Annotated in this window: 418 protein-coding genes, 12 tRNA genes, 3 rRNA genes, 1 other RNA gene and 5 pseudogenes (1 of these 439 running past the window's edge); 238 read left to right on the top strand and 201 right to left on the bottom strand. The window is 57.4% G+C overall.

The window, feature by feature from the left end; genetic code table 11:
- Positions 1–242: 242 nt before the first annotated feature.
- Entirely contained in the window at positions 243–965 is a 723-nt protein-coding gene (locus PMYSY11_RS13840) for a UTRA domain-containing protein (RefSeq protein WP_069898951.1), read from the top strand.
- Between the two features lie 46 nt (positions 966–1,011).
- Here PMYSY11_RS13840 and sstT read toward each other — a convergent pair whose 3' ends face one another.
- Positions 1,012–2,250: a serine/threonine transporter SstT gene (sstT, locus tag PMYSY11_RS13835; RefSeq protein ID WP_069898949.1), complete on the bottom strand. Its 1,239-nt coding sequence runs from the start codon at positions 2,248–2,250 to the stop codon at positions 1,012–1,014.
- 251 nt (positions 2,251–2,501) lie between these two features.
- Here sstT and PMYSY11_RS13830 point away from each other — a divergent pair, with 251 nt between their 5' ends.
- Positions 2,502–3,173, top strand: coding sequence for a YceH family protein (locus PMYSY11_RS13830; RefSeq protein ID WP_150549531.1), 672 nt, complete (start codon positions 2,502–2,504; stop codon positions 3,171–3,173).
- 81 nt (positions 3,174–3,254) lie between these two features.
- Here the strand turns inward: PMYSY11_RS13830 and lpcA are convergent, their stop codons facing one another.
- The 9 genes from lpcA to napE all read right to left on the bottom strand — a co-directional run bounded on the left by lpcA (position 3,255) and on the right by napE (position 11,072).
- Entirely contained in the window at positions 3,255–3,842 is a 588-nt protein-coding gene (gene lpcA / locus PMYSY11_RS13825) for a D-sedoheptulose 7-phosphate isomerase (RefSeq protein WP_150549530.1), read from the bottom strand.
- 7 nt (positions 3,843–3,849) lie between these two features.
- The gene (locus PMYSY11_RS13820) at positions 3,850–5,139 is read right to left on the bottom strand and encodes a M18 family aminopeptidase (protein WP_150549529.1); all 1,290 of its coding nucleotides are present in this window, start codon (positions 5,137–5,139) and stop codon (positions 3,850–3,852) included.
- 76 nt (positions 5,140–5,215) lie between these two features.
- Positions 5,216–5,935, bottom strand: a complete 720-nt coding sequence (locus PMYSY11_RS13815; RefSeq protein WP_150549528.1) for a 4'-phosphopantetheinyl transferase family protein — start codon at positions 5,933–5,935, stop codon at positions 5,216–5,218.
- A gap of 116 nt (positions 5,936–6,051) precedes the next feature.
- Positions 6,052–6,897 carry an EamA family transporter gene (locus PMYSY11_RS13810; protein WP_150549527.1) on the bottom strand — a complete coding sequence of 282 codons (846 nt, stop codon included), beginning with the start codon at positions 6,895–6,897 and terminating at the stop codon, positions 6,052–6,054.
- 98 nt (positions 6,898–6,995) lie between these two features.
- Positions 6,996–7,592 carry a cytochrome c3 family protein gene (locus tag PMYSY11_RS13805; protein ID WP_069898942.1) on the bottom strand — a complete coding sequence of 199 codons (597 nt, stop codon included), beginning with the start codon at positions 7,590–7,592 and terminating at the stop codon, positions 6,996–6,998.
- Between the two features lie 11 nt (positions 7,593–7,603).
- Positions 7,604–8,092: a nitrate reductase cytochrome c-type subunit gene (locus PMYSY11_RS13800; RefSeq protein ID WP_069898940.1), complete on the bottom strand. Its 489-nt coding sequence runs from the start codon at positions 8,090–8,092 to the stop codon at positions 7,604–7,606.
- Between the two features lie 11 nt (positions 8,093–8,103).
- Positions 8,104–10,608: a nitrate reductase catalytic subunit NapA gene (gene napA / locus PMYSY11_RS13795; RefSeq protein ID WP_150549526.1), complete on the bottom strand. Its 2,505-nt coding sequence runs from the start codon at positions 10,606–10,608 to the stop codon at positions 8,104–8,106.
- Entirely contained in the window at positions 10,605–10,865 is a 261-nt protein-coding gene (locus tag PMYSY11_RS13790; protein WP_069898936.1) for a chaperone NapD, read from the bottom strand. The genes napA and PMYSY11_RS13790 overlap by 4 nt, the downstream gene beginning before the upstream one ends.
- Before the next feature lie 39 nt (positions 10,866–10,904).
- Positions 10,905–11,072, bottom strand: coding sequence for a periplasmic nitrate reductase, NapE protein (napE, locus tag PMYSY11_RS13785; RefSeq protein WP_069898934.1), 168 nt, complete (start codon positions 11,070–11,072; stop codon positions 10,905–10,907).
- A gap of 228 nt (positions 11,073–11,300) precedes the next feature.
- On the opposite strand from napE, the gene PMYSY11_RS13780 reads away from it, so the two are divergent.
- Entirely contained in the window at positions 11,301–12,476 is a 1,176-nt protein-coding gene (locus tag PMYSY11_RS13780; protein WP_069898932.1) for an MFS transporter, read from the top strand.
- A 5-nt stretch (positions 12,477–12,481) separates the two neighbouring features.
- Here the strand turns inward: PMYSY11_RS13780 and PMYSY11_RS13775 are convergent, their stop codons facing one another.
- Positions 12,482–13,480, bottom strand: coding sequence for an AraC family transcriptional regulator (locus PMYSY11_RS13775; RefSeq protein WP_150549525.1), 999 nt, complete (start codon positions 13,478–13,480; stop codon positions 12,482–12,484).
- Between the two features lie 191 nt (positions 13,481–13,671).
- Entirely contained in the window at positions 13,672–14,121 is a 450-nt protein-coding gene (locus PMYSY11_RS13770) for a hypothetical protein (protein ID WP_069898926.1), read from the bottom strand.
- Between the two features lie 418 nt (positions 14,122–14,539).
- On the opposite strand from PMYSY11_RS13770, the gene PMYSY11_RS13765 reads away from it, so the two are divergent.
- Positions 14,540–15,721: a CaiB/BaiF CoA transferase family protein gene (locus PMYSY11_RS13765; protein WP_150549524.1), complete on the top strand. Its 1,182-nt coding sequence runs from the start codon at positions 14,540–14,542 to the stop codon at positions 15,719–15,721.
- Positions 15,722–15,726: 5 nt separating this feature from the next.
- Here the strand turns inward: PMYSY11_RS13765 and PMYSY11_RS13760 are convergent, their stop codons facing one another.
- The 4 genes from PMYSY11_RS13760 to PMYSY11_RS13745 all read right to left on the bottom strand — a co-directional run bounded on the left by PMYSY11_RS13760 (position 15,727) and on the right by PMYSY11_RS13745 (position 18,508).
- Entirely contained in the window at positions 15,727–16,449 is a 723-nt protein-coding gene (locus tag PMYSY11_RS13760) for a S1 family peptidase (RefSeq protein ID WP_150549523.1), read from the bottom strand.
- Between the two features lie 87 nt (positions 16,450–16,536).
- Complete coding sequence (locus tag PMYSY11_RS13755; RefSeq protein WP_150549522.1) at positions 16,537–17,037, bottom strand: SprT family zinc-dependent metalloprotease; 501 nt, start codon at positions 17,035–17,037, stop codon at positions 16,537–16,539.
- A gap of 109 nt (positions 17,038–17,146) precedes the next feature.
- The gene (locus PMYSY11_RS13750) at positions 17,147–17,746 is read right to left on the bottom strand and encodes a Yip1 family protein (protein WP_150549521.1); all 600 of its coding nucleotides are present in this window, start codon (positions 17,744–17,746) and stop codon (positions 17,147–17,149) included.
- A 165-nt stretch (positions 17,747–17,911) separates the two neighbouring features.
- The gene (locus PMYSY11_RS13745) at positions 17,912–18,508 is read right to left on the bottom strand and encodes a DNA-J related domain-containing protein (RefSeq protein ID WP_069898916.1); all 597 of its coding nucleotides are present in this window, start codon (positions 18,506–18,508) and stop codon (positions 17,912–17,914) included.
- Between the two features lie 227 nt (positions 18,509–18,735).
- Here PMYSY11_RS13745 and ttcA point away from each other — a divergent pair, with 227 nt between their 5' ends.
- On the top strand, positions 18,736–19,560 hold the full coding sequence (gene ttcA, locus PMYSY11_RS13740) for a tRNA 2-thiocytidine(32) synthetase TtcA (protein WP_069898914.1): 825 nt from the start codon (positions 18,736–18,738) through the stop codon (positions 19,558–19,560).
- Positions 19,561–19,691: 131 nt separating this feature from the next.
- Here ttcA and PMYSY11_RS13735 read toward each other — a convergent pair whose 3' ends face one another.
- A complete protein-coding gene (locus tag PMYSY11_RS13735) occupies positions 19,692–20,957 on the bottom strand; it encodes an OprD family porin (RefSeq protein ID WP_090508582.1) in 1,266 nt (421 codons plus the stop codon).
- A gap of 536 nt (positions 20,958–21,493) precedes the next feature.
- Between PMYSY11_RS13735 and PMYSY11_RS13730 the strand changes: the two genes are divergently transcribed.
- Together PMYSY11_RS13730 and PMYSY11_RS13725 are read left to right on the top strand one after the other, a co-directional pair.
- Complete coding sequence (locus tag PMYSY11_RS13730; protein WP_069898910.1) at positions 21,494–21,730, top strand: glutaredoxin family protein; 237 nt, start codon at positions 21,494–21,496, stop codon at positions 21,728–21,730.
- A gap of 70 nt (positions 21,731–21,800) precedes the next feature.
- Positions 21,801–22,703: a chemotaxis protein gene (locus PMYSY11_RS13725; RefSeq protein WP_090508581.1), complete on the top strand. Its 903-nt coding sequence runs from the start codon at positions 21,801–21,803 to the stop codon at positions 22,701–22,703.
- A 29-nt stretch (positions 22,704–22,732) separates the two neighbouring features.
- Here PMYSY11_RS13725 and PMYSY11_RS13720 read toward each other — a convergent pair whose 3' ends face one another.
- The 3 genes from PMYSY11_RS13720 to PMYSY11_RS13710 are packed head-to-tail and all read right to left on the bottom strand — an operon-like array spanning position 22,733 to position 24,539.
- Complete coding sequence (locus tag PMYSY11_RS13720) at positions 22,733–23,425, bottom strand: GNAT family N-acetyltransferase (RefSeq protein ID WP_150549520.1); 693 nt, start codon at positions 23,423–23,425, stop codon at positions 22,733–22,735.
- Positions 23,426–23,439: 14 nt separating this feature from the next.
- The gene (locus PMYSY11_RS13715; RefSeq protein WP_150549519.1) at positions 23,440–23,883 is read right to left on the bottom strand and encodes a GNAT family N-acetyltransferase; all 444 of its coding nucleotides are present in this window, start codon (positions 23,881–23,883) and stop codon (positions 23,440–23,442) included.
- A gap of 11 nt (positions 23,884–23,894) precedes the next feature.
- Positions 23,895–24,539 (bottom strand): FMN-binding negative transcriptional regulator, encoded by a 645-nt coding sequence (locus PMYSY11_RS13710; RefSeq protein WP_150549518.1) that lies wholly within the window; start codon positions 24,537–24,539, stop codon positions 23,895–23,897.
- A gap of 89 nt (positions 24,540–24,628) precedes the next feature.
- Here PMYSY11_RS13710 and pdxR point away from each other — a divergent pair, with 89 nt between their 5' ends.
- Entirely contained in the window at positions 24,629–26,095 is a 1,467-nt protein-coding gene (gene pdxR, locus PMYSY11_RS13705) for a MocR-like pyridoxine biosynthesis transcription factor PdxR (protein ID WP_150549517.1), read from the top strand.
- Here pdxR and PMYSY11_RS13700 read toward each other — a convergent pair.
- The gene (locus PMYSY11_RS13700) at positions 26,092–27,021 is read right to left on the bottom strand and encodes a LysR family transcriptional regulator (RefSeq protein ID WP_150549516.1); all 930 of its coding nucleotides are present in this window, start codon (positions 27,019–27,021) and stop codon (positions 26,092–26,094) included. The genes pdxR and PMYSY11_RS13700 overlap by 4 nt on opposite strands.
- A 108-nt stretch (positions 27,022–27,129) precedes the next feature.
- On the opposite strand from PMYSY11_RS13700, the gene PMYSY11_RS13695 reads away from it, so the two are divergent.
- The 4 genes from PMYSY11_RS13695 (at position 27,130) to PMYSY11_RS13680 (ending at position 29,007) form a co-directional block, all read left to right on the top strand.
- Complete coding sequence (locus PMYSY11_RS13695) at positions 27,130–27,804, top strand: type 1 glutamine amidotransferase domain-containing protein (protein WP_150549515.1); 675 nt, start codon at positions 27,130–27,132, stop codon at positions 27,802–27,804.
- A 70-nt stretch (positions 27,805–27,874) separates the two neighbouring features.
- Positions 27,875–28,198, top strand: coding sequence for a putative quinol monooxygenase (locus PMYSY11_RS13690; RefSeq protein ID WP_150549514.1), 324 nt, complete (start codon positions 27,875–27,877; stop codon positions 28,196–28,198).
- Between the two features lie 43 nt (positions 28,199–28,241).
- Positions 28,242–28,661 (top strand): VOC family protein, encoded by a 420-nt coding sequence (locus PMYSY11_RS13685; RefSeq protein WP_150549513.1) that lies wholly within the window; start codon positions 28,242–28,244, stop codon positions 28,659–28,661.
- Between the two features lie 61 nt (positions 28,662–28,722).
- A complete protein-coding gene (locus PMYSY11_RS13680) occupies positions 28,723–29,007 on the top strand; it encodes a Rho-binding antiterminator (RefSeq protein ID WP_069898892.1) in 285 nt (94 codons plus the stop codon).
- Positions 29,008–29,122: 115 nt separating this feature from the next.
- Here the strand turns inward: PMYSY11_RS13680 and PMYSY11_RS13675 are convergent, their stop codons facing one another.
- From PMYSY11_RS13675 to PMYSY11_RS13660, 4 genes are all read right to left on the bottom strand, one after another.
- Positions 29,123–29,488: a BON domain-containing protein gene (locus tag PMYSY11_RS13675; RefSeq protein WP_069899689.1), complete on the bottom strand. Its 366-nt coding sequence runs from the start codon at positions 29,486–29,488 to the stop codon at positions 29,123–29,125.
- Positions 29,489–29,964: 476 nt separating this feature from the next.
- The gene (locus PMYSY11_RS13670; RefSeq protein ID WP_150549512.1) at positions 29,965–31,359 is read right to left on the bottom strand and encodes an adenylate/guanylate cyclase domain-containing protein; all 1,395 of its coding nucleotides are present in this window, start codon (positions 31,357–31,359) and stop codon (positions 29,965–29,967) included.
- Positions 31,360–31,370: 11 nt separating this feature from the next.
- Complete coding sequence (locus tag PMYSY11_RS13665; RefSeq protein WP_150549511.1) at positions 31,371–31,907, bottom strand: Pycsar system effector family protein; 537 nt, start codon at positions 31,905–31,907, stop codon at positions 31,371–31,373.
- A gap of 344 nt (positions 31,908–32,251) precedes the next feature.
- Positions 32,252–34,612: a DNA polymerase II gene (locus PMYSY11_RS13660; RefSeq protein WP_172970693.1), complete on the bottom strand. Its 2,361-nt coding sequence runs from the start codon at positions 34,610–34,612 to the stop codon at positions 32,252–32,254.
- Between the two features lie 573 nt (positions 34,613–35,185).
- Here PMYSY11_RS13660 and PMYSY11_RS13655 point away from each other — a divergent pair.
- A complete protein-coding gene (locus tag PMYSY11_RS13655) occupies positions 35,186–36,787 on the top strand; it encodes an arylsulfatase (protein ID WP_090508571.1) in 1,602 nt (533 codons plus the stop codon).
- 208 nt (positions 36,788–36,995) lie between these two features.
- On the opposite strand, the gene tam is transcribed toward PMYSY11_RS13655, so the two are convergent.
- Complete coding sequence (tam, locus tag PMYSY11_RS13650) at positions 36,996–37,757, bottom strand: trans-aconitate 2-methyltransferase (protein WP_150549509.1); 762 nt, start codon at positions 37,755–37,757, stop codon at positions 36,996–36,998.
- A 146-nt stretch (positions 37,758–37,903) separates the two neighbouring features.
- Here tam and PMYSY11_RS13645 point away from each other — a divergent pair, with 146 nt between their 5' ends.
- The gene (locus tag PMYSY11_RS13645; RefSeq protein ID WP_197737977.1) at positions 37,904–38,992 is read left to right on the top strand and encodes an alcohol dehydrogenase family protein; all 1,089 of its coding nucleotides are present in this window, start codon (positions 37,904–37,906) and stop codon (positions 38,990–38,992) included.
- A gap of 56 nt (positions 38,993–39,048) precedes the next feature.
- On the opposite strand, the gene ppnN is transcribed toward PMYSY11_RS13645, so the two are convergent.
- From ppnN to mobA, 4 genes are all read right to left on the bottom strand, one after another.
- Positions 39,049–40,422: a nucleotide 5'-monophosphate nucleosidase PpnN gene (ppnN, locus tag PMYSY11_RS13640; protein ID WP_150549508.1), complete on the bottom strand. Its 1,374-nt coding sequence runs from the start codon at positions 40,420–40,422 to the stop codon at positions 39,049–39,051.
- A 402-nt stretch (positions 40,423–40,824) separates the two neighbouring features.
- Positions 40,825–40,901, bottom strand: a tRNA-Pro gene (locus PMYSY11_RS13635).
- A gap of 155 nt (positions 40,902–41,056) precedes the next feature.
- The gene (locus PMYSY11_RS13630; RefSeq protein WP_069898878.1) at positions 41,057–41,278 is read right to left on the bottom strand and encodes a YgdI/YgdR family lipoprotein; all 222 of its coding nucleotides are present in this window, start codon (positions 41,276–41,278) and stop codon (positions 41,057–41,059) included.
- 97 nt (positions 41,279–41,375) lie between these two features.
- Positions 41,376–41,948: a molybdenum cofactor guanylyltransferase MobA gene (mobA, locus tag PMYSY11_RS13625; RefSeq protein ID WP_150549507.1), complete on the bottom strand. Its 573-nt coding sequence runs from the start codon at positions 41,946–41,948 to the stop codon at positions 41,376–41,378.
- A gap of 68 nt (positions 41,949–42,016) precedes the next feature.
- Here mobA and moaB point away from each other — a divergent pair, with 68 nt between their 5' ends.
- Positions 42,017–42,556 carry a molybdenum cofactor biosynthesis protein B gene (gene moaB / locus PMYSY11_RS13620; protein ID WP_150549506.1) on the top strand — a complete coding sequence of 180 codons (540 nt, stop codon included), beginning with the start codon at positions 42,017–42,019 and terminating at the stop codon, positions 42,554–42,556.
- Entirely contained in the window at positions 42,553–43,767 is a 1,215-nt protein-coding gene (locus PMYSY11_RS13615) for a molybdopterin molybdotransferase MoeA (RefSeq protein ID WP_150549505.1), read from the top strand. Before moaB ends, PMYSY11_RS13615 begins: the two co-directional genes overlap by 4 nt.
- A 50-nt stretch (positions 43,768–43,817) precedes the next feature.
- Here the strand turns inward: PMYSY11_RS13615 and PMYSY11_RS13610 are convergent.
- Positions 43,818–44,514, bottom strand: a pseudogene (locus PMYSY11_RS13610) (pirin family protein).
- A 191-nt stretch (positions 44,515–44,705) separates the two neighbouring features.
- Here PMYSY11_RS13610 and yegS point away from each other — a divergent pair.
- The gene (yegS, locus tag PMYSY11_RS13605; protein WP_150549504.1) at positions 44,706–45,602 is read left to right on the top strand and encodes a lipid kinase YegS; all 897 of its coding nucleotides are present in this window, start codon (positions 44,706–44,708) and stop codon (positions 45,600–45,602) included.
- Here yegS and PMYSY11_RS13600 read toward each other — a convergent pair.
- Positions 45,599–46,090, bottom strand: a complete 492-nt coding sequence (locus PMYSY11_RS13600) for a DUF1499 domain-containing protein (protein WP_150549503.1) — start codon at positions 46,088–46,090, stop codon at positions 45,599–45,601. The two genes, yegS and PMYSY11_RS13600, sit on opposite strands and share 4 nt — an antisense overlap.
- Between PMYSY11_RS13600 and PMYSY11_RS13595 the strand changes: the two genes are divergently transcribed.
- Entirely contained in the window at positions 46,089–46,895 is an 807-nt protein-coding gene (locus PMYSY11_RS13595) for an MOSC domain-containing protein (RefSeq protein WP_150549502.1), read from the top strand. The two genes, PMYSY11_RS13600 and PMYSY11_RS13595, sit on opposite strands and share 2 nt — an antisense overlap.
- A gap of 48 nt (positions 46,896–46,943) precedes the next feature.
- Here PMYSY11_RS13595 and PMYSY11_RS13590 read toward each other — a convergent pair whose 3' ends face one another.
- Positions 46,944–48,875, bottom strand: coding sequence for a transglycosylase SLT domain-containing protein (locus tag PMYSY11_RS13590; RefSeq protein ID WP_150549501.1), 1,932 nt, complete (start codon positions 48,873–48,875; stop codon positions 46,944–46,946).
- 303 nt (positions 48,876–49,178) lie between these two features.
- On the opposite strand from PMYSY11_RS13590, the gene PMYSY11_RS13585 reads away from it, so the two are divergent.
- Positions 49,179–51,101 (top strand): ATP-binding cassette domain-containing protein, encoded by a 1,923-nt coding sequence (locus PMYSY11_RS13585; RefSeq protein ID WP_150549500.1) that lies wholly within the window; start codon positions 49,179–49,181, stop codon positions 51,099–51,101.
- Positions 51,102–51,149: 48 nt separating this feature from the next.
- Here the strand turns inward: PMYSY11_RS13585 and PMYSY11_RS13580 are convergent, their stop codons facing one another.
- On the bottom strand, positions 51,150–51,590 hold the full coding sequence (locus PMYSY11_RS13580; RefSeq protein ID WP_150549499.1) for a universal stress protein: 441 nt from the start codon (positions 51,588–51,590) through the stop codon (positions 51,150–51,152).
- 87 nt (positions 51,591–51,677) lie between these two features.
- Between PMYSY11_RS13580 and PMYSY11_RS13575 the strand changes: the two genes are divergently transcribed.
- Positions 51,678–52,115 (top strand): hypothetical protein, encoded by a 438-nt coding sequence (locus tag PMYSY11_RS13575; RefSeq protein ID WP_069898859.1) that lies wholly within the window; start codon positions 51,678–51,680, stop codon positions 52,113–52,115.
- A gap of 63 nt (positions 52,116–52,178) precedes the next feature.
- Here PMYSY11_RS13575 and PMYSY11_RS13570 read toward each other — a convergent pair whose 3' ends face one another.
- Positions 52,179–52,616, bottom strand: a complete 438-nt coding sequence (locus PMYSY11_RS13570) for a hypothetical protein (RefSeq protein ID WP_150549498.1) — start codon at positions 52,614–52,616, stop codon at positions 52,179–52,181.
- A 205-nt stretch (positions 52,617–52,821) separates the two neighbouring features.
- On the opposite strand from PMYSY11_RS13570, the gene fadB reads away from it, so the two are divergent.
- The 6 genes from fadB (at position 52,822) to PMYSY11_RS13540 (ending at position 60,116) form a co-directional block, all read left to right on the top strand.
- Positions 52,822–54,969 (top strand): fatty acid oxidation complex subunit alpha FadB, encoded by a 2,148-nt coding sequence (gene fadB / locus PMYSY11_RS13565; protein WP_150549497.1) that lies wholly within the window; start codon positions 52,822–52,824, stop codon positions 54,967–54,969.
- 30 nt (positions 54,970–54,999) lie between these two features.
- The gene (fadA, locus tag PMYSY11_RS13560; protein ID WP_069898855.1) at positions 55,000–56,175 is read left to right on the top strand and encodes an acetyl-CoA C-acyltransferase FadA; all 1,176 of its coding nucleotides are present in this window, start codon (positions 55,000–55,002) and stop codon (positions 56,173–56,175) included.
- A gap of 80 nt (positions 56,176–56,255) precedes the next feature.
- Positions 56,256–56,492, top strand: a complete 237-nt coding sequence (locus tag PMYSY11_RS13555) for a DUF1653 domain-containing protein (RefSeq protein ID WP_069898853.1) — start codon at positions 56,256–56,258, stop codon at positions 56,490–56,492.
- Positions 56,493–56,608: 116 nt separating this feature from the next.
- Positions 56,609–59,218: a type I DNA topoisomerase gene (topA, locus tag PMYSY11_RS13550; protein WP_150549496.1), complete on the top strand. Its 2,610-nt coding sequence runs from the start codon at positions 56,609–56,611 to the stop codon at positions 59,216–59,218.
- 68 nt (positions 59,219–59,286) lie between these two features.
- On the top strand, positions 59,287–59,805 hold the full coding sequence (locus tag PMYSY11_RS13545) for a DUF6586 family protein (protein ID WP_150549495.1): 519 nt from the start codon (positions 59,287–59,289) through the stop codon (positions 59,803–59,805).
- Positions 59,806–59,882: 77 nt separating this feature from the next.
- Positions 59,883–60,116, top strand: a complete 234-nt coding sequence (locus PMYSY11_RS13540) for a hypothetical protein (RefSeq protein ID WP_069898849.1) — start codon at positions 59,883–59,885, stop codon at positions 60,114–60,116.
- A 76-nt stretch (positions 60,117–60,192) separates the two neighbouring features.
- Here the strand turns inward: PMYSY11_RS13540 and sulA are convergent, their stop codons facing one another.
- Entirely contained in the window at positions 60,193–60,663 is a 471-nt protein-coding gene (gene sulA / locus PMYSY11_RS13535) for an SOS-induced cell division inhibitor SulA (RefSeq protein ID WP_090508555.1), read from the bottom strand.
- A 10-nt stretch (positions 60,664–60,673) separates the two neighbouring features.
- Positions 60,674–61,279, bottom strand: a complete 606-nt coding sequence (gene lexA, locus PMYSY11_RS13530) for a transcriptional repressor LexA (protein ID WP_069898845.1) — start codon at positions 61,277–61,279, stop codon at positions 60,674–60,676.
- A 256-nt stretch (positions 61,280–61,535) separates the two neighbouring features.
- Between lexA and PMYSY11_RS13525 the strand changes: the two genes are divergently transcribed.
- The 4 genes from PMYSY11_RS13525 to PMYSY11_RS13510 are packed head-to-tail and all read left to right on the top strand — an operon-like array spanning position 61,536 to position 64,580.
- Positions 61,536–62,243 carry a TetR/AcrR family transcriptional regulator gene (locus PMYSY11_RS13525; RefSeq protein WP_069898843.1) on the top strand — a complete coding sequence of 236 codons (708 nt, stop codon included), beginning with the start codon at positions 61,536–61,538 and terminating at the stop codon, positions 62,241–62,243.
- A gap of 47 nt (positions 62,244–62,290) precedes the next feature.
- Positions 62,291–62,815, top strand: a complete 525-nt coding sequence (locus PMYSY11_RS13520) for a L,D-transpeptidase (RefSeq protein WP_150549494.1) — start codon at positions 62,291–62,293, stop codon at positions 62,813–62,815.
- A 21-nt stretch (positions 62,816–62,836) separates the two neighbouring features.
- Positions 62,837–63,835 carry a beta-N-acetylhexosaminidase gene (gene nagZ, locus PMYSY11_RS13515; RefSeq protein WP_172970692.1) on the top strand — a complete coding sequence of 333 codons (999 nt, stop codon included), beginning with the start codon at positions 62,837–62,839 and terminating at the stop codon, positions 63,833–63,835.
- Between the two features lie 10 nt (positions 63,836–63,845).
- Positions 63,846–64,580, top strand: coding sequence for an S-methyl-5'-thioinosine phosphorylase (locus PMYSY11_RS13510; protein ID WP_150549492.1), 735 nt, complete (start codon positions 63,846–63,848; stop codon positions 64,578–64,580).
- Positions 64,581–65,262: 682 nt separating this feature from the next.
- Here the strand turns inward: PMYSY11_RS13510 and PMYSY11_RS13505 are convergent.
- Together PMYSY11_RS13505 and mfd are read right to left on the bottom strand one after the other, a co-directional pair.
- Positions 65,263–65,796: a CsiV family protein gene (locus tag PMYSY11_RS13505; protein ID WP_150549491.1), complete on the bottom strand. Its 534-nt coding sequence runs from the start codon at positions 65,794–65,796 to the stop codon at positions 65,263–65,265.
- A gap of 9 nt (positions 65,797–65,805) precedes the next feature.
- On the bottom strand, positions 65,806–69,243 hold the full coding sequence (mfd, locus tag PMYSY11_RS13500) for a transcription-repair coupling factor (protein WP_150549490.1): 3,438 nt from the start codon (positions 69,241–69,243) through the stop codon (positions 65,806–65,808).
- A 134-nt stretch (positions 69,244–69,377) separates the two neighbouring features.
- Here mfd and PMYSY11_RS13495 point away from each other — a divergent pair, with 134 nt between their 5' ends.
- On the top strand, positions 69,378–70,844 hold the full coding sequence (locus PMYSY11_RS13495; protein ID WP_150549489.1) for a glyceraldehyde-3-phosphate dehydrogenase: 1,467 nt from the start codon (positions 69,378–69,380) through the stop codon (positions 70,842–70,844).
- 61 nt (positions 70,845–70,905) lie between these two features.
- Here PMYSY11_RS13495 and PMYSY11_RS13490 read toward each other — a convergent pair whose 3' ends face one another.
- On the bottom strand, positions 70,906–71,469 hold the full coding sequence (locus tag PMYSY11_RS13490; RefSeq protein WP_150549488.1) for a chalcone isomerase family protein: 564 nt from the start codon (positions 71,467–71,469) through the stop codon (positions 70,906–70,908).
- A gap of 272 nt (positions 71,470–71,741) precedes the next feature.
- Between PMYSY11_RS13490 and PMYSY11_RS13485 the strand changes: the two genes are divergently transcribed.
- The 9 genes from PMYSY11_RS13485 (at position 71,742) to sthA (ending at position 80,352) form a co-directional block, all read left to right on the top strand.
- Complete coding sequence (locus PMYSY11_RS13485) at positions 71,742–73,079, top strand: Na(+)-translocating NADH-quinone reductase subunit A (protein ID WP_150549487.1); 1,338 nt, start codon at positions 71,742–71,744, stop codon at positions 73,077–73,079.
- A gap of 2 nt (positions 73,080–73,081) precedes the next feature.
- Positions 73,082–74,293: an NADH:ubiquinone reductase (Na(+)-transporting) subunit B gene (locus tag PMYSY11_RS13480; RefSeq protein ID WP_069898825.1), complete on the top strand. Its 1,212-nt coding sequence runs from the start codon at positions 73,082–73,084 to the stop codon at positions 74,291–74,293.
- Positions 74,286–75,074, top strand: a complete 789-nt coding sequence (locus PMYSY11_RS13475) for a Na(+)-translocating NADH-quinone reductase subunit C (protein WP_069898823.1) — start codon at positions 74,286–74,288, stop codon at positions 75,072–75,074. Before PMYSY11_RS13480 ends, PMYSY11_RS13475 begins: the two co-directional genes overlap by 8 nt.
- Complete coding sequence (locus tag PMYSY11_RS13470; protein WP_170827724.1) at positions 75,071–75,745, top strand: NADH:ubiquinone reductase (Na(+)-transporting) subunit D; 675 nt, start codon at positions 75,071–75,073, stop codon at positions 75,743–75,745. Before PMYSY11_RS13475 ends, PMYSY11_RS13470 begins: the two co-directional genes overlap by 4 nt.
- Complete coding sequence (gene nqrE / locus PMYSY11_RS13465) at positions 75,745–76,353, top strand: NADH:ubiquinone reductase (Na(+)-transporting) subunit E (protein WP_010485177.1); 609 nt, start codon at positions 75,745–75,747, stop codon at positions 76,351–76,353. Before PMYSY11_RS13470 ends, nqrE begins: the two co-directional genes overlap by 1 nt.
- Before the next feature lie 15 nt (positions 76,354–76,368).
- Positions 76,369–77,592, top strand: coding sequence for an NADH:ubiquinone reductase (Na(+)-transporting) subunit F (gene nqrF, locus PMYSY11_RS13460; protein WP_069898819.1), 1,224 nt, complete (start codon positions 76,369–76,371; stop codon positions 77,590–77,592).
- Between the two features lie 2 nt (positions 77,593–77,594).
- A complete protein-coding gene (locus tag PMYSY11_RS13455) occupies positions 77,595–78,620 on the top strand; it encodes an FAD:protein FMN transferase (protein WP_150549486.1) in 1,026 nt (341 codons plus the stop codon).
- Entirely contained in the window at positions 78,617–78,844 is a 228-nt protein-coding gene (gene nqrM / locus PMYSY11_RS13450; protein ID WP_069898815.1) for a (Na+)-NQR maturation NqrM, read from the top strand. Before PMYSY11_RS13455 ends, nqrM begins: the two co-directional genes overlap by 4 nt.
- Positions 78,845–78,957: 113 nt before the next feature.
- Positions 78,958–80,352, top strand: coding sequence for a Si-specific NAD(P)(+) transhydrogenase (gene sthA / locus PMYSY11_RS13445; protein WP_069898813.1), 1,395 nt, complete (start codon positions 78,958–78,960; stop codon positions 80,350–80,352).
- A gap of 188 nt (positions 80,353–80,540) precedes the next feature.
- Here the strand turns inward: sthA and PMYSY11_RS13440 are convergent, their stop codons facing one another.
- From PMYSY11_RS13440 to PMYSY11_RS13430, 3 genes are all read right to left on the bottom strand, one after another.
- Entirely contained in the window at positions 80,541–81,260 is a 720-nt protein-coding gene (locus tag PMYSY11_RS13440) for a glycerophosphodiester phosphodiesterase (protein ID WP_150549485.1), read from the bottom strand.
- 104 nt (positions 81,261–81,364) lie between these two features.
- Positions 81,365–81,652 carry a phosphodiesterase gene (locus PMYSY11_RS13435; protein WP_069898808.1) on the bottom strand — a complete coding sequence of 96 codons (288 nt, stop codon included), beginning with the start codon at positions 81,650–81,652 and terminating at the stop codon, positions 81,365–81,367.
- Positions 81,653–81,724: 72 nt separating this feature from the next.
- Positions 81,725–82,306, bottom strand: a complete 582-nt coding sequence (locus PMYSY11_RS13430) for a PilZ domain-containing protein (protein ID WP_090508545.1) — start codon at positions 82,304–82,306, stop codon at positions 81,725–81,727.
- 95 nt (positions 82,307–82,401) lie between these two features.
- On the opposite strand from PMYSY11_RS13430, the gene PMYSY11_RS13425 reads away from it, so the two are divergent.
- Genes PMYSY11_RS13425 through PMYSY11_RS13415 form a run of 3 tightly spaced genes read left to right on the top strand, consistent with a single transcriptional unit; the run spans position 82,402 to position 85,602 of the window.
- Complete coding sequence (locus tag PMYSY11_RS13425) at positions 82,402–83,652, top strand: lipoprotein-releasing ABC transporter permease subunit (RefSeq protein ID WP_150549484.1); 1,251 nt, start codon at positions 82,402–82,404, stop codon at positions 83,650–83,652.
- Positions 83,653–83,674: 22 nt separating this feature from the next.
- A complete protein-coding gene (gene lolD, locus PMYSY11_RS13420) occupies positions 83,675–84,358 on the top strand; it encodes a lipoprotein-releasing ABC transporter ATP-binding protein LolD (RefSeq protein ID WP_090509164.1) in 684 nt (227 codons plus the stop codon).
- Positions 84,358–85,602, top strand: coding sequence for a lipoprotein-releasing ABC transporter permease subunit (locus tag PMYSY11_RS13415; RefSeq protein WP_090508544.1), 1,245 nt, complete (start codon positions 84,358–84,360; stop codon positions 85,600–85,602). Before lolD ends, PMYSY11_RS13415 begins: the two co-directional genes overlap by 1 nt.
- A 152-nt stretch (positions 85,603–85,754) precedes the next feature.
- Here the strand turns inward: PMYSY11_RS13415 and PMYSY11_RS13410 are convergent, their stop codons facing one another.
- Positions 85,755–86,282 carry a DUF2062 domain-containing protein gene (locus tag PMYSY11_RS13410; RefSeq protein ID WP_069898800.1) on the bottom strand — a complete coding sequence of 176 codons (528 nt, stop codon included), beginning with the start codon at positions 86,280–86,282 and terminating at the stop codon, positions 85,755–85,757.
- Between the two features lie 242 nt (positions 86,283–86,524).
- Between PMYSY11_RS13410 and PMYSY11_RS13405 the strand changes: the two genes are divergently transcribed.
- The 12 genes and pseudogenes from PMYSY11_RS13405 (at position 86,525) to ligA (ending at position 100,956) form a co-directional block, all read left to right on the top strand.
- Complete coding sequence (locus PMYSY11_RS13405; protein ID WP_150549721.1) at positions 86,525–88,735, top strand: DNA internalization-related competence protein ComEC/Rec2; 2,211 nt, start codon at positions 86,525–86,527, stop codon at positions 88,733–88,735.
- 72 nt (positions 88,736–88,807) lie between these two features.
- Positions 88,808–89,440: a MotA/TolQ/ExbB proton channel family protein gene (locus PMYSY11_RS13400; RefSeq protein WP_069898798.1), complete on the top strand. Its 633-nt coding sequence runs from the start codon at positions 88,808–88,810 to the stop codon at positions 89,438–89,440.
- On the top strand, positions 89,437–89,865 hold the full coding sequence (locus tag PMYSY11_RS13395; protein ID WP_150549483.1) for an ExbD/TolR family protein: 429 nt from the start codon (positions 89,437–89,439) through the stop codon (positions 89,863–89,865). The genes PMYSY11_RS13400 and PMYSY11_RS13395 overlap by 4 nt, the downstream gene beginning before the upstream one ends.
- Before the next feature lie 35 nt (positions 89,866–89,900).
- The gene (lpxK, locus tag PMYSY11_RS13390) at positions 89,901–90,914 is read left to right on the top strand and encodes a tetraacyldisaccharide 4'-kinase (RefSeq protein ID WP_150549482.1); all 1,014 of its coding nucleotides are present in this window, start codon (positions 89,901–89,903) and stop codon (positions 90,912–90,914) included.
- 51 nt (positions 90,915–90,965) lie between these two features.
- Positions 90,966–91,151: a Trm112 family protein gene (locus PMYSY11_RS13385; RefSeq protein ID WP_069898793.1), complete on the top strand. Its 186-nt coding sequence runs from the start codon at positions 90,966–90,968 to the stop codon at positions 91,149–91,151.
- Positions 91,152–91,916 (top strand): 3-deoxy-manno-octulosonate cytidylyltransferase, encoded by a 765-nt coding sequence (gene kdsB, locus PMYSY11_RS13380; RefSeq protein WP_150549481.1) that lies wholly within the window; start codon positions 91,152–91,154, stop codon positions 91,914–91,916.
- Complete coding sequence (locus PMYSY11_RS13375) at positions 91,916–92,380, top strand: low molecular weight protein-tyrosine-phosphatase (RefSeq protein WP_150549480.1); 465 nt, start codon at positions 91,916–91,918, stop codon at positions 92,378–92,380. Before kdsB ends, PMYSY11_RS13375 begins: the two co-directional genes overlap by 1 nt.
- Positions 92,377–93,396 carry a UDP-N-acetylmuramate dehydrogenase gene (gene murB / locus PMYSY11_RS13370; protein WP_150549479.1) on the top strand — a complete coding sequence of 340 codons (1,020 nt, stop codon included), beginning with the start codon at positions 92,377–92,379 and terminating at the stop codon, positions 93,394–93,396. Before PMYSY11_RS13375 ends, murB begins: the two co-directional genes overlap by 4 nt.
- Positions 93,397–93,671: 275 nt before the next feature.
- A pseudogene (locus tag PMYSY11_RS13365) lies at positions 93,672–93,776 on the top strand (GntR family transcriptional regulator); the annotation flags it as partial.
- Positions 93,777–93,829: 53 nt separating this feature from the next.
- On the top strand, positions 93,830–97,333 hold the full coding sequence (smc, locus tag PMYSY11_RS13360) for a chromosome segregation protein SMC (RefSeq protein WP_150549478.1): 3,504 nt from the start codon (positions 93,830–93,832) through the stop codon (positions 97,331–97,333).
- A 327-nt stretch (positions 97,334–97,660) separates the two neighbouring features.
- Positions 97,661–98,485, top strand: a complete 825-nt coding sequence (gene zipA, locus PMYSY11_RS13355; RefSeq protein ID WP_150549477.1) for a cell division protein ZipA — start codon at positions 97,661–97,663, stop codon at positions 98,483–98,485.
- Positions 98,486–98,592: 107 nt separating this feature from the next.
- Entirely contained in the window at positions 98,593–100,956 is a 2,364-nt protein-coding gene (gene ligA / locus PMYSY11_RS13350; protein ID WP_150549476.1) for an NAD-dependent DNA ligase LigA, read from the top strand.
- A 108-nt stretch (positions 100,957–101,064) separates the two neighbouring features.
- Here the strand turns inward: ligA and PMYSY11_RS13345 are convergent, their stop codons facing one another.
- Complete coding sequence (locus PMYSY11_RS13345; protein WP_069898783.1) at positions 101,065–101,343, bottom strand: HU family DNA-binding protein; 279 nt, start codon at positions 101,341–101,343, stop codon at positions 101,065–101,067.
- Positions 101,344–101,675: 332 nt separating this feature from the next.
- On the opposite strand from PMYSY11_RS13345, the gene ffs reads away from it, so the two are divergent.
- Positions 101,676–101,772: signal recognition particle sRNA small type (ffs, locus tag PMYSY11_RS13340), an RNA gene on the top strand.
- A 135-nt stretch (positions 101,773–101,907) separates the two neighbouring features.
- Here the strand turns inward: ffs and PMYSY11_RS13335 are convergent.
- A complete protein-coding gene (locus tag PMYSY11_RS13335) occupies positions 101,908–102,675 on the bottom strand; it encodes a DODA-type extradiol aromatic ring-opening family dioxygenase (RefSeq protein WP_150549475.1) in 768 nt (255 codons plus the stop codon).
- A gap of 169 nt (positions 102,676–102,844) precedes the next feature.
- Here PMYSY11_RS13335 and PMYSY11_RS13330 point away from each other — a divergent pair, with 169 nt between their 5' ends.
- The gene (locus PMYSY11_RS13330; RefSeq protein ID WP_150549474.1) at positions 102,845–103,513 is read left to right on the top strand and encodes a thiopurine S-methyltransferase; all 669 of its coding nucleotides are present in this window, start codon (positions 102,845–102,847) and stop codon (positions 103,511–103,513) included.
- 187 nt (positions 103,514–103,700) lie between these two features.
- Here PMYSY11_RS13330 and PMYSY11_RS13325 read toward each other — a convergent pair whose 3' ends face one another.
- The 4 genes from PMYSY11_RS13325 to PMYSY11_RS13310 form a co-directional block, all read right to left on the bottom strand.
- Entirely contained in the window at positions 103,701–104,087 is a 387-nt protein-coding gene (locus PMYSY11_RS13325) for a transcriptional regulator (RefSeq protein WP_150549473.1), read from the bottom strand.
- Between the two features lie 191 nt (positions 104,088–104,278).
- Positions 104,279–105,151, bottom strand: coding sequence for a protease HtpX (gene htpX, locus PMYSY11_RS13320; RefSeq protein ID WP_069898778.1), 873 nt, complete (start codon positions 105,149–105,151; stop codon positions 104,279–104,281).
- 88 nt (positions 105,152–105,239) lie between these two features.
- Positions 105,240–105,692 carry a hypothetical protein gene (locus PMYSY11_RS13315; protein ID WP_069898776.1) on the bottom strand — a complete coding sequence of 151 codons (453 nt, stop codon included), beginning with the start codon at positions 105,690–105,692 and terminating at the stop codon, positions 105,240–105,242.
- A 68-nt stretch (positions 105,693–105,760) separates the two neighbouring features.
- The gene (locus PMYSY11_RS13310) at positions 105,761–106,972 is read right to left on the bottom strand and encodes a pyridoxal phosphate-dependent aminotransferase (RefSeq protein WP_150549472.1); all 1,212 of its coding nucleotides are present in this window, start codon (positions 106,970–106,972) and stop codon (positions 105,761–105,763) included.
- Between the two features lie 247 nt (positions 106,973–107,219).
- On the opposite strand from PMYSY11_RS13310, the gene PMYSY11_RS13305 reads away from it, so the two are divergent.
- Positions 107,220–107,705 carry a glutathione peroxidase gene (locus PMYSY11_RS13305; protein WP_150549471.1) on the top strand — a complete coding sequence of 162 codons (486 nt, stop codon included), beginning with the start codon at positions 107,220–107,222 and terminating at the stop codon, positions 107,703–107,705.
- Complete coding sequence (locus PMYSY11_RS13300) at positions 107,702–108,169, top strand: MarR family winged helix-turn-helix transcriptional regulator (protein WP_150549470.1); 468 nt, start codon at positions 107,702–107,704, stop codon at positions 108,167–108,169. Before PMYSY11_RS13305 ends, PMYSY11_RS13300 begins: the two co-directional genes overlap by 4 nt.
- On the opposite strand, the gene PMYSY11_RS13295 is transcribed toward PMYSY11_RS13300, so the two are convergent.
- Positions 108,143–110,470: a hybrid sensor histidine kinase/response regulator gene (locus PMYSY11_RS13295; protein WP_150549469.1), complete on the bottom strand. Its 2,328-nt coding sequence runs from the start codon at positions 110,468–110,470 to the stop codon at positions 108,143–108,145. The genes PMYSY11_RS13300 and PMYSY11_RS13295 overlap by 27 nt on opposite strands.
- 117 nt (positions 110,471–110,587) lie before the next feature.
- Between PMYSY11_RS13295 and PMYSY11_RS13290 the strand changes: the two genes are divergently transcribed.
- Positions 110,588–111,478 (top strand): ATP-binding protein, encoded by an 891-nt coding sequence (locus tag PMYSY11_RS13290; protein ID WP_090508529.1) that lies wholly within the window; start codon positions 110,588–110,590, stop codon positions 111,476–111,478.
- The gene (locus PMYSY11_RS13285; protein WP_150549468.1) at positions 111,475–111,957 is read left to right on the top strand and encodes a GAF domain-containing protein; all 483 of its coding nucleotides are present in this window, start codon (positions 111,475–111,477) and stop codon (positions 111,955–111,957) included. The genes PMYSY11_RS13290 and PMYSY11_RS13285 overlap by 4 nt, the downstream gene beginning before the upstream one ends.
- A 107-nt stretch (positions 111,958–112,064) precedes the next feature.
- On the opposite strand, the gene PMYSY11_RS13280 is transcribed toward PMYSY11_RS13285, so the two are convergent.
- Positions 112,065–112,835 (bottom strand): hypothetical protein, encoded by a 771-nt coding sequence (locus tag PMYSY11_RS13280; protein ID WP_150549467.1) that lies wholly within the window; start codon positions 112,833–112,835, stop codon positions 112,065–112,067.
- A gap of 226 nt (positions 112,836–113,061) precedes the next feature.
- On the opposite strand from PMYSY11_RS13280, the gene PMYSY11_RS13275 reads away from it, so the two are divergent.
- From PMYSY11_RS13275 to PMYSY11_RS13255, 5 genes are all read left to right on the top strand, one after another.
- Positions 113,062–113,137: transfer RNA gene (locus PMYSY11_RS13275), tRNA-Glu, on the top strand.
- 29 nt (positions 113,138–113,166) lie between these two features.
- Positions 113,167–113,242, top strand: a tRNA-Gly gene (locus PMYSY11_RS13270).
- 74 nt (positions 113,243–113,316) lie between these two features.
- Positions 113,317–113,392 (top strand) — tRNA-Glu (locus PMYSY11_RS13265).
- Positions 113,393–113,430: 38 nt separating this feature from the next.
- Positions 113,431–113,506 (top strand) — tRNA-Gly (locus tag PMYSY11_RS13260).
- A gap of 162 nt (positions 113,507–113,668) precedes the next feature.
- Positions 113,669–114,454, top strand: a complete 786-nt coding sequence (locus PMYSY11_RS13255; RefSeq protein WP_069898762.1) for a dienelactone hydrolase family protein — start codon at positions 113,669–113,671, stop codon at positions 114,452–114,454.
- A 2-nt stretch (positions 114,455–114,456) separates the two neighbouring features.
- Here PMYSY11_RS13255 and PMYSY11_RS13250 read toward each other — a convergent pair whose 3' ends face one another.
- The gene (locus tag PMYSY11_RS13250) at positions 114,457–115,317 is read right to left on the bottom strand and encodes a pirin family protein (RefSeq protein ID WP_150549466.1); all 861 of its coding nucleotides are present in this window, start codon (positions 115,315–115,317) and stop codon (positions 114,457–114,459) included.
- Between the two features lie 165 nt (positions 115,318–115,482).
- Here PMYSY11_RS13250 and PMYSY11_RS13245 point away from each other — a divergent pair, with 165 nt between their 5' ends.
- Positions 115,483–116,499, top strand: coding sequence for an amidohydrolase family protein (locus PMYSY11_RS13245; RefSeq protein ID WP_069898758.1), 1,017 nt, complete (start codon positions 115,483–115,485; stop codon positions 116,497–116,499).
- 67 nt (positions 116,500–116,566) lie between these two features.
- The gene (locus PMYSY11_RS13240; RefSeq protein ID WP_150549465.1) at positions 116,567–117,037 is read left to right on the top strand and encodes a DUF3859 domain-containing protein; all 471 of its coding nucleotides are present in this window, start codon (positions 116,567–116,569) and stop codon (positions 117,035–117,037) included.
- A gap of 84 nt (positions 117,038–117,121) precedes the next feature.
- On the opposite strand, the gene fabB is transcribed toward PMYSY11_RS13240, so the two are convergent.
- The 3 genes from fabB to PMYSY11_RS13225 all read right to left on the bottom strand — a co-directional run bounded on the left by fabB (position 117,122) and on the right by PMYSY11_RS13225 (position 120,984).
- On the bottom strand, positions 117,122–118,342 hold the full coding sequence (fabB, locus tag PMYSY11_RS13235; RefSeq protein WP_150549464.1) for a beta-ketoacyl-ACP synthase I: 1,221 nt from the start codon (positions 118,340–118,342) through the stop codon (positions 117,122–117,124).
- A gap of 11 nt (positions 118,343–118,353) precedes the next feature.
- Positions 118,354–118,869 (bottom strand): 3-hydroxyacyl-[acyl-carrier-protein] dehydratase FabA, encoded by a 516-nt coding sequence (fabA, locus tag PMYSY11_RS13230; RefSeq protein ID WP_069898754.1) that lies wholly within the window; start codon positions 118,867–118,869, stop codon positions 118,354–118,356.
- Positions 118,870–119,070: 201 nt separating this feature from the next.
- Positions 119,071–120,984, bottom strand: coding sequence for a response regulator (locus PMYSY11_RS13225; RefSeq protein WP_150549463.1), 1,914 nt, complete (start codon positions 120,982–120,984; stop codon positions 119,071–119,073).
- A 319-nt stretch (positions 120,985–121,303) separates the two neighbouring features.
- Between PMYSY11_RS13225 and PMYSY11_RS13220 the strand changes: the two genes are divergently transcribed.
- From PMYSY11_RS13220 to PMYSY11_RS13175, 10 genes are all read left to right on the top strand, one after another.
- Complete coding sequence (locus PMYSY11_RS13220) at positions 121,304–122,326, top strand: NAD(P)H-dependent glycerol-3-phosphate dehydrogenase (RefSeq protein ID WP_150549462.1); 1,023 nt, start codon at positions 121,304–121,306, stop codon at positions 122,324–122,326.
- Positions 122,327–122,338: 12 nt separating this feature from the next.
- Complete coding sequence (locus PMYSY11_RS13215) at positions 122,339–122,686, top strand: DUF4389 domain-containing protein (RefSeq protein ID WP_069898751.1); 348 nt, start codon at positions 122,339–122,341, stop codon at positions 122,684–122,686.
- A gap of 10 nt (positions 122,687–122,696) precedes the next feature.
- Positions 122,697–123,158: a phosphohistidine phosphatase SixA gene (gene sixA, locus PMYSY11_RS13210; RefSeq protein ID WP_150549461.1), complete on the top strand. Its 462-nt coding sequence runs from the start codon at positions 122,697–122,699 to the stop codon at positions 123,156–123,158.
- A 117-nt stretch (positions 123,159–123,275) separates the two neighbouring features.
- On the top strand, positions 123,276–124,940 hold the full coding sequence (locus tag PMYSY11_RS13205) for an AMP-binding protein (RefSeq protein ID WP_150549460.1): 1,665 nt from the start codon (positions 123,276–123,278) through the stop codon (positions 124,938–124,940).
- A 39-nt stretch (positions 124,941–124,979) separates the two neighbouring features.
- On the top strand, positions 124,980–125,423 hold the full coding sequence (locus tag PMYSY11_RS13200; RefSeq protein ID WP_069898748.1) for a hotdog fold thioesterase: 444 nt from the start codon (positions 124,980–124,982) through the stop codon (positions 125,421–125,423).
- 130 nt (positions 125,424–125,553) lie between these two features.
- Positions 125,554–126,375, top strand: a complete 822-nt coding sequence (locus tag PMYSY11_RS13195) for an alpha/beta fold hydrolase (protein WP_150549459.1) — start codon at positions 125,554–125,556, stop codon at positions 126,373–126,375.
- On the top strand, positions 126,372–127,235 hold the full coding sequence (locus PMYSY11_RS13190) for an alpha/beta hydrolase (protein ID WP_150549458.1): 864 nt from the start codon (positions 126,372–126,374) through the stop codon (positions 127,233–127,235). Before PMYSY11_RS13195 ends, PMYSY11_RS13190 begins: the two co-directional genes overlap by 4 nt.
- A gap of 51 nt (positions 127,236–127,286) precedes the next feature.
- On the top strand, positions 127,287–127,937 hold the full coding sequence (locus tag PMYSY11_RS13185; protein ID WP_090508518.1) for a glutathione S-transferase family protein: 651 nt from the start codon (positions 127,287–127,289) through the stop codon (positions 127,935–127,937).
- Positions 127,937–128,764 carry a DUF4892 domain-containing protein gene (locus PMYSY11_RS13180; RefSeq protein ID WP_150549457.1) on the top strand — a complete coding sequence of 276 codons (828 nt, stop codon included), beginning with the start codon at positions 127,937–127,939 and terminating at the stop codon, positions 128,762–128,764. Before PMYSY11_RS13185 ends, PMYSY11_RS13180 begins: the two co-directional genes overlap by 1 nt.
- Before the next feature lie 152 nt (positions 128,765–128,916).
- Positions 128,917–130,029 carry an AI-2E family transporter gene (locus PMYSY11_RS13175; RefSeq protein ID WP_150549456.1) on the top strand — a complete coding sequence of 371 codons (1,113 nt, stop codon included), beginning with the start codon at positions 128,917–128,919 and terminating at the stop codon, positions 130,027–130,029.
- Positions 130,030–130,082: 53 nt separating this feature from the next.
- Here the strand turns inward: PMYSY11_RS13175 and PMYSY11_RS13170 are convergent, their stop codons facing one another.
- The gene (locus PMYSY11_RS13170; RefSeq protein WP_150549455.1) at positions 130,083–131,108 is read right to left on the bottom strand and encodes a patatin-like phospholipase family protein; all 1,026 of its coding nucleotides are present in this window, start codon (positions 131,106–131,108) and stop codon (positions 130,083–130,085) included.
- Positions 131,109–131,420: 312 nt separating this feature from the next.
- On the opposite strand from PMYSY11_RS13170, the gene selD reads away from it, so the two are divergent.
- The 9 genes from selD (at position 131,421) to PMYSY11_RS13125 (ending at position 140,308) form a co-directional block, all read left to right on the top strand.
- Positions 131,421–132,455: a selenide, water dikinase SelD gene (gene selD / locus PMYSY11_RS13165; RefSeq protein ID WP_069898741.1), complete on the top strand. Its 1,035-nt coding sequence runs from the start codon at positions 131,421–131,423 to the stop codon at positions 132,453–132,455.
- The gene (mnmH, locus tag PMYSY11_RS13160; protein WP_090508515.1) at positions 132,455–133,555 is read left to right on the top strand and encodes a tRNA 2-selenouridine(34) synthase MnmH; all 1,101 of its coding nucleotides are present in this window, start codon (positions 132,455–132,457) and stop codon (positions 133,553–133,555) included. The genes selD and mnmH overlap by 1 nt, the downstream gene beginning before the upstream one ends.
- A 59-nt stretch (positions 133,556–133,614) precedes the next feature.
- Positions 133,615–133,893, top strand: a complete 279-nt coding sequence (locus PMYSY11_RS13155; RefSeq protein WP_069898739.1) for a hypothetical protein — start codon at positions 133,615–133,617, stop codon at positions 133,891–133,893.
- A 37-nt stretch (positions 133,894–133,930) separates the two neighbouring features.
- On the top strand, positions 133,931–134,539 hold the full coding sequence (locus tag PMYSY11_RS13150; protein WP_150549454.1) for a flavin reductase family protein: 609 nt from the start codon (positions 133,931–133,933) through the stop codon (positions 134,537–134,539).
- Positions 134,540–134,629: 90 nt separating this feature from the next.
- The gene (locus PMYSY11_RS13145; RefSeq protein WP_069898736.1) at positions 134,630–135,547 is read left to right on the top strand and encodes an AAA family ATPase; all 918 of its coding nucleotides are present in this window, start codon (positions 134,630–134,632) and stop codon (positions 135,545–135,547) included.
- Positions 135,544–136,500: a DUF58 domain-containing protein gene (locus tag PMYSY11_RS13140; protein WP_150549453.1), complete on the top strand. Its 957-nt coding sequence runs from the start codon at positions 135,544–135,546 to the stop codon at positions 136,498–136,500. Before PMYSY11_RS13145 ends, PMYSY11_RS13140 begins: the two co-directional genes overlap by 4 nt.
- The gene (locus tag PMYSY11_RS13135) at positions 136,497–138,497 is read left to right on the top strand and encodes a transglutaminase TgpA family protein (protein ID WP_150549452.1); all 2,001 of its coding nucleotides are present in this window, start codon (positions 136,497–136,499) and stop codon (positions 138,495–138,497) included. The genes PMYSY11_RS13140 and PMYSY11_RS13135 overlap by 4 nt, the downstream gene beginning before the upstream one ends.
- A 57-nt stretch (positions 138,498–138,554) precedes the next feature.
- On the top strand, positions 138,555–139,316 hold the full coding sequence (locus tag PMYSY11_RS13130) for a CHAD domain-containing protein (RefSeq protein WP_150549451.1): 762 nt from the start codon (positions 138,555–138,557) through the stop codon (positions 139,314–139,316).
- A 194-nt stretch (positions 139,317–139,510) separates the two neighbouring features.
- Positions 139,511–140,308, top strand: coding sequence for an acyl-CoA thioesterase (locus tag PMYSY11_RS13125; RefSeq protein WP_150549450.1), 798 nt, complete (start codon positions 139,511–139,513; stop codon positions 140,306–140,308).
- Here PMYSY11_RS13125 and PMYSY11_RS13120 read toward each other — a convergent pair.
- The 4 genes from PMYSY11_RS13120 to PMYSY11_RS13105 form a co-directional block, all read right to left on the bottom strand.
- On the bottom strand, positions 140,277–141,866 hold the full coding sequence (locus PMYSY11_RS13120) for a GGDEF domain-containing protein (protein WP_239655484.1): 1,590 nt from the start codon (positions 141,864–141,866) through the stop codon (positions 140,277–140,279). The two genes, PMYSY11_RS13125 and PMYSY11_RS13120, sit on opposite strands and share 32 nt — an antisense overlap.
- 18 nt (positions 141,867–141,884) lie before the next feature.
- Positions 141,885–142,385: a putative pterin-binding protein gene (locus PMYSY11_RS13115; RefSeq protein WP_150549448.1), complete on the bottom strand. Its 501-nt coding sequence runs from the start codon at positions 142,383–142,385 to the stop codon at positions 141,885–141,887.
- A 165-nt stretch (positions 142,386–142,550) separates the two neighbouring features.
- Positions 142,551–142,784, bottom strand: a complete 234-nt coding sequence (locus tag PMYSY11_RS13110) for a hypothetical protein (RefSeq protein ID WP_150549447.1) — start codon at positions 142,782–142,784, stop codon at positions 142,551–142,553.
- A gap of 99 nt (positions 142,785–142,883) precedes the next feature.
- Positions 142,884–143,711: a TatD family hydrolase gene (locus PMYSY11_RS13105; protein WP_150549446.1), complete on the bottom strand. Its 828-nt coding sequence runs from the start codon at positions 143,709–143,711 to the stop codon at positions 142,884–142,886.
- 215 nt (positions 143,712–143,926) lie between these two features.
- Between PMYSY11_RS13105 and PMYSY11_RS13100 the strand changes: the two genes are divergently transcribed.
- From PMYSY11_RS13100 to PMYSY11_RS13090, 3 genes are all read left to right on the top strand, one after another.
- A complete protein-coding gene (locus PMYSY11_RS13100) occupies positions 143,927–145,339 on the top strand; it encodes an MltF family protein (RefSeq protein WP_069898721.1) in 1,413 nt (470 codons plus the stop codon).
- A gap of 97 nt (positions 145,340–145,436) precedes the next feature.
- Positions 145,437–145,871 carry a DoxX family protein gene (locus PMYSY11_RS13095; RefSeq protein WP_069898719.1) on the top strand — a complete coding sequence of 145 codons (435 nt, stop codon included), beginning with the start codon at positions 145,437–145,439 and terminating at the stop codon, positions 145,869–145,871.
- A gap of 299 nt (positions 145,872–146,170) precedes the next feature.
- Entirely contained in the window at positions 146,171–146,479 is a 309-nt protein-coding gene (locus PMYSY11_RS13090; protein WP_150549445.1) for a class I SAM-dependent methyltransferase, read from the top strand.
- A 9-nt stretch (positions 146,480–146,488) separates the two neighbouring features.
- Here the strand turns inward: PMYSY11_RS13090 and greB are convergent, their stop codons facing one another.
- Genes greB through PMYSY11_RS13075 form a run of 3 tightly spaced genes read right to left on the bottom strand, consistent with a single transcriptional unit; the run spans position 146,489 to position 150,210 of the window.
- On the bottom strand, positions 146,489–146,986 hold the full coding sequence (greB, locus tag PMYSY11_RS13085) for a transcription elongation factor GreB (RefSeq protein ID WP_150549444.1): 498 nt from the start codon (positions 146,984–146,986) through the stop codon (positions 146,489–146,491).
- Between the two features lie 39 nt (positions 146,987–147,025).
- Positions 147,026–149,527 carry an ABC transporter permease gene (locus PMYSY11_RS13080; protein ID WP_150549443.1) on the bottom strand — a complete coding sequence of 834 codons (2,502 nt, stop codon included), beginning with the start codon at positions 149,525–149,527 and terminating at the stop codon, positions 147,026–147,028.
- Positions 149,527–150,210, bottom strand: a complete 684-nt coding sequence (locus PMYSY11_RS13075; RefSeq protein WP_150549442.1) for an ABC transporter ATP-binding protein — start codon at positions 150,208–150,210, stop codon at positions 149,527–149,529. The genes PMYSY11_RS13080 and PMYSY11_RS13075 overlap by 1 nt, the downstream gene beginning before the upstream one ends.
- 10 nt (positions 150,211–150,220) lie before the next feature.
- Between PMYSY11_RS13075 and PMYSY11_RS13070 the strand changes: the two genes are divergently transcribed.
- From PMYSY11_RS13070 to PMYSY11_RS13060, 3 genes are all read left to right on the top strand, one after another.
- On the top strand, positions 150,221–150,826 hold the full coding sequence (locus PMYSY11_RS13070; protein ID WP_170860523.1) for an arylesterase: 606 nt from the start codon (positions 150,221–150,223) through the stop codon (positions 150,824–150,826).
- A 166-nt stretch (positions 150,827–150,992) separates the two neighbouring features.
- A complete protein-coding gene (locus PMYSY11_RS13065) occupies positions 150,993–151,274 on the top strand; it encodes a hypothetical protein (RefSeq protein ID WP_069898707.1) in 282 nt (93 codons plus the stop codon).
- 75 nt (positions 151,275–151,349) lie between these two features.
- The gene (locus PMYSY11_RS13060; protein ID WP_069898705.1) at positions 151,350–152,309 is read left to right on the top strand and encodes a L,D-transpeptidase family protein; all 960 of its coding nucleotides are present in this window, start codon (positions 151,350–151,352) and stop codon (positions 152,307–152,309) included.
- 155 nt (positions 152,310–152,464) lie between these two features.
- Here PMYSY11_RS13060 and oprI read toward each other — a convergent pair whose 3' ends face one another.
- Positions 152,465–152,716: an outer membrane lipoprotei OprI gene (gene oprI, locus PMYSY11_RS13055; protein ID WP_069898703.1), complete on the bottom strand. Its 252-nt coding sequence runs from the start codon at positions 152,714–152,716 to the stop codon at positions 152,465–152,467.
- Positions 152,717–153,011: 295 nt separating this feature from the next.
- On the opposite strand from oprI, the gene PMYSY11_RS13050 reads away from it, so the two are divergent.
- Positions 153,012–154,388, top strand: a complete 1,377-nt coding sequence (locus tag PMYSY11_RS13050) for a GntP family permease (RefSeq protein ID WP_150549441.1) — start codon at positions 153,012–153,014, stop codon at positions 154,386–154,388.
- A 320-nt stretch (positions 154,389–154,708) separates the two neighbouring features.
- On the top strand, positions 154,709–154,990 hold the full coding sequence (locus PMYSY11_RS13045; protein ID WP_069898699.1) for a GNAT family N-acetyltransferase: 282 nt from the start codon (positions 154,709–154,711) through the stop codon (positions 154,988–154,990).
- A gap of 57 nt (positions 154,991–155,047) precedes the next feature.
- Here the strand turns inward: PMYSY11_RS13045 and PMYSY11_RS13040 are convergent, their stop codons facing one another.
- Together PMYSY11_RS13040 and PMYSY11_RS13035 are read right to left on the bottom strand one after the other, a co-directional pair.
- Complete coding sequence (locus tag PMYSY11_RS13040) at positions 155,048–156,124, bottom strand: 3-deoxy-7-phosphoheptulonate synthase (RefSeq protein WP_069898697.1); 1,077 nt, start codon at positions 156,122–156,124, stop codon at positions 155,048–155,050.
- A gap of 289 nt (positions 156,125–156,413) precedes the next feature.
- On the bottom strand, positions 156,414–156,839 hold the full coding sequence (locus tag PMYSY11_RS13035; protein ID WP_069898695.1) for a PilZ domain-containing protein: 426 nt from the start codon (positions 156,837–156,839) through the stop codon (positions 156,414–156,416).
- Between PMYSY11_RS13035 and PMYSY11_RS13030 the strand changes: the two genes are divergently transcribed.
- The 5 genes from PMYSY11_RS13030 to cysB all read left to right on the top strand — a co-directional run bounded on the left by PMYSY11_RS13030 (position 156,838) and on the right by cysB (position 160,820).
- Entirely contained in the window at positions 156,838–157,224 is a 387-nt protein-coding gene (locus tag PMYSY11_RS13030; RefSeq protein WP_150549720.1) for a YbbN family protein, read from the top strand. The genes PMYSY11_RS13035 and PMYSY11_RS13030 overlap by 2 nt on opposite strands.
- Positions 157,224–158,174, top strand: a complete 951-nt coding sequence (locus PMYSY11_RS13025; RefSeq protein ID WP_150549440.1) for a putative 2-dehydropantoate 2-reductase — start codon at positions 157,224–157,226, stop codon at positions 158,172–158,174. Before PMYSY11_RS13030 ends, PMYSY11_RS13025 begins: the two co-directional genes overlap by 1 nt.
- A gap of 13 nt (positions 158,175–158,187) precedes the next feature.
- A complete protein-coding gene (locus PMYSY11_RS13020; protein WP_069898689.1) occupies positions 158,188–159,093 on the top strand; it encodes a 5'-nucleotidase in 906 nt (301 codons plus the stop codon).
- Between the two features lie 137 nt (positions 159,094–159,230).
- Complete coding sequence (locus PMYSY11_RS13015) at positions 159,231–159,731, top strand: universal stress protein (protein WP_069898687.1); 501 nt, start codon at positions 159,231–159,233, stop codon at positions 159,729–159,731.
- Between the two features lie 114 nt (positions 159,732–159,845).
- A complete protein-coding gene (gene cysB, locus PMYSY11_RS13010) occupies positions 159,846–160,820 on the top strand; it encodes an HTH-type transcriptional regulator CysB (protein ID WP_069898685.1) in 975 nt (324 codons plus the stop codon).
- 145 nt (positions 160,821–160,965) lie between these two features.
- Here the strand turns inward: cysB and prpF are convergent, their stop codons facing one another.
- The 5 genes from prpF to PMYSY11_RS12985 all read right to left on the bottom strand — a co-directional run bounded on the left by prpF (position 160,966) and on the right by PMYSY11_RS12985 (position 167,740).
- Positions 160,966–162,159, bottom strand: coding sequence for a 2-methylaconitate cis-trans isomerase PrpF (gene prpF / locus PMYSY11_RS13005; protein WP_150549439.1), 1,194 nt, complete (start codon positions 162,157–162,159; stop codon positions 160,966–160,968).
- A 121-nt stretch (positions 162,160–162,280) separates the two neighbouring features.
- A complete protein-coding gene (gene acnD, locus PMYSY11_RS13000) occupies positions 162,281–164,875 on the bottom strand; it encodes a Fe/S-dependent 2-methylisocitrate dehydratase AcnD (RefSeq protein ID WP_150549438.1) in 2,595 nt (864 codons plus the stop codon).
- A gap of 74 nt (positions 164,876–164,949) precedes the next feature.
- Positions 164,950–166,077, bottom strand: coding sequence for a bifunctional 2-methylcitrate synthase/citrate synthase (gene prpC, locus PMYSY11_RS12995; RefSeq protein WP_150549437.1), 1,128 nt, complete (start codon positions 166,075–166,077; stop codon positions 164,950–164,952).
- A gap of 56 nt (positions 166,078–166,133) precedes the next feature.
- Complete coding sequence (prpB, locus tag PMYSY11_RS12990; RefSeq protein WP_069898679.1) at positions 166,134–167,021, bottom strand: methylisocitrate lyase; 888 nt, start codon at positions 167,019–167,021, stop codon at positions 166,134–166,136.
- Positions 167,018–167,740, bottom strand: a complete 723-nt coding sequence (locus PMYSY11_RS12985; protein WP_069898678.1) for a GntR family transcriptional regulator — start codon at positions 167,738–167,740, stop codon at positions 167,018–167,020. Before PMYSY11_RS12985 ends, prpB begins: the two co-directional genes overlap by 4 nt.
- A gap of 295 nt (positions 167,741–168,035) precedes the next feature.
- Here PMYSY11_RS12985 and rloA point away from each other — a divergent pair, with 295 nt between their 5' ends.
- From rloA to PMYSY11_RS12970, 3 genes are read left to right on the top strand one after another with little or no spacing between them, the layout of a single operon-like run.
- A complete protein-coding gene (gene rloA / locus PMYSY11_RS12980; RefSeq protein WP_069898677.1) occupies positions 168,036–168,572 on the top strand; it encodes a retropepsin-like aspartic peptidase RloA in 537 nt (178 codons plus the stop codon).
- 5 nt (positions 168,573–168,577) lie between these two features.
- Positions 168,578–170,104, top strand: coding sequence for an osmotic stress tolerance membrane protein RloB (rloB, locus tag PMYSY11_RS12975; protein WP_150549436.1), 1,527 nt, complete (start codon positions 168,578–168,580; stop codon positions 170,102–170,104).
- A gap of 3 nt (positions 170,105–170,107) precedes the next feature.
- Positions 170,108–171,094, top strand: coding sequence for an alpha-L-glutamate ligase-like protein (locus tag PMYSY11_RS12970; protein ID WP_069898676.1), 987 nt, complete (start codon positions 170,108–170,110; stop codon positions 171,092–171,094).
- A 34-nt stretch (positions 171,095–171,128) separates the two neighbouring features.
- On the opposite strand, the gene pabB is transcribed toward PMYSY11_RS12970, so the two are convergent.
- A complete protein-coding gene (gene pabB / locus PMYSY11_RS12965) occupies positions 171,129–172,478 on the bottom strand; it encodes an aminodeoxychorismate synthase component I (protein ID WP_150549435.1) in 1,350 nt (449 codons plus the stop codon).
- A gap of 157 nt (positions 172,479–172,635) precedes the next feature.
- Between pabB and PMYSY11_RS12960 the strand changes: the two genes are divergently transcribed.
- The 3 genes from PMYSY11_RS12960 to PMYSY11_RS12950 all read left to right on the top strand — a co-directional run bounded on the left by PMYSY11_RS12960 (position 172,636) and on the right by PMYSY11_RS12950 (position 179,017).
- Positions 172,636–175,344 carry a winged helix-turn-helix domain-containing protein gene (locus PMYSY11_RS12960; protein WP_239655483.1) on the top strand — a complete coding sequence of 903 codons (2,709 nt, stop codon included), beginning with the start codon at positions 172,636–172,638 and terminating at the stop codon, positions 175,342–175,344.
- Positions 175,344–178,067: a winged helix-turn-helix domain-containing protein gene (locus PMYSY11_RS12955; protein WP_150549434.1), complete on the top strand. Its 2,724-nt coding sequence runs from the start codon at positions 175,344–175,346 to the stop codon at positions 178,065–178,067. Before PMYSY11_RS12960 ends, PMYSY11_RS12955 begins: the two co-directional genes overlap by 1 nt.
- Before the next feature lie 248 nt (positions 178,068–178,315).
- Positions 178,316–179,017 carry an MlaA family lipoprotein gene (locus tag PMYSY11_RS12950; RefSeq protein ID WP_150549433.1) on the top strand — a complete coding sequence of 234 codons (702 nt, stop codon included), beginning with the start codon at positions 178,316–178,318 and terminating at the stop codon, positions 179,015–179,017.
- A gap of 104 nt (positions 179,018–179,121) precedes the next feature.
- Here the strand turns inward: PMYSY11_RS12950 and folE are convergent, their stop codons facing one another.
- The 5 genes from folE to nhaD form a co-directional block, all read right to left on the bottom strand.
- Positions 179,122–179,670: a GTP cyclohydrolase I FolE gene (gene folE / locus PMYSY11_RS12945; RefSeq protein WP_150549432.1), complete on the bottom strand. Its 549-nt coding sequence runs from the start codon at positions 179,668–179,670 to the stop codon at positions 179,122–179,124.
- 127 nt (positions 179,671–179,797) lie between these two features.
- Entirely contained in the window at positions 179,798–180,355 is a 558-nt protein-coding gene (locus PMYSY11_RS12940) for a Smr/MutS family protein (RefSeq protein ID WP_069898669.1), read from the bottom strand.
- Between the two features lie 62 nt (positions 180,356–180,417).
- Positions 180,418–180,738: a hypothetical protein gene (locus tag PMYSY11_RS12935; protein ID WP_069898667.1), complete on the bottom strand. Its 321-nt coding sequence runs from the start codon at positions 180,736–180,738 to the stop codon at positions 180,418–180,420.
- 87 nt (positions 180,739–180,825) lie between these two features.
- Positions 180,826–181,422, bottom strand: coding sequence for a cysteine hydrolase family protein (locus tag PMYSY11_RS12930; RefSeq protein ID WP_090509146.1), 597 nt, complete (start codon positions 181,420–181,422; stop codon positions 180,826–180,828).
- A gap of 267 nt (positions 181,423–181,689) precedes the next feature.
- The gene (nhaD, locus tag PMYSY11_RS12925) at positions 181,690–182,979 is read right to left on the bottom strand and encodes a sodium:proton antiporter NhaD (protein WP_069898665.1); all 1,290 of its coding nucleotides are present in this window, start codon (positions 182,977–182,979) and stop codon (positions 181,690–181,692) included.
- Positions 182,980–183,211: 232 nt separating this feature from the next.
- Between nhaD and prmB the strand changes: the two genes are divergently transcribed.
- Positions 183,212–184,132 (top strand): 50S ribosomal protein L3 N(5)-glutamine methyltransferase, encoded by a 921-nt coding sequence (gene prmB / locus PMYSY11_RS12920; protein WP_150549431.1) that lies wholly within the window; start codon positions 183,212–183,214, stop codon positions 184,130–184,132.
- 10 nt (positions 184,133–184,142) lie between these two features.
- Here the strand turns inward: prmB and PMYSY11_RS12915 are convergent, their stop codons facing one another.
- Positions 184,143–184,928, bottom strand: a complete 786-nt coding sequence (locus PMYSY11_RS12915) for a hypothetical protein (RefSeq protein WP_150549430.1) — start codon at positions 184,926–184,928, stop codon at positions 184,143–184,145.
- 72 nt (positions 184,929–185,000) lie between these two features.
- A complete protein-coding gene (locus PMYSY11_RS12910) occupies positions 185,001–185,954 on the bottom strand; it encodes an alpha/beta hydrolase family protein (RefSeq protein WP_150549429.1) in 954 nt (317 codons plus the stop codon).
- A 264-nt stretch (positions 185,955–186,218) separates the two neighbouring features.
- On the opposite strand from PMYSY11_RS12910, the gene aroC reads away from it, so the two are divergent.
- The 6 genes from aroC to PMYSY11_RS12880 all read left to right on the top strand — a co-directional run bounded on the left by aroC (position 186,219) and on the right by PMYSY11_RS12880 (position 191,468).
- Positions 186,219–187,310, top strand: coding sequence for a chorismate synthase (gene aroC, locus PMYSY11_RS12905; protein WP_069898658.1), 1,092 nt, complete (start codon positions 186,219–186,221; stop codon positions 187,308–187,310).
- Positions 187,311–187,391: 81 nt separating this feature from the next.
- Positions 187,392–188,543, top strand: coding sequence for an MFS transporter (locus PMYSY11_RS12900; protein ID WP_150549428.1), 1,152 nt, complete (start codon positions 187,392–187,394; stop codon positions 188,541–188,543).
- Complete coding sequence (locus PMYSY11_RS12895) at positions 188,540–189,160, top strand: methylthioribulose 1-phosphate dehydratase (RefSeq protein ID WP_150549427.1); 621 nt, start codon at positions 188,540–188,542, stop codon at positions 189,158–189,160. The genes PMYSY11_RS12900 and PMYSY11_RS12895 overlap by 4 nt, the downstream gene beginning before the upstream one ends.
- A gap of 40 nt (positions 189,161–189,200) precedes the next feature.
- Positions 189,201–189,746 carry a 1,2-dihydroxy-3-keto-5-methylthiopentene dioxygenase gene (locus PMYSY11_RS12890; RefSeq protein WP_069898652.1) on the top strand — a complete coding sequence of 182 codons (546 nt, stop codon included), beginning with the start codon at positions 189,201–189,203 and terminating at the stop codon, positions 189,744–189,746.
- Between the two features lie 35 nt (positions 189,747–189,781).
- Positions 189,782–190,456: an acireductone synthase gene (gene mtnC, locus PMYSY11_RS12885; protein ID WP_150549426.1), complete on the top strand. Its 675-nt coding sequence runs from the start codon at positions 189,782–189,784 to the stop codon at positions 190,454–190,456.
- Positions 190,457–190,538: 82 nt separating this feature from the next.
- The gene (locus PMYSY11_RS12880; protein WP_150549425.1) at positions 190,539–191,468 is read left to right on the top strand and encodes an MBL fold metallo-hydrolase; all 930 of its coding nucleotides are present in this window, start codon (positions 190,539–190,541) and stop codon (positions 191,466–191,468) included.
- On the opposite strand, the gene PMYSY11_RS12875 is transcribed toward PMYSY11_RS12880, so the two are convergent.
- Complete coding sequence (locus tag PMYSY11_RS12875; RefSeq protein ID WP_150549424.1) at positions 191,465–191,962, bottom strand: methylated-DNA--[protein]-cysteine S-methyltransferase; 498 nt, start codon at positions 191,960–191,962, stop codon at positions 191,465–191,467. The genes PMYSY11_RS12880 and PMYSY11_RS12875 overlap by 4 nt on opposite strands.
- A 3-nt stretch (positions 191,963–191,965) precedes the next feature.
- Complete coding sequence (locus PMYSY11_RS12870; protein WP_150549423.1) at positions 191,966–192,853, bottom strand: DNA-3-methyladenine glycosylase family protein; 888 nt, start codon at positions 192,851–192,853, stop codon at positions 191,966–191,968.
- A gap of 280 nt (positions 192,854–193,133) precedes the next feature.
- Between PMYSY11_RS12870 and speE the strand changes: the two genes are divergently transcribed.
- Together speE and PMYSY11_RS12860 are read left to right on the top strand one after the other, a co-directional pair.
- Positions 193,134–193,994, top strand: a complete 861-nt coding sequence (gene speE / locus PMYSY11_RS12865; protein ID WP_069898640.1) for a polyamine aminopropyltransferase — start codon at positions 193,134–193,136, stop codon at positions 193,992–193,994.
- A 228-nt stretch (positions 193,995–194,222) separates the two neighbouring features.
- Complete coding sequence (locus tag PMYSY11_RS12860) at positions 194,223–196,304, top strand: LTA synthase family protein (protein ID WP_150549422.1); 2,082 nt, start codon at positions 194,223–194,225, stop codon at positions 196,302–196,304.
- 174 nt (positions 196,305–196,478) lie between these two features.
- Here PMYSY11_RS12860 and PMYSY11_RS12855 read toward each other — a convergent pair whose 3' ends face one another.
- Positions 196,479–196,757, bottom strand: coding sequence for a hypothetical protein (locus PMYSY11_RS12855; protein ID WP_150549421.1), 279 nt, complete (start codon positions 196,755–196,757; stop codon positions 196,479–196,481).
- Between the two features lie 285 nt (positions 196,758–197,042).
- Between PMYSY11_RS12855 and PMYSY11_RS12850 the strand changes: the two genes are divergently transcribed.
- The 9 genes from PMYSY11_RS12850 (at position 197,043) to PMYSY11_RS12810 (ending at position 206,136) form a co-directional block, all read left to right on the top strand.
- Positions 197,043–198,503 (top strand): flavin-containing monooxygenase, encoded by a 1,461-nt coding sequence (locus tag PMYSY11_RS12850; RefSeq protein WP_150549420.1) that lies wholly within the window; start codon positions 197,043–197,045, stop codon positions 198,501–198,503.
- A complete protein-coding gene (locus PMYSY11_RS12845) occupies positions 198,487–199,416 on the top strand; it encodes an alpha/beta hydrolase (RefSeq protein WP_150549419.1) in 930 nt (309 codons plus the stop codon). Before PMYSY11_RS12850 ends, PMYSY11_RS12845 begins: the two co-directional genes overlap by 17 nt.
- The gene (locus tag PMYSY11_RS12840; RefSeq protein ID WP_150549418.1) at positions 199,416–200,177 is read left to right on the top strand and encodes an SDR family oxidoreductase; all 762 of its coding nucleotides are present in this window, start codon (positions 199,416–199,418) and stop codon (positions 200,175–200,177) included. Before PMYSY11_RS12845 ends, PMYSY11_RS12840 begins: the two co-directional genes overlap by 1 nt.
- A 281-nt stretch (positions 200,178–200,458) precedes the next feature.
- The gene (locus PMYSY11_RS12835) at positions 200,459–200,800 is read left to right on the top strand and encodes a ribonuclease E inhibitor RraB (RefSeq protein ID WP_069898628.1); all 342 of its coding nucleotides are present in this window, start codon (positions 200,459–200,461) and stop codon (positions 200,798–200,800) included.
- Between the two features lie 108 nt (positions 200,801–200,908).
- On the top strand, positions 200,909–201,616 hold the full coding sequence (locus PMYSY11_RS12830; protein ID WP_069898626.1) for a type 1 glutamine amidotransferase: 708 nt from the start codon (positions 200,909–200,911) through the stop codon (positions 201,614–201,616).
- Positions 201,617–202,029: 413 nt separating this feature from the next.
- On the top strand, positions 202,030–203,439 hold the full coding sequence (locus PMYSY11_RS12825) for a circularly permuted type 2 ATP-grasp protein (RefSeq protein WP_069898624.1): 1,410 nt from the start codon (positions 202,030–202,032) through the stop codon (positions 203,437–203,439).
- Between the two features lie 143 nt (positions 203,440–203,582).
- Positions 203,583–204,533: an alpha-E domain-containing protein gene (locus PMYSY11_RS12820; protein WP_069899675.1), complete on the top strand. Its 951-nt coding sequence runs from the start codon at positions 203,583–203,585 to the stop codon at positions 204,531–204,533.
- Positions 204,530–205,327 carry a transglutaminase family protein gene (locus PMYSY11_RS12815; protein ID WP_069898622.1) on the top strand — a complete coding sequence of 266 codons (798 nt, stop codon included), beginning with the start codon at positions 204,530–204,532 and terminating at the stop codon, positions 205,325–205,327. The genes PMYSY11_RS12820 and PMYSY11_RS12815 overlap by 4 nt, the downstream gene beginning before the upstream one ends.
- 74 nt (positions 205,328–205,401) lie before the next feature.
- Positions 205,402–206,136 carry a proteasome-type protease gene (locus PMYSY11_RS12810; protein WP_150549417.1) on the top strand — a complete coding sequence of 245 codons (735 nt, stop codon included), beginning with the start codon at positions 205,402–205,404 and terminating at the stop codon, positions 206,134–206,136.
- Between the two features lie 3 nt (positions 206,137–206,139).
- On the opposite strand, the gene PMYSY11_RS12805 is transcribed toward PMYSY11_RS12810, so the two are convergent.
- Both PMYSY11_RS12805 and PMYSY11_RS12800 read right to left on the bottom strand, forming a co-directional pair.
- Positions 206,140–206,949, bottom strand: a complete 810-nt coding sequence (locus PMYSY11_RS12805) for a cytochrome c (RefSeq protein WP_150549416.1) — start codon at positions 206,947–206,949, stop codon at positions 206,140–206,142.
- The gene (locus tag PMYSY11_RS12800) at positions 206,946–207,305 is read right to left on the bottom strand and encodes a rhodanese-like domain-containing protein (protein ID WP_150549415.1); all 360 of its coding nucleotides are present in this window, start codon (positions 207,303–207,305) and stop codon (positions 206,946–206,948) included. The genes PMYSY11_RS12805 and PMYSY11_RS12800 overlap by 4 nt, the downstream gene beginning before the upstream one ends.
- A gap of 633 nt (positions 207,306–207,938) precedes the next feature.
- Between PMYSY11_RS12800 and PMYSY11_RS12795 the strand changes: the two genes are divergently transcribed.
- The 3 genes from PMYSY11_RS12795 to PMYSY11_RS12785 all read left to right on the top strand — a co-directional run bounded on the left by PMYSY11_RS12795 (position 207,939) and on the right by PMYSY11_RS12785 (position 212,288).
- On the top strand, positions 207,939–209,144 hold the full coding sequence (locus PMYSY11_RS12795; protein ID WP_150549414.1) for an acetyl-CoA C-acetyltransferase: 1,206 nt from the start codon (positions 207,939–207,941) through the stop codon (positions 209,142–209,144).
- 66 nt (positions 209,145–209,210) lie between these two features.
- On the top strand, positions 209,211–211,358 hold the full coding sequence (locus PMYSY11_RS12790; RefSeq protein WP_150549413.1) for a 3-hydroxyacyl-CoA dehydrogenase NAD-binding domain-containing protein: 2,148 nt from the start codon (positions 209,211–209,213) through the stop codon (positions 211,356–211,358).
- A 201-nt stretch (positions 211,359–211,559) separates the two neighbouring features.
- On the top strand, positions 211,560–212,288 hold the full coding sequence (locus tag PMYSY11_RS12785) for an amidotransferase (RefSeq protein WP_069898610.1): 729 nt from the start codon (positions 211,560–211,562) through the stop codon (positions 212,286–212,288).
- 69 nt (positions 212,289–212,357) lie between these two features.
- On the opposite strand, the gene PMYSY11_RS12780 is transcribed toward PMYSY11_RS12785, so the two are convergent.
- On the bottom strand, positions 212,358–213,089 hold the full coding sequence (locus tag PMYSY11_RS12780; protein ID WP_150549412.1) for a 1-acylglycerol-3-phosphate O-acyltransferase: 732 nt from the start codon (positions 213,087–213,089) through the stop codon (positions 212,358–212,360).
- A gap of 200 nt (positions 213,090–213,289) precedes the next feature.
- The gene (locus tag PMYSY11_RS12775) at positions 213,290–213,979 is read right to left on the bottom strand and encodes a crotonase/enoyl-CoA hydratase family protein (protein ID WP_150549411.1); all 690 of its coding nucleotides are present in this window, start codon (positions 213,977–213,979) and stop codon (positions 213,290–213,292) included.
- 292 nt (positions 213,980–214,271) lie between these two features.
- Here PMYSY11_RS12775 and PMYSY11_RS12770 point away from each other — a divergent pair.
- The 4 genes from PMYSY11_RS12770 to efp all read left to right on the top strand — a co-directional run bounded on the left by PMYSY11_RS12770 (position 214,272) and on the right by efp (position 216,695).
- Positions 214,272–214,361: transfer RNA gene (locus PMYSY11_RS12770), tRNA-Ser, on the top strand.
- A 224-nt stretch (positions 214,362–214,585) separates the two neighbouring features.
- On the top strand, positions 214,586–214,795 hold the full coding sequence (locus PMYSY11_RS12765; RefSeq protein ID WP_150549410.1) for a hypothetical protein: 210 nt from the start codon (positions 214,586–214,588) through the stop codon (positions 214,793–214,795).
- Positions 214,796–214,948: 153 nt separating this feature from the next.
- Positions 214,949–216,076 (top strand): elongation factor P maturation arginine rhamnosyltransferase EarP, encoded by a 1,128-nt coding sequence (gene earP / locus PMYSY11_RS12760; RefSeq protein ID WP_150549409.1) that lies wholly within the window; start codon positions 214,949–214,951, stop codon positions 216,074–216,076.
- 46 nt (positions 216,077–216,122) lie between these two features.
- Positions 216,123–216,695: an elongation factor P gene (gene efp / locus PMYSY11_RS12755; RefSeq protein ID WP_069898600.1), complete on the top strand. Its 573-nt coding sequence runs from the start codon at positions 216,123–216,125 to the stop codon at positions 216,693–216,695.
- 1,078 nt (positions 216,696–217,773) lie between these two features.
- Here the strand turns inward: efp and PMYSY11_RS12750 are convergent.
- Entirely contained in the window at positions 217,774–218,730 is a 957-nt protein-coding gene (locus PMYSY11_RS12750; protein WP_150549408.1) for a LysR family transcriptional regulator, read from the bottom strand.
- 148 nt (positions 218,731–218,878) lie between these two features.
- Here PMYSY11_RS12750 and PMYSY11_RS12745 point away from each other — a divergent pair, with 148 nt between their 5' ends.
- Positions 218,879–219,628: a sulfite exporter TauE/SafE family protein gene (locus PMYSY11_RS12745; protein WP_150549407.1), complete on the top strand. Its 750-nt coding sequence runs from the start codon at positions 218,879–218,881 to the stop codon at positions 219,626–219,628.
- On the opposite strand, the gene PMYSY11_RS12740 is transcribed toward PMYSY11_RS12745, so the two are convergent.
- Complete coding sequence (locus PMYSY11_RS12740) at positions 219,618–220,472, bottom strand: LysR substrate-binding domain-containing protein (protein WP_069898596.1); 855 nt, start codon at positions 220,470–220,472, stop codon at positions 219,618–219,620. The two genes, PMYSY11_RS12745 and PMYSY11_RS12740, sit on opposite strands and share 11 nt — an antisense overlap.
- 96 nt (positions 220,473–220,568) lie before the next feature.
- Between PMYSY11_RS12740 and PMYSY11_RS12735 the strand changes: the two genes are divergently transcribed.
- The 4 genes from PMYSY11_RS12735 to queF all read left to right on the top strand — a co-directional run bounded on the left by PMYSY11_RS12735 (position 220,569) and on the right by queF (position 223,734).
- The gene (locus PMYSY11_RS12735; RefSeq protein WP_150549406.1) at positions 220,569–220,802 is read left to right on the top strand and encodes a DUF1127 domain-containing protein; all 234 of its coding nucleotides are present in this window, start codon (positions 220,569–220,571) and stop codon (positions 220,800–220,802) included.
- A 74-nt stretch (positions 220,803–220,876) separates the two neighbouring features.
- On the top strand, positions 220,877–222,097 hold the full coding sequence (locus PMYSY11_RS12730) for a winged helix-turn-helix domain-containing protein (RefSeq protein WP_150549405.1): 1,221 nt from the start codon (positions 220,877–220,879) through the stop codon (positions 222,095–222,097).
- A 72-nt stretch (positions 222,098–222,169) separates the two neighbouring features.
- Positions 222,170–222,868, top strand: coding sequence for an orotidine-5'-phosphate decarboxylase (gene pyrF / locus PMYSY11_RS12725; RefSeq protein ID WP_069898593.1), 699 nt, complete (start codon positions 222,170–222,172; stop codon positions 222,866–222,868).
- A gap of 35 nt (positions 222,869–222,903) precedes the next feature.
- A complete protein-coding gene (gene queF, locus PMYSY11_RS12720) occupies positions 222,904–223,734 on the top strand; it encodes an NADPH-dependent 7-cyano-7-deazaguanine reductase QueF (protein ID WP_150549404.1) in 831 nt (276 codons plus the stop codon).
- A 79-nt stretch (positions 223,735–223,813) separates the two neighbouring features.
- Here the strand turns inward: queF and folD are convergent, their stop codons facing one another.
- Complete coding sequence (gene folD / locus PMYSY11_RS12715) at positions 223,814–224,668, bottom strand: bifunctional methylenetetrahydrofolate dehydrogenase/methenyltetrahydrofolate cyclohydrolase FolD (protein ID WP_069898591.1); 855 nt, start codon at positions 224,666–224,668, stop codon at positions 223,814–223,816.
- A 277-nt stretch (positions 224,669–224,945) separates the two neighbouring features.
- On the opposite strand from folD, the gene PMYSY11_RS12710 reads away from it, so the two are divergent.
- From PMYSY11_RS12710 to PMYSY11_RS12700, 3 genes are all read left to right on the top strand, one after another.
- Positions 224,946–225,022, top strand: a tRNA-Arg gene (locus tag PMYSY11_RS12710).
- A gap of 43 nt (positions 225,023–225,065) precedes the next feature.
- Positions 225,066–225,141 (top strand) — tRNA-His (locus tag PMYSY11_RS12705).
- A 61-nt stretch (positions 225,142–225,202) separates the two neighbouring features.
- Positions 225,203–225,287 (top strand) — tRNA-Leu (locus tag PMYSY11_RS12700).
- Between the two features lie 133 nt (positions 225,288–225,420).
- Here PMYSY11_RS12700 and PMYSY11_RS12695 read toward each other — a convergent pair.
- The 14 genes from PMYSY11_RS12695 to PMYSY11_RS12635 form a co-directional block, all read right to left on the bottom strand.
- A complete protein-coding gene (locus tag PMYSY11_RS12695) occupies positions 225,421–226,587 on the bottom strand; it encodes an Arm DNA-binding domain-containing protein (protein WP_150549403.1) in 1,167 nt (388 codons plus the stop codon).
- Between the two features lie 94 nt (positions 226,588–226,681).
- Positions 226,682–226,897 (bottom strand): hypothetical protein, encoded by a 216-nt coding sequence (locus tag PMYSY11_RS12690; protein ID WP_150549402.1) that lies wholly within the window; start codon positions 226,895–226,897, stop codon positions 226,682–226,684.
- Positions 226,887–227,105 (bottom strand): hypothetical protein, encoded by a 219-nt coding sequence (locus tag PMYSY11_RS12685; protein ID WP_150549401.1) that lies wholly within the window; start codon positions 227,103–227,105, stop codon positions 226,887–226,889. The genes PMYSY11_RS12690 and PMYSY11_RS12685 overlap by 11 nt, the downstream gene beginning before the upstream one ends.
- Positions 227,098–227,700, bottom strand: coding sequence for a hypothetical protein (locus PMYSY11_RS12680; protein WP_150549400.1), 603 nt, complete (start codon positions 227,698–227,700; stop codon positions 227,098–227,100). The genes PMYSY11_RS12685 and PMYSY11_RS12680 overlap by 8 nt, the downstream gene beginning before the upstream one ends.
- A gap of 2 nt (positions 227,701–227,702) precedes the next feature.
- Positions 227,703–227,963, bottom strand: a complete 261-nt coding sequence (locus PMYSY11_RS12675) for a hypothetical protein (protein WP_150549399.1) — start codon at positions 227,961–227,963, stop codon at positions 227,703–227,705.
- Between the two features lie 95 nt (positions 227,964–228,058).
- On the bottom strand, positions 228,059–228,406 hold the full coding sequence (locus tag PMYSY11_RS12670) for a DUF7673 family protein (protein WP_172970691.1): 348 nt from the start codon (positions 228,404–228,406) through the stop codon (positions 228,059–228,061).
- 75 nt (positions 228,407–228,481) lie between these two features.
- Positions 228,482–228,694: a hypothetical protein gene (locus PMYSY11_RS12665; RefSeq protein ID WP_150549398.1), complete on the bottom strand. Its 213-nt coding sequence runs from the start codon at positions 228,692–228,694 to the stop codon at positions 228,482–228,484.
- Positions 228,695–228,750: 56 nt separating this feature from the next.
- Positions 228,751–228,879, bottom strand: coding sequence for a hypothetical protein (locus tag PMYSY11_RS21990; RefSeq protein WP_275581993.1), 129 nt, complete (start codon positions 228,877–228,879; stop codon positions 228,751–228,753).
- 48 nt (positions 228,880–228,927) lie between these two features.
- Positions 228,928–231,642: a toprim domain-containing protein gene (locus tag PMYSY11_RS12660; protein WP_150549397.1), complete on the bottom strand. Its 2,715-nt coding sequence runs from the start codon at positions 231,640–231,642 to the stop codon at positions 228,928–228,930.
- 5 nt (positions 231,643–231,647) lie between these two features.
- On the bottom strand, positions 231,648–231,887 hold the full coding sequence (locus PMYSY11_RS12655) for a hypothetical protein (RefSeq protein WP_150549396.1): 240 nt from the start codon (positions 231,885–231,887) through the stop codon (positions 231,648–231,650).
- A 68-nt stretch (positions 231,888–231,955) separates the two neighbouring features.
- Complete coding sequence (locus PMYSY11_RS12650; RefSeq protein WP_150549395.1) at positions 231,956–232,333, bottom strand: hypothetical protein; 378 nt, start codon at positions 232,331–232,333, stop codon at positions 231,956–231,958.
- A complete protein-coding gene (locus PMYSY11_RS12645; RefSeq protein WP_150549394.1) occupies positions 232,330–232,632 on the bottom strand; it encodes an ogr/Delta-like zinc finger family protein in 303 nt (100 codons plus the stop codon). Before PMYSY11_RS12645 ends, PMYSY11_RS12650 begins: the two co-directional genes overlap by 4 nt.
- Positions 232,629–233,099 carry a YmfL family putative regulatory protein gene (locus tag PMYSY11_RS12640; protein WP_150549393.1) on the bottom strand — a complete coding sequence of 157 codons (471 nt, stop codon included), beginning with the start codon at positions 233,097–233,099 and terminating at the stop codon, positions 232,629–232,631. The genes PMYSY11_RS12645 and PMYSY11_RS12640 overlap by 4 nt, the downstream gene beginning before the upstream one ends.
- A 3-nt stretch (positions 233,100–233,102) precedes the next feature.
- Positions 233,103–233,342, bottom strand: coding sequence for a helix-turn-helix domain-containing protein (locus PMYSY11_RS12635; protein ID WP_150549392.1), 240 nt, complete (start codon positions 233,340–233,342; stop codon positions 233,103–233,105).
- Between the two features lie 84 nt (positions 233,343–233,426).
- Here PMYSY11_RS12635 and PMYSY11_RS12630 point away from each other — a divergent pair, with 84 nt between their 5' ends.
- The 5 genes from PMYSY11_RS12630 (at position 233,427) to PMYSY11_RS12610 (ending at position 235,902) form a co-directional block, all read left to right on the top strand.
- A complete protein-coding gene (locus PMYSY11_RS12630; RefSeq protein WP_239655482.1) occupies positions 233,427–233,783 on the top strand; it encodes a helix-turn-helix domain-containing protein in 357 nt (118 codons plus the stop codon).
- 17 nt (positions 233,784–233,800) lie between these two features.
- Positions 233,801–234,133 carry a DUF2511 domain-containing protein gene (locus PMYSY11_RS12625; protein ID WP_150549390.1) on the top strand — a complete coding sequence of 111 codons (333 nt, stop codon included), beginning with the start codon at positions 233,801–233,803 and terminating at the stop codon, positions 234,131–234,133.
- Positions 234,124–234,363, top strand: coding sequence for a helix-turn-helix domain-containing protein (locus PMYSY11_RS12620; protein WP_150549389.1), 240 nt, complete (start codon positions 234,124–234,126; stop codon positions 234,361–234,363). The genes PMYSY11_RS12625 and PMYSY11_RS12620 overlap by 10 nt, the downstream gene beginning before the upstream one ends.
- A gap of 106 nt (positions 234,364–234,469) precedes the next feature.
- Entirely contained in the window at positions 234,470–234,655 is a 186-nt protein-coding gene (locus PMYSY11_RS12615) for a hypothetical protein (RefSeq protein ID WP_150549388.1), read from the top strand.
- A gap of 158 nt (positions 234,656–234,813) precedes the next feature.
- Positions 234,814–235,902: an acyltransferase family protein gene (locus PMYSY11_RS12610; RefSeq protein WP_150549387.1), complete on the top strand. Its 1,089-nt coding sequence runs from the start codon at positions 234,814–234,816 to the stop codon at positions 235,900–235,902.
- A gap of 120 nt (positions 235,903–236,022) precedes the next feature.
- Here the strand turns inward: PMYSY11_RS12610 and PMYSY11_RS12605 are convergent, their stop codons facing one another.
- The 17 genes from PMYSY11_RS12605 to lysC all read right to left on the bottom strand — a co-directional run bounded on the left by PMYSY11_RS12605 (position 236,023) and on the right by lysC (position 248,254).
- Positions 236,023–237,270: a phage late control D family protein gene (locus tag PMYSY11_RS12605; RefSeq protein ID WP_150549386.1), complete on the bottom strand. Its 1,248-nt coding sequence runs from the start codon at positions 237,268–237,270 to the stop codon at positions 236,023–236,025.
- Positions 237,267–237,707, bottom strand: a complete 441-nt coding sequence (locus PMYSY11_RS12600) for a phage tail protein (protein WP_150549385.1) — start codon at positions 237,705–237,707, stop codon at positions 237,267–237,269. The genes PMYSY11_RS12605 and PMYSY11_RS12600 overlap by 4 nt, the downstream gene beginning before the upstream one ends.
- An 8-nt stretch (positions 237,708–237,715) precedes the next feature.
- Complete coding sequence (locus PMYSY11_RS12595) at positions 237,716–240,277, bottom strand: phage tail tape measure protein (protein WP_150549384.1); 2,562 nt, start codon at positions 240,275–240,277, stop codon at positions 237,716–237,718.
- Positions 240,267–240,389, bottom strand: a complete 123-nt coding sequence (locus tag PMYSY11_RS12590) for a GpE family phage tail protein (protein ID WP_150549383.1) — start codon at positions 240,387–240,389, stop codon at positions 240,267–240,269. Before PMYSY11_RS12590 ends, PMYSY11_RS12595 begins: the two co-directional genes overlap by 11 nt.
- Before the next feature lie 8 nt (positions 240,390–240,397).
- Complete coding sequence (locus PMYSY11_RS12585; protein WP_150549382.1) at positions 240,398–240,700, bottom strand: phage tail assembly protein; 303 nt, start codon at positions 240,698–240,700, stop codon at positions 240,398–240,400.
- A gap of 79 nt (positions 240,701–240,779) precedes the next feature.
- Positions 240,780–241,295, bottom strand: a complete 516-nt coding sequence (locus PMYSY11_RS12580; RefSeq protein WP_150549381.1) for a phage major tail tube protein — start codon at positions 241,293–241,295, stop codon at positions 240,780–240,782.
- A gap of 58 nt (positions 241,296–241,353) precedes the next feature.
- Entirely contained in the window at positions 241,354–242,544 is a 1,191-nt protein-coding gene (locus tag PMYSY11_RS12575; RefSeq protein ID WP_150549380.1) for a phage tail sheath protein, read from the bottom strand.
- Between the two features lie 176 nt (positions 242,545–242,720).
- The gene (locus PMYSY11_RS12570) at positions 242,721–243,308 is read right to left on the bottom strand and encodes a hypothetical protein (protein WP_150549379.1); all 588 of its coding nucleotides are present in this window, start codon (positions 243,306–243,308) and stop codon (positions 242,721–242,723) included.
- A 1-nt stretch (position 243,309) separates the two neighbouring features.
- Positions 243,310–244,332, bottom strand: coding sequence for a phage tail protein (locus PMYSY11_RS12565; protein WP_150549378.1), 1,023 nt, complete (start codon positions 244,330–244,332; stop codon positions 243,310–243,312).
- Positions 244,329–244,943, bottom strand: coding sequence for a phage tail protein I (locus tag PMYSY11_RS12560; protein ID WP_150549377.1), 615 nt, complete (start codon positions 244,941–244,943; stop codon positions 244,329–244,331). Before PMYSY11_RS12560 ends, PMYSY11_RS12565 begins: the two co-directional genes overlap by 4 nt.
- Positions 244,940–245,854 carry a baseplate J/gp47 family protein gene (locus PMYSY11_RS12555; protein WP_150549376.1) on the bottom strand — a complete coding sequence of 305 codons (915 nt, stop codon included), beginning with the start codon at positions 245,852–245,854 and terminating at the stop codon, positions 244,940–244,942. The genes PMYSY11_RS12560 and PMYSY11_RS12555 overlap by 4 nt, the downstream gene beginning before the upstream one ends.
- The gene (locus tag PMYSY11_RS12550; RefSeq protein WP_150549375.1) at positions 245,851–246,204 is read right to left on the bottom strand and encodes a GPW/gp25 family protein; all 354 of its coding nucleotides are present in this window, start codon (positions 246,202–246,204) and stop codon (positions 245,851–245,853) included. The genes PMYSY11_RS12555 and PMYSY11_RS12550 overlap by 4 nt, the downstream gene beginning before the upstream one ends.
- Positions 246,205–246,206: 2 nt before the next feature.
- Positions 246,207–246,500 carry a PAAR domain-containing protein gene (locus tag PMYSY11_RS12545; RefSeq protein ID WP_150549374.1) on the bottom strand — a complete coding sequence of 98 codons (294 nt, stop codon included), beginning with the start codon at positions 246,498–246,500 and terminating at the stop codon, positions 246,207–246,209.
- Positions 246,500–246,976 carry a phage baseplate assembly protein V gene (locus PMYSY11_RS12540; protein ID WP_150549373.1) on the bottom strand — a complete coding sequence of 159 codons (477 nt, stop codon included), beginning with the start codon at positions 246,974–246,976 and terminating at the stop codon, positions 246,500–246,502. The genes PMYSY11_RS12545 and PMYSY11_RS12540 overlap by 1 nt, the downstream gene beginning before the upstream one ends.
- A gap of 74 nt (positions 246,977–247,050) precedes the next feature.
- On the bottom strand, positions 247,051–247,521 hold the full coding sequence (locus tag PMYSY11_RS12535; protein WP_150549717.1) for a phage virion morphogenesis protein: 471 nt from the start codon (positions 247,519–247,521) through the stop codon (positions 247,051–247,053).
- Complete coding sequence (locus tag PMYSY11_RS12530; protein WP_150549372.1) at positions 247,518–247,997, bottom strand: phage tail protein; 480 nt, start codon at positions 247,995–247,997, stop codon at positions 247,518–247,520. Before PMYSY11_RS12530 ends, PMYSY11_RS12535 begins: the two co-directional genes overlap by 4 nt.
- The gene (gene lysC / locus PMYSY11_RS21900; protein ID WP_239655481.1) at positions 247,994–248,254 is read right to left on the bottom strand and encodes an Rz1-like lysis system protein LysC; all 261 of its coding nucleotides are present in this window, start codon (positions 248,252–248,254) and stop codon (positions 247,994–247,996) included. Before lysC ends, PMYSY11_RS12530 begins: the two co-directional genes overlap by 4 nt.
- A gap of 37 nt (positions 248,255–248,291) precedes the next feature.
- On the opposite strand from lysC, the gene PMYSY11_RS21895 reads away from it, so the two are divergent.
- Entirely contained in the window at positions 248,292–248,588 is a 297-nt protein-coding gene (locus tag PMYSY11_RS21895; protein ID WP_239655480.1) for a hypothetical protein, read from the top strand.
- On the opposite strand, the gene PMYSY11_RS12520 is transcribed toward PMYSY11_RS21895, so the two are convergent.
- From PMYSY11_RS12520 to PMYSY11_RS12485, 8 genes are all read right to left on the bottom strand, one after another.
- Positions 248,540–249,382, bottom strand: a complete 843-nt coding sequence (locus PMYSY11_RS12520; protein ID WP_150549370.1) for an N-acetylmuramidase domain-containing protein — start codon at positions 249,380–249,382, stop codon at positions 248,540–248,542. The two genes, PMYSY11_RS21895 and PMYSY11_RS12520, sit on opposite strands and share 49 nt — an antisense overlap.
- Positions 249,379–249,702 (bottom strand): phage holin, lambda family, encoded by a 324-nt coding sequence (locus PMYSY11_RS12515; protein WP_172970690.1) that lies wholly within the window; start codon positions 249,700–249,702, stop codon positions 249,379–249,381. Before PMYSY11_RS12515 ends, PMYSY11_RS12520 begins: the two co-directional genes overlap by 4 nt.
- Before the next feature lie 3 nt (positions 249,703–249,705).
- A complete protein-coding gene (locus PMYSY11_RS12510; RefSeq protein ID WP_197737976.1) occupies positions 249,706–250,167 on the bottom strand; it encodes a hypothetical protein in 462 nt (153 codons plus the stop codon).
- A complete protein-coding gene (locus tag PMYSY11_RS12505; protein ID WP_150549368.1) occupies positions 250,158–250,367 on the bottom strand; it encodes a tail protein X in 210 nt (69 codons plus the stop codon). Before PMYSY11_RS12505 ends, PMYSY11_RS12510 begins: the two co-directional genes overlap by 10 nt.
- Entirely contained in the window at positions 250,367–250,831 is a 465-nt protein-coding gene (locus PMYSY11_RS12500; protein WP_150549367.1) for a head completion/stabilization protein, read from the bottom strand. Before PMYSY11_RS12500 ends, PMYSY11_RS12505 begins: the two co-directional genes overlap by 1 nt.
- A 104-nt stretch (positions 250,832–250,935) precedes the next feature.
- On the bottom strand, positions 250,936–251,655 hold the full coding sequence (gene gpM / locus PMYSY11_RS12495; RefSeq protein WP_150549366.1) for a phage terminase small subunit: 720 nt from the start codon (positions 251,653–251,655) through the stop codon (positions 250,936–250,938).
- A gap of 3 nt (positions 251,656–251,658) precedes the next feature.
- The gene (locus PMYSY11_RS12490) at positions 251,659–252,666 is read right to left on the bottom strand and encodes a phage major capsid protein, P2 family (protein ID WP_150549365.1); all 1,008 of its coding nucleotides are present in this window, start codon (positions 252,664–252,666) and stop codon (positions 251,659–251,661) included.
- 27 nt (positions 252,667–252,693) lie between these two features.
- Complete coding sequence (locus PMYSY11_RS12485) at positions 252,694–253,545, bottom strand: GPO family capsid scaffolding protein (RefSeq protein ID WP_150549364.1); 852 nt, start codon at positions 253,543–253,545, stop codon at positions 252,694–252,696.
- A gap of 150 nt (positions 253,546–253,695) precedes the next feature.
- On the opposite strand from PMYSY11_RS12485, the gene PMYSY11_RS12480 reads away from it, so the two are divergent.
- From PMYSY11_RS12480 to PMYSY11_RS12445, 8 genes are all read left to right on the top strand, one after another.
- The gene (locus PMYSY11_RS12480; protein ID WP_150549363.1) at positions 253,696–255,453 is read left to right on the top strand and encodes a terminase ATPase subunit family protein; all 1,758 of its coding nucleotides are present in this window, start codon (positions 253,696–253,698) and stop codon (positions 255,451–255,453) included.
- Complete coding sequence (locus PMYSY11_RS12475; RefSeq protein ID WP_150549362.1) at positions 255,454–256,506, top strand: phage portal protein; 1,053 nt, start codon at positions 255,454–255,456, stop codon at positions 256,504–256,506. It abuts the gene before it with no gap.
- Between the two features lie 1,379 nt (positions 256,507–257,885).
- A complete protein-coding gene (gene tig, locus PMYSY11_RS12470; RefSeq protein WP_069898590.1) occupies positions 257,886–259,196 on the top strand; it encodes a trigger factor in 1,311 nt (436 codons plus the stop codon).
- Positions 259,197–259,286: 90 nt separating this feature from the next.
- Positions 259,287–259,928 (top strand): ATP-dependent Clp endopeptidase proteolytic subunit ClpP, encoded by a 642-nt coding sequence (gene clpP / locus PMYSY11_RS12465; protein WP_069898589.1) that lies wholly within the window; start codon positions 259,287–259,289, stop codon positions 259,926–259,928.
- Between the two features lie 106 nt (positions 259,929–260,034).
- Positions 260,035–261,315, top strand: coding sequence for an ATP-dependent Clp protease ATP-binding subunit ClpX (gene clpX, locus PMYSY11_RS12460; RefSeq protein WP_150549361.1), 1,281 nt, complete (start codon positions 260,035–260,037; stop codon positions 261,313–261,315).
- Between the two features lie 150 nt (positions 261,316–261,465).
- Complete coding sequence (gene lon / locus PMYSY11_RS12455) at positions 261,466–263,862, top strand: endopeptidase La (protein WP_069898587.1); 2,397 nt, start codon at positions 261,466–261,468, stop codon at positions 263,860–263,862.
- A gap of 134 nt (positions 263,863–263,996) precedes the next feature.
- Positions 263,997–264,269, top strand: coding sequence for a nucleoid-associated protein HU-beta (hupB, locus tag PMYSY11_RS12450; RefSeq protein ID WP_010490206.1), 273 nt, complete (start codon positions 263,997–263,999; stop codon positions 264,267–264,269).
- A 215-nt stretch (positions 264,270–264,484) separates the two neighbouring features.
- The gene (locus tag PMYSY11_RS12445) at positions 264,485–266,359 is read left to right on the top strand and encodes a SurA N-terminal domain-containing protein (protein WP_069898586.1); all 1,875 of its coding nucleotides are present in this window, start codon (positions 264,485–264,487) and stop codon (positions 266,357–266,359) included.
- Between the two features lie 524 nt (positions 266,360–266,883).
- Here PMYSY11_RS12445 and PMYSY11_RS12440 read toward each other — a convergent pair.
- The 5 genes from PMYSY11_RS12440 to PMYSY11_RS12420 form a co-directional block, all read right to left on the bottom strand.
- Positions 266,884–269,256, bottom strand: coding sequence for an efflux RND transporter permease subunit (locus tag PMYSY11_RS12440; protein ID WP_150549360.1), 2,373 nt, complete (start codon positions 269,254–269,256; stop codon positions 266,884–266,886).
- Complete coding sequence (locus PMYSY11_RS12435) at positions 269,256–270,392, bottom strand: WD40/YVTN/BNR-like repeat-containing protein (RefSeq protein ID WP_150549359.1); 1,137 nt, start codon at positions 270,390–270,392, stop codon at positions 269,256–269,258. Before PMYSY11_RS12435 ends, PMYSY11_RS12440 begins: the two co-directional genes overlap by 1 nt.
- A 75-nt stretch (positions 270,393–270,467) precedes the next feature.
- Entirely contained in the window at positions 270,468–271,805 is a 1,338-nt protein-coding gene (locus tag PMYSY11_RS12430; RefSeq protein ID WP_150549358.1) for a DUF1329 domain-containing protein, read from the bottom strand.
- 17 nt (positions 271,806–271,822) lie between these two features.
- Entirely contained in the window at positions 271,823–273,688 is a 1,866-nt protein-coding gene (locus PMYSY11_RS12425; RefSeq protein ID WP_150549357.1) for a DUF1302 domain-containing protein, read from the bottom strand.
- Between the two features lie 411 nt (positions 273,689–274,099).
- Positions 274,100–275,200: an AraC family transcriptional regulator gene (locus PMYSY11_RS12420; RefSeq protein WP_150549356.1), complete on the bottom strand. Its 1,101-nt coding sequence runs from the start codon at positions 275,198–275,200 to the stop codon at positions 274,100–274,102.
- Positions 275,201–275,417: 217 nt separating this feature from the next.
- Between PMYSY11_RS12420 and PMYSY11_RS12415 the strand changes: the two genes are divergently transcribed.
- Together PMYSY11_RS12415 and PMYSY11_RS12410 are read left to right on the top strand one after the other, a co-directional pair.
- Positions 275,418–277,745 (top strand): tetratricopeptide repeat protein, encoded by a 2,328-nt coding sequence (locus tag PMYSY11_RS12415; RefSeq protein ID WP_150549355.1) that lies wholly within the window; start codon positions 275,418–275,420, stop codon positions 277,743–277,745.
- Between the two features lie 329 nt (positions 277,746–278,074).
- Positions 278,075–278,224 (top strand): hypothetical protein, encoded by a 150-nt coding sequence (locus PMYSY11_RS12410; protein ID WP_170860642.1) that lies wholly within the window; start codon positions 278,075–278,077, stop codon positions 278,222–278,224.
- A 150-nt stretch (positions 278,225–278,374) separates the two neighbouring features.
- On the opposite strand, the gene PMYSY11_RS12405 is transcribed toward PMYSY11_RS12410, so the two are convergent.
- From PMYSY11_RS12405 to PMYSY11_RS12390, 4 genes are read right to left on the bottom strand one after another with little or no spacing between them, the layout of a single operon-like run.
- Positions 278,375–280,471 carry a site-2 protease family protein gene (locus PMYSY11_RS12405; protein ID WP_150549354.1) on the bottom strand — a complete coding sequence of 699 codons (2,097 nt, stop codon included), beginning with the start codon at positions 280,469–280,471 and terminating at the stop codon, positions 278,375–278,377.
- A complete protein-coding gene (locus PMYSY11_RS12400) occupies positions 280,471–281,811 on the bottom strand; it encodes an efflux RND transporter periplasmic adaptor subunit (protein WP_150549353.1) in 1,341 nt (446 codons plus the stop codon). The genes PMYSY11_RS12405 and PMYSY11_RS12400 overlap by 1 nt, the downstream gene beginning before the upstream one ends.
- Positions 281,804–282,571 carry an efflux RND transporter periplasmic adaptor subunit gene (locus PMYSY11_RS12395; RefSeq protein ID WP_090515859.1) on the bottom strand — a complete coding sequence of 256 codons (768 nt, stop codon included), beginning with the start codon at positions 282,569–282,571 and terminating at the stop codon, positions 281,804–281,806. Before PMYSY11_RS12395 ends, PMYSY11_RS12400 begins: the two co-directional genes overlap by 8 nt.
- Positions 282,552–284,084 (bottom strand): TolC family protein, encoded by a 1,533-nt coding sequence (locus tag PMYSY11_RS12390; RefSeq protein ID WP_150549352.1) that lies wholly within the window; start codon positions 284,082–284,084, stop codon positions 282,552–282,554. Before PMYSY11_RS12390 ends, PMYSY11_RS12395 begins: the two co-directional genes overlap by 20 nt.
- 916 nt (positions 284,085–285,000) lie before the next feature.
- Between PMYSY11_RS12390 and PMYSY11_RS12385 the strand changes: the two genes are divergently transcribed.
- The 5 genes from PMYSY11_RS12385 (at position 285,001) to rrf (ending at position 290,342) form a co-directional block, all read left to right on the top strand.
- Positions 285,001–286,543, top strand: a 16S ribosomal RNA gene (locus tag PMYSY11_RS12385).
- 168 nt (positions 286,544–286,711) lie between these two features.
- Positions 286,712–286,788, top strand: a tRNA-Ile gene (locus PMYSY11_RS12380).
- Between the two features lie 90 nt (positions 286,789–286,878).
- Positions 286,879–286,954: transfer RNA gene (locus PMYSY11_RS12375), tRNA-Ala, on the top strand.
- 257 nt (positions 286,955–287,211) lie between these two features.
- Positions 287,212–290,103, top strand: a 23S ribosomal RNA gene (locus PMYSY11_RS12370).
- Between the two features lie 123 nt (positions 290,104–290,226).
- A 5S ribosomal RNA gene (rrf, locus tag PMYSY11_RS12365) occupies positions 290,227–290,342 on the top strand.
- Together the 16S, 23S and 5S rRNA genes with 2 tRNA genes alongside form the textbook arrangement of a ribosomal RNA operon.
- A 262-nt stretch (positions 290,343–290,604) precedes the next feature.
- On the opposite strand, the gene PMYSY11_RS12360 is transcribed toward rrf, so the two are convergent.
- The gene (locus PMYSY11_RS12360) at positions 290,605–291,339 is read right to left on the bottom strand and encodes a phosphoadenylyl-sulfate reductase (protein WP_069900124.1); all 735 of its coding nucleotides are present in this window, start codon (positions 291,337–291,339) and stop codon (positions 290,605–290,607) included.
- A gap of 185 nt (positions 291,340–291,524) precedes the next feature.
- Between PMYSY11_RS12360 and thrH the strand changes: the two genes are divergently transcribed.
- Positions 291,525–292,142, top strand: a complete 618-nt coding sequence (gene thrH / locus PMYSY11_RS12355; protein ID WP_090512255.1) for a bifunctional phosphoserine phosphatase/homoserine phosphotransferase ThrH — start codon at positions 291,525–291,527, stop codon at positions 292,140–292,142.
- Positions 292,143–292,232: 90 nt separating this feature from the next.
- On the opposite strand, the gene ppsR is transcribed toward thrH, so the two are convergent.
- A complete protein-coding gene (gene ppsR, locus PMYSY11_RS12350; protein ID WP_150549351.1) occupies positions 292,233–293,051 on the bottom strand; it encodes a posphoenolpyruvate synthetase regulatory kinase/phosphorylase PpsR in 819 nt (272 codons plus the stop codon).
- Between the two features lie 177 nt (positions 293,052–293,228).
- Between ppsR and ppsA the strand changes: the two genes are divergently transcribed.
- The 8 genes from ppsA (at position 293,229) to PMYSY11_RS12310 (ending at position 301,160) form a co-directional block, all read left to right on the top strand.
- Positions 293,229–295,601, top strand: a complete 2,373-nt coding sequence (gene ppsA, locus PMYSY11_RS12345) for a phosphoenolpyruvate synthase (protein ID WP_150549350.1) — start codon at positions 293,229–293,231, stop codon at positions 295,599–295,601.
- A gap of 62 nt (positions 295,602–295,663) precedes the next feature.
- Entirely contained in the window at positions 295,664–296,614 is a 951-nt protein-coding gene (locus tag PMYSY11_RS12340) for an alpha/beta fold hydrolase (RefSeq protein ID WP_150549349.1), read from the top strand.
- Between the two features lie 132 nt (positions 296,615–296,746).
- Positions 296,747–297,235, top strand: a complete 489-nt coding sequence (gene rraA, locus PMYSY11_RS12335; protein WP_069900129.1) for a ribonuclease E activity regulator RraA — start codon at positions 296,747–296,749, stop codon at positions 297,233–297,235.
- 45 nt (positions 297,236–297,280) lie between these two features.
- Positions 297,281–298,276 (top strand): CorA family divalent cation transporter, encoded by a 996-nt coding sequence (locus PMYSY11_RS12330; protein WP_090512246.1) that lies wholly within the window; start codon positions 297,281–297,283, stop codon positions 298,274–298,276.
- A gap of 55 nt (positions 298,277–298,331) precedes the next feature.
- Positions 298,332–298,577 (top strand): CrfX protein, encoded by a 246-nt coding sequence (locus tag PMYSY11_RS12325; protein WP_069900131.1) that lies wholly within the window; start codon positions 298,332–298,334, stop codon positions 298,575–298,577.
- 1 nt (position 298,578) lies between these two features.
- Entirely contained in the window at positions 298,579–299,403 is an 825-nt protein-coding gene (locus PMYSY11_RS12320) for a mechanosensitive ion channel family protein (RefSeq protein ID WP_150549348.1), read from the top strand.
- Between the two features lie 90 nt (positions 299,404–299,493).
- Positions 299,494–300,084, top strand: coding sequence for an RNA polymerase sigma factor SigX (gene sigX / locus PMYSY11_RS12315; RefSeq protein WP_069900372.1), 591 nt, complete (start codon positions 299,494–299,496; stop codon positions 300,082–300,084).
- Between the two features lie 110 nt (positions 300,085–300,194).
- Positions 300,195–301,160: an OmpA family protein gene (locus tag PMYSY11_RS12310; RefSeq protein ID WP_150549347.1), complete on the top strand. Its 966-nt coding sequence runs from the start codon at positions 300,195–300,197 to the stop codon at positions 301,158–301,160.
- A gap of 72 nt (positions 301,161–301,232) precedes the next feature.
- Here PMYSY11_RS12310 and cobA read toward each other — a convergent pair whose 3' ends face one another.
- The 8 genes from cobA to PMYSY11_RS12270 all read right to left on the bottom strand — a co-directional run bounded on the left by cobA (position 301,233) and on the right by PMYSY11_RS12270 (position 312,541).
- Entirely contained in the window at positions 301,233–301,967 is a 735-nt protein-coding gene (cobA, locus tag PMYSY11_RS12305; protein ID WP_150549346.1) for a uroporphyrinogen-III C-methyltransferase, read from the bottom strand.
- A 30-nt stretch (positions 301,968–301,997) separates the two neighbouring features.
- Complete coding sequence (locus PMYSY11_RS12300; protein WP_150549345.1) at positions 301,998–304,706, bottom strand: nitrate reductase; 2,709 nt, start codon at positions 304,704–304,706, stop codon at positions 301,998–302,000.
- A 32-nt stretch (positions 304,707–304,738) separates the two neighbouring features.
- Entirely contained in the window at positions 304,739–305,050 is a 312-nt protein-coding gene (gene nirD / locus PMYSY11_RS12295; RefSeq protein ID WP_150549344.1) for a nitrite reductase small subunit NirD, read from the bottom strand.
- Complete coding sequence (gene nirB, locus PMYSY11_RS12290; protein ID WP_150549343.1) at positions 305,047–307,503, bottom strand: nitrite reductase large subunit NirB; 2,457 nt, start codon at positions 307,501–307,503, stop codon at positions 305,047–305,049. Before nirB ends, nirD begins: the two co-directional genes overlap by 4 nt.
- Positions 307,504–307,774: 271 nt before the next feature.
- A complete protein-coding gene (locus tag PMYSY11_RS12285; protein WP_150549342.1) occupies positions 307,775–309,442 on the bottom strand; it encodes a bifunctional protein-serine/threonine kinase/phosphatase in 1,668 nt (555 codons plus the stop codon).
- An 87-nt stretch (positions 309,443–309,529) separates the two neighbouring features.
- Entirely contained in the window at positions 309,530–310,741 is a 1,212-nt protein-coding gene (locus tag PMYSY11_RS12280) for a nitrate/nitrite transporter (protein WP_090512231.1), read from the bottom strand.
- Positions 310,742–311,487: 746 nt separating this feature from the next.
- Complete coding sequence (locus PMYSY11_RS12275) at positions 311,488–311,931, bottom strand: thioesterase family protein (RefSeq protein ID WP_069900141.1); 444 nt, start codon at positions 311,929–311,931, stop codon at positions 311,488–311,490.
- Positions 311,932–312,226: 295 nt separating this feature from the next.
- Positions 312,227–312,541, bottom strand: coding sequence for a transcriptional regulator (locus PMYSY11_RS12270; protein ID WP_069900142.1), 315 nt, complete (start codon positions 312,539–312,541; stop codon positions 312,227–312,229).
- Between the two features lie 203 nt (positions 312,542–312,744).
- On the opposite strand from PMYSY11_RS12270, the gene PMYSY11_RS12265 reads away from it, so the two are divergent.
- Positions 312,745–313,137: a hypothetical protein gene (locus PMYSY11_RS12265; protein WP_069900143.1), complete on the top strand. Its 393-nt coding sequence runs from the start codon at positions 312,745–312,747 to the stop codon at positions 313,135–313,137.
- A 45-nt stretch (positions 313,138–313,182) separates the two neighbouring features.
- Here the strand turns inward: PMYSY11_RS12265 and alaC are convergent, their stop codons facing one another.
- The 4 genes from alaC to acnB form a co-directional block, all read right to left on the bottom strand.
- The gene (gene alaC / locus PMYSY11_RS12260; protein WP_150549341.1) at positions 313,183–314,421 is read right to left on the bottom strand and encodes an alanine transaminase; all 1,239 of its coding nucleotides are present in this window, start codon (positions 314,419–314,421) and stop codon (positions 313,183–313,185) included.
- 313 nt (positions 314,422–314,734) lie between these two features.
- Positions 314,735–315,313, bottom strand: coding sequence for an ANTAR domain-containing response regulator (locus PMYSY11_RS12255; protein WP_090512226.1), 579 nt, complete (start codon positions 315,311–315,313; stop codon positions 314,735–314,737).
- An 18-nt stretch (positions 315,314–315,331) separates the two neighbouring features.
- Entirely contained in the window at positions 315,332–316,537 is a 1,206-nt protein-coding gene (locus tag PMYSY11_RS12250; protein WP_150549340.1) for a CmpA/NrtA family ABC transporter substrate-binding protein, read from the bottom strand.
- 222 nt (positions 316,538–316,759) lie between these two features.
- A complete protein-coding gene (gene acnB / locus PMYSY11_RS12245; RefSeq protein ID WP_150549716.1) occupies positions 316,760–319,369 on the bottom strand; it encodes a bifunctional aconitate hydratase 2/2-methylisocitrate dehydratase in 2,610 nt (869 codons plus the stop codon).
- Positions 319,370–319,964: 595 nt separating this feature from the next.
- Here acnB and PMYSY11_RS12240 point away from each other — a divergent pair.
- Complete coding sequence (locus tag PMYSY11_RS12240; RefSeq protein WP_069900373.1) at positions 319,965–320,441, top strand: DUF1289 domain-containing protein; 477 nt, start codon at positions 319,965–319,967, stop codon at positions 320,439–320,441.
- 27 nt (positions 320,442–320,468) lie between these two features.
- On the opposite strand, the gene PMYSY11_RS12235 is transcribed toward PMYSY11_RS12240, so the two are convergent.
- Positions 320,469–321,332, bottom strand: coding sequence for a universal stress protein (locus PMYSY11_RS12235; protein ID WP_090512217.1), 864 nt, complete (start codon positions 321,330–321,332; stop codon positions 320,469–320,471).
- 253 nt (positions 321,333–321,585) lie between these two features.
- On the opposite strand from PMYSY11_RS12235, the gene PMYSY11_RS12230 reads away from it, so the two are divergent.
- The 5 genes from PMYSY11_RS12230 to PMYSY11_RS12210 all read left to right on the top strand — a co-directional run bounded on the left by PMYSY11_RS12230 (position 321,586) and on the right by PMYSY11_RS12210 (position 327,066).
- Entirely contained in the window at positions 321,586–322,191 is a 606-nt protein-coding gene (locus PMYSY11_RS12230) for a MiaE family protein (RefSeq protein WP_069900149.1), read from the top strand.
- A gap of 114 nt (positions 322,192–322,305) precedes the next feature.
- The gene (locus PMYSY11_RS12225; RefSeq protein WP_090512214.1) at positions 322,306–322,779 is read left to right on the top strand and encodes a MarR family winged helix-turn-helix transcriptional regulator; all 474 of its coding nucleotides are present in this window, start codon (positions 322,306–322,308) and stop codon (positions 322,777–322,779) included.
- A complete protein-coding gene (locus PMYSY11_RS12220; protein ID WP_150549339.1) occupies positions 322,776–324,245 on the top strand; it encodes an efflux transporter outer membrane subunit in 1,470 nt (489 codons plus the stop codon). The genes PMYSY11_RS12225 and PMYSY11_RS12220 overlap by 4 nt, the downstream gene beginning before the upstream one ends.
- A gap of 15 nt (positions 324,246–324,260) precedes the next feature.
- The gene (locus PMYSY11_RS12215; RefSeq protein ID WP_069900152.1) at positions 324,261–325,457 is read left to right on the top strand and encodes an HlyD/EmrA/EmrK family protein; all 1,197 of its coding nucleotides are present in this window, start codon (positions 324,261–324,263) and stop codon (positions 325,455–325,457) included.
- Positions 325,458–325,536: 79 nt separating this feature from the next.
- Positions 325,537–327,066, top strand: a complete 1,530-nt coding sequence (locus PMYSY11_RS12210) for a DHA2 family efflux MFS transporter permease subunit (protein ID WP_069900153.1) — start codon at positions 325,537–325,539, stop codon at positions 327,064–327,066.
- Between the two features lie 77 nt (positions 327,067–327,143).
- Here PMYSY11_RS12210 and lpxH read toward each other — a convergent pair whose 3' ends face one another.
- Together lpxH and PMYSY11_RS12200 are read right to left on the bottom strand one after the other, a co-directional pair.
- Complete coding sequence (gene lpxH, locus PMYSY11_RS12205; RefSeq protein ID WP_150549338.1) at positions 327,144–327,869, bottom strand: UDP-2,3-diacylglucosamine diphosphatase; 726 nt, start codon at positions 327,867–327,869, stop codon at positions 327,144–327,146.
- Positions 327,866–328,360, bottom strand: coding sequence for a peptidylprolyl isomerase (locus PMYSY11_RS12200; RefSeq protein ID WP_069900155.1), 495 nt, complete (start codon positions 328,358–328,360; stop codon positions 327,866–327,868). Before PMYSY11_RS12200 ends, lpxH begins: the two co-directional genes overlap by 4 nt.
- 397 nt (positions 328,361–328,757) lie before the next feature.
- On the opposite strand from PMYSY11_RS12200, the gene PMYSY11_RS12195 reads away from it, so the two are divergent.
- A complete protein-coding gene (locus PMYSY11_RS12195; RefSeq protein WP_150549337.1) occupies positions 328,758–330,422 on the top strand; it encodes a glutamine--tRNA ligase/YqeY domain fusion protein in 1,665 nt (554 codons plus the stop codon).
- Between the two features lie 101 nt (positions 330,423–330,523).
- A complete protein-coding gene (cysS, locus tag PMYSY11_RS12190) occupies positions 330,524–331,906 on the top strand; it encodes a cysteine--tRNA ligase (protein ID WP_172970689.1) in 1,383 nt (460 codons plus the stop codon).
- Between the two features lie 219 nt (positions 331,907–332,125).
- Here the strand turns inward: cysS and PMYSY11_RS12185 are convergent, their stop codons facing one another.
- From PMYSY11_RS12185 to acnA, 3 genes and pseudogenes are all read right to left on the bottom strand, one after another.
- Positions 332,126–333,199 carry a methyl-accepting chemotaxis protein gene (locus PMYSY11_RS12185; protein ID WP_476705415.1) on the bottom strand — a complete coding sequence of 358 codons (1,074 nt, stop codon included), beginning with the start codon at positions 333,197–333,199 and terminating at the stop codon, positions 332,126–332,128.
- 210 nt (positions 333,200–333,409) lie between these two features.
- Positions 333,410–333,691: pseudogene (locus PMYSY11_RS22185) on the bottom strand (PAS domain-containing protein); the annotation flags it as partial.
- A gap of 148 nt (positions 333,692–333,839) precedes the next feature.
- Complete coding sequence (gene acnA, locus PMYSY11_RS12180) at positions 333,840–336,584, bottom strand: aconitate hydratase AcnA (protein ID WP_150549335.1); 2,745 nt, start codon at positions 336,582–336,584, stop codon at positions 333,840–333,842.
- 219 nt (positions 336,585–336,803) lie between these two features.
- On the opposite strand from acnA, the gene rlmM reads away from it, so the two are divergent.
- Both rlmM and tusA read left to right on the top strand, forming a co-directional pair.
- The gene (gene rlmM / locus PMYSY11_RS12175; protein ID WP_150549334.1) at positions 336,804–337,877 is read left to right on the top strand and encodes a 23S rRNA (cytidine(2498)-2'-O)-methyltransferase RlmM; all 1,074 of its coding nucleotides are present in this window, start codon (positions 336,804–336,806) and stop codon (positions 337,875–337,877) included.
- A gap of 129 nt (positions 337,878–338,006) precedes the next feature.
- Positions 338,007–338,258 (top strand): sulfurtransferase TusA, encoded by a 252-nt coding sequence (gene tusA / locus PMYSY11_RS12170; RefSeq protein WP_069900159.1) that lies wholly within the window; start codon positions 338,007–338,009, stop codon positions 338,256–338,258.
- Between the two features lie 9 nt (positions 338,259–338,267).
- On the opposite strand, the gene PMYSY11_RS12165 is transcribed toward tusA, so the two are convergent.
- Positions 338,268–339,335, bottom strand: coding sequence for a DUF3080 family protein (locus PMYSY11_RS12165; protein ID WP_239655479.1), 1,068 nt, complete (start codon positions 339,333–339,335; stop codon positions 338,268–338,270).
- Positions 339,332–340,726, bottom strand: coding sequence for an MATE family efflux transporter (locus tag PMYSY11_RS12160; protein WP_090512195.1), 1,395 nt, complete (start codon positions 340,724–340,726; stop codon positions 339,332–339,334). Before PMYSY11_RS12160 ends, PMYSY11_RS12165 begins: the two co-directional genes overlap by 4 nt.
- A 176-nt stretch (positions 340,727–340,902) precedes the next feature.
- Between PMYSY11_RS12160 and pdxB the strand changes: the two genes are divergently transcribed.
- Positions 340,903–342,045, top strand: coding sequence for a 4-phosphoerythronate dehydrogenase PdxB (gene pdxB / locus PMYSY11_RS12155; RefSeq protein WP_150549333.1), 1,143 nt, complete (start codon positions 340,903–340,905; stop codon positions 342,043–342,045).
- A gap of 99 nt (positions 342,046–342,144) precedes the next feature.
- Here the strand turns inward: pdxB and PMYSY11_RS12150 are convergent, their stop codons facing one another.
- On the bottom strand, positions 342,145–342,321 hold the full coding sequence (locus tag PMYSY11_RS12150; RefSeq protein WP_170827750.1) for a PA1571 family protein: 177 nt from the start codon (positions 342,319–342,321) through the stop codon (positions 342,145–342,147).
- A gap of 125 nt (positions 342,322–342,446) precedes the next feature.
- Between PMYSY11_RS12150 and PMYSY11_RS12145 the strand changes: the two genes are divergently transcribed.
- Entirely contained in the window at positions 342,447–343,577 is a 1,131-nt protein-coding gene (locus tag PMYSY11_RS12145; protein ID WP_150549332.1) for an ATP-NAD kinase family protein, read from the top strand.
- 137 nt (positions 343,578–343,714) lie between these two features.
- Positions 343,715–345,478, top strand: coding sequence for an ABC transporter transmembrane domain-containing protein (locus PMYSY11_RS12140; RefSeq protein ID WP_150549331.1), 1,764 nt, complete (start codon positions 343,715–343,717; stop codon positions 345,476–345,478).
- A 5-nt stretch (positions 345,479–345,483) separates the two neighbouring features.
- Here the strand turns inward: PMYSY11_RS12140 and rhtA are convergent, their stop codons facing one another.
- From rhtA to PMYSY11_RS12125, 3 genes are all read right to left on the bottom strand, one after another.
- Positions 345,484–346,371, bottom strand: a complete 888-nt coding sequence (gene rhtA, locus PMYSY11_RS12135) for a threonine/homoserine exporter RhtA (RefSeq protein ID WP_069900164.1) — start codon at positions 346,369–346,371, stop codon at positions 345,484–345,486.
- Positions 346,372–346,444: 73 nt separating this feature from the next.
- Positions 346,445–346,726 (bottom strand): pyrimidine/purine nucleoside phosphorylase, encoded by a 282-nt coding sequence (gene ppnP, locus PMYSY11_RS12130; protein WP_069900165.1) that lies wholly within the window; start codon positions 346,724–346,726, stop codon positions 346,445–346,447.
- Positions 346,727–346,776: 50 nt separating this feature from the next.
- Positions 346,777–347,349: a 3'-5' exonuclease gene (locus PMYSY11_RS12125; RefSeq protein ID WP_150549330.1), complete on the bottom strand. Its 573-nt coding sequence runs from the start codon at positions 347,347–347,349 to the stop codon at positions 346,777–346,779.
- A gap of 199 nt (positions 347,350–347,548) precedes the next feature.
- Between PMYSY11_RS12125 and PMYSY11_RS12120 the strand changes: the two genes are divergently transcribed.
- The 3 genes from PMYSY11_RS12120 (at position 347,549) to PMYSY11_RS12110 (ending at position 349,457) form a co-directional block, all read left to right on the top strand.
- The gene (locus PMYSY11_RS12120; RefSeq protein WP_090512182.1) at positions 347,549–348,421 is read left to right on the top strand and encodes an NAD(P)-dependent oxidoreductase; all 873 of its coding nucleotides are present in this window, start codon (positions 347,549–347,551) and stop codon (positions 348,419–348,421) included.
- A 126-nt stretch (positions 348,422–348,547) separates the two neighbouring features.
- Positions 348,548–348,820, top strand: a complete 273-nt coding sequence (locus PMYSY11_RS12115) for a YkgJ family cysteine cluster protein (RefSeq protein ID WP_075723359.1) — start codon at positions 348,548–348,550, stop codon at positions 348,818–348,820.
- A gap of 31 nt (positions 348,821–348,851) precedes the next feature.
- Positions 348,852–349,457 (top strand): START domain-containing protein, encoded by a 606-nt coding sequence (locus PMYSY11_RS12110; protein ID WP_150549329.1) that lies wholly within the window; start codon positions 348,852–348,854, stop codon positions 349,455–349,457.
- An 814-nt stretch (positions 349,458–350,271) separates the two neighbouring features.
- Here the strand turns inward: PMYSY11_RS12110 and fabI are convergent.
- From fabI to gloB, 8 genes are all read right to left on the bottom strand, one after another.
- A complete protein-coding gene (fabI, locus tag PMYSY11_RS12105) occupies positions 350,272–351,069 on the bottom strand; it encodes an enoyl-ACP reductase FabI (protein ID WP_069900169.1) in 798 nt (265 codons plus the stop codon).
- A 29-nt stretch (positions 351,070–351,098) separates the two neighbouring features.
- Positions 351,099–352,712 carry an ABC transporter ATP-binding protein gene (locus PMYSY11_RS12100; protein ID WP_150549328.1) on the bottom strand — a complete coding sequence of 538 codons (1,614 nt, stop codon included), beginning with the start codon at positions 352,710–352,712 and terminating at the stop codon, positions 351,099–351,101.
- 1 nt (position 352,713) lies between these two features.
- Entirely contained in the window at positions 352,714–353,733 is a 1,020-nt protein-coding gene (locus tag PMYSY11_RS12095) for an ABC transporter permease (protein ID WP_069900171.1), read from the bottom strand.
- Between the two features lies 1 nt (position 353,734).
- Positions 353,735–354,808, bottom strand: a complete 1,074-nt coding sequence (locus tag PMYSY11_RS12090; RefSeq protein WP_069900172.1) for a microcin C ABC transporter permease YejB — start codon at positions 354,806–354,808, stop codon at positions 353,735–353,737.
- A gap of 1 nt (position 354,809) precedes the next feature.
- Positions 354,810–356,666, bottom strand: coding sequence for an extracellular solute-binding protein (locus tag PMYSY11_RS12085; RefSeq protein ID WP_150549327.1), 1,857 nt, complete (start codon positions 356,664–356,666; stop codon positions 354,810–354,812).
- Positions 356,666–358,495 (bottom strand): extracellular solute-binding protein, encoded by a 1,830-nt coding sequence (locus PMYSY11_RS12080; RefSeq protein ID WP_069900377.1) that lies wholly within the window; start codon positions 358,493–358,495, stop codon positions 356,666–356,668. The genes PMYSY11_RS12085 and PMYSY11_RS12080 overlap by 1 nt, the downstream gene beginning before the upstream one ends.
- Before the next feature lie 208 nt (positions 358,496–358,703).
- Positions 358,704–360,236, bottom strand: coding sequence for a LysM peptidoglycan-binding domain-containing protein (locus PMYSY11_RS12075; RefSeq protein ID WP_069900174.1), 1,533 nt, complete (start codon positions 360,234–360,236; stop codon positions 358,704–358,706).
- 99 nt (positions 360,237–360,335) lie between these two features.
- The gene (gene gloB / locus PMYSY11_RS12070) at positions 360,336–361,109 is read right to left on the bottom strand and encodes a hydroxyacylglutathione hydrolase (protein WP_150549713.1); all 774 of its coding nucleotides are present in this window, start codon (positions 361,107–361,109) and stop codon (positions 360,336–360,338) included.
- Positions 361,110–361,183: 74 nt separating this feature from the next.
- On the opposite strand from gloB, the gene PMYSY11_RS12065 reads away from it, so the two are divergent.
- The 7 genes from PMYSY11_RS12065 to nudC all read left to right on the top strand — a co-directional run bounded on the left by PMYSY11_RS12065 (position 361,184) and on the right by nudC (position 369,403).
- Positions 361,184–361,960: a class I SAM-dependent methyltransferase gene (locus tag PMYSY11_RS12065; RefSeq protein WP_150549326.1), complete on the top strand. Its 777-nt coding sequence runs from the start codon at positions 361,184–361,186 to the stop codon at positions 361,958–361,960.
- 23 nt (positions 361,961–361,983) lie between these two features.
- Entirely contained in the window at positions 361,984–362,430 is a 447-nt protein-coding gene (rnhA, locus tag PMYSY11_RS12060) for a ribonuclease HI (protein ID WP_150549325.1), read from the top strand.
- 129 nt (positions 362,431–362,559) lie between these two features.
- Positions 362,560–363,318: a DNA polymerase III subunit epsilon gene (gene dnaQ, locus PMYSY11_RS12055; RefSeq protein ID WP_150549324.1), complete on the top strand. Its 759-nt coding sequence runs from the start codon at positions 362,560–362,562 to the stop codon at positions 363,316–363,318.
- Between the two features lie 244 nt (positions 363,319–363,562).
- On the top strand, positions 363,563–365,818 hold the full coding sequence (locus PMYSY11_RS12050) for an Orn/Lys/Arg family decarboxylase (protein WP_069900177.1): 2,256 nt from the start codon (positions 363,563–363,565) through the stop codon (positions 365,816–365,818).
- Positions 365,819–366,030: 212 nt separating this feature from the next.
- On the top strand, positions 366,031–366,843 hold the full coding sequence (locus PMYSY11_RS12045; protein ID WP_069900178.1) for a crotonase/enoyl-CoA hydratase family protein: 813 nt from the start codon (positions 366,031–366,033) through the stop codon (positions 366,841–366,843).
- Positions 366,844–366,893: 50 nt separating this feature from the next.
- On the top strand, positions 366,894–368,576 hold the full coding sequence (locus tag PMYSY11_RS12040) for a FimL-related protein (protein WP_069900179.1): 1,683 nt from the start codon (positions 366,894–366,896) through the stop codon (positions 368,574–368,576).
- On the top strand, positions 368,576–369,403 hold the full coding sequence (gene nudC / locus PMYSY11_RS12035; RefSeq protein WP_150549323.1) for an NAD(+) diphosphatase: 828 nt from the start codon (positions 368,576–368,578) through the stop codon (positions 369,401–369,403). Before PMYSY11_RS12040 ends, nudC begins: the two co-directional genes overlap by 1 nt.
- Here the strand turns inward: nudC and PMYSY11_RS12030 are convergent.
- Positions 369,371–370,150 (bottom strand): TSUP family transporter, encoded by a 780-nt coding sequence (locus PMYSY11_RS12030; protein WP_069900380.1) that lies wholly within the window; start codon positions 370,148–370,150, stop codon positions 369,371–369,373. The genes nudC and PMYSY11_RS12030 overlap by 33 nt on opposite strands.
- Before the next feature lie 106 nt (positions 370,151–370,256).
- Between PMYSY11_RS12030 and PMYSY11_RS12025 the strand changes: the two genes are divergently transcribed.
- A complete protein-coding gene (locus PMYSY11_RS12025) occupies positions 370,257–370,904 on the top strand; it encodes a hypothetical protein (RefSeq protein ID WP_090512161.1) in 648 nt (215 codons plus the stop codon).
- A 68-nt stretch (positions 370,905–370,972) separates the two neighbouring features.
- Here PMYSY11_RS12025 and PMYSY11_RS12020 read toward each other — a convergent pair whose 3' ends face one another.
- The 4 genes from PMYSY11_RS12020 to PMYSY11_RS12005 all read right to left on the bottom strand — a co-directional run bounded on the left by PMYSY11_RS12020 (position 370,973) and on the right by PMYSY11_RS12005 (position 374,128).
- Positions 370,973–371,737 (bottom strand): SDR family oxidoreductase, encoded by a 765-nt coding sequence (locus PMYSY11_RS12020; RefSeq protein ID WP_150549322.1) that lies wholly within the window; start codon positions 371,735–371,737, stop codon positions 370,973–370,975.
- Positions 371,738–371,762: 25 nt separating this feature from the next.
- Positions 371,763–372,830 (bottom strand): phosphotransferase family protein, encoded by a 1,068-nt coding sequence (locus tag PMYSY11_RS12015; RefSeq protein ID WP_069900183.1) that lies wholly within the window; start codon positions 372,828–372,830, stop codon positions 371,763–371,765.
- Between the two features lie 220 nt (positions 372,831–373,050).
- Positions 373,051–373,362 carry an SCP2 sterol-binding domain-containing protein gene (locus PMYSY11_RS12010; RefSeq protein WP_150549321.1) on the bottom strand — a complete coding sequence of 104 codons (312 nt, stop codon included), beginning with the start codon at positions 373,360–373,362 and terminating at the stop codon, positions 373,051–373,053.
- Positions 373,363–373,417: 55 nt separating this feature from the next.
- Positions 373,418–374,128, bottom strand: coding sequence for a histidine phosphatase family protein (locus PMYSY11_RS12005; RefSeq protein WP_150549320.1), 711 nt, complete (start codon positions 374,126–374,128; stop codon positions 373,418–373,420).
- A 315-nt stretch (positions 374,129–374,443) separates the two neighbouring features.
- On the opposite strand from PMYSY11_RS12005, the gene sohB reads away from it, so the two are divergent.
- Positions 374,444–375,463 (top strand): protease SohB, encoded by a 1,020-nt coding sequence (sohB, locus tag PMYSY11_RS12000; protein WP_150549319.1) that lies wholly within the window; start codon positions 374,444–374,446, stop codon positions 375,461–375,463.
- A 30-nt stretch (positions 375,464–375,493) separates the two neighbouring features.
- Complete coding sequence (locus tag PMYSY11_RS11995; protein WP_150549318.1) at positions 375,494–376,486, top strand: YhdH/YhfP family quinone oxidoreductase; 993 nt, start codon at positions 375,494–375,496, stop codon at positions 376,484–376,486.
- Between the two features lie 76 nt (positions 376,487–376,562).
- Here the strand turns inward: PMYSY11_RS11995 and PMYSY11_RS11990 are convergent, their stop codons facing one another.
- From PMYSY11_RS11990 to PMYSY11_RS11975, 4 genes are all read right to left on the bottom strand, one after another.
- A complete protein-coding gene (locus PMYSY11_RS11990) occupies positions 376,563–377,060 on the bottom strand; it encodes a DUF934 domain-containing protein (protein WP_150549317.1) in 498 nt (165 codons plus the stop codon).
- Positions 377,044–378,702, bottom strand: coding sequence for a nitrite/sulfite reductase (locus PMYSY11_RS11985; RefSeq protein WP_150549316.1), 1,659 nt, complete (start codon positions 378,700–378,702; stop codon positions 377,044–377,046). The genes PMYSY11_RS11990 and PMYSY11_RS11985 overlap by 17 nt, the downstream gene beginning before the upstream one ends.
- 478 nt (positions 378,703–379,180) lie before the next feature.
- Positions 379,181–379,396 (bottom strand): DUF2970 domain-containing protein, encoded by a 216-nt coding sequence (locus PMYSY11_RS11980; RefSeq protein ID WP_150549315.1) that lies wholly within the window; start codon positions 379,394–379,396, stop codon positions 379,181–379,183.
- A gap of 94 nt (positions 379,397–379,490) precedes the next feature.
- Entirely contained in the window at positions 379,491–379,958 is a 468-nt protein-coding gene (locus PMYSY11_RS11975) for an OsmC family protein (protein ID WP_150549314.1), read from the bottom strand.
- Between the two features lie 117 nt (positions 379,959–380,075).
- On the opposite strand from PMYSY11_RS11975, the gene PMYSY11_RS11970 reads away from it, so the two are divergent.
- Entirely contained in the window at positions 380,076–381,005 is a 930-nt protein-coding gene (locus PMYSY11_RS11970) for a ZIP family metal transporter (RefSeq protein ID WP_150549313.1), read from the top strand.
- Positions 381,006–381,022: 17 nt separating this feature from the next.
- Here PMYSY11_RS11970 and PMYSY11_RS11965 read toward each other — a convergent pair whose 3' ends face one another.
- Entirely contained in the window at positions 381,023–381,562 is a 540-nt protein-coding gene (locus PMYSY11_RS11965; RefSeq protein WP_150549312.1) for a hypothetical protein, read from the bottom strand.
- Between the two features lie 26 nt (positions 381,563–381,588).
- Positions 381,589–383,241, bottom strand: coding sequence for an alkaline phosphatase D family protein (locus tag PMYSY11_RS11960; protein ID WP_150549311.1), 1,653 nt, complete (start codon positions 383,239–383,241; stop codon positions 381,589–381,591).
- A 241-nt stretch (positions 383,242–383,482) separates the two neighbouring features.
- Here PMYSY11_RS11960 and nirK point away from each other — a divergent pair, with 241 nt between their 5' ends.
- Positions 383,483–385,003 carry a copper-containing nitrite reductase gene (gene nirK, locus PMYSY11_RS11955; RefSeq protein ID WP_172970688.1) on the top strand — a complete coding sequence of 507 codons (1,521 nt, stop codon included), beginning with the start codon at positions 383,483–383,485 and terminating at the stop codon, positions 385,001–385,003.
- A complete protein-coding gene (locus PMYSY11_RS11950) occupies positions 384,996–385,769 on the top strand; it encodes a formylglycine-generating enzyme family protein (RefSeq protein ID WP_150549309.1) in 774 nt (257 codons plus the stop codon). Before nirK ends, PMYSY11_RS11950 begins: the two co-directional genes overlap by 8 nt.
- A gap of 15 nt (positions 385,770–385,784) precedes the next feature.
- Here PMYSY11_RS11950 and PMYSY11_RS11945 read toward each other — a convergent pair whose 3' ends face one another.
- On the bottom strand, positions 385,785–386,297 hold the full coding sequence (locus PMYSY11_RS11945) for a GNAT family N-acetyltransferase (protein ID WP_150549308.1): 513 nt from the start codon (positions 386,295–386,297) through the stop codon (positions 385,785–385,787).
- A gap of 258 nt (positions 386,298–386,555) precedes the next feature.
- Here PMYSY11_RS11945 and PMYSY11_RS11940 point away from each other — a divergent pair, with 258 nt between their 5' ends.
- A complete protein-coding gene (locus tag PMYSY11_RS11940; protein ID WP_150549307.1) occupies positions 386,556–387,836 on the top strand; it encodes an OmpP1/FadL family transporter in 1,281 nt (426 codons plus the stop codon).
- Positions 387,837–387,972: 136 nt separating this feature from the next.
- Here the strand turns inward: PMYSY11_RS11940 and gltA are convergent, their stop codons facing one another.
- Positions 387,973–389,247: a citrate synthase gene (gene gltA, locus PMYSY11_RS11935; protein ID WP_069900197.1), complete on the bottom strand. Its 1,275-nt coding sequence runs from the start codon at positions 389,245–389,247 to the stop codon at positions 387,973–387,975.
- A gap of 350 nt (positions 389,248–389,597) precedes the next feature.
- On the opposite strand from gltA, the gene sdhC reads away from it, so the two are divergent.
- The 12 genes from sdhC (at position 389,598) to PMYSY11_RS11875 (ending at position 403,874) form a co-directional block, all read left to right on the top strand.
- On the top strand, positions 389,598–389,984 hold the full coding sequence (gene sdhC, locus PMYSY11_RS11930; RefSeq protein WP_170827756.1) for a succinate dehydrogenase, cytochrome b556 subunit: 387 nt from the start codon (positions 389,598–389,600) through the stop codon (positions 389,982–389,984).
- Positions 389,978–390,346, top strand: a complete 369-nt coding sequence (gene sdhD / locus PMYSY11_RS11925; RefSeq protein WP_069900198.1) for a succinate dehydrogenase, hydrophobic membrane anchor protein — start codon at positions 389,978–389,980, stop codon at positions 390,344–390,346. The genes sdhC and sdhD overlap by 7 nt, the downstream gene beginning before the upstream one ends.
- Before the next feature lie 3 nt (positions 390,347–390,349).
- Positions 390,350–392,122 carry a succinate dehydrogenase flavoprotein subunit gene (gene sdhA, locus PMYSY11_RS11920; protein ID WP_069900199.1) on the top strand — a complete coding sequence of 591 codons (1,773 nt, stop codon included), beginning with the start codon at positions 390,350–390,352 and terminating at the stop codon, positions 392,120–392,122.
- Between the two features lie 11 nt (positions 392,123–392,133).
- Positions 392,134–392,838, top strand: coding sequence for a succinate dehydrogenase iron-sulfur subunit (locus PMYSY11_RS11915; RefSeq protein WP_069900200.1), 705 nt, complete (start codon positions 392,134–392,136; stop codon positions 392,836–392,838).
- 245 nt (positions 392,839–393,083) lie between these two features.
- Positions 393,084–395,915 (top strand): 2-oxoglutarate dehydrogenase E1 component, encoded by a 2,832-nt coding sequence (locus PMYSY11_RS11910; protein WP_069900201.1) that lies wholly within the window; start codon positions 393,084–393,086, stop codon positions 395,913–395,915.
- 65 nt (positions 395,916–395,980) lie between these two features.
- Positions 395,981–397,204, top strand: coding sequence for a 2-oxoglutarate dehydrogenase complex dihydrolipoyllysine-residue succinyltransferase (odhB, locus tag PMYSY11_RS11905; protein WP_150549306.1), 1,224 nt, complete (start codon positions 395,981–395,983; stop codon positions 397,202–397,204).
- 65 nt (positions 397,205–397,269) lie between these two features.
- Positions 397,270–398,706: a dihydrolipoyl dehydrogenase gene (lpdA, locus tag PMYSY11_RS11900; RefSeq protein ID WP_090512131.1), complete on the top strand. Its 1,437-nt coding sequence runs from the start codon at positions 397,270–397,272 to the stop codon at positions 398,704–398,706.
- A 288-nt stretch (positions 398,707–398,994) separates the two neighbouring features.
- On the top strand, positions 398,995–400,161 hold the full coding sequence (gene sucC, locus PMYSY11_RS11895; RefSeq protein ID WP_069900204.1) for an ADP-forming succinate--CoA ligase subunit beta: 1,167 nt from the start codon (positions 398,995–398,997) through the stop codon (positions 400,159–400,161).
- Positions 400,161–401,048: a succinate--CoA ligase subunit alpha gene (gene sucD, locus PMYSY11_RS11890; RefSeq protein ID WP_069900205.1), complete on the top strand. Its 888-nt coding sequence runs from the start codon at positions 400,161–400,163 to the stop codon at positions 401,046–401,048. The genes sucC and sucD overlap by 1 nt, the downstream gene beginning before the upstream one ends.
- Positions 401,049–401,334: 286 nt before the next feature.
- Positions 401,335–402,651, top strand: coding sequence for a branched-chain amino acid transport system II carrier protein (gene brnQ, locus PMYSY11_RS11885; protein WP_069900206.1), 1,317 nt, complete (start codon positions 401,335–401,337; stop codon positions 402,649–402,651).
- A gap of 99 nt (positions 402,652–402,750) precedes the next feature.
- A complete protein-coding gene (locus PMYSY11_RS11880) occupies positions 402,751–403,488 on the top strand; it encodes a DUF599 domain-containing protein (protein WP_069900207.1) in 738 nt (245 codons plus the stop codon).
- The gene (locus PMYSY11_RS11875; RefSeq protein ID WP_069900208.1) at positions 403,485–403,874 is read left to right on the top strand and encodes an MAPEG family protein; all 390 of its coding nucleotides are present in this window, start codon (positions 403,485–403,487) and stop codon (positions 403,872–403,874) included. The genes PMYSY11_RS11880 and PMYSY11_RS11875 overlap by 4 nt, the downstream gene beginning before the upstream one ends.
- Positions 403,875–403,927: 53 nt before the next feature.
- On the opposite strand, the gene PMYSY11_RS11870 is transcribed toward PMYSY11_RS11875, so the two are convergent.
- On the bottom strand, positions 403,928–404,248 hold the full coding sequence (locus tag PMYSY11_RS11870; protein ID WP_069900209.1) for a hypothetical protein: 321 nt from the start codon (positions 404,246–404,248) through the stop codon (positions 403,928–403,930).
- Positions 404,249–404,439: 191 nt separating this feature from the next.
- Here PMYSY11_RS11870 and PMYSY11_RS11865 point away from each other — a divergent pair, with 191 nt between their 5' ends.
- From PMYSY11_RS11865 to PMYSY11_RS11830, 8 genes and pseudogenes are all read left to right on the top strand, one after another.
- Positions 404,440–404,913, top strand: a complete 474-nt coding sequence (locus PMYSY11_RS11865; RefSeq protein ID WP_150549305.1) for a PaaI family thioesterase — start codon at positions 404,440–404,442, stop codon at positions 404,911–404,913.
- Complete coding sequence (locus PMYSY11_RS11860; protein ID WP_090512123.1) at positions 404,910–405,356, top strand: PaaI family thioesterase; 447 nt, start codon at positions 404,910–404,912, stop codon at positions 405,354–405,356. Before PMYSY11_RS11865 ends, PMYSY11_RS11860 begins: the two co-directional genes overlap by 4 nt.
- A 43-nt stretch (positions 405,357–405,399) precedes the next feature.
- Positions 405,400–406,656 (top strand): MFS transporter, encoded by a 1,257-nt coding sequence (locus tag PMYSY11_RS11855; RefSeq protein ID WP_150549304.1) that lies wholly within the window; start codon positions 405,400–405,402, stop codon positions 406,654–406,656.
- Positions 406,657–406,800: 144 nt separating this feature from the next.
- Positions 406,801–407,961, top strand: a pseudogene (gene htpG / locus PMYSY11_RS11850) (molecular chaperone HtpG); the annotation flags it as partial.
- A gap of 72 nt (positions 407,962–408,033) precedes the next feature.
- A protein-coding gene (locus PMYSY11_RS11845) for an IS3 family transposase (RefSeq protein ID WP_086937305.1) occupies positions 408,034–409,580 on the top strand; the annotation gives its coding sequence in 2 pieces (ribosomal slippage) (positions 408,034–408,520 and positions 408,520–409,580; 1,548 coding nt in all).
- A 33-nt stretch (positions 409,581–409,613) separates the two neighbouring features.
- Positions 409,614–410,360 (top strand): annotated as a pseudogene (locus PMYSY11_RS11840) (molecular chaperone HtpG); the annotation flags it as partial.
- Positions 410,361–410,551: 191 nt separating this feature from the next.
- Entirely contained in the window at positions 410,552–410,953 is a 402-nt protein-coding gene (locus PMYSY11_RS11835) for a PA2779 family protein (protein ID WP_069900213.1), read from the top strand.
- A complete protein-coding gene (locus PMYSY11_RS11830; protein ID WP_150549303.1) occupies positions 410,938–411,909 on the top strand; it encodes a PA2778 family cysteine peptidase in 972 nt (323 codons plus the stop codon). Before PMYSY11_RS11835 ends, PMYSY11_RS11830 begins: the two co-directional genes overlap by 16 nt.
- Positions 411,910–411,975: 66 nt before the next feature.
- Here the strand turns inward: PMYSY11_RS11830 and PMYSY11_RS11825 are convergent, their stop codons facing one another.
- A complete protein-coding gene (locus PMYSY11_RS11825) occupies positions 411,976–413,259 on the bottom strand; it encodes an NAD(P)/FAD-dependent oxidoreductase (protein WP_090512112.1) in 1,284 nt (427 codons plus the stop codon).
- Between the two features lie 182 nt (positions 413,260–413,441).
- Between PMYSY11_RS11825 and PMYSY11_RS11820 the strand changes: the two genes are divergently transcribed.
- Positions 413,442–413,518: transfer RNA gene (locus PMYSY11_RS11820), tRNA-Val, on the top strand.
- Between the two features lie 739 nt (positions 413,519–414,257).
- Positions 414,258–415,811 (top strand): arylsulfatase, encoded by a 1,554-nt coding sequence (locus PMYSY11_RS11815; RefSeq protein WP_150549302.1) that lies wholly within the window; start codon positions 414,258–414,260, stop codon positions 415,809–415,811.
- Positions 415,812–416,059: 248 nt separating this feature from the next.
- Here PMYSY11_RS11815 and PMYSY11_RS11810 read toward each other — a convergent pair whose 3' ends face one another.
- Positions 416,060–417,058 (bottom strand): GlxA family transcriptional regulator, encoded by a 999-nt coding sequence (locus tag PMYSY11_RS11810; protein ID WP_150549301.1) that lies wholly within the window; start codon positions 417,056–417,058, stop codon positions 416,060–416,062.
- Between the two features lie 193 nt (positions 417,059–417,251).
- On the opposite strand from PMYSY11_RS11810, the gene PMYSY11_RS11805 reads away from it, so the two are divergent.
- Positions 417,252–418,442, top strand: a complete 1,191-nt coding sequence (locus PMYSY11_RS11805; protein WP_150549300.1) for an aromatic ring-hydroxylating oxygenase subunit alpha — start codon at positions 417,252–417,254, stop codon at positions 418,440–418,442.
- 161 nt (positions 418,443–418,603) lie between these two features.
- On the opposite strand, the gene PMYSY11_RS11800 is transcribed toward PMYSY11_RS11805, so the two are convergent.
- Together PMYSY11_RS11800 and PMYSY11_RS11795 are read right to left on the bottom strand one after the other, a co-directional pair.
- Positions 418,604–419,923 carry a serine hydrolase domain-containing protein gene (locus PMYSY11_RS11800; RefSeq protein WP_150549299.1) on the bottom strand — a complete coding sequence of 440 codons (1,320 nt, stop codon included), beginning with the start codon at positions 419,921–419,923 and terminating at the stop codon, positions 418,604–418,606.
- A 377-nt stretch (positions 419,924–420,300) separates the two neighbouring features.
- Positions 420,301–422,292: an alkyl/aryl-sulfatase gene (locus PMYSY11_RS11795; RefSeq protein WP_150549298.1), complete on the bottom strand. Its 1,992-nt coding sequence runs from the start codon at positions 422,290–422,292 to the stop codon at positions 420,301–420,303.
- A 223-nt stretch (positions 422,293–422,515) separates the two neighbouring features.
- On the opposite strand from PMYSY11_RS11795, the gene PMYSY11_RS11790 reads away from it, so the two are divergent.
- Positions 422,516–423,421: a LysR family transcriptional regulator gene (locus tag PMYSY11_RS11790; RefSeq protein ID WP_150549297.1), complete on the top strand. Its 906-nt coding sequence runs from the start codon at positions 422,516–422,518 to the stop codon at positions 423,419–423,421.
- A 13-nt stretch (positions 423,422–423,434) separates the two neighbouring features.
- Here the strand turns inward: PMYSY11_RS11790 and PMYSY11_RS11785 are convergent, their stop codons facing one another.
- The 5 genes from PMYSY11_RS11785 to PMYSY11_RS11765 form a co-directional block, all read right to left on the bottom strand.
- On the bottom strand, positions 423,435–423,605 hold the full coding sequence (locus tag PMYSY11_RS11785) for a DUF2986 domain-containing protein (protein ID WP_150549296.1): 171 nt from the start codon (positions 423,603–423,605) through the stop codon (positions 423,435–423,437).
- A 147-nt stretch (positions 423,606–423,752) separates the two neighbouring features.
- The gene (locus PMYSY11_RS11780; protein ID WP_150549295.1) at positions 423,753–424,550 is read right to left on the bottom strand and encodes an alpha/beta fold hydrolase; all 798 of its coding nucleotides are present in this window, start codon (positions 424,548–424,550) and stop codon (positions 423,753–423,755) included.
- 317 nt (positions 424,551–424,867) lie between these two features.
- Complete coding sequence (locus PMYSY11_RS11775; protein WP_150549294.1) at positions 424,868–426,364, bottom strand: DUF1214 domain-containing protein; 1,497 nt, start codon at positions 426,362–426,364, stop codon at positions 424,868–424,870.
- Between the two features lie 65 nt (positions 426,365–426,429).
- Positions 426,430–427,935: a DUF1254 domain-containing protein gene (locus PMYSY11_RS11770; protein ID WP_150549293.1), complete on the bottom strand. Its 1,506-nt coding sequence runs from the start codon at positions 427,933–427,935 to the stop codon at positions 426,430–426,432.
- Positions 427,936–428,305: 370 nt separating this feature from the next.
- Entirely contained in the window at positions 428,306–430,936 is a 2,631-nt protein-coding gene (locus PMYSY11_RS11765) for a winged helix-turn-helix domain-containing protein (RefSeq protein ID WP_150549292.1), read from the bottom strand.
- A gap of 117 nt (positions 430,937–431,053) precedes the next feature.
- Between PMYSY11_RS11765 and PMYSY11_RS11760 the strand changes: the two genes are divergently transcribed.
- The 8 genes from PMYSY11_RS11760 to PMYSY11_RS11725 are packed head-to-tail and all read left to right on the top strand — an operon-like array spanning position 431,054 to position 439,271.
- Complete coding sequence (locus PMYSY11_RS11760; protein WP_150549291.1) at positions 431,054–432,286, top strand: acyl-CoA dehydrogenase family protein; 1,233 nt, start codon at positions 431,054–431,056, stop codon at positions 432,284–432,286.
- A gap of 10 nt (positions 432,287–432,296) precedes the next feature.
- Positions 432,297–433,541: a thiolase family protein gene (locus PMYSY11_RS11755; RefSeq protein WP_150549290.1), complete on the top strand. Its 1,245-nt coding sequence runs from the start codon at positions 432,297–432,299 to the stop codon at positions 433,539–433,541.
- Entirely contained in the window at positions 433,538–435,136 is a 1,599-nt protein-coding gene (locus tag PMYSY11_RS11750; RefSeq protein ID WP_150549289.1) for an AMP-binding protein, read from the top strand. Before PMYSY11_RS11755 ends, PMYSY11_RS11750 begins: the two co-directional genes overlap by 4 nt.
- Before the next feature lie 32 nt (positions 435,137–435,168).
- The gene (locus PMYSY11_RS11745) at positions 435,169–436,317 is read left to right on the top strand and encodes a saccharopine dehydrogenase family protein (protein WP_150549288.1); all 1,149 of its coding nucleotides are present in this window, start codon (positions 435,169–435,171) and stop codon (positions 436,315–436,317) included.
- A complete protein-coding gene (locus PMYSY11_RS11740; RefSeq protein WP_150549287.1) occupies positions 436,314–437,132 on the top strand; it encodes a glucose 1-dehydrogenase in 819 nt (272 codons plus the stop codon). Before PMYSY11_RS11745 ends, PMYSY11_RS11740 begins: the two co-directional genes overlap by 4 nt.
- Positions 437,133–437,143: 11 nt before the next feature.
- Positions 437,144–437,542 carry a hypothetical protein gene (locus PMYSY11_RS11735; protein ID WP_150549286.1) on the top strand — a complete coding sequence of 133 codons (399 nt, stop codon included), beginning with the start codon at positions 437,144–437,146 and terminating at the stop codon, positions 437,540–437,542.
- A complete protein-coding gene (locus PMYSY11_RS11730) occupies positions 437,539–438,501 on the top strand; it encodes an NmrA family NAD(P)-binding protein (protein ID WP_150549285.1) in 963 nt (320 codons plus the stop codon). The genes PMYSY11_RS11735 and PMYSY11_RS11730 overlap by 4 nt, the downstream gene beginning before the upstream one ends.
- Positions 438,498–439,271 carry an SDR family oxidoreductase gene (locus tag PMYSY11_RS11725; RefSeq protein WP_150549284.1) on the top strand — a complete coding sequence of 258 codons (774 nt, stop codon included), beginning with the start codon at positions 438,498–438,500 and terminating at the stop codon, positions 439,269–439,271. The genes PMYSY11_RS11730 and PMYSY11_RS11725 overlap by 4 nt, the downstream gene beginning before the upstream one ends.
- A gap of 211 nt (positions 439,272–439,482) precedes the next feature.
- Here the strand turns inward: PMYSY11_RS11725 and PMYSY11_RS11720 are convergent, their stop codons facing one another.
- Positions 439,483–441,195 (bottom strand): amidase, encoded by a 1,713-nt coding sequence (locus tag PMYSY11_RS11720; protein ID WP_150549283.1) that lies wholly within the window; start codon positions 441,193–441,195, stop codon positions 439,483–439,485.
- Positions 441,196–441,471: 276 nt separating this feature from the next.
- Here PMYSY11_RS11720 and PMYSY11_RS11715 point away from each other — a divergent pair, with 276 nt between their 5' ends.
- The 4 genes from PMYSY11_RS11715 to PMYSY11_RS11700 all read left to right on the top strand — a co-directional run bounded on the left by PMYSY11_RS11715 (position 441,472) and on the right by PMYSY11_RS11700 (position 445,369).
- The gene (locus tag PMYSY11_RS11715; protein WP_150549282.1) at positions 441,472–442,131 is read left to right on the top strand and encodes a glutathione S-transferase family protein; all 660 of its coding nucleotides are present in this window, start codon (positions 441,472–441,474) and stop codon (positions 442,129–442,131) included.
- 132 nt (positions 442,132–442,263) lie between these two features.
- Positions 442,264–443,145 carry a DMT family transporter gene (locus PMYSY11_RS11710; RefSeq protein ID WP_069900227.1) on the top strand — a complete coding sequence of 294 codons (882 nt, stop codon included), beginning with the start codon at positions 442,264–442,266 and terminating at the stop codon, positions 443,143–443,145.
- Positions 443,146–443,265: 120 nt separating this feature from the next.
- Entirely contained in the window at positions 443,266–444,087 is an 822-nt protein-coding gene (locus PMYSY11_RS11705) for a carbon-nitrogen hydrolase family protein (protein ID WP_150549281.1), read from the top strand.
- Positions 444,088–444,151: 64 nt separating this feature from the next.
- Positions 444,152–445,369 carry a metallophosphoesterase gene (locus tag PMYSY11_RS11700; protein WP_150549280.1) on the top strand — a complete coding sequence of 406 codons (1,218 nt, stop codon included), beginning with the start codon at positions 444,152–444,154 and terminating at the stop codon, positions 445,367–445,369.
- Here the strand turns inward: PMYSY11_RS11700 and PMYSY11_RS11695 are convergent.
- Complete coding sequence (locus PMYSY11_RS11695; protein ID WP_150549279.1) at positions 445,366–446,568, bottom strand: NAD(P)/FAD-dependent oxidoreductase; 1,203 nt, start codon at positions 446,566–446,568, stop codon at positions 445,366–445,368. The two genes, PMYSY11_RS11700 and PMYSY11_RS11695, sit on opposite strands and share 4 nt — an antisense overlap.
- Before the next feature lie 258 nt (positions 446,569–446,826).
- Here PMYSY11_RS11695 and PMYSY11_RS11690 point away from each other — a divergent pair, with 258 nt between their 5' ends.
- A complete protein-coding gene (locus PMYSY11_RS11690) occupies positions 446,827–447,330 on the top strand; it encodes an RrF2 family transcriptional regulator (RefSeq protein WP_069900229.1) in 504 nt (167 codons plus the stop codon).
- An 18-nt stretch (positions 447,331–447,348) separates the two neighbouring features.
- Here the strand turns inward: PMYSY11_RS11690 and PMYSY11_RS11685 are convergent, their stop codons facing one another.
- On the bottom strand, positions 447,349–447,693 hold the full coding sequence (locus tag PMYSY11_RS11685; protein WP_069900230.1) for a hypothetical protein: 345 nt from the start codon (positions 447,691–447,693) through the stop codon (positions 447,349–447,351).
- A gap of 252 nt (positions 447,694–447,945) precedes the next feature.
- Between PMYSY11_RS11685 and PMYSY11_RS11680 the strand changes: the two genes are divergently transcribed.
- Positions 447,946–448,344 (top strand): hypothetical protein, encoded by a 399-nt coding sequence (locus PMYSY11_RS11680; protein ID WP_150549278.1) that lies wholly within the window; start codon positions 447,946–447,948, stop codon positions 448,342–448,344.
- A gap of 9 nt (positions 448,345–448,353) precedes the next feature.
- Here PMYSY11_RS11680 and PMYSY11_RS11675 read toward each other — a convergent pair whose 3' ends face one another.
- The 3 genes from PMYSY11_RS11675 to metH form a co-directional block, all read right to left on the bottom strand.
- Positions 448,354–450,681 (bottom strand): ATP-dependent DNA helicase, encoded by a 2,328-nt coding sequence (locus tag PMYSY11_RS11675; protein WP_420830061.1) that lies wholly within the window; start codon positions 450,679–450,681, stop codon positions 448,354–448,356.
- A complete protein-coding gene (locus PMYSY11_RS11670; RefSeq protein WP_150549276.1) occupies positions 450,666–452,330 on the bottom strand; it encodes a VRR-NUC domain-containing protein in 1,665 nt (554 codons plus the stop codon). Before PMYSY11_RS11670 ends, PMYSY11_RS11675 begins: the two co-directional genes overlap by 16 nt.
- A 126-nt stretch (positions 452,331–452,456) precedes the next feature.
- Positions 452,457–455,236: the 3' portion of a methionine synthase gene (metH, locus tag PMYSY11_RS11665; RefSeq protein WP_204881710.1), read on the bottom strand. 919 nt of this gene lie beyond the right edge of the window; the window shows 2,780 of its 3,699 coding nt (coding positions 920–3,699); the start codon falls outside the window, past its right edge — the gene reads right to left on this strand; the stop codon is at positions 452,457–452,459.

Below are 455,236 nucleotides of genomic sequence, written 5' to 3'. Positions count from 1 at the left end.
TCTAAGGCTTGCGCGTGACAGTTTTATTTAATCCAGCCGACAGAGATGTCTAGCCTGTGCGCCGACTGTTGCAGAACAAGCGTAGACCATGGATAAGTGCTTGATTAATGGGTGCGTCGAACCTGGGAAATGCCTGCGTGCAGCGCGTTGTCATCTGCTGGTCATCTAGCCTGAATAGGCTCTACTCACTATCCGGCCGGATGATCCGGTCGCGAGGTTGGACTAGGCCAGGGGAAGTACCGATGGGCGAAGAGGCTCCGCGGGCTGTTACGACGATTTGCCGCGCACTGCAGGAGCAGATCGAGCATGGCCTGCTCACGTCTGGATGCAAGCTGCCGTCCGAACGCAGGCTCAGTGAATTGTTTGAAACCACGCGCATTACCTTGCGTGAGGCGTTAAGCCAGTTAGAGGCGCAGGGGTTGGTCTATCGCGAGGACCGCCGTGGCTGGTTCGTTTCCCCGGCGCGGCTGGCCTACAACCCGCTGGTAACCAGCCATTTCCATGCAATGGTCACAGAGCAGGGCCGCGTGCCCGCAACCGAGGTGCTCAGCGCACGCCTGATGCCGGCCACCAGCGAGGTCTGTCAGCTGCTCGAGTTGCCGGCGTTATCCAGCGTTTATCAGGTACGTCGTGTGCGCCGGGTGGACGGTCGGCTGGTGCTGTATGTCGAGCATTACCTCAACCCACGTTTCTTTCCGCGGATTCTCGAATTCGACCTGCGTCGTTCGCTCACGGAGGTCTATGCCAGCGAGTACGGGATTTTCTATGGGCGGGTGCGTTTCGATATGGTTTCGACAGCGCTGCACGCCGATGCCGCCAGCAGCTTAAAGGTGGCCGCGGGCAGCCCGGCATTACGGGTTACCCGAATCAACCGGGATCAGCATGGGCGTTTGATTGATTGTGACCTTGAGTATTGGCGTCACGATGCCATTCACGTCAGTGTCGAGGTGCCACAGACGGCTTAGAGCCGGTGTTGCGGGGCGCAGATTGCCTGCTGCCCCGCGATTCAGCTTATTGCGGCTGGTTTTCAGCCGGAACGCTGACGGCGCCATTGGCGATGCACGCCGCGGCGGTGAACAGGGCGTCGGTCGAGGAGTTCAGCGCAGTCTCTGCCGAATCCTGAACGATACCGATGATGAAGCCGACCGCAACCACTTGCATGGCCACGTCGTTGGGAATGCCAAACAGGCTGCAAGCCAGCGGAATCAGCAGTAGAGAACCACCGGCCACACCGGAAGCGCCGCACGCACTGATCGAGGCCAGCAGGCTGAGCAGCAGAGCGGTCGGCAGGTCGATGGCGATGTTGAGGGTGTGCACGGCTGCCAGTGTCAGCACGGTGATGGTGATCGCGGCGCCGGCCATGTTGATGGTCGCACCCAGCGGAATCGACACCGAGTAGGTTTCTTCATGCAGACCCAGACGGCGGCACAGTTGCAGGTTGACCGGGATGTTGGCGGCCGAGCTGCGGGTGAAGAATGCCGTGATACCGCTCTCGCGCAGGCAGGTGAAAACCAGCGGGTAAGGGTTGCGGCGAATCTTCCAGTAAACGATTGCCGGGTTGATGATCAATGCCACAAAGAGCATGCAGCCGACCAGTACCAGCAGCAGATGCAGGTAGTCGAGCAGGGCGCTCATGCCGGTTTCGGCCAGCGTTGCCGCGACCAGACCGAAGATGCCCAGCGGCGCCAGACGAATGACCATCTGCACCACCGACGTCACCGCACCGGCCATGTCGCCGAGCATTTGCTTGGTGCTGGCAGTGGCATGGCGGAAGGCGAAGCCGAGACCAATGGCCCAGGCCAGAATCCCGATGAAGTTGCCTTTGAGCAGGGCATTGACCGGGTTATCGACCACGTTCATCAGCAGTGTCGTGAGAACTTCGCTGATGCCGCCCGGAGGCGACAGGTCGGCGCTGTTGCTGACCAGTGTCAGGCTGGACGGGAAGGCGAAGCTGGCCAGTACCGCCACCAGTGCTGCGCTGAACGTGCCCAGCAGGTAAAGCACCAGAATCGGCTTGATATGGGTTTGCTGACCGCGCTGGTGATTGGCAATGGACGCGGCGACCAGAATAAATACCAGCACCGGTGCAACAGCTTTCAGCGCGGAGACAAACACATTGCCGAGCAGGCCGACTTTATGTGCGGCCTGGGGGAAGAAGAACGCCAGCGCAATACCGGCAATCAGGCCGATGATGATCTGGGTGACCAGGCTGGTGCGGTTGATCAGACGAAATAGCGGGTGATCAGTCATATAACTGTCTCAAAAAGTCGGTGATCGAGCGGCGGGTTCGGATGAACGCCTGACTGCTTTTGGCAGTGCTCATCTAGTTATGTGCTGCGCCTGTTGGGTTTGGGCGCAAAAATAAGCGGCGGACTCTAGCACAACCGCAGCCAGTCTTGGGTGACGCACATCAGCCAAGATCAGCAAACGTCGCTTTTCAGCGTTTCATCCATCCCGCGCTCAGGATAGTCTAGGTGCACTCCGACTGAGCGAGAACTGCCATGAATGATCAAACCCTGGATGCCGATACGGCTGAAACCGCTGACGACGCCGTGCAGCTTTCAGCTGTCGAGGCGCGAGTGTTGGGCTGCCTGATAGAGAAGCAGGCGACCACGCCAGAGGCCTATCCGCTGACACTCAATGCGCTGGTGCTGGCCTGTAATCAGAAGACCAGCCGCGAGCCGATCATGAACCTTGCGCCGGGGCCTGTCGGGCAGGCTTTGCGCAGCCTGGAGGCGCGCGGGCTGGCACGTTTGCAGATGGGCAGCCGCGCCGACCGCTGGGAGCATCGCGCCGATAAAACCCTGGAACTGGTTGCGCCGCAGGTGGCGCTGGTTGGCTTGCTGTTGTTGCGCGGGCCACAAACGCTCAATGAACTGCTAACCCGCAGCAGCCGGCTGTTTGCCTTTGATGATATCGAGCACGTGCAGCAAGGCATCGACCGTCTGATAACCCGGGGCATGGCGTGTCAGGTGGCGCGCCAGAGCGGCCAGCGTGAAGATCGCTACATGCATTTACTGGGTGAGCCTGCTGACTTTCAGGCCGCCGTCGAAGCCCGAGCCGCCTCGGCAGACACCAGTCAGGCCGCTGCCAGCCCAGCCTATGAGCAGCGCCTGCAAGCACTGGAGGCGCGAATCGCCGAGCTTGAGGAGCGCCTTGCCGCGTTGGAGTAGTGGGCTTGCCGGAAGGCAAACCGTGCGTCGCTTGTTCAACGGCGCACGGGTTTCAGCGCTAAATCGCTTGAGTGCTAAGCCTTAAACGTAATTCTGCGGGCTGAGCTTGCGCTCGACCATCTCGATCAGAATGTGCAGCACCTTGATGTGCAGCTCTTGCACGCGGTCGGCGTAATCACCGCCTGGCGCACAGATACACACGTCGGCCAGTGCTTCTAGCTTGGAGCCGGGCTTGCCGGTCATGCCGATGACCTTGACCCCGAGCTTCTTTGCCGCTTCTGCCGCATTCAACACGTTAGGGCTTTTGCCGCTGGTGCTGATGGCGATCAGCACGTCACCGCTGCGCCCGTGTGACTCGATATAGCGCGAGAAGATGAAGTCGTAGCCGAAGTCATTGGCCACACAGCTGATGTGGCTTGGGTCGCTGATCGACACAGCCGCAATACCCGGACGGTTATTGCGGTAACGCCCGGTCAGCTCTTCGGCAAAGTGCATGGCATCGCACATCGAACCGCCGTTGCCACAGGAAAACGCCTTGCCCTGATGCTCAAAGCTGTTCACCAACAATTGTGCAGCCTGCTCGATATTGCGCAGGGTTTGCTCATTGTTGATGAAGTTGTTCAGCGCGGTTTGCGCCTCCAGCAAGCTGTTACGAATATGTTCGATCATGTGGACCTCAAGGCAGCTCAGGGCTGCAATAGAATGCACTCAGAACAGTCACCAGGTGTGCCAGATCGTGGCTGCCCGCCAGCTCGCGGATCGAGTGCATGGCAAAGGTTGGCAAGCCGATGTCGACCGTGCGCACGCCTAGCTGGCTGGCGGTAATCGGGCCGATGGTCGAGCCGCACGCCATGTCGCTGCGTACCACGAAACTCTGCACCGGCACTTCGTTCTCAAGGCACAGATGGCGGAAGAAACCGGCTGTTTCGCTATTGGTTGCATAGCGTTGGTTGCTGTTGATCTTGATCACCGGGCCGGCATTAAGTTTCGGGCCGTGGTTGGCGTCGTGCTTATCCGGGTAATTGGGGTGCACGCCGTGGGCGTTATCGGCCGAGACCAGCAACGAGCGTTGAATGGTCCGCACAAAGGCGTCTTCGTCGGTCAGCAGGCGGCGCAGCACTTGCTCCAGCATCGGGCCGTCGGCGCCGCAAGCTGAGCTTGAACCGATTTCTTCGTGGTCGGTGCACACCAGCACACAGGTTTCGCTGTCGGCGGAGTCGAGCAGGGCTTGCAAACCGGCGTAGCAGGACAACAGGTTGTCCAGGCGGGCACCGGCAATGAAGTCGCGTGACAGACCGATAACCGCAGCGGGCTGGGTGTCGTAGAAGCTCAGCTCGTAGTCGAGCACAGCGTCGGCATTGAGGCTGTGTTCGCCCGCCAGTTGGCTGGCCAGCAGCGCACGGAAGTCAGCAGGCTCGGTGCCGGCAATTTGCGCAAGAATTGGCGGTAATTCGGTTTGCGGGTTGATCGCCCAGCCCTGATTGGCTTCACGGTTGAGGTGAATGGCCAGGTTGGGGATGGTGGCAATCGGCAATTCAAAGTCGATCAACTGGCTCTCGACCTTGCCGTCTCGGCGGAAGGTCACGCGCCCGGCGAGAGACAAGTCGCGGTCGAACCACGGCGCCAGCAGCGCGCCGCCATACACCTCGACGCCGAGCTGGAAAAAACCCTGACGTTGCAACTCGGGATGCGGCTTTACGCGCAGGCACGGGCTGTCGGTGTGCGCGCCGACCAGGCGGATACCGCCCTCGACCAGCGAGCGCTTGCCAAGTTTGAAGGCGATAATTGAGGAATCGTTACGGGTTACGTAGTAGCGACCACCGGCTTCGGTGCGCCAGGTTTCGCGCTCATCGAGGCGCTGATAACCGGCAGCTTCAAGGCGCATGGCCAGGCTTGCGGTGGCATGGAAAGGGGTGGGCGAGGCCTGCAGGAAATCGATCAGGCCTTGGTTGAGTTCGTCACGCATAGAGCACTCCGGGCAGCAATGCCCCGAGTTTATAGGATTTGCCGGTTTTTCGCTGGGCTCAACAGGGCTTGCTGCTTCACGCTGGGATGCTGATCAAACTCAGCACATGTTCAGCTACCAGGCTGAACTGGCCGGCCAACTCGCTACCCGCAGGCCATTGCTCGGATAAATCGATCAGCAGGCGCATCCGCGCGGCGCCGCTTTCGCTGGCATCGGCACTGATGAGTTCGGCGTCGTGGAAATAAAATCGGGTAAGCACCTGCGGATACAGGGCCTTGAACAGACTTTCTTTGATCGAAAACGTCAGGCTTATGCGCCAGGCGCGTTGCTCATCAGACAAGCCAATCAGTTGCTTGAGTTCATTGGGCGTGAGTATTTCCGCGCAGAGGCGTTCGGCGCGTTGCGCTGGCAGCAGTTTCTCGGCGTCTATGCCGAGCCCACGAAACTCGGAGCGGCGCGCGGTAATTGCACCGGCCCAGCCTTGACCGTGGGTAATCGAGCCGCATACATCGCTTGGCCACTGCGGCGCCCGATCGGTGCCCACTGCAGGCACGCTGGCTGTACCCGTCAGGCTGAGCAGCGACTGGCGGGCGCACAGGCGTCCGGCCAGATACTCGGTCTGGCGCTTGGCGACGCCGCGCACCGGCGCGATATCGCAGCGTGCAAAGTCTTCTGCCAGCAATTGCGCAGGGTCGAAGTGGCAACTGGTCAACACCACGTCGGTTAACGGCTGCGGGAATGGCCAGTGCTGACTCAGGTCGCTACAACAGGCGGGCATTTCGGGGCTATTGATCATTGGCGTATTTTGCATGGCGCAGGCGGGCTAAGCCAGTCGCTTAAGTAGGGTTTACAGGGCCTGGTTGGCCAGATTGGCCTGAGGCGACAGAACAAATGGTTCAACGGGCAAATGACTCAGAACACCTTCATCAGCATGACCCCGGCCATGATCGCGCCACAGGCGAAGAGGCGTCGAATCGGCAGCGTTTCCTTGAGTAATAGCCAGCCGATTAGCAGGGCAAATACCACGCTGGTTTCGCGCATGGCCGACACCAGCGCCACGGGCGCCTGCGTCATGGCCCAGATCACAATGCTGTAAGCCAGCATCGACATCACGCCGCCGATAAAGCCGTCACGCCAATGGCCGCGCAATGTGAGAAACACCTTTGGGCCGCGCAACAGGGCCAGCACCAGTGCGGTGACCACGCCGTTGGTGATGAACAGCCAGATCGAATAGGACAATGCATCCTGATTAAGTCGCGCGCCTGCTGCATCGCTCAAGGTGTAGCCGGCGATGCAGGCCGCCGTGAGCAGTGCGTTGATCAGCAGTGGCCGATTCATCGGAGCGTGGCGGTTGCCGCCATAAAAGGCCATCAGCCAGATGCTGGCGACCAGAATCAGCAAGCCCAGTAATTGACCGCTGCTGAGGTGATCGTGGAGCAAAAATACCGATAGAGCAGCGACAATCAGCGGCGAGCTGCCGCGGGCTATCGGGTAGACCTGGCCCAGATCGCCGTGTTGGTAGGCCGAGGATAAAAACCGGTTATAGCCGATGTGCAGCAACGCCGACAGGCCGATCCACGGCCACGCGGCGCTCGACGGGAATGCCACGAATGGCGCTGCCAGCAACGCCGCGATGCCCGCGCTTATCTGAATCAGCGAGGCGGTCAGGTAGCGGTCGAGGCCAATTTTAAGCAGTGCGTTCCAGCCAGCGTGCAAGGCGGCTGCGAGAATAACGGCGAGGAAGACCCAGATGTCCAACGTAAACGTCCTTATGCCGCAGCCTGCAGATATTGCACAGCGGCATAAGGACTTTCACACGGCAAATTCAATCCTGTAAAGAACCAGTATCGCTGAATTTACCAGCCAGGCACGCCACTCATGTCGGGCAGTTTGTGGGCGATGCCCTTGTGGCAATCAATACAGGTTGCCTCGCCACTGGCCAGTGCGGTTGAGTGCATTTGCGTGGCGCGTTTGCCCTGTTTGGTAAAGTCCATGTAATCGAAGTTGTGGCAATTGCGGCATTCCAGCGAGTCATTCGCCTTGAGCCGTTTCCATTCGTGCTCGGCCAATTCGCGGCGGTGAGCCAGAAACTTCTCGCGGGTGTTGATGGTGCCGAAAATCTTGCCCCAGACCTCTTTGGAAGCCTGCATCTTGCGTGCGATCTTGTCGGTCCATTTATGCGGCACGTGGCAGTCCGGGCAGGTGGCGCGCACGCCTGAGCGGTTGCTGTAGTGAATGGTGTCCTTGAGTTCAACAAACACGTTGTCGCGCATTTCATGGCAGGAGGTGCAGAACTCCTCGGTGTTGGTCACCTCCAGCGCCGTGTTGAATCCGCCCCAGAAAATAATTCCGGAAATAAAACCGACCAGGGTCAGAAATCCCAGGCTGTAATGCACGCTGGGCCGACGCAGTACGCCCCAATAGTCCTTGAGTAAGGCGAGCAATGCTTTCATGACGCCTCTCCTTAGGGTTTCTTCGCCGATTCAGCGGCTTGCTTTTCCAGTAACTGGTCGATGGTTTCGAAATTATTCTCGACCAGGGTCGGGGCATTCTTTTGCGTAACATGGCACTGATTGCAGAAGTAGCGCCGTGGCGATACCGCCGCCAGTGGCTGACCGTCGCGGTCCATGTAGTGCGTAATGCTGATCATCGGCGCCTGACTGCGCTCGCTGTTGGCGCGGCTGTGGCAGCTCAGGCATTTGTTGCTGTTTTTATCGAGGTGATAGCCGCGAATGCTGTGCGGAATGGTCGGCGGCTGCTCGGGGTAATTGCGTTCGCGTTTGAGGTCTTTGTTTTCGGTCACACTCAGTTCGGGCGCAGGTAGGCTTTCGCTGATGGTGCCACCGGCTCGCCGGCTATCCGGCGCCGGCGCATCAAGTGGATAGTTGAGGTCGCTGGCAACAGCCAGGCCGAACACGGCGAGTAGCATCAACGGCAGTAGGCGATAACTCATGACTGAATTCCTCAGGCCATTTTGACCAGTTCGATCTTCACCGCACACTTCTTGTAGTCGGTTTGCTTGGAGATCGGGTCGGTGGCATCCAGAGTGACTTTGTTGATCAGTTTTCTGGCGTCGAAGAACGGCACGAAAACCAGACCCTGAGGCGGCTTGTTGCGCCCGCGTGTTTCAATCCGGGCACGTGTTTCACCACGCCGGCTGATGACCTTGACCTCGCTGCCGCGTCGGGCATTCATCGCCTTGGCATCTTCGGGGTGCATATACACCACGGCATCCGGTACGGCCTTGTGCAGTTCCGGCACGCGCTGGGTCATGCTGCCGGTGTGCCAATGCTCAAGCACCCGACCGGTGCATAACCAGAACGGATATTCCTCGTCCGGAGACTCGGCTGCGGGCTCGTAGGGCAGGGCGAAAATGATCGCCTTGTTGTCGGCATTGCCATAAAACTGCACCTCGCTGCCTTTCTCGACATAGGGGTCCAGCCCCTCGCGATAACGCCAGCGGGTCTCTTTGCCATCCACCACCGGCCAGCGCAGGCCGTGTGCGACGTGGTAATCATCGAATGGGGCAAGGTCGTGACCGTGGCCGCGCCCGAAGGTGGCGTATTCCTCGAACAGGCCTTTTTGCACATAGAAGCCAAACGCCTTGACCTCATCGTTGAGGTAACCTTCGGCCAGGTCTTCACTGGGAAATTTGTCGACATTGCCGTTTTTGTAGAGCACATCGAACAGTGTTTTACCTTTGAACTCCGGCGCTTTTGTCAGCAGCTCAGCAGGCCAGACTTCATCGGTGGTGAAGCGCTTGGAAAACTCCATCAACTGCCAAAGGTCGGACTTGGCGTCGCCGGGCGGGCTAACCAGTTGATGCCAGAACTGCGTGCGGCGTTCGGCGTTGCCGTAAGCGCCTTCTTTTTCCACCCACATGGCGGTCGGCAAAATCAAGTCGGCTGCCTGCGCTGACACAGTCGGGTACGGATCGGAAACCACCACGAAGGCGTCGGGATTACGCCAGCCCGGCAAGGTTTCCTGCATGATATTGGGGCCGGCCTGCATGTTGTTGCTGGCCATTGCCCAATAGACTTTGAGCACGTTGTCCTTGAGCATGCGGCTCTGTTGCACGGCATGAAAACCAGGCTTTTCCTGAATGGTGCCAGCCGGGATTTTCCAGATTTTTTCTGCGGTTTCGCGGTGCTTGGGATTATTCACCACCAGGTCTGCTGGCAGGCGGTGGGAGAACGTGCCGACTTCGCGGGCCGTACCGCACGCTGACGGTTGGCCGGTCAGGGAGAATGGGCTGTTGCCAGGCTCACTGATTTTGCCGGTGAGCAGGTGGATGTTGTAGACCATGTTATTCGCCCACACACCACGGGTATGCTGGTTGAAACCCATGGTCCAGAACGACACGACTTTGCGTTTCGGGTCTGCGTAGAGCTCGGCCAGTGCTTGCAGGCGCTCAGCCGGGACGCCGCTTTCCTTGGCCGCGCGGTCCAGCGTGTAGGGTTTGACGAATTCAGCAAACTGCTCAAGTGAGATGTCGGTCCAGGTGTTGGCCTTGTCGGCGTTTTTGGCCTGCATCTCCAGCGGATTATCGGCGCGCAGGCCATAGCCGATGTCGTCGGCGCCCTTGGCAAACTTGGTGTGCTTGCTGACAAAGTCCTGATTGACTGCGCCGGACTCGATGATGTGATTGGCGATGTAGTTGAGAATCAGCAAATCCGTTTGCGGGGTGAACACCATCGGAATATCGGCCAGCTCAAAGCTGCGATGCTCGAATGTCGAGAGCACGGCAACCTTGACCTCGGGGTGGCTCAGGCGCCGGTCAGTGACCCGGCTCCACAGAATCGGGTGCATCTCGGCCATGTTCGAGCCCCACAGCACGAAGGCGTCGGTGGCTTCGATGTCGTCGTAACACCCCATTGGCTCGTCCATGCCGAAGGTGCGCATAAAGCCCATAACTGCCGAGGCCATGCAGTGGCGCGCGTTGGGGTCGATGTTGTTGCTGCGAAATCCGGCTTTCATCAGTTTGTTGGCGGCGTAGCCTTCCCACACCGTCCATTGTCCGGAGCCGAACATGCCGACCGATTCAGGCCCGTTGGCCTTGATGGTCTCCTTGTACTTCTGGGCCATGATGTCAAAGGCCTGGTTCCAGCTGATCTCGACGAACTCGCCTTGCTTGTCGTACTGGCCGTTGCTCATGCGCAGCATCGGTTTGGTCAGGCGGTCGACGCCGTACATGATCTTCGACAGGAAGTAGCCCTTGACGCAATTGAGGCCGCGATTGACCTCGGCCTTGACGTCACCGTGGGTGGCCACGACCTGATTGTCTTTGGTGGCGACCATCACGCTGCATCCGGTGCCGCAGAAGCGGCAGGGTGCCTTGTTCCAGTCAAGGGTAGTCATGTCTGCTTCAGTAACCAGATTGCTTGCCGAGGTCACAATCGGCATCCCGGCAGCTGCTGCGGCAATTGCAGCGGCCTGGGCTTTGGCAAACTCGCGACGGGTCATGCTCATTGGGATTCTCCTTCCGGGGAGAGTATTTCGTGATAGACCAGAGCGGCGTTGAGCACACCCGGCAAATTACTGATTTGATCGATACGCTTGAGAATCTGGCTTTCGTTTTCCGCCTCGATTACCACCACCAGCTTGCCCAGCGGGCTTTCCTGATGCAGTTCGAGGTCAGACAACAGGCGCAGGTTGGCTTTCACCTGCGCGAATAATTCGGGACGTGCGTGCACCAGTAAACTGGCTATGTGCAGGGTTTCTTGCATGGATATGCTCCGCAATGTGTAGGGCGCTTTCGGTTGCTATCAACCGGGCGGACCGGGAGGCCCCACGAGCATTTGCAAGAACCACACAAAAAAACCATAGCCACCGACAATGGCAACGGCGAGAACGGGAAACAGGCAGATAATCAGGAATAGAAACAGGCGCGTTTCTTTGCCTTTGTCAGCATTATTTTGATTCGTCTGGTCCATGTAGTCAGACTCCGTTTGCTGTTGTTATCAGCTTAGTTGCCCCTTTGGAAAAATCGATTGGCCTGCCTGATCACCGACAAACGGTCTGCATGAAACTCGCTACAGGGCAGGCTATTTGCACCTCCGGTGTTGCCCATGAACCATTGAGACGCCCACTGGCGCGCCACTTTCGGTCATAATTAGCGGCTTGAATCCTGCCCTAAGTGATCTCTATCAATGGATCAGTCAATGCCCGAATCACACCACCTGAAACAAGGAACCCGCGCCTATACCCAGGCAACTCTGGCGCTGTTCTGTGCAGGATTTGCGACCTTCGCGCTGCTCTATTGCGTGCAGCCGTTATTGCCGCTGCTGGCTGAAGAGTTTGCGGTGTCGGCTGCCACCAGCAGTCTGGCGTTATCGCTCACCACGATGAGTTTGGCCCTGTGCCTGCTGGTGTCGGGAGCGCTGGCCGAAAGCTGGGGCCGCAAGCCGGTGATGCTGGGCGCATTAGGGATTGCCAGTGTGCTGGGGATTGCCTGCGCATTCGTCACCAGTTGGGACCTGTTGTTGCTGTTTCGCGCATTGCTCGGCCTGGCTTTGAGTGGGTTGCCCGCGCTGGCGATGGCCTATGTTGGCGAGGAGTTCGACCCGCAAGCTCTGCCCGCCGCGATGGGGCTGTACATTGGCGGCACGGCACTGGGCGGTCTGCTCGGGCGGCTCTTGGCTGGTCTGTTAAGTGACCTCGGTGGATGGCATTGGGCGCTGGGCGGAATTGGTGTGTTGGGTGTGCTGGCGCTGATCAGCTTTGCCTGGCTGCTGCCGCCTTCACGGCATTTCCACGCGCAGCCATTGTCGGTTCGCGGCTTGCTCAACAACTTTGCCATGCACCTGCAAAACCGTGATTTACGCTGCCTGTTCTCGTTGGCATTTTTGCTGATGGGCGGCTTTGTCGCGCTGTTCAATTACGTTGCATTTCGCCTGGCCGCCGCGCCGTTCAATCTGTCCTCAACGGTTATCGGCATGCTCTTCACGGTGTATCTGATGGGCATTTTGAGCGCCGGTTGGGCAGGGCGTCTGGTGCCACGTTTCGGTGCTCGCCAAGTGCTGCAAAGTGGCATCGGCATCATGCTGGTGGGCGTCTTGCTCTGCGCCTCTACCCATCTGTTTGCTGTGGTTATCGGCTTGGGCCTGTTTACGTTGGGGTTCTTTGCGGCCCATGCAGTGGCCAGTGGCCAGGTCGGTCAGCGTGCCAACGGCGCCAAGGCACAGGCTTCGGCGCTGTATCTGTGCGCCTATTATCTGGGCTCGAGTGTGGTGGGTTACGCGGCCGGTTATGTTTGGCAGCATTTTGGCTGGTTGCCATTGCTCGGTGTGCTGGCGTGTTTGTTCATCGTCGCCGCTTGGCGCGCACGACGCTTGTAAGCGTCTCAGGATTCTTGCGCGCGGTAGTTACCCGGCGTAAGGCCCGTCCATTTTTTAAAGGCCCGGTGAAACGCCGAGGGTTCGGAAAAACCCAACTGCTCGGCGATGGCCTGAATCGACAGTTCGTCGCGCCCCAGGTGATAAATCGCCAGGTCGCGGCGCAGCTGATCCTTTAGCTCCTGAAAACTGCAACCTTCTTCGCGCAGATGCCGGCGCAGGGTTTGCGGGCTCATGTGCAGATGTTTGGCGACGCATTCAAGGTCGAGCCATTGCGTGCAATCGCGGCCGAGCAAGCGCCGAATCTGGCTGCCCAACGTGTGCCCGCCGTGCGGGCGGGCCAGCAAGTCTGCCGGTGAGCGCAGCAGAAAATGTTTGAGGGTGCGTTCATCCTGTAACAGCGGCATGTTCAGGTAACGCCGGTGAAAACGCAGCGTGGTGTGCGCGGCTGAAAACTGCCGTGGGCAGGGGAATAACAGCTCGTACTCGCTGGCATGTGCGGGTTCGCTGTAGGCAAAGCTGACATGTTCGAGCGTGATGCGCTGGCCGATCAGCCAACTGCCCAGCCGATGCCAGATCACCAGCAGGCTTTCGAGCAGAAAGTGATCCGGGTCATTCAGTTGGCTGCCATCCACACTCAACTCGGCGCTGTCACCCACAATATTCAGCGTGATTGCGGGAGCGTCGGCAAACAGGCCATAAAACAATGCCCCCCGGCTGAGGGCTTTTTCCAGTGAGCGGCAGTTGATGATTGCGTGGCACATCATCGCAAATGTGCCGCGTCGGCTGCGTTGCACGCCAAAGCCCAGGTATTCGTCGTCGAGGGTTTCCCACAACAGGCGAATCAATTGGGTGAATTGCTCGGGCGCCAATCGCGCACGCGGCTCTTCAAGCAGTGCCGGCTGAATATTCAACTGACGCAGCAAGAGGTGGCAATCGTGGCCGTGCATCTCGGCGCCACGCAAGGCGGCTCGCACGAAATGACTGGCAATGGAGCGCTCGCGCATTCGCCTATCCCGGGTTAAAACCCTGCGATCTTAGCCATGCGGATGTGCTTGCAACAAGGGTGTTGGCATATTTGCCGGCAACTGCGGCGGATGCGTGCGTGTGCAGCGGGATTTTGCGGGGGATGCAGCCATTGCTGGCCTATCGTGACGGGCAGGCAGCCGCAGTCACGATAAGCCACGAACGGTTCAGCTCAGGGCAGAATATTCATCATGTACAGCTGGCTCAGCACCGCGACCGTTGCGGTCGTCACCACGGCCAGCGTCAGCAGCAAAACCGCTACCGGCGCCACTTTCGGGTGCAGCGGGCGACGGACCCAGGGCAGCAGCAATATCAGGCCAAACACGAACCACATGGTCAGGCGCGGCAGCAGGCGCATTTGATCGAGGTGCACTTCGGCAACGGCCCAAGCGGTGCAGATAATCATGCCCAGGGCATAGACCGCGATAGCGCCCGGATGGGTTTTGAACAGCAGCACGCTGGTGATTACAAAAAATAACGCGTGTGCCAGAAAGAACCACGATTGTTCGAGCAAGCCCAGATAAATCCCTGCGCTCGGCAGGACAATTCCCACTATCAGCATCAATGCGCCAACCAGCTTTGCGGGAAGTGGGCTGTAGGTCGGGGCTCGTTCAGAGCGCATATGGATCCTCCGTTGTCGGTAAAATTTTGCAGCGAGCTGCGGTCTTGCAACTCGGTGGGTTCGGGCGATGGCGGGTATTTTCAACCATTGCGGGGTGATTAAGCCAGCGCCTGCGCCAATGCCTGGATTGCGCGGCGGCCATTATCGCCTGAACGAATGCGTCAATCGAGCCTGAGCAGATGAGTCATTGAGTGAGTGCGCTGCGCCGCCTAATCTGCTGTGCAGAGCGCACAGATGCTATTGAAAGGTTTGCATGCTTCAACGCAGGCTTGCCGCACGGGAAAACGTCAGTCGTTACATCGGCGGTTGATTTGCTGCTGCGCGATTGCACACTGACGCAACCTTGCCCTTATCGGATTGCACGCGATGTCTTTATCCAGCCTGTACGTAAACGTATTGGCAGAACCAAGGAAACGCCATGAACGGGCCGTTGGCTTCACTGAAAATTCTGGATTTCTCGACCCTGCTGCCAGGGCCATTTGCCTCGCTGCTACTGGCCGACATGGGCGCTGAGGTGCTGCGTGTCGAGTCGCCGACACGGGCTGATTTAGTTCGCGTTCTGCCGCCGCACGTAGACGGCGTTTCGGCCAGCCACGCCTACCTGAATCGCAATAAGCGCAGCATTGCTCTGGACCTGAAAAAGCCGCAGGCGGTTGAGCTGGTCAAGCAGTTGGTGAGCGAGTACGACATTGTGCTGGAGCAGTTTCGCCCCGGTGTGATGGCGAAACTGGGGCTTGGCTATGAGGCGCTCAAAGCCATCAACCCCAAGCTGATTTACGTATCGATCACCGGTTACGGTCAAACCGGCCCTTTCAAGGCGCGCGCCGGTCACGATATCAATTACCTGGCGTTGTCTGGTGTGGCCAGTTACACCGGACGTCAAGAGAGCGGGCCGCTGCCGCTGGGTGTGCAGTTGGCCGACATCGCCGGCGGTTCGCTGCATGGTGTGATGGGACTGCTGGCGGCCGTCATCCAGCGTCAGGTCAGTGGTGAAGGGCAGCATGTTGATATCAGCATGACCGACTGCTCATTCAGCCTGCACGGTATGTCGGGGGCCGGTTTTCTCGCGGCCGGAGTCGAGCCGGACATGCAGAATCAGGTGCTCAATGGCGGCAGTTTCTACGATTATTACCGCAGCCGCGATGGTCGCTGGTTCTCTGTCGGCAGTCTGGAGCCGCAGTTCATGCAACAGTTCTGTGAGGCCATCGGCAAGCCTGAATTGGCGCGCATGGGCTTGTCGCCGAAACCCGAAGATCAGGCCAGCCTTAAACGGGCGATTGAGATTGAATTCGAGAAGCGTGACTTTGCCGATTGGTGCGAGGTCTTTGCGGCACTCGATGCCTGCGTCGAACCCATGCTCAAAATCAGCGAAGCGCTCGAGCATCCGCAGCTCAAGGCGCGCGGAGTGACCGTGCAGGTGCCAGTGGACGCGGAACACAGCCAGACCCAGATCGCCTGCCCGATAAAGTTCTCTGCCGGCTTGCCGCAGCCGCGCCATATTGGCGCAGCCGTTGGCGCACATACGGTGGCGGTGTTGCAGGCGCTGGGTTACAGCGAGGCGCAAATCAGTGAGCTGAAAGCCTCTGGGGCAGTCGCCTGAGCGGACTAATTCTCGGTTAACGTCATAAGGATATCGGCATACCAGCTGCAATTAAGCCCCAGCGCCTCATCGGCGTGCAGGTCGCGGGTGCCGACATCCAGCCGCGCCGAGTGAATGCCGAGCAGAATGTACGGCAGGCCGCCGAGTGCAGCAGATTCTGGCGTGCGCATCACCACCGGGGCACCGCTGATACCGCGGTGCGTGCGGGCGTCACTGAGGAAGTAACCCTGGCCCTGAAAGCGCAGGCCGAAAGATGAGGCAATAGTTGCCTGACGTACGACTGGCAAGTGGTGCAAGGTGTCGTGAAAGCCCAGCGGAAAGCCGACCACCAATAAAGAGTTGCCTACCTCGGCTTGCTCTTCGGAGTATTCCAGATGCTCGGGTTTGAACGCGCGATAAACCATGCTGGCGGGCAGGGCGCTGCGATCAAGTTCAATGACTGCGACATCAACATCGCCGGTGCCATCCTGAGCCTGACGCCAGATACTTTTGCCGTTCTGATACAACGGGATCGAGAAGCCGGTGGACTCGGCCATGTTCTCGGCATTGGTATGAATCTCTATTTCGAGCCGATCCGGATTGTGCCCGGTCTCGCTGACGACGTGGCGACTGGTCACCAGAAACAGGCGTTCATCGCGCTCAAAGTAAAAGCCGCTGGCGCTGGTGAGTAGCGTGCTCTGGGCAAACGTGGTCAGGCGCGCAGCCGTTAGCAGGATGGATTCAATCATCGGCAGATCCTTGTCTGAAGAGAGGCGTGCCTGCACACCAGTGGGTTGCAGGTTGCTTACCGTCAGCCTAAGTGAGCAGGATGACGATTATTCGATGCGTTGTTCGCCGCTGTAGTTCAGTGTTGCCTTGCAGCGCCGGCAGAAATAACGCCGGCCTTTGCTGACCAAACCATGACGCTGCGCCGAGAAAGGGAACTCGTCTTTAGGCGCCGGGCACGCGCAGCGGTAGATGAAGCGGTTGACCTTACGCCGTTTTACCTCGTAGGTGTGGCAGCGATTGGGCGGTAACTCGTAGACCCCGCGCATGATCAATTGCCATTCCTCACCGTGTGCCTGAATGCTCAAGCCAAAGAGTTGATGGGCAATCAGGTGCGCCACTTCATGGGCGACGGTCTGCTTGAGGAAGTCTTCACGGTTATTGCGGTACAACTCGGGGTTGAAGCGCAATTTGTTCTCTGTGAGGTGAGCAACGCCGGCCTTTTGCCCGCGCAGTTTGAAGCTGACCTCGGGGCGCAAAAATGGTTTTTTGAAGAAGGCTTCTGCTTGCTGGTAGCAGGCTTCGACGCGGGCGAGAATCTGTTCGGGCATGGTATCCAGCAGTGAGTGAGTGCCTGTCAATTATGCCCAAGCTTGCGGTTGCTGGCAGCCTAAAACGACGAAACCACCCGCAGGTGGTTTCGTTGAAAAGGTTTTATAACTAGTTGGTGTACACCGGACCTACGCCCAGCCCCCAGAGAATCACGGCGCTGGCCATCATCGCCACCAGCACGACCAGGCCGACTGCAAGTACCGAGCTTGAGAACATGAAGCCTTCATCTGACGGGATGCCCATAAAGGTCGGTATGCCCACATATAGCAGGTAAACCGTGTAGCAAATGGCGCAGGTACCCACCAGCATCCCCAGCCACAAGTGCGGATAAAGCGCCGCCAAACCTCCTATGAACAGCGGGGTTGCAGTGTATGCAGCAAATACTACGCATTGGGCGAAGCTCGGGCTGGAGTCGTATGTACGCGCCATCCAGTGAATGAATGCCCCCATCACGGCAACCCCTGCAAGCATTGCCAGGTAGCTCATGATGGCCATTGAAACTGCACTGCCTTCGGTCAGCATCACCGGTGTTCGTCCGCCTATCGACCAGCCAACCTGGGTGGTACCGATATAGGCTGAAATCGCGGGGATCGCCGCGAGAATCAGGACGTGGGTGAGATACATGTGGCTAATGCTTTCCTCCTCGCCACGAATTTCTTGCCATTCTTGGTCGGGATGGGTGAAGAGCCCCCAAACGTGGTGGATCATACCAGGCACCTCCTCTTTTTATGCGGTCGCCCCCCGGCGGAGCGCTCGGGTTGCGTAGGCAGCAAAACCGAGTACGGGCCAAATCAACTGCGACCGTATGACGCAGTATGGCACCGGATTAACAAACAAGAGGCCAGCTGATTAGAGCAAATTGGTATTTGAACGCTAGCTGTAATAGCGCTGTAGTATTTCCATCGCCTTGTTAATGGTCTGCAACCGCTCTGTATTGCCGCCGCGATCCGGGTGATGCTGACTGACCAACTGACGATAGCGATGTTTGATGGTGCTCAGGTCGAGGGCGTGTTTGGCTTCATGCAGCTCGAATAGTTCCAGTGCGGCAATCTTCTCATCGCCGCCGCGGATACGAGTCCAGAAACTGGTTAGCAGCTTTTCGACCTCAGCCTCGTCGGTGTCGCGCAAGTTGTTCAGATCCAGATAGTACTCACGCAAAGGGTCATGCTCGCTGAGCGCACGTGCACCGCTGCTGTACGCTTGTAGTTCGATGTGCAGCGGGCTGATCAGCAGCGCGCCGCTTTGCTCGGCCCAGAGTTGGTCGCGCAGGATGTAGAGCGCATTGAAAACCAGAAAGTGGGTGCGAAAAAGCACCAGCTTATCGGTGAGCGGTAGGTTGGGGATGTGGCTTGAGTGGCGCTCTTTGAGCAACTGGATCAGGGCATATTCACTGAGCCCAGCGGGCGTTTCGAGCAGCAGTGCGTGCACCTGCTCCGATAGCTCAAGGCGTGGATCTAAATCTTCAGTCATGCCTTGAGCCTAGCATTTACAGCTTATTGGCCAGTGAAACCGCGTGAAAAATGCCAGCTGCGGCACATTTTCAGGCGAAATACTTTCACCCAAAATGCTGCCGACCAGAGCCACTCGCCGTGCCGGGGAGGGCAATAAGTGCTGGATCCTGATTAATGGGCTGGGGTCTGTCGCGGTTTCTGCGTAAAATGCCCGCCTTTAGCACCTAACTCCGGACTCCTGCGTACATGGGCACCCTCTCGGTCAATCAGAACAAACTGCAAAAGCGTCTGCGTCGTCAGGCTGGCGAAGCGATCTCCGACTTCAACATGATCGAAGACGGCGACAAGGTCATGGTGTGCCTCTCGGGCGGCAAGGACAGCTACACCATGCTGGATGTGCTTTTGCATTTGCAGAAAGTGGCGCCGATCAAGTTCGAGATTGTTGCGGTCAACATGGACCAAAAGCAGCCGGGTTTCCCTGAGCATGTGCTTCCTGCCTACCTTGAGTCGATCGGTGTGCCGTATCACATCGTCGAGAAAGACACCTACTCGGTGGTCAAGGAGAAAATCCCGGAGGGCAAGACCACGTGCTCGCTGTGCTCACGCTTGCGTCGCGGCACGCTGTACACCTTTGCCGATGAAATTGGTGCAACCAAAATGGCGCTTGGGCACCACCGTGATGACATCCTCGAGACGTTCTTCCTGAACATGTTCTACGGCGGCACGCTCAAAGCCATGCCGCCGAAGCTGCTCGCCGATGACGGCCGGAACGTGGTGATTCGCCCGCTGGCGTACTGTAACGAGGCGGATATTGAAGCGTACTCGACGCTCAAGGAATTCCCGATCATCCCGTGTAACCTGTGCGGCTCGCAGGAAAACCTGCAACGTCAGGTGGTCAAGGAAATGCTTCAGGAGTGGGAACGCAAATCGCCTGGTCGCACCGAAATCATGTTCCGTGCGCTGGGCAATGTGGTGCCTTCACAGTTGGCGGACCGCAACCTGTTTGATTTCGCCAGCTTGAAGATTGATGACAGCGCGGCATCGCGTGTTCTTAACGTGATGAATATCTAGCGCGTCTTTGATCCGGTGGGAGTCTCTTGCCGGATCAGACCGATTGCGGTGTCTGGCCTTGCAGGTAGTGGCCAAAACCCACGCTAATTTCCCCGTGGATTTTGGCCATACGTTTAACTAACGCCCTGCGATCAATACAGCGGCAGGGTGTAGCTGATGATCAGACGGTTTTCGTCCAGATCATTGGCAAAGTTATTACGCACGGTCGCGTTACGCCATTTAAACCCGAGGTTTTTCGCCGGGCCTTCCTGAATCACGTAAGCGATATCCGTGTTGCGCTCCCACTCCTTGCCTTCGCCTGGGGTGGTGATCAGGTCGATATTGTCGCCGGTCAGGTAGCGCGTCATAAAGGTCAGGCCGGGAATCCCCACGCCGGCAAAGTTGTAGTCAAACCGCGCCTGCCATGAGTTTTCGTCCTTGTTGGCAAAGTCGCCGATCTGTACATAGTTGACCAGGAACGGGTCACTGCCGCTGACATAGGCGTAACCGGTATCGCCGGTCATTTTCTGGTAACCCAGGCCCATGCTGGCAGAGCCCAGCGCGTAGGTGAACATTGCGCCGTAGGCATCGTTGTCGACGTTGGTTGAGCCGTCGTCATTGGAACGCGCATAGCGCAGATCGGTTTTCAGGCTCTGTTTGTCGGCAATCGGCAGTACGTGCACAACGTTGAAGATGTGCTGCGTGTACAGCTCTTCCAGTTGGCCGTAGTTATAGGTGGTGGTCAGGTTGTTCCATTTGTACGACAACCCGGCGAAGTTCAGGTCATCACCCTGATTGCCGCCACTGCCGAAAGAGATATTGCGCTTGCCACCGCCAGTCATGCTGAGGTCTTCGAAGTCGGTCGAATCGCGCTGATTCAGCTCTTTGATGATACCGCCATCAAAGGTCAGGTTTTCGATTTCCATCGAGTTGATGTGACCACCGAGGAAGGTCTGCGGCAGCAGGCGTGAGTCGTTGGCAGAGAGGATTGGCAGCTTGGGCGTCAGGCCGCCGATTTTGCCGACTGTCTTGGAAATTTTAACTTTGCCGGTGACAAAGCCATCGGAGTAATCATCCGGTGCCTTGTTACCAAAACTGCCCGGCAGCAGGTTGGTGCCTGCACGATCTGGCGAGGAGTCGAGTTTCAGGCCCAGCCCTGCGTACGCATCAAGGCCGAAGCCGACGGTGCCTTCGGTATAGCCCGATTCAGCTTTGAACAGGAAGCCCTGTGCCCATTCTTCACGTTTGCTCTGCTGTGCCGGCGTGGTATCACGCAGGTCGCGGTTCAGATAGAAGTTACGCAGCTCTACGCTGGCCTTGCTGTCCTTGATAAATTCGGCATGGGCAAGAGTGGGTAACGTCATGCTGGCCCCTAATGTGGCGAGAGCCACAGCGCGGGCGAGAGAAGTTGTACGCATTATTATTTTCTCCACGATGGTGTGTGCAGGTCTTGTTATTTATGGCCCATCTATCACGCACTGAAATAAAACACGGGTTGAAATCACTGGCATTTAGACTTTAGTAGTGAGCATGCGCTAATCAAGCAGTCATCTGATGACTGGTAGGTCGTTGCCTGCAGGCACCGCCGGCTCTAGCGTGGGGCTGTGACAGTTAGCGCACAAGTTACTGCAATTATCAGCGATTAAAGTTTTATTGGTTCGGGCCGCTACATATATGTAAGTAGCGCTATTCAGATGAGTCTGATCAGACGGCAACAGTGAGTTAATCAGTCCTGTTGCACGGCGCTGTAGGGTTAGCGAAATCTGGCATTAATCAACCGTTAATGCGCCGCAAGATGATGTGAGTATCTAAATAAGACTTGTTTGATTCGCATCACCGCTGCTGATTATTAAGGCGCGTTGTATTCACTATTATCAGCCCGGTTGGTGCAGTGCCGGCGGGGTCTGCAGTGCTAAACTGCAAGCCTGTTGATTTGTCAGTGGAGGGGAGGCTGATGCTCCCTGAATGTCAGTTGTTCGGCACCCTTGGGTGCCATTTGTGTGAAGTCGCCGAGGCCATGCTGATCCCATTTGTGGAGCATGGCTTGTTGGTTGAGTTGATCGATATTGCCGAGCACGAAGAGTGGGTTGAGCAATACGCGTTGAGTATTCCGGTGCTGCGCCGGGTTGATACCGGCGCGGAGTTGAACTGGCCTTTCGAGGCCGAACAGATCGTTGCCTTTCTGGGCTGAAGCGTTGTCGCTGCAAAGGCTGGCAAGGCTCAGCCTGCAAACGCAGAATTCGAGTTAAGGAGAGTAGGGAATGAGTGCAGCATTGACCGATGGATTGTCGCTGTTGTTGTTTCGGCTGCACAGTGGTCGTTTGCTGGGAATCAACCTGCTCAAGGTTAATGAGATTATTCCGTGTCCAACCCTGACCAAATTGCCTAACCGCCACCCGCATGTGCGCGGCGTCGCGACCTTGCGCGGCGCACCGCTGAACGTGATTGATCTGGCCCGCGCGGTCGGCGAGCAGGGCGGTAATGACAGCCAGGAAGGGTGTTTGATTGTTACCGCGCTCAGCCGCTCGCGTCAGGCGTTACACGTTAAGAGTGTCGAGCGGATTGTTCAGTGCGCGACCAGCGATGTGCGGCCGCCTCCCAAAGGCACTGGCGCACGCGCCTTCATTACGGGTGTGACACAGATCGACGGCACCATTGTGCAGGTGCTTGATATCGAGAAAGTCCTGCATGAAATCGCGCCGGTCTTGCCGGAAGAGCTTGATGAACAGCAGCTGACCCGCAGCGAACGCAACCTGATCGAGGGATGTCGCGTGCTGGTGGTCGATGACTCGCACGTGGCTCTGCAGCAAACCCTGATCACCCTGCGCAAGCTGGGTCTTGAGTGTCAGGCGGTCCGCAGCGCCGCTGCCGCGTTGCAACTGTTGCTTGATGAAGAGGCCGCGGGCACGCCGATTGAGGTGCTGGTTTCGGATATCGAGATGCCGGAGATGGATGGCTACAGTCTGGTCAGTGAAATTCGCCAGCGGCCGAGTATTGCTCATACTTACGTGTTGCTGCATACCTCGCTCGACAGCACCATGAACACAGCCCGCGCGCACAGCGTCGGGGCCAACGATGTGCTGACCAAGTTCTCGGCGGTCGATCTCAGTCAGGCGCTGGTCCGGGCCTGCAAGCGCGTCGCTGAAACGGCGGCCAACGCCTGAAACGAGGCCGCCCGGAAGTGACTTCGCGCCTAGTTTGAGGGCGCGTTGCGCAGTTCATCCAGGCGCTTTAGCTGAGCGCCATCGGCGGCGAAATTGGCCGGGCTCAGCCATTGGCTGAACGCGCTACGGCAGTCTGGCCATTCACTGTCGATGATCGAAAACCACGCCGTGTCCCGATTCGCACCCTTGACCACCATGTGCTGGCGGAACGTGCCTTCATAGCGAAAGCCCAGGCGCTCGGCTGCGCGCATCGAGCGGGCGTTATTGGCGTTGCACTTCCACTCCAGGCGCCGGTAGCCCAACGTATCCATGGCCAGGCTCGCCAGCAACCAGAAAGTCTCCGTTGCGCCGATTGTGCGTTGCATCGGTGCGCCAAACGCAACATGGCCAATTTCGATACGCCCGTCTTTCGGCACGATGCTCATCAGGCTGAGCAGCCCGACGGCTTTGTTTGATGCCAGATCAATCACGCAAAAGAACAGCGGATCACGGCTGGCTTCATGGCCTGCCAGCCACGTATTGAATGCCTCACGCTCCGGGAACGGGCCGTAAGGCAAATAATCCCACAGCACGGGGTCGGCCTCCGGGCCTTGCAGGGCTTGCCAAAGATCATCGCCATGGCGCGTGGTATCAAGGGGTTCAAGGCGCACGTAGTGGCCCTGCAGCGGTTGGCGAGACGGCGCTTGGGCAGGTTGCCAGTCGATTTTTTCCGGGTTGTACATAGCGCTGTTCCTGTTTAGAAAAGTTTGCGGTATTGAACGAAACCGGAGCGATCGGCAATGCGCTCATAAAGCTGCATGGCGTCGGTATTGGTCTCGTGTGTGAGCCAGTGAACCCGCGATGCGCCAGCCGCTTTGGCCTCGGCATACACACGCTCGATCAGTTGGCGACCCACGCCACTGCCGCGCTGCGCCGCGTCCACAAAAAGATCCTGCAGGTAGCAATAATCGCCCGTGGTCCAGCACGAGCGGTGATAAATCCAGTGCACCATGCCCACCGCCTTGCCGTCCTGCCAGGCCAGCGCCGCGTGCATCGGCTCGTTGGCGTCGAGAAAACGCTGCCAGGTGATTGCGCTGGTTTCAGCGCTGATCTCGGTTTTATAGAACTGCTGATAGCCCTGCCAAAGCACCAGCCAGTTGGCGTGATCGGCTGGGCTGACGAGGCGGATTTCGACGGTCATGAACGGCTCGCTTATGGTTTGGTTGAAAAGGTTTGCCCGAGATGCCCAGCCAATTCGACATCACGCGGATCAGCGCTTTGATTCAGGCCGGTGCTGACCCCAATGCGGTCGGGCATATCGCGGTTCTGGCTCAGCTTGAATTTGCCTTCGATGCGCTCGATGGGCAGGGCGAAGCCGACAATGGCGCGCAGCATGCTGTCGATGTAATCGGACGGCGCATCGCTTACGGCCCACGGTTGCGGGCGGCCGGCTTCATGGCGCTGGCTCAGGCGGCTGACCAGTTGCAGCAGGCGCTCCTTGTCTTCAAACACTTCAACTTTGCCGCGCACCTCAACGCTGATGTAGTTCCAGGTTGGGACGACCTTGCCATGCGCCGCTTTTGCCGGATACCAGCTGGGGCTGACGTAAGCATCGGCCGGAGTGAACAGCACCAATGCCGAAGGGTTTTCAGCGAGTTCGCGCCAGTGGCCATTGGCACGGGCGAAATGGCCATAAAGCGTGCCGTGCGGGCCTTCATCAGGGACCAACAGCAGTGGCAGTTGGCTGGCCTGAAGTTCTTCAGCCCCCTGGCTGATCACGGTGGCGAGCCGGCTGTTGTCGATGGCGTTGTGCAACGCGTGGATATCGTCCACACGAAAGGCGCTGGGTATATACATGGCACTGGCTCCGTATTGGTGGATTCATGCTATGCAAGTTAATGGTCTGTTGTAAGATCCATTATCTGCCAATTTCGTAGGGCCAATTTATGACGGTTGCGCCACTCCTGCCGGTCGATTTGTCGGGCATCCATTTAAAGCCGGGCCGCGCATTGGCGCGTCAGTTGTATGAGGCGCTGCGTGAACGGATTCTCGATGCACGCCTGCCTAGCGGCGCACGCTTGCCGGCCAGTCGGGATTTGGCCGGTGTGCTGGGAATTTCACGCAACACCGTGACCCGTGCACTCGATCAGCTCTACGCCGAAGGCTACATACAGGGGCGAGTGGGCGATGGAACCTACGTTGCCGACCTGGCGGCGATTTCGCCGGTAACCCCCAACACTGCCGATAGCCCAGCGCCAAGCGCAGCCGTGCAGCAACTAGAGAATCACTATTTACCATTGCCGCCAGCCGGGGCCCCGCGCGCATTTCGGGTAGGCGTTCCAGCGTTTGACTTGTTTCCCTTCGAGACTTGGGCGCGGCTTTCGGCCAAGTTCTGGCGCAAGCCGGATTTTGCCCGGCTTGGGTATGGCGACCCAGCGGGTGATCGCAAGTTGCGAGAGCTGATCGCCGCCTACTTGCGCAACAGCCGTGGCTTGCCGTGTGATCCGGCGCAAATCGTCATCACCTGTGGCGCCCAGCAAGCCATCAGCTTGTGTGCTCAACTGCTGGTGCAGCACGGCGATAAGGTCGCGGTCGAAAATCCGGGTTATCGCGCTGCAGGGCATGCGCTGGCCGTTGCGGGCGCTCAACTGCAAGGCATCGAAGTTGATGCGGACGGCTTGAATACCGCGCAATTAGCGGGCGTCGAGAATTGCCGGTTGGTCTATCTCACGCCATCGCATCAATACCCAACTGGTGTGACGTTGTCCCTGCAACGCCGTCTTGAGTTGCTGGAGTGGGCCGAGCGTAACGATGGTTGGATTATCGAAGACGATTACGATGGCGAGTACCGCTACAACGGCACGCCACTTGCGCCATTGGCCGCACTCGACCGGCAGGGGCGAGTGTTGTACGTCGGCACCTTCTGCAAGATCACCTTTCCGGCGTTACGACTCGGCTATCTGCTGTTGCCGCCTGCATTGGCGCAGGCATTTTCCCGCCGTCGGGCACTGGACATTCGCCACTCCGAAATCGGCACGCAGGCGGTGATGGCCGAGTTCATCAGCAGCGGCCATTTTCAGCGGCATATCCGGCGCATGCGTACGGCCGCGCGCAGTCGGCGCGACACGCTACTGGCACACTGGCCGAAGAATATTCGCGGCTGCGCTGCCATGCCCGCCGTCGATGCAGGGCTGCATCTGTGCGTGCGCGTGAGCAGCGTCGAGCGTGAGCGTGAACTGATTGAACGCGCGGCCAACGTCGGTGTAGAGGTCAATGGCCTGAGCAGTTACTGGCTGCCTGAAAGCACCCCGCCCGAGGCGCAGCGGGCCGGGCTGGTGTTGGGGTTTGCGGCAGTCGCTGAGCCAGATATTGAGCGCGCGCTACAGGCCTTGAGCCGTGCGTGGGCAGACTAGCGGCCAGCGTGCAATTCGCTCGCCAGCGCTTGGATCTGCTGACGCAACCAGCGGCGCAGGTGATCGGCATCGGTGCGCTCATGCCAGATTTGCATCACCTCGACAGTGGGCAGCTGCAATGGCAGCGGCAGCGGATACAGGCGTAAATCCGGGTCGCGGGCGATGGCTTCCTCACCGATTGAGCGCAAGCAGGTGAGCAGTAAATCCGTGCCGCGAATCAGCCGGGTCGGTGCCAGAAAACTGGATAAACCCGCAGCCACTTTGCGGCTCAAGCCGTTGGCCTCAAGTGCGCGATCGACAATGCCGTTGAGGTCGCCGGTGAGCGTGGTCAGCAGGTGTTCGCAGGCCAGATACGTTTGCATATCAAGGTCGCCTGCCAGCTGTTGATTGCTCTTTGAGGCCAGCACGACGAAGTCTTCACTGAGCAGTCGCTGTTGGCGAAATGTATCCGGCAGATCGGCAAAAAAACCGGCAATGGCCAGATCACAGGTGCCTTTCTCGAGTTCTTCGCGGGGTAATAATCCACGGGTATTGTGAGTGATCAGCACCAGATTCGGCGCCTGACTGCGCAGGCGCGGCAACAGGCCCGGCAGCAGGGTTTGCTCCATGTAGTCGGTGGTGTAGAGGTGGATGTGCTCTGTGCGGGTGAGGAAGTCGCGGCCTTCACTCTGATCGTAAAATGACTCCAGCGCGGCTACCAGCCGTTGCACCTCTGGCGCCAACTCGTGTGCACGGGGCGTTGGCGTAAGGCCACGCGGTGCGCGCACAAACAAGGGATCGGCCAATTCATGGCGCAACTTATTAAGCTTATGGCTCAGCGCCGGTTGGCTGATAGCCATGCGCACGGCGGCTCGCGACACGCTGCGCTCCTGATAGAGCACATGGAACACCAGCAGCAGATTGAGGTCTTTATTTACGATATTCAAAATTTGGATACCAGTAATTACTTCTTTTGAATTTTCGAATGATAGGTGTGTGGCTATCATCCTCACAACTTAAACCGAACCTGGCTTTAGCCGCTGGAGGCAATCAACATGAAGATTCTGATGGTGCTTACGTCCCACGATCAACTTGGCGACACTGGCCATAAAACCGGCTTCTGGCTCGAAGAATTTGCATCCCCTTACTATGTATTCAAAGACGCCGGCGTTGAGCTGACGCTGGCATCGCCCAAGGGCGGCCAGCCGCCGATTGACCCGAACAGCGCGGCGGATGACGCACAGACTGATGCCACGCGGCGTTTTGACAAGGACCCGGCGGCGCAAAAAGACTTGGCCAACACCGTCAAGCTTGAGCAAGCGAAAGCCGAAGACTTCGATGCGGTCTTCTACCCGGGCGGCCATGGCCCGCTGTGGGATCTGGCCGAAGACGCGAAGTCGATTGCCCTGATCGAGCGTTTCCAGGCGCTGGGCAAACCCGTTGCGGCGGTGTGCCATGCGCCGGCCGTGCTGCGCCACACCAAAGCTGCCGATGGGCAGCCGCTGGTTAAGGGCAAGAAGGTCACCGGCTTCAGCAACAGTGAAGAGGAGGCCGTGCAGTTGACCGATGTGGTGCCATTTCTGGTAGAAGATATGCTTAAAGGCAATGGCGGTTTGTACAGCCGCAGCGATGACTGGCAGAGCCATGTCGAAGTTGATGGCTTGTTGATTACCGGGCAGAACCCCGGCTCATCGGATGCAACTGCCGAAGCGCTGATGAAACTGCTTTAAGCCTTGTCTGTAGTGAAAGCGTCAGGCCCGTGCCTGGCGCTTTTGGCGTATTGAATTCAGGAGGATTTTCATGACCGTTGCTATTTTTGCCACCGTTACTGTTAAACCAGAACACCGCGAAACCATGGAAAAGGCGCTGCAATTGATGGTCAGCCATTCGCGCGCCGAGGCGGGCAACCAGCGCTACGACCTGTTCGTGCGTGCTGACGATGCCAACGTGTTTGATATTTTCGAAATTTACGACGATATGGCTGCGGTTGAAGCGCACCGCGAAAGCGAGCACTACAAAGGCTATCGCGCTCAGGTCGGCGAGTGGATTGCAGCGCCGGTTGAGGTGCGTTTATCGAGCTCGGTGAATGCCCAGCCTTATCGCTCAATCAGCGCCAAGGTTTAAACCTGTCTGGCTATTCTCAGACAGCCCCTGACTGGAGAAACTTGTGAAATACCTACATACAATGGTCCGCGTGACCGATATCGAGCAGTCACTGCGCTTCTATCGCGATGCGCTTGGGCTCGAATTGCTGAAAACCCACGAAAGCGAGCAAGGCCGCTTCACGCTGGTATTTCTGGCCGCGCCCGGTGATCACGAAGCGCAGGTTGAATTGACCTACAACTGGGACCCTGAGCCGTACGGCGAAGGCCGTAACTTTGGCCATCTGGCGTATCGCGTCGATGATATTTATGCCACTTGCCAGCGCTTGATGGATCACGGCGTGACCATCAACCGGCCACCGCGTGACGGCCACATGGCCTTTGTCCGCTCGCCGGATAATATCTCCATCGAATTGCTTCAGGCAGGTGAGCCACTGGCGCTTGCAGAACCTTGGAAATCGATGGCCAACACCGGTAAGTGGTAACCGGCGCTCGCGCCAGTTTGAGCAACTTGCGGGCCTGCAAAGTATCGAAGCGGAGTTTGCCATGAGCACCTACAAACCGCTGAATTGTGATCTCTATGATTATCTGGAAATCGCCTGTTTGCATGGCTATGAGCTGTTGCTTGAGCTCGATGACGGCAGCACCTTGCAGGCGAGGGCGGTCGACACACGTACCGCCCCAAGCAAGGAAGAGTTTCTTAAACTGCAAAATAACGAGGGCGCTTTTGAATTGCGGCTGGATCGGTTAGTCGCAATCACCCCAACCGAAACTCGCGCATCGTTTAAGCGCATTGAGTTAGCCGGGCAGTTCTGCAGCACGGATGACTGAGCATCCGCAGCCACGGCTGCATGCTACTGAGCAAATGCTTGCGCAAACAACAAAGCCCCGACGCTATCAACGTCGGGGCTTTGCTTACTGATCTAAAAAATCAGTTACTGCTGGCTTACTTCGGCGAAGTCAGTGCTTCTGCTTTGACTTCGTTAACGCCATCTACGGCTTCTGCAAGCTCGACAGCCTTGTCACGGGCTTCATCAGTGGCAACGGTACCGGTCAAGGTCACTACACCTTTCATGGTGTCGACATTGATGTTGGCCGTTTTCAGGGTCACTTCAGTGCCGAGATTCTGCTGGACCTTTTCAGTGATCCACTCATCAGATTGCGCGGCTGCGCCCTGATTCATCTCGTTCATGGTAGTGCCTTCAGCCGGAATCATTGGCTCTGCGCCAGGCTCGGAACCTGCCCAGACCGAACTCGCCATGCTAAGGCTCAATGCTGTGGCAGCTGCGGCGCTGATAAGGGTCTTATTCATTGGCTTTTTCATCGTAGCGTCTCCTTGCGAGTGATTCGATATGCAGCCTGTGTTGGCTCCAGATACGTCTTAACTATCGCAAGGCCTGTGCCAGCTTTTTTGGTTTTTATATTCTTATGTTTTTCAATGGGTTATAGATTTGTGAGGCGTAGTGCCATCATGCGAATCGCAAACTTAGACGGTTTCGATCGTGCAGATTGCACGTTAGTCGTTTGGTGGCAGGGTGAGTTTGCTCGGGTGGAGGGGCGAATAGGTGCGGTGGCAGCGTAATTGGCTATGCGTATGTATTGGGATTGGAGTGTGGTCGTAGGAGGAGAGTTGTCAGGGTGCGAAACAGGGAGGCCGCATGCGGTCAAGAGCGGTCGGCAAGTAGCAGCAATATTCAGACCACCTCCTGATTGTTAAGCGCACCAGAATTTACGGATAATAATTCTCGTTATTTTCGCCTAAATAATTGCAAAGGTGATATTGATGAGTTATCTGATATATATCCCGATAATATCTTTAAATATAACACTACCCGTCGCATCAGTTACTTTAGCTTCCATTGTGTGAAGTCCGCGATAAGCTGTCGAGTCAGTATGGGTCTGAGTGTGGGCCCTGAAGAATTCTGTCGAATAGAAATTATTTTTGATAATTGAGGCTTTTGTCATAGGAAAAACCCCTTGTTCCCCTTTCTCTTGAGCTTCTTTACCATGGTTTTGTTTTATTAATTTTAACTCTAGCGGAAAACTTTGACTATCGTAAACAGTTTTGCCAAATACGACCTTGAATTTAAGTGTGATATCTTTGTTAAGCATTTTTGATATCGATGGGTACTCGACTAATCTATCGTTCTCTACGATGAAGCACTTAAATGATATTCCAGTGCATGACACCAATGTTGAGTTTGAATGCGATTCTTTTAGGTCAGTCGGAAAGGGTAGAAGATCTCTATATTTAGCATGATTCAGCTCTCTTACCTTATATGTATGAACCTTTCCCTCTTGATCTGTATAAGATTTAGGAAGCTTAGGCTGCGGAAAGTTTTCTCTTTCACCTTGTTTATTGGTTTGGGTGAGAGTTTTGATTTTTGTGTAATCTTCAGGTAGGTCGATTTCTTCCATGATATTTTGACCGAGCATCGACTTGTTTTTACCTGCGATGCCTTGAAGCTTAGCCGCAACATCCACAAAGAAGGAGGTTGGTGTTACTTCGTAAACACCTTTAAAGCCGTATGACGCCCACAGTACGTCATTGTCAGATCCATAGTCCAAGCCAATGCGAAAACCCAAATAGTCGGCCTTGGGATTCTGCACATATTTCTGTTCAAGCACAGGAATGATTGTGCCCGTCATCAAAGACTCAAGAACTGATGCGCAATTAATAGCATTAATTATGCTGTCGTCTTTATCTTTTGCTTTTCCTCCAAAAAAGGCTAGCAGTGCGTCTCCCATGAATCGATGAACATGTCCATCCATAGCAAGTACGGTTTCAGCCGCAGCTTTTAAAATTGTATTCTTGATGGCTATAACCTCATGAAGCTCGTATATAAACGTAAGTCTTGTAGAGTTTTTTATATCTAGGAAGAGCGAACAAATATAGTGATGCTCTTGTTTGTCAGTTTCAACGAGGTGCATAAAGTCTGGATGAGTCCCGATCTTGCTCTGGTTGAGCCCATCCCTTCTGAATGAAGTGCGAATGTCTTGTTGGACTGATTCCTGATCAAATGAATCAGATGTAGCTGAAGATTTTTCAATGTGCTCATCGAAGCTTTCAATTGATGCTCGGTGCAGTGTTCTATCCATTGCGCTAAAGTGACTTTTACTATTCTTCCTTATTTCTGAATCTAACATTCGGGAGAAAGATTCTCTTGAAATACCTTTATTCAAAGTAGATCCCTCTATGGTAGGGTGTTAATAATAGAAGTTACAAGGAGTGCGGAAATAAAAAAGAAATGTAGGCACAAAATAATAGATAGCTTCTGAATCATCCAGAACTTTTTAGATACAATATTAGCCAGGGTGAATACTTGCTCGCTCAAGTCATCGAGATAATCTTCATTTGATACTTGAGTGATCCGTTTAGCATATTCATTAGAACCATTTTTAGCGGCTGCTATATCACCATAGAAAATTAATGACTTCCCTATGTTTCTGTCCGGGCTGCTAAAGGTTACAGGGAAGATTGTCAAGCATGCCATCAACATGCAAATGACTGCAGTAATCAATCCAAGACAACCGAACAAACCAATAGATACGGTACTCGTAGTTGGGTGTGATACTTCTAGCTTGCTAAGCAGTGTTAACGTTAATGCTATGACTGCTGTACAGTAAGACATGATGATTGTGCATTTAGTATTGGTAGTGCCAATATAAGCATCTATTCGTTTGATTACCTCAAACTGATTTTTTATCTTTAACTCTATAAGGCTACTCAAGTCATTCTCGTGAATTTTATAATCATTTATGAAAGCCCCTTTTAATTATTAGGGAGAAATAAGTTTAGAGACAAAATTTCAATTGCATTCACTGGCTGCTCTAACATGCAAGGGCATTGAAGATGAGGCAACGTCTCTCCGCGCCTAGCTACCTTTGTGCGTCCTGTTTGCTTGACTAATTCGTTGCTTCTGATTGGTTTGTTTACCTCTAGCAGGCACCTTGCGATCGTTTTTAACCATGGGTACCGACTGCTACTGGCCGAGAACAGCCTGCTAAGGCGACGACGCCCCTTGGTCAAATCCTTGCAATTTCCCAAATAAAGTTTGTGGCCAAAGACAGTGCTTTAAAACAACCCCAACTGGCCGCCAACTAAAGTACTGAAGTCGTCATCAACAAACGGCAGAATGGCGTCCGCCACCGGTTGCAGTTGGCGAGTCAGGTAGTGGTCGTAGTCGATGGCGGCGCGGCGAATCTCGAGTGGTTCGGGGCCGTTTTTGCTGATGACGTAGCTGATCCAGCCGCCGTTCTGGTATTGCATCGGCCGGCCCAGCTCGGCGTTGTATTCGTCGGCGGTGCGGGCGGCGCGTACATGCGGCGGTACATTACGTTGGTAATCGTTGAGCGGTCGGCGCAGGCGCTTGCGATACACCAGCAGGTCATCCAGCTCTCCCGCCAGCGTGCGTTGCACGTAGTCGCGCACATACGCCTGATACGGCTTCTGGTCGAAGATCAGTTGATACAGTTCGCGCTGGAACTGTTGAGCCAGTGGCGACCAGTCACTGCGCACGGTTTCCAAGCCTTTGTAGACCATTTCCGAGGTGCCGTCGCTGCGCCGCACCTTGCCGGCGTAACGCTTCTTGCTGCCTTCCTCCGCGCCGCGGATTGTCGGCATCAGGAAGCGGCAATAGTGGCTCTCGAACTGTAATTCCAGCGCACTTTCAAGGCCGTGGTGCTGCTGCAAATGGGTCTGCCACCATTGATTGACTGTGGCGACCAGCTCGTGGCCGATACGGGTTGCGTCGGCCTCGCTGTGAGGGCGCTTGAGCCAGACAAATGTCGAGTCGGTGTCGCCGTAAATTACTGCGTAACCCTGTGCTTCGATGAGCTCGCGGGTCAGGCGCATGATTTCGTGGCCGCGCAGGGTGATGGAGGAGGCGAGACGCGGATCGAAGAAGCGACAGCCGCTGGAGCCCAACACGCCGTAGAACGCATTCATGATGATTTTCAGCGCTTGCGACAACGGTGCATTGTGCTCACGTTTGGCTGTCTCGCGGCCTTCGGCAACCCGCGCCACTATAGACGGCAGGCAATGGGTTTTGCGCGAGAAGCGTGCGCCTCTGAAACCGGCGACAGAGTGTGCGTCATCCGGCTGCTGCAGGCCTTCGATAAGTCCGATTGGGTCGATCAGGAAGGTGCGGATGATCGAGGGATACAGGCTCTTGAAGTCGAGCACCAACACTGAGTCGTACAAGCCCGGCTGCGAGTCCATCACAAAACCGCCGGGGCTGGCTTCGGGGGGGCGCTCACCCTGATTGGGCGCGACATATCCCTTGCGGTGCATCAGCGGCATGTACAGGTGCGTAAAGGCGGCCACTGAACCGCCGCTGCGATCCGCAGGCAGGCCGGTGACACTGGCGCGCTCAAGCAGAAAGCGCAGCAGTTCGGTCTTGTCGAAGATGCGGGTTACCAGTTCGCAGTCCTTGAGGTTGTAGTGCGCCAGCGCCGGTTTGTCTTCGGCGAACATCCGGTTGATTTCATCCATGCGCTGGTATGGCGTGCTGATCGACTTGCCTTCGCCCAGCAGGGTTTGCGCGACGTTTTCCAAACTGAAGGAAGGGAAGCTCCAGGTGGCTGAACGCAAGCCTTCAATGCCGTCGATAATCAGCCGGCCAGCCGCTTCTGCGAAGTAGTGGCTACGGCTGCCATGTTCGCGCCAGAGCATTTCGCTGTTACCGCGCCCAAGCAGCAGGGGCACGGCGAGCCTGCGCGCGTGCTGGTGAAGTATGCGCAGGTCAAATTGCACCACGTTCCAGCCGATGATCGCGTCGGGATCGTGGGCGGCAAACCACTCGTTGAGTCGCTGCAACAGCTCGACCCTTGAGGCGCAATACTGCAGGTTGAAGTCGAGCGGGGTGGCATCACCATTCGCCGGGCCGAGCATGTACACATCGCGCTGGCCGCAGCCTTCGAGGGCAATAGAATAGAGCTCGCCATGCTCGGTGGTTTCTATGTCCAGCGACACCAGCCGCAAAGTCGGGCGATAGTCTGGGGCAGGCTTGAGTTGCGCGTCGGTCACGATGCCGTGTGCATCGACGGTGCCTGTAAAGCTCACACCGGCGGTGATGAATCGCTCCATCAGGTAACGCTCGGGCGGGCGGATGTCGGCCTCGTAAACATCCACGCCGCTTTTGCGCAGCATTTTGTCGAGCTGCATGAGTTGGCGGTACTGCTGGCAATACAAGCCAAGTACCGGGCGTTGCTGAAAGTCGCGCAAGCCCAGCGTGCGTAACTCGCAGCCCGTCTCGTTGGCTAGCAGGGCTTCAACTTGCTGGCGCTGCTCGGCCGGAATAAACGCAACCGAGGTTTGCAGCGGCAAGCGCAACTGACGCGGGCCCTGATCGGTTGCCAGCCAGAACTCCACCACGCTGCCGCCTGGCGTATCACGCCAATGTCGCGACAAAATAAAACCGTGCTGAAATTCCACTACGCCCATCCGCCTCAGGATTAAGTGGCTGATTCTACCTGTCTGAAGCGGCGACTGTGCATTAACCGGGCGAGCTGCGAAATTGCACTCCGTTTAATCGGCGGCTTGGATTCGACGTGACTGCCGTTTGCAATTTTTATGACTGTAAATTGCTTCGGATATGGCCAGTTCGCGTTGTGGCTATGATCGGTAGGAATCGGCCATAAGCGGTCAGTCGCGACGGGGGGCTTACGGAAAAAATGATTGCCTTGATCTGTACATTGACAATGGCACAGTAGCGGTTCGCTTTTACGATGTGGAACGACCGGCAGCTGCATACAGCAAAGGCAAATTAACATCGGCGATTGAGGATTTCAGTGCACTGTCATTCCCCGGCCAAGAATCCTAGTCCGGACATTGGCGCTCGGAGGACAGAGCATCTAGGCTGACAATGCTTGGCCAAACAGTTAAATACCCCCCTCAAATGTCATCTGCGAGTCTCTTCAAGGAGGCCGCGATATCTGCCTTGGCTAGGTAGTTAAGCGACGCGCCAAGGGCGCATCACTTATTGGTGTCCATATACACGGAGGTGACATGAATAATCTACGAACCCTAATAACAACAGCCCTGCTCCTGACTGTCACGACTGTGCACGCAGAGCTCACACAGAACAATGCATTCACGCTCCCTGCACAGGATAGGCCCTATCTGGAGGCTGCCATTGATCGTCCTGAACAGGAGAAAGCAGCTGCCGCAAAACTCTCTGCGCTAGAGAAGAAGTTCGGACGTAAACCGAACATCCTCATTCTGCTGGTTGATGACATGGGCTGGGGAGACCCAGGGACATACGGCGGCGGCCTGCTGATCGGTGCGCCAACGCCACAAATCGACTCTCTGGCAGCAGGAGGCCTGAAACTGCTCAACACCTATGCGCAACCAACTTGCACACCAACTCGCGCCGCCCTGAACACGGGCCGAATCCCGACGCGCAGTGGTCTTACCCGGCCAACACTCAGTGGTGAGGTGCTCAAGGTCAATCCATGGGCAGAGGAAATCACCACCGCCAAACTGCTCTCTGATGCGGGCTATCGCACTGCGATGTCTGGCAAATGGCACCTAGGCGACGCTGACGGCAGCTACCCCAATCAGGTTGGCTATGACGAGTACTACGGCATCTTGTCGGTGATCAGCGACTTTAGCCAACAGCTCGACAAGCAGCGTTATCCCGACATGGTGTTACGCCCTGAGCGCCTCAAGGCCTTGCGGCAAACCAGTGAGCCGGCGATTACCAAGGGGATCAAGAATGGCAAACTGGAGGTGGCGGAAAAAATAACCACAATCGAGCAACTGGCCGAGATCGATCAAAAATTTGCTGACTTCTCTGATGATTTCATTCGTCGCAGCGCCAAAGACAACAAGCCGTTCTATCTCTACCACTCCTTCGGACGACTGCATAACGATACTTACCCGGCAAAAGGCTATGAAGGGAAAAGCCCCGCAGGCTTTCCTTACCGTGACGCCATGTTGGAAGTCGATGACATCGTGGGCCGCCTGATTGCAACGCTGAAAGAAACGGGCCAGCTGGAAAACACCTTGGTGTTCTTCACCTCCGACAACGGCGGCAACGAGGATCTCATGCCGGACAGTGGCTACCAGCCATTTCGCGGTGGCAAAGGCACAACCTGGGAAGGCGGCGTACGCGTCCCCGGGATCGCCTACTGGCCAGGCACAATTGCCCCCAACCGGATCAGTGATGGCCTGTTCGATCTGACCGACATGTTCAACACCTCACTGGCCCTGGCTGGCATCACCGACAAGATTCCTTCAGAGCGTTACATCGACGGCATAGACCAGACGTCTTTCCTGCTGGCTGACGATGGCAAATCCAAGCGTGATGCGGTGTTTATGTATGCCGAGAACGAGCTGATGGCTGTTCGCTGGATGGAATACAAAGTCCACTTCAAGGTCTTTCTCAACCAGGCCGTCCACCGCAACCTTGACGAAAGCACGGTGCAGAACCTGGGTATGAGCCCCTGGGTATATAATCTATATATGGATCCCAAGGAGCAGAGTAGCCAGGGCCACTCACGTTTCGAATGGGGACTGCCTCAGGTAATGGCTAGGGCGGGACGACACCTGGCCACTTTTGAGAAATATCCGCGTAAAGACATCGGTCTAAAAAAACCAGGTAGTTAGTCTCAGACCAAGCTAGTCCTGCTCGCTCTCCTCAGATATAGATTGCTTCTGAGGAGAGTGCGGCGCGGGATTCTTAGCTTTCAATACCGACGGCTAGTTCTTCGGCTTATTCAGATATCAGCTTCTGGCCGTTCTCTGCCGCTCACTCCCACAAGTTGCGCTGGTCGAATCCGATGCGAACGACTGCTCAGGCCTGTGTAATTACGCACTATCGAGTCGCGCAAATAAACAACCTCGGAAACGGGAGCAACACGCTGCCATCGGCAAGTGCGGGATACGCATTGCGGATCTGTTGCAGGTATTGCTCGGTAAACGCGTGTTGTTCTGCTTCATCAAGCGCCGCTAGAAAGGGCCGCAGTGCGGTGCCTTTGAACCACTCGACAATGGCTTGATGATTGGCCAGCGGGTGGTAATAGGTGGTGCGCCAGACATCGACCGCAGAGCAGTGCTCGCGGAGCAGGGCGTAGTAGAAATCGGGCGAATGGCGTGGCGGATGCCGGACTTCGGCAATCTTGTGCGCCCAGCGCGGGTTTTGCGCCACTTGGCGGGCAAGCACATGTGCAGGCTCTTGCAGGTTATCCGGCATCTGCGCCGCCAACGTTCCGCCTTTATTCAGTTTGCTGACCAGCTTTGGAAACAGGTCTCCATGTTCGGGCACCCATTGCAGCGAAGCATTGGCGAGGATGACATCGACATTGTGTGCGGGATTCCAGTCGCCGATATCAGCCTGCTCAAAGCGCAGTTCGGGCAGGCGCTGGCGTGCATCCTTGAGCATGTCGGCAGAGCTGTCGAGCCCGCTGACAGAGGCGTCCGGGTAACGTTGCGTCAACACTTGGGTGGAGTTGCCTGGCCCGCAACCGAGGTCGATGGCTGTTTGCACGTTTTGGGTGGGAATAGCCGCAATCAGGTCGTGAACCGGCCGTGTGCGCTGCTGTTCAAAGAGACTGTATTGCTTGGCTGACCAACTCATGGCGACGTCCCTGGCGAGGTGAGTATCGATAATGCGATGAGTGATACCCGCTTGCCAAGGCTGGGCGAGGTTTACTTCTGCCTGTGCATAGGGGAAGGTCTAGCAAGAGTTCAGGCCAGTGGTTTGTCTGATCCAGAGTTGAGGCCATGAAAATTATGACGCGCAGTGTAATGAAGGCGATTGTGACCACCGGCAATGGCGGCTATGAAAAGCTGGTTTATCAGGACGTGCCAATGCCTGTGCCGTTGGCGGGTGAAGTGCTGCTCAAAGTGCTGGCGGCCGGGGTCAATAACACCGAGATCAATACGCGGCTGGGCTGGTACTCATCGGCCATTACCGAGTCCACCAACACCGCCTCCAGCGAAGCGCTGACAGCCCAGAGTGGCGAGGGTGGCTGGAATGCAGCCACGCCTTTTCCGTTTATTCAGGGCACCGATTGTTGTGGCGAAGTCGTGGCGGCTGCCGATCACACACACGGGCATTTGTTGGGTAAACGGGTGCTGGTGCGCGCGTGTATGCGTGAGAACGGCTTTGATTCACTCGACACGTTGTGGATGGGCTCCGACTTTGACGGCGCGTTCGCCCAGTACGTGAAAGTACCTGCCAGTGAAGTGTTCCCGATTGACTGCGACTGGAGCGATGCCGAGTTGGGCACCATTCCTTGTGCATACGGCACGGCGGAGAACATGTTGCACCGCGCTAATCTGTTAGCGGGCGAGCGGGTATTGATCATGGGCGCATCGGGCGGCGTCGGCGTGGCCGCGTTGCAACTGGCCAAGCGCCGGGGGGCCACGGTGATTGCCGTTGCAGGGACCGAGAAGCTGGATGCAGTAGCCGGTCTTGGCGCCGATCAGGTGATCAGTCGTTCGGCGGATCTGCTTGAGGTGCTGGGCGAGAACGCAGTGGATCTGGTGGTTGATAACGTTGCGGGGGCTAATTTTCCTGTCGCGTTGAAGGTGCTCAAACGTGGCGGGCGGCTGGTGTCATCCGGTGCCATCGCCGGGCCAGTGGTTGCGCTCGATATGCGCGACATGTACCTCAAGGACATCACCCTGATCGGGACGACCGCGTGGGATGAGCCGGTATTTGCGAACTTGGTGAGGTATATCGAGCAGGGCGAAATCAGCCCGGTGTTGGCCGAAACCTTCGCGCTGCAAGACATTGTGCAAGCGCAACAAGCGTTTTTGCAGAAGCGCCATGTTGGGAAATTTGTGCTGATACCGTCTGCGCAATAGCCACAGAGTCCGGCTGATTTGCGCCGCTCTTTGGCGGGCAAGTCAGCCGGTTGCAGTTAGCTCACTACGCGGTAGCACGGCTCGTATGCAGCGCCTCCCGGCAGCTTCATGCGGTGTTGGTTGACGAATGCCTGCAGCAGTTTGTCGAGCGGCTGCATGATCGCGGCATCACCGTGAATATCATACGGACCGTGTTCTTCGATCAGACGGATGCCCTTGTCCTTGACGTTGCCGGCGACGATGCCGGAAAACGCCCGACGCAGATTGGCGGCCAATTCATGCGGCGGTAAGTCATGGCTTAATTGCAAGCTGGCCATGTTGGCGTGCGTTGGGTCGAACGGGCGCTGGAAGCTCTCATCGATCTTCAGCATCCAGTTGAAGTGGAATGCATCGTTACGCTCACGACGGAATTGTTTGACCTCCTTCAAGGCCGCTGTCATTTGCCGCGCGACTTCCACCGGATTGTCGATGATGATCTGGTAATGCTGCTGCGCCGCTTCGCCCAGCGTGGCACCGACAAATGCATGCAGTTGCTCAAGATACGGCGCCGCACTTTTCGGGCCGGTGAGAATGACCGGGAAGGGCAACTCGCGGTTTTCTGGGTGCATCAAAATGCCCAGCAGATAGAGAAACTCTTCTGCCGTGCCCGCGCCACCTGGGAAAATAATAATGCCGTGGCCCACCCGCACAAACGCCTCAAGGCGCTTTTCAATGTCGGGCAAAATCACCAGTTCATTGACAATCGGGTTAGGCGCTTCGGCGGCAATGATGCCTGGCTCGGTAAGGCCCAGATAACGTGCGCCGGTGATGCGTTGTTTAGCGTGGGCGATGGTTGCGCCCTTCATCGGGCCTTTCATCACGCCTGGCCCGCAACCGGTGCAGACATCCAGTGAACGCAGGCCGAGTTCGTGGCCGACTTTCTTGGTGTATTGATACTCCACCGTGTCGATCGAATGGCCGCCCCAGCACACCACCATTTTCGGCTCTGCGCCGGGGCGCAAGGTGCGTGCATTGCGCAGCAAATGGAACACGTAATCGGTGATGCCTTGCGAGCTGCTCAGGTCGATACGCTGGCTGTTGAGTTCGCTCTCGGTGTAGACGATATCGCGCAAGGCGCTGAACAGCATTTCGCGGGTGCTTGCAATCATCTCGCCATCGACGAAGGCATCGGCAGGCGCGTTTAGCAGCTCCAGACGAACGCCACGGTCTTGCTGATGGATATGCACCTCGAAGCTCTTGTAAGCGTCGAGAATGGTCTTGGCATTATCGATGTGCGCGCCGGTATTGAGGATAGCCAGCGCGCATTGGCGAAAGAGTTTGTAGGTGCTGCCAGAGCCGGCTTCGCTGAGCTGTTGTACTTCGCGCTGCGACAGCGTTTCAAGACTGCCCTTGGGGCTGACGGATGCGTTTATTACTTTTCTTTCTGCCATTCTAATTTCCCTGAAAGCGATACGACTGAGCTCGCTACGGCCAGTGCATCAGGATGGAGAGTGCCAATGACGCGTAGGTCAACCATTGTCGGTGCCCGCGCGTGACGAAAGCAAACGTGTGGCTGAATCCTCCGTATGGCATGCGTTGGAGAGAGCAGCGTTTAGGGGCTGCAGAACAGGAATGCCGATGTTTCTAGAATAGAACCGCCAGCGTGCTGTTATCAATTGGCGCGAGGTTTAACGCCGCAATATTTTTCGCCCGATTCAGGGCGGGCACTCCACTTAGCAAGTGTTTTCTTGTGCGCCTTTCGAGCGGTTTTTCGCAGGCACAAAAAAGCCCGCGCTGAGGCGGGCTTTTTGAAGATTGCGGGCGTCGATGAGTCGACAGTGCAATCCGGGATTTGGTCGGAGAGACAGGATTCGAACCTGCGACCTTCTCGTCCCGAACGAGACGCGCTACCAAGCTGCGCTACACTCCGAATAATCCAAATTGTACTGAAAAAGTTTTACAGTACAAGAGGTTAGCTCAAAAAATTTAACCACGCCTCAGTGCCTGAGAGCGATCATTAATCACGGGCCTCGGGCACTCATGCGCAGATTTCAAGCTAACCCGCGGGGTGAGTGCAGCTGTTGCTTATAGCTCTTTAACGCTGCGGATCTGGTCTTTGTTGACGCGGGTACGCTTACCATCCAATTGCTCGAATTCGTAGAAACCGGTGTCGTCGTCATAATCTGGAACGTCCAGAGACTGAATTTCCCGGCCGTCATTCAACGTGATCACGGAAGGCGAGGAGCACCCAGTCAGTGCGACCAGACCGAGGGCTAGCACAGCGGCGGCGATATACCGTTGATTCATTGTTTCTCTCCTGAGCTATAACGAAAGGTGTACATCCATTCGGACGGGGTAAAGCTTTTAAAGTTCCCCGTTTGTAAGTGATGTGTCGTGTGGCGAGTTAATTTAAGCGCTCTGGTGTATTCAAATTAGCCAGGCGAGGGTCGTCATTAGCGCATTCCACTGCTACCGGGTCGAGTGTGCGCAGCCAGCGTTGCGGGCTGCGTTCGCCGCGCTGCCAGGCCGCTTCTAGATTGTCTTTTAAACAGGTTGGAATCAGGCTGAACAGCGGCTCCCAGTAGCCATCTTGTCGCACCACAACCGGCTGTTTGCCAGCGTTTTCAATCAGCGAGCGAATCAGCGCATCGTCGACTTTCGGCGCGTCGCAGGGCAGTACCAGAAGCTGCGCGTGGCGGGCGACCTTGAGGCCGGCACGAATCCCGGCCAGCGGCCCTTCAAAGGTGTCAGATTCATCCTGCACCAGTTGATCGGCGTATTCGCTGTAGCGCGGCAGGTTGCGATTGCACGAGATGATCAAGTCGTCTGTCAGTGGCCGCGTGAGTTCATACAACCAACTTATCAGCGGTCGTTCCTGCCATAACAGCAGGCCTTTGTCGTGGCCGCCCATGCGTTGTCCTCTGCCGCCTGCGAGCAGTAAAACCGAAGTGAGGTTCTCGCGTGTTGGCGCATCCATGTCAACGTTTCCTGAGTTGGGCTTGTGATATAAATATGGCCATTGTCTCTAACTATTGGAAGCCTGCCATGAATCACAAGGCCGAGGCGCAGTTCGTGCCCCTGAATATAGCCGTACTGACCGTCAGCGATACGCGCTCACTCGATACTGACACCTCCGGGCAATTGTTTGTAGACCGCTTGCAGGCAGCCGGTCACAACTTGGCCTCGCGTGTGCTTCTGAAAGATGATCTGTACAAGATCCGCGCTCAGGTCGCGACGTGGATTGCCGAGGATTCAGTGCAGGTTGTGCTGATCACAGGTGGAACCGGCTTTACCGGACGCGACAGCACGCCGGAAGCGGTGAGCTGTTTGCTGGATAAAAAAGTCGATGGCTTTGGCGAACTGTTCCGCCAGATTTCGGTTGTCGATATCGGCACTTCCACCGTGCAGTCGCGCGCCTTGGCGGGGCTCTCGAATAACACCCTGGTTTGCTGCCTGCCGGGTTCGACCAATGCCTGTCGCACCGCGTGGGACGGCATTCTCGCCGAGCAACTCGACTCGCGTCACCGGCCCTGCAATTTCGTCCCGCATCTGCAAGTTGCCGATGCGTGTGAGAGTCGCGGATGAGTTGCTGTGATCAGCCTGGTTTGATGCCAGTCGAAGCGGCGCTTGAACGCTTGCTGGAGCAGGCGAGTGCTGGCGCTGCGCTGGAAATTGAGAGTGTTGAGTTGGCTGAAGCCGATGGCCGCGTTCTGGCCGAGCCGCTGATTTCCAGCCTGGATCTGCCGCCCTGGGCCAATAGCGCAATGGATGGTTATGCATTGGCTTTTGCCGACTGGCAGGGCACTGCGCTCCAGGTTAGTCAGCGCATTCAGGCCGGTACTGCGCCGACAACATTGCAGCCCGGCACTTGTGCGCGGATCTTCACCGGCGCACCGCTGCCGGCAGGTGCCGACACGGTTGAAATGCAGGAAAACGTCGAGCTTGCAGCCGATGGCAGCGTGCAGTTCAAGCACGCGATGCGCTTGGGCCAGAATGTGCGCGGCCAAGGTCAGGAAACCCGTGTCGGCGATACGGTGTTACCGGCGGGTACGCAGCTTGGGCCAATCGAATTGGGCTTGGCGGCTTCATTAGGTGCAGCCAGATTGATGGTGCGCAGGCGTGTGCGGGTGGCGGTGTTATCGACCGGCGATGAGTTGGTCGAGCCGGGGACGCCACTGGCTGCCGGGCAAATCTACAACAGTAACCGGCGCTTGCTGATGAGCTGGTTGCAGCGCTTGGGTTGTGAAGTGATTGATGGCGGCATTCTTGCCGATGACCTTGAGCTTACCCGTGCGGCGCTGGGTGCATTGAAAGGCGCTGATTTAATCCTTTCAACCGGCGGTGTGTCGGTTGGCGAAGCTGACTTTTTAGGTGAGGCGCTGCGCGAAGAAGGCGAGCTGACCTTATGGAAGCTGGCAATCAAACCCGGCAAACCGCTGACCTTTGGTCATTTTCGCGGCGTGCCGGTGCTGGGGTTGCCCGGTAATCCGGCGTCTACGTTGGTCACCTTCGGCCTGTTGGCGCGGCCTTATCTGCTGCGCCGAATGGGCGTGGAGAATGTTGCTCCACTCGGTTTCGAGGTGCCTGCTGGTTTTACCTGGAGCAAAGCGGGCAAACGTCGCGAATACTTGCGCGCGCGCATGGAGCACGGGCGCGTGGTTATCTATCCAAATCAGAGTTCCGGGGTTCTGCGCAGCGCTGCCTGGGCCGATGGTTTGGCCGAAGTGCTGGAAAACACCACGCTGGCTGAGGGCGACAGCGTGCGGTTTATCCCGCTAAGTGAGTTGCTGGGATAGTTTTAAAGTACAGCAAAACGCTCCGCACGGCAGACCGGCGGAGCGTTGGTTTACTCAACATCGACCAGAACAATTTCGGTGTCTTCACTGGCGCTGACGCTGATGGTTTGGGTGTCGCTTATCGCAACCCCGTCACGTGCCTTGGCGGCCACGCCATTTACGCTGTATGCACCAGTTGCCGCCACCAGATACACCTTGCGGCCCTCTGCAATCTGATAATCCGCCGAATGCCCGGCCTTGATTGTCGCGGCCACAACCCGGGCGTTGGCCCGAATTGAAAGAGCATCGCTGTCCTCGGGGTTACCGCTCGCCAAGGTGACAAACTGGCCAGCGCTCAGCCTTCGGGAAAGGCTTGGCACCCCAGGATGGCGCTGAGTTGAACTGATTGGGCATTATCCAGATCTGAAATATCTGGGTGGTCTCATCCTCAAGGTTGTATTCGCTGTGGGTGATACCGGTGCCGGCACTCATGACCTGAACATCACCGGCTTCGGTACGGCCTTTGTTGCCGAGGTTGTCCTGGTGAGTGATAGCGCCTTTACGTACATAGGTGATGATTTCCATGTCGCGGTGCGGGTGCGGTGGAAAGCCTGTTTGCGGCGCTATTTCATCATCATTCCATACACGTAACTGGCCCCAGGCCATGCGCTTAGGGTCGTAATATTCGGCAAATGAGAAGTGATGACGAGCGGCCAACCAGCCGTGATTTGCACCACCTAATTGCTCAAACGGGCGAACTTCGATCATTGGTATATCCTCATCACTTGATGTCGGCAGTGGATTCAACCGACCCCTTAGTTGGGTTGAGCGCTATCTTCCGTCAAATTGATTCGATATAAAATGCTGAATATTTGCGTATTAATATCTATTAATTAGATTATTTGTCAGCGCTGTCCTTGCCCGCATCTGCGCCAGTGGCCGTGACAAGAGGAGGATTCATGCAGGAACGCAAAGCGTTATTGATATTGCATGGCAAGAAGGCCATGGACCCCGAAGTGCGCGCCGCCGTGATGGCCAAGCGCAAAACTGGCTGGCACATCGATGTGCGGGTTACGTGGGAGGCGGGCGATGCAGCGAGAATCGTCAACGAGGCGCTGCAAGATGACTACGCAACGCTGATTGCTGGCGGCGGTGACGGCACCTTGCGTGATGTCGCCGAAGCCATGGCGCTGCAAGATACCCGCGTGAGCCTGGCCCTGTTACCGCTGGGCACGGCCAATGACTTTTGCGTGGCCGCGGGCGTGCCGCTCAATCCGCATGCTGCGCTGAAACTTCTCGACAAGGCGCCCCAGCGTATCGATCTGGGCGACCTCGACGGTCAGCTGTTCCTTAATATGGCCACCGGCGGTTTTGGCTCGACCGTGACAGCCAACACCCCGGAAGATCTTAAAGCCGCGCTGGGTGGGGCAGCGTACTTCCTCACCGGGCTTAGCCGGTTCGCCGAAGTGCACAGTGCATTCGGCCGTTTCACCGGTCCGGATTTCGAGTGGCAGGGCGAGTTTCTGGCGCTGGGTATCGGCAATGGCCGGCAAGCGGGCGGCGGGCACGTGCTCTGTCCGAAAGCGCGAATAGACGACGGCTTGCTGGATGTTTGCATTGTTCCGGCCCAAGCGGATGCGGTGAGCACCTTGGGCACCATGCTCAATGGCACGCTGAATGGAGTTGAAAGTGTTTCGCTGAGTGCGCGTCTCGCCTGGCTGGAAATTGAAGCAGATGAAGGGCTCGACGTTAATCTCGACGGCGAGCCGCGTTCGGGTCGCAAGATGCGCTTTGTCGCGCGGCCCGCGGCGCTGCGAGTGCACCTGCCAGCCGGCTCAGACTTGCTTTCGAATTAAGGCAGCGGCAATTGCAGCATGCGTTGGCGCAGTTGTTCGACGCGTTTACGGTTCACTCCCAAATCGGAATAGCCGAGGCGGGAGGCCGAGCGCACCTGCACCGCGCTGGCGGTAATCATGAACTCGACATCGTCCACAAAACGCAGCAAGTCACTGGTGTACTCGGCGCGCAGATACGACGTATCCTGATCGACAAGGCGTGCACCGGGCTGGCTGTTAATCAGTTTCAGCAAGGTCTCGCGGGTGTTCTCGGCGCTGCCAAGCAGCGGCAGCGGGTCTACTTTGTGGTCGGCATCACTGGCTTGGCTGCTGACGCAGTTGGGCGAGCTGGGGCAGGGCGCCAATTGACCATCATGAACACCCAGATTTTCAGCTGGCGTGCCGCTGCAGGCGCTGAGCAATAATGTGCACGCTAATAGCAGGCCTTTAGGCAAATGTTTGCCAGCGGCCCGAAACTTAATTTTTTGCAGGCGGGGATCTGTTGTCATGATGCGTCTCTCGGCGTTGTATCGCTACCCAATGAAATCTGCCGCAGGGCAGTTGCTTGATAGTAGCAGGGTCGGTTTACTTGGGTTGCAGGGTGATCGCCGGTGGATGGCGGTGGATGCCGAGACTGGGCGCTTCCTGACGCAGCGCTTGCTGGCGCAGATGACTCAGATGAATGTTCACTGGCGCGGCGAGGATGGCGTACTGCTGACGGCGCCGAATATGCCTGAGCTGTTCGTCGCGGTGCCGACCGGTGAAGACGCTTTGCGCGGCGTTACCGTGTGGCGCGACAGTTTCCGTGTGCCGGATGCCGGTGATGAGGCCGCCGCGTGGGTTAGCCGTTTTCTCGGGCGTGACTGCCGCTTGGTATATGTGCCTGAGGCGCGTGCCCGGCAAGTGGACAGCGGTTTTGGCGAGGCGGGCGACAAGGTGGGTTTTGCCGATGGTTTTCCGTTGCTGCTGATCGGGCAGTCCTCGCTGGATGATTTATCGGCGCGGGTTGGGCGTGAACTGCCGATGCTGCGTTTCCGGCCGAATCTGGTAATTACCGGCGCTGAGCCTTATGCCGAAGACAGCTGGAAGCGTATTCGCATTGGCGAAATCGAATTTCGGGTGGCCAAGGGTTGCTCGCGCTGCATCATGACCACGCTCGATCCGGCCACGGGTGAGCGCAGCGCTGATCGCGAACCGTTGACCACTTTGAAGACTTATCGTGAGCGCGAAGGCGAAGTGTATTTCGGCCAGAACCTGATTGCCGATGGTGCAGGTGAGTTGCAGGTGGGAATGACGGTCGAGGTGCTTGAGTAAAGAAATCAGGTGCGGCTTGCCCGCACCTGATCTTTTGCGTTTTGTCGGTTATTGCTGGTCGTCGAAGTAGCGCTCGTTCCAGCCAATCAGTGGTTGCGGCAAGTTGAGTTTCTTGCCGTAAATCACCGCGTAAGTCAGCACGTTCTGCACGTACTTGCGGGTTTCATCGTAAGGAATATTTTCCACCCAGACGTCATACGCCAGGTGGTCGCTGCCTCGTAGCCACTGACGCACCCGACCAGGCCCGGCGTTGTATGCCGCCGTGGCGAGCACGCGGTTGCCATTGAACTGGCCGTAAATCTGGTTCATGTACGCCGCGCCCAGCTGGATATTGGTGTCGGGCACCAAGACCTGATTCGCTGAGCCCAGCGGGATGTCGTAACGACGCGCCGTCTCTTTGGCGGTGGCCGGCATCAGCTGCATCAACCCCATTGCGCCAGCCGGTGAGCGTGCATCGGCCATAAACGCACTTTCCTGACGGGTAATGGCAAATACCCAGCTGGAATGCAGGCCGCGTTTCTTGGCTTCGCGGGTGAGTTCCTGGCGATAGATCACCGGGAAACGTACATCCAAATCGTCCCAGTATTGCGCTTGGCCGAGCGTGCGGATGGCTGGGAAATACCATTGCATCGAATAGGCCAGACGCGCCTGGGCAACCAGTTCTTCGCGGCTGAAGCGGCGGCTTACGTGATACCACTCGCGGCGGCCGTTGACGATTTCGCCACGGTCATGAAACTCCAGCGCCCGCTGAATGCCGGGCGTGTTGCGTACCTTGGCGACGACGCTGGGGTCGAGCTTCATTGGCTGGTTATTCAGCGAATAGGGCAGTTTGACCTGATCGGCCGCCATGAAACCGTAAAAGTCGCGCTCGGTGGCGAGGCTGCGATACAGCTTGGCCGGCTCGGTACTGTTCGGCTCCGCGAGTTGCAGGCTGCGGGCCTGCCAGTAGCGCCAGCGGCTGGTCTGAGCCAGTTCCTTGGGCATGTTCTCGGTCAGCTTGTGGGCTTCATCCCAGCGACCAAAACGCAGCAGCAGGCGTGCGCGCCATTCACTGACGTTGTCATCACGCATGTCCGGATCGTATTTGGCCATGACCGGCAAGGCGCGCGGGTCGAAGTTCTTAGCCATTGATAAGCCAATCGAACGGGCAATCGCCAGCTTTTCGGATTCAGAAAAATGCATGCGCGAACTGTAGCCATCGAGCAGGCTCAGGGCTTTTTCCGGGTCCTGGCGAGCCAGACGGCGCAGGCCCAAACCCACCACGTCGGCCATTGCTGCATCGGCGGGCAGGAAACGATTGGTCTGGCTGAGAATTTGCGGCTTCTGCGCCACATCGACCATCAGTTGCGCGCGACCGCCGAGGGTTGGCATGGTTTTGCTCAGGTATGTGGCCAGACCGTAGTTGCCTCGCTCAACCGCCAGTTTGGCGCGCTGCCAGCGCAGATCCTCTGTGAGCTTGCCGGTCGCAGCCCATTGCTCGAACATCGGGTCACAGGCGTTGGGTTGCGACTTGCCGACCAGCCAGAGTTTCTTCGCCGTGGCATCGCCTTCTTCAAGCATGCCGTGGCTGAGCTGATACTGGCCGTGCAGGCAGTCGAGCTCAGTGAAATTCAGCGAAGGATCGTAATAGGTTTCGAAGGTCGCCCAATCGCCGCGTTGGGCAAGCCAGCGCAACCAGCGCAGCTTCATCCAGCTGGCCTGAGGCAAATCACCATGCTTGGCGAGGAACGCTTCGATTTCCTGATTGCTGGCGCTTTTCAGGCGGGCGGTCAATTCGTCGTACGCCAGATAGGGTGTCAGCGGGTAGCCGCTGAGGGCGCTGGCGTAACGGCGATACGGGCCGTCGTCGCCCTTGGCCAGAGCACGTTTGGCCTCATCATAATATTGACGTTGCTGGCTGAGGCTCGCAGCCTGAGCCGATGCGATTGAACTTAAAGAGAGAACAATGCAAGAAATCAGAGTGAAAGGGCGACAGAACATGACTCTTCCTGAGTTGGCATGTGGGGCGCACGCTGAACATAGCGCCGAATGACCCTAGCTTAGCTGTTTGCTGGGGTCGGACGAAAGGCAGATGGTCGGCTTAACGTGTAAAGGCGGAAAAATGCCCGGGTAGGCTTGCGCTATCTCGGGTAGAATGCGCGCCCAGTTTTGCTGAGCGTGTTGCGCCGGCAACTATTAGTTTTCGCGATGGCCTCCCTCGGCTTCAGCGGTTCTGCGGCTTAGGTGCATTCAAGCGCAGTAACCCATCAGGCCAATGTCATCGCCGCACTGTTGAGGCTTGTTATGACCCTGCTTAAGTTCACCGATATCTCCCTGGCCTACGGCGCATCGCCGCTGCTGGACAAGGTGTCTTGGCAGATTGCCCGTGGCGAACGCGTGTGCATCATTGGCCGCAACGGCACGGGCAAGTCGAGCATGCTCAAATTGGTCAAGGGCGATCAGAAGCCCGATGACGGCGCTGTATGGCGCGCGCCCGGGCTGAAAATCGGCGAGCTGCCGCAAGAGTTGCCGGTCGCCGATGGCCGCACTGTATTTGATGTGGTGGCCGAAGGTCTGGATGGCGTGGGTGCGTTGCTCGCCGAATACCATCACCTCAGCCAGAACATTCAAAGCGATGCCGATCTGGACAAGCTCATGCATGTCCAGCAAGACCTCGAAGCCCGTGACGGCTGGCGCTTGCAGCAACTGGTCGACAGCACTTTGAGCCGCCTGCAATTGCCGGCCGACAAAACCCTGGCCGAACTGTCGGGTGGCTGGCGCCGTCGCGTGTTGCTGGCGCAGGCGCTGGTATCCGAGCCGGATTTGCTGTTGCTCGATGAGCCCACCAACCACTTGGACATTGGTGCAATCGCCTGGCTGGAAGAGGCTTTGACGGGGTTTCAGGGCGCAGTTCTGTTCATTACCCACGACCGTTCATTTCTGCAAAATCTGGCCACGCGCATCCTTGAGCTGGACCGTGGCGGCCTGATCGACTGGAATGGCGATTACGCCAGCTTCCTCGTGCATAAAGAAGCAACACTGGCGGCTGAAGAGACAGCGAATGCGCTGTTCGACAAGCGTCTGGCCCAGGAAGAAGTGTGGATTCGTCAGGGCATCAAAGCCCGTCGCACCCGTAACGAGGGCCGTGTTCGTGCCCTTAAAGCATTGCGTGTTGAGCGCAGTGAGCGCCGCGAGCGTACCGGCAAGGCCAACATCCAGCTGGAAACTGCCGAGAAGTCAGGCAAGCAAGTCATGGTGCTGGAAGACGTCAGCTTTGCGCATCCGGGCGGCCCGTTTCTGGTCAAGGATTTTTCGATGGTGCTGCAGCGTGGCGACCGGATTGGTCTGCTGGGCGCTAACGGTACCGGCAAAACCACCCTGTTGAAGCTGATGCTGGGCGGCCTGCAGCCTACCAGCGGCAGCGTTACCGAAGGTACGCGCATTGATGTGGCGTACTTCGACCAGCTGCGTCATCAGCTGGATCTGGAAAAAACCGTAATCGATAACGTGGCTGAAGGTCGCGACTTCATCGAGATCGACGGCCAAAACCGTCACGTGCTCAGTTATCTCGGCGACTTCCTGTTCAGCCCGCAGCGTGCCCGCACGCCGGTTAAAGCCCTGTCGGGTGGTGAGCGTGCGCGCTTGTTGCTGGCCAAGCTGTTCAGCAAGCCCGCCAACTTGCTGGTGCTCGATGAGCCAACCAACGACCTCGACGTTGAGACCCTTGAACTGCTTGAAGAAGTTTTGCTGACATTCCCGGGCACTGTGCTGATGGTCAGCCACGACCGGGCATTCCTCGACAACGTAGTGACCAGCACTTTGGTGTTTGAAGGTGAAGGCCGTGTGCGTGAGTACGTCGGTGGTTATCAGGACTGGCTACGTCAGGGCGGTTCGGCACGTTTGCTGGGCGTCGGTGAAACCAAGTCTGGCAAGGCAGAACTGGCCTCGGCCGTGGTTGAGGCGCCAGTTGAGCCAGCTGCTCCGGTGGTTGAGCAGCCAGCGCCGGCGAAAAAGAAATTGAGCTATAAGCTGCAGCGTGAACTGGAAGCAATTCCGGGGCAGATCGATCAGTTGGAAGCCGAGCTGACTGCGCTGCAGGAGCAGATTTCTGATCCGGCGTTTTATCAGCAAGCCGCCGACAAGACCGCCGCCGTACTGGCCACAGTAGAGACCAAGCAGGCTGAGCTGGATGCGCTGGTTGAGCGTTGGGCGGAACTGGAAGGCTGATCAGGCTGCCCGCCTGCGGGGAGCAGGCGGGTGGAATCTACAAAGCGCTTATGAATCTTTTTTCAGGCGTACCGCGAGTACATCGCAAGGTGCGCCGTGCAGCACGTCATTGGCGGTCGAGCCAAGCAGCAGGGCGAGGCCGTGACGACCGTGGCTGCCGACGATGATCAGGTCGCAGCCTTGCTCTTCAGCAAGCTTGTGGATCTCCTGACGCGGCTGGCCGTAGGTCAGGTGGCGTTGCTCGGCCAGCAGCTGCGGGTATTTGGTCGAGAATGCATCAAGGCGCTCGCGAGCCTGATCAAATTGTTGCTGTTGCAACATCGACAGGTCCATCGGCACATCGCCACCAAAGGCCATCGCCATTGGCTCTACAACGTGAACCACCGACAGCTTGGCATGCGTGCCATCGGCGAGCGCTACTGCACGTTTCATTACCGGGTCGCACTCTTCGGTTAAGTCGACGGCGACCATAATATGCTGGTAGGACATGGGGAACTCCTTATAAGAGTGACCGATAGTAATAAGTATGGCTGTTTTATTCACCTTACACAGGCATTTCTCAATGGGCTACATGCAATGAACTTTTGGATAATACTAATCTTGCTTTTTTGTGTGTTGAGCCCGTTCGCAATGTTGATGCCTTCGCGCCGGTTGCGCGGGCGCATGGATGTCCGCACCGAAGCCCGGCGAATGGGCCTCTTCATGCAGCTTTCACGGCAAGAGTGGCCTTACTGGTTGGAAAATAAACCGCTCGATTCCTGCCCGCAATATCACCGTTCACGCCTGCGTGGGCGGCGCGAGCATTGGTGCTTTTGGCAAGATGGCGCTGGTAATTGGCTTAATCAGTGGCGTGAGCCATGTGCGGACCCAGCACTGGCGGCCGCGTTGGCCGAGTTGCCGGCGGATGTTTATAAAGCAGAAGCCAATGCGCAGATGGTCGGTATTTGCTGGGGCGAAGCCGGCAAGCCGGGCGATTTGGAGAAAATCGCCACTTTCTTAAAGGCGCATGCCTAGCCCAAGGCAGCGGTTGCGTAATTTATTAGCGCAAAAGAAAAAGCCCAGTGCTGCCACTGGGCTTTAGGGTTGGCCAGGCAGGCCGGAATTCTTTTTCAGCGAAATCTTCGCTTTCAATTTTGCACGGTAGTCAACAGCGGCTGTTTCAACGGTCAGCGTTGGCGACCGTGCATTCACTTTAGACGCAATTGAAACATTGTGCGTCGAGGACTGTCCCAAACTTACAGGGATGTCCAAAGCCAAGATCAGGCAGTCAGCCATTATGGCATAGCCCGCTGAGACAACAAAGCCGTGCTGCGTGTGGCTGCTAGCAGATTGATCAGGTTCCGTCCGGGCTCTGCGGCGTTGTTCGGAAAATTGCGCTGGTAACGGCTGGTAAATATGAAATAGTGCTTCATTGCCATTGATGATAATGCTTTTGAAGCAATTGCAGAGCAGCCTGAAACTGCAAATTACAGCGCTATGAAGGATTGGAGTCGTTGTGTGGCAATTGACAATCACGGGGTTTTCCGTGAAGGTGTGCTACCCAAATCAAACGGGCGTATGAATTGACCGTTTGCCTGAATAAGGCAAGGTCACTTGTTCCGAATATCGCGTCGGCGGGTGTTCTGGGCAATTAGCGACTTTAAGGGTTTTTACCCGCACGCTGGTTGGTCAGTAGGCACCGATGTGTACTGTTTAGCTTCCATACCGTGGAGATCAGTTGATGATTTACGAAGGTAAAGCCATCACGGTTAAGGCTCTTGAGAGTGGCATCGTCGAATTGAATTTCGACCTCAAGGGTGAGTCCGTCAACAAGTTCAACCGTCTAACCCTTAACGAGCTGCGTCAGAGCGTTGATGCAATCAAGGCCGATGGTTCGATCAAAGGCGTGATTGTTACCAGCGGCAAAGACGTATTCATCGTCGGCGCCGATATCACCGAGTTCGTTGAAAACTTCAAGCTGCCTGATGAAGAGCTGGTTGCCGGCAACCTTGAAGCCAACAAGATTTTCAGCGACTTCGAAGACCTCAATGTTCCGACAGTTGCAGCCATCAACGGCATCGCACTGGGCGGCGGCTTCGAAATGTGCCTGGCTGCGGATTACCGCGTCATGTCGGCCACCGCTAAAGTCGGCCTGCCAGAAGTTAAGCTGGGCATCTACCCGGGCTTCGGCGGCACTGTGCGCCTGCCACGCCTGATCGGTACTGATAACGCCATCGAGTGGATTGCTGCGAGCAAAGAAAACCGTGCTGAAGACGCCCTCAAAGCAGGCGCTGTCGATGCTGTGGTTGCTCCGGACAAGCTCCAGGCCGCAGCTCTGGACCTGATCAAGCGCGCCATTTCCGGCGAGCTGGATTTCAAGGCCAAGCGTCAGCCGAAGCTGGACAAGATCAAGCTCAATGCGATTGAGCAGATGATGGCATTTGAAACCGCCAAGGGTTTTGTTGCCGGTCAAGCTGGCCCGAACTACCCGGCGCCGGTTGAAGCGATCAAAACCATTCAGAAAGCTGCAAACTTCGGCCGCGACAAAGCGCTGGAAGTTGAAGCTGCAGGCTTCGTCAAACTGGCCAAGACTTCGGTCGCTGCCAGCCTGATCGGCCTGTTCCTGAACGATCAGGAACTGAAGAAAAAAGCCAAGCACCACGACGAAATCGCCAAAGACGTGAAACTGGCTGCCGTACTCGGCGCTGGCATCATGGGCGGCGGTATCGCCTATCAGTCGGCTGTAAAAGGCACGCCGATCCTGATGAAGGACATCCGTGAAGACGGTATCCAGACTGGCCTCAACGAAGCGTCCAAGCTGCTTGGCAAACGCGTTGAGAAAGGCCGTCTGACTCCGGCGAAAATGGCTGAGGCGCTTAACGCTATTCGTCCGACCATGTCTTACGGCGATTTCGGCAACGTCGATATCGTTGTAGAAGCCGTTGTCGAGAACCCGAAGGTCAAGCAAGCCGTATTGGCTGAAGTTGAAGGCGTGGTGCGTGAAGACGCCATTCTGACCTCCAACACCTCGACCATTTCCATCAGCTTGCTGGCCAAGGCCCTCAAGCGTCCGGAAAACTTCTGCGGCATGCACTTCTTCAACCCGGTACACATGATGCCGCTGGTTGAGGTTATTCGTGGCGAGAAGTCGGGCGACGTGGCTATCGCGACTACTGTTGCCTACGCCAAGAAGATGGGTAAGACCCCGGTTGTGGTTAATGATTGCCCAGGCTTCCTGGTCAACCGTGTACTGTTCCCGTACTTCGGTGGTTTCTCCAAGCTGCTTGAGTTCGGCGTTGATTTCACCCGTATCGACAAGGTCATGGAAAAGTTCGGCTGGCCAATGGGCCCGGCGTACCTGTCTGACGTTGTCGGCATCGACACTGGCCACCACGGCCGTGACGTAATGGCTGAAGGCTTCCCGGATCGCATGGCTGTAGAAGGCCGTACCGCGGTAGACGTGATGTACGAAGCCGATCGCCTTGGCCAGAAGAATGGCAAAGGTTTCTACGCTTACGAGACTGACAAGCGCGGCAAGCCGAAGAAAGTCGTTGATCCGCAGTCGTATGAGCTGCTCAAGCAGATCATCCGCGAAGAACGCGAACTGACTGACGAAGACATCATCAATTTCATGATGATTCCGCTGTGCATGGAAACCGTACGCTGCCTCGAAGACGGCATCGTGGATACCGCTGCCGAGGCCGATATGGGCCTGATCTACGGTATTGGCTTCCCTCCATTCCGTGGTGGTGCGCTGCGTTACATCGACAGCATTGGTGTTGCCGAATTCGTTGCCCTGGCCGACAAGTATGCCGAACTGGGTGCGCTGTACCAGCCGACCGAAAAACTGCGTGAAATGGCTAAAAACGGCCAGAAGTTTTTCGGTTAATAGCGGACAGATTAAAGCGAGAGTAAAACGATGAGCTTGAATCCAAGAGATGCAGTGATTGTCGACTTCGGTCGCACCCCGATGGGGCGCTCCAAGGGCGGCATGCACCGTAACACCCGTGCCGAAACAATGTCGGCGAACCTGATTCGCGGCCTGCTGGACCGTAACACCAAGGTCGATCCGGCTGAAGTCGAAGACGTGATCTGGGGTTGCGTAAACCAGACCCTGGAGCAGGGCTGGAACATCGCGCGCATGGCGTCGCTGATGACCCAGATCCCGCACACCAGCGCCGGCCAGACGGTCAGCCGTCTGTGTGGTTCTTCCATGAGCGCGCTGCACACTGCTGTGCAGGCGATCCAGACCGGTAACGGCGACGTGTTTGTGGTCGGCGGTGTGGAGCACATGGGCCACGTTGGCATGATGCACGGCGTCGATCCAAACCCGCACCTGTCGCTGTACGCGGCAAAAGCCTCGGGCATGATGGGTCTGACTGCTGAAATGCTCGGCAAGATGCACGGCATCACCCGTGAGCAGCAGGATGCATTCGGCGAGCGTTCGCATCGTCTGGCGCACAAAGCGACAGTCGAAGGCAAATTCAAAGACGAAATCATCCCGATGCAGGGTTATGACGAGAACGGCTTCCTGAAAGTGTTCGACTACGACGAGACCATTCGTCCGGAGACCACCCTGGAAAGCCTGGCTACATTGCGTCCGGCGTTCAACCCGAAAGGCGGCACCGTGACTGCGGGTACTTCTTCGCAGATCACTGACGGCGCTTCCTGCATGATCGTGATGTCCGCTCAGCGTGCACAGGATCTGGGTATCCAGCCGATGGCTGTGGTTCGCGCCATGGCTGTTGCGGGTGTTGATCCGGCGATCATGGGTTACGGCCCGGTTCCGTCGACCAAGAAAGCCCTGGCTCGTGCTGGCCTGAGCATCGGTGACATTGATTTCTTTGAACTCAATGAAGCCTTCGCAGCCCAAGCTCTGCCTGTGTTGAAAGACCTGAAAGTGCTCGATCAGATGGAGCAAAAGGTCAACCTGCACGGCGGCGCGATTGCACTGGGTCACCCGTTTGGTTGTTCCGGAGCCCGTATCTCCGGTACCCTGCTCAACGTCATGAAGCAAAATGGCGGCACCTTGGGTGTTGCTACTATGTGCGTGGGCCTCGGTCAGGGTATTACGACTGTCTTCGAACGCGTTTAAGCGTTAGCTGGCATCAAACCGGGGCCAAGTGCCCCGGTTTTTGTTTGTCCGGCGTCAGATTTTTTTCAAGGATTATCACGATGGATTTGCAACCCGGACTGTATCGCCATTATAAAGGCCCCGAGTATCGCGTTATCGGCGTGGCCAGGCATTCTGAAACACAAGAGCAGGTCGTGGTCTATCAAGCCCTGTATGGTGAATACGGGATTTGGGTGCGTCCGCTGGAAATGTTCTGCAGTCACGTTACAGTTGAGGGTGAAAGTGTCCCTCGATTCGCTCTGGTTGAGGCGCATGCGCCACTTTTCGACCGTCCCTGAGTCACTGTCGCGCAATTACTGTGCTTGACCTCGGCTCTATCGCCACTATATATAGCGGTGCCACGTCAGGCGGATGCGCCTTTCAAATTTTTCGAACTTCAGGAATCTTCTGATCCATGGGTAAATCGCTGGTCATCGTGGAATCCCCGGCCAAGGCCAAGACCATCAACAAGTACTTGGGTAACGAGTACGTGGTGAAGTCGAGCATCGGCCATATCCGAGACCTGCCTACCAGTGGTTCGGCTAGTGCGGCTAAAGAGCCCGCCAAACGCGGTAAGGCAGCTTCAGAGGCGCCAGTATTGACGCCCAAGGAAAAAGCCAAGCGTCAGCTGGTGGCGCGCATGGGGGTTGATCCGGAAAACGGCTGGAAAGCCCATTACGAGATCCTTCCAGGCAAAGAAAAGGTCGTCGACGAACTGCGCCGACTCGCTAAAGAAGCCGACACCATCTATCTCGCAACCGACTTGGATCGCGAGGGGGAAGCCATTGCATGGCACCTGCGCGAATCCATTGGTGGTGATGACAGCCGCTACAAGCGGGTGGTGTTCAACGAAATTACCAAGAAAGCCATTCAAGAGGCGTTCTCCAAGCCGGGCGATCTCGACATCAATCGAGTCAATGCCCAGCAGGCACGGCGCTTCCTCGATCGCGTCGTGGGCTACATGGTCTCGCCGCTGTTGTGGGCGAAGATCGCGCGTGGCCTGTCGGCCGGCCGTGTGCAGTCGGTAGCGGTGAAGCTTGTTGTTGAGCGCGAGAAAGAGATTCGCGCTTTTGTCCCGGAAGAGTACTGGGATGTGCACGCTGATCTGGCCACTGGCAACAAGGACACCGTGCGCTTTGAAGTGGCCCGTGAGAATGGCGCTGCCTTCAAGCCGCTCAACGAAGCACAGGCCATGGCCGCCGTTGAGGCGCTCAAGTCGTCCAGCTACAGCATTGCCAAGCGCGAGGACAAACCGACCAGCAGCAAGCCGTCGGCGCCGTTTATTACGTCCACCTTGCAACAGGCTGCCAGTACGCGCCTGGGCTTTGGTGTGAAGAAAACCATGATGATGGCCCAGCGTTTGTACGAAGCGGGTTACATCACTTATATGCGTACCGACTCGACCAACCTGTCGGCCGACGCAGTGAGCATGGTGCGTGACTTTATCGTGGGTGAGTACGGCAAGGAGTACCTGCCAGAAAAGCCTAACGTTTACAGCAGCAAGGAAGGCGCACAAGAGGCGCACGAAGCGATTCGTCCGTCCGACGTCAACACCAAGCCGACTCAGTTGAGCGGCATGGAGCGTGATGCTGAGCGTCTTTACGAATTGATCTGGCGCCAATTCGTGGCCTGCCAGATGCCGCCTGCCAAATACCTGTCGACCACGGTCACCGTGGCTGCAGATCGCTTCGAGCTGCGCGCCAAGGGCCGTATCCTCAAGTTTGACGGTTACACCCGTGCCTTGCCACAAGTCGGCAAGCCTGGCGATGATGGCGTGCTGCCGGACATGGCTGAAGGCGAGGTGCTCAAGCTGCTCAAGCTCGATCCGGCTCAGCACTTCACCAAGCCACCGGCGCGTTACTCTGAAGCCAGCCTGGTTAAAGAGATGGAAAAGCGCGGTATCGGTCGCCCGTCAACTTACGCGGCGATTATTTCGACGATTCAGGACCGTGGCTATGTGGCCATCCACAATCGGCGTTTCTACTCCGAGAAGATGGGCGACATCGTTACCGAGCGCTTGAGCGAAAGCTTCTCCAATCTGATGGACTACGGTTTCACCGCGAGCATGGAAGAGAACCTCGACCATGTGGCGCAGGGTGAACGTCAGTGGAAACACCTGCTCGACGAGTTCTACGGCGACTTCAAGAAGAAGCTTGAAGTGGCAGCCGATGGCGACAGCGGTATGCGTGCCAACTCGCCAACGCTGACTGATATTCCGTGCCGCGAATGTGGCCGTCCGATGATGATTCGCACCGCCTCGACCGGCGTGTTCCTCGGTTGCTCGGGCTACAGCCTGCCGCCGAAAGAGCGCTGCAAGTCGACCATCAACCTGGTCCCAGGCGATGAAATTGCTGCGGACGATGAGGGCGAGTCGGAATCGTTGCTGTTGCTCAGCAAGCATCGCTGCAAGATTTGCGACACGGCGATGGATGCCTACCTGCTCGACGAAACCCGCAAGCTGCACATTTGCGGCAATAACCCGGATTGTGCGGGTTATGAAATCGAGATGGGGCAGTATCGCATCAAGGGCTACGAAGGCCCGAGCCTTGAGTGCGACAAGTGCGGCAGCGAGATGCAGTTGAAGACCGGTCGTTTTGGCAAGTTCTTCGGTTGCACCAACGCGGAATGCAAGAACACCCGCAAGTTGCTGCGCAGCGGTGAGCCGGCGCCACCCAAGATGGATCCGGTCAAAATGCCGGAACTCAAGTGCGAGAAGGTTAACGACACGTACATTCTGCGTGACGGCGCTTCCGGGCTGTTCCTGGCCGCAAGCCAGTTCCCGAAGAACCGTGAAACACGTGCGCCGCTGGTCGCTGAGTTGATCCCGCATAAAGACGAGATCGACCCGAAATACCACTTCTTGCTCGACGCACCAAAGAAAGACCCGGAAGGGCGTCTGTCTGTAGTGCGCTACAGCCGCAAGACCAAAGAGCAATATGTCCAGACCGAAGTCGACGGCAAGCCGACTGGCTGGAAAGCGTTCTTTGATGGCGGCAAGTGGAAAGTCGAAGACAAGAAACGCTGATCAATAACGCGCGCCAGTTCGTCGCTGGCGCGCGTATATTGAACTGATCCGCAGTGGAGGGCGCCAACATGGCGAGCGAACTTTACACCCGCACCAATCAAAAAATCTTCTATGCCGGGCTCTCGCTGGAGTCGTTGCGCAAGGCCGAGGCTGGCCAGGCGATCAATTCTCCGGCGTTGATTCAGGCTGAGCGTGAATCGGCTCTGTTTCACTTGTACGGCGCGCTGCTTGGGCTGTGCCATGAAGTGGCAGGTTTCTACCGGCTGCCACAAAGCAATGCGCCGCGCGCCGAAATTCTGCTCGATAAAGCCTTGCTTGAAGCAGCGCCGAGCCCTGAGTTTGCAGAGCTGGTTGAGCTTGCCGGGCAATCTGAAACCTGGCTGGCACAACTACTAAAAGCCTATGCCGATCTCTTTGTGCCGCAACAAACGGTCAGCAAGGCTAAAGTAGACCCGACTACGCCGCTAATCACTTCGGTGACACTTGAAGAAGAGCCGGTCGAGTTGAGCAGTGCCGAGCTTGAGGTGTGGCGTCAGGAATTGAAGTCGTTGGCACGACGCTTTCGCGAGTCGCTGACTGAGTGGTAAACAGCGATTTGATCGGCGGGCTAGGGTGAGTCTCGGTCGCCTGTTACAATAATTGGCTAACTTGGAGATTCATACTTATGCCTACCTCGTTTCTGGAAATCGTTGAACTACCTGACGGCCGCATTGCTCTGCGTCGCGCAGAGGATGAAGAGTCGCTGGTAGTGCTCGATTTCTCTGAGGAAGCCAAGACCTTTCTGCAGGGCCAGCACGTAGAAGTGGCCAAGGCCATGCTCAATGTGGGCGTGCAGATGGCCGGTCATCTTGCTGAAAACGACTTTCAGCACGATGAAGGTCCGCGCGTACTGCACTGATTTAATCGGCAGAGTACACACAAAAAAGAGCAGCCTCAGGGCTGCTCTTTTTTGTTGCGGCAATGATTAAGCGGGTTCAGCCAAGGCTGATATTCAGGCTCTGCGCGGCGCCTTCTTTGGCGGCGGCTTCAAGCAACAGACGGGCTTTACGTTCCAGCGGATGTAGCCAGCTGATCACGGTATGGCTGCGGCCCAGACGCAGTGTTTCCTGAGCCAGCTGCAAGGGCGTCTGCTTGCTGCGCGGGTGCAGCAGCAAGATGCGCTCGCGATTGAGGCCAGCGTCGCGTAGCCACGCTTGGGTGAGGCTTGCTGGTGGCGCAATCAGTGTCAGCCAGCGTTGCTCGTTGTTTTCGCTCAGTTCTCGCAGCATTGGGGCGAGCAGGTTCAGGCAGGATCCAGCGGCTCCGCGTAGGGAAATTTCACTGAATGCTTCTGGTGTTTCCACTCGCTCGATGTGCGCAGGTGCTTCAGGCACCAGAGCAGGAGCTGGGAGAAACGCATCAAACAGTGGCAATTGTGTGCGGTTGTGCGACTGTGGAAACTGCATGAGAACTCCTCTAGCGGCGTATAACGCCGACGCTCAATCCTTCGATAACCAATTCTTGTTGTTCAAGGTCGACTTCAATTGGCTGGAACTCAGGGTTCTCAGCAATCAGCCAAACGGTATTGCCCTGGCGCTTGTAGCGCTTAACGGTGACTTCATCGCCGATCCGGGCGACCACGACCTGGCCGTTGCGGGCCTCACGCGTGGTGTGAACGGCTAGAAGATCACCGTCCAGAATGCCGATGTCCTTCATACTGGTGCCATGCACGCGCAGCAGATAATCGGCGCGCGGATGAAAGAACGCCGGGTTGATCTTGCAGGATTCTTCGATGTGCTGTTGTGCCAGAATAGGCTCGCCCGCAGCGACCCGGCCAATGACTGGCAGGCCGTCTTCTTCATTGGGTTCAAAACCCGGAATACGGATGCCGCGAGAAGCGCCCGGCGTCATTTCGATGGCCCCTTTACGGGCCAGTGCCTTAAGGTGTTCTTCGGCGGCGTTGGGCGACTTGAAACCGAGCGCCTGAGCGATTTCTGCCCGGGTAGGCGGGAAGCCGTTGTCTTCGATGCAGCGCTTGATGAACTCAAGGATCTCGGATTGGCGTGGCGTCAGCTTAATCATTTCTGGGCTCTGTCTTTTTATACAGTGACTGGGATTATATACAGTAGATCGAGCTTGGCAATAATCCTTTTTCACTGTTGCCATGACGTCGCCCGAAATCAGTGTTACTTGCAGGTTGTGTGAAGCGTCTCGTTATTATCGGTGTGGACTTTGCTATAAAGCTTGTTATTCACTTATGTGATGATTGAAGTTGTAGCTTGACAAGCTGTTCATCTAATACGTATGTTTCAAACAAGTGTTTGTCAGGTATTCGTTTATGGCACAGTCAGAAACCGTAGAGCGCATTCTCGATGCGGCCGAGCAACTGTTCGCCGAGAAGGGTTTTGCCGAAACGTCTTTGCGATTGATCACCAGCAAGGCTGGAGTCAATCTGGCGGCGGTTAACTATCATTTCGGCTCGAAGAAAGCCTTGATTCAGGCTGTGTTCTCACGCTTCCTCGGTCCTTTCTGTGTCAGCCTTGAGCGTGAGCTTGACCGACGTCAGGCCACACCGGGCTACAAGGCTACCCTTGAAGAGTTGCTCGAGTTGTTGGTCGAGCAGGCGCTGGCCGTAAAGCCGCGCAGTGGTAATGACCTGTCAATCTTCATGCGCTTGCTTGGCTTGGCATTCAGCCAGAGTCAGGGCCACTTGCGTAAGTACCTTGAAGAAGTCTACGGCAAGGTTTTCCGTCGCTACATGCTCCTGGTTCATGATGCTGCGCCACGCATTCCGCCGCTTGAGCTGTTCTGGCGCGTGCACTTCATGCTCGGCGCCGCCGCGTTCAGCATGTCCGGTATCAAGGCTTTGCGCGCTATGTCGGAAACCGATTTCGGGGTTAATACGTCGCTCGAGCAGGTCATGCGCCTGATGGTGCCTTTCCTCGCTGCCGGCATGCGTTCGGAAACCGGCGTGTCTGATCCTGCATTGGCGGCCGCGCAACTGATTCCCCGTGCCAAAGGCTCAAGCGCAACCGCCAAGGTTTAAGCGCTCACGGGTGGGCGCGCTGGCTTTGTTCCGCTAAGCTAGCGCGCATGTCTACTGTTAACTTTCTACATATCTCTCTGGCTGATCAGACGCTCTACGGTTTTTCCGATGAAGCGCTGGTTGTACGCTTGCCTGTGTCCACTGCCCTGAATGGTGCTGGCGAACTCAACGGCTCCGGTTGCACGCCGCGTGGCCTGCATGTGGTGCGCGCCAAAATCGGCGCAGGCCTGCCGGAAGGTGCCGTGTTGCGTGGCCGCCGCTGGACCTCCGAGGTCTGGTCTGCAGCGCTCGCCGAGCAGTTCCCGGGGCGCGACTGGATTCTCAGCCGCATTCTCTGGTTGAGCGGCTGTGAGCCCGGGCGTAATCGTTTGGGCAAGGTGGATACCTTTCGTCGTTATATCTATTTGCATGGCACGCCGCCCACTGAACCCATGGGTGTTGCGTTGTCTCATGGCTGCATCCGGCTGCGTAATCCCGACTTGATCGGTCTGTATGACAGGGTCTCGGTCGGTTGCCGCGTTTTGATCGATGAGGCGCCGTGTCCGCAATGGGCGCAGGCGTCACTTACTTAAGGAATATTTGTGAGCTCAAGCATGCAAGGTTCACTGATGCTGGACATCGACGGTACCTGGCTGACGGCCGAGGACCGGCAAATTCTGCGTCAGCCCGAAGTCGGTGGACTGATCTTATTTGCCCGCAACATCGAAGACCCGCGTCAGGTTCGCGAACTGTCGGCAGCTATTCGCGCAGTTCGCCCGGATATTCTGCTGGCCGTGGATCAAGAGGGCGGTCGCGTTCAGCGTTTGCGTCAGGGTTTCGTGCGCCTGCCTGCCATGCGCGCCATTGCCGATAACAGCAACGCGGCTGAACTGGCTGAGCATTGCGGCTGGCTGATGGCCACTGAAGTGCTGGCTGTCGGGCTCGATTTAAGCTTTGCGCCGGTGCTTGACCTCGATCACCAGCGCAGTGCAGTGGTGGGCAGCCGCGCCTTTGAAAGCTCGCCGCAGCGCGCTGCCGAGTTGGCGGGTGCATTTATTCGCGGCATGAATCAGGCGGGTATGGCGGCAACCGGCAAGCATTTCCCGGGGCATGGTTGGGCTGAAGCCGATTCGCATGTGGCTATTCCGGTGGATGAACGCAGCCTTGAGCAAATACGCGCTGAAGATATGCAGCCTTTTACCCTGCTCGGCAATCAACTGGCCGCCGTCATGCCGGCCCACGTTATTTACTCGCAGGTCGATAACCAACCGGCAGGTTTCTCCAAACGCTGGCTGCAGGAGATCCTGCGCGGCGAACTGGGCTTCAAAGGCGTGATTTTCAGTGATGACCTGTCCATGGCGGGCGCTCACGTGGCGGGCGATGCGGCGAGCCGTATCGAAGCTGCATTCAGTGCCGGTTGCGACATGGGCCTGGTGTGTAACGATCGTGCCGCCGCCGAGCTGGCGTTGAGCGCAGCCCAGCGCTTGCAGGTTGTTGCGCCGGATGGCTTGGCGCGCATGCGTCGCCAGGCATTCCCCGGTGTTGAATGCCGCCAGCACCCACGCTGGTTAAAGGCCATTAACGCGCTGCGTAGCGCACAATTAATCGAATAAGGGGCGCTTGATGACTGTTTACGCCATCATTGGCGGTACGGGCCTGACCCAGCTGGAAGGCCTGACAATTACGGCTGCATTGAACATGGACACGCCGTACGGCGCGCCATCGGCTCCGGTGCTGCGTGGCGAATACGCCGGGCGTGAAGTGTTGTTTCTGGCGCGTCACGGCCATCCGCACCGTATCCCGCCGCATCAGGTCAACTATCGGGCCAACATCTGGGCACTGAAGCAGGCAGGCGCCGAGGCGATCATTGCCGTCAATGCCGTGGGCGGCATTCACATGGCCATGGGCACCGGGCACTTCTGTGTGCCGCATCAGGTGATTGATTACACCTCGGGCCGCGCACACACCTTCTTTGAAGGCGAGCTCGATCACGTGACCCACGTTGATTTCAGCTACCCGTACGATGAAAAGTTGCGTGAACTGTTGATCGCCGCGCTTGCTGCCGAACACTGTGAATTCAGCAGCCACGGCGTTTATGGCGCCACTCAAGGCCCGCGCCTCGAAACAGTAGCCGAGATCGCCCGCATGGAGCGTGATGGCTGCGATATCGTCGGCATGACCGGTATGCCTGAGGCCGTGTTGGCGCGTGAGGTTTCTCTGCCGTATGCGTGCCTGTCGCTGGTGGTGAACCCGGCAGCGGGCAAGACCACCGCGTTGATTACCATGGCCGAGATCGAGCGTGCGCTTGAGCAGGGTATGGGCAAAGTTAAAGCTGTATTGGCCAGAGTGCTGAGCTGATAGCGTTCAGGTTTTGATTTGCATAAAGGCCCGCTTGCGGGCCTTTATGCTGTCTGGGGTGTGAGTTTTATGGGCTGTTAATCCGACGGAGGTTGGAGTCCGCATCGCGGCTTCCGACATGGCGGTCTCTGGGTTGGCGCGGGATTTATGCTGCGGTTGCGAGGGTTATGACGGATTGCGATGCTGCGCACGCTATCCATCCTCCGCACGATATCCATCGTTCGTACGTTACCCAGCTGTCGGTGGGTTTTTTGGGTTTTGAATTGATTGGCTGTTAATCCAATGGAGGTTGGAATCCGCATCGCGGCTTCCGACATGGCGGCCTGCGGGTTGGCGTGGGATTTATGGTGCGGCTTCGAGGGTTATGACGGGTTGCGATGCTGCGCACGCTATCCATCCTCCGCATGCTATCCATCGTTCGTACGTTACCCACCTATCGGCGGGTTTTTTGGGTTTTGAATTGATCGGCTGTTAATTCAATGGAGGTTGGAATCCGCGTCGCGGCTTCCGACATGGCGGTCTGCGGGTTGGCGTGGGATTTATGGTGTGGTTGCGGGGGTTATGACGGATTGCGATGCTTTGCACGCTATCCATCCTCCGCACGCTATCCATCGTTCGTACGTTACCTTCCAACCGCTGGGGTTTCGGCCCGGGCTTGCGATTGCTTTGCCCGGGCGGGGGGTTAGCGGATGCGGATCAATATGCCGAGGCTTTGGTAGTCGATGAAGGTCAGTTTGCCGCGGGTGACGGGTGAGCCGGTTTTCTTGATGTGTTCGCTGGCGCTGACCAGGCCGCTGGAGTCGAACTGGTTGACCCACAGCTGCGTGTCGACCTTGAATGTGCGCCCCTGGCTGAATGTCAGCGTGCCTTCGACTGGGTAATGCCCCAGTTGCTGCTCGCCGTTGGAGATCGCTACGCTGTTTGGTGTCTCGCTGATGGGTTGGCTCCAGGCTTGATGCAGCAGCACTTCATAACCGTTTTCAGGGCTGAGCTTGGCCGCCTCTTGGTTCAGTGCGGTTTCGCGTGATTGCTCTTTGCTGATGGCCATGGCGCCGGCGCTCCAGCCTTCCGGCGCGAGCTTGCTCGAGGGGATAGGCTCGCCCGGCTGGCGGAATACGATGACCTCAACCTTGTAAGTATCATTGGCGCTCACAGGCGCGGACGCTAGCGTCAGAAGGGTGAGAGCGAGTAAGGCAGCACTTTGAAATGCGCGCATGCAAAATCCTTAGTTTTTCGGCATCAGGCGCTCAAACAGCGCCTCAAGGGTATTGAAACGTTCTTCGGGGCGTTCCATCGGAATCTGGAATTTGAACTGCGTCGCGCCTTCGAATTTATAGCGATTGGGTTGGCTCTGGATCAGCTTGATCAAGGTTAGCGGATCAACCTGGGTGTCGGCGGTAAAGTCGATGCGACCGCCTTGCGGACCGGCGTCGACTTTGCTGATGCCAAGTGTCTCGGCCTGCAATTTGAGCAGGGTAATGCGCACCAGATTCTTGGTCGGCTCGGGAAGCAGGCCGAAGCGGTCGATCATCTCAACCTGCAGTTCCTTGAGATCATCCTCGTTGGCGGCGTTGGCAATGCGCTTGTACAGAATCAGCCGCGCATGCACGTCGGGCAAGTAGTCTTCCGGGATCAGCGCCGGTACGCGCAAGTTGACCTCGGGGCCGCCACCAAGTGGCTGGTCGAGATTAGGTTGCTCACCTTTGCGGATCGATTTCACCGCGCGCTCAAGCATTTCCATATACAGCGTGAAGCCAACGGCCTGGATTTGACCGCTCTGGCCGTCACCAAGCAGCTCGCCAGCGCCACGAATCTCAAGGTCGTGGGTGGCCAGCACAAAGCCTGCGCCGAGATCTTGCGCGTTGGCGATGGCTTCGAGGCGCTTCTGCGCGTCGTCGGTAAGTTGCTTGCGTGGCGGTGTCAGCAGGTACGCATACGCCTGGTGGTGGCTACGACCGACGCGGCCGCGCAACTGATGCAACTGGGCGAGGCCAAACTTGTCGGCGCGCTCAATGATGATGGTGTTGGCACTTGGTACGTCGATGCCGGTTTCGATAATGGTCGAGGCGATCAGTACGTTGAAGCGCTTGTGATAGAAATCGCCCATCACCTGTTCCAGTTCGCGCTCGCGCATTTGTCCGTGGCCGATACCAATACGGGCTTCAGGCACCAGTGCGGCGATATCAGCGGCGCATTTTTCGATGGTTTTAACATCGTTGTGCAGGTAGTAAACCTGACCGCCACGGAGCAATTCACGCAGTAGCGCCTCTTTGATGACAGTGTTTTGCTGCTCCATCACAAAGGTGCGTACCGACAAGCGCCGCGCTGGAGGGGTGGCGATAATCGACAGGTCGCGCATGCCGGCAACGGCCATGTTTAGTGTGCGCGGAATCGGCGTGGCGGTGAGGGTGAGAATGTCGACTTCGCTGCGCAGCGCTTTCAGCTGCTCTTTCTGGCGCACACCGAAACGGTGCTCTTCGTCGATGATCACCAGCCCCAGGTTGTTGAACTTGACGTCATCCTGCAGCAACTTGTGCGTGCCGATGACGATATCAACCTTGCCTTCAGCCAATTGCTGCATGGCCTCGCCAACTTCCTTGGCGCTCTTGAAGCGGCTCATCACCTCGACCTTTACCGGCCAATCGGCGAAGCGGTCGCGGAAGCTGTTGTAATGCTGCTGGGCGAGCAGCGTGGTCGGCACCAGGATCGCGACTTGTTTACCGCCATGTACAGCGATAAAGGCTGCACGCATGGCGACTTCGGTCTTGCCGAAGCCAACGTCGCCACAGACCAGGCGATCCATCGGCTTGGGCGCGAGCATGTCGTCGTGAACCGCGTCGATGGCTGCTTGTTGGTCCGGCGTCTCTTCGAACGGGAAACCCGAACTGAATGTGGCGTAATCAGCCATCGGGTCTGTAAAGGCGTAGCCTTCACGGGCAGCGCGGCGGGCATAGATATCCAGCAGTTCAGCCGCCACATCGCGCACCTGTTCGGCCGCTTTGCGCTTGGCTTTCTGCCAGACCTCAGAGCCAAGGCGGTGCAGCGGCGCAAGGGCGTCATCGCTGCCGGTGTAGCGGGCAATCAGGTGCAAGCTGGCAACCGGCACGTACAACTTGGCTTCTTCGGCGTATTGCAACGACAGAAACTCAGCGCTTTGGCCGTCGATTTCCAGGGTGATCAGGCCTTGATAGCGGCCAACACCGTGATCGATGTGCACCACCGGAGCGCCTTCGCGCAGTTCGGTGAGGTTCTTGATGACGTTTTCGCCAGCGTCACGGGTTTTCTCGCGACGACGACGCTGCATGACGCGTTGGCCGAACAGCGGGCTTTCGGCAATCAGGGCGATTTCATCCAGCACCAGGCCTTCGTCGAGCGGTGCGATGGTGATGCCAAGGCGATCTTTGGCTTGAGTGAACTGCGGCCAGCCCTCGAACTCGCGCGGGCTGAGTTTGAGCCGGGCCAACAGTTCGAGGAGTACTTCGCGGCGACCGGCGGATTCGGCGCAGAACAGAATGCGGCCCGGGTAGTTTTCGATAAACCGGCGCAGGGCGGCGAGTGGTTCGCTGGATTTGGCTTGAATCGCCAAATCTGGCATCGGCTGCGCATTGAAGCGCTGGCGGCCGACGCCGTCTTCGATGTCTTCCTTGCTGATGACCACGCGCGGCCAGTCTTTCAGGCGTGCAAAGCAGTCTTCAACCGGCACGAAAATATCGCTTGGCGGCAGCAATGGGCGTTCAGGGTCTACGCGGCGCTCTTCGTAGCGGTTGCGCGCATCGGTCCAGAACTGTTCGGCGGCCTTTTCGATACCGGGTAGCGAGAACACCTGCGTGTCTTGCGGCAGGTAGTCGAACAGGGTCGCGGTCTCTTCGAAGAACAGCGGCAGGTAATACTCGATACCGGCCGGGGTAATGCCGGTCGAGAGATCCTGATAGATCGGGCAACGCCTGAAATCAACGTCAAAACGCTCGCGAAAGCGTCCGCGGAAATCGGTCACGGCTTTCTTCTCGAGCGGGAATTCGCGCGCAGGCAGCAGCTTGGTCGACTCAACCTTGTCGATCGAGCGCTGAGTCTCCGGGTCGAAGGTGCGCAGGGTTTCGATTTCGTCATCGAACAGATCAATACGGTACGGCTGGTGGCTGCCCATCGGGAACAGGTCGATCAGCGCTCCGCGCACGGCAAATTCGCCATGCTCATACACGGTGTCCACGCAGCGATATCCAGCGGCTTCGAGGCGGCTGCGCATCTCGTTGACTTCGAGCTTTTGCCCGGCATCAAGCACCAGGCTGCTGCCCAGCAAGAAACGTTTAGGTGCCAGGCGATGTAGGGCGGTGGTGATCGGGACTACCAAAACCCCGTGTTTCAGCTCTGGCAGGCGATACAGCGCGGAAATACGCTGGGAAATGATGTCTTGGTGAGGGGAAAACAGGTCATACGGCAGCGTTTCCCAGTCCGGGAAGTGCAAAACCGGCAGCTCAGGGGCGAAGAATCTGAGTTCTTGCTCCAGGCGCTCAGCACTTTGGCTGTCGGCAGTCAGTAACAAAGTGAAACGCTTTGCACTGCTGGCGGCTTCGGCAATCGCCAGGCTCAAGGCGGCACCGGGCAGGTTCCCCCAGTGTTGTTTGCCGGCCGAGGCGGGCAGGGACGGTAGGCGCAGTACGGACACAGGCAGCTCACGGTCAAGACACAAGGGCGCTGATTGTACCGATCAAGCATGCCTGCTGTCAGTTATGACACGATTGCATTGCTCGAAAGCGCGTCCGCCGTCATAATGTAGCCCCTTTTTTCAGCCCCTACAGAATGTGGAAGGTACTGCCCGTGACTCAGAAGCCCGACCAGTGTCTTGGTGAATGGATTGATCGCGAAGCCCTCGCGGAAGCAATGATTCCGATGATTGGCCAGCTCTATCGCAATAACAACGTGGTCACTTCGATCTATGGTCGTAGCCTGATCAATCGTTCGGTTATTCAGATCCTGAAGGCTCACCGTTATGCGCGCCACCGTCTGGATGGCGATAACGAACTGTCGGTACACGACACGTTCCCGATTTTGAAAACCATGAGCGAGCTCAAGCTGGGCGCTGCTTCTGTTGACCTTGGCCGCATGGTTGCCAAGTTCCACAAAGAAGCCAACGGTCGCAGCATGGAGCAGTTCGTGCGTGATGAGCTGACGACTGTAGCCGGTCAGCAAAATGTTGCCGGACGTCAGGGCACTGACGTGGTGCTTTACGGCTTTGGCCGTATCGGTCGCCTGCTGGCACGCATCCTGATCGAAAAGACCGGCGGTGGCGACGGCCTGCGTCTGCGCGCCATTGTTGTGCGTAAAGGTGCTGACAACGACCTGGTCAAGCGTGCAAGCCTGCTGCGTCGTGACTCGGTACATGGTCCGTTCGACGGCACCATCACAGTTGACGAAGCCAACAGCACCCTGACTGCCAACGGCAACCTGATCCAGGTGATCTACTCGAACGATCCAGCCTCGATCGATTACACCGCTTACGGTATCGAGAACGCTTTGCTGGTGGACAACACCGGTAAGTGGCGTGACGCCGAAGGCCTGGGCCAGCACCTGAAGTGCCCGGGTATTGATCGTGTAGTTCTGACAGCGCCGGGTAAAGGCGAGCTGAAGAACATCGTTCACGGCATCAACCACGCAGAAATCACCGCAGACGACAAGATCGTCTCGGCCGCTTCTTGCACCACCAACGCCATCGTGCCGGTGCTTAAAGCAATCAATGACAAGTACGGCATCGTCAACGGTCACGTTGAAACCGTGCACTCGTACACCAACGACCAGAACCTGATCGATAACTTCCACAAAGGCAGCCGCCGTGGTCGTTCGGCAGCGCTGAACATGGTTATCACTGAAACCGGCGCAGCTACCGCTGCGGCTAAAGCATTGCCGATTCTTAAAGGCAAGCTGACCGGTAACGCGATCCGTGTGCCGACGCCTAACGTGTCGATGGCGATTCTCAACCTCAACCTTGAGAAGTCGACTTCCCGCGAAGAAGTTAACGATTACCTGCGCTACATGGCGCTGCACTCGGAACTGCACAAGCAGATCGACTACGTTAACTCGCAGGAAGTGGTTTCGACCGACTTCGTGGGTTCGCGTCATGCCGGTGTGGTTGATGCCGAGGCGACCATCGCCAACGATAACCGCGTTGTTCTGTACGTCTGGTACGACAACGAGTTCGGTTACAGCTGCCAGGTGGTGCGTGTGATGGAAGACATGGTTGGGGTTAACCCGCCAGCGTTTCCAGGCTAATCGCCACGGGTAAATAAAAACGGGAGCTTCGGCTCCCGTTTTTTATGGGCTTGATAAAGGTTCACTGTCCGGCGAGAAGGGTTTTGCGCAGCTCGTCTGACAAGCCAGAAGGGGCCAGCCAGATGCCGAGGTAAGCGCGGGCAAGCTCGGTGTTTGGACTGGTGAAGCGCCGCGCCCCGTTAATGTCGAGGCTCAGGCCATTGGTCGGGTCGAAGTTCAGCGCGTAGCGGTCGCCGGGGCGTATGTCAGTGAACTGTGCGTGCAATCGATCGATTTCACTGCGTAGTTTTTCCAGTGTGTTAGTGGTTAACTGTTTCTCCAGGGTGGTCCAGGCTGCTTTAATCACGTCGTCACGGTCTATCGCCCTGAAGTAATAAAGCTCAAGGCGTGTATTGCTATTAAGGCGTAATGCCTGCTTGGGGCTCTGTTCGGGGCGGGTGTATAGCGCTGCGGCGTATACGTCTGCCCACAAGTAGGTGAACACTGCCTGGCTTTTAAGTGCCAGTGGCTGATTGTCGATGCGCACTTGCGGGGCAAATGCCGCCTGATTTAGTCGCTCGCTGGTGTTGGCGAATGCATTGAAGCCGAGCAGGCAAAGAACTATGAAAATAAGAATATTTCGCATGTCGTAAGTTGTCCTCAGACTTTAGTCTTATTTGAGCCTGCTTCTGACCTGAGTCAAGCCCCTGTCTGTTGCGCCCTGTTACGGAATAGTTAAAAAAAGCAAGCGCTTGGGTGGTCAGTGGAGGGGGGCGTCTTTATAATCAAACGGATTTTTTACCCGCGCTCAACATCGCCTTGCACGCTGCATTTATTGCAGTGTGGGATTTTTCATTAGGCTTACAGACGTTGACCGTATTCTAGAAAAAGCTTTTAAATCAGTGGTTAGGCAAACCTATGATCAACATTAAACGTGGGCTCGACTTGCCCATCACCGGTGAGCCGGTGCAGCGTATTGAAGCCGCAAGGCCCGTACGCAGCATCGCCGTCGTCGGCTTCGATTACCACGGTATGAAGCCAACGATGAACGTTCAGGTCGGTGATCGGGTCAAGCTCGGACAAATTCTGTTCTCCGACAAGAAAACGCCTGGCGTGGTGTATACCGCTCCAGGTGCTGGTGTTGTCAGTGCAATTCATCGCGGCGAGAAGCGTATTCTGCAGTCGGTGGTGATTGATCTTGACGGTGACGAGCAGGAAACATTCGCGCAATACCCGAGCGCCCAATTGGCGGCTCTCGAGTCTGCTCAGGTTCGTGAGAACTTGCAGCAGTCTGGTCTGTGGACCGCATTGCGTACACGTCCGTTCAGCAAGGTCCCAGCGGTTGACGCCGTGCCTAGCTCTATTTTCGTGACTGCAATCGATACCCACCCGCTTGCGGCAGACCCGGCTGTGGTTATTGCCGAGTATGCAGCGGACTTCGAAGACGGCCTTAAAGTGCTGTCGGCGTTGGCCAAGGTATTTGTGTGCAAGGCTGAAGGCGCCAACATTCCTGGCGACAAGCTGAGCAATGTTCAGGCTGAAAGCTTTACTGGCCCGCATCCTGCTGGCCTCGCCGGTACACACATTCACTACCTCGATCCGGTCAGCGCCACTAAAAGCGTCTGGTCTATCGGTTATCAGGACGTGATTGCTATCGGCAAGCTGTTCACCACCGGTCAACTGTGGGTTGAGCGCGTTGTTGCACTGGCTGGTCCGGTTGTGACCAAGCCACGCCTGCTGCGTACCCGTCTGGGTGCCAGCCTGCAAGAGCTGACTGCCGGTGAGCTTGAGCCAGGTGATAACCGTGTTATCTCGGGTTCGGTGCTGGGCGGTCGTACTGCTCAGGGTGCATTTGCCTTCCTCGGTCGTTATCACCAGCAGGTGTCTTGCCTGGTTGAAGGCAATGACCGCGAGATGCTGCATTACCTGCGTGCCGGTGTGAACAAGCACTCTGTGATGAATATTTTCGTCTCCAAACTGGCGGCAGCGAAGAAATTTGCTTTCTCCACCACGACCAACGGTAGCCCGCGCGCCATGGTTCCGGTCGGCAACTACGAGGCGGTCATGCCGCTCGATGTTCTGCCAACCCAACTGTTGCGTTATCTGATCGTCGGCGACACCGAGATGGCCCAGAAACTGGGTTGCCTTGAGCTCGATGAAGAAGATTTGGCGCTGTGCACGTATGTATGTGCTGGTAAGTATGAATATGGCCCGATCCTGCGCGACAACCTCGCAAGCATCGAGAAGGAGGGTTGATCATGGGCATCCGTGCATTCCTCGATAAAATCGAGCACAACTTTGAACATGGCGGCAAGTACGAGAAGTGGTATGCCTTGTACGAAGCAGTCGATACGTTTTTCTATCGCCCGGGCAGCGTGACCAAAACCACCGCCCACGTGCGTGACGGTATCGACCTCAAGCGCATGATGATCACCGTCTGGCTGTGTACCTTCCCGGCGATGTTCTTCGGCATGTGGAACACTGGCTATCAGGCCAACCTGATCTACAGCGCAACTCCGGATCTGCTGGCCGCTCAGGAAGGCTGGCGTTTTTCGCTGATCAGTGCCATGGCCGGGTTCGACCCGACCAGTCTCTGGGATAACTTTATCCAGGGCGCTGCCTACTTCCTCCCGGTCTATGCCACTGCCTTTATTGTCGGCGGTTTCTGGGAAGTCCTGTTTGCCTCGATCCGCAAGCACGAAGTCAACGAAGGTTTCTTCGTAACTTCCGTGTTGTTTGCCCTGATCCTGCCGCCAAGCATCCCGCTCTGGGAAGTGGCGCTGGGCATCAGCTTCGGTGTGGTGATCGGTAAGGAAGTGTTCGGCGGTACCGGTAAGAACTTCCTCAACCCGGCACTTGCTGGCCGTGCGTTCCTGTTCTTCGCCTACCCGGCGCAAATGTCTGGCGATGCGGTGTGGACTTCGGTCGACGGCTTTGCCGGTGCAACTTCGCTGAGCCTTGCGGCTGCTGGCGGCGTTGAGAACATTGTGGGCAGCGGCATTACCTGGATGGACGCGTTTGTCGGCACCATTCATGGCTCGTTGGGTGAAACCAGCACGCTGGCTCTGATGATCGGTGGCGGCATCTTGCTGATTACCAAGATTGCTTCGTGGCGCATCGTTTCTGGCGTGATGATCGGCATGATCGGTTTGAGCATGCTGTTCAACGCCATTGGTTCAGATACCAATCAGTTGTTCGCTATGCCGTGGTACTGGCACTTGGTAGTCGGTGGTTTCGCTTTCGGTATGTTCTTCATGGCCACCGATCCGGTGTCGGCCTCGATGACCAATACCGGCAAGTGGATCTTTGGTGCGCTGATCGGCTTCATGGTCGTCTTGATCCGTGTTGTCAATCCGGCCTTCCCGGAAGGCATGATGTTGGCGATTCTGTTCGCTAACCTGTTTGCACCGCTGATCGATCACTTCGTCGTTCAAGCCAATATCAAGCGGAGGCTGGCACGCAATGTCTAGTCAAAAAGAATCCACAGCACGCACGCTGCTGGTGGCCCTGTTGGTTTGCCTGGTGTGCTCGGTATTCGTTGCCGGTGCAGCCATTGCGCTGAAGCCGACGCAGCAAGACAACCGTCTGCTCGACAAGCAGCGCAGCATTCTGGCGATCGCCGGTCTGGGTAATCCGGGCATGAGCGGTAAAGAAGTCAAGGCGCTGTTCAATGATCGCATTACTGCCAAGATCGTTGATCTGCAAACTGGCACGTTCAGCGACGCCAAAGACCCGCTCAAGTATGAGCCGCTGCAGGGGGCAAAAGACCCGGCTGAGTCAATTGCGCTGACGTCCGATCAGGATCTGGCCAAGCTCAAGCGCCGTGAGCGTTACACCATCGTGTATCTGGTTCAGGCCGACGGCAAGCTGGATAAAGTGGTTCTGCCTATTCGTGGTCAGGGCCTGTGGTCGACTCTTTATGGCTTTATCGCCCTTAAAGCCGACCTCGACACGGTCAGCGGTTTTGGTTTCTACCAGCACGCTGAAACACCGGGTCTTGGTGGCGAAGTCGACAATCCGAAGTGGAAGGCACTGTGGCCAGGCAAAACCATTTACGCTGACGACGGCAAAGTTGCCATCTCGGTGGTGAAAGGTGGCGTAGACCCGAAGAGCCCGAAAGCAGAGCATCAGGTTGATGCGCTGGCGGGTGCAACGCTGACCAGTAATGGCGTCGATCACCTGCTCAAGTTCTGGATGGGTGAAGAAGGCTTTGGTCCGTTTATCACTAAATTACGCGCAGGGGAGGCTTGATCATGTCGCAGCCGACTATTAAAGAAGTCCTGCTCAATCCGATCTTCAACAACAACCCGATTGGTTTGCAGATTCTGGGTATCTGTTCCGCACTGGCGGTTACCTCGAACCTGAAAACCGCGCTGGTAATGTCGATCGCATTGACCTTGGTAACCGGGTTTTCCAACCTGTTTATCTCGATGATCCGCAGCCAGATCCCAAGCTCGATTCGTATGATCGTGCAGATGGTGATCATTGCGTCCCTGGTAATTGTGGTGGACCAGGTACTTAAGGCGTATGCCTTTAGTCTGTCCAAGCAGCTGTCGGTATTCATCGGCCTGATCATCACCAACTGTATCGTGATGGGCCGCGCCGAAGCGTTTGCCATGCAGAACCCGCCGGTGCTGTCGTTCTTCGACGGTATCGGTAACGGTTTGGGCTACAGCGCCATGCTGATCGCACTGGGTATCGTTCGTGAATTGTTCGGCGCCGGCAAACTGCTCGGTTTCGAAATTCTGCCGGTGATCAACGACGGCGGCTGGTATCAGCCGAACGGCATGCTGCTGTTGCCACCGTCCGCGTTCTTCCTGATTGGCCTGTTCATCTGGGCTATCCGTAGCTGGAAGAAAGACCAGGTTGAGAAGCCAAGCTTCAAAATGGCGCCACAGGTCTCGAATAAGGAGGCTTACTAATGGAACACTATTTGAGCCTGCTGGCTAAGGCCGTTTTCGTTGAGAACATGGCACTGGCCTTCTTCCTGGGCATGTGTACGTTCATCGCGATCTCGAAGAAAGTCGAGACGGCGATTGGTCTGGGTATCGCGGTAATCGTAGTACAGGTTATTACCGTTCCGGCCAACAACCTGATCTACACCTACCTGCTCAAAGATGGCGCGCTGGCTTGGGCCGGTCTGCCGGACGTTGACCTGAGCTTCCTCGGTCTGCTGAGCTACATCGGTGTTATCGCGGCAATCGTACAGATCCTCGAAATGCTCCTGGATAAGTACGTACCTGCGCTGTACAACGCGCTGGGCGTGTTCCTGCCGCTGATCACCGTAAACTGCGCAATCATGGGCGGCACGCTGTTCATGGTTCAGCGTGACTACAACCTGGCCGAGAGTACCGTTTACGGTTTCGGTTCTGGTCTGTCTTGGGCACTGGCAATCGCCGCTCTGGCAGGGATTCGCGAGAAGCTCAAGTACAGTGACGTGCCGGCTGGTTTGCAGGGTTTGGGTATCACCTTCATTACCATCGGTTTGATGTCTCTGGGCTTCATGTCCTTCTCTGGCGTGCAGTTGTAAGGACGGAATGATCAGATGAATTACGAAATTTTCCTCGCAATAGGCATGTTCACCGCCATCGTTCTGGCGTTGGTGGTGATCATTCTGATGGCGCGCGCCAAGCTGGTTTCCAGTGGCGACGTGAACATCGAAATCAACGGTGAAAAAACCATTACCGTGCCGGCTGGTGGCAAGCTTCTGCAAACCCTGGCGGCCAACAATGTGTTTCTCTCGTCTGCGTGTGGCGGCGGTGGTACTTGCGCGCAGTGCAAGTGCGTAATCACTGAGGGTGGCGGCGAAATGCTCTCCACCGAAGAGTCGCACTTCACCCGTCGTGAAGCCAAAGAAGGCTGGCGTCTGTCGTGTCAGGCTGCGGTTAAGCAGGACATGAAGATCGAAGTGCCGGAAGAAGTGTTCGGTGTGAAGAAGTGGGAATGCACGGTTCTGTCGAACCCGAACGTTGCCACCTTCATCAAGGAGCTGACGCTGAAACTGCCGGAAGGCGAGAGCGTTGACTTCCGCGCAGGCGGTTATGTTCAGCTTGAGTGCCCACCGCACGAAGTGCATTACAAGGACTTCGATATTCAAGAGGAATATCGCGGCGACTGGGACAAGTTCAACCAGTGGAAGTATATCTCCAAGGTTGACGAGACGGTGATCCGCGCTTACTCGATGGCCAACTATCCGGAAGAAGTCGGTCTGGTCAAGTTCAACATCCGTATCGCATCGCCGCCACCGGGCAAGGATCACTTGCCGCCTGGCCAGATGTCTTCGTATGTGTTCAGCCTCAAGCCGGGCGACAAGGTCACTGTTTACGGGCCGTTTGGTGAGTTCTTCGCCAAAGACACCGATGCAGAGATGATCTTCATCGGCGGTGGTGCGGGTATGGCGCCTATGCGTTCGCACATCTTCGATCAGCTCAAGCGTTTGAAGTCGACCCGCAAGATCAGCTTCTGGTACGGCGCACGCTCCATGCGTGAGGCGTTCTACAACGAAGAGTACGATCAACTGCAGGCCGAGAACCCGAACTTCCAGTGGCATCTGGCGCTGTCCGATCCGCAGCCTGAAGACAACTGGACCGGCCTCAAAGGCTTCATCCACAACGTACTGTATGAGAACTATCTGAAGGACCATCCGGCCCCTGAAGATTGCGAGTTCTACATGTGCGGTCCGCCCATGATGAACGCCGCTGTGATCAAGATGTTGGTTGATCTGGGTGTAGAGCAGGAAAATATCCTTCTCGACGACTTCGGCGGTTGATCATGAAACACGCTGTACTTCAGCCCGTTATTGCTGTCGCCTTGGCGGCAGCCCTAACGGGCTGCTGGTTTTCGGACCGGGTAGAAGAGTTTGGCGGCCCGACAATGGGCAGCACTTATAGCGTCAAATACGTGCACACCGATGCCACGCCTGATGTCGATAAGGTGCGCGCTGAGACCGAGGCGATTCTGGCCGAGGTTGATCAGCAGATGTCGACGTACCGTGATGATTCGCTGATCTCGCAATTCAACAAAGCCCCCGCTGGCAGTTGCATGAAGCTTCCCGAAGGCATGCTTGAGTTGGTGCGTAGCGGCAGCAAGTTATCAGATGACAGCAATGGTGCATTCGACCTGACCCTTGAGCCGTTGCTCAACCTTTGGGGGTTTGGTCCGCAGGCGCGGGTTGAGAAAGTCCCGAGCGCTGAACAGATCGCCGAAGCACGTCGGCATATCGGCCACCAGCATCTGCGCATAGACGAGCAATCCTTGTGCAAGGATGTCGATATCCAACTCGACCTCAACAGCATTGCTGCAGGTTACACGGTCGACCGCATTATCAGTCGTCTGCGCGAGCTGGGCATCAGCAGTTATCTGGTCGAGGCCACTGGTGAGCTTAAGGCCGCTGGCAAGAAGCCGGATGGCGAGCCCTGGCGTATTGCGATTGAAGCGCCGCGTGATGATGAGCGGGTTTCACAAAAGATTCTGCAACTCGATGGTTATGGCATTTCCACCTCTGGCGATTACCGTAACTATTTCGAGGAAAATGGCGTGCGTTACTCGCACACCATCGATCCACTAACCGGCGCGCCGATTACCCACAAACTGGCCTCGGTGACGGTCGCCAACGAGTCGACCCAGTTGGCTGATGGCTTGTCGACCTTGCTGATGGTTTTGGGTCCGGAGCGCGGTATGGCGTATGCTAAACAGGCAAATATCGCCGCATTCTTCGTGACGCATGAGGGTAAAGCCTTCGTCACACACAGTAGTCCGGCATTCGAGCAGCTATTCGCTGCGGGAGAAGAGCAATGACATTCGTCGTGGTATTTCTGGTCATGATCTCAGTCGTTTCAATGATGGCCGTAGGCGTCATCATGGGGCGCAAACCAATCGCCGGTTCGTGCGGCGGTATCGCCAATCTGGGCATCGAGAAAGAATGCTCGATCTGCGGTGGTAGCCGTGAGAAGTGCGAAGAGGTCAACAGCGCCGAAGGCACTCAGAAAACAGCTCTGGCCTACGATGCAACCAAGCTTTAAAACCTGTTTTACAGGCAGCTAAACGTTACGCACATTTTTGATTGCCGCGTTCATTTTGCAACGCGGCCCTGCCGAGGCGTGGCTAAACGCCCGGTGTGATCTGAGGAGTAAACATGGCGGTCTACAACTACGATGTGGTGGTGCTCGGTTCGGGCCCCGCAGGTGAAGGCGCGGCAATGAATGCGGTCAAGGCCGGGCGCAAAGTGGCTGTAGTCGACAGCCGCCGCGAAGTCGGCGGTAACAGCACACACCTGGGCACTGTGCCGTCCAAGGCACTGCGTCACTCGGTTCGTCAGATCATGCAGTTCAACACCAACCCGATGTTCCGCCAGATCGGCGAGCCACGTTGGTTCTCGTTCCCGGATGTGCTGAAAAGTGCGGAGCGGGTGATTTCCAAGCAAGTGTCTTCACGCACCGGCTACTACGCCCGCAACCGTATCGATGTATTTCACGGCACTGCCAGCTTTGCCGACGAGCACACCGTTGAAGTGGTTTGCCCGACAGGCGCGGTCGAGAAACTGGTGGCCAAGGACATCGTGGTGGCGACCGGTTCGCGTCCCTATCGTCCGGACGGCGTAGATTTCAATCACCCGCGTGTTTACGACAGCGACACCATTCTGACGCTGAGCCACACGCCGCGCCGCCTGATCATTTACGGGGCCGGTGTAATCGGTTGTGAATACGCGTCGATCTTCAGCGGTCTGGGCGTGCTGGTAGACCTGATCGACAACCGCGATCAGTTGCTCAGCTTCCTCGATGCTGAAATCTCAGACGCCCTGAGCTATCACCTGCGCAATACCAACGTATTGATCCGCCATAACGAAGAATATGAGCGCATTGAAGGCGTTGATAACGGCGTGGTGCTGCACCTCAAATCCGGCAAGAAGATCAAGGCGGATGCGTTGCTCTGGTGTAATGGCCGCACCGGCAACACCGACAAACTGGCGCTGGAAAACGTCGGCCTCAAAGCCAACGGCCGCGGCCAGCTGGAAGTGGATGAGCATTACCGCACTTCGGTGAAGAATATCTACGCCGCCGGTGATGTGATCGGTTGGCCGAGCTTGGCCAGCGCCGCATTCGATCAGGGGCGTTCGGCGTCGGGCAGCATCGTGCAGAACGACAGCTGGCGCTTCGTCAATGACGTGCCGACCGGGATTTATACCATCCCGGAAATCAGCTCGATCGGTAAGAACGAGCGCGAGCTGACCCAGGATAAAATCCCTTACGAAGTGGGCAAGGCGTTCTTCAAGGGCATGGCCCGCGCACAGATTTCCAGCGAGCCGGTGGGCATGCTGAAAATTCTGTTCCACCGCGAAACCCTGGAAGTGCTGGGTGTGCATTGCTTCGGCTATCAGGCTTCTGAGATTGTGCACATTGGTCAGGCGATCATGAACCAGAAGGGCGAGGCGAATACCCTCAAGTATTTCGTCAACACCACCTTCAACTACCCGACCATGGCTGAGGCCTATCGGGTAGCTGCGTTTGACGGGCTCAACCGGCTTTTTTGACCGACTCCGATCGGTGGCCTGAGCCGGTCGGGGAGGACCCGTTCAGTAACTCGCAAGATTGGCAGTGGCCCAATCGAGAAAGTTTCTGATCAGGCTGCAACAAAAAAACCGCCTTCATGGGCGGTTTTTTGGTTTAAGGCCAGTCGCCAACTCTAAGTGGCGATCGTTTTGCTCATCCAGTCTGCGCGTCAGCTGCTCAGCGTGCGCACCGCCAGCCCCGGAAAATCGGTGATGATGCTGTCTGCACCAAAGTCGGCGAGTCTGCGCATGAGTGCCGGCTCGTTAACCGTCCAAACAGTGACGTGCAAGCCTGCTTTCTGCGCCTTGAGCAGTCGCTCCGGGGTGCACAGGGTCCAGTTCAGCGCCAAGTACTGACAATCGTAGTGCAGGGCGACCTTGATCGGGTCGAGCCAGGAATATTCGGCCACCAACCCGCGTGACAGGTGCGGCGCAAGGCGTTGCAGGGCGCGTAATACTTCGCGTGAGCTGGAGGTGACAGTCACCTTGTCGCTGATGCCGAATTTTTCGGCCAGCGCCGCAATGGCTTCAACCGTGCGGGCGGCGCGCACCTTGGAGGCGCTTTTAACTTCAAGCTGCCAATGCTCAAACGGGCATTTCTCGAACAGTTCGCTCAGGCGCGGGATCGGGCAGGGTTGCACAGCGCCAGGGCCACCTTGGCGCGCGTCGTATTCAACCAGTTCGGCGGCGTCATGTTCGACTACCTTGCCGCGCCGGCCCGTGGTGCGCTTTAAGGTCGGGTCGTGAATGACCATCAACTCGCCATCTCGCGAGAGGTGCAAGTCCAGCTCGCAACGCATTACGCCATGCTCAAGGCATTGTTGGAAGCTGCGCAGGGTGTTTTCTGGGGCTTCGCCTTTGGCGCCGCGGTGTCCATAAATCAGCGTCACAGTAGCTCCTTGAATTAACGACGGATCGCTGCCTCAGCGATGCACAGTGCTATTGATAAAGCCTGACGCCATGCCGGTCAAGCCGCGCAGCAGAGCCGCTCGGATTACTGCGCGCGCACGGGACGGTGGCGAACGCTGTCGACAACATGGTCATACTCGAAGTAGACGCTGAACTGGCGATAATCCCAGCGCGTAATCGGCGGATTGCCAACCGGGGCGTGCTCTTCATCTGCCAGCCCATAACGCTCCAGAACTGCCCGACGCGACTCGCCACGCTTAGGCAGCACGGGCGCATCAGCGCCAGCGCCTTGTGTGCCCAGCGGAATAGTCAGGGTTTCGGCATTGCAGGCCAGTGGTAGCAGTGCAGCAAATAACAGTGGCAAACAGCGCATGGCAGGCTCGCGGGTCAGGTGGGCTGTAGACAATTTTCTTGGGGCGACTGGGGCAGCGCTGGTCAGGTCAGGTCAGGTCAAATCTGCCTGCTCCCTTGCGGTACGGCGCTCATGCGCCTGGCGCTGCAATATATGCCGGGCGAGTAATTGGCGCTGTGCATCGGTTAACGCTTCGAACTCGGTGCCGATGTCGTAGCTGTCTGTGGCGATCGCGGTGCAATGCACAACTTTTGCGCGCAACATCAGGCCCAATGCTTGCGGCATCAGCACAATTTTCATTGCAAGCTGTGTCCCGACTTGCAGTTTTTCCGGGTCGCTGAAACTGACGCCACCCTCGCTGATGATGACCGGGCGCGGCTCGCCGATATCTTCCAGCAGGCTCTGTGCAACTGCTTGGCTGAGGAGGTCGAAGCGCTTGTTGATGACCTTCAGGTAGCTGGCCAGCGTGCGGTCGCGCTCACTGATATGGCGCAGCATGTGCTGCGACTCGAAGTCGAGCAGGTGCAATTCACTGAGCAGATTGAACACAGTCGAACCGCCCACAAGTGGCTCTTGCGAGGCCGCTTCGGCGGCGCTTAACTGCCGGAAATCCAGTGCTATCGTATCTTCGATGCGATAGTATTCGCGTCGATCTTTTTCATCTTGAGTCGGCATGGCGAACCCGCAGCAGCAGTAGTGGTCAGAGTGTAAAGCTGCTCGTCGAGCCCCGCCACAAGGACGTTTCTCTTTTCCGCGAAGCAACTTCCAACATGTTCAGACCTCTGTTCGTATTTATTGGTACACGCTACACGCGAGCCAAGCGCCGCAACCATTTTGTTTCATTCATCTCCCTCACCTCCATGATCGGGCTCGCGCTCGGTGTATTGGTAATGATTGTAGTGCTGTCTGTTATGAATGGCTTCGATCATGAAATGCGCAGCCGCGTGCTGGGCATGGTTCCGCATGCCACCATCGAAAGCCCGACGCCTTTGAGCGACTGGCGCAGCCTTGGCGACAAGGCTATGGCCAACAAACAGGTGCTTGCCGTTGCGCCATTCAGCCAGATGCAGGGGCTGCTGACCAACAACGGCAAGGTGTCGAAAGTGCTGATCAACGCGGTTGATCCGGTCGAGGAGGCGAAAGTCTCGATCATCGGCAACTTCTTCAAACAAGGCAGCCTGGATTCACTCAAGGCCGGCGAGTTTGGGATTGTCATCGGTGACAACGCCGCGAAGAAACTCGGCGTCGGCATGGGCGACAAGATCACCTTCGTCTCGCCCGAGGTTTCAGTCACGCCAGCGGGCATGTTTCCGCGGCTCAAGCGCTTTACCGTGGTTGGCATTTTCCATGTCGGCGCGGGCGAGATCGACGGCTATCTGGCCATGACCAATGTCGAGGATCTGGCCCGCCTGCAGCGTTGGCCGCGTGATCAGGTGCAAGGCATTCGCCTCAAATTCGATGACCTGTTCCAGGCGCCGCGTATTGCCTGGCAGCTTGCTCAGTCACTCGGTCAGGGCGACTTTTATGCCCGCGACTGGACCCGCACCCACGGCAATCTGTATCAGGCCATACGCATGGAGAAAGCCATGATCGGCTTGCTCTTGCTGCTGATCGTGGCGGTGGCTGCGTTCAATATCATTTCGACGCTGGTGATGGTGGTGAATGACAAGAAAGGCGATATCGCCATCTTGCGCACCCTTGGCGCGACGCCCCGGCAGATCATGGCGATTTTCATGGTGCAGGGCACGGTCATCGGTGTGATTGGTACAGCCATCGGCGCATTGCTGGGCATATTCGCAGCGCTCAACGTCAGTGCTGCGATTGCCGGTATCGAGCGCCTGTTGGGGATCAAGTTCCTCAACGCCGACGTCTACTTTATTGACTATCTGCCCTCGCAGCTGCTCACCTCTGATGTGGTGATGGTTTGCGGTGCGGCCTTGTTGTTGAGTTTTCTCGCGACCCTATACCCGGCATGGCGTGCTGCACGCACCCAGCCTGCGGAGGCGTTGCGCTATGAGTAATCCGGTTAAGGGTGATCGAGTGATGCAGGATCAGGCTGTTCTGAGCTGTCGCAACCTAAGCAAGAGTTATGACGAAGGCCCGCAATCGGTTGTGGTGCTTGATGGCTTGCAGCTTGAGCTGCATCCGGGTGAGCGCCTGGCAATTGTTGGCAGTTCCGGCTCGGGTAAAAGTACCCTGCTGAACATGCTGGGCGGGCTGGATACGCCGAGTACCGGCAGCGTCTGGCTGGCGGGCGAGGAATTGTCCGCGCTCAACGAGAAACAACGTGGCCTGTTGCGTAACCGTGCGCTGGGTTTCGTCTACCAGTTTCACCACCTGCTGCCCGAGTTCACAGCGCTGGAAAACGTCTGCATGCCGCTGCTGATCGGCAAGACCTCAATTCGCGAGGCGCGTGAGCGTGCCACTGCATTGCTTGAGCGCGTGGGGCTGGGCCACCGCCTGTCGCACAAGCCTGCCGAGCTGTCTGGCGGCGAGCGTCAGCGCGTCGCGGTTGCGCGGGCGCTGGTGAATAACCCCGGTGTGGTGCTGCTCGATGAGCCGACCGGCAACCTCGATCACCATACCGCGCTGGGCATTCAGGATCTCATCAAAGAGCTGAGTCTTTCATCGCGCACGGCGTTCGTGGTGGTAACTCACGACCTTGAGTTGGCGCGCAAGATGGACCGTATTCTGCGTCTTGAAGACGGCAAACTGGTGGCCAACTGATGTTTCGGCCTCTGAGTATTTTTATCGGGGCTCGCTACACGCGGGCCAAACGACGTAATCACTTCATTTCGTTTATTTCGCTGACCTCGATGATCGGCTTGGCCCTCGGTGTGCTGGCCATGATCGTGGTGCTGTCGGTGATGAACGGCTTCCAGCAGGAAATGAGTTCACGGATTCTCGGCATGGTGCCGCACGCCAGCATCGCTGCCAGCGAGCCGCTTGATGACTGGCAAGCAGTGGCGGCCAAAGCCAAACAGAACCCTGAAGTGCTGGCGGCGGTGCCATTTGCCGAGCTGGAAGGCATGTTGTCTTACCGTGGCAGCATGCAGCCGATTCAGTTGCAGGGCGTCGATCCGGCGCTTGAGCCGCAGGTGTCGATCATTGGCAACAGCATGATCGCCGGTAAGCTCAGCGATTTGCAGCCGGGCGAAAGTGGCGTGGTGATTGGTGCCATCACCGCGCGGCGCTTCCAGCTAAAAGTCGGTGACAAACTGACCTTGATCGTGCCCGAACTCAGTGCAGTGCCTGGCGGTATTACCCCGCGCATGAAGCGCCTCAACGTGGTTGGCGTGTTCAAGGTGGGCGCGGAGCTGGACAGCTCGCTGGCGTTGATCAACGTCGCTGATGCGGCGGATATTCAGCGTTATGAGCCGGGTCAGGTGCAGAGCGTGAGGCTCAAACTCAAGGATCTGTATCAGGCACCTCAGGTCTCAGCGGCTGTGGCAGCTGATCTGGGCGCGAATTATCAGGCCAGTGACTGGACGCAGACGCAGGGCAGCCTGTTCAGCGCCATGAAAATGGAAAAAACCATGATCGGCCTGCTGTTACTGCTGATCGTTGCAGTAGCCGCGTTCAATATCATCGCGACATTGATCATGGTGGTCGCCGATAAGGGCGCGGACATTGCCATTCTGCGAACGCTGGGTGCTACACCGCGGCAGATCATGGGTATCTTCATCGTTCAAGGTACGGTGATCGGCACGATCGGCACGTTGATCGGCTGCGTGCTTGGCGTTGCTGCAGCGCTCAACGTCAGCCAGTTGGTGGGCTGGATTGAGCGCGTTAGTGGCCAGCATGTGTTCAGCTCCGATGTCTACTTCATCAACAGCCTGCCTTCGCAATTGCAGGTCACTGATGTGGTGCTGATCTGCGTGGCCGCATTGGGCATGAGTTTTCTCGCCACCCTGTACCCGTCATGGCGGGCATCGCGCATTCAGCCTGCTGAAGCGTTGCGTTACGAGTAAGCGTGGAGCGGGGCGCCTGTCGCAAGGCGGCGCTCCCGCTCAACTGCCAGCCGCTTACAGGCTCGCGCAGACTGCCCTGAACGTCGCGTCGCCACGTTCAATGGCTCAATAATCAAGTGACGATAACAATGGGCTGGCTTGCTGACGGGCAGCTATTGGCCTTTCTGCGCGCGGGCTTCCTGACGCTTGCGCCAGTTGCGCCGAACCCACCAGTGCCAGTAGGCGTTGGTGCCGAAGTAGCTGAGCACCGCGAGGATCAGGCCCAGCACAAATGAACCCAGATAGAGCGGCTGCCAGTGCGTTTGCAGAACCTGGCCAACCCAGTGCAGGGTTACATGCTCAGGGATTCTCAAGGTCGGGGTGCTCATCAGCCAGGCACCGAACTTGTAGCTGCAATAAAACACCGGCGGCATGGTGATCGGATTGGTCAGCCAGACCAAGCCGACAGAAATGGGCAGGTTGCCGCGCAAGAACACCGCCGAGAATGCAGCGGCCACCATTTGCATCGGCATTGGAATCATCGCCCAGAAAAAACCGATCGCCATGGAGCGGCTGACTGAGTGGCGATTCAAGTGCCACAAATTGGGGTCGTGCATCAACGTGCCTAGAAAGCGCAGGGACTTGTTGTTCCTGATGCTCTCCGGGTTTGGCATGTAGCGCTTAATAAAACGACGCGGCATGTAAGGTCTCTGACCGGCTAAAAGCGCCAGTATTATGCACTCAAAAGTTAAGGGCTGCTCTCTCAACCTTGATCAAGAGAATTTTGGCTGGCAATCGCAGGAAAATTCATTGCTCACCCATGCAAGTGCTCTGGCTCGACTAACCTCAGCGCAGCGATGCTAAACCGCTTCGCCAAGTTTTTCACCCAGCTTTTGCAATCGCCCAGGGAACGGGTGTTCAAGGAGTTCGAATGCGCTCAGGGATGATAGCGCTTGTGCTCGGCTTATTGTCATTACGTTTATTGCCCGTGCTGCCGCCACCGTGGCTGCTTGGCCTGCTCGTGTTGCTGGCTGTCGGTTTGGTGTTCACCCGGATTAACAGCATTGGCTGGTTCGTGCTGGGGCTGGCATGGGCGTGCGCCAGTGCACAGCTGGCGCTGGATGACCGCCTGGCCCCTGAGCTGGATGGTCGCACGCTCTGGTTGCAAGGGCAGGTGGTGGGGCTGGCGCAGCAGGATGATGGCGTTGTGCGTTTTGAACTCGCACACCCGGTTTCGCGCCGGGCGTTATTGCCGCAAAAAATACGCCTCTCCTGGTACGGCCAGCATTCGGTGGTTGCGGGTGAAGCCTGGCGTTTAGCTGTGCGCTTGAAGCGCCCGCATGGCTTGGTCAATCCGCAGGTGTTCGATTATGAAACCTGGTTGCTGGCGCAGCGCATCGGCGCAACCGGTTCGGTCAAGGACGGCCAGCGTATTGCCCCGGCGAGTGGTTTGGGCAGTTGGCGCGACAGGTTACGCAAGCGGCTGTTGGCGACTCCGGCAAACGGGCGGGAGGCGATGCTGGCGGCGCTTGTGGTGGGCAATGGCTCAGCAATCGCGCCTGCTGACTGGGCCACTCTCAAGGCCACTGGCACTGTGCATTTGTTGGTGATATCCGGCACGCATATCGGCTTGTTGGCGGGGCTGTTGTATGCGCTGGTCGCGGGGCTTGCGCGGATCGGCTGGTGGCCACAAGCTATTCCCTGGCTGCCATGCGCCTGTGCGTTAGCGCTGTGCGGCGCATTGGTCTACGGGTTTTTGGCCGGGTTTCAGGTGCCGGTGCAGCGTGCTTGTGCGATGGTCGGGTTGGTGCTGCTTTGGCGCTTGCGATTTCGTCGGATTGGCGCCTCCTACGTGTTGCTGTTTGCCTTGATCGTGGTGCTGCTCATTGAGCCGCTGGCGAGTTTGCAGGCAGGCTTCTGGTTGTCCTTTTCAGCGGTGGCGCTGCTCATGTTGATTTTCAGTGGGCGACTCGGCGGTTGGTCGTGGGGGCAGTCGCTGGTGCGCGCGCAGTGGGCGATTGCCCTGGGGTTGCTGCCGATGATGTTGGCATTGGGACTGCCCGTGAGTCTGAGTGGCCCGCTGGCGAATCTTGTCGCGGTGCCATTGGTGGGGTTGGTCATCGTGCCGTTGGCACTGGCGGGCAGCCTGTTGTTGCCGGTGCCTTATGTGGGCGCAGGGCTTTTATGGTTGGCCGGCGGCTTGGTCGAGATACTGTTTCGCGGGCTCACACCGCTAGCGCACTGGCTACCCGCATGGCAGCCGGGTGCTTATGGTCTGGGCGTGTGGTTGCTGGCTTGTGCGGGCACGTTGTTGCTGTTGCTGCCTTCGGGATTACCGCTGCGCTTGTTTGGCTGGCCGCTGATGCTACCGTTGCTGTTTACCGAGCCGCAGAAAATCGCAGAGGGTACGGCTGTCGTGACGATGCTCGATGTAGGTCAGGGTCTCGCCGTGGTGGTGCGCACGCGCAACCATGCATTGTTGTATGACGCGGCGCCCCGCTTTGGCGACTTTGATTTGGGTGAGCGCGTGGTGCTTCCTTCGCTGCGCGCGCTGAATATTGAACAGCTCGACCTTCTGCTGTTGAGTCATGGCGATAATGATCATATAGGCGGCGCCTCGGCGGTAATCGATGGCATGCCGGTCGAACATGTCATCAGTGGTGAGGCCGGCCGGTTACCGTCACGCTGGCGGGCCCAGCCATGCCGGCAACGCTCGTGGCAGTGGGATGGCGTGACCCTGCAAAGTTGGCGCTGGGCAGATGCCAGTGATGCGAATCAGGCGTCATGCGTGCTGATCATTGAAGCGCAGGGCGAGCGGATCGTGCTGACCGGCGATATCGATGTGGCGGCCGAAAGCGCGTTGCTGGCCAGTGGGCTGGAACTTGAGGCGCGCTGGCTGCTGTCGGCGCATCATGGCAGTCGTTCGTCGTCTTCTCGCGCATTTGTTCAGCGGGTTGCCCCGCAAGCGGTGCTAATCTCGCGGGGCAAGCACAATGCTTTTGGTCACCCGGCCGCGGATGTATTGGCGCGCTATGCGCAAATTCCGGCGCGCGTGTACGACACTGTGGAGCAGGGCGCAGTGACCGTTCAGCTTGGTCAGTTCACAGACGCTAAAACATTGCGGACAGAATCTCGCTTTTGGCGAGAAAAATGAGAACAGCGGCGGTCGGCTAGCGATTGACCCTATGCTAGAGTGGCGCGACTTTTATCGAGGGGGTTGTTCACTGTGTGGGAACTGGTTAAAGCGGGCGGCTGGATGATGCTGCCAATCATACTGTGTTCAATTGCGGCGGCTGCGATCATTGCCGAGCGGCTGTGGACCTTGCGCCCGAGTCGCGTCAAGCCTGGCAACTTGCTGGCCACCGTTTGGGGCTGGATCAAGGCCAAGAAACTCAACGCGCAAAAGCTCAAGGAGCTGCGCGCCAACTCGCCGTTGGGTGAAATTCTCGCCGCGGGTCTGGCCAACTCCAAGCATGGTCGCGAGATCATGAAGGAATGCATCGAAGAGGCGGCCGCGCGCGTCGTCCACGATCTTGAGCGCTATCTCAACGCGCTGGGCACCATTGCCGGCATCGCCCCGCTGCTCGGCTTGCTCGGCACCGTGCTGGGCATGATCCAGATTTTCTCCTCGTTCATGGATTCAGGCATGGCCAACGCGCCATTGCTCGCCGGCGGTATCGCCAAGGCGCTGATTACCACGGCAGCGGGCTTGATGGTCGCGATCCCGGCTCTGTTCTTCCACCGTTACCTGCAGCGTCGGGTTGATGAGTTGGTGGTTGGCATGGAGCAGGAAGCAATCAAGCTGGTTGAAGTGGTGCAGGGGGATCGTGACGTAGAGATAGGCGGGGACAAGGCGTGAAGTTTCGACGCAAGCCACGTGAAAATGTCGAGATCGGCCTCGCCCCATTGATTGATGTGGTGTTTATCCTGCTGCTGTTTTTCGTGGTGACGACAACCTTCACCCGTGAAACTCAGCTTAAGGTCGATTTGCCTGAGGCTGTTACCGGCACTCCGCCGGAACAGACCGAAATCAAGCAGCTTGAAGTGTTGATCGCGGTAGATGGTACGTTCTCGGTGAATGGCAAGGAATTGCTGAAAAGCGACCTCAACAGCCTGATGAACGCGCTACAGAAAGAGTCCGATGGCGACACCAGCTTGCCATTGAGCATCAGTGCCGACGCCAAAACCGAGCACCAGGCCGTGGTTACGGCGATGGACGCAGCGGGCAAACTGGGCTTCGCGCACCTGCGAATCACCACCGTCGAGGCCGAGGCTGCGCCCTGATCAGCAGCGCAGTCGTTTTTTCTTGAGGTTCTCCGATGCCGTTGTCTGATGGTCTTGTTGCTGCCTGGTACAAGGGGCATCCACTGCTCGGCGCGCTCAGCCCGCTGGAAGCGCTTTATCGTCGAGTGGTGCAGGGCAAGCGCGAGCGTTTTCTGGCTGGCGTCGGCGAGATTTACCGTGCGCCCGTGCCGGTTATCGTGGTCGGCAACATCACCGTAGGCGGCACCGGCAAGACGCCGTTGATCCTCTGGCTGGTCAATTATTGCCAGCAGCGCGGCATCAAGGTCGGCGTAGTCAGTCGCGGTTATGGCGCCAAGCCGCCGCAATGGCCGTGGCGGGTCGAGGCAGATCAAGACGCAGCGATTGCAGGTGATGAGCCGCTGCTGATTGTTCAGCGCAGCGGCGTGCCGCTGATGATCGACCCTGATCGCAGTCGCGCCATTGCCGCCTTGCTGGACGCCGAACCCTTGCAGCTGATTCTCAGTGACGACGGCATGCAGCATTACCGCATGGCCCGCGACATGGAACTGGTGCTGATCGATGCGGCGCGTGGCCTGGGCAATCGCCGTTGCTTGCCTGCGGGGCCATTGCGTGAGCCGGTTGAACGGCTCGAATCGGTGGATGCGCTGCTCTACAACGGTGCGCCGGCAGATCCGCAAGACGGCTTTGGTTTCACCCTGCTGCCGCAGGCGTTGATCAATGTACTGACCGGCGAGCGTTGCCCGCTGGACCATTTCCCCAATGGCCAGCAGGTGCATGCAGTCGCGGGAATCGGTAATCCCCAGCGTTTCTTCAAAACCCTCGAAGCGCTACACTTGCAGCCCATAACGCATGCGTTCAGTGACCATGCGCAGTTTTCTGCGCAACTGCTGGATTTCAGCCCGGCACTGCCGTTGGTGATGACGGAAAAAGACGCGGTCAAGTGCCACGCCTTTGCCCAGCCGAACTGGTGGTATCTTGCGGTTGATGCTCAGCCTTCAGAAGCCTTCACCTTGTGGTTCACCGAACGCGTGCAGGCGTTGCTGCAACCCACTGATCTGCCGCGCTAGCCCGCACTCTGGTGCTCGGCCGGGCGGCCCATTGATGTTTAAGGATTGTCCATGGACCCGAAATTACTCGATATTCTCGCGTGCCCGCTGTGCAAAGGCCCGCTGAAACTGGTTGCCGATAAATCCGAACTGATCTGCAAAACCGATGGCCTGGCCTATCCGGTGCGTGACGGCATCCCTGTCATGCTCGAAACAGAAGCGCGCACCCTCAATACTGATGAGCGACTGGACAAGTAAATGAGCCCTGCATTCACGGTGGTAATCCCGGCGCGTTATGCCTCCACGCGCCTGCCCGGCAAGCCTTTGCAGGACATTGCAGGCAAGCCGATGGTCCAGCATGTCTGGGAGCAAGCCTGTAAAAGCAGCGCTGATCGGGTGGTGATTGCAACTGACGATGCACGCATCGTCGAGCGTTGTCAGGCGTTCGGTGCCGAGGTGCTGCTGACGCGGGTCGATCATAATTCAGGTACCGACCGCCTGGCTGAAGTGGCCACAGCGCTGGGTTTGCCTGCAGAAGCCATCGTGGTCAACGTGCAGGGCGACGAGCCACTGATACCGCCGGTGATTATCGATCAGGTCGCCAGCAATCTGGCCGCCAATGCGCAGGCGGGCATTGCCACGCTGGCAGAGCCGATCAACGAGGCGGCTGCACTGTTCAACCCCAATGTGGTCAAGGTTGTCACCGACCTTAATGGTCTGGCGCTGACGTTCAGTCGCGCGCCGCTGCCGTGGGCGCGGGATGACTTTGCCGGTGACCGCGACCAGTTGCCAGCCGGTGTGCCATACCGCCGGCACATCGGAATTTACGCCTATCGCGCCAAGTTTTTGCACGACTTCGTTGAGTGGGGCCCGTGCTGGCTGGAAAACACCGAGTGCCTGGAGCAATTGCGGGCGCTGTGGAATGGCGTGCGCATCCATGTTGCCGACGCGCTGAAAGCGCCTCCTGCCGGGGTTGATACCCAGGAAGATCTGGACCGCGTTCGTCAGTTGTTGGCCGACTGATGCGCGTATTGTTCGTGTGTCTGGGCAATATCTGCCGCTCGCCTGCGGCTGAAGGCATCTTGCGCCAAAAATTGCGCAAGGCGGGGTTGAGCGCGCAGATTGAAGTCGACTCAGCGGGCACGGGTGACTGGCATGTCGGCAATCCACCCGACAGCCGAATGCGCAGTGCCGCCCAAGCCCGTGGTTACGATCTGTCGGGTTTGCGCGGGCGTCAGGTCTCAACGGCAGATTTTGCCGCTTTCGATCTGATTCTGGCGATGGACAACAGCAACCTGAGCAACCTTGCCAAGGTTCAGCCTGCCAATGGCCGCGCTGAACTCGATCTGTTCCTGCGCCGCTACGGCTTGGCAGTGGAGCAGGTGCCGGACCCGTATTACGGGGGCGATGACGGCTTTGAGAACGTGCTCGATCTGCTTGAACAGGCCTGTGACGCGCTGGTGGCTGAGCTAGAGGGACGTTTATGAGCTTGCAGGTTGAGCACAACGTCTCGCTCAAACGTCTCAATACGTTTGGCATCGAGGCGTCGGCCAAGGCACTGGTTGAAGTACACGACGATGAGCAACTGCGCGCGGCACTGAGTTTCGCCGAGCAGCAGCAACTGCCGGTGCTGTTACTCGGCGGCGGCAGCAACATGCTGATCACTGGGAACATAGATGCGCTGGTCGTGCGCATGGCGACTCGCGGTATCAACATTATTGAAGATGACGCCGACAGGGTTGTGGTCGAGGCGCAAGCTGGCGAGCCGTGGCATCCATTCGTGCAATGGAGTCTGGCGCAGGGCTTTGTTGGCCTGGAAAACCTCAGCCTGATTCCCGGCACTGTGGGCGCCGCGCCGATGCAGAATATCGGTGCCTATGGCGTCGAAATCAAAGATGTATTCGCCGGGTTGACCGCGCTGGACCGCGAGAGTGGTGAATTGCGTGAGTTCAGCGCAGAAGACTGCGCGTTCGCTTACCGCGACAGCGTATTCAAACAGCAGCCCGGGCGTTGGGTGATTCTGCGGGTGCGCTTTGCGCTGAGCCGCCGCAATGTCCTGCATTTGGGGTATGGGCCGGTGCAGCAGCGTTTGCAGGCACAAGGCATTACTGATCCGACTGCGACCGATGTGAGTCAGGCGATTTGCGCGATTCGCAGTGAAAAATTACCCGACCCGGCGCAACTGGGGAATGCCGGTAGTTTCTTCAAGAATCCGTTGGTCAGTGCTGCGCTTGCCGAACAGATCAGCCAGTTGCACAGCGACGTTGTGGCGTACCCGCAGGCGGATGGACAGGTCAAACTGGCTGCTGGCTGGCTAATCGAGCGTGCAGGCTGGAAAGGCTTTCGCGAGGGTGACGCAGGCGTGCACAAGCTGCAGGCGCTGGTGCTGGTCAACTACGGCAATGCCAGCGGCAAGCAGCTGCTGGCGCTGGCGCAGCGGATTCAGCACGATATAGCCGAGCGTTTTGGGGTTGAGCTGGAGATGGAACCCAACGTTCTGTAGCAAACGGCGCTCCGCTTAGCGCTTAAGTGTGGGCGGGCTGCGGGTGCAATGGCGCGGTTTGTCGGGTTACGGCGCGAGCACGTTGTTCGCCCACTCAAGCATCTTGCCGGGTTGCCGGGCGACAGTGTTATTGTGCCGCGATTGGCAAGTTTGAATAAGGCTGTTGGCGTTGCAGAGCCAGTGGCTTTGAGGCTGTTTTTGCTGTGTTACACTGCGCCCGCGCCAAGCATGGCGGGCCTTTAGCCCAAATAGGTCAACAGAACCTAAGGATCAACATGACGTTCAAGGCATCGGACAGCCTCGCCGAGCAGATTGCCCAATACCATGACCATGGTGGCCAGATCATCCGTGGCGCGCTCAAGCCGTTTGAGCGAACTCAGGCAATTGCTTTTTACCCGATGCCAGCGCTGGCTGCGCGTGAGGCGAACTGCGCATGCGCCTGAAGTGTATAAAGCTGGCCGGGTTCAAGTCCTTCGTCGACCCGACAACCGTGACCTTTCCGAGCAACATGGCTGCCGTCGTGGGGCCGAACGGTTGCGGTAAATCGAACATTATCGACGCAGTACGATGGGTGATGGGCGAGAGTTCGGCGAAGAACCTTCGCGGCGAGTCGATGACTGACGTTATCTTCAATGGCTCGAATACCCGCAAGCCCGTAACGCAGGCGTCGATTGAACTGGTGTTCGACAACTCCGACAGCACGCTGGTGGGCGAATACGCCGGTTACAACGAAATCTCGATTCGCCGCCGGGTCACGCGGGACAGTCAGAACACCTACTTCCTCAACGGCACCAAGTGCCGCCGGCGTGACATTACCGATATTTTCCTGGGTACTGGTCTGGGCCCGCGCAGCTACTCGATTATCGAGCAGGGCATGATCTCCAAGTTGATCGAGGCCAAGCCCGAAGACCTGCGCAACTTCATCGAGGAAGCGGCGGGCATCTCCAAGTACAAGGAGCGCCGCCGCGAAACCGAAAACCGTATTCGCCGCACCTACGAAAACCTTGCGCGTCTGACCGACCTGCGCGAAGAGCTGGAGCGCCAGCTTGAACGTCTGCATCGTCAGGCCCAGGCCGCCGAGAAATATCAGGAATACAAAGCCGAGGAACGCCAGCTCAAGGCGCAGCTGACAGCCCTGCGTTGGCAAACCCTGAATGAACAGGTGGGTCAGCGCGAAGCGGTTATCGGCAATCAGGAAATCAGTTTTGAGGCGCTGGTAGCCGAGCAGCGCAACGCCGATGCGAGCATTGAGCGCCTGCGCGACGGTCATCACGAGCTTTCCGAGCGTTTCAATCTGGTGCAGGGGCGCTTCTATTCTGTGGGCGGTGACATTGCGCGGGTCGAGCAGAGCATTCAGCACGGCCAGCAACGTCTTCGCCAGTTGCAGGATGACCTGATGGAGGCCGAGCGCTCGCGTCAGGAGACGGAGTCGCATCTGGGGCACGACAGCACGCTGTTGGCCACGCTCGACGAGGAGCTTGGTCAGCTGGCGCCAGAACAGGAATTGTCGGCGGCGGCCGCTGAAGAGAGTGCCGCGGCGCTTGAAGACGCTGAGACGGCCATGCAGGGCTGGCAGGAAAAGTGGGATGGTTTTAATCAGTCATCCGCCGAGCCGCGTCGTCAGGCCGAGGTGCAGCAATCGCGCATTCAGCAATTGGAGCAAGGGCTAGAGCGCCTGGCCGAGCGTCAGCGACGTCTGGCTGATGAACTGGAGCAACTGAGCGCAGATCCGCAGGATGCCGCGATTATCGAATTGGGCGAGCAAGTGGCTGCCGGTTTGCTGCAGGAAGAAACCCTGCAAGTGAGCGAGGCCGAAGTAGCTGAGCGCCTGCAACAACTGCGTGACGAATTGCAGCAGGCCGGTCAGGCCCAGCAACAAGCGCAGGGTGAGCTGCAGCGACTCAATGGTCGCCTGGCATCGCTTGAGGCGTTGCAGCAGGCCGCGCTGGATCCGGGGCAGGGCACAGCACAATGGTTGCAGGCCCAGCAGTTGGCCAATTTGCCGCGCATGGCCGAAGGCTTGCGGGTAGACGCTGGCTGGGAGCTGGCCGTAGAAACCGTGCTTGGCGCCGACCTGCAAGCTGTGCTGTTGGATGACGGCCAGGCGGCAGGCTTGAGCGATTACGACTTTGCCAGCTTCAGTCAGGGTGACCTGCGGCTGATTACTCCCAGCAAAGGCGCCACGCGAGTGGCCGGCAGTTTGCTCGACAAGGTCGAGGCGCCGATTGATCTGGCGCCGTGGCTGGAGCGCGTGCGCACGGTTGAAACCCTTGATGATGCCTTGGCTGCCCGTTCCACACTGGCCGATGACGAAAGCGTGATCAGCCGTGATGGCTATTGGCTGGGGCGGCATTTCTTGCGGATTCGTCGTGCCAGCGAGGCCGAAAGTGGGCTGTTGGCGCGCGGTCAGGAGATCGAACAATTAGGCCTTGAATGCGCAGAGCGTGAAGCCTCGTTGCAGGTGCTTGATGAGCGTCTCGAGCATTTGCGTGAGCAGCAAACTCAGCTTGAGCAGCAGCGCGAGTCCTTGCGCCGGCAGATTCAGGATCAGGCCCGCCAGTTGAGCGAACTCAAAGCTCAGCTTTCGGCCAGTCAGGCCAAGGCCGAGCAACTGACGTTGCGCCGCCAGCGACTCGACCATGAAATTGCCGAACTCAGCGCTCAACGTGAACTTGAGCATGAGCAGTTGGGTGAGAGCCGTTTGTTGCTGCAAGAGTCGCTGGATGCGATGGCGCTCGACAATGAGCAGCGAGAGACCTTGCAGGCATTGCGTGACCAATTACGCGAGCGCCTCGATCGGGTGCGCCAGGATGCGCGTCAGCATAAAGACCATGCGCATCACTTGGCGGTGCGCATGGGCTCGTTGCGCGCACAGCATGACTCGACGCGCCAAGCGCTGGATCGCCTCAAGCTGCAATCCGAGCGCCTGCACGAGCGCCGCGAGCAGCTTAGTTTGAATTTGGAGGAGGGCGCAGCGCCGCTTGAAGAGTTGCGCCTCAAACTTGAGGAGCTGCTTGACCGGCGCATGGGCGTCGAGGATGAACTCAAGCATGCACGGCTGGCGATGGAAGATGCCGACCGCCAATTGCGCGACGCTGAAAAGCGCAGAACCCAGGCCGAGCAGCAGTCGCAGCTGTTGCGCGGCCAGCTCGAACAACAGCGCATGGAGTGGCAGTCACTCAATGTGCGGCGCAAAGCGTTGCAGGATCAGCTCGGCGAAGATAGCTATGACCTGCATAGCGTGCTCGGTACCTTGCCTGCGGATGCCAGCGAGGGCGCTTGGGAGGAGGAACTTGAGCGCCTTGGCGGGAAAATTCAGCGCCTCGGTGCAATCAACCTGGCGGCGATTGACGAGTATCAGCAGCAGTCCGAGCGCAAGCGTTATCTGGATGCGCAGAACGCCGACCTTGAAGAGGCATTGCAAACGCTGGAGAACGTCATCCGTAAGATCGACAAGGAAACACGAAATCGATTCAAGGAAACGTTCGATCAAATTAATGGCGGTTTGCAGGCACTTTTTCCGAAAGTTTTCGGCGGCGGCAGCGCTTATTTGGAACTCACGGGCGAAGATCTACTCGATACTGGTGTAACGATCATGGCGCGCCCGCCCGGCAAGAAGAACAGCACCATCCATTTGTTGTCCGGCGGTGAGAAAGCACTGACGGCTCTGGCGTTGGTATTTGCTATCTTTCAGTTGAATCCCGCGCCATTTTGTATGTTGGATGAAGTGGATGCACCACTGGACGACGCCAACGTCGGCCGTTACGCGCGGCTGGTCAAGGAGATGTCCGAGAAAGTGCAGTTCATCTACATCACGCATAACAAGATCGCCATGGAAATGGCGGATCAGTTAATGGGTGTAACCATGCACGAGCCGGGATGTTCGCGTCTGGTTGCGGTGGATGTCGAGGAAGCGCTGGCGATGGTTGATGCCTGACAAGGCGATTTTTTGAGGGTTGTCTGGGCTGGGTACGCCGGGCTGAGAAAACAATCTCGAAATGCACAATTACAACTTGTAGACTGTGCTTTATTGATTGTTACTCAAGTTCTTCGCAGAACAGGCGTGTCAGTGACTGTTTTACGCTTGGGGCAGTGTAAAGTTACCGTTCGTCGTGATAGCTTATTGCCCACTTTTGTTACAGGTAGAAGTCACCCGCCAGAATTTAGAGCCTTAAGTGCATTTGGCAGTACAAATAGAGTGTTGGAAGCCCGGGTTTTTCGGCTTCATTTTTATTTTTAATTTTTTTAGGGGTCAGGGTATTTCATGGAATTCGGTCTGCGCGAGTGGCTGATAGTCATCGGCATCATTGTGATCGCTGGTATCTTGTTCGACGGCTGGCGGCGCATGCGCGGCGGCAAGGGCAAGTTGAAGTTCAAACTTGATCGCAGTGCTGCCAATCTCCCGGATGATGACAGCGACCCGGACTTGCTGAGCCCGCCACGCGTGCTTAGCCCTGCCGAGCACAAAGAGCCTTCGTTCGACGAGACCGATTTGCCGTCGATGAGTGCGCGCGACTCTGGCCGCCGTCCTTCCAAAGAGCCACAACAGGGTGACCTGAACCTTAATCTCGACCTCGACGAGCCGGTATCCAGCAAGCCTGAAAAGGCTGGGAAAGTCGGCGAGCCAGCCAAGCCCGAAAAGGAGCAGGCACCGGTCGACGAAGTGCTGGTTATCAACGTAATCGCGCGTGACAGTGATGGCTTCAAAGGCCCGGCGCTGCTGCAGAATATTCTTGAAAGTGGCCTGCGCTTTGGCGAGATGGACATTTTCCACCGCCACGAAAGTATGGCCGGCAATGGCGAAGTGCTGTTCTCCATGGCCAATGCATTGAAGCCGGGTACTTTTGATCTCGACGATATCGAGGGTTTCAGCACCCGTGCCGTGAGTTTCTTCCTCGGCTTGCCAGGCCCGCGTCACCCCAAGCAGGCTTTTGATGTGATGGTGGCGGCCGCGCGCAAACTGGCGCACGAGCTGAACGGCGAGTTGAAAGACGATCAGCGCAGTGTCATGACCGCGCAGACCATCGAGCATTATCGTCAGCGGATTGTCGAGTTCGAGCGCCGTCAGATGACAGGCAAGCTAAAGTAAGCACAGCATCCAGAGTTAAGGTTTGCTTTTAGCGCCGCTGCAAGCAAACAGTTAATGACCAGAAAAAGAGCAGCTGCGGCTGCTCTTTTCGTTTCCGAGACATTGTTATGAGTGAAGTTGCCCAGCGCATTCTTGAACTTCGTGCCGAACTTGATCAGCACAATTACCGCTACCACGTACTTGATGAGCCGAGCATTCCGGATGCCGAGTACGACCGTCTGTTCAAAGAGTTGAAGCAACTTGAAACCGATAACCCGCACCTGATTACCCCGGACTCGCCCACGCAGCGAGTCGGCAGCCTGGCGCTGACAGCCTTTGACGAAGTCAAACACGAAGTGCCAATGCTCAGCCTCGGCAACGCCTTCGAAGAAGCGGACATGCTCAGTTTCGACAGGCGTGTGCGTGAAGGGCTGGATTTGCCCTCCGGTGATTTGTTCGGTGGCGGCGCGGAGGTTGAATACAGCTGCGAGCCCAAGCTCGACGGTTTGGCAGTGAGCTTGTTGTACCGCGACGGCCTGCTGGTGCGCGGCGCTACGCGTGGCGACGGCAGCACGGGTGAAGACATCAGCGTCAATGTGCGTACCATCCGGAATGTGCCGTTAAAGTTGCAGGGCGAGGGCTGGCCTGCGGTGCTTGAAGTGCGCGGCGAAGTGTTTATGTCCAAGGCCGGTTTTGAGGCGCTTAACGAGCGCCAACTCGCGCTGGGCGGCAAGACATTTGCCAACCCCCGTAATGCGGCGGCTGGCAGCTTGCGCCAGCTCGACTCCAAGATTACCGCCGCGCGTCCGCTGGAATTCTGCTGCTACGGCATCGGGCAGGTTGAGGGCGAGCTGCCACAAACCCATATCGGCATTTTGCAGACGCTCAAAGACTGGGGCATGCCGATCAGCCGCGAGCTGAAACTGGCCAAGGGCATCGATCAGTGCCTCGCCTATTACCGGGACATTGGCGAGCGCCGCGAGTCATTGGCGTATGAGATAGACGGCGTGGTGTTCAAGGTTAACAGCCTGGCCAGTCAGCGCGAGCTGGGATTCCGGGCGCGTGAACCACGTTGGGCGATTGCCCATAAGTTCCCGGCAATGGAAGAGCTGACCGAGCTTTTGGATGTTGAGTTTCAGGTTGGCCGCACGGGAGCAGTCACCCCGGTTGCGCGCCTCAAGCCGGTGAAAGTGGCGGGCGTTACGGTGTCCAACGCCACGCTGCACAATATGGATGAAGTGGCGCGTCTGGGATTGATGATCGGCGATACTGTGATCATCCGCCGCGCCGGCGATGTAATCCCGCAAGTGGTTCAGGTGGTGACTGAGCGTCGCCCCGCCGATGCGCGTGCGGTGAGCATCCCCGAGAATTGTCCGGTGTGCGGCTCGCATGTCGAGCGCACCCAACTGGTCAAGCGCAGCAAGGGCAAGGAATCGTTTGTCGAAGGTTCGATCTATCGCTGCGTCGGCCGTCTGGCCTGCGCGGCCCAGCTCAAGCAGGCGATTATTCATTTCGTCTCGCGCCGTGCCATGGATATTGAAGGGCTGGGCGAGAAGAGCGTCGAGCAACTGGTCGATGAAGGGCTGGTGCGCTCGCCCGCTGATCTCTACACATTGACATTCGATCAGGTGGTGCAGCTTGAGGGGTTTGCCGAGCTGTCGAGCAAGAATCTGCTCGCAGCAATTGCCGACAGCCGCAAGCCGACGCTGGCACGCTTTATCTATGCGCTGGGTATTCCTGATGTAGGCGAGGAGACCGCCAAGCTGCTGGCGCGTGCGCTGGGCTCGCTTGAGCGCATTCAGCAGGCGTTGCCGGAAGTGCTGACTTATCTGCCTGATGTCGGGCTGGAAGTGGCGCACGAAATACACAGCTTCTTTATTGATCCGCATAACCGTCAGGTAATTGCCGATTTGCTCGAGCGCGGCCTGCAATTGCAGGAAGAGGGCGAGTTGCATCCTGAATTTGCTGCCTGCACCACGCTCGCCGGCTTTATCGACAAGCTCAATATTGCCTCCATCGCGGCAACCGGCGCTGAAAGGCTGGCTGCTCGTTTCCAGTCACTTGAGGGGATTATCCAGGCTGACTGGCTGGATTTGCGCCAAGTCGAACGCCTGAACGAGAAGGCTGCACGCTCGCTGCGTGATTTCTTCGATGATCCGGCGAATGCTGAGCGGGCACTGGCGATTGAGGCGCAACTGCGTGATTTCGGCATGCACTGGCAAAGTGAGAAGAAGCAGGTCGAGGGTTTACCTCTAGCCGGGCAAACCTGGGTACTGACCGGCAGCCTGGAAATCATGAGCCGCGATGTGGCCAAGGAAAAGCTCGAAGGGCTGGGCGCCAAGGTGGCCGGTTCAGTGTCTGCCAAAACCACTTGCGTGGTAGCAGGGCCGGGGGCGGGCTCCAAGCTGGCAAAGGCAACTGAGCTAGGCGTGGCCGTGCTGGACGAGGCGCAGTTTATTCAGCGCTTGGCAGGTTACGGTATCGAGGTTTAAAGCAGGCTTTGCACGGGGCGTGCGAGCCGTTGGGTGGCTGCGGGTTATCCAGATGTGATAACCCGCTTGCTGCTTGCGCTTAAAGGCGGGCAGTCAGCCTTTGGCGGATCAGTTGATCGCGTCAGTCAGTGCCTTGGCGGGTACATACTTAACAACTTTCTTCGCTGCAATTTCGATCGCCTTGCCCGTTTGCGGGTTGCGGCCAGTGCGTGCAGGGCGCTCGGTGACCTTGAGTTTGCCGATACCTGGCAGGGTGATTTCATCGCCGTTTTCGAGGGCATCGCTGACGATTTCGCTGAGCTGTTCAAGTGCCGCGCGAACAGTCGCCTTCGGGGTGTCGATGGCTTCTGCAATGTCGCTGATCAACTGATCTTTAGTCATGGCCATGCTGTTGCTCCTTGTAGAGATGGGCTGCGCATCTAGCGCTGTTGCAGGTTACTGCGTTTTGCCGCCAATGGCACTGCTTGTGGCGTGTGCCAGGCGTGCAAGACGCTTATGTGACTCGCACGCTTGCAGGAAATTCCCCGATGGCTGGGAAGATTAAGCGGGCAAAATGTCACAGCAAGCTTAGTGCACACGCCGCTTTGCGCGTTGATTGTGATCAATATCCTCAGCGCTTGCGCTTGATTTGCAGGCTAAGTGATTGAGAAGGTTGTAACTTTAGCTCAAGCCGGTACAATGGCGGCGCTCGCTGCAAGGCGGGCGCGTTATGGTGGCCCTACCGGTCCCTCCGCAACGATTACCCGTGAACCTGGTCAGATCCGGAAGGAAGCAGCCACAGCGGGAACATTGTGTGCCGGGGTGTGGCTGGTAGGGACGCCTCCAATAACGCCAGGCTGTAATCGGCTCCCAGCAACTGGGAAGCCCAACGCAACAACTCCTTATCGAATCCCCTTTACCCCGCGACTTGAATAATCGACTGTTTACGTCGATGTATTGGCGTGCGCGTATTCAGGCAAAGCTGTAAATATCCATTGCCAGTGATCCCAGAGTAAAACCGCTGTGTTCAATTTTGAATGCATCGCCCGCACCCCGTGCGAAGTACAGCGGCAGCAAGTGCTCATCGGTCGGGTGATTGCGTGTGGCGTGCGGGGCGAGTTGGCGGTAGTTGAGCAGCGCCTCTTCATCGCCGGCGACCAATGCTGCCACCATCCAGTCGCGAAATGCTTGCGCCCAGGGTGCGCTCACTTCGGGTTCTGCGTATCTGTCGAGTTCATAGAGGTTATGGGTGATGCTGCCTGAGCCGATCAACAGAATGTTTTGTTGGCGCAACGGTCGCAGCGCCTTGCCGATACGTTGCTGAAATGCAGGACCCAGTTTGACCGGCAGTGAAATTTGCACCACCGGGATATCGGCCTGCGGATACATCAGTGACAACGGCACCCAAGTGCCATGGTCGAATGGTCGTTGCTCATCTGCTTGTGCAGGCAGGTCACTGGCATCGAGCATTTGCAGGATTCTGCCGGCAAGTTCAGGGTTGCCTGGCGCCGGGTACTGAACTTGATGCAGGGCGGGCGGAAAGCCCGAGAAGTCGTGCCAGGTTTCGGGATGTGCGGCGCTGCTGACGCGCAGTTCGTGGCTGGCCCAATGCGCCGACATCAGCACAATCGCGTCTGGCCGTGGCAGCGCATCGGCGAGTCGGCGCATTGCTACGCCGCTGGCGCCCGGATCAAGGGCGAGCATGGGCGATCCGTGAGAAATGTACAGGCTCGGTTGCATACGTGCTCCTCAGTGACAGGCGCGATTTTCTATCGATAAAGTCGGCAACTCAAATGGGTTTATTTGACTAAATCGATCAGGAAACTGAATGCTTGACCGGCAGGCATACGGTGGCTTGGCGCATGAGTCCAATTTGCGGCACCATGCAGCCAACTACCGAGGAGTGATTATGCAAGCTGAATTCTGGCAACAGCGCTGGGCGCGCAACGAAATCGGTTTTCATGCCAAGCAGGTTAACGACTATTTGCAGCGCTTTTGGCAAACCCTGCAATTTACCGACGCCGGGGCAGAAGGCTCGCAAATTCTGGTGCCACTGTGCGGCAAGAGCCTGGACATGGCCTGGTTGGCTGCACGGGGTCATAAGGTTCTCGGGGTAGAGTTGGCCGAGACAGCGGCGCAGGCGTTCTTTGCCGAGCAACAACTGACGCCGGGCATTCGCCAAGAAGGTGCTTTCACGGTTTACAGCGCCGGCCCGGTAGAGATTTATTGCGGGGACTTCTTTGCCCTGACGGCCGAGCAGGTTAGCGCTTGCGTTGGGTTTTACGACCGCGCCGCGTTGATCGCGTTACCTCCCGAAATGCGCCAGCGTTATGCCGCTCACTTGCTGAGTATTTTGCCGGCAGGCGCACAGGGACTGTTGGTGACGCTTGAATATGATCAGGCGCAGATGGACGGCCCGCCGTTCGCGGTGAATCCTGAAGAAGTTAAGGCGTTGTATAGCGCAGGCTGGCAGCTTGAGACGCTAGAGGTGGCCGATGTTATGGGATTGAACTGGCGCTTTGCTGAGCGCGGCCTGACGGCGCTTGATGAGCGGGTTTATCGGCTGCTGAAAGACTGACTTCACTGATGGTATGACGAATCGCCCCGCGCTGGTCTTTTAGTCCTGCGTGGGGTGGCGCGAGATTGAGTCAGCGCCCGGGCCGCCACTTGGCGACCAGTCACGCTTAGAGCACACGGAAAAAGCCCGGGTTCCCCGCCAGTACGATTACTCCGTCATTAATGCTGAAATTAGAGCGAGTCACGAATCAGTGACTTGCCATTGGGGCTGTCGCGGGCAGGGAGTTGAACACTTCAGGTACCAGCGCGGCCTTGCCTTTGGCGTCGAGTTGTTCACGGCCTTGCTGACTGCCAAGCATGTTCAGCAGGCGTTGGCCGCGATCGGTAAGCACGAAGTTTTCGCCGTTGCCGCCGCGCTCTTCGGGCCGTGGTGCAATGAAGTCCGCCTTTAGCAGTAAGGCTTCGTAATCGCAGGCGAGTTTTTTCAGGTCATCCAGATTGGGCTTGGCGGTGCTGATCGTGCTTTTCTGATGCGCCAGTTGTTCGGCGTATTCGCGGGGCTTGAACGACTCACCGCCACTGCTCTGGGCATGGCGGAGTAAGTTTTCAATCAGATCCCAATTGTATCCGGTCATGGTTTTGCTCCTGTTCAGGGCCGTTTTCGGCTTACAAAGGAGGCTGTAGCCACAGGGCTGCAGTTATTAAAATTGACCGGGTTTTCTGGCGCGGGTTCAACGTTTGCTGAAGACGCATCGGGCAGGGCTGGCTATCGGGCAATAAAAAAGGCGACCTGTGTGGTCGCCTTTTTCGGTTGCTGCGGTGCGTATTAGCGACGCTGGCGCAGGGCTTCGATGCGCACTTCCAGCGGCGGGTGGCTCATCAGCAGACCGGCGAGGCCGTTCTTCAGGCCGCCGTTGATGCCGAATGCAGCCAGGGTGCTTGGCATCTCGACAGGCACGTTCTGCTCAGAGCGCAGGCGCTGCAGGGCTGCGATCATGGAGTCGGTGCTGGCGAGGCGGGCGCCGGCTTCATCGGCCTTGAATTCACGCTTACGCGAGAACCACATGACAATGATGCTGGCCAGAATGCCGAGTACCAGTTCCGCGAAGATGGTCGCAACAAAGTAGCCAATACCCGGGCCGCCTTCATTTTTCAGAATGGCTTTGTCGACAAAGTTACCGAAGATCCGCGCAAAGAACATCACGAAGGTGTTCACCACGCCCTGAATCAGCGCCAGCGTGACCATGTCGCCATTGGCAACGTGGCCGATTTCGTGGGCCAGAACGGCTTTCACTTCATCAGGCGAGAAGCGTTCAAGCAGGCCCTGGCTTACGGCCACCAGTGCGTCGTTCTTGTTCCAGCCGGTGGCGAATGCGTTCGACTCGTAAGCGGGGAAAATACCCACTTCCGGCATTTTGATACCGGCATCGCGCGACAGCTCTTCAACAGTCTGCAACAGCCATTGCTCATGGCGTGTGCGCGGTTGAGTGATGATCTGCGTGCCTGTGCTCATCTTCGCCATCCACTTGGAGATGAACAGCGAAACCAGCGAACCTGCAAAGCCGAAGACGGCACAGAACGCGAGCAGGCTGCCGTAGTTCTGTCCGGTGTAACGATCAACGCCCAGCAGCTTCAGCGTGACGCTGGCGACTAACAGCACCGCCATGTTGGTGGCTAGGAACAGGAAAATGCGTTTCATGGTTTGAAACAACTCCTCAACGGGAAAAGGCTACTGAATACAGGGCTATATAAGGGGGCGCATCGAACACTTCAACTCGGCGACTATTTCAAACTGTGTCGTGCTCGACGGGCGCGGCATTGGCGAAGAGTAGACGGCTGAGTCGGACAATACGTTCACTGTGTTGTTGACTCATCGCGTCACGAAGCTGATAGGCCAGTGTCGCCTGGGTACGGCGCACGCTGGGCGGCAGTGCCGGCTCGTTACTGACCACGTGTGGCACGCTGCGGGTGAGATTCAAAAAGCCCCGTTCGGTGAGCACGGCTTGATCCATGGCGTCGTAGCTGATGGTGGTTTCGTAGCGGATAAAACCTTCATCTGCCAGCCACAGCATGGTGCTCAGGCAGCCCAGATGACGCTTACTCGGCAAGCCATATTCATCGGGTTCTTCGCGGCCGATCAGGTCTTCGACATACACCGCAATCTTGCGCGGAAAGGCCTGATACAGCATCAGCAAGGTGGCGGCGGCGTCTTTGTAGAAATCGTCGATGTGTAAATCCATGGGCCCAACTTGAGACGTCATCACTTACAAAAAAGCCCGGTCGCAGAGTTTGCCACCGGGCTTGAGGATTACTGCTTGTAGCTTTTCAGGAAGTTGCCGATCCGACCGATTGCCATTTCCAGTTCATCGACCCGGGGCAGGGTGACGACGCGGAAATGATCCGGCCACGGCCAGTTGAACGCGGTGCCCTGAACCACCAGCAGTTTTTCGGAGAGCAGCAGATCGAGCACGAATTTTTCATCGTTATGGATCGGGCAGACTTTCGGATCAATTTTCGGGAATGCGTACAGCGCGCCCATCGGTTTTACGCAGCTGACGCCGGGAATATCGTTGAGCAATTCCCAGGTGCGGTTGCGTTGTTCCAACAGCCGGCCGTTCGGCAGTACCAGATCATTGATGCTCTGATAACCGCCCAGTGCGGTCTGGATCGCGTGCTGGCTCGGCACGTTGGCGCAAAGGCGCATGTTGGCCAGAATATCGATGCCTTCGATGTAGCTTTGCGCGCGGTGTTTCGGGCCGCTGATGGCCACCCAGCCAGAGCGGAAACCGGCAATGCGGTAAGACTTCGACAGGCCGTTGAAGGTCAGGCAAAGCACGTCGGGCGCCAGCGAAGCGGTGCAGATGTGCTGAGCCTGATCATAGAGAATCTTGTCGTAGATTTCGTCCGAGAAGATCACCAGATTGTGCTGGCGCGCCAACTCGACGATGTCCGCGAGCACTTCTTTGGAGTACACCGCGCCCGTCGGGTTGTTCGGGTTGATCAGCACCAATGCCTTGGTGTTCGGCGTGATCTTGGCGCGCATGTCGGCGATGTCCGGGAACCAGCCAGCTTGCTCGTCGCACAGATAATGCACGGGCTTGCCGCCCGAAAGCGCCACCGAGGCTGTCCAGAGCGGATAGTCGGGCGCCGGGATCAGTATTTCATCGCCATTGTTGAGCAGCGCCTGCATGGCCATCACGATCAGTTCGGAAACGCCGTTGCCGAGGTAGATGTCCTCGATGCCGATGCCTTCGACGTTTTTCTGCTGGTAGTACTGCATGACCGCTTTGCGGGCACTGAACAAGCCTTTTGAATCGCTGTAACCCTGCGCTGTCGGCAGGTTGCGGATCACGTCCTGCAGAATTTCTTCCGGCGCTTCGAAGCCGAAGGGAGCCGGGTTGCCGATGTTCAGCTTGAGAATGCGCTGGCCTTCTTCTTCCAGACGCTTGGCGTGCTTGAGGACGGGACCGCGAATGTCATAACAGACGTTGGCAAGCTTGTTCGATTTGCTGAACTGCATGTGAACCGATCCTGAAGTGAAGAGGCGGGGCAGTGGTTGCTGCAGGCTTGAGCTGAGCGAGGACTGCGCTAATAAAGTGCTGCGAATAATACGTCGCGTCTGGTTTGTGGCAAAGGGACTGCGTCGAATTTTCTCATCGCAGGCTATATCGGGGTAAATCCGCTGGTGATGATAGGTAATATAAATTGCACGCAATTTAATCGAGCGCTATTTTATGGGTTCACTCATTCATTGCGCGGAAACCACCATGAGCAACAATCTGCTGAGCATCCCTTGTACGACCATCAAGGGCGAGCAAAAAACCTTGGCCGACTTTTCCGGTAAAGCGTTGCTGGTTGTTAACACTGCCAGCAAGTGCGGTTTCACCCCTCAGTACAAAGGGCTGGAAAAGCTCTGGGAGGCGTACAAGGATCAAGGCTTGGTGATTCTCGGCTTCCCCTGCAACCAGTTCGGTAAGCAGGAACCGGGCGATGAAGGCGCTATCTCGTCGTTTTGCGAGCTCAACTATGGTGTGAGTTTTCCGCTGTTCAAGAAAATTGATGTGAATGGCAACGATGCCCATCCGCTGTTCACTGAGCTGAAAAAACGCGCACCGGGCCTGCTCGGCAGCCAGGGCATCAAGTGGAATTTCACCAAGTTCCTGATCAGCGCCGATGGCCAGCAGGTCAAGCGTTTTGCTCCTGCGACCAAGCCTGAAGACCTGACAGGTGAAATCGAAGCGCTGCTGAAATGAATATCCAGGCCCATTTAGGTGACGCATCGCTGCTGCTGGATAACCAGTTGTGCTTCAAGCTTTATGCGGCTTCGCGGGCTCTCATTCGTGCCTACAAGCCGATGCTCGACCAGCTGAATCTGACCTATCCGCAGTATCTGGCCATGCTGGTGCTCTGGGAGTGGCAGGTTCAAGCGCCTGAACAGCCGACGGTGAAGGCGCTGGGCGAGCGCTTGTTACTCGACTCCGGCACGTTGACGCCGCTGCTCAAACGCCTCGAACAGCTCGGTTTTGTATCGCGTCAGCGTTCGGTTCGTGATGAGCGCGAAGTTCACATACAGCTCACCGAAGCGGGCAGCCAGTTGCGCGAACAAGTGTTGCCGCTGCGCAACGAACTGCTGTGCCTGCACGGTGCAGAGGAAGATGAGATGGTTGCGCTGCGCCAGAATCTGGCGCAATTACTCCAGCGTTTCGTCACGTCGTAGCCAGCGATTGAGTAATTGCTCCAGCGCTTCACGGTGGATCGGTTTGGCCAGATAGTCGTCCATGCCTGCGGCCTGACAACGCTCGCGCTCGTCAGGCATGGCGTTGGCCGTGAGGGCGATAATTGGCAAGCCGGGATGCATGCCATTGCGCCTGATCAAACGGGTGGCTTCGTAGCCGTCCATCACTGGCATGTTGCAATCCATCAACACCAGATCAACTGGATGCTTTTGCAGTTGCTGCAACGCCTGCGCGCCATCGGCTGCCACAATCACATCGCAGCCGTACTTGCTGAGCATGCCCTTGGCGACTAACTGATTGACCAGATTGTCTTCCACTAACAGCACTTGAGGATTTGGGCCTGAGGCGACGTTTGGCCTGTGCGTGCTCAACTCTTCGCGGGTTGGCGTTTGGCTGCACGTGCGCTGCACGCTCTCGTAAAGCGCTTTGCGTGAAAGTGGCCGCGCCAATTGTTCGAGAGGGAACAAGGCGGCAATCTGATCATTGCCCAGGAAGCTGCCGTAGGCTGTCACCAGCAAAATAGGCGTCCGGGTATTCGGGCGCATGCCATACAGGCATTCGGGACAGTCGCTGATAATCAGGTCCGGGTTCAAGCCAAGCAGGCTGGCGTCGGTGTCCAGGCGCGTGTATTCAAGCCCCCAGGCTGGTAGCTGACTGCTGAGCAAATCGCTCAGGCCGGAATGCTTCGACGTCAAAGCAAGCACCTTGCCCTTGAGTGGTGCGGGCTGCTCGGGCGGTAAATGGCCGAGCAGCGGCAGTTCGGCGCAGAAGGTCGAGCCGAAGCCCGGTTTTGAAACCAGACTGAGCTGGCCTTTCATGGCTTTGCACAGGTGATGCGTCAGCGCCAGACCGAGGCCGGTGCCACCAAACTGGCGGGTAATGTCCGCGCCGGCCTGCATGAACGGCTGGAAGATTCGCGCCTGAGCGTCTTCAGCGATACCAATGCCGGTGTCGCGCACAGTTAATTGCACGCCACCGCCGATTCGCTTGAGGCGCACATCAACCCGGCCGAACCGGGTGAATTTGAGTGCGTTGGAGAGCAAGTTGCTGATGATCTGGCGCACGCGGGTCGGGTCGCCAATCACCTGAGCCGGCATACTCGGATCAATCAGGCACGTCAACTCGACATTCACCGCGGCGCTTTGCGAAAGCAGGCTGGCGGTGTCTTCGATCATCGTCGCCATGTCGAACGGGATGGCTTCGAGTTCCATTTGTCCGGCTTCGAACTTGGACAAATCAAGCACGCTGTTGAGCAGGTCGACCAGCACCTTGCCCGAGCGATTGGCAATCGTCAGTTGCTGGCGCTGCTGGTTGGTGAGCGGGCCATCGAGCGACAACGCCAGCATGCCGAGCAGGCCGTTGAGGGGCGTGCGGATCTCGTGACTCATGTTGGCCATAAACGCCGAACGCGCCTGTGACATGCGCAGCGTGGCTTCCTGCGCGAGTTCCAGTTCGCGATTGGTGTCGAGCAGGCGATCGTTGCTGGCTTTCAATTCGAGGGTGCGCGCGGAGACGATATTCTCCAGCTCATTGAGGTAGTTGGTCAGGCGACTTTCAGCGTCCTGACGCTGCTGGGTTTCCCGGGCAATGGCGGCGAATTGTCGATTGGTTGCATTCACCAGCAAGCCGATTTCATCACGCTCATGGCCGGCCGGGTATTCCAGCTGATAGGCCAGGGAGCTGTTGGGGCGGCGGTTGTTGATCGCGCGAATAACCCGGATCAGCGGCTTGGTGAGTGTGAAGTAGAACAACACCAGCAAGAACAGCGAAAGCAACAAGCTGCGCGCAAACCCGCTGAGAAATGTCAGCAGCGAGCGCCGTAAAAAGTGGCTGCCGTAGGCGTAAGTGTCGATGTCGAGGCGCATTACACCGAGGTTTTCGTGCGGTGCGTGGCTAACGCTGAGGTGAACCTCGAAGGTCCGTTGCGCATCGAACAGAAAGTCGCTGATGGGCCGGTAAGGGCTTTCACTGGGCGCGCGTCTGGCTTCGCCCAGTACTTGATTGTTGTTGTCAACTATTTGCGCATGCACCACCGCGGGCGACGCCAATAAGCCGAGCACCAGTTCCTGAGCCAGTTCGGAGTCGATGTTATAGGCGATTCTTGAGGCCGGATTTCGGCTGATTTCCATCAGCGAGTTGATCTGCTGATTTATCGAGGCATCTTCGCTGGCATAATCAATGGCAACCTGAAACAGACTTAATGTCGTTCCCAGGATGAAGGCAACCAGAACCGCAAGGCCAGCCTGTTTGAATGACAGGCGTTGGGTAAGCGCGATATCCATGCGAGTGTGGGTCCCGTTTCGATCCATTCGTTCAATCAATTAATGGCGCTAGGATAGCTTATTCGCCCGGCCTAAGGGTGCGGTGGTGGTTGCAGTTGGCTAACAGAGGAGCAAGTTGTGGACTCTCAGTTGAGTGATTTTTTACGCCGTGCCGAGTCGGTATTGGCCCGTCTTGAGCCTTTGCTTCCGGCGCCGCCTATCGAAATTGACTGGCAGCAAACGGTGGCAGCGCGTTGGCATCGCGAAGGGCGTAGTGGTTATTTGCAGCCTCTGGAAGTCAGCCTCGATATGGGCCTGGCTGATCTTATTGGGGTAGACAAGCAGCGCGACCAACTGGCCGGCAATACCCGCCAGTTCTTACAAGGGATGCCAGCTAACCATGCGTTACTCTGGGGCTCCCGAGGCACCGGCAAGTCATCGCTGGTGCGTGCGCTGCTGAGCGAGCACGCCGCGCAGGGATTACGCCTGATAGAGATCGAGCGTGATCATCTGGCTGATCTGCCGCGCGTGGTCGAACTGCTCAGCAAGTTGCCGCAGCGTTTTGTGCTGTTCTGTGATGATTTGTCATTCAGTGCCGGCGAAGGTGATTTTCGGATACTCAAAACGGTGCTGGATGGCTCGCTGGAGCGCGCACCCGATAACGTGCTGCTCTACGCGACCTCCAACCGCCGGCATCTGGTTCCCGAGAAAATGAGTGACAACGCCGACTATCAGCTGGTCGACGGTGAGGTGCATCCAACCGAAGCGGTAGAGGATACCGTGGCGTTGTCCGATCGTTTCGGCCTTTGGTTGTCGTTTTATCCGTTCACCCAGCCGCACTACCTGCAAGTGGTTCGCCATTGGATCGAGGTGCTGGCAGCAAAGTCTGGCCTGCAATGGCAGTGGGACGAGGCGCTTGAGGTGACAGCGGTACGCTGGGCCGGTGGGCGGGGTAATCGCAATGGCCGTTGCGCCTATCAATTTGCCCGCCAGTGGGTGGGTCTACAGCTTTTGGGAGCCAATAAGTGATCGAGTTACCACGGGCGAGTGATGAGTTGGCCGGGTATGCCTTGCAGGTGGCGCAGTTGCAGGCGTTGCTCGCGGGTGAGCGGGACTTTATTGCCAATGCGGCGCAGTTTTCGGCGTTTCTGTTTCAGGAGGTAGCCGACCTCAACTGGGCTGGCTTTTATCTGGCGCGCGGTGAGGAACTGGTGCTTGGCCCGTTCCAGGGCAAGGTGGCGTGTGTGCGCATCCCGTTCGGCCGGGGCGTCTGCGGCGCTGCGGCTGCTACCCGGCTTACGCAGCGGGTAGAAGATGTGCATGCCTTTGCTGGCCACATCGCTTGCGACAGCGCGTCCAACAGTGAGTTGGTGGTGCCGGTGATCAAGGACGGGCGGCTGATCGGCGTGCTTGATCTCGATAGCCCGAATGTGGGGCGCTTCTCCGAGGCAGATCAGCGCGGGATTGAGCAGATGGTCGAGGTGTTTGTGCAGGCCACGGATATCTGAAGCGATTGCACGCAACAAAAAGCCCGGATCACCGGGCTTTTTTATGGATTATTTGATTCTGCGGTTTCATCCAGCAGCCCGTTAGCTTGCTCCCCAGCTCATTGCGGCTAGTCGTAGATCGACTTCTTCTTCCAGTCCTCTTCGGTTTCAAGGCCTTTGAGACCGGCATTCAGTTCGCTGTCTTCGGCAAGCGGCGCTGGCGAGGTTTCGACCAGTTGGCTGTTGGCCTGCTCGAGTTGCGCTTGCAACTTCTCAATTGCGCGCTGGTAGCGCTCCGGTGAAGGTTGCTTATGCAGCATTTGCACGCCTTGCTCAAATGCCCGTCGCGCTCTGCCAGGCTGGCCGTTCTGCAAGGCCAGGCGCCCGATGCTGCTGAACAGCTCTATATGCATTTGCGCCAGCAGGTGTTGCACTTCGCCTTGCCAGTGTTTGGCTTCCTGCACGCTCAGGGCGCCATCCTTGGCGCTGCGCAGGATCAGCGTATGCAGGTTTTCCAGTTGCTGGCGCACTTCATTGCCGCGCGGCTCAGAGTTGATTGCCTGCAGCGGGTTATTCAGAACAATGTCCTGGCCCAGAGACAATTGCTGGGTGAGTGCTTGCTTGCGGCTGATCGCGCTCTGGTTTTTTTTGTCGAGCAGCAGAAGCTGATTGACGAAGTGCAATTGCAGGCGGCTGAGCAGCAGCTTGAGATCGGCCGACATAAGCTGGCCGGGCAGGGCGTCGGACAGACCGCTACAGCGCTGGATGCGATCATTCAACTCCGAGGTGCGCCGTGAGGTTTCGAGCTTTTTGCGCTCCACCCAGTGGTTACAGTAGGCAATGGCAATGAGCAGGCCAATGCCCGATACAACAAGAATGGTAATGACCAGGGGCGACATCTCTCAGCTCCGTGCAGTGCTTAGATTTTGCCCGAGTGTAGTGCCTAGGCTTTATAAGTGGGTAGTGTGGGGCTGAATTAGCGGGTGAAGTCTTTGATTTTAAAAAATTTTTACAGAAGTGTTGACGAGTTGCTTCTGGCTCCATAGAATGCGCGCCACTTCTTAGCGCAATGTTGAAAGACGAAGCCTAGTGAAGTCGGATGGCATGTAGTGATATCCGGGCAATGTCCCCTTCGTCTAGTGGCCTAGGACACCGCCCTTTCACGGCGGTAACAGGGGTTCGAGTCCCCTAGGGGACGCCACTTTAAAAAGTGGCATACCAAGTTGTATTGCGGGAATAGCTCAGTTGGTAGAGCACGACCTTGCCAAGGTCGGGGTCGCGAGTTCGAGTCTCGTTTCCCGCTCCAAATTTTGCGGTGATGCTTGAAAGCCATCGTCGTGTTTGATTAAGGTAACTTGATCGAACGAATAAAAGTTCAAGGTCCCCTTCGTCTAGTGGCCTAGGACACCGCCCTTTCACGGCGGTAACAGGGGTTCGAGTCCCCTAGGGGACGCCATTTTGTTGTAAGCGCTGTTGTTTAGCGTGCTGTAAATTGCGGGAATAGCTCAGTTGGTAGAGCACGACCTTGCCAAGGTCGGGGTCGCGAGTTCGAGTCTCGTTTCCCGCTCCAAATAAACAAAAAAGCCGCTCAATAGAGCGGCTTTTTTGTGCCTGCGATTTATATATGCCGATTACGGCTTTCTCCTGAATATTCTGTGCCCGTCGCGAACACTTGGTATTGCGCCTGAGTGCGTCTACTGTTGGATGATCATTTGCCAGTGGAGCCTTTGTCATGATCAAGTCGATTCTTCCCTATGCACTGCTGGGTATCAGCAGCCTTGCCAACGCCGAAATGGTGGCTAAAACAGTGGGTTATGAAATTGACGGTGCCGAGTACGAGGGCTTGCTGGTTTATGATCAGAGTATCAAAACGCCGCGCCCCGGTTTGCTGATGGTGCCTAACTGGCTGGGCGTAACCGAGAATGCTGCGAAAAAGGCCGCTCTGGTTGCGGGTGACAAGTATGTGGTGTTCGTCGCGGACATGTATGGCAAGTCTATCCGTCCAACCAACCCGGAAGAGGCGGGCAAGGCCGCAGGTGCGGTGCGTGCCGACCGGGCAATGATGCGCAAGCGCGCGCAGTCAGCCGTCGAAGTGCTCAAGGCTGAGGGTGCGGGTGTGGCGTTGGATGCCAGCAGGCTGGGCGCGATCGGTTTTTGTTTTGGCGGCGGAACAGTGCTCGAACTGGCCCGCTCCGGGGCTGATTTAAAAGCGTTCGTGTCATTCCACGGTAATTTGGATACGCCTAATCCAGACGATGCCAAGAACATCAAGGCGCCGGTGTTGGTGTTGCATGGCGCCGATGATCCGTCTGTGCCGCAGGCTCAGGTCGATGGTTTCGTCGCCGAAATGAAGTCGGCCAAGGCTGACTGGCAACTGGTCAGTTACGGCGGCGCCGTGCATTCATTTACCAATCCGGACGCCAATGTGCCGGGGCGCAACCAATATCATCCGTTGGTCGCGGCCCGTTCATTCAAGGCCATGCACAATCTGCTTGATGAAGTGTTTGTCGCACCCTGAGGTCAGCGCGGCAGGGCAATACGCCGGGTCTCGCCTCGCACGCTGGGCCAGTCTTCGTTTGCCCAGCGTGCACGCGCCTGATCGATAAGCGCCGCATCGCTGGCAACAAAATTCCAATTGATCCGCCGCGCTCCAATAGGCGTTCCGCCAATGATCACCCAGTGGCATTCGCTGCACGCCGTGACCGTCATCAGTTGCCCGGCCGGCAGCACCACAAGTTGCTGCGCCGCGATGGGCGTGTCGTACAGCAATGCCTCGCCTGACAATAAATAGATCGCCCGCTCTGGGTGCTCGTCAGGAATCGCCAGGGTCGAACCGGCCTGCATTTGGATATCGGCGTAAAGCGTGGCTGAGCGCACATTGACGGGCGACTCCAGGCAAAAGCCAGTACCGGCAATCAGGCAAATGCGAACCCCAAGCCCATCGCTTACCGGCAGGCTGTCCGCCGGGTAGTGGGTGTAGCTGGGATCGCAAAGTTCTTCACTGGCGGGCAGGGCGAGCCAGACCTGCAAACCGTGTAATTTGCCGCCGCTTTGCTTGAGCGTTTCAGGGGTGCGCTCGACGTGGGCGACTGCTTTGCCTGCGGTCATCCAGCTTACATCGCCGGGGCTGACAATTTGATCGGAGCCCAGGCTGTCTTTGTGCTGCAAGTTGCCCTCGAACAGATAGGTCAGGGTCGACAGGCCGATGTGCGGATGTTGGTCGATACTCATACCGCTGCCGGGCGCATAGTCATGTTCAAGCATGTGATCGAAGAATACGAAAGGGCCGATGCTGCGGCACTTGGCGCTGGGCAGTGGGCGCAAAATCGGGTGCCCTTCGACGGTGTCCTTGCGTGGCTGGATCGACAGCGGTGCGCTCATCTTCTGTGGTCTCGGCTGCAGTTGTTTGGGCGGTTAGCGCACAGTAGCAAATACCTGATTGATCGGTGCGTTTGGCACGTGAAAGCAGGCTGCTGAACTTGGCGTGCATCATTGAGTCTATTTTGCGTAGATCACATGGAGTGTAGGCATTTGCGGTTATCTCGAATGGGTTTGTTGTTGGTTGCGGCGCTTTCTGCGGGCGCGCAGGCGCGTGAGTATCACTACAGTGATGCGCATCTGCATTACGTCGATTTCTTTCAGGAAACGGCTGGAATGGATGAGCTGTTCAGCAAGATGGCTGAAGGCAGAATTGATCATGTGATGTTGTCCGGTATCCCGGTGGCCAAGAAGTGGCATGAGGATGAGCCCAAGCGTCCACGCTATTACGCCGGGGATGACGCGGGTGCTTATTGGTTCAGCGCCACCGATACGTTCATTGCCAGCGCCTACAAGCGTCTTCCGGCCGAGCAGCGTGAGCGTTTTCATCCGTTCTTGTCGGGGATCAATCCGAACGACAAGAATGCCGATGCGCTGGTGCGGCAAATGCTGGAGCTGGACCCGGGGCTCTGGCAGGGCATTGGTGAGATTTTCACCCGCCACGATGACCTGACGTCATTGATCGACGGGGAAACGCCGCGCGCCGATAACGAGGCGCTGGCGCGTATTTATCATCTGGCTGCCGAATATGATTTGCCGGTGATGCTGCACTCGAATATCACCTCCAAGCGCGAAGATAATCCGCTGTACCTGGAGGAGGTCGAGACCGCGCTGCGCAATCATCCGAACGTGCGATTCATTTGGGCGCACGCGGGCACCAGTAAAGAGATTCATCGCCATCAGAAGAAGCTGGATTTCCTTCTGCCCACGATCACGCGGATGCTTGAGCAATACCCGAATCTTTATATCGACCTTTCGTGGACGGTTTTGCACCCTTACTTGCTCGACGCTGACGGCAATCCGGACCCTGAGTGGGTGCAGTTGGTGAGTAGTTACCCGGCGCGCTTCATGCTGGGATCAGATGTGGTGGGGCGTTTCGACAATGTGGGCAAAATCATGTCTGAGTTCGATCCGTTTCTCGATGCGCTTCCCGAGGCGGTTGCTCAGCAGGTTGCCCGCGATAATTTCCTCGCCGTATTGCCGCGCAAGGTTCAGGCTGAGGTCGCGGGGCAGGAGGGTCGCTAACAGCAGTTGTCATCGGCTTGTCATGAGGTTGTCATAGGCTCGCGGGATCTAAAACAAGGAGCGCATCATGTTTTACTCCCGATTGCCGGCACTGTTGAGTGTGGCCTGCCTGACCTTTGCAACGGCTACGCACGCTGAGGTCCGGGTCGAAGGCCCGGTCGAGTACGGCGTTTTTCCGAGCGACTACAAAGAGTTCAAGTCTGGCGAGCGAATTCTCGGTCAGGCCGGTCGGCCGATGGAGCGCACAGAGGTTGTGCCGGCGAAGCTGGGCAGCAAGTTTGGCGTGCGCTACCAGTTGAGTGGCAAAAGCAAGGGCGAAGAGCCGTTGACGCTGCTGTATCTCACGCCGGGCGTGATCACACCGGACGGCAAGCGCCATGACAAGTTCGTGGTGCAGCAGGAAGTCGCGGCTGATGTGAAGAATGACGTCATGGCGTATGAGTTCACTGAAACCTATGAAATCGTGCCAGGCGAGTGGCAGTTCATGGTGTTTCAGGGCGACCGAAAGCTGCTTGAACAGCGTTTCACCGTGCGCTGATCGGATTAATCGCAGGCATTAAAAAGGGGCGCTTAAAGCGCCCCTTTTTTGTACGACATCAGCCGTGGTTACAGCTGCACGTACTTACTTGCCGGTCCAGCGTTGCAGAACCAGCGTAGCGTTGGTGCCACCGAAGCCGAAGCTGTTGCTCATCACGGTGTTGAGCTCAACGTTTTCGCGCGTTTCGAGGGCAATTGGCAGGTCCGCCACTTCCGGGTCGAGTTCTTCGATGTTGGCTGAGCCGGCGATGAACTTACCTTCCATCATCAGCATGCAGTAAATGGCTTCCTGCACGCCTGCGGCGCCCAGAGAGTGCCCCGACAAGCTCTTGGTCGAGCTGATGGCTGGCGCTTTGTCCTTGAAGACTTCACGCACGCCACGCATTTCGGCCACATCACCAACCGGCGTGGAGGTGCCGTGGGTGTTGAGGTAGTCGATCGGTGTGTCAACCGTCGCGAGGGCTTGCTGCATGCAGCGAATAGCACCTTCACCGCTTGGCGCAACCATGTCGTAGCCATCGGATGTTGCGCCGTAGCCAATCACTTCGGCGTAGATCTTGGCGCCACGGGCCAGTGCGTGCTCGAGCTCTTCGACCACAACCATGCCGCCGCCACCGGCGATGACGAAGCCGTCACGCTTGGCGTCGTAGGCACGCGAAGCTTTCTCTGGCGTGTCGTTGTATTGGGTGGAGAGGGCGCCCATGGCATCAAACAGGCAGCTCTGGCTCCAGTGCTCTTCTTCACCGCCGCCGGCAAAGACAATATCTTGTTTGCCGAGCTGGATCTGCTCCATGGCCTGACCAATGCAGTGAGCACTGGTTGCGCAAGCCGAGGAGACCGAATAGTTCACGCCCTTGATCTTGAATGGCGTGGCCAGGCAGGCCGATACGGTGCTGCCCATGGTACGGGTTACACGGTAAGGCCCGACACGCTTGACGCCTTTCTCGCGCAGGGTGTCGATGGCTTCCATCTGATTCAGCGTCGAAGCACCACCGGAACCTGCGATCAAGCCGGTGCGCGGGTTTGAAACGTCTTCCGGGCTCAGGCCTGAATCTTTGATTGCCGCATCCATGGAGAGGTAGGCAAAGGCAGCTGCATCGCCCATGAAGCGTAAGATCTTGCGGTCGATTACTTCTTCAAGGTTGAGGTCGATGGAGCCGGAAACATGACTGCGCAGGCCCATTTCGGCATAGGCAGGGTTAAAACGGATACCAGCCTTACCAGCGCGGAGGTTGGCTGAGACGGTTTCTTTGTCATTGCCTAGGCAAGAAACAATGCCCAGACCGGTAATCACGACACGGCGCATGGAAAAATCCTTCAGAAGCTGTCGGTGGATGTGAACAGGCCGACGCGCAGGCCTTCTGCACTATAAATTTCACGGCCATCAACACTGACCGTACCATCGGCGATGGCCAGGATCAGCGAACGGGTGATAGTGCGTTTGATGTGCAGGGTGTAGGTGAGTTTTTTCGCGGTCGGCAATACCTGGCCGAAGAACTTAACTTCACCTGAACCCAGAGCGCGCCCGCGGCCCGGATTGCCTTGCCAGCCCAGGTAGAAACCTACCAGCTGCCACATGGCGTCAAGACCGAGGCAGCCCGGCATAACCGGATCACCTTCGAAGTGGCACGCAAAGAACCATAGATCAGGGGTGATATCGAGTTCAGCGACGATCTCGCCCTTGCCGTACTTGCCACCGGTTTCACTGATATGGACGATACGGTCCATCATCAACATGTTTGGGGCAGGTAGTTGCGCATTACCTGGGCCGAACAGTTCGCCGCGGCTGCAGCGCAACAGGTCTTCCCGGGTGAAGGCGTTTTGTTTGGTCATGCGAGCTCCTCAATAATCCCCACGCGCCAAGGTTGGGCGTATGGTCTTCACTGGCATTCAGCGAATAATGTGCTTGGGCCAGTAGCTTAGTCATAGACTATTGCGTTGTAGTGAAAGTCACAGCGCTTGTGAGTACAGTTGTACACCGTTCTGTGCCTATTCTCCCTGAAATGCGGACCGTTTGTCTCTAGTAGACAAGTCTTAAGTCGATTCCTCCGACTGACCGTGCTCACTATTTTGAGCATTCAGCCAGCGTTCAAGTACTTTGTGCAGGTCTGCTCTTTTGAACGGTTTTGCAAGGTAATCGTTCATTCCCGCGTTCAAACAGGCCTCTCTGTCACCCTGTAGCGCATTGGCGGTGAGCGCGATTATGGGCAACTTTTTGCAATGTTTTAGCTGACGTATCTGCCGCGTCGCTTCGTAGCCATCCATCACTGGCAAGCGGCAATCCATCAAAATGGCTGCGTAGCGTTGATGGTTTTGCATGCTTACAGCTTGGGCGCCATCTTCGACCAGATCAACCTTATAGCCCAGGCTGCGTAACATGGCCTCGATCACCGTCTGATTGACCGGGTTGTCTTCAACCAGCAGCACGTGGTGATGGTTATTGGGCAATGGTTTCTGCGATAAGTTGACCGGCTGTTGTGACTGGTGTGTGAATGGCAGCGGTAATTCGAGGGTGAATGTTGAGCCATGGCCCTGCTTGCTCACGGCGACCAGACTGCCGCTCATGCATTCTGCGAGGGTTTTAGCAATCGACAAACCCAATCCCGTGCCCCCGTAACGTCTTGATATCGAACTGTCCGCCTGCTGAAAAGGGCTGAACATATGCTCAAGCTGTTCGGGTGCAATACCAATGCCAGTGTCGCTGACCGAACAGCTGAACCACAGCACCTGATCGTCCAGCTGTTGCCACCGGGTCTTCAAGGTCACGCTGCCCTGTTGAGTGAACTTCAGGGCATTGCCGATCAGGTTGACGACAATCTGGCGGATGCGCGTTGGGTCCGCCTTGACCTCGATCAGTTCCAGCCCCGGTTGTGCATCCATGATCAGCTCTAACCCCAACTGTTTGGCGGTGTGCTGGAATGCCTGCAGCGAGTTGTTGAGCAGTTGCTGAAGATTGAACGACAAATACTCAAGCTCGATGGCACGGCGCTCGATACGGGAGAAATCCAGAATATCGTTGATGACTTTAAGCAGGTGCTCAGTCGACTCGACGGCAAGCGCGTTGTATTCCTGCTGCTCATCGTTCATGTCGGTGGTTTCAAGTAGCTGCAACATGCCCAGCACGCCATTCATTGGCGTGCGCAACTCGTGGCTCATCATGGCCAGGAAATCCGACTTGGCGCGGTTGGCCTGTTCGGCTTCTTCGCGTGTTTGCAGGAGTTCGGCGAAGGCTTGCTGATGTTCGCGGCCCGTATGATCGAGGCTTTTCGCCAGGCTGTTGATATGCCGCGCCAAAGTGCCGAGTTCGGTATTGTCTGGCTCGGTGATATGCGCCTGGTAATTGCCTGCGGATATTTCGGTGACGGCGTTAACCATCGAGCTGATCGGCCTGGACAAGCGCCGGGCAAGATGACGCGCCACAATGAAGGCCAGAATCAATGCCATCAGCGCCAGCAGTGCAGCTTTGATCAGTGCATCGTGCTGTTGTTGGCGCAGCACCTCATCGCTCACGCCGACGGTGACCTTGCCCAGAACGTGGGGGCTGTTGCGAGTGTCTGTGGCCTTACCCAATGCCAGTGGGCTGTGCTCGACTGGCGCCTCAAACACCATCAGGTTGGCAGGCGCATGCTCTGTCGACTGGCCTTTTTCGCGATACAGCAACACGTTGTTCTGGGCGTCGCGTATCTCAAGAAAGCGCACATACGGATTACTCAGGGCGCTTTCCAGCAAGGCGTCGAGCGCGCCGAGGTTGTCTTCTTCCATGCCATGCGCGGAGGCCGGGGCTAGGTGATCGGCAATCAACTGACCGTTGCTGCGCAATGTTTCGCGCAAATCCCCAAGGCGTGAATAAGTGAAATAACTGATCAGCAATATTGTGACCAGCAACGCCGGGCCGATGCTGATCAGCTGGATGCGCGTGTGTATGCTCCAGTGACGATTAAGTGTCATGGCTGAGCTGCACGTCGGCGGGATTAAAGGCGTTGCGGGCGACTGCGCGCAGGTGCTGCGCCCTGGCAATACATGGCAACCTTGCCGGCGTGTTAACGCGCATGGCACGGTTTGCCTGAGTTGAGTGTGCGGCCGGTGCTCATAAGTGATCCTGATTATTAGACGTTTTCTGCCTGCGGGGCGCGTGTTTCAGCAGTCCTGACAGGCCGACGTTCTATGTTGGCTAAGGCATTGGGTTAGAGCAAGTGCTGGCCGAGAGGTTTATGGCCCGTATAATGCGTTTAGATCGCCATGGCACATGGCTAACTACGGACTTGTTATGACTGAGCAGCAACCTATCGCCGTACTCGGCGGCGGCAGCTTCGGCACCGCAATTGCCAACCTGCTAGCCCAAAACGGTCAGCCTGTACTGCACTGGATGCGTGATCCTGAGCAGGTTGAAGCGATAAAACAAAATGGGGAAAACCCGCGTTACCTCAAGGGCATCAAGATATTGCCCGGCATTGAGCCATTAACCGACCTCGAACGCGCAGTGCAAAGCGCCGAGGTTATTTTCGTTGCTCTGCCGTCGAGTGCGCTGCGTCAGGCCCTGCAACCCGTTGCAGAGCAATTGGCGGGTAAGATTCTGGTGAGCACCACCAAGGGCATCGAAGCCAAGAGCTTCAAGCTGATGAGCCAGATCCTTGAAGATATTGCCCCAGATGCGCGCATTGGAGTGCTTTCCGGCCCTAATTTGGCCCGTGAAGTGGCAGAAGGTGCGCTAACCGCTTCGGTGATCGCCAGTGAAGACGAGGCCCTGTGCCTGCAAGTGCAAGCCGTCCTTCACGGCCCTACGTTTCGCGTCTATGCCAGTGGTGACCGTTTTGGGGTCGAGCTCGGCGGCGCGCTGAAAAACGTCTACGCGATCATGGCCGGCATGGCTGCTGCGATGGGGATGGGCGAGAACACCAAAAGCATGTTGATTACCCGGGCGCTGGCGGAAATGACGCGTTTCGCCGTTCAGCTGGGCGCCAATCCAATGACCTTTCTCGGCCTTGCCGGGGTTGGCGACCTTATCGTCACCTGCTCGTCTTCGAAAAGCCGTAACTATCAGGTTGGTTTCGCGCTGGGCGAGGGCTTGAGCCTGGAAGAGGCCGTGGATCGCCTTGGCGAAGTGGCCGAGGGCGTGAACACCATCAAAGTGCTCAAGGAGCGTGCCGAGGAACTGGAGGTCTATATGCCTTTGGTTACTGGCTTGCATGCAATTCTTTTTGAAGGGCGAACGTTGAAGCAGGTGATCGGCGTCTTGATGCTTGCCGAGCCGAAAACCGATGTCGACTTCATTCCAGCAACCGGCTTTTAAGAGGGACACTCAATGAGCAATCAGGCCCAAGAAATCGACCGCGAATCCATTTTGCTGCGGATATTGTGGATGGTGATCTTCACCATTATCTGGCAGTTGGCCGTGTTTGTGCTCGGCACGGTTGTGCTGGTGCAGCTGGTTTACCGTCTGTTCTACGGTGCGCCGAATGCAACCTTGCTGCGCATCGGTGACAGCACCAGCCAGTATTTGGCGCAAATCGGTCGTTTCGGCACGTTCAATACGGATGAGAAGCCGTGGCCATTCGCCGATTGGCCAGTGGCTCAGCCGGCTGAAGGTGAAGCGGCGCACAGTGTACCGCCGGCGCCACACCCAGTGCGCGACGAAGAACCCAAACTGTGAGATCGCCGCTATGCGTTTGTGGCTATTAAGACACGGTGAGGCGCAGCCTTATGCGTCCAGCGATGCTCAGCGCCCGCTAACAGCGCGGGGCAGGGCGCAAGTCTTGTTGGCCGCGGAGCAACTGCGTGGCCGACCCCTGCAGCATATTTTGGTGAGCCCTTATGTGCGCGCCCAGCAAACGGCTGAGATTGTCCGCGAGGCCATTGGTTTCGCGGGCGATTTGCAGACGGTGCCATGGCTGACGCCCGATGATGATCCCCGTGACGTTCTGGCGCAGCTTGGGCCTTTTGAAGGCCGCGATTTATTGCTGGTGACGCATCAGCCACTGGTCGGTGCGCTAGCGGGCTGGTTGATTCATGGCCATCGCCAGCAGCCGCTGCCGATGCAGACCGCCAGCCTTGCCGAGCTTGAAGGTGAGTTTCTTGCTGCGGGCGGTTTTGATCGGCTGGCGTTGGTGCATCAGGATCACTGAGCTAAATAGGTGAAGATTCAATCGTAACTAGCCCTTGCGAGTTGTGTTTGTGCGTGGAATAGTCAACCAAGCAATTGCTTGGTTCGCCCTCACAACAATAACAAGCGAGGTGGTTCGATGGCTGATGCAACGTGTTTACCGCTCGAGATGTTCTACCGGCGTGAGCGTCTTCACCCGGAAAAACTCTACATGGTTCAACCGCAGGACGACGGCACGGTTGAAAACCTGACCTGGCAAAACGTCGGTGAGCAGGCCAGACGCGCCGCGGGTTGGCTGCGCGAAAGGCAACTCCCCGCCGGAAGCCGCGTGGCGATTATCTCGAAAAACTGCGCGCACTGGATTATCGCCGATCTGGCAATCTGGATGGCCGGGCACGTATCCGTTCCCTTGTATCCCAACCTCACGGCCGACTCGGTGCGTCAGGTTCTGCAGCACGCCGAGGTTGAGCTGGCGTTTGTCGGCAAGCTCGACAACTGGGCAGCCATGGCGCCAGGTGTACCTGAAAACGTGCCGACTATTGGCTTGCCGTTGTGCCCCAGCGAACCCCTCAACTACAGCTGGCATGACCTGCAGCAGAACGCCCCCATCAGCGACTCGCCCACGCCTGCCGCGGATCAGCTGGCGAGCATTATCTACACCTCCGGCACCACAGGCATGCCCAAAGGGGTGATGCACCACTTCAGTAATTTCGCTTTCGCCGCCGTTCATTCAATCGAGATGTTCACCATCGATGAGAGTGACCGGGTGCTGTCCTATCTGCCGCTGTGCCATATCGCCGAGCGGATGTTCGTCGAAATGTCCTCTTTCTATGGCGGGCAGACGGTTTTCTTTGCCCAGAACCTCGATACCTTTCTCAACGATCTCAAGCGCGCCAGACCGACGCTGTTGTTCGGTGTGCCGCGAATCTGGACCAAGTTCCAGATGGGCGTATTCAGCAAAATGCCGGCTGAGCGGCTCGACTTCATGCTCAAACTGCCGCTAATTGGCAAGCGCGTGGGTAACAAGGTACTCAGCGGTCTGGGGCTCGATGCAGTGCGCCTGGCCTTGTCGGGCGCAGCGCCGGTGCCAGAAGCGTTGCTCAAGTGGTATCAGCGCCTCGGCCTGGATGTACTTGAGGTGTACGGCATGACCGAGAACTGCGGTTATTCGCATGTGTGCCGCAACGGCAAGTTCCGCCAAGGCTGGATTGGCCAGAACAGCATTGGCGTTGAAGTGCGCATTGACGACAACGGCGAGGTATTGGTGCGCAGTGGCGCCAATATGCAGGGCTATTACAAAGAGCCGGCAAAGACCGCCGAAGCGATGACGGCTGATGGCTTTTTGCGTACCGGTGATAAAGGCGAGCAGGATGCCGAAGGCTATCTGCGCCTGACCGGCCGGATCAAAGAGATATTCAAAACCAGCAAGGGTAAATATGTCGCGCCCGCGCCGATTGAAAATCGCCTGGCGGTTAATACACGTATTGAGCAGGTTTGCGTCATCGGCGACAGCATGGCCAAGCCTTTGGCCTTATGTGTACTTTCAGACGTGGGCCGGCACGAGGCCGCCAATGGCGCACGGGTCGAACTTGAGCAGAGCCTGAAAAGCCTGCTGGAGGAGGTCAATGCCAAGTTGGACCAGCATGAGCGCTTGCAAAGCCTGGTGCTGGTGGGCGATGTCTGGAGCATCGAAAATGGCTACCTGACGCCGACCCTGAAAATAAAACGCACGGTGGTGGAGGATGCTTACAAAGCCAACTTCACCGCCTGGAGTGAACGCCAGGAACCGGTCATCTGGGCTTGATAGTCTGACTGGATTGGATGGAAACCTTAAGGAGCAATCATGAGTGTGTGGCAACGGAATCCGGAAATCAGCGAGCTGAATGACACCCTGAAAAATACCATCGGTGAGGTGCTCGATATTCGTTTTGAGGGTTACACCGAGAACAGCCTCACGGCCAGCATGGCGGTCGATTCACGGACTCATCAACCCTACGGCTTGCTGCACGGCGGGGCGTCGGTGGTGCTGGCGGAAACACTTGGCTCCACCGCCAGTTACCAATGCATCGACCCCAAGCAGTTTTACTGCGTTGGCCTTGAGGTGAATGCCAACCACCTGCGCGGCTTGCGCAGTGGCCGCGTTACCGCAGTCGCACATCCCGTGCACATCGGCCGTACCACGCATGTTTGGGACATTCGCCTGAGTGGTGACGATGGCAAGACCAGTTGTATTTCAAGGTTGACCGTTGCGGTGGTGCCATTGGGCAGCCAGCCGCCGAAATCTTGATTAGCTGACGATGCACGCGCCATGGTGCTCTGCCATGGCGCAGTTGGCATCATCACTGGCGTTTACAGTGGTTGTCAGCACCTTGGAGCTGCCGGACAATTTGCGCAGTTAATACAAGGTTGAGTGATTGATGAGTCAGGCTATTTTCTTTGCCCACGCCAACGGTTTTCCGTCGGCCACTTACAGCCCTTTGTTCGCCGCACTGGCTCCTGAGTATCAGGTGAATTACCTGGCGCAACATGGCCATGACCGGCGTTTTCCGGTCAACGCCAACTGGCACAGCCTGGTTGAGGAGTTGATTCATCACCTGCAAGACCGAGTTCAACAAAGCGGCGAGCCAGTCTGGGGCGTAGGGCATTCCCTCGGCGGATTGCTGCACTACCACGCCGCCTTGCTCCAGCCGCAGCTTTATCGTGGCGTGGTGATGCTCGATTCGCCCGTGCTGACCACCCTCGATCAGGTGGTGCTGCGCGCGGCCAAACGCTTTGGCTTTATTGATCATCTGACGCCTGCCGGGCGCACGCTGGGCAGGCGTGAAGAGTTCAGCGACAGCCAGGAAGCGCACCGTTACTTTGCCGGCAAAAGCTTGTTCCGCGGTTTCCATCCCGACTGCCTGAATGCTTATATCGAACACGGCCTGCACGAGGTGGATGGGCGTCTGCGGCTGCGTTTCGATCCGGCTACCGAGATCAGCATTTACCGCAATGTGCCGCATACAAGTCCAGGCCAACCGCAACATTTGCAGGTGCCGCTGGCCATCGTGCGGGGCGAGCAGAGTCGGGTGGTATTGCCGCATATGAGCCGCAAGGTTCGCCGTGCGGCCGTGGGTGAAACCTTCACGCTCCCGGGCGGGCATATGTTCCCGCTCGAGCAGCCGGATACCACCGCGCTTCTGTTGAAGAAGCTGCTGACCCGCTGGGCGCAAACTGCGCAGCATAAGGAGAGCGCATGAGCGCGACAGTAGAAGAGGTACGCATCAGCCTGCCGCACACCGAACTCGCGGCGCACATTTACGGCCCTGAAGATGGCCTGCCGGTGATTGCGCTGCATGGCTGGCTGGATAACGCCGCAAGCTTTGCCCGATTGGCGCCGAAGCTTACCGGTTTGCGCATCGTCGCCCTAGACTTCGCCGGTCATGGGCATTCTGATCATCGCCCTGCGGGAACCAGTTATGACATCTGGGATTACGTTTATGACGTGCTCGCCGTCGCCGACCAAATGGGCTGGCAGCGGTTCTCTCTGCTGGGGCATTCGATGGGCGCAATCGTATCGGTGTTAATGGCCGGTGCATTGCCGGAGCGCATAGAGCGCCTGGCGTTGATTGATGGTCTTGTGCCTTTTACCGGTGAAGCCGATGAGGCGCCGGAGCGCATGGGCAAGGCATTGCGCGATCTTATGGCCGTCGGCAACAAGCGCAAGCCGGTTTACCGAGAGTTTGACCGGGCTGTCGAGGCGCGCATGACCGGTATGATCGGCGTCAGCCGTGAGGCTGCCGAGTTGCTGGCCCAGCGCGGACTGATGCCGGTCCCTGGCGGCTATACTTGGCGTACGGACAGCCGTTTGATGCTGCCCTCGGTGATGCGGCTGACACAAGCGCACGCGCGCGCCTTCATCAGTCGGGTGCAGTGCCCGGCACATCTGATCATTGCCGAAAGCGGCTCGTTGAGTCGTCATGAGACTGTGCTGGAGTGGTTGGACGCTGCGTATTTCACTGTCACCACGTTGTCGGGCGGGCACCATCTGCACGTGGATGACGAGGCCGGAGCGCAACGTGTAGCAGACTGTTTCAAAGGATTCTTGCATCCATCTTGACTTGGTCAGGGCAACTGGGGAAAGGTGGGGGCGAATGCAATGGAGAAACGCATGATCGATTTTTACACCGCCGCCACACCCAACGGTCAAAAAGTGGCAATTGCACTGGAAGAACTGCAACTGCCCTATGAAGTCCATGCGCTTAGCTTCGAGCAAAAACAACAGAAGTCGCCCGCGTTTTTGAAGATCAATCCGAACGGGCGAATCCCGGCGATCATCGACCGTGAGAATGATGATTTTGTGGTGTTTGAGTCTGGCGCGGTGTTGCTCTATCTCGCCGAGAAAACCGGCCAACTCATGCCGACCGACGCCAAGGGACGCTCGCAGGTGATTCAGTGGTTGATGTTCCAGATGGGCGGGATCGGCCCGATGCAAGGTCAAGCCAATGTGTTTTACCGCTATCTGCCGGAAAAAATTCAGGTTGGCATCGAGCGTTATCAAAACGAAACCCGCCGCCTGTATGAAGTGCTGAATACCAAGCTGGGCGAATCCGAGTTTATTGCCGGCGACTACAGCATTGCGGACATTGCAACATTTCCCTGGGTGCGCCAGTACGACTGGGCCGGTGTCTCGGTTGAGGGCCTGGATAACCTGCAGCGCTGGTTGAAAACGGTCGATCAGCGTGCTGCGGTGCAGCGCGGTTTGCTGGTGCCCAAACCTGCGGATAAAGCGCAGTCCACTCAACAGACGATGGCCCGCTAATGGTGCGCTCAACTGGTTTGAAACTGCTCTGCAGCGCGTTGTTGGCAGCCGCCTGCGTGAGCGCAAATGGCGCGGCGAATGATGTCGCGGGAAGCCGTGATCTTGAAATTTTGCCGCGCTTTGCGGGCAGCAAGATTGTTAATTTTGACGAAGAGGCCGAGCAGGAACGGATCTATCCGCAAGGTTCTATTCGCCGAATCAGCGGGCGGCTGCGTTATGAAAATTCGATTGAGGCCACCGGCACCCGAATTGCGCTGACCTACCAATTGCCCTCCACACACAGCTCCGATGAGGTGTTCAACAAGGCCCGCGAAGATGTGCTGAAACAAGGCAGCGAATTGCTCTATTGGTGCCAGGGGCGTGATTGTGGCGCCAGCAGCCTGTGGGCCAACTCGGTGTTCGGCGAGTCGGGTTTATACGGTCCGGATGATCAGCAGGCGTATGCCTTGCTGAAACTGGCAGCGCCGCAAGACAACCAACTGGTTGCGCTGTACAGCATTACCCGGGGCAACCGCCGGGCCTATCTGCACGCCGAATTGTTCACGGCCAATGCGACGCTGGCCGAAGTGCTGCCAACGCCGGCAACACTCATGCGCCAACTGCGTGTGACCGGCACGCTGGAATTGTCTGCACATGAACAGCCGACCGAGGATTGGGTGACTGTGGTTGCCCGCGCGCTGAATCTCGACAGCACCATGCGTGTGACCTTGGCAGGCCCGCAGGCCGAAGCATGGCGAGAGGCGTTGGTCGAGGCGCGGGTTCGTGCTGCGCGCCTTGAGTTGGATGATGATCAGGTGCAAGGGTTACGGCTCAACGTACTGCGTTGAACCCGCAGGCTCAATCTGCATCAAATTGCCAGTAGGCGACTGTCGTTTCGCTGTCGCTTCACTGGCGGTTAGCACTACTATTGCGTACTTACCCCTAAAAGCCCTGTGCATTCGCATGGGGCTTGTGCGTTGTTAACCTGCTGGAGCGGTGCATGCTCAATAATGATCGATTGCTGGTGCAAATCCTTTTGCTTGGATTGCTGGGCGCCAGCTTGTGGGTGCTTGCGCCGTTTTGGGGGGCTTTGTTCTGGGCCGCAGTTCTGGCGTTTGCGAGCTGGCCGGTCATGCGCTTCATGACTCATCTGTTGCGCGGTCGCGAGGCGCTGGCAGCGGCCATCCTGACATTTTGCTGGTTTGTGCTGGTGGCCGTGCCGCTGGGTTTTCTCGGATTCAATCTGGCAGATCACGTGCGTGAAGCCGTCACGCTGGTCAAAAGCTTGCAGCTTACCGGCCTGCCGCCTGCGCCCGACTGGTTGGCGAGTATTCCACTGGCTGGCGACTGGATGATTCGCGCCTGGAATACGGTGGATGAGCAGGGCGCCCAGTTGTTTGCCACGCTGCAACCGTATCTGGGGCAGATCGGTAACTGGCTTTTGGGCCGCAGTGCGCGCATTGGCAGTAACGTGCTCGAACTCGGCCTGAGCTTGATTCTGTTGTTCTTCTTTTATCGTGATGGCCCGCGTCTCGCGGCATTTGCCGAAAGCCTGCTGGAGCGATTGATCGACGAGCGCGCCGAACATTACCGGGACTTGATTGCCGGCACCGTGCAACGCGTCGTCAATGGCGTCATCGGTACTGCCGTGGCGCAAGCGGTGCTGGCGTATATCGGCTTCTTGATTGCCGGTATTCCGGGCGCGCTGCTGCTCGGCGTGCTGACATTTGGCTTCAGTCTGATCATGGTTCCGCCACTCATCTGGGGCCCAGCCGTTGCATGGCTGGCCTGGCAGGGCAGTGTCGGCATGGCGATTTTTCTGGGTGCATGGGGCGTGCTGATCATCAGCGGCGTCGACAACATTCTCAAACCCTACCTGATCAGCCGCGGCGGCAACCTGCCATTGGTTGTCGTGCTGCTCGGGGTATTCGGCGGCATATTAGCCTTCGGCTTCATGGGCCTGTTCCTCGGCCCAACCCTGCTCGCAGTCGCCTACAACCTGCTTACAGACTGGGTTGCTGGGAAGCCGGTTGCTGGCCCCCCTGCGCCAAGCGTCATTGTGCCCGGCGACTCAGCCCTGACCACTCCGACACCCACTGAAAAGCAAATCTAAACCCACCAGGCAGACCAACCGGCAGGCTGATTCCTCAGCCTGCCAAACCACCATTAGCCGTGGTAGTTGCCGTTCTCGTAACGGTCCAGCGTGTCGCTGGCAATCTGCCGTCCGAGCATGATCAGTTCCGGTGCCTTGTAGAACTCGAAGAACCGGCATGCACGCTTGGGCACGTTAATCAGGATATCGGGCGGATAGCCCGCAATCTTGTACTGCGCAAGCGAGGTCTGCATGACTTCAAAGCTCTGGTTGATCAATTCGAGCAACGAGGCGGGTCCGGAAATGTCCGCGACTCGCGAGCCGCTGGCGGAAACCGGCGCGCCTTCTTCCTCGGGCTCGGCACGCACTTTACCGGGTGACCGGTAAACCGCATCGGCTTCACTCTGATCTTCGAGCAGCAACAGTTCGTCATCAGCACCACCTTTGCGCCGGAACTGCGGCAGTTTGGTGCTCAGCGATAGCATCAATTGATCAAAGCGGCCCTTGAAGGCGTCGGGGCGCTCAATGACTGGCAACTGATAATTTTGCTGATTGGTCGAGTTGAGATTGACCGCAATGATCAGATCGCAGTGGCTGGAAACCACCGGCACGATAGGCAGTGGATTCAGCAGGCCGCCATCGACCAGCATGCGCTTGCCCTGAATCACCGGCGTGAACAGGCTGGGGATTGCCGCCGATGCACGCATGGCCTGATGCAGTGAGCCTTCCTGAAACCAGATTTCCTGTTGGTTGGTCAGGTCTGTGGCCACTGCCGTGAAGGGAATGGCCAGGTCTTCGATATTGATATCGCCGACGATTTCGCGGATGTGCCCGAACACCTTTTCACCGCGGATGGCGCCCAGCCGGAAGCTCACGTCAATCAGGCGCAATACATCCAGATAATCCAGGCTCTGGGTCCACTCGCTGTATTCCTTGAGCTTGCCAGCCGCAAAAATGCCGCCAACCACAGCTCCCATCGAACAGCCGGCTACGCAGGAAATATCATAGCCACGGGCTTGCAACTCCTCGATCACCCCAATGTGCGCATAGCCACGAGCCCCGCCGGAGCCGAGTACCAGTGCAACTCTTTTTTTGGTCAATTTCGTCCCCTAAATAACAAACGCGCAGAGACGCGGGCGCAAAAATATAGTCGTTCAGCAACCCGCCGCACCAGAGGTAAACCGGCACGCATGCGCGATATTGCTGCAGATAATGGGCCAGAAAACCAAGCCCACGCGTCATCATACGCGTCATTATCAGATTAGCCTCGCCACGCATCACCTGATCTTTGTTCTGCACGCAAACGTCGTCCCCGTTAACATAAAGATTTGGCCCAGACAGGCGCTTGAATCGCGAGCGTTGTGCGCGTATTTGCTAGAATGCCGCCGCCCGTCGACGAGAACAGAGGATTTATGAGCGAGCCCATTCGTTTGACCCAATACAGCCACGGCGCCGGTTGTGGTTGCAAGATTTCTCCCAAAGTCCTCGATGTGATCCTCGCCGGGAGCGGGGCGCAGAACCTCGACCCCAATTTGTGGGTGGGCAATGCCTCGCGCGATGACGCGGCGGTCTACGGCATTGATGGTGAGCGTGGCGTGGTCTCGACTACCGACTTTTTTATGCCGATTGTCGATGATCCTTATGACTTCGGGCGTATTGCTGCCACCAACGCGATCAGCGATATCTACGCCATGGGCGGTGATCCGTTAATGGCAATCGCCATTCTCGGCTGGCCAGTCAATGTGCTGGCCCCTGAGGTTGCCCGTGAGGTCATCCGTGGCGGCCGTGCGGTCTGCGACGAAGCCGGGATTACCCTGGCGGGCGGCCATTCGATTGACGCCCCTGAGCCAATCTTCGGCTTGGCGGTAACTGGCTTGGTCGAGAAGCGCTACATGAAGCGCAACGACACCGCGACGTTGGGCTGCAAGCTGTACCTGACCAAACCCCTGGGCATCGGCATTCTGACTACGGCCGAGAAAAAGGCCAAGCTGCGCGAAGCTGACATTGGCCTGGCACGCGACTGGATGTGCACCCTGAACAAGGCTGGCAGTCATTTCGGCAAATTGGCTGGCGTCACCGCCATGACCGACGTCACCGGCTTCGGCCTGCTCGGTCATCTACTGGAAATAGCCGAGGGCAGCGGTCTGACGGCCGAGGTCGAATATGCCCGTGTACCGCGTATTGAAAGCGTTGAGTATTACCTCGATCAGGGCTGCATTCCGGGCGGCACCTTACGTAACTTCGACAGCTACGGCGAAAAAATTGCGCCGTTGCCTGAGTTGCACAAACTGCTGCTGTGCGACCCGCAAACCAGTGGCGGTTTGCTGGTTGCGGTAACGCCAGAAGGCGAGGCTGAGTTTCTCGCCTGTGCGCAAGGGCTGAACCTGCAATTGCAGCCGATTGGCCAGCTGCGCGAGCGACAGACCTACGCTGTCGAGGTTATCTGATGCGCGACAATTGCAGCGATTACCGGCAGATCTTCCTCAATGACAGCCCGATGATGGACGCCCGCGCGCCCGTGGAATTTAACAAGGGCGCGTTTCCCAATGTGGTGAATTTGCCGTTGATGACCGACATCGAGCGGCAGAAGGTCGGCACCTGCTACAAACAGCACGGTCAGGACGCCGCTATCAAGCTGGGCCATCAATTGGTGCAAGGTAAAACGCGCGAGGAACGGGTGCAGCGTTGGGCTGAGTTTGCCACCGCCAATCCCAATGGTTACCTCTATTGTTTTCGCGGTGGCCTGCGCTCGCAACTGGTTCAGGAATGGCTGAAAAGCGATGCCGGTATCGAGTATCCGCGCGTCGTGGGCGGCTACAAAGCCATGCGCAATTTCCTCATCGACACGACAGATCAGGCCGTGGCGCAGTGTAATTTCGTGTTGGTCGGCGGCATGACCGGCACCGGCAAGACCGAAGTGATCGCCCAGCTCGGCAACAGCCTTGACCTTGAAGGCCATGCTAATCACCGGGGCTCAAGTTTTGGCAAACGCGCCACCGGGCAGCCGATGCAGATTGATTTTGAGAATGCCCTGGCCATCGACATTCTGAAGAAGCGCAACGCCGGCATGGAGCAGTTTGTTCTTGAGGATGAAGGACGCATCATCGGCAAGTGCTCGTTACCGCTGCCACTGTACGAAGGCATGCAGCACTTTCCGCTGGTATGGCTCGAAGACAGCGTGGAAGGTCGAACAACGCGCATTCTTCAAGATTATGTCATCGACTTGAGTGCAGAGTTCATTAACCTGCAGGGCGCTGAAGAAGGCTTCAAAGCCTTTGCTGAGCGTTTAATGCAAAGCTTGACTAACATTCAAAAGCGTTTGGGCGGTGAGCGTTATCAACGTCTGGCCGCCATTATGCAGCAGGCGCTGCTGGAGCAGGAAACGCAGGGCGATGTAAGCCTTCACCGGCAATGGATAGAAACTTTGCTGGTTGAGTATTACGACCCGATGTATGTGTTTCAGCGAGAGAACAAAGCGGGGCGTATCGAGTTCGTTGGCGAGCAAGCCGCAATTGTCGAGTTTCTGCAACATCGCGCTGCTAAATGAACCTCAGGTAAACACTGCTGGTCAATGAATCATCACAATTGCTAAACGGAGTTGCACACATGAAATCGATTTTTTGCATAGCGCTGATGGCTGCCGCACTGGTTGGCTGTGCAGGTAAAACTGATTATCGCAATTCGTGCGGGAGCCAACTGGATGCCGCATGGCATGATCTGGATTTGGCCAAGGCTGAAGGTTTTGCTGGCACCGTCAGCTATTCCAAAGCACTGTCGCTGCTGACCGCCGCGAAAACCCAGCAGCAATTTGAAGCCTATGAAGGCTGCACCAGCAAGGCCAAAAAAGCCCAGTTCTACATTGATGAGTCCCGCGCGGGTCGTTAAGCCCCGGCAATTGTTTAATCCGTTGGAGGAAAACTGGATGGAGTTGGATTTTAGCCAGTTGGCGCCCCTCGATGCTTATCGCTGGCTGGCCTCGACCGTTACCCCAAGGCCCATTGCCTGGGTGTCGAGCATCTCCCGGGAAGGCGTCAGCAATCTGGCTCCATTCAGTTTCTTTCAGGTGATCAGTGATGAGCCACCCACGCTGATGGTGAACGTCAACCATCACGGTGACGGCAGCCTCAAAGACACCTTGCGCAATGTGCAGGCCACGGGTGAGTTGGTCATTCAATTGGTCAGCTTTGCTCAAGCCGAGCAAATGAATGCCAGCTCTGCCGGGTTTGAGCACGGCGTCAGCGAGTTCGAGCGGTGCCAGATTGGCAGCACTGCCAGCCGCCTGATCGCACCGCCGCGAGTTACGGACTCGGTAATTGCTTTCGAGTGCAAGGTTGCAGAAATCCAGCCGTATCCGCGCGACAAGCCGAACTGCCACATGATTTTCGCGCAGGTACTGTTGGCGCATGTCAGCGACGCCGTACTCAATGACAAGGGCCGCGTAGACCCGCACAAGATGGACCTGATTGGCCGTTTGGGCGGCGCTGCCTATACCCGCACCCTTGAAACATTCGAAATGGTCAGACCCGGCTAAAGTTCACTGTTTTGTGATTAATCATTACGCGGGCCTTTGCCCCGGACGCGGCTGCCAGTAGCATCGAGACACTTGCATAAGGAGTGTTCGATGCGCAGAAAACTGGAAGCTTGCCTTGAGGCCGTCAATCAGGTCTTGCTGGGTAAAGAACCTCAGGTAAGGCTGGCGCTGGCTTGCTTGTTGGCGCGGGGCCACCTGCTTATCGAAGACTTGCCCGGCATGGGCAAAACCACCCTCAGTCATGCCTTGGCCAAGGTGCTTGGCCTGAGCTTTCAGCGCGTGCAGTTCACCTCCGATCTATTGCCGGGCGATATCCTCGGCACCTCGGTTTTCGACAAGGACTCCGGTCAGTTCACCTTCCATCCGGGGCCCATTTTTGCCGAGTTGGTGTTAGCTGACGAAATCAATCGGGCAACGCCAAAAAGCCAGAGCGCATTGCTTGAGGCCATGGAAGAGGGGCAGGTCACCATTGAGGGCGCCACGCGGCCATTGCCCGATCCTTTCTTTGTGATTGCGACGCAGAACCCGGTCAGTCAGGGCGGCACTTTTGCCTTGCCCGAATCACAGCTGGATCGCTTCCTGATGCGTCTGTCGCTCGGATACCCGGCGCGCGGCGCTGAAAAGGCGTTGTTGCTGGGTGACTCACGACGTGCGTTGCTGCCGCAAATTTCGGCCGTTCTGGATCACAGCGAATTGGCCGCGATTCAAGCTGAGGTGCCCAAGGTGCGGGTCAGCGATGCGCTGGTGGAATACGTACTGCGCCTGGTTGAGGCCACGCGCACGCAGCCGCAATTTGCTTGGGGACTGTCGCCACGGGCCAGCCTGGCATTGCTCGCCGCCTCCCGTGCATGGGCGTACTTGGCCGGGCGCGATTATGTGATCCCGGAAGACGTGCAAGCGGTGCTGCCTTCGGTAGTGGGCCATCGGCTGCGTGAGCGCGCAGATCCTTCCGGACATGGCGGCAGCACGCTGGTGCAAGGCTTGCTGCGTGAGGTCACACCTCTTTGATCGCCGCTGTGCAGGCGCGCTGGAATCGCTGGCTGACCCGGCGCTTGCCGGCTTCCAGCCGGGTGCGGCTCACTCAGCGGCGGATATTCATTGTGCCGAGCAAAGTCGGCGTGATGTTCTTGCTGGCGCTGACGTTGATGTTGCTGGCGGCCATCAACTATCAAAACAGCTTGGCCTACGCGCTGACCTTTCTGCTCGGCTCGGTGTTCATCGTGGCCATCCTGCACACCTACCGTAACCTGTCTGGTCTGGTGCTCCGCGCTGCGGGGGCTAACACCGTGTTTGTCGGTGAGCATGTGCGTTATCAGGTGACGCTGGAAAGTCTTAACCACGCGCATCAGGCGATTAGTCTGGGGTTCGCAGATGAGCCGCCGTTGATTGTGGATGTGCCGCCACAGGCGAGTACGCCGGCAGAACTGTCGCTGCTGACCACGCAACGGGGTTGGTTGAAAGCGCCAAGAATGCGCGTCGAAAGTGGCTTTCCGTTGGGCTTGTTGAAAGCCTGGAGCTGGGTCGATCTCGATCAAAAGGCGCTGGTTTACCCGCAACCGATCGCCGCTGATTTACCGCCCGTGATGGCTAGCGTTGGCGATGAAGACGAACAGGGACTGCGCGTGTCGGCCGATGGCGCCGATGACTTTCAGGGATTGCGCAGTTATCAGGCTGGCGATTCACGCAAGCGCCTGCACTGGAAGGCCTATTCGCGGGGCATGGGTTTACTGGTGAAGGATTTCGCCAGCCTCGGCGGGAGTCAAACGTGCCTGGACATCGCCGCGCTGTCGGGCGATCAAGAGTATCGGCTTTCAGTGCTTTGTTATTGGGTGCTGCAATATACCGAGCGCCACCAACCGTTTTCGCTGCGCCTTGATGATAAGCAAATTGCGGCAGACACCGGTGACATTCATTGTCAGGCCTGTTTGCGCGCATTGGCCCTGACAGGGCTCAGCCAATGAGCCAGATTCAGGTTATTCCGCGCATCAGCCTGACGTGGCTGTTGGTGGCGCAGGTATTGGTGATTCTACCGCACCTGAGTCACTTGCCGCTGTGGGTGATCGGCTTGTGGTTGGCTTGTGCGGCCTGGCGCGTGCAGATATTTCGCATGCGCGCCAATTACCCGAGCACGCTGCTCAAGTTAGGACTGATGATCGCCACTGGCTGCGGGGTGTTTCTCAGTCGGGGCAGCTTGATTGGCCTGGATGCCGGCGTGGTGCTGTTGGTGGGTGCGTTTATTCTCAAGTTACTCGAGATGCGCACGCGCCGTGATGCTCTGGTGCTGATATTTCTGGGCTTCTTTGTGGTGGTTACCGCTTACCTGTTTGATGACAGCATTACCGCGGCGCTGTACAGCGTGCTGCCAGTCACCGCGCTTCTCGCCGGGCTTATCGGTTTGCAGCAAAGCAGCCTCGCCAGCCGTCCGTGGGACACGGCAAAGTTAGCCGCAGGACTGATGTTGCAGGCGCTGCCGATTATGCTGTTGCTGTTCGTGTTCTTTCCGCGCATCGGTCCACTCTGGTCGTTGCCCATGCCCGGCGGGAATGCGGTAACCGGGCTGTCCGACAGTATGACGCCAGGCGATATTGCCGATTTGAGCCGCTCCGGCGCGTTGGCGTTCAGGGCCAGTTTTGACGGCGAGGTGCCGCCGCGAACCGAGTTGTATTGGCGGGCGCTGACCTTGGACCGTTTCGATGGCAGGCGCTGGTCGCAATCCTCAACACTGAATTATTCGCCCTCGCCAGACTGGCAGAAGGTCGGTGATCCAGTGAGCTACAGCATCGTCATGCAGCCCAGCTCTCAGCCTTGGCTATTTGCATTGGATGTGGCCGAGACGTCATTGCCGCAGACCCGGCAATTGAGTGATTTCCGCTTGCAGCGCAGCAAGCCGGTCGAACGCAGTTTGCTCTATCAAGTGACCTCGTGGCCGCAAGCCCTGCGCGAACCGCACGGTTCAAGCACCGGCTTGCGTCGCGCCCTGCAATTGCCCGCCAACGTCGATCCGCGCAGCCGCCAGTGGGCGCGGGAGTTGCGCCAGCAATATCCGCAGGATGAGCAGTTGGTCAATGCGCTGCTTAAGCACTTCAATCAGCAACCGTTTGTTTATACCTTGCGGCCGCCGCAGATGAGCCGTGACAGTGTCGATGACTTTCTATTCGACACGCGCCGGGGGTTCTGTGCCCACTATGCAGGCGCCATGACCTTTGTCCTGCGCGCCGCCGGCATCCCGTCCCGCGTGGTGACGGGGTATCAGGGCGGCGAGTACAACCCCAACGGCAATTACGTGCAGGTTCGCCAGTTCGACGCCCACGCCTGGGTTGAATACTGGCAGCCAGATCGAGGTTGGGTGAGTGTCGACCCGACGTTTCAGGTGGCGCCCGAACGTATAGAGTCCGGCCTTGAGCAAGCGCTGGCCGGTGAGGAAAGCTTCATGGAAGGTTCGCCGTTCTCGCCGTTACGTTTTCGCAAGCTGGCCTGGCTCAACCAAATCCGTCTGGCCTGGGATAATCTCAATTACAGCTGGCAGCGTTGGGTGCTTGGGTATCAGGGCGCACAGCAACTTGAGCTGTTACAGCGCTGGTTCGGGCGCGTAGAGGCGCGTGAGCTGATCATCAGTCTGGTCGGCGGTGGCGCACTGTTTTTAGCGTTCATCGCTCTGTGGTTATTCAAACCATGGATACGCAACGGCGCGCCTGAGCAGCGTTTGTTCAGCCAGTTCGAGCGCTTGCTGAGGCGCCACGGGATTTATCGCAAAGCTGGTGAAGTCCCGGGGCATTTTGCCCGGCGTGCAGCAATTGCCTTGCCGCGTCAGGCGCCAGAAATCATTCAGTTCTATCGCTCATTCGAGGCGCAGTATTACGCGGGTCAGTCGGTTGATCCCAAGCTGTTGCGCAGTCAGCTACGTCAATTACGCCGCGCGTTGCCACTGCGCTTGAGCCGGCTTGATCGCCAGCAATGAACCCGTGCTGGCAATGAGCTAGTCTGATGCAAGCATAATGCTGCGAGGGAGTGACACTTGAGCGCGTTGACCAAGGATTTACGGGAGCAGGTGATTCGTTTGCATGTGGCAATTATTGCCTGTGTTGAACGTGTCAGGGCAAGAACCGATGCCGAGGCTTTGCACGATCTGCGAATCAATCTGCGTAAGCTGCGCGGCCTGCTCAAACCGGTGGGGGATCGCGCCAGTTGCATGGAACTGCTGAGAAGCGCGGCGGCGCTCGGCACCCTTACCGGCCCATTGCGCGATCTGGAAGTGCTTGAGGCCGAGCTGTGGCGTTTGGGCGACCAGCAGGCGGCTAGTGCCCGCGCAGAGCGTGTGGTGCAGGGCTACGCAGGTGTTGCTTGCAGTCAGCAGACGCTTGAGTTATTGCAGGCATTAGAGGCCTGGCCGGCAGACTGGTTGGCCAGCGAGCTGCAAGGCGAACTCAAGCAGCTTCGCGCGCATCTTCACAAGCGTTTGCGCAAAGACCAGCAGCGCCTGCGGACGCTGCTGCACAGCGAGGCACTGGACTGGCATGAGCTGCGCTTGCTGGTCAAACGTGTTCGTTACGGCGCCGAGGCGTATCCACAACTCTGCGGTTTATCGGCCCGCCAGCAGGCAACATTGAAGCGGGCGCAATCTTCCTTAGGCACTTGGCACGATCACTTGCAGTGGTTGCACCGCGCTGAAACGGAGCCGGATCTGCAGGCTTGCGCCGGCGTCTGGTCTGCCAGCCTGCAAGGGTGCGAGCAGGCATGCACGGATGTCGTGGTGCGGTTACAGGCGCAAATGGCCTGAATCACTGGCGCACAAACAGAGGGCTTTTAAGCCTTTTGTTCGGCGCATCCGGTCAGCTTTGGCGTGGCCGGTAATCTGCACGCCTTAAGCGACGTGGCTTGTCATGCATACCGCGAATTTGAGCCTTTTCGAGATACCTTCGCAAATGCGCTGAAGTCTCATAGACTCGCGCAATGGATCAGGACGAGGCTTTTATGACTTTCACGCAATTGCTGACAGCCGTTCGCGGCGGTACTAACGAGGTTGTTATTCCTTCGCTCTGGGCGCAGGGACGTGCCAGCTTTGGTGGCCTGGTCGCTGCCCTCGTGTATCAGGCCATGCGCAATAAAGTGGCGCAAGGGCGTCAGGTTCGCTCGCTGGCGATTACCTTTGTCGGTCCGGTTGCGCCCGATGTGCCAGTGAGTTTTGAAGTTGAAGTGCTGCGCGAAGGCAAAGCGGTTTCTCAGGTCATGGGCCGTGCTGTGCAGAATGGTCAAGTGATGACGCTGATTCAGGGCAGCTTTGGCGCCGCGCGCGAATCCATTATCAGCGTCGGCGCGTTGCCGGCTCCGCAAATCGCGGCGCCAGAGGCCTGTACCGAGTTGCCCTATATCGAGGGCGTTACCCCCGAGTTCATCCGTTTTCTGGCCATGCGCTGGGGGATTGGCGGTATGCCTTACACGCGCAATGAGGACCGTGAAATGGGCGGCTGGGTGCGTTTGCGCGGTGAGGATCAGGTTTGCAGCATTGATGAGGCGCACATTCTGGCGCTGGTGGATGCCTGGCCGCCGGCCTTGCTGCCGCGCCTGAGCACGCCTGCGCCCGGCAGCTCGCTGACCTGGACCATCGAATTCATGCAGCCGGTTGCCGAGTTAACAACGCTGGACTGGTGCCTATACCGCGCGCAGATTGAATATGCCCGCGACGGTTATGGCCATGTCGCTGCGGCGATGTGGACGCCAAGCGGCGAGTTGATGGCTATCAGTCGACAGACAGTGGCTGTGTTTGCTTGAGTGACGGCGCTGGGCAAATGCTAATGCGGTTGCGCCCGGCGGCTTTGGCTTCATAAAGCGCCATGTCTGCGCGGTTGAGCAACTGATCGAGTGACTCATGGGTGAGCATGCTCGCCAGACCAATGCTCAGGGTCAGTGAATGGTACTGACCGTTGCCGAGCGGCAGGTGCAAGGCTTCAACGTTGCTGCGCAGGCGTTCGGCAATTGGCAATGCCTGCTCGGTACTGATATGCGGCAGCAAGACCACGAACTCCTCGCCGCCAATACGGCCGAGGATGTCATTTTCACGGACGCCTAATTGCAACTCGCTCGCCACCTTTTGCAGGGCGAGATCGCCAGCCTGATGCCCGTATTGGTCATTGATTTGCTTGAAATGGTCAATGTCGAGCATCAGCGCTACACAATGCTGTTCTATTCGCCTCGTGTAATGCAGCAACGCTTCGCCCTTGCGCCAGAACGAGTGACGGTTGTCGAGGCCTGTCAGGGCATCGGTGTTGGCCAGCGCCAACAGTGACTCTTCCATTTGTTTGCGCATGCTGATGTCATAACACCAGATCAGGTGGGCAGGGCGGCCCTTGTGTTCAAGTACGCGCCCTGAAATCACCGCGTAGTACGGTGCGCTTGGGCCCCGGAGCAGCGCCTCGAGATCATCGACCTGATTGTCGTTGATCAAGTTGGCGTGAAAGCGTTCAGCATCGGCGGGGTCGGCAAAAAACTGGGCGTACTCAAACGTAGATGAAGGGCTCAGCAAGCTCGATTGCAAGCCTTCGCTAATAAAGTAAACCTCGTCGCCGTCGGCGCTGAAGAACGCCACATCACTCGGGCTGGCTTGCAAAATCTGGTTCAGAACGCGTTGTTCTTCGCTGAGCTCAAGGGTGCGCATAGCGACCCGGTCTTCCAGCGTATGATTAAGCTCGCTCAGCCGGTTCGACAGCTGTCGGGCTTGGCGATAGTTGTAAATCAGCCTTGCAACCAGCAAGGTCGAGCCGATCAGCAAACCGATCAACGCCCAGCCAATGTAGCGAAAGCTTTTGTACAGCAGTTGGCGGTCATGATCGAGTTTGTTGGCCAGGGAGATATTGCTGGCAATCATCACCTCGTGCATGGGTTTGATCAGTGGCGCCATATCACGGTTGATCTGGATTGCCAGGCGTTGCGCGGCTTGTTCATCCGCGAAGTGTGCCTGTTTATTCCAGGTGGAGCTGAGGCTGATAATTCTTGCCAGCGCCTCATCGGCGCGCGGGCGCGGCAAGGGCAGGGCGCTGAACATTCTGCTGTCCTGGAGCATGCGGGTACTGCTGCGCAGAACCTGTATGCGGACCACTAAATCATCGCCGCTGATTTCACCTTGTTGGTATTGCCGGGCCGCTTTAAGGGTGAGCTCCATCTCGCGGGTGGTCTGATACGCGCGCCAAAGCTCACCGTGCAGGTTAGGCGCGGCAAGTTGGTTGGCTTGTTGTCCGGCCAGTAATAAGGCGGCGGTCAGCAACCCGAGCATGGTTACCACGATGAGGACCAGCACACTCAGGGCAAGGTTCTTTTGGGATCTGCTCAGCATCAATGCAGGCATCAGAAACTACTCAAAATATATGTCACTCAATTGCCAGACCGCACGGCTGTAATAAATTTGTGTGCGCAGTTCGGGGTAATCATCGAAGGGATAGATCCAGAACAGCGGGCCGGACTCGTGGACAGGCACTGATTGGCCATCGCGGGAATAGGCAATGATGGGATGGAATTTCTCGATGTCCGAGCGCGGCAGCAGTGCCGAGTACAAGTTGAGTGCCTCCAGGCGCAGACGCTTGAAGGGCGGTAACTGAACATTAAGGCTGTTGAACAGTGCTTCGGCATCGACCCCAGTCCATACAATTGGCGCTGAGTTGGGGCTGTCTTGAACCGTCAGGCTGCGCTTGGGTAATTTAGCCAGATCCTGCAAGGTGAGCTGGACCGTCTGGTCATCGCTCAGGTGTAGAATCAGTGCGGGCCTGTCGACTGGATAGGCATCACCGCCCGCGAGCGCAAGCGCAGGCAGCATTACAATGGCCATCATGGCCCAGAAATGTCGCTGTAGCGACATACGTCGTCCTCGTTGACTGCGGCGAACAAGCGGCGATCAGCCACTAACTAAGGTTCAGATGCCGCTAAAAACAAGAATGCTATTGCATTTAACGATCAGATTGCCATTCGTATCAGACGAAACGAAATAGCCTAAAAGTGACAACGTGGGTGAAAGCGCCCTAAATCAGCAGCTTGCGGGCTGGCGGCCAGTCGGTTTCAAGTTGCTACACGGTATGACAGCCAGCGCGGCGGCGCCACCTAACAGGGCCAAGGCGACGTTGGTTAGCTGAAGGCTGAGCAAACCATCAATCAGGATCAGGCTCGCCGTGAGCAGCAAGGCGCCAGCGCAGAGACGCTGCGCATGCTGTTGGATCGAGCTGGTTGGGGTATCAATAACGGCTTGGGCGGTGCTGGGCATGAGCGTTCTCCTGTGGCTGGATAAAGCTTATGCGTGAGGGCAGCGCCAAGGCGAATTGAACCTGGCTATCGACGAGATAGACCGCCGCAGGCGGCCCGGTCAGTGCTCGATATTTTGCGCGGCTGGGATAGCCGGCAGCGAGAAGAATTGCCTTGCGGTTGCAGTGGTGTGCGCGGCCAGTGTTTCGAGGCTCTCATTGCGGTGCAGCGCGACTTCACGCAGCACTTCAGTGAGGAATGCCGGTTGGTTGCGACCGTTCTTGGGTTTCGGGCGCAGGGTGCGCGGCAGCAAGAACGGCGAGTCCGTTTCCAGCATCAGGCGTCCTTTGGGGATATTGGACACCAGTGAATGCAGGTGCGTACCGCGGCGCTCATCGCAGATCCAGCCAGTGATACCAATGTGCAAGTCGAGGTCGAGATAATTGAACAGCGCCCGCTTTTCGCCGGTAAAGCAATGCACCACGGCCGCTGGCAGATGATCGCGGTAATTAGCGACTATTTCGAGCAGTCGCTGATCGGCATCGCGTTCGTGCAGGAACACCGGCATGTTCAATTCGACGGCCAGTTCCAGATGCTCTTCGAGCACTTTCTCTTGTTGCGGGCGAGGCGAGAAGTCGCGATTGAAATCCAGGCCACATTCGCCGACGGCTCGCACCTCGGGTTCACTGAGCAAATTGCGCAATTGCTGGCGGCAATCGCTGTTCCATTCACTGGCAGAGTGCGGATGAATTCCCGCCGTGGAAAAAAGTTGCTGGCCATTGGCGTCGAGTGCGCGACAAAGTTCTAGACTCAGTTCGCTTCCAGCGAGATCGGTACCGGTCAGAACCATTTGCATGACATTACTGTCATACGCGCGGCTGATTATGCTGTCCAATTGCTCGGCTAGGCTTGGGTGGGTCAGATTGACGCCAATGTCGATGAGTTGCATGGTGCTACCTGTAGGTCAGGATGCGCAGCATAGCAGAGCTTTTGCAAAATAAAAAATTCAACAAATACAGTTAGTTACATTGTTTTGGTGATGTTGTTTGTCGGGTTGGTCTGGCGTCCTTTGCCCGGCTGTGAGAATCTCCGCGCCCCTTGAAGCGGGCGCAAGCGGTTTATCCCCGCATTTATGATGCAAGCAAACCCTGTCCTGGAGCCTTGATGGCGCGATTTTTGTTGGTCTTGAGCCTGCTGTTGCTGCCATTAGTGGCGGCTGCGCGCGTGGCTGGACCTCTGGAAATTGGCAAGCCCGTGGCGACACGCGATCTGGAGAACATCCGCGCCAGCGGTGAATTGCGCGTTTTGATTAACCAGAGCCGCAACAGCTCTGGCGAGGTCAAGGGTGAGAGCATTGGCGTTGAGTACCATCGTCTTCGGGCTTATGAGCAGTTTCTCAATCGTGAGTCGCGTAACGGCAGGCAGCTGAAGCTGAAAATTATCCCCAAGGCCAAGGATCAGTTACTGGGTGCTTTGCAGCGCGGTGAGGGTGATCTGGTCGCGCCAGGTGAACTGCTGGATGTGCGCGGGGGCGCGCAGGTGACGGCAAGTAAACCTATCCGCGAAAACGTTCCGGTGGTTCTGGTCGGACGCGTTGGCGATCGTCGTTACACGCGCCTGGAGCAATTATCCGGGCGCAGCATTGCCTTGCCCGCAGGCAGCGTAGCGGGCGCTGCGATTCAGGCGCTCAATAGCACGCTTCTGATGAAAAAAATGGCGCCTATCGTGATCGAATGGGTGGACCCGACGCTGGCCGTTGAGGATGTGCTGGAGATGGTCCAAGCCGGGATTTTCAACGTCACGGCAGTCGAATTGCCAATTGCCCAGCGCTGGGCCAAGGTCATGCCCAAACTGCGCATCGAGTACAAACTGGTGCTGTCCAAAGATGGCGATATGCGTTGGTTTGTGCGCCGTGATGCGCCGTTGCTGAGTGCCAGTATTGACCGTTTCTTTCGTGCCTACCGCAGCCCCGTCGATCCGGATACTGCATTCCAGCGCGTTTACCGGCGGCTCTACAAAGTGCATTACCCGCTGGGCAGAACCGAGCGCAAGCGTTTGGAGTCGGTGCGCCCAGTGTTGCAAAAACATGCGCAAGAGCAGGGCTTCGACTGGCTGACGCTGGCAGCGCTGGCGTTCAAGGAATCAACGCTAAATCCGGCTGCGCGAGGCTATGGCGGCGCGACCGGGTTGATGCAGGTGACGCCAATCGCGGCACGGAGCGTGGGCGTGAGCAATATCGGTGTTCTCGATAACAATGTGCGCGCCAGTGCCCGCTATCTGGCGAAGATTCGCCGCGGCTTTTTCAGCAGCGCTCAGCTTAACGAACGTGAGCGGATGGCCTTTGTTCTGGCGGGCTACAACTTGGGCCCGCAACGTGTACAAAGCATGCGCGCCGAGGCCAAGCGGCGCGGCCTGAATCCCAATCAATGGTTCTTTCAGGTTGAGCGGATCGCGATGGAGCAGATGGGAATGGGCGTGGTGAGCTATGTTAATAGTGTGAACAAATACTATTTGGCATTTTCCCGTGAGCGGTACCTGCTAGAGCCGCACAAGGGTGAAGTGAGTTCGCGTAAATAATCGAATAATTTGATTTTAATTAGCGATTTTATCCGCTTTGATTATCTAATTTTGTGGTTAGTATAGCGTCCATCAACTCTCACTCAGGGCAATAAACATGAACAACCTACTGCACAAAATCACCGCTACCCAAGCCGGTTATGGCCTGACAATTCTGCGTATTGTCGTGGGCTTGATCTTCGCCGCGCACGGCGCTCAAAAACTCTTTGGCTGGTTTGATGGTCCAGGTCTGGCCGGTGTCGCGGGGTGGCTGGAAAGCCTTGGCATGACGCCTGGCTACCTGCTGGCTTTGCTCAGCGGCAGCGCCGAGTTCTTTGGTGGCCTGGCTTTAGTTATCGGCTTGCTGGTGCGCCCGGCTGCTGTAGCGCTGGCATTCACAATGGTGGTGGCGATTTTCTCGGTGCATATCGGCAATGGCTTGTTCATGAGCAACAACGGTTACGAATTCGCCCTGACCTTGCTGGTCGCAAGCCTGGCGATTCTGCTCGAAGGTGCCGGCAAGTTGTCTGTCGATCAGCAACTGGCTGACTGACCTTAACCTGCCTGGCAAAAGCCCGCCCCAGCATGAGTCCGTGCCGGGGCGGGCTTTTTAATGACTGCTTTTTCGGGTTGATGGGTGATTGTGCTGGATTGACGATTGACAGTTCGCGCCAGCTTTCACTAGGATTGCCGCAAGCGCCGATTTAAACAGCTACTTGCGGGGCGCCGGGACCATCGATTTATCGACTCCCTGAGGAGCGCTCAGCCGAGACTCCGAAATACCGCTAAAGCGCTGGTTCGGTGTCGCCTCCCACCGCTGCCCAGCGGAATCTCTGAGGCGAAGAGTCGAGCATGAACTGTCCCCAAACGCTGGAACGTTGCACCCCGGTCACCTCTGATCGGTCACTCCCCACTCCGAAAATTCTCCTCGCAGGCAATAATCAGCCCGGCTTGTTACGCCATCTCGATGGCTGGCCAGCGCGCTGGGGTGGTTCGCGAACGTTTCTGATTCACTTTGCTGAAAATGCCCAGGGCCTGGCGAAATTCGCCAACAACAGCTTCGATATGGCGGTGCTGCAGGCGCCTGCTGCCAGCGAGCTGGAAGATGCGGTGAAGCAACTGGTGCGAGTCGCCAAGCAGGGCCTGATAACCCGCAACTGATTGCGCGGATCAGGGATACTCAATGGCGATGATGTACCAGTTCTTCTCGCCAGTCGGGGTCTGTACGCAGACCTCGGCGTCGAGTGACTTGCCGATCAGGGCGCGGGCCAAAGGGGAGTCGATGCTGATCAGATTGAGTTTCAAGTCCAGCTCATCAGGGCCGACGATGCGGTAGCGTGATTCATTGCCGCCATCATCTTCAAGCGTCACCCACGCGCCAAAATACACTTTGTCCGGATCACTCGGCTTGGCGTCGACCACTTTCAGGCTTTCGAGGCGTTTGGTCAGAAAACGCACGCGGCTGTCGATTTCACGCAGCATTTTCTTGCCGTAGGTGTACTCGGCATTCTCCGAACGATCGCCTTGTGCTGCGGCTTCGCTAACCGACTGAGTAATTTGCGGGCGACGCACATGCCACAGTTCATGCAGCTCGGCGCGCAGGCGGGCCTCGCCTTGCGGGGTGATCAAGGCGGTGCCTGCAGTGCGGGGAGGGCGATAGCGGCTCATGCTGGAAAAACTGCACAGTGGAAGATGGCGACGATAGTATCAGCCCTCACGCAATACTGTGAGCGGGCTGCTGTTGAGGGCTTTGCGGGTGCCCCAAATACCGGCCGCACCGACTGCCAATGCGCCGATCACCGGCAGAATCAGCAGCCAGGGATGGGGCGACCACTCAAGGTTGAAGGCGTAGCGGTAAAGCAGGTAGCTGATCAACTCACAGCCAAGTGCGGCCAGCACACCACTGGTGGCGCCCAGCATGGCGAACTCCGCGCGGCGGGCATTGATCACTATCTTTCGTTCAGCGCCGAGAGCACGCAGCAGCGCGCCTTGGCGAATGCGTTCATCGAGGGTGGTTTGCAAACCGGCGAACAGCACGGCAAAACCGGCGGCCAACACAAACGCCAAGACAAACTCGATGGCCAGTGTCACCTGCGCCAGAATGCTGCGCAGTTGGCTCAGCAAGGCATCGACTCCGAGCAAGGTCACCGCCGGGAAGGCGCGGGATAATTCGACCAGCTGCTTGTCGTTGCCCGCTGGCAGGTAGAAGCTGGTGAGGTAGGTCACTGGCATGTCCTGCAACGTGCCTGGCTCGAAGATCATGTAGAAGTTCGGCTGGAAGTTGTTCCAGTCCACGCTGCGCAAACTGGTTACGCGCGCTTCACGGTTTAGCCCGCCGACATTGAACGTCAGGGTGTCGCCAATCTTCAGTTCAAGGTTTTCGGCGAGCTTCTCTTCGACCGAGACGCCGGGTATTTCGCGCTTCTCCTGGCTCCACCAACTGCCGGCAACCAACTGGTTGTCACCCGGCAGATCCGCCGCCCAGGTCAGGCTCAGATCACGCTGGGTCGCCCGCTCGCCACGGCTGTCCTTGCTCACGAGTTGGCGTACGGCTTGGCCATTGATCGCAGTCAAACGGCCTGGAACAACGGGATAGAGCGGGGCTGCGTGCGGTGATATGGCTTGCAACTGTTGGGCAAACGCTTCTTTCTCGGCCGGTACGATATTCAGCGCAAACTGATTGGGCGCGTCAGCTGGCAGTTGGTCTTGCCAGGTGCTCAGCAACTCAATACGCAGCAAGGCAATCAGTGCCATCGCCAGAATGATCAAGCCGAATGCCAACGATTGCCCGGCAGCGGCGATCGGGTGGCGCAGCAGTTGGCCCAAACCAAGGCGCCACGGCAATGAGGCCTGCGCCATGATCCGGCGCAAGCTGCGCAGGGCTAAAAGCAGCAATCCGCCCAGTAGACATGCTGTTAGCAGGCCGCCGCCAAGCAGCGCCAGCGTCAGCGGTAAATCCAGGCTCAGGCGCCACATGATCAGGCCAAGCGCCAACAGCGCAGCGCCGTAGACCAGCCAGGAGCTTGCCGGCACGGGCAGCATGTCGCGCCGTAATACGCGCAGCGGAGGGACTCGGCCCAGGGCGGCAAGTGGCGGCAGGGCAAAGCCTGCAAGGGCGACAAGACCTGTTGCGATTCCCGCCAGTGCAGGCCAAACGCCCGCAGCGGGGATTTCACCTGGCAGCAGGCCGTCGAGTAGGAAGAACAAACCGTACTGGGCGAGCCAGCCGACGAGTGCGCCGCACAGGCAGGCGCTGAGTCCCAGCAAACCCAGTTGGATGCTGTAGAGCGTCAGCGCTTGCCGGCGCGACAGGCCGAAACAGCGCAGCAGGGCGCTGGCATCAAAGCGCCGCGCGGCAAAACGTGTGGCGGATAGGGCGACAGCAACCCCGGACAACAGCACAGCGGCCAGACTGCTGAGGTTCAAATAGCGTTCAGCGCGCCCCAATGCACCGCCGATCTGCCGATTACTGTCGCGGGCGCCCTGGATGCGTTGGTTGGCTGCCAGTGTCGGTTGTAATGCCGTCTTGTACTGCGCCAGAGCGTCACTCTCGCCGCTCCATAATTCAAAGTATTTAACCCGACTGCCCGGCTGCACCACGCCAGTAGCGTCCAGGTCAGCAAGATTGATCAGCACGCGCGGCGTTAGGCTGTAAAAGTCACCGCCGCGATCTGGCTCGTAGGTCAGCACGCGGCTCAGGCGCAGGGTCTTGTTGCCGACATCGATGCTGTCGCCTGCTTTGAGATTGAGCGCGGCAAACAGGCGCGCCTCGGCCCATGCCTCGCCAGGCTTTGGCCCGGCAGATACTTGTTCTTGCGCGTAAGGTTGCGCCGCGCTCTTTAGCCGGCCTCTTAATGGGTAGGCTTCATTGACTGCCTTGACGCTGGCCAGCTGGATGCCGGTATCGGTGGCGATAACGCTGGAAAATTCTACGCTGCTGGCGTGGTTAAGACCGAGCGCCAGACCTGCCTCGATTTGTTCAGGGCTGGCCTGCGTGCTGGCACTCAAGCGCAAGTCGGCGGCGAGGAATTCACTGGCGCGCAATTGCATGCCGCTGTTCAGGCGCGCACTGAAGTAGCCAATCGCGGTACTCGCGGCCACTGCCACCAGCAGGGCAAAGAACAGCACGCGGATTTCTCCGGCGCGTGCTTCGCGAAGTAATTGGCGTAAGGCAAGTTTGAACAGGCGCAGCAGCGGCAAGTTTGTCATCAGTAGGCCTGTTGGCCAACCAACTGGCCCCCTTCGAGGCGAATCAGGCGGTTGCAGCGTTGCGCCAGATGTTCGTCGTGGGTGACCAGCACCAGTGTCGCGCCACGTTCCTTGTTCAGCTCGAACAACAGGTCGCTGATATGCGCACCCGTGTGGCTGTCGAGGTTGCCTGTGGGTTCGTCGGCGAACAGCACATCCGGTTGCGCCGCAAATGCGCGGGCAATTGCGACGCGCTGCTGTTCACCACCGGAGAGTTGGCGGGGGTAATGACTGAGGCGCTGGCCCAGGCCGACCCGGTCAAGCAGCTCGGCGGCTTGCTGGCGCGCATCGGCTCGGCCTTCAAGTTCGAGTGGCAGCATCACGTTTTCGAGCGCATTGAGGCTGTCGAGCAGTTGGAATGACTGAAACACAAACCCCACATGTTCAGCCCGGACGCGGGCGCGCTGGTCTTCATCGAGGCTGGCGAGATCATGCCCGGCCAGATCAATCGAGCCGCTGCTGGGTAAGTCTAGGCCGGCCAACAGGCCGAGCAGGGTGGATTTTCCCGAGCCGGAACTGCCGACAATTGCCAGGCTGTCGCCCGCAGCAAGTTGCAGTGATAAATCGTCAAGTATGGTTAACTGGCCTTCAGCGCTGGGCACCACTTTGCTAAGGTTTCGCGCGCTGAGAATGTGTGAGCTCATGGAGAATCCAATGCAGAAAAGGTTAATCGGCTTCGCCCTGATCATGTTGCTTTGGGGGCAAACCGCCGCGGCCAGTACGGTGCTGGTGGTTGGAGATAGTATCAGTGCCGCTTTCGGGCTGGATACCCGTCAGGGTTGGGTTGCTTTGCTGCAGGAGCGGATGGCTGCCGAGGGGTTTTCCGAGCACGTGGTGAACGCCTCAATCAGCGGCGATACCACGGCTGGTGGGGCTTCGAGGCTGCCTACGCTGCTTCAGGAACATAAGCCTAAAGTGGTTGTGGTGGAACTGGGCGGCAATGACGGCCTGCGCGGTTTAGCCCCCGTGCAAATGCAACAAAATCTTTCTTCGATGATTGAGCAGTCGAAGCAGGCCGGCGCCGAAGTGCTGCTGCTGGGCATGCAGTTGCCCCCTAATTACGGCAAGCGCTACACGACGGCTTTCGCCAATGTGTTTAGCGACTTGGCCCGTGAACAGCAAGTGGCGCTGGTGCCGTTTTTGCTTGAAGGGGTGGGCGGCGTGCCGCGCCTGATGCAGGCGGATGGCATTCATCCGGCCGCCGAGGCGCAATCAATACTGCTCGAAAATGTCTGGCCGCAGCTTAAGCCACTGCTCTGAGCCGAGGATTGCGTGCACTGGATTCCTGTGGGCGCTGGCTCGTTGATACGGGTGCTGCACAATCAATGCGCAAAAAATACGCTCGATGGCAGTGAAAGACACTGAAAATGGGCTTTTCTGTCACCCGTCTTTCGGCTAATGTTGCGCGCCCATTCAGGAGCCCTTGATGTCGCGCCATTCTTGGTCTTTGCACGCTTACCATTTGATCGAGCCTGACGAGCAGCTAGACCTGTTCGCCTGCCGTGAAGTGCGCGTGCACCTGGCAGCTCGCCAGATTGAGCTGGGTAGCGTGGCCGACCGGACTCTGTGCGGCGGCTTTCTGCCGGCGCAACCGCTTTGGAAGCCCGTTGACAAGCCGACGCTGCGTGACAAGCGCCTCTGCGTCGCTTGTCGCGAGGTGCTCGAGGCCCAGCGCAGGGGTGAACGACTCGGCTGGCCAGAGGTCTGAAATTCTCCAGCGGTATCGGCGCAGGTGTACACTTAAATGCTTTCTCCCAACCATTCTTTAATCAAGGATTTCCGGATGTTGTCGCGCATGCATGCCGTCGCCCGTTGCCTCTCAGTTGCCTCGCTGTGTCTGGCGGCTGGTTCTGCCTTTGCCCTCGAGTTTCCTCTGCCGCCAGCTGGTGACGACATCATCGGCGAAGTGCGGGTGGTCAAGGCAAAGTACGAAGACACCTTCGCTGACCTCGGCACCGCCAACGACCTCGGTTATTCGGAAATGCTGGCGGCCAACCCGGGCATCGATGCCTGGCTGCCGGGTGAGGGTTCAGAGGTTATCCTGCCGACGCGCTTCATTCTGCCGCCAGGCCCGCGTGAAGGGATCGTGATCAATCTGGCTGAGTACCGCCTGTACTACTTCCCCAAGGGCCAGAACAAGGTTTACACCTACCCGCTGGGCATTGGTCGTGAAGGCTGGGGCTCACCCGTGGCCAACGCGCGTATTACTGACAAGATCGCCAATCCGGCCTGGTATCCGCCCAAGTCGATTCGCGAAGAGCACGCTGCCGATGGCGATCCACTGCCAACGGTCGTGCCGCCAGGCCCGGACAATCCATTGGGCCCGTACAAAATGCGTTTGTCTGTACCGGGTTATCTGATTCATGGCTCCAATAAGAAGTTTGGTATTGGTATGCGCGTCAGCCACGGCTGTTTCCGCATGTTCAATAACAATGTCCTGGAATTGGCGGCGATGACCAAAGTCGGTACTTCGGTGCGCATCATTAATGAGCCCTACAAGTTCGGCCGCAGTAACGGCAAGATCTACTTAGAGGCGCACGAGCCGCTGGATGACAGCGGCAATACTTCGATCGTTGACAAGCACACGGCCGTTATCAATGCCCTGCTCAAGAGCGATGAGTTGAGTGGCCTGCATCTGGATTGGGATGTGGTGCGTGAAGTGGTTGCAGCGCAGGATGGCCTGCCCATCGAAATCGCTGAACAGAGCGTAGCCCCGCAAGCAGAGCAACTCGGCGCTTATTAAGTAAAGCGGCGTAAACAAAACCCGTAGTGCTCAACAGCCTGCGGGTTTTTTATTACACGGCTATTAACCCCGCCCGCTGTTTTACGCTTAAACGCCAGGCAATAAAAAAGCCGACCCATAAACTGGGTCGGCTTTCTTTAATAACCCGGGGGTTATTACTTGCGGCTGGCTTTGTCCAGCATACGCAGAGCGCGCTCATTGGCTTCGTCAGCAGTTTGCTGAGCCTTCTGAGCAGCTGCCATAGCTTCGTCAGCCTTGCGATAGGCTTCGTCAGCACGGGCTTGTGCACGAGCAGCGGCGTCTTCAGTTGCGGTCAGACGTGCTTCAGTTTCTTTGGACATGCTGCTGCAACCGGTAGCCAATACTGCGGCCAAAGCCAGAGCAGAGAATTTCAGAACGTTGTTCATCGTGTTCCCCTTAAGAGAGCGAGTTTTTCCATAAGAGCATATTCCCAGTAGCGGGAAAATAGCCGCGTACATACTACCCATAACTTGTAGTAAGTAAACGGAGAAGACGCAAGTCAGAGCACTATTTTTTTCACTTCCAGGGAAAATTTCATCTTTACCGAACAAAGTGGATGAAAAGTAATCAAAGGCCGTTGGCCTGTCGCGTTAGGGGCGCTTTGTTGATATAAAACAGCTGTTCGATTTTTCTTCGGAAGAGTCCGCGCTAGATAACAATAAGATTGAATTGGAGAGCAGTATGTTAGGGAATTTTGGCTTGCTTGCAGGCTTGGTCTTACTGATGTTCATGGCCCTGCGTGGGGTCAATATTTTCATCGCGGTTGTACTTTGCTCGATTGTCGTTGCGCTGACCAACAACTTGCTTGTGCCGCAGGCCCTGCTCGAGTTTTTCCCCTTCGGGCCGCTGGGTGCATTCACCTTCGCCGGTAAGTTCTTTCTACTATTCGTCTGTGGCGCCATCTTTGGCAAAGTGATGGCCGTAAGCCAGGCGGCTAACAGCATTGCCATGATCATCACGCGCAAGCTTGGCGTTGAGCGCACGCTCTGGGTGGCGATGCTGGTATGCGCCTTGCTAACTTACGGTGGCGTGGTGGTGTTTGTGGTGATCTTCACCATGTATCCACTGGGCGTGAGCATGATGCGCGAAGCTGACCTGCCGAAGCGTCTGTTTTGTGCGGCTACAGCGCTTGGGGCGGGTACATTCACCATGACGGCCTTACCCGGCACTCCTTCGATTCATAACGTCATTGCCGCGACAGCATTGGGCACCGACCTGTTTGCAGGCGCCTGGATTGGTCTTTTCGCCAGTGCGCTGATGATCGTTCTGGGCATGGCCTATGTGCAGCGCGAGTGGCGCCTGGCCAAAGCGCGCGGGGAAGGCTTTGAGGCCAATGCGCAGGATGAGCGCATGGAGCAGTTGGCCAACACCTCCGGCAGTGGCCCGCATTGGGGGCTGGCGCTGGTGCCGATTGCGCTGGTATTGGGGATTATCGTGTTGCCGCGCCTGTTCTTGCTGGCCGGTATTGATCCGGCAGGGTCCGGCGCTTTCGCGCAGGTACTGAACTTTAGTCAACGCCAACCGATTCTCTGGCCGAGCCTTGCTTTGATTGTCGCCACGCTGGTTGCTATCGCCTTGTTTCCGGGCCTGCGCCGTAACACTCTGGCTACTTTGGGGCAGGGCGCTGACGATGCGATCATGCCGCTGCTGAACACCGCAGCGGTTATCGGCTTTGGCGGTGTGGTGACCCATACCGCTGGCTTTTCGCAGTTCGCCAACTGGATTCTTGAGGTCGACATGCCAGCTTTGCTCTCCGTGTTCACGTCGGTGAGCGTGGTGTCCGCCATCGTCGGTTCATCGTCGGGCGGGTTGCAAATCTTCATGCAGACGCTGGCGCCCAAATACCTGGACATGGGAATTGAGCCTGAGGTTTTGCACCGGATCGCCAATATTGCATCGGGCGGCTTTGACTCGCTGCCGCATTGCGGCGCCGTGATCGCCATGTTGATGATCATGGGGCTCACCCACAAACAGGCTTACAAGGATATGTTTGTGGTGACTGTGTGCATTCCGGTGGTGGCGGTGCTGAGTTGCATTGCCGTTCTTAGCATTGTCTAAGTTATTGATTCTATTTGGTTGTTAGGGAGGCTGGTGATAAGCTCGGGGTGATTTTTGACGGCAGCGCCAGAAAGCGCGAATATATTGCCAATAATTACCCCGCCAGATAAATGCAGAAACGCTGTGTTTATCAGCGGAGTTGGCAGCGCAGATGCGCTGCTTCCGACTTAGCGTATTTGGCAATCAGTATTGCCTGTTCAGACGCACACGTGCCGGTTGATCCGAGCAAACCCTGGCAGAACATTGCGTCTTACCGAGCAGTCGTCGCCCAAATAATTAGATCGACGCGGATGCAGTATCAGTCCGCCAGAGGAGTAACAATGAGCGAGGCGTTATCCATTCTCCATGACCAGGCAGGTCACCAGTTTGAGACCACAGTGGACGGTGATCGTGCTTATTTGGCCTATATGGACTTGGGTAAGCAAACGCTGGATATCTACCGCACATTTGTGCCCAACTCTTTGCGCGGGCGCGGTATTGCTGCGGCGTTAACTGAGCATGCGCTGCAGTATGCTGATCGCATGGGTTACTCGGTGATTCCGTCGTGCTCGTATGTAGAGCGCTACATGGAGCGCCGTCAGCGCGACAACGCCGAAAGCTGATTGGTTTACCTACAAAAACGCCGGGCAATGCCCGGCGTTTTTGTAGGTGCTGAAAACTCAGGCGCGGTCACGCTTGGGCAGCACGTCTTTGAGCTTAGTACGCATGTCACGCAGCGTCTTGGCCGTTGTGTCCCAGTCGATACAGGCATCGGTGATCGAAACACCGTACTTGAGCTGGTCGAGATCTTTAGGGATCGACTGGCTGCCCCAACCAATGTGGCTTTCCACCATGAGGCCGACAATTGACTGATTGCCTTCAACAATCTGGTTGGCAACGTTGTCCATGACCAGTGGCTGCAGGGCCGGGTCCTTGTTGGAGTTGGCGTGGCTGCAGTCAACCATCACATTCGGGCGAATGCCGGCTTTAGTCAGCTCTTGCTCGCAAACAGCAACGCTGACTGAGTCGTAGTTAGGCTTGCCGTTGCCACCGCGCAGGACCACGTGACCATAGGCGTTGCCTTTGGTGGTGACGATAGACACGCCGCCTTGTTGGTTGATGCCGAGGAAACGGTGCGGGCTGGAGACTGACTGCAGGGCGTTGATAGCCACGGTCAGGCCGCCGTCGGTGCCGTTCTTGAAACCGACCGCCGAGGACAGACCCGAGGCCATCTCGCGGTGAGTTTGCGATTCGGTGGTACGCGCGCCGATTGCCGACCAGCTGATCAGGTCCTGCAAGTACTGCGGGGAGATCGGGTCGAGTGCTTCGGTCGCGGTTGGCAGGCCCATTTCTGCCAGATCGCGCAGCAGGGTACGGCCAATGTGCAAGCCATCCTGAATCTTGAACGAGTCATCCAGATACGGGTCGTTGATCAGGCCTTTCCAGCCAACGGTGGTGCGCGGCTTTTCAAAATAAACGCGCATAACCAGATACAGCGTATCGCTTACTTCAGCTGCCAGCGCCTTGAGGCGTTCGGCGTAATCATGAGCCGCTTTGATATCGTGAATAGAGCAGGGACCCACCACCACAAACAGACGGTGATCTTTGCCATCCAGAATATTGCGAACAACTTCGCGGCCCTCAGAGACGGTTTTCAGCGCTGCTGCCGTCAGGGGGATTTCCTGCTTGAGTTGTTCGGGGGTGATGAGCGTCTCGTTGGAGGCAACGTTAAGGTCATCAATTGGTAAATCAGCCATCGTGCTTCTCATCAGTCAGAGTCATCAGGTCACGGGTGCCGGCCGCCAGCGTTCCCCGTGTGGCGGAGCACAGCAATTTGGGCACAGCGGGGAACCAGAACCTTAGCGCGTAACAGGCGCGGGAGACAATGGGTTCAGGGGCGATTAATCCGGCTAATGGCGCGGAATTTGACGATGCACAGGGTTGATCGTAAAAAATTGGCCGCTTTGGCCTGATTCTGCAGTCGTTTTGAGCGGCTATCGTCGGCTGAATAAGGCGTTTTGGTGGTGGATGCTGTGCCGCAAAACGTCACAATTGCTGCTGGCCGGGCTGCCCAAACTGGGCGGCGTGTTCGGCAACCCACTCAGCCGCGATACTTTCGCAGCACAGAGGCACGCCGAGTTCCTGTTCGCGCTGCAGGCGGTAGTGCTCAATCTGGCAGACCTGCTCCACCATGCGTGCGCGAAACAGGGTGTCTTGATCTGTAAAAGCGACCCCGACCAGATATTCAGCGCCTTGTTGCTGGCACCACGCGACAACACCCGCGCAGAACACATCGTCTCCGAGCAGACGAATGCGCAATTCAACGGCCGCGCCACGGCGAAATGCACGCGGGGAGTTACAGGCGATCCCGCCAAGACTTATATTGTGCAGGCGCTGGCGAGGCGGTGCGGGTTGCCTGCATAGACGCAACTCGACAGGAATACTGCTTGGATGGCGCAAAAAACTCCGCATTCGGGAACACTCCACATGTATCGACTGCAAGCGAATCAAGGGTCCAATTTTGCCGGAGCTTGAACTCACAGATTTTGATGCCGATCAGCAATTGCTGGCTTTGCCTGGCATCTCCCTCGTGCTATTTACCAGCATAGGTTGTGCCAGTTGCCGATATGCGCGCGCTCATTTACCGCACATGGCGTTACCTGTTGATCGGCTGGCGTGGATCGATGCGGCTGACAATGCGGGGCTGGTGCAGCGCTATGAGGTATTTCACTTGCCCGCGCTGTTTGTTGTGCGCGATGGCGACTTTTACGGCGCCGTGCAGGCGCGTTTGAATCTTCACGAATTAACGAACGCCGTGGACGGCGCATTAAGCCGTCCGGCTGAGGAGCTTCCCTGATGTCGAGCAACACAAAACCGCGTATTGGCATTGTCGGTACCGGCGCAATTGGCGGTTTTTATGGCGTAATGCTGGCGAAAGCGGGCTTCGATGTGCACTTTTTACTGCGCAGTGAATACGCCGCTGTCGAGCAGAACGGCCTGCAAATCAATAGCCAGGTACATGGCCCGATGACGCTGGCGCCTGTGCAGGCTTACCGCTCAGTTGAAAACATGCCGGTGTGCGACTGGTTGCTGGTGGGGGCTAAAACCACCAGTAATGGGGAACTGGCCCCAATTATCAGCCAGCTCGCCGGGCCGGATTGCAAGGTGATATTGCTGCAAAACGGCTTGGGCGTCGAAGAGGCCCTGCGTCCGCTGCTGCCGGACACGCTGCACCTGTTGGGCGGGCTTTGCTACATCTGCGTGGCGCGATCGGCGCCGGGCGTGGTTGAGCATCAGGCGTTAGGCGCAATCAATCTCGGTTACCACTCCGGGCCTGCTGATGCGGCGCAGCGTCAGGCGATTCTTGAGCAGGGCGTCGGATTGTTCAAAGCTGCCGGTATCGACAGCGCGCCAATGGCCAATCTGGAGCAGGCGCGCTGGCAAAAGCTGGCCTGGAACGTGCCCTACAACGGTTTGTCGGTGCTGCTCAATGCCGACACCCAAGCCATGATGGCCAACCCGGACAGCCACGCACTGGTCGCTGCAATGATGCAGGAAGTGGTCGACACTGCAGCTGCCTGTGGCCATCAGCTGCCAGAAGGCATTGTCGGCAAATTGTTGGGCGCGACTGCGCGCATGCCCGAGTATTTGCCTAGCATGTACCATGACTTCGCCCATCGCCGTCCGGCAGAGCTGCCAGCCTTGTATCAGGTGCCACTGGCGGCGGCCAAAGCGGCGGGCGTGAGCATGCCCAAAGTCGAAGCGCTGTATCAGGCTTTGCGGTTTCTCGAGCAGCGCAACAATTGATAACGAGGTGGTAATGGCCAAGGTAATGAGCGACAAACTGGTGCTGGCAATTTCCTCGCGGGCATTATTTGACCTCAATGAAAGCCATCGCGTTTACGAAAGCGAAGGCGTTGAGGCGTACCGCCAATACCAGATCGCCCACGAAGACGAAATTCTTCTGCCGGGCGACGCCTTTCCTTTGGTCGAAAAGCTGCTGGGGCTGAACAAGGCGCTGGGTCAGCCACGGGTCGAGGTGATTCTGGTCTCGCGCAACAGCGCTGACACAGGCCTGCGTGCGTTCAACTCGATCCAGCATTATGGGCTGGGCATTTCCCGCGCCGCATTTGTCGGCGGCCGCAGCCCGGACCCGTATCTGGCGGCCTTTGGTTGCCACCTGTTCTTGTCCACCCATGCTGAAGATGTGCGCAGTGCCTTGCGGGCCGGTTTCGGCGCCGCGACGATTTTGTCCGGTGGGCCGCGACGGGCCGCCAGCAATGAACTGCGGATTGCATTTGATGGCGATGCGGTGCTGTTCTCGGATGCCTCGGAGCGGGTGTTTCAGGAGGCCGGGCTGGAGGCATTCCAGACCCACGAACGCAACTCCGCCAGAGAGCTGCTACCCGGTGGCCCGTTCAAGCCGTTTCTGGCGGCGCTGCACCTGCTGCAGCAGGAGTTTCCGGAGGAGAGTTGCCCGATCCGCACTGCGCTGGTGACCGCGCGTTCTGCGCCGGCTCACGAACGCGTTATCAGAACCTTGCGCGACTGGAACATCCGCCTTGACGAATCGTTCTTCCTAGGCGGATTGGAGAAATCGAAAATTCTCGAAACCTTTGCCGCCGATGTGTTCTTTGATGATCAGGCCGGGCATTGCGAGAAAGCCAGCAAAGTAGTAGCCACTGGCCATGTGCCGCATGGCATCAGCAACGAGCCACACCTCTAAACGGCAGCCACGGCTGGATTTGGCGGCCTTTATTGCCATCGCCTTATAGCCACTTGTCCTAAAAGCTGGGCTTTTTGTTGACTTGTTGGTAGCGCTGCTAAGCTCAAGAGCAAGGGTTCGTTGGCAGTGGAGGCCGTATGGTTCGAACGATTTTATATGCCACCGATCTAGGGCTCTACGCCCCGTATGTGTTGCAACATGCACTGGGGTTGGCGCGCAGTTTTAACGCCAGGCTGTATGTTGTGCACGCGGTCGAGCCAATCGGCTTGTTTGCCGAGTCGGTGTTGAAAACCTACCTTGATGAAGAGCGGATGCAGGAGTTGCGCACAAGCGGCTTGAGCACTGTTATGGCGAGCATTGAGACGCGCGTGTTAGAGGGTTTTCGCGACGAGTTGGGCGAGATGTCCGATGATCTCGACTTGATTACCGGCGTGCGCGTTGTGCAGGGCGACCCGCCACTGATGATTCTTGAGGAGGCGCAGAAACTCGACGTCGACTTGCTGGTCGTAGGCAGTCACAGCCACGGCACGGATATGGACATTCCGATGGGGCGCACAGCCCTGAGGTTGGTGCAGTTATCTGAAGTTCCGGTGTATATGGTGCCCATGCTGCAACACCGGGGTCGCCCTGATCTTTGAGCGATAGCGGATAAAAATTAAATTTATGGTCAGTTTGGATCAATTGAACCATTCTTATGGTTATATGCGGCAGCCGCCAATTGAATGGCTGCTCAACTGCTTTGAGGGATAGTTATGAAGCTTCAGCAATTGCGCTATATCTGGGAGGTTGCGCACCATGATCTCAACGTTTCCGCCACTGCGCAAAGTCTGTACACCTCTCAGCCCGGCATCAGTAAACAGATCCGCCTGCTCGAAGACGAACTAGGCGTTGAGGTGTTTGCCCGCAGCGGTAAACACCTGACTCGTGTAACGCCTGCAGGCGAGCGGATTATCACCACCGCTGGCGAGATTCTGCGCAAGGTCGAAAGCATCAAGCAGATCGCCCAGGAATTCTCCAACGAGAAGAAAGGCTCGTTGTCTATCGCCACCACCCACACCCAGGCGCGCTATGCCTTGCCGCCGGTGATCAGCAGCTTTATCAAGCAATACCCGGATGTTGCCCTGCACATGCACCAGGGCACGCCGATGCAAATTGCCGAAATGGCCGCTGACGGCACGGTGGACTTTGCTATCGCCACCGAAGGTCTTGAGTTGTTCAATGATCTGGTGATGATGCCGTGCTATCGCTGGAACCGCTGTGTGGTCGTGCCGCAAGGCCACCCGCTGACCAAGCTGCCGAAACTCACCCTGGAAGCCCTGGCTGAGTACTCGATTGTCACCTACGTGTTCGGGTTTACCGGCCGTTCCAAGCTGGACGAGGCTTTCAGCCATCGCGGCCTGTCGCCCAAGGTGGTGTTCACCGCAGCCGACGCCGACGTGATCAAAACTTATGTGCGCCTTGGCTTGGGTGTGGGCATTCTTGCCAAGATGGCGGTGGATGCTGCGCACGATCCGGATCTGGTGGTACTCGATGCCAGCGAATTGTTCGAGTCGAGCGTTACCAAAATCGGTTTCCGTCGCGGCACATTCCTGCGCGGCTTCATGTGCGACTTCATCGAGAAATTCGCCCCGCACCTGAGCCGTGACATGCTCGCCAAGGCTGTGGCCTGCCACAACAAATCCGAGCTGGAAGAGCTGTTTGCCGACGTCGAATTACCGACTTACTGAGGCCTGAGATGCAACAAAGCCCTGATCGTAAAATCAGGGCTTTGTCGTTTACAGCGGGTTAAAACCCGGCGAGCGCCGCACGTAGAAAACGCGGTGCAAGAAAACTCAGCGTGCTTGCAACGCGCTCATCCCGCCAGGCGCATTTCTAGAACGAGTCGCCGGGCACCCGCACCCAGCCTTCCATCAGTACCCGTGCACTGCGGCTCATGATGGCCTTGGTGACTTTCCATTCGCCGTTCTCTTGCGTGGCTTCTGCGCCTACACACAAAGTGCCCGACGGATGCCCGAAGCGCACCTCGTTGCGCGCCTTGGCGCCGGCTGCGGTATTCACCAGCGTGCCGGGAATAGCCGCTGCAGTACCGATAGCCACCGCTGCCGTACCCATCATGGCGTGATGCAACTTGCCCATCGACATGGCGCGTACCAACAGTTCGCAGTCGCCCGCATTGAGCAACTTGCCACTGGACGTGGTGTAGGCGGCCGGCGGTGCAACGAATGCAACCTTGGGTGTGTGCTGGCGTTTGGCGGCTTCATCAATGTGGCTGATCAGGCCCATGCGCAGCGCTCCGTGGGCGCGGATCGATTCGAACATGGCCAGCGCTTTCGGGTCGCTGTTAATCGCTTCCTGCAACTCGGTGCCGGTGTAACCAATGGCTTCGGCGTTGACGAAGATGGTCGGAATGCCGGCGTTGATCATTGTCGCCTTGAGCGTGCCAATGCCCGGCACTTCCAAGTCATCTACCAGATTGCCGGTGGGGAACATTGAACTGCCTGCGCCGTCATCCTCATCGGCAGCCGGGTCGATGAATTCAAGCTTCACTTCGGCGGCAGGGAAGGTTACGCCGTCGAGTTCGAAGTCGCCGGTTTCCTGGACTTCACCGTTGGTAATCGGCACGTGAGTGATGATCGACTTGCCGATGTTGGCCTGCCAGATGCGCAGCGTGAGGATGCCGTTCTGTGGAATGCGGCTGGCATCAACCAAGCCCTTGCTGATCGCGATCGGGCCAACGGCGGCTGACAGGTTGCCACAGTTGCCGCTCCAGTCGACGAAGGCTTTGTCGATGGACACCTGGCCGAACAGATAGTCGATGTCGTGATCCGGCTGGCTGCTTTTGCTGATGATCACAGTTTTGCTGGTGCTGGAAGTGGCGCCGCCCATGCCGTCAATTTGTTTGCCGTACGGATCAGGGCTGCCGATAACGCGCATCAGTAAAGCGTCGCGCGCAGCACCGGCGACCTGGGCCGATGGCGGAAGCTCTTGCAGGCAGAAAAACACGCCTTTACTGGTGCCGCCCCGAACGTAAGTCGCCGGGACTTTGATTTGCGCTACATGAGGCATGTGGGTTATGTCCTCTGAAACTGCGTGAAGTGGGGGCTCGCTGCGCGCTGAACATAGCGCCTTGAACCGTCACTGGAAGAGGGCGGTCTCGGCGAATTGCTCCGCCGTGACCGCGACAGGCTTACGAGACGTTTGCGGACTCTAGGAAGTCCTGCGCGAAGCGTTGCAGCACACCGCCTGCCTCATAAATCGACAGCTCTTCAGCGGTGTCGAGGCGGCATGTCACGGGCACCTCAACGCGTTCACCGTTTTTGCGGTTGATCACCAGCGTCAGGGTGGCGCGTGGTGTGCGCTGGCCAATCACGTCGTAGGTTTCGCTGCCGTCAATTTCCAGCGTCTTGCGGGTTGTCCCCGGCAGGAATTCAAGTGGCAACACGCCCATGCCGACTAGGTTGGTGCGGTGGATACGTTCAAAACCTTCAGCGGCAATGGCTTCAACACCGGCCAGACGCACGCCTTTGGCCGCCCAGTCACGGGATGAGCCCTGGCCGTAGTCGGCACCGGCGATGATGATCAGCGGTTGCTTGCGCTCCATGTAGGTCTCAATCGCTTCCCACATACGCGTGACCTTGCCTTCCGGCTCAATGCGCGCCAGAGAACCTTGTTTGACCACACCGTTTTCAACCACCATTTCGTTGAGCAGTTTCGGGTTGGCAAAGGTTGCCCGTTGTGCGGTCAGGTGATCGCCGCGGTGGGTGGCGTAAGAGTTGAAGTCTTCTTCCGGCAAACCCATTTTGTGCAGGTATTCACCGGCCGCGCTGTTGAGCAGGATCGCATTCGACGGCGACAGGTGATCAGTGGTGATGTTGTCTGGCAGCACGGCGAGTGGGCGCATGCCTTTAAGCGTACGCTCACCAGCCAAAGCACCTTCCCAGTAGGGCGGACGACGGATGTAGGTGCTCTGTGTGCGCCAGTCGTACAGCGGCTCGACCTTCTCGCCATTGTCGGCTTCGATGGCGAACATCGGGATGTAGACTTGGTTGAACTGGGCCGGCTTGACGCTGGCATTCACCACTTCATCAATCTCTTCATCCGATGGCCAGATGTCTTTCAGGGTAACGGCGTTACCGGCCTGATCGATGCCGAGAACGTCTTTTTCGATGTCGAAACGAATGGTGCCGGCAATCGCGTAGGCAACGACCAGCGGCGGTGAAGCCAGGAAAGCCTGTTTGGCGTACGGATGGATACGCCCGTCGAAGTTGCGGTTACCCGACAGCACTGCGGTGGCGTAGAGGTCGCGGTCGATCACTTCCTTCTGGATTACTGGGTCCAGTGCGCCGCTCATGCCGTTGCAGGTGGTGCAGGCAAAGCCGACTATGCCAAAACCGAGCTGTTCCAGTTCGGTCAGCAGGTTGGCTTCTTCAAGGTACAACTGCACTGCTTTCGAGCCGGGGGCCAGTGAGGTTTTAACCCATGGTTTGCGGGTCAGGCCGCGCGCATTGGCGTTGCGGGCGAGCAGGGCTGCAGCGATTACGTTGCGCGGGTTGCTGGTGTTGGTGCAGCTGGTAATGGCCGCGATGATTACCGCGCCATCCGGCATCAGACCGGCTTCGTTCTCAACCACGCCAGAGATGCCCGCTGTGGCGAGGTCTGTGGTGGCGACGCGCTTGTGCGGGTTGCTTGGGCCGGCGATGTTGCGCACCACCGAAGACAGATCGAAGTCGAGAACGCGCTCGTACTCAGCGGTTTTCAAGTCGTCCGCCCACAGGCCCGTAACCTTGGCGTAGTTCTCGACCAGTTTGACTTGCTCCGGCTCACGGCCTGTCAGCGTCAGGTAATCGATGGTGTGTTGGTCGATGTAGAACATCGCCGCTGTCGCACCGAATTCCGGGGTCATGTTCGAGATGGTTGCCCGGTCACCGAGGGTCAGGGCGTCGGCGCCTTCACCGAAGAACTCAAGGTACGAGGAAACAACTTTCTGGCTGCGCAGGAACTCGGTAATCGCCAGCACGATATCGGTGGCGGTGATGCCCGGTTGGCGTTTGCCCGACAGGCGTACGCCGATGATATCCGGCAGGCGCATGTAGGAGGCGCGGCCGAGCATTACGCTCTCGGCTTCCAGGCCGCCGACACCAATGGCAATCACGCCCAAAGCATCGACGTGCGGGGTGTGGCTGTCGGTGCCGACCAGCGTGTCCGGGAAGGCAACGCCTTCGCGTGCATGAACCACGGGCGACATCCGTTCCAGGTTGATCTGGTGCATGATGCCGTTGCCGGGCGGGATAACGTCGACGTTCTTGAAGGCCTTTTTAGTCCACTCGATGAAGTGAAAGCGGTCTTCGTTACGACGGTCTTCGACGCTGCGGTTTTTGGCAAAGGCGTCTTTGTCATACCCGCCAAATTCGACGGCCAGCGAGTGGTCGACAATCAGCTGAGTGGGCACGACGGGGTTAACTTGCGCGGGATCACCGCCTTTCTCAGCGATGGCATCGCGCAGACCCGCCAGGTCGACCAATGCGGTTTGGCCAAGAATGTCGTGGCACACCACGCGCGCCGGGAACCAGGGAAAGTCGAGGTCGCGCTTGCGCTCAATCAGCTGGCTCAGGGCCGCGTTGAGCATGCTCGGGTCACAGCGACGCACCAGGTTTTCAGCCAATACGCGAGAGGTGTACGGCAGTTTTGCATAGGCACCGGGCTGGATCGCATCAACAGCCGCACGGGCGTCGAAGTAATCCAGCACGCTGCCGGGAAGATTCTTGCGAAATTCAGTGTTCATAGCGTTGGGCTCAATCAGGTAATCGACAATGACCGGTCGGGGAGGGGCTTATCGCGCCACCTCCCCGCTAGCAATTAGCGCTGCTCTAGCGGCGTTACTGCGCGTTGCTCTACACCGGTGTATTCCGCGCTGGGGCGAATAATCCGGTTGTTGGCGCGCTGCTCGAATACGTGTGCGGTCCAGCCACTCACCCGCGAGCAAACGAAGATCGGCGTGAACAGCTTGGTCGGGATGCCCATGAAGTGGTAAGCCGAGGCGTGATAGAAGTCGGCGTTGGGGAACAGTTTCTTTTGCTCCCACATGACCGCGTCAATGGCTTCGGATACCGGGAACATCACAGTGTCGCCCACTTCATCGGCCAACTGCTTGGACCAGCCTTTGATGACCTCGTTACGCGGGTCTGAGTCTTTGTAGATCGCGTGGCCAAAGCCCATGATCTTGTCTTTGCGGGCGAGCATGTCCAGCGTGCCAGCAGTGGCGGCCTCGGCCGATGCGAACTTCTCGATCATCTCCATTGCCGCTTCGTTGGCGCCGCCGTGCAGTGGGCCGCGCAGGGAGCCGATGGCTGCCGTAACGCAGGAGAAAATATCCGACAGGGTTGAGGCGCAAACGCGGGCGGTGAAGGTCGAGGCGTTAAATTCGTGCTCAGCGTAGAGAATCAGCGAAACGTTCATCACCTTAACGTGCAATTCGCTCGGCGCTTTGCCGTGCAGCAGCTGGAGGAAGTGGCCGCCAATAGTGGCCTGGTCGCTGTTGCAGTCGATACGCACGCCATCATGGCTGAAGCGATACCAGTACGTCATGATCGCCGGGAACGCGCCGAGCAGACGATCAGCCTTGTCGCGTTGCTCGTCGAAGCTGTGCTCTGGTTCGAGATTGCCAAGTATCGAGGCGCCGGTACGCATGACATCCATCGGGTGAGCTTGCGCCGGAATGCGCTCAAGCACTTCTTTAAGCGCCTGGGGCAGATCGCGCAGCTTGTTCAGCTTGCTCTGATAAGCGCTGAGCTCGGCCTGATTTGGCAGCTCGCCGTAGAGCAGCAGGTAGGCGACTTCTTCAAAGATGCAGCTGCTTGCCAAATCGCGCACATCATAGCCGCGGTATGTCAGGCCTGCGCCGGTCTTGCCGACGGTGCACAGTTCGGTCTGGCCGGCGACCTGGCCACGAAGGCCGGCGCCACTGAGTACTTTTGCTTCAGCCATTGTTAGATCCTCATCATCTTGAAATTGTTGTTCGGGTCGATGTTGGAATGCGCGGCTCAGTTCTTTTTCTGAGCGAACAGGGCATCCAGGCTTTGCTCGAAGGCGTGGTAGTTAATGCGATCGTAAAGCTCCATGCGCGTTTGCATGGTGTCGATGACATTCTTCTGGGTGCCATCGCGACGCACGGCTTCGTAGACGTTTTCGGCAGCCTTGTTCATGGCGCGGAACGCCGAGAGCGGGTAGAGCACCAGCGATACATCGGCAGAGCGCAGTTCGTCAGTGGTGAACAGCGGGGTCGCGCCGAACTCGGTGATGTTGGCCAGAATCGGAGCGTTGACCTTCTGCGCAAACAACTTGTACATCTCAAGTTCTGTAATGGCTTCCGGGAATACCATATCGGCGCCGGCTTCAATACAGGCGGCGGCGCGGTCCAGCGCAGACTCCAAACCTTCAACGGCCAGGGCGTCGGTGCGCGCCATGATCACGAAACTGTCATCGGTGCGTGCGTCTACCGCAGCCTTGATCCGGTCGACCATTTCCTGCTGCGAGACGATTTCCTTGTTCGGGCGGTGGCCGCAGCGCTTGGCGCCAACCTGATCTTCGATGTGAATGGCGGCTGCGCCAAACTTGATCATCGACTTGACCGTGCGCGCAACGTTGAACGCCGACGAGCCGAAGCCAGTGTCGACATCGACCAGTAGCGGCAAGTCGCAGACATCGGTAATGCGGCGCACGTCGGTGAGCACGTCATCGAGCCCGGTGATGCCCAGATCCGGAAGCCCCAGCGAGCCTGCAGCAACACCGCCGCCCGACAGGTAAATAGCTTTGAAACCGGCACGTTTTGCCAGCAGTGCGTGGTTGGCGTTGATCGCGCCAATGACCTGCAACGGGTGCTCTTCGGCTACGGCATCGCGGAAACGCTGGCCTGGGGTTTTCAAACTCATGACTCACCTCTGGTTTTGGCTGTCTTGGATTCTGCGTCTAGATAATGACGCTCAATGTTGCGCTTCGATGCGCCGATGTGACGGCGCATCAGCAGTTCCGCCAGCTCACCGTCACGGTCAGCAATGGCGTCGAGAATTCGGTGGTGTTCGGCAAACGCCTGGCGCGGGCGATTGGGGGTGGCGGAAAACTGAATGCGGTACATGCGAACCAGTTGATAAAGGTCGGAGCAGAGCATTTGCGTCAGCGTTCGGTTGCCGCTGCCCTGAATGATCCGGTAGTGGAAATCGAAGTCGCCTTCTTGCTGGTAATAGCCATTGCCCGCCTGAAACGCCTCATCACGCTCATGGGTGTCGAGTACGTGGCGAAGCTCATCAATCTCGGCCTGGCTCATACGTTCGGCAGCAAGCCGGCAAGCCATACCTTCTAGAGATTCGCGTATTTCATACAGCTCGATCAGTTCGCTGTGGTTCAGAGACACCACGCGCGCGCCGACGTGAGGGATGCGCACCAACAGGCGTTGGCCTTCCAGCCGGTGAATGGCTTCGCGCAACGGGCCGCGGCTTATGCCGTAGGTGCGCGCCAGCTCAGGTTCGGAAATTTTGCTGCCGGGGGCTATCTCACCCTTGATGATTGCAGCCTGAATGCGCCGGAAAACCTGCTCTGAGCGCGTTTCAGAATCTTCGCCATGATTTAGAGGGACTTCGACGGTATCGAGCATATTGTCAACAATGGCTGTTTTATTTAGGCAAAAAATACCTTTTTGAGCGGGAATGGTCAATCATGCGATTAAGATTGTCGACAGTTTTCTGGTTGGTAGACGCTGATTGCTTGCCTAACCCCAACAAACTTACTGGGTCGCTATCTGTTGTCCGCCAAATGCGCCATGTTAGACTTCGCCCCGTTTGAGCATGCTTTTACGCATGCCTGCTAAACTTCAGCGTATATACCAGCCTGCCGGGTAGATGCGCGCGGGTCTTTAGCCTCATTGATAGAGAAAAATACTAACGGGATTTATGAGACTCACGCCTAACCTACTGTTTCTATGGCTATTTATTGTTCCCTGTGTAGCAGTTGCAGCGGACAAGTCTGTCTACGGCCTTAATGAATACACACAGTTGGTGAATCTCAATATTGAGGTTGCCGCCAAACTCGATACCGGGGCCAAGACCGCCTCTCTCAGCGCACGTGATATCAAACGCTTCAAGCGTGACGGCGAGACATGGGTGCGCTTTTATCTGGCCATAGATGATGCGCACAGCAATCCTATCGAACGTCCTCTGGCCCGTGTCAGCAAGATCAAACGCCGCTCCGGCGACTATGATCCAAATGAAGAAAAAACCTACACCGCCCGACCTGTAATCGAGCTGGATATCTGCATGGGTGAAGCGCTTCGCAAAATTGAAGTGAACTTGACCGACCGAAGTGCATTCCAATATCCGCTTCTTATCGGCTCGGAAGCACTCAAACGCTTCGGTGCTATGGTAGATCCAAGCCTTAAATATGCAGCAGGCAAGCCTGACTGTGCCAATGACGTAACCCCCGGCGAGTAATGCCCATGCGCTCTCTTAACTTGCACCTTAAAATTCTGATTTTGCTCACCGTGAGCTTGGGCATTTTGATTACTGCCTATCAGATATTCATTTTGGGTATTCCCCTTACCTCTGATGAAACTGACGACTTGTGGAACATTGACGCCAAGGTCGAGTTTCAGGCCAGCCCTCGCGAGCCGGTCAAACTGCAGATGTTTGTGCCTCCGCTCAATCAGGATTATGTAAGCCTCAACGAGAGCTTCATTTCCAATAACTACGGCGTGAGCATCAATCGCGCCGATGGCAATCGCAAAGCCACCTGGTCTGCACGCCGGGCAAGTGGCAAGCAAACCATTTATTACCGCCTGGTACTGACCAAGCGCTACAGCGGTGAGCAAGCCAAGGCCAAAGGCCCGATTTTCCGCGACAGTCTGCCGGTTGAAGGCGCCGAGAAAATCGCTGCAGAAGCATTGCTCGCACCGATTCGTCAGCATTCCGCTGACGTTGAAACCTTCATCAGTGAAACCATCAAACGGGTTAACAACGACGCCGACGACAACGCCAAGTTGCTGCTCGGTGGCGATGCCTCAACCGAAAACAAGGCCAAGGCGGTCGAGTTGCTGTTGTCCATCGCGCACGTGCCGATGGAGCGGGTACACACCATTCGCCTGGCTGCTGAAATTCAGCAGGACCCGGAGCTTTGGCTGCGCAGCTTCAACGGCGAGAAGTGGCTGTATTTCAATCCGGTGAGTGGTGAGCAAGGTTTGCCGTCGGATCGTCTGGTCTGGTGGGTGGGCAATGACCCGCTGATGAATCTTGAAGGCGGTAAGCAGGCCAACGTTACCTTCAGCCTGAACAACAGCGAAATGAATGCAATTCGTCTGGCTAAGCTGACCGACGAAAGCACCGATGCCGGCTTCCTGTCCTATTCACTGTACGGCCTGCCGTTGCAGACTCAGCACAACTTCCAGATCATGGTCATGATCCCGATCGGGGTTCTGCTCATCCTGATCTTGCGTAACCTCGGCGGCCTGCAAACCCTCGGCACCTTTACGCCGGTTCTGATCGCACTGGCGTTCCGCGAGACGGGTTTGGGTTTCGGTATCGTGCTGTTTACCTTCATCACGGCGCTGGGCCTGTCGCTGCGCTCCTACCTTGAACACTTGAAACTGCAGATGCTGCCTCGACTGTCGGTGGTGCTGACGTTCGTGGTTGTGCTGATTGCAGTGATCAGCTTGTTCAGCCACAAACTGGGTATGGATCGCGGCCTCTCGGTAGCATTGTTCCCGATGGTAATTCTGACCATGACCATCGAGCGTCTGTCGATTACATGGGAAGAGCGTGGCGCTGGCCATGCCTTGAAAGTGGGTGTGGGCACATTGATCGCCGCATCGCTTGCGCATCTGTTGATGACCGTGCCTGAACTGGTTTACTTCGTGTTCACTTTCCCGGCAATCCTGTTGATCCTGGTGGGCTTCATGTTGGCAATGGGTCGCTATCGCGGCTATCGCCTGACTGAACTGTTCCGCTTCAATGCCTTCCTCAAGGAGTGACCTATGTTTGGCCTCTGGAAACGTTGGAAGGCTCTTGAAGAGCTGGGCATCATGGGCATCAACCGACGTAATGCTGATTACGTGCTCAAGTACAACAAGCGCCACCTGTACCCCTTGGTGGATGACAAGATCATCACTAAGGAACGGGCGATTGAGTCGGGCATTAACGTGCCCGAAATGTACGGGATCATCTCGACCGAAAAAGAGATCGATAACCTTGAGAAGATCATTGGTGAGCGCAGCGATTTCGTAGTCAAGCCCGCGCAAGGTGCGGGCGGTGACGGGATTCTGGTAGTTGCTGATCGCTTTGAGGACCGCTTCCGTACCGTCTCGGGCCGGATCATCAGTCTTGAAGAGATCCAGCACCAGATCTCGAGCATTCTCACCGGTCTCTATTCGTTGGGCGGTCTGCGTGACCGCGCGCTGATCGAGTACCGTGTGGTGCCCGATCAGATCTTCAAAAGCATCAGCTACGAAGGCGTGCCGGATATTCGCATCATCGTGTTGATGGGCTATCCGGTCATGGCAATGCTGCGCTTGCCGACGCGTCAGTCAGGCGGCAAGGCCAACCTGCACCAAGGTGCGATTGGTGTAGGCGTTGATCTGGCGACCGGCATGACATTGGGCGGGACCTGGCTGAACAACAAGATCTCCAAGCACCCCGATACAACCAATGCCGTGGACGGTGTTCAGTTGCCGAACTGGAAAGGCTTCATGACCTTGGCTGCAGGCTGTTATGAGCTGTGTGGGTTGGGTTATATCGGTGTCGACATGGTGCTCGATCAGGACAAGGGTCCCTTGATTCTGGAGCTCAATGCGCGTCCCGGCTTGAATATCCAGATCGCCAACAACAGTGGTTTGACCCTGCGTGCGCATGCGGTCGAAGCACGTTTGGCTGAACTGGCGAAAGACGGCATCACGGAGTCTGTCGAGGAACGGGTTCGCTTCACTCAGGAAGCGTTCGCGTACATGGCACCTGTGCAGGTCTGAGTTGAATAAGCCGCTGGGCAATCCAGCGGCTTAGCTACTTGCCAAGGTTCTGCAGGGTACTCAGCAACACATTGACCTTGGTTATCGACTCCTGATATTCCGCCTGCCACTGTGAATCAGCAACAATCCCGCCACCGCCCCAGCAACTGATAACGCTATCGCGAGCCAGCAGGCTGCGAATGGCAATCGAGCTGTCCATTTCGCCGCGAATATCCAGATACATCAATGAGCCGCAATACAGTGCGCGACGGGTAGGTTCGAGTTCGTCGATGATCTGCATGGCGCGAATCTTGGGTGCGCCGGTGATCGAGCCGCCGGGAAAGCTGCCGGCAAACAGGTCCAGCGCGTCTTTGTCTGCGGCTAATTCACCGGTTACCGCGCTCACCAGATGATGCACATTGGGGTAGCTTTCGAGCGCGAACAGTTCAGGCACGCGCACTGAGCCAATCCGGCAACTGCGGCCCAGATCGTTGCGCAGCAAATCAACGATCATCAAGTTTTCAGCGCGGTCTTTACGGCTATTGAGTAGCTCATCTGCCTGCGCTTTGTCTTGTTCTGGCGTGTGCCCGCGCGGGCGTGTGCCCTTTATCGGGCGGGTTTCTACATGGCCCCGGCTTACGTGCATGAAACGCTCGGGTGATAAACTGAGAATGGCGTTGTTTTCGCCCAACCCGAGATAGCCGGAAAACGGAGTAGGGCATACTTCACGCAACGCCTGATAGGCGCCCCACGGATCACCCTCATACTCGGCCTGAAAGCGCTGAGCATAATTTACCTGATAGCAATCACCCGCTGAAATGTAACTTTGGATCCGCTCAAAGGCCTGTTTGTAGTCCGTTGATCGGATATTGGCTCGAAAATCACCGGCCAATTTGAAGTTTTGCGGGCTGCTTTCGCGCTTTTTTTCAAATACTGCGATCAGTTTTTTGCGTTGCTGTTCATCCACGCTCGGATGAAACACCAGTTGGCTGGTAAGTGCTTGATGATCGGTAATCAGCGCCCAGTTATATAAGCCAAGGCGGGCATCCTGAAGGCCAAGATCGTCACAACTTTTCGGCTGCTGAGGTTCGATTCGTTGACCGAAGTCGTAGCCGAAATAGCCCATCAGCCCACCACTGAATGGCAGCTCAAAGTCTGTCGGATAGGCGCACGTTTGAAGCCTTGCAAGGCCCGCACGCAGTCTCTGGTTGAAATCTGCTGCTGACTCATCGGGCGCAGGTACAAAGGTTTCAAGCGGCCAGGCACTGAGCAGGTCGAAACGTCCACGCCCGGCGTTCGGTCGACCTGAGTCGAGCAAGATCGCGCCGCGTTCCTTATGGATGGCATCGAAGTAAACGCACGGCGAGGCTTGATACGGCAGCGGATGGATTTCGCAGATATTCATTTCGGACTTTCACGAGCGTGGATGGCGATTGTAGATCGCCTAAGCAATTGATCCTAGTCTCGTTCAAGGTTTACGCGGGGTTGGACAGCCGATTACTATGGCTGAGAACCAGGAAGGTAAGTGTTACAAATCCAGCACTGTGTATAAGGAAAACATCATGGATGATGTTATTGAATTACCCGTACCGGGTATGACGGCGGCTGCGCAGGAATCTGCCAGAGCCGCCACTGCCCACTTCTGTCGGCAGGCTGTAGACGATTCGCTTCAAGCCCACCCTCACGCCAAACTCATTCAGTTTTCAGCTCCCGCAGGCTTCGGTAAAACCGTGTCCATGCAAATGTTGGCGGCGAGCAGGATGGAGCAAGGAGCGCTTGTTGCCTGGCTTAATATCGTCGATGCGGACAATGACCCGGCAAGTTTCTTTGCTCATCTGATCGCGACGATCTCCGCTCATTCTCCAGGTTTTGGCAGCAATGCTCAGGACTATCTGCGCAACTCTCTGCATATTCCCGTCGATATTGTCATGGAATCACTGCTCGTCGAGTTGGCTGACACGGCGTTACCCATGTTGTTGGTGCTGGATGACTTGCATCGCATCAGCAATGTGCAGTTGCAACAGGCGCTGAACCGGCTGGTTGAGTTCTCGCCGCAAAACTTCACCCTGGCGATTGGCTGCCGCTCGCAACCCCAGATGCAACTGGCTCGCCTGCGGGCCAAGGGGTTATTGCTCGAAATAGGTGAGCAAGAACTGCGCCTCACTAAACTCGAGACCCAGCGTTATCTCAAGCAGCGCGGTCACGAACTCAGTGGCCAGGCCCTGGAAAACTTATACACGCATACCGGCGGTTGGGTGCTGGGTGTGCATTTGGCCAGCTTGTGGCTGGGGCATCGCGCAGACGCCTACGACGGCAATTACGAGCGCCCGGACGAGCCAGACACTGTTGCCGAATACCTGTTGCATTCGGTTCTGTCGACGCTACCGGCGGACGAACAAACCTTGCTGATGACCTTGGCTGTGGCGCAGCAGGTGAGCGGTGATTTGGTCGATTATCTCACCGGCAGCACTGGCGGCCAGGCGACGCTGCAAGCATTCGAAGCGCGCCAGTTGTTTTTGCGTCCGCTGGACCATGAGCGGCACTGGTACCGTTTCCACGATGTGTTTGCCGACTTCCTGCGTAACCGCCTGCAAGCGCAGGATCCTGCGCGTTTCAAGCAACTGAATTACAGCGCCAGTCACTGGTTTGCTGCGCACGGCATGCAGGCCTTGGCAATCCGCCATGCGCACCTTGCCGATGATCCGCGCCTGTTGGCTGAGCTCATTGAAGCGTCCGGCATGCAGATGATCAACCAGGGCGAACTCAGTCTGATCACCTACTGGCGTCAACATGTGCCGTACTCAATTGCCAGCGAATATCCGGTGCTGATGTTGGTCGATGTGTGGACGCGCGCCACGCAAATGGGGCTGCAAGAGGCCAATCGCAATATCGACGACCTGTTGCAAGGCTGGGGTGAGCTGGAGGTGACCACCGACCTGAGTGACAGGCATTTGGCAGCTCTGGCGATCAAGGCGGTGATTGCGCTGCAGAAAGATGATTTGGTGACCTGTGTGCTGCTGGCCCGGCGGGTTGAGGTGCACCTGGGTCAGCACTCGGCATTTGTCGAGGTGACAATGCTGATTGTCGGCGCCATTGCACATGTAATGATGGGCGCGCCGCAGTCGGCGCACCGGCTGTTGGCGCTGGCGCAGCAGCGTAATCATTTCTTGTCCGGGCGCTACCTCGAAATGCAGTTGGCCAATGTCGAGTTGCTGCTGAGTCTTGAGCAAGGGCAAATCAAGCAAGCGGCATTGCTCTATAGCCATCTGCGTCTGCATAGCATGCCGTGGTTTGCCGAGCGCTCGCAGGCATTGGTACTTTCGACCGTTACCGGGGCTGTTATCAAATGCATTCAGGGTGAGTTCGAAGGGCTGGAAAGTCGTCTGCGCTGGGCGCTCGATACTGTCGATCTGATCAGCCCGATCGATGTCTACGCGCAAGGGCTGTTGTGTTTGTCGCGCTTGCAGCGCATGCAGGAAAATCCCAAGGAAGCACACGCCACACTGGTGATGATGCAGAACATGGCGGCCCGGCATAAAGCCTGGCGCTTCTATGCGCTGGCAGTGGGCGATGAGGTTGCGCAAATCCTCCAGGAGACGGCAGTCGACCGCATCAAGCGGGCCGAGTTGAGACTCAAAAGCGTCGACTGGGACAGCCTCGCGGCACCTTACCTGCACATGCGCTTCAATCCGGTGAAATGGATGCAAGGCCTTACACGTGTGCGCTTGCAACAAGCCCGTGGGCATTCCAGTGAGGCCTTGCATGAAATCACCCATCTGCGCGCATTGCTGCTTCCCGACTGGCATGGGCTGCACCGGCTGCGTTTGGACCTGCTCTCGGCGCTTAGCTACCAACGTCTGGGGTATCAGGAGCGTTCTCAAACCTTGTTGGTGCAGTGTTTGATCGATGCCGAGCGCGAAGGTATCCGAACGCTGTTTATCGAGGAGGGTGACAGTGTCCGGCTGATGCTGCAGCAGCTCGAAACGGCTGAGCGCCAACCGGCGCTGCAGGGTTTTATCCGCCAATTGTTGGCGATCTGGCCGGGTTACAGCGCAAGCCAAACGCTGCTAGAGGTGGATGAAGGCTTGACCGAGCGTGAACGCGAGGTGGTGTGTCTGGCTGCACAAGGTATGTCTAACGCCGAGATCGGCGAACAGCTTGAGTTGGCGTTAGGCACTGTCAAATGGCACCTGCACAACATCTACGAAAAACTAAAGGTTCGCAATCGCACCCAGGCGATTCGACGTGCCCGCGAATTGAGTCTCTTGTAATGAACAAAATTGTTGAATATGCCACTGCTCCGGCTCAGCCTCTGCTGCGCACTAAAATTGCGCCCGTCGCAATCAATCCCGAACTGCTGGTGCCACGCGAAACCATGATCGAGCGCCTCGATGCTGCGTGTCAGGGGCCCTTAACTTTAGTGTGCGCGCCTGCCGGCTACGGCAAAAGCGTTTTGCTTGAGCAATACCGTGCGCACTTGCTTGCGGCCGACTTGCAGGTTGCCTGGCTGGCGTGTGACGAGACCGATACTGATCCGCTGCGGGTGCTCGACTATCTGAGTGCTGCTATCGAGAGCTGCTACCCGCAGTTTGATTACTCCCTGCATATTCCGGTGGGCGTTGATGAGGCTGCGGTCGAGCAGGCGATTGATGAGTTTGCCCGCGCACTTGGCAAGCTCCCGGCTGATCTTTACCTGCTCATCGACGACATGCACCGCATCGCCGTGCCGGGCGTGAACGTGCTTTCGCAGCGGCTGATCAGCCAGTTGCCCGCGCACGTTCACCTTATTGGCAGCGCCCGCAGTGGTGCGCTAATTGAGGGGCTGGCACCTGAGCTGCAGGCTCAGACTTTCATGTTGAGTTCTGCGGATCTGCGATTCACTGCGGCGCAGACGGCCAACTATTTACAGGAGATCAAGCAGCTGCAACTGAGCCGGGAAGAGTTGGCGGTGCTGCATGGGCGTAGCGAAGGCTGGGTTACTGCACTGCAACTACTGGCGCTGGCACTCGGTACGGTGGCTGACCGCACCCTGTACATGCAGCAATTGACCGGCAGTGAACGCAATATTGCAGATTATCTGCAAGCTGATGTGCTGGCGGACTTGCCAGATGTGGTGATCCGCTTCTTGCAACAAACCGCCGTTCTCGACGAGTTCAACGCTGAGCTTTGCGATGCGCTGTCCGGTCGCGATGACTCAGCGCAGATGCTGGCCTTTCTCCAGCGTAATCAATTGTTCGTCAAGCCGCTTGAAGAGGCGGACGGCTGGCTGCGTTACCATGGGCTGTTCGCCGACTTCAATCGCACTGGTATACCCAGCAGTGGCGAGCTGGCGACACTCCAGCGCAGCGCCGCACAATGGTGTCTCGATAAGGGTCATTTCGCCAAGGCGATCAAGTACCTGTTGCGTGCTGGCGACTTTGCCCGTGGCGCCGAGCTGCTTGAGCTGCACGGTGGCAGTCTGGTCTCCAGCAACGAGGTTTACAGCGTGCTCAAAGTGCTCAAGCAATTACCCAGTGAGGTGATTCTTGAGCACGCCGTGTTCCAGATTTTTTATGCCTGGCAGCTGGCCTTGGAGCAGCGATATGCCGAGGCAGAGGCGCTGATTGAAGATGTAAGCCTGCGGCTGCCGCATGGCCAGAGTGGTGCTTTGCATTACGGTCTGGCGGAATTGATGGTTGCTGCACAAGTGCTTAAGGCCCTGATCCTGCTGTATCAGGACAAGCTGGAGAGCTGCCTGAAGGTCGCGCGTCATTGGTTGCGACTGGTGTCCGAGAATCAGCCGGTATTCAGTGCCAGTCTGTTGTGCATCCAGGCCGCAGCTTACACCTTGCTGGGCGAGGTGGATGAAGGGGTCAAGTCGATTGCCCGCGCACGCCAGTATCTGAGCCAAAGCGCAAATACCTACTTGCTTGTGGTTACCTCACTGATCGAGGCGCTGGTGTGTAAAGAGGCCGGCGATCTCCTGCATGGCAGTCAGGTTGCGGACGAAACCCGCGCCCGGGTCAAGAAGGTTTACGGGATGGACAGCCGCGTGGTGGAGCCGCTGACGCTTGTCAGTGCCGATCTGCTTTATGAGCGTAATGAGCACGCGCAGATCATCGACAAACTGCCCGATGCGATCACCTGGCGCGATGTTGCAACGCCGGTTGAGCTGATAAGCCGGGGCAAGCTGGTGATGGCGCGGGCCTACTTCTATGCCGGTGACACTGATAAAGGCCTGGCTGTGCTTGATGATTGGCTGGATGGTCTGCATGCGCCAGGTTATGAGCGGGTATTTGCCCTGGGCATGAGTTGCCGGGTGCAGTTCCTGTTATGGTTACGCCGCCCCAATGAGGCCGAGCGCACGTCCTTGCAACTGCAACGGCACATGGCAGGCATACCGGACGGTCGGTTCAGTGAGGCGCAAACCGCTCGCGTGCTCACTGAAGCCCGTCTGGCCTTGGCCGAGCGCCGGGCGGATAAAGCTCAGGCAGTACTTGAAACTTGCCTCGGCAAGCATCTGGCTGAGCATCAGCGCGAGCGGCGGCTGCATATATCCTTGCTATTGGCGGTTGCCCATTGGCGTAAAGGCCACACCGAAAAAGCCTTTGAGTTGTTCGGCGTGAGCCTCGAAAAAGCCTGGGATTGTGGTTATCGGCGCATGTTCCTCGATGACGCCAATTGGCTCTATCCGTTGATGGATGCCTGGTTGGCGGCTGATCCTGGCCGTAAGGAACGCTGGCTGTCGGTTGCCGAACAGTGGCGCGAGCAATGCAAGGTGCTCAAACTCGACCCTGACAGCGCCGAAGATAATCAGGACGTCAGCCGCCGTGAACGGGAGATCCTGCGTTTTGTCGCGGCGGGGCTTTCGAACCGGGATATTGCTCAGGCTGTGCACCTGTCGGAGGCGACAATCAAATGGCACCTGCATAATCTGTTTACCAAGCTGAGTGTTCGCAGCCGTACTCAAGCCGTGTTGAAGGGCAAGAGTCTGGGATTGTTGAGCGAGGCTTGAGTCCAGCGTTGCACGCAAATTGGCAGTAAACGCTGCAACCTTGTGTAACGGCGGCGGGTGTTTGAGGTCTACAGCTAAAATCGCCCTCAGCCGTTATTTGGGTTTGTTGCGCTATGCTGTCAAGCTGCCACTTTAGGGGCGACAGGCATTATACTGAGCGCCTATTTTTTGCAGGGCTGCGCAATTCAGGCAGCCCTCAACGGGCTATGCGGTTTTGCTGGCCAGCCGTAATTTGAGGAGAGATGGTGATGCACGAGTCTGGAGCGCCAGTATACAAGCGCCTTTTGAAATGGGCTGCTTGCTGCAGTATCTCGGTGCTGCCTGTTCTGGCTCACGCCACTGAGGATGATCCGTGGATTGGCTATAACCGTGTGATGTTCGACATCAACGACACGCTCGATGCTTATACCCTCAAGCCCATTGCCAAAGGCTATAAGGCTGTCACGCCGAGTTTCATCCGCACAGGCGTGCACAACTTCTTCAATAACGTGAGTGATACCCGTAACTTCTTCAACAACGTGCTGCAAGGCAAGGTGCGCGACGCCGGCGTAGATACGACGCGCTTCATCCTAAACACCACGCTGGGTGTTGTTGGCGTGTTCGACGTGGCAACCGCCATGGGTTTGCAGGCTAATGATGAAGACTTCGGCCAGACTCTGGGTGTCTGGGGGGTGCCTAACGGACCGTATGTCGTGTTGCCGCTGCTGGGCCCAAGCACCGTGCGCGACAGCTTAGGCAAATTGCCAGACGGTTTGCTGGCAACCGGCCTGTTCATCGACCATGTGCCAACCCGTAACGTGACCTACGCGGTCAACCTGGTGGATGTTCGTGCCGAGCTGCTCTCTGCTGAACGCCTGATAAGCGGTGATCGCTATACGTTCGTGCGCAATGCGTATCTGCAGACCCGTGAGTTCAAGATGAAGGATGGCGATGTCGAAGACGACTTTTAAGCGTCTGCTCCATCTGCCGCCTTGCTGAATACAGCAATAAAAAACCCATGCATGCATGGGTTTTTTATTGGCTGACGCTAACCTGTTTGGCAGGTTTTAGCGGATCAGTTGTTGATCAGGCTGAGAAACTCGCTGCGCGTGGCGGCATTGTTGCGAAACTCGCCAAGCATGACCGAAGTCACCATCGAAGAGTTCTGCTTCTCAACGCCACGCATCATCATGCACATGTGCTGCGCTTCAATCACCACTGCAACGCCCATTGCGCCGGTTACTTGCTGAACAGCATCGGCAATCTGGCGGCTGAGGTTTTCCTGAATTTGCAGGCGGCGTGCGAACATATCGACAATCCGCGCCACTTTCGACAGGCCCAGAACCTTGCCGCTTGGAATATAGGCGACGTGAGCCTTGCCAATAAATGGCAGCAGGTGATGCTCGCAGAGCGAGTACAGCTCAATGTTCTTTACCAGGACCATTTCACTGTTGTCTGAGCTGAACAGTGCGCCGTTGGTGACTTCTTCGAGCGTTTGCTGATAGCCACGGCAGAGATACTGCATGGCTTTTGCGGCGCGCTTGGGGGTGTCAAGCAAGCCTTCGCGAGAGGCATCTTCGCCCAATTGGCCAAGAATCTCGGTGTAGTTTTGTTCCAGGGACATGGAGCTTCCTGTGAATTAGCGGATAGGCACAGACGGGCAGGTTAGGGCGCTGACCCGAAACTGGCAAGTGTTGTATCAATAGGTGCGCGCATTCGGGGTGAATGCGCGCAGGCAATGGTGCCCCAAATTACTCGTCGCGGCCGTCCATCATGGTGCGTTTGAGCATCACATAAACCGCGCCAGTGCCGCCGTGTTTGGGCAGGCAAGAGGTGAATCCAAGCACCTGCGGATGCTGGCGCAGCCAGGTGTTTACATGGCTCTTGATCAGGGGTTTGCGACCGTCTTTGCGTGCAGCCTTGCCGTGGGTGACGCGTACACAGCGGACTTCGAACTTGTTGGCCTCGGCCAGAAATTCCCACAGGGTGTCGCGGGCTTTCTCGACACTCATGCCGTGCAGATCGAGGCTGCCGTCGAAGGCAATCTGGCCCAGCTTGAGCTTGCGCATCTGGCCTTCCTGCACGCCATTGGCCGCCCAGTGCAGCGGGTCTTCAGCGCCAACGTCTATTACAAACTGGTCGGAAAGGCCGTCGACCTTGATCGACTCAACCCGCGTTGCCGCCGCTTGGCGCAAAGTGGCCAGGCGTTTGACATCCGGGCGCGATTTGCCGGTATCGGCACGATCTTGCGTTAAGGGTTTAACGCCGCGCAGTTCGGCTTTGAACAGGGAAAAATCGTCGTCTTGCATCGGGGCCTCCTCCAAGGCCGATAGTGTACCGAAGGATGCCGGATGTTTGTTGCAGAGCCGCGTTAATCGCGCTTTTTCATCAGGTGCGAAGGCATGCTGAGGTCGCTCGGGCGACGCAGACGCCGACGACACATACGCCAGACCCCAATACCGGACCAGAGCAGAATAAGACCGATAACCAGCATTGTCACCGAAGCCCCGACTGAGTCGTTGAGTGGGCCGAGTGCGGCTGGCTGGCCGAGTAGGGTCGCTGCGCCGGCCATCGCCAGCAGGATGCCGAATGCCGCTAGTAACGCGCCTAAGGCAAAGGCTGCGCGCAGGCGCCAACTGCGCGGCTCACGCGGACGCAATCGGCGTGCATCAAAACCATTGGATAGTTTCATCCCGATTTCCTCTTGGGTTATCGAGTGTGAGACCGGCAGTCTCGACAGTGGTTCACACTGATAGCTCAGTGTGAACCGCAAGCCGGATCAGATCAGCGCGCTGGCGTTGGGGACGATCGCGGCAAAGTTGTCAGCAAGGGTGACAATTTCAGCATTGTGGATGTCAGCAGCGCTCATCACTTTACCGTCTGGTGTCGGCAAGTCGCGGGTTGCGCAAGCCGCATCGACGATGGTGCAACGGTAGCCGTAATCTTTGGTGGCGCGCACCGTGGTGCTGATGCTCGAATGGGTCATGAACCCGCAAACAATCAGGTCGAGTCGGCCGAGTGCTTGCAAACGCTCGTGCAGGTCGGTGCCCGAGAACGCGTTAGGTAGGCGCTTCTCGACGACGGTTTCACCGGCAATCGGTGCTGCTTCAGGGATGTGTTCACCACGCGGACCGCGTGGATCGAGCACGCCGCCGGGGATTCCCAGGTGTTTGACATGGACCACAGGAATGCCGGCAGCGCGGGCCGCGGCCAGCAGATTGGCGATTTCGCTCAGGGCCGATTCTACGTTAGGCAGTTGCAGAACGCCGCTGCGGTATTCTTCCTGGGCGTCAATAATCAGCAATGTGGCATTGCGCATCGTGGCCGGAGCAAAACTACGCCCGGTGAGTTGAAGCAACGTTTGTGGATATGACATTGAAGGGTCCTTGCTGCGCATACGACAGTGATCATTCTCCGCTTGAATATAACGACTGTGAACCATTTAAAGGTTTCGGCAGGTTAAATTCAGCGGGCGATTTTTATTGCGCCGGGTATTCAGGGCTCGTTGGGTCTTTGAGCCGGGACGCGCTCTATCCCTTGTATTCTTACGGATAATTGCCGCGCTGGGTAGGGTTAGTAGCGAAATGCCTTCAGCGGTTATGCGAACAGGTGTTCAACCTGAGCGCATAACCGCACAGTGCGGTTAGTACAGCCCGAACACCTGGAACTGTATATACCAGATGCCCAGAGAGCCGAAGAAGTTCAGCAGGATCACCGGCAAAAACTTCATGTGCACGCCGAAGCTATAAGTCTTATCGAGCGACATGGCCATAACCCCGGCAGCAGAGCCCACCACGGTAAGCGAACCGCCAATGCCCACCATCAGCGCATTCAGTGCCCACTGGTCGAGGCCAAGTTGCGGGTTGGACATCAATGCAGCGGCTTCGACCGGTACGTTGTCCATCACGCCAGAGGCGACGCCCAGAATCATGTTGACGCTGGTGGGGTGCATGATCTCGAACAAGCGCGAGATATACGACAGCCAGCCAACATGGTTGAGGCATGAAACAGCCGTGATAATGCCGATGAAGAACAGCAGGGCGTTCCACTCGACCTTCTGCAGTTGATCCTGCCAGGGCATTTCAATGCCCTTGCGTATCAACCACCACGCGTAGATCGCGACCATGCCCAGGCCAATACCGATGGCGAATTCGATGCTTACACGCAGGAATACGTTGCACAGCACCGCGCCGACAACCGCGAAAAAGCCAACCACTGCCAGGCCCGCGCCGCCCGGCTTGAGCGCCGTTTCCGACTGGTCGGCAATATGAATCAGTTGCTCGTCACTGAGTTTACGCAGGTAGAAAAAGTGCAGGGCGGCGGCAAAGATCAGCCAGCCAATGAGTGCGGACGGGATCAACAGGAGCAGGCCGGCAATGCTGATTTTTCCCGCAAGCACCACCATCAGGCTGGTCGAGGTCCCCAGGAACCAGACGCCTGAGTTTGAGGCAATCACGATGTTGCACAGGGCAATGTGGGTGTAGCGCTGGTTGACCGAAATATTCTTTACGGTTTTACCGAAAATCATCGCCGTGGTGATGTTGTTGAGGAACGGTGAAAGCAGAGCGGACAGCGCCCCCGTCGCCCAGAACATGCCTCTGGCGCCCAAACCTTTACCCATCAGGTAGCCGTTAAGCGCAGTGAACACGTTACGTTCATTGAGCAGTTCGACCACCATCCACATGAACGCCATGAAGGCGATCAGGCCGAACAGTTCGCCTTTGGTTTCGCTTTGGGCGTGGAGGAAATACTGGAAGCCGTTGGGGTCGGTGAGGGCGTAATGAGCGCCAATTACGATCAGGCCAGACATCATGAACATGGCGGGCTTGAACTTATCCATCTCCAACTGTGCTTCAAAAACGATTAGCGTCATGCCAATAAGGAATATCGCCAGCACGAGCAAGCCCGTGAGCGAAAAGGGGTCTATGACCATTTTGTGAGATTTCTCAAGTCGTTAAGTGGGTAGGAAGGGTTAAAAATTCGTTGCGAATTATAACGGTGCCATTGGGGGATTGGCAGGCCAGCACCGCTGCTTTAGCGGCTTAAATGGGCAAATAAGCGCCCTGACTGAGCAGTCCGTTTGCGCCTTGGTGTGCAGGGGCCTGCCGGTAGATTTAATGTTCTGTAAACTAGTGGCTCTTTTCGCCGTTCTTGAGAGTGCCGATATGTTTGCAGCAACCACCCGCTTGCGCACTTTGCGTGACTACATTCGCTGGGCTGTTAGCCGCTTTCAGAGTGAAGAACTGTTTTTTGGCCACGGCACAGACAACGCCTGGGATGAGGCGCGCCAGCTGGTCCTCGGCGCATTGCATCTGCCTTGGGAAATTGCCGATAGCTACCTCGATTGCCGCCTTGAAGATGACGAACACACGCATTTGCAGGCGTTGTTGAAAAAGCGCATCGAAGAACGAGTGCCCACCGCCTACCTGTTGGGCGAAGCCTGGTTTTGCGGCCTGCCGTTTCTGGTGGATGAGCGGGTGCTGGTGCCGCGCTCACCGATTGCCGAGTTGATTGATAAACGCTTCCGGCCTTGGCTGGCCAAAGAGCCAATGCGCATTCTTGACCTGTGCACCGGCTCGGGCTGTATTGGTATCGCCTGTGCCTACGAGTTCATGGAAGCCGAGGTGGTGCTTGCCGACCTGTCTTATGACGCATTGGAAGTCGCCAACCAGAACATCGAGCGCCACGGCATTGAAGAGCGCGTGTATACCGTTCAGGGCGATGGTTTCGAGGGCTTGCCCGGCCAGCGTTTCGACCTGATTGTGTCAAACCCGCCTTATGTCGATGCGGAAGATTTCGCTGATATGCCAGCCGAATACCATCACGAACCGGAACTTGGCCTTGCCTGTGGCAATGACGGCTTGGATTTGGTGCGCAGAATGCTAGCCGAGGCCGCCGATCACCTGACCGAGCAGGGCACACTGGTCGTTGAAGTGGGCAATAGCCAGGTCCACGTGCAGGCGCTATACCCAGAGGTGGACTTTACCTGGCTGGATTTCAGCAACGGTGGGCATGGCGTGTTCTTGTTGGCGGCAGAGCAATGCCGCGAGCATCAGGCGTTATTCCGTGAGCGCGCTAACGGTTAACGGCAGCCCTTCAATGGGTGGCGATCCAGATCAACAAGCCTGCCTGAAACAAACTGAAAGTAACCAGGCAGGCGATGGTGAAGCGCAGACCTGAGTCTTCACGCTTGAACTGCTCCATGCGCTCTTCGACCTTGCGCAGTTTTATAGCCTGTTCGAGCAGACTGCGGTCGGCTTGTTCGAGCATTTGGGCGGCCTCAATGACTTCAATGATTTGCACTTTCTGGGCATTCCAGTCGCTGTTCAGGCTGCCCACACGTGGGGCGCTGTATTGAGCCTTGAGTTGCTGCGCATCGCTGTACTCAAGGGTGAAACCGAGCGTTTGCAACATATGGTCGCGCAGTTGCCGGGCCGCCGGTGTAGGCGACTGTTTGACTGAGAGTGCGCCACCTTCAATCATATAATGAGCGCAATGTTGCTGCGCCCAGGCAATGCCCTGAGCCAGCAGGAAGCGCCCCAAACCACGGTTTTGCGGCTCTATGCGCAAACCAGTGTCCGGGCCAAAACGCACTTCTTTGTTGCGATGATCGATCCACACTTCCAGGCAGTTCTGCGCTTTGCGTTGCGCCAGTTCCGGCACCTGTACGCTCAAACGCAGCAGGCTCTGGCCATTGCCGTGGCGCTCGGCCCGGCCGTATTGGACAAATCTCAGCGGTCGCGCGCCCGTGTGGCTGTCCGCGTTGAGCGCGCTCAGGCGCAGCAGGCGAAACTGGCTGGGAGCGATATTGGCCCACGGATGTGGCTGCTCGACGGCAGGCGCCTCAGGGGCGGTCGGTTCTTCAACTGGGCTGTCGAGCATGATAGGCGATCCTGTGCGCTATACCGGTGGAGGCATTTACGCTATCGGCCGCTGTTAAACATTCTTAAATGGCTACTGTTCGGTGTGTTCAATGAACTGGCTCAGCGCGTCGATCAATTCACGCGCCAGCGGCAGTTTCGGATTGTCGTAAGAGGCCAGCTGCGCCTTCATGTCCAGCGGGACAATGCGCAGCACATGGTTCATGCCCTTGATTACGACCAGTTGCGCGTCGGGGCGTGCTTCTTTGAGGCGCAGTGCGTCGGCGACATCGACCTGAATGTCATGATCACCCTGAATAATCAGCGCCGGTGCGTTGGCCTGGCTGAAGGCCTTGGCCGGATCCTGACGGAACAGGCTGATCAGATACGGCTGTACCGTGGGCCTGAACAACACCTCAAGTTCTTGCGGCACATCCAGTGTCGGTTTACCGGCAATCAACGAGTCGAGAATGGTCGAGCTTTTGCCCAGCAGGGCAGGTGGCAGACGATAGCTGAGCTGTTCGCGCAGGACCTGATCAATCGGCCTTGAACTGCCGGCAATCGAGACAATACCGTCAACCTTGAACTTATCGGCGCTCAGGCTGGCGATCAACGCGCCCTCGCTGTGGCCCGCGACGAAAACTTTGTTGAAGCGCGCGTCGCCTCGCAGCATTTTCAGCCAACCTTGCGCGTCGGCCACATACTGCTCGACGCTGAGATCACGCTCATTGGGCGTCGCGGGGCGGCTGGCAGCAACACCGCGCTTGTCGTAGCGCAAGGTGGCGATACCGCGCTGCGCCAATTGCTTGGCCAGCCGACGCAGCGTGTCGTTGTGGCCGCCACCCGGATTATTGCCGTTACGGTCGGTTGGGCCGGAGCCTGCAATGAGCAACACCACGGGCATTTGCGCGTCGGTCTTGGGCAGTTCGAGCGTGCCAAAGAGTGTGCCCTGGCTGGTCTGCAAGTTCACAGGGCGCTGCAATACAGCTTGCGCCGCCTGGGCGAGTGGGGCGAACAGGGTGAGGGTCAAGAGAAGAACTCGCAACATATATAGGCACATTGGCATCGGGTGATGATTGGATAGTCGCAGCGGCGGAAGGTTCTATGCAGGCAACAAATACTCCTGGGCGCGAATGCGCCCGTGGAGCTTGTGCGGCACTTGTGTGGCCAAGGGTGAACTGCGCGTGCTGCACGGGTATACTCGCGGCCTGCATTTTTGGCTGTTATCGCATGGCTGTGCAAACTGGGGCTTCATAGCCCGCGCAGACTACAGGAATGGCCCCTGAATTGATTCACGTGGAGTGTTTAGCACATGTCAGGCAATACTTACGGCAAGTTGTTCTCCGTTACCACCGCGGGCGAAAGCCATGGCCCGGCGTTGGTGGCGATTGTTGACGGTTGCCCGCCTGGGCTTGAGCTTTCACTCGAAGACATGCAGCGGGATCTGGACCGGCGCAAGCCGGGCACCAGCCGCCACACAACGCAGCGTCAGGAAGACGATGTGGTAGAGATTCTGTCCGGGGTGTTCGAGGGGCGTACCACGGGTTGCTCGATCGGCTTGCTGATTCGCAACACTGACCAGAAGTCCAAGGACTACTCGGCGATCAAGGACACTTTCCGTCCGGCCCACGCCGACTACACCTATCACCACAAATACGGCATTCGCGATTACCGTGGCGGTGGCCGCAGCTCGGCGCGGGAAACCGCCATGCGCGTGGCCGCCGGTGCCATTGCCAAGAAGTATCTGGCCACTCAGGGCATCGTCATTCGCGGCTACATGAGCCAGCTTGGCCCCATCGAGATTCCATTCAAGAGTTGGGAGCACGTCGACAACAACGCATTCTTCAGTGCCGATCCCGATAAAGTGCCTGAGCTTGAGGCGTACATGGATCAACTGCGCCGCGATCAGGATTCCGTGGGCGCGAAGATCACCGTTGTTGCCGAAGGGGTTATGCCCGGTTTGGGCGAGCCGATTTTCGATCGCCTCGATGCCGAACTGGCCCATGCGCTGATGAGTATCAACGCGGTTAAAGGTGTCGAGATTGGCGCCGGATTCGCCAGTGTTGCCCAGCGCGGCACCGAGCACCGCGACGAACTCACACCGCAAGGCTTCCTCAGCAACAACGCCGGCGGCATTCTGGGCGGTATTTCATCCGGCCAGCCGATTGTTGCGCATCTGGCGCTCAAGCCTACTTCGAGCATCACCACGCCGGGCCAGTCGATTGACATCAACGGCCAGCCGGTCGATGTGATCACCAAAGGCCGACACGACCCTTGCGTCGGTATTCGCGCGACCCCGATTGCCGAGGCGATGATGGCCATCGTGCTGATGGATCATCTGTTACGCCATCGCGGCCAGAACGCGGATGTGCGCGTGAACACGCCGGTAATCGGGCAATTGTGATCACCTGCGGTTCAGCCGGACTTGTTCGGGCCGACCTGTTGGCGGCCCGCCAAGTTATCAGCCAATTTTGAGCCGTTAGCGATGCCCGGCGCATTGCCGTATTGGCGGCTTTCAGGTTTCTACTTCTGCTATTTCGCCCTGCTGGGCGCCACGGCGCCATTTCTGGCGCTGTACTTCGATTACCTTGAATTCTCTCCTGCGCGTATTGGCGAGCTGATCGCCATTACCATGCTGATGCGTTGTGTGGCCCCGAACGTGTGGGGCTGGCTGGGCGATTACACCGGCCGCAGGCTGGCGATCGTGCGCTTTGGCGCGGTGTGCACACTGATCAGTTTTGCCGGCATCTTCATCAGTAAAAGTTATGCATGGCTGGCGCTGGTGATGGCCCTGCATGCGTTTTTCTGGCATGCAGTGTTGCCGCAGTTCGAGGTCATCACCCTGGCGCATTTGCGCGAACAGGCTGCCAAATACAGCCAGATCCGCCTCTGGGGCAGCATCGGTTTTATCGTCGCGGTCGTCGGCCTCGGGCAATTGTTCGAGCATTTGAGTTTGGCGGCCTATCCGCTGGCAATCGTGCTGATCATGGCGGCGATCTGCATCAGCAGCTTCTGGGTGCCGGATGCGCAGCCCCGTCATCGGCCCGAATTTGCGGGTCAGGGCCGGTTCATCGAGCAACTTAAACGTCCGCAAATATTAGGCTTCTACCTCAGTGTGAGCCTGATGCAATTGAGCAATGGCCCTTACTACACCTTTCTCAGCGTGCACCTCGAAGCGCTCGGTTATGCGCGTGGCGCAATTGGTGGTTTCTGGGCGCTGGGCGTGCTCGCCGAAATCGTTCTGTTCATGTTCATGGCGCAGTTGCTGGCGCGTTTTTCACTGCGCCGGGTGTTGTTGGCCAGTTTTCTGATAACCGCCGTGCGTTGGGTCTTGCTGGGCAATCTTGCCGATCACGTGGTGGTTCTGATCATTGCTCAGCTAATGCACGCCGCCACCTTTGGCAGCTTCCATGCCGCCTCGATTCATTTCGTGCAACGCAGCTTCGGTGACCGCCAGCAAGGGCAGGGCCAGGCCCTTTACGCTGCGTTAGCCGGAGTGGGCGGTGCACTGGGTGCCCTGTATTCGGGTTACAGTTGGAGTACCTTGGGCTCGTCCTGGACATTCACGCTTGCCAGCGTCGCGGTTCTAGCCGGCGCGGCAGTCATCGCTACTTGCCTTAAAGAGGAGCGGCCATGAGCCAGACTCGCGAAACACTTGCGCAGCAGATCATCGAAGCGGGGCAGTTCCTTTACGCACGCGGTTGGTCCCCTGCCACCAGCAGTAATTACTCGGCGCGCCTGAGCACCGACTCGGCGTTGCTAACGGTTTCTGGCAAGCACAAGGGCCAGTTGGACGTTGACGATGTGCTGGCCACCGACCTGCTCGGCAACAGCCTTGAGCCCGGTAAAAAGCCCTCTGCCGAAACGCTGTTGCACACGCAGCTGTACAGTTGGAGTGAAGCGATTGGCGCCGTGTTGCACACCCATTCGGTGAATGCGACGGTGCTCTCGCGTTTGACCCTGAGTGATTCGCTGGTATTCGCCGATTACGAGTTGCAGAAAGCCTTTAGCGGTATCACCACCCATGAATGTCAGGTTGAAGTGCCAATCTTCGACAATGATCAGGACATCGCGCGCTTAGCCCGCAAGGTGCAGGTCTGGCTGGATGAGCACCCGGACTGCGTCGGTTATCTGATCCGTGGTCATGGGCTGTATACCTGGGGCGCGCAGATGAGCGATGCCTTGCGCCAGATTGAAGCCTTTGAGTTCCTCTTCGAGTGCGAACTTAAAGTGCGCGCGCTGCACAAGATTTGACTCCGTTTACCGTTTTTTAGTTATTTTCTGAGGAATCGCCATGAGCACCCTGAGCGTATTTCATGAGTCATCACCCGAGTTGCCACACAAGGTTCTGACCCACGCCGAAGACATCAGCAGCACGCTGGCCGAAGTGGGCGTGCGCTTCGAACGCTGGCAGGCCAGTGCGCCGATCAAGCCGGGCGCCAGCTCTGAAGAGGTCATCAGCGCCTACCAAAGCCAGATCGACCAACTGATGAGCGAGCGCGGCTATGTCACCGTTGATGTGGTGAGCCTGAGCGAAGATCACCCGCAGAAGGCTGAGCTGCGTGCCAAGTTTTTGGATGAGCACCGTCATGCAGAAGACGAAGTGCGTTTTTTTGTGGCGGGGCGTGGCTTGTTCACCCTGCATATCGATGATCACGTCTACGCCGTATTGTGCGAGAAAAATGACCTGATCTCAGTGCCTGCCGGTACACGTCACTGGTTCGATATGGGCGAGCGCCCGCACTTTGTGGCGATTCGTCTGTTCAATAATCCCGAGGGCTGGGTTGCCGAGTTTACCGGCGAAGACATTGCCAGCCGTTTCCCGCGTATTGATGACTAACTCAAGCGCCCGCTGCCTATTCGAGAGCTCTGATCATGCCTGTTAAAGCCATTCTTACCGATATCGAGGGCACTACCAGCGCCGTCAGTTTTGTCTTCGATGTGCTGTTTCCCTACGCGGTCGAACACTTGCCGGCCTTTGTGCTTGAGCATGCGCACGAGCCCCAGGTGGCGCAGTTGCTCGATGCAGTTCGTGAAGACAGCGCCGAGCCGGAGGCCGACACAATACGGGTTATCGAGATACTCCTGCAGTGGATCGCCGATGACCGCAAGGCCACGCCGCTCAAGGCATTGCAGGGCATGATCTGGCAGCAGGGCTACGCCAATGGCCAACTCAAGGGCCATGTCTATCCGGATGCAGTGGAGGCGCTGAAGCGCTGGAAGCAGCAGGGTTATGCTCTGTACGTTTACTCGTCCGGCTCGATTCAGGCGCAGAAGCTGATTTTTGGCTGCTCCGAAGCCGGCGATTTGAGCCCGCTGTTCAGCGGCTACTTTGATACCACCTCCGGTCCCAAGCGTGAAGTGGGCTCCTATCAGCGCATTGCCGAAGCGATAGGATTGCCGGCGGAGGCGATTGTGTTTTTGTCGGATGTCGTCGAAGAACTCGACGCAGCCCAGCAAGCCGGTATGCAGACTATCGGCCTGGTACGCAAAGGCGGTGAGCTTGCAGGACATGAGTGCGTGGCCAGTTTTGCGCTGATCAATCTCTGATTGGTCCTTTGCCTCACGTCAGCAAGCTGTTATCTCTGAGACCGTGCCGGCGTTCGCTGGTTGAGTCATAAGGAGATAACTCATGTTGAAACGGACAATCGCGCTGCTGGGGTTTTGCATTGCCAGTTCGGCAAATACTCATGCCGAACTCGGCGAAGCCAAGTCAGCCACTGCCACCTGCCCGAAAACCGGGGTTTATCTGCAGGTTCTGGGTTCCGGTGGACCGGAGTTGAACGACAAGCGCGCCTCCAGCGCGTATGTGGTGTGGGCAGACGGTGTGGCGCAGGTGCTGGTCGACCTCGGTAACGGGGCGGCAAACAATATGGGCCTGGCCGGCGTTGATATCAGCCAGGTGCCTATTGTGCTGCTGACCCACTTGCACAGTGATCACAGCGCCGATTTTGCACCGCTGATCAAGGCGCTGTTCTTCACTGACCGGCAGACCGATTTGCAAGTTTACGGGCCTACGGCGAGCAAATTCTTCCCAGATACCGAAACCTTCGTGCAACGCTTTGTTGGTGAGCAGGGCGTTTACCCTTACTTGCAGGGGTTTGTGAACGGCAATGCCCGTTACCAGATCAAGGCGCATAATCTGACACCAAGCCCGCAAGTACAAACGCTGGACACCGGCGAGGTGAAAATAACCGCGATTGATGCCGAGCACGGGCCGGTGCCATCGCTGGCTTATCGTGTCGAGATCGATGGCAAGTCGCTGACGTTTTCCGGTGATAACGGCGGCCACAGTGACAACCTGATCCGCCTTGCCCAAGGCAGCGATCTGCTGGTTGCACACAACGCCATTCCCGAGGGCGCAAAGGGCGTCGTGGTGCGCCTGCATATGTTGCCGAGCCGGATTGGCGAAATAAGCCGTGATGCGCAGGTCAAACAGGTGCTGCTCTCGCATTTCATGAGCCGCACGGTCGACCAGCAGGCGCAAACGCTGGCGGCGATTAATGCGTTCTATAAAGGCCCGGTCGAATTTGCCAGCGACATGCAGTGCGTCGAACTTTAAAGCGAGAGCCGCGATTGTTCGGGGAATTGCGCACCTTCGAGGCGCAGTAGCAGGGCTTTGCGTTGCAGGCCGCCGGCATAACCGGTCAGGCTGCCATCGCGGCCGATCACCCGATGGCAGGGAATAATCAGCGCAATCGGATTGGCGCCATTGGCAGTGCCCACAGCACGCACAGCTTTTGGCCGGCCAATCGCGGTGGCCAGCTCGGCGTAACTGCTGGTTTGGCCGTAACCGATACCTTGCAGGGCTTGCCATACCGTGCGCTGGAACTCGGTGCCGCGCGGCGCCAGCGTCAACTCGAAACGTTTGCGGCGACCGGCAAAGTACTCATCGAGTTGCCGGCACACGGCGTCGAGTTGCTTGCCAGCAGGCTGCCAGTTCTCGCCGATTTTCCACGGCTTGCTGTCAATTTCCATCAGCAGTTGTTGCAGCCCGCTTGCGTCGCCCGCGATAAGCAGTTGACCGATTGGGCTGCTGTGATATCGATAGAACACCACTTATGCTCCTGAGTAATTTTCCCAAAGATGCGCTGCGGCATAAGCACGCCACGGCCGCCAGGCCTCTGCCAGCAGTTTGAGCTGTTTGGCCTTGATGCCATCATTACCCCAGACCGGCGCTTTGAGCAGGCCGAGATCGCTGTCCGGGAATGCATCCGGTTCGCCAAACGCGCGCAACGCTATGTATTCCGCAGTCCACGGGCCAATACCGGGGAGGGCGCAAAGGCGTTCGACCAGCGCCTGATAACCCATTTGCATGCTCAATTGCAGATTGCCACTGGCAATCTCGCGGGCAAAGTTCTGCAAGGTTTCAACGCGCTTGCCCGGCATGCCGATGCCCTGCAAGTCTGCTGCAGCAATTGCTGCGGCCGTCGGAAACAAGCGCTCGACGCCTGGCGTTGATGGCCCGGATAACGGCTTGCCTAAACGCTCGACCAGACGACCGGTAACGGTCACCGCCGCTTTCACCGTAACCTGCTGACCGACGATGGCGCGCACGGCCTGCTCGAACGGATCAAATGCGGTGGGCAGGCGCAATCCGGGATTGCGCGCCAATAGCGGCGCTAGCGTGGTGTCGGCGCTCAAGTGCTGGTTGATCAGTGCAGGGTTTGCATCAAGGTCGAACATCTTGCGAACGCGCTGGGTCAGCGCTGGTATACAGGCTTCGCTCCCCGGACTCACCCGAAGAATCAGTGCAGGTGCTTCTGCAGATGGCGCCACTGAAAACCAGCCGTCAGTACCGTCGATATGGAAACTGCGGCTGTAACGTTTGGCTTGCAGGGATTCGACGCCTTTGAGGGCGCGCAGGGCAAAATGGCTGTGGAATTGCTGCCATTGCCACGGCGCCTGATAGGGCAGAACCAGCTCGGTGAATTGATCGTTTTCCATGCGCTGACATTACCCGCACGCGGCGCAATTGTCAGGGCTGAAATGACTTTCAAGCATTCATTGTGCATTTAGCTGCCATTGAGTGCTGGCGTGCTGTTGAGAAGGTTCGACCTGTAACCCGCTGCCACGTAGAATGCGCAGCCTTATCGATTGGCCGTGGTTGAATTTGTTAGCCTCATGGCCATCAAAATTTTTAAGGCGTCTGCCACAAGCGGGCGCATCGAGGTTACAGGACAGGCGGGAATTCCGCGTTCAACTCATTGCTAATAGGAGCACTGTCATGAGCGATTACCAAGAGACGCTTTACGAAGGTTACGGTCAACGCTTTCGTATGGATAAGTTGCTGCACGAAGTGCGTACCGAGCACCAGCATCTGGTGATTTTCGAGAACGCACGCATGGGCCGGGTAATGGCGCTTGATGGCGTAATCCAGACCACCGAAGCGGATGAGTTCATCTATCACGAAATGCTCACCCACGTGCCGATTCTGGCTCATGGCTCAGCCAAGCGCGTGTTGATCATCGGTGGCGGTGACGGCGGCATGCTGCGCGAAGTGTGCAAGCACGCTACGGTTGAGCACATCACCATGGTCGAGATCGATGGCACTGTGGTCGATATGTGCAAGGAGTTCCTGCCGAACCATTCAAGTGGCGCGTATGAGGACCCACGCCTGAATCTGGTGATTGATGACGGCATGCGTTTCGTGGCCAACACCACCGAGAAGTTCGACGTGATCATCTCCGATTCGACCGATCCGATTGGCCCGGGCGAAGTGTTGTTCTCCGAGAACTTCTATCAGGCCTGCCGTCGCTGCCTGAATGATGGCGGTATTCTGGTGACCCAAAACGGTACGCCGTTCATGCAGTTGAGCGAGGTGCAAACCACTGCATCGCGTATGCATGGCCTGTTTGCCGACTGGCATTTCTATATGGCTGCGGTGCCGACCTACATCGGTGGCAGCATGACATTTGCTTGGGGCAGTACCGATGCCGAGTACCGCAAGCTGTCGCAGGAAACCCTGTGCGCGCGCTTTGCAGGGAGTGGAATTGTAACGCGCTATTACAACCCAGCGATTCACAGTGGCGCTTTTGCGCTGCCGCAGTATGTTCTGCAGGCTGTCAACAAGCCGAGCAACGACTGAATCGATGCAATACAACTCAAGGGCCGCACGGCCCTTGAGTTGTATTCGGGCTTCTCAAAAGTCGTTGTCTGATGTCAGATTTCACACTTTGTTGAGTTTTGTTGCTTTAAGATTTCCGATTGCTTCGCCGCTCACCCAGATGCCACAGCATCCCTGAAAGGGGCGTTGTTGACGCGTTCAGGTTGAGTGACCGACACCCTATTGCCCTTACTAACGGATTATCAGTCAATGGCCAGTGTGCAAGACCATAAGAAAACGCCTTCGAAGCGCTTCACACCCACGATCAAGAGTCATCTTACGTTCACCCTGTTAAGTGCAGTCGCGCTGCTGGTGATGTATGCGTTATTGCGTGTTGCGCTGTTGGTCTATAACCGCGAGCTGATCGGCAACGACACGGTCTCGACCTTTGCCGAGGCGTTTTACAACGGTTTCCGTTTCGACCTGCGGCTGGTGGTTTATGCGCTGGTGCCTTTGCTGCTGTCGCTGCTGAGTGTTCGGGCCATGGCCGCACGGGGCTTCCATCGGGCCTGGCTGACTGCGTTTGCGAGCATCACCCTGTTTCTCGGGATCACCGAGCTGGACTTCTACCGCGAGTTCCACCAACGTCTCAACAGCCTGGTATTTCAGTACTTCGAAGAAGATGTTCATACCGTTCTGAGCATGCTGTGGAATGGCTATCCGGTGGGTCGTTATCTGATCTGCTGGGCCATTGCGACCTGGCTGCTGGCGAAAATGTTCAAAGGTCTGGATCTGCTCAGCCGGCCCAAGGCCGTGCTGCAATCGAGCCCGAGCAATGGCCCGGCCTGGTACTGGCGCACCTCGGTGTTTATTGTTTGTTTGCTGATTGCGGTGATTGCCGCACGCGGTCATTTGCGCCAGGGCCCGCCGCTGCGCTGGGGTGATGCTTACACCACCGATTCGATGTTCGCCAATCAGTTGGGCCTTAACGGTACGCTGACGCTGGCATCCGCCGCTTCGGCGAGCATGTCGTCGCACCGCGATAACGCCTGGAAGTCGACCATGTCCGATGCCGAAGCGTTGGAAGCGGTACGCAAAATGCTGCTGACCCCGCACGACAAACTTGTCGATGCCGATACAGCCGCGATCCGCCGCGATTTCACCCCGCCTGCAGACGGTACATTGCCGGTACGTAACGTGGTGGTGATTCTGATGGAAAGCTTCGCCGGGCATTTTGTCGGCGCCTTGGGCGCACCGGGCGATATCACCCCGAACTTCGACAAGCTGGCCAGTGAAGGTTTGCTCTTCGACCGGTTCTTCTCCAATGGCACGCATACTCATCAGGGCATGTTTGCGACCATGGCGTGTTTCCCGAACCTGCCGGCATTTGAATACTTGATGCGTACCCCGGAAGGCTCGCACCAGTTCTCCGGCTTGCCGCAGTTGTTGAGCGCCCGTGGCTACGACAATCTGTACGTCTACAACGGTAACTTCCAGTGGGATAACCAGTCGGGCTTCTTCAGTAATCAGGGCATGACCAACTTTGTTGGCCGCGAAGATTTCGTCGATCCGGTGTACATGGACCCAACGTGGGGCGTATCCGATCAGGACATGTTCGACCGCGGCGCCAAAGAGCTGGAAGAGAACTTTGCCGGCAAGGACAAGCCGTTCTATGCCTTGCTGCAAACCCTGTCCAACCACACGCCGTACGCATTGCCAAAAGACCTGCCGGTCGAGCCAGTCACCGGGCATGGCTCGGTAGACGAGCACCTGACTGCCATGCGCTATGCCGACTGGGCGTTGGGCCAGTTCTTCGAAAAAGCGCGGAAATCGAAGTACTACAAAGACACGCTGTTCGTGATTGTCGGTGACCACGGTTTTGGTAGCGACGAGCAACTGACCGAGATGGACCTGTTCCGCTTCAACGTGCCCTTGCTGTTGATTGCCCCAGGCATTCAGGACAAGTTCGGCAAGGTCAACCATTCGGTGGGCACCCAGATAGACATCGTGCCGACCATCATGGGCCGCCTTGGCGGCGAAGTGCGCCATCAGTGCTGGGGCCGCGACTTGCTCAACTTGCCAGAGGGCGATCATGGCATTGGTGTGATCAAACCATCCGGTGGCGAGCAGACCGTGGCAATCGTTACGCCTGAGCGCATTCTGATTCAGCCGAAAGGATTCGAGTCGCGCCTGTATGATTATCAGCTGGGTGCCAACCCGAGCGCTGAGCGTCTGCACGTCGACATTGATCCGCTGTTGAAGAAGGACCTCGAAGCCTTCCTGCAGACCGCAACCAAGAGCCTGCTGGATAACACCACCGGGGTTAAGGACGCGCATCACCTGCAACAGTAAACGCTAAACACCGGGTAGCTGCGGCTACCCGGTATTGCGTGAAAATCCTGCCAATACCTCGCCGACCGGCTTTTGCTCAGCACAAAGCTCGCGTCGCGTCTCGCAGCGTTCGCTGCAGCAATGCTTACCTGGTTTGCCGCGCCTTGTTAAACCTGCAGGCGCTGAGTAGCCCGTTCAGGCCGCGCTTCTGTGCTGCGGCGCCGAATCCATCAGGCTCAGGCCGTTATCCAGATGCTGGTCGACCAGCCATTTACCGTGGGCGATCGAGGCATGTTGAGCTTTATCCAGCTCATCGAGAAATGCCTGCTGCATGGGCAAGGGCAGCCGTCGGGTGACCTGGCCGTTGGGCAGGGTGATGCGACAGCCGCCAGCCCAGGGCGTTGGAATGCCCGGATGCTCCATCACTTCTGCCTGAATCAGATGATCGCGGTGAGTGCACTGTAGGGTTGTCATGATAATTACCTCGCTGTATCGAGGCTGGCTGCTGCTAAAGGGCACATTGGCGTGCCTGTACGCAGATGCCAGCTAAGAGTCCCCAGCACCTTTAAGCCTAGTGCACAGGTTTTCGGTTTTCAGGCTGGCACGACATGCGGTTGCTAATAACGAGGTGGCATTCTTGCCTATTTAGCCGATGCTTTGACCGAAAATAACAATTTTAAAGTCAGCTGTGCGATAACCCTGAATCAGCCATTTGCGTAGCATCGGGCTATTGTTGGCGAGTGTTTCAGGGAGTTAATAATGAATAATAAATCCCATCGCGTACTCATCATTGGCACTGGGTTTGGCGGCGTTGGTCTGGCCATCAAACTCAAGCAGGCGGGTATCGACGATTTTATTTTGCTTGAAAAGGCCAGCGGTGTGGGTGGCACCTGGCGTGAGAATTCTTATCCGGGCGCTGCCTGTGATGTGCCTTCGCATCTCTACTCGTTCTCGTTCGAGCCCAAGCTCGACTGGTCACGCAAGTTCGCGCCACAAGCGCAAATACTCGGTTATTTGCAGCACTGCGTAGCCAAGTACAAGTTGACTGAGTCGATTCGCTTCAATGCCGAAGTGGTGAGCGCCGCCTTCGACGCGAGCGCAGGTGAGTGGCGAGTGAACCTGGCGGATGGCGAGCAGCTGAGTGCGACGGTGCTGGTGAGTGCCTGCGGGCAATTGAGCCGGCCCATGTACCCAAAGCTTGCCGGCATCGAGGCATTCAAGGGCCCGGCATTTCACTCGGCCTGCTGGCGCCATGATCTGGATCTGCACGGCAAGCGCGTAGGGGTGATTGGCACGGGGGCTTCGGCGATTCAATTCGTTCCGCGCATCCAGCCACAGGTTGAGCACCTCACCTTGTTTCAGCGCTCGGCAGCTTATGTGATCAGCAAACCTGACCGACTGTACCGCGCCTGGGAATTGGAGCTGGTCAAGCAGATGCCCTGGCTGCAGAAGATTGACCGTGGCCTCAAATACATCCATCACGAAGCGCGTGGTCTGGCGTTTATCAGCATGCCGAGCTTGATGAAACCCATGCGCTACCGGTTTGTGCAGAACCTCAACAAGGCCATCAGCGATCCGGCCAAACGCGCTGCTTTAACGCCAGATTACCCCATGGGCTGCAAGCGGGTGCTGATCAGCAATGACTACTACCCGGCGCTGGCGCAGAACAACGTCACGCTGGTTAATCAGGCCATCAGTCACGTCAGTGAGCGCGGCATCGTCACTGAGGATGGCCAGGAACATGCCTGCGATGTGCTGATCTACGGCACAGGTTTCAAGACCTCTGAGTTTCTCGCGCCCATGCAGATTACCGGGCTCGATGGCGTGTCGCTCAATCAGGCGTGGCAAGAGGGCGCGCAAGCGTACAAAGGCATCAGTGTCAGCGGGTTCCCGAATTTCTTCATGCTCTACGGGCCGAACACCAATCTGGGCCATAACTCGATCATTTATATGCTCGAAAGCCAGTACCGTTATGTGCTCAGCGCAATCAAACAGCTGCAGTCAAAGCAGTTGCGTTACGTCAATCTCAAGCCAGCAGTCGAGACGAACTATAACAGCGGCGTTCAGCGCGCGATCAAACATACGGTGTGGGATCAGGGCTGTACCAGTTGGTACATCAGCGCTGCGGGCAAACACACCAATAACTGGCCGGGTTACACCTTCAGTTACCGGCAACTGACACGGAAGATGGAGCTGACCGATTATGAATGCGTACGCTGAGTTTTCAGCCCCGGCCGTCACTCAGCCGACCCTGCGTCGCTGTTTGCGGTTCGCTCTCAAAGTTTGCTTTCGCAGCGTTATGCGCCCGCCGGTGCCCATCGCCATTCAGCGCGGCACGATCAATCTGCTGACCGCAGTCAATCTGGCCAAGCTCGATGGCACGCGCACGTTGCGTAACATTGCCGGCCGTCCTTGCGAGTGGTATCGACCTTCGGTGCCGAACGGCAGTGTGATGCTCTATCTGCATGGCGGCGCTTACCTGGTGGGTAGCCCGCGTAGCCACCGTTCCATCTGCACGACATTGGCACGTCTTGGCCAGATCGAGGTTTGCGCGCTGGACTATCGCATGGCGCCGGAACACCCGTTTCCAGCCGCGCGCGATGATGCGCTGGCGGCGTATCAGGCGTTGTTGGCTCAAGGCTACGGCCCCGAGCAAATCGTGGTGGCCGGTGATTCGGCCGGTGGCAACCTGAGCCTGGTGCTGGCGCTGAGATTGCGCGAGTTGGGGTTGCAGCAGCCCGCGGCGCTGGTGTGCTTTTCGCCGCTGACCGACTACACGGGATTGCAGCACCACACGCCAGAAGGCGGTGACCCGATGTTGCATCCGGCGTGGCTGCAGCAATCGGCGCAACTCTACTGCCCGATGGAAGTGGCGCTCGAGAGCCCTGAGCTGTCGCCGGTTTATGCCGATCTCCAGGGCCTGGCACCCATGCTGATTCAGGTTGGCGAAGATGAGGCGCTGCTCAATGACAGCGTGCGCCTTGCAGAGCAGGCGGAACGCGCAGGTGTGAAGGTGGAGCTGGAACGTTATCCAGGGCTTTGGCATGTGTTTCAGGTTTACGCGGGCGTGCTGGAGGTCTCTGATTTTGCCCTTGAGCGGGTCAATGCGTTTCTGAAATCACGAGGTTGCTGATGAATAATATTCTGATCACCGGGGCGGCCTCGGGCATTGGCGCAGCCACGGCGCGAATCTTTCACAAGCGCGGCTGGAAGGTCGGTCTGCTGGATGTCAACGAAGCGGCCTTGAGCCAGTTAGCTGCCGAGCTTAACGGCGCCTGGCATCAGCCATTGGATGTAACCGACCTCGAAGCTGTACAAGATGCAGTAAAGCTTTTTGCCGAGGCCCACGACGGCCAGTTGCGCCTGCTTTTCAACTGCGCGGGGATTTTACGCTTTGGCTATTTCGCCGAAATCGAACCGGCTGCGCATGCGCAGTTGTTGCAGGTCAACGTGCAGGGTGTGATCAACATGACTCACGCTGCGTTTACATACCTGAAGCAAACCAGCGATGCCCAGGTGATTAATATGGGCTCAGCTTCAGGGCTCTATGGCGTTCAGCACATGGCCACTTACTCGGCCTCAAAGTTTGCCGTGCGCGGGCTTACCGAAGCGCTGAATCTGGAGTGGGAGCGCTACGGGATCAGCGTTGGCGACCTGATGCCGCCATTCGTTAACACGCCGATGGTGACCAGCCAGACGTTTTCACCGCCTGTCCTCAAACGCCTCGGGGTTAATCTGGCAGCAGAGGATATAGCCGAAGCCTGCTGGCAACAGGCGCATCAACCGCGGGTGCACCGGCCGGTCAGCTTGCAGTTCAAGTTGCTTTATTGGTCCGGGCAAATTAGTCCTGTCTGGCTCACGCGTCTTGTCATGCGCTGGCTCGGGCGTGATTGATAGTCGGCTGTAGCGCCGCACAGCGGGGTTTTGCTGCTTGTTATCAGGAGGCTATGCAAGCTGTACAAGTTGGCGCTAGGATGGAATAGACGCCACTGGATTGTTTGTCATGAATTCGTGCGCGTTGTCCGGGTTTGATTCCAAGCCTGGCTTATGACACATCAAGTAGATCCTTGCTTGATTCTCGGGCGCCACCTGTTTGGGTGTCGCGACACCGCAGCTAGATGTGCGGTTGCTTTGGAACAGCGTTAATTTCGTCCATCGCCTGAGGGGGTCGTTTCATGAGCACAGCCATGCATGATGATGTCAGCAGCAATGTACTGCAGCGGATGAAAGAGGGCGGTTTTGATTTTTCGGCCTTTCACCCAATCGAGTTCTACGCCATTTTCCCGGATGAGGAGCGGGCCCGCACAGTGGCTAAAAACTTTCGTGGAGAGTCATGCAACACCCAGATTACCGTGCGTGAAGACGGTGCCTGGCACCTGCAAGTAAGCAAGGTGATGTTTGCGACATACCACGGTATTGGTGACTTTGAACAAGACCTTGAAGCGCTGGTAATTCCGCAGGGAGGTAAACTTGAAGGCTGGGGTGTGACGCAGGAGCTCAAGCGTCTAAACCCTTGATTCAGTGACATCCGCGTCACCACACCGGCTGGTTACAGGCTAGCCGGTGTATCACCCAAGGCTCGACCGCACCGCCTGCATGCCGCAAACTTGGCGCAGGAGGCTGTTATGACCGATATAGTAATTCTGACCCACATTGATTATTGCCACCCTGGCCACCTTGCCCGGGTGCTGGATGAGGCGCAGCTGGATTTCAGCGTGCTGCGTGTTGATCTGGGTGAGCTCGACGGCCTTGACCTCGACCGGCCCAAGGCGGTCGCCATCATGGGCGGGCCCATGAGCGTTAATGATCCCTTGCCGTGGCTGCAAACCGAAGTCGCTGCGTTGCAGCACTTTATCCGGCGCGACATTCCCATGATCGGCCATTGTCTTGGCGGCCAGTTGCTGGCCAAGGCGCTCGGTGCGCAGATCCACAAAATGCCCTACACCGAGAGCGGCTGGCAAACCCTTGAGCGTACGCCCGCGGCGGCGCAGAGCCCGTGGTTGAGTCATCTGCCAGAGCAGTTTGATATTTTCCAATGGCATGGCGACACCTTCATGCTCCCCGACGGCGCGCAGCCTCTGCTGCGAAACCCGTGGTGTGAGAATCAGGCATTTGCCTGGGGCGATAAGATTCTGGCGCTGCAAGGTCACCCCGAAATGACCGAGGAGCTTGTCCGCCAATGGCTGGGTGACTGGTCGCACTTGCTTGATCCATCCGAGCCGAGCCAGCAATCGCTGGACACGATGCTGAGCAATCTTCAACAGCGCGTGCGTGATCTCAATCGCACTGCCGAAGGTTTTTACCGGCATTGGCTGGCCATGATGGCGGCTTGATCTGTACGGCAACGGCTCGGATTTGTGCGTGCCCGGGCCTGCCCATTTGCCGAATCAAAACGGTCGGCAACAACGCTGAGGGCAATGCTCGCAAACATCAGGCCGGTCAGTTGTGATGCAACACCCAGCTATGCTCCTGACGGGTGTTGGCGCCAATTATGAAACTTGCATGAACCTAACGAGTGGTTTGTTGCTGCAAAAGTGGCTGGCGCGTACAAGTAACACCTTGATGCAAACCTTCTGCGCAAAATGTGCTTTGGTTTGGAGCATTGGCTTTGCTGGGCGCAGTTCACGTGGGCTGTTTTGGTGCGGCTCTGTTTTTCGTGGGCTATAACTAATTGATTAATAACAATTAATCAGACTGGCTCAGGCCTTGCAATGCTCCACATCAATCGGGTGACAAGGAGCAGAGCATGGCCCGCAGCTTTTATGACGAAATGTATATGGCCAATGGTGAGTGCCGTTCACATTATCGTGACTTCACCCGCTGGTTAGCCGAAACCCCGCAAGATCTGCTGGCGCAGCGCCGCCGTGAAGCCGACCTGTTATTCCACCGTGCTGGGATTACCTTCACGCTTTACGGCGATGATCAGGGCACCGAGCGGCTGATCCCATTCGACATCATCCCGCGCAGTATCCCAGCCAGTGAATGGGCCGTGGTCGAACGGGGCTGTATCCAGCGTGTTCAGGCATTGAACATGTTCCTCACCGATCTCTATCACGATCAGAGAATCATCAAGGCCGGTGTGATTCCAGCCGAGCAGGTGCTGGCGAACGACTGTTACCAGTTGGCCATGCAGGGGCTCGATCTGCATCGCAACACCTATGCGCACATTGCCGGTGTCGATCTGGTGCGCGATGGCGACGGCAGTTATTACGTCCTCGAAGACAACCTGCGCACGCCCAGCGGCGTGAGCTACATGCTCGAAGACCGCAAAATGATGATGCGCTTGTTTCCCGAACTATTCGCGGCGCAGCGGGTAGCACCGATTGATCATTACCCGAGCCTGTTGCTCGACACGCTGCGCGCCTCATCACCGCTCGACAATCCGACCGTGGTGGTGCTCACGCCGGGGCGCTTCAACAGTGCCTATTTCGAGCATGCGTTTCTGGCGCGTGAGATGGGTGTCGAGTTGGTCGAAGGCGCGGACCTGTATGTGCGTGACGACAAACTGTTCATGCGCACCACTGCGGGTCCCAAGCAGGTCGATGTGATTTACCGCCGCCTCGATGATGCCTTCCTCGATCCGCTGGCCTTCAACCCGGATTCAATGCTCGGCGTACCCGGGCTGCTATCGACCTATCGCTCGGGCAATGTGGTGCTGGCCAACGCCATTGGTACCGGGGTGGCGGACGATAAGTCGATCTATCCCTACGTCGATGAAATGATTCGTTTCTATCTCAGTGAAGAGCCGATTCTCAAGAACGTACCGACCTGGCAGTGCCGTAAACCGGCAGATCTGTCACATGTGCTGGCTAATCTGAGTGAGCTGGTAGTCAAGGAAACTCAAGGCTCGGGTGGCTATGGCATGTTGGTGGGCCCCGCAGCCAGTAAGGCAGAGATCGAGGCGTTTCGCGCCCGCCTGATCGCCAAACCACATGCTTACATCGCTCAGCCAACCTTGTGCCTTTCGACCTGTCCAACCTTTGTTGAGCAGGGCATTGCACCGCGGCATATCGACTTGCGCCCATTTGTGTTGTCTGGCCGCGAAACCCGGCTGGTGCCGGGCGGTTTGACGCGTGTGGCGCTGCGTGAAGGCTCTTTGGTCGTCAACTCATCGCAAGGCGGTGGCACCAAGGATACCTGGGTCGTCGAGGACTAGAACAAGGGCAATGCGCAGACTGCATTGCGGGCTATCAACAAGACAACAAGGAGGGTTTATGCCAAGCATTGATCACACCACGTTCTGCACCGTTTTGGCTGCAGGCCTCCGCGTTGGCACATTACTGTGAGCATGGGCTGATTATGTTGAGTCGAACTGCCTCGGATTTGTACTGGATGTCGCGTTATCTGGAACGTGCTGAAAACCTCGCACGGATGCTCGATGTCAGTTATTCACTGTCGCTGATGCCACAAGACGGCAGCAAACATGGCCTCGATGAATTGGCCATGCCGTTGCTGATTACGGGCACGCTGGACGAGTACCTGGAAAAGTACGGGCAGATGCATGCCGAACGCATGCTGACCTTTTTCGCTCTCGATCCGCAGAACCCGGCGAGTATCTATTGTTGCCTGCAAGCGGCCCGTACCAACGCGCATGCAGTGCGTGGGCGCATCACGGCGGACATGTGGGAGAACATCAACTCAACCTGGCTGGAGATTCGCGGCATCTCCGAGCAGGGGCTTGGGCGTTACGGTATCAGCCACTTCTGTGAGTGGGTCAAGCAGCGCTCGCACCTGTTCCGTGGCGCTACGTTCGGCACCATCATGCGGGGCGAGCCGTACCGGTTCATTCGTCTGGGCACCTTTATCGAGCGCGCCGACAACACCTTGCGTTTGCTCGATGCGCGCTATGAATTGCTGGGCGAGGATATCGACGAAATTGACGGGCGACCGGCCCGCAGCTATTACCAATGGACCGCTTTGCTTCGGGCGTTGTCATCGTTCGAGGCCTTTGCCGAAATCTATCGGGGCTCACCCAACTCGAGACGGGTGTCCGAGTTATTGCTGTTACGCCCAGAACTTCCGCGCTCATTACGAGCCTGTGTAGACGAGTTGAATCTGATGCTCAGTGGCTTGCCGGGTGACAACGGCCGGCCCGCACAACGTTTGGCCGCCGAATTGCTCGCGCGGCTGCAATACACCGTCATTGATGAAGTGCTTGAAGAAGGGTTGCATACCTGGCTGACGGATTTTATCCAGGTGGTCCGCGAATTGGGCCAAACCATTCAAGCGTCCTATCTGGAGGTTGCATGAGACTTTCTATCAGCCACGACACGACCTATCACTATGAAGATCAGGTGCGGGCAAGCATCCAGTATTTACGCATGACCCCGCACGACAGTGAGCGCCAGCAAGTGCTCAACTGGCAGTTGAATCTGCCGCGGCCGGTGCGTGCGCAGGTCGATCCGTACGGCAATATTCTGCATGTGCTGACCATGGACGAGCCTCACGAGTCGATCGTAATCGGCGCGCAGGGCGTGGTTGAAATCAACGAGACCCTTGAAGCCGAACACGAAGCGCTTTCAGCGTATCCATTCTTGCGCTTCACCCAATTAACCGAGGCGGATGATGCATTGCGCGAATTCAGCCTCAAGCAGTGTCACGACCGACGAGACCGCAGCGCACTGATCGACCTGATGCACGCGCTCAATTCGCATATTGAATATGTGCCGGGCACTACGGCGATTGAAACCAGCGCGGCGCAAGCCTTCGCCGGCCGCCAAGGGGTTTGTCAGGACCATGCACATGCGTTTCTTGCCTGTGCACGCGCGCTGGGAATTCCGGCGCGATATGTCTCGGGTTATCTGTACACAGACAGCAGTGATCATCTGGCCAGCCATGCATGGGCCGAGGCCTGGCTGGATGATGCCTGGTACAGTTTTGACGTTACCAACTGCCTGGACAAACCGTCGCGTCACTTGAAGTTGGCGGTCGGGCTGGACTATCTGGATGCCTGTCCGGTACGTGGCATGCGGCGCGGTGGCGGTATCGAGCAAATGCGCGCCCGGGTCGAAGTTGCATCGACGCCCATGGTGCAAGAACAGTAACCACTTTGTAGCCTCAACACGCGCTCATCCCGGCTTGTCTGGGCTGAGCGTTTTGTCTTTTTAAGGGAATAATCATGACCTATTGCGTGGCAGCCAAACTCACAGCCGGACTGGTGTTCATCTCGGACACCCGCACCAATGCCGGTATCGACCATATCGCGACCTTTCGCAAGCTGCATGTATTCGGTGTGGCAGGAGAGCGGCTGATTGTCCTGCAGTCGGCTGGCAATCTGGCCACCTCGCAGGCGGTCATCAGCTTGTTGCAGCAGCGGCTCAACACGGACTGGGTCAACCTGAACAGCGTGAGCAGCTTGTTTGCTGCGACCACGCTGGTGAGTGACACCATGCGCGAAGTGCTCGAGCGTGATATGCAGGGCGTGCTGGCCAAAGGCGTGGACATGAGCTGCTCGTTCTTGCTTGGCGGGCAGATTCAGGGTGGGGCGCCTGAGCTTTACAATATCTACCCCCAAGGCAACTTCATTGCCGCCACCGAAGACACGCCTTACTTCCAGATTGGCGAGAGCAAATACGGCAAGCCAATTCTGGATCGCTCGCTGGACTGCTTCAGCAGCTTGCAAGATGCGCTGCGCTGCGCCCTGATCTCGTTCGACTCGACTCTGCGCAGCAACTTGTCGGTGGGCATGCCGCTGGATGTGTTGGTGTATCACAGTGACAGCCTGAATATTCCGGCTGGCTTTCGGGTTGAAGAAGATGATGAGTACTACAACCTGATCCGCCAGCGCTGGAGCGCGGAGCTGAGCAAAGCCCTCACTGAGTTGCCCGAGCCGAGCAACTGCTATGGCTTGTAGTGGCTAGGGCAGTTGAACCTTGTGCTGCACCATGTGCGCCAGATAGGCGATCAGGTCATTGAGTTGCTCATCGCTGATGGCGCGGCTGTCGAATCCGGGCATCTTGCCTTGTGGCCAGCGGCGCAGGCTCTGCGGATCACGGATGTAGGACTTTAGAAAATCCCCGGCCAGATACTCGGTCGGGTTGTGCGGCACGTTCAGATCGGGCCCGAACTGCGCATCGCCAGCGCCGTTGAGGCGGTGGCAGGCCAGACAGTTTTTCTGAAACTGGACGAATCCACGTTCAACCTCTGCGCTCGCATCCTCACCCGGTACCAGCGCAGGGTAACGCTGCGCTACAGAGGTTTGCTGGCGCAAGGTCGCGATTTGAAACGGCCACTGTTCCGCGCCAATGCCGCTGGCTTCGGGGTTCAGCCAGACCAGATAAAACGGCCCGGCGCTGTGTTTGCCCGCAGCCAGTGCAGGCCACGGATCTTTAGGGTCTTCCACCGCCAGCCAGGCTTGTGCTGCTGTGTTATCAAGGATAACCGGCAGGGGTAATTCGGCTGCAAAGCCGTCGAGTGCGATCGCCTGTAGATGATCGTGCGGTTGCAGTTCACCCAGCAGTGCCTTGAGCGGCACAGCGCGGTATTGCATGGGTTTCTTGTAGCTGACATCGGCCGGGATGCTGACAGTTTGCACCTGCGGATGGGCAAGCAATTGTTCACTCGACCAGTGCTGGGTGCCGATATTGGTTTGCACACTGAGCTGCGCGCTGTGGCTGGTGGTGCTGAACAGCAAAGCGGCGAGGAATATCCCGAGCAGGCGCGTCATGGCTGTGACTCCAGCGCCTTGGCCAGCGCTTCATAACCGCCGGCATTGATCACATTGCGATAGCCCATGGCTTGCAGGGTGGTTTGCGCAATGCCCGAACGTGCGCCGCTGCGGCAATAGAGAACAATTGGGGTGTCTTTGTCCGGGCTCAGTTGGCCTATTTGCCGGGCAATCTGCTCGTGGCCGATGCGTGTGGCGCCGGCAATTGAGCCCGCCGCGAATTCAGGCTGGGTGCGCACATCTATCAGGACTGTTTGCGGGGCTTGGAGCGCCTCAAGTGCGGCGTTTAGCTGAGTATCGCTGGCCTGAGTCATCAGGCTGAAAAACATGAGGGCAAAAGCACAAAGAATACGCATGGCGTCTCTCAACTGAACGGTGAGAATCACCCTAGCATATTGCGCTTAACGGCCGAATGTCAGGCGGGAATTGCCAAGCCCGGTTAATTAACCAGGCGCGTGAGATTGGGCAGAATCAGCACCACGGTAATCGCAAAGACGATGAGACCTGCCTGACGGTACTTAGGCTGTTTGAACATGGCCAGATACCCTTTTTGTTAATGGGGCGACTTTCAAGCAAAAGCCAGTGGCTCTTTAAAGTGCCCGGTGTGGTGCTAACCGCTCCGGCAAAACCCGGCAGCGAATCATGCGCAGAACCGCTCTCGCGTTTACTGCCAGCACGGGTAACTGTAGGGGGTCTGAGAAGTTCTATTTATAAGATTTGGTTACTAAGGTCGCTCGTTCTTGGTTTTATGGTTATTAATTGATGCGTGAGGAATTGAGCAGCCCTTGCGCTAGACAGGAAATTCCAGAGCTGGCCACTAAAGCGCCAGTATTTGACCGTTCGTCTGAGCGCTCAGGTCAATTGGCCTGAGCAGTTCTGTCATTGAGTCCGCTGTGCTGGCGCGTATGGTGGAGTCTGAACCGGTAGAGTGCCAGCCAAAGCTGGCGTGACCGCCGCCAAACTCCCACCCGTGGAGGAATGAGGACGACATGAACGAAGCATTCATATTCGATGCAGTGCGCACGCCCCGTGGTAAAGGCAAGAAAGACGGCGCGCTTTACAGCGTCAAGCCCGTGAATCTGGTGGCTGGACTCCTGCGCGCGTTACAGGCGCGCAATAACCTCGATACCAGCCAGGTCGATGACATTGTGCTCGGCTGCGTCACGCCGGTTGGAGATCAGGGCGCAGACATAGCCAAAACAGCAGCCATGGTTGCCGATTGGGATGTCAGCGTTTCCGGCGTACAGCTCAATCGTTTTTGCGCCTCCGGGCTCGAAGCCGTGAACTTGGGGGCGATGAAGGTTCGCTCCGGTTTTGAAGATTTGGTCGTGGTTGGCGGTATCGAGTCGATGTCGCGCGTGCCGATGGGCTCTGATGGCGGCGCGTGGGTGATGGACCCGCAAACCAACATGCACACCCATTTCACCCCGCAGGGTATTGGAGCCGACCTGATCGCAACCCTCGAAGGCTTTAGCCGCACAGATGTCGACAGCTATGCCATGCGCTCTCAGCAAAAGGCGGCGCGCGCACGAAGCGATGGCTCATTCAAAAAATCATTGATTCCGGTCACCGATCAAAATGGTGTGGTGCTGCTTGATCATGACGAGTTCATCCGCGCTGACTCGACGCTTGAAGGCTTGGGGAGTTTGAAGCCAAGCTTTGCCATGGTCGGCCAGATGGGTTTCGACAGCACCGCGTTGCAGGTTTACAGCCACCTCGAAAAAATCGAGCACGTACACACGCCAGGCAACAGCTCGGGCATTGTCGATGGCTCGGCGCTGATGCTGATCGGCTCCAAGGCCAAGGGCGAAGAGTTGGGCTTGAAACCACGCGCACGGATTGTTGCCACGGCGGTGACCAGCACCGACCCAACCATCATGCTCACTGGGCCGGCGCCTGCTACGCGCAAAGTGCTGGCCAAGGCCGGGCTGCAAGTCAGTGATATCGACTTGTTTGAAGTCAATGAGGCGTTTGCCTCTGTGGTCATGAAGTTCATGAAGGAAATGGCCGTCGATGAGTCGCGGGTCAACGTCAACGGTGGCTCGATTGCCATGGGCCATCCGCTTGGTGCGACCGGCTGCGCGATTCTCGGCACCTTGCTCGACGAACTCGAAGCGCGTGAGTTGCGTTACGGCCTTGCGACGCTGTGTGTCGGCGGCGGTATGGGTATCGCTACCATCATTGAACGTATCTGATCATCACGCCAAGCCGTGCGCCAACTTGAGCGGCGCAGGCCTGCACAGTGTCGGGGAAAGAACAGCATGACTGAAGCTATTCGCTATGAAAAAGGCCCGGACGATATCGTCGTCCTGACCATTGATATGCCGGGCCAGAGCGCCAACACCATGAATGCGGATTACCGCAGCGCCATGGCGGCGACTGTCGAACGCCTGGAGACTGAAAAGGAGCAGATTCGAGGGGTGATTATCACCTCGGCGAAGAAGACCTTCTTTGCCGGCGGCGACCTCAATGAACTGGTTAAGGTGACTCAGGCCGATGCGCCGCAGTTCTACCAGATGACGCTTAACATCAAGGCGCAATTGCGCCGCCTTGAAACACTTGGCAAGCCGGTAGTGGCGGCAATCAATGGTGCTGCGTTGGGCGGCGGTTGGGAGATTTGCCTGGCCTGTCATCATCGTATCGCGCTGGACAGCAGCGCGGTGCAGATCGGCTTGCCGGAAGTCACTCTCGGTTTATTGCCGGGCGGCGGCGGGGTGGTGCGCATGGTGCGTTTGCTGGGGCTGGAAAAAGCCCTGCCGTACCTTGCCGAAGGCAAGAAGTTGCGCCCTGATGCGGCCTTGAAGGTCGGCTTGATCGATGCGCTGGCCAGTGACCGTGATGACATGATGGCCAAGGCCCGTGCCTGGATCATGGCTAACCCGGAGGCCAAGCAGCCGTGGGATCAGGCTGGTTACAAGATGCCGGGCGGCACACCGGCAACGCCGAGTGTGGCGCAAATGCTCGCGATCGCGCCTTCGGTACTGCGCGACAAAACCCGTGGTTGCTACCCAGCGCCAGAGAAAATCATGTGCGCTGCGGTCGAGGGCGCACAGGTCGATTTCGACACCGCGCAACTGATTGAAGCGCGCTACTTCACCGAGCTGACCACCGGCCAGGTGGCGAAGAACATGATCGGCACCTTCTGGTTCCAACTCAATCAGATCAATGCCGGTGGTTCGCGCCCCAAGGGATACGAGCCGAGCAAAACCCACAAGGTCGGGGTGATCGGGGCCGGCATGATGGGCGCAGGGATTGCGTATGTCTCGGCGGCAGCCGGTATCGAGGTGGTGCTCAAAGACGTATCCATTGAGGCGGCCGAGAAGGGCAAAAGCTATTCGGCAGCGCTGCTGGAGAAGAAAGTCGGTCGCGGCCAGATGAGTGTCGACAAGCGTGATGCCTTTCTTGAGCGCATTCGCGCAACCGACAAGGATGCCGACTTCGAAGGCTGCGATCTGATTATCGAAGCCGTGTTCGAAGACCGTGATCTGAAAGCCAATGTCACCGCAGCCGCTGAAGCTGTAGCGCTGAATGATGCGGTGATTGCCTCGAATACCTCGACCCTGCCAATTACCGGGCTGGCTACCGCTGTGGCCGGACAAGACAAGTTCATCGGCCTGCATTTTTTCAGCCCGGTCGACAAAATGCCGCTGGTTGAGATCATCAAGGGTGAGCAAACCAGCGATGCAACTTTGGCCCGTGCGTTTGACTACGTCATGCAGATCAAGAAAACCCCGATCGTGGTGAACGACAGTCGCGGCTTCTTCACCTCGCGGGTGTTCGGCACGTTTACCAACGAAGGGCTGGCGATGCTTGGCGAAGGCGTTGCGGCGCCAATGATCGAGAACGAGGCGCGCAAGGCTGGCATGCCGGTTGGCCCTCTGGCGATCAGTGACGAAGTCTCGATGAGCTTAATGAGCCACATTCGCAAGCAAACCATCAAGGACTTTGCCGAGGAGGGGCGAACCCTGCCGGAGCACCCGGCGTATGAGGTGATTGAGCTGATGCTCAGTGAGTTCAAACGCAGCGGCAAGGCGGCCGGTGGCGGCTTCTATGAGTACCCGGCCGGCACCAAGAAGCATCTTTGGTCAGGGTTGAAGGAGCACTTCGAGAAAGCTGACGGGCAAATTCCGGCGGTTGATGTGCGCGACCGCATCCTGTTCATTCAAGCTATCGAAACGGTGCGCTGCCTTGAAGAGGGCGTGTTGCTTTCGGTCGCCGACGCCAACATCGGTTCGATCTTCGGCATCGGCTTCGCTGGCTGGACGGGCGGCGCGTTGCAGTTTATCAACCAGTACGGCATCAAAGACTTCATCGCCCGAGCCGAATACCTGGCTGAGCAATACGGTGATCGCTTCCTGCCGCCGGCGCTGCTGCTCGACAAGGCTGCCAAGGGCCAGTTGTTTCAGTAGCTGTTAAATCGGCGTAATGAATGGCTGCAGTTTAAAGCTGCAGCCATTTTTTTTAGCTAATCAGAAAATATGATCTGCGATCGCAGATTTTTCTTGTAATATTTTGCCCGACGGGCGCCCCTGCCTATTGCCTAGTTGCGCCTGGCAGGGCACGCTATTACACGGTTTATATCAATCACCTGCGTTTAGGGATTCTGCCTAATGCCGTTGCAAATCTGTATTTTGGAAACCGATCATCTTCGCCCGGAGCTGGTTGACCAGTATCAGGGCTATGGCTACATGTTTCAGCAGCTGTTTGCTCAGCAGCCGATCGCTGCCGAGTTCACGGTTTACAACGTGGTGGCCGGTCATTACCCGGCAGACTCCGAGGTTTACGATGCGTATCTGGTAACAGGTAGCAAGGCAGATTCTTTCGGCACTGATCCATGGATTGAAACCCTCAAGACCTACTTGCTTGACCGCTATCAGCGCGGTGACAAGTTGTTGGGCATCTGCTTTGGCCACCAACTGCTGGCGTTGTTGCTGGGCGGCAAGGCTGAGCGTGCGACTAACGGCTGGGGTGTCGGCGTGCACAATTATCAGCTGGCCAATAAGCCTGCCTGGTTGCAGCCGCAGACCAATGATTTTTCATTGCTGATCAGCCATCAGGATCAAGTCACTAAACTGCCGGAAAACGCCACCTTGTTGGCATCCAGTGAGTTTTGCCCAATCGCCGCCTACTCGATTGATGATCAAGTCCTGTGCTTCCAGGGGCATCCCGAATTCGTGCCCAGCTACTCACGTGCGCTGCTCGATCTGCGCCAGCAGTGCATCGGCGAAAACAGCTACCGCAAAGGCATCGACAGCCTGCAGCAGCAGCATCAGGGCAGCACTGTTGCCGAGTGGATGATGCGCTTTGTGGCCAATGGCCGCGAGTCTGCCGCGCTTTAATCGGTCAGTTTATACGCGTAAAAAAGCCCGATGCAGTTGCCTGTATCGGGCTTTTTCATGGGCGCTGGATTAACCGGCTGCCTGCTCGATCAGCTCGTGGGTCATCTGGTCGATGCAATCTTGCATCTGCACGCGGCACTGCTCGATCAATGCTGGCATGTCGCTGTGGGTCATGTGCGCCGTTTCAATCGGGGCCAGCGAGCGGATCATGATTTTCCCCGTGTTCCAGCGACCGAGTTTAACCGTGCTCGCGTAATGGCTGGTGCACACCGGAATAATCGGCACGCCAGCGTCAATCGCCATCTGGAAAGCCCCGCGCTTGAATGGGAACAACTGCTGGCCCGGATTGCGCGTGCCTTCAGGAAATACCCAGATCGAGGTGTCGCGGTTCTTCAGGGTTTCGGTGGTGGTTTGCATCGCCTGCTTGGCCTTGCGCGCATTGCCGCGATCCAGCAATACATTACCTGCCAACCAATACAGCTGACCAAAGAACGGCACCCACTTAAGGCTTTTTTTGCCCAGGCTGACGGTACGTTCAGGAACGACGCGGCCAAGTACATAAAGGTCATAGTTGGATTGGTGATTGGCAATGATCACGCACGCGCGCTTTTTCGCGAACAGCGAGGAGACCTCGGTTTTCAGGTTTATGCGCAAAATCCACAACGCGGGTATTGAGTAGAGGCGGGCGCAAAGGCGACTGTTGTCGGGGTTAAAGGGACGGCAGATGCACAGCAGCGAACCGGCTACACCGGCAATTACGAAGTGCAGCCCCATCAACAGCATCCGGGCAATAAAAAGCATCAGCTACGACCGACTTAAAATAAGGGCGCGCAGTGTACGAGGGCCGCTCGGGAACAGCAATTAGCCATAGACAACAGGTTGTTACCAGCACAATCGAGGGCAAGGCGCAGAGGCTCTGGCCTGATGCTTGCGGGGGGAGTGGGGAGGCGCAAACCCTGCACAAACATGCCTTCAGGCACGTTCATGCAGGGCAGAAGCACTTAGAAGCTGAACGATTTGTCCAGTTCGATTGCCTTGTCGAGCGTTTCAAGCAGCGCTTTGCGCACCTTCAGCTTGGTGTTTTTATGCGCCTTCATATTGATCTTCTTCATTTGCTCGGCCGCGGCCCGTGCCGTTGGCATCAGCGCGTCGGCGGCGACAACCTTGTCGAGGAAGCCGGCTGAAAGCGCGCCCTGCGGGTCGAACATCTCACCGTTGATGACGGAGCGTTGGAACGCCGATTTGCGCAGGCGATCACGCGCCAGCTCAATGCCAACGTGGTGCATGGTCATGCCGATCTGCACTTCGTTGAGGCCAATGCTGAACGCACCTTCAACGCCAATCCGGTAGTCGGCAGAGAGCAGAATGAACGCACCCTTGGCTACCGCATGACCGCCACAGGCCACGATAATCGGATAGGGGTGGGCGAGCATGCGTCGGGCCAGTGTCGAACCAGCGGCGACCAGGTCAATTGCGTTCTGAGGGCCGGAGGTCATTACTTTGAGGTCATAGCCGCCTGACAAAATACCTGGCTGGCCAGTGATGATGACGATGGCCTTGTCTTGCTCGGCTTGATCCAGTGCTGTGTTGAACGCGGCGATTACGTCTGGAGAAATGGCGTTGACCTTGCCATTGCTCAGGGTCAGGGTGGCAATACCGTCTTCAAGTTGATAGCTAATCAGGTCGCTCATGCTCGGGTTTCCTACTCAAGAAGTTGGCTGACGTTACCCATACAATCGACGCCGGTAAAGTGCGGTGACTGACTGATGGGTCAGCGTACAGCTGTTCCACCTGCGATTGCGCAGCAGGCCGTGCCGTTATGCGGGGCGATTCGGCAGATTCGCCTGCCAACAGATAGCTAAAAAGCCCCGTGATCAGAGAAAAATCTCATAAGCGCATGAATAGCCTGAAAAAACTTTTGCGTTTAAATCCATCTTCGGCTACATTAGCGCGCCTCGACAGACAGCAATGTCTTCGAGATCCGGTGAAGTGTCCGAGCGGTTGAAGGAGCACGCCTGGAAAGTGTGTATACGAGAAATCGTATCATGAGTTCGAATCTCATCTTCACCGCCACTTTCTCAAAAAGCCCCGTAAATCTTAGATTTACGGGGCTTTTTGCATTCTATGGGCGCTATTTCTGCGGTGCCTGCGCCACGCATTACCCAGCGTCCTGGCTTTGCGCACAGATCCTCTGCAAAGCGCAATCTTAAAAAGCCATAACCACTATTAATCCTGCTGATTGTTCATTCCTGCGGGGGTGTCTGAAAATAGACCCATCCAAAGTTATGGAGGTTCGTATGCCCCAACTCAGCATTATGTCCCTTGTCGGCAGTGCCGTTCCTGAAGCGCTTCGCGCCAGAGGTGCGTTGGCTTGTTGGTTTATTGTGGTTGATGGTGTGCAGATGTCCGGCCCGTTCGCATCCCGTGAGGATGCCGATCGCTGCAAAGCTGCCTGGGCGTCGCAACTGTCCGAGTTCGAGCCCGGCAATTACTCGATGACTATGTAAATACCTGTTTCCTCCCTTGAGCCGAGTTGCTCCTTCGGTTCACTTTAACCCACCCCTTGCGGTGGGTTTTTTCTGTCTGCAGCTTTTTGCCGGATACCCGTAGCCTGCGGCGAAAGGCTAAACTGGGCGCTGTTGAGTCAAGGGCGCAAACTTGTGAAGTGGGACATTTTCTGCAGTGTTGTCGATAACTTCGGCGATATCGGGGTCACTTGGCGTCTTGCCCGGCAATTGGTAGCGGAGCATGGGCTGCACGTACGCTTGTGGGTCGATGATGTCGCTGCATTTGCACGCATTTGTCCTCAGGCCAGCCCGGACGCTAGCGAGCAGTTGCAGCTCGGGGTGGAGGTGCGTCATTGGCACAGTCAGTGGCAGCCGGTCGAACCTGCTAATGTGGTAATCGAGGCGTTTGCGTGTGAATTGCCTGCGACCTATGTGCGTGCGATTACCGAGAGCAAGCGGCGGATTCTTTGGCTTAACCTTGAGTATTTGAGCGCAGAGGACTGGGTGAGTGGTTGTCATGGCTTGCCATCGTTACAGTCCGGGGGCGTGCAGAAGTATTTCTTTTTCCCAGGCTTTACTGAAAGCACCGGTGGTTTGCTGCGTGAGGCGGGTTTGCTTACACAGCGCCAGGATTTTGTGGCGAATGAGCAGGCTCGTCAGCAGTTCTTGCGCTCGATAGGTGTTGAGCCCATCGCCGGTGCGCGGCTGATGTCACTGTTTACCTACGAGAGTGCAGGTCTGTCCAGCTGGTTGGATGTGCTTGAGCAAGATTCGCAATGCACCCAGTTGCTGGTGCCTGAAGGGCGAATTCTCGCGGACCTTGGTCGCTGGCTGGCGGTTGATGATCTGAAAGCGGGCGACTCGCATCGCAGGGGCGCGCTGCAAATCAATATCTTGCCGTTTATAGAGCAGCGCCAATACGACCAGTTGCTCTGGTGTTGCGACTTTAATGCGGTGCGTGGAGAAGACTCGTTCTTACGCGCGCAATGGGCGGGCCGACCGCTGTTGTGGCATATATATCAGCAGGAAGAAGGCGCTCATTGGGAAAAAATGCAGGCCTTTTTGTCGCTTTACTGTCGCGACTTATCGCCGCTGGCTGGCGCCGCAATCACCTCGTTCTGGCAGGCTTGGAGTGCCCAGGAGTCGGTTGCAGAGCCTTGGCAGGCGGTGTTGCTGTATTGGGATGAGCTGTCGGCGCATGCCGAAAAGTGGTGTGAGCAGCAGGCCGAATATCAAGATCTTGCGACGACGCTGGTGCAGTTTCAGCAAAATTGGCTATGATACGCGGCTCAGAATTCTGTAACTCCATTCAAATCCGGATATTAGTATGAAAACCGCACAAGAAATGAAGCCCAACAGTGTGGCTCTGATCGACGGCCAACCTTGGCTTATCCAAAAGGCCGAGTTCACCAAGTCCGGTCGTAACAGTGCCATCGTTAAAATGAAGCTGCGCAACCTGTTGACCGGTTCCTCGACTGAAACCGTATACAAGGCTGACGACAAGCTTGAGCCGGTTATCCTCGATCGCGTAGACGTAACCTACTCGTACTACAGCGAGCCGAACTACGTTTTCATGGACGAAGAGTTCAACCAGTACGAGTTGAACAAAGACGACCTGGAAAGCGTTATGCCTTTCATCGTTGACGGCATGACCGACGTTTGCGAAGCCGTATTCTTCGAAGGCAAAGTTGTTTCTGTTGACCTGCCGACTACCATCGTTCGTCAGATCGCTTACACCGAAGGTTCTGCACGTGGCGACACGTCTGGCAAGGTGATGAAGCCTGCCAAGCTGAGCAACGGTACCGAAGTTAAGGTTGCTGATTTCTGCGAAATCGACGACTGGATCGAAATCGATACCCGCACTGGCGAGTACAAGTCGCGCGCTAAAGCACCGGTCTAAGACCTGCTTTAACCAGCGATCAAAAGAGCCCGGCCATTGCGCCGGGCTTTTTTTCGGCTGCAATTTGGCTTCGGTCGTAGGGGCGACGAGGTTTGGGCGTGGTTCAGGCGATTTGTTTAAAAGCCAAAGTCCCCGTGCATGTGATGCGGCGTTGCACAGATGGCTATGACGGATTGCCCCGCAGGGGCTATCCATCCTCCGGTTCGGGTATTTCCCGAGATGGGGGAGGATGGATAAACCGCCGGTTAATCCGTCATGGCGGTCTTTGGGCGTGACGGGTTTTTGCGTTCGGTTTTGGCAGTTTGCCGGATGATGAAATGCCACGCGCGGGAGATGCGGCGTTGCACACATTGCTATGACGGATTGCCCCGAGGGGCTATCCATCCTCCGGTTTTGGTATTCCCCGAGATTAGGGTGGAGGATGGATAAACCGCAGGTTAATCCGTCATGGCGATCTTTGGGTGTGATGGGGTTTGTGCTTGGTTTTGGCGATTTGCCGGGTTATGAAATGCCACGCGCGGGAGATGTGGCGTTGCACACATTGCTATGACGGATTGCCCCGAAGGGGCTATCCATCCTCCGGTTCGGGTAATCCCCGAGATCGGGGATGCGGAGGATGGATAAACCGTAGGTTAATCCGTCATGGCGGTCTTTGGGTGTGGCGAGATTTGCGTTCGTTTTTGGCGGTTTGCCGGATGATGAAATGCCACTCGCGGAAGGTGTGGCGTTGCATACATTGCTATGACGGATTGCCCCGAAGGGGCTATCCATCCTCCGGTTTGGTGTTGCCCGAGATGAGGTTGGAGGATGGATAAACCGTAGGTTAATCCGTCATGGCGGCCTTTGGGCGTGGCGGGTTTTTGTGTTCGTTTTTGGCGGTTTGCCGGATGATGAAATGCCACGCGCGGGAGATGCGGCGTTGCACAAATGGCTATGACGGATTGCCCCGACGGGGCTATCCATCCTCCGGGTTGGTGTTGTCTGTGATCGGGATGTGGAGGATGGATCAACCGCAGGTTAATCCGTCATGGCGATCGTTGGGCTTGGGGAGCTTTGTGTATGGCTTTTGCGGCGGTATTTAACCCGCGGCGAACAGGCTTTGCAGGGAAAGGTCCCATGGCGCTACGGGGGCGAAGCGTTGTTTGAGAAACTCCAACAGCAAGCGGCTGCGTGAGGTGCTTTCGCGGTCCAGGCGCAGGGCGTAGATACCGCTGGGTTCGGCGGGCGGCAGGCCGTTTTGGCAAAACAACGCCTGTAGTTCACCGCGCAATAGGTGCTCGTGAATCAACCACGTCGGCAGGTGGGCGATGCCGAGGCCGCCTATTGCGCTGAAGAGCAAGGCTTCGGCGTTATTGGCGGTCATGCGCAGGCGTTTGGGGCGGTACGCGGTGGTTTTCCCTGAGTCTTCAAATCGCCACGCGTGCGGCGGGGCGAGGCTGCTCCAATCGAGTCCGTGATGCTCGGTCAACTCCGAAGGGGACTGCGGTGTGCCATGTTGTGCCAGATACTCGGGGCTGGCGCAGGCAACCCGTACCAGCGGCGCGAGCGGCGTCGCCACCAGGCGAGTGTCGGCCATTGGGCCGATGCGCAACACCAGATCAACTTCACCCAGATGCTCGCCCTGCAAATCAACAAAACTGTCGATCAGGCGTAACTGCACATCAAGGCCCGGATAGGCTTTGAGAAAGTCGGCAATGGCCGGCGCCAGATGCCGGCGGCCGAAGGGAGAGGGCGCATCAATGCGAATCAATCCCTCTGGCTGGGTTGTCAGCGATACTGCTTCGGCGCGGGCCAGATTCAGTTCGCCAAGAATGCGTCTGGCGCGCTCGGCAAAAGCTTGCCCTGCGGGTGTGACGCGCACCGCGTGGGTAGTTCGGTTAAACAATACCGTGCCAAGCGAGCGCTCAAGCGAATCCATACGCCGGGCCACGGCCGACGGTGTCAACGGATGGCGTCTGGCGGCGGCCGAGAAACTGCCGGTGTCGAGCACATCGAGAAAAAGGCTGAGTTGAGCGTTGAGTGCGTCCGGATTCATGGTTGTCCTGCTTTTGCATGGTGCGCACAGCCATTGTGCGCTGTTGTGCGTTTCCGGGATAGTCGCGAGCCGTTAATCTGGCGCCACCTGCTGCTTGCTTGAGTAAGCGGCATTTTTGCGTGTTAGCACTTTTGACCCTGAGGCCTGTGTGATCGATTTTGTTCTAAACCTGTTATTAGGCGCTGCACTTGGCTCTCTCGGCGGCTTGTTCGGCATCGGCGGTGGTTTGATTGCAATCCCGGCGATGGGGGTGTTGTTCGGTCTCGATCAGCAGATGGCTCAGGGCACCGCGCTGGTCATGGTTGTGCCTAATGTGCTGTTGGCACTGTGGCGTTATCACCAGCGCAACCGGATTGATATTCGCCATGCGCTGGCGCTGGCCATAAGCAGCTTCATTTTTGCATTGATGGGCGCGAATTGGGCGGTCGGCCTCGATGCCGGGCGCATGCGTTTGGCATTCGTCGGATTTCTGATTGCCTTGGCCCTCTACAACTTGGCGCGGATCTATTTTCGCCCACCTGCTGGCGGCACCGAGTTGCGCTATCCGTGGCCTTGGCTGGCTGCACTCGGAGGTGGTGCGGGATTGCTCGGCGGCCTGTTTGGTGTGGGTGGTGCGGTGCTGGCAACGCCAGTGCTGACCAGTATTTTCGGCACTACACAGGTAATCGCGCAGGGTCTCTCGCTGGCATTGGCAGCCCCGAGCACCGGGGTGACGCTGGTCACCTATGCGTTGCATGATCATGTGGACTGGACGCTTGGTTTGCCGTTAGCAATCGGCGGTCTGCTCAGCATCAGTTGGGGCGTGAAGCTTGCCCATGCGTTGCCAGAGCAGGTTCTGCGCGGTTTGTTCGCGGGTTTTCTGCTGGTTTGCGCGGCTTCGCTGTGGCTTAAAGTCTAAAGCCTTCAACAATCTGCTCGGCCAGAGCTTCGGTCACCGGGGACTGGCTTTGCTCATTGCGCAGCAGGACGATGCTGGCTGATGGCATCGGCGGTAAACCTTCTGCTTCGCCGATAATGCGCATGTCGGGCGTAATCAGGCTTTGCAGCTGCGCGGTTACCGCAAGCCCCGCGCTGACGACGGCCATGATTGCCGACAGGCTGGGGCTGGTATAAGCCAGTCGGTATTCGCGGCCGATTGCGTCCAATGCATTACAGGCCCATGAACGACAAAAGCATTGTGAATTGAACATGGCCAACGGCAGCGGCTCCTGCTCATGCGGGCTGAAGCCCTGAGCCTCGGCCCAGACAATGCGCTCCTGGCGGAGCAATTGGCCAATCTCGGTGCCTGGCTCGCGGGTGACAATGGTCAGGTCGAGGTCGTGGCGTTGCAGGAGCTGAAAGGAGGGCTCGCAATGCAGCTCTACCTGAACCAGCGGGAACTCCTGGGCAAAGCGCGACAGAATCCCCGGCATAAAGCGCATCACATAATCATCCGGTGTACCGATTCGCACGGAACCGACCATGTGCGGCTCGCGCAATGTGTTCATGACTTCACCGTGCAGCTTGAGAATGCGCCGCGCATAGCCCAGCAGCACTTGGCCTTCAGCGGTCAGCTTGACCTGCCGGCCGTCGCGCTCAAACAACGCGCGCTGCACGACATCCTCTTCGAGGCGCTTCATCTGCATGCTGACAGCCGACTGCGTGCGGTTCACGGCATCGGCTGCGCGCGTAAAGCCGCCGTGATCGGCGATGGCGACGAAGGTGCGCAGCAGCTCGCTGTCGATGCTGGGGTAGTTGGCCATTGATCAATCTCAGAGATGCAAGACATAAGAAACATTCGTTAGATTGATCATAAGCTTGGAGTGAAACTGTCGCCAACCCCACTGGAGGGCGATGAGATGAAAGGTCAAAAAGGTTATGCGATTGTCAGTGTGCCGGCTCATGCGTCTGTCGGTTTGTTTTCAGCTTTGCGAGCTGTCTATGCGCGGCTTCTGCGGTGGCAGCAGCTATCGAGCCAGCGTCGGCGTCTGTCTGCATTGAGTGATGCCGCACTCAAGGATATTGGCTTGAGCCGGGCCGATATCATGCAAGAAACCCGGCGGCCATTCTGGGAGGATCCTTTGAGTAAATGAGTGAAGGTTGATTGCTTGCTGCGCCTGAGCGGGTTTCTCGGCATTATGGAGAAATCCCACAAGGAGGCTGGTTAATGCGCAGCGAGCAGTCACTTTCTCTCAAGCAGGCGCGCCGCCTGGCATTGGCGGCGCAAGGGTTTCACGGGCGCGCAACTGAGCGCGTGCAGGCGCCGAAGGCGGCGCAGATTCGGTCTGCCTTGCAGCGATTGGCTGTGGTGCAAATCGATTCGGTGAATGCGTTAGTGCGCTCGCACTATTTGCCGCTGTTCTCGCGATTAGGTGTTTACCCGCAAGTACTGCTTGAGCGCGAGGCGTGGGGGCCTAAACGCAGTCTTTTCGAGTGCTGGGGGCACGAAGCCTCGTTAATGCCGCTTGAGCGTTATCCGCTGATGGTCTGGCGCATGCAGCGTGCCCGAGCCGGAACGGGGATTTATAAGCAGTTGGCCGCTTTCGGTCGCGAGCAACAGCCGTTGATCAAGCAGGTTCTGCAACAGGTGCATGAGCGTGGCGCTTTAGGGGCGGGTAGTTTGGCTTCGGGCGGTAAAGGAACTGGCGGCTGGTGGGGTTGGAGTGCAGAAAAGCACGCACTCGAATGGTTGTTTGCCGCGGGTGAGGTAACGGTTGCGCAGCGTAAAGGCTTTGAGCGCCTGTACGATCTGCCGCAGCGCGTCCTGCCCAAAGCTGTGCTGGAGCAGCCGGTGCCAGATGAGGCTGAATCGCAGCGCCAATTGCTGTTGATTGCAGCGCATGCATTAGGCGTGGCAACCGAGGCGGACCTGCGCGATTACTTCCGCCTCGATGCTGTCGACGGTAAAGCGCGCCTTGCCGAGCTTTTGGAGGAGGGCGCGCTGCAGCAAATGAGCGTCGAGGGCTGGCCGCAGGCCGCTTATGCGCCGGCGCAAATCAGCATCCCGCGCAAAGTGCAGCGCGGTGCGTTGCTGTCCCCGTTTGACTCGTTGATCTGGGCGCGGCCGCGTACCGAGCGGCTATTTGATTTTCGCTATCGGTTGGAAATTTACACACCGCAACACAAGCGTGTGCATGGCTATTACGTGCTGCCGTTTCTGCACAATGAACAGCTTATGGCACGGGTGGATCTGCGGGCTGAGCGGGCGGCAGGGATTCTGGCTGTGCATGCGCTGCATGCAGAAGTGCATGGGCTTGATGAGGAGGCGTTACGGGCTTTGCAGCAAAACTTGCTGGCCATGTGCGAGTGGCTCGGGCTGCAACGTGTACAGATCAATTGTCAGTCAGACCTCGCCCGGCGCCTGCAAATGTTGAATGTTGAATGTTGATTAGCGGGTCAGCAAGGCGCAGCGCCTTACGCTACAATGCGCGGCGAATTTGACTGACCCGAGAGAACACCCATGCCTGCTTGCCAGACGCCGATTATCGTTGCCCTGGATTTCCCGACTCGTGATGCTGCCCTGGCACTTGCCGATCAGCTTGATCCTGCTCTGTGCCGGGTCAAGGTTGGTAAAGAGTTATTCACCCGTTGCGGGCCAGATATCGTCGCGGCATTGAGCGCAAAGGGCTTCGAGGTGTTCCTTGACCTGAAGTTTCACGACATCCCCAATACCACGGCGATGGCGGTCAAGGCAGCGGCTGAAATGGGCGTGTGGATGGTCAATGTGCACTGCTCCGGCGGCCAGCGCATGATGACAGCATGCCGCGAAACCCTTGAATCACTGAATGGGCCGAAGCCACTGCTGATCGGCGTGACCGTGCTGACCAGCATGGAACGCGAGGATCTTGCAGGCATTGGCCTCGATGTTGAGCCGCAGGAGCAGGTTCTGCGTCTGGCCGGTTTGGCGGCGCAGTCGGGGCTCGACGGTTTGGTCTGCTCTGCGCAAGAGGCGCAAGCCCTGAAAATCGCTCATCCGCAATTGCAGTTGGTTACCCCGGGTATTCGCCCGGCAGGCAGCGCGCTGGACGACCAGCGGCGGATTCTCACGCCAAAGCAGGCGCTGCAAGTTGGCTCCGACTTTCTGGTTATCGGTCGCCCGATCAGCAAGGCGGCGTCACCCGCGCAGGCGTTGGCAGATATTGTTGCTGAGCTGGCTTGAGTCTTTTAACGTAGCGTTCTGATTGGGTTGCCATCATGCATCACTCTGCTGAAAATTCGCCGCTGGGCAAGTCCAGTGAATACATTGCCACTTATTCGCCGCAGTTGTTGTTTCCGATACCGCGTGCGCCGAAGTGGGCCGAGTTGGGGCTGACGGCTGAGACGTTGCCCTATCAGGGCGTGGATTTCTGGAACTGCTTTGAGTTGTCGTGGTTGCTGCCGAGCGGCAAGCCGGTCGTGGCGATGGCCGAGTTCGCGATTCCGGCAGACTCACCCAATATCATCGAATCGAAGTCGTTCAAGCTCTACCTGAACTCACTCAACCAATCCGTATTCGCCGATGCCGACGCTGTGGCGGCGGTTATGGTCAAGGATTTGTCTGCTGCTGCGGGCAAGCCGGTGGCCGTGCGTGTGCGCAGCCTTAATGAGGTTGCCGCCGAAGGCGTCGCGCAACTGCCTGGAACTTGCATTGACGAGTTGGACGTTGCGATAAGCAATTATGCGCAGCCGCGTCCGGAATTGCTGGCTTGTGACGCGCAGCGGGTGGTGAGTGAGACTGTTTACAGCAACCTGCTCAAGTCCAATTGCCCGGTGACCGGTCAGCCGGATTGGGGCACGGTCGTGATCGAATACCGCGGCCCGGCCATTGATAAGGCCAGTTTGCTGGCTTACCTGGTGAGCTTCCGTCAGCACGCTGATTTTCATGAGCAGTGCGTCGAGCGCATTTTTCTGGATCTGCAGTGTTTGCTCAAGCCAGAATCACTCACCGTTTATGCGCGCTATGTGCGCCGTGGCGGGCTGGATATCAATCCGTATCGCAGTACTTCGCCTATTGCGCCGGATAATCGACGTCTGGTGCGTCAGTAGGTTCTGATATCGCGCTGTTGAAACAAAAACGCCCCGAACTGCAAGCAGTCGGGGCGTTTTGCTGTACGCGCCAAGCTAATCAGTCGTGCAGATGCTCAGCAGCGTGCAAGGTGTTCTCCAGCAGGCTGGCGCGGGTCATGGGGCCAACGCCGCCTGGAACCGGGGTAATCCAGCCAGCGCGGGGCAGGGCGGTTTCGTACACCACGTCGCCAATCAGCTTGCCGTCTTCCTGGCGGTTGATACCGACATCAATGACGATCGCGCCCGGCTTGATCCATTCACCCATTACCAGGCCCGGCTTGCCCGCGGCTACCACGACCAGATCTGCATCGCTGACGTGGCGAGCCAGATCCTTGGTGAAGCGGTGAGTGATGGTCACGGTGCAGCCTGCCAGAAGCAATTCCATCGCCATCGGACGACCGACGATATTGGAGGCGCCGACAACCACCGCGTGCAAACCATAAAGATCCACGCCTGTGCTGTGCAGCAGGGTCATGATGCCTTTCGGTGTGCAAGGGCGCAGCAACGGCATGCGTTGAGCCAGGCGGCCAATGTTGTACGGGTGGAAGCCGTCGACATCTTTGTCTGGGCGGATACGCTCGAGGATCAATGATGAGTCGAGGTGATCCGGCAGCGGCAATTGCACCAGAATGCCGTCGATGCTCGCTTCGTCATTAAGACGGTCGATCAGGTCGGCAAGGTCTTGCTGGCTGGTGCTAGCTGGAAGGTCATAAGCCTGAGATACAAAGCCGACTTCTTCACAGTCCTTGCGCTTGTGTGAGACATAAACCTGAGAGGCCGGATCGCTACCGACCAAGATTACTGCCAGGCCTGGAGCACGAAGACCCTGCTCGCGGCGCTCGGCGACGCGGTGGGCTATCTGCTGGCGTAGGCTGGCGGCGATCGCTTTGCCGTCAATCAGTTGTGCAGTCATTGCGCTTGGTTAACCATTGAGGGGGGATGGAAAAGGGTGTGTATTCTCGCATGTAGAAGGTGTCGGGCAAAGGCGCGAGCCTACTATTTTCATGTAACTCCTTTATCTAACTGATTTTTTTCGATTTTAGTGTTGACGGGTACGAGAACACTCATTAATATTCGCCCCGCTGTCGAACACAGCCAGTTGCTGGATAAGACGGCAAACGCAGAATCTCCTAGTGATAGGCTGTGACTGCAGATGCCGAAAGACTTAAAGTCTGCTTGCAGATTGATAAGCGCCCGTAGCTCAGCTGGATAGAGCATCCGCCTTCTAAGCGGATGGTCGCAGGTTCGAGTCCTGCCGGGCGTGCCATTAGGCAGCTAGGCGCAGCAGATGTAGATGTAAACGCAATATGGTGGGCGTAGCTCAGTTGGTAGAGCACAGGATTGTGACTCCTGGTGTCGTGGGTTCGATCCCCATCGTCCACCCCATATTCGAAAAGAGCGCTGGGTCTTAAAAAGCCCGGCGCTTTTGTTTCAAAGGTTAGACCACGCGGACGTGGTGAAATTGGTAGACACACTGGATTTAGGTTCCAGCGGCGCAAGCTGTGAGAGTTCGAGTCTCTCCGTCCGCACCAAGTAACGTACTGTTTTCAAAGCGTTTTTTATTTGGCCCTGTGAAAACGGGAGCGATTTGGGAACATCTTGGGAATTACGAACGAAAAAGGCAGCTCCGAAATGGCTGCCTTTTGTCGTTTCTGGGTGCTGGGTTTAGAGCTTTAGCGCGTGTTCCAGGATGCCGATCATGTCGGGGCCGTCCTGATTGATCCAGCTGCCGTAGTGGCGCCAGATCATCGCGGTGGACGTGTGGCCCATTTGGTCGGCGATCCAGTCCAGCGGCACCGCCCCGGTGCTGAGCAGTTGGCTGGCGTAGGTGTGGCGGCAGTTGTTAGGCCCACGGTACCGGACGCCCACGTTGGCCAAGTGCGGACGCCAGAATCCCTTGAGCAGCATGTCTGAGCTGCTGTGCGCCGCGTCGGTTGTCGTGCAGTGGAAGACAAAACGCACCTTCACCGGCTTTTTCGTCTTGTTGTCGCGGTCGGTCACCTCGATGGCCACCGGCGCGGCCTTCTCGGTAAAGCGTGCCTGGGCTTGCAGCGCCTCCAGGGCTGGCTTGAGCAGCCGCACCTCGCGCGTCGAGCGGCGGGTTTTGGTCACCTTGTAATGGCCGCGCACCTGCGAGCGGCGGAACTTCACCGTGCCGGCCTTCAAATCAACGTCCTCCCAGGCCAGCGATATCGCCTCAGATACCCGAGGCCCGGCCCAGATCATGAACTGCGCGAGGTTGACCTCCTGCTGCTTGTCCGTGGTGCCCGCGAGGATGTCGCGGATCTCGTTACGGCTGAACGGGTCGGCTTCGTCTGGGTCAGGCAACGCCACCGCCAGCCCCTCGGTGGGATCGTGGGCGGTTTTGTTGCGCGTGCGGTAGATGACGAAAATCTGCCTGATCAAACTGAGGATCTCGCGCACCGTCTTGTTGTGCAGCTTCGGCACCAGCGTTTTTTGCACCCACTCCTGCAGGTGCAGGTGGTCGATCTGGTCGGCCTGGTGCTCGCCCCAGCGCGGGCGGATGTGGGTTTCAGCCTTGCTTTTGTAAGTGCGGAAGCCAGACGGCGCCAGCTGGTTGCGCTTGATGTCCAGCCACAGGTCGATGTAATGGCCCAGCGTGTTGGTTTTCACCCTGGGTGAATCAGCAAAGTGCCGGGCATAACTGAACGTGCCGGCCTTAATTTCATAATTGATCATGCCCACCAGGCGCTCGGCCTGGGCGATGTTCTCCGGGCTGGCATCGCCCGGCATCGCCTCGCGGCACAGCTCGCCCTGGTAGCGGAAATACACGCGCACGCGGTTGCCGCGCACCTCAACACCATCAGCCATGTGCGTCCCCACGCAAAACAACGGAAAAAGCCCAGTCTATGGGCCAGCAAAAAAGGCGGCCCGTTGCCGGGCCTAGAATGTGAAGGGCGTGTTTCTAGATTGTCCCAGGATGGCTGAACAGCATCACCTGGCCAGGGTTGAGCAGGTCGTTGCGCTGCTCCTGCAGCTGCGCAGGGTCAAGCCCCAGCTTGCGCGCCAGGGCCACGGCGGCTTGGCGTGCGCTTTCGGTACAGCTGGCGGTGTGTTTGCAGCCTTTTACGCGCGCCACATAGGTGTTGGTGGCGTAGCGAGAAACGATTTCAACGGGCATAACGCTTCCCCTTCGATTGTTTGGCGGCGGCTTTTTCGGCCTGCAGGGCAGACCACTCGGCGTTTTTGCGTTGCTGGCGGATCTGGCTGCACTTGGCATGCTTGCGGGTCGAGCGTGCTTTGCCGCAGATATCGCAGATGCTTGGCAGGTCGAGGCGCTGGCCGGCCAGTGGCGGGCGGATGCGTTCGGTGATGGCTGGGTTAGGCATTGGCCACCTCGTGCTGTTGGTTCTTGAGGCAGCGTGCGTTTTCGAACTCGCTCGGCAGGATCTCGACGGCGCCCTCGATCCAGCCGGAGGTAGGCTTTCCGGCCGCTACGTTTTCGTGGTGCTCGGCCTTGTTGATCTGAAAGCCCAGGTGGAAGTAGGACGTGCCGTCCAGTTCGAACTTGATGCCGCCGCACATCAGCAAGTTGCCGGTGTTTACGTCGAGCCGATCCCAATAATCATGGATGCTTAGGCGTTTTGGGCAGTGCTCGCGCCACAGGCTTAGTAGGCGTTCGTGCTCGGCGCGGATTGCGGCGCGTTCCTCTTTTGGGGTGCCCTTGGTTTGTTTAGCTGTTGTGCGCAGGGCGCGGTAACCGTGGTCATCTGGACGGCACCAATGTGCGTCAAGGGCGCGGCTCTCACTGAGCTTCACACCGCCAGCAACGTGGCAGGTTAGATTGCGCATGGAGGCTACAGGCCCGCCGAACAGTTGCCCTAACGCTACCAAGCGAGAATTGAATTCAGCTCTGGCAGCAGAGTATTCACGGACGATGGCCACAGTGGTTGGTGCTGCTGATTTGTAGAAATAGTTGCTCATGATCAAAGGCCCCCCAGCAGCGTTTTGGTGAGCGCGTTTGGCTCGCCTTTGTGGCTGATTTGGCTGAGCAGCTGCATGCTCCGGCCGTGGCGGGACTCGACAATGCAGGAATGGCCATCAATGACAACGATGGTGCCCTCGCGGGCAGTGAATTGAACCGAGCGCCCGCGCTGCTTGGATACGACATAGGACACAGGGTCGCCGACTTTGAAAGCGGCTGTGGTAGCCTTCTCGCTGCTGACTTCTGGGGTTTGTGCTTGCATGGTGCTTCTCCTTGGGTTGGTTCGGCCCTGGTGGGTTGCCGCCCACCGGGGCCATCTTTTTTCCGGCTTGGCCGGTGTCAGTTGTATTGCGCGTGTCAGGCGCGCCAGACCTTTTTGAAGCCATCCCAGACCTGCTCGCCGTGCTCGATGTACTGGTGCACCTCTTGCTCGGGCCGCTGGTCCAGGCGCAGCACGGCTATGCAGTCGTGCCAGAGGGTGGTGTCGAGCTTTCGTAGATCAGTAAGCGGGAAGGGGTAGGCCGTGCCGTTGTAAAGGCTGAGCAAGAAGCGGGCGACTACGCCGCTTTGGCCAGAGTCGCGTTGCGCCACAGGTAACAGGCGGTACAGCGCCGCCAAGCCAGCGGCGCGGATGTAGGGGCGTTCGGCTTCTTCCACGGCCAAGCGGTTGAGGGCGTCGCTCAGCGAGTTGTTTAGGGTTTGCATGGTGCTTCTCCTTGTGTTTGATCTGGCCCTGGTGGGTTGCCGCCCACCGGGGCCATCTTGTTTCTGGGGCTGGTGTTACCGGACGCGGATCTTGGCGCCGCCCTCGAGCACGAACAGGTTCACGTCTGCCAAGCGGTACTGGCCGCCGACGCCGCCCTTGATCACATAGCCGCACGGGTCGGCCTCGATGCGCACCTTGAACGGGTAGCCATAGCCCTGGCTGCGGCACCAGTCGGCCTGGTGGGCGTACTCGCTGGACTTCTTAATCTCGGCGTAAAGCTGTTGCATGGTGCTTCTCCTTTGGTAGTGGGTTGCCCAGGCGTTGCCGCGCCTGGGCGGTGGGGTTATTGGCCGAGGCGGGCCAGCAGGTCGGGGGTGAGGTAGCTGGCCACTATCATCACCGCCAGGGTCAAGGCGCTAACGGCCAGGGTGGTGATGGTTTCGCGGGCGTTGGGTTGGTCGTCGTGCTGCATGGTGCTTCTCCTTGGGGGTGTTGCCGGCGTTGCCGCGCCGGGGTTGGGTTAAGCCTTGAACACCCAGCACTTCACGGTGGCGCAGCGTGCTGAGAGTGGGTTTTTCATGTTGTAAACAGCGCGCACGGCGCTGTCGGTGGCTTTGTTGATGTCCAGGCAGGGCCGCGAGCGGCTGTGCTTGAGCAGCGTGCGCAGGGTGGCCACGTCGGCCAGCTTCTGGCGGTGCTCGGCGGCGCGCTCGGCGAACTCGTTGAGGTTGATGGCGATGTGCTCGGGCTTCTTGCTGTGGTTCACCACCGCGTCATCGCTCAGCGATTGCAGGTAGTCGTACACCTCCCAGAAGGTGCGCACTTCTTCTGGGTCTGCATTGATGGCGCCCTGACGATCAACGGCCATGGCCATCAGCTCCTGCTGGGTGGCGCGGTGCTGGTCGTTGGTGAGCGGTACCACAGTGCGCAGGGCGTCGAGCAGGGCCAGCATCTGGGCGTGGTTTTTGATAATCCGCTCCACACGGATCTCGCGGAATGCGCGCAGGGTTTGCTCATGCGCACGCACCTGCTGGCGGAACACCTCCAGCACCTTCTGCTCGGCCTTGGCGGCCATTATTAAAAAGTGGCTGACGTCCTTGGCGTTGAGGTGGTTGAGGTTGTCCACCGCTGCACGGCTGGCACTGGTCACCTCGGGGCGTACAAAGTGCAGTTTGACGATACGGGTGAGGATGGCCTCGGAGCCGGTCACGGTGGCGTTTTGGCTCATCACCAGGGAGCCACGGAACGGTGGTTCGTGGGTTTCGTTGCCGCCGGTTTTCATGCCGGTTACGCCCAGCGAGCCGCCGTTGAACATCGGCTTGAACTCGTCGAAGTCAAAGCCCTTGGCGGTGTTGCTGGTGGTGGCGTCGCTGCGGTCGGCCTCCAGCAGTACCAGGGGCATGCCCGACACTTGGCCCAGCCAGCGGCGCAGGCCAGCCTTGGACATTTTCGAGGGGTCTTTGCCTTCTTCTTCGGGGCGGCCCAGTAGCTTCCACAGGAACATCAGCAGGGTGGATTTACCCGCGCCGGCCTCGCCAGTCACCTCCAGAAAGGGGAACGACTGAAACTCACTGCGGATCTGCTCCGCAAACAGCGAGCCAAACCAGAAGGCCAGGGCAATCACGCCCTGGGCGCCGAAGACCTCCCACAGCCACTCAAGCCACTCATGGCGGTAGCCCTCGTTTGTTTGGGCGATCTCCAGGCGGATGGATTTTTGCAGCGTCTTGAGGCGCAGCTTTTTGAACTCGAAGTAGTCCTCAGCGTTGGCCTTTTCCACCACGCCACCGCGCACGGCCAGGTCGCCGAACACATAGCAGCCGTGCTCCTTGCTAAAGCCGATGTAGTCGATGGTCTGCACGGTTTTCAGGCCGAACAGCTGGTCGCGCATGATCTTGTCGAGCTGGCCGCCGCTGCCGGTAAACACCGCGCCGGCGGCCATGCCCAGTAGGCGTTTTTTAAACTCGCTGGCGGCGGCCACTTGGCCCCCGGTAAAGGTGTTGCGCACCGTGGGTTCGTCGTGCGGGAAGTCCACCCGGAAGTAGTACCAGCTCTCGTCGGTGACCTCGTTGCGCTGGAAGTACAGCGCCTGCGGGTAGCAGTTGGCGATTTCCACCACCGCGCCGCACTGGCGCAGGGCCTTCTCGCGGCGCTGCTTGTCGTTGAGCAGGGCGTCTTCTTCACGCTCGGAGCTTTCGAGCTGCTGCATGGCCCTGTTGAATTTCTCAAGGTCCATTTTGAACCAGTAGAGGCGGTTCTCGAAACCGAAGTGGAACTCGTAGCGCTCGCGCCATTCGTACATCAGCACGCCTTTCTCGGCGGCGTTGGTGGCCAGCAGCAGGGCACCGTGGTAACGGGCCTCCTCGATGTCACGGTGGATGCGCTCAGCGCGCTGCTCGGCGTTGTCGATGAACATCCAACGCTGGTGCAGGTCGTTCCAGTCCACCTTGCGCTCACGCTGCGGGATCTGCGCCGCTGTGCAGGTGTAGCCAAGGTCGCGGGCCATTTGTACGTGCTTGCGGGTGAAGCGATGCGCGCCGGGCTCGTTGTCTAACGCCCACACCAAACGGGGCAACTTGCCGCCACGCTGGCGGGCCAGCTCCTTGAGCGACTCAAACGGGAAGGCACCGCTGCTCATGGCCGATACGGTAGCCAGGCCGTGGTGCAGCAGGGCGATGGCGTCGAAGATGCCCTCAACAATCCACAGCTCTTTGGCCTCCAGCAGGTCCACGCTCGGCGGGCACCACCAGTAACCCTTTGGCGATTGGCCAGGGGCAAAGCGCGCCTTCTTTTTGCCGAAGCGGTGCGGGCGATCGATCAGGCGTTCCCAGTAGCCACCTTTCTCCAGGGCAAAGCGCACCGTGGCACTGCCGATGCCAAGGTCGCGGTCCCAGTAGTTGTCCAGGGTGTAGCTGCCTTTGATCAGGCTCAGGTCGAAGCCGCGGGCAAAGCTCAGGTAATCATCAGCGGTGCGGTTGGGCTCGGCCTCGGTGGCCGGGGCGCGCTTGCTCCAGTCGTCGAACAGGTCGTCGAACAACTCTTTAACGTGCCACTGCTCGCCGCATTTGCTCTCACGGCCGCACTTGATAAACCAGGGCTCGTCGTGGCGCGAATACAGCTCACGCTTGCCGCATGCCGGGCAGGTGCCCTTGCGCAGGTAGGGCGTGCCTTTCATGTGCTGCAGGCCGTAATCGGACTCCAGACGGCGCAGCACTTCGCTGCGGATTGCGTTGTCCATGGGCTTCACGCCTGGGCTCCTTGTGTACTCAGTTGTTTACGCAGCTCGCGGATCGAACGGTTGAGCCCAGCAATGTGCGGGTAGTCGGCCAGCACCTTGCGCCCACGCAGCCCCTCGGGGGTGTAGCGGTATTTGTCGGCGTGCCACACCTCGGCCATCAGCACCTCGTACTGGTTGACCTGGTAGCGCAAGAAGGCCACGGCCTGCTTGGGGTCCAGCTGGATTGAAACGGTGATGTCATTCATCGGGGCCACCCTCTGGGCGCAACTTTCCCCTGCCCACGGTGGGCGGGCATGGGGGTGTTATGGTTTTTTTAGCTGACCTGGCGAAGGGTTCGGCGGGCGGGTGTCTCGATCAGGTGCTTGACGATCAGGGCCACCGGCACGGCAAAGGTCAGGCCGCTGGCGGGGTCGGTGATGATGGCGGTGCGCCCGGTGCTGGTGCTGATGTCTAGGTACAGGCGGCAGTCTGCCGAGCGCAGCTCGCCATAGGCCATGGCCACGAGGTTTTCGGCCAGGTATTGCGGCACATCCAGCACAAGCTGCAGGTGCTGCACAGCGCGGGTGAATAAGGTTTGCTCATCGGCCAGGTGCTCGGCTTGGTGGCGCTCTAGGTAGGCAAAGGCGGCCGCCTGCATGGCGGTGCGGTAGTCGGATGCGGCATGGGGGTGTTGCGGGTTGACGGTGTTCATGCGCTGGCCTCCTGGGCGTCGAGCATATCGAGCTGGTTGTTATTGGCGATGTCGCGGTTGTCCTGGCGGGCCTTGCTGAGCAATGCCGAAGGGGCCAGCGGCAGGCTGACGGCGGGGTTGGGCTGGCCGCTGGGGGACAACTCATGGGTCATCTGAAATTCAGCCCGTACCGACCAACTGCAGGGCACGTACTGGCACTGCAGGTACATGACGCGAAGGAACACGTGCTGCTCAGTGCTGGCACGCACTTTCATCGGCCCTTGGCACTTGGGGCACTTGAGTCGGTAGTAGCTGCTCACAGGGCGGCCCTCCGGTGCAGGGTGACTACGGCGCCCACTTCGGTATGGCGCGCGGCTAAGTGTTGGCGGTGGGCGAGGACAATCTCGGCCAGCTCGGCCTCGTTGATTTCGCCATCGCTCAATGCCTGGGCAATGAGGGCGTCGACCTTGCCGCGCTTAACCGCTGTGCCCATGGCCAGGCTATAAAGCTCGGTGTGGTCAAGCTGGGCAGCAGTGGGCATGGCCACAAACAGGCCGCCGTACAGGTTGCAGAGGTAGTCCACTAAGTAGGTGGTGCCGGCCACTTGCTCCAGGGCGTGCAGTTGTTCGTCAGCCAGGGGGCGGGTGCCGGCGTTTTCGTAGGCGTGGTTGTCAAACTTCTTGAGCTCCAGCCCTAACAGGGCGGCGGCGCACTCACGGCCACCGGGGTAGGCATGAATAATGGCGCTGACGACTTTGCGGCGGCTGTCGAGAATTGAGCGGGTCATTTTCTAGTTTTCCCCTTGCGTGGTCGGGGCTACTGTTGAGACGACACCTTCTTTAATGCCGAGCAATACAGCGGCCTTGTGTGCTTCACCGCGCAGACACTTCTGCTGGCCGTTGAGTACGGCGTAGGCGGTGGATTCGTTGATTTGGTTTTGCTCGGCCCAATCCCTAACGGAAATGCCAATGGCGCAAAGCCTGGCGCGGGCCTCTTTACGTGCTTGCTCTGTTGGGTAGGCGTTCGGCATAGTGCAGATTCGTGCAATTTCATGTGATGACAGGCAAAGAATGATGCACGTTTATGCACTGGTCAATAGCGGAGATGAAAAATATTGCATCTTTCAAAAGAGGCTATAGGTAACCGTCTGCAAGAAGAGCGGAAGCGCCTCGGGTTTAACCAGGATGTTTTCGCGCAGCAGGTTGGCGTGGCCAAGCGCACTCTTGCGGGCTATGAGGGTGGTTCAGGTGACATAGGTGCGCTGGTTTTGGCTCATGCAGCCACTCTTGGCCTTGACGTGCTGTATGTCGTGACTGGCCAGCGCACGCCTGAGGCAGCCAGCAGCTTCACGGTGGACGAAGCCGACCTAGTTGCTAATTACCGCAAGTTGCCCGATAGCGACCGAGTGCACACGCACAAGATGATCACCGCGCTGTCTGAGATGGCGGGGCGGTATGAGGCAAAGCCTTAAAGGCTTGGAGAGAAGGGATGCTAAAAGGATTTCTAGGCCTGGTTACTGTTGGGCTTTTTTCACTTGCAGCGCATGCGGCTGGTCCTCAGCTGATCAGCGCTGAGGCCTCTGGCGAAGCCTGGCCGTTTACCGTGGCTGAGTTGCACCTGCAATGCCTGCCGGGGCTTGCGGTAGTGGTGACGGATGTTGAGAGCGGTGCGATGTACCCGCTTAACGGCCAGGCCAAAAGCAAAGCGCACGCCTTAGCGCTGGAGTCGCTGGGAAAGATCTGGCGCGAGAATCCCGCCATACCCGGTACCAAGGTGAGCATCGGCCCGTTGATCGAGCAGGGGTTGACGCTATGTCAGTAACCATCCTGGATGACGACGATGTGTTTGGCGCACGTCTGCGCACTGAGCGTGAGCGTTTGGGGCTGGCTGTGCATGAGTTGGCGCATCAGGGTGGCCGCCCGGATTTCACCCAGGTGCTTTATGAGGCGGGAGAGCAGCCCATACCCGTGGATTACCTGCAGGCGCTCACTGCACGCACTGACGTGGACGTGTGGTGGATTATTACCGGCGAAAGAAAGGCCGCGTTGTAGCGCCACTCTTGCGTAGCTTTTAGTCGCAATTGCCCGCCCTAGAGCAATTGGCTAACTGAAAACTGCCGTTATGGTCAGCTCTCACTGCCAATAACGGAGTATGCAGATGAGTACCGATGTGCTTGAGGCTGTAGGCGATCAACCAGCGGAGCGGGTTGCACTGCCTCAGATGGAGTGGGTAACGCCAGAGGAAAGGCTGCTGTTGAGGTTTTACCGCCAGCTTGGCCAGGCTGAGCAGGGGTTTATGCAACGAGCGATTGAGGCCTTGGTGTTGCAACAACGCCAAGGCTAGTTGAGCAGGCTGCAGGGCGGGGCCTGATAACTAACCGCCACATACAAAGTCTTACACAAATTAAGTTGGAAAGTAATATGGTAGCTAGTGTGAGTGATTTTAAATAGATTCCTAGATTGTATATAAAGCATATTAAATAAACCTAAGAGTTCCGTATTATGGATAACAAGTCAGAAGTATTTAATTTTCTATCCTTACTGAGGGGTGTAGCAGTTTCCTTTGTTATTTGGGCTCATTTAGGTGGGTGGTGGCTTTCATCTAAAGGATACTCTTCTTTTTTACAGGATGGCTGGGAAGGGATTTTTGTAAAGCCATTACATTTATTTCAGAATGGTGGGCACTTGGGGGTTTTGATATTCTTTCTTGTGAGTGGCTATATAATAACTCATGTATCCCTCAGGGAAACAGCTTTGGAATTTTCAATAAAAAGAATTTTTCGGATATTTCCAGCGCTAGCTGTCGCTTTATTAATTACGTACATAATTTCTTATTTTTGTAAAAGGTTTGGCATTTCTTACCCGTTAGGGCTTGGGGATCATGATGTATCAAGTTATATAAGTTCTTTCTTTTTGATTAATTATCTAAACGGTGCTGTGGCAGTTAATGGTGTGACATGGACGCTGCTAATAGAAGTTATTTTTTATGCCTTAACGGCAGTATTAATGACAATGACAAGAAATAATCCTACAGGGGCGACTTATTTTTTTATAGCTTTGGTGTCTTTCAGCATAATGCTAGCGGGTGTTGTGCCAGGCCTGAAGTTATTGTCATTTTATTCTGTTTATATACTCTTTCTGTTAGTGGGTAGATCTTATTATTTGGGTAGCTCCGGAGTCATCTCGACAAAAGAGTCTGCTTCGCTGATTGTCACATGCTTGTTTCTATATATTGCTTTCTATGAGTATATATACCCTGGTTCACTATTCACGAATCCATCTCCTGCATATCCTGTTATTTACTCGGATATATTGGCGATGATTATATTCATGTTTGCAGCAAACACGTGCAGGTCAATTGGTAGGGCTGGTATTTTTGTTGCAGATTCAAGCTACTCTTTATACTTGTTGCACCTACCTGTTGGCGGGCTTTCATTAGTGTTTTTGGACGCTGCCGGATTTGGGTTTGAAGTATCGTTCGTTGTTTCATTGTTAATATGCTTTGTCGCGTCGTATATGATGTTGGTTCTTGTTGAAAGGCCATCACAAAATGCCGCTAGGCTAGTTATTAAAAAAATGCAGGGCGGGTAATTTTGTTGGTGTATATGCATGTTATTATATGGTCGCGTACAAGCTTCTCGATTAGTTGTGTGTGATGCAGTTTGAGGTATGTATTTTATAGTGCGTTAAAGCTTAGCTGCTTATATTGAATTAAGACTTCTGCCACTCCCGATCCACCGCATGCTGGGCGCTGGCCTTGGTGGCGTAGAGATGGGTCAGGCGTTTGGGTGTGGCCTGGTCGCCAGCGGTAAGCTGCTTTTGCTCGCCGCTTTGCTCGTCGCGGTAGGTGGCCACCACGCCGGTGTAGGCCGCGCCCTCGGCCAGGTCGGCCAGGGCTTCGCCGTCGGGGAGTTTGGATTCCAGCTCTAGGCTGGTGGTGAAGCTGTCGGGGGTGAAGCTGTGGCGCAGGTTGCCGCCCAGCCACACGATGGCGGCGATCTCGGCTTTGATGCCGGTGAGGCTGTAGGTTTGGTCGGGCGTGAGTTCCGGGCGGCCTTTGGCCAAGCTGTAGCTGAGGCTGGCGTTGCCGCGTTGCACACGCTGCCACTCGGCGCGGGCGGCACGCAGGGCGCTGCTGCGGTCGCTGTAGGTGTGGCGCAGTTCTTTAAGGTTGTCGCCGCCGCCGGCGATGGCCTCTTTTTTGTCCGCGCTGTTCACGTCGTAGTAGTAGGCCTTGGCGCCGGTGTAGCTGTCGCGGTCGGCCTGCAGAAAGCGGTGCTGGTCACCGTCTTGCCGGGTGAGGGTGACGTGGGGCAGGGCGGCGCCGCTGGCGGTGGTGCTGTTGCCGGTGGGCATAAACAGCAAGCGCCCGGCTTTGATGTTGCTGATGGCGTCAAACTGCAGGCCCAGGCGGCTGAGCAGGTTGGCGTCGCTTTCGTTGGCTTGGTCCAGGTGCAGCAGCTCGACCACGCTGAGGGCGGCGCTGATCACGGGGCTGAGGCCATGGGCAGCGGCGATGCTGGCCACCACGGCGCCTAGTGTGGTGGCGTGCCAGCTGCGCTCGCGTTTGGTTTTGAGGTTGCCGCGCAGGTCGGCGCTGCGGGCGCGGATGTTGAGCACGTCGGGCGCGCCGCTGTGCTCGGTTTCGTCCACGGTGTAGCTGCCTTTGTCCACCAGCCCGGTGTCGCTCCAGCCCAGCCACAGGCGCAGCACGGCGCCGCGCGGGGGGATGGCGAGCAGGCCGTCGTGGTCGCTGAGCTGAATGTCGAGCTGGTCGGCTTCCATGCCTCGGTTGTCGGTCAGTTCGATGCTGACCAAGCGCTGCTCGATGGCGGCGGTGATGTCGTTGCCGTTCACCAGCAGGCGGCACAGGGGGCGCGGGTAGGCGGTGGCTTCGCGGTAGGCGCTGGCCGCTTGGCCGAGCAGGCCCTTGGCTTGGCTGATGGCTTGATCGATCACAGCAAACCTCGTAGCAGGTTGCCGGCGGCGCCGATGAGGCTGCCGAGCAGGTCCACGCGGCCGTCGTCGATGCGCTTGAGCACCAGGTTGAACTCGATGCGCCGCGCGGCGCCGTCCTGGAAGAACAGGGTGCGGGTTTCGCTCAGCGATTCGATCACCCACACGCCGTAGATTTTGCCGGTGCCTTCCACCAGGGGCCAAGCTTTGCCGGTGTCGGCCATATAGCGCAGGGTGTCGAGGCTTAGCGGGGTGCCGGCCAGTGCGGGCAGCAGCAGGCCGGGCAGGGTGATGGTGTCTTCACCGCGCCCCAAGAATTGCCGCGCCGGGTTGGTGCCGATGCGGCTGGTGGTGCCGTGGCGCCATTCGGTTTGCCGCTGGAACTCCTGATAGGCCAGGGTTTCTAGGCTAAAGATGAACATGCCGAGGGCCATCATCATGGGACTTGTTACTCCTGGTCGCTGAGTGAGCTGCGCGCACGCACGTGGCTGCGCTGCTGGATTTTTGCCACCTCAGCGGCCACCAAACGGGCGAGGCCTTGCTCGTCCATGCCGGCGCTGGGGTGCACGTGGATGGTGACGTTGGGCGCGGCGCTGGCCACGGCCTGGCTGCCATTGCCGGCGCTCAGGGGCGGGCGGTTGTCCATGGCGATGGCGCCGCTGCCCACGGTGGTGCTGAGGGCCAGCGCGCCGGCTTGGGTCAGCCGTTTGCCGATGCCGGTGAGTGCTTGCAGCGGGCCACCTTCGCCGCCGGTAAGGCCTTGGGCCAAGCCCTGCATGGTGAAGCCGCCCAGCTCGGCGAATACCCGCGAGGGGCTGCGAATACCGAGCGTTTCCTTGAACCAGCCGATGGTGCTTGCGCCGGCGCCGGTGATGGCACCTTTAACGCGGCCCAGGCTGTTGGTGATGCCGTTCACCAGGCCGTCAATCAGCATGCCACCGAAGTCGGTAAAGCGGGACGGCATCTCGGCGCCGAAGTAGTTCAGCACGCCGGCAAAGGCGCGGTAGAACAAGCCCAGCGGCGAGAAGTTGAGGATGGTGGCAGCAATGCCGCCCAGCCCCCCGCTAAAGCCCTGCTTGATTTCAGCCCACAGGCCCTGAAAGTAAGGCCCGATGCGGTCCCAGTTTTTGTAAATGAGGTAGGCGCCGCCGGCGATGGCGGTAATGGCCAAGCCGATGGGGTTCATCAGCAACGCGCGGCCGATCAGCAGGATGCCTTTGCCCACCAGCGGCAGGGCGGTGCGGCCCAGGCTGAGCAGTGTGCTGGCCAGCCCCGCGCCCCGGATGCCGAACAGCAACATGCCGTAGCGGACCATGGCGAACGGCCCCAGCAGGCTGGCCATGGCCAAGGTGAGGGCACCCATGCCGGCCATGAGGATGCCCACGCCGGCGGCGGTTTTTACTAGGCCAGAGGCCAGTTGCGGGTTCTCGGCTATCCAGCTTTTAACGCCGCCGATGACGCCCGTGAGGCTTTGCGCGATGTCGCGCATGGGGCCGTTCTGTTGGTCTTGCATTTGGATGCCGAGGTCTTCCCAGGCGCTGCCTAGGGCGGACAAGTCGCCGCGTAGGTTGTCGGCCATGGTTTTGGCGGTGCTGCTGGCTTCGCCTTCGGTTTTGCGCAGGGTGCTGATGAAGTCTTGCAGGCCGCCGGTACCGGCTTGTTTAACCAGTACCTGCAAGCCGGCCACGGCTTCCTCGCCGGCGATGGCTTTGAGCAGGCCGGCGCGGTCGGCGTCACCCATATTTTTGGTTTTTTCGTAGATCTCCTGCAGCACGGTGGGCATGTCGCGCAGGTTGCCCTGGGCGTCTTTGGCGCTGACGCCGAGTTTGTCCAGTGCGTCGGCGGCCATTTTTGGTGGTGCCGATAAGCGGCCCAGAATGGCGCGCAGGGCGGTACCGCCCATGCTGCCCTGGATGCCCGCGTCACCCAGCTTGCCGGCCATGGCGGCCACGGTTTCGATGTCTTGCCCCACGCTGGCGGCTACCGGCCCGGCGTATTTCATCGTTTCGCCGAGCATCTGCAGGTTGGTGTTGGAGCGGGTGAAGGTGCCCACCAGCACGTCACCCAGGCGCGCGGTTTCACCGGCGCTCAGGTTGAAGCCGGTGAGGATGTTGCTGGCGATATCGGCGGTTTTGGCCAGGTCGCTGTCGCCTGCTTTGGCCAGGTCGAGCATGCCCGGCATAGCGGCTTGAATGGCTTTAGGGTCAAAGCCAGCCATGCCGAGGAAGCCCTGGGCGTCTGCTGCTTGGCCGGCGGTGAATTGCGTACTGGCGCCCAGCTGGCGGGCTTGGTCGCGCAGGGCTTGCAGCTGGGGGGCGTCTTTTTGCAGGCGGGTGAGGGCCTGCACCTTGCTCATGCTGGCGTCGAAGTCCAGACCGGGGGCCAGCATCTGCGCGCCGGCATACAAAATGCCGCTACCTGTGGCCAGGCCAGCGGCGCCGGTACCGGCCATGCTGCCGGCCAGGGCTTGGGTTTTTTCGTACTGTTGTTTGGCGCGGCCCAGGCGTTGCTGCTGGGCGGTCACGCGCTTGAGGCGGCTTTCTTGCTGGGTGAGCGCTTGGTTGGTGGCGCTGATTTTGCTGCGCAGCTCGCGCTCATGCTGGCCGAGGTTGCGGGTGCTGATGCCGGCGGCGCTGAGTTTGCCGCGCAGGCCTTGCAGCTCGCGCTGCTGTTCGCTGTGCTTTTGCTTGAGGCTGCTGGCCTCGCGCACAGCGCGCTTAAATTCGTTGTTGAGTTGCTTGGTCGGGTTGGCGGTGCTGGCCAGCGCCTGGCTGAGCTGGCGCACTTTGTCGCGGTTGGCTTGCAGGGCGGTGCCGGTTTTTTCGGTTTCGGTGCGCAGGGCGCGAAAACTAGACACATCGCGCTGCTGGCCTTGCAGCCCTTTGAGTTCGGCGCGGGTGTCTTTAAGGGCACGGCCCAGGCTGATGCTGCCGTTGGCGATGGCACGCAAGGGGCGGCTGGCGCGATCCAGCGCCTGCAGCCCCACCTTTAGGAATAAATCACGCGCCATGCATACGCTCCCATCGTTCGCGGGCGCGCTCGCGCCAGTTCATCAGCTCGGTGAGGGCCATGGCATTCATTTGCTCAGGCCCCCAGTGAAAGACCATGGCAATGTCGGCCATGGCGTCATCTACGCAGTGGGGGTAGCCGTCTGCGCCTCCTTCTTCTGCAAAAAAGCGGCGATGGCATCCGCACAGCTGAGCAGGTCGGCGGGCTCTAGGGCGGCCACTTCTTGCTCGGTGAGGGTGGGCTCGCTGATGCGTGGCACCAGGCGGATGGTGGCGTTGACGTCACCGTTGAGCAGGTCGAGCAGCTTGAGGCCGCGCAGCTCGCCGGCGGCAGGTTTGCGCAGGCTGATGCGCTCGACTTGGCTGTCGCCGCGCTTGATCGGTTCTTCCAGGGTGATGGGGTCGCTGTAGGTCGGTTTGCTCACGGGTGTTCTCCTTGGTTTGGTTTGGTGGTGGGCCTAGCCCTCTCCCCAGCCCTCTCCCAGAGGGAGAGGGGGTTGAGGGTTACAGGCCGATGGCTTTGCGGTGCTCGGCGAGCATGTCGGTGCCGTTGACGACGAATACGAAGTTGAGCAGGTCAATCTCGATTTCGACGTTGCCGTCCACGCTCAGCTTGTAATAGCTGCAGCTGGTGGTGATTTTGTGCTCGGTGTCTTCGCCGGGTTTGGCGTCGCCGAAGTCGATCTCTTCATGGCGGCCACGGGCGACCACTTCCACGGCGCTGACTTCGCCGGTGTCGTCGCGCTGCACGGCGCCGGCCCAGCGCAGCATGGCGCCGTCGACCTTTACCGCGCCGTATTGGCGCAACACGGTTAGGTCCCAGCCGCCGAGGGTCCAGTCGATCTGTATGCCGTCGTCACCGTGGCCGAGGTCGACCTTGACGGCGCCGTCCATGCCGCCGGCGCGGATGGCTTCCAGCTTGCGGCTGAGTTTGGGCAGGGTGACGCTGTTGCACTGGCCCACGTAGCTGACGCCATCGTTGAACAGGTTCATGTGCTTGAGTTTTTTGGGCAGGGCCATGGCTGGGCTCTCCTGGATAGGTGGCGCGGGCACGGCGGGTTAGGCCGCGCGTGCTGGGTTAGGCGTTGATGCGGCTGGCGAAGTCGACCAGGAAGCGGTCGGTGATGCGCTGGCGCAGGGTGAGGTCTTCCAGCGGCGGCACCGGGGTGTAGTCGTAGTCGATGAACAGTTTGCCGGCCTTGAGGGTGGTGGCGTCGTTGGCGGCTTCGTCGTACCAGCACTCGCCGCCGATGAGGTAGCCCAGGCGGGTCAGCTCGCGGAACTTGGCGTTGATGCCTTCGACGATGTCGCGCACCAGGCTGGGGTGCATGGGTTTGTCGACGGCCCAGAAGTGCGCCTCGGCCATGGTGTCGGCCAGCACCTGGGCGGTGCGGGTGTAGTTCTCAAAGGCAAACAGCGGGTCAGGGCTGCAGGTGCGTGAGCCCCAGAAGCGGAAGCCCTCGCGGCGGATCAGGGTAGTGACCTCGCCGGCATTGAGCAGGCCGGCGTCGGTGGCAGGGTTTTGCAAGTCCCAATACACGTCCTGACTCAGCCCAGTCACGCCGTTGACGGGCACGTTGGAGAGGGTTTTGTGCCAGCCGACTTGCTCGTCGAGCTTGGCGCGCAAGCCTAGGGCGCGGGCGACTGCAGCGGCCGGTGCGTTGGCGCTGAGGGTGGTGTTAAACGAGACAAAATCCGGCCAGATGAGCATCAGCTCGCGGGCACCGAAGTTCTCGCGGTAGGCCAGGGCCTCGCTGACGGTTGGCGCGCCAAAGCAGTTGGCGTAGGCAAAGCCGCGCAGCTGCTGGGCAATGCTGATTAGCTCGGTGGTGACGGCGTTGGTGTCCAGGCCTGGCACGCCGAGAATGCGCGGTTTAACGCCGAGCTGGGCCTCAGCCGCGAGCAGGGCTTTCATGCCGGTGTATTTGCCGTTGGCGGTTACGCCGCCGATGAGCTTGGTGGTTTGGTCGGCCTGTTTGGCGGCCTCGTCGACGCCGTCGCCGTCGGCCACGCGCACCACCACGGTAACGGGGCTGGCTTGGTCGGCGATTGCATCCAGCGACTGCGCCAGGGTGCCGAGTGTGCCGGCCTTACCGGATGCGGTGAGCACGTCGGTGAGTAGCACCGGGGTGTTGAGCGGGAAGAACGCCGCGTCGGCATCGCTGCCGGTGCACACCATACCCACCACAGCGGTGGCGACGGTGCGAATGGGGCGCGTGCCCTCGTTAATTTCGACGACTCGGACGCCGTGGTGGTAGTCAGTAGGCATGTGCGGCTCCTGCAGCTGCGCGGTGTGTGTCTGGGTGCGGTTCGGGGCGGATCAGTGAGCCTTGAGGGTGACGCGCGCGCGAGGGTTGAACCAGCGCCGGGCGTTGTTGGCGCGGCTCTGAAAACGCAGGCAATAAAAAGCCCCGGCTGGCGGGGCTTTTTGTTGGGTGGTTACGGTCAGCCGGCGTTGTTACCGATGCCGGCCACCGCTGCCTGGATGCTGGCGATGGTTTCCGCTGCGATGTCTTCGGCCTGCTCGATGTTGCCCTCAAGCATGGCCGCGCGGATCAGCTCTTTAGCATTCAGGCGCACGGTGCGCAGGTGCACCAGGGCGGCGTTGTACTGCGCAGCCTCGGCCAGGATGCTGTCGGCGGCCTGCTGGGCGGTGCGCTCGCCAATGGCCCAGGCGGCCACCATGGGCGGCACCTCGCCCTGGTAGTTGGCAGCGGCAAAGGCCCAGGCCTCAGATGCTGCGCGCTCGTATTCCACGGCGCGCAGCGGGTCGCCGGCTACGGTGTGGCGGGCGGCGTCTGCGGCGGTGTCGATATTTGCACAAAGCTGCTCGGAGTTAGGTGGTGCCGCTAATGGCGGTTCGATTAAGACCGGGTAGCCGACAGCATTTTTTTCAATCTGCTTGCCCTGGGAGATCCCGATCAGTAGGGCGTCTCGGTAATCCGGGGTAATTTCAACAGCATCATCTGGAATCTCCGCATGGGCATCCGAGGAATAGAACCGAGCAGGGGATGTTGCACAGAAAATTTTCATATCATCTCCCTAAAGCTATGATTGTGGCTTTACGCGAGTCGCCGGGGAAGTTCATGTAATGAACTGAACCCTGCACTCCTGCAAGCGTGGGAATTGCAATGTTTAGATTTTGCTGGTCTGCGCGATAAATTGCCCCGCCCCCGTTCGAAGCATCCAAATTTACAGTGTTTGTTCCTGCACTTCCTTTGACTAAATAGCAGGCTGTGGGAAATGTTAGCGGGAATACAGCATTGAAGTCCCAACGGCTTCCAGGCGGGGAAATTGGGCCTAATAAATTAACCCACTGAATTATAAAGCCACCGAGCCAAGACGGAAAAACGATGTAGCCGTTAGAACCCCATAGCGCAGAGAATCCAGCCCTTAGCTTTTTGGGTGTTACCGCCACATTATCCAGCACACCAGCATCGACCTCGGCCTGCGTGCCCACACGCAGCACGCCGCGCAATATTTCACTGGCGTTTGCTGCTAAAGAACGCAGCGCTTGAAAAACTCGAAGCGCAGTCATGACTTTGCTGTTTTGTTCTCCGGCCTCTGCATCAGCCTGGCTGGCGCGCACGGTTAAGGCATCCACATATTCGCGGGTAGCCAACACTACGCTGGGGTCGATTTTGAGCTGTACGGCGGCGGTACTGCTGACGATGAGCACCATGCGCAGTACTTGGGTGCGGCCAGAACCTTCTGCCAGTTGCGGCTTGTAGCTGGGCGGGCAGTTGCTGACGGCGATCAGGTCGCCGGCGGCGTCAATAATGCCCATTTCGCGTAGCCAGTAGCCGCCCTCGGCTTCCGGGATGACCAGCTCGGCGATGATCTGGCTGGTGTTTAGCGGGTCGACCTGCAGGGTGTTGAGGTCGGCGCGGTATTGCTCGTTGATCAGCGCGGTTTGGCTGCGGTTTGGCGTGGGCAGGTTGCCGTTGCCATCACCCACGGCCATGCGGCTGATTTGCAGTTGGGTGCCCAGGGCTGCGGCGTTGGCGAGCTTGGCCTCGCCCACGGCAGTCAGGATTGCGAAATAGGTTTGGCTCATGGGTAGACGCTCATGGTGTCGATGGAATGTTCAGCACCGCCGAACAGCAGCACCTGGCTGCTGACCTCGATAGGGCCGGGGGCGTAGGGGTAAACGGTGAGGGTTTCGCCATCCATGGCGGCGACGCCGAGGTGCACAGTGCCGCGTGTTTCCAGGCTGATGACCAAGCCCACCAGGTGGCGGCTGACGGGTTTGGCGTCGTCGATCAGCAACACCAGCGACTCGTACATTTGCTCGGTGATGCCGCTGTCGAGCACGCCGATGTCCAGGGCGAAGGTGCCCGGTACGCCTTCGGGGGCAGTTTGCCACCACTCCACCACGCGGATGAGGTAACCGAGCGGCTCGACCACGCGGCGCAGGGCGCCGATGGTGCCTTTGCGCGAGTGGACGAAATACGCGGCCTTGATGACGCGGCGTTTGGTGGCCTCGGCCCAGGCTTCCTCCCAGCGATCCACGGAAAACGCCCAGGCCAGGTAGGGCAGCAGCGCGACGGGGCAGAGGTCGGGGTTGATCAGTTCGCGGATGGGTACCGGGACGCGTTCAACTTGGGCGAGCGCCTCGGCGGCTAGCACCTCCAGCTTGCTGGCGTTAGGCGGTAGCAGGCGGCTCATGTTGGCGCCGCCACGCTGACGCTGATGGCCGAGCAGTAGGCAGCCTGGGCCGGGGTTGGGGTGATGTCTGCCCAGCTGGCCAGCTCCACCTTGCGCACGCCCTCGACGTGCAGCGCGGCGTGGATGGCGGACTCGGTGACCTCAACGCCCAGGCGCCGGCGCTTTTGCACGTAGTCAGTGAGGCGGGCCTCGGCGGCGGCGCGGATGGGCTCGGCCTCGGGGCCGGTTGTGGCCAGGTGCAGGGTGGCGGTGACGCTGTAGGGCAGCACCTGGGCAGTTTGCACGGTGAGGCGGTCGGCCACTGGGCGGCGGTCTTCGTCGCTGAGGTAGGCGTTGACGATGGAGAGCAGGCCGGCGTCGGCAGTGCCATCACCGAGCAGGGCTTGCACGGTGACCACGACAACGGCAGGCGAGGGGCTTTCTGCTGTGGCATCGGCAACGCGGCCATCGGCGCTACGGGCGTGGAAGATGTAGCTGTTACGCGGGCCGGCGGTGCTGAGGCCTTCCCAGGCCATTTGCGCACGCTCGCGCAGGCTGTCGTCGCTCTCGTATACGGCCACCACAGGCGGCACGACGGCGGGGTTGGCCGGGGTGATGATTAACCGCTGCACGTTGACGTTGGCCGCCAGTTGCTGCAGGTCGGCGCCTTTGGCTTTGGCCAGTAGGGTGGCCAGGGCGGCCTCGTTTACGCGCTGACGCAGCAGGGTTTCGCGGTAGGCGTTTTCCTGCAGCAGCTTGGTGAGGGGTTCGGATTCCAGCGCCAAGGTGGCGGCCACGGCAGCCTGCTGGTCGGCGGGCCATAGGCTGACGGCATAGGCCTTGCGCGCGGCGAGGATCTGCTCGTAGTCGATTTGCTCAACCACTTGCGGGTCGGGCAGCTGCGCTAGGTCGATGGGGGTGAAGGTGGTCATGCAGTGGCTCCCAGGCTGAGGGGTACGCGCAGACTGAGGGGTTCGTTGCTGTCGGTGCGGTTGCCTTCCAGGTCGAGCACGGCTTGGCCGGGCATAGCGCCCAGGCTGAGCTGCACGCGGGTGAGGCGGATGCGCGGTTCCCAGCGCATAAGGGCCATGGCGGTGGCGGCGTAGGCTTGCAGGCGGGTGGCGCTGTTGTGTGGCCAGTCGATCAAATCAGCCAGTTGGCTGCCGTATTCGCGGCGCATAACGCGCGTGCCGATGGGCGTGGTGAGGATGTCCGCCACGGACTGCGCGAGGTGGGCCGAGTCGGCAATGCTGCGCCCGGTGGTGGTGTTCATGCCCAGCATGCTCAGCCTCCTGCAAACACGTTGGCGCTGCCAGCGGCAACGGCGGAGCCACAGGCGACGGGGTCGCCAATGCGGCCCAGGGGCTTGCCGTTGGCAAACACGCTGGCGCTGCCCATGGCCAGCGTGCTGGCGTGGGTTTGCGGAATGGTTGGGCAGGTGTGCGCGGCCCAGCCATCACCCTGGCGGTGGGCGGCAATGCCGTTGACGAAAACGTCGGGGCTGGCGCCGGTGCTGGGGCGCGGCGGCCAGCAGCCGTGGCCGGTGCAGGCGTCGCCTTTGCGGGTTACGGCGGGCATTAGTTGAGGTCCACGCGGGCGCCGGTGATGGCGACGTTGCCAGCAGCGGTGAGGGTGATGTTGGCGCCGCTGGTAATGCTGATGCTGCCGGTGGCGTTGATTTCAGCCGTGCCGGGCAGGGTGGCGCGCAGGTGCTTGGCGATGCTGTCGTATTCAATGACGGCGCCGTCGCGGTAGGTGCTGCGGTGCAGGCCCTCGCGCTCGCCGTTGGCGGGGATTAGGTCACTAAACAGGCCGGTGAGCGCGACGCCCTGGGCGAGGATGCCGGATGGGCTGAACAGCACCACTTGCTCACCGATGGTTGGCGGGTTCCATGCCCGATCCGCGCCGGCGCGTGGGGTTAACCAGGGCAGCCAGGTGGTGAGGATATTGCCGGTTTTAACCTGCACGCGCGGCGGGTTGACCTGCACGGCTTCGACGGTGCCGAAGCGGATGAGGTTTTCCAGTTGGCGGGCCAGTTCGGTGAGTGAGTTCATGCCACTGATGCTGACGCTCGCGCGGGCGCGGGGCACGTGGCCGGCGTTGTCAGCAGGGGGCTGAAAACGCCGGGCTAGGGAATGAGGTGGTGCAGCAGTTGGTCACGGATCAACTCCAGATCCGCCGGGGTGAAGCCGAGCAGCTGACGCTGGGCGTATTGCACGTCGCGGGCGTTGCGCCCTGGGCGGTCGCGCAGGCCGTATTGGTGCACGCGGGCCAAGCGGGCGGTGCGCTGCATAAAGCCGATGGCGATGCTGTTGGCGGTGCTTTGCAGCTTGAGGTGTTTGGCCTGGCGCAGCTTGGTAAACATTGGGGCGGCTTTGCGCTGGCGCTTGATGCGGCCTTGCTTGCTGCGCAGTTGCTCGCGGGGTTTACGCGGGGCGAAGGCGGTGCCGTCTGGGTTTTGCTGGGCGGCGATGCGCTGCTGTTGGCTGCGGCGCAGGTCGCGGGCAATGCTCTGGTTGAGTGTGCGCCGGGCGCCGGGCGCGAGGTTGTTGAGCAGGGCGCCGGCCCAGTCTTCCAGTGCGCGCAGGTCATCACTCACAGCTTGGGCCACTCGGCCAGCACTTCACCGGCGGCGGTTTCGATGCGCAGGGCGCTGAGGGTGATGGGTTCCTCTGGCTGTGGCTCAGCGGGGTGGCTGATCTGCAGGCTGTTGTCGGGCTGCTTTTTGACGATCACGCGCTCGGTGAGGGGCAGTTTGATGGACAGGTCGACTTTGCTGTGGTCGAGCACGTCGGCCTCAAAGGTGATGGCGGTTTTGCCAAGCTCTAGGTTTTCCATCAGCTCGCGCTGGTTGACCAGCACCCAGGCCAGCAGGGGGATGGCGACGGCATCCGGGTGGCCGGGGAAGTCGGTGAGGATGATGTTGAGGGTGTACGCATATTCAAACGAGAGGCCCGGCGCGGCGGTGCTGCGTATGGTGCCTTGGTCGATAAACACCAGCAGCGCGTCGGGGTTGTTTTTCAGATCGGGCACGCTGGCCAGCAGGTGGGCGCGCAGGGATTCGGGTTTGTTCATGGGTCTGCTCGCGGTTGTTGGTGGCTGTAGATCATGTCGACCTGGGCGGCGCATTCGGCCCAGGCCGCGATCAGGTAGTCGCTGTCGTCGCTGAGTTGGCCGTTATTCTGCGGCGCTGCTGGCAGCAGGCTGCAGGGCGTTACGACGGGACAACCACTCACGGTAACCGTGTGCTCCGGTAAGGCCGGGGCGCTCATGCAGCCGGCGAGCAGCGCCAGGGAGAGGCTGGCTGCTCCAATCACTAAAACTCGGGTCATTACGGCGGATCTCCTGTTTTTGGATGTGGCGGGTGGCGTGCTGTTGGCGCACGTCGGCCTGGGCGGTTTGCAGGCCCTGCTGGGCGGTGCGTTGAGCGGCCAGCTCGTCGCCCATGCGGACGATGGCAGCCGCTTGGCGCGCGTTGCGTTGGTTGAGCTGCGCGATGCGCTCGGCGGCCAGGCTTTCGCGGGCTTTTACTGCTTGGCCCTGCTGGTATTGGCCCCAGGCCAGCAGGCCAAGGGCAACAAACAGGGCGAGGCCGTAGCCGAGTTGGCGCAGGGTGGTCATGCCGCCACCTTGTGCCCACAGTTGCAGGCGGCATGGCGTTGGTAGGCGCGTTCCAGTTTGACGTCGTAGAGGTTGCGGGCGTAGGCGGGGCCGTTGTAGCGCTTGGCGAAGTCTGCCCACTTTTTGGCCTTGAGGGCTTTGTGCAGGGCAGGGTCGGCCTCGATAAAGCGCACGAAGGCCTCAAACTGTTCGGCCTCGTTGGCGGCCATGCGGGTGGTGAAGTCGGTCAGGCTGGCATAGCCGAGGTGCTGCCAGTGGTAGCCCATGATTTGAAACGCGCCCCAGCTGGCGGACTCGTCGGCGCTGAGGGCATCCAGCAGGCGGGCGTTGGCCAGGCGTTGGTGTTCGGCGGTGCCGCCGGCGTAGCCACCGGGGCGCGGGTTGACCAGGTTGGGGTGCAGGCGGGCGAGCTGGTCGGCATGGGCTTTGAGTGCCGCGGCGTCGTCATCGGCATGGCGCGGGGTGCTGAGCAGGCGGTGCATGATGTGCCGCTCAAACAGCACTTTGGGTTTGCCGTTGGCGAGGAAGCCGGCGCCGGTGCTTTCCACTTCGTTGACGGCATAGACGGCGGCCAGCTCTAAGCCCAGGCGTTTGGCAGCGGCCACTAGGGTGGTGTTGCTGAGCAGTTTGCTGCAGTCGGCGCCGGCCAGTGCGGCGAGGGTTTTAGGGCCGGCGATGCCATCGGCCACCAAGCCGACTTTGAGCTGGTAGGCGCGCACTGCGGCCTCGGTTTCGTCGCCATAGTCGCCATCGGCAAACAGTTTGGCGCCGTGGCTGTTGAGGGCGCGCTGTAGTTGCAGCACGGCTTGGCCTTTATCGCCGTTTATGAGTGTGGTCATAGGGTGTCTACCTTTTTGTCGAGCACTTTTTTAGCGGCGGCGCGGCTGGTTTCAACGCCCAGCAGGCCGACCATGCAGGCGAAGAACACGCCGGCGCTATCGGGGGCGCCGATCAGCGCGGGGGCGTAAGAAACACCCACGCCGAGTAGGCCGCACAGCGGTGCCTCAAGCGCCAACTGGCGGAAGCGGCCACCGCTGTAGATGATTCGCCACGAGCCTACGAACAGGGCCATGAGGCCGGCGTAGATGGCCGGGTGGTTTTGTTCTAGCCAGATGGCTAAAAACGCCCAGGTTTCGGGTCTGTCAGGCATGTGCTGCATTCCTTAGCCCTCTTTGAGTGAGTGGCCGAGCTGGACAAAGGGCAGGCGGTTGATGCGGTTGACCACTTCACCGAGCTGGGCGGGGGAGTAACGCTGGGGGTTGGCGAAGCCGAGGGCGGCGGCGCAGAACTCGCTGCAGAACATGCGCCGGCGGCTGTGCAGGCCGCTGGCGAGCAGCTGGCTGAAGAAGATGCCGGCCCAGTCGTAGCCCTTGCCGTCGTGCTTTCCGTAGAGGTGCCAGATGATGTTTGGGCTGGCCCAGGGCAGGGGGATTAGGTCCCAGTGTTCGAGGTTGAGTTCGATCATTTTCAGGCGCACGCCGCCATCCATGGCCGAGGCGGACAGCCAGCGGCCATCGGGCATGACAATTTCACAGTGGCTGTATTTGGAGCGCGTCCACAGGCGGATCAGGCGGTTGAACAGGGTGCCTTTGCCTTTGTAGAGCGCCAGGTAGATCAGTCCCATAAATTCACCACTTGGCGTTGTGTGGCCTGGGCGGCTGCCTCGGGCATGTTGATAAGGGTGCCGTTGGGCAGCACGGGGCCGAGGTCGGCCAGGCCGGGGTTGGCGTCGAGCACTTGCTCGACCACGCCGGCGGTGCGGCCGTAGTAACGCCAGCAGAGGGCGTCGACGGTGTCGCCTTGTTGGGCGCGCAGGCTGGCCATTAGAGCGATTCCACGGTGGCGTGGCTGCGACCGATGAGGGTGCGCAGGGCTTTGCGGGCGTCGCGGCGCAGTTGGTCGGGGCTGCTTTCTTCTTCGCTGGCCTTTTGCTCGCCGCTGTTGGTGGCGTCAAAGCTGTGGTAGCGCTCGATCAGTTCGGCGGTGGTGTTGCAATAGATGACGCGCCGGTAGAGGTGCAGCAACTGGCTTTGGTCTTTGATGGTGTTGGCCGGTACGTCGCCCAGGGTGGCGTGGCCTTCGGCCTCGCGGGCCAAGCGGTAGCCGGCCAGCTCGCGGTTGGCTTCGATCATGGCGTTGACGGTGGCCACCTCTAAGCGGGCATCGGTAACGGCGGCGGTGAGGCGCATGGCGGCGCGCAGGTGGGCGCCGTCGATGTCCGGCCAAAAGCCGCCTTGGGCGATTGGGTAGGCGGTGTCGGTGGTGCCGGTTGCGATGAATCCGCTCATGCCTGCCGCTCTGAATAGGTCGGCGGTGATCGGGGCGTCACAACGAGGAAAGGAGATAACCTGTTGATCAGCCCCGAGCCGCCGGGATGCGTGGGGACGCTCGGTTAGCTGGCTGGCGGGGTGGCTGGCTCAGCGTGTTTTTTTAGGAGGCGGTCGACGCGCTCCAGGTCTTTTTTGCCGCCGCAGTTGCTGTGCAGGTCGATGGCGCGGCTGAGGTGTACTTGGGCGGCTTGCAGGTGAATGGGGTCTAGCTCGGCGGGGGCGTCGGCATCCACCAGCGCGGCATATGCCTTGCCGATGGCCAGGTGCAACTTGGCGCGGGCTTGGTCGGGCATGTCTTGCTCGACAGTGACCTGCGCGGCGCGCTCCAGAACGTCCAACGGGAAGCTGTCGCCAGCCTTTTGTGCTTTGAGGGCGGCCTCGGCGATTTCCTCAGCAATGAGGGTGCCGGTGGTGCGCTCGAAACGGTCGGGCATTTTCATGTTGTGGCGGATGACGTAGTCGGCAATCTCCAGCGCGCCGGGGTAGTCGGCGGCGTCGATGCGCCACAGCATGAGGGTGGTGAGCACTTCGTCCTGGGCGCCGTTGCCGGCCTCCAGAACGCCTTGCACGTAGGGTTCGTATTCAGGCAGCAGCAGGGCCTTTAGCTCAGCCTTGCCCTGGTTGGACTGCACCTGCTTGAGGCGCGCCCGGTGCTGGGCCAGCTGGGCCAGTTGCAGCTCGTAGCTGTTGGCGCCGTCCATGGTGGCGGCCGGCGCAGTAGCGGCGGCCTCCTTGGCTGCGCGGGTGCGCAGCTGGGTGCGTTGGGCAAGGGTGAGGGCCATGGGTTATACCCGCTCGATGTTTTCAACCAGGGCAACGAGGCCGAGGTCTTCGATGACGTAGGCGTCGTTGGACGACTGGTAGTCAGCGATGCGGTCGAACTCGGGTTCGTCCTTGATGTGGCGACGGCGGGCGCTTTCCTGCCAGTAGATGGACAGGTTGCTCAGGCTGGTGATGAGCACACCGCCATCGATAAAGAACGGCGCGTCTTCGATCTTCAAACCGCCCAGGCGGCCTTTGGTGAGGATCTCGTCGGCGGCGTTTTCTTCCTGGTTGGATGCGGCGCCTTTTTCCACGGCGGCCAGTTGTTTTTCGTGCAGCAGGGCGCGGTCAACGATGACGACCAGGTCGCTGCGCTTGCGGTGCCATGGGTCGAGCAGCTGGATGGCGTCGAAGACCAGGCCGTCCAGGGTTTTGTAGTCGCCAGCGGCGCCCACGGTGACTTTGCCGGCTGTTGCGCCTTCGGCGATGACGCGATCGGGTGCGTTGGTGCGGATCTTCTGCAGCCAGCCAATGTTGACGTCTTGCAGCAGCGGGCTGGTACCACGGTTGGTGGCGGTGGCGACGCTTGTGCCGTTGAAGCCGATCATGATGCGGTCGAGGCCTTGGCGCTTGGCAATGACGTTGGCCAGGCGCACTTGGAAGTCGGGGAACTTGGCCCAGGCGTCGAGCTGCACGTAGGGCAGGGCGGTGTCGAAGTCGGTTTTTTTGCAGCTGTAGGCGTCCTTGGTGAGGGCAGCCACGCTGGCTGGGTTGCGACGGTTGCCGCCGGCGGTGTTGGTGCGGCTGGCGGTCGGGCCGTTGACGCCCAGGCCGATGGCTTCGCCTTCCTGGTCGTTGACCGGGAACATGTTGATGCTTTGCAGGAAGCTGTCGGATTCCTGGACGGCGGTTTCCAGCTTCTGCTGCACCGATGGGGTGACGTTGAAGCTTTCGGTGGCACTGGGCACGCCGTTGAGCTTGGCAATGTGCGCGAGCAGGCCGTTGTAGACGACGCGGGTTTCGTTACGCATGGGTGGTTCTCCGGGGGTTGGTCAGGGTTAGAAGCTGGACAGCTGGGCGCCATCGCCGCCGGTTGCTGGCGGGCGTTTGTGCTGGCTGTGGTCTTCGGTTTCACCCAGACGCTTGACCAAGGCGGTAAATTCGCCGGCCAGTTTTTCGTGGGCGCTTTGCAGGGCCTGCTGGGCGGCCTGCTGGGCGGTGAAAGCGTCGCTCTGGTCCTTGGCGTGATCGGCCAGGGCTTCGATGGACTCGGTCAGCTCGGAGAACTGGGTGTCGTCCTTGACGTCCTTTTCCTTGCTCTTGGTCAGCAGCTCGGAAACGCGCTTGTACAGGCCGAGCACTTTGCTAGCGGGCTCGGTGACTTCGTCGAAGTCGAGGGCGGTTTCTTCGGCTGCGGTAAACAGGTTGTCTTTGGCCTGTTTGCGGTTGGTAAGTGTGCCGTGCTGGGCGCTAAAGCTCAGGGCTTCGGTGCCTAAGCTGGCAGGGCTGTCGGTGATGGCCAAGCCGACCAGGTAGGCCTTGCCGGTATCGGCAAACTCGGGCTGCACTTCGATTGAGGTGTAGACCTTTTGCCCGGCTTTGTTGAGGGCGAGCAGGGCGTCGTTGGGCTCAATTTGGGCGAACAGGGCCAGCTTGGTGACGCCGCCGATTTCAACTTCCTCAGCTTTGAGGGCGAGCACGTCACCGTAGGCGCCAAATTCACCGCCGGGCATAAAGCCTTTGATGTGCTCACAGTTGAGGCGGGCGCCGTAGGTGTTGGGGCTGTACTGGGCGGCCATGTCTTCGATCCAGGTGCGGTCGATTTTGCGGCCATCAGTGGTGGCGCCTTCTACGGCGATGCGGGTCCACTTGGAGCGGTATTTTTTGGCGGGGGTGGCGGATGCGGCCATTGGGTCTGTCCTCGATGCGGTGGCGGGGCCATTGCGTTGAGGGCATGGTCGGCACCGCGCGCATGTGCGGCAACGCGGCGCTGTTGTTAGGGCGGGCCTGACAATACGAGGGGCGGGTAGGCTTCGCGTGCGCGCGTCAGCATCTGCGCCATGAATGCCATTGTTGAATTGCCTACGGACCACCGCCGCCACGCCAAGCACTTGTACTGGCAGGGCTTTCGCGTGTGCGAAATTGCCGAGCTGATCGGCGAGAAAGAAAAAACCCTGCACAGCTGGAAGGCACGCGACGAATGGGACCGGGCCACGCCGCTGGAGCGTATCCAGGCGGCGACCGAGGCGCGGCTGGTGCAGTTGATCCTCAAAGATCCGAAGTCGGGCGCGGACTACAAAGAGATCGATCTGCTAGGCCGGCAACTGGAGCGCCAGGCCCGCATTGCGCGCTTCCAGGAGGGCGGTACCGAAACGGACTTAAACCCGGAACTGGCCAAGCGCAATGCTGGCGAGAAGCGTAAACCGAAGCGCAACGAAATTGCAGAGGAACACGTCGAGAAGCTGATTGAGGCGTTTCTAGATGGCTGCTTTGATTATCAAAAAGACTGGTACCGGGCGGGCAATCAGCGCACCCGGGCGATTCTTAAATCACGCCAGATCGGCGCCACGTATTACTTTGCCCGCGAGGCGTTGATCGATGCGCTGACGACGGGGCGTAACCAGATTTTCCTCAGTGCGTCGAAAAATCAGGCGCATATTTTCAAGGCGTATATCCAGGCGTTTGCCCGCGAGGTCATCGACGTTGATTTGACGGGTGATCCGATCATTTTGCCGAACGGTGCAGAGCTGCACTTTTTGGGTACCAATGCGCGCACGGCGCAGGGCTACCACGGCAACTTTTATTTCGATGAGTTCTTCTGGACCTTCAAGTTTAACGAGCTGAACAAGGTGGCCAGCGGCATGGCCATGCAGAAGCAATACCGGCGCACGTATTTCAGCACGCCCAGCTCAATGGCCCATGAGGCGTACACCTTTTGGACGGGCGAGCGGTTCAACAAGGGCAAGCCGGCGGCGCAGCATATCAAGCTGGATGTGAGCCACGGCGCGCTGCACCAGGGCCGATTGTGCGAGGACCGGCTGTGGCGGCAGATCGTCACCATTCTGGATGCCGAGGCGGGCGGCTGCGATCTGTTCGACATCGATGAGCTGCGCCTTGAGTACGCGGCCGAGGCCTTCCAAAACCTGCTGATGTGCGAGTTTGTCGACGACGGGGCGAGCATCTTTCCGCTGAACATGCTGCAGCCGTGCATGGTGGATAGCTGGGTTGAGTGGGCCGAGGATTACAAGCCATTCGCGGCGCGGCCGTTTGCTGATCGGGCGGTGTGGGTGGGCTATGACCCAGCGGAAACGGGCGACTCAGCCGGCTTGATTGTGGTGGCGCCGCCGATGGTGCCGGGCGGCAAGTTCCGCGTGCTTGAACGCCATCAGTTCCGGGGTATGGATTATGAGGCCCAGGCCGAAACCATCCGCCAGGTGACGATGCGCTATTGGGTTACCTATATCGGCATCGATGTGACCGGCATGGGCAGCGGCGTGGCGCAGCTGGTTAAGCAGTTCTTTCCGGGCTTGAAGACGTTCAGCTATTCGCCCGAGGTGAAAACCCGGCTGGTGCTCAAAGCCTGGTCGGTGATCAGCAACGCGCGCCTGGAGTTCGACGCCGGTTGGACTGACTTGGCGTCAGCGTTGATGGCCATTCGCAAAACCGTCACCGCGAGCGGGCGGCAATTCACCTACACCGCCGGACGCACCGACAACACGGGCCACGCCGACTTGGCCTGGGCCTTATTTCACGCACTGCACAACGAGCCACTTGAGGGCCAAACGGCCTCAAACACGGCCATCATGGAGATCTATTAGATGAGCAAGCGCCGCCATTCTGGCCAGCAACTGGCCACGCAACCGCCCGCCGTCGAGGGTGAGGTGCTGCACGCGCCCACCGCCAGGGCTGAGGCCTTCACCTTTGGCGACCCGATGCCGGTGCTCGATGGCCGGGAGATCCTCGATTACCTGGAGTGCTGGAGTAACGGCCGCTGGTTTGAGCCGCCGGTGTCGCTCGACGGCCTGGCCAAGTCGACCAAGGCCAGCGTTTACCTGCAGAGCGGCTTGACCTTCAAGCGCAACATGCTGGAGCGGCATTTCATCCCGCACCCACTGTTGGGCCGGGCGGCGTTCGGCCAGTTGGCCTTGGACTGGGTGACCTTCGGCCAGGCTTATGTTGAGCAGCGCCAGAACCGACTGGGGCAACCGCTGGCCCTGTTGCCGTGCTTGGCCAAGTACATGCGCCGGGGCATCGATCTGCAGACCTATTACCAGGTGCGCGGCTGGAAAGATGAGCACGAATTTAAAGCGGGCAGCATCTGCCATCTGCGCGAGGCCGATATCAACCAGGAGGTGTACGGCTTGCCGGAATGGCTCGCGGCGCTTCAGAGCGCGCTGCTCAATGAAAGCGCCACGCTGTTCCGGCGCAAGTATTACAACAACGGCAGCCACGCTGGTTTCATCATGTACATGACCGACGCGGCGCAGAATGAGGACTTCGTCGACGACCTGCGCAACGCGATGAAAAACAGCAAAGGCCCCGGCAATTTCCGCAACCTGTTCATGTACGCACCCGGTGGGAAAAAGGACGGCATCCAACTGCTGCCGATCAGCGAGGTGGCGGCCAAGGATGACTTTGCCGCGATCAAAAACATAAGCCGCGACGATCTGCTCGCCGCGTTGCGCATTCCACCTCAGTTGCTGGGCATTGTTCCCCAGAACGCTGGCGGCTTTGGCAGCCTGCGCGAGGCCTCAGAGGTGTGGGCACTCAATGAACTGGAACCAATGCAGGCCCGGCTCGCCCAGCTGAATGGCTGGGTGGGGGAAGAGGTGGTCAGGTTCCGGCCCTTTGAACTGCCCCCCAAGGCCTGACCAAACCGCAACACCCAAGCCGCCCACGAGGCGGCTTTTTTGTGCCTGCTCGCCAGGCAGCAGCACCTGGGGCCCAGGCTGAGGGGGCAGGGCAACCAGCACCCGGCGCGCGCAGTCTTCCCCACTCCACGCCTGCGGGCTAAAGGGGGCACTATTTCTTCACACCTGCACCCTACTCAGGGCGGGCCGCTGCGGGCGGTTGCTGCGGTTTTAATGGCGCGGCAATACCTGCGGAAGCCTGCGATGTAGCGTCCTTTCTAGAGCGCTTCTGGTGGCTTCTGCGGGGCTGGTTTCAGTTTCGCTATCGGTTTGAGGTAATTTTGGTTAGGCATAAGCTTTTTCAAGCTGTACCCCTCGGTTTTGCTGGCTTTGGCTGATTACCTTGGCGGGTAATTAGAGGTAAGGGTAAAGGTAATTTTTTCGTAAGTGTTTGATTTTAAAGGGCTGCACAGTTTTATTGCCTGACCACTGTTTGGGGTATTCTCATTACCTAATAATTACCATTTTATTACCTTTAACAATATCGCTTAAATCATTGATAAATATGAGGTTTATGCGTTTATTTTACACACCTAACCAAAATTACCTCAAAAAAGGGGGTCAACATAAAAACGATTGACCGTCTTTGGAGAAGCTCTTAGAGTGCGTCGCCCTTCATTCACTGGGAATGACTTGGGAACAAATCTAGGCTTGTGCACTGCGCGCAAGCCAATAGCAATCAGCCGCGCAGATCGAATGGGCTATCGTTGGTGAGTTCGAGTCTCTCCGTCCGCACCATCTAAGCTGCTGTTATCAAGCATCGCTTCGATCGCAGTAGTACAAAAGGCAGTTCCGAAAGGGCTGCCTTTTGTCGTTTCTGGGGTTTGTGTTTTAGCGCTTTCGGTGCTTGCTCAGATCCAGATCTGCTTGCAGTCTCGTGCGGAGGTTGCCTACCTGAGTTGAGCGTTCGCACCCTGCAGATCGCGTCGCCATCATTGATCGGGTTATAACCCGGTTCTAGCTGGTAACTGTCTGATTTATAGAGGGTGTCGCTGTTCAAATTTCGGATAGGCGTGCAGGCCTTTTCCACCAGTGAATGCCTTAATGCGTGTATAGTGGTTATCGGCTGTGTCTTTGTAGCTGCCTCCGGCAATACTCAGGCGCACTCTGGGAATATCAACACGCTGATTAATGACCCTGTAGCCTGCTGATGAACGTGGGCTGCAGTAAATGGGTGATCTTTGCATGAGCTTGAGTCTCTGCATTTTCACCATCTTTTAGCTCCCTCCCGATTGCCGCCTGCATCTAGGGTGACTTCTTCTACTTGACCCTCTAGAATGCATGCCCTTGATCTGGGGCCGGTAAACGGCCGGCTTATGTCTGTGCAACGAGGAATATCCATGCAAGTTTCTGTTGAAAGCACTTCCGCTCTTGAGCGCCGTATGACCGTCGGCGTTCCCGTCGAGCGCATCGAGACTGAAGTCAACAAGCGTCTGCAACAGACTGCCCGTCGTGCAAAAGTCCCGGGCTTCCGCCCTGGCAAAGTGCCGATGAGCGTGATCCGTCAGCGCTATGAAGACGCCGCGCGCCAAGAGGCGTTGGGTGAATTGATTCAAGCTACCTTCTATGAAGCTGTAGTTGAGCAGAAGTTGAACCCAGCTGGTTCGCCTTCTGTAGAGCCTAAGAGCTTTGAAAAAGGCCAGGGCCTGGAATACGTTGCAACATTCGAAGTTTTCCCAGAATTCGAAGTGCAAGGTCTTGAGACTATCGCTGTTGAGCGTCTGCAGGCTGAAGTGGCTGAAGCTGACCTCGACAACATGCTCGAAGTCCTGCGCAAGCAGAACACTCGCTTTGAAGCTGTTGAGCGTGCCGCTGAAAATGGCGACCAGCTGAACATCGACTTCGTCGGCAAGATCGACGGTGAAGAGTTTGCCGGTGGCGCTGCCAAAGGCACTCAACTGGTTCTCGGCTCTGGCCGCATGATCCCAGGCTTTGAAGATGCACTGGTCGGCGCTAAGGCTGGCGAAGAGAAAGTCATTAACCCGACTTTCCCGGAAGACTACCAAAACCTTGATCTGGCCGGTAAGACTGCCGAGTTCACTGTGACTGTAAACAGTGTCTCTGCTCCTGAGCTGCCAGAGCTGAACGAAGAGTTCTTTGCTCTGTTCGGTATCAAGGAAACAGGTCTGGAAGGTTTCCGCACCGAAGTTCGCAAGAACATGGAGCGTGAACTGCGTCAGGCAATCAAATCCAAGGTCAAGAATCAGGTAATGGACGGTCTTTTGGCTGCCAACCCGATCGAAGTGCCTAAAGCGCTGCTGTCGAGCGAAGTTGATCGTCTGCGCGTGCAGGCTGTTCAGCAGTTCGGCGGTAACATCAAGCCAGACCAACTGCCAGCTGAGCTGTTCGAAGAACAAGCCAAGCGTCGCGTTGTACTGGGCCTGATCGTTGCTGAAGTGGTCAAGCAGTTCGAGCTGAAGCCGGATGCTGACCGCGTTGCTGAAATGATCAAGGAAATGGCTTCGGCCTACCAAGAGCCTGAGCAGGTTATTGCCTGGTACTACAAGAACGATCAACAGATGAACGAAGTTCGCTCTGTTGTGCTCGAAGAGCAAGTTGTAGATACTGTTTTGCAGAAGGCTAATGTGACCGATAAATCGGTCTCTTACGATGAAGCAGTGAAGCCGGCTGAAGCTGCAAAAGCCGACTGATCAAGCGCCTCGTTCGAACACACCATAAGCCAGCCTTCGTGCTGGCTTATGCGTATTTGAGATATGACTATTTAGGGAGCGAGTGAAAGCATGTCGCGCAATCCTTTCATGCAGCAAATGCCAGATATCCAAGCTGCCGGCGGCCTCGTGCCAATGGTGGTAGAGCAGTCGGCCCGCGGTGAGCGTGCTTACGACATCTATTCACGCCTGCTTAAAGAGCGCGTGATTTTCCTGATTGGTCCGGTCGAAGACTACATGGCCAACCTGGTGGCGGCTCAATTGTTGTTTCTTGAGGCTGAAAACCCGGATAAAGACATCCACCTTTACATCAACTCGCCAGGCGGTTCGGTAACAGCAGGTATGTCGATCTACGACACCATGCAGTTCATCAAACCGGACGTGTCGACTACCTGTATCGGTCAGGCTTGCAGCATGGGTGCATTCCTGCTCGCAGGTGGCGCGCCAGGTAAGCGTCACTGCTTGCCTAACTCGCGCATGATGATTCACCAGCCGCTTGGCGGTTTTCAGGGCCAGGCGTCGGATATCGACATCCACGCGCGTGAAATCCTGCAGATCCGTCACCGCCTGAACACGCTGTTGGCTCATCACACCGGTCAAAGCCTCGAAACCATCGAGCGTGACACCGAGCGCGACAATTTCATGAGTGCTGAGCGCGCGGCTGAATATGGCCTCATCGACTCGGTAATGGCCAAGCGCAATATGCCTGCTTAAGATGCAAGCGACACAAGTAGTCAGACTATCTGACTGCTTGTGGGCTTGAAAAAGCCCGCGTTTGCCTTCATCTTGTATTTCAAGCCTACGGTATTGGATTGAACGAATGACTGACACCCGCAACGGCGAGGACAACGGCAAGTTGCTTTATTGCTCCTTCTGCGGCAAAAGCCAGCATGAAGTGCGCAAATTGATTGCCGGCCCCTCGGTCTTTATCTGCGACGAGTGCGTCGACCTGTGCAACGACATCATCCGCGAGGAGGTGCAGGAAGCCCAGGCCGAGAGCAGTGCGCATAAATTGCCTGCTCCTAAAGAAATCAGCGCAATCCTCGATCAGTATGTGATCGGTCAGGAGCGTGCAAAAAAGGTTTTGGCGGTAGCTGTTTATAACCACTACAAGCGCCTTAACCAGCGCGAGAAGAAAGAAGAAGTCGAACTTGGCAAGAGCAACATCCTGCTGATCGGCCCGACTGGCTCGGGTAAGACTCTGCTCGCGGAAACGCTGGCGCGTCTGCTCAATGTGCCGTTTACCATTGCCGATGCAACCACGCTGACTGAAGCGGGTTACGTAGGTGAAGATGTTGAAAACATCATTCAGAAATTGCTCCAGAAGTGCGATTACGATGTTGAGAAGGCCCAGATGGGTATTGTCTACATCGACGAAATCGACAAGATTTCGCGCAAGTCTGATAACCCGTCGATCACCCGCGATGTATCGGGTGAGGGCGTGCAGCAAGCATTGCTGAAACTGATTGAAGGCACGGTTGCCTCGGTTCCACCACAAGGTGGCCGCAAGCATCCGCAGCAGGAGTTCTTGCAGGTAGATACCCGCAGCATCCTGTTCATCTGTGGCGGTGCGTTCTCTGGCCTCGAAAAGGTCATTCAGGGGCGCTCAACCAGAGGTGGCATCGGTTTCAACGCTGAAGTACGTAGCCAGGATCTGGGCAAGAAAGTCGGTGAGTCTCTGCGTAGCGTCGAGCCGGACGATCTGGTCAAGTTTGGTCTGATTCCTGAGTTCGTCGGGCGTCTGCCGGTTATCGCAACCTTGGATGAGCTTGATGAGGCTGCACTGGTGCAGATCCTGACCGAGCCGAAGAATGCGCTGACCAAGCAATACGCCAAACTCTTCGAGCTTGAAGGGGTTGATCTCGAGTTCCGTCCTGATGCGCTCAAGGCGGTTGCTCATAAAGCTCTGGATCGCAAGACCGGTGCACGTGGGTTGCGTTCGATTCTCGAAGGTATCTTGCTTGATACCATGTACGAGATCCCGTCGCAGACTGATGTCAGCAAGGTAGTCATCGATGAAAGCGTCATCGAAGGCGCTTCACAGCCGCTGTACATCTATGAAAACACCGAGGCTCCGGCCAAGGCTGCGCCTGACGCCTGAGTGTTTGTCACATTGTGAAAGCAAAGGGGCCTGCGGGCCCCTTTGCTTTTCTTGCGGTAGCGCTTGTTTTTTCCGATGGCTAGCCCCATCTTAAATACCAAGGGTTACCCAAACTGTTTAGGACCGTAAGGTCGCTGTAGAGTCGAAATCATGAAGACAACCATCGAATTGCCTCTCCTCCCGCTGCGCGATGTTGTGGTCTATCCGCACATGGTCATCCCGTTGTTCGTCGGGCGTGAGAAATCCATCGAAGCACTTGAAGCGGCGATGACGGGCGAGAAGCAAATTCTGCTGCTCGCTCAGAAGAATCCGGCCGATGATGATCCTAGCGAAGACGGACTCTACCGGGTCGGTACTGTTGCCACCGTATTGCAACTGCTGAAGCTGCCAGACGGCACCGTCAAGGTGTTGGTCGAGGGTGAGCAGCGCGGCGAGATCGAAACCTTCATCGACGCCGACAACCACTATCGTGCCGAAGTCCAGTTGCTGGACGAGATCGATATTGTCGAGCGCGAGTCGGAAGTATTTGTTCGCAGCCTGTTGGGCCAGTTCGAACAGTATGTGCAGCTGGGCAAGAAAGTCCCCGCTGAAGTGCTGTCCTCGCTTAACAGCATCGATGAGCCAAGTCGCTTGGTCGATACTATGGCGGCGCACATGGCGCTGAAAATCGAACAGAAACAAGAAATTCTTGAAATCATTGATCTGGCTGCACGTGTCGAGCACGTGATGGCACTGCTGGATGCGGAAATCGACCTGCTGCAAGTCGAGAAGCGCATTCGTGGCCGGGTCAAAAAGCAGATGGAGCGCAGTCAGCGTGAGTACTATCTGAATGAGCAGATGAAAGCCATTCAGAAAGAGCTGGGCGACATCGATGAAGGCCACAGTGAACTCGATGAGCTGAAAAAGCGCATCGACACCGCTGGCATGAGCAAAGAGGCGCATGCCAAAGCGATGACCGAGCTTAACAAGCTCAAGCAAATGTCGCCGATGTCGGCAGAAGCCACCGTCGTTCGCTCTTACATTGATTGCCTGGTCAATGTGCCGTGGACTGCACAGAGCAAGGTGCGTCTGGATCTGGCCAAGGCCGAATCTATTCTCGATGCCGATCACTACGGTCTTGAAGAGGTCAAGGAGCGCATCCTTGAGTATCTCGCGGTGCAAAAGCGCGTGAAGAAGCTCAAAGGCCCTGTGCTGTGTCTGGTGGGCCCGCCGGGCGTGGGTAAAACCTCGCTGGCCGAGTCGATTGCTGAAGCCACCAACCGCAAGTTTGTGCGTATGGCGTTGGGCGGCGTGCGTGACGAAGCCGAGATTCGCGGCCATCGCCGTACCTACATTGGCTCGATGCCGGGTCGACTGATCCAGAAAATGACCAAGGTAGGCGTGCGCAACCCGCTGTTCTTGCTCGATGAAATCGACAAGATGGGTCAGGACATGCGCGGTGATCCTGCCTCGGCACTGCTTGAGGTGCTCGATCCCGAGCAGAATCACAACTTTAACGATCACTACCTTGAGGTCGACTACGACCTTTCCGATGTGATGTTCCTGTGTACCGCCAACTCGATGAACATTCCGGGTCCGCTGCTCGACCGTATGGAAGTCATCCGTTTGCCCGGCTACACCGAGGACGAGAAGATCAATATCGCCATCAAGTACCTGGCGCCTAAGCAAGTTCAGGCCAACGGCCTGAAGAAGGGCGAGCTGGAATTTGAGGTGGAAGCGATCCGCGACATCATTCGTTACTACACACGTGAAGCGGGTGTGCGCAGCCTTGAGCGGCAAATTGCCAAGGTTTGCCGCAAAGCAGTCAAGGAAAACTCCCGGGTCAAGCGTTTCCAGTTGGTGGTAACGGCTGAAAACCTCGAAAATTATCTCGGTGTGCGCAAGCACCGTTACGGTTTGGCCGAGCAGGAAGACCAGATTGGTCAGGTCACCGGATTGGCCTGGACTCAGGTCGGCGGCGAATTGCTGACCATCGAGGCGGCAGTGGTTCCGGGTAAAGGTCAGTTGATCAAAACGGGTTCATTGGGTGAGGTCATGGTCGAGTCGATCACGGCTGCACAGACCGTCGTGCGCAGTCGCGCTGCGAGCCTGGGGATTCCTCAGGACTTCTATGAGAAGCGCGATGTGCATATCCATATGCCGGAAGGGGCAACGCCTAAAGACGGCCCTAGCGCTGGCGTAGGCATGTGTACGGCGTTGGTTTCGGCGCTCACTCACATTCCTGTGCGTGCAGACGTTGCGATGACCGGTGAAATCACCCTGCGCGGCCAGGTTTTGGCTATCGGCGGTTTGAAAGAAAAACTGCTGGCGGCGCACCGCGGTGGAATCAAAACTGTGATTATTCCGGAAGAGAATGTTCGCGATTTGAAAGAGATTCCGGAAAATATTAAACGCGACTTACAGATTAAACCTGTTAAATGGATTGACGAGGTCCTGCAAATTGCGCTGCAATACGCCCCGGAGCCCTTGTCTGAAGCGGCTCCTGACTTAGTTGCAAAGGATGAAAAGCGCGAGTCTGATTCCAAGGAGCGAATTAGCACGCATTAACTTGGAGGCTTTCTTGACATGATTTTAGAGCCCTTGTTATAAAGCGGCTCTAGTTATGTTTGCTGGCCTCCCAGCACCCGTTTTGCTTACACTAAAATCAAGAAACAACTCAATAGAAATTAAGGGGACTTAGAGTGAACAAGTCGGAACTGATCGATGCCATCGCTGCATCTGCTGATATCCCGAAAGCTGTGGCTGGCCGTGCGCTGGACGCAGTCATTGAATCTGTCACTGGCGCCCTCAAAGCTGGCGACTCCGTAGTGTTGGTTGGCTTCGGTACTTTCGCTGTTAAAGAGCGTGCTGCACGTACCGGTCGCAACCCGCAAACTGGTAATCCGATCAGCATCGCTGCTGCTAAGATCCCTGGTTTCAAAGCTGGTAAGGCTCTGAAAGACGCTGTTAACTAAGCGTTTCTCACGTCTTGCCTTCCTGAGTGGTTCGCCACTCAGGACGCGGAGCGACCAGTAAAGTTAGTTAGCGCTGATCTGTTACTGCAGTGGCCTCAAGGCTGCCAACGCTCCGCCAGTTACGAGAAGGCGCATCTTAGGATGCGCCTTTCTTCTATCCGGACATTACCCACACTGCGCGGCTGCTGTTTTTGTACAGTCGTTCTGGGGGAAGCATGCTGCAGAACATTAGGGACAATTCACAAGGTTGGATTGCCAAGACCATTATCGGTGTCATCGTCGCGCTGTTGGCGCTGACCGGTATCGATGCCATTTTCACCGGCACGAGCAACGCTCAGAACGCTGCTGATGTTAACGGCGACAAGATTTCCAGCAACGAGCTGAGTCAGGCTGTAGAAATGCAGCGTCGCCAGCTATTGCAGCAACTGGGTAAAAACTTCGACGCCTCGATGCTGGATGAAAAGCTCCTGCGCGAAGCCGCGTTGAAAGGCCTTATTGAGCGCACTTTGCTGCTGCAAAGCGCTCAGGATGCAAACTTCTCTTTTTCCGATGCCGCCCTCGATCAGGTGATTTTGCAGACGCCTGAGTTTGCCGTCGATGGCAAATTTGACGCCAACCGTTTTGATCAGGTTATCCGTCAGTTGGGCTTCAACCGCATGCAATTCCGGCAGATGCTCAAGCAGGAAATGCTGATCGGCCAAATGCGTGCAGGCCTGGCTGCGAGTAGCTTTGTGACTGACGCAGAAGTGACTGAATTCGCCCGCATCGAACGTCAGACGCGTGATTTCGCAACCATGACGATCAAGGCGGATGATGCTGCCGTGACGTTGAGCGATGACGATGTCAAAGCTTACTACGAAGCGCAGAAGAGCCAGTTCATGAGCCCGGAACAGGTCGTTCTGAGCTACGTTGAGCTGAGCAAGGATTCGTTCTTCGATCAGGTGAAGCTGGATGACAAGGACCTGCAAGACGCCTACCAGGCCGAGATTGCGAACCTTGCCGAGCAGCGTAATGCAGCGCATATCCTTGTCGAAGTGAACGACGACACCAGCGATGCTGAAGCCAAGGCGAAGATCGAAGCCGTGCAGAAGCGTCTGCAGGCAGGTGAAGATTTCGCTGCGCTGGCCAAGGAAGTCTCGCAAGACCCGGGCTCTGCCAACGAAGGTGGCGAGTTGGGTTACGCCGGTACTGGCGTTTACGACCCTGCGTTTGAAAAATCCCTGTATGCCTTGAAAGAAGGTGAAGTCTCTGCACCGGTTCGCAGTGAGTTCGGTTGGCACCTGATCAAGCTGCTGGGTGTTCAGTCGCCGACTATCCCAAGCTTCGACAGCCTCAAAGACAAGCTCGTGCACGACCTCAAGTCGCAGCAAGTCGAGCGCCGTTTCGTTGAGGTCAGCAAGCAACTTGAAGACTCGGCTTTTGAAGCCTCTGATCTGGCTCAGCCAGCTGAAGAACTTGGCTTGAAAGTACAGACCACCGAAGCATTCGGTCGTGAAGGCGGTGCGGAAGGCATCACAGCTAATCGTCAGGTTCTGCAGGCTGCATTCAGCCCGGAGATTCTGGAAGATGGCCGTAACAGCAGCGTGATCGAACTCGATCCCAACACCGTTGTGGTTGTGCACCTGAAAGAGCACAAGAAGTCGCAGCAACTGACACTTGAGCAAGTCGCCGACAGCATCCGTGTGCAGCTTGCGCATGTACGTGCTACCGACGCTGCGAAAGCTCAGGGCGATGAACTGATCGCGGCGATGACCGAAGGTAAAACCCCGGTTGAGCAAGCGGGTGAGGGCGGCTGGAAAGTTGTTGAAGCCGCTACCCGCAATCAGGAAGGCGTAGAGCCGGTTGTTGTGCAGTCTGTGTTCCGCATGCCTAAGCCTGCCGACTCGAACAAGCCTAACTACGCCGGTGTTAGCCTCGATAACGGTGACTATGTGGTGATTCGCCTCAATGGCGTGGCTTCACCGTCCGAGCCGCTGACAGCTGAAGAGAAGGCTGCATACGCCCGATTCCTCGGCTCACGTGCGGGTCAGGAAGACTTCGCTGCTTTCCGCAAGCAGCTGGAAGCCAAAGCTGATATCGAGCGTTTCTAAGCAGTACCGACAGTGCATTGGGCTCACGCGATGTGAACCCAATGAATAAACGCAAAAGCCCCGACTTGTTCGGGGCTTTTGCGTTTTTGGCGGTTGCATTGTCTGGGATGTGATGACCGGGGCAGACACCGTTACAGCTTGTATCGCGCTCAATAAAACCCTGGCGTTGTGGACTGTTATTACCCGCTGAGGGGCGTGCGTCACTAATACGTAGATCGGCAGGATCGTTGAAGCCTGCATCTGCGAGTTGCGACCGGTATCGGGGTTTTCTGCGCCTTGAACAAATACAGGCTTCACCCGGTACTTTCAGCGCATCCGGCAGGTCGCGTTGGCTCCGAACACGTGCGTGTTGGCGTGTGCAGCCAATACGCGTGTCAGCTTTGCACAGCGGGTGGGTGTGATGGCATAGCTGCCGTGGCCGGGTGCATTACGCATCCGAAAGCGCGTGGGGCGTTGGGGAGGTTTTTATGGCGTTGAAACAAGATCAGCGCCCAGTTGGGCGCTGATCTGTACGGCTTTGCAGGTTAGTCGTGCGGGTACTTGTTGCGCATCAGCATCGAGGCAATGGCGGGCAGCAACAGCAGTGCGCCGACCATGTTCCAGATGAACAGCAGAACCAGCAGCAAGCCCATGTCAGCCTGGAACTTCAATGCTGAGAACGACCACGTTGCGACACCCATTGCTAATGTGATGCCGGTAAAGGCCACAGAAGTACCTGTGGTTTTCAGGGCTTCGAAGTAGGCGTCACCAAACTTCATGCCCTGATTCAGAAAGCCTTCCAGGCGGCTGTACAGATAGATGCCGTAGTCCACGCCGATTCCCACGCCCAGTGCAATCACCGGCAATGTAGCAATCTTCACCCCGAGGCCCATCTTCGCCATAAAGGCTTCGCAGAGCACGGTTGAGATGTACAACGGCAGCATCAGCGCGATTGTCACTTTGATCGAGCGGAACTCCCACAACACAACCGCCGAGATGATCACGAACACCAGCAGCAACATGAGCTTTTCAGAGTGCTCAATGACGATGTTGGTAGCCGCCTCGATGCCGGCGTTCCCGGCCGCTTGCAGTATCTCGAAGTCGCCAAGATCATAGCGCGTGCTGAAGGCCTCGACCGCGTTGACCACACGTGTCAGCGTTTCGGCCTTGTGATCGGCCAGGTACAGACTGATTGGTGCGACGCTGCAGTTCGGGTCTACCAGTTCGGAGGGCGCGCCCACGCGTGCGGTGTTCATTACATACTGGTCACGCGAGAGTTCAGCCCACTTCGGGTTGCCTTCGTTGTGTGCCAGGATCTTGAAACGCATGGTTTTGTAAAGTGACTGGATCGACTCGACCCCTTCAACTTCCAGCAGGTTGAGTTCCATCTGGTTGGCGAGGTCTGCTGCGTTGAAGCGTGCGCATTGCTCTTGTGGGGTTTTGAAGATCACCACAAAAACATCGGTACTGGTGGTGTAGTGGTCGAGTAGGTACGCGTTGTCTACGTTGTAACGTGAGTCGGCGCGGAATTCTGGCGCACCTTTATCAAGGTCACCGATTTTCAGGTCTTCCCGGGCGTAGTAGCCATAGCCCAATAACACCAGGCTGAATGCGATTAGCGGCAGGGCGTAGCGCGGCTCAACCACGCGGGCAACGCGGCGGAAGATCGGCCAGGAGGAGTTCGCACGCTTGTGTTGTTGCGCCATGCCTTTGGGGCTTACACCCACGTATGACATAAGCACTGGCAGCAGGAACATCTTGGTGAAGATGGCCACGAACACACCGATACTGGCGGTGATCGCGAGCTGCTGAATCACCCCGATATCGATCACCAGCAAGGTCATGAAACCGACAGCATCCGCCAGCAACGCCGTAGAACCCGGAATGAACAACGCGCGGAATGTCCGCCGTGAGGCTTCCAGTGGCGTTGCGCCTTGACCCATCTCGCTCATCATCAAGTTGATGTTCTGTACCGCGTGACTGATGCCGATGGCGAATATCAGAAACGGTACCAGAATCGAGTACGGGTCGAGGCCGTAGCCGAGCAGGCTGAGCAGACCAAGCTGGCAGACGACAGTCAGCAAACAGGTTAAAACCGTGACGGCGGTGCTGCGCCAGCAGCGGCAATACAGGTACAGCAGAACCGTAATCAGGCCGACGGTAATGGCAAAGTAGATCGCGATATCAGTAGCGGCGGCGAGCAAGTCGCCAATGATCTGGGCAAAGCCGATGACGCGAATCTTCACCCCTTTGGCGTCGAAGTGATCGCGTACCTGCTTCTCCAGCTCCTGTGTGAAAGCGCCGTAATCCAGGAGCTTGCCCGTCTCTGGGTCGCGCTCAAGCAAGGGCACACGAATGATGGTCGACTTGAAGTCATTGGCCACATAGCTGCCAATCATGTTGGCGCGCTGGATATTCTGTTTTACCTGCGCAAGCGACTGCTCGTCACCGTTGTAGTCGTCCGGAATAACGCGCCCGGAACGCATGCCATCGGTGGTGACTTCAGTCCATAGTGCGTTCGGGGTCCACAGGGATTTCAGGTTGCCGCGGTCGACGCCCGGAATATAAAAAACCCGGTCGTTGACCTCGCGCAATGTCTCCATGAACTGCTTATCGAGGATTTCACCGTTGGGGTTTTCGACCAATACGCGCAAGACGTTGCTTTGCGGGCGCAGTACGTCTTCGAACTTGAGGTAGTTGGCGATGAACGGGTGGCCAGTCGGAATCATCCGGGTAAAGCTGGCATCCGGTCGCAATGACAAGGCGGCGTAGCCCAGAATCACTGACGCGACGAGAAAGAAAATCAGCACCGCAATTCGGTTGTGGAACAGGGCACGCTCAAGGTAGCCGACCACGCGCTGCATGCTGGTTGGGTTGTGTTCTTGGCGCTCGGGTTGTTTGGGTGTCTGGGTGCTCATTATTGTAATTGCTCCTTGAGCTCACTCAGCGAAAGGCGCTGCAAGCCTTTGCTGCCGATCAACATCAGCATCTGCGGGGAACTCTCGGCAACACCCAACCATGAAGCGCTGGACTTGGATTTCCATACATTGAAGTGCTTGCCGTCGCGGCTGTATAAAAGGGTGCCTCTTTGGCCTGCCAGCAGAACGCTGCCGTCAGCCAGTTGGGTGCCGTTATAGAGGCTCACGCGCGTCTGCGATTGCAGTTCAGTCCAGCTGGCGCCCTGATCCTGGCTGTTGAGCAACTCGCCACCAAAGCCAAGGGCCAGCAGGCTGCCGTCCTTGAGTTCGAGGATCTTGTAGATAGAGGCCTGGCTGGGATTACGGCTAGCGGTCCAGCTTTGGCCATTGTCTTGCGAGCGATACATCCGACCGCCTTCGCCGCCCACCAGCAGGGTGCGATCGGTTAAGCCGAGCACGGTATTGAGGTGCATGCGATCCGGATTGGGCAGCGCTGCTACGTAATTCCAGGTGCTGCCACCATCGGTTGTGTGGATGAACATACCGTAGGCGCCGACTGCCCAGCCTTCATTGACATCACGGAACCAGACATCGAGCAGGGGACGTGACGGGCCCGCCTCGCTGCCGGCCTCAACATCGTCCAGCGCGAAGTAGGCGTTATCCAAAGCAATCTCAAGATCCTCGTCATCGGGCGCGGCCTCGCTGGCTTTCTCAGCGTCGGCGAGGGCGGACTCAGCCCAGACCTGCATGGTCTTGCTTATATCGCGGCCATCGATCTGCTTGATCCAGTGTTGGCCACCATCGGTGCTGTGCAACACGACACCATCGTGGCCAACCACCCAGCCATTTTGCGGGTCGACGAAATGCACTGCAGTGAGCAGCAGATCGACCGGAACATCGACCTGTTTGATTTTACCGTCGGCGGTCCCGAGCAATATGTGCCCGCTCTCGCCAACCATCACTTGGCGATCGTTGATCGACTGAATGTCAATCAGGGGAAATTGTGCCGCGTTGGCGGTCAGGTGCGAGGGGCGATCTACCCGATCGGTCAAGGGTGCGGCGTTTATCTGAGCCGCCGCAAGGCCCACACTCAGGCTGATCAGCAGGGTGAGTGCAGATCGGGAAAAAGTCTTCATGGGGTCTATGTCTCTGAACTGAAAATGGGGGTGGCAGACGGTCGCCTGCCACCCCAAACCATTGAGCTGTTTTGCTTAGCGGCCGCTGCGACGCAAGGCGGCGGTGCTGAAGTCCTTCAGCTTGGCCTTGATGCCGAACTTGGAGATCTTCTCTTCGTTTTCCAGGCCATAAACGATGTAGCGACGTGCTTGCAGGTCATAGGCAAGGTCACTGATGGCGATGCTTGAATTGACGTCGTAACGCTGCACAGTGTGAGCTTCCTGCATGCGCCACAGTTCGCCACGGCCGTCATACAGGTCTGTCGCCAGAATGCCCCAGCTGTCTTCGTCGATATAGAACACGCGCTTGGCGTAGATGTGTCGCTGACCCGGCTTGAGTGTGGCTTCAACGACCCAAACACGATGTTGCTCGTAGCGGAGCAGGTCCTGATTGAGGTGGTTGGGCTTGATGATGTCGTCATACTTGAGCGTGCGATCAGCAAGCTTGTAGGTGTTGTACGGCACCAACATTTCTTTTTTGCCGACCAGCTTCCAGTCGTACTTGTCCAACGCACCGTTGTACATGTCTACAGAATCGTTGGTGCGCAAGCCGTCCGACGTGTTAACAGGCGAGTCATATGAGACTTCTGGCGCGCGCAATACGCGGCGCTGGCCTGGATTGTACTGCCAGGCCAGGCGGGTTTCTTTGGTCTGGTCGATGGGCTCATGGACCAGCGTCTGCAAGCCGGCAACACTTTCGGGTGAAGTGACTTTGCTGAGGTAGTAGAGCAGGCGGTTTTCTTCAGGGTTACCCAGGGACGATGCCATGACGATACTGACCGAGCGGCGTACCGGCGTGAAGTTGCCGTTGGCCTGGACCACCATCTCAGTCGGATGATAGCTGTAGCCGCCCGCGCGATAGCGCACGAGGTGGTTGAAGATGACCTCTTCAGCTTGTTTCGGCTCTGGGAATGGAACCGACGCTTGCTGGTAATTGACCATGCCGTTACCGCCGTCGGCCAACTTTACGGTGCCTGCTGTCTTGAGAATCTCATCGTATTCGGCTTGCGGCAGTGCAGCAGTGCGATGGCTTGGGTAAACCAGCATTTTGAAATCGGGATACTTGGCGAGCATTGCCTTGTAACCAGCGGATAGCAGGTCCGAATACTTGGCCATATTGGCAGCGGTTACGGTGTCGAGAGGCTTTTCATCGGCAAACGGGTCGATGTAACCCGAAGTGGCGGTGTAGCCTGCCGGAGGCGTTGACAATCCGCCGTCCCAGGCCGGAATCGTGCCGCTGGCATTGCCGGCTTTTTCAGCGCCAACCGGCGTTAAGTCCTTGCCCAGGCGAGCGCCGTCTTGTGCAAGCGCGCCGGTACTTACCAGGCTCAATGCTGCGCCGACAACGGCCGCAGATAGTAAATCCATTTTCATTATTGCTACTCCTTAGCTTAGAAACCCATGCGCACGCTGAACGCGACAAAATCAGAATCAGTCGGTGCGAAAGGGGTGTTGCCAGTGCTTGCCCACGCCAGTTCTGCAGAGTAATCCTGCATATATTCAGCTTTTACACCCAGTGCCCCGAGCAGGCGGTCTTCAACAAAGTTGCTGTCGTAAGACCAGCCTTGAACGTCTTGGCCAAAGGCCACATACGGTGAAACGTTGACCCCTGCAAAAAGGCCTTGGTAGTTCAATTGTGCGCGCAGACGGTAGCCCCACGAGAAGTCGGTGGTATAGCCATCTTTCGAACAGGCATATTTTTTGTACTTTGCAGTTGGCACACCCACGGCGCAGCCTTTTGCACTGCCAGAAGCCAAGTCGCTGCCGTACAGATCGCGCTTGTTGTAACGGCGCTCAGAGAGGCTGGGCAGGTCGTGCATATACTTCATGCCCACTTCACCTACCATCGCGAGGTTGTCGGCGCCGATGATTTGCGGGATGGATTTGATAAAGCCTATCGACGCTTGAGAGACTTCCAGCCGATCGTAGCCGTTGTATTTACTCCCGGGCGCTGCATTGATCGCATCCTGGCCGAGGGTCAGATCATTGCCGATCAATGCACCCAAGCCTGCCGGGTTTCCGGCAAATGCTGGAATCAGGTCAGCCGTTGCGAGTTGCACGGGCTGGTTCGGTCGATAGCTGTATTCACCGAATACTGAGGTGCCGAATACGTTGGTCGAAAAGCTAAGACCAAAGATGCGGATATCTTCCGGGAAATCTGCAAGGTAACTGAGATTCTTGTCCTGCTGGCCAGGGCGCCATCCAGCACCTGTCGGGCCATATTTATCGGTCATGACGCTCGCGTAGGGGGTACGCGAGTGAATATTCATCGCATAAGCGCCGAACTCGGTGCCAATGTCGTCAGCGAAGTAGCGGAACGCCACACCAAACTGGCCTGAGTCATCAGGCTCATTGTCGCCTGCGCGCTGAATATACAGATCGTTGGCGTACGTCTCATAGTCATTCGCGCCACCACGTGGCACGCCGTAGCAGCCATCGGTAATGAAGTCGTTGTTCGAGAAATAGGTGCCGCAACCCTCAAGCACAGTTTGTCGCCACTCCAGTTGATAGAAGGCTTCCATGCTCAGGTTGTCGGTGACATCGAAATTGCCGTACAGCAACGGCACCGGTAATAGCGCTTCCTTGAGCTGCGATCCGGGGCGGCGCAGGGCGGCTACGTCAATCGGGTTGATTGAGTTGATGCTGTTCTGGAAAAACAGGCCCTCTCCCCAGGTGACTACCTGATTACCGAGACGGATATGCAAGGGGTGCTCCGCAATCTCGAAGTCTCCATACACATAGGCATCGAGCAGTTCGAGCCCCTGAAATTTGGCCAGTTCGTCGAAGTGGCTGTCATCCAGTTTGCTGTTGGCTGAGTAGCCATTGGAGGAGTGACCGAAGTCCACGTTCTTGTTGTCCAGCGTGTAGTCGTACCACGCTTTACCGCGCAGGAACGCGCCGTAGTTCTTGTAGCTGAACTCTGCTTCACCGAGCAAGGTAATGGGGGATGAAACCAGGCCGCGTTTGCGAAAGTTTAAACGACCGTCATCGTTATTGCGCCCACCAGATGGGTTCCAGCCATTGCCAGCGCCGGCTGCGGTAGCGTTGCCCTGATAGGCCCAGTTCTTGTTGCGGTCCTCGGCGTTCCAGATACCGCCAACGTTGATGCTGCCGTTGGCGCGTCCGCTTACTTCTCCCCATTGGAACTCGCTGGCTTGCGCTTGCAGGGAAATGGCGCAGGCGAGAGGTGAAATTAATAAGGCTGCACGTGCCAGCCATTGTGAACTCTGTTTATTCGCGTATCGAAGTGCTGACATAAGCAACACCCTCCTAGTTATTGTTGTCGGGGTGTATAGATCTGTGCGTGGTCTTGAACTGTTTTGTTGAATTGGGGACAAGCTCCCCAGTAGTGCGGCCGGGACAGTATTGGTGTGTGTTTGTTTAATTACTTGATAATTTACGCCATCAGCTTGACTAGTTACGCCAAACGTTTTTTGGGGAAATTGCCAGATACGGCTCTGGAATGCGGATATACCGCGGGCTCAGAAAGGAGTTAAAGCTTTTTAGAGGCTGGATATTGTTGCATCAAAAGATTTCATTGTTGCAGCTGTGTGGCCTGAGTTTGGGCCGCGCACGAATGGCCCTGTGCCAGGTTGCGACTCCAGTTGCAGGCACGCCACCAGGCTCCCGGATGAGGCAAATTGAAGGGATTGGCGCGTGGGGAATCGCTACCGGGTTCGCGCAGGCGGTGTCGCGATTGCAGGTTTAGACGCGATTGGCCAGCGCTCAGTTGTGGGTTTGCGGATGCGCACGCGAGGGCGCTTGGACGCATCGGTATTCTGGCGTTTCCATTCGCGCGGGCTCTGGCCGAACCAACGTTGAAAAGCCCTTGAAAATGCGCTCAGGTCTGAGTAGCCGAGCAGGTTCGCAAGCTGCGTCAGGTTCACTGTGGCGTCACGCAGGTAACGCTCGGCCATGCTTTGGCGGGTCTCATCCAGCAACGTTTGGAATGAGGTGCCCTCGTCAGACAAGTAGCGTTGCAAGGTTCGCGTGCTGAGCATCATGTAGTCAGCAATTTGCTCAATAGTCACCCGGCCGCCGGGGAGCAGGCTGCGCAATAGTTGGCGCACATAGCTGGGCAATTCTTTTATGGACATCTGATCGAGGTGGGCCAGATGTTGCTGCATCAGTCTATGCAGGGCTTCATCCGCGCTGCTCAATGGTATCTGCAGCAAACTCTGATCGAAGACCCAAGCGTTGTGCACGCTGTTGAATTGCGGCGAAGTGCCGAGTAAGCGCCGGTAGGCCTGCATGTCACTGGCTGGCGCGTGTTGCATCATCGCGCCGATCGGTTGCCAGCGATTGCCGATCAGGGTGCGCATCAACTCGGCACCCACTCCAAGGGCCAATTCAACGGCGTGGCGCAAGCCGTGGAAACTGTGTTCTTCAATGCTGTAGATAAGCAGAACGCGCGAGCCCTGGACTTCAAGCTTAACTTCAGCCGCGGCCGAATGCAGATGAAAGTACAGACCCAGTTCCTGTAGTGCTTCGCCAACATTGTTGGCGTTGCGCAGCAGATAGAGAATAGGGCCGAAAACACTGACGCCCTGAAACAGGCCGTACTGCAAGCCAAACAACGTGTTGCCGCTCCTCTGTGAGCTTATATCCAGCAGTTTGGCAAACTTGCGATAGGAGATCAGGCTTTCTGGCTGCTCAAGTACATCAGCGGGCAAGCCAACCTCTTTGAGCAACTCGGCCGGGTTGAGTTTTTGGCTGATAGCAAATTCACGATAGCCTGATAGTGTGGATGCACGGGCAAAGTCGGTCATGGCGGGACTCGAATAGCAGAGGCGTGTTACAGGCTCAGGGCTGGGTGGCGTAGTTTGACGAGTGTTTGGCGTATTATGCCAAATGCAGCTCGCTTTGATAGCTCAAATAGGGCTGGTTTTGTATTTAGTCCCCAGCTAATAATTGTGGTTTTAAATGGCACGGCAGGGACTGCCTACCTGTGTCCAGCAGTCACGCAAAAATTTTAAGGATGCCGAGATGTTTTCTGCTCGATTGATATCACTGAGTTGGGCGCTGTGTGCATTATTCACGCAAGCCATTCATGCTGAGCCCGGCAAGGCGCCGGGGCTTGCCGAGCACTCCGAGGGATATGCCAGCGCCCAAACGTGTACTGCCTGCCATGTGGAAGAGACCAAGGCCTGGAAAGACTCCGATCACGCGTGGGCCATGCGCTTGGCGACACCGGAAAACGTGCTCGGTGATTTTGCCAATGCCGAGTTCACTGACGGCAAGGTCAACGCGCGTTTTTTCAAGAAAGCAGACAAGTTTTTCGTCAACACTGAAGGGCCGGACGGTAAGCCGACTGACTTCGAGATCCGCTATACCTTCGGCTTCAGTCCGTTGCAGCAGTATCTGGTAGAAATGTCTCGCGGACGCCTGCAGAGCCTGACCATTGCCTGGGACAGTCGGCCAAAGGCTGAAGGCGGTCAGCGCTGGTTCTCGCTCTATCCCGGCCAACACTTCACCCCGGATGACCCGCTGCACTGGACCGGTCGTTATCAGAACTGGAACGCCATGTGCGCGGATTGCCACTCGACCAATCTCCTTAACAATTACGACGATAAAGCCGATGCTTTCGCGACCACCTGGAAAGAGCAGAATGTCGGTTGTCAGAGTTGCCATGGCCCCGCACAAGCTCACGTAGACTGGGCTGAGAAGGCTAAAGAAGAGGGTAAGCCGGCTGGCGAATACAGCGCTCTCAAAGACATTGGCTTGCAGGTCGATTATGCCAAGCTGGGCAGCCAGGGGCTGGTTGAGCAATGCGCAAGCTGCCACAGCCGCCGGCAAACACTCGGTATTGATGCGCACGTTGGCAAGCCGCTGCTCGACAGTGCTGTGCCTTCTACATTGCGTGAAAACCTCTACCACGCCGACGGGCAGATTCAGGGCGAGGTGTATGTCTATGGGTCATTCACCCAAAGCAAAATGTACAACGCGGGTGTTACCTGCACCGATTGCCATAACCCGCATACCAACAAAGTAAAAATCGAAGGCAATGGCCTTTGCATGCAGTGCCATACCGAAACGCCACCCAAGCGCTTCCCTTCATTGCAGGCCAAAAATTACGACACGCCGGAGCATCATCACCACGAAGTCGGCTCAGCTGGTGCGCAGTGCGTAAATTGCCACATGCCTGAAGAAACCTACATGGTCATCGATCCGCGTCGCGATCACAGCATGCGCATTCCGCGTCCTGACCTCGCTGCACAAACAGCAAGCCCGGATGCCTGCACAACTTGCCATGAGGATCAGAAGCCCGAGTGGGCGAGCAAGGCAATTGAGGGCTGGTTTGGCAGCCCGGCGCGTCCTCCCCATTACGGCGAAGACTTCCATGCTGCGCGCACTGGACAACCTGGCTCCATGGAAAAGCTCGCAGCGATCATCACCGACCTGGGTAAGCCTGCCATTGTGCGTGCGACCGCTGCCGATGAGATTGCTGCATTCGGCGCTCCGGCTTTGCCGACTCTCGAGCAGGCGCTAAAAGACAAGAACCCGTTAGTGCGTAACTATGCCGTGTCTGCATTTACCACATTGCCGCCTGTTGAGCGGGTTAAGCGTTTGCTGCCCTTGCTCGATGATCCGCTGCAGTCAGTACGTGATGAGACCGTTCGGGCGTTAGCCGGCATACCGACTATTGCCTTGCCAGAAGCCAGCCGTGAGCCTTTCAAAGCGGCGCTGGCTGATTACGAGAAGCGCCTGCGCGGTAATGCCAGTTTGCCTGGCAACCGGCTTAACCTTGCGGTATTGCTGGAACGCGAAGGGCGTGACTTGGAAGCAATGGATGAGTATCGGGCAGCCCTTAAGCTCGACCCATACTTCACCCCGGCTCGGGTCAATCTGGTGACCCTGGCTAACAATTCGCTGCGCCCAGATGAGGCCGAGAAGTCTCTGCGTGATGGCTTGGCGCTGCCGGACAGCCCGGCGCCGGATCGTGGCAATCTGGCCTATATGCTGGCCCTGCTGCTGGTTGAGCACGGCAAGCCTGAAGAAGCGGTGAAATGGTTCGGTGAGGCGGCTCAAGGCCTGCCGGGGAATCCGCGAATTCGCTACAACCAAGGGCTGTTGTTACTCCAGCTGAAACGTGTAGATGAGGCCAAGGAGGCATTAGCGGCTGGCTTGGAGCAAGCCGGAGAAGACCCGGATCTGCTCTATGCAATGATTTATCTGCATGGTTCAACGGGCGATCGTAAAGGGGCCATTGGCTACTTGCAGCGACTGATGACGGTTGCTCCAGATGATCCGCGTATCGAACAGGCCAAGAGTCAATTGGGTGTTAAAGCCGTGCGGATGTCTGATTTACGCTAAACGCTACATTGCTGTAACCCAGCTCTGGCTCGACTCAGCCGGGGCTGGGGTATCCCTTCGAGCGCATTGTCCGATGCGCTCACTTGGCCATTGCCAGTGTGTCCCACGCACCTGATTTTTTCTGCCAGATAGCCAGTTAACGCCTATATTTAGACTGTTATCGGCGACCCGATTCTGATGAATGGCGCTTATTTTGGCGCCGTTTACCATTATTGTGGCGCTGTTTGTCAAATCGCTCGACTGTGTAATAGGCACACTATTTCCACAAACAAAAATAAATCCAGTCGCTGTTTGCGTGTGCAAGCTGACGACATGGCAGAGGAAATACAATGGCTCGTTATCTGCTCATTCTGCTGATTCCAGGTTTGGTGTTGGGCTTCAACTACGCCTCCAACACGTCATCCACAGAGCAATCTGCCGACAAGGTTGCCCGCAACGATGTACCCGCAGCATCGGTTGGCGATCTCTTCTCCAAGTAAGCCAAACCAAGTAGCCAAACCCAAGTAAGCCAGGTTGCCTAACCCAAGCAAGCTAGGTTGCAGTCAGGCACGCCGAACGGCTCAGCGGCCGCATTGGTTAGCAGCGCTAAGTGCCTGAAGCTATTGTTGTCAGAGCGTTGCGCAGTGGGTTTAAAAACCGCTTTCACGCACCAGTACTGCTAGCAAATGGGTGAGGGCATCGCCCAAGAGGCTGCGTTTGTCGCCTTTTATTTGCGCATCACCGAGTGTCTCCTGCAGCCCTTGCGGCGGTCTTTCCAGTGTTATCACCACATGAAAAACCGAACTCTTCGGTGCCAGATTTTGCTCGTTCTCAGCTGTTTCCAGTGGCCCGCCGTAACGCGAAGCCAGAACAGGGTGGGTGAGGTAGTTGGCTTTAGTGGTGCTGATCGAAACAACCTTGCCCTCAATTGCTTCGAATTGTCCCTTCGGATAGAAGCGAGCGCTATTGCCAGGGCTTAGTTTTGCCACCTGATCCTGCGCCACGTAAGCATCGACCTGCCAACTGGAGGGATCAATCAATACCCCGATCGCCTCTTTGCTGCCCAGCCATTGGCCTGGCCGCCAGTTGTCATCAATGTCGCGCCACTCGCCCTTGAATGGGGCCTGCAAGTTAAGCCGGGCGATCTCTGAGCGCGCCGATTTGGCTTGCTCATACTCCACCATCACCCGCTGTCGCGTTGCCATCTGCTCAGTCAAACCATCAAGCACTGCCTGCAAACCGATGAGGCGGTCTTGATAGCTGCGCATACTGCTTTCACTTTGTGCCAGTTTGGAGTTGATGTCGGGTTGCTCAAGTGTTGCCAGTGTCTCTCCGGCAGCGACCGGGCCTTTGGCATGGACGCCCGTCAGTCGCGCTGGGAAGGGCGAGTACACCGTGAGTTGTTGTTCAGCGCGGGCGACGCCTGGCGCATGGATCTGCCACGACCAAGGCAGGGCGAGCAGTATCAGCAGCCCCAAGAGCACCGCGAGCATCCAGCGGCGCCTGTCGCTGCGTATGCTTTGGCGATTCTTCCACCAGTAACTCATTTCGCGCCATATCGGCATAAAGATGAACCAGGCCAGTTCGACAATGAACAGCGCGATGCCAAGCACCTTGAAAAACAGTAGATAGACAGCAATTGCGATCCCCAGAAAAAGTGCTAGACGGTATATCCATGTGCCAAATGCGAACCAGATCAGCAAGCGCCTGCGTGAGGGGCTGAACGGCTCCGGCCAGTCTTCTTTGAACCCAAGAATAAAACGTCTTAGGAATACCCGCGCCTGTGCCGATGAGCGTTCGTGCAGGTTTGGAAAATCGAGCAAGTCGCACAGAATAAAGTAGCCATCGAAGCGCATGAACGGGCTGGCATTGAGTGCCAGCGAGAGCAGCCAGTTGGTCGTTGCCAGATACAGTAACGCGTTGCGCAATGCACCTGGCTCACATAACGCCCAGCCCAATGTTGCCAAGCCGGCAAGCGTTAGCTCGGTCATGATGCCGGCGCTTGAAATAGCCAGTCGCTGGCGCGGGTTGCGCAGCTTCCAGCTTTCGCCAGTGTCGGTGTAGAGCATTGGCCACATCACCACAAAGGCGATGCCCATATGCGCAACATTCAGACCCATGCGGGTTGCGACCAGGGCGTGCCCCAGCTCATGCAGGGTTTTACCGACTATCAAAGCGAGCGCAAAGCCAAGCGCGCCTTCCATTGAGAACGAATTGACCACGTCGTGGGTGAAGGTGTCCCACTGGTGCATGACCAGAACAATTCCGATCAGGCTCAAGACTATGATGCAAACGACGGCTGCCGGGGTGAACAGCCAATTCAGCTTTTGCGCCAGAGCGCGTAGCGCGTCTTGCGGATGAAGCAGCGGGATGCGGAAGAACAGGTAATGATGCAGCCACCATTTCCAGCTCAACCATGCATTGCCCTCGCTGCGCTTTTGCAGGCGTTCAACAGCAGCTGTCGTTGGGCGTAATAGTTGGTGCCCTTCAAGAAACTGACGAAATTCGAGGACTTGCTCCGGCTCGGGGTTTAGAGGTGTTTGTTCGGCGATTTCACTGCTGATCTGCCGGGCAGTTCCGCCCCAACGCAACAGGCATTCAAACTCGAGCCAGCCGATTTGATAAAACCGGTTGATCACGGTGTCTTGAATCACCCACGACGGCTCACCATTAATACTGGTCGCAGACTCGCTGAGTTTGAGATCGTCACGCAGCGCCGGTAAAGGCGCATCAAACGGGCTGTCCATTACCAACCGGTCCAGGCACGGAAGGCGGAAAGTGGTCGGCGCAGCAGGTAGTAGCCGAGCATCACATGGTCGCCATACAGCTTTGCGGTGCCGTGCAGGCCAAGACGTGTGTGCTCGCCTGCGCTCTCGATACTGGCGAGCAACCGGTAGGCAACCACGCCGTCTTCGCCGGGTTTGGCTTTATAGCTGGTTTCCAGAATGCTGCCGCGCAAGGGCTGCAGCGGGTAAGTCGTCAGGTACAAGGTGACTTCCGCGCCGGGCTCCAGGGCAATTGCATCGGCGACAGGCAGTTCGATCAGCATGGCTGGCTTGTCTGGATCGGCAACCTGAAGAATGCGTTCGCCGGTCGAGACCGGCTTACCGATCCAGTCATTCGGGTCGCTGTAAACGGCCACGCCGGGGCTAGGCGCGGTCACGACAGTGCGCTTGAGTTGCGACTCAACGGCTGTCAGCTCGGAGCGCCGCTGTTGCACGCGGGCATTGAGCAGGGTCAGCTCACTCTTGCTCTGCGGGTTATCAAAGGCGCGCTGGCTCGCGGCGATCAGTTCAGCCTCGGCCACCGCCACTTCCTTGTCGAGTACTTCGGCGCGGTTGCTGAGGGTGGTTTTATCCAGCGTAAACAATGTCATGCCAGCGCTGACCGTCTGGTTCGGGCGCACATCAATGCTGGCGATTACGCCATCAATCGGTGAGCTGATTATTTGCGTATTACGCGAAACGATCTCGGCAGGTGCCAATGCTGTTTGGCGAACCGGAATAAGCAGCAATGCCAGGATAATTGCGCTGGCGATCATCACCTGCATGCGGCTAGGACGCCAGCCTGCCAGGCGCTTGCTGCCGCTAAGCGCAGACCAGCAATATGCCCACGTTTGCCACAGTCCTTCGAGTAGCTCGCTGAGGGCGTCGGCCGGAGGCTGTGCAAGCAGGAAGAAAACCACGCCGAGCAAATTATTTGAAGGGTCTTTGAGTGGCACACAATAGATCCCTTCAGGCCACCACTCACTCCAGCCGGTAGCCACTTCTTCAGGTGGGGTCACGTTAGAGCGGGAAACCCACTGAGGCTTGTCGCCATCGATCTGTGTGAGCAGCCAGCGGCTCGCGCGCTCCAGCCAAATGAGGTAGGGCGAGTCTTCTGTCGGCTTGGCCAGACCCGACACGCACAGGAGTTCCAGCCCCGAACCTTTCTTGGCCATGACCAGCGCTTGGCGATAGTCGAGCAGGGGATATACATCGTTGGCCATCGAGAACGCCAGGGCATTCAATGTTGTGGCCGCCAATGCACGGTCACGCAGCGCCGTCAGGCTAAGTAAAACCTGAGAGGGAGGAAGACGTTCACTCATCGCGTGTTGGGATACGTGCAGTGCCGCTCATGCCGGCAATCAGATCGGGATATTCCTGATCGAGTCTGGCTTCGAGTTCGATGGTTTGTGCGACCGCATCGACCCGGGCATTGATTGCGCTGATGTGGGCCGGATAACGCTTGCCTGTTTCGTGAACATCCACTGTCAACGCCATGCCTTCCTTCAGAGAAGGCAGCAGGCTTGAGGGAACGTTGAGGCGAACCTTCAATGCACCATCACTGACCAGATCAAACAAGGGTGTGCCTGCACTCACGGTCTGATAAGACTTCACATAGACCTTGGCAATTCGCCCGCTGAAGGGTGCAACTACGGAGCAATAGCCACTCTGGGCTTTGGCCATAGACTCTGCGCCTTGGGCTTTTTGTACTTCTGTCGAGGCAATGGCCACTTCGAGATCGCCAACTGCATCAAGCTTGCGCAGGCTTTTCTTGGCATTCAGGTTTTGCCGCGCCATCGCCAGTTCAGCGCTCGCCACTTTGCTTCTGGCCTGCGCTTCAAGGCAGTTCAGGCTTGCGATGAGCTCACCCTTTTTGACTGTTTTGCCGAGCGATGCATTGAGCTCGCCGAGGGTGCCGTTCATTTGGCTGGATAGCGTAGTTTCCAGCTCGGAGCTGAGCAGGATACGGATGGCAGATGGGTTGTCCATGACCTCCGGCAGCTCGGCTGTCGCGGCGGGGCTGACCATTATTGCTGCCATCAGTACGGTTAACATCAGTGGACTACGGTTTCTGTGGAACATTGACACTTCCTTGTTGGGCAGCCAGTAGGTTGACTTGCTCCTGTTGTTTCAGCGTGCGCTCGATTTCGCTGGCGAGGGTTTTGACGTCATAGTCCTTGATCGTCTCCGGCATCATGTCCAGCCCGACAGAGTTATACAGGCGTCCCCAGGCAGCCTGAGTATTCGAATAAGCGGCCTCACGCTGGTAGCGCGAAAGCAGATAGCGTCCCTCGGCGCGAATGACTTCCAACTCCGAGCCGACAGAGCTGGTCTTGGCGGCGCGTGCGTATTGCAGCAAGCGCTCATCGACTTGCAGACTCTGTTGCGCGAAGTCCAGTTGTTCATGTGATAACTGATATCGCAGCGCGCCGACGCGAACTTGAGTCAGCACCGCCATAGACAGTGCAAGGCGGCGCATGTCATCCGTTTTGGTTTGTGATTCCTCTGCCGAGTTGAGAGCGGGTAATTGCAATAGGCGCATCAGGTTCATAGACACCTGAATGCCGGTTTGCGACCAGCTGTTGTTGTACAGGTAGTCGTTGGAGTCGTACTGATAGCTCCAGTTCACCCCGACATTTGGCCACAGTTGCGCTTTTGCAATTTTCAGGTCGTTCTCGTTAACCCGCTTGCGATACCACTCCTCATTAATCTCTGGCCGATTTTGCAGAGCCTTCTCTTCGAGCTGGGAAATATTGACGTTAAGGCCGGGCATTTCCGGTTCTGTCTGCTCAGCCAATTTGAGTGTCGAGCCAGGCGGGAGTGAGATCAAAGCGGCGAGTTCCGCCTGGGCAAATTCGAGGTCCTGGCGACGGATGCTCAGCAGATCAATGGAGTCGAGCAGGGCGCGCTGATAGGCTAGTGCTTCCTGGCGCGGCAGCAGACCCTTGGACTCTGCCGAGCGCGCGGCCGCTAGCGCATTCTGTGTGCGTTCGAGCAGGCCATTCACTTCTGGCAACAGGCGCTGGGCGCCGAGTGCACGCCAATACGCATTGCGCACGTCCTGCAAAACATTCTGCGCGACTTTGCGGCGACGTTCTTCGGCCATCAGCACCTGATCGGTCTTTTGCTGGGTGCGATAGTAGGCCATGCCGAAATCGAGCAGGCTCCAACTGAGCCCGAGGCTGTCGATGGTGCGATAACGTTCTTCTGACGTCGACGCGCGCAAGCTCTCTTCTCTATCCTCAATACCAATCGAGGTACCACCGGAATCATTATTGCGCCCTGCGTAACCTGCGGATGCAACAAGGCGGGGGAGCATCTCGTGGCTGCTGACGTCACGCAGGTCTGCGGCCAGGGCGGACTCCATCAATTTAAGACGGTAATCCAGGTTGTATTTCAGTGCGCGCGCCACTGCTTCATAAAAGCTGATGGGGTGAGTCACTGCTTGCTGGCCTTCGTACATCTTGGCCTGGTCTTCGAGAATGCGTTTTTGCTGGTCATCAGCCGAGTAGGGCTGTGGCTCCATTGAGTTGCATGCGCTGAGAACGGCTGCGGCAACGGCTAGACTCAAATACCTGTATGAGTGCTTTAGCATAGCGGTCCTTGCTTATATACAGTGGTTTGTTGTTTTACAGCCGCGAACAGTTGCTCAATGGCTGTTGTCATGTTTCCAAGAGCGAAGTCTGAACGTGAGCTATTACCCTGGTTTGGCTGTGCCAGCGCAGGGCGACGGCACAGGCTGCTATACGCAGGTGCTGTATGTGACGACCAAATCTGTCGCAGTGAACCAAGCAGAGAAATATAGATAGTCACTAGCGCGCCCCCCGGCGACTTAAACAGTTATAGCAACCGACTGCTCAATTGTCCTGTAAGCGTAGTCCAGTGTTTGCAGAGCGTCATCTAATGACAGCAGGTTTAAATTCAACCGCTTGGACATAAAACTGAAATTAGCAGTTGACGGCAAAACTGAGGTGCCTATAATGCCCACCTCTTCCGGCGTCGACCTCTCGGAAAACTTCTTTAAAAACAAGAAGTTAGATTAAAAAGAGGGGTTGCATAACAGCGAAAGCTGTGTAGAATGCGCCGGGCTCTGAAGGGTGGTTTGAAAGCCTTTCGGAGGGATCGCCGCGGTGATCGAAAGCGGTAGAAAACGAGGTGTTGACAGCGAGTTTGAACGCTGTAGAATGCGCCTCCCGCTGACGAGAAGCTGGTTTGATCGGAGGCGCAAGTGGTTGAGTAGATTGAAGAAATTCTTCGAAAAACAGCTTGACAGAACATGAGGCTGCTGTAGAATGCGCGCCTCGGTTGAGACGAAAGACTTAACCAACCGCTCTTTAACAACTGAATCAAGCAATTCGTGTGGGTGCTTGTGAGGTAAGACTGATAGTCAACAGATTATCAGCATCACAAAGCAACACTCGTTAATTCGAGAGTTACCTTACATTAATTTGTAAGTTTTGCGATTGCTGAGCCAAGTTTATAAGGTTTTCTCAAAACCTAATTGCAGTATTGAACTGAAGAGTTTGATCATGGCTCAGATTGAACGCTGGCGGCAGGCCTAACACATGCAAGTCGAGCGGTAACAGAGAGTAGCTTGCTACTTTGCTGACGAGCGGCGGACGGGTGAGTAATGCCTAGGAATCTGCCTAGTAGTGGGGGATAACGTTCGGAAACGAACGCTAATACCGCATACGTCCTACGGGAGAAAGTGGGGGACCTTCGGGCCTCACGCTATTAGATGAGCCTAGGTCGGATTAGCTAGTTGGTGAGGTAATGGCTCACCAAGGCGACGATCCGTAACTGGTCTGAGAGGATGATCAGTCACACTGGAACTGAGACACGGTCCAGACTCCTACGGGAGGCAGCAGTGGGGAATATTGGACAATGGGCGAAAGCCTGATCCAGCCATGCCGCGTGTGTGAAGAAGGTCTTCGGATTGTAAAGCACTTTAAGTTGGGAGGAAGGGCAGTAAATTAATACTTTGCTGTTTTGACGTTACCGACAGAATAAGCACCGGCTAACTCTGTGCCAGCAGCCGCGGTAATACAGAGGGTGCAAGCGTTAATCGGAATTACTGGGCGTAAAGCGCGCGTAGGCGGTTTGTTAAGTTGGATGTGAAAGCCCCGGGCTCAACCTGGGAACTGCATCCAAAACTGGCAAGCTAGAGTACAGTAGAGGGTGGTGGAATTTCCTGTGTAGCGGTGAAATGCGTAGATATAGGAAGGAACACCAGTGGCGAAGGCGACCACCTGGACTGATACTGACGCTGAGGTGCGAAAGCGTGGGGAGCAAACAGGATTAGATACCCTGGTAGTCCACGCCGTAAACGATGTCAACTAGCCGTTGGATTCCTTGAGAATTTAGTGGCGCAGCTAACGCATTAAGTTGACCGCCTGGGGAGTACGGCCGCAAGGTTAAAACTCAAATGAATTGACGGGGGCCCGCACAAGCGGTGGAGCATGTGGTTTAATTCGAAGCAACGCGAAGAACCTTACCTGGCCTTGACATGCTGAGAACTTTCCAGAGATGGATTGGTGCCTTCGGGAACTCAGACACAGGTGCTGCATGGCTGTCGTCAGCTCGTGTCGTGAGATGTTGGGTTAAGTCCCGTAACGAGCGCAACCCTTGTCCTTAGTTACCAGCACGTTATGGTGGGAACTCTAAGGAGACTGCCGGTGACAAACCGGAGGAAGGTGGGGATGACGTCAAGTCATCATGGCCCTTACGGCCAGGGCTACACACGTGCTACAATGGTCGGTACAAAGGGTTGCCAAGCCGCGAGGTGGAGCTAATCCCATAAAACCGATCGTAGTCCGGATCGCAGTCTGCAACTCGACTGCGTGAAGTCGGAATCGCTAGTAATCGTGAATCAGAATGTCACGGTGAATACGTTCCCGGGCCTTGTACACACCGCCCGTCACACCATGGGAGTGGGTTGCACCAGAAGTAGCTAGTCTAACCGCAAGGGGGACGGTTACCACGGTGTGATTCATGACTGGGGTGAAGTCGTAACAAGGTAGCCGTAGGGGAACCTGCGGCTGGATCACCTCCTTAATCGACGACATCAGCTTCCTTATAAGCTCCCACACGAATTGCTTGATTCATTGAAGAAGACGATTAGGTGAAAAGCCTCATGTCGATGAGTGCTCAGTTGGTTAGAGCGCGCCCCATGCTTTGTAGGTAAAGAGCAGGGTGAGGTCGGCTTGCAGCAACCCAGATTCTGGGTCTGTAGCTCAGTTGGTTAGAGCGCACCCCTGATAAGGGTGAGGTCGGCAGTTCGAATCTGCCCAGACCCACCAATTTTATCCAGCACAGCGTTACTTGGTTACTTGTGTAGTTGTACTACACGGCGCAACTAAGTGCCTTGTTCTGAATAAAATCCGTATCATGGGGCCATAGCTCAGCTGGGAGAGCGCCTGCCTTGCACGCAGGAGGTCAGCGGTTCGATCCCGCTTGGCTCCACCATTATGTAATTGCTTGATCCGCGTCTCGTTAGTGTTCAGAAATGAGCATTCCTACATTAAGTAGCTGAATGTTGATTTCTGGTCTTTGACTAGAAAAAATCGTTCTTTAAAAATTTGGGTATGTGATAGAAGTGACTAATTGATTACTTTCACTGGTAATTAATTTGGTCAAGGTAAAATTTGTAGTTCTCAATTGCAAATTTTCGGCGAATGTCTACTTCACGTTAGAGACAATAACCAGATTGCTTGGGGTTATATGGTCAAGTGAAGAAGCGCATACGGTGGATGCCTTGGCAGTCAGAGGCGATGAAAGACGTGATAGCCTGCGAAAAGCTTCGGGGAGGTGGCAAATAACCTTTGATCCGGAGATGTCTGAATGGGGGAACCCACCTAGCATAAGTTAGGTATCTTGCACTGAATACATAGGTGTAAGAGGCGAACCAGGGGAACTGAAACATCTAAGTACCCTGAGGAATAGAAATCAACCGAGATTCCCTTAGTAGTGGCGAGCGAACGGGGACTAGCCCTTAAGCTTCTTTGATTTTAGCGGAACGCTCTGGAAAGTGCGGCCATAGTGGGTGATAGCCCTGTACGCGAAAGGATCTTAGAAGTGAAATCGAGTAGGACGGAGCACGAGAAACTTTGTCTGAATATGGGGGGACCATCCTCCAAGGCTAAATACTACTGACTGACCGATAGTGAACTAGTACCGTGAGGGAAAGGCGAAAAGAACCCCGGAGAGGGGAGTGAAATAGATCCTGAAACCGTATGCGTACAAGCAGTGGGAGCAGACTTTCTTCTGTGACTGCGTACCTTTTGTATAATGGGTCAGCGACTTATTTTCAGTGGCAAGCTTAACCGAATAGGGGAGGCGTAGCGAAAGCGAGTCTTAATAGGGCGTTTAGTCGCTGGGAATAGACCCGAAACCGGGCGATCTATCCATGGGCAGGTTGAAGGTTAGGTAACACTGACTGGAGGACCGAACCGACTACCGTTGAAAAGTTAGCGGATGACCTGTGGATCGGAGTGAAAGGCTAATCAAGCTCGGAGATAGCTGGTTCTCCTCGAAAGCTATTTAGGTAGCGCCTCGTGTATCACTGCTGGGGTAGAGCACTGTTTCGGCTAGGGGGTCATCCCGACTTACCAAACCGATGCAAACTCCGAATACCAGCAAGTGTCAGCACGGGAGACACACGGCGGGTGCTAACGTCCGTCGTGAAAAGGGAAACAACCCAGACCGTCAGCTAAGGTCCCAAAGTTATGGTTAAGTGGGAAACGATGTGGGAAGGCTCAGACAGCTAGGAGGTTGGCTTAGAAGCAGCCACCCTTTAAAGAAAGCGTAATAGCTCACTAGTCGAGTCGGCCTGCGCGGAAGATGTAACGGGGCTCAAACCATACACCGAAGCTACGGGTTCATCCTTTGGATGAGCGGTAGAGGAGCGTTCTGTAAGCCTGTGAAGGTGAGTTGAGAAGCTTGCTGGAGGTATCAGAAGTGCGAATGCTGACATGAGTAACGACAATGCGAGTGAAAAACTCGCACGCCGAAAGACCAAGGTTTCCTGCGCAACGTTAATCGACGCAGGGTGAGTCGGCCCCTAAGGTGAGGCAGAAATGCGTAATCGATGGGAAACGGGTTAATATTCCCGTACTTCTAATTACTGCGATGGAGGGACGGAGAAGGCTAGGCCAGCACGGCGTTGGTTGTCCGTGTTTAAGGTAGTAGGCTGAGATCTTAGGTAAATCCGGGATCTTAAGGCCGAGAACTGATGACGAGTTGTCTTTTAGACGACGAAGTGGTTGATGCCATGCTTCCAGGAAAAGCTTCTAAGCTTCAGGTAATTAGGAACCGTACCCCAAACCGACACAGGTGGTTAGGTAGAGAATACCAAGGCGCTTGAGAGAACTCGGGTGAAGGAACTAGGCAAAATGGCACCGTAACTTCGGGAGAAGGTGCGCCGGTGAGTGTGAAGGGTTTACCCCGTAAGCACATGCCGGTCGAAGATACCAGGCCGCTGCGACTGTTTATTAAAACACAGCACTCTGCAAACACGAAAGTGGACGTATAGGGTGTGACGCCTGCCCGGTGCCGGAAGGTTAATTGATGGGGTTAGCTAACGCAGAAGCTCTTGATCGAAGCCCCGGTAAACGGCGGCCGTAACTATAACGGTCCTAAGGTAGCGAAATTCCTTGTCGGGTAAGTTCCGACCTGCACGAATGGCGTAACGATGGCGGCGCTGTCTCCACCCGAGACTCAGTGAAATTGAAATCGCTGTGAAGATGCAGTGTATCCGCGGCTAGACGGAAAGACCCCGTGAACCTTTACTATAGCTTTGCACTGGACTTTGAGTTTACTTGTGTAGGATAGGTGGGAGGCTTTGAAGCGTGGACGCCAGTTCGCGTGGAGCCATCCTTGAAATACCACCCTGGTAACCTTGAGGTTCTAACTCTGGTCCGTCATCCGGATCGAGGACAGTGTATGGTGGGTAGTTTGACTGGGGCGGTCTCCTCCTAAAGAGTAACGGAGGAGTACGAAGGTGCGCTCAGACCGGTCGGAAATCGGTCGTAGAGTATAAAGGCAAAAGCGCGCTTGACTGCGAGACAGACACGTCGAGCAGGTACGAAAGTAGAGTCTTAGTGATCCGGTGGTTCTGTATGGAAGGGCCATCGCTCAACGGATAAAAGGTACTCCGGGGATAACAGGCTGATACCGCCCAAGAGTTCATATCGACGGCGGTGTTTGGCACCTCGATGTCGGCTCATCACATCCTGGGGCTGAAGCCGGTCCCAAGGGTATGGCTGTTCGCCATTTAAAGTGGTACGCGAGCTGGGTTTAGAACGTCGTGAGACAGTTCGGTCCCTATCTGCCGTGGACGTTTGAGATTTGAGAGGGGCTGCTCCTAGTACGAGAGGACCGGAGTGGACGAACCTCTGGTGTTCCGGTTGTCACGCCAGTGGCATTGCCGGGTAGCTATGTTCGGAAAAGATAACCGCTGAAAGCATCTAAGCGGGAAACTTGCCTTAAGATGAGATCTCACTGGAACCTTGAGTTCCCTAAAGGGCCGTCGAAGACTACGACGTTGATAGGTGGGGTGTGTAAGCGCTGTGAGGCGTTGAGCTAACCCATACTAATTGCCCGTGAGGCTTGACCATATAACACCCAAACAATTTGATGTTTGTGTGTCTCTGGAAGTAGAAACACCGAAAGTTTGCGAAACTACAAAGCATCACATACCCGATTCGAAGCAGCGTCCCTGACGAGGCTTCAACAAATTGCTTGACGACCATAGAGAATTGGAACCACCTGATCCCATCCCGAACTCAGAAGTGAAACGATTCATCGCCGATGGTAGTGTGGGGTTTCCCCATGTGAGAGTAGGTCATCGTCAAGCGCCTATACCAAAACCCCAGATCGTGTAAACGGTCTGGGGTTTTACTTTGTGCGCTGGAAAATGCCCGGGTGTTCGGAAGCTGTACGCAGCAGGCAGCAAAGCGGCACCACCGCTATCGCAGGCTGTTTAGCCCCGCTTCGCGGTGCTAAACAGCGCAGTCCACGGCGTTGTTATCCAGTACAGGTTGCATCTATAAAAAGCCGGTCATAAAAAAGCGCCTATGCAGTCATGCATAAGCGCTTTCGAAAAGGCGTGTGAGCTGTCAGTTCTTGGCGATCAAGTTACCAGCGTGCAGGCCGCATTCTTTTTGGGTTGCTTCTTCCCACCACCAGCGACCTTCGCGTTCGTGCTGGTTGGGCAGAACAGGGCGGGTGCATGGTTCACAACCAATGCTGATAAAGCCACGTTCATGCAGCGCGTTGTAAGGCAGTTCGAGCATGCGGATATACGCCCAAATCTCTTCGCTGGTCATTTGTGCCAGCGGATTGAACTTGTAGAGCGGCTTCTCTTCGGTGCCAAACGCGCCATCAATCTCGACAGCGGCTACCTGGCTACGGGTGCCAGGGCTCTGGTCACGACGCTGGCCTGTTGCCCAGGCGCGTACTTGCGAAAGTTTTTTGCGCAGCGGGGCTGTTTTGCGGATGCCGCAGCATTGTGAATGGCCGTCCTGATAAAAACTGAACAGACCCTTTTCTTTGACCATTGCCTGCAGTGTTTCTGCATCCGGTGAAAGTATCTCGATCTGTATCCCGTAATGGTTACGTACCTGATCGATAAACCGGTAGGTTTCAGGGTGCAGGCGTCCGGTATCCAGACTGAACACTTTGACGTTCTTATTAAGTTTCCAGGCCATGTCGACGAGGACGACATCTTCTGCACCGCTGAACGAAACCCAGAGATCATCGCCAAAATGCTCGAAGGCCAGTTTGAGGATGTCTTGTGCAGATTTGCTGGCGTATGAGGCAGCCGCTTCGGCGACATCGAAGGGGTGGTTCATCAGGCTGTATCCTTAGTTATCGTGGTGTCTGGCACCTTGTGCGGGGGATGGTAACAAAATCCTGTTATGCGTCTAAATAACCTTCAGCCATGTCTATTGCTACATTTGCGTATAAGCACGCGTTGCATGGCGTTTGCCAAATCGCTAGAGTGCCGCCTCGACTAAAAACAATCCTGGAGCATCCTGTGGAAATCGCTTGTCTCGACCTCGAAGGTGTCCTCGTTCCTGAAATCTGGATCGCGTTCGCCGAGAAAACTGGTATCGAATCGCTTAAAGCGACCACTCGGGATATTCCCGATTACGACGTGTTGATGCAGCAGCGACTGCGTATTCTGGACGAGCACGGGCTGAAACTTTCCGATATTCAGGAAGTGATCGCCACCCTCAAGCCACTCGAGGGTGCAGTTGAGTTTGTTGATTGGCTGCGCGAGCGTTTCCAGGTAGTCATTCTGTCCGACACTTTCTACGAGTTCTCACAGCCATTGATGCGCCAGCTCGGTTTCCCGACGCTGCTTTGCCACAAGTTGATCACCAATGAGCAGGATCAGGTCGTCAGCTATCAGTTGCGTCAAAAGGACCCGAAGCGCCAGTCGGTGCTGGCGTTCAAGAGCCTCTATTATCGGGTGATTGCGGCAGGTGACTCGTATAACGACACCACCATGCTGGGCGAAGCGGATGCCGGTATCCTGTTCCATGCACCGCAAAACGTAATTGCTGAATTCCCGCAATTTCCAGCCGTGCACACTTATGAAGACCTCAAACGTGAGTTCATCAAGGCTTCAAACCGCGACCTGAAGCTTTAAGGCTCTAGATAAGCTGCATGTGTTGATGCGCAAAAAAAACCACGATCGAGCTTTGGCTGTCGTGGTTTTTTTATGCCTGGCGCTGGCGCGTTATTTAAAGCGACGTTCTACGCCTTTCTCGACAAGAATTTTTGCCGAGATTTCCTCAACCGAGAAGTGCGTTGAGTTGATGGAGTTGATGTTTTCGCGGCGGAACAGGTTCTCGACCTCACGCACCTCGAACTCGCACTGGGCGTAACTGGCATAGCGGCTATTGGGCTTACGTTCGTTGCGAATCGCGGTCAGGCGCTCTGGGTCGATGGTCAGGCCAAACAGCTTCTCTTTATACTTTTTCAGCGAGACAGGCAGTTGCAGGCGTTCCATGTCTTCTTCAGTCAACGGATAGTTGGCGGCGCGAATTCCATACTGCATTGCCATGTACAGGCACGTAGGCGTTTTGCCGCAACGTGAAACACCGACCAGGATCAGGTCCGCTTTGTCATAGTAGTGCGTGCGCGCACCGTCATCGTTGTCGAGGGCGAAGTTGACCGCCTCGATGCGCTCCATGTAGTTGGAGTTGTGTCCAATGGAGTGCGATTTACCAACTGAGTAGGAGGAGTGCGAAGACAGTTCCTGTTCGAGCGGTGACAGGAACGATGAGAAGATATCAATCATGAAACCTTCGGACTCAGCGAGGATTTCGCGAATATCCTGATTGACAATGGTGTCGAAAATAATTGGCCGAGTGCCATCCCGCTCGGCAGCCGTGTTGATTTGTTGTACCATGGCGCGCGCCTTTTCCACGCTGTCGATGTATGGGCGCGTGAGTTTAGTGAAGCTGATGTTCTCGAATTGTGCCAACAGACTCTGGCCAAGCGTTTCGGCTGTAATGCCGGTACCATCGGAGATGAAGAAGGCGGTTCGTTTCATTTGCGCAATGGGCCTTAAGCTGAGTACATTTCTTGGCTATGATAGGCCTCGCTCAAGCAGGCCCAACAGCCTGCATTGTTACTTATTTTCCAGGGCCCGGCCACAATCAGGCATATTCCCTTTGCTGCGATTGCCCAGCTCCTGAGCTTTTCCAATACCTTTAGTGGAGAGATCACCTTGGTAGAGTACGTAGTTTCCCTCGATAAGCTCGGCGTCCACGATGTTGAGCACGTAGGGGGCAAGAACGCCTCCCTGGGCGAGATGATCAGCAATCTTGCCGGCGCCGGTGTTTCGGTTCCTGGCGGTTTCGCCACTACTGCGCAAGCGTATCGTGACTTCCTTGAGCAGAGCGGCCTCAACGCAAAAATTCACGAGGCACTCGACGCGCTCGACGTTGATGACGTTAATGAGCTGGTTAAAACCGGCGCCATGATTCGCCAATGGGTCATGGAAGCTCCGTTCCCTGAGCGTTTGGACAGCGAAATCCGCAAAGCGTTTGCTGAAATGGCTGGCGATAACAGCAATATGGCTGTTGCTGTGCGCTCATCGGCAACCGCTGAAGACTTGCCGGACGCCTCATTCGCCGGTCAGCAAGAGACCTTCCTCAATATCCGTGGCGTCGATAACGTAATCCGTGCGGCCAAGGAAGTGTTTGCATCGCTGTTTAACGACCGCGCTATTGCTTACCGCGTGCACCAGGGCTTTGACCACAAATTGGTCGCATTGTCTGCCGGCGTTCAGCGCATGGTTCGCTCGGAAACTGGCACCGCTGGTGTCATGTTTACCCTTGATACCGAATCCGGTTTCCGTGACGTCGTGTTTATTACCGGCGCCTACGGCCTCGGCGAGACTGTCGTACAGGGCGCTGTAAACCCTGACGAATTCTACGTTCACAAAAATACCCTTGAGGCTGGTCGCCCTGCGATCTTGCGCCGTAACCTCGGCAGCAAAGCCATCAAAATGATCTACGGTGACGAAGCCAAAGCTGGCAAGTCGGTCAAGGTTGTTGATGTGGACCGCGCTGATCGTGCGCGTTTCTGCCTCAGTGATGCAGAAGTCAGCGAACTGGCCAAGCAGGCCATGATCATTGAAAAGCACTACGAGCGTCCGATGGACATCGAGTGGGCCAAAGATGGTGATGACGGCAAGCTGTACATCGTTCAGGCTCGCCCTGAAACCGTTAAGAGCCGTGCCAGCGCCACAGTGATGGAGCGCTACCTGCTGAAAGAAACCGGTACTGTTCTGGTTGAAGGCCGCGCAATTGGCCAGAAGATCGGCGCTGGTAAGGTGCGTGTCATCAACGATATCGCTGAAATGGACAAGGTTCAGCCGGGTGATGTGCTTGTTTCGGACATGACCGATCCGGATTGGGAGCCGATCATGAAGCGCGCAAGCGCGATCGTTACCAACCGTGGTGGCCGTACCTGTCACGCAGCGATTATCGCACGTGAGCTGGGTATTCCTGCTGTAGTGGGTTGTGGCAACGCGACTCAACTGCTCAAGGATGGCCAGGGCGTCACCGTTTCGTGTGCTGAGGGCGACACCGGCTTTATCTTTGAAGGTGAGCTGGGCTTCGACATCCGCAAGAACTCGGTTGAAGCGATGCCAGATCTGCCGTTCAAGATAATGATGAACGTCGGTAACCCGGACCGTGCTTTCGACTTCGCTCAGCTGCCTAACGCAGGTGTAGGTCTGGCGCGTCTTGAGTTCATCATCAACCGCATGATTGGCGTGCACCCCAAGGCTTTGTTGAATTTCGCCGGTTTGCCAGCGGATATCAAGGAAAGCGTAGAGAAGCGCATCGCCGGTTACGACGATCCGGTCAACTTCTACGTCGAGAAGCTGGTTGAGGGTATCAGTACCCTGGCAGCAGCGTTCTGGCCGAAAAAGGTCATCGTGCGCCTGTCCGACTTCAAGTCCAACGAATACGCCAACCTGATCGGCGGCAAGTTGTACGAGCCGGAAGAAGAAAACCCGATGCTGGGTTTCCGTGGCGCCTCGCGTTACATCAGCGAAGCCTTCCGCGACTGCTTCGAACTCGAATGCCGTGCGCTGAAGAAAGTACGCAACGAGATGGGTTTGACCAACGTCGAAATCATGGTGCCGTTCGTACGTACCTTGGGCGAAGCCAGTCAGGTTATTGATCTGTTGGCGCAGAACGGTCTGGCCCGTGGTCAGGATGGTCTGAAGATCATCATGATGTGCGAATTGCCATCCAACGCCATTCTGGCTGAAGAGTTCCTCGAGTTCTTCGATGGCTTCTCTATCGGTTCGAACGATTTGACTCAGCTGACGCTGGGCCTCGACCGTGACTCCGGGATCATCGCCCATCTGTTTGATGAGCGTAATCCTGCGGTCAAGAAGCTTCTGGCGAATGCGATTGAAGCCTGTAACAAAGCCGGCAAATACATCGGTATCTGTGGTCAGGGCCCATCTGATCACCCTGATCTTGCACGCTGGCTGATGGAGCAGGGCATCGAAAGTGTCTCGCTCAACCCGGACTCTGTATTGGATACATGGTTCTTCCTTGCCGAAGGCCAGCAAGGCTGATAACCCTTCAATACAATTGATTAAGGGCGGGTTCTTCCGCCCTTTTTTGTGTCAGGTTGAAAATGCAAAGTAGCAGCAAGCTGTTTCCTGTCGCCTTGGTAAGCGCCGAAAATCGCGGTGATCTTAGTGAGGATGTTTATCGGTTAAAACCTGGCAACAGCCCGGATCGCAGTGTCGAGATTGCCCTGACGCGTCTGGGCAATGCAGGCTTTGCTAACACCAGCGGTATACCTGTAGTCCTGCTGCATGGCAGCTTTTCTAACCGACGCTTCTGGTATTCCCCAAAATGTATTGGCTTGGGACCGTATTTGGCGCGAGCAGGGTTTGATGTGTGGATTGCTGAGATGCGCGGTCACGGCCTGTCGCCTCGCAATCAGAGTTATCAAAGCAACTGCGTTGGCGATTATGCGCGTTACGATTTGCCTGCAATCAGCGACTTCATTTATGAGCAAAATGCCCGTCCGGCACACTGGATCGGTCACTCGTTGGGCGGTACGACACTGGCGGCAGCATTGGGTGGGAGCTACATGGAGCCTTCTCAAATCGCCTCGGTTGCTTTGTGCGGCAGTCAAGTCAGTCGCAATTATTGGCTGCTCAAGGTGCCACCGGTGCAGTGGGTTGGGCGCTTTGTGCTCAAGCGTTTTGAAGTGTTGTCGGGATCACGCCTAAAGCGCGGCCCGGAAGACGAGCCAATTGGTTTAGCGATTGAAGCGTTGCGCTGGCATGGCTTGTTCGGTCGTTTTGGTGATGCTGAACGCAATTGGTGGCAGGGCCTGAGCAGCGTCAGTTTGCCGGTATTAGCTGTGGCGGGGGCGGGGGACAAACAGGATCCGCCTTGGGCGTGCCGCAAGTTGCTTGAGCAGTTCGGCTCGTCTGCTCGTGAATTCATTCAGCTAAGCAAGGCTGATGGCTACGCGACGGATTACGGGCACATCGAGATGCTGGTGAGTAAGACTGCGCAGCAGGAAGTCTGGCCATTGCTACGGAACTGGATCACGCAATGCCAGGCTTGAAGTTACCCGGTGGCGCTGGCGGATTGCGTTACCGGGTGTCCTGACTTTACATTGTGCTGCTAATCGGACGTATTCGGGCGACCTGACTAAGCCTGCCACGTTTTCCAAACCATCTTCCAGAGGAGCATTCTTATGCATTACATCACTCCAGATTTGTGTGACGCCTACCCTGAACAGGTTCAGGTCGTAGAGCCGATGTTCAGCAACTTCGGTGGTCATGATTCCTTCGGCGGTGAAATTGTCACTATCAAGTGCTTTGAAGACAACTCCATTGTCAAAGAGCAGGTCGATCAGCCGGGCAAAGGCAAGGTCATGGTCGTCGACGGTGGCGGTTCCCTGCGCCGCGCGTTGCTGGGCGACATGCTGGCCGAAAAGGCTGCCAAAAATGGTTGGGAAGGCATCGTTATTTACGGCTGTGTGCGGGATGTTGATGTACTGGCACAAACCGATCTGGGTATTCAGGCGCTGGCAAGCCATCCGATGAAAACGGATAAGCGCGGCATCGGCGATCTCAACGTTACAGTGACATTCGGCGGCGTTACGTTCCGCCCGGGTGAGTTTGTCTATGCAGATAACAACGGCATCATCGTATCGCCTGTCGCATTGCAGATGCCTGAGTAAGATAAAAATTAAGACAACATTGCCAGCAGATGGGGGAGCTCAGGGATGAATGCGGATAAGGCCTCAACCGTGGGGCTTGTTCACGCCTATTTACTCGATGGCTTGGGCGGCGGTCGCCCGCTTGAATGGGAGCAGGTGGTCAGTTTGCAATTGGAGGAGAAAGAAAGCCTCTGGTTGCACTGGGATCGAAGCCATCCGGATACTCAGCAGTGGTTACGCTATGAAAGCGGGCTCAGCCAGTTTTCGTGCGACCTGCTGCTTGAGGAAAATACCCGGCCGCGCCTGCTGACATTGCCGGATAATGAGCTGCTGCTGTTCCTGCGGGGATTGAATCTCAACCCTGGCGCTGAGCCAGAGGACATGGTATCGCTGCGTATTTTTGCGGATGCGCGCCGGGCCATCTCTTTGCGTTTGCGGCCGTTGCGTGCCACTGAAAGTGTGATTGCAGACCTGCACGCCGGGAAGGGGCCGAAAACCTCGTCCGAGTTGCTGCTGGCAATGGCGGATTATCTGACCGACAAGGTTGAGTTGCTGGTTACCGAGTTGTCCGAACAGGTTGATGAGCAGGAAGACCTGCTCGATAACGACCCGGCCTTCACTCCGGACCATGGCTTGTTGCTGCAGGCGCGTCGCCGTGCCGCCAACTTGCGCCGCTTTCTGGCCCCGCAACGCGAAATATTTGCGCAACTTGCACGTAATCAGCAGCCTTGGTTTGTCGAGGATGACAGTGATTACTGGAATGAATTGCACAACCGCCTGACCCGGTATCTGGAAGAGCTCGACCTCAATCGTGAGCGCCTGAGCTTATTGCTCGAAGCCGAAAGTCGGCAAATGGACATTCGCATGAACCGGATCATGTACCGGTTTGGCATTATCACCGGGGTCTTTCTGCCGATGAGTTTTCTCACCGGCTTGCTCGGCATCAATGTCGGCGGAATTCCGTGGGCTGATAATCACTACGGATTTGCCATCGCCTGCTCGATTATGGCGGTGCTGGCGGTCGGCCAATGGTGGTTATTCCGCCGGTTGAAATGGGTCTGATGTGACTTGTGACGTTATTCGTGCATCTAGATATGCACACCTGATGAGGTAATTGATGCGCGACCCATTTGAAGATTCACTCCGCGATTTGTTGAACACGCCTTCGTCCAGTCGTGACGATGACGCGTGCCTTCATCGCGTGCTCAAGACAGCCAACCGGCAGGTCGGTGCGGGAGATCTTTTCGCATTGATGGGCAATTGGGTCGGCGCGGTAATGATGGCCCTGAATAACGGTTCAGCTCATGTCGCCCCGGTTTCGCGGCGCTCGGCTACCGCTCGTACGACAAATAAGGCTGACTGAAATGGAACTCGATCCCTGGACTCAAAGCCTGGTGGCTGCAATGACAGCTCTCTGGACCAAGGTTGCCGGCTTTATTCCCAACCTGTTTGTTGCCCTTATTCTGGTGCTGCTGGGTTTTGTGGTTGCCAAGTTGCTCGACACCTTGTTGTCAAAATTACTCGGCAAACTCGGTCTCGATCGGCTCATGGCCGGCACCGGCCTGACCAAGATTCTTGCGCGGGCCGGTATTCATGCGCCCGTTTCAACGCTGATCGGGCGCATCGTCTACTGGTTCGTGTTGTTGATTTTCCTGGTCTCGGCGGCCGAGTCGCTTGGGCTTGAGCGCGTCTCCGCGACCCTTGATGTCTTGGCCTTGTACTTGCCCAAAGTATTTGGCGCCGCATTGGTGCTGGTGGTTGGCGTGCTGCTTGCTCATCTGGTCAGTGGCATCGTGCGTGGCGCAGCCGATGGAGTCGGGCTTGATTATGCCGGTGGTCTGGGCCGTATCGCTCAGGGACTGGTCATTATCATCAGCATCTCCGTGGCTATTGGTCAGCTCGAAGTCAAAACCGACTTGCTCAATAACGTCATTGCAATCGTACTGATTTCGGTGGGGCTGGCAGTCGCGCTGGCCTTGGGCTTGGGAAGCCGTGAAATTGCCGGCCAGATCCTTGCGGGTATTTATGTGCGTGAGTTGTACCAAGTGGGGCAGAGCGTTCAGGTCGCTGACATTGAAGGTGTGATCGAGGAAATCGGTACGGTGAAGACCCTGTTGCTGACAGACGATGGTGAATTGGTGTCGATAGCCAACCGTACACTCCTAGATCAGCGGGTAAGCAGTCGTTAAATCTGCAGATCCCTGCTAACCTGAGCCATCAGCCGGTCCTGGTCAGGTCTGGCTGTTTTCGATTTTGCCCTGAAGTTGGCTAAACTCGCTTTGAATAATACTCAACAAACGTCACAGCGTTACGATCCTCGCGAGCTCACCGATGAAGAGCTGGTTGTGCGTGCACACGGTGAGTTGTTTCACATAACGCGTGCCTACGAAGAGCTGATGCGTCGTTATCAGCGAACACTTTTTAACGTGTGTTCGCGATATTTAGGGAACGAACGTGATGCGGATGATGTCTGTCAGGAGGTAATGCTAAAAGTCTTATATGGTTTGAAGAGTTTCGAAGGGAAGTCTAAATTCAAAACATGGCTTTATAGCATCACTTACAACGAATGTATTACCCAGTACCGCAAAGAGCGCCGTAAACGTCGGTTGATGGATGCTCTAAGTTTGGACCCGCTGGAAGAGGCGTCAGATGAAAAGGCGCCGAAAGTTGAAGACCCTGTTGGATTGGATCGATGGTTAGTGCATGTAAATCCAATTGACAGAGAAATTTTAGTGCTACGCTTTGTCGCAGAGCTCGAGTTTCAGGAGATCGCAGATATAATGCACATGGGCTTGAGCGCTACTAAAATGCGATACAAGCGGGCGCTGGATAAATTACGAGAGAAGTTTGCAGGTATTACCGAAAGTTAGTGCGATTGCAAATTTTCTTTTGCGTAATGACGAGTTCTGATAAGCTCGTCGCAGATTTGTGTGGAATAGATTCACGCATTTCAATCAATCACCAAGATGGGGATTTACGGATGAAACTGAAAAACACCTTAGGCATAGCTGTTGGCTCACTTGTCGCTGCTTCTTCCATGGGCGTGCTGGCTCAAGGCCAAGGCGCAGTCGAGGTGGAAGGCTTTGTTAACGAATACTTCACCGACTCGTCACGCAACTACGCACACGACGAAGGCAGTGAGTACGGCGGTTCCATTGGTTACTTCCTGACCAAGGACGTCGAGTTGGCATTGGCTTACGGCGAATACCACAGCCTGAACGGCGACTCCGCTCTGGGTAACAAGGACATCAAAGGCAGCCAGACTGACCTTAAAGCCCTGTACCACTTTGGTGAGCCAGGCGCCGGTCTGCGTCCATACGTATCTGGCGGCTTCGCCCACCAGAGCATCAGCAACACTGTTGCTGGTGGCCGTAACAGCTCCACTCTGGCTACCGTTGGCGCTGGCGCCAAGTACTACTTCACCGAAATGTTCTATGCACGTGCAGGCGTTGATGCTCTGTACAACATCGACCAGGGTGACACTGAATGGCAAGCCGGTGTTGGTGTCGGTCTGAACTTCGGCGGCGCAGCTCCAGTAGTTGCAGCAGCAGTTGTTGAGCCAGAACCAGCTCCAGTTGTTGAAGAGCCTGCTGAAATCGTTCGCGTTGAACTCGACGTTAAATTCGATTTCGACAAGTCTCAGGTTAAAGAAGAAAGCTACACAGACATCAAAAACCTTGCTGATTTCATGAATCAGTACCCACAAACTACCACCACTGTTGAAGGTCACACTGACTCCGTCGGTACTGACGCTTACAACCAGAGCCTGTCCGAGAAGCGTGCTACCGCAGTTCGTGACGTTCTGGTTAACCAGTACGGTGTAGGTGGCGAGCGTGTTGACGCTGTTGGCTACGGCGAGTCCCGCCCAGTTGCTGACAACTCTACTGCTGACGGCCGCGCTGTAAACCGTCGCGTAGAAGCTGCTGTAGAAGCTGAAGCCAAGTAATTGGTTGTAAGCTTGTAAAAAAACCCGGCTTCGGCCGGGTTTTTTTATGCGCATAATTTGCTGTTTAGTGCATTAGGCCTGCGCTGCAATTGACGCCACGGCTGTTTGCGCCACTTCGCCAATTACCAGGATCGCGGGGCTTTTCAACTCGAATGCCTTGGCGCTCTGGCTCATCTGCGCCAGATTTGAACGGCATTCCCGTTGTTCGGGCAATGAGGCGCTTTCAATCATGGCGACCGGCATGTCGCTGCGCATACCGGCGGCGATCAAGCTGCTGGCAACCTCATCTAGTTTGGCCACACCCATGTATACCACCAGCGTTGTGCCCGACTGCGCCAATGCTTGCCAGTTCAGGCTGCTGTCATCCTGAGTGTGGGCGGTTACCAGCGTGACGCCACGTGCAACACCTCTCAGTGTCAGTGGAATTGAACAGTTGGTCGCGCCTGCGAGCCCGGCGGTAATGCCGTTGACGATCTCGGCGTCGATAGCGCGATCCTTAAGCCACTCTGCCTCTTCGCTGCCCCGACCAAAAATGCACGGATCCCCACCCTTAAGCCGGACAACGCATTTGCCTTGACGCGCGTAGCGCAGCATCAACCGTTGGATGAATGCCTGCGGTGTTGAACGACAACCGCCGCGTTTACCAACCGGCAACACGCGTGCATTTTTGCAGTGCTCAAGCACGGCAGGATTGACCAGATCATCAATCAGTACCACATCTGCCATAGACAGTGCGCGCACTGCCTTGAGGGTCAGCAGCTCCGGATCACCCGGGCCTGCGCCAACTAACCAGACTTTGCCTTTCATGGGTTCTACTCCAAAGTCGCTAAAAAGTACTTAAGCGCTGAGTGCGCAGTGATGGCTGCGCAGCAGCTGATTAATCTCCGGGATGCACGAACCGCAACTTGTGCCGCAGCCCAGCTGGGTTTTCAGCTGCGCAAGATCGGCGCCGCCAGCGATGGCCGAATTGACCTGCTGCAGGCTGACATTCATGCAGTTGCACAGGGTCTTGGAGGATTCGATTGATACCGTGCCAGGCGCTGCCGATAGCGGGGCCAGAAGCCAGCGCCGCAGTGATTCGTCGGCCTGGCCCTTGTTCCATAAATCCTTAAGCCAATGGCGTGCAGCCGTTTCACCGGCGAGGCGAATAGAGGTGATGCGGCCTTGTTCGATGCGCACCCTTTTGCCGACCGCCCGTACTGGATCGTCATAGGCAAGTACCGGCCCATTATCAACGGCCAGCAGTTGGTCGATCTTGGCCAGGAGTTCGCTGTTCGGTGCTTGCTCGTTCGCGGCTGAAATCATCAGGGCCGGACGGTCGCGGCCAGTGAGGGCGAAGTTTGCATAGCTGAATGCTTCGAACAGCGGCCGTAACTGACTAAAGCGCTGTTGGACGTTGCCTTCGATCAAGGCAAATAACTGCCAGGGTAAATCAGCTTTTTCTATATTGATGGCGCAATGCTTCAGTTCGGGCTGGCGGGAAAGCGGGTCTACGGCTGGCAATGTCAGCGCATTGGTGCCGAGCCCTTTGAGAAACCGATCGCCCCAATGCATCGGCAAATAGGCCTGGCCGCTGCGGACCGAGTCATCGCCTTGCACGGCAACCACCAGTTTTCCGCGGCGACTGCTTACTCTTACCAAGTCACCGTCTTGCAGGCGGCGACGGCGTAATTCATCCGGATGCACAGACAACGCAGCCGTTTGAACATGGCCGAACAGCCGGGCCGCGTTGCCGGTGCGGCTCATTCCATGCCAGTGATCGCGCAGGCGTCCGGTATTGAGCGTGAGTGAATGGCGAGCATCGCGCTTCTCTTTCGGCGCCGCGTAAGCTTCGCTGATAAATTGTGCCCGGCCGTTGGCCGTGGCGAATTTCCCGTCGCTATACAGCCGCGCGGTACCGTGCTGCGCGCCAGCGGGGAAGGGCCACTGCTGCGGGCCAATTTCATCGAGCAGACTGTAAGTGAGTCCGCTGATGTCCAGATCACGGCCAGCGGTTAGCTGTTTGTATTGCTCGAACAGTTGTTCTTCATGGTCGAAATTGAACAGTCCGGGCATGCCGGGACGTAAGTGCTGCTCCAGCCGCCGAGCGAAATCGGTAGTAATTGCCCAGTCCGGGCGGGCAGCGCCTGGGGCAGATACCGCGCGGCGCACATGGCTGATACGGCGTTCCGAGTTTGTCACTGTGCCTGCCTTTTCGCCCCAGCTTGCTGCCGGTAGCAACAGGTCAGCGAAGGCGCAGGTTTCGGTGGTGAAGAACGCCTCTTGCACCACCACGAACGGGCAACTTGCCAAGGCTTTTTGCACGTTGTGCTGGTCTGGTAACGATTGTGCGGGATTGGTGCAGGCGACCCACAGGGCTTTGATCTTGCCGGCGTTAACTTGCTCAAACAGCTCAATAGCGCTCAGGCCCGGCGAGCTGGGCAGGCTTTCGACGCCCCAATAATCAGCAACAGCTTGGCGATCATCTGCATTGGCCGCTTCGCGGTGGCCGGGCAAAAGGTTGCTCAGGCTGCCGGTTTCACGCCCGCCCATGGCATTGGGTTGGCCGGTCAGCGAAAAAGGCCCCGCGCCAGGCTTGCCAATTTGCCCAGTCGCCAGGTGCAGGTTGATCAAAGCGCTGTTCTTGGCGGTGCCGGAACTCGATTGATTAAGCCCCATGCACCACAACGACAAGAAGTTTTCGGCTTTGCCAATCAGCTGCGCGCACTGCTGTAACTGCTCCAGCGAGATGCCGCAGATCTCGGCAACCACGCCAGGCGTGTAGTTGCGGGCCAACTGTTTTAATGCGTCGAAACCGTCGGTGTGTTGTTCGATGTAGTTTCGATCAATCCAGCCTTCCCACATCAGGATATGCAAGATGCCATGAAACAGTGCTACGTCAGTGCCCGGAAGAATGGCCACATGCACATCGGCCAGATCACAGGTGTCGGTGCGCCGTGGGTCGATGACAATAACGCGCATGTCAGGATTGGCCGCTTTGGTTTCTTCCAGTCGGCGGAACAGCACCGGATGCGCATAGGCCATGTTGCTGCCGGCAATCACGATGCAGTCGCTCAGTTCAATGTCCTGATAGTTGCACGGCGGTGCATCCGCTCCCAGGCTGCGCTTGTAACCGACAACTGCCGAAGACATGCACAGGCGAGAGTTACTGTCGATGTTGTTAGTGCCAATAAGACCGCGCGCCAACTTGTTAAACGCGTAATAGTCTTCGGTTAGTAGTTGCCCCGATACATAGAAGGCGACACTGTCGGGGCCATGCTCGCGAATAGTCTCGGCGAATACACTGGCGGCGTGGTCCAGCGCTTCATCCCATGAAGTACGCGCCCGCGCAAGTTGTTTGCCCAAGCGCAGCTCCGGATACAAACCGCGTGCGTCGAGGTCGCCAGTAAGGTGCAAAGTCGAGCCTTTGCTGCAGAGTTTTCCAAAGTTGGCAGGGTGTTCCGGATCGCCTCTAACGTCGACTATTGTGTCGCCGTCGTGCTCGATCAGAACGCCACAGCCAACACCGCAATAACAGCAGGTAGACGCGGTAGTTGTCGTGGCCATGGCCGTATCTCCCAAAAGCTTAACGTTGCGGCTCAGTTGCGCAGAGCCAATAGCACGCGACCGTTTTCAACTTTGGCCTCATGCCGGTGCGCGCAGCCTTGGTCTGGCGCTAACGCCTCGCCAGACTCCAGTTCGATCTGCCAGTTGTGCAGCGGGCAGGCGACGCGCTTGCCGTAAATCAGGCCCTGAGAGAGCGGGCCGCCTTTATGCGGGCAGCGATCGTCGAGGGCAAAGACTTCATCATCAGCGGTCCTGAACACGGCGATATCACCGCTCGGGCCGAGCACGATGCGCGAGCCCAGTGGATTGATCTCTTCGAGGGCGCATATATCCAGCCAGCTCATACCGGCACCTCTTCAACGACGGTTACAGGAATACGTTGGAATTCTTTTTTCAGCTGCGGCGTTTCTATTCGCTGTTTCCACGGGTCTTGTTCAAACGACAGCGAGTACTGCAGCCGCTCGTTCAGCGCTTTGCGGTTATCGGTATCTTCAATAACGGCTTGTTTGATGTAGTCCATGCCGACCCGTTGCAGGAAGTGCACGGTGCGCTCCAGATAAAACGCTTCTTCGCGGTACAACTGCAGAAAGGCGCCGTTGTATTCACGCACTTCCTCGGCTGTTTTAAGTTTGACGAAGAACTCGGCTACTTCAGTTTTGATCCCGCCGTTACCACCGATATACATCTCCCAGCCGGAGTCGACGCCGATAATCCCGACATCCTTGATTCCGGCCTCGGCGCAGTTGCGCGGGCAACCCGAAACAGCAAGTTTGACCTTGTGCGGTGACCACATGTTGAAAAGGTCATGCTCAAGATCGATGCCCATCTGCGTGGAGTTTTGCGTGCCGAATCGACAGAACTCGCTGCCGACACAGGTTTTCACGGTGCGGATGGATTTGCCGTAAGCGTGGCCGGACGGCATATCCAACTCTTTCCAGACGTTTGGCAGGTCGTCCTTCTTGATGCCCAGCAGGTCGATGCGTTGACCGCCGGTAACCTTGACCATCGGCACCTGGTATTTGTCGGCCACATCGGCGATGCGGCGTAATTCGGCTGCGCTGGTTACACCGCCCCACATGCGCGGAACAACGGAATAGGTGCCGTCTTTCTGGATGTTGGCGTGAGCGCGCTCGTTGATCAGGCGCGACTGTGCATCGTCGATTGCCTCGCCCGGCCAGGTTGAGATCAGGTAATAGTTGAGCGCGGGGCGGCAGGTCGCACAGCCATTGGGCGTGCTCCAGTTCAGGTGCTGTTGTACGGCCACGATGCTGGTGAGGTGGTGCTCACGGATGGCCTGACGGATCTGACCATGGGTGCTGTCGCTGCAGCCGCAAATAGCTTTCTCGCTCTTGGGCTTTACGTCCGCCGCGCCGCCAACGGTGCTGATAAGGATCTGTTCGACCAGCCCGGCGCATGAGCCGCACGAACTGGCAGCCTTGGTGTGCTTCTTGACGTCATCGACACTGAACAGGCCGTTCTCCTGAATAGCCTTGACGATGGTGCCCTTGCATACACCGTTGCAGCCGCAGACCTCGGCGGTATCGGGCATGTTGGCGGTTTTGTCCTGGCCTTGGTGGCCGACATCGCCAATCGCGTTTTCGCCAAACATCAGGTGATCACGGGTCTGGCTGATATTCTGCAGCTCGCGGATCTGGCGGAAGTACCAGCCGCCGTCTGCCGTGTCGCCGTACAGGCACGCGCCAATCAGTTGATCGTTCTTGATTACCAGCTTCTTGTAAACGCCACCGATCGGGTCTGACAGGGTGATGGTCTCGGTGCCTTCGCCGCCCATGAACTCGCCAGCCGAAAACAAGTCGATGCCGGTTACCTTGAGTTTGGTCGAGGTGACGGAGCCTTGATAGCGGGCGAAGCCGAGTTGCGCTAAATGGTTGGCGCAGACTTTTGCCTGATCAAACAGCGGCGCTACCAGACCATAGGCAATCCCGCGATGGCTGGCGCATTCGCCGATGGCGTAAACCCGTGGATCGAAGGTTTGCAGCGTGTCGTTGACCAAAATTCCGCGGTTGCAGGCAATCCCGGATTTTTCCGCCAGTTCGGTGTTCGGCCGAATCCCGGCCGCCATCACCACCAGATCTGCGGCGATCACATCACCATCGGTAAACTTAACCGCGCAGACGCGGCCGTCACCATTGTCGAGCAATTCGGCGGTGTGCTTGGGCAGCAGGAATTTCAGGCCGCGTTCGCTCAGCGATTGCTGCAGCAACTCACCAGCATTGCGGTCGAGCTGGCGTTCCATCAGCCATTCGCCGATATGCACTACGGTTACATCCATGCCGCGCAGCTTGAGGCCGTTGGCAGCTTCCAACCCCAGCAGGCCGCCACCGATTACAACGGCATGGCTGTGGGTCTTGGCGGTTTCCATCATCACTTGGGTGTCGGCGATATCGCGGTAGCCGATCACGCCTTCGAGTTTGCTGCCGGGCACCGGCAGGATGAACGGCGTTGAGCCGGTGGCAATCAGCAAACGATCATATTCGGCCACGGTGCCATCGCTGGCGATGACATGGCGCTGCTTGCGATTGATCTCGACCACTTTGCGGCCCAGCAGCAGATTGATGCCGTTATCGCTGTACCAGTTGAGGTCGTTGAGGACGATCTCATCAAAGGTTTGCTCGCCGGCTAAAACCGGCGACAGCAGAATGCGGTTGTAATTGGGGTGCGGCTCGGCACCAAATACGGTTATTTCGTACATGTCCGGGGCGAGCTTCAGCAGCTCTTCCAGCGTGCGTATCCCGGCCATGCCGTTACCGATGAGAACCAGTTTTAGCTTTTTCATGCGGACGATCTCCTGCATAAAAATCACGGAAAACAAAAAAGGCGTCCCGCTAGTTGCCTAGCGAGGACGCCTTTGTCCAAGTCCCGTTCTGTCGGGAAGTGCAGTCTTCTTCGTTGAAGATCGCGCTTTATTTAAATTGTAAATTCCTTAAAGCAGTTACCGTGCCAATTCCCCAGGCCGCTGTTTTTAAGGGCGCTGAAGGGCTGAGGGTTTGATTTTTACGGGTCTTTTGCACTGCTTTAATGCGGTATGGCTGCTTTTGGTGCATTGGTCAGCGCAGTACAGCAATGAACAGCACCACGTTAAGCGCCAGTGCGATTAGCGCTACTGTCCGCCATACAGCCAGCGGCTCGCGCTCCAGTAATGGCCGGGGGCGAATAGCCAGTGACTGGCGTTCGCCATGCTCTATCTCAAGCAACCACTGCTCAGCCGTCTCGAAACGCTCATCCGGGTCTGCACAAATGGCATGCAGCAACTGCTGATCGACCCAGACCGGCAGGTCCGGGCGATAACGGCTGGCCGCCGTCGGTTGTTTGAAATGCGGGCGTTGGAAGGCTTCAATCTCGCCATAGGGGTAATGGCCGGTGAGCGCCTGATACAGCGTAACGCCGGCTGCGAAAATGTCCTGGCTGGCGCTTGGGGCAGCGCCGTTGAAGGCTTCGGGGGCGATATAGCTCGGTGTACCCGCCACGGTTGTCGTCTCGACCGGCGACAAGCCGGGGCAGAAGGCCAAGCCAAAGTCGATAATGCGCACCTCACCGTCATCGCAGCAAAGAATGTTTTCCGGCTTGATGTCGCGGTGAATGATATTGCGCCGGTGCAGCATGCCCAGTGCCTTGATCAGTCTGGGCGCAATACGCAGCCAGTCGGCCAGGCTCAGGGGACCATCGGCTTTGAGCATTTCGGCAAGGGTTTGCCCGGTGTATTGGCGTTGCAGGTAATACAGATGCTGGCGCTGAGGTAACGGGTGCACTTCGGCAAAATGGCTGCCCGCTACCCGGCGCAAAAACCACTCTTCGAGCAACAATGCGGGGGCTGCCTGCGGTTCATCTGCGCGGTTGGCGGGCAGGGTTTTTAACAGCCAGTGCTGGCCCTGTTTGTCGCGCACGCGGTACATCAGTGATTGGCGCGACTGATGGAGCAGGTCTTCTACGTGCCAGCCTTCGAACTCTTTTCCGGGCTGTAAAACGGGAGGGGCGGGCCACTGATGCAGCTGCGCCAGTGTGTCGGCGAGGTGAGTCTCGGGCAGTGTTTCGATGTTGACTATCATTGCGCTGGCATTGTCTTGGCTGCCCGCAAGGTGCGCCGCGTGTATGAGCGCCTGCACGGCCGCCTCAGGATCGCTGGCATCGTGCAATATACTCGCAATGGTGTTATCGCTTAGCGTCGCCCACACGCCGTCTGTGAGCAGCAGAAAGCTCTCACCTTGGCGCAGCTCACCGTCCAGATAGTCGATGATTACATGCTGATCCAGGCCCATCGCCCGCTTGAGCACATGCTGCATGCCCGGCTGCTGCCAGACATGATCCTGACTGATCACCTCAAGCTTGCCGGCGAACCAGCGGTAAACACGGCAGTCACCAATGTGCGCCAGCGTGAAGCGCCGGCCGCGCACCACCAGCGCGCTCAGAGTTGTCAGCAGGGGTTGGCCGCCACCGTTGGCCTGTAGCCAGCGATTGTGGGCAATCAGCACGCGGTCGAGGCTTTGGTTAACCGACCAGGTTTCTGGCGTCGCGTAGTAATCAAGTGCCAGCGCTTGCAGGGTCGCCTGCGCAGCAAGCTGGCCGTCTGCGCACTGGCTTACACCGTCTGCCAATGCGAACAGGTGGCCTTTGCTTTCAGCCAAAGCAGGCGCGGGCGTGACGATGCGCATGGCATCCTGATTCTCCGCACGTGGCCCGGTTGCACTGGCTTCACCAAACGATAATTGCAATGCCACAGTTACCTCGGCAATTTTTGATAACGAAACGAGCGCTGCCCCGCACGCGGCACCATCAAAAGGGCTCGCGTGCGGGGCAGCAACTCATCAGACCCGTGCCGCGGTGAACGCAGCCGAGCCCCAAGTGGTGCGCCAGCGTTGCTTAACCCCGTAGAGGCCGAACCAGGCCAGAATGCCGAGGCTGGCAAATAACCAGAGGCCCAGCTGATAGTCGCCGGTGTGTTGCTTGATAGCCCCAAGGCCCGCTGCAAGCAGGAATCCACCGACGCCACCTGCCATGCCGATGAGGCCGGTCATTACCCCGATTTCCTTGCTGAAACGCTGCGGCACCAATTGGAAGACAGCGCCGTTACCCGCGCCCAGCCCAAGCATGGCGCAGACAAACAAGGCCAGTGCTGCCGCAGAACTTGGCAAGTTGAAACCCACGGCTGCGATGCAGACCGCAGCGACCGTGTACATCATCAACAGGGCGCGTATGCCACCAATACGATCAGCCAAAGCGCCGCCAAGAGGGCGTAGCAGGCTGCCGGCAAACACGCAGGCGGCCGTGTAGTAGCCAGCCGTCACCGGATTGAGGCCGTACTGGTCGCTGAAGTAGCCCGGCAGGGCGCTGGCAAGGCCGATGAAGCCGCCGAAGGTGACGCTGTAGAAGAACATGAACCACCAGCTGTCACGGTCACCCAGCGCCTTCATGTAATCGGCCAGCGCTTTCGGCTTGGGCCGGTTCGGTGAGTTCTTGGCAAGTAGGGCAAACACCACCAGCGTGATAACCAATGGAATCAGCGCCCAGCCAAACACATTCTGCCAGCCAAACATGGCGGCCAATGCAGGCGCGAAGATTGCGGCCAGCACAGTGCCAGAGTTCCCGGCGCCGGCAATACCCATGGCTTTGCCCTGATGCTCTGGCGGATACCATTGCGAGGCCAGCGGCAGGGCAACCGCGAAGGAGGCACCCGCAACGCCCAGACACAGCCCCAGCAGGATGGCGTGCTCATACGTTTCAATGCCGATTTGCCATGCAGCAAACAGCGAGGTGATAACAATCACCTGGCCAATCAAACCAGCCGTTTTCGGCGATAAGCGATCCGCCAACAGGCCCATGACGATGCGCAAAACTGCGCCGGCCAGAATCGGCGTGGCGACCATCAGCCCGCGTTGTTGGGTGGTCAGTTCGAGATCGGTAGCAATCTGTACCGCCAGTGGCCCGAGCAGATACCAGACCATGAAACTCAGGTCAAAATACAGAAATGCAGAGAACAGCGTGGGTGTGTGGCCCGCTTTCCAGAAGCTTGTATTCATCGAACACCTCATCAGCAATTAATGACCGTGGGCGAATCCGACCAACAACGTCAAAATGGCGGTTGCGCCCTGACGGTGCGTCGCACGAGTGCGTCACCGTGGCTTAAAGCCACAACAGGGTTATTGAGTAACGGGCACAACGCGCCGTGCTGGCCGGCTGTGCAAGCCCCGATCGCTGGGGTAAAACGCAAAAAACGCCGCATCAACCAAACGCAAATTGCGTAAAGCTGAGGCGACGTCTTTGTCGTAGGGTGGCAACCGCCTTTGGCTACCTGCTGTTAGCCAAAGCAAAACATGAGCCAATATTGCCAAGTGCCGCGCTAGAGCGGTTTGTATGGCTCGCTTGTAAAGTGCAGTGATTTAAAGCGGTGCAAGAGACGCGAGCAGCGCACGAAAAAGTGCGTGAGGGTTGCGCTGCAGCGTATGGCGTAATGTTCCGACAAACGCTGCGCGCTGGGTGATGCCAAGTGGCTTAGCGGGCGATGGATTGGCGCTCCGCCTGTCGGCTGTGAGTGGCCACAGTTACTGTCTCACTGCAACTCGCCGCACTACCTGTAGTGTTTTGTGCATGGGTGGGGAGCGGTGCGGTGAGTAAGACGATAGCCAGAACGTTGGACATGAATCCGGCTTGGCGAAGGTGGCTGCGCATAGCTGACATTGTGATTCCCCCGTACATTTATGATTATTGTGTTAGGCGTAGCAGAGCAATCGCGCTTTGTCACGGCGGGACTGAAAAATAATTTCAGTCAGTCGACCCAATTCACCTGAGGGAATTTGGCTTTGAAGTCTGCCGGCATGCGCACGACGGATGAGGCCACGTAGTCAAAAAACACAAAGCCCGATTTAGCCATCGCAATCAGCGCGTTGTCGGCAGGGCGAGTGATACGGAAGGTGATATCGCCGCCGTATTTGTTGAAGTCCATAACGCCGACCTCAAACAGCAACTGATCGCGGGCATGGGCTTCATTGCGGTAAGTGGTCGCAAGGTCCGTCACGATAATACCGGCACCCTCAGTGCCAGGTTCGCCAATGCCAAACTCGAACAGAAAACGCGCTCGCGCCTCGGAGATCATGGAAATCATCGAGTCGTTGCCAAGGTGGTTGGCCGCGTTGATATCGGTCACTCGTACGGTCAGTTGAGTGCTGTAGCAGTACTGGTGTTCAGGAAATTGCAGGGTCAGTCGGGCCATGATAATTCTCGCAAGGGCGGCGGTTAGGCATAACGCAGTGCGCGATATTGTACGTGGCTTTGAGGGGATGTCGGCAGTGCATTAAGCCGCAGTTAGACTGATTGAGGGATATTGAGCATTTAAAGTGAATGCTTAGAGTAGGGTTGAAATCGCTTCTATATCAGATAGATAAGAGAGTTATCTAATCTTGTTGTTAGTTTGATAGGGCCCGCTCTGGCGATTGCACGGCAGCGCATTGGTGCCATGCAATTGCGCTCCAGCGCGCGAGTATAGAGCTTGAGCCCTTATCGGCGACTCAGTTTGCCGGGCACATGCGCGGCTCTTCGACGAAGTCCTTGAGCCAACGCAGTACTTCTACCGCATCCCAGCGAGTGGGGTCGAACATGGCATAGGCCAGCCCTTGATAACCCACCACATCCAACGGCTTGTGATACCCCCCGCGTTGCAGCAGCGCCTCTATTTCTGCAAAGCAGGTGTTGAAGTGAACCCGGTTGAATGGGGTTTTGCCTTCGGTAACGATCCCCTCAAGGTGCAATTCATCGACTGTCGCACGGATTTTATCGAGGCTCATCCGGTTTACTAAGGACTTGAGTTGCATTACATCCTGCATGATTTTGCTCCGGTCGGCGCTGAAAGAAGAACCACCTGCCTGGCTGCGGGTGTGTCAGTTCGAGGATCAAAGGATAATGCAAAAGCACTGTACAAATAAACAGTATTGAGCTTTAGTATCTCCACGCTGGCGGCAAATGCTCTCACTCAAGCAGCAATGTCGCCCCATCCAGATGTTCGGAACAAGGTGGAGGTACACGAGCAATGCAACAAATACTTATGACAATTTTGCTGTCGGCCTTACTGATGGGCTGCGCGCAGCCGCAGGTTGAAGGCCCGAAGGCCAACGGTAATTACCTGGTGATCGATAACGACGAGGCGTGGGCCGTACTGGTCGCCGACGGTGTGCGAGTTGAGGAACACGGCACGGTCATTGGCGCCATTCATCTCGACAGTCCGGTAACGGCCGTAGCAGCCAGCTATGTGATCGACACCCCCAATTGCGGACGTGTGCAGTGGCTGACGGAACGCGAAGATGCAGCAGACGGGGCAACCAGCCTGATGTCGTTGCACTACAACAAGCAGTTGGCTGATTCGTCGTGTGTGATTGGTGAGGGCTTGAGCCGGGTATGGACCGTGCTGGATTACTCAAGCTGAAACCCTGCTGGCGGCTAGTGGCCAGCAGGGCAATGCGCTGGTGCTTCAGTCGTCCGAAGCTTTACGCGGCTTGGTGGCGGGGGCCTGGATTAATCCATCGGCGCGGAACATGTTTTTGATACCGCGCAGGGCCTGACGGATTCGGTCCTGATTCTCGATCAGGGCAAAGCGCACATGGTCATCGCCATAGTCGCCAAAGCCGATCCCGGGCGATACGCACACCTTGGCTTCGGCCAGCAGTTTCTTGGCAAATTCCAGCGAGCCCAGGGCTGCATACGGCTGCGGTATCTTGGCCCAGACGTACATCGAGGCTTTGGGGTTCTCGACCATCCAGCCCATTTCGTGCAGGCCTTTGACCATAAGGTTGCGGCGCTGGCGATATTGTTCGGCGATATCACGCACACATTGTTGATCACCCTCAAGGGCTGCAATCGCAGCAACTTGCAGCGGGGTGAAGGTGCCGTAGTCGTGATAACTCTTGATGCGCGCCAGTGCATTCACCAGCTCTTTGTTGCCGACCATGAAACCGATGCGCCAGCCTGCCATGTTGTAGCTTTTCGACAGGGTGAAGAACTCAACCGCGACATCCTTGGCGCCAGGCACTTGCAAGATCGATGGCGCTTTCCAGCCGTCATAAACGATATCGGCATAGGCCAGATCATGCACCACCAGCACATCGTACTGCTTGGCCAGCGCAACTACGCGCTCAAAGAAGTCCAGTTCCACGCACTGCGCCGTGGGGTTAGACGGGAAGCCCAGAATCATCATCTTCGGTTTCGGGATCGATTCGCGAATGGCGCGTTCAAGCTCGGCAAAAAAATCGACGCCTGGCACCAGCGGTACAGAGCGTACCTGCGCGCCTGCCAATACCGCGCCGTAGATATGGATCGGGTAGCTGGGATTTGGCACCAGTACCGTGTCGCCATGGTCCAGGGTGGCGAGCATCAAATGCGCCAGACCTTCTTTGGAGCCGATGGTGACGATGGCCTCATCTTCCGGGTCGATATCCACTTGATAGCGATCCGCGTACCAGCGCGAAATAGCCCGGCGCAGGCGTGGAATACCGCGTGAAGTGGAGTACCCGTGGGTGTCTTCGCGTTGAGCAACTGTGCAGAGTTTTTCAACAATGTGCGGCGGCGTCGGGCCGTCGGGATTGCCCATGCTGAAATCAATGATGTCTTCGCCACGGCGACGAGCAGCCATTTTCAGTTCGGCAGTAATGTTGAAAACGTAAGGGGGGAGACGATCGATGCGCGCAAAGCGGCGCTTAGCTTGCTCAGCCATTGGAACCTCGAAGTACGTAAGCGCCCGGAACCGTCCGAGCGACGCTGGCCGCTGCGGCGGCCTGGATGCAAAGATATGCGAGCCTGAGCGGCTTGTCTAGCGCGGGGCATGCAGAGGCATTAGCTTCAGGCCAGTGTTGCTCCTCAGGCTAAAAGCCGGCTGGCCTTGCCACACAGTCGAGCCGACTCAGAGCTGGCCGGACGTTTTCGCTGCTGCGCAAACGGTTGCCCGAACGCTGACAGCGCCGCGTGACTGTGTATTGCAACGCAGCAGTCACTATTTTGCCGGTACAGTTTATGGTCGATAACAGCCGCTAACTGCCGAGCAGGTCGTTCATCGCGATGATCTGCTCAGCCACTTGAATCAGTTTTTGCTGACGGCTCATGGCCTGGCGGCGCATCAGGGTATAGGCCGCTTCTTCATCGCAACTCTTCATCTTCATGAGCAGGCCTTTGGCCAGTTCGATTCGCTTGCGTTCGGCCAGTTGAGCGTCGCGGGCGTGCAGCTGCGCACGTAGCGCCTGATCACTCTCGAAGCGCGCCATTGCCACATCAAGAATCGGTTGCAGACGCTGGGCATGAATGCCTTCGACAATATAAGCACTCACGCCAGACTGAATCGCCTGACGCATAACCGCCGGGTTGTGTTCATCGGTGAACATCACAATTGGACGTGGCTGGTCGCGGCTGACCAAGACCACTTGCTCCATCACATCCCGCCCCGGTGAGTCGCTGTCAATTAGCACCACGTCAGGTCTTACCGCTTCGACGCGGGCGGGCAGGTCGATGGTCAGCCCGGACTCTTCGATTACCTCAAAACCGGCTTCGATCAGCGCGGCTTTGAGGCGTCCGACTTTTTTCGGGGTGTCGTCTATCAGTAGAACGCGCATCATGTTTCGGTCTCCTGCCTGTTAGTTGGCAATGCCTGAGCGAGTGCTCAAGGCGTGCAGATCGAAACTTTTGGCGTAGCGCTCGGGATCGAGGCCGTCCCAGCACTTGCCGTCCATCAGGGTGCTGCTGCGCATAGGCGCTGGAATCTTGATGTCCAGCGCCGTGGCGGCCTGACGATACAGTTCCAGCTGATGTATCTGCTGCGCAACTGCCAGGTAGTCGGGGGCTTCACGCAACAAACCCCAGCGGCGGAACTGGCTCATGAACCACATGCCATCTGATAAGTACGGCATGTTGACCGCGCCGCCCGCGTGAAAATGCAGCGGATGCGGGTCAGCCCAAGCGTTGCCGAGGCCGTCTTGATAATGCCCGAGAAAGCGCGGCTCGACACTCGACAGCGGCGCATTGAGGTATTCGCTGCTGCTGATCAGCTTGGCAGTGCTGCGTTTGTTTTCCGGGTTTTCATCAATGAAACGACTGGCTTCGAGCACGCTCATGGTCAGTGCGCGTGCCGTATTGGGGTACAGCTCGACGAATTCGCGGGTAACCCCCAACACTTTTTCCGGGTGATCGGCCCAGATGCTTTGGCTGGTAGCCACGGTAAAACCCTGATTCTGATCGACCGCCAGTGCGCCCCATGGCCCGCCAGCGCAAAAACCATCAATGCGCTGCGCTTGCAGATGCTCGACCATTTGCGCTGGCGGCACTACTACGGTGCGTACATCTTCAAGTGGATGGATGCCATTGCTGGCCAGCCAGTAGTAGAGCCACATGGCGTGTGTGCCAGTTGGGAAGGTCTGGGCGAAAGTCAGTTTTGCACCGTCATGATGCACGTGCTGGTGCAGTGCCTCGCCATTGGTCACGCCGGCCTGCATCAGTTGCGCCGACAGGTTGATGGCCTGACCGTTCTGATTGAGGCCCATGAGAATGGCCATGTCTGTGGCAGGGCCGCCAATACCCAGATGCGTGCCATAGATTTGCCCGTACAGCACTTGAGCTGCATCGAGTTCGGAACTGAGCAACTTGTCGCGCAGCGTGGCCCAGGACGCCTGACGCTGCAGGTTCAAGGTCAACCCGTAGGGCTGGGCAAAGCCTTGTGTTGCCGCCACTATCAGCGATGCTGAATCTGTGAGGGCCATAAACCCCAGGTTGAGTACGCTTTTTTCGGGTGCGTCTGAGCCGTTAACCCAATCAAGTACATCACTGCGACGAGTGCTATCGCTCATTGCCCGTTCCTTTCGCAACACAAAAAAGCGTCGTATCCGTGACTGCTTAAAGCAGAACAGAAACGACGCCATTGTCAGACCATGCGCTCCACCTTTGCAGCGCATGCCTCGATATAAGCAAGCCATGTGCCACTGAGCGGTTACGCCTGTGTTCGGGCTTGTTTCAGGCATAAAAAAACCCCGCACGAGGCGGGGCTTTTTCAGACGCTAAGCGCGTGCAGCTTAAGCTTGAACAACCGGGATATTGGCGTTCGCAGCGGCTTCACGGAACTCGGCAATCTGGTCGAAGCTCAGGTAGCGGTAAACGTCGGCAGCCATGCTGTCGATGTCTTTCGCGTAGCCCATGTACTCTTCAACCGTCGGCAGTTTGCCGGTGATTGCAGCAACCGCTGCCAGTTCGGCAGAGGCCAGGTACACGTTGGCGCCATCGCCCAGACGGTTCGGGAAGTTACGGGTAGAAGTCGACACCACAGTGGAGTTGGCTTCAACACGTGCCTGGTTACCCATGCACAGCGAGCAACCCGGCATTTCCATGCGCGCACCGGCTTTGCCGAAGATGCCGTAGTAGCCTTCTTCAGTCAGTTGGTGAGCGTCCATCTTGGTCGGCGGCGACAGCCACAGACGAGTCGGGATACCGCCAGTGACTTTTTGCAGCAGCTTACCGGCAGCGCGGAAGTGACCGATGTTGGTCATGCACGAACCGATGAACACTTCGTCGATCTTCTCGCCCTGAACGCTCGACAGCAGACGTGCATCGTCCGGGTCGTTAGGTGCGCACAGCACTGGCTCTTTCAAGTCAGCCAGGTCGATTTCGATCACTTCAGCGTATTCGGCGTCGGCATCAGCACTCATCAGCTTCGGTTCAGCCAACCAGGCTTCCATCGCTTGAGCGCGACGTTCCATGGTGCGCGCATCGCCGTAGCCTTCGCTGATCATCCAGCGCAGCAGGGTGATGTTCGACTGCAGGTATTCGCCAATGGCTTTTTCCGGAATTTTGATCGTGCAACCGGCTGCAGAGCGCTCTGCAGAGGCGTCAGACAGTTCGAACGCTTGTTCAACGGTCAGCTCGTCAAGACCTTCGATCTCGAGAATGCGGCCGGAGAAGGCGTTGATCTTGCCTTTCTTCTCAACAGTCAGCAGGCCTTTCTGGATGGCGTAGTAAGGGATTGCATGGACCAGGTCACGCAGAGTGATACCAGGCTGCATTTTACCCTTGAAGCGAACCAGAATGGATTCCGGCATATCCAGTGGCATAACGCCAGTGGCTGCTGCGAACGCAACCAGACCCGAACCTGCTGGGAACGAGATACCCATTGGGAAACGGGTGTGCGAGTCACCACCAGTACCAACGGTATCCGGCAGCAGCATGCGGTTCAGCCAGCTGTGGATGATGCCATCGCCAGGACGCAGCGAGACGCCACCGCGGGTGCGGATGAAGTCTGGCAGGGTGTGGTGAGTGGTCACGTCGATCGGCTTAGGATAAGCCGCAGTGTGGCAGAACGACTGCATAACCAGGTCAGCAGAGAAACCCAGGCAAGCCAGGTCTTTCAGCTCGTCGCGGGTCATCGGGCCAGTGGTGTCCTGGGAGCCAACGGTGGTCATCTTCGGTTCGCAGTAAGTGCCAGGGCGAACGCCTTGACCTTCCGGCAGACCGCAGGCCTTGCCGACCATCTTCTGCGCCAGGGTGAAACCCTTGGTGCTGGATGCAGGCGGCTGAGGCAGCTTGAACAGATCAGTAGGGCCCATGCCCAGTTCAGCACGTGCTTTCTCGGTCAGACCGCGACCAATGATCAGCGGGATACGGCCGCCAGCGCGTACTTCGTCGAGCAGAACCGGAGTCTTCATTTCGAAGGTAGCCAGGACTTCGTCAGTACCGTGCTTGCAAACTTTGCCAGCGTGCGGGTACAGGTCGATCACGTCGCCCATGTGCATGTTCGACACGTCGAATTCGATCGGCAGAGCGCCAGCATCTTCCATGGTGTTGTAGAAGATTGGAGCGATCTTGGAGCCGAAGCAGAAACCGCCAGCGCGCTTGTTAGGCACGTAAGGGATGTCGTCGCCGAAGAACCACAGCACCGAGTTGGTGGCTGATTTACGCGAAGAACCGGTACCTACAACGTCACCCACGTAAGCGATAGGGAAGCCTTCGCCGCGCATGGCTTCGATTTGCTTCATCGGGCCGGTAACGCCTTGCTCGTCCGGCACGATGCCGTCGCGAGCCATTTTCAGCATGGCCAGCGCGTGCAGCGGGATATCCGGGCGCGACCAGGCATCCGGGGCAGGGGACAGGTCGTCGGTGTTGGTTTCGCCGGTCACCTTGAATACGCGCAGGCTGATCTTGTCTTCCAGCGTTGGGCGGTTCTTGAACCACTCGCCATCAGCCCAGGACTGCAGAACAGCTTTGGCGTTGGCATTGCCAGCCTTGGCTTTTTCAGCAACGTCGTGGAAGGCGTCGAACATCAGCAGGGTGTGCTTCAGTTGCTCGGCGGCAACTGCGCCAAGCTCGGCGTCATCCAGCAGTTCAACCATAGTGGCGATGTTGTAACCGCCTTGCATGGTGCCCAGCAGCTCAACAGCGCGTTGCTTGTTGATCAGCGGGGAGGTCACTTCGCCTTTGGCGATAGCAGAGAGGAAGCCAGCCTTGACATAGGCTGCTTCGTCAACGCCTGGCGGTACGCGATTGGTGATCAGGTCGACGAGGAATTCTTCTTCGCCAGCGGGCGGGTTCTTCAGCAGCTCAATCAGGCCTGCGGTTTGTTCGGCGTTCAGCGGCTGGGGCACGATACCCTGAGCGGCACGCTCTGCTACATGTTTGCGATAGGCTTCAAGCACAGTTATTACCCTCATCAGTTGTCCCAAAGGGTTGTCCGGGACGCTTATCAAGAAAACACTGAACCAAGCGCTTCGCGGCTTTATGGGCCACTTAGCCTTGATTTCAGGGCTTTCTTCCAGAAGCTGTTTTCAAAGTTTTACGCCGGCAGGACGAGGGGCGATGAGGGTTGGCGCGGCTCCTGAATTGCGTATCAGGAGTCGGCGCCAACATCGTGCCTGCTGGATCAACTGTGCTCGTGACGCTTTGAAAACAGCTTCAATCGGACTTTAGCGCCTATTAAGAGGCCGGGAGATTCTACTGGAATCCTTTCATAAAGTTAAGCCAAAGCACTCAGGCCGAAAGATTGAAAAGTCAAGACTGGTGGGTCAGAGCTGGGTGCCTCTGACTGTTCACGGGACTCCAAGGTCAGAAAACGTGGCGTTTTGAGCCCGTATTCATCGCACTGTCAGGTTGCGTTTAGGCGCAAGTATTTATTGTGCGCGGCATATAGCCGGCCCCGATCGGCGCTGTGGGATTGCGGGTCTGTTGTGAGTGAAGTGCGCAGGACAAACAGATAATATGTCCGTCTGTTTAGTCGGTACCGAAAGCTTTGCTATGCCCAATCAGCTCATCAAAACGCCATGTGTCGGTCTCTGTTCAACAGTTTACGGAGATCTGGTTTGCCGTGGCTGTAAGCGTTTCCACCATGAGGTGATTAGCTGGAATGCTTACACCGAAGAGCAGAAACAAGCGGTGTGGCAGCGATTAGAAGTGCTGCTGGTGCAGGTGATGCAGGCCAAACTTGAGGTGTTCGATGCTGACCTGCTGCTCAAGCAGTTGCAGCAGCGCAAGATTCGCTACGTGGCGCACCAGTCGCCGTATTGCTGGGCCTATCAGTTAATTGCACGGGGCGCGCGGGTGATCAACCAGCTTGAAGCCTACGGCATGGTGTTGTTACCTGAATTCAGGGACAGTCCCTTGCCGGTACTGCGCGATGCCATTGATCGTGAGTTTTTCCTGCTCTCTGAGGCGCATTACGAGCGCTACATCGCGCCGAAATTCCTCCAGGCTGGCCTGGAGAATCCGCTTTAGGGCGAACTCTCCAGTAGCTCCTGCCAGCTACGCCTTGGCTGCCAGTTCTTCCAGATGCGCGCTGATGTCATCCGGTTTCATCACTAATACGTCACTTTCCAGTGAGTCGAGAATCACCTCGGCGGTATTGCCGATCAGCGCGCCCGAGAGACCCGTGCGTGCAACCGAGCCGATCACCGTGACCGCAGCGCCGAGTTGGTGGGCGATGTTGGGGATCAATGAGTCGGCGGGGCCTTCGACTACATGCAGGCGGTCGTCGCTGATGTCGTACTCCTCCTGAAATTCCCTGCATTGAGCGCGGTAGCTGGCCTCGATGGTTTCGGTGAGCTGGTAGGTTGGGTCAGCAGCCGAGAGCATGGGCGTCGGGTGTGCGGTGACGACATGTAAAGTCGCCTTGGCCAGACCGGCGATGTCATAGCCATGGCTAATAATGCTGGCGTGTAGCACGCGGTGCTCGGTGTCCTCGTTGCCCACATCCACCGCGGCCAGGACGGTGCCAGCGGCCCAGGGCTTCTCGGTTTTAACCATCAGCACCGGGCATGGGCAGTAGCGCAGCAACTTCCAGTCTTCCGGGGTGATCAGGGCTTTTTTCAGCGGGTTGTCCGGCAGGTGCTGTTTGATGACCAAACCGCAGCCTTCGGCCTGCTGGACGCGAATGATGGTTTTATGCGGATTGTCATGCCAGGCCTGGTGGCTGCTGGCAGTGAAACCTTCGCGGTCGAGTTCGCTGCACAGCTGCTCAAGCATGGCGGCGTGTTCATGCTTCTTGTCGCATACCAGCAAATGCAAGTGCGACTGGGTGACGCCTGCAATTAATCTGGCGCGTTTCAAGGCCAGGCTCGGCGTGATGCCCGGGTCCAGAACTACCAAAATGCTGCGGATGGCTTGCATGACCGACTCCCTGATTTAACCCTGTGGATGCTGCTGTATATAGATAATAGATGGCGCAAGCCGGGTGTGTTGTTGATTGATATCAACGGTATGACTGGTCGTTGCGCTTAGCATTCGTATAATGCGCGCTGGATGCCGTCAGGCCTGCTGACTATTGATTGGTCGCAGGTCGATCGCCGCGCGTATCGCGGTGCGGCGCGCAAAGGCAAGGCTGAGAATTTATCTGCATCATCTAAGGTTGGGACGTGGCGGAATGTTGACTGAAATACATGCTTTTTTAGGTTGTGCCACGCCGCAGGCCTGGATCGATGCTGCACTGAGCCAGCAAGACCTGATGCTGATTGATCATAAGAACTGCGAGTTCAAGGCGGCATCGACGGCCCTGAGCCTGATTGCAAAGTACAACCAGCACGTTGATCTGGTCACCTATATGTCGCGTCTGGCGCGCGAAGAGCTGGTGCACCACGAGCAGGTTCTGCGCATCATGAAACGCCGCAAAATTGCACCTCAGCCGCTGAATGCCGGGCGGTATGCGTCTGGTTTACGTCGGGTTGTGCGCTCCCACGAACCGGTCAAACTGGTCGACACACTGGTTGTCGGTGCGTTTATCGAGGCGCGTAGCTGCGAGCGTTTCGCGGCGGTATACCCACATCTTGATGAAGAATTGAGCAAGTTCTACTTCGGTTTGCTCAAGTCCGAGGCGCGTCATTACGAGAACTATCTGCGCTTTGCCTACCACTTTGGCGAGGCCGATGATGTCGACAAGGCCATCGTGCGGGTGAGGGAAGTCGAGCGCGAACTGATCGAAACGCCAGACCCCGAGTTCCGCTTTCACAGCGGCATTCCTGCCAGCGCTTGAGCGCGTCCTCTTAAAAAATTGATTCTTTGTTACAAACGGAATTAATTTTTGACAATAGCTGCCTAGGCAGTTAAATTGCGCCCACTAACTGCCTAGGCAGCTATTGGGTGTCTAATGAAAAAATCTATCACGCAAAACTTTAAGTACGCCTCCATCGGCCTGTTGGTGGCGCGCGCTGCATTGCTCAAAGATCGCCTGCTCGATAAGCATCTGGCGGAGCTGGATGTAACGGCGGCGCAATTCAAGGTGCTGATCATCATCGCGCAGTATGAGCTCGATACGCCGGCAGACTTGTGCCGCTATCTGGCTTTGGACAGCGGTTCGATGACGCGCATGCTCGACCGTCTGGAACAAAAGAAACTGCTCGTGCGCAAGCGTTGCGCAACTGACCGGCGCCAGGTGCGACTTGCCCTGACTGCCAGCGGGCTTGAGCTGGCTGCGCACTTGCCCGAAGTCGGCGCGGCGGCCATGGGCGAATTCGTCGGCGTGCTTGAACCTGAAGAAGTTCAGGCGCTTGAAGCAAGCCTGACGAAGATCTTGCTCGCGGTTGACGATCCCATTGTTGCGTTACACATAGGTGCAAAATGAGCACACAGTTTCCTGCCTTGCGCATTGCAGGCGTACTGCTGGCCATGAGCCTGGCCGGTTGCGCCAATTACTCCGGTTTGTTGCCCGAGGGCTTGGGGCTAGACTCCAATAACCTCAAGAGCAATGAGTCGCTCAAGGATGTGAAGGTTTCGCCCGCTGCATGGCCTGCGACGGATTGGTGGAAGAGCCTCGGTGATCCCCAACTCGACAGCCTGATCAGCGAAGCGCTGGTCAACAGCCCGGATATGCAAATCGCCAGTGCTCGTGCGCATCAGGCAACGGCTGTAGTGGCTGCCGCAGATGCCAATCGCTTGCCGACTGTCGATGCCAGTGCGGGTGTTTCGCGCTCGCGCTTATCGCGCATAGAAGACCCGCTAGGCGAGGGCGGTCGCTACAGCACCTTGCGCACCCTGGGCGCAGAATTTAATTACACCTTCGATCTGTGGGGCGGCCAGCGTGATAGCTGGGAAGCTGCACTGGGCCAGGCACGCGCGGCCGAAGTGGATCAGCGCGCTGCGGGTTTGACCGTGTCAGCGGATGTCGCCCGGGCGTATAACAATCTGGCTCAGGCCTATGTGTTGTACGACCTTGCTGAAGAAGATGTTAAACGCACTAGCCAAATGCTCCAGTTGAGCCAGAGCCGTTTGCAGTCTGGCATAGACAGTCATTACCAATACCAGCAAACCGAGAGCCTGGCGGCCAGCTCGCAAGAGCAGTTGCAGGATGCCGGCAAGCGTTTGCAGAGCGCCAAAGTGGCGCTGTCGATTCTGCTTGGCAAAGGCCCGGATCGCGGCAACCAACTGAGCCGGCCGCAAGTGCTGCAAGCTGCAGCAGTGGCGGTGCCGGCCACCTTGCCGGCTGAGCTGCTGGGGCGTCGCCCGGACCTGATCGCTGCGCGCTGGAGGGTCGAGGCAGCCAGCAAAGGCATCGATGCCAGCAAGACGCGTTTCTACCCGAACCTGAATCTGAATATGGGCGCGGGGGTGCAGTCGCTGTTGGGCGATGCCATGTTCGGCTCTCCCAGCCGTTTCTTCGATATTGCCCCCACGGTGACTCTGCCGATTTTTGACGGAGGACGCCTGCGCGCCGATCTCGATGCGCGTGACGCCGATTACGACTTGGCCGTGGCGCAATACAACAAGTTGCTGGTCGGCGCGTTGGGCGATGTCACCGATACGCTCAATCAACTGCGCTCGATCAAGCAGCAGATTGTCACCCAGCAACATGCCGCGGACATCGCCAAGGAATCGTACGACACCGTGGTACAGCGCTACGCCTCGGGCATTGGCAACTACCTCGACGTGCTCAGTATTGAGCAGCAATTGCTCCAGGCACAACGTCAGTTGGCCAGTCTGAACGCCGAGCATATCGACCTTTCCATCGAGTTGATGCAAGCACTGGGTGGCGGCTTCAATGTCGGCAACAACGTGCCTAACGTCCCTGTATCTGCCGCACGCAGCGAATAAATCAAGGTAATCAACATGGCTACTGAAGCGACAAATTCAAACGAGCAAGCACAGGATGCGAGCAACTCGCGCAAGCGCAAAACAGGCTTGCTGGTGGTCCTGTTTCTGGTGATCGCCGGCGCACTCGGGGTGTGGGCCTGGTACGAGTTCTTCGGACGCTGGAGCGAGGAAACCGACGATGCCTACGTCAACGGCAACGTGGTTGAAATAACTCCGCAAGTGGTCGGCACGGTGATCAGCATTGGCGCTGATGACGGCGATTTGGTGCATGCCGGCCAAACGCTGATTCAGTTTGACCCAAGCGATTCGCACATCGGCCTGCTGAGTGCCGAGGCTAATCTGGGTAAGACTGTGCGCCAGGTGCGCGGCATGTTCAGCAACGTCGATGCCATGAAAGCGCAGGTTCGTGCCCAGCAGGCCACGCTGCAGAAAGCCCGCGACAACTACAACCGCCGTAAAACGCTGGCGGCAACAGGCGCGATCTCGGCTGAAGAGCTGTCCCATGCACGTGATGATCTGGCGTCGGCCGAAAGTGCGCTGGCCAACATCAAGCAGCAGTTGAGCAGCAGCAAGGCGTTGATTGATGACACCACTGTTGCTTCGCATCCCGACGTCATGGCCGCCGCTGCCAATCTGCGTCAGGCCTATCTGAACAATGCGCGCAGCACGCTGGTGGCGCCGGTAACTGGTTACGTGGCCAAGCGCACTGTGCAGCTTGGTCAACGGGTGCAGCCCGGCACGGCCTTAATGGCAGTGATTCCGCTCGATCAGTTGTGGATCGATGCCAACTTCAAGGAAACCCAACTCAGCCAGATGCGCATCGGCCAGACAGTTGATATTGAGTCAGATATCTACGGCAGCGACGTCAAGTACAGCGGCAGTGTCGACAGCCTCGGCGCAGGAACTGGCAGTGCGTTTGCCTTGTTGCCAGCGCAGAACGCCACCGGCAACTGGATCAAGATTGTTCAGCGCGTGCCGGTTCGGATTCATATCAATGCCGAGCAACTGGCCGAGCATCCGTTGCGTGTAGGCCTGTCGACCAAGGTGACGGTCAACCTGCGTGACCAGAGCGGCCCGATGCTGGCGCAGCAAGCGCCTGTGGAGGCCTCGTTCACCACCAATGTGTATGAGCGCCAGATGAGCGAGGCTGATGCCTTGATCGCCCGACTCATCGAGGAAAACAGCGCGCCGCTGAAGTCAGCCAAACGCTGATTCATCCGTAATCGACACGAGCGCCGGGAAGGTCTGGCGCTCGCGCTCTACAGCCTCGACTAGATAGCAAGGATTTGTAATGAGCTCACAAGCATCATTCAGCCCGCCGAGCTTGTTGCTGTGCACCATCGGTCTGTCTCTCGCGACCTTTATGCAGGTGCTCGACACCACGATCGCCAACGTTGCCTTGCCGACCATTGCCGGTAATCTCGGCGTAAGCTTCGAGCAGGGCACCTGGGTTATTACCTCGTTCGCGGTGAGTAACGCCATCGCCTTGCCGCTCACCGGCTGGTTGAGCCGGCGGTTTGGCGAAGTGAAACTGTTTCTCTGGGCCACCATGCTCTTTGTGCTGGCCTCTTTTCTTTGCGGCATTGCCCAGTCAATGCCTGAATTGGTCGGCTTTCGGGTGATTCAGGGGCTGGTTGCCGGCCCGCTTTACCCGATGACGCAGACGCTGTTGATCGCGGTTTATCCTCCGGCAAAAAGGGGCATGGCCCTGGCACTGCTGGCGATGGTGACCGTTGTGGCGCCCATTGCCGGGCCCATTCTGGGCGGCTGGATTACCGACAGTTACAGCTGGCCGTGGATCTTCTTCATCAATGTGCCCATCGGGATTTTCGCAACCCTGGTGGTGCGCCAGCAATTGCGCCATCGCCCGGTCGAAACCAGCCGCCAGCCTATCGACTACATTGGCCTGCTGACCCTGATAATCGGGGTGGGTGCGCTGCAGGTGGTGCTCGATAAAGGCAATGATCTCGACTGGTTCGAGTCCAACTTCGTGATCATCGGTACGCTTATTTCAGTTATTGCGCTGAGCATCTTCGTGATCTGGGAAATGACCGATAAGCATCCGATCGTCAACTTGCGGCTGTTCTCTCACCGCAACTTTCGCATCGGCACCATTGTGCTGGTGCTGGGCTATTCGGGCTTCTTCGGCATCAATCTGATCCTGCCGCAATGGCTGCAAACCCAGATGGGCTACACGGCCACATGGGCCGGTTTAGCGGTGGCGCCGATTGGTCTGTTGCCGGTGCTGATGTCGCCCTTTGTCGGGCGTTATGCGCACAATTTCGACTTGCGCTTGCTGGCCGGGTTGGCGTTTCTGGCGATTGGCCTGAGCTGCTTCATGCGCGCCGGCTTCACCAATCAGGTGGACTTCCAGCATGTGGCGCTGGTGCAGTTGTTCATGGGCATCGGCGTTGCGCTGTTCTTCATGCCGACACTGAGCATTTTGCTGTCGGATCTGCCGCCCCACGAAATCGCCGATGGTTCAGGGCTGGCGACATTCCTCAGGACCTTGGGCGGTAGCTTCGCGGCCTCCCTGACCACGTGGATCTGGATTCGTCGCGCTGATCAGCATCATGCGTACATGAGCGAAAGTTTCAGTACCTACGAGCCGGCCACGCGTGAGGCGTTGAATCAACTCGGCGGGCCGGGGCCGCAGTCCTATGCGCAGCTTGAGCAGATACTCAACAGCCAGGCCTACATGATGTCCACCGTCGACTACTTCACCTTGCTCGGCTGGATGTTTTTCGGGCTGGTCTTGCTGGTGTGGCTGGCCAAGCCGCCGTTCACGGCCAAAGCCGGGCCAGAAGCGGCAGGGCACTGATTCGCGGGCAAACTGGCCGCACATGAAAAAGCCTGCTGGGTTAACCGCACAGCAGGCTTTTCAATCGCTGAAGTTTTTTAGTCGCTCAGGCTGAATGCACTCTGGCGCATGCCCTGATCATCGATTTGCAGCGCCCAGCCTTGCCTGTCCCAGTCGCCCAGAACAATGCGCGTAGCGGTCTGCCCATCGATTTCGAGCTTGTGCGTAGCGGGGCGGTGGGTGTGACCGTGAATCAGCGTGCGCACGCCATGCTGGCGCATGGTGCTGACGACTTCATCCGGCGTCACATCGACAATATCGGCGGCCTTCATGCGCGTCTGGCTGCGGCTTTCATTGCGCAGCTTACGCGCCAGCTTGTGGCGGGTGCTCAGCGGCAAATGGCGCAATACCCACAAGGTCAGCGGGTTGCGCAGGATGCGGCGCATGCGCATATAGGCTTCGTCGCGCGTGCACAGGCTGTCGCCGTGCATTAGCAGAACGGGGCCGCTAGGCAGTTCGAGCAGGGTTGGATCGTTGAGCAGGCTACAGCCGGCTTCACGGCAAAAGGCTTTGCCGATAAGGAAGTCGCGGTTGCCATGCATCAGGAAAATTTGCGTGCCAGTTTCACTCAGCTCGCGCAGGGCGGTGCTGATGGTGCGTTGAAAAGGGCTGATGGCATCATCGCCAATCCAGACTTCAAAGAAGTCCCCGAGGATATACAACGCCTCGGCATGAACGGCGCGGGTTTGCAGGAAATGCAGGAACGCCCGGGTTATGTCCGGGCGCTCCTGTTCAAGGTGCAGATCGGAGATCAGTAAGATCACTCAACGATCTCAGCACGCTCGATGACCACCTCATCAACCGGAACGTCCTGATGGCCGCTCTTGGTGGTGGTGGCAACGCCTTTGATCTTCTCAACAACGTCCATGCCTTCAGTCACTTCGCCGAATACCGCATAGCCCCAGCCCTGAACGGTCGGTGCAGTGTGGTTGAGGAAGGTGTTGTCGGCGACGTTGATGAAGAACTGCGCAGAAGCCGAATGTGGCTCCATGGTGCGGGCCATGGCAACGGTACCAATCTTGTTGGAAACGCCGTTGTTGGCTTCGTTCTTGATGGTGGCGCGGGTCGACTTCTGCTTCATGCTGGTGTCGAAGCCGCCGCCCTGAATCATGAAGTTGCTGATTACGCGGTGGAAAATGGTGCCGTCGTAGTGGCCGCTTTTCACGTATTCCTTGAAGTTAGCCACGGTTTCCGGGGCTTTGTCTTCGAACAGGTTCAGGGTGATAACGCCGTAGTTGGTGTGCAACTTGATCATTGATTTAATCGCTCTGTCATTGAAACCGCAGGCCTTGGCTGCATCTGTATCGCTACAGGTACAGAGCTTGTTGGCCGAGGCTTTACAGTTTACGGGGTGTCAGGCCGCTTGCCGAGTGCATTTTCCAACGCACATTTCCGGTTGCGATCTAGCGCTTGGGTCTGTCAGGGGGTTGACAGCTTCGGCTATGATAGGCGCTTTGGATTCGCTAAAAAACTATTGCGCCTGCCCCTGTGGCTGAAAATCTTGGTGTTTATGGCTGATTTGGCCTGACACTAACCCCTCTGTTGCGGGGTTCAACGCATTTTCAGTAATGGGTCCGGGCGCTCTCAAGTTGATGCGTCTCCCTGTTTTAGTCGGCCGCGCATGCCGCGCACCTGCACCTTCAAAGGATCCCATGAGCAAGCCAGAGACTCCTGTCGCCACTAACTTCCTTCGTCCTATCGTCCAGGCAGATCTGGAATCAGGCAAACATGCGAAGGTGATCACGCGTTTCCCGCCGGAGCCGAACGGCTACCTGCATATCGGTCACGCCAAGTCGATTTGCCTGAACTTTGGCCTGGCCAAAGAGTTTGGCGGTGATTGTCATCTGCGTTTCGATGACACCAACCCGGCCAAGGAAGATCAGGAATACATCGACTCGATCAAGCAGGACGTGCAGTGGTTGGGCTTCGACTGGGCGGGTGATATTCGTTTCGCCTCCAACTATTTCGACCAGCTCTACGCATGGGCCGTCGAGCTGATCAAGGCAGGCAAGGCGTTCGTTTGCGACTTGTCGCCGGAAGAGTCGCGCGCCTACCGTGGCAGCCTCACCGAGCCGGGCAAGAACAGCCCGTTCCGTGACCGTTCGGTTGAAGAGAACCTCGACTTGTTCGCCCGCATGAAAGCCGGCGAGTTTGCTGATGGCGCGCGTTCGCTTCGGGCAAAAATCGACATGAGCGCGCCGAACATCAACCTGCGCGACCCGATTCTGTACCGTATTCGTCATGCCCATCACCACCAGACCGGTGACAAGTGGTGCATCTACCCGAGCTATGACTTCACCCACGGCCAGTCCGATGCCATCGAAGGGATTACCCACTCGATCTGCACGCTGGAGTTTGAAGATCACCGCCCGCTGTACGAGTGGTTCCTTGAGCAATTGCCGGTTCCGGCGCAGCCGCGTCAGTACGAATTCGCGCGCCTGAACCTCAACTACACCATCACCAGCAAGCGCAAGCTCAAGCAATTGGTCGACGAAGGTCACGTAAGTGGTTGGGATGATCCGCGCATGTCGACACTGGTTGGCTTCCGCCGCCGCGGTTACACGCCAGGGTCGATCCGTCACTTCTGCGACCTGATCGGCGTCAACCGCGCCGGTGGCGTCGTGGATATCGGCATGCTTGAGTTCGCCATCCGTGACGACCTCGATGCCAACGCTTCGCGCGCCATGTGCGTGCTCAAGCCGCTGAAAGTTGTCATCACCAACTACCCGCAAGATCAGGTCGAAACGCTGAGCCTGCCGCGTCATCCCAAGCAGGATATGGGCGTGCGTGAGCTGCCGTTCGCTCGCGAGATCTACATCGACGCCGGTGATTACGAAGAGAACCCGCCAAAGGGCTACAAACGTCTTGAGCCGGGCGGTGAAGTCCGTCTGCGTGGCAGCTACGTGATCCGGGCCGATGAGGCGATCAAAGATGCCGACGGCAATGTGATCGAGCTGCGTTGCTCGTACGACCCCGAAACGCTTGGCAAGAACCCCGAAGGGCGCAAGGTCAAGGGCGTTGTGCATTGGGTTCCGGCAGACGCCAGCGTCGAATGCGAAGTGCGCCTGTACGACCGCCTGTTCCGTTCGGCCAATCCGGAAAAGGCCGAGGAGGGCGCAAGCTTCCTCGACAACATCAACCCCGATTCGCTGGTTGTGCTCAAGGGCTGCCGCGCTGAGCCGTCACTGGCCAACGCCAGCATTGAGGACCGCTTCCAGTTCGAGCGCGAAGGCTACTTCTGCCTCGACTCGAAAGACTCGAAGCCAGACGCACTGGTGTTCAACCGCACGGTAACGCTGCGCGATTCCTGGGCCTGAGCCCGTTGCAGCGCTGAGTCAGCTGAGCCCGCCCATTGTGTTGGCGGGCGCAGCCACTCGAAGATTAAGTGGCCTGTGAGGGCCGCGTTTAAGGATTGATTATGCTGACCATCTACAACACGCTGAGCAAAACCAAGCAGGAACTTAAACCCCTCGAAGGCAACCATGTGCGCATGTATGTCTGCGGCATGACGGTTTATGACTTCTGCCACATTGGTCACGCCCGGGTGATGGTCGCGTTTGACGTGATCGCACGCTGGTTGCGGCATCGCGGCTATGAACTGACCTACGTGCGCAACATCACCGATATCGACGACAAGATCATTCGTCGCGCACAGGAAAACGGTGAAGGTTTTGAGGTGCTGGTTGATCGCATGATCGCCGCCATGCACGAAGACGAAGCGCGCCTGAATGTGCTGCGTCCGGACATCGAGCCGCGTGCGACCAGCCATATCGCCGGCATGCACCAGATGATCCAGACACTGATCGACAAAGGCTTCGCCTACGCGCCAGGCAACGGTGACGTTTACTACCGTGTCGGCAAGTTCGTCGGTTACGGCAAGCTGTCGCGCAAGAAAATCGAAGACCTGCGCATCGGCGCGCGTATCGAAGTGGATGAGTCGAAACAAGACCCGCTCGACTTCGTACTCTGGAAAGGCGCCAAGCCGGGCGAGCCAAGCTGGCAGTCGCCGTGGGGCGAAGGCCGTCCGGGCTGGCATATCGAGTGCTCGGTGATGTCGACCTGCTGCCTTGGCGAAACCTTCGACATTCACGGCGGCGGTCCGGATCTGGTGTTCCCGCACCACGAAAACGAAATCGCCCAGAGCGAAGCCGCTACCGGCAAGCTATACGCCAACGCCTGGATGCATGCGGGGGCGGTGCGCGTCGATGGCGAGAAAATGTCCAAGTCATTGGGCAACTTCTTCACCATTCGCGAAGTGCTGCAAAAGTATCACCCCGAAGTGGTGCGTTACTTCCTTGTGTCGAGCCAGTACCGCAGCCCGATCAACTATTCGGAAGACAGTCTCAAGGAAGCCAAAGGCGCGCTGGAGCGTTTCTACCACGCGCTCAAGGGTCTGCCAGAAGCGCCAGCGGCTGGCGGTGATGCATTCGTAGCGCGCTTCTCTGAAGCAATGGATGATGACTTCAATTCGCCGGAAGCTTGCGCTGTGCTGTTTGAAATGGTCCGTGAGGTCAACCGCCTGCGCGACAGCGACATCCAGGCTGCTGCGGGTTTGGCTGCGCGCTTGAAAGAGCTGGCGGGCGTGCTCGGTGTGCTGCAACTGGAGCCTGAAGCGTTCCTGCAGGCCGGTGCCGAAGGCAAAGTCGATGCAGCCGAGGTCGAAGCACTGATTGCCGCGCGCCTGCAGGCACGCAGTGACAAGAACTGGGCCGAGTCCGACCGCATCCGCGATCAACTGACGGCAATGGGTGTGGTTCTGGAAGACGGCAAAGGCGGCACGACCTGGCGTTTGGCTGAGTAATCTGGCAGCGCCGCTCAACGCTTCTGTGCTGAAATTGCTGGCTACAACAGGATAGAGTTTTCGCACCTGTAGTCAGCAAAGCCGGGGCGCCCCGGCTGTTCCATGCCCTGCATTTACAGCGTTTTCCGAGGCCACAAAAAAAGCCGTTATCAGGTAACTGATAACGGCTTTTTTATTCAGCGCGGGCTGTTTGCTCAGCCGCCGCTATTGCACACGTTCTTAGCGATTGAAGCGCTCCACCAGCGACTGCTGGCCTTTGGCGTTGCCGGTGAGGGCTTGGCTCAGGCGAGCGGTTTGTTGTGCGTCTTCTGCGGTCTGGTCCGACAATTGGGCGATGTTGGTGATGTTACGGTTGATCTCGTCGGCGACCGCACTCTGCTCTTCAGCGGCGGCGGCGATCTGGTCGGCCATGCCGGCGATATTTTCCACCGAGTCACTGATCCCCATCAACGCCTGATCCGCCAGCAGAACCTGCTTGACGCCTTCATCGGCCTGCGAACGACCGATTTGCATGGCGACCACGGCCTCTTCTGCGGTGCGCTGCAGTTTGGCGATCAGTTGGTGGATCTGTCCGGTTGACTCACCGGTGCGCTGTGCCAGCGAACGTACCTCGTCGGCGACCACGGCAAAGCCACGGCCCATCTCGCCCGCACGCGCGGCTTCGATCGCGGCATTGAGGGCCAGCAGGTTGGTCTGGTCGGCAATCCCTTTGATCACATCGACCACGCTGCCAATCTCGTTGCTGTCCTGCGCCAGTCGAGTCACGGTCTCGCCGGTTTCACCCACGGACACCGACAAACGCTCGATGGCTTCGCGGGTTTGCGCAGTGATCGTGCGACCTTCGCGGGTGAGGCGGTTGGCTTCCTGAGTCGCAATCGCCGTGCGCGCGACGTTGCTGGCGACTTCCAGCGTGGTCGCGGCCATCTCGTTGACGGCCGTGGCCACCTGTTCGGTTTCCTGACGTTGGCGCTCAAGACCGGGAGAGCTGTTAATCGCCAGCGTATCGGCCTGGCTGGCTTGTTCAGCGAGATTCTCGGCGCTGTCGAGCAAGCGGGTCAGGCAAGTTTTAAGGCGCGCTTCCTGGCTCAGTGCGCTCATTTCCAGGCGCGCTACATCGCCTTTGCTGCTGGTGTACATCTGCGCAATCATCGGGTCGCTGATGGTTTCTTCCGACAGTTTGAGCAGGCGCTGGAGACCGCGTTGCTGCCAGCTGAGAGCCATCAAACCCAGCGGAATCGAGGCCGCAACGGTGGCCAGCAAGGCCCAGTTGCTTTCAATCAGCTGTGCAGCCACGCAGCCGAACAAGCCGATGCCGATGTAAGGAAGCAGGTCGAGTGCACGCGGCAACCAGCTGTCACTGCTGGCCACCGCCGGCTTGCCTGAGTTCACGCGCGCGTACAGCTGCTCGGCACGGCTGATTTGCTCGGCAGTCGGCTTAACCCGAACCGACTCGAAACCGATAACTTGCGAGTTGCTGAGGATCGGCGTGACGTAAGCGTTGACCCAGTAATGATCGCCATTCTTGCAACGGTTCTTGACGATGCCCATCCACGGGCGACCTTGCTGCAAGGTGCTCCACATGTGCTGGAACACCGCAGGTGGTACATCCGGGTGGCGCACAAGGTTGTGCGGAGCGCGTATCAGCTCATCCATCGAGAAGCCGCTGATTTTGACAAACTCATCGTTGCAGTAAGTGATCTGGCCCTTGGTATCGGTGGTCGATATCAGGCGCTGGTCTGCTGAGAAGGTACGTTCACGCTGGGTAACAGGCTGATTATTGCGCATGGTGATGGTCCCGGTGGTAATGCTTATGCATCGGCCCAGGCGCAGTAAAGTTGAGAAGGGATTGGCAAAAAACCAGGGTTTATTGATCTGGATCAATAAATACCAGAGAAAGTGGGTACTTGAACGCCTCAAGTACCCACGCAGACCTCTATTTAGCGGCTATCAGCTCACGCAGAACGTAGTGCAGAATCCCGCCAGCCTTGAAGTATTCAACCTCGTTTACCGTGTCGATCCGGCACAGTACTTCAATCCGTTCGGTGCTGCCGTCGGTATGGGTGATGTTGACGATCAGGTTCATCATCGGCTCTAGTTCTGTGCCTTCAAGGCCGCTGATGGTGAGGGTTTCCTCGCCCGTCAGGTTCAGGCTCTTGCGGGTATTGGGGGCTTTGAACTGTAACGGCAGAACACCCATGCCCACCAGATTCGAGCGGTGGATGCGCTCGAAGCTTTCAGCAATGACCGCTTTGACTCCAAGCAAGTTAGTGCCTTTTGCCGCCCAGTCGCGGGAGGAACCGGTGCCGTATTCCTTGCCGGCAACGATAACCAGTGGCGTGTTTTGCGCTTGGTAACGCATGGCCGCGTCATAGATCGAGAGCTTTTCGCCGGTCGGATAGTGCAGGGTGTTGCCGCCTTCCTCGCCGTCGAACATTTCGTTGCGGATACGGATATTGGCGAAGGTGCCGCGCATCATCACCTGATGGTTGCCGCGACGTGAGCCGTAGGAGTTGAAGTCCACGGGCTCCACGCCTTGTTCACGCAGGTAACGTCCGGCGGGGCTGTCGGTCTTGATGTTACCGGCCGGCGAGATGTGGTCGGTAGTAACCGAGTCACCCAGCAGGGCGAGGATGCGCGCCTCTTTGATGTCACCCACCGGCGGTGCGGGCTCATTGATGTGCTCGAAGAACGGCGGGTGCTGAATGTAGGTGGAGTCATCGCGCCACACATAGGTGTCCGACTCTGTAACCCTGATCGCTTGCCATTGCTCGTCGCCGGCAAACACTTCGCCGTATTCCTTGTGGAACATCGCCGTGTCGACTTTCAGTACGGCTTCGGCAATTTCTTTCTGGGTCGGCCAGATATCCTTGAGGTAGACCGGATTGCCGTCGCGGTCGTCGCCCAGCGATTCCTCGGCGATGTTGATGCGCACGTTACCAGCCAGCGCATAGGCGACAACCAGGGGCGGCGAGGCCAGCCAGTTGGTTTTCACCAGCGGATGCACGCGGCCTTCGAAGTTGCGGTTGCCGGACAGCACCGATGCAACCGTAAGGTCGGCTTTCTGCACGGCGGCCTCGATGGCTTCGGGCAAAGGCCCGGAGTTACCGATACAGGTTGTGCAGCCATAGCCGACCAGATCAAAGCCAAGTTGGTCGAGGTATTGGGTGAGGCCGGCAGCCTTGAAGTATTCGGTCACCACTTTCGAGCCGGGTGCCAGTGAACTCTTGACCCACGGCTTGCGCTTCAGGCCTTTCTCCACGGCTTTCTTGGCGACCAGACCTGCGGCCATCATCACGCTCGGGTTGGAGGTGTTGGTGCACGAGGTGATAGCGGCAATGACCACCGCACCATTTTTCAGGTGATGCGTGTGGCCATCGTGTTCGTAGTCGACTCCACCGTTCATGGTGTCACTGCCGACTGCCGCGCCGCCGCCTCCTTCACTGAGCATGCGGCCTTCTTCCTTGGCGGCAGGCTTGATTTGCAGGTCCATGAATTGATTGAACGCGCTGTGTACTTGCGACAGCGGGACACGGTCTTGCGGGCGTTTGGGGCCGGCAAGGCTGGATTCGACGGTGCTCATGTCGAGCGCCATGCTGTCGCTGAATGTCGGCTCCAGGCCTTTCTCGCGCCACAAGCCTTGCGCCTTGCAGTAGGCCTCGACCAGCGCCACGGTTTCGCTTGGGCGACCGGACAGGCGCAGGTATTCAAGGGTGACATCATCGACCGGGAAGAAGCCGCAAGTCGCACCGTACTCGGGCGCCATGTTGGCGATTGTGGCACGGTCCGCCAGCGGCAGTGATTCCAGTGCATCGCCGTAGAACTCGACGAACTTGCCAACCACACCCTTGCTGCGCAGCATTTCGGTGACCGTCAGCACCAGGTCGGTGGCGGTGATACCTTCATTGAGTTTGCCGGTGAGTTTGAAACCGACCACTTCTGGAATCAGCATCGACACCGGCTGCCCGAGCATGGCCGCTTCTGCCTCAATGCCGCCGACGCCCCAGCCCAGCACGCCGAGGCCATTGATCATGGTGGTGTGCGAATCGGTGCCGACCAGCGTGTCGGGGAAGGCGTAGGTTTCGCCGTCCTGTTCTTTGGTCCAGACCGTGCGGCCGAGGTATTCAAGGTTTACCTGATGGCAAATCCCCGTGCCCGGCGGCACTACGCTGAAATTGTCGAACGCATGCTGGCCCCAGCGCAGGAATTCGTAGCGCTCACCGTTGCGCTGCATCTCGATATCGACGTTTTGCTCGAAGGCCGAGCTGTTGGCGAATTTGTCGACCATGACCGAGTGATCAATGACCAGATCAACAGGTGATAGCGGGTTGATCTTCTGCGGGTCGCCGCCGGCCTTGCTCATGGCATCACGCATTGCAGCCAGATCGACCACGGCGGGAACGCCGGTGAAGTCCTGCATCAGGACGCGGGCGGGGCGGTATTGGATTTCACGGTTTGAGCTGCGCGATTCGAGCCAGCTGGCCATCGCCTGTAAATCGTCGCGGGTCACGGTCTTGCCGTCTTCCCAGCGCAACAGGTTCTCGAGCAGAACCTTGAGAGACATGGGCAACTTGTCGATATTGCCCAGTGTGTTTGCCGCATCGGGCAAACTGAAATACTGATATTTTTTGTCGCCGACGGTGAGTGTGCGGCGGCTTTTCAAACTGTCCACGGATTGCATGCATGACTCCTTGTGTGCCCAAACTTTTAAAATTGGGGGCATGGCAGCCATTCTGGGGGCCGCTCATCAGGCTGTTTGAAGTTGGGCGATGACTCCAATAAAACTTTAGGGTAGCTGGGTTAAAAGACAACCTACCATTCAGCTGACCGGCTTTAGGCCTCAGGGTTCCCGACACGGCGGTCGAGTTCCGCTATCATGCGCGCCTTGAGGAGAGTTTGAATGAATACGTTGTTAATGCACTGCCGCCCCGGTTTCGAGAATGAGGTCTGCGCCGAGATCGCCGATCACGCCGCCTTGTTGGAAGTTTCCGGCTACGCCAAAGCCAAACCGGGCACTGCTTGCGCCGAGTTCATCTGTACCGAAGAAGATGGTGCGCAGCGGTTGATGCAGGGTGTGCGCTTCAAGCAGCTGATATTTCCCCGCCAATGGGCGCGTGGCGTGTTCGTCGAGCTGCCCGAGACGGATCGCATCAGCGTGTTGCAAGCACATCTGGCCGACTTCCCGGTCTGCGGCAGCCTGTGGCTGGAAGTGCTGGATACCAATGACGGCAAAGAGCTTTCGAACTTCTGCAAAAAATTTGAAGCACCGCTGCGCAAAGCCCTGATTAAATCCGGACGCCTGGTTGATGATCCGAAAAAGCCGCGCCTGCTGCTGACCTTCAAGAGCGGTCGCGAAGTGTTTGCCGGGCTCGCCGAGGCGAATAACTCGGCGCTGTGGCCGATGGGCATTCCGCGCCTTAAATTTCCGCGTGAGGCCCCGAGCCGTTCCACTCTAAAACTGGAAGAGGCGTGGCACACCTTTATTCCACGTGAGCAGTGGGATGAGCGACTGTCTGATGAGATGACCGGCGTTGACCTCGGCGCAGCACCTGGCGGTTGGACCTATCAGCTGGTCAAGCGCGGCATGCTGGTCACCGCGATTGATAACGGCCCGATGGCAGAGAGCCTGATGGACACCGGTTTGGTTCAGCACTTGATGGTCGATGGTTTCACCTGGAAGCCCAAGCAGATGGTCGACTGGATGGTCTGCGACATCGTCGAAAAGCCGGCACGCAACGCCGCATTGCTGGAAACCTGGATCGGTGAAGGCCTGTGCCGCGAGGCGGTGGTTAACCTCAAGTTGCCGATGAAACAACGCTACATCGAAGTGAAACGGCTGCTTGAACGCATCGAAGAAGGGCTGGCGGCGCGTGGGGTTAAAGCCTCGATTGCTTGCAAACAGCTTTACCACGACCGCGAAGAAGTTACCTGTCACTTGCGCCGTCTGGGTACCGCTAAACCTAAAGTACAATGAGCCAAGCGTTGCGCGCCAATGCATTAACCGTGCAGCTTCAGCCTGCGGTTGAGCAGGCGCGCAGTGATCAATACCGCCTTACCCGACAGCGCGCGAATCTGCCGCGCGACCGATTGCCTGGAGTTGTTTATGCCTGACTTCCCTGACTCATCACTCGATGCCACGCTCGATGCCAGTGGCCTGAATTGCCCCGAGCCGGTGATGATGTTGCACAACAAGGTGCGTGATCTGCCGGCTGGCGGCCTGCTCAAGGTGATCGCCACTGATCCATCGACGCGTCGCGACATTCCCAAGTTTTGTAACTTCCTCGGGCATGAGCTGCTTGATCAGGCTGAAGAGGCGGGTTCTTACCTGTACTGGATTCGCAAAAAGGCTGACTGAAGCCAACGCTCAGGGCTGATCCGTCCAGCCGGATTGGCCGGGCGCCATTGCGCACGACTTCAACAGCGCCTGCCAAGCCTTCACATGGCGATTGTTGGCCGCCTGAAACCCCTGCCAAAGCGAATCCTCAGTTCCGGCCAGTTGTTGCAGGTAAGTGTCCAGCGCAGGCGGAATCTGCTCGACAGACGCCAGTTGCAGCAGCGTTTCACTCCATTGCGTGCCTTGCTGGCTAACCGTTGCGAGATACGGTTGCAGGCTGCCTGCGTAGTATTTAACGAAAATATTCTGCATCACCCGCGCACGCTGCGTTGGCTTGCCAATCGGGCACAGCGGCCGTTTGCGCAAGCGTTGCTCAAGCAGCGCGCTGGCCTGCTCAAGGGTGTCGGTCAGGCTGAGCAGGCTGGTGATCAATTGCGGCGCTTGCTGGTCGGCCTGCAAGGTGAAAAACAGCGGATCGAGCTGGGCCGTGGCCGGTGGCAGTTGCTGCGGTAACTGGCTGCCAACTTGAGCCAGTTGCGCCAATGCCTGCACCGCCGGATTCTCACGCGTGGCGCTTACCGGCAACGCCTGCTGACTAAAGCGCAGGCTGTGCTCGAACTCTGGGCTGGCATTGAGTGCATTCCAGTACACCTGCAACAGTTGATAGCGCTTTTGCGCTTGCAGGGTTGCCAGCGTCTGATTGAGTGACTGATCGGGTTGGGTCTGCAGGTACGCCCGGCACGCGTCTATCGCCCGCAGCAGATCGCCTTCATAACCGAGGCGGCTGCTGGGCTGCATCTGTTTACCGAGAATGCTGTTGCGTTCACTGATGAGCAGCTGCAAATCCGGGCAGCGGCGCACATCAATCAACAGGTCGAGCAGGCTGATGCGGATATCGCTGATTTCACTAACGCGCAGGCGTCTCGCAGGCAGGCGATATTGCGCCAATCGTTTGCTGTCGAACGGTTCGACTCCGGCACCGTCCAGCGCGCCATTCAGGCGCTTGAGGTAGTCGGCCTGCAATGCCAGGCCGTCATCACCCGGCTGGCAGGCGCTGAGGGTAAACAGCAGAAGAAGGACAAGGCTGCGGGCGATCATTCGCCAATAGTAGACGACTTGATTCGCTTGCGGGCGCTGGTCGAAACCCGATAGCCGAGCATGATCGCCGCGCAGGTAAGGCCCACTACAAGGCCTTGCCAGAGACCGCGTGGGCCGCTGGGCTCGCCCAGCCAGTCGGTCAGACCCAGCGCATAACCAATCGGCAGGCCGATGCCCCAGTAGGCGAACAATGTCAGCAGCATGGTCACTCGGGTGTCTTGATAGCCGCGTAGCGCGCCGGCCGCAGTGACCTGCACTGCGTCTGACAGTTGGAACAGTGCGGCGTAGACGATCAGCGACGCTGCCAAGGCAATAACCTCGGCGTTATCGGTGTAGATGCCGACGATAGGCTCACGAAACAGCAAAATCAGTGTGCATGAAAGGCACGCGTATGCCAGTGCAGTGGCCATGCTTACGCCTGCGGCAAAACGCGCATCGCGGGGATGACCGCGCCCCAGCGCCTGGCCGACACGAACGGTGGCAGCCATGCCGAGCGAATAGGGGATCATGAACACAATCGAGCTGAAGTTCAGGGCGATCTGGTGGCCGGCAACCACCTTGGAACCCAGCCCGCCGATCAGCAGGGCAATCACCGCGAAAATGCTCGACTCGGCGAATACTGCAATGCCGATTGGCAAGCCAATCGAAACCAGGCGTTTAATCACGGCCCATTGTGGCCAGTCGAATTGGCTGAATAACTGGCTGTCGCGATAAGCCTTGGCGATTTTTACCCACGTCAGCATGCCCAAAAGCATAAAGCCCATGACCAGGCCGGTTGCCCAGCCGCAACCAACGCCGCCCATCGCGGGAAGGCCGAACTTGCCGTAAATGAAGATGTAGTTGAGCGGGATATTCAACACCAAGCCGCACAGGCCAAGGATCATGCTCGGCCGGGTAAGCCCCAGGCCGTCACTGAAACAGCGCAGTACGTGGTACAAGGCAACGGCCGGGAAACCACAGGCGACAGCGCGCAAATAACCCATGGCCGGACCGATCAGATCGGGCTCGACATTCATCTTGTGCAGGATGATTTCGGCGTTCCACAGCAACATGGCGGCGCAACCGCCCACCACCAATGCCAGCCACAACGCCTGACGCACCAGCGCGCCAATGGAGGCGTGTTCGCCCGCGCCAAAACGCTGGGCGACCTTGGGCGTGGTGGCCAGCAGAATGCCGGTCATGAGCAAAAAAACCGGAATCCAGATCGAGTTGCCGAGCGCCACCGCTGCCAGATCACGCGGCCCAACGCGACCAGCCATGACCGTATCGACGAAGCCCATCGCGGTATTGGCAAGCTGCGCGATGATGATCGGCGTAGCAAGCACCATCAGTCCGCGCAGCTCGGTGCGAGCGCGCTGAAAACGTGATTGGCTGGCGGGTGTTGCGGACATGGCATTTGCTCTGGAAAAACCGCGAAGTATACGCTTTGACCGCATGGTCAGGAAGCGTGTGGAGCAGGCTTTTTAAAGGTGTTGGCGAAATAATCGCGCGGCTATTGGCAGCCCCGTGCGCTCGCAGCATTGGCTGCAACTGGTAAACTGCCGCTCTGCTTATCGGGAGTTGGATCATGCGTATTGTCGCAGACGAAAATATTCCACTGGTTGACGAGTTTTTTTCAGGCTTCGGCCAGATTACCCGGTTGCCGGGGCGCGGTATAAAACCCGCTGACGTGGCCGATGCCGATGTTTTGCTGGTGCGTTCAGTGACGCGCGTTGACAAGGCCTTGCTCGCGGGTAGCAAGGTCAGGTTTGTCGGCACTGCGACCATTGGCACCGATCACCTTGATCTCGACTATTTCGCCGAAGCTGGCATTGGCTGGTCCAGTGCGCCCGGCTGCAATGCCCGGGGCGTGGTCGATTATGTGCTGGGCAGTTTGCTGGTGCTGGCCGAGCAGCAGGGAGCCGACCTTGCGGGCAAAGTGTATGGCGTGGTCGGCGCTGGCCAGGTCGGCGGCCGTCTGGTTGAGGTGCTGCGCAATCTTGGCTGGCAGGTTCTCGTGTGTGACCCGCCGCGCGCCGCGGCAGAGGGCGGCCATTTTGTCAGCCTTGAGCAGATTCTTGCCGAGTGCGATGTGATCAGCCTGCACACGCCAATCACCACCGTCGGTGAACACCCGACTCAGCACTTGCTCGATGCAGCACGCTTGGCGCAATTGCAGCCGGGCTCTTGGTTGATCAACGCCAGTCGTGGCCCGGTTGTCGATAATCAGGCTCTACTTGCCGCTTTGCGCCAGCGCCCCGACTTGCAAGCAGTGCTGGACGTATGGGAAGGCGAGCCTCTGGCTGATCCAGCGCTGGTCGACTTGTGCCAGATCGCCACGCCGCACATTGCCGGCTACAGCCTGGATGGTAAATTGCGCGGCACGGCGCAAATCTATCAGGCGTTATGTGCGCATTTGGCAGTGGCCGAGACCGTGCAGCTGGATGAACTGATGCCGCCATCATGGTTGCCCGAACTGACCTTCAATGCCGAGGCGCAGTTGCCTTGGGCGTTGGCAACTATTTGCCGGGCAGTGTATGACCCGCGCCGCGACGATGCCGATTTCCGGCGCTGTGTGCGCGGCGACGAAAGCCAGCGGCGGGCGGCGTTCGATGCGCTGCGCAAGCACTATCCGGTGCGCCGTGAAATAGACGGTTTAAGCGTTCGCGTGCAAGGCGAGGCGCCGGCACTGATCCGGCAAGTCCGCGCGCTGGGCGCGCAATTACGCTGATGCACCGTTACCAAATGTCGGCGCAGTATGGGCCTGACAGACTGCTGGTCGGGTTGCAGCATGCTAAGCAGGCTCACGCACAATGAACCTGCTTGTGTGTCAGTCGTGTTTTTCAGTGGCGCCGGTGCGGCTCACTTCGAGTTTTTCGCAGGCCTGTTGGATCATTTCTTCGGTGATCGGTACTTCGTGGCCTTCGTCATCGATTATCGCACCACCCACCGGCTGGTCAGCGCTGGCAGTGTCCGAAGATTGTGCGCCGTCTTTGCTGGTGTTCATCAGTTGTCTCCTGATTAGAGGGGGGTAGCTGGCAATAGTGCTGGTGCGCTATTGCGGTGTAGTTACTGTGCCAAAAAATTACCGGTTTTGAAAAGACCATTCAAGCGTAGCCAAACGAGGAATTTATGGCGGTATTTCACATTGGCTTGATTATCAATCCGTTGGCCGGGCTCGGCGGGCCTGCTGGTTTCAAGGGCAGTGATGGCATGGCCGACGAAGCGCTGGCGCTCGGTATTGAGCCCAAAGCGGCGCTGCGGACCCGTGTTGCACTGGAATGCTTGCTTGAGCTGCGCGACCGGCTGCAGTTTGTTACGTATCCGGGGGCGATGGGCGCTGACCTGCTCGCTGAGATGGGTTTTTCCTACCGCCTGCCCGCAGGGCTCGATGCTGACGCTGCGCACGCGCTGACAACCGCTGACGATACCCGCAAAGCCGTTGAGTTGCTGCAGGACGCCAACGTTGCGTTGATTCTGTTCGCCGGAGGCGATGGCACCGCCCGCGACGTATCTGCCGCTGCGCGTGAGGGCCAGCCGGTGCTGGGAATTCCGGCAGGGGTGAAGATTCAGTCCGGCGTGTATGCGATCAGCCCACGCGCCGCCGGCGAGCTGACCCGACGTTTGGTCGAGGGCGGCTTGGTGCGCCTGGCCAGAGGCGAGGTGCGCGATATCGACGAGGCTGCGTTGCGCGGCGGCAAAGTGGCTGCACGCTGGTATGGCGAGCTGACCGTGCCGGAAGAGGGCGGCTTTGTGCAGCAGGTCAAGCAGGGTGGCGTCGAGTCTGAAGAACTGGTGTTGAGTGATTTGGCTGCCTGGCTGGAAGATACCTGGGAGACGGATGTGCGTTATGTATTCGGCCCCGGCTCTACCTTGCACGGGCTGGCTGGCAATCTTGGCCTGAACACCACGCTGCTTGGCGTTGATGTTATCGAGAACGGCGCAGTGCTGGCGGCAGACGTGAACGAGATGCAGTTGTATGAGCTGATCGCGGAACATCCGGTGCGCTTGCTGGTGACCGCGATTGGCGGGCAGGGGCACATTCTCGGGCGCGGCAATCAGCAACTGAGCCCGCGAGTGGTACGTGCGATTGGCCTGGATAATCTGCGCGTGGTTGCCACCAAACGTAAGCTTGCGACGTTGCAGGGCCGTGCGTTGCTGGTCGATAGCGGCGACATTGCGCTGGATGAGGCATTCCCGGATGTGGTGAAAGTCTGGGCGGGCTATCGCGAAGAATTGCTCTATCCGGTCGAGCACGGCTGAATCGTTTCGCGCGATTAGTGTTGGGCAAAGGCGCGGCGCTTGATTGCAGCCGCGCCCAGACTATCGAGCGCGACAGGGTTGATTGAATAAGCGTCAGGCCCCATCTTCAGTGGGTCTAAGTCCTTTTGCGAGCAACCATGCGATCTCTCTTGTCGGCCCGTCAACGCAACGCATTACGCATGGCCTGGGCTTTTGTGGCGCCTTATCGCTGGCGTGTACTCGGCGCGTTGGTGGCGCTGGTGTTCACCGCCGGTATTACGTTGTCGATGGGTCAGGGCATTAAACTGCTGGTCGATCAGGGCCTGGCCACCCAGTCTGCCGAGGCGTTGAAGCACTCGATTGCGCTGTTTTTTGCGCTGGTGCTGGCACTCGCCGTCGGCACGTACACGCGCTTTTATCTGGTTTCATGGATTGGCGAGCGCTTTGTCGCGGACATCCGCAAGCGCGTGTTCAATCACCTGATCGAACTGCATCCGGGCTTTTATGAAAGCAACCGCAGCTCTGAAATCCAGTCGCGCCTGACTGCCGACACCACACTGTTGCAGTCGGTGATTGGCTCATCGTTGTCGATGGCGCTGCGTAACCTGATCATCATGATCGGCGGCGTGGTGCTGCTGGTCATCACCAACCCCAAACTCAGTGCAATTGTGCTGGTGGCGTTGCCACTGGTGATTGCGCCGATTCTTATTTTTGGCCGCAAAGTTCGCGCTTTGTCGCGCCAGAGTCAGGATCGCGTCGCGGATGTCGGCAGCTATGTCGGCGAGGTGCTGGGGCAGATCAAGACGGTGCAGGCATACAACCATCAGGACGAGGACAAACACCGCTTTGGTCTGTCGGTCGAGGCTGCATTTGCCACCGCACGCAAGCGCATTGCCCAGCGCGCCTGGCTGATTACGGTGGTGATCGTGCTGGTGCTCGGGGCGGTCGGCGTCATGCTTTGGGTGGGTGGCATGGATGTGATCGCCGGGCGTATCTCGGGCGGGGAATTGGCCGCCTTTGTGTTCTACAGCCTGATTGTAGGCTCCTCATTCGGCACCCTGAGTGAGGTGATCGGCGAGTTGCAACGCGCAGCCGGTGCCGCCGAGCGCATCAGCGAACTGTTGCAGGCCAGGAATCAGATCCGCGCGCCTGCAAGCGGTCAGCTTGAATTGCCCACGCCGGTTCAAGGGCGTATTGAGCTTGAGGATGTGCACTTTGCTTATCCGTTACGGCCCGATACCTTCGCCGTCGAGGGTATATCGCTGAAGGTTGAGCCCGGTGAAACGGTCGCGCTGGTCGGGCCGTCCGGTGCCGGAAAGTCGACGTTGTTTGATTTGCTGCTGCGCTTTTTCGATCCGCAAACCGGGCGGATATTGATTGATGGGCAGCCAATCAACCTGCTCGACCCTGATCAGTTGCGCAGCTGCTTTGCGCTGGTGTCGCAAAACCCGGCGCTGTTCTTCGGCACGGTCGAAGACAACATTCGTTATGGCAATACCGAAGCCAGCGACGCAGCGGTCGAGGCGGCTGCCAAGGCGGCGCACGCGCACGCGTTCATCATGCGCTTGCCGCAGGGTTACCAGACCCATTTGGGCGACTCCGGTTTAGGCCTTTCCGGCGGTCAACGTCAGCGCCTGGCGATTGCCCGTGCCTTGTTGGTGGATGCACCGATACTGCTGCTGGACGAGGCTACGAGTGCGCTGGATGCCGAGAGTGAACACCTGATTCAGCAAGCGCTGCCAACGCTGATGCAGGGGCGCACCACATTGGTTATCGCGCACCGGCTGGCGACCGTCACCCGAGCCGATCGCATTGCGGTGATTGATCAGGGCAAGTTGCAGGCAATTGGCAGCCATCAGCAACTGCTGGCGACTAATGCGCTGTACGCGCGACTTGCCGAATTGCAGTTCAATTCGCAATAGATGCGTCAGCCGCAATCTTGCGGCTGCGCGGGCGATTGCGGCTTCATCGTGGCGGCGGTGCCGGTGGAGGCGAGAATGATGAAGCTGATTGCCAGCCATTGGCTGAACGACAGGTGTTCGGTGAGGAACAGCAGCCCGGCTAATGCGGCAATCGCAGGCTCCAGGCTCATCATGATGCTGAATGTTCGGGCTGGCAGGCGCGTCAGGGCCATCATCTCCAGGCTGTAAGGAAGCGCCGAGGACAAGACGGCAACGCCAAAGGCAATGGGCAAGATATCCAGCGCGAACAGGTTGCTGCCGGCTTGCCACAGGCCAATCGGAATCACCACGATCGCGGCTACCAGCGTGCCCAGCGCGACCGTGTGGCGGCCGTGCTCACTGCCCGCGCGTTTGCCAAAAATGATGTACATCGCCCAGCAGGCACCTGCGCCCAGCGCGAGCGCCATCCCCACGGGATCGAGCGGCTCGTCTGTCAGGTTGGTCGGCAACAGCAACCACAAACCCGTGGCGGCGAGGGCGATCCATAGAAAGTCGATTGGCCGGCGCGACGACAACAACGCCAGCGTTAACGGGCCGGTGAATTCCAGTGCAACAGCGATGCCCAGCGGGATAGTTTGCAAGGCCATGTAAAACATCAGATTCATCAGCCCCAACGCAACGCCGTAGGCCAGCAGCGAGCGGCACGATTGCAGGGTCAGCTTGGCCTGCCACGGGCGCAACAGCAGGCACAAAATAAGCGCGCCGATACCCAGACGCAGCGCGGTAGTGCCCTCAGCGCCAATCACCGGAAACAGGCTCTTGGCCAGCGACGCGCCACTCTGGATGGAAATCATGGCGATGATCACCAACGCAATCGGCAGCAACACTGGAAATCGACTAAAGGGGCTGTGCATCTCTCATCCTAAGAATTAGCGGCAGTACAAATAAAAAACCGGCCTGGAGGCCGGTTTTAACGGACTTCTCTACTTAGCGATATTCGCAAAGGTAGGCCGTTTCAGTGGCGACCTGCAGTTGGAATTTGCTGTCTGCAGGAACGGTGAACTTGCTCCCGGCGGCAAAGGTTTCCCATTTTTCAGTGCCTGGCAGTTTCACCGTGAGTGCGCCTGCAACCACGTGCATGACTTCTAGCTGGCTGGTGCCGAATTCATATTCGCCTGGCGCCATTACGCCGATCGTTGCCGGGCCTTCAGCCATCCCGAATGCGATGGATTTGACGGTGCCGTCGAAATACTCATTGACCTTGAACATCTGCTAATCCTCAAAGGCTGTAAATAAAGGTGGGCAAGTATGCACAAGCGTTAACGTTGCGTCATCCGCTTTGCGTGGCTTTCTAGCGGCAGAATCAAAGGTAATAAGCGGGCGGTGTTACGGGCGTCGGTCAGCGCCCGGTGTTGTTGGCCGTTGAATTGCAATCCGGCCAGCTGCAAAGCGGTGTGCAGGCCGACCGGCTGTTGCAGTTTGCGCTCTTCGCTGAAGCGACGCTTGAGGTTCAGGTGGTTAATATCATGCAGGCAACTGCTCAATTCGTGGCGCTGCCATTCCTGCTCCAGCTGACGTTTATCATAAGCGCCCCAACTGGCCCAACCTTGTAAATGCGGTTGATGGCTGACCAGCCAGCGCTCGAATTGCGGCCACACCGAGGTCAACGGCGCGGCGCTGTTGATGGCTTGCTGGCTGATGTGAGTCAGCTCCCGGCAAAACTGGGTCAGGTGCGGGCGTCGCTGGGGTTTCACGTACCGCTGGAAATGATCGACTTCATGCCCGTCAGCCCGTACCAGACTGGCGCCAATTTCGATGATTTCCATTTCCTCTACGGGCCAGCCGCCTTCTTCGGTGGTGGCTTCAAGGTCTATTACCAGCCAGTGTCCCATGGGCTCTCCCTGCGCTGTGGGTGTGCCGTTAATGCGGTGGGTTGCGTGAACAGTTGCTGGCAATCCAGTAAAAATCGCTAATCAGCAGCATATACGCTCAATTGCGATTGTGCAGACAGCTAAAGCAACTGTTGCAAGCTGTTTTCTATCAAAGCAAATCCCGTGATAGGCTGCAAATTCATGAATTCGGAGGTGTTGTATGACGACGGTAGCCTTTATCGGTCTGGGTGTAATGGGATTCCCTATGGCCGGTCATCTGGCGCGAGCGGGCCATGATGTGTGCGTATATAACCGTAACCCGGCCAAAGCTGCCGACTGGGTCGAGACCTATGCCGGCCGTAGCGCAGCAACGCCTCGCGAAGCCGCGCAGGGCGCCGAATTGGTGATGGTTTGCGTGGGCAACGACGACGACCTGCGCAGCGTGGTGCTCGGTGACGATGGCGCGTTTGCTGGCATGCAGGCCGAAGCCATTCTGGTCGATCACACCACGGCCTCCGCCGATGTCGCCCGCGAACTGGCTGGCAAGGCCGCCGAGCTGGGCTTGGGTTTTCTTGATGCGCCGGTGTCTGGCGGGCAGGCGGGTGCGGTCAATGGCGCCCTGACAATCATGGTGGGCGGTGATGCAGCAGCCTACGCTCGCGCCGAACCGGTGATTCAGGCCTACGCCCGCATGGCGCGCCTGATGGGTGAGGCTGGCAGCGGCCAACTGACCAAGATGGTCAATCAGATCTGCATTGCCGGCCTGGTTCAGGGCTTGAGTGAGGCGTTGCACTTTGCTCAGTGCGCTGGCCTCGATGGTGAGGCAGCGATGGAGGTGATCAGCAAAGGCGCTGCGCAGTCATGGCAACTGGAGAACCGTCACAAGACCATGCTGGCGGGTGATTTCGACTTCGGTTTTGCGGTGGACTGGATGCGCAAGGACCTGTCGATTCTGCTCAACGAGGCGCGTAACAATGGTGCGCAGCTGCCAGTAACCGCGCTGGTTGATCAGTTCTATGCCGATGTTCAAGGTATGGGCGGCGGCCGTTGGGACACCTCCAGCCTGTTGGCGCGCTTGAAACCTGCCAAATAAGCATAATGGCGTACGCCTCCAGGCCTTATCTGGAGGCGTAAATTTGCATGGTGTGGCTGCTAAGTTCGCTTAAATACGAGTAAAATCGGCGAGTAGATCAGTATTCCTTTTTGAGGTTTAACACCCATGGACTGTCGCGCAGGTTGCGGCGCTTGCTGTATTGCTCCCTCTATTAGTTCGCCGATTCCCGGCATGCCACAAGGCAAACCTGCCGGTGTGCGTTGTGTGCAGCTTTCACCCGATAATTTATGCTCGATTTTCGGCAAGCCGGAACGACCAAAAGTCTGCTCAGCCTTCTCGGCAGACGTGGCTGTTTGTGGCGACACACATGAGGAGGCCATCCGCCTGCTCGCGTGGCTGGAGGATCAAACGGCTGTCACGCCGCAGGTTGCATGCTAGTTCACACGATCAATGATGCCCTGGGGGCGCGATGACAAAGTCGACTCGAATGATGGTTGCAACACTGGCTCTGATGGCGGCAGGTGTTGTGCAGGCCGAGCAGTGGAATCTGGTGAAGGATGAAGATGGCATCAAGGTCTACCTGAGTGAGGTCGCGGGCTCGCCTTACAAGGCGTATCGCGGCGTCACCCAGATCAAGGCAGAGATGCCCAAACTGCTAGCCCTGCAGAACGATGCCATGGGTTCATGTAAATGGATTCACGAGTGCAAGTCGCAAAAGTTGCTCAAGCAGGAAGGCGATGTTTATTGGGTGTACTCGCAGTTCAATACGCCTTGGCCGGTAACGCCGCGCGATTCAGTTATGAAGGTCACCAGTAAAAAATCCAGCGACGGCACGGTAACCCGCAGCATGCAAGGCGCACCGAATGACCTGCCGCCGACTGATGGCATGGTCCGCGTGAGCAAGGTCGACGGCAGTTGGACGTTCACGCCGAAAGCGTCAGGCGTGGTCGAGGTGGTGTATCAGGTGCACACCGAACCGGGCGGCAGCGTGCCATCCTGGTTGGCCAACAAGTTCGTGGTCGAAGCCCCGTTCAACACCCTCAAGGCCTACCGCATACTGGCTGAACAACCCTGACGTTAACGTCGAGCAATCGAAAACAAACCCACCTCCGGTCATAAACAAAACCGGAGGATGGATAGCGGCGCATCGCCGCAATCCGTCGAGCCAATGCAGGATCAACACCAATCCCGCGTCAGGCTTGAGGTCGCCATGTCGGAAGCCGCAAGCGGATTCCAACCTCCGCCAGATAAACCGGAGGATGGATAGCGAAGCGCAGCGTCGCAATCCGTTAAGCCATCGCAAGATCAACATCAATCCCGCGTAAGGCATGAGACCGCCATGTCGGAAGCCGCAAGCGGATTCCAACCTCCGCCAGATAAACCGGAGGATGGATAGCGCAGCGAAGCGCCGCAATCCATCGAGCGATCGCAAGAACAACACCAACCCCGCGCCATACATGAGGCCGCCATGTCGGAAGCCGCAGGCGGATTCCAACCTCCGCCAGATAAACCGGAGGATGGATAGCGGCGCAACGCCGCAATCCGTCGAGCCATCGTAAGATCAACACCAATCCCGCGGAAGGCATGAGATCGCCATGTCGGAAGCCGCAAGCGGATTCCAACCTCCGCCAGATAAACCGGAGGATGGATAGCGCAGCGAAGCGACGCAATCCGTCGAGCCATCGCAAGATCAACATCAACCGCGTGTCAGACACATAAACAAACCGGAGGATGGACAGCGAAGCATAGCGCCGCAATCCGTCATGACCCTCGCAAGATCAACAACAAACCCTGCATCCAAACGCCCACAAAAAAGCCCACAAGGCGAACCTTGTGGGCTTGTTCAATCAACTGCCAGTCAATCCCGGCAGTTGATCAGCGTCACGCGCTTAGGCGTCGTCCATCGCGCCCATCGCGGTGGTGTTGAAACCGCCGTCGACGTACATGATTTCGCCGCTGACACCCGAGGCCAGGTCGGAGCAAAGGAATGCACCGGCGTTGCCGACTTCGTCGATGGTGACGTTGCGGCGCAGCGGGGTCTGCTTCTCGTTGGCTGCGAGCATTTTGCGGAAGCTCTTGATGCCGGAAGCGGCGAGGGTGCGGATCGGACCAGCCGAAATCGCGTTAACGCGTGTGCCTTCCGGGCCAAGGCTGCCTGCCAGATAACGTACGCCGGCTTCGAGGCTGGCCTTAGCCATGCCCATGACGTTGTAGTTAGGCATGGTGCGCTCAGCGCCCAGGTAGGACAGCGTCAGCAGGCTGCCGTTGCGGCCTTTCATCATCTCGCGGCCCGCTTTGGCCAGCGCCACGAAGCTGTAGGCGCTGATGTCGTGGGCAATACGGAAGCCTTCACGGGTGGTGACGTCGGTGAAATCGCCGTCGAGTTGATCACCAGGTGCGAAGCCTACGGAGTGAACGATGCAGTCGAGACCGTCCCACTTCTTGCTCAGCTCGGTGAAAACGTTGGCAATTTCGTCGTCATTGGCCACATCGCACGGGAAGCAAAGCTCAGGGCCCGAGCCCCAGCCAGCGGCGAATTCTTCAACACGGCCTTTGAGCTTCTCACCCTGATAGGTGAAGGCAAGTTCAGCACCTTCGCGGTGCATTGCGGCTGCAATACCGGACGCGATGGACAGTTTGCTGGCGACGCCAACGATCAGTACGCGCTTACCGCTTAGAAAACCCATGTGTACTCTTCCTCTTCCTGCTTTAAGGATTACTCAGTTTTTGCAGGCGCCAAGAAGGCGGCCTCCAACAACTGCTGCGTATAAATATGCTGCGGTGTTGCAAATATTTCGTCTGCTGGCCCTTGCTCGACGACCTGACCGCTTTTGACCACGATCAAATGGTGGCTCAGAGCCCGTACCACCGCCAAATCATGGCTGATGAACAGGTAGGTCAAGTTGTACTTGGCCTGCAATGAGCGCAGCAGTTCTACCACTTGGCGCTGAACGGTTCGGTCGAGTGCCGAAGTCGGCTCGTCCAACAGAATCAGCGCCGGTTTCAGCACTAAAGCACGGGCAATGGCAATACGTTGCCGTTGCCCGCCTGAAAACTCGTGGGGATAGCGGTGCCGGGTTTCCGGATCCAGACCTACCTCCGCAAGCGCATCAATAATCGCTTGTTCCTGCTCGGCATCAGTGCCCATCTGATGAATGCGCAAGCCTTCACCGACAATCTGACTCACCGACATCCGTGGGCTCAGGCTGCCAAACGGGTCCTGAAACACCACCTGCATTTGCCGCCTGAACGGGCGAACGTCGTGTTGCGACATGCCATCCAGCGCCTGGCCCTGAAAACGGATACCGCCTTCACTGCCAATCAGGCGCAAAATTGCCATGCCCAGCGTCGATTTACCCGAGCCACTCTCGCCAACAATGCCCAGGGTCTGGCCCTGAGGCAGTTTGAAGCCGATGCCGTCTACCGCTTTAACGTAATCGACAGTGCGACGCATCAGACCTTTCTTGATCGGAAACCAGACGCGCAAGTTGTCGACTTCAAGCAGTGTAGACCCTGGCGGATTGGCAATAGGCCTGCCGCTAGGCTCAGCGCCCAGGAGCTCCTGGGTGTATTCATGCTGAGGCGAGTGGAACAAATTTTCACACGACCCTTGTTCGACGATCTTTCCGCGCTGCATGACACATACTCGGTGTGCAATTCTTCGAACAAGGTTCAAATCGTGGCTGATCAGCAGAATTGCCATGCCCAGCCGCGCCTGCAAATCCTTGAGCAAATCGAGGATTTTCAGCTGCACGGTAACGTCCAGCGCCGTGGTCGGCTCATCCGCGATCAGCAGTTCCGGCTCGTTGGCCAGCGCCATGGCGATCATCACGCGTTGGCGCTGCCCGCCTGAAAGCTCATGCGGATAAGCCTTGAGGCGTTTGTGAGGCTCAGGGATGCCGACCAGATCCAGCAGTTCAAGCGTGCGCTCTGTGGCCGCTTTACCGCTGAGGCCCTTGTGCAGACCCAGGACTTCGTTGATCTGTTTTTCGATGCTGTGCAGCGGATTCAGCGAGGTCATGGGCTCCTGAAAGACCATGGCGATGCGGTTGCCACGAATCCCGCGCAGCTTCTTTTCATCAACCTTGAGCAGATCTTCACTTTGATAGGTGATGGTGCCGGCGGGGTGTTGGGCAATCGGGTAGGGCAGCAGGCGCAGGATCGAGTGCGCGGTAACCGATTTTCCCGAGCCACTTTCACCAACCAGCGCCAGGGTTTCGCCACGGCGGATATCAAAGCTGACATGCTCGACCACACGCTGGCGCTGGCTGCCGGTGACGAACTCAACCGCCAGGTCGCGGATTTCGATGAGGTTATCGACGTCGCTCATTTTATTTCCTTGGGTCGAACGCATCGCGAGCTGCCTCGCCAATAAACACCAGCAAACTGAGCATGATTGCCAATACGGCAAATGCGCTGATGCCCAGCCACGGTGCCTGCAGGTTGGACTTACCCTGAGCAACCAGCTCGCCAAGCGACGGTGCGCCGGGCGGCAGGCCGAAGCCGAGGAAGTCCAGCGCGGTCAGTGTGCCGATGGCGCCCGTGAGGATGAACGGCATGAAGGTCATGGTCGAAACCATCGCGTTGGGCAGGATGTGGCGGAACATGATTGCGCCGTTTTCCATGCCCAGCGCCCGCGCAGCGCGGACATATTCGAGGTTACGCCCGCGCAGGAACTCCGCGCGCACCACATCGACCAGGCTCATCCACGAGAACAGCAGCATGATACCCAGCAGCCACCAGAAGTTCGGCTGCACGAAACTCGCCAGAATGATCAGCAGATAAAGCACCGGTAAACCGGACCAGACCTCCAGAAAGCGTTGGCCGACCAAGTCCACCCAGCCGCCGTAAAAGCCCTGCAGCGCACCGGCAAATACGCCGATGATCGAGCTGAGCACGGTGAGAATCAGCGCGAACAACACCGAGATGCGGAAGCCGTAAATCACCCGCGACAACACATCCCGGCCCTGATCGTCTGTGCCCAGCCAGTTGGCGGCGGACGGCGGTGCCGGAGCGGGAACCTCAAGGTCGTAGTTGATGCTGGAGTAGCTGTAGGGAATCGGTGGCCAGACCATCAGGCCGTCTTTTTCCTCGATCAGGTTACGGATGTACGGGCTTTTGTAATTCGCCTGCAAAGGGAATTCGCCGCCGAATACGGTTTCCGGATAGCGCTTGAACACCGGGAAATACCATTGACCGTCGTAACGCACCGCCAGCGGTTTATCGTTGGCGATTAATTCCGCACCAAGGCTCAGGGTGAACAGGGCAAGGAAAATCCACAGTGACCACCAGCCGCGTTTATGCGCTTTGAACAGCTGAAGCCGGCGTTGATTCATCGGAGAGAGTGCCATATCAACCCTCCCGACTTTCAAAGTCGATGCGCGGATCGACTAGGGTGTAGGTAATGTCACCGATCAATTTCACGATCAGCCCCAGTAAGGTGAAGAGAAACAGCGTGCCGAACACCACCGGATAATCCCGGTTAATGGCGGCTTCAAAACTCATCAGGCCCAGACCGTCGAGGGAGAAGATCACCTCGATCAGCAGCGAGCCGGTAAAGAAAATGCCGATGAAGGCCGCAGGAAATCCGGCAATGATCAGCAGCATGGCGTTACGGAACACATGCCCGTAAAGCACGCGGGTATTGGTCAGGCCTTTGGCGCGAGCGGTCACCACGTATTGTTTGTTGATCTCGTCAAGGAAGCTGTTCTTGGTCAGCAGGGTCAGCGTCGCAAAGTTGCCGATTACCAGCGCGGTGACGGGCAGGGCGAGGTGCCAGAAATAGTCGAGAATCTTGCCGCCCAGGCTCAGGTCGTCGAAGTTGTTCGAGGTCAGCCCCCGGAGCGGGAACCAGTCGAGGTAACTGCCACCGGCAAAGACCACAATCAGCAGGATGGCGAACAGGAACGCCGGGATTGCGTAGCCGACGATAATCGCCGAGCTGGTCCATACGTCAAACGAGCTGCCGTGGCGCGTAGCCTTGGCGATGCCGAGCGGAATCGACACCAGATACATGATCAGGGTGCTCCATAACCCCAGCGAGATCGACACCGGCATCTTTTCAACGATGAGGTCGATCACCTTGGCATCGCGAAAGAAACTCTCGCCGAAATCGAGTTGGGCGTAATTCTTGAGCATGATCCAGAAGCGTTCCGGCGCCGATTTATCGAAACCGTACATTTTCTGGATTTCCGCCACCAGCTCAGGGTCGAGGCCTTGCGCGCCGCGGTAATTGGAGCCTGCCACCGAAACTTCCGCGCCGCCGCCGGCAATCCGGCTGGTAGCGCCATCAAAGCCTTCAAGCTTGGCAATCATCTGTTCAACCGGGCCGCCCGGAGCAGCCTGGATGATGATGAAGTTGATCAGCAAAATGCCGAACAGGGTCGGGATAATCAGCAGCAATCGTCGGAAAATATACGCCAGCATGCTATTGCTCCGCGCCTGTGGCTGGGGTGGCTGGCGCCTGTGTTTCAGCATCTTCCGGCGGTGTCGTCACCTCACGCACCCACCAGGTGTTAAGACCGATGTCGTACTGCGGGGTGACTTGCGGGTGTTCAAGCTTGTGCCAGTACGCCACCCGCCAAGTGGTGATGTGCCAGTTAGGAATCACGTAGTGGCCCCACAACAGCACGCGGTCGAGTGCGCGGGTGTAGTTGATCAGGTTTTCGCGTGAGTCGGCTTTGATCAGGCCTTCAACCAGGGAGTCAATTGCCGGGTCTTTTAGGCCGATGAAGTTACGGCTGCCAGGGTTGTCGGCACTGCTCGAATGCCAGTACTCGCGCTGCTCATTGCCGGGCGAGTTGGACTGGCCGAAGCCGCCGACGATCATGTCGAAGTCGCGCGAGCGCAGGCGGTTGATGTATTGCGAGACGTCCACGCGGCGGATCACCAGTTCGATACCGAGATCTGCCAGATTGCGCTTGAAAGGTAGCAACACGCGCTCGAATTCGGTTTGCGCGAGGAGGAACTCAAAGCTCACCGGATTGCCTTGCGCGTCGACCATCTTGTCGTCTACAACCCGCCAGCCTGCTTCTTGCAGCAACTGATACGCGCGGCGTTGGTGGTCGCGGATCATGCCGCTGGCATCGGTGACCGGGTTGATGAATTCGTCGGTGAAGACCTTGGGCGGAATCTGCTCGCGCAAGGGTTCAAGCAGCTTCAACTCGGCGGGGCTTGGCAAACCTTTGGCCGCTAGCTCCGAGTTGTCGAAGTAGCTGTCGGTGCGGGTGTAGGCGCCATTGAACAGCTGCTTGTTGGCCCATTCAAAGTCGAACAACAGGCCAAGCGCTTCACGCACCCGTGGGTCTTTGAACAGGGGACGGCGAATGTTGAAGATGAAGCCCTGCATGCCGGTCGGGTTGTAGTTGCGGATTTCTTCCTTGATCAACTGGCCGTTGGCGACGGCCGAGTTGTTGTAAGCGGTGGCCCAGTTCTTGGCGCTGGTTTCCAGCCAGAAGTCGAACTGGCCGGCTTTCATGGCCTCGAGTGCGACGGTGTTGTCGCGGTAATAGTCGATGCGCATCTTGTCGAAGTTGTAAAAGCCGCGATTAACGGCCAGGTCTTTGCCCCAATAGTCCTTGACGCGTTCATAGACGATCGAGCGCCCGGCCTGTACTTCGCTGATTTTATAAGGGCCGCTGCCGACCGGAATATCCAGATTTCCTCTGGCGAAGTCTTTGTCTGCCCAGTAATGCTTGGGCAACACCGGCAACTGACCAACAATGAGTGGCAATTCGCGGTTGCCGGCGTGTTTGAACACGAAGCGGACCTGATGCGGGCCTTCGATCTCAACCTTGTCGACATCAGCGTAGTAGCCCTTGTACATCGGGGCGCCTTTTTCCATCAGCGTCTCAAAGGTGAATTTAACGTCTTCTGCGGTGAGCGGCTGGCCATCATTGAAGCGGGCTTCTTTGCGCAGGAAGAAACGCACCCAGCTGTTGTCCGGGGCTTTCTCAATTTTCTCGGCCACCAGACCATATTCGGAAAACGGCTCATCCAGGCTGTGCGTGGTCAGCGTGTCGTACATCAGCCCGAGGTCGTCGGCCGAAACCCCTTTGTTGATGAACGGATTGAGGCTGTCAAAACCACCGAAACCGGCTTGGCGCAATGTTCCGCCTTTGGGCGCATCGGGATTGACGTAATCAAAGTGCTTGAAGTCGGCCGGGTATTTCGGCGCTTCGCCATAGAGCGTCAGCGCATGTTGCGGTGCGGCCTGCACAATACTGGCGAGGCTGAGAAGCAAGACGGCACTGCAATGGCCGAGAGTGGTGCGCAAAGAAAGCATTAGCGGGCATTCTCCGTAGGTTTCAGCCACCAAGTGCGCAGGCCGAGTGTGTAGGGCGGCGTGGTGACGAAGGCGAACCGGTTGCGGTAGGCCAGGCGATGATAATTGATGTACCAATTCGGGATGGTGTAGTGCTGCCACAGCAGAACGCGGTCGAGGGCGCGGGTGGCGGCGATCTGTTGCTCGCGGGTTTGCGCGTTCAACAGCTTGTCGAGCATCAGGTCGACTACCGGATTATCAATCCCTGCGTAGTTCTTGCCGCCACGAACCTTGGCCTGGCTGGAGTGAAAATACAGCCACTGCTCAAGTCCCGGACTGAGGGTTTGCGGAAGGGTCAGCAGGATCATGTCAAAGTCGAACTGGTCGAGGCGTTGCTTGTACTGAGCGCGATCAACCGTGCGCAAATTGGCCTGTATGCCGATGCTGGCGAGATTGCGGGTGAAGGGTTGCAGAATGCGTTCAAGGTTCGGGTTGACCAGCAGAATTTCAAATTGCAGCGGTTGGCCCTTGGCATTCTCAAGACCTGTACTGCCGGTTTCCCAACCGGCATCGGCTAATAGACCCAGGGCCTTGCGCAAGGTTTCACGCGGAATACCATGACCTTCGGTATGCGGCATCTTGAAAGGCTCAGTGAGCAGGCCCTTGGGCAACTGATCGCGCACCGCAGATAGCAGCAGCCACTCGGCCCCTTTGGGTTTGCCCGTGGCTGTGAATTCGCTGTTGGGGTAATAGCTGTTGGCGCGGGTGTAGGCATTGTTGAACAGCGTGCGGTTGGTCCACTCGAAGTCGAACATCAGTCCCAGCGCCTCGCGCACTCGGCTGTCGGAAAACGTAGCGCGGCGGCTGTTCATGAACAGCGCCTGAGTCTGCGTGGGAATCTTGTGCGGAATTTCGGCGCGAACTACTTCGCCACGATTGAGCGCGGGGAAGTTATAGCCATTGGCCCAGTTCTTCGCCTGCTGTTCGATATAGAAGTCGAATTCGCCAGCCTTGAACGCTTCGAACGCGACATTGCTGTCGCGGTAAAACTCGACATTCACGGTGTTGAAGTTGTACTTGCCCTTGTTGACGGCCAGGTCCTTGCCCCACCAGTTTTTCACCCGCTCAAAGCGCAAGCTGCGGCCGGGGCGTACATCGGTAATCTTGTACGGGCCACTGCCCAACGGCGGGGTGTAAGTGGTCGCCTGAAAATCGCGGTCTTTCCAGTAATGCTGCGGCAATACCGGCAGCTCACCGAGGCGCAGGATCAGCAGCGGGTTGCCGGAGCGCTTGAACACGAAGCGGATGCGATGCCGATTGAGAATGTCGACCCGCTTAACTTCCTGCAAGTTGGTGCGGTATTGCGGATGGCCTTCCTTGAGCAGCAGGCGATAGGAGAATGCTACGTCGTAGGCGGTGATCGGCTTGCCGTCGTGAAAGTGCGCCTGCTTGCGCAGATTGAACACGACCCAGCTACGGTCTTCGCTGTATTCGACCGATTCGGCAATCAGGCCATAGCTTGAGGCGGGCTCGTCGCCGGACGGGTCATAGGCGCCGGTGCCGACCATTAGTGTCTCGTTCAACTCGTTAACGCCATATTGCAGGAAGTTGGCGGTCGAGACCGGGCTGGTGCCTTTGAATGTATAAGGATTGAGCGTATCGAAGGTGCCGGAAGCCATCACCGTGATGCTTCCGCCCTTGGGCGCTTTCGGGTTTACCCAGTCGAAATGGGTAAAATTGGCGGGGTACTTGAGCGTGCCGAACTGAGCATAGCCATGACTTTTGGTGATCGTCGCCCAAGCGGGCAGGCTAATTGCCAAACTGATCAACACTGTGAGGAGGGCACGTATCAAGTAAATATCCGGTCCGTGGCAGCTTTATGGGCTTCTGGTTGGGTACAGTAACAGCTTGTATCGGCAGGAAAAAGGTTGAGGCCGCAGCGAGTTTGAGCAGGCGCTCAATCAAGCCACGAAAAGGCTGGGGAAGGGGGCAGGTGCAGGCGGGGCGGTTACGCTGGAAAGCACCTGCACCGCCGATTGCCGGCGATGCAGGTTTGGCTTAGCGCGGCAGACGCAGAGTCAGGGTCTGGCCAGGCTTGAGGGCGCTGCTTGAGCGTGGGTTCCAGGTTTTCAGGTGCTTCATCGGCACTTTGAAGCGCTGAGCAATCACTGACAGCGAGTCGCCTTTACGCACTTTGTAGTAGGTTACGGCGCTGCGGCTGCTGGTGCTGGTTTGAGCTTTCAGCGCCAATACCTGACCGGCGCGCAGGTTGTTGTTTTTCATGCCGTTCCAGCGCTTCACATCATTGATGCTGACTTTATTGGCGCGGGCGATGCTCGACAGGCTGTCACCGCGTTTAACGGTGTACTTGGTATTGCTGCGCTGGTTGCTGGCAAGGGCTTGTTGCGGCGCCAGTGGCGACCCTGCACCCATCGGCAATGTGAGCTTTTGGCCAATACGCAGGCGGTTGCTGCTGAGCTTGTTGGTTCTCTTCAATTCGGCAGTGGCAACGCCGTAGCGTCTGGCGATGCTGCTCAGGTTGTCACCACGACGAACCGTGTATTGCTGCCATTTGAGCAAATCCTGCGGTTTCAGATTGGCCAGTGTGGCTGTCACCTGATCGGCTTTATCCATCGGCACCAGCAGACGCTTGGGGCCATCCATGGTGACGTGACGCTTGAATGCCGGATTCAGCAGGTACAACTCGTCGGGATCGACATCGGCCAGCTCGGCAATGCGGTTGAGGTCCATTTCCTGCTTGAACACAACCTGCTCGAAATAGGGCTCGTTTGCCACCGGGCTCAGCGCCACGCCGTAAGCATCCGGGCTGAGGACCACTTGCGAGATGGCCAGCAGCTTGGGCACGTAGTTGCGCGTCTCTTCAGGCAGCGGCAGATTCCAGTAATCGACCGGTAAGCCAAGCTTCTGATTACGCTCGATAGCCCGGCTGACACGGCCTTCACCGGCGTTGTAGGCCGCAAGTGCGAGCAGCCAGTCACCGTTGAACATGTCGTGCAGGCGCGACAGATAGGTAATGGCTGCGTGCGTCGAGGCCATTACGTCACGACGGCCGTCATACCAGCTGGTCTGACGCAGATTGAAGTGCTTGCCGGTCGCTGGCATGAACTGCCACAAACCCACCGCCTTGGCATGCGAGTAAGCGAACGGGTTATAGGCGCTCTCGATCATGGGCAGCAGCGCCAGCTCCATCGGCATGTTGCGCTCTTCGAGCTGCTCAACAATGTAATGAATGTAGGGGCTGCTGCGATCACTGGCTGTGCGCACAAAAGAAGGGTTGCTGGCGAACCACAGGCGTTGTTGTTCGACGCGCGGGTTTACGCCGATCTCTTCCTGCAGTTTGTAGCCTTCGCGAATCCGCTCCCAGATGTCCTGAGGCTGGGTTTGTTCGCTCAGCGTGGTCCACTCGACTTCAGGTTTTGAGCTTGCCGGGTTGACCGTTTTAAGGTTGGCGGCGTCGTTACTGTCGATGGATTGACAGCCGGCCGCGATTGCACAGAACATCACCACGAGCGCTTTCGCTGTGTGTGCTAATGCCTTTGAATTCAATGGTTTAGCTACAAGTAAAGGCATTAGAAAGAGTGTTCGATCCGATTCAGAGGTCGGGCGATTCTAGGAATCGACAGCGGCATGGTCAAGTTTTGACCAGCGTTTTTGCGACCTGAGTAGCCTCTAAAAGGAATCTTTCCAGCTGCGCAAGGCAGCGAAGGCCTCTACTGGCGTACGCTGCGACCGACCGTCGCGCTCTTGTAATATTTCATTAACAGACAATTCGTTGCAGCGTAAAAATGGATTGGTCTTGAGCTCCAGGCCGATGCTTGATGGCAAACTGATTTCACCTGCTTCGCGCCATTCAGTGACCTGCTGCGTGCGTTGTTGCAGTGCCTTATTGCCGGGTTCGGCGGCGAGGGCAAAGCGCAGGTTGGAGAGGGTATATTCGTGGGTGCAATACACTGCGGTTTGCTCAGGCAAGGCGGCCAGACGGCTCAGTGAGTCGTGCATTTGCGCCGGAGTGCCTTCAAACAGTCGCCCGCACCCGCCGGCGAACAGCGTGTCGCCACAGAACAGCCAGTGTTGCTGGGCCTGATAATAGGCAATGTGGCCCAAGGTATGGCCCGGCACCTCGATGACCTGCAACGTGTGGCCGAGTACCTCGACGCTGTCGCCTTGCTTGAGGCTGACATCGCGGCCCGGAATCTTCTCACTGGCAGGCCCGAGCACGCGGGCACCGGTGCGTTGCTTGAGTTTTTCAATGCCGCCGACATGGTCAAAATGGTGGTGAGTGATGAGAATATCGCTGAGTTGCCATTTTGGATGCGCATCGAGCCAGGCTTCTACGGGCGCGGCATCACCGGGATCGACCACCGCGCAGCGCTGCTGCTCCGGGTCTTGTAACAACCAGATATAGTTGTCTGTGAATGCGGGGAGGGCGTCGATAGTTATCATGTTGCTCATCGCTTATCTGCACGTAAAGGTGCATCTTAAGCCTCAATGCTTCACACGGCTACGCAGGTATTAATATGTCCGAGCATCCTTTTGCTCAAGCAGATGCCGATTGGCTTAAATTGATCGGCGACGCCCGTGACTGGTTCAACGGCCCCGTTGGCAGCATGCTGCTCGGCGCCGAACAACGCATGCTGGATGAAGAACTGCAGCGGTTTTTCGGCGGCTACCTCGTGCATTACGGGCCTTCGGCTGAGCCGGCTGCGAATGCCGATAAAATTCAGCGCAGCGTGCGCCTTGGCGCACCCTTTAGCGGCGTCGAGATTGCCTGCGAAGAACAAGCCTGGCCGTTGACCGAATACGCCGCTGACGTGGTCCTGCTGCAACACGGCCTGGACTTCAGCCTTTCACCGCACGGTTTGCTGCGCGAGGCCGCCCACAGTGTGCGGCCCGGCGGCCATATGCTGATCATCGGTATCAATCCGATCAGTGCCTGGGGCGCGCGACATGTGTTCGCCCGCGATGCGCTGGGGCGTGCGCGTTGCTTTGCGCCGAGCCGGGTGAGCGACTGGTTGCACCTGCTGGGTTTTGCGCTGGAGAAACGCCGCTTCGGGTGCTATCGTCCGCCGCTTGCATCGTCAGGCTGGCAGTCGCGACTGGCGTCGCTGGATTCCTGGGGTGATACCTGGCAATCACCGGGCGGCGGCTTTTATCTGCTGGTCGCACGCAAGCTGGTGAGTGGTATGCGGCCGATACGTCATTCAAGGCGTGAGCCGCGCGGCGTTCTGGTGCCGATGCCGGTGGCTAATGTGAGCCGTTGTGAGCCCGAGCAATCGAAGAACCCGCCAGACTAATTATTTTCGTTTAAAGGCTCTGCATGTCTGAACAAGTTGTGATCTATACCGATGGCGCCTGCAAGGGTAATCCTGGCGTGGGTGGCTGGGGCGCTGTGTTGGTTTATAAAGGTGTAGAAAAAGAGCTGTGGGGCGGTGAGGCTGAAACCACCAACAACCGCATGGAATTGACTGCGGCAATTCGTGGCTTGCAGGAACTCAAGCGCCATTGCGACGTGCGCCTGGTAACGGATTCGCAATATGTAATGCAGGGCATTCAGGACTGGATGCCCAACTGGAAAAAACGCGGCTGGAAAACCGCCGCCAAACAACCGGTTAAAAATGCCGATCTGTGGCGTGAGTTGGACGAGCAGGTTGGCCGGCACAATGTAACGTGGCAGTGGGTGCGTGGCCATACCGGCCATCCGGGTAATGAGCACGCCGACCAATTGGCCAATCGCGGTGTTGATGAAGTGCGCGGCTTGGCCTGACGGCCCCGTAACTGTTTATGGGCAAGCGCTTTTGCGTTTGTCTGGCAATCTGCGGCCAGGCCGGGATTTTCCAAAGTTTGCTGAGTTGTCGTGAGCGCGTTAGCGGCAGCCAAGAGAGGGTGATACACAGTGGCGAATGAAGATGTAGTCAAAAGGCTGGTCGTACTCGATACCGAAACTACCGGTATGCCGGTTGGCGACGGCCATCGGGTAATTGAAATCGGTTGTGTCGAGTTGATGGGCAGACGCCTGACCGGGCGTCATTTTCATGTCTATCTGCAACCCGACCGCGATATCGACGAAGGCGCGATCGCCGTCCACGGTATTACCAACGAGTACCTGAAGGACAAGCCGCGCTTCAAGGAAGTCGCCGAAGAGTTCTTCGAGTTCATCAAGGGCGCGCAACTGGTTATCCATAACGCCGCGTTCGACGTAGGCTTTATCAATAACGAATTTGCCCTGATCGGTCAGCAGGATCGTGCTGATATCAGCGATCACTGCAGCATTCTCGATACCCTGGCCTTGGCCCGTGAGCGCCACCCGGGCCAGCGCAACAGCCTCGATGCGCTGTGCAAACGCTATGACGTCGACAACTCGGGCCGTGATCTGCACGGCGCATTGCTCGATGCCGAGATTCTGGCCGACGTCTATCTGGCGATGACCGGTGGCCAGACCAACCTGTCGTTGGCTGGCGAAGGGTCTGAAGGCGATGGCACCGGACGCCAGCAACCGAGCCCGATTCGGCGTCTGTCTGGCGAACGTGCGCGTGGCCCGGTGATTCGCGCCAGTGAAGAAGACCTCGAAGCGCATCATGCGCGTCTGGCGGTAATTGAAAAGTCAGCTGGCGCCTTGCCGCTGTGGCTGCAACTGGAGCAGCCTGGCGCTTAATAGCCCGTGTAACTGCGTCGCCGAGAACGCTCCGCCGGTTTATCCCGCGGGGCGTTTTTTATAGGGCGATTAAACGCGCGCGATGATCAGCACCCGTTGCCAAGTTGAACGCTGTTTCTAGTTTCTATTATGGCGGCGCGACTTTTTCTTACAGGGTTCCACGACAGGGGGTTACGCCGAGGCGGGCTAGGCTCTAACCTGACGTGATGGGCGGCCGCGTGCTGCCATTTTCAGGGAATCCACAATGTATAAAGATCTAAAGTTTCCTGTCTTGATCGTGCACCGCGACATCAAAGCCGACACGGTGGCAGGTGACCGCGTGCGGGCCATTGCTCATGAGCTTGAGCAAGAAGGCTTCAGCATTATCAGCAGCGCCAACTCTGCCGAGGCGCGCATCGTTGCATCCACCCACCACGGCCTGGCGTGTATCTTGATGACCGCCGAAGGCGCCGGTGAAAACCAGCATCTGTTGCAAGACATGGTCGAGTTGATCCGCATCGCACGGGTGCGTGCGCCGCAAGTGCCGATTTTCGCCCTGGGTGAACAGGTGACCATCGAGAATGCTCCGGCTGAGGCGATGGCTGACCTCAATCAGTTGCGCGGCATTCTCTATCTGTTCGAAGACACCGTCTCGTTCCTCGCCCGCCAGGTTGCCCGCGCCGCCCGCAATTATCTCGATGGCTTGCTGCCGCCGTTCTTCCGCGCTCTGGTGCAACATACCGCGCAATCCAATTATTCCTGGCACACGCCTGGCCATGGTGGCGGGGTGGCCTACCGGAAAAGTCCGGTGGGGCAGGCGTTCCACCAGTTCTTTGGCGAAAACACCCTGCGTTCGGACTTGTCGGTTTCGGTGCCTGAACTCGGCTCGCTGCTCGATCACACCGGCCCGTTGGCGGAAGCTGAGGCGCGTGCGGCGCGCAACTTTGGCGCCGATCACACCTATTTCGTTATTAACGGCACCTCGACCGCCAACAAGATCGTCTGGCACAGCATGGTCGGACGTGATGATCTGGTGCTGGTCGATCGCAATTGCCACAAGTCGATTCTGCACTCGATCATCATGACTGGCGCGATTCCGCTGTACCTGTGCCCGGAACGCAATGAGCTGGGGATTATCGGGCCGATTCCGCTCAGCGAGTTCAGCCGCGAGTCGATCCAGGCCAAGATTGATGCCAGCCCGCTGGCGCGCGGTCGCGCGCCCAAGGTGAAACTGGCGGTGGTGACCAACTCGACCTATGACGGCCTTTGCTACAACGCCGAACTCATCAAGCAAACCCTGGGCGATAGCGTCGAGGTGCTGCATTTCGATGAGGCGTGGTACGCCTACGCCGCGTTTCATGAGTTCTACAGCGGGCGCTACGGCATGGGCACCTCGCGTGAGGCCAATACGCCGCTGGTGTTCAGCACCCACTCCACGCACAAGCTGTTGGCTGCATTCAGCCAGGCCTCGATGATTCATGTTCAGGATGGCGGCGCGCGTCAGCTGGATACCGACCGCTTCAACGAAGCCTTCATGATGCACATTTCGACTTCGCCGCAGTACGGCATTATCGCCTCACTCGATGTGGCCTCGGCGATGATGGAAGGGCCGGCCGGTCGCTCACTGATTCAGGAAACCTTCGATGAAGCCCTGAGCTTTCGCCGGGCGCTGGCCAACCTGCACAAGCATCTGGCAGCGGATGACTGGTGGTTCAGTATCTGGCAGCCGCCGCAGAATCATGGCGTCACCGATGTCGCCACGCAGGACTGGCTGCTGCAACCGCAAGCCGACTGGCATGGCTTTGGCGACATTGCCGAAGACTATGTGTTGCTCGATCCGATCAAGGTCACGCTGGTTATGCCCGGCCTCACTGCAGGTGGCAAGCTCGATGAATTCGGCATTCCGGCGGCGGTGGTCAGCAAGTTCCTCTGGGAGCGCGGGCTGGTCGTTGAGAAGACCGGCCTGTACTCGTTTCTGGTGCTGTTCTCGATGGGTATCACCAAGGGCAAGTGGAGCACGTTGCTCACCGAGTTGCTGGAGTTCAAACGCTGTTACGACACCAATATGCCGCTGATCGAAGCATTGCCGTCGATTGCCCGCGAGGGTGCCGGGCGTTATCAGGGCATGGGCTTGCGTGATCTGTGCGATCAGCTGCATCAGTGCTATCGCGAGAACGCCACGGCGAAAGCGCTCAAACGCATGTACACCACACTTCCGGATGTCGCCATGAAACCGGCCGATGCGTATAACGAATTGGTTCGCGGGGAAGTGGAGGCGGTACCGGTTGCTGAGCTGGAAGGGCGCATCGCTGCGGTGATGCTGGTGCCATATCCGCCAGGTATTCCGCTGATCATGCCCGGTGAGCGTTTCACTGCCGAGACCCGCTCGATAATTGATTATCTTGAGTTCGCGCGAAACTTCGACAGCAGTTTCCCAGGCTTCGATGCCGATGTGCACGGTTTGCAGATCCAGCAAACAGAACAGGGCAAGAGCTACACCGTGGATTGCATCAAACAGTAGCCTCCCTACAGCACGCAGCGGGGCCATGTTGGTGACTGCTGCGTGTTTCTTCACACACTCGCATTCAATTGATTACCGCGGATTTCGATTTTTCGCTTTAAGCTCGACGCCGTGGTCTGCGTCACAGAGGCCGGCATCGACTTTTAAGCGGCTCTTGTTATAGTTGGCGGGTTATTAATAAGAAATAAGTTCCTGCAAAGAGGGTGGCTTACGTGTCCGAGTACAAGGCATTTCGTGTCGAACTGGCAGACAAAATCGCGGTGGTTACGATAAACCGTCCGGAAAAAGTCAATGCAATGAATGCAGACTTCTGGACCGAAATCATCGATATTTTCCGCTGGGTAGATGCCACGGATGAAGTCCGTGCAGTTGTGCTCACCGGCGAGGGCAAGCATTTCTCGTCCGGCATCGACCTGATGCTGCTGGCGCAGGTCAGCAGCAAACTGGGTAAAGATGTGGCCCGCAATGCGCTGACATTGCGCCAGACCATTCTCACCCTGCAGGGCTCATTCAATGCCGTCGACAATTGTCGCAAGCCGGTGCTGGCTGCCATTCAGGGCTATTGCATTGGCGGCGCGATCGACCTGATCAGTGCTTGCGACATGCGTTATTCAACGCCGGATGCGCAGTTCTCGATCAAGGAAATCGACATGGGCATGGCCGCTGATGTGGGCACTTTGCAGCGTCTGCCACGCCTTATCGGTGATGGCATGATGCGCGAGCTGGCCTACACCGGTCGCACCATCGACGGCACCGAAGCGCAAACAATCGGGCTGGTAAACCGGACCTTTGCAGACAAGACCGCACTGCTTGACGGGGTGATGGAAATCGCCCGCGAAATTGCCAGCAAGTCGCCTGTGGCCGTGCGTGGCACCAAGGAAATGATTCGCTACATGCGTGATCACCGCGTCGATGACGGCCTTGAATATATCGCCACCTGGAATGCCTCGATGCTGCAGTCGGAAGACATGCGCATTGCCATGACTGCGCACATGACCAAGCAAAAACCTGAGTTTGCCGATTGATGGCCTCTTTTAACGTGTCTTCATTTTTGCCGCGGGAGGCGCTTTAACTCATGGCTTCAGGTGTAACGTCACTAAGTCTGGTGCGCGATGAATTATTCGCGACCATGGAGGAGGCTGAGTCCAGCCTTGAGCAGTTCATTGCTGAACGCATGAACGGCAGCTTGTTGCAGCAGGCGGTGGAAAATCTGCAACAGGTTCGCGGCACGCTCAAGCTGATCGAGCTGACAGGCGCCGAGTTGCTGGCGCAGGAAGTGCTGGATCAGGCCACGGATATTCCAACCGGTGCTGGCGAGGAGCGCGACGCGCAATTGTCGGCCCTGAGTAATGCGCTGCACGTGCTGCGGCGCTATCTCGAAAGCATGGACACCCATCGCCAGGAAATCCCCGAACTGCTGCTGCCGGCGATTAACGACCTGCGCAGAAGTGGCGGTCAGCCGGCGCTGGCAGAAAGCTTTTTCTTCAGTGTGCGCCTGGATATGCCACGCCCACACGCACCGACGCAGGCGCTGGATGCTGCCGCCAAGGAAGCGCTGGGGCGCAAGATGCGCCGGGCTTATCAAGTGGGGCTGTTGGGCTTTATCAAGCAACAGGCAACCAAGGCCAGCCTGACGCTGATGTGCAAGGCCATGAGCCGTATTGACCAGTTGTTTGCCAATGAATCACGCGGGCGTCTGTGCTGGGTTGCCAGTGCGGCCCTGGAGGCTCAACTCGATGGCGACATGCTGGTGCGCAACTCGCGCAAACAGTTGTTTAGCCGCCTTGATCGTGAGCTGAAAAAGCTGCTCAACTCGGCGGATTACGAACCGCCGCGCAGCCTGCTCAAAGAGCTGCTGTATGTCGTGGCGTTGTCGGACAGTTCAGGCCCGCTGGTCACCTCTATTCGCTCGGTGTTTCGTCTGCCGTCGTTGCCATTTACCGATCAGTTGCTCGAGCAGGAATACTTGCGGCTGGCCGGGCCGGGTCAGGCGGTTATCCGTTCGCTCACCTCGGCAATTCGTGAAGAGCTGAGCAGCGTCAAAGACAGCCTTGATCTGATCGAGCGCGGCACTCTGGATGAGGAGAATCTGAGCAACCTTTACGCTTTGATCGGCAAGCTTGGCAAGACGCTGGGCATGGTCGGGCTCAGTTCATCCGGTCACGCCTTGGCGGAACATCTGCCAGTGGTTGCGAACTGGGTTTCCGGCAATGCGCCGCAGCCGGGCGAGCTCAACAAGATTGCCGACTCCGTGCTGTTTGTAGAAGGCATGGTGGCCTCGCTCAGCAGTGGTTCGAGCAAACGCAGCCAGCGTAAGACACCTGCTGCCGAGGTGTCAGAAGTGGACATGTTCGCGTTGTTGCAACTCAATGAAGCGCGAATTGTGGTGATCGATGAGGCGAAAACAAGCATTGCCCTGACCAAACGCTCGGTCACGGCTTACCTCGAATCGAATGGCGAGCGCAGCCATCTGGCCAATGTGCCTTTCAGCTTGCAGGCGGTTCGCGGCGGTTTGTGGTTTCTCGGGCAGGAGCGGGCAGCCGCGTTGGTTGGCGCTTGCGCTGATTATATTCAGGAACAAATGCTCGACATCAGCCAGATTCCCAGCGAGCAAACCCTCGAATCACTGGCCGATGCGCTGGCAAGTCTGGAATACTATCTGGAGACTGAACAGTCGGCACAGAACAGTGATGGTACGAGCGTGCTCGACATGGCCAGTGAAAGTATTCGGGCATTGGGTGTACAGGTAGCCGCGTAATGAGTTGGAAACCCTCTCTACTCGACACAACAGAGCCGGGTGGCTGGTGTCTGCTGCATTGTGAACAGCACTTCCTTGGCGATGCCAATGGCGTGCTATTTGCGCGTGAGTGGCTGAAAAAGCAGGACTTGCCGTTACTCGAAACTGAGCACGGGATTGGTCATTTCAAAGGCGATGCGGTTTACCTGTTGCAGGTTGATCGGCCAGTCGAGTTGCCGGGCTGTCAGTGGCAGAGTCTGCGCCAGTGGATGATGCAGGGCGACGCCGACACCTTCGCGTTGCTCGGCTACGCCGCGCAGATTGCCGTCTGGGCGGCGCACAACCGTTTCTGCGGCAGTTGCGGCAATCCGATGCAGCAGGTTGCGGGTGAACGTGCGATGCATTGTGAGCGTTGCGCTGTACATCATTATCCGCGCTTGTCGCCGAGCATGATTGTGCTGGTTACGCGTGGCGATGAGATTCTGCTGGCACGCTCAAAGCGCTTCGTTACGGGCATGTACAGCACGCTGGCAGGCTTTGTTGAAGCCGGCGAGTCGGTCGAGCAGTGCGTGCACCGTGAAGTGCTGGAAGAGGTCGGCGTGCGGGTTCACAACCTGCAGTATCTCGGCAGCCAGGGTTGGCCGTTCCCACACTCGCTGATGCTGGGCTTTCATGCCGAGTTCGCCTCTGGTGATATCGTCATGCAGGAAGATGAGATCGAAGATGCACAGTGGTTCAGTGTGCATGATCTGCCGCCGCTTCCCGCCAGCCGTTCAATCGCCCGTTTCCTGATCGACGTATACGTCGCGCGCCGTTTAGGCCTGCCCGAACCAGTGTTGCCAGGCTAGGCGCACGGTCAGCGCCAGCACCACCATAATGAACACCGGGCGGATGAACTTGGAGCCGCCCTTGATCGCGGTGCGCGCGCCAATGAAGGCACCGCACATCAACGATAAGCCCATGCAAATCCCCAGAACCCAGGCGACTTGACCGCTGGCGATAAAGATCGCCAGGGCGCAGATATTGCTGACGAAGTTCATGCTGCGCGCCACGCCGCTGGCGCGTACCAGATCGAGCGGATAAAGCAGCAGGGTCGAGACTGTCCAGAATGCACCTGTGCCGGGGCCAGCGACTCCGTCGTAAAAGCCCAGGCTGAGGCTTTGCGGCCATTGCCGACGCTTGGGAATGATCACGTCCGGCGCGCTGTGCGTCTCTGGCGTGCGGCCAAACAACAGATACAAACCGCAGCCGAATACCACCACTGGCAGCATTTGATTGAGCAGATGGGCCGGCAGCCATTGCGCCACTGCTGCGCCAACCAGCGCGCCGACGGCGGTGCCGATCAGCGCATTGCGCCATTGCCGTGGATGAAACAGATTGCGCCGGTAAAAGGTGAAACTGGCAATCGCTGCACCAAATGTCGAGCTGAGTTTGTTAGTGCCCAGGACCAAATGGGGCGGCAGGCCTGCGGTGAGTAATGCCGGAATGGTAAGCAAGCCGCCGCCGCCAGCAATTGCATCAATAAAGCCTGCAAAAAACGCTACCAGCGCAAGAATTAGCAGAGTGGTAGGTTCAACCGCGAGATCAAAAGGCAGTAGCATACGTCAGCAACACCAGTGTCTGTGGCGCAGTCAGATCACGGCGCCCGGGGAATGAAGCTGCGCATAATGCCAGTATTTTGCTGCTTAAGGGATGTGGTTAATGCAATACAACGGTTTGGCTTTGGCTACCGGCCTGCTGGCGCTGATTATCACCTTGATAGCGCTGCGTATTCTGTTTGGCGGCCACTGGTTTCTCGCCTGGCTGCGCGGGATGTGCGGGCTGGTATTTGCAGGGTTCGCCGCAGTCCTCGGGCTGGTGGCCTATGACCTGCTCAGTTACGCGACTATTCCGGCAGAGCAGCCACTGGCAACGCTGAGCTTCAAGGCGCAGGAAGATGCCTATGAAGTGACCATCGTCGAGCACGATCGCCAGCGCACGGTGACTCTCGAAGGTGATCTGTGGCAGCTGGATGCACGCTTGTTCAAATGGAAAAGCCTTGCCGAGCTGATTGGTATGGAGCCAGGTTATCGCCTGGAAAAACTCTCCGGACGTTTTCTGGCTATCGAGCAGCAGCAACGTGCGCGGCACCAACAAGTTGCGCTTGGCCATAGCTTGTACGGCATAGACCTGTGGCGTTGGTTGCGTCTGGGCCAGCACGACCTGCTGGTATTTGACGCGCAGGCAGTCCGGGTGGACTTTCTGCCAATCGCTGACGGCGCGCAATACTCTGTTGCGTTAACGCCGACCGGCCTGTTGGCGCAGCCGATCAATCCGACTGCGGAGCGCGCGCTGCGCAACTGGCAATAAACAATTTCTTGGCCAATCAAAAAGGGACCCGAAGGTCCCTTTTTTTGTAGCGTTGTTGCCGCTTGGTATCAGGACAGGAAGCCGCCGTCTACGTTCAGCGCAACGCCTGTGGTGTAGCTCGAAGCGTCGCTTGCGAGATACAGCACGGTGCCGGCCATTTCGCTTGGATCGGCCACGCGCTTCAGCGGAATACGCTGCAGGGCAATATTCAGGATGGCGTCGTTCTTGGTCAGCGCAGACGCAAACTTGGTGTCGGTCAGGCCTGGCAGCAGGGCGTTGCAGCGGATGCCGAACTGCGCGCATTCCTTGGCAAACACTTTGGTCATGCTGATAACGGCCGCTTTGGTCACCGAGTAGATGCCCTGAAACTCGCCGGGCGAAACGCCGTTGATCGAGGCCACGTTGATGATGCTGCCGCCGTTCTGCTTCATCAGTTTGCCGCCTTCAATCGACATGAAGTAGTAGCCACGGATATTCACATCAACGGTTTTCTGGAAGGCGCCGAGGTCGGTGTCGAGCACGTTGCAGAATTGCGGGTTGGTGGCGGCGTTGTTGACCAGAATGTCGAGACGGCCGAACTGCTCGCGGATTTGCGCAAAAACGCTGGAGATTTGTTCCATCTCGCCAATGTGGCAGGCGATGGCTGTGGCTTTGCCGCCGTCGGCGATGATCGCATCAGCGACTGCCTGGCAGCCTTCGATTTTGCGGCTCGAAACAATCACGTGCGCGCCTTGTTCAGCGAGCAGGCGGGCGATGGCTTCGCCGATGCCACGGCTGGCGCCGGAAACAAATGCAATCTTGCCGTCGAGGTCAAACAGTTGAGTCTTGGACATGCGTATCCCCTGAAACTAAGCCAGCTTAGAGCTGAGATTTGTTAATGACTTGCAGGCTCATTTGCTCGAGCAGTTTGTTCATGTGAATGAACTGCGCGAAGCGTTTGTCCTGAGTTTGGCCGTGATAAAAGCGGTAGTAGATCTGCTGCACGATGCCCGCCAGGCGGAACAGACCGTAGGTGTAGTAGAAGTCGATGTTGCTGATTTCAATGCCGGCACGCTGGGCGTAATACTCGGCGAATTCCTTGCGCGAAAGCATGCCCGGCGCGTTGCTTGGCTGGCGGCGGGTCATTTGCACGGGCGCCGGATCATCCGCTTCGACCCAATAGGCGAGCGTATTGCCCAGGTCCATTAGCGGGTCGCCGATGGTGGTCAGTTCCCAGTCGAGCACGCCGATGATGTTCATCGGGTTCTGCGGATCGAGAATCACGTTATCGAAGCGATAGTCATTGTGCACAATGGCGGGCTTGGGGTGGTCTGCTGGCATCTTCTCGCGCAGCCAGGCCTTAACCGGCTCCCAATGCGGCGCATCGGGCGTCAGCGCTTTCTCGTAGCGATCCGCCCAGCCATTGATCTGGCGGCTGACATAGCCTTCAGGCTTGCCCAGATCACCGAGGCCGCAAGCCTCATAATCGACGTTATGCAGTTCGACCATCTTGTCGATAAAGCTTTCGCACAGCTTGCGCGTTTTGCCGGCGTCGAGGTTCAGCTCAGCGGGGATTTCCGAGCGCAGGATGATCCCGTTGACACGCTCCATGACATAAAACTCGGCGCCGATTACCGACTCATCGGTGCAGTGCACATAAGCCTTTGGGCAGTAGGGGAAACCGTCGTTGAGCTGATTGAGAATGCGAAATTCGCGGCCCATGTCATGCGCGGACTTGGCCTTGTGACCGAATGGCGGACGCCGCAGGACGAATTCTTTCTCGGCGTATTCAAGGAGGTAGGTCAGGTTGGAAGCGCCGCCCGGAAACTGGCTGATTTTGGGCGTGCCGCTGAGCCCGGAAATATGGCTCTTGAGGTACTGGTCAATGACAGCTGCGTCGAGTTCTTCGCCATCGCGTATACGCGTGGACTGATCAGTGAGCGCCATGGTTATCCCTTCTGCTTATAATGGTGGCCCAATATTATTGGCTAATCTAATGCGACCCTTGGGTGCCAGCAAGCACTACATGCTGTTATAGGCGTGAGTGTTGCACCTCAATCAAGCTGCCTGATTAATCGAAATCGGCGCCGGCCAGGCGAAAAAAAACCGGAGTCCAGGACTCCGGTTTTTTACACTGCCGAGCGCATAAAGCGTCCGTTTCAGCTGCTTAAACTGGGAACAGTTCGCTCAGCTTCATCGCCAGCATCATGTCGCCTTCAGCGCGCAGTTTGCCGGACATGAATGCCTGCATACCGTCGGTCTCGCCGCTGGTGATGCCTTTCAGGGTTTCTTTGTCCATGATCAGCGTTACGTTAGCGTTCGGGTTTTCACCTTGCTGAACTTCACAGGTGCCGTCTTTGACGATCAGGGAGTAGTTCTCGCCATCTTCGATGTTGAACTGGAACACCAGGTCCAGGCCTGCTGCTGCAGAGGAGTTGAACTTGGATTGCATGGTATTGATGATGTCTGCAACGCTCATGGTTTCTTCCTTTTTTTCAGGTTTTGCACCTTTTAGTGGTGCATTGGGCCAATGCTCAGCGATAGGTGATGAGCTGTGGCGCCTTCAATAATTGCAGATGTGCGTGACTATTGAAGGAAGCCAGTTGCACCGAGTTGCCGCGAAACTTAAGACAACTCAATGATGTATTTACAATTTGCCAGTTCAACTCGAAGGCCGCCGCTACAGGCAGCCCGGTAATCAGGTGAAGCAGGGCGGTGATGGTGCCGCCCGAGGTAAACACTGCAATATTCTGTTTGCTCTGCGCCGAGTCTAGCAGCCCTTGCAGACCCCCTTGCACTTGCTCGACGAAGGCGCTCCAGCTCTGCAGGCCCGCTATGTCGTACTCGCCCGACACCCAGCGCATGATCAGCAGCGAAAACAGGCGCTGAAACTCGGCGCGGTGCTGGGCTGCGTTGCGCATGATATCCAGCGCTTCAGGTTCATCCTGAAGAATGCCGGGTAGCAGAGCGCGTACTACAGCATCCGCATCAAATTCATTGAAGGCTGCATTTATCTCATGATCCGGCACGGCTATCCCGGCGCTGTGCAATTTGCTCAGGGCGGAGGTGGCCGTGTGTTGCTGGCGTTGCAGGTCGCCGCTTATGCAGCGGTCCAGTGTGACCCCGAGTTGCGCCAGATACTCGCCAACCACTTCTGCCTGACGAATGCCAATATCAGACAATTTGTCGTAATTGTCGGCGCCGAATGAGGCTTGGCCATGTCGAATCAGATAAATGCTACCCACGTCCGTTATTGCTCCGGTACGTTGAAAGTTTGGCGAGGTTATGGGCTCCAGTGGCGTTGTGTCAACGAAAAAACATACGCTTGTTTGAATTTCCCATTTTAACCCTGCCGCGTTCGCCATAAAGCGCTTGAAAAACCGCGTTGGCGCAATTGATCTTGCGCCAAACGAAACGCTCGGGCGAGTGATTCAGCAACTGAAATGATTAATCATTCATGGTTGCGCAGCACTGCTGGCCGGTTGCGGTTGGCGTCGGTATGCTTGGGCGAATGGAGCCGCCTGGCGCGGAGCAAACGGTGTATCGAGAAGGGGATGTGAGTGGAGTTTTTTACAGATTACCTGGGCTTTCTGGCCAAGACCGCAACGGTGGTTGTGGCCATTGCCATTGTGCTGATCCTGATGGTAGCGCTGCGCAGTAAAGGACGCCGTAAAACCGGCGAGCTGCAGGTCGATAAACTTAACGACTTTTATCAGCAACTGCGCCACGGCCTGGAGCAGGCAACGCTCGGCAAGGCGCAATTGAAGCTCAAACACAAGGCCGAAGAGAAAGCCGCCAAGCACGAGAAAAAACACGGCTCGGAGAAACCGCGCCTGTTCGTGCTGGATTTCGATGGCGATATCAAAGCCTCGGCGACCGACAATCTGCGCCATGAAATTACCGCGTTGCTGAGCATGGCGACGCCGCAGGATGAAGTGGTGCTGCGCCTGGAAAGCGGCGGAGGCATGGTGCATAGCTATGGCCTGGCTTCATCGCAGCTGGCGCGCGTGCGTGAGGCCGGCGTGCCGCTGACTGTTTGTGTCGACAAAGTGGCGGCCAGCGGCGGTTACATGATGGCCTGCATTGGCGAGAAGATCATCAGCGCCCCGTTTGCGATTCTCGGCTCGATTGGTGTGGTGGCGCAGTTGCCTAACATTCATCGCTTGCTGAAGAAGAATGATATCGACTTTGAAGTGCTCACCGCCGGTGAATACAAACGAACCCTGACCGTGTTTGGTGAGAATACTGAAAAGGGTCGCGAGAAATTTCAGGAAGACCTTGAGCAAACCCATGAGTTGTTCAAAGGTTTTGTGGCGCGCTATCGCCCGCAACTCGATATCGATGCAATTGCCACGGGTGAAGTCTGGCTGGGGCTCGCGGCACAAGAGAAGCTGCTGGTCGACGAGCTGAAAACCAGTGATCAATACCTTGCCGAACATTTGGCCAGCCATGATTTGTATCACCTGCACTTTGCCACCCGTAAGTCATTGCAGGAGCGTGTAGGGTTGGCTGCCAGTGTGGCGCTTGATCGTTTCGCCCTGACCTGGATCGGGCGTCTCACCCAACAACGTTTCTGGTAAGTTTTCGACAACAAGCGAACAGGAAGCACAATGAGTCAATTCAAAGCATTGCAAGTGCGTGAAGCGGCGTCTGGCGAGTTCGAGCAGACAGTGGTTATGCGTGATATTAGCGAGCTGCCCGAAGGCGAATTGCTGATTCGGGTTAAGTACTCATCGTTGAACTTCAAAGATGCGCTGTCCGCTTCAGGTAACCGTGGGGTGACCCGCAAGTTCCCGCATACGCCAGGTATTGATGCGGCCGGGATTGTCGAGAAATCCAGTGTGGCGGAGTTTCGCGCGGGTGATGAGGTGATCGTCACCGGTTACGACCTCGGCATGAATACCGCCGGCGGTCTTGGCCAGTACATTCGCATTCCCGCTGGCTGGGCGTTGAAGCGCCCTGAAGGCCTGAGCATGCGTGAGGCGATGGTGCTCGGCACTGCCGGTTTAACGGCGGCGCTGTGTATCGACAAGCTAGAACAGGCCGGCATCACGCCGGACGCGGGGCCGATTCTGGTCACCGGCGCTACCGGTGGCGTCGGTACAATCGCGGTGGCCTTGCTGACCAAGCTGGGTTACAGCGTGACAGCCTCGACAGGCAAAGCCTGGCAGTCGGATTTTCTCAAGGCGTTGGGCGCCAACGAGGTGACCTTGCGCAACGTGCTTGCCGAAGGCGTCGAGAAACCGATGCTCAAAGAGCAGTGGGCAGGCGCGGTTGATACCGTGGGCGGGGATATCCTGTTTAACGTGGTCAAGTCTTTGCGCTATGGCGCCAGTGTGGCCTGTTGCGGCCTGACCGCCGGTATCGAGTTCAAGGCCAGCGTGCTGCCGTTCATCTTGCGTGGGGTCAATTTGCTGGGCGTTGATTCGGTGGAATTGCCATTGGTGGTCAAGGCTTCAATGTGGGACAAGCTTTCCTTGCAGTGGAAGCTCGATTCCCTTGAAAGCCTGGTGACTGAATTGCAGCTTGAACAATTGCCCGAAGCGCTGGGCAAAATCCTGGCCGGCAACATGGTTGGCCGGGTTCTGGTCAACCTCGATTAATCTGGCGTTTGCTGGCCGAATCTGGAATGCAAAAAGCCCCGCAAGTTGCGGGGCTTTTTGTTGCTTCGGGTATTGCTTAACCGCGGCGGCGGAACAGTGGCAACGTCTGGTCGCTACTGGCCTGATACACCTCGGAGAACTCGCTGAAGGCTTGCAGGGCGCTTTCGGCGTCCTGATCCTCACGCAGTGCGAAGGCATCAAAGCCGCAGCGCTGCATGGCGAACAACTGGTCGCGCAGCACATCGCCAATCGCCCGTACTTCACCCTTGTAGCCATAACGCTGACGCAGCAGGTAGGCGGTGGAGGAGTGACGGCCATCGGTAAAAGCCGGGAAGTTCAGGGCAATAACCTGAAAGTTGTCCAGCTGATCGGCGATTTCTTCGATCTCATCGCCGGCATCCAGCCACACACCCAAGCCGCCATCGCGTGCTTTCAGTGCCGGGCCGTGATCCACCCAAAGGCCCAGCGGCACGATGATGTCGTCACAGTTTGGCAGGCTGTCGAACGCGGCGTCTTTTGGCAGCAGATGCCAGGTTTCATCAATCAGCTGGCCGTTCTTAATTATTCGCTGCATAAACGCGCTCCTTGAAGAGGTCGACACCAATACGGCGATAGGTGTCGAGGAAGCTTTCTTCTTCGTTCCGTTGCTCGACATAGACGTTGATGATCTTTTCGATCACGTCGGCCATGTCTTCCTGGGCAAACGATGGGCCGAGAATCTGCGCCAGGCTGGCGTCACGACCGGCGCTGCCGCCGAGTGAAACCTGATAGAACTCCTGACCTTTCTTGTCGACGCCGAGGATGCCGATGTGGCCAACGTGGTGGTGACCACAGGCGTTCATGCAGCCGGAAATGTTGAGATCGAGGTTGCCGATATCAAACAGGTAATCGAGGTCATCGAAGCGACGCTGGATGGCTTCGGCAATCGGCAACGACTTGGCGTTGGCCAGCGAGCAGAAGTCGCCACCCGGGCAGCAGATGATGTCGGTCAGCAGGCCGATGTTCGGCGTTGCAAAGCCGTTATCGCGCAGCTCGCCCCACAATTCGAACAGACGGCTTTGTTCAACGTCCGCCAGAATGATGTTCTGGTTATGGCTGTTGCGCACTTCATTGAAGCTGTAGCGGTCGGCCAGATCGGCAATCACATCCAGCTGCTTGTCGGTCACGTCCCCAGGCGCTACACCGGTAGGCTTGAGCGACAAAGTGACGGCCACATAGCCGGGCTTCTTGTGCGCGAAAGTGTTGCGCTGACGCCAGCGGGCAAAGCCCGGGTGCTGCGCATCCAGTTCGGCAAGCTCGCCGCTGAAATCATTCAGCTCACGGTAGGCCGGATCGGTGAAGTGAGCGGCTACGCGCTGAACTTCCGCTTCGGTCAGTGTGCTCGGGCCGTCTTTGAGGTGGGCCCATTCGGCATTTACACGCTCAGAGAAAACCTCTGGAGTGAGTGCCTTGACCAGAATCTTGATGCGCGCCTTGTACTTGTTGTCACGGCGGCCATAGCGGTTATAAACGCGCAGGATCGCATCGAGATAAGTAATCAGGTGCTGCCACGGCAAGAATTCATTGATGAAGCTGCCAACCACGGGCGTACGGCCAAGGCCACCACCGACCGACACGCGAAAGCCCAGCTCTCCGGCTGCGTTCTTCACGGCTTCAAGGCCAATGTCGTGGACTTCGATGGCCGCGCGGTCGCTGACAGCGCCATTCACGGCAATCTTGAACTTACGCGGCAGGTGCGAGAATTCCGGGTGGAAGGTCGACCACTGACGGATGATTTCGCACCACGGACGCGGGTCAACGACTTCATCTTTGGCAACACCGGCGAACTGGTCGGTGGTGGTGTTACGGATGCAGTTGCCGCTGGTCTGGATCGCGTGCATTTGCACGGTTGCCAGCTCGGCCAGAATCTGCGGCACGTTTTCCAGGTCCGGCCAGTTGAACTGGACGTTCTGGCGCGTACTGATGTGGGCGTAGCCCTTGTCATAGTCGCGGGCAATCTTGGCCAGCATCCGCACTTGTGTGGATGACATCAGGCCATAAGGCACAGCGATGCGCAGCATGGGCGCGAAACGCTGGATGTAGAGGCCGTTTTGCAAGCGCAAAGGGCGAAATTCTGCTTCACCGAGTTCTCCTGCGAGATAACGGCGAGTTTGATCACGAAACTGCTTTACGCGGTCATCGACGATGTTTTGATCGTACTGGTCATATACGTACATGAAAGGTCCTGTTATCAGGCTGCTTACAGCAAATCTGCGCGCACGGCCGCGCCTCAAGCGAGAGCGCAGGCAAGATACCAGCTAAGGGTTATGCGCAAAAGTGAAGTTTAAGCATATCAACAGAACTTAATGTGCTAAGAGCGCGCTAAAACATAACCTTCGCGGTGGTAGAAGCGCCTTGTCTGGTCTTAAATGCTAGTAGCTTGCCGAGTTGGCGGGCGTACATAGCCTTATTTTTCGATGTGTGGCGCAGACAATCAAAATAACAGGGGGTATGCCAATGTCCGATCATACTGAGCATGAGAACAACGACAGCGCGGTAGACGCCACGGCGATTTTTGCCTTGATCGTTATTGCCGTCCTGACTGCCGTTTACTGGGTCAGCCACCAGTAAATTCAGGGAAAACAAAAAGCCGGAGACAGCAGACTGCTCCGGCTTTTTATTGCCTGCATTGCGAATGCCCGCCTGCAAGGTGGTTTATACCCCGGCGAAATACAGCACCGTGCGCACCAGCGCATAAAGCACCAATACAAATACGAAGGTGACCAGCAGGCCCAGAATAATGAAGTGACTGGGCTTGCCGCGTGAGAAGTCGCGCGACCGGTTCTTGCCGCTCTGCACTCCAAATGCGGCGGCGATAATGCTCTGCAGCATTTCCCAGAGTGTCAGCGGGCGTTGCTCTTCATCATCCATGTGCACCTCCTGAATCCGTAAACCGGCTTGCAGCTGCTTACTCAACCAATCATCAGTATGGCTGAAAGTTTGCGCTTGGCGGATCGGTGCTTACTCAGCTCATGCTCGGCTCACAGGTAATGGCGGTAGTGACCGAGTTGGCAATGAAGCATTTTTCATGGGCCTGGTGATGCATGGCTTCAAGCTCGGTTGAGTCAGGGTGATTGGGTCCGCTGAATTGCACATGCGGGCGCAGGGTTACGCGGGTCACGGCAAGACGCCCCTGCTCATTTTTGCCCATCATGCCCTCGGCCTGATCCTTGTAGCTGGCCACCGCGAAGCCGTTCTCCAGCGCAACGGACAGAAACCAAAGCATGTGGCAACTGGAAAGGGCAGCGACGAACGCCTCTTCCGGGTCAACAGCGCTGGCATCCGACCAAGGCAGCGGTACCACGTGCGGAGACGATGAAGCCGGCATGCTCAGCCCGCCATCAAACGTCCAGGTATGCGCACGGCTGTATTGATTACTCAGAAACGGCTGATCGCCGCAGTGCCATTCGATTTGCGCAGTATGTTTGGCCATTGCCACTCCCTTGTGTTCAGCGGATCAGCACCTGCCTATCAAGGCGATAGGCAGTGTTGGCTTGATCCATATAATCAGTCGGTTAATAGTAATGCCATTGACCGTCGAGTGAGCCATATGGAAAGCACACAGCAGCAATACGCCAATTTCAGAGCCGCATGGGTGGCGCAGGCGCAGGCCAATCCGTGGATAACCGCCGGGCTTGCAGTGGCGTTGTTGGCGATTGTCTGGTTGTTGGCTGGAAGTATCGTTAATGCGTTCGACGGCGGTATCAGTGAGCGTCTGCGCTATGCCATGTACGGTGGCGGCGCCGGATTTGCAGCGACTGCATTTGGCGCGTTGCTGGCCATCGGGCTCGGCACTATCAGCAGCCGCACCCAAGACACCATGCTTGGTTTTGCCGCGGGCATGATGCTCGCGGCCAGTTCGTTCTCGCTGATTCTTCCGGGCCTTGATGCGGCCAAAGCGATTACCGGCAGCAGCTTTGGCGCCGCCGGCACGGTAGTCGTGGGGCTTGCGCTGGGTGCGGTATTGATGCTCGGGCTGGATCGTTTCACCCCGCACGAACATGAGAGTACCGGCCCCTGTGGCCCGGACTGCGAGCGTATCAATCGCGTGTGGTTGTTTGTGTTTGCGATTACCTTGCACAACCTGCCGGAAGGCATGGCGATCGGCGTTGGTTTTTCCGGCGGTGATTTGGGTGTAGGTATTCCCCTGGCGAGCGCGATCTCGATTCAGGACATTCCCGAAGGGTTGGCGGTAGCACTGGCCCTGCGCACCACGGGCTTGTCGGCGTTGGCGGCGGCGCTGATTGCCGCTGCCAGCGGCTTGATGGAGCCATTGGGGGCGCTGGTCGGGGTGGGCATTTCCAGCGGCTATGCGCTGGCTTATCCGATGAGTCTGGGGCTGGCGGCTGGCGCCATGATATTTGTCGTATCTCACGAAATCATCCCGGAAACCCACCGCAACGGTCATCAGACCTCAGCAACGCTTGGCTTGATGGGCGGCTTTGCAGTGATGATGTTCCTAGATACCGCACTCGGCTGAGTGCGGCGAAACAGCCGCTACCACTTCATCATCGGCAGCGGATTGAGCGGGTGCTTGAGGAACCATTTGCCGCCCAGTTGCGCCAAGTTCTTGTGAAAGCCCGCGTTGGGGAAGCGTCGTTTCAATTCGCTGATAAAGTGTTTATCAAGCCCAAAGCGCACCGCACCGAGTGAGAAATCGACCAGATCAGCCTGTCGAAACTGCTCCACCAACGGGTAGCTCGGATCGGTGTAGGCGCGCACTTTATGGTGCTCCCTGATCATCAGGCTGATTTCCTCAGCCCACGCTTGCAGCCCATGCTCTTGCAGGTAATGCAATGCCGGCGGGATTGACGGTGGAATGTAGTCGACGGTGTGATCGGTCCATATGCCGATATCATGGAACGCGGCGGCGATGAATACCTTGCGTTGCTGCTCCTCATCGCAGGGATGCAGGGCGAAGCAGATGTTGATCATGCGGTAGAGGTGATGGCGGTAACCGTTGTAATCCTTGCCGATGGTGTTTTTCCAGTCAGCCAATATCGCTTCTAGTTGTGGGAAATCTTCAATGATCTGCACGATGTCCTGACGCCTCCCGGTGCGGGTTACTTGAAACGGATACGTTTGCTGATGGTTTCGCCCGCGTTTTCGCCGGGCCAGCAGATCTGCGCCTCGGTTTGCAGGGTGCCGCTGGCATCTTCGAAGACATGCAGCAGCGAAAAGTTCTTGTGGCCGGTGAGGGCGAACAAGCGCTCGCTGACAATGCCTTTGCAACCTTTCAGTGCGCCACCAGAGCTGATGCCGATAAGGCTGGCCGCTGGCGCAGGCTTGCGTGAGATTGCGCTGGAGGTTAGCTGGTAGACGCGTGCCTTGAGGTATTTGTTGTGAGTCAGCTGATAAACCGAGGCGCAATGCACATCACCGCTGAGAAAAACCAGCAGCTTGCCGTGCTTGTCCAGTTGGGCGAATACGTTATTGAGAATCACCGCGCGCTCGGCCCAGTTAGAGTCGTGATCCCACTCATCCATCAAGTCGTCCTTGATGCTGCCGAGATCAGCATAGTTCACCAGCGCATCGACCCAATGCAGCATCGGAACGGGTGAAACCACAAACAGAACTTTGCACGCGGGATTTTCGGCCTGGTCGGGTAACCATTGAAGGAAGCGGTCCATTTGCGCACGGCCGAGAATCTTGAACGGGTCTTGCTTGGGGTCTTTCTCCACATCGTGCTGGCCGCGCATGTCCAGCACGTAGAACGCGGCGGGCCCCTGGCTGAATGAGTAATCCCACTGACAATTGTCCGGGTTCTGCTCATCGTAAGGGGTGGGAGGGTTGTGGCTGTGCTCAAATTCGTAATAGGCCCGGCACGCTGCGCGCCACATCAGGTCAATGAGCATGCCATCGACCTTTTTGTCATCCGCCTTGAATAACCGTGAGAGACGGTGGAGCCTTTCCTTTTCGGTGTATGAACCCCAGCCATCGATGATTTCGTGATCGTCCCACATCATGTATTGCGGGAATTGCCGGTACACCGCTTGCAGTGGCGCGACTTGCCAGTAAACCCGATAGAACCAGCGGTAGAGGTTGAGCAGGTATTGATAGATGCCTTCTTTGTCATAACCACGGCCCTTGCGGTAGGTCTGCAGCAGCTCAACCTTATTGTCTTTCAGCCAGACCCAGATATCCGGGAAGTCCTGCTTGGCATTGGTATCGACATACACCTGATCACCGCCGCCGATGACAAAGTCGGCGCTGTGGGTACACAACTGTTCGAGCATATGCGGCCAGGCACCGACGCTGTTATCGGCATTGATGGGGTCGTGGCAGCTGTAAAAACCGAACACCAGTTCGCGGGCACTCTCGGCTTGAGTGCGGAAATAGCGATCAAGGCTGTAACCCAGCTCAGTGCGACGGCTGATGCTTTTGTCTTCGCACATCAATGCGTAGTAATAGCGCGTGAATGGCTCGAGCCCGTCCACATCGAAGGTGTGAGTGAGGTTGCTTGAATAATCGAAGTCATGCCCGCCGATAAACGCAGGCTTGATCGCTGATGCCTTGAGAAAGCCGCGGATGGTCTGCTCATTGAGCCGGGTCAGGTCACCGGTGAAAGGTGCCGTCGATAGCACCAATGTCCATTTCCCTGGCTGGTAAAGACGTGCCCAGATACGCGCGGTTGTCGCGCTGGTATGGCCGATTACGGTAGCGCTATACAGCTTGGCGGTCGCCAATTCGTTGGCGCGGGGGTCCATTAGTGTCATCGCAAGTTCCTTTGCTGATTCGACGAGAGACAAGGGCGGCGTTTCCTTACGCGTTGTCACTGTGGCTGATGCCCGGTTGGATGGCCAACACAGTGTGATGAATGATTTCCGAGCGCGGCGTTCACTGATCGTTGGTCTGGCTGCGCGCCTGTGTCAGGTCGCTAAACTCAGCTCTGCAGGACTCATGCAGGGAAGGCATGACCTATTAGCGTCAGATGGCGATCCAGGGAAGGTTGAATCTATGTTTTATAAAAAAAGTAATGTCTCCAGCCGCCTGGCTGCAGTTTTGGTGGTAGCCGGTATGGTTTGCGCCGGGAGCAGTCATGGCGCAGATGTAGAAAACGGCAAGCGCGTGTTCAAAGAATGCTCGGCGTGTCATCAGGCAGGCGAGGGTGCGCAGAATGCGTTTGGACCGGTGCTTAACAACATCGTCGGGCGCAAGGCCGGCAGCTACCCCGGCTATAGCTACAGCGGCGATTTGAGCAAAGCGGGCGAGAAGGGTCTGGTCTGGACACCGGACCTGTTATTTGAGTGGCTCGATGACCCTAGCATTTTCCTCAAGAGTTATCTGGGTGATAACAACGCTGCCTCGAACATGCCCGTGACCTTTCCGGACAAGCAACGCCGTGAAGATGTGATCGCCTATCTGGCCACGCAAACGGAGGCGGATGCCAAAGACGACGGAGTTTTGATGTCGCATGGCGAGACGCCTTTCGACGCCAAGTTGATGCCTAACCATGATGCCCGTCCCGACCCCGTAGACAAACTCCAGCATATTCGCCAAAAGTTGGTCGCACCGCCGATGCTGCCAATGCATAGCCAGAAGGCCACGGGCGAGCCGAAGGTGGTTGAGATTGAGCTCACTGTCGAAGAGAAGCAGTGGGTACTAGATGGCGATGGCACCGAAATATGGGCGCTGACCTACAACGGCTCAATTCCGGCGCCGGCGATGGTGGTGCATCAGGGTGATTACGTTGAGTTGACCCTGAAAAACCCGTCGACCAACTTGCTGGTGCACAACATCGACCTGCATGCGGTAACCGGCGCTCTGGGCGGCGCTGCGATCACCACGATCAGCCCCGGCAATCAGGTGACCATTCGCTTCAAGGCTACCAAGTCTGGCAGCTTCCTTTATCACTGCGCGCCAGAAGGTTCGATGACGCCCTATCACGTGACGCACGGCATGACCGGGATGATTCTGGTACTGCCGCGTGAAGGTCTCACAGACGACAAGGGCCAGCCGCTGGTTTACGACAAGGCGTTTTACATCGGCGAGAACGATTTTTATGTGCCGCGCGACGACAAGGGTGACTACAAGCAGTATTCACGTCCGGGCGAGGATTTAACTGACTGGATCAAGTCGATGCGTACGCTGACGCCAACTCACGTGGTGTTCAATGGCCGGGTTGGCGCGCTGACAGGCAAGGGCGCAATGACGGCCAATGTCGGGGAAAACGTGCTGTTTCTGCACATGCAGGCTAATCGGGACACGCGCCCGCACCTGATCGGCGGCCATGGTGATTATGTCTGGGAAACGGGCTCGTTCGCTTCGCCGCCGTTGAAGGACGTGCAAACCTGGTTTGTGCGCGGAGGGTCGGTTGGCGCGATGCTCTATCGCTTCAAGCAGCCTGGCGTTTATGCCTACCTGAATCACAATTTGATCGAGGCTGTTGAGTTTGGCGCGGCGGCGCACGTGGTTGTGAAGGGTAAGTGGGACGATGATCTGCTGAAAAAGGTCAGTCAGGGTCCTGTGAGTGAGTAAAGGCAACCCTGATAGTTTGCGGCGCCTGCTTGACGACCAAAAACTGGCCCTGGTGATCTGCTGGGGCCTGATGCTGGTTTTGGCGCTGTTGCTGGCTGGAAACCTGTATATGTCCAAAGGTGAGGAGGGCGGCAGTGTTGGTGAACTGCCGCCGTTCATTGCTGTGCAGCAACCATCGGGTGAAACGTTGATGGTCGGCGCCACTGAGGTGACTGTGGATCAGTGGCGGATCTGCGAGCAAGCGCAGGTTTGCCCCTTGCTGTCAGAAGGGCAGAGAGGTTCCAGCCCGATGGTCAATATGAGTTGGGCGGATGTAAGGGTGTTCATTCGGTGGTCTGCAGCGCGTCAAGGTCTGCCGCTGCGCGTACCGACCAAAGAGGAATGGCTGGTGTTGGCGGCAGAGCAGGCGGCGACGAAACGCAAACCGCTTTTTACTGACCCCCGTATGGCGTGGGCGGCAGATTATGATCTGACCGCCTTGCCGGTAGAGCGCAAAACCCGTGCAGTCACAGCATTTGGTGCCAACTCGCTGGGGATCTATGACATCAAGGGCAATGTCTGGGAGTGGGTTGCAGCCTGCTATTACCCGCAGCCGGGGTTGCCCATGGAGGTGTTTGGCTGCATGAACGGGCGGGTGGCAATGGGCGAGCGCGAAGTTGGTCTCTCTGAGCAATTGCGCTCGCCGGGCAATACTGGCTGCGGTGGTGGTCAGCCGCCTGCCAATGTCGGTTTCCGCCTGGTTTACAGCGCGCTCGAGGCGCCTTGAGACCTGTAGCGGCGCTCAGTCGAGCATGCGCCACATGTGCAGTTTGGTTAAATATTCACCCTCAAGTGCAATCGCAAACGGCTCCCGGGCATATTGCTCAAATCCATAGTGTTGATACAGCGCAACAGCGGCCGTGTTGGTTTCGCTGACGCTGAGTTGTATCAGCCGTGCGTGGCTGATCAATCGTGCTTCAGTCATCGCGTGTTCAACCAGCTGGCGCGCGAAACCTTGCTTGCGAAATGGAGGTACGACATAAAGCCCGAATAGGGTGACCTTGTGCCGGGTCTTCAATTGTTTTTTGCGCGAAAGCCCAACAACGCCGTGAAGCTCGCCCTGAGCATCGAAAATGCCATAGACCTGGGTTGTCGCATCCTCTGCATCGCTCACGCGCGCCTGCCACCAGCTCAGTGGTAAAGGCTCGCGCTCAGTTGCCGTAGTGGTGAATGACTGCGGGTGCGCGCGATAGGCTTCAAGCATCAATGCGCGATAGCGGCCAGCTTCTGCAGGGGCAAGTCGGTGAATCTTCATCTATTACTCTGTATCGGTGGGCGGCGTGCTAAGCACCAAGCTGAGTAGATTTTAGCTGTTTTGGATGCACCGCACGATGAGGTTGTTGATATGACTCAATGGCTTGCTGGCGATTTTGAATCTACTCTGTAATTCGTTAATCAGTTACGACATTGCGCTGGGTAATAAATTGCGCGCCAACGTTGGTGCGCTGTATTGGTCTGCGGCCCGAAGGCCGGGGCTGACCCTTAAAGAATTAAGTAAGAAGGACGACCACTTATGCAGCTTCGCAAGTCACTTATGGCGCTCTCAATCCTCGGCGCAGCGGGGAATGCCTGGGCTGGGGGAATCATGGTCTACGAGGCGGGCCAGGAAGGCGCAGGGCTGGCGAATGCTGGTGCTGCGGTACTGGCTACGGACCCCAGCGTGATGATGAATAACCCCGCCGGAATCAGTGAGCTGAAAGGTACGCAGTTCACCGCCAACGCCCAGATAATTGCCGGCGATATGCGGTTCTCGCGTGATGCAGACAATACATTCAGCGGCAGTGAAGGTGGCCAGCCGCTTAAATATTTCCCTGGCAGCAGCTTGTTTATCAGCCACGAGATCAACGACCGGGCCAGCATAGGCTTCGGCATGTTTGGTACGTTTGGCCTGATGCTTGATTACGACGATGACTGGGCAGGGCGCTACTTCAGTCAGGAATCGGCGGTTGTTGGCGTGACCTTCCAGCCGACTTTCTCCTACAGAGTCAATGATGACCTGTCTGTGGGTATTGGGCCGAGAATCATGTACGGCTACTACCGGTCCGAGACGGGTATCAATAACAACGTGCTGGGCGTCAATAATGCCGATGACGGCCAGTTGCGCTACAAGGACACGGACTGGGCAATGGGCATGAGCATTGGTGCGCTTTATAACCTGACGCCAACCACCAAAGTCGGTCTGGCATACACCAGTAAGATAAAGCTTGAGTTCGAAGACCGGCCTGAACTCAAGAACGTCAGCAATCCAATATTGAACCTTGCTCTCAATCGCCTTGATGCCAACGGTTTGAATATCGACATGGAAGTGCCGCAAACAGTCCTGTTGAGTGTTTCTCAGCAGTTAGACGGCGGTTGGACTCTGCTTGGCAGTGCGGGTTGGCAAGACTGGAGCGAGTTCGGCAAGTTGGGTATTGCAGTGGATGGTGGCGCCACAGGCGCCAGCACAACGGTATTGGCGGATCGCAAATACAAGGACACCTGGCACTTGTCGGTCGGCGCGCAGAAACAAGTAAACGATAAGTTACGGCTGAACATGGGGGTTGGTTACGACAGCTCTGCCGTGGAGGATGAAGATCGCACCGTTGATAACCCAATGAATGAAGCCTGGCGCCTGGCTGCTGGCTTTAATTACGCGCTTGCCGATGATGTCGATATGCACATGAGCTACACCCTGATTTACATGGGCGACATGGACATTGATCAAACCAAGGAGCGTACCGGCCAGAAGTTGTCAGGTGAGTATTCGGATGCAATGTTGCATGTATTGGGTGGCGGCGTAACTTGGCGCTTCTAAATTCATTGCGCTTAGCCTGTGAGCGCGCAAGTTGAGTTGAATGTGTTTGTCGAGGCAAATAAAAACGCCCGATGCGATGGCATCGGGCGTTTAGTTTAAGCAGCCGTGCTGCAGCGATTAAGCCGCAAAGCATTGCTTACTTAGGCATGTCGCGTTTCTCGTAACCGGTGTACAGCTGACGCGGGCGGCCAATCTTGTACGGATGCGAAAGCATTTCTTTCCAGTGCGAAATCCAGCCAACAGTACGTGCCAGGGCGAAAATCACCGTGAACATGCTGGTTGGGATGCCGATTGCCTTGAGGATGATGCCCGAGTAGAAGTCTACGTTCGGGTACAGCGAGCGCTCGATGAAGTACGGGTCGGTCAGGGCGATCTCTTCGAGACGCATAGCCAACTCAAGCTGCGGATCATTGGTGATACCCAGCTCCTTGAGTACTTCGTCGCACGTCTGCTTCATCACAGTGGCGCGCGGGTCGCGGTTTTTGTAAACGCGGTGACCGAAGCCCATGAGCTTGAACGGATCGTTCTTGTCCTTGGCTTTGGCGATGAAGGCGTCGATATTCGAAACATCGCCGATTTCATCAAGCATGCTCAGTACGGCTTCGTTCGCGCCGCCATGAGCCGGGCCCCAAAGCGCTGCAATACCGGCAGCGATACAGGCAAACGGGTTGGCGCCAGAAGAGCCAGCCAGACGCACTGTTGAGGTCGAGGCGTTCTGTTCGTGGTCAGCGTGCAGGATAAAGATCTTATCCATCGCCTTGGCCAGTACCGGGCTGATCGGTTTGATCTCGCACGGTGTGTTGAACATCATGTGCAGGAAGTTCTCGGCGTAATTAAGGTCATTACGCGGGTACATCATGGGTTGACCCATGGAGTACTTGTAAGTCATTGCTGCAAGCGTTGGCATCTTCGAAATCAGGCGCATGGCCGAAACTTCGCGGTGATGCGGGTTCTTGATGTCCAGCGAGTCGTGATAGAAGGCGGAGAGGGCGCCAACTACACCGCACATGATTGCCATTGGGTGGGCATCGCGGCGGAAGCCGTTGAAGAAGGTCTTCAACTGCTCATGAACCATGGTGTGGTTCTTGATAGTGCTGACAAATTGAGCCTTTTGCGCTGCATCAGGCAATTCGCCGTTGAGCAACAGGTAGCAAGTCTCGAGGTAGTCAGCTTGCTCTGCGAGTTGCTCGATCGGGTAGCCGCGGTGCAGCAAAATACCCTGATCGCCATCGATGTAGGTGATCTGCGACTCGCAAGAGGCGGTCGACATGAAACCTGGGTCGAATGTGAAACGGCCCGTGGCTGTTAAGCCCCTTACATCAATCACATCTGGCCCAACGGTGCCGCTTAAAATAGGCAGTTCGACGGGGGCTACGCCCTCGATGATCAACTGCGCTTTTTTGTCAGCCATGTTTGGCCTCCTAGTTATGCTTGAAATCATCAGCTAGCCCCCCACGCAGGGCCCGCACCACTATAGTGTTATAAATCGGAATGTCAATTTAGGTAAACCCATACGGGAGAAGGGTTTGCAGCACAAATGCAGGCAAATAGTTGTACACAGTCAGCGCATTTTTTAAAGCACTTTAATCAGCACTTAGGTACAGGCTACTGCGTTGTCATTAGCGTCCTAACTGTCTATACTCTGCGACCGACCACTAGTGCTTTAGCCTGCGTCCAAGTGGTCGTCACTCCTTGGGTGATGCGTTTCTGCAAGTGCACTTCCCGACAACTTTGCCCTGCTAGTTAAGGGCTCTCAGTGTGATAAAAAAAGCCGTGAATAGCCAACGACCTGTAAACCTAGACCTTAGGACTATTAAGCTCCCAATCACCGCTTACACGTCCATTCTTCACCGTATCTCCGGTGTCATCCTTTTTGTTGGTATTGCCGTTCTGCTGTTCGGTCTCGACAAATCGCTGGCCTCCGAAGAGGGCTTTGCCCAAGTGAAAGAATGCCTGACCAGCCCGCTGGCCAAGTTCGTGATTTGGGGCCTACTGTCTGCATTGCTATACCACCTGGTGGCCGGTGTGCGCCACATCATCATGGATATGGGCATCGGTGAGACGCTGGAAGGCGGAGCATTGGGCTCAAAAATCGTAATCGCCGTTGCGGCGGTCGTGATCCTGCTTCTGGGGGTATGGATATGGTAACTAACGTTACGAATTTCTCGCGTTCGGGCCTCTATGACTGGATGGCTCAGCGTGTATCAGCGGTCGTTCTCGCGGCTTATGTATTGTTCTTGCTGGGTTACGTCATCGTAAACCCGGGTATGGACTATGCCGGCTGGCATGGACTGTTCTCCCATACTGCAATGCGTATTTTCAGTTTGCTCACACTGGTTTCTCTGAGTGTGCACGCCTGGGTTGGTATGTGGACAATCTCCACTGACTACCTGACCAACATGGCGTTGGGCAAATGCGCTACAGCGGTACGTTTTCTGTTCCAGGCGGCGTGTGGCATTGCCATGTTCGCGTATTTCGTCTGGGGCGTGCAGATTCTTTGGGGTATCTGATTCATGACTAGCATTCGCACTCTTTCTTATGACGCCATCATTATTGGTGGCGGCGGCGCAGGCATGCGTGCTGCACTGCAACTCGCTCAGGGCGGTCACAAGACTGCTGTGGTCACCAAGGTATTCCCGACTCGTTCGCACACTGTATCGGCTCAGGGTGGCATTACCTGCGCAATCGCCTCTGCTGATCCAAACGATGATTGGCGTTGGCACATGTACGATACCGTCAAGGGTTCCGACTATATCGGTGACCAGGACGCTATCGAATACATGTGTTCCGTAGGCCCGGAAGCTGTTTTTGAACTTGAGCACATGGGGCTGCCGTTCTCGCGTACCGAAACCGGTCGTATTTACCAGCGCCCATTCGGCGGCCAGTCGAAAGACTTCGGTAAAGGCGGTCAGGCTGCACGTACTTGCGCGGCTGCTGACCGTACCGGTCACGCACTGTTGCACACGCTTTATCAGGGCAACCTGAAAGCCGGCACCTCGTTCCTTAACGAGTGGTACGCCGTAGACCTGGTGAAGAACCAGGACGGCGTTGTTGTCGGTATCATCGCCATCTGCCTGGAAACAGGCGAGACTGTTCACATCCGCGCCAAGGCTGTAGTGCTGGCGACCGGTGGTGCTGGCCGTATCTACTCCTCGACCACCAACGCACTGATCAATACCGGCGACGGTATCGGCATGGCGCTGCGTGCAGGTGTACCGGTTCAGGACATCGAAATGTGGCAGTTCCACCCAACCGGTATTGCCGGCGCGGGTGTACTGGTTACCGAAGGTTGCCGTGGTGAAGGTGGTTACCTGATCAACAAGCATGGCGAGCGTTTCATGGAGCGTTATGCACCAAACGCCAAAGACCTTGCTGGTCGTGACGTTGTTGCACGTTCGATGGTTAAAGAGATCATTGCCGGTAACGGCTGTGGCCCTGATGGCGATCACGTAATGCTGAAGATGGATCATCTGGGCGAAGAAGTCCTGCTGAGCCGTCTGCCAGGCATCGTTGAGCTGTCGAAGACCTTCGCTCACGTTGATCCGGCTGTTACCCCGATCCCGGTTGTTCCGACTTGCCACTATATGATGGGCGGCGTTGCCACCAACATTCATGGCCAGGCCATCACTCAAGATGCCAACGGCAACGACAAAGTCGTCGAAGGCTTGTTCGCTGTAGGTGAAGTGGCTTGCGTATCGGTACACGGTGCCAACCGTCTGGGCGGCAACTCGCTGCTTGACCTGGTTGTATTCGGTCGTGCGGCTGGCCTGCACCTCGAAAAATCGCTGCGTGAAGGTGTTGAATACCGCAACGCCAGCGAAACTGATATCGATCAGTCACTGGCTCGTCTGGCTGGCGTTAACCAGCGCACGACCGGTGAAGATGTTGCTCCGCTGCGTAAAGAGCTGCAGAGCTGCATGCAGAACTACTTCGGTGTATTCCGTACGGGTGAATACATGCAGAAGGGCATCACACAATTGGCCGACCTGCGTGAGCGCATCGCGAACGTCAAGATCGCGGACAAGAGCCAAGCGTTTAACACTGCGCGTATCGAGGCACTCGAACTGCAAAACCTTCTTGAAGTTGCTGAAGCGACTGCGATTGCTGCCGAGGTCCGTAAGGAATCTCGCGGTGCGCATGCGCGTGAAGACTTTGAAGATCGTGACGACGAAAACTGGCTGTGCCACTCCCTGTACTTCCCAGGCGAGAAGCGCGTGACCAAGCGTGCCGTCAACTTTGCACCGAAAACAGTGCCTGCCTTTGAACCCAAGATTCGTACTTATTAAGGGTGATAGATATGTTGCAAGTAAGCGTTTATCGCTATAACCCTGATCAGGACGCTGCGCCGTTCATGCAGGAGTTTCAGGTTGATACCGGCGGCAAGGACATCATGGTTCTTGACGTGCTGGCCCTGATCAAAGAACAAGACGAAGGTTTCTCGTACCGTCGTTCTTGCCGTGAAGGTGTTTGTGGCTCTGACGGCATGAACATCAACGGCAAAAACGGTCTGGCCTGTATCACGCCGCTGTCGGCTGTGGTCAAAGGCAACAAACTGGTTGTGCGCCCGTTGCCGGGTCTGCCAGTAATTCGTGACCTCGTCGTCGATATGAGCATCTTCTACAAGCAGTACGAGAAGGTGCAACCGTTCCTGCAGAACGACACACCTGCGCCGGCTATCGAGCGCAAGCAGTCGCCTGAAGAACGTGAAAAGCTTGATGGTCTGTACGAGTGCATTCTGTGCGCTTGCTGCTCGACCAGCTGTCCGTCGTTCTGGTGGAACCCAGACAAGTTCTTGGGCCCGGCAGCTTTGCTGCAGGCTTATCGTTTCCTGGCTGACAGCCGTGACAACAAAACTGAAGAGCGTCTGGCTGCTTTGGACGACCCATTCAGTGTGTTCCGCTGCCGTAGCATCATGAACTGTGTGAGTGTTTGTCCTAAAGGGTTGAACCCGACTAAGGCAATTGGTCACATCCGTCAGATGCTGCTTCAGAGCGGTACCTGATTTATCGTTGATGCAACACCTGTAACACTGCGGCGCTGAAATGGTTCACCGCCGCAGCTATAGCCAGAGTCACAGCCCAAAAAGCCGTGATTCTTTTTGGAAAATTTGACGACCAGCAGGGGCATCCGGGCTGGTGCCCGGACTATCTGCGGGATCCGTGGTGGTTTGACCCAAACCTTGAGACAGGTTTGGGTGGCCCTGCGGTTTCTACGCCGGTGGTGTCCCCTTACCGAGGGTGACCAAGCATGCAAGAAAGCGTGATGCAGCGCATGTGGGACAGCGCCCACCTATCCGGTGGTAACGCGGCCTATGTGGAAGAGCTCTACGAGCTTTACCTGCACGATCCCAACGCTGTGCCAGAGGAGTGGCGCACATACTTTCAAAAGTTGCCGGCGGAGGGTAACGCAGCTACGGATGTGTCGCATTCAACGATACGCGACCATTTCGTTTTGCTTGCGAAAAATCAACGCCGTTCCCAGCCAGTTTCGGCTTCCAGCGTAAGCTCGGAGCACGAGAAGAAACAGGTTGAGGTACTGCGTTTAATTCAGGCTTACCGCATGCGCGGACATCAGGCTGCCAAGCTTGATCCGCTTGGCTTGTGGGAACGCCCTGTGCCCGCTGATCTGGGTATCAATCACTACGGCTTGACCGATGCTGACCTGGACACCAATTTCCGTACCGGTGGTCTGGTAATTGGCAAGGAAGAGGCTACTTTGCGTGAAATTCGCGACGCGTTGGAGCAGACATATTGTCGCACCATCGGCGCCGAGTTCACTCACATCGTCGACTCCGAGCAACGCAGCTGGTTCCAGCAGCGTCTTGAGAGCGTACGTGGCCGTCCTGATTTTTCCGGTGAAGTACAAAGCCATCTGCTTGAGCGCCTGACTGCCGCCGAAGGTTTGGAGAAGTACCTGGGTACCAAGTATCCGGGCACCAAGCGTTTCGGTCTGGAAGGTGGCGAGAGCCTGATCCCCTTGCTGGATGAAATCATTCAGCGCAGCGGTTCGTACGGCACCAAAGAAATCGTTATCGGCATGGCTCACCGTGGTCGTCTCAACGTTCTGGTCAACACCTTTGGCAAGAACCCACGTGACCTGTTCGACGAATTCGAAGGCAAGAAAACCGAAGGTTTGAGCTCGGGTGACGTTAAGTATCACCAGGGTTTCTCTTCGAACGTCATGACCGCCGGTGGCGAAGTTCACCTGGCGCTGGCATTCAACCCTTCGCACCTTGAAATCGTCTCCCCGGTAGTTGAAGGCTCGGTACGCGCGCGTCAAGACCGTCGTAGCGATGCTATCGGCGACAAGGTTCTGCCAATTTCCATCCACGGTGACGCTGCATTCGCAGGTCAGGGCGTGGTCATGGAAACCTTCCAGATGTCGCAGACTCGCGGCTTCAAGACGGGCGGCACGATCCATATCGTCATCAACAACCAGGTTGGCTTCACCATCAGCCGTGCAGACGATGCTCGTTCGACCGAGTACTGCACCGACGTGGCGAAGATGATTCAGGCGCCGATCTTCCATGTGAATGGTGATGATCCGGAAGCCGTACTGTTTGTGACTCAGATGGCTGTTGATTACCGCATGCAGTACAAGCGTGACGTCGTTATCGACCTCGTTTGCTACCGTCGTCGCGGTCACAACGAAGCGGACGAGCCGAACGGTACCCAGCCGCTGATGTATCAGCAGATCTCCAAGCAGCGCACCACACGTGAGCTGTATGCCGAGATGCTGGTCAACGCTTCGCGTCAGTCTGCTGACGAAGTTCAGAGCAAGATCGACGAGTACCGCACTGCGCTGGACAACGGCCAGCACGTAGTGAAAAGCCTGGTCAAAGAGCCGAACAAAGAATTGTTCGTAGACTGGCGTCCGTATCTGGGCCACGCCTGGACTGCACGTCACGACACGCGCTTCGACCTGAAAACCCTGCAGGAGCTTTCGGCCAAGTTGCTCGAAACCCCGGACGGTTTTGTGGTTCAGCGTCAGGTCTCGAAGATTTACGAAGACCGTCAGAAGATGACGGCCGGCGCGTTGTCGATCAACTGGGGCTTTGCCGAAACTATGGCATACGCGACCCTGTTGTTCGAAGGTCACCCGATCCGTATTACCGGTCAGGATGTGGGTCGCGGTACGTTCTCGCACCGTCACGCCGTTCTGCACAACCAGAAAGACGGCTCGACCTATGTACCGCTGCAGCGTCTGTATGATGATCAACCGAAGTTTGATCTCTACGACTCATTCCTGTCGGAAGAAGCTGTACTGGCATTTGAATACGGTTACTCCACCACCACGCCTAACGGTCTGGTGATCTGGGAAGCTCAGTTCGGCGACTTCGCCAACGGCGCTCAGGTGGTGTTTGACCAGTTCATCTCCAGCGGTGAAACCAAGTGGGGTCGTCTGTGCGGCCTGACCATGCTTCTGCCACACGGCTATGAAGGGCAGGGTCCGGAGCACTCATCGGCACGTCTGGAGCGTTATCTGCAGCTGTGCGCTGAGCACAACATGCAGGTGTGCGTACCGACTACGCCGGCGCAGATCTACCATTTGCTCCGCCGTCAGGTGATTCGTCCGCTGCGTAAGCCATTGGTCGTGTTGACGCCTAAGTCGCTGCTGCGCCATAAATTGGCGATCTCGACGCTGGAAGATCTGGCCGACGGTTCGTTCCAGACGGTCATTCCGGAGATCGATGCTATCGATCCGAAGAAAGTTGACCGGGTGATTCTGTGCAGCGGCAAGGTTTACTACGACTTGCTCGAGAAGCGTCGCGCTGAAGGCTTGAACAACATTGCAATCGTGCGACTGGAACAGCTTTATCCGTTCCCGGAAGATGACTTGGCGGAAATTCTTGCTCCTTATAAGAACGTCAAACACATCGTCTGGTGTCAGGAAGAGCCGATGAACCAAGGTGCCTGGTATTGCAGCCAGCATCACATGCGCCGTGTGGTTGCTGCGCATAAGAAGACTCTGGTTCTTGAGTATGCCGGCCGTGAAGGCTCTGCATCTCCAGCATGTGGTTATGCATCGTTGCACGCCGAGCAGCAGGAAAAACTGCTGCAGGACGCATTTACTGTTTAACGCCTTCGCGCAAGAGGCGGCCTTAGAGGGCCGCCTCGTTAAAACCGAATTTAAGGACATACACAATGGCTATCGATATTAATGCCCCAACTTTCCCGGAATCGGTTGCTGACGGCACCGTTGCTACCTGGCACAAGAAGCCGGGCGACGCAGTCAAGCGCGACGAACTGATCGTTGACATCGAGACTGACAAAGTCGTTATCGAAGTGTTGGCTGAAGCTGACGGCGTGATCGCTGAAATCGTCAAGAACGAAGGCGACACCGTACTCAGCAACGAACTGCTCGGCCGCCTGAACGACGGCGCTACTGCCGCTCCGGCAGCTGCTCCTGCTCAGGCTGCTGCCGCGCCTGCCGCCGCAGCACCGGCTGCAGCTGAAGGTGATGATCAGATTCTTTCGCCTGCAGCACGCAAGCTGGCTGAAGAGAATGGCATCGACCCGAACAGCATTTCGGGTACTGGCAAAGGCGGTCGCGTTACTAAAGAAGACGTAGTTGCTGCTGTTGAAGCCAAGAAGAATGCACCGGCTGCTGCGCCTGCCAAGGCTGCTGCTCCGGCTGCCGCTGCTCCAGTCATGCCTGCTGGTGACCGCGTTGAGAAGCGCGTACCGATGACGCGTGTTCGCGCCACCGTTGCCAAGCGTCTGGTTGAAGCTCAGTCGAACATGGCCATGCTGACCACGTTCAACGAAGTCGACATGACTGAAGTCATGGCGCTGCGTTCGAAGTACAAAGACCTGTTCGAGAAGTCGCACAATGGCGTGCGTCTGGGCTTCATGTCGTTCTTCGTTAAAGCGGCAACCGAAGCGCTGAAGCGTTTCCCTGCGGTTAACGCCTCGATCGACGGTTCGGACATCGTTTACCACGGTTATGCGGACATCGGTGTTGCTGTTTCCAGCGACCGCGGTCTGGTGGTTCCGGTTCTGCGTAACGCTGAGTCGATGAGCCTGGCTGAAATCGAAAACGGCATTGCCACTTTCGGTAAGAAGGCGCGTGACGGTAAGCTGTCCATCGACGAGATGACCGGTGGTACCTTCACCATCACTAACGGTGGTACTTTCGGTTCGATGATGTCGACGCCGATCGTTAACCCGCCGCAAGCTGCAATCCTCGGCATGCACAACATCATCCAGCGTCCTATGGCCATCAATGGCCAGGTCGTTATCCGCCCAATGATGTACCTGGCGCTGTCTTACGATCATCGCCTGATCGATGGTAAGGAAGCCGTGACCTTCCTGGTAACCATCAAAAACTTGCTGGAAGACCCAGCGCGTCTGCTGCTGGACATCTAATCCCAGTTTCTCCCTCGGCGGCTCTCACAAGGAGCCGTCCGGTCTCTTTGAGAAGGAAGTAAGTTATGTCTCAGAAATTCGACGTGGTAGTCATCGGTGCCGGCCCTGGCGGTTACGTAGCAGCCATCAAGGCCGCTCAACTGGGTTTGAAGACTGCTTGTATTGAAAAATACCAAGACAAAGACGGCAAGATCGCCTTGGGCGGTACTTGCCTGAACGTCGGTTGCATTCCGTCTAAAGCACTGCTCGACAGCTCGTGGAAGTACCACGAAGCGCAGGAAGGTTTTGCTGTTCACGGTATCACTGCCAAAGGCGTGAGCATGGACGTGCCGGCGATGGTTGGCCGCAAGAACACCATCGTCAAGAACCTGACTGGCGGTGTTGCCACTCTGTTCAAGGCTAACGGCGTAACCCTGCTTGAAGGCCACGGCAAACTGCTGGCTGGCAAGCAAGTAGAAGTGACTGCACAAGACGGCACCACGCAGATCGTTGAAGCCGGTAACGTGATCATCGCGTCGGGCTCCAAGCCAATCGACATTCCACCAGCGCCTGTTGATCAGGACGTTATCGTCGACTCGACCGGCGCCCTGGACTTCCAGAGCGTACCGAAGAGCCTGGGCGTTATCGGTGCTGGCGTAATCGGTCTGGAGCTGGGTTCTGTCTGGTCGCGTCTGGGTTCGGAAGTGACTGTTATCGAAGCACAGGACAAGTTCCTGCCTGCTGCTGATGAGCAGATCGCCAAAGAAGCCATGAAGACCCTGACCAAGCAAGGCCTGAAAATTCGTCTGGGCGCACGCCTGACCGGTTCGGAAGTGAAGAAGAAGCAGGTCACTGTGACCTTCACTGACGCTGACGGCGAGCAGCAGATGACTTTCGACAAGCTGATCGTAGCGGTCGGCCGTCGTCCGGTTACCACCGATCTGCTGGCTGCAGACAGCGGCGTTGACATGGATGAGCGTGGCTTCATCTTCGTTAACGATCAGTGCGAAACCAGCGTTCCGGGCGTTTACGCCATCGGTGACGTGGTTCGCGGCGCGATGCTGGCTCACAAAGCATCGGAAGAGGGCGTAATGGTTGCCGAGCGTATTGCCGGCCACAAAGCTCAGATGAACTACGACCTGATTCCTTCGGTTATTTACACTCACCCGGAAATCGCATGGGTCGGCAAGACCGAGCAGCAGCTGAAAGGTGAGGGCGTTGCTGTCAACGTCGGTACCTTCCCGTTCGCGGCCAGCGGCCGTGCAATGGCTGCCAACGACACCGGCGGTATGGTTAAAGTGATTGCTGATGCCAAGACTGACCGCGTTCTCGGCGTTCACGTTATTGGCCCAAGCGCTGCTGAACTGGTTCAGCAGGGTGCAATTGGCATGGAATTCGGCACCAGTGCTGAAGATTTGGGCATGATGGTGTTCTCGCACCCAACATTGTCCGAAGCGCTGCATGAAGCGGCGTTGGCTGTAAATGGCGGCGCCATTCACATTGCCAACCGCAAAAAGCGCTAAATAATTCGCCAAATCGCGCGGACACGCGTGCTGATCGTACAAGCGGGCTCGGAAATATGCAGAAACATGCGTAAAATCCGGGCCTCGCTTGCGCAGGTAAAGATCATCATCTGTCCGCGCGGTGCAACAAAGGCGATTTGGAACAAAAAGAACCACGGCATCGGCCCGCGTCGGCTCAAGTCAGGCGCGGAATGCATGTCGGGCTGCTCCTCGAAGCAGCCACAGGTGGTGCGGCATCATAAGTGCAGCATCGAATGCGCAATACCCAAACGAAGACGGTAGACAAGCATGAATCTCCACGAATATCAGGGTAAGCAGCTGTTCGCTGAATACGGCCTGCCCGTATCCAAGGGCTTCGCAGTAGACACCCCAGAAGAAGCAGCAGCAGCTTGCGAAAAAATCGGCGGCACTGAGTGGGTTGTTAAAGCCCAGGTCCACGCTGGTGGTCGCGGTAAAGCGGGCGGCGTAAAGCTGGTCAAGAGCAAAGAAGACGCCAAGGCTTTCGCAGCCAACTGGCTGGGCAAGCGTCTGGTAACTTATCAGACAGACGCCAACGGTCAGCCGGTTAGCAAGATTCTGGTTGAATCGTGCACTGATATCGACAAAGAACTGTATCTGGGCGCTGTAGTAGATCGCTCCAGCCGTCGCATCGTGTTCATGGCCTCGACTGAAGGCGGCGTGGACATCGAGAAAGTGGCTCACGATACCCCTGAGAAAATCCTCAAGGCGACTATCGATCCGCTGGTTGGCGCTCAGCCGTTCCAGGGCCGCGAGCTGGCTTTCCAGCTGGGCCTGAAAGGCGACCAGATCAAGCAGTTCACTCAGATCTTCGTTGGTCTGGCCAAGCTGTTCCAGGACTACGACCTGGCTCTGCTGGAAGTGAACCCGCTGGTAATCAAGGCTGACGGCAATCTGCACTGCCTGGACGCCAAGATCAACATCGACAGCAACGCCATGTACCGCCAGCCTAAGCTGCGCGCTATGCATGACCCGTCGCAGGACGATCCGCGCGAAGCTCACGCTGCCAAGTTCGAACTGAACTACGTTGCCCTTGAAGGCAACATCGGCTGCATGGTCAACGGCGCTGGTCTGGCCATGGGCACCATGGACATCGTTAACCTGCACGGCGGCCAGCCGGCTAACTTCCTTGACGTTGGCGGCGGTGCTACCAAAGAGCGCGTTACCGAAGCGTTCAAGATCATCCTGTCCGATGACAATGTTAAAGCCGTACTGGTTAACATTTTCGGCGGTATCGTTCGTTGCGACATGATTGCTGAAGGCATCATCGGCGCAGTGAAAGAAGTCGGCGTTAAAATTCCGGTTGTTGTTCGCCTTGAAGGTAACAACGCTGAGCTGGGCGCTAAAGTCCTGGCTGAAAGTGGCCTGAACATCATCGCGGCAACCAGCTTGACCGACGCTGCTCAGCAAGTCGTCAAAGCTGCGGAGGGCAAATAATGAGCGTCCTGATCAATAAAGATACCAAAGTAATCTGCCAGGGCTTCACCGGCTCGCAGGGTACTTTCCACTCTGAACAAGCCATTGCTTACGGCACTCAGATGGTTGGCGGCGTAACACCGGGCAAGGGTGGTACTACTCACCTGGGCCTGCCAGTGTTCAACACTGTTAAAGAAGCTGTAGAAACCACTGGCGCAACTGCCAGCGTTATCTACGTACCGGCTCCATTCTGCAAGGACTCGATCCTGGAAGCAGCAATGGGCGGTATCAAGCTGATCGTTTGCATTACCGAAGGTATTGCAACCATCGACATGCTTGAAGCCAAAGTTAAGTGTGACGAACTGGGCGTTGTCCTGATCGGTCCTAACTGCCCAGGTGTTATCACTCCGGGCGAGTGCAAGATCGGCATCATGCCAGGCCACATCCACTTGCCAGGCAAAGTAGGCATCGTGTCGCGTTCCGGCACCCTGACTTACGAAGCTGTTAAGCAGACTACTGATGCTGGTTTCGGTCAGTCGACTTGCGTTGGTATCGGTGGTGACCCGATCCCAGGTTCTAACTTCATCGACATCCTGAAGCTGTTCCAGGAAGACCCGAAGACCGAAGCGATCGTGATGATCGGTGAGATCGGTGGTTCGGCTGAAGAAGAAGCTGCAGCGTTCATCAAAGCCAATGTGACCAAGCCTGTTGTGTCCTACATCGCTGGTGTTACCGCTCCTGCGGGCAAGCGTATGGGCCACGCCGGTGCAATCATCTCTGGCGGCAAGGGCACTGCAGACGAGAAGTTTGCTGCTCTGCAAGACGCCGGTGTTAAAACCGTGCGCTCCCTGGCTGACATCGGCAAAGCCCTGGCTGAGCTGACTGGCTGGGAAGTCAAAAAAGCTTAATTGCTTTGTTGATTAGAAAGAGGCCACCTTCGGGTGGCCTTTTTTGTGGGCGTTTGCGCGATTAATGTCGGCCATGCGACAAGCGGCTGCAGTAATTCGACAGTCCGACCAGTCTAACTGCCGTCAAATCGCTAATTTCGTTAGTATTGCAACTATCAACCCGTCAGTCCCTTCACAAGAGTGACTCGGCGTTTTAGTGGTCTTGCCTATTCGGCTCGACGACGTTTCCCCGATCCCTCGGGAAACCCTCGGAACTCATTATTTTCTGCATGTGGTATTCCCCTCTATGACTCGTTTGAAAGGCTCGGACCTTCTGGCCCTCGGCTTCATGACTTTTGCGTTGTTCCTTGGCGCAGGCAACATTATCTTCCCACCCAGCGCCGGTATGGCTGCGGGTAGTAACATGGGATTGGCAGCCTTTGGCTTCCTCCTCACAGGTGTTGGCTTGCCTTTGCTGACCATCGTCGCGCTGGCGCGTGTGGGTGGCGGTATGGCGTTGCTTACTGCACCACTGGGAAAAACGGCAGGGTTGGCCTTTGCTGTGGCGGTTTATCTGACTATCGGCCCTTTGTTTGCCACGCCTCGCACGGCGGTGACCTCGTTTGAAATCGGCCTCGCGCCGTTCATTGGCGAGAGCAGCATGGCGCTGTTTGCCTACACCGCGGCCTTCTTTGCCGCAGTGATCTTCCTTTCGCTAAACCCCGGTCAGTTGGTCGACCGCATCGGTAAGTTCATCACCCCGATCCTGCTTGCCGCGTTGTTGGTGTTGGGCGCAGCGGCGGTGTTCGTGCCTGCCGGCAGCGTCGGCAGTGTTTCGCCGGCTTACCAGTCGACGCCGATGGTGCAGGGCTTCCTTCAGGGTTACCTGACTATGGATACGCTTGGTGCACTGGTGTTCGGCATCGTGATTGCGACCGCTATCCGCGATCGTGGCGTGACTGACAGCAAGCTGATCACCCGTTACTCGATCATCGCCGGTTTGATTGCCGCTGTGGGCTTGTCGCTGGTTTATCTGGCGTTCTTTTATCTCGGCGCTACCAGCCAGGGTATTGCCGCCGACGCTCAAAATGGTGGGCAGATCCTCACTGCGTATGTGCAGCACACCTTCGGTCTTTACGGCAGTCTGTTGCTGGCTGTGGTTATCACGTTGGCGTGTCTGACCACCGCAGTAGGCCTGATCACAGCCTGTGGCGAGTTCTTCAGTGAGTTGCTGCCGGTGTCGTACCGCAACGTAGTGCTGTTGCTCGGCGTGTTCAGCTTGCTGGTTGCCAATCAGGGCCTCACGCAACTGATCAGCGTTTCGGTGCCGGTGCTGGTAGGCCTGTATCCACTGGCTATCGTGTTGATTGCCCTGAGTCTGCTCGACAAACTCTGGCTCAGCTCGCGCCGGGTGTTTGTGCCGGTGATGCTGGTTACGCTGGTGTTTGGTCTGGTTGATGGCTTCGCGGCAGCAGGCTTCACCCAGTTGGTGCCAGAGCTGTTCACTCGCTTGCCGTTGGCCGAGCAAAGCCTGGGTTGGCTGATTCCGGTATTGGTAACCCTGCTGGCTGCGGTTGCTTATGACCGCTTTGCCGGGCAACCCGCTGGCGCATTAGCCAAGTAATCGTCGCAAGCATCAAGGCCGCTCTTAGTAGCGGCCTTTTTGTTGGACACAGTTTTTTCAGGGCTGGCTATAATCGGCGCAGGTTTAGAAGGAGTTTCCATGCCGATTAGCAGTACTGAATGGGTTCATTTGCTCGCCGTTGTCTGGTTTGTGTTCTGCTGGGTGGGCTACACCCGTTATTCGCACGCAAAGGCCGCTACCACACCTTGTCTTGCCAGCGTGTTGCATCTCTATCGGGAAGACTGGATGCGCCGCATGTTGCTGCGCGATAACCGGATTGCCGACGCCAGCGTGATTGGCAATCTTGAGCGCAACGCTTCGTTCTTTGCCTCCAGCACCCTGATTATTCTCGCCGGTATCCTCACCGTGCTCGGTTCATCAGACCGGGCATTGTCGCTCTTGGCTGACCTGCCATTTGTTGAGGCGGCGAGTCGTGAGATGTCCGAGATCAAGTTGCTCTGCCTTGGCGTGGTCTTTGTCTATGCCTTCTTCACCTTCAGTTGGTGCATGCGCCAGTACAACTTTGCGGCGGTATTGGTCGGTTCGGCGCCAATGCTGGGAGAGCGCCATGTAACCGAGCAAGAGCGCAAAGCTTTCGCTGATCGTGCTGCCCGGGTGATTTCAATGGCCGCCAACCAGTTCAACTATGGCTTGCGCGCCTATTACTTCGGCATGGCAACTTTGTCTTGGTTTATTAATCCCTGGTTTTTCATGATCGTGACTACAGGTGTGGTCATGATCTTGTATCGCCGTGAGTTCCACTCTGATGTATTAGAGGTCATGGTTTACACCCAAACCCCGTCTTTCGAACCGGCCAACAAGGAAAAAACCGAATGAGTCTGCCATTTTGGTGTGTGTTTATCAGTGCGTTGTTGATTTATATAGCCAAGGCGCCTGTAGCCAAGGCCATGCAAGCCGAGAGTGGGACTTACGACAATCATCATCCGCGTGCGCAGCAGGCACGCCTTACAGGCTTTGGTGCACGGGCGCTGGCTGCGCACATGAACAGTTTTGAGGCGTTCCCGATTTTCGCTGCGGCTGTACTCATGGCGCACGTGACGCAAACTCAGGGTTATCTGGTAGACACCCTGGCGATTGTTTTCGTCGTCAGCCGGGTTTTGTATTTGGTTTGTTACTGGTGTGACTGGCACTGGCAGCGCAGTGTGGTTTGGGCCGTCGGCTTAATCAGCAGTCTGCTGTTGATGCTCACGCCAGCGCTCTAACCGGCGCAAACTAAAAGGCCCGCACAATGCGGGCCTTCTAGTACTTAAGGACGTTATTCCTTAACCGCGTCCTTGGCTTCTTCGCTCGCTTCGTTCATTGAGTCGGCGGCATCATCCATTGCGTCACCCATTTTTTCACCGGCTTCATCGGCGCTGTCCATGGCGGCATTGGCTTTGTCTTTCATCGCGTCGCCAGTTTCTTTGGCTGCATCGCTAATAGCTTCGCCACTTTCTTTAGCAGCGTCAGACATTTTCTCGGCAGCTGCAGCGGCAGACTCCTTGGCATCTTCCATCTTGTCTTCCGGAGTTTTTTCGCAAGCAGCCATCGCTAAAGTTGCGGCGAGCAGCAGGGCATAGCTAAAAGGTTTTTGCACGGTTAGTACTCCTTATAAGTATCAAATTAGCCGGTTACAGCTTCAGCTTAGCCGTTTGAACGCAATCTGCCTGTCGAAGTTCCGTGCGCTGCCGTGCAAAAGATGGCTTGAGATCAGCGCCCATGTCGCACAAGCGCCTGTCATGGCGTTATTATCGGCGCCCTGTTTTTTGCACCCACAAGGCTTTCCAGATGAGCGATACGCTTATATTTGAGCGCGCGCAGCGCTTCCTGAGTGCGTTGCGCCATTGTCAGGTACTCGGCTTGCAAGTGTGCAGCGCCGATCCGCAGGGGCTCACCATGCGCCTGCCTTACAGCTCGGATATCGTCGGCAATCCGCAAACCGGTGTGATTCACGGCGGCGCGATTACCACTCTGATGGACACAACCTGTGGTATCGCGACTGTTTGCGTATTGCCGGACTTCGAGATCTGCCCAACGCTGGATCTGCGCGTGGACTACATGCACCCGGCGGAACCGCACAAGGATGTATTCGGTTTTGCCGAGTGCTACCGCGTTACACCGACCATTATTTTCACCCGCGGCTACGCCTATCAGGATGATCCTGCGCATCCCATTGCGCATGTCGTCGGTACGTTCATGCGTCTCGGCAGCGGCGCCGTCAAGAGCGGGCCTGGGCCGCTGGCAAAAGGGGCAGGGCAATGAGTGATTTCGATTTGGCCGCCAATGTTACACACGCGCATGAGTCGAACGACTATGGCGCGTTGATCAGTCTTTTTCCCTACGCCAAATTGCTGGGTATCGAAGGGCTGCCACTCGGCGATGAGGTGGTATTCCGCCTGCCTGCGAACAAAGATAACATCGGCAATCCGGTACTTCCGGCGCTGCACGGCGGGGTTATTGCGGGATTTATGGAACACTCCGCAATGCTGCATCTGCTGATGATAATGGGTACCACACACTTTCCCAAAATCATCGACTTCTCGATAGATTATCTGCGTGCCGGGCATTACCGTGACACCTACGCGCAGTGCCAGGTTTGGCGTCAGGGCAAGCGTGTGGCCAACGTGGCGATCACCGCCTGGCAGACCAATCGGGCAGAGCCGATTGCAACGGCGCGGGCGCACTTCAAAGTGGATGAAGCCTGAAATTTTTCCGCAGTGCATGCAGACAATAGTTAAGGATGTATGAATGGATGCTTTGCTAATACTCGCAGGCTTGCTGCTGATTCTGGCAGGCTTGGTCTGGCTGGTTATCAGAGCGTTCAGTACGAGTTTGTTATGGGGCTGGGCGAGCCTGTTGCCGCCGCTGACACTGCTCTTTGTACTCCTTAAATGGCGCGCTGCGCGTCAGCCGATCGGCCTGGGCGCGCTGGGGTTTATCCCCCTTATCGTGGGATTGGCGATGCTCGGGCATCAGGACCCGCAGCGCATCAATGAAATCCTCAGCCTCAAGTGGCTGCAATCCGAACAGCAAGGGCCGTCCGAGCTGTCGATAAAATTGCACGGCACGCTCAACGGCCAGCCATTCAGCCCGCAACAAGGCGAATTTATCGGTGGCGTGCTGACTTTGCGTGAAGGCCATGATTTTTATGCGCGCCGCGAATTGATCATTCGCTTGCCGGAATCGATGCGCAACGCCACGCGGATAGATGTTCTGCCGACCGATACAGGCCCATTGCCTGAAATCGAGCTCAACTGGCTGTTGCCTGAACAAGACTTGCCCGAGGCGAGGCTGCTACGCAATGGCTACACATTGCACGCCGATTTAAAGCCCTTGGCGCCGAACAAGTTTGAGGGCGAGCTGCATCTGGTGTTGCCGCCGGGCTACAAGACTTCACTAGATGGTCACGTAGAGCTTTATCGCAATGGATTGCGTTATGTGGACGGCCGAGTTGACCGCCAGTTCGACTCAAACGACACAGTGGCTTATGTGCTCAATGATTACCTGCAACGCCGCTTCGCCACAGCCGATGTTCAGCTTGATTCCTTGCCGGTTGTGAGCTTTAGCCAAAACACTCTGGCGCTCAACGCCTCGGCGACTATCAACGGTGTAGCCCGGCAGTTGCCGGTTACCCTGCGTAAATTCCCCTTGCGTGGCTGGGCTGTGAGTGATGACCGTTACCCGGCGCTTGCACAACCTGAGGCCACAGCGCCTGAGCCAGCCATTACTCAACCGTTACCGGCTGCGCTGCAAAGCAGTGCGGATGCGCCGCGTATTGATCGTCGCGAGAATTTCTCTCTCAAAGGGCTTTTGCGCAGTCCTGACCGCTATCGCAACCTCAATCTGCGTGTGACTAACTTGCAGGGCAACACGGCGAAGGGCAGGTTTATCGGCATTGATGGCGAAGGCAATTTGCAGCTAAAGCGTCGCCTGAACGGCGCTGGCGAGGCAACCTTCACCTTTAGCCCGACAGACATCGCCGAGATCGTGCTTCTCGAGCCTTGAGGGCGCAATTGGGGCAGGCTTAACGCTTTTGCGTAAAAGTTTGCCCGCTGTTGAAGCTAAACACTTGAAATGCTTGTGAATGGCCCCATTTCAATGACATCCGCCAACGTTGCGGCCTAGTCATCAATGTGGAGTTAAATGACCATGAGTGTGGAAACTCAAAAAGAAACCCTGGGCTTCCAGACAGAGGTAAAGCAGCTGCTGCACCTCATGATCCATTCGCTTTACTCGAACAAGGAAATCTTCCTTCGTGAGTTGATTTCCAACGCGTCCGACGCCACAGACAAGCTGCGTTTTGAGGCGCTTGCCAAGCCAGAGCTGCTTGAAGGCGGTGCGGACCTGAAGATCCGCGTGAGCTTCGACAAAGAAGCCAAGACTGTGACCATCGAAGACAACGGCATCGGCATGAGCCGCGAAGATGCCATCACCCACTTGGGCACAATTGCCAAGTCGGGCACGTCCGAGTTCATGAAGAACCTCACGGGCGACCAGAAAAAAGATTCTCACCTGATCGGCCAGTTCGGTGTCGGCTTCTACTCAGCCTTCATCGTTGCCGACAAGGTTGAAGTGTTCAGCCGTCGCGCCGGTCTGCCAGCGGCAGAAGGCGTGCATTGGTCTTCACGCGGTGAGGGCGAATTTGAAGTCGCCACCATCGACAAGGCCGAGCGTGGTTCGCGCATCGTGCTGCACCTCAAGGAAGGTGAAGCAGAGTTCGCGGATGGCTGGCGCCTGCGTAACGTCATCAAAAAGTATTCCGATCACATCGCCCTGCCAATCGAGTTGCCGAAAGAGGCTGCTGGTGAGGAAGAGGCGCCGGCAGAGCTTGAGTGGGAAACCGTTAACCGTGCCAGCGCACTGTGGACACGTCCACGCACCGAGATCAAGGACGAGGAATACCAGGAGTTCTACAAGCATGTAGGCCATGACTTCGAGAACCCGCTGAGCTGGAGTCACAACAAGGTTGAAGGCAAGCTTGAGTACACCTCACTGCTCTACGTGCCAGGTCGCGCGCCGTTCGATCTGTATCAGCGTGAAGCGCCGCGTGGTCTCAAGCTGTATGTTCAGCGTGTGTTCATTATGGATCAGGCAGACGAGTTCCTGCCGCTGTACCTGCGCTTTATCAAAGGGGTGGTCGACTCCAATGATCTGTCACTGAACGTCTCGCGTGAGATCCTGCAGAAGGATCCGGTGATCGACTCCATGAAGTCGGCGCTGACCAAGCGTTCGCTCGACATGATCGAGAAGCTGGCGAAGAACGAGCCTGAGCAATACAAGGCGTTCTGGAAAAACTTCGGTCAGGTACTCCCGCCGCGTCAGGATAGTTGTCGTGTGAGTTGATTCGATGAGTCTTGGTCGGTGGGCGGAAGTGAGAGCCGTGTGGCGCGTTATTCGATAGAGCATCGGGAGTGGGTGGTGCGGCAGATGATGCCGCCCTTGAACCGGACGGTGCCGGAGCTGGTGGAAGCGACAGGCATTACTGATGCCACCCTGTATGCTTGGCGCAAACAGGCCAGAGCAGCGGGAGCAGTGGTGCCGGGAGATGGACAGCAGGCCGACCAGTGGTCGAGCCAGGACAAGTTTCGGGTGGTGCTGGAAAGCGCCAGCCTCAATGCGGCTGAGCTGGCGGAGTACTGCCGGCGCAAAGGCCTGTATGTCGAGCAGATCAACGCCTGGCGCGAAGCCTGCGAGCAGGCCAACAGCCTGGCTCAGCCGATCAAGACCCGGCGCGAACGCGAAGAGGAAAAGGCCGCGAAGAAGCGCATCAAGCAGCTGGAGCGTGAACTGCGGCGCAAGGATGCGGCGCTGGCAGAAACCGCGGCTCTGCTGGTGTTGCGAAAAAAAGCCGAGGCGCTCTGGGGGAAGGACGAGGACGAATGATCAGCGCCCCGGATCGCCGTGAAACGCTGCAGTTGATCGAGGACGCCGTGGCGGCGGGAGCGCGGCGGGCGCAGGCCTGCGCCGAACTGGGCCTGTCGCTGCGCAGCCTGCAGCGCTGGCAGCACTGCCCGGAGGATCGGCGTCCTTCGGCACAGCGAGCTGAGCCGGCCAACAAGCTGACCCCGCAAGAGCGCCGCCGCGTGCTGGAGGTCGCCAACCAGCCCGAGTTTGCCAGCCTGCCGCCGCAGCAGATCGTGGCGCGGCTGGCCGATCAGGGCACCTGGCTGGCCTCGGAGTCGACCTTTTACCGGTTGCTGAAGGACGCCGAACAGCAGCATCCGCGCGGCCGTAGCCGCCCACCGGTGAAACGAGCGCTGACGACCCATGTGGCCGACGGCCCGAACCAGCTGTGGTGCTGGGACATCACCTGGCTGCCGACCACGGTCAAGGGCCGTTACTTCTACTGGTACATGATCAAGGACGTCTACAGCCGGAAGCTGGTGGCCAACGAGGTGCATGAAAGTGAAAGCGCCGAGCAGGCCGCCCAGCTGCTACGCCAGGCCTGCCTACGTGAACAGCGAGCAGGCCAGCCGCTGGTACTGCACTCGGACAACGGCAGCGCGATGAAGGGCTCGACCATGCTGGCGGCCATGCAGAACCTGGGTGTGATGCCCTCGTTCAGCCGCCCGCGGGTGAGCAATGACAACGCCTATGCCGAGGCCTTGTTCCGCACGGCGAAGTACTGCCCGCTGTGGCCGGAGCGGCCCTTCGACACGCTGGAGCAGGCCAGGAACTGGGTGAACAGCTTCGTGGCCTGGTACAACCATGAACATCGCCACAGCGCCCTGAAGTTCGTGACCCCGGCGCAGCGACATACTGGCCAGGCGGAAGAGTTGCTGCGCAAGCGTATCGAGCTGTACGAGGCGGCGCGTGCACGGCACCCGGAGCGCTGGAGCGGCAACATCAGGAACTGGGTGCTGGCACCAATCGTGTGCCTGAACCCGGAGCGGGAAGCGGTACTGCAGCAAACATCAAAGGCAGCGTGACACGCTCACGCGACAACTACCTTGAAAATCGCCGTACTCAAGGAAGGCCCGGCAGAGGATTTCGCCAATAAAGAGAAAATCGCCGGTTTGCTGCGCTTTGCCTCCACGGCAGAAGGCGAGGGCGAGCAGGTGGTCTCGTTGGCAGACTACATTGGCCGCATGAAAGACGGTCAGGACAAAATCTACTACCTCACAGGCGAGTCGTACGCGCAGGTCAAGAACAGCCCGCACCTCGAGGTCTTCCGCAAGAAAGGCATCGAAGTGCTGTTGCTCACCGACCGCATTGACGAGTGGCTGATGAGCTACCTGACCGAGTTCGACGGCAAGTCGTTCATCGACGTCGCACGTGGTGATCTCGACCTGGGCAAGCTTGATTCGGAAGAAGACAAGAAAGCTCAGGAAGAAGTCGCCAAAGCCAAAGAAGGCCTGACTGAGCGCTTGAAGACGGCACTGGGCGAGCACGTAGCAGAAGTGCGTGTTTCTCACCGTCTGACCGACTCACCGGCCATTCTGGCAATAGGTGAGCAGGACCTTGGCTTGCAGATGCGCCAGATTCTCGAAGCAAGCGGTCAGAAAGTGCCTGAGTCGAAGCCGATCTTCGAGTTCAACCCGAGCCATCCGCTGATTGAGCGTCTGGATGCTGAAGCAGATGAAGACCGTTTTGGCGATCTCACGCACATCCTCTTCGATCAAGCTGCGCTGGCAGCGGGCGATAGCCTGAAAGATCCGGCGGCGTATGTGCAGCGCTTGAACAAGCTGCTGGTCGAGCTTTCTGCCTGATCAGTCGCACCTTCGAAAAGACCCGCTTCGGCGGGTTTTTTTGTGCCCGGGAAGCGCCGCTGCTTCGCTGTTCAGTTAATGCGATGCTTTCTCAAGGGACTGTAATACATAGCAAAATTTGTCGGCCATGGTTGAACCCATATATTACAATTCGGTCTATAACTCGAATTATAAAAGTGGAGATTGCTGCAATGTCTAAGTACACATCCTTCCGTCGTCTGGCGGCCTGTTTAGCGGTATCTCAGGTGCTGTTTGCCGCGCAGGTGCCAATGGCAAATGCCTCTATGATTGGAACCGCTGAAGTGCTTGCCGGCCAGCAGCAACAGGTCGATCGCCAACAGTTGCTGAACATGCTCAGCGATCAGGGCGTGCAGGAAAAATTACAGTCACTGGGCGTCCCGCAAGATCAGGTCGCGGCGCGCATCAACAGCCTGAGCAATGCTGAGCTGGCGCAGTTCAACCAGCGATTGCAGGAAGCGCCGGCGGGCTCCGGAGTGGTTGGCATTATTGTGCTGTTCTTCGTGATCTTCATCGTCACGGACATGCTTTGCGCAACGGACATCTTCAGCTTTGTAAAATGTATCAATCGCTAATGCTGCTGCGCGCGCTAGCGGTGCTCTCTGTCGTCGTGCTCGCCGGTTGCGCGAGCTCGCCGACATTATCACTAGCCACTCAAAAGTTGCCTGAGCGGGTAGAACTCACCGCGGTGCCATTCTTTGCGCAGAGTGCGTATCAGTGCGGCCCAGCTGCGTTGGCCACTATGCTCAACCAGCGTGGTCAGATCACCAGTCCGGGGCTGCTCAAAGACAAAGTCTATATCCCGGGCAGGGAAGGCAGCTTGCAGGTCGAGATGGTCGCTGCTGCGCGCTCGCATGATTTGCTGGTGTACCCGCTCAAGCCGCAACTGGATACGCTGCTGACTGAGGTCGCGGCGGGCAATCCGGTGCTGGTGTTGCAAAATCTGGGTTTTGACTGGTATCCGCAGTGGCACTTCGCGGTGGTGGTTGGCTTCGATTTGCGTGAGAAACACATCATTCTGCGTTCCGGCACCACTCGACGCCTGATCACCGACTTTGCCGGTTTTGATCAAAGTTGGGCGAAGGCCGAGCGCTGGGCCGTTGTGACCATGCCGGTCAATAAAGTACCTGCAACTGCCGAGGCGCATGCGTGGATCAAGGCCGCCAACGAGCTTGAGCAGACCGACCGTGCGCAAAGCGCTGCAACCGCGTATCGCACTGCAACCCAGCAGTGGCCCGATGAACCATTGGCCTGGTTTGCTCTGGCCAACAGCCGTTACGCGGCCGGCGATAAAAACGGCGCTGAAACAGCGCTGCGCACCAGTATCAAGCATGATCCGGCTTTTGCTGAAGGTTGGTTTAACCTCTCGCAAGTGCTGGCCGAGCAAAACTGTGCGCCAGCCGCTGAGCAAGCGGCGGCGTGCGCACGCCGGTTAGCGCCGGCAGACAAACGCTTCATGGCCAAACCAGCGACTTCGGTGTCGGCTAAACCTGCGCAATGTGCGGCGTTACCTGCATGCCCAGCGCATTGATCTGCTGGTAAAGAGGCAATAAAAAACGGCGCTATCGAGCGCCGTTTTTTATTCAGCCGGGGCGAATCAGAAGCCCAGCTTGTCACGCATGCTGTAGTACCAGGCGCCCATTGCGGTGAACGGTACGCGGAACAGGCGGCCACCCGGGAACGGGTAATGCGGCAGTTCGGCGAATGCGTCAAAGCGCTCGGCCTGGCCGCGCAGTGCTTCGGCAAGCACTTTACCGGCAAGGTGGGTGTAGGTGACGCCGTGGCCACTGCAACCCTGCGAGTAGTAAATGTTGTCACCCAGACGGCCAACTTGCGGCAGGCGCGACAGGGTCAGCAAGAAGTTACCGGTCCAGGCGTAATCGATCTTGACGTCTTTGAGTTGCGGGAAGGTTTTGAGCATGTTCGGGCGAATGATCGACTCGATGTCAGCCGGATCACGTGCGCCGTATACTACGCCGCCACCGAAGATCAGGCGGTTGTCGCCGCTCAAGCGGTAGTAGTCGAGCAGGTAGTTACAGTCTTCAACGCAGTAGTCAGTCGGCAGCAGGCTTTTCGCCAGTTCGGCAGACAGCGGCTCGGTGGTAATAACCTGCGTGCCGCACGGCATCGACTTGGCAGACAGCTCAGGAATCAGGTCGCCCAGATACGCATTACCGGCAACCACCACAAACTTGGCCTTGACCCGGCCTTTTGGCGTGTGCACAACCGGGTTGGCACCGCGGTCGATACGGATGGCCGGGGACTGTTCATAAATGATGCCGCCCAGCGACTCAACGGCCGCTGCTTCGCCCAGCGCCAGGTTCAGCGGGTGGATATGGCCGCCGCTCATGTCGAGCATGCCGCCCACATAGTTGTCAGTGCCGACAACTTCGCGGATGCGCTTGGCGTCCATCAATTCGAGTTGGGTGTGGCCGAAGCGCTCCCACAGTTTCTTCTGCGACTCAAGGTGCTTCATGTGCTTGTCGGTGTTAGCCGCAAACACGCCACCGTCCTTAAGGTCGCACTGAATGTTGTACTTGGCTACGCGCTCACGAATGATGCGGCCACCTTCAAACGCCATCTGGCCGAGCAATTGAGCCTGCTTGGGGCCAACAGTGCGCTCGATAACATCAATGTCGCGGCTGTAGCTGTTAACGATCTGGCCGCCGTTACGGCCTGATGCGCCAAAGCCAACCTTGGCAGCTTCAACGATGCTTACCTTAAAGCCGCTCTCCAGCAGAAACAGGGCAGTAGAGAGACCGGTGTAACCGGCACCTACGATGCACACATCGGTTTCGACTTCACCATTAAGCTCTGGGCGATCGGGAACCGGATTCGCTGATGCGGCGTAGTAGGATTGTGGATATGACGTGTGCGCCATTTTGGAACCTCTGTTCTTTATTTTTTACGAATATGCAAATGCTACCCGAGTTGGAATATGGCGGCTAGTGGCTGTGCAAAATATTAAACGCCGCTATAAGTGGAAAAATTGCATTTATTCAGACAGTTAGCGAAAAAACAGTTGACACATTTTCTCGCGCCAGTAGAATGCGCACCCATCGAAGGCACATAGCTCAGTTGGTTAGAGCACCACCTTGACATGGTGGGGGTCGTTGGTTCGAATCCAATTGTGCCTACCAATTCGAACCCGTCCAGTACGGGGCATAGAAGGGCGATCCGCAAGGGTCGCCCTTTTTGTTTGGGCAAACTTTGGGAATATTCTGGGCAAATGAATGTGGCCGCCTAAAGTTTCTGGTCGGCACCAACCCTTAAATATTCCACTCCCTTCTGATCGTGCCCCGCCAGATAGTCCTCGGTCATCTTCACGTCAGCGTGACCCATAAGTGCCTGATTGAATGCCTTCTTGAATTCTCGTCTCAGTCTGCCTGTGAGCGACACATCGCTCGGTGCTGCTGCTTGGCGATTGGGCGTTCACCGATGAAGCCGTTGTCGGTGCCATTAAAGCTATCCACTCGCGCATAGCGTTCGACCTTATCAATTCCATATTAGTTGACTACGACAATCTGGCCTTCTAATTGGAATGGTCTAGAGTTCAATTGCTCAACTGCGGCACTTTATTGATGCAATACAACCTTGAAGTGAAATGGTTTAGCTAATGCTCTGAAAGTGAGAAATGACAGATATTTGGGTCGTAAGACTGTGCAGCTTGTTTCACAGGCCTCCCTGAAGATGTTGTGTGCTGTGAAGCTATTGGCGAGGTTGTCAGGCAACCGTTTTAATCGGCGCAGTAGCCTATGGGCTAGCAGCAATGTGTATGCGTGCCTGGCCGCAAGCTGATGGCTTCAGGCAATGTCGACACCGGAGTTCTGCAAGGGCACTGTTGGCCTGAATGTTGACCCAAGGATAGAGGTAAACACTATGCGCGACCGTAGTTCTTATTTAGCAAACAAACCTTTGCGAGCAGCTGCACTCGCGCTCGCTGTGATCATCACTGGCGTTACATCGCAGGCTTACGGAGCGGAGGAAGGAGGAGCCAAGGGTAAGCCAAATATCCTCGTTATCATGGGAGATGATATCGGTTGGTTTAACACGAGCGCATACAACAGTGGGCTCATGGGATATCAGACACCAAATATCGACAGCATTGCCAAAGACGGCATGCGCTTCACTGATGCGTATGGCCAACAGAGTTGCACCGCGGGCCGTGCCGCGTTTATCACCGGGCAGTCGCCCAAACGTACCGGGCTACTCAAGATCGGCATGCCCGGAGATCCAAATGGATTAAGCAGTAAAGACCCAACTATCGCTGAGATTCTAAAGCCAATGGGTTATGCGACGGGACAGTTCGGCAAGAATCACCTGGGTGATCTTGATGAGTTTCTGCCCACTAATCATGGTTTCGATGAGTTTTTTGGCAATCTCTATCATCTGAACGCTGAAGAAGAGCCCGAGAATCCGGCGTATCCGAAAGATCCGGAGTTCCGTAAGAAGTTCGGTCCACGTGGCGTTATGAAGGCGAGCGCAGATGGCAAGATTGAGGATACAGGCGCTTTAACCAAAAAACGTATGGAAACCATCGATGAGGAATTTCTTGCCGCCACTGAGAATTTTATTGAGCGTCAGCAGAAAGCCAAAAAGCCTTGGTTTGTCTGGTTCAACACCACGCGCATGCATATCTTCACCCACCTCAAAGCTGAAAGTGAGGGGGTGACAGGTCGCGGTGTATACGCCGACGGTATGGTTGAGCATGACAAGATGATCGGCCGTTTACTCGCCAAACTTAAGGAAACGGGGGCCGAAGAAAACACCATCGTTATCTACACAACCGACAATGGTGCAGAAAAATTCAGCTGGCCTGACGGGGGTACGTCACCATTCCGGGGCGAGAAAGCCACAACATGGGAAGGCGGGATTCGGGTTCCGTTCATGATCAAGTGGCCTGGACATATAGACCCCGGTCAGGTTTCGAATGAAATTCTGTCGCTCGAAGACATGTTCCCAACCCTCGTTGCCGCAGCAGGAGAGCCCGACATCAAACAAAAGTTGCTTGATGGCTACACCGCTGGCGACAAGAAATTTAATGTCCACCTTGATGGTTACAATCTACTCAACAACATGACTGGCGCAGACACGGCTGAAAAATGGCCACGTAACGAGTATTTCGCCTGGGTTGATGATGGAACCCTTGGTGCAGTACGTTTTGGCGATTACAAGGCGCACTTCAGCACACAGGATCACGAAGGAATGCAGGCGTGGATGGCAGGCCAAACCCCTCGCAAAGCGCCTTTGTTTATTGATCTGCGAGCCGATCCATTTGAAATGGCACCTGTCGAGTCGTCCTACTACGACGATTGGGTTGTTCGTCGCATGTTTGCAATCGCGCCTACGGTGAAGGTCGTCCAAGACTTCATGGATACATTCAAAGACTATCCGCCTCGCCAAGAGTCGGGTTCATTTACCCCTAAACAATAGGCTGCAACGTCGACACCTGAGAGAAGTAGAACATAGGTTCGTTCATGCGCTGGTGGGCCTCAGCACAACTGGGGCCCACTCCCTTAAAGCAAGGCTGCGAACACGATATTTGCCTCGATATAGCCTCCCCGCGATATTGACGGTTTAGCCCGTACTACTGCCTATCCAATCAAGACTTGGCATAAGTGACTGTTGACCCTGCACTTCGCCGCTTCACTCAACAACATCTCTTTTTGACGACTCTGCCCTCACTTTGAGCTCGGCAAAGACTTGCGGTATTCCCTTGGCGTTTGCGCGTAAACATGACTGAAGTTTCTGCAGAACACCGTCGAGGAGGCGAAGCCTGCCTGTTCGGCGATTCGCTGTATCTGCAGGTCAGTTGATTGCAACAGGCGGCGTGCGATCAGTAAGCGGTAGCGTGTCAGGTAGCGCATGGGCGTCATGCCGGTGGCGCTGAGGAATCGCCGGGACAATGTACGTGGGGTGACATTGAACTGCTTGGCCAGTTTTTCCAGTGAGATTTCTTCAGTGAAGCCAAGGCGTATTCTGTCCCTGGCTGCATCGACCAGCGTGTCATTGCAACTGGGTTCAAGAAACACGGGGAGCGGGGCGTCTTTATCTCTGATCGTGAAGTAATGCGAGGCAAGCTCTGCTGAACGGTCGCCTAAAAATCGTTGAATCAAGAGCAGCGTAACGTCGAAAGTCGCTGGAGTGGTTGAAGTGGTGATGATTCTGTCTGCTTCGATCATCTGCATTTTCGGATTTACCCTGATGCCAGGGTAGCGCTGACGAAAAATATTTTCCGATGCCCAGTGAATCGTGGTTTCCCGGCCATTCAACAGGCCCGCTTCGGCCAGGTAAAACACCCCAGTCACCAGACCTACTACGATACTGCCTTGAGCATGTTGCTCGCTGAGCCATTGAAGAGCGGGGCGCGCGCGTTCCAGGTTGTCCATCGACAGCCCCCAGACCGATGGCAGCACGACTACATCAAAGCGCTCGTCATTCTCAGCAAAGTAGTGGGTGTCAAAGCGCAGGCCCGAAAAGCCAGTCACGGGCTGCTCGGTGCAGCGCAGGTAGCTAATGCTGAATCCCTTGAAGACGCTGTTTTGAAACAGCTTTGAATTCAACTCCATACCGTGAAAGACCTCCGTCATGCTGCTGATGGTGCTACTCCAGAACTGATCCGGAATCAGGCAGGCCACCTTGACGGCTCGCTGATGGGGTGTGCTTGTAGTGCTCAGCATGGGTTTCCCGTTTACGCGGCAAATATTGAAGATTGGTCGTGGAGACGACAGGGCTCTGCCGATTATTTTGTCGTTAATCGTTGATTATTAGTCTCTATGAGTTGTTTTGCGGCGATTTTCTGTTGCTAGAGTAGCAGGCACGAACGCAATGATCAGTAGCGCAGAACGCAGATAAATCAGTGAGGAGTTGACGATGGATCGGCAGACGGAAATCGAATTGATCAAGCAAGCGCTAGCGCTGAAGGCTTGCGGCGAGACTCAGTACCATGAGTCAACTCACTCTCACTCAACGCAGCGGTACATTTCTGCTGACTGGTTCGAGCGGGAAAATCAGGCGATCTTCCAAAGCCGGCCAATAGCAATCGCGGCGGCCTGCGAACTGCCTCTGCCCGGAGACTACCTGACGCTCGACTGGGTCAATGGCGTACCTTTATTGCTGATCCGTGGCGATGACAATCGCATTCGGGTATTTGCCAATGCATGCCGTCATCGCAATGCGCGGCTGTTACCGATTGGAGACACCGGCTGCCGCAAGCGTCTGGTATGTCCTTATCACGCCTGGAGCTATTCGACCGAGGGCAGCTTGCTCGGCGCACCGGATTTCGAGCGAGGGTTTGAAGGGCTCGATAAGCGCCAATTAGGCCTTGTAGAGTTCAGCAGCAGGGAAATAGGCGGCATGGTGTTCTTTCATCCCGATCGCGACAAGGGCGTGCCGGAAAACCTGCTGGCGGACGAAATGGTTTTTGGCTTTGCCTACTTGAATCTGCAGCAGCAGAAGGTCTACAAGCGTCGCAGTTATGTAATCAAGGCGAACTGGAAAGTTCTGCTTGAGGGTGGCATTGAGGCCTACCACTTCAATGTTGCGCACAAGAACACGCTGGCACCATTTTTCCTTGGCAACCTGTCGACGTGGCAAAGCTGGGGAGACATGAATTTACGTATGGTTTTGCCAAAAAAACCGATGCTCGAGGCTGCCACACTGCCAGAGTCGGCTTGGGACATAAGGGCGATGGCCAATCTGATCTATTCGCTGAGCCCAACAATCACGCTGCTGGCTCAGCCCGACAATCTGTCGTTGATTCGCATGGTACCGTTGTCCGTTGGTGAGACCCGGATCGACGAGGTTCTGCTGGTCGAGCCGCCTGAAAAAGGCGCTGCACAATGGTCGCAGGAAGAGCTGCGAACGCATGAGACTAATTTCAATCTGGTTAACAAAGTTCTCAATGAGGACTGGGCTTTGGGGGAAACAATCCAAGCCAACATGGCCAGTGGAGTGGTCGATGAAGTGCATTTCGGCCGGTTTGAATCGGCGCTGATCTGGTTCCATGACGAATACGAAAAGATCATGGGGATAGCGGCTGACGCATTGGTTACTGAACGCTGAGTTCGCTAAGCATTGTTGCAGCGCATGCAGCGGATGAGTCGCAGCAATTGCCTTGTGTGCGCCGAGAGAATGCTGTGATGGGGCGCAGACTATCACGGCCCTGTGGCGCGAGATGATTGACCAGCGGCGTTGAGCCAGCTGATCAATTATCGGCGATGGGTTTATTGGTCCTTGGTCATCAGCAAGTTGGCCAGCGCGGTATAGGCGGGCAGTGAAGTCGGGTCGATCTGGGCGTTCGACGCCACTGGATAGGATGCAAAGCGGGCAATGACCATCTCGGCTTTTGGGTCGACATAGATGGTTTGGCCATGAATGCCGCGTGCCGTGAACACTTGGTGATCATTGTTGGCCACCCACCACATATTGCGGTAACTCCAGCCCGGCAGGGTGTTGTAGCCGGCTTTGGCAAACTTGCTCTGATCGCCCCCTTTGCGAATATCGGCCACCACCGCTTCGGGGATTATCTGCTGGCCATTGAAGCGGCCATTGAGGCGCATGGCCTCGCCGAACCGGGCCATATCGCGCAAGCCGGCATTGAAACCGCCACCGGCAAAGCCAGTGCCGACCTCATCAATCATGACGTAAGCGTCCTGCTCGGCACCGAGCTTGCTCCAGATGCGCTCTTGAACCAGCTCGGGGAACGTCTTGCCCGTCGCCCGTTGTACGACCCAGGCCAGCGCATCGGAGTTGACGGTTTTGTAGGCAAAGGTCTGGCCGTGCTCGCCTTCTGCTTTGAGTTTCTGCAGGTACGCATAGAGCGACGTAGCACCGCTGTAGCCCGCCGGGCGCGGAATCAGATGCCCGGCGCGGCCATATTCCCAAACGCCTGCTGTGGGATCAGCATAGTCTTCGGAGTACTCAATGCTGGTGGTCATGTCCATTACTTGGCGCACGGTGGCATTGCCGTAGGCGCTGTCTTTGAGTTCCGGTACGTAGCGGGTCACCAGCGCGTTCTCGTCGAGCGTGCCCTCTGCAACCAGCATTGCTGCCAGCGTGCCGATAAACGACTTGGTCACGGAGAAAGCAATGTGCTGCCCCTCAGGTTTAAGGGCGCCAAAGTAGCGTTCGTACACTAGCTTTCCGCGATGCAATACGACGATGCCATCAGTGTAATTAGCAGCCAGCGACTGTTCCCACGTCATGGTGCTGTCGCGGCCTATGGGTTTGAAACTGAGGCTGTCGATATCGTCTCGCTCAGCCCGGGGGAGTGCGCTTACCGGGCCATCGCCGCGCGATACCTGCACGGTGGGCACCACTTCACGGATATGCGAGAACGACCAGCGCGTGAACGGAAAGCGCAGAAAGTTGGAGAAATTCACGACTTTATCTGCAGCAGGCGGAATCCCCTGCATCAAGCCCAGCACGTGTGGGTCACTGGCTTTTGCATCCAGCGGGACCGCTGCGGGAGCGGCAGTTACACTTTGATTCACCAGCAATCCCCCCATTAGCGCCAACAGCAACGTATTGCGTTTAAAACTCATACAGGCTTCCCTTTGGCAGTTTTAATTCGGCGCTCTAGCGATCGCTGCGGGCGAGTTATGCCCCTGATTCACCTGTGTAGCTCAGATGTGATGTACGCAGCTTCGCGTCCCACTGCGAGCACTTTGTTTCAGCGCCTGTTTGAACAGTCTTATTGTGGTCTGGAGAAACTCAACATCATCCAATCGTTCACGTTTCCAGCGATTTCAGTCTTTCAGGCTGAGCATGTGCATGCTAGCAATGTCAGTTAAGTGATTGTCTTCATATGGCCAGGCGTTATGGGCCGGTATTACTTATTGCGATGGGGCTTTGCGCTGGACCTATCTCGGCGTGCATGCAGGTACAGCAACATGCACGCCGAGATTCAGCCACCAGCCGGCTACTGATTAGCAGTGACGATAGGGAAGGCTGGTGCCGGTTTGTCCATCAGTGAAAAGAAGCGCGCAAGGTCGAGTACGCTGCCATCCACGTGCATGTCATCAGAGGTCAGCAGTTCCTTGATCCCGGCTTGTTTGGTGATGATTTTCACCAGCAGCGGACGGGTAAGGGTCAGCGTCACGCTGGCGTCAGGATCGGCCGGGGCTTTGCGGGCCTGGAGCACAGCGTTCTCGATGTTAAGCACATAGTTTTCCTGCAGGTCGCTGAAGGTAATGTTTACGCGCAGATCGACGCCGTCGGCTTTGGGGCCATTCAGGGCAACCTGGAACATCTGCATAAATTGCGCGCCGCTGGTTTGCTCAAGCAAGTCACTGGCCGCTGCAACATCAATTCCGTGTTCCGGTGCGCCGTGGCGCAATTCGTATGCGGCCGAGAGATAGGCATTGCGCCAGGCGGTTGATTCGGCTCGATAGCCCAGCTGGTCATAGCTGCGCGCCAACAGGGCTTTAGCTTCGGCGTTGTCAGGTTCGGCGGACACCAACTGGTTGAGCACTTCGGCCAACCAGCGGTATTCGCCGTTGTCGAATGAAGCCTGCGCCTTGGCCATAATCGCGGCGCTACCGCCCATGTACTCAACGTAGTGTTTAGCACCCTCAATGCGTGGCAGTGGATCGAGGTTGGCCGGGTTGGCGTCGTACCAGCCAAAATACATTTGGTATACCGCTTTGACGTTGTGCTTGAGCGTGCCGTAGTAGCCACGGTTCCAGTAATGGCTCTGCAGCGACTTGGGCAGTGTCAGTTGTTCGGCAATTTCACGCGGGCCATAACCCTGATTGGCCAAACGCAGGGTTTGGTCGTGGATATAGCTGTAGGTGTCGCGCTGTTCGCGCATTAATGCCTCAATGCGTGCCTTGCCCCATACCGGCCAATGGTGGCTGAAAAACATCACTTCGGCTTGCTGATTGTCGCTGAGGCTGGCGTCGATATAGTCGGCCCAACGTCTGGCATCACGCACTTTGGCGCCGCGCAAGGTGTACAGATTGTGCTGGGTGCGACTGAGAATTTCCGCCCCGCAAAAGGCTTTATGCGCCGGCAGGTAGAATGTCATTTCTGCGGGTGCTTCAGCGCCTGGCGTGTAGTGAAAAACGAAGTCGACCCCGTCGATTGCCACGTCCTGAGTCTCGCTGTCGATCAGGTCGGTTGGCTGGAGAATACCCACCGTGCCCATGGCGGGTTCCTTGCCCAGTCCGTTGTCGATCTTGCCACGCTCACTGCGCGGCAAATCGCGGCCATACATGTAAATGGCGCGCCGGCCCATCGCCGGGCCTGCCAACACGTTCTCGCTGGTGGCTTCCTCCATGAATCCTTTGGGCGCATACACCCGAACCTTGCCGCTGGCGACGTCAGCCGGATCAGCGACGGCGAGTGCGCCGCCGAAGTGATCAACATGGCTGTGAGTGAAAATCACCGCTACCACGGGTTTGTCGCCCAGGTTTTTGCGGGCAAAGGCCATCGCACGGTTGGCCGTTTCGACGGTGGTGAGCGGGTCGACCACGATCCAGCCGTTCTTGCTTTCGATCAGGCTCATCACGGCGAGGTCGTAGCCGCGCAATTGATACACTCCGTCGGTGACCTTGTATAAACCGTGATGGTTATTCAGCTGAGCCTGACGCCAGAGACTGGGGTTGACGCTGCCGGGCGCAGCGCCCTGAATAAAACCATAGCCATCCTGATCGAACACGACATGGCCGTCGGCTCCGGTAATGCTGAGTGAGTCTTCTCTGGCGATCAGGCCGCGCTCGGATTCCTCAAAGTCGAGCCCGTCATCAGCAGGCAAGCTCTTGGCAGTCTCGGCCTGTACGGCCAGCGTCGCGCTAGTGGGGGCACTGAAACCGGCCGCATCGGAATCGGCATCGGCAGTACGTGGGGCTTGCTGATCACAGGCGGCCAGCAATGAAACACACAACAGCGGCAAAACAAACGGCACTCGCATGATGATTTCCTGAACCTACTCTTATTGTTTTTTATCCGGCCACACCGGTTTTATTGCACATGGCTGCCCGCGTGTAGGCGCCTGCGTGAGTAATCATGGCGTTTAGGCTTCGCCGTTTCAGGGCTGGCCAGAATAGTTGTCATGAATACGCCTGCAGTTATGCCAATCCTTGTAATATCAATCAAATGCATTAAATGTATGGTTGCAATGCGAGGAGCGCATATTGGATTTACGTCAGATGGGCCACTTGATTGCACTGAGCGATCACCGCAACTTTGTCCGCGCAGCGGCGGCTGTCAATCTCAGCCAGCCGGCACTGAGTCGAAGTATCCAGACGCTGGAACGCGACCTTGGCTGCACGCTGATTGAACGCAGCAGCCGTGAATTTCGCCTGACTGTGCAAGGCCAGTTAGTGCTGACACACGCGCGGCGTTTGCTGGCGGGGAGTCAGGCGTTGCATAACGAGCTGCAGCAGTTCAACGGGCTCAAGCATGGCGAGCTGCACTTCGGCAGCGGCCCGTATCCGGCGCAGTTGCTCGTGCCCGAAGCAGTGGCGCAGTTCATTAATGCCTATCCGGCGATTCGCCTGCGCTTGCAGCAGGCAGACTGGCAGCAATTGGGGACATTGCTCAAAGAGCAACAAATCGAGTTTCTGGTGGCTGATTCGCGCGATTTCATGAGTGATGCAACTTTTCAGGTGCAACTGTTGAGGCCCCGCAGAGGCTGGTTCTTTTGCCGTCGGGAGCATCCACTGGCTTCGCGCAAGAAGCTCAAACCCAGCGACTTACTCGATTTCCCGCTGGCCGCTACGCCCATGCCCGCACGCATCGGCAAACTGCTTGCCGGACTGCAGGGGGTTGATGAGTTTTCCGTTAGCGTGGAGTGCGCTCAATTCGATACCGTTTGCCGTGTGGTTACACGTTCAAACGCCATCGGTATCGCGACCATGGAAGCCTTGGGCGAGCTTGAGGCGCAGGGCGTGATCAGCCTGCTGGATTTCGCTGACATAGACGCCAACGATTCCGGGCTGCATGTGCATTATGGCGTGGTCAGCCGGGCGGGTTATCCGTTAACGCCAGCGGCGCAGGCGATGGTCGATGCTTTGGTGGAAGTCGACAACCGCCTGTAGATCGGCCTTAAACTCAGCTCTCGGGGGTAACTGTCGCGGGAGTCGCAGCGTCCAACGCTTCGGCAGCCATTTTTAGCCGGTCAGCCTTACAGATGTAGGTAGACTTTTTACGTGGCGCCTTCTTGGCATTGGCCTTTTTGGCGTGGGCCTCGAGTAATTGCTTAATTTTCTTACGGCGATTCATGGTGTCTGCTGTGCGTGTGGTGGCTGAAAGGAAGCGGCCCGATTATTAGAGCAGATTCCTCTGCAAGTCGGGCCGGTATTTGCCTCAAGGTTGCGCGGGTGTGGCCCGCCACTTTCCGTTTCGCGCCGCAATAGCCAGCAGCCAGGGTTAACCGCGACGTGCCGCTAACCTGCGCAAAAAGTCCAGCATTGCCGGATTGACTGCCTCCGGATGGCTCAGGTTGGCGGCATGGGCCGCGCCGTCGACCAGTACCAATGGCTCACTGTTCTTTAGCCCACGGCACAGTGCATGGGCCAGCTCCGGCGCAATGGCACTGTCTTCAGTGCCGTGTAAGACCAATGCAGGCGCGCTGATTTCAGCGAGTCGGTCGCTGATGTCTTCACGTTGCAGCAAGCAAGTGCTGGGGCCGACAAGTTGCTGCGAGTCCATCGCCTGCCACTTGGCAATCCACTTGGCGTTTTCGCTGGGGTCAGCAATGATCAGATTGGCAATATAGTCGGCCACTTCATCACTCAGGCCATTCTCGATCCATGCCTGCATCAGTTGTTTGTGGCCTTCAACCAGCTCGGCCGGCTCCGGCCCTGCCTGAGTGTCAATCAGCACCAGACCCATCACCCGTTCCGGTGCCAGCAGCGCAGCACGCAGGGATAAGAAGCCACCTTGCGACATGCCACCGAATACGGCGTGTTGAATATCAAGATGGTCGAGCAGGGCGAGGCAGTCGCGGGCAGAGTCCCAATAGGTGAAAGGCTCTCCATCGTAGCGGGTCTGGCCGAAGCCGCGCTCATCCCAGGTGATCACACGAAACTCGGGGCTCAACGCGGCAACCTGATGAGCAAACATCTGCTCGTCCATCAAAAAACCGTGGCTGAGAATGATGGGCAGGCCGTCGCCACCATGATCAGTGAAGTGGATGTCCTGCTGATTTATCGAGGCGAATGGCATGCGCTGTTCCTACGGTTAAGTTGGCAGTGTGCAATGCCACTGTAGTCAGCGTATCTGGCAGCCAAAAGGATTGTGTACCGTTGATATGACGCGCCATAGGCAGCGCTGATCGGTGAGTGAGTAAGCGCAAACACTTGTCCACCTGCGGCCAGTCAATTGAAACGGGTTTAGCTGAGGCGCGTGGGCAGTGGCGGTGTAGAACAGCCTATAACGGGCTTTTAGATTGCCTGCAAAAGCAAGGGTGCGACTTACGTGCAGGAGAACCCCCTGGCGCCATAAATACCAGGGGGTAATTCCTAACGGTTGAACTCTACAGATCAGTCAAGTCGCTCGAAGTCAGCCAGCTTGAAGCTCTTATCGAAGAACGGCTGCGTAGGTGCATAGAGACGGAAATAGACGAACCAACCATCGTCACCGACCGTTTTCATGTGGTTATTCTCGAAACCAGCTGGTGCCTTAGGCCCGATGTACAGGTCGACACTACCGTCTGCATTACGCTTGAGGTCTTTCAAGCGACTGTCCAGGTTCACACTGCGAATTTCTTTGCCGCCATTGTCGTAGGGGCGGCGAGTGTTCTCGCTGTACAGCGTCAGTGCCCAGAACTGCTCGACGGGCACATCCTTGGGCACATGCAGCTTGTAGTTCTTGTCCGCGCGCAGTAATTCACCCTTGCTGTCGCGTTTCGTGGTCATGTAAATCTGCCCTGCGCCTGGCTCTGGATTGACCATGCCCTTGCTGCTGGCAACTGCCTCGTAAAACCAAGTGGCACGCTCGTCGATTTGCGCGCGGTCGTCGATTTCCTGTTCAACCTGGAAGTCGAAACTTTTGTACCAGGAAGTACCCGGCCAGTAGACCTCGGTGTAGCGTGGAGTAATCTGCAAGTTGCGCGTCATCAGTTCACCCATTGCCGCACCCTTGAGCAAGGCAGTTTTTTGCCGCTCGTCAGGGCTGAACGTCTTGCCCTTTTCGATCCCCAGTGGCTTGAGCATGGCTGTCCAGCCTTTGTCGATCGTGCGCACAGGCTCTTCGTTGATGATGCTTGAGAGCTTCTCCCAATAAGCCAGACCCCGTGGCGCGGTAGCGCTCCATTCAACGTCTTTGCCACGGATGAAGCGACTCTGTTCGGCCTTCTGCCCGACACGTCCCATGCGGAAGGCGGAGACGTATTTGTCATAATAGGCAGGGTCCGGATCGAGTATGCGGATACCGACTAGAACATTGTTGGTGGCACTCTGATAAACATGCACACCTTCTTTTTGGTACTTGGCCAAGTCATCTTCCGGACCTACCACGATGTACCTTGCGCCTTGCCCTTTGTCAGGTCCTGTAAGGCCCAAGTCGAACACCGGGCGCATCCAGAAATCGAGGACCCCGCCGGCCGTTTTGCCCGCCGGGTAATCAATCTCAAGAGGGCCTGATTTGAGGCTGATGAAATTGAAAATGTAAGGTGTGGTCAGGTTGCCGGTGACGATGCCACGTTTTTCCTTGAGTGACTCCAACACCACAAAATCGGTGTCTTTGGTGACCCCGAACGACTTGCTTTGGTTATCGCGCCAGGTCGTGACACTGACCAGCGGTGTACTCCAAATGTAAGCCTGGCTGGCCCGTTGATAATCCATTTCATCGAAGAGCCGCTGGGAGGTCGCATCATCGAAGTAACTGTCTTGCAGTTTAATATCGCCGATGGAGGTCAGGATCGTCTCATCACCGTGGAGACTGGCTTTTTCTAAAGGGACTCCGCCGGCATAGGCCTGGGTGACGCAGGCTGACAAGGATAGCGCTGCGAAGGCGAGAGGCTTGAAAGGGATAGGCATCAGTTTTTCCTTTATCGTCGGGGATGACGGGGCCAGGCGAGAGCCTTGGCCCAATCGATCTTTGTTTACTTGAGTTTTTCCAGGTCGCCGGGCTTCCAGCTACCGTCGAGCGCCGGCTTGGAAGGTGCGTATAAGCGCAGGATGCTGAAGAAACCACGGCCCGGGGCGGTGGCCAGCCAGTTTTTCTCTTTGCCGGCTGGCGCTTTCGGGCCAATGTATAGATCGGTACTACCGTCAGCGTTCTGCACTGGATTGTCTAACTTGCCCAGAGACGGGAAGGGCTGGCCGTTATCCAGGCCCGAGGCATTTTCAGCCTCATACAGGGTTACCGACCAGAACAACTCGGCCGGGATATTCGCCGGCAGGTTGACCTTGTAGGTCTGGTCGCCGTTTAGTTGATCGCCGTCGGCATCCTCGAAGGCGATCATGTAATACGCGCCTTTGCCTGGCGTCATTGACACCATGCCGGGGCTGATCGAGTAGTAATCGGTGAAGAACCAAGCCCGGGCATCCAGTTGGCGGTAGCCACCTTGTTTGGCCTGCCAGCTCAGGTCGAGCGGCACGTTGGGCCAGCGCGCACTGAGATTATTGACCGGGTTCAGCCACTTGCGGTCCTGGTATACATGGAAGTCGGCCTTGCCTACGCCCGGCTGGAAGCCGATAGCGCGGCTGGCTTTGTATCCGGCCTTGGCGGCCGCATCGAGCAGCTCACGTTGGCGAGTTTCGGGAGAAAACGGCTGGCCGGCGGTGATACCGATGCCGGCTATCATACCCAGCATGTCCGGGCCAGTGAGATTCTCGCCTTCCTCGTCGACGATTCTTTTGATCTGCTCGAAAGCGCTGAAGTCCCTGCGTGGCAGCATATTCAGTTCAAGATCGGAGGCGTCCGGAAACTGCATCGGTTTGGCGCTGGCCTGCTGCCCCAGCGGGTAGAGTTTCGACTGCTTGAGCAGATCCACGGCCGGGCTGATGTTGTCCAAAGATTTGTAGAACGAGCGCAGGAAGATGAACACGTTGTTGGTGCTGGAGCGGTAGACGTAGTAGCCCTTAGGGACTTCCTTGTCGTAGCCCGGCGGCAGAATCAGGAATTTTCCTCCAGCGCCCTTGTCCGGCCCCGGCAGGCCGACATCGCCTTGGAAGTCCATGCCGTCCACCGGCATCGGCCGCTGCCAGAAGTCCAGCAGAATGCCTTGCAGGCGTGGCGGGGCCTCGAACACCAGTGGGCCGGTCTTCGCCAGATTCTCGAATACCATGGCGTAGATCAGGTCGGAGTTCGGGGTGGTGATCTTAGTCTTGGCGCTCAGGCGTTTGCCCCAGATCGGCATGACATTGTAGCCGCTGCCAAACGCTTTCTCAGCGCCGTCGCGCATGCCTGCGGTATTCAACAGGGGCATGGCCCAAAGATAGGTCTGCATGGCGCGCTGAAAGGTCACTTCCTCCAGCAGACTCTGGCTGGTCGCCGCTGTCGGGCGATTGTTTTCCAGGGGCAAATTGGCTAGGTCCTGATAACGGTCAGCGAACGCCAGGTTGGCTGCGAGCAGGCAACTGAGAGCAATCGTCAGGCGGTGCATGGTCTTCTCCTTGGACGAGCAGATACGCGCAAGTGCTGCAGGCAGGATTGCAGTGGGCATTTGCGGCAGATGGTTGCGGGGAGTGGCGAGATGTTCGGCCGGCTGCCGTCCTGGGCGAGCGGGGTCGGGTTGAGCGCTGTGGTGCATTGCTTCTTCCTTGGAGAATGCGTTAGGTCCATGGCTTGCTGCTCTTTGCGGCAGAGCAACAGCAGTTAAGACCTGGAAAAGCCTTTGCGCAAGCTGCTGCACAGTGATTGAGTGATGGCTCATGGCCAGCTCTACAGGTAGCGAAAGAGGCTTAGACTATAGGTCCATTGTGGCTGGCGGTTGACCCCCCGATTGGGGGATGCAGAGGGCACGTGAGCGAAGGCTAAACCGGTGGCTGCTCCTCGCGCATTTTCATTGCCGCCCGGGTACGGCTGCTGACGTCGAGCTTTTGGAAGATGCTCTTCATGTGCGACTTGATTGTTTCCGGTGCCACTCCCAGATCCCGGGCAATTTCCTTGTTGGATTTGCCGTCTGCAACCCGGTCGAGAATCTCTCTCTCCTTGCTGGTCAGGTCGTAGCTTGGCGCGGGTTTAAGCTGACCGTCCTGCTGCAGCTTGGAAAGCAGGGTGCCAAGCTGTTCATGCTGGCGGCGTGTCAGGGTCTGCAAGTCCATGCAACTTTGCAGTGTGGCGGCCAGCCTGGCTTTGAACGGGTAGTCGAGAAGTGTCTGGCTGGCGCCACTTTGCTCCAGCAAACGGTGAGCTTCGAGCAGCACTGCGCTGGCCGCCTCAGCATCCTCTTGCAGTACGGCCTGGGCGATTAGCAGTTCACTGAGGCGAAGGGTGGCGTGTTCGCTGCGCAGTGCCAGCAGGTCGTCTTCAATCAGGGCGCGGTCTATCGGCGCGCCGGTATCGCCAGCGGCACACCAGAGTTGTGCCAGCGAGGCCAAGCCGTGATTGGATGCCACATTAGGCAGGCTCGGTAACATCTGCTGCAATTGCACGGCGCAGGCGTTGGCCTCAATGACGTTATTCTCAAGTAACGCCAAGCGCGTGCGTTCCAGTAGAATTTGCCCGCTAAGACGTGGCCAGTTGCGGCTCTGGGCCAGATTCTCCGCCTCATCGAGCAGGGCACGCGCGCTGAGGTTATCGGCTTGTCGCAGCGCCAGCCGGCAGGCGCTGATGGTGCCAAGTGCCATGCAGTCAAGAAATCCTGCCTGTCTGATAATCTGCTGATTTTCTAGGTTGAGCAGGCGCGCCTCTTCGTAACGCCCCTCCTGATAATAAATATAGGACAACAGCGCGGCAGGCAGGCCACGTAACACCGGGCTGCTGTACAGTTCTTGCGCGCCGACACCCGGTGTGGCCTGGCGCATGGACTCTTGCAGGAGAGTGGCAGCCGGCGACAGGCGGCCCTGAACGATTTCGCCAAGGGCAACCAGACAATGACGATAGGTCAGGGTTACCAGATGCCGGGTCGAACGCTGCGGGACTGGCAATGCCGGTGGCAAATTGTAGAAACCTTTCCAGTCACGGCTTTGCATGTCACCGAAGCCAATCACGTTGAACAGAACGTTGCAGATCCATGGTCTTGCGCCCAGATGCGGCATGCATTCGCGGGCCAGGCGAGCACCTTCGGCGCTACGATCCTGCAGAGCCAGGAGCATGGCGCGCAGGGCCAGGCACTCCCATTTCAAATCACTCTGATCCAGGCCTTTGCCAAGGTCACTGTGGGCCGTTTCGATCAATTGCAGTGAGCGCTCGCCGAGCATGGCCAGCCCACAGGCCCAGGCCAGCGCCAGTTGCAACTGAAGTGGTGCTTCGATCAGGCGATCCTGCAGATGGCGTTGCCAGTCGAGCAACTGGATGAAGTCACCCTGTTCGACCAACTGCATGGCGCACTCGGCGATCCAGCCCAGTGCCTCCTGCTTTTGGCCAGCAGCCAGGGCGCAGCGCACTGCCTGTGTCCACAGTTGTTGCGCGGCAAACCAATGAGCAGCACGTATCTGTGCTTGCCGGGTGGCGCCTTGGCGTTTGAGCAGGTGCTCGCGCAGGTGTTCGCGAAACAATGGATGCAAACCATACCAGGTACCGCTTTCATCCAGCGAGCTGACGAATAGCTGCTGCTGGTCGAGTTGCTGAATCAACGCCTTGCCATCGCCCGTGCCGAGTTCGCCGGCAAGCTCGGCGCTGAATTGCTCGACCACTGACAGCGGCAACAGTTGATTCAACAGCGCCTCCGGCAATTGGCTTAGCAGGCTGTCGAATAGCGTATCAACGCTCAGGCCGGCAGGTACCGGGGCGTCGGGAGTCTGGCGCATGAGCAGTAGTCGCGCGCGCAGGCCCGCGATCCAGCCATCAGTGGATTGGTGCAAGGTCCGGGCATCATTGTCACGCAGCGCTGTGGGTGAGTCTGTAGCAACCAGTTGGCAGGTCTCTTCCAGGGTGAAACGCAGTTGGGCGGCGCCCAGTTCCAGGGCGGCGTCGCCGTATAGCGACTGATTGATCGCGCCCGGCAGGTCGCTGCGCCCGCACAGAACCAGATGCAGGTTGTGCGGCGCGTAGCGCACAAGTGGCGCCACCGCAGCCTCAAACAGAGGCGGCGGTACACAGTGACAGTCGTCAAGGAACAGATAGACCTGCGCTGGGCATTGCTCCAGCTCCTGCAGCAGTTGGCTGAGCAGTTGCTCACGTGGCAGCAGTGCCAGATTCTGCAGGGTGGCACTGGGCGCTTGCAGGGCGCGTCTCACCGCCGCGGTGATGTACAGCAGCAGGCGTTCGACATCGTCATCATGTTCATCGAGCGTCAACCAAGCGACCACTGCACCGGCGGTGCGGGCGGCATCGGCCCAGGCTGTAATCAGCGTGGTCTTGCCAAAACCGGGAGGTGCTTTGACCAGCGCCAGCGTCGTGTCGGCGAGCGGCTGGATGAGGCGCTCCAGACGCGGTCGGCTTAAGGTCTGGCGGGCCCGGCGCGGCGGCGCCAGTTTGGTGGTGATCAGGCTTGGATTCATTGTTGTTCCTTGTTCCCCCCATCAGGGGGATATATCCCACTCTGGAGATTTCCCAAGATAGCTGTCAGACGGCGGGGAGTTCCCCGTCTAACGGCAATCTGTAGAGGAACGATAACAATGAGCGGCTACCTCCCGCGAGTAGAACTTGCACCCACCGGGCTGGATATTGGCCTCAGTGAGACAGAGCGTGCGGTGCAGAACAATGTGCGCCGCTTCGCCGAGAAGGTGCTACGCCCGGTGGGCCAGCGCCTGGACAAACTCAGCCCCGAGCAGGTAGTCGCCGCAGACTCACCGTTGTGGCAAGTGTTTGCCCAGTTCGCCGAGTTGGGCCTGAGTCTGAATGACATCTTCGCCCTGGAGCCAGAAGAGCAGGCGTCGATGATGAGCCTGGTATTTGAAGAGCTGGGTTGGGGCGATGGCGGTCTTGCGGTTTCGCTGGGCGCTGCCATGTTGCCCGCGATGGTCATGCACATGCTGGGCCGTGAGGATTTACTCGAACGTTATGCCGATCGCCCAATGGGTTGCTGGGGCATCACTGAGCCGGACCACGGCAGCGACATGCTCGACTGCAGCGGTCATTCCCGCCAGCCGGGCGTGGGCGTGGGCCGGCTGAATTGCTACGCACGTTTTGACGGCGACCAAATCATCATCAACGGGCAGAAGGCCGCCTGGGTGTCCAACGGGCCCATTGCTCAGCTCTGCGTGTTGTTCTGTGGCCTGGAAGATGGCTCGGGCGCGGATAAACGCTGCGTCGTACTGGTGCCGATGGATGCGCTGGGCGTCAGCCGTGGCCAGCCGCTGGACAAGCTGGGCCAGCGGGCTCTGCCACAAGGCGAGGTGTACTTCGATGAGGTCTGCGTGCCGCGTGATCATCTGCTGGCAGGCCCTGAAGATTACGTGCGCGCCGAGCAGGGCATCCTCACCGAGGCCAATGCGCTGATGGGGACGATCTGGACCGGCGCTGCCCGGGCTGCTTACGAGATGGCCCATGACTATGCGCATGAGCGCAAGCAGGGCGGGGTGCCAATCATCCAGCACCAGAATGTGCGCTATCGGCTGTTCCACATGTTTGCCCGTGTTGAGGCCTCGCGCGCATTGGCCCGTCGCGCTATCCGCTTCAACTGCGTGGCACCAGCTCCAGCGCTGCAGGGCTCTATTGCCGCCAAGATCACCGCTACCCAGACCGCCTTTGATGTGGCGTCCATGGCCATCCAGATGCACGGCGGTAACGGCCTTACCCGCGAATATCCAGTGGAGAAATTGTTGCGCGATGCCCGCGCCTCGATGATCGAGGACGGCTGCAACGAAATGCTTGCCATCAAGGGCGGCACCCTGATCTCCAGAATTTGAGGGTTTATCGATGAAGATGAATGCATATGTAGCTGGCGTGGGCATGGTCCCGTTTGGCAAACACTTGGACAAGACCCTGAAGAGTCTCGCTGGCCAGGCCATTGAGCTGGCGCTCAACGATGCAGGCCTCGACAAACGCCAGTTGCAGGCAGCGTGGATGGGCAATGCCGCCGCGGGTGTGGTCACCGGTCAGGAAATGATCCGTGGTCAAGTGGTGCTCCGCAGCATGGGGATTGGCAGGATTCCGGTGGTCAACGTAGAGAATGCATGCGCCTCATCCTCGACTGCATTCCAACAAGCATGCGCCATGGTCAGCGCGGGTTATTACGACATTGTGCTGGCCTGCGGCTACGAGAAACTGTTTCACCAGGACAAGGCGCGCAGCTTGGGGGCTTTCTCCAGTGCAGTAGATGTGGAAGACCCGGAGGGCGAGCTAAACGTGGTGAAGAAGCTGGCCGAGGCCGCTGGCGAGCCGTTTGACGCAGCCGGTGCTGGCCAGAGTCGCTCGGTGTTTATGGACATCTACGCGATGATGGCCAAGAAGCACATGAAACTCTACGGCACCACCATCGAGCAGTACGCCATGGTCGCGTCGAAGAACTCTTATCACGGCAGTCTCAATGCCCGCGCCCAGTTCCGCGATGTGCTGACGGTCGAGCAGGTGCTCGGCGCGCGGCCGATTATTGACCCGCTGACCTTGCCTATGTGTTCGCCAATCGGTGACGGCGCCGCAGCGGTGATTCTGGTCAGCGAGCGCAAGGCGCGACAGCTGGGTCTGCGTAACCCAGTACGGGTTGCGGCTTCGGAGCTGGTTTCGGGGTGGGACTTCGAACATGCCGAGGACAGCGTCGGCGCATACGCCGCGGGCCTGGCGTATGAAGCGGCAGGTATTGGCCCGCAGGACTTGTCCTGCGTTGAGTTGCACGACGCCTCGGCGCCTTCGGAGATTCAGGCTTACGAATACCTTGGGCTGTGTTCGCGAGGCGAGGGCGGGGCGCTGGTCGAGTCCGGTGCTACCCGTTTGGGCGGGCGCATCCCAGTCAATACCTCTGGCGGCCTGCTGCGCAAGGGCCATCCAGTCGGCGCCAGCGGCTGTGCGCAGATAGTCGAACTGACGGAGCAGCTGCAAGGCCGTGCTGGTGCTCGCCAAGTGCACGGTGCCCGTGTTGGCCTGGCGCACAACGGCGGCGGTGCAATCGGCCTGGATGCAGCGGCCACTGTGGTCAGCGTGTTGGTGCAGGAGGCGTTGACGTGAGCCAGTACAGTGACTTCAACCTGGCCGGGCTGATCGGCAACCGTGCGTTGCGTCAGCCGGAATTCCCGGTACTCACCGTGGAGAATGGCGCCAACAGTCCTTTGCAGACCCGTACCTATGCCCAGCTCTGGCGTAACGGCCACAGCATGGCCTGGGGCTTGAGTCAGCTGGGCCTCAAGCCCGGCGATTGCTTCGCCCTGCTGATGCCCAACCATGCAGAATTTGTCGACGCCATGCTGGCGGCAGCCATTACCGGCACGGTGTTCGTGCCCATCGACCCAAGGGCGCGGGGTGACAAGCTGGCGTTCTTCCTCAATAACGCCCGTTGCAAGGGTGTGATCGCCGCCGACTATGCGCTGGACAACCTGCTGGCCGTGCGTGAGCAGTTGCAGCAGCCAATCTGGATAGTTGCCCTGGCCACTGACGATGGCACCGCCGATACCGCAGAACAAAGTCTGGCGTATGCCGAGGTCTTTGCCAGCGACACCCGCGAGCATCCCTTGGTGGCGCTGAATGACGCCTCGCCGATGCAGTTGATCTTCACCTCGGGCACCACTGGCGATCCTAAAGGCATCGTCATGACCCATCGGCGTTACTGCGAGACCGCACTGATTACCGACCGGGTGTTTGGTTACCGGGCAGACGACCGGCCTTATTCGGGCCTCTCGTTGACCCACGCCAATGCCCAATTGGTAACGCTTGGTGCTGCGCTGGCGCTGGGTATGGCCTGTGTATTGTCACGCAAGTTCAGCAAGTCGCGGCTGTGGGATATCTGCCGGACGTATGGCTGCACCAGTTTCACACTGCTCGGCGGCATGACCACTGCTGTTTATGCCGAGCCGACGCGCCCGGATGATCGTGATAATCCGGTGCGGTTTGTGGTTTCCGCCGGCATGCCACAGGCGATCTGGAGCAACTTTGAGCGCCGTTTCGATGTGCAGATACTGGAGTTTTACGGCGCTGCCGAGGGCGGATTGACCATTAAACCGATTGGGGTTGGACCCACTGGCAGTATCGGCAAGCCAGCGCCCAATCTTCGCCACCGCATCGTCGATGAGAACGGTAACGACTGCGCCCCTGGCCAGCCCGGTGAGTTGCTGTTCCAACCGGTCGATGGCAGCCCTTACAAGGTCGAGTACTTCGCCAATCCCGAAGCCTCAGCGAAGAAATGCGCCAATGGCTGGTTGCACATGGGGGACGTGGTGCTCGCCGACGCAGACGGTTGGTTGTTCTTCCAGTATCGCAAGGGCAGCGGTATCCGCCGTAACGGCGACTTCATCAATAGCACCTTTATCGAGAAGGCCATCGCCGAGTGCCCGCAGGTTGACGACGTGTATGTCTACGGCATCCCCGCCAGCAATGGCGTGCCGGGTGAGAAGGATGTGGTTGCGGCTGTGGTGCCCAAAGACGCCGCCAACTTTGATGCCCAGCAGATATTTCGCGCCTGCCGCCAGCAACTTGAAGCCAACTTTGTGCCCAGCTTGCTGCAGGTGCTGGCGCAGATTCCCAAGACCGCTTCGGAAAAACCGCAGGAGCGTTTCCTGCTCGAAGCCCTGAACAACGACACGGCCAGCGTTCACCGCGAAGCACGCTGATCCGAACCCCGAACAACAAGAGGACAATTGTCATGACTCAAGCACGCAACGTACTGGTTTATGGTGCAAGCGGTTATACCGGCAAACTGGTGGCTGAATCCCTGGCCCAGCGTAAAATGCCTTTTTATATGGCCGGGCGTACCCTGGACCGTCTGCAGAACGCTCTGGCGGTGGTCGAGGAGCGCCACGGGCAGAAGGTCGACGCTGAACTGGTGATCGTCAACCACAACCTTGGCGAACTGGTCGAGCTGCTCCAACGCCTGGAGATCAAGGTATTGATCAACAACGTCGGGCCGTTCATGCAACTCGGCTGGCCAGTGGTTGAAGCCTGCCTGGAAGCGGGGGTGCATTATCTGGACACCACTGGCGAGCAGGACTGGACCGCCGCCATCGGCGACAAGTACGGCGCTGCTTTTGCCGCCAAGAAATTGCTGCTGTGCCCCGCAAACTCTTTCATGTGGGCCGCCGGTGCGCTGGCCGCAGAAGTGGTGCTGGAAACTCCGGGGATCGACAGCCTGGACATCTGCTACCAGATTGACAACGGCCTGCCATCCGAGGCGTCGACTAAGTCTTTCCTGCGCATGGTGTGCAACGACGTGTCGCAGTATTACCTCGAACAGAACCAGCTCAAGGCCTGGCCCAATGATGTGGCCTACAAGGTGTTTGTGCCTTATCGCAACGCTCAGCTCAGCGCCCATCCGTGGGGCGGTGCGTGTGAGCCGATCTGGTTCAAAGATGATCCGCGCGTGCTCAACTGCAAGGTGCTGACCGCCATGGGCGAGCACCTCATCGACCCGGTAATGCAGGCTATTCGTGCCTTTAACGAGCTGGCGCCGGGTATGACTCAGGAGCAGCGCGAGGCATTGACCAACCAGATGGGCGCACAGATGGATCAGGGTGAGCCGCCCAAGGATGATCTTGATGTGCAGCGTGGCGTGATCGTGGTGCACGGCCAGGGTCGCCAGATCACCTCTACCTATGTGATGAATTTGTCCGCCGCCTACACATGGACTGGCGACATCTGTGCCGAAGGCGCAGAGCGCCTGTTAAGCGGCAAGCTGAAAAATGTTGGTTTCCAATCGCCAGCCATGGCATTCGGCCACCGTGAGCTGATCGACCGTTTCCACGAGCGCGGCTTTTGCAGTGCGCTGCCGGCGCGCTGTCAGGGGGATGCGCAATGACCAACTATCTGGACCAGACCCGTCTGGATGGCAAGGTTGCTTTGATCAGTGGCGCCGCCCGCGGTCTCGGCGCAGAAATCGCCGAAGCGCTGTTACAGGCCGGTGCATGTGTGATGCTCAGTGATGTACTGAGTGAGCTGGGGGCGCAGACTGCAGCACGTCTGGCCGCAGCGCATGACGGTCGGGCTGCATTTTATTGTCACGACGTGACCTGCGAAGCGGACTGGATCGAAGCGATTGATATCACTGTCGAGCAATTCGGTGGCCTCGATATCTTGGTCAATAACGCCGGCATCGAGACCGCTGCACTGGTCGCCGAGTGTGAGCTGGCCGATTTCCAGCGGACTATGGCGATCAACGTAGATGGTGTGTTCCTCGGCATCAAGCACGCTTTACGCGCCATGCGTCCGGGTGGCGCCAGTGGGCGCGGCGGTTCCATCATCAACCTGTCGTCGGTTGCCGGTCTGGTTGGCATGCCGAGCCTGACAGCTTACTGCACCGCTAAGGGGGCGGTACGTCTGATGACCAAGGCTACTGCCATCGAGGCGGCCAAGCTCGGTTACGACGTACGTATCAATTCCATTCACCCGGCAATTATCAAAACCGAAATGGGCGCCAATGTAGTCAACAATCTGGTCAAGGTTGGCTTGGCTGCGGATCTGGCCAGCGCTGACGCTTTTGTCGAGTCGCTGCATCCGCTGGGTTACGGCCAGCCGCGGGATGTGGCCTCGGCGGTGCTGTTCCTCGCCAGCCCCGCTGCGGCCTGGATGACGGGCTCTGAATTGGTGCTCGATGGTGGCGCAACTGCCTGCTGAGGAGGAACGTTATGTCAGCGCAACGGCTGTTTTTCATCAGCGCCGCATTGTTCAACATCGCGGTTGGCGTGGGCCTGATTGTGGCCATGCCTCTGGTCGAGAAACTCTTGGGCCTTACGCCGGTCACGGCCAGCGACAAAGTGTTCATCGACCTGTTTGCAGTGCTGGTGATCACATTTGGCGTCGCCTACTGGAAGTTGGCCGAAGACTTCAATCAGTACCGTCACTTCGCCTTGTGGGGCGCCTGGGCCAAGCTGGCGGTAGTGGTTGTAGTTCTGAGGCATTTTATTGCTGGCCATATTGGCTGGCCGCTGCTGGCATTGTCCGGCGGTGATCTGTTCTATGCGCTGGTTTTTCTCGCGCTTCTGCGCAACACCAGACCAACCGGTGCTCAAGGAGCCTTGCAATGAACAAGACCGTAACTGTTTATGGGGCAACTGGGGTGGCCGGTAGCGCCTGTGTTGATGAGCTGATTGATCAGGGTTTGTTTAACATTCAGGTGTTGTTGCGTCAGGGCCAGGATCGTGACCGCTCGACCCTCGGGGCCCGTGCTCAGAGCGACAAGCAAGCGCTCTACGAACGTTGGCAAGCCAGTGGGGTAAAGCTGATCGAGGCCGATGTGGCTTCGCATGTCTCGCTGATTCCGGCGCTGAAGGGCACCGATTATCTGGTGTCCTGTGCGCCGTATGCGGCCACCGAAAGCCAGTACGCGCTTATCTATGCGGCGCGTGAGGCCGGGGTGGAGCGTTTCGTACCGTCCGAGTTCGGCTTTATCTACGAGTGGGAGCAGTTTTGGCCGATGGACACCGAGCACCGCGCCATTGCCCGGCAGAAGGCATTTATACGACGGGTGATCGAGTTGGCCGGTCTGGACTACACGATCATTCCGGCTGGCCTGTGGATCGAGTACTACATGCTCGAGCCGGTGGCTGTGATGGGTGATGGCAACAACAAATTTGCCTGGTCCAGTGGCGGTGATGTTGGTCGCATCATTCCCCATGTGCTGGCCCATCCGGCATCGCGCAACGCCATCTGCCCGGTGGCAGCTACAGCTTACTGCAGTTGGAACGAGCTGCTTGAAACCCGTGAGTTGCTGCTAGGGCGCAAGGTGGCGCGCAACTACCTGGGCGCCGAGCAATGGCAGGCCGCTTACTCAAACCAACCGCCGGGCCCGGTGAAGACAGTGATGGCCATCGGTGTGGCCGCCACCCAGTGTCCTGAGGGCATGCCGCTGTGGGCAAACTGGAACGGTCTGCATTTGCCAGAGTTCAAAGGCACACCACTGCAAGAGCTATTCCCTAACTACATTGAGCCTTTTACGGCCGCGATGCAGGCGAGCCTGAACCCTCTATCCGGAGTAACGAAATGAACCGACTGAGCAATTGCGTCTGCCTGGTAACAGGTGCGGCCGCAGGTATTGGCCTGGCCACCGCTGAACGTCTGCTGCAAGAGGGCGCGCTGGTGCTGCTCACCGACCTCGACGCCGATGCTGGCCAAACACAGGTCGAGCGCTTGCGGGGTGAGGGCTTGAATGCACATTTCCTGCAGCAGGATGCTGCATGCGAGGAAGCCTGGCAGCGCACCATGGGCCATGTGCGCGAGCAGTGGAACGTGCTTGACGTGCTGGTCAATAACGCGGGAATCGCCATCCTTGCAGATGTTGAAAATCTGACTCTGGCGCAGTGGCGCAAGAGTAACGCGGTAAATCTCGACGGTGTGTTTCTCGGCACCCAGCAAGCCATTGCCATGATGAAGGGGCGGGGTGGTTCGATTATCAACATTGCCTCCATCGAAGGCTTTATCGGTGAGCCGATGGTGCCGTCCTATAACGCAGGCAAGGGTGGTGTGCGCATGTTTACCAAAGCAGCTGCTGCGCATTGTGCGCGCAAAGGCTACAACATCCGCATCAACAATGTCTGTCCGGGTTATGTCGCCACGCCGATGATTAGTGGCGGCATGCTGGGGTTACCGGCCGAGCAAGCACAGGCCTTCCAAAGTTATCTGGGCGATCGAATTCCCATGGGGCGTTTGGCCGAACCAGCGGAAATCGCTGGGGCCGTCGCCTTTCTCGCCAGCGCCGACGCCAGTTATGTGACCGGTAGCGACCTGGTGGTGGATGGTGGCTATCTGGCGCAGTGAGCGACCAAGCGTTTGTCTCTGCAGCACCGTTTAGCGATTACCGCTAAACACAACCAATACAGCTGACGGGTCCCGTCAAGTGCAAATGGATGGTCAAGTGGCGGCCAATTTCGCAGTCCGTTTACACAGTGCGGATTGACGCTTCTACTGCGAATGAGCAGCTAATAAAAAAGGCCTGACACCGATGCGGTGCCAGGCCTTTTGCGTACGCTTATGCCTGCTTCAGTGGCGGCGTGCGGGGCGGGATTTTGCGTTTGTTGCCGGTGGACTCGAAAGCCGCGGCAAAGCGCAGCAGTGCTGAGTCGTCGTAGGCGCGGCCGGCGAATGTCAGGCCGACGGGCATGCCGATGTCCTGCATGATGCCCATCGGCACGGTGACCGTTGGCACGCCTTGATGGCGAATGGCGAGGTTGCCATTGGCGACCCAGACACCATTGCTCCAGGCAATATCGGCAGACTGCGGATTAACATCGGCATCGGCCGGGCCAACATCGGCTACGGTCGGGAACAACACAGCGTCGAGCTTTTGGGTGTCCATCCACTGTTCGAGATCGACGCGGCGAATTTCTTCCAGCCCGCGCAAGCCGTCGGGCAGGGTCGGTATCTGATCCCATGGCGTCAGGCCGCGCTTGGCCATGTTGACGTATTCATCCATGCCCGCGGCCAAATCGCCTTCACGGTTGGGCAGGGTGCCGGGATCGTGCGGGAAAATTTTTGGCCCGTCGACGTCAGCCAGGCGATTGAGTTTTGGGTCGCCGTTGGCTTGCAGGAAGTCATCAAACGCCCAGCCCGACAAGTCCCATAATTCGTGGTGCAAAAATTCCTTCGAGACCAGCCCGCGCGTGAACACGGTAGGTGCGCCGGGTCGATCGCCTTCGCAGTTGGATACCAGCGGAAAGTCCACCTCGATAACTTCGGCGCCCGCGGCCTCGAGGGCTTTACGCGCTTGCTGCCAAAGCTCGATAACCGTGTCGCGGCTGTTGATGCGCTGGCCGGTAGGGCCGCCAATGCCCGGCGCTTCGCTGGTGCCGGCTTCGGGATCGGCGTTGATGAACATGCGCGGCACGCCAAAGCGCTTGCCGGCAAAGACTTCGCTGCCCGCTGCAAGGTTAAGATAGGACTCGGGGCGAACTTCACTGGCTTTGGGAATCGGCACCCACGGCTGCATGCGCCACAGGTCGCCGCGGGTATCCGGATCATCGGCTACGACGATGTCGAGCACTTCGAGCAGATCGGCCATGGTCCGTGCGTAAGGCACGACGACGTCCATGGTTGGTGTTAACGGCCAGTTGCCACGCACCGAAATAACCCCGCGCGACGGGGTGTAAGCGCACAAGCCGTTGTTGGAGGCTGGGCCGCGTCCACTCGACCAGGTCTCTTCTGCCAGGCCAAACGCGGCAAAGCTTGCTGCCGTGGCGGTGCCGGCGCCGTTGGATGAGCCGGACGCGAAGGGCGCAGTCAGGTAGTCGGCGTTGTACGGGCTTTCGGCACGGCCATACACGCCGCGCTGCATCCCGCCATTGGCCATCGGCGGCATGTTGGTTTTACCCAGGCAAATCGCACCCGCGCCGCGCAGGCGTTCAACGGTGAATGCATCGCGGTGAGCCACCAGATCAGCAAACGCCGGGCTGCCGGAAGCAGCAGTGAGGCCTTTGACCAGATAGCTGTCTTTGGCGGTGTAAGGGATTCCGTCAAGCGGGCCGAGGGTCTCGCCTCGGGCGCGACGGGCATCGGAGGCTTGCGCCTCGCTCAGCGCATCCGGGTTACGCACCACGACGGCATTCAGTGCGGTGGCGGTGTCTGGCGTGTCGTAGGCATCGATGCGATCAAGGTAGGCCTGTACCAGTTCGACAGCGGTGGTTTTACCGGATTCGAGGGCTGCACGAAGTTCGGCAATGGACACTTCGGTAACTTCAATACTCATTTGTGTTCTCGTTTTATTGCTTTGTATGGCGAGGCCCAGGCTGATCTGAATTGGCCTGCGCGCCTGTAACGCTATTAAACACCATGCGGGCGTCAGAGTAATCGGCCAATGCGACCTGCAGTTAAACCTTGAGGTTAATCAGGTGAGCTTGTCGGCTAAACGGCGCAGGCTAGACTCAATTAGCCTCATGGGAAAGGTGATCACGACGCTGGGTCTTTGACGCGAGTGAAAGCCTTAATTGCTGGATTTAGTCTTCTCAATAATGGGCGGTGGTGTATGGCGCTGGTTCTGTTTGGTCATCCCTTTTCGTCCTACACGCAAAAAGCGTTGATCGCGCTGTATGAGAACAACATCGCGTTCGAGTTCCGCTGTGTAGGCCCCGATAAACCGGAGTTCACTGCCGAGTGGTTGCGGCTGTGGACGCTGCGCAAGTTCCCGGTGCTACTGGATGGCCAGCGCAGCGTCAGCGAGACCAGCATCATCATCGAATACCTGCAAATTGCCCACCCGGGACCGGTGCAGTTGATTCCGCAAGAGCCTCTGGCGGCACTGGATGTACGCTTTCTCGACCGGTTCTTCGACTTGCACGTCATGAGCCAGATGCAACTGGCGGTCGACGGGGCGCTGAGCGGCGATGCGCAAAAGCGCAAGGACGGCATGGCGGCTGCGGTGGACAAGCTGGAGCTGGCTTACGCGTGGTTGGAAGGGGCGCTGCAAGGCAGGCAGTGGGCGGCGGATGATGACTTTACCCTGGCCGATTGCGCCGCTGCCCCGTCGCTGTTTTATGCCGACTGGACCTATCCGATCGCCGCTAAGTACCCCGTTTTGCGCGCCTATCGTTCGCGGCTGCTGGCTCGGCCATCATTTGCCCGCGCGGTTGATGAGGCGCGACAGTTCAGGCAGTTGTTCCCACTGGGCGCGCCTGATCGGGACTGAGGCACGGCTAATCATTTTTGCGCAATAAATTCGCCAGAGGGTATTGGTCGGGCATGGCGGCTATCCTATAGTTAGCAGACTATTTATTGCTTCCCTAGCAGATTAACTTCTGCGACTTTTATCGAGATGTTAATGACTGCCAGCAGGGCTGCGCTTTCAAACCCAAGCCAACCGTTTAAAGGGATCTTACTGATCCTGCTGGCCACATTTTTGTTCGCCAGCCACGACGCGTTATCGAAATATCTTTCCGGCTTTTATCCGGTGGTGATGGTGGTTTGGGCGCGCTATGTGGTGCACACCCTGTTGATGGCCGGAATCTTCCTGCCCCAGTCTGGTTTGCGTGTATTACGCAGTAATCGCCCCGGCTTGCAGGCGTTGCGTGCGGGTTGCTTGTTGGGCACCAGCTTTTTCTTTACCAGCAGCCTGCTGTTTATTCCCCTGGCTGAAGCCACCGCCGTTAACTTTCTGGCACCGCTGCTGGTGACTGCACTGTCGGTGCCGCTGCTGGGTGAGTCAGTCAGCCGGCGGCAGTGGATTGCGGTATTGGTCGGTTTTGTCGGGGTGCTGATCATCGTGCACCCGGGCGGCGAGTTGTTTAAGCCAGCCATCCTGCTGCCGTTCTGTTCGGCGATGTGTTTCAGTTGCTACCAGATCCTCACGCGCATCCTCAGCAAATACGATTCGCCGACCACCAGCAATTTCTTTGCTGGTCTGTTCAATACTTTGCTGGTGAGCTCGATCGTGCCGTTCTTCTGGCAGGTTCCCAGCCTGACCCACGGCTTGTTGATGCTGGCCTTGGGCACCTGCGGGATGACGGCGCATCTGTTCCTGACACAGGCGTTTCGCAGCGCGCCACCGGCTTTGCTGGCGCCATTCGGCTACTGTCAGATCGTCTTCGCCGGTTTGCTCGGTTTCGTGGTATTTGCACACACGCCAGACCTCAGCACCTTGATCGGGATTGTGGTGATTTGTCTGAGTGGTCTGGCAGCGGCTTGGGAGCAGGGTCGACGCTAGGGCAACAGCACAGGCCTGAAATTTTGCGCGTGATTCGTTGCACAGCTGGCTGGTGATTTGCCCTGCAGATGCGCCATGCTGCAAGAAACGACTCACATCAACAGGCTTGAAGGTAATGGAATGAAGGTCGAACTTGCGCAACTCGCGGGCCGAGACGGTGACACCGCAGTCAATCTGCAGCGTGCTCTAGAGGTGATCGCCACATGCAGCGCCGATACCCAACTCATCGTCTTCCCGGAAACCTATCTGATGGGTTTTCCTTCTGCTAGCAGTGTCGGGACCGTTTCCGAGCCGCTCGACGGCCCGGCAATGAGCGCCGTGCAACAGGCCGTTCGCGAACGCGGGGTCGCCGTGGTGATTGGCCTGGCTGAGGCCGACGCTGGGCGTTTCTACAACACCGTCGTGCTGATGACACCTGAAGGCGTGGCGTTGCGTTATCGCAAAACCCATATGTGGGCGACGGACGTGGGTGTTTTCAGTCCGGGTGATCGCTTCGCAACCTGCGAATGGCAGGGCGTGAGGATTGGCCTGTTGATCTGCTACGACATTGAATTCCCCGAGTCCGCCCGCGCGCTCGGCCAGCTTGGCGCAGAGTTGTTGATTGTCTGCGACGGTAATATGGACCCTTATGGGCCGGTGCACCGCACTGCAATAATGGCCCGCGCGCAGGAGAACCAGGCATTCGCGGTGATGGTCAATCGAGTTGGCTCGGGCGCTGGCGGGCTGGTATTTGCCGGGGGCAGTTCCTGCGTCAGCCCGTTCGGCACTATGCTCTGCGAAGCAGGGCGTGATGAGTGTCGGCTGACGGTGGATATTGATATGAGTCAGCGGCTGGAGGCGCTGTGCGACTATCGCTATCTCGATGCGCGACGGCTACAGCTGCCCGGTGAAATCGTTGAACATGCCAGTGGCCTGCGCGAGTTAATCATTCCGGCCCAGTAAGCAGTGCTTGGCTATCGCGCAGTCCAGGACCTAATGTTGAGTTGCGTCGTTTCAGGGTAAATCAATGACCACAACAACAGAGTCACCCGGCGAAGAGTCACGAGCAGCCAAGGCTGCGCCGGTTTCGCGTAAACGTCCTCCAGTTATCACCGTTGTTGTGGTCTTCAGCATTGTCGGCCTGTTGCATGCGTATATGGGCTGGCGATTGATTCCGGGTCTGCAATTGAGCCTTGCCTGCAATGCAGCGCTGATTGTGCTGCTTGCGCTCTCAACCTTGTTGATTCCCATGTCTCTGCTGGTGCCATTTCTGGCCGGAAAACTCTCCAAACGCACCGCTTCGGTTCTGGCCTGGGCCGGGCTGCTGGCGATGGGGTGCTTCTCGTCCATGTTGATTCTGACACTGCTGCGCGATGCGCTGTTGCTGAGTCTGTGGTGGTTTTTGGGTGTTGATACTTACCTATGGCTATTTCACACCACTGCCGTGTTGGTGGTTGGGGTAAGCCTGCTGCTCACGCTGGTGGGTTATTACAATGCGCGGCGCACTCCGCGCACGGTTCATGTGCAGATACCAATCAGCAATCTGCCGCCCGCGTTGGTCGGTTTTCGCATCGCGCAGATCAGTGATATTCACGTTGGCCCGACCATCAAACGCGAGTTTTTGCAGCGCATCATCGAGCGCGTCAATACCCTCGATGCGCATGTCGTTGCGATAACCGGCGATTTGGTCGATGGCTCTGTATCCGAATTGGCCGAACATACCGAAGGGCTCAGGGATTTGCGCTCGGTCTATGGCAGTTACTTTGTGACCGGCAACCACGAATATTATTCCGGTGCGGATGCCTGGATTGCTGAGCTGCGCCGTTTGGGTGTGAACGTTCTGCACAATCAGCACTGTGTCATCCAGCACGACAATTCGCGGCTGTTATTGGCGGGAGTCAGCGACTATTCAGGGCATCACTTCGGCGAGCATCATCGCAGTGACCCACACGCTGCACTGATTGGTGCGCCCGTGCATTTGCCGAAAGTCTTGCTGGCCCATCAACCGCGCTCAGCCGCTGCCGCACAGAAGGCTGGCTTCGACTTGCAGCTCTCCGGGCATACTCATGGCGGCCAGTTCTTACCTTGGAACTGGTTTGTGCCGCTGCAACAACCCTTTACCGCCGGCCTCAACAAGCTCGGCAATTTATGGGTGTATACCAGTCGCGGCACAGGTTATTGGGGGCCGCCGAAACGTTTGGGCGCTCCGGCGGAAATCACTCTGATCAGCCTGGTGGCGGCTTAAGCCACAACCGGGATAAGCGGGTCGGCAGCAGCCAGCGCTTCAGCACGGTTGGCAACAGGCGGATAGATCCACTCGCTGTTGATGGTTTTCTTCAGGCTTTTTGCCTCATCCTTTACCAACTTCACTTCACGCTCCCAGCCTTCGGTGTAAACCGCGCCCCACGCGCCAAGGTCGAGGCAGGTGACGTACTTGGGCTGGCTATACGTTACCGGGTCGATGCCAAGCAGGCTTGCTGCGGCATTGTTGCCAGCATGACGGCCCAACGAAATAGCATGTTGGCAGGTCATCAGCGCGTAATTTCCCGCCTCATCGACCGGCGCGTACGCCACATCGCCCGTCGCAAAGATTTCGTTGTGGCCAATCACTTGCAAGTCCCGCTCAACATGCAGGCGGCCATTACGGTCCTGCTCAGCCGGAATTTGCGCGGTGAGCGAGCTGGCTTTAACACCGGCAGTCCAAACCACCGTATTGGCTTCTATGCGTTGGCCATCCGTGAGGGTGACGCCGTCTGCATCAATTGCTGCGACACTGTTGTTCAAGCGCCACTCAACACCAAGCTCGGCAGAAGCTTCGGCGATCAGATGACGTGGACCATCGCCCATTGCGCCGCCAATCTCGTTGCCACGATCAACCACCACCACATTCACTGGTGTGTCGTTGCCGAGCGCCTCACGCAGCATGGCCGGCAATTCGGCCGCTGTTTCGATGCCGGTGAATCCGCCGCCTGCGATTACCACAGTATTGCGTGCCGGTGTAGCGGGGCGCTCGGCCAGTGATTTGATGTGCGCTTGCAGGGCGCTGGCATGCTCGATTTCGTCGACATCAAAGGCGTGTTCGATACCGGGCAAGTTGGGTCGCGCAACCTTGCTGCCGGTCGCCAGAATCAGCCGGTCATAAGCTTGTGACTTAACCTCGCCGGCTTCATCGACATAGTTCACTTGCCTGGCGTCGCGGTCTATCTGTTGCGCCACGCCTTTGATGAACTTGACCCCGACCGCAGAAAACAATTCATCCAGCGGCGCCATCATCGTGTGCACCTGCGGCTCATAGAAGCGCGGGCGGATTCGCAATTCTGGCTGGGGCGAAAGCACCACGACATCTATGTTTGTCTTGCCGTGAATATCCAGCAGTCGAGCGGCGCTCAGCGCGCTCCACATTCCGGAAAAACCAGTGCCGACCACGAGAATTGTCTGTTGCATGTCATGTTCCTTTTGCAGAAAAAATTGGGCTGTCGCCAAGTAATAAACCCGATGCATATGGGTGGTAATGCTGATAGGCCAACGCGTGCTGTGCTGCCAATAACTGCGACTATAACGGTCGTAGTTATTTCATGTAAATATTTTGCAGATGAGCGGTATGAGGATTTTTCAGGCTATTTCGTCAGTTTTTATGCGGTTTTCTTGCGGATATAAGGTTGGGGATTGATAATAGTGCGATTGAAATAGTCGGAGATTAACGTGGCTTTATACAGCGCAGGTGTTGAGTACGGGTTGCATTGCCTGTTATTTCTGGTGGATGACAAAGGCGATACGCGTGACTCCAGCGTGCGCACGCTTGCCGAGCTGCAAGGCGTGCCGCAGGAGTTATTGGCCAAAGTGTTCACCAAACTCGCCAAAGCCAATCTGGTCGTGGCGACAGAAGGGGTGCGCGGTGGATTCAGCCTGGCTCGACCGGCAGATGAAATAACCGTGCTGGATGTGGTGAGGGCGGTGGACGGCGCTAAGTCGATCTTTGAATGCCGCGAAGTCAGAGGCCGTTGCGCTGTGTTCGATGGCAACACGCCAGACTGGGCGTTAGAAGGGACGTGCTCGATTCATGCAGTGATGCTCACTGCGCAGAAACGCATGGAAGATGCATTGGCCCAGCAAACCCTGCTTGATCTGTCGCGGCGGGTATCGCGCAAGTTGCCCGCGCAATTCAACGAGCAAGTTATACGCTGGATCGATGCGAAGCGCGGTTGAGTTGAATCCGCTACGGGTTCAATTGGCGTGCAGATGTTTACCCAGCAGCATGGCGCGCATGTCGCCTTTGCAGCGCAGGCTGATAGTCAGCAGGTAAGCGGATAAGAACAATCCGCCGCCAAAAAATGCGCAAAGCCCCAGCATCATGCCTACAGGCGAGAATTTGTTCCGCCAGGCCACCCAAAGGGCGGAGAGGACCAGCAGGCACATAAAATCGAAGTTGAACTGGCCGGGCCAGGTCAGCGCTGCCATGTCGCCGAAAAATATCGGCATAAAGTCTGAACCGTGTTTCTGCGTGACTACTGCGGCGTAGCCGAAAATGGATACGAAAATCAGCACGAGTAAACCGCGAAAAGCTGCCATTTGAATATCCTGAGCCAAGGTTATAGCGTCGTAGTCTAGCTGCTCAAGGTACGTTTAAACTTACTGGAAGCACGATTAACGCCTGAGCCGAGTGGGCTGAACAATTTTATCTGGTGATTGCATACGTCCGCCGCCGCGCCCAAGTAGTCTCGCCTTTGCCCAAGCAATTTCTACGAAAATCCAACCTACATGCAGTCTGCGATTGGTCTAATCTTCCCGCAAATGAAGCGTTTACGCGACTAAGGGGAAGTCATGCTGAAGTTCATCAAGACCACAGCATTGGGTGGTTTGCTGTTTATTCTGCCGCTGCTGTTAATCGGCTTATTGATCGAGAAAGCCATTCATTTATTGCAGGGGCCGATTCACAAGCTACTGCCGGTATTCGAGCAGCACGCGGTTGCCGGTATCACCCTGTTCACCCTTGCAGCGTGTTTGGTGCTGGAGTCTCACGAATATTGGTCTTCGGTGTTCATTCCGGACGGCGGGCCGGCGGGTTGTTCGGCCGGTGCGGTGCGGGTTATGCCGACGTCTGAGTTGCGTATTACCGATGTACCGTGGATCAAGGTCTTGGCGTGTTTACGTCACAACGGTGCTGGCGGCCTGGAGCTGGCCAAACCGTATCTGGCTGACATGCAGCCTGTTGCGGGCTAAGTGCCCGTGCTAGTCATCCGCAGATAGCGGTGTAACAGGCAACAGCATTAGCGGGGCAGGCTTGGGTGGCAGACGATGACGTTGCACCTGCCACCAGGTCGGTAACAGTTTGCGAATGGCTGGTTGATTGAAACGGTCATCAATCAAATAGACCACGCCGGTGTCTTGTTGGGTCCGAATCACCCGGCCAGCGGCCTGCACGACCTTTTGCATGCCGGGGTACAGGTAGGTGTAATCAAACCCCCGGCCGAACATGGTTTCCATGCGGTCACGAATCTGCTCATTGATCGGGTTGATCTGCGGTTGGCCAAGTGTGGCAATGAATGCCCCGATCAGCCGGTCGCCTGGCAAATCAATCCCTTCGCCAAATGCGCCGCCCAATACGGCAAAGCCAATGCCCTGGCTGCTGTGTGTGAAGCGGTCGAGAAAGCCCTGTCGTTCGAATTCGTCCATCTTGCGCGACTGTTGCCACACGGGGATGTCCGGGTGCGCCGCCTTGAGTGCGCGAACGGCATGTTGCAGGTAGTCGTAGCTGCTGAAAAATGCCATGTAATTGCCGGGGCGCTGATTGAACTGGGTCGCGATCAGATGGGCAATCGGTGCCAATGAACTGGGGCGGTGCGCGTAGCGGGTGCTGAGGTTACTGATGGCCTGAACTTGCAATTGCTCGGCAAGAAACGGCGACTCAACGTCTATCCAAGGCGTTTCAGCGGGTAAACCAAGCAGGTCTGCATAGTAATTGGCCGGGCTGAGTGTGGCCGAGAACAGGGTGCTGCTGTGCGCGGCTGAAAAACGTGGCGCCAGGAAAGGCGCCGGAACGATGTTGCGAATGCACAGGGTCGATACACCTTTGCTTTCGTCGCGGCTGATGTCGAATAGCGAGTGCGGGCCGAATGCTTCGGCCAGGCGGCAGAACAGCATGGCGTCAAGGTAGAACTCGAGCAGTTGGCCGTCGTTGCCGGTGGGGTTCGCGGTGAGGTGATCGGTGAGTGAACTCACGGCTTTTTGCAGGGCCATCAGGAATAACTCAGGTGCCAGCGGATACACCTGATAGGCCTGCTCCTGATCATCATGCAGTTGCTGCCAGTGCCGCGCTACCCGCGCCAACGGGCCTTTTAAGGACGGCGGCGCTGAACGGCGCAGCAGGTTGAAGTGGCCCTGATCCAGCTCGGCGGTGTACATGCCGCGCGCGCGCTCAATCAGGTTGTGCGCCTCGTCAATCAGCAGCGTTACCCGCCATTCATTGAGCAGCGTCAGGTGATGCAGCAGGCCGCCCATGTCGAAGTAGTAGTTGTAGTCTCCGACCACCACGTCCGCCCAGCGGCATAATTCCTGACTCAGGTAATAGGGGCATATCTGGTGCGCTCGCGCCACATCCCGCACGCGCTGCTGATTGAGCCATTGGCCATCCAGAGCGGCCTTGCGCGCCGCAGGCAGGCGATCATAAAAGCCTTTGGCCAGCGGGCAGGATTCACCATGGCAGGATTTATCCGGATGCTCGCAGGCCTTGTCGCGGGCGACATGCTCAAGCACACGCAAGGGCATGTCGGTCTGTTGGCTGCGCAATGTTTCCAGCGCATCAAGGGCCAGACGGCGGCCGGGTGTTTTCGCAGTGAGAAAGAACAGCCGGTCGATATTTTTCTCGGCGAATGCCTTGAGTTGCGGAAACAGCGTGCCCAAGGTTTTACCGATGCCGGTGGTGGCTTGCGCCATGAGCGCGTGGCCGTCGCGTGCGGCGCGATACACGGACTCGGCAAGCTGGCGCTGGCCTGCACGAAATTGCGCATGCGGAAATTTCAGCTCCTGCAAGGCCTTGTCGCGTTCAATGCGGTGCGCCGCCTCGTATTCGGCCCAGACAATAAAGCGCCGGCACTGCAACTCAAAGAAGTCGCGCAGTTCCTCACGGCTGCAATGCAGGTGAAACGCGGTTTCGTGCTGGGTGAGTACGTTGTAATACACCACCGCGATATTGATCGACTCGAAGCCGCGCTCCTGACACAACAGCCAGGCATAAACCTTGGCTTGCGCCCAGTGCAGCAGGCGATGGTTTTCCGGTATGCGACTGATGTCGCCGCGGTGCGTCTTGATCTCTTCGAGGCGATGTTCTTCCGGGTCATAGCCATCAGCGCGGCCGCGCACGCGCAGGCCGGGATACTCGCCGCTCAGCGGCAATTCCGCCTGATAATAAGCCCCACGGCGGGCAACGACGATGGCGTGGCCGGTCATGCCTTCCTGCGCGGTGGGCGAGGGCGTGAAACGCAGGTCGAGATCACCCTCCTTGGCGGTGAACTCGCACAGCGCACGTACGGCGACCTGATACGTCACGCAGCGGCCCATTGCACATAACAGACATCCACCGGCATGCCATGCTCACTGCAAAAGCTCAGCCAGCGGATTTGGTTGTCCTGCAAGCGATCACCCGGCCCTTTGACTTCGATCATTCGGTAACGGCGCTCCTTGGGCCAGAACTGAATGAGATCAGGCATGCCCGCGCGATTGGCTTTAATGTCTTGCAGCATGCGCCTGAACCACGCGCGAAGGTGTTCGGTGGGCAGGCACAGCAGAGCGTTTGTGAGCAGCGCTTGATCGAGAAGCCCCCAGAACACGAAAGGCGACTGGGTGTTGAGCTTATTGGCGAAGGTGCGCTGAATTTTCTCGATGTAAGCATCGGAGTCCAGCAGGCCAATGGACTCATCGAACAGCGCTTGGCGCCGTGTATAAAAGTCCGGGCTGTGCAGGTCAACCGGCGCACTGTGGAATGGATGAAAGAATGCGCCACTGATCGGCGCAAACACCGCTTCCCAGCAGAGCAGCCCGAACAGGCTGCTGATGAGCCCGTTCTCTACATAGAAAACTGGCGCATCCGCGCTGCTGAAGTGCTCAAGCACAGCGGTTTCGACACTGCCCGAGTCAGGCTTGGGCAGTATCAGGTCGATCCGGTTGACCGGCGCAGTCGTGGGCTTGCAGGCTTTGGGCAGGCCGAGTTGGCGGTTGAGGCGGGTGAGAATGCGTTCGACGTTCTGCGCCTCGGCGGCGGACTCCGGCGCGGCGCTGGCGAGCAAGGCAAGCTCATGCGCCGCCGCTCTTTGTTCCAGGCGCTCAAGTACGCGGATATGGCGCAACCGTGCGCCTGGATAGTGGCACTGGCGATACACAGCCAGTGCGCCAGCCCAGTCGCTTTCGCGTTCCAGTTGCTGCGCCAGCCGGTAACTGAGCTTGTCGCGGCGGGCCAGCAAAAAGGCATTGTCGTACGGCTGCTGGTGAATCAATGCCAGTACTTCAGCCACAGGCAGGCCGGCATCGAACTGCTCGCGGCAATGGCTCAGGTGCAGATACGCATCGACATCGCTGCGCTGGCGGAACGCCCGTGAGTCTGGCGTCAGCTCAACGGGCTCGTAGCGGAATATACCCAGATCGGCGAGCACGAACTCGGTCCAGTCCTGATGCAGATTGCCGAAGAACATCAGGCGGAAGCGGTCGCACATCTCACTGATGGTCAGGCTGAAAACGGCATCGGCAAGTGTCGGGCACCAGTTTTTGAACGGGCTGGAATGCGGGTAATTGGCCTGCAGATATTCGAGCAGTTCGGTTTTTGCGGCTGTTTTGCGGCAGGGGCCGGTATCGAGGTGTTGGAAGATTTCATCTTTGCGCAGCAGATTGCTCAGCGTGTCGATGTCCATCTCGGCCGCATCAGTGATCCAGCCTTTGGCCAGCAATGGGCGGGCGGCTGTGAGCGTGTCGCCAATTTCGTTGTAGTTAAGTTTACTGGCGCGAAAGTGCTCGCCCTTGCGCATGATCATCCTCACCAGCAGCGCTTGTGCGGCCAGTGGCTGATCAAAGAAGTCGTCTATGAACTCGCTTTCAGCCGTGAGCAGCAGATCAGCGTAGCGCGTCTGCAGCCAGTTCAGGGCTTGGTGGAAGTTCGACAGGTAATAGAATTCGGGGTCGAGCGTGGGGCGCATGAGATTGCCAGGTACTGTTTGCATATACAGATATCAGGCCCGGCGCATCACTGCAATCTGAAGTTGATAAACGGCCGCTGCAGAACAGCGGCCGTAGCCTGCGCTGTCGGCCATATTGCGGGCTGACAGCGCATCACTTCTCAGCGGGTCTTAGTTGTCATAACCAAGGTTCGGTGCCAACCAGCGCTCGGTTACGGCCAGATCCTGCTGCTTGCGTTCGGTGTAGCTGTCGACTTGGTCCTTGTCGATCTTGCCGACAGCAAAGTACTGCGCCTGTGGGTGGGCGAAGTACCAGCCACTGACCGAAGCGGCCGGGAACATCGCATAGTGCTCGGTGAGGAACACGCCGCTTTGCTGGTTATCGTTGAGCAGGTCGAACAGGGTGCCTTTCTCGGTGTGATCCGGGCACGCCGGATAGCCGGGAGCAGGGCGGATGCCTTTATAGGCTTCTTTGATCAGGTCTTCGTTGCTCAACTGCTCTTCCGGGTCATAGCCCCAGTAGTTCGTGCGCACTTGCTGGTGCAGCCACTCGGCGCAGGCCTCGGCGAGGCGGTCTGCGAGTGCCTTGACCATGATCGAGTTGTAGTCGTCGCCCGCGTCCTGATAAGCCTTGGCCACTTCTTCGGCGCCGATACCGGCGGTGGGAATGAACCCGCCGATGTAGTCGGTAACGCCAGATTCTTTTGGCGCGACAAAGTCGGCCAGTGACATGTTTGGCTTGCCGTCGGGCTTGATGGTCTGCTGGCGCAGGTGATGCAGTTTGGCTAACGGCTGGCCGTCATCGCCATACAGTTCAAGGTCGTCATCGGCCACCTGATTGGCTGGCCAGAAGCCAAGCACAGCGCGGGCGCTGATGAGTTTTTCGTCGATCAGTTTCTTGAGCATTTCCTGGGCATCGGCAAACAGCGTGGTCGCTGCTTCGCCCACCACTTCATCGGTGAGGATGCGCGGGTATTTACCGGCCAGATCCCACGAGATGAAGAACGGCGTCCAGTCGATGAATTCGGCCAACACCGACAGGTCGATGTCTTCGAGTACCTTGACTCCGGTGAAGGTCGGCACGGTTGGCTGGTAGCTGGCCCAGTCGAACTGCGGCTTCTTGGCCACGGCCTCGCTGTAGCTCAAACGCTCGGTGCGCGCGCTGCGATTGGCCGTACGCTCACGCACAATGGCGTAGTCGTCGCGGGTGTTCTGGACAAACGCGGCTTTCAGCTCCTTGGACAACAGCTGAGTGGCCACACCCACTGCGCGCGAGGCGTCGGTGACGTAAACCACGGCGTCGTTCTGATACTTCGGCTCGATCTTCACAGCCGTGTGCGCTTTGGAGGTGGTTGCGCCACCGATCATCAACGGCAGGGTAAAGCCCTGGCGCTGCATTTCACGGGCAACGTGGACCATTTCGTCAAGCGACGGCGTGATCAGGCCGGACAAACCGATAATGTCGCACTTCTCGGCAATCGCGGTTTGCAGGATTTTCTCGGCTGGCACCATCACGCCCAGATCGACAATATCGTAGCCGTTACAGCCGAGGACCACGCCGACGATGTTCTTGCCGATGTCGTGCACGTCGCCTTTAACCGTGGCCATCAAAATCTTGCCCTTGGCTTCTGGCTTGTCGCCTTTTTCCGCTTCGATGTACGGGATCAGGTGCGCAACGGCCTGCTTCATTACACGGGCCGACTTAACCACCTGTGGCAGGAACATTTTGCCCGAGCCGAACAGATCGCCAACGATGTTCATGCCGCTCATCAGCGGGCCTTCGATGACCTCGATCGGGCGCGCACACTGCTGGCGGAATTCTTCGGTGTCTTCGACGATGAACGCGGTGATGCCTTTGACCAGTGCGTGCTCAAGACGCTGTTGCACAGCAAAGCTACGCCACTCTTCGGTCTCGGCCTCTTTTACGCTGCCGTCGCCTTTGTATTGGTCGGCCAGCGCCAGCAAAGCGTCGGTGCCGTTGGCGGTGCGGTTGAGCACAACGTCTTCAACAGCGTCACGCAGCTCTTTCGGGATCTGATCGTAAATCTCCAACTGACCAGCGTTAACGATACCCATAGTCAGGCCATTCTGGATCGCGTAGAACAGGAACACCGAGTGAATGGCTTCACGCACCGGGTTGTTGCCACGGAAGGAGAACGACACGTTGGACACGCCACCTGAAGTCAGCGCGTAGGGCAGGTTGTCGCGGATATAAGCGCAGGCGTTGATGAAGTCGACCGCGTAGTTGTTGTGCTCTTCGATGCCGGTGGCAATGGCGAAGATGTTCGGGTCGAAGATAATGTCTTCCGGCGGAAAGCCGACCTCATCGACCAGAATATCGTAGGAGCGTTTGCAGATTTCTTCCTTGCGCGCCTGCGTGTCAGCCTGGCCGTCTTCGTCGAAGGCCATTACCACAACTGCGGCGCCATAGCGTTTGCACAGCTTGGCGTGCTGCTTGAACTGCTCAACGCCTTCTTTCATCGAGATCGAGTTAACGATGCCCTTGCCCTGAATGCACTTGAGGCCGGCTTCGATAACTTCCCATTTCGACGAGTCGATCATGATCGGCACGCGCGAGATGTCGGGCTCGCCGGCAATCAGATTGAGGAAGGTGACCATCGCCTTCTTCGAATCGAGCATGCCTTCGTCCATGTTGATATCAATCACCTGAGCCCCGGCTTCAACCTGTTGCAGGGCAACTTCGAGGGCTTCGGTGTAGTTATCTTCACGAATCAGGCGGGCAAACTTGGCCGAACCGGTGATGTTGGTGCGCTCACCGACGTTAACGAACAGCGAGTTACGGTCGATGGTGAACGGCTCAAGGCCCGACAAACGACAGGCCTTAGGGATGTCCGGCAGCGGGCGCGGCGGGTACTTGCTCACTGCCTCAGCAATGGCTTGAATGTGGCCCGGCGTGGTGCCGCAGCAGCCGCCGACAATATTGAGGAAAC

The sequence above is a fragment of the Pseudomonas marincola genome (assembly GCF_900682675.2).
Lineage (GTDB): Bacteria > Pseudomonadota > Gammaproteobacteria > Pseudomonadales > Pseudomonadaceae > Aquipseudomonas > Aquipseudomonas marincola.
The sequence above is the reverse complement of the archived record's forward strand: the minus strand, read 5'-3'. Positions and strand labels throughout refer to the sequence as shown.

Bases quoted from the DNA above. Each gene is read 5' to 3' on its own strand.
- PMYSY11_RS13840 (WP_069898951.1), top strand. From the start codon at position 243: ATGGGCGAAGAGGCTCCGCGGGCTGTTACGACGATTTGCCGCGCACTG.
- sstT (WP_069898949.1), bottom strand. From the start codon at position 2,250: ATGACTGATCACCCGCTATTTCGTCTGATCAACCGCACCAGCCTGGTC.
- PMYSY11_RS13830 (WP_150549531.1), top strand. From the start codon at position 2,502: ATGAATGATCAAACCCTGGATGCCGATACGGCTGAAACCGCTGACGAC.
- lpcA (WP_150549530.1), bottom strand. From the start codon at position 3,842: ATGATCGAACATATTCGTAACAGCTTGCTGGAGGCGCAAACCGCGCTG.
- PMYSY11_RS13820 (WP_150549529.1), bottom strand. From the start codon at position 5,139: ATGCGTGACGAACTCAACCAAGGCCTGATCGATTTCCTGCAGGCCTCG.
- PMYSY11_RS13815 (WP_150549528.1), bottom strand. From the start codon at position 5,935: ATGATCAATAGCCCCGAAATGCCCGCCTGTTGTAGCGACCTGAGTCAG.
- PMYSY11_RS13805 (WP_069898942.1), bottom strand. From the start codon at position 7,592: ATGAAAGCATTGCTCGCCTTACTCAAGGACTATTGGGGCGTACTGCGT.
- PMYSY11_RS13800 (WP_069898940.1), bottom strand. From the start codon at position 8,092: ATGAGTTATCGCCTACTGCCGTTGATGCTACTCGCCGTGTTCGGCCTG.
- napA (WP_150549526.1), bottom strand. From the start codon at position 10,608: ATGAGCATGACCCGTCGCGAGTTTGCCAAAGCCCAGGCCGCTGCAATT.
- PMYSY11_RS13790 (WP_069898936.1), bottom strand. From the start codon at position 10,865: ATGCAAGAAACCCTGCACATAGCCAGTTTACTGGTGCACGCACGTCCC.
- napE (WP_069898934.1), bottom strand. From the start codon at position 11,072: ATGGACCAGACGAATCAAAATAATGCTGACAAAGGCAAAGAAACGCGC.
- PMYSY11_RS13780 (WP_069898932.1), top strand. From the start codon at position 11,301: ATGCCCGAATCACACCACCTGAAACAAGGAACCCGCGCCTATACCCAG.
- PMYSY11_RS13775 (WP_150549525.1), bottom strand. From the start codon at position 13,480: ATGCGCGAGCGCTCCATTGCCAGTCATTTCGTGCGAGCCGCCTTGCGT.
- PMYSY11_RS13770 (WP_069898926.1), bottom strand. From the start codon at position 14,121: ATGCGCTCTGAACGAGCCCCGACCTACAGCCCACTTCCCGCAAAGCTG.
- PMYSY11_RS13765 (WP_150549524.1), top strand. From the start codon at position 14,540: ATGAACGGGCCGTTGGCTTCACTGAAAATTCTGGATTTCTCGACCCTG.
- PMYSY11_RS13760 (WP_150549523.1), bottom strand. From the start codon at position 16,449: ATGATTGAATCCATCCTGCTAACGGCTGCGCGCCTGACCACGTTTGCC.
- PMYSY11_RS13755 (WP_150549522.1), bottom strand. From the start codon at position 17,037: ATGCCCGAACAGATTCTCGCCCGCGTCGAAGCCTGCTACCAGCAAGCA.
- PMYSY11_RS13750 (WP_150549521.1), bottom strand. From the start codon at position 17,746: ATGATCCACCACGTTTGGGGGCTCTTCACCCATCCCGACCAAGAATGG.
- PMYSY11_RS13745 (WP_069898916.1), bottom strand. From the start codon at position 18,508: ATGACTGAAGATTTAGATCCACGCCTTGAGCTATCGGAGCAGGTGCAC.
- ttcA (WP_069898914.1), top strand. From the start codon at position 18,736: ATGGGCACCCTCTCGGTCAATCAGAACAAACTGCAAAAGCGTCTGCGT.
- PMYSY11_RS13735 (WP_090508582.1), bottom strand. From the start codon at position 20,957: ATGCGTACAACTTCTCTCGCCCGCGCTGTGGCTCTCGCCACATTAGGG.
- PMYSY11_RS13730 (WP_069898910.1), top strand. From the start codon at position 21,494: ATGCTCCCTGAATGTCAGTTGTTCGGCACCCTTGGGTGCCATTTGTGT.
- PMYSY11_RS13725 (WP_090508581.1), top strand. From the start codon at position 21,801: ATGAGTGCAGCATTGACCGATGGATTGTCGCTGTTGTTGTTTCGGCTG.
- PMYSY11_RS13720 (WP_150549520.1), bottom strand. From the start codon at position 23,425: ATGTACAACCCGGAAAAAATCGACTGGCAACCTGCCCAAGCGCCGTCT.
- PMYSY11_RS13715 (WP_150549519.1), bottom strand. From the start codon at position 23,883: ATGACCGTCGAAATCCGCCTCGTCAGCCCAGCCGATCACGCCAACTGG.
- PMYSY11_RS13710 (WP_150549518.1), bottom strand. From the start codon at position 24,539: ATGTATATACCCAGCGCCTTTCGTGTGGACGATATCCACGCGTTGCAC.
- pdxR (WP_150549517.1), top strand. From the start codon at position 24,629: ATGACGGTTGCGCCACTCCTGCCGGTCGATTTGTCGGGCATCCATTTA.
- PMYSY11_RS13695 (WP_150549515.1), top strand. From the start codon at position 27,130: ATGAAGATTCTGATGGTGCTTACGTCCCACGATCAACTTGGCGACACT.
- PMYSY11_RS13690 (WP_150549514.1), top strand. From the start codon at position 27,875: ATGACCGTTGCTATTTTTGCCACCGTTACTGTTAAACCAGAACACCGC.
- PMYSY11_RS13680 (WP_069898892.1), top strand. From the start codon at position 28,723: ATGAGCACCTACAAACCGCTGAATTGTGATCTCTATGATTATCTGGAA.
- PMYSY11_RS13675 (WP_069899689.1), bottom strand. From the start codon at position 29,488: ATGAATAAGACCCTTATCAGCGCCGCAGCTGCCACAGCATTGAGCCTT.
- PMYSY11_RS13655 (WP_090508571.1), top strand. From the start codon at position 35,186: ATGAATAATCTACGAACCCTAATAACAACAGCCCTGCTCCTGACTGTC.
- tam (WP_150549509.1), bottom strand. From the start codon at position 37,757: ATGAGTTGGTCAGCCAAGCAATACAGTCTCTTTGAACAGCAGCGCACA.
- PMYSY11_RS13645 (WP_197737977.1), top strand. From the start codon at position 37,904: ATGAAAATTATGACGCGCAGTGTAATGAAGGCGATTGTGACCACCGGC.
- ppnN (WP_150549508.1), bottom strand. From the start codon at position 40,422: ATGGCAGAAAGAAAAGTAATAAACGCATCCGTCAGCCCCAAGGGCAGT.
- PMYSY11_RS13630 (WP_069898878.1), bottom strand. From the start codon at position 41,278: ATGAATCAACGGTATATCGCCGCCGCTGTGCTAGCCCTCGGTCTGGTC.
- mobA (WP_150549507.1), bottom strand. From the start codon at position 41,948: ATGGATGCGCCAACACGCGAGAACCTCACTTCGGTTTTACTGCTCGCA.
- moaB (WP_150549506.1), top strand. From the start codon at position 42,017: ATGAATCACAAGGCCGAGGCGCAGTTCGTGCCCCTGAATATAGCCGTA.
- PMYSY11_RS13615 (WP_150549505.1), top strand. From the start codon at position 42,553: ATGAGTTGCTGTGATCAGCCTGGTTTGATGCCAGTCGAAGCGGCGCTT.
- yegS (WP_150549504.1), top strand. From the start codon at position 44,706: ATGCAGGAACGCAAAGCGTTATTGATATTGCATGGCAAGAAGGCCATG.
- PMYSY11_RS13595 (WP_150549502.1), top strand. From the start codon at position 46,089: ATGATGCGTCTCTCGGCGTTGTATCGCTACCCAATGAAATCTGCCGCA.
- PMYSY11_RS13600 (WP_150549503.1), bottom strand. From the start codon at position 46,090: ATGACAACAGATCCCCGCCTGCAAAAAATTAAGTTTCGGGCCGCTGGC.
- PMYSY11_RS13590 (WP_150549501.1), bottom strand. From the start codon at position 48,875: ATGTTCTGTCGCCCTTTCACTCTGATTTCTTGCATTGTTCTCTCTTTA.
- PMYSY11_RS13585 (WP_150549500.1), top strand. From the start codon at position 49,179: ATGACCCTGCTTAAGTTCACCGATATCTCCCTGGCCTACGGCGCATCG.
- PMYSY11_RS13580 (WP_150549499.1), bottom strand. From the start codon at position 51,590: ATGTCCTACCAGCATATTATGGTCGCCGTCGACTTAACCGAAGAGTGC.
- PMYSY11_RS13575 (WP_069898859.1), top strand. From the start codon at position 51,678: ATGAACTTTTGGATAATACTAATCTTGCTTTTTTGTGTGTTGAGCCCG.
- fadB (WP_150549497.1), top strand. From the start codon at position 52,822: ATGATTTACGAAGGTAAAGCCATCACGGTTAAGGCTCTTGAGAGTGGC.
- fadA (WP_069898855.1), top strand. From the start codon at position 55,000: ATGAGCTTGAATCCAAGAGATGCAGTGATTGTCGACTTCGGTCGCACC.
- PMYSY11_RS13555 (WP_069898853.1), top strand. From the start codon at position 56,256: ATGGATTTGCAACCCGGACTGTATCGCCATTATAAAGGCCCCGAGTAT.
- topA (WP_150549496.1), top strand. From the start codon at position 56,609: ATGGGTAAATCGCTGGTCATCGTGGAATCCCCGGCCAAGGCCAAGACC.
- PMYSY11_RS13545 (WP_150549495.1), top strand. From the start codon at position 59,287: ATGGCGAGCGAACTTTACACCCGCACCAATCAAAAAATCTTCTATGCC.
- PMYSY11_RS13540 (WP_069898849.1), top strand. From the start codon at position 59,883: ATGCCTACCTCGTTTCTGGAAATCGTTGAACTACCTGACGGCCGCATT.
- sulA (WP_090508555.1), bottom strand. From the start codon at position 60,663: ATGCAGTTTCCACAGTCGCACAACCGCACACAATTGCCACTGTTTGAT.
- lexA (WP_069898845.1), bottom strand. From the start codon at position 61,279: ATGATTAAGCTGACGCCACGCCAATCCGAGATCCTTGAGTTCATCAAG.
- PMYSY11_RS13525 (WP_069898843.1), top strand. From the start codon at position 61,536: ATGGCACAGTCAGAAACCGTAGAGCGCATTCTCGATGCGGCCGAGCAA.
- PMYSY11_RS13520 (WP_150549494.1), top strand. From the start codon at position 62,291: ATGTCTACTGTTAACTTTCTACATATCTCTCTGGCTGATCAGACGCTC.
- nagZ (WP_172970692.1), top strand. From the start codon at position 62,837: ATGCAAGGTTCACTGATGCTGGACATCGACGGTACCTGGCTGACGGCC.
- PMYSY11_RS13510 (WP_150549492.1), top strand. From the start codon at position 63,846: ATGACTGTTTACGCCATCATTGGCGGTACGGGCCTGACCCAGCTGGAA.
- PMYSY11_RS13505 (WP_150549491.1), bottom strand. From the start codon at position 65,796: ATGCGCGCATTTCAAAGTGCTGCCTTACTCGCTCTCACCCTTCTGACG.
- PMYSY11_RS13495 (WP_150549489.1), top strand. From the start codon at position 69,378: ATGTGGAAGGTACTGCCCGTGACTCAGAAGCCCGACCAGTGTCTTGGT.
- PMYSY11_RS13490 (WP_150549488.1), bottom strand. From the start codon at position 71,469: ATGCGAAATATTCTTATTTTCATAGTTCTTTGCCTGCTCGGCTTCAAT.
- PMYSY11_RS13485 (WP_150549487.1), top strand. From the start codon at position 71,742: ATGATCAACATTAAACGTGGGCTCGACTTGCCCATCACCGGTGAGCCG.
- PMYSY11_RS13480 (WP_069898825.1), top strand. From the start codon at position 73,082: ATGGGCATCCGTGCATTCCTCGATAAAATCGAGCACAACTTTGAACAT.
- PMYSY11_RS13475 (WP_069898823.1), top strand. From the start codon at position 74,286: ATGTCTAGTCAAAAAGAATCCACAGCACGCACGCTGCTGGTGGCCCTG.
- nqrE (WP_010485177.1), top strand. From the start codon at position 75,745: ATGGAACACTATTTGAGCCTGCTGGCTAAGGCCGTTTTCGTTGAGAAC.
- nqrF (WP_069898819.1), top strand. From the start codon at position 76,369: ATGAATTACGAAATTTTCCTCGCAATAGGCATGTTCACCGCCATCGTT.
- PMYSY11_RS13455 (WP_150549486.1), top strand. From the start codon at position 77,595: ATGAAACACGCTGTACTTCAGCCCGTTATTGCTGTCGCCTTGGCGGCA.
- nqrM (WP_069898815.1), top strand. From the start codon at position 78,617: ATGACATTCGTCGTGGTATTTCTGGTCATGATCTCAGTCGTTTCAATG.
- sthA (WP_069898813.1), top strand. From the start codon at position 78,958: ATGGCGGTCTACAACTACGATGTGGTGGTGCTCGGTTCGGGCCCCGCA.
- PMYSY11_RS13435 (WP_069898808.1), bottom strand. From the start codon at position 81,652: ATGCGCTGTTTGCCACTGTTATTTGCTGCACTGCTACCACTGGCCTGC.
- PMYSY11_RS13430 (WP_090508545.1), bottom strand. From the start codon at position 82,306: ATGCCGACTCAAGATGAAAAAGATCGACGCGAATACTATCGCATCGAA.
- PMYSY11_RS13425 (WP_150549484.1), top strand. From the start codon at position 82,402: ATGTTCAGACCTCTGTTCGTATTTATTGGTACACGCTACACGCGAGCC.
- lolD (WP_090509164.1), top strand. From the start codon at position 83,675: ATGCAGGATCAGGCTGTTCTGAGCTGTCGCAACCTAAGCAAGAGTTAT.
- PMYSY11_RS13415 (WP_090508544.1), top strand. From the start codon at position 84,358: ATGTTTCGGCCTCTGAGTATTTTTATCGGGGCTCGCTACACGCGGGCC.
- PMYSY11_RS13410 (WP_069898800.1), bottom strand. From the start codon at position 86,282: ATGCCGCGTCGTTTTATTAAGCGCTACATGCCAAACCCGGAGAGCATC.
- PMYSY11_RS13405 (WP_150549721.1), top strand. From the start codon at position 86,525: ATGATAGCGCTTGTGCTCGGCTTATTGTCATTACGTTTATTGCCCGTG.
- lpxK (WP_150549482.1), top strand. From the start codon at position 89,901: ATGCCGTTGTCTGATGGTCTTGTTGCTGCCTGGTACAAGGGGCATCCA.
- PMYSY11_RS13385 (WP_069898793.1), top strand. From the start codon at position 90,966: ATGGACCCGAAATTACTCGATATTCTCGCGTGCCCGCTGTGCAAAGGC.
- kdsB (WP_150549481.1), top strand. From the start codon at position 91,152: ATGAGCCCTGCATTCACGGTGGTAATCCCGGCGCGTTATGCCTCCACG.
- PMYSY11_RS13375 (WP_150549480.1), top strand. From the start codon at position 91,916: ATGCGCGTATTGTTCGTGTGTCTGGGCAATATCTGCCGCTCGCCTGCG.
- murB (WP_150549479.1), top strand. From the start codon at position 92,377: ATGAGCTTGCAGGTTGAGCACAACGTCTCGCTCAAACGTCTCAATACG.
- smc (WP_150549478.1), top strand. From the start codon at position 93,830: ATGCGCCTGAAGTGTATAAAGCTGGCCGGGTTCAAGTCCTTCGTCGAC.
- zipA (WP_150549477.1), top strand. From the start codon at position 97,661: ATGGAATTCGGTCTGCGCGAGTGGCTGATAGTCATCGGCATCATTGTG.
- ligA (WP_150549476.1), top strand. From the start codon at position 98,593: ATGAGTGAAGTTGCCCAGCGCATTCTTGAACTTCGTGCCGAACTTGAT.
- PMYSY11_RS13345 (WP_069898783.1), bottom strand. From the start codon at position 101,343: ATGGCCATGACTAAAGATCAGTTGATCAGCGACATTGCAGAAGCCATC.
- PMYSY11_RS13335 (WP_150549475.1), bottom strand. From the start codon at position 102,675: ATGCAACCGAGCCTGTACATTTCTCACGGATCGCCCATGCTCGCCCTT.
- PMYSY11_RS13330 (WP_150549474.1), top strand. From the start codon at position 102,845: ATGCAAGCTGAATTCTGGCAACAGCGCTGGGCGCGCAACGAAATCGGT.
- PMYSY11_RS13325 (WP_150549473.1), bottom strand. From the start codon at position 104,087: ATGACCGGATACAATTGGGATCTGATTGAAAACTTACTCCGCCATGCC.
- htpX (WP_069898778.1), bottom strand. From the start codon at position 105,151: ATGAAACGCATTTTCCTGTTCCTAGCCACCAACATGGCGGTGCTGTTA.
- PMYSY11_RS13315 (WP_069898776.1), bottom strand. From the start codon at position 105,692: ATGGATTTACACATCGACGATTTCTACAAAGACGCCGCCGCCACCTTG.
- PMYSY11_RS13310 (WP_150549472.1), bottom strand. From the start codon at position 106,972: ATGCAGTTCAGCAAATCGAACAAGCTTGCCAACGTCTGTTATGACATT.
- PMYSY11_RS13305 (WP_150549471.1), top strand. From the start codon at position 107,220: ATGAGCAACAATCTGCTGAGCATCCCTTGTACGACCATCAAGGGCGAG.
- PMYSY11_RS13300 (WP_150549470.1), top strand. From the start codon at position 107,702: ATGAATATCCAGGCCCATTTAGGTGACGCATCGCTGCTGCTGGATAAC.
- PMYSY11_RS13295 (WP_150549469.1), bottom strand. From the start codon at position 110,470: ATGGATATCGCGCTTACCCAACGCCTGTCATTCAAACAGGCTGGCCTT.
- PMYSY11_RS13280 (WP_150549467.1), bottom strand. From the start codon at position 112,835: ATGTCGCCCCTGGTCATTACCATTCTTGTTGTATCGGGCATTGGCCTG.
- PMYSY11_RS13255 (WP_069898762.1), top strand. From the start codon at position 113,669: ATGATCAAGTCGATTCTTCCCTATGCACTGCTGGGTATCAGCAGCCTT.
- PMYSY11_RS13250 (WP_150549466.1), bottom strand. From the start codon at position 115,317: ATGAGCGCACCGCTGTCGATCCAGCCACGCAAGGACACCGTCGAAGGG.
- PMYSY11_RS13245 (WP_069898758.1), top strand. From the start codon at position 115,483: ATGGGTTTGTTGTTGGTTGCGGCGCTTTCTGCGGGCGCGCAGGCGCGT.
- PMYSY11_RS13240 (WP_150549465.1), top strand. From the start codon at position 116,567: ATGTTTTACTCCCGATTGCCGGCACTGTTGAGTGTGGCCTGCCTGACC.
- fabB (WP_150549464.1), bottom strand. From the start codon at position 118,342: ATGCGCCGTGTCGTGATTACCGGTCTGGGCATTGTTTCTTGCCTAGGC.
- fabA (WP_069898754.1), bottom strand. From the start codon at position 118,869: ATGACCAAACAAAACGCCTTCACCCGGGAAGACCTGTTGCGCTGCAGC.
- PMYSY11_RS13225 (WP_150549463.1), bottom strand. From the start codon at position 120,984: ATGACACTTAATCGTCACTGGAGCATACACACGCGCATCCAGCTGATC.
- PMYSY11_RS13220 (WP_150549462.1), top strand. From the start codon at position 121,304: ATGACTGAGCAGCAACCTATCGCCGTACTCGGCGGCGGCAGCTTCGGC.
- PMYSY11_RS13215 (WP_069898751.1), top strand. From the start codon at position 122,339: ATGAGCAATCAGGCCCAAGAAATCGACCGCGAATCCATTTTGCTGCGG.
- sixA (WP_150549461.1), top strand. From the start codon at position 122,697: ATGCGTTTGTGGCTATTAAGACACGGTGAGGCGCAGCCTTATGCGTCC.
- PMYSY11_RS13205 (WP_150549460.1), top strand. From the start codon at position 123,276: ATGGCTGATGCAACGTGTTTACCGCTCGAGATGTTCTACCGGCGTGAG.
- PMYSY11_RS13200 (WP_069898748.1), top strand. From the start codon at position 124,980: ATGAGTGTGTGGCAACGGAATCCGGAAATCAGCGAGCTGAATGACACC.
- PMYSY11_RS13195 (WP_150549459.1), top strand. From the start codon at position 125,554: ATGAGTCAGGCTATTTTCTTTGCCCACGCCAACGGTTTTCCGTCGGCC.
- PMYSY11_RS13190 (WP_150549458.1), top strand. From the start codon at position 126,372: ATGAGCGCGACAGTAGAAGAGGTACGCATCAGCCTGCCGCACACCGAA.
- PMYSY11_RS13185 (WP_090508518.1), top strand. From the start codon at position 127,287: ATGATCGATTTTTACACCGCCGCCACACCCAACGGTCAAAAAGTGGCA.
- PMYSY11_RS13180 (WP_150549457.1), top strand. From the start codon at position 127,937: ATGGTGCGCTCAACTGGTTTGAAACTGCTCTGCAGCGCGTTGTTGGCA.
- PMYSY11_RS13175 (WP_150549456.1), top strand. From the start codon at position 128,917: ATGCTCAATAATGATCGATTGCTGGTGCAAATCCTTTTGCTTGGATTG.
- selD (WP_069898741.1), top strand. From the start codon at position 131,421: ATGAGCGAGCCCATTCGTTTGACCCAATACAGCCACGGCGCCGGTTGT.
- mnmH (WP_090508515.1), top strand. From the start codon at position 132,455: ATGCGCGACAATTGCAGCGATTACCGGCAGATCTTCCTCAATGACAGC.
- PMYSY11_RS13155 (WP_069898739.1), top strand. From the start codon at position 133,615: ATGAAATCGATTTTTTGCATAGCGCTGATGGCTGCCGCACTGGTTGGC.
- PMYSY11_RS13150 (WP_150549454.1), top strand. From the start codon at position 133,931: ATGGAGTTGGATTTTAGCCAGTTGGCGCCCCTCGATGCTTATCGCTGG.
- PMYSY11_RS13145 (WP_069898736.1), top strand. From the start codon at position 134,630: ATGCGCAGAAAACTGGAAGCTTGCCTTGAGGCCGTCAATCAGGTCTTG.
- PMYSY11_RS13135 (WP_150549452.1), top strand. From the start codon at position 136,497: ATGAGCCAGATTCAGGTTATTCCGCGCATCAGCCTGACGTGGCTGTTG.
- PMYSY11_RS13125 (WP_150549450.1), top strand. From the start codon at position 139,511: ATGACTTTCACGCAATTGCTGACAGCCGTTCGCGGCGGTACTAACGAG.
- PMYSY11_RS13120 (WP_239655484.1), bottom strand. From the start codon at position 141,866: ATGCTGAGCAGATCCCAAAAGAACCTTGCCCTGAGTGTGCTGGTCCTC.
- PMYSY11_RS13115 (WP_150549448.1), bottom strand. From the start codon at position 142,385: ATGTCGCTACAGCGACATTTCTGGGCCATGATGGCCATTGTAATGCTG.
- PMYSY11_RS13110 (WP_150549447.1), bottom strand. From the start codon at position 142,784: ATGCCCAGCACCGCCCAAGCCGTTATTGATACCCCAACCAGCTCGATC.
- PMYSY11_RS13105 (WP_150549446.1), bottom strand. From the start codon at position 143,711: ATGCAACTCATCGACATTGGCGTCAATCTGACCCACCCAAGCCTAGCC.
- PMYSY11_RS13100 (WP_069898721.1), top strand. From the start codon at position 143,927: ATGGCGCGATTTTTGTTGGTCTTGAGCCTGCTGTTGCTGCCATTAGTG.
- PMYSY11_RS13095 (WP_069898719.1), top strand. From the start codon at position 145,437: ATGAACAACCTACTGCACAAAATCACCGCTACCCAAGCCGGTTATGGC.
- PMYSY11_RS13090 (WP_150549445.1), top strand. From the start codon at position 146,171: ATGAACTGTCCCCAAACGCTGGAACGTTGCACCCCGGTCACCTCTGAT.
- greB (WP_150549444.1), bottom strand. From the start codon at position 146,986: ATGAGCCGCTATCGCCCTCCCCGCACTGCAGGCACCGCCTTGATCACC.
- PMYSY11_RS13080 (WP_150549443.1), bottom strand. From the start codon at position 149,527: ATGACAAACTTGCCGCTGCTGCGCCTGTTCAAACTTGCCTTACGCCAA.
- PMYSY11_RS13075 (WP_150549442.1), bottom strand. From the start codon at position 150,210: ATGAGCTCACACATTCTCAGCGCGCGAAACCTTAGCAAAGTGGTGCCC.
- PMYSY11_RS13070 (WP_170860523.1), top strand. From the start codon at position 150,221: ATGCAGAAAAGGTTAATCGGCTTCGCCCTGATCATGTTGCTTTGGGGG.
- PMYSY11_RS13065 (WP_069898707.1), top strand. From the start codon at position 150,993: ATGTCGCGCCATTCTTGGTCTTTGCACGCTTACCATTTGATCGAGCCT.
- PMYSY11_RS13060 (WP_069898705.1), top strand. From the start codon at position 151,350: ATGTTGTCGCGCATGCATGCCGTCGCCCGTTGCCTCTCAGTTGCCTCG.
- oprI (WP_069898703.1), bottom strand. From the start codon at position 152,716: ATGAACAACGTTCTGAAATTCTCTGCTCTGGCTTTGGCCGCAGTATTG.
- PMYSY11_RS13050 (WP_150549441.1), top strand. From the start codon at position 153,012: ATGTTAGGGAATTTTGGCTTGCTTGCAGGCTTGGTCTTACTGATGTTC.
- PMYSY11_RS13045 (WP_069898699.1), top strand. From the start codon at position 154,709: ATGAGCGAGGCGTTATCCATTCTCCATGACCAGGCAGGTCACCAGTTT.
- PMYSY11_RS13040 (WP_069898697.1), bottom strand. From the start codon at position 156,124: ATGGCTGATTTACCAATTGATGACCTTAACGTTGCCTCCAACGAGACG.
- PMYSY11_RS13035 (WP_069898695.1), bottom strand. From the start codon at position 156,839: ATGCGGAGTTTTTTGCGCCATCCAAGCAGTATTCCTGTCGAGTTGCGT.
- PMYSY11_RS13025 (WP_150549440.1), top strand. From the start codon at position 157,224: ATGTCGAGCAACACAAAACCGCGTATTGGCATTGTCGGTACCGGCGCA.
- PMYSY11_RS13020 (WP_069898689.1), top strand. From the start codon at position 158,188: ATGGCCAAGGTAATGAGCGACAAACTGGTGCTGGCAATTTCCTCGCGG.
- PMYSY11_RS13015 (WP_069898687.1), top strand. From the start codon at position 159,231: ATGGTTCGAACGATTTTATATGCCACCGATCTAGGGCTCTACGCCCCG.
- cysB (WP_069898685.1), top strand. From the start codon at position 159,846: ATGAAGCTTCAGCAATTGCGCTATATCTGGGAGGTTGCGCACCATGAT.
- prpF (WP_150549439.1), bottom strand. From the start codon at position 162,159: ATGCCTCATGTAGCGCAAATCAAAGTCCCGGCGACTTACGTTCGGGGC.
- acnD (WP_150549438.1), bottom strand. From the start codon at position 164,875: ATGAACACTGAATTTCGCAAGAATCTTCCCGGCAGCGTGCTGGATTAC.
- prpC (WP_150549437.1), bottom strand. From the start codon at position 166,077: ATGGCTGAAGCAAAAGTACTCAGTGGCGCCGGCCTTCGTGGCCAGGTC.
- prpB (WP_069898679.1), bottom strand. From the start codon at position 167,021: ATGAGTTTGAAAACCCCAGGCCAGCGTTTCCGCGATGCCGTAGCCGAA.
- PMYSY11_RS12985 (WP_069898678.1), bottom strand. From the start codon at position 167,740: ATGCTCGATACCGTCGAAGTCCCTCTAAATCATGGCGAAGATTCTGAA.
- rloA (WP_069898677.1), top strand. From the start codon at position 168,036: ATGAGACTCACGCCTAACCTACTGTTTCTATGGCTATTTATTGTTCCC.
- rloB (WP_150549436.1), top strand. From the start codon at position 168,578: ATGCGCTCTCTTAACTTGCACCTTAAAATTCTGATTTTGCTCACCGTG.
- PMYSY11_RS12970 (WP_069898676.1), top strand. From the start codon at position 170,108: ATGTTTGGCCTCTGGAAACGTTGGAAGGCTCTTGAAGAGCTGGGCATC.
- pabB (WP_150549435.1), bottom strand. From the start codon at position 172,478: ATGAATATCTGCGAAATCCATCCGCTGCCGTATCAAGCCTCGCCGTGC.
- PMYSY11_RS12960 (WP_239655483.1), top strand. From the start codon at position 172,636: ATGGATGATGTTATTGAATTACCCGTACCGGGTATGACGGCGGCTGCG.
- PMYSY11_RS12955 (WP_150549434.1), top strand. From the start codon at position 175,344: ATGAACAAAATTGTTGAATATGCCACTGCTCCGGCTCAGCCTCTGCTG.
- PMYSY11_RS12950 (WP_150549433.1), top strand. From the start codon at position 178,316: ATGCACGAGTCTGGAGCGCCAGTATACAAGCGCCTTTTGAAATGGGCT.
- folE (WP_150549432.1), bottom strand. From the start codon at position 179,670: ATGTCCCTGGAACAAAACTACACCGAGATTCTTGGCCAATTGGGCGAA.
- PMYSY11_RS12940 (WP_069898669.1), bottom strand. From the start codon at position 180,355: ATGCAAGACGACGATTTTTCCCTGTTCAAAGCCGAACTGCGCGGCGTT.
- PMYSY11_RS12935 (WP_069898667.1), bottom strand. From the start codon at position 180,738: ATGAAACTATCCAATGGTTTTGATGCACGCCGATTGCGTCCGCGTGAG.
- PMYSY11_RS12930 (WP_090509146.1), bottom strand. From the start codon at position 181,422: ATGTCATATCCACAAACGTTGCTTCAACTCACCGGGCGTAGTTTTGCT.
- nhaD (WP_069898665.1), bottom strand. From the start codon at position 182,979: ATGGTCATAGACCCCTTTTCGCTCACGGGCTTGCTCGTGCTGGCGATA.
- prmB (WP_150549431.1), top strand. From the start codon at position 183,212: ATGTTTGCAGCAACCACCCGCTTGCGCACTTTGCGTGACTACATTCGC.
- PMYSY11_RS12915 (WP_150549430.1), bottom strand. From the start codon at position 184,928: ATGCTCGACAGCCCAGTTGAAGAACCGACCGCCCCTGAGGCGCCTGCC.
- PMYSY11_RS12910 (WP_150549429.1), bottom strand. From the start codon at position 185,954: ATGTTGCGAGTTCTTCTCTTGACCCTCACCCTGTTCGCCCCACTCGCC.
- aroC (WP_069898658.1), top strand. From the start codon at position 186,219: ATGTCAGGCAATACTTACGGCAAGTTGTTCTCCGTTACCACCGCGGGC.
- PMYSY11_RS12900 (WP_150549428.1), top strand. From the start codon at position 187,392: ATGCCCGGCGCATTGCCGTATTGGCGGCTTTCAGGTTTCTACTTCTGC.
- PMYSY11_RS12895 (WP_150549427.1), top strand. From the start codon at position 188,540: ATGAGCCAGACTCGCGAAACACTTGCGCAGCAGATCATCGAAGCGGGG.
- PMYSY11_RS12890 (WP_069898652.1), top strand. From the start codon at position 189,201: ATGAGCACCCTGAGCGTATTTCATGAGTCATCACCCGAGTTGCCACAC.
- mtnC (WP_150549426.1), top strand. From the start codon at position 189,782: ATGCCTGTTAAAGCCATTCTTACCGATATCGAGGGCACTACCAGCGCC.
- PMYSY11_RS12880 (WP_150549425.1), top strand. From the start codon at position 190,539: ATGTTGAAACGGACAATCGCGCTGCTGGGGTTTTGCATTGCCAGTTCG.
- PMYSY11_RS12870 (WP_150549423.1), bottom strand. From the start codon at position 192,853: ATGGAAAACGATCAATTCACCGAGCTGGTTCTGCCCTATCAGGCGCCG.
- speE (WP_069898640.1), top strand. From the start codon at position 193,134: ATGAGCGATTACCAAGAGACGCTTTACGAAGGTTACGGTCAACGCTTT.
- PMYSY11_RS12860 (WP_150549422.1), top strand. From the start codon at position 194,223: ATGGCCAGTGTGCAAGACCATAAGAAAACGCCTTCGAAGCGCTTCACA.
- PMYSY11_RS12855 (WP_150549421.1), bottom strand. From the start codon at position 196,757: ATGACAACCCTACAGTGCACTCACCGCGATCATCTGATTCAGGCAGAA.
- PMYSY11_RS12850 (WP_150549420.1), top strand. From the start codon at position 197,043: ATGAATAATAAATCCCATCGCGTACTCATCATTGGCACTGGGTTTGGC.
- PMYSY11_RS12845 (WP_150549419.1), top strand. From the start codon at position 198,487: ATGAATGCGTACGCTGAGTTTTCAGCCCCGGCCGTCACTCAGCCGACC.
- PMYSY11_RS12840 (WP_150549418.1), top strand. From the start codon at position 199,416: ATGAATAATATTCTGATCACCGGGGCGGCCTCGGGCATTGGCGCAGCC.
- PMYSY11_RS12835 (WP_069898628.1), top strand. From the start codon at position 200,459: ATGAGCACAGCCATGCATGATGATGTCAGCAGCAATGTACTGCAGCGG.
- PMYSY11_RS12830 (WP_069898626.1), top strand. From the start codon at position 200,909: ATGACCGATATAGTAATTCTGACCCACATTGATTATTGCCACCCTGGC.
- PMYSY11_RS12825 (WP_069898624.1), top strand. From the start codon at position 202,030: ATGGCCCGCAGCTTTTATGACGAAATGTATATGGCCAATGGTGAGTGC.
- PMYSY11_RS12820 (WP_069899675.1), top strand. From the start codon at position 203,583: ATGTTGAGTCGAACTGCCTCGGATTTGTACTGGATGTCGCGTTATCTG.
- PMYSY11_RS12815 (WP_069898622.1), top strand. From the start codon at position 204,530: ATGAGACTTTCTATCAGCCACGACACGACCTATCACTATGAAGATCAG.
- PMYSY11_RS12810 (WP_150549417.1), top strand. From the start codon at position 205,402: ATGACCTATTGCGTGGCAGCCAAACTCACAGCCGGACTGGTGTTCATC.
- PMYSY11_RS12805 (WP_150549416.1), bottom strand. From the start codon at position 206,949: ATGACGCGCCTGCTCGGGATATTCCTCGCCGCTTTGCTGTTCAGCACC.
- PMYSY11_RS12800 (WP_150549415.1), bottom strand. From the start codon at position 207,305: ATGCGTATTCTTTGTGCTTTTGCCCTCATGTTTTTCAGCCTGATGACT.
- PMYSY11_RS12795 (WP_150549414.1), top strand. From the start codon at position 207,939: ATGAACGAAGCATTCATATTCGATGCAGTGCGCACGCCCCGTGGTAAA.
- PMYSY11_RS12790 (WP_150549413.1), top strand. From the start codon at position 209,211: ATGACTGAAGCTATTCGCTATGAAAAAGGCCCGGACGATATCGTCGTC.
- PMYSY11_RS12785 (WP_069898610.1), top strand. From the start codon at position 211,560: ATGCCGTTGCAAATCTGTATTTTGGAAACCGATCATCTTCGCCCGGAG.
- PMYSY11_RS12780 (WP_150549412.1), bottom strand. From the start codon at position 213,089: ATGCTTTTTATTGCCCGGATGCTGTTGATGGGGCTGCACTTCGTAATT.
- PMYSY11_RS12775 (WP_150549411.1), bottom strand. From the start codon at position 213,979: ATGAGCGACCTGATTAGCTATCAACTTGAAGACGGTATTGCCACCCTG.
- PMYSY11_RS12765 (WP_150549410.1), top strand. From the start codon at position 214,586: ATGCCCCAACTCAGCATTATGTCCCTTGTCGGCAGTGCCGTTCCTGAA.
- efp (WP_069898600.1), top strand. From the start codon at position 216,123: ATGAAAACCGCACAAGAAATGAAGCCCAACAGTGTGGCTCTGATCGAC.
- PMYSY11_RS12750 (WP_150549408.1), bottom strand. From the start codon at position 218,730: ATGAATCCGGACGCACTCAACGCTCAACTCAGCCTTTTTCTCGATGTG.
- PMYSY11_RS12740 (WP_069898596.1), bottom strand. From the start codon at position 220,472: ATGGCCAACTACCCCAGCATCGACAGCGAGCTGCTGCGCACCTTCGTC.
- PMYSY11_RS12735 (WP_150549406.1), top strand. From the start codon at position 220,569: ATGAAAGGTCAAAAAGGTTATGCGATTGTCAGTGTGCCGGCTCATGCG.
- PMYSY11_RS12730 (WP_150549405.1), top strand. From the start codon at position 220,877: ATGCGCAGCGAGCAGTCACTTTCTCTCAAGCAGGCGCGCCGCCTGGCA.
- pyrF (WP_069898593.1), top strand. From the start codon at position 222,170: ATGCCTGCTTGCCAGACGCCGATTATCGTTGCCCTGGATTTCCCGACT.
- queF (WP_150549404.1), top strand. From the start codon at position 222,904: ATGCATCACTCTGCTGAAAATTCGCCGCTGGGCAAGTCCAGTGAATAC.
- folD (WP_069898591.1), bottom strand. From the start codon at position 224,668: ATGACTGCACAACTGATTGACGGCAAAGCGATCGCCGCCAGCCTACGC.
- PMYSY11_RS12695 (WP_150549403.1), bottom strand. From the start codon at position 226,587: ATGGCTGATGGTGTTGAGGTGCGCGGCAACCGCGTGCGCGTGTATTTC.
- PMYSY11_RS12690 (WP_150549402.1), bottom strand. From the start codon at position 226,897: ATGCCCGTTGAAATCGTTTCTCGCTACGCCACCAACACCTATGTGGCG.
- PMYSY11_RS12685 (WP_150549401.1), bottom strand. From the start codon at position 227,105: ATGCCTAACCCAGCCATCACCGAACGCATCCGCCCGCCACTGGCCGGC.
- PMYSY11_RS12680 (WP_150549400.1), bottom strand. From the start codon at position 227,700: ATGAGCAACTATTTCTACAAATCAGCAGCACCAACCACTGTGGCCATC.
- PMYSY11_RS12675 (WP_150549399.1), bottom strand. From the start codon at position 227,963: ATGCAAGCACAAACCCCAGAAGTCAGCAGCGAGAAGGCTACCACAGCC.
- PMYSY11_RS12670 (WP_172970691.1), bottom strand. From the start codon at position 228,406: ATGCAAACCCTAAACAACTCGCTGAGCGACGCCCTCAACCGCTTGGCC.
- PMYSY11_RS12665 (WP_150549398.1), bottom strand. From the start codon at position 228,694: ATGCAACAGCTTTACGCCGAGATTAAGAAGTCCAGCGAGTACGCCCAC.
- PMYSY11_RS21990 (WP_275581993.1), bottom strand. From the start codon at position 228,879: ATGCAGCACGACGACCAACCCAACGCCCGCGAAACCATCACCACCCTG.
- PMYSY11_RS12660 (WP_150549397.1), bottom strand. From the start codon at position 231,642: ATGGACAACGCAATCCGCAGCGAAGTGCTGCGCCGTCTGGAGTCCGAT.
- PMYSY11_RS12655 (WP_150549396.1), bottom strand. From the start codon at position 231,887: ATGAATGACATCACCGTTTCAATCCAGCTGGACCCCAAGCAGGCCGTG.
- PMYSY11_RS12650 (WP_150549395.1), bottom strand. From the start codon at position 232,333: ATGAACACCGTCAACCCGCAACACCCCCATGCCGCATCCGACTACCGC.
- PMYSY11_RS12640 (WP_150549393.1), bottom strand. From the start codon at position 233,099: ATGACCCGCTCAATTCTCGACAGCCGCCGCAAAGTCGTCAGCGCCATT.
- PMYSY11_RS12635 (WP_150549392.1), bottom strand. From the start codon at position 233,342: ATGCCGAACGCCTACCCAACAGAGCAAGCACGTAAAGAGGCCCGCGCC.
- PMYSY11_RS12625 (WP_150549390.1), top strand. From the start codon at position 233,801: ATGCTAAAAGGATTTCTAGGCCTGGTTACTGTTGGGCTTTTTTCACTT.
- PMYSY11_RS12620 (WP_150549389.1), top strand. From the start codon at position 234,124: ATGTCAGTAACCATCCTGGATGACGACGATGTGTTTGGCGCACGTCTG.
- PMYSY11_RS12615 (WP_150549388.1), top strand. From the start codon at position 234,470: ATGAGTACCGATGTGCTTGAGGCTGTAGGCGATCAACCAGCGGAGCGG.
- PMYSY11_RS12610 (WP_150549387.1), top strand. From the start codon at position 234,814: ATGGATAACAAGTCAGAAGTATTTAATTTTCTATCCTTACTGAGGGGT.
- PMYSY11_RS12600 (WP_150549385.1), bottom strand. From the start codon at position 237,707: ATGATGATGGCCCTCGGCATGTTCATCTTTAGCCTAGAAACCCTGGCC.
- PMYSY11_RS12595 (WP_150549384.1), bottom strand. From the start codon at position 240,277: ATGGCGCGTGATTTATTCCTAAAGGTGGGGCTGCAGGCGCTGGATCGC.
- PMYSY11_RS12590 (WP_150549383.1), bottom strand. From the start codon at position 240,389: ATGGCCGACATTGCCATGGTCTTTCACTGGGGGCCTGAGCAAATGAAT.
- PMYSY11_RS12580 (WP_150549381.1), bottom strand. From the start codon at position 241,295: ATGGCCCTGCCCAAAAAACTCAAGCACATGAACCTGTTCAACGATGGC.
- PMYSY11_RS12575 (WP_150549380.1), bottom strand. From the start codon at position 242,544: ATGCCTACTGACTACCACCACGGCGTCCGAGTCGTCGAAATTAACGAG.
- PMYSY11_RS12570 (WP_150549379.1), bottom strand. From the start codon at position 243,308: ATGAAAATTTTCTGTGCAACATCCCCTGCTCGGTTCTATTCCTCGGAT.
- PMYSY11_RS12565 (WP_150549378.1), bottom strand. From the start codon at position 244,332: ATGAGCCAAACCTATTTCGCAATCCTGACTGCCGTGGGCGAGGCCAAG.
- PMYSY11_RS12560 (WP_150549377.1), bottom strand. From the start codon at position 244,943: ATGAGCCGCCTGCTACCGCCTAACGCCAGCAAGCTGGAGGTGCTAGCC.
- PMYSY11_RS12555 (WP_150549376.1), bottom strand. From the start codon at position 245,854: ATGACCACCTTCACCCCCATCGACCTAGCGCAGCTGCCCGACCCGCAA.
- PMYSY11_RS12550 (WP_150549375.1), bottom strand. From the start codon at position 246,204: ATGCTGGGCATGAACACCACCACCGGGCGCAGCATTGCCGACTCGGCC.
- PMYSY11_RS12545 (WP_150549374.1), bottom strand. From the start codon at position 246,500: ATGCCCGCCGTAACCCGCAAAGGCGACGCCTGCACCGGCCACGGCTGC.
- PMYSY11_RS12540 (WP_150549373.1), bottom strand. From the start codon at position 246,976: ATGAACTCACTCACCGAACTGGCCCGCCAACTGGAAAACCTCATCCGC.
- PMYSY11_RS12530 (WP_150549372.1), bottom strand. From the start codon at position 247,997: ATGAACAAACCCGAATCCCTGCGCGCCCACCTGCTGGCCAGCGTGCCC.
- lysC (WP_239655481.1), bottom strand. From the start codon at position 248,254: ATGACCCGAGTTTTAGTGATTGGAGCAGCCAGCCTCTCCCTGGCGCTG.
- PMYSY11_RS12520 (WP_150549370.1), bottom strand. From the start codon at position 249,382: ATGACCACACTCATAAACGGCGATAAAGGCCAAGCCGTGCTGCAACTA.
- PMYSY11_RS12515 (WP_172970690.1), bottom strand. From the start codon at position 249,702: ATGCAGCACATGCCTGACAGACCCGAAACCTGGGCGTTTTTAGCCATC.
- PMYSY11_RS12510 (WP_197737976.1), bottom strand. From the start codon at position 250,167: ATGGGACTGATCTACCTGGCGCTCTACAAAGGCAAAGGCACCCTGTTC.
- PMYSY11_RS12505 (WP_150549368.1), bottom strand. From the start codon at position 250,367: ATGGCCAGCCTGCGCGCCCAACAAGGCGACACCGTCGACGCCCTCTGC.
- PMYSY11_RS12500 (WP_150549367.1), bottom strand. From the start codon at position 250,831: ATGAGCGGATTCATCGCAACCGGCACCACCGACACCGCCTACCCAATC.
- gpM (WP_150549366.1), bottom strand. From the start codon at position 251,655: ATGGCCCTCACCCTTGCCCAACGCACCCAGCTGCGCACCCGCGCAGCC.
- PMYSY11_RS12490 (WP_150549365.1), bottom strand. From the start codon at position 252,666: ATGCGTAACGAAACCCGCGTCGTCTACAACGGCCTGCTCGCGCACATT.
- PMYSY11_RS12485 (WP_150549364.1), bottom strand. From the start codon at position 253,545: ATGGCCGCATCCGCCACCCCCGCCAAAAAATACCGCTCCAAGTGGACC.
- PMYSY11_RS12480 (WP_150549363.1), top strand. From the start codon at position 253,696: ATGAATGCCATTGTTGAATTGCCTACGGACCACCGCCGCCACGCCAAG.
- PMYSY11_RS12475 (WP_150549362.1), top strand. From the start codon at position 255,454: ATGAGCAAGCGCCGCCATTCTGGCCAGCAACTGGCCACGCAACCGCCC.
- tig (WP_069898590.1), top strand. From the start codon at position 257,886: ATGCAAGTTTCTGTTGAAAGCACTTCCGCTCTTGAGCGCCGTATGACC.
- clpP (WP_069898589.1), top strand. From the start codon at position 259,287: ATGTCGCGCAATCCTTTCATGCAGCAAATGCCAGATATCCAAGCTGCC.
- clpX (WP_150549361.1), top strand. From the start codon at position 260,035: ATGACTGACACCCGCAACGGCGAGGACAACGGCAAGTTGCTTTATTGC.
- lon (WP_069898587.1), top strand. From the start codon at position 261,466: ATGAAGACAACCATCGAATTGCCTCTCCTCCCGCTGCGCGATGTTGTG.
- PMYSY11_RS12445 (WP_069898586.1), top strand. From the start codon at position 264,485: ATGCTGCAGAACATTAGGGACAATTCACAAGGTTGGATTGCCAAGACC.
- PMYSY11_RS12440 (WP_150549360.1), bottom strand. From the start codon at position 269,256: ATGAGCACCCAGACACCCAAACAACCCGAGCGCCAAGAACACAACCCA.
- PMYSY11_RS12435 (WP_150549359.1), bottom strand. From the start codon at position 270,392: ATGAAGACTTTTTCCCGATCTGCACTCACCCTGCTGATCAGCCTGAGT.
- PMYSY11_RS12430 (WP_150549358.1), bottom strand. From the start codon at position 271,805: ATGAAAATGGATTTACTATCTGCGGCCGTTGTCGGCGCAGCATTGAGC.
- PMYSY11_RS12425 (WP_150549357.1), bottom strand. From the start codon at position 273,688: ATGTCAGCACTTCGATACGCGAATAAACAGAGTTCACAATGGCTGGCA.
- PMYSY11_RS12420 (WP_150549356.1), bottom strand. From the start codon at position 275,200: ATGACCGACTTTGCCCGTGCATCCACACTATCAGGCTATCGTGAATTT.
- PMYSY11_RS12415 (WP_150549355.1), top strand. From the start codon at position 275,418: ATGTTTTCTGCTCGATTGATATCACTGAGTTGGGCGCTGTGTGCATTA.
- PMYSY11_RS12410 (WP_170860642.1), top strand. From the start codon at position 278,075: ATGGCTCGTTATCTGCTCATTCTGCTGATTCCAGGTTTGGTGTTGGGC.
- PMYSY11_RS12405 (WP_150549354.1), bottom strand. From the start codon at position 280,471: ATGGACAGCCCGTTTGATGCGCCTTTACCGGCGCTGCGTGACGATCTC.
- PMYSY11_RS12400 (WP_150549353.1), bottom strand. From the start codon at position 281,811: ATGAGTGAACGTCTTCCTCCCTCTCAGGTTTTACTTAGCCTGACGGCG.
- PMYSY11_RS12395 (WP_090515859.1), bottom strand. From the start codon at position 282,571: ATGTTCCACAGAAACCGTAGTCCACTGATGTTAACCGTACTGATGGCA.
- PMYSY11_RS12390 (WP_150549352.1), bottom strand. From the start codon at position 284,084: ATGCTAAAGCACTCATACAGGTATTTGAGTCTAGCCGTTGCCGCAGCC.
- PMYSY11_RS12360 (WP_069900124.1), bottom strand. From the start codon at position 291,339: ATGAACCACCCCTTCGATGTCGCCGAAGCGGCTGCCTCATACGCCAGC.
- ppsR (WP_150549351.1), bottom strand. From the start codon at position 293,051: ATGAAACGAACCGCCTTCTTCATCTCCGATGGTACCGGCATTACAGCC.
- PMYSY11_RS12340 (WP_150549349.1), top strand. From the start codon at position 295,664: ATGCAAAGTAGCAGCAAGCTGTTTCCTGTCGCCTTGGTAAGCGCCGAA.
- rraA (WP_069900129.1), top strand. From the start codon at position 296,747: ATGCATTACATCACTCCAGATTTGTGTGACGCCTACCCTGAACAGGTT.
- PMYSY11_RS12330 (WP_090512246.1), top strand. From the start codon at position 297,281: ATGAATGCGGATAAGGCCTCAACCGTGGGGCTTGTTCACGCCTATTTA.
- PMYSY11_RS12325 (WP_069900131.1), top strand. From the start codon at position 298,332: ATGCGCGACCCATTTGAAGATTCACTCCGCGATTTGTTGAACACGCCT.
- PMYSY11_RS12320 (WP_150549348.1), top strand. From the start codon at position 298,579: ATGGAACTCGATCCCTGGACTCAAAGCCTGGTGGCTGCAATGACAGCT.
- PMYSY11_RS12310 (WP_150549347.1), top strand. From the start codon at position 300,195: ATGAAACTGAAAAACACCTTAGGCATAGCTGTTGGCTCACTTGTCGCT.
- cobA (WP_150549346.1), bottom strand. From the start codon at position 301,967: ATGAAAGGCAAAGTCTGGTTAGTTGGCGCAGGCCCGGGTGATCCGGAG.
- PMYSY11_RS12300 (WP_150549345.1), bottom strand. From the start codon at position 304,706: ATGGCCACGACAACTACCGCGTCTACCTGCTGTTATTGCGGTGTTGGC.
- nirD (WP_150549344.1), bottom strand. From the start codon at position 305,050: ATGAGCTGGCTGGATATATGCGCCCTCGAAGAGATCAATCCACTGGGC.
- nirB (WP_150549343.1), bottom strand. From the start codon at position 307,503: ATGAAAAAGCTAAAACTGGTTCTCATCGGTAACGGCATGGCCGGGATA.
- PMYSY11_RS12280 (WP_090512231.1), bottom strand. From the start codon at position 310,741: ATGAATACAAGCTTCTGGAAAGCGGGCCACACACCCACGCTGTTCTCT.
- PMYSY11_RS12275 (WP_069900141.1), bottom strand. From the start codon at position 311,931: ATGGCCCGACTGACCCTGCAATTTCCTGAACACCAGTACTGCTACAGC.
- PMYSY11_RS12270 (WP_069900142.1), bottom strand. From the start codon at position 312,541: ATGCAGGATGTAATGCAACTCAAGTCCTTAGTAAACCGGATGAGCCTC.
- PMYSY11_RS12265 (WP_069900143.1), top strand. From the start codon at position 312,745: ATGCAACAAATACTTATGACAATTTTGCTGTCGGCCTTACTGATGGGC.
- alaC (WP_150549341.1), bottom strand. From the start codon at position 314,421: ATGGCTGAGCAAGCTAAGCGCCGCTTTGCGCGCATCGATCGTCTCCCC.
- PMYSY11_RS12255 (WP_090512226.1), bottom strand. From the start codon at position 315,313: ATGATGCGCGTTCTACTGATAGACGACACCCCGAAAAAAGTCGGACGC.
- PMYSY11_RS12250 (WP_150549340.1), bottom strand. From the start codon at position 316,537: ATGAGCGATAGCACTCGTCGCAGTGATGTACTTGATTGGGTTAACGGC.
- PMYSY11_RS12240 (WP_069900373.1), top strand. From the start codon at position 319,965: ATGCCCAATCAGCTCATCAAAACGCCATGTGTCGGTCTCTGTTCAACA.
- PMYSY11_RS12235 (WP_090512217.1), bottom strand. From the start codon at position 321,332: ATGCAAGCCATCCGCAGCATTTTGGTAGTTCTGGACCCGGGCATCACG.
- PMYSY11_RS12230 (WP_069900149.1), top strand. From the start codon at position 321,586: ATGTTGACTGAAATACATGCTTTTTTAGGTTGTGCCACGCCGCAGGCC.
- PMYSY11_RS12225 (WP_090512214.1), top strand. From the start codon at position 322,306: ATGAAAAAATCTATCACGCAAAACTTTAAGTACGCCTCCATCGGCCTG.
- PMYSY11_RS12220 (WP_150549339.1), top strand. From the start codon at position 322,776: ATGAGCACACAGTTTCCTGCCTTGCGCATTGCAGGCGTACTGCTGGCC.
- PMYSY11_RS12215 (WP_069900152.1), top strand. From the start codon at position 324,261: ATGGCTACTGAAGCGACAAATTCAAACGAGCAAGCACAGGATGCGAGC.
- PMYSY11_RS12210 (WP_069900153.1), top strand. From the start codon at position 325,537: ATGAGCTCACAAGCATCATTCAGCCCGCCGAGCTTGTTGCTGTGCACC.
- PMYSY11_RS12200 (WP_069900155.1), bottom strand. From the start codon at position 328,360: ATGATCAAGTTGCACACCAACTACGGCGTTATCACCCTGAACCTGTTC.
- PMYSY11_RS12195 (WP_150549337.1), top strand. From the start codon at position 328,758: ATGAGCAAGCCAGAGACTCCTGTCGCCACTAACTTCCTTCGTCCTATC.
- cysS (WP_172970689.1), top strand. From the start codon at position 330,524: ATGCTGACCATCTACAACACGCTGAGCAAAACCAAGCAGGAACTTAAA.
- acnA (WP_150549335.1), bottom strand. From the start codon at position 336,584: ATGCAATCCGTGGACAGTTTGAAAAGCCGCCGCACACTCACCGTCGGC.
- rlmM (WP_150549334.1), top strand. From the start codon at position 336,804: ATGAATACGTTGTTAATGCACTGCCGCCCCGGTTTCGAGAATGAGGTC.
- tusA (WP_069900159.1), top strand. From the start codon at position 338,007: ATGCCTGACTTCCCTGACTCATCACTCGATGCCACGCTCGATGCCAGT.
- PMYSY11_RS12165 (WP_239655479.1), bottom strand. From the start codon at position 339,335: ATGATCGCCCGCAGCCTTGTCCTTCTTCTGCTGTTTACCCTCAGCGCC.
- PMYSY11_RS12160 (WP_090512195.1), bottom strand. From the start codon at position 340,726: ATGTCCGCAACACCCGCCAGCCAATCACGTTTTCAGCGCGCTCGCACC.
- pdxB (WP_150549333.1), top strand. From the start codon at position 340,903: ATGCGTATTGTCGCAGACGAAAATATTCCACTGGTTGACGAGTTTTTT.
- PMYSY11_RS12150 (WP_170827750.1), bottom strand. From the start codon at position 342,321: ATGAACACCAGCAAAGACGGCGCACAATCTTCGGACACTGCCAGCGCT.
- PMYSY11_RS12145 (WP_150549332.1), top strand. From the start codon at position 342,447: ATGGCGGTATTTCACATTGGCTTGATTATCAATCCGTTGGCCGGGCTC.
- PMYSY11_RS12140 (WP_150549331.1), top strand. From the start codon at position 343,715: ATGCGATCTCTCTTGTCGGCCCGTCAACGCAACGCATTACGCATGGCC.
- rhtA (WP_069900164.1), bottom strand. From the start codon at position 346,371: ATGCACAGCCCCTTTAGTCGATTTCCAGTGTTGCTGCCGATTGCGTTG.
- ppnP (WP_069900165.1), bottom strand. From the start codon at position 346,726: ATGTTCAAGGTCAATGAGTATTTCGACGGCACCGTCAAATCCATCGCA.
- PMYSY11_RS12125 (WP_150549330.1), bottom strand. From the start codon at position 347,349: ATGGGACACTGGCTGGTAATAGACCTTGAAGCCACCACCGAAGAAGGC.
- PMYSY11_RS12120 (WP_090512182.1), top strand. From the start codon at position 347,549: ATGACGACGGTAGCCTTTATCGGTCTGGGTGTAATGGGATTCCCTATG.
- PMYSY11_RS12115 (WP_075723359.1), top strand. From the start codon at position 348,548: ATGGACTGTCGCGCAGGTTGCGGCGCTTGCTGTATTGCTCCCTCTATT.
- PMYSY11_RS12110 (WP_150549329.1), top strand. From the start codon at position 348,852: ATGACAAAGTCGACTCGAATGATGGTTGCAACACTGGCTCTGATGGCG.
- fabI (WP_069900169.1), bottom strand. From the start codon at position 351,069: ATGGGTTTTCTAAGCGGTAAGCGCGTACTGATCGTTGGCGTCGCCAGC.
- PMYSY11_RS12100 (WP_150549328.1), bottom strand. From the start codon at position 352,712: ATGAGCGACGTCGATAACCTCATCGAAATCCGCGACCTGGCGGTTGAG.
- PMYSY11_RS12095 (WP_069900171.1), bottom strand. From the start codon at position 353,733: ATGGCACTCTCTCCGATGAATCAACGCCGGCTTCAGCTGTTCAAAGCG.
- PMYSY11_RS12090 (WP_069900172.1), bottom strand. From the start codon at position 354,808: ATGCTGGCGTATATTTTCCGACGATTGCTGCTGATTATCCCGACCCTG.
- PMYSY11_RS12085 (WP_150549327.1), bottom strand. From the start codon at position 356,666: ATGCTTTCTTTGCGCACCACTCTCGGCCATTGCAGTGCCGTCTTGCTT.
- PMYSY11_RS12075 (WP_069900174.1), bottom strand. From the start codon at position 360,236: ATGCCTTTACTTGTAGCTAAACCATTGAATTCAAAGGCATTAGCACAC.
- gloB (WP_150549713.1), bottom strand. From the start codon at position 361,109: ATGATAACTATCGACGCCCTCCCCGCATTCACAGACAACTATATCTGG.
- PMYSY11_RS12065 (WP_150549326.1), top strand. From the start codon at position 361,184: ATGTCCGAGCATCCTTTTGCTCAAGCAGATGCCGATTGGCTTAAATTG.
- rnhA (WP_150549325.1), top strand. From the start codon at position 361,984: ATGTCTGAACAAGTTGTGATCTATACCGATGGCGCCTGCAAGGGTAAT.
- PMYSY11_RS12050 (WP_069900177.1), top strand. From the start codon at position 363,563: ATGTATAAAGATCTAAAGTTTCCTGTCTTGATCGTGCACCGCGACATC.
- PMYSY11_RS12040 (WP_069900179.1), top strand. From the start codon at position 366,894: ATGGCTTCAGGTGTAACGTCACTAAGTCTGGTGCGCGATGAATTATTC.
- nudC (WP_150549323.1), top strand. From the start codon at position 368,576: ATGAGTTGGAAACCCTCTCTACTCGACACAACAGAGCCGGGTGGCTGG.
- PMYSY11_RS12025 (WP_090512161.1), top strand. From the start codon at position 370,257: ATGCAATACAACGGTTTGGCTTTGGCTACCGGCCTGCTGGCGCTGATT.
- PMYSY11_RS12020 (WP_150549322.1), bottom strand. From the start codon at position 371,737: ATGTCCAAGACTCAACTGTTTGACCTCGACGGCAAGATTGCATTTGTT.
- PMYSY11_RS12015 (WP_069900183.1), bottom strand. From the start codon at position 372,830: ATGGCGCTCACTGATCAGTCCACGCGTATACGCGATGGCGAAGAACTC.
- PMYSY11_RS12010 (WP_150549321.1), bottom strand. From the start codon at position 373,362: ATGAGCGTTGCAGACATCATCAATACCATGCAATCCAAGTTCAACTCC.
- PMYSY11_RS11995 (WP_150549318.1), top strand. From the start codon at position 375,494: ATGAGTCAATTCAAAGCATTGCAAGTGCGTGAAGCGGCGTCTGGCGAG.
- PMYSY11_RS11990 (WP_150549317.1), bottom strand. From the start codon at position 377,060: ATGCAGCGAATAATTAAGAACGGCCAGCTGATTGATGAAACCTGGCAT.
- PMYSY11_RS11985 (WP_150549316.1), bottom strand. From the start codon at position 378,702: ATGTACGTATATGACCAGTACGATCAAAACATCGTCGATGACCGCGTA.
- PMYSY11_RS11980 (WP_150549315.1), bottom strand. From the start codon at position 379,396: ATGGATGATGAAGAGCAACGCCCGCTGACACTCTGGGAAATGCTGCAG.
- PMYSY11_RS11975 (WP_150549314.1), bottom strand. From the start codon at position 379,958: ATGGCCAAACATACTGCGCAAATCGAATGGCACTGCGGCGATCAGCCG.
- PMYSY11_RS11970 (WP_150549313.1), top strand. From the start codon at position 380,076: ATGGAAAGCACACAGCAGCAATACGCCAATTTCAGAGCCGCATGGGTG.
- PMYSY11_RS11960 (WP_150549311.1), bottom strand. From the start codon at position 383,241: ATGACACTAATGGACCCCCGCGCCAACGAATTGGCGACCGCCAAGCTG.
- nirK (WP_172970688.1), top strand. From the start codon at position 383,483: ATGTTTTATAAAAAAAGTAATGTCTCCAGCCGCCTGGCTGCAGTTTTG.
- PMYSY11_RS11945 (WP_150549308.1), bottom strand. From the start codon at position 386,297: ATGAAGATTCACCGACTTGCCCCTGCAGAAGCTGGCCGCTATCGCGCA.
- PMYSY11_RS11940 (WP_150549307.1), top strand. From the start codon at position 386,556: ATGCAGCTTCGCAAGTCACTTATGGCGCTCTCAATCCTCGGCGCAGCG.
- gltA (WP_069900197.1), bottom strand. From the start codon at position 389,247: ATGGCTGACAAAAAAGCGCAGTTGATCATCGAGGGCGTAGCCCCCGTC.
- sdhD (WP_069900198.1), top strand. From the start codon at position 389,978: ATGGTAACTAACGTTACGAATTTCTCGCGTTCGGGCCTCTATGACTGG.
- sdhA (WP_069900199.1), top strand. From the start codon at position 390,350: ATGACTAGCATTCGCACTCTTTCTTATGACGCCATCATTATTGGTGGC.
- PMYSY11_RS11915 (WP_069900200.1), top strand. From the start codon at position 392,134: ATGTTGCAAGTAAGCGTTTATCGCTATAACCCTGATCAGGACGCTGCG.
- PMYSY11_RS11910 (WP_069900201.1), top strand. From the start codon at position 393,084: ATGCAAGAAAGCGTGATGCAGCGCATGTGGGACAGCGCCCACCTATCC.
- odhB (WP_150549306.1), top strand. From the start codon at position 395,981: ATGGCTATCGATATTAATGCCCCAACTTTCCCGGAATCGGTTGCTGAC.
- lpdA (WP_090512131.1), top strand. From the start codon at position 397,270: ATGTCTCAGAAATTCGACGTGGTAGTCATCGGTGCCGGCCCTGGCGGT.
- sucC (WP_069900204.1), top strand. From the start codon at position 398,995: ATGAATCTCCACGAATATCAGGGTAAGCAGCTGTTCGCTGAATACGGC.
- sucD (WP_069900205.1), top strand. From the start codon at position 400,161: ATGAGCGTCCTGATCAATAAAGATACCAAAGTAATCTGCCAGGGCTTC.
- brnQ (WP_069900206.1), top strand. From the start codon at position 401,335: ATGACTCGTTTGAAAGGCTCGGACCTTCTGGCCCTCGGCTTCATGACT.
- PMYSY11_RS11880 (WP_069900207.1), top strand. From the start codon at position 402,751: ATGCCGATTAGCAGTACTGAATGGGTTCATTTGCTCGCCGTTGTCTGG.
- PMYSY11_RS11875 (WP_069900208.1), top strand. From the start codon at position 403,485: ATGAGTCTGCCATTTTGGTGTGTGTTTATCAGTGCGTTGTTGATTTAT.
- PMYSY11_RS11865 (WP_150549305.1), top strand. From the start codon at position 404,440: ATGAGCGATACGCTTATATTTGAGCGCGCGCAGCGCTTCCTGAGTGCG.
- PMYSY11_RS11860 (WP_090512123.1), top strand. From the start codon at position 404,910: ATGAGTGATTTCGATTTGGCCGCCAATGTTACACACGCGCATGAGTCG.
- PMYSY11_RS11855 (WP_150549304.1), top strand. From the start codon at position 405,400: ATGGATGCTTTGCTAATACTCGCAGGCTTGCTGCTGATTCTGGCAGGC.
- PMYSY11_RS11835 (WP_069900213.1), top strand. From the start codon at position 410,552: ATGTCTAAGTACACATCCTTCCGTCGTCTGGCGGCCTGTTTAGCGGTA.
- PMYSY11_RS11830 (WP_150549303.1), top strand. From the start codon at position 410,938: ATGTATCAATCGCTAATGCTGCTGCGCGCGCTAGCGGTGCTCTCTGTC.
- PMYSY11_RS11825 (WP_090512112.1), bottom strand. From the start codon at position 413,259: ATGGCGCACACGTCATATCCACAATCCTACTACGCCGCATCAGCGAAT.
- PMYSY11_RS11815 (WP_150549302.1), top strand. From the start codon at position 414,258: ATGCGCGACCGTAGTTCTTATTTAGCAAACAAACCTTTGCGAGCAGCT.
- PMYSY11_RS11810 (WP_150549301.1), bottom strand. From the start codon at position 417,058: ATGCTGAGCACTACAAGCACACCCCATCAGCGAGCCGTCAAGGTGGCC.
- PMYSY11_RS11805 (WP_150549300.1), top strand. From the start codon at position 417,252: ATGGATCGGCAGACGGAAATCGAATTGATCAAGCAAGCGCTAGCGCTG.
- PMYSY11_RS11800 (WP_150549299.1), bottom strand. From the start codon at position 419,923: ATGAGTTTTAAACGCAATACGTTGCTGTTGGCGCTAATGGGGGGATTG.
- PMYSY11_RS11795 (WP_150549298.1), bottom strand. From the start codon at position 422,292: ATGCGAGTGCCGTTTGTTTTGCCGCTGTTGTGTGTTTCATTGCTGGCC.
- PMYSY11_RS11785 (WP_150549296.1), bottom strand. From the start codon at position 423,605: ATGAATCGCCGTAAGAAAATTAAGCAATTACTCGAGGCCCACGCCAAA.
- PMYSY11_RS11780 (WP_150549295.1), bottom strand. From the start codon at position 424,550: ATGCCATTCGCCTCGATAAATCAGCAGGACATCCACTTCACTGATCAT.
- PMYSY11_RS11775 (WP_150549294.1), bottom strand. From the start codon at position 426,364: ATGCCTATCCCTTTCAAGCCTCTCGCCTTCGCAGCGCTATCCTTGTCA.
- PMYSY11_RS11770 (WP_150549293.1), bottom strand. From the start codon at position 427,935: ATGCACCGCCTGACGATTGCTCTCAGTTGCCTGCTCGCAGCCAACCTG.
- PMYSY11_RS11765 (WP_150549292.1), bottom strand. From the start codon at position 430,936: ATGAATCCAAGCCTGATCACCACCAAACTGGCGCCGCCGCGCCGGGCC.
- PMYSY11_RS11760 (WP_150549291.1), top strand. From the start codon at position 431,054: ATGAGCGGCTACCTCCCGCGAGTAGAACTTGCACCCACCGGGCTGGAT.
- PMYSY11_RS11755 (WP_150549290.1), top strand. From the start codon at position 432,297: ATGAAGATGAATGCATATGTAGCTGGCGTGGGCATGGTCCCGTTTGGC.
- PMYSY11_RS11745 (WP_150549288.1), top strand. From the start codon at position 435,169: ATGACTCAAGCACGCAACGTACTGGTTTATGGTGCAAGCGGTTATACC.
- PMYSY11_RS11740 (WP_150549287.1), top strand. From the start codon at position 436,314: ATGACCAACTATCTGGACCAGACCCGTCTGGATGGCAAGGTTGCTTTG.
- PMYSY11_RS11735 (WP_150549286.1), top strand. From the start codon at position 437,144: ATGTCAGCGCAACGGCTGTTTTTCATCAGCGCCGCATTGTTCAACATC.
- PMYSY11_RS11730 (WP_150549285.1), top strand. From the start codon at position 437,539: ATGAACAAGACCGTAACTGTTTATGGGGCAACTGGGGTGGCCGGTAGC.
- PMYSY11_RS11725 (WP_150549284.1), top strand. From the start codon at position 438,498: ATGAACCGACTGAGCAATTGCGTCTGCCTGGTAACAGGTGCGGCCGCA.
- PMYSY11_RS11720 (WP_150549283.1), bottom strand. From the start codon at position 441,195: ATGAGTATTGAAGTTACCGAAGTGTCCATTGCCGAACTTCGTGCAGCC.
- PMYSY11_RS11715 (WP_150549282.1), top strand. From the start codon at position 441,472: ATGGCGCTGGTTCTGTTTGGTCATCCCTTTTCGTCCTACACGCAAAAA.
- PMYSY11_RS11710 (WP_069900227.1), top strand. From the start codon at position 442,264: ATGACTGCCAGCAGGGCTGCGCTTTCAAACCCAAGCCAACCGTTTAAA.
- PMYSY11_RS11705 (WP_150549281.1), top strand. From the start codon at position 443,266: ATGAAGGTCGAACTTGCGCAACTCGCGGGCCGAGACGGTGACACCGCA.
- PMYSY11_RS11700 (WP_150549280.1), top strand. From the start codon at position 444,152: ATGACCACAACAACAGAGTCACCCGGCGAAGAGTCACGAGCAGCCAAG.
- PMYSY11_RS11695 (WP_150549279.1), bottom strand. From the start codon at position 446,568: ATGCAACAGACAATTCTCGTGGTCGGCACTGGTTTTTCCGGAATGTGG.
- PMYSY11_RS11685 (WP_069900230.1), bottom strand. From the start codon at position 447,693: ATGGCAGCTTTTCGCGGTTTACTCGTGCTGATTTTCGTATCCATTTTC.
- PMYSY11_RS11680 (WP_150549278.1), top strand. From the start codon at position 447,946: ATGCTGAAGTTCATCAAGACCACAGCATTGGGTGGTTTGCTGTTTATT.
- PMYSY11_RS11675 (WP_420830061.1), bottom strand. From the start codon at position 450,681: ATGGGCCGCTGCGTGACGTATCAGGTCGCCGTACGTGCGCTGTGCGAG.
- PMYSY11_RS11670 (WP_150549276.1), bottom strand. From the start codon at position 452,330: ATGCAAACAGTACCTGGCAATCTCATGCGCCCCACGCTCGACCCCGAA.